At 68.9% G+C, this 362407-nt stretch carries 339 protein-coding genes, 6 tRNA genes and 8 pseudogenes; 222 read left to right on the top strand and 131 right to left on the bottom strand.

Going from position 1 to position 362407, the window contains the following annotated elements:
* A pseudogene (locus AU196_RS14505) lies at nucleotides 1-508 on the top strand (peptidase); the annotation flags it as partial.
* A 10-nt stretch (nucleotides 509-518) separates the two neighbouring features.
* On the opposite strand, the pseudogene AU196_RS25185 reads toward AU196_RS14505, so the two are convergent.
* From AU196_RS25185 to AU196_RS14520, 4 genes and pseudogenes are all read right to left on the bottom strand, one after another.
* Nucleotides 519-662 (bottom strand): annotated as a pseudogene (locus AU196_RS25185) (MspA family porin); the annotation flags it as partial.
* Nucleotides 656-1486: pseudogene (locus AU196_RS14510) on the bottom strand (neutral zinc metallopeptidase); the annotation flags it as partial. The pseudogenes AU196_RS25185 and AU196_RS14510, both read right to left, overlap by 7 nt.
* A gap of 42 nt (nucleotides 1487-1528) precedes the next feature.
* Complete coding sequence (locus AU196_RS14515) at nucleotides 1529-3523, bottom strand: ATP-dependent DNA helicase (protein WP_059095785.1); 1995 nt, start codon at nucleotides 3521-3523, stop codon at nucleotides 1529-1531.
* A 2-nt stretch (nucleotides 3524-3525) separates the two neighbouring features.
* Nucleotides 3526-4860 carry a nicotinate phosphoribosyltransferase gene (locus AU196_RS14520; RefSeq protein WP_502687265.1) on the bottom strand — a complete coding sequence of 445 codons (1335 nt, stop codon included), beginning with the start codon at nucleotides 4858-4860 and terminating at the stop codon, nucleotides 3526-3528.
* A gap of 23 nt (nucleotides 4861-4883) precedes the next feature.
* On the opposite strand from AU196_RS14520, the gene clpS reads away from it, so the two are divergent.
* The 12 genes from clpS to AU196_RS14580 all read left to right on the top strand — a co-directional run bounded on the left by clpS (nucleotide 4884) and on the right by AU196_RS14580 (nucleotide 14344).
* Nucleotides 4884-5195 (top strand): ATP-dependent Clp protease adapter ClpS, encoded by a 312-nt coding sequence (gene clpS / locus AU196_RS14525; RefSeq protein WP_059095787.1) that lies wholly within the window; start codon nucleotides 4884-4886, stop codon nucleotides 5193-5195.
* Nucleotides 5196-5208: 13 nt separating this feature from the next.
* Nucleotides 5209-5796, top strand: a complete 588-nt coding sequence (aosR, locus tag AU196_RS14530; RefSeq protein ID WP_059095788.1) for an oxidative stress transcriptional regulator AosR — start codon at nucleotides 5209-5211, stop codon at nucleotides 5794-5796.
* On the top strand, nucleotides 5793-6815 hold the full coding sequence (locus AU196_RS14535) for a P1 family peptidase (protein WP_059095789.1): 1023 nt from the start codon (nucleotides 5793-5795) through the stop codon (nucleotides 6813-6815). Before aosR ends, AU196_RS14535 begins: the two co-directional genes overlap by 4 nt.
* Nucleotides 6816-6857: 42 nt before the next feature.
* Nucleotides 6858-7271, top strand: a complete 414-nt coding sequence (locus AU196_RS14540; protein ID WP_059095790.1) for a M67 family metallopeptidase — start codon at nucleotides 6858-6860, stop codon at nucleotides 7269-7271.
* Between the two features lie 14 nt (nucleotides 7272-7285).
* A complete protein-coding gene (locus tag AU196_RS14545; RefSeq protein WP_059095791.1) occupies nucleotides 7286-7567 on the top strand; it encodes a MoaD/ThiS family protein in 282 nt (93 codons plus the stop codon).
* Between the two features lie 2 nt (nucleotides 7568-7569).
* Nucleotides 7570-8541 (top strand): PLP-dependent cysteine synthase family protein, encoded by a 972-nt coding sequence (locus tag AU196_RS14550; protein WP_059096076.1) that lies wholly within the window; start codon nucleotides 7570-7572, stop codon nucleotides 8539-8541.
* The gene (locus AU196_RS14555; protein ID WP_059095792.1) at nucleotides 8532-9221 is read left to right on the top strand and encodes a rhomboid family intramembrane serine protease; all 690 of its coding nucleotides are present in this window, start codon (nucleotides 8532-8534) and stop codon (nucleotides 9219-9221) included. Before AU196_RS14550 ends, AU196_RS14555 begins: the two co-directional genes overlap by 10 nt.
* Nucleotides 9218-10060 (top strand): glutamate racemase, encoded by an 843-nt coding sequence (murI, locus tag AU196_RS14560; RefSeq protein ID WP_059095793.1) that lies wholly within the window; start codon nucleotides 9218-9220, stop codon nucleotides 10058-10060. Before AU196_RS14555 ends, murI begins: the two co-directional genes overlap by 4 nt.
* 75 nt (nucleotides 10061-10135) lie before the next feature.
* Nucleotides 10136-10909 carry a cyclic nucleotide-degrading phosphodiesterase gene (locus AU196_RS14565; protein ID WP_059095794.1) on the top strand — a complete coding sequence of 258 codons (774 nt, stop codon included), beginning with the start codon at nucleotides 10136-10138 and terminating at the stop codon, nucleotides 10907-10909.
* Nucleotides 10910-10951: 42 nt separating this feature from the next.
* Nucleotides 10952-11734 carry a ribonuclease PH gene (gene rph, locus AU196_RS14570; protein ID WP_059095795.1) on the top strand — a complete coding sequence of 261 codons (783 nt, stop codon included), beginning with the start codon at nucleotides 10952-10954 and terminating at the stop codon, nucleotides 11732-11734.
* 16 nt (nucleotides 11735-11750) lie between these two features.
* The gene (rdgB, locus tag AU196_RS14575; protein ID WP_059095796.1) at nucleotides 11751-12356 is read left to right on the top strand and encodes an RdgB/HAM1 family non-canonical purine NTP pyrophosphatase; all 606 of its coding nucleotides are present in this window, start codon (nucleotides 11751-11753) and stop codon (nucleotides 12354-12356) included.
* A gap of 56 nt (nucleotides 12357-12412) precedes the next feature.
* Nucleotides 12413-14344 (top strand): MFS transporter, encoded by a 1932-nt coding sequence (locus AU196_RS14580; RefSeq protein WP_231737578.1) that lies wholly within the window; start codon nucleotides 12413-12415, stop codon nucleotides 14342-14344.
* Here the strand turns inward: AU196_RS14580 and AU196_RS14585 are convergent.
* Nucleotides 14322-14681 (bottom strand): DUF3817 domain-containing protein, encoded by a 360-nt coding sequence (locus AU196_RS14585; RefSeq protein WP_059095797.1) that lies wholly within the window; start codon nucleotides 14679-14681, stop codon nucleotides 14322-14324. The two genes, AU196_RS14580 and AU196_RS14585, sit on opposite strands and share 23 nt — an antisense overlap.
* A complete protein-coding gene (locus AU196_RS14590) occupies nucleotides 14678-15058 on the bottom strand; it encodes a hypothetical protein (RefSeq protein ID WP_059095798.1) in 381 nt (126 codons plus the stop codon). Before AU196_RS14590 ends, AU196_RS14585 begins: the two co-directional genes overlap by 4 nt.
* A 71-nt stretch (nucleotides 15059-15129) precedes the next feature.
* Here AU196_RS14590 and AU196_RS14595 point away from each other — a divergent pair.
* The 7 genes from AU196_RS14595 (at nucleotide 15130) to AU196_RS14625 (ending at nucleotide 20859) form a co-directional block, all read left to right on the top strand.
* Nucleotides 15130-15213, top strand: a tRNA-Leu gene (locus AU196_RS14595).
* A gap of 32 nt (nucleotides 15214-15245) precedes the next feature.
* Nucleotides 15246-15677 carry a DoxX family protein gene (locus AU196_RS14600; protein ID WP_059095799.1) on the top strand — a complete coding sequence of 144 codons (432 nt, stop codon included), beginning with the start codon at nucleotides 15246-15248 and terminating at the stop codon, nucleotides 15675-15677.
* On the top strand, nucleotides 15664-16137 hold the full coding sequence (locus AU196_RS14605) for a DUF309 domain-containing protein (RefSeq protein WP_059095800.1): 474 nt from the start codon (nucleotides 15664-15666) through the stop codon (nucleotides 16135-16137). The genes AU196_RS14600 and AU196_RS14605 overlap by 14 nt, the downstream gene beginning before the upstream one ends.
* Before the next feature lie 45 nt (nucleotides 16138-16182).
* Nucleotides 16183-17508 carry an MFS transporter gene (locus tag AU196_RS14610; protein WP_059095801.1) on the top strand — a complete coding sequence of 442 codons (1326 nt, stop codon included), beginning with the start codon at nucleotides 16183-16185 and terminating at the stop codon, nucleotides 17506-17508.
* A gap of 4 nt (nucleotides 17509-17512) precedes the next feature.
* Complete coding sequence (locus tag AU196_RS14615) at nucleotides 17513-18502, top strand: LacI family DNA-binding transcriptional regulator (protein ID WP_059095802.1); 990 nt, start codon at nucleotides 17513-17515, stop codon at nucleotides 18500-18502.
* 84 nt (nucleotides 18503-18586) lie between these two features.
* Nucleotides 18587-19789 carry a cytochrome P450 gene (locus AU196_RS14620; protein ID WP_059095803.1) on the top strand — a complete coding sequence of 401 codons (1203 nt, stop codon included), beginning with the start codon at nucleotides 18587-18589 and terminating at the stop codon, nucleotides 19787-19789.
* Entirely contained in the window at nucleotides 19786-20859 is a 1074-nt protein-coding gene (locus AU196_RS14625; protein ID WP_059095804.1) for a phosphotransferase, read from the top strand. Before AU196_RS14620 ends, AU196_RS14625 begins: the two co-directional genes overlap by 4 nt.
* A gap of 7 nt (nucleotides 20860-20866) precedes the next feature.
* On the opposite strand, the gene AU196_RS14630 is transcribed toward AU196_RS14625, so the two are convergent.
* The 6 genes from AU196_RS14630 to AU196_RS14655 all read right to left on the bottom strand — a co-directional run bounded on the left by AU196_RS14630 (nucleotide 20867) and on the right by AU196_RS14655 (nucleotide 27730).
* On the bottom strand, nucleotides 20867-22165 hold the full coding sequence (locus AU196_RS14630) for an MFS transporter (RefSeq protein ID WP_059095805.1): 1299 nt from the start codon (nucleotides 22163-22165) through the stop codon (nucleotides 20867-20869).
* Between the two features lie 54 nt (nucleotides 22166-22219).
* Nucleotides 22220-23524, bottom strand: coding sequence for an MFS transporter (locus AU196_RS14635; RefSeq protein ID WP_059095806.1), 1305 nt, complete (start codon nucleotides 23522-23524; stop codon nucleotides 22220-22222).
* Nucleotides 23525-23593: 69 nt separating this feature from the next.
* The gene (locus AU196_RS14640) at nucleotides 23594-25051 is read right to left on the bottom strand and encodes an adenylate/guanylate cyclase domain-containing protein (protein WP_059095807.1); all 1458 of its coding nucleotides are present in this window, start codon (nucleotides 25049-25051) and stop codon (nucleotides 23594-23596) included.
* An 11-nt stretch (nucleotides 25052-25062) separates the two neighbouring features.
* Nucleotides 25063-25365, bottom strand: a complete 303-nt coding sequence (locus AU196_RS14645) for a hypothetical protein (RefSeq protein ID WP_059095808.1) — start codon at nucleotides 25363-25365, stop codon at nucleotides 25063-25065.
* On the bottom strand, nucleotides 25362-26876 hold the full coding sequence (locus tag AU196_RS14650) for a class I adenylate-forming enzyme family protein (RefSeq protein ID WP_059095809.1): 1515 nt from the start codon (nucleotides 26874-26876) through the stop codon (nucleotides 25362-25364). The genes AU196_RS14645 and AU196_RS14650 overlap by 4 nt, the downstream gene beginning before the upstream one ends.
* A complete protein-coding gene (locus AU196_RS14655; protein ID WP_059095810.1) occupies nucleotides 26873-27730 on the bottom strand; it encodes an SDR family oxidoreductase in 858 nt (285 codons plus the stop codon). The genes AU196_RS14650 and AU196_RS14655 overlap by 4 nt, the downstream gene beginning before the upstream one ends.
* Nucleotides 27731-27942: 212 nt before the next feature.
* On the opposite strand from AU196_RS14655, the gene AU196_RS14660 reads away from it, so the two are divergent.
* The 4 genes from AU196_RS14660 to AU196_RS14675 all read left to right on the top strand — a co-directional run bounded on the left by AU196_RS14660 (nucleotide 27943) and on the right by AU196_RS14675 (nucleotide 32019).
* Nucleotides 27943-29520, top strand: a complete 1578-nt coding sequence (locus tag AU196_RS14660; RefSeq protein WP_059095811.1) for a methylmalonyl-CoA mutase family protein — start codon at nucleotides 27943-27945, stop codon at nucleotides 29518-29520.
* A gap of 16 nt (nucleotides 29521-29536) precedes the next feature.
* Nucleotides 29537-29935 carry a cobalamin B12-binding domain-containing protein gene (locus AU196_RS14665; RefSeq protein WP_059095812.1) on the top strand — a complete coding sequence of 133 codons (399 nt, stop codon included), beginning with the start codon at nucleotides 29537-29539 and terminating at the stop codon, nucleotides 29933-29935.
* Between the two features lie 84 nt (nucleotides 29936-30019).
* Nucleotides 30020-30976, top strand: a complete 957-nt coding sequence (locus tag AU196_RS14670) for an LLM class F420-dependent oxidoreductase (RefSeq protein ID WP_059095813.1) — start codon at nucleotides 30020-30022, stop codon at nucleotides 30974-30976.
* Nucleotides 30973-32019, top strand: a complete 1047-nt coding sequence (locus AU196_RS14675; RefSeq protein WP_082695724.1) for a CaiB/BaiF CoA transferase family protein — start codon at nucleotides 30973-30975, stop codon at nucleotides 32017-32019. Before AU196_RS14670 ends, AU196_RS14675 begins: the two co-directional genes overlap by 4 nt.
* Here AU196_RS14675 and AU196_RS14680 read toward each other — a convergent pair.
* Nucleotides 32007-32324, bottom strand: a complete 318-nt coding sequence (locus AU196_RS14680) for a 2Fe-2S iron-sulfur cluster-binding protein (protein ID WP_059095814.1) — start codon at nucleotides 32322-32324, stop codon at nucleotides 32007-32009. The two genes, AU196_RS14675 and AU196_RS14680, sit on opposite strands and share 13 nt — an antisense overlap.
* Before the next feature lie 124 nt (nucleotides 32325-32448).
* Between AU196_RS14680 and AU196_RS14685 the strand changes: the two genes are divergently transcribed.
* The 4 genes from AU196_RS14685 to AU196_RS14700 are packed head-to-tail and all read left to right on the top strand — an operon-like array spanning nucleotide 32449 to nucleotide 36521.
* Nucleotides 32449-33852: a class I adenylate-forming enzyme family protein gene (locus AU196_RS14685; RefSeq protein WP_197415797.1), complete on the top strand. Its 1404-nt coding sequence runs from the start codon at nucleotides 32449-32451 to the stop codon at nucleotides 33850-33852.
* Entirely contained in the window at nucleotides 33830-34645 is an 816-nt protein-coding gene (locus tag AU196_RS14690) for an acyl-CoA dehydrogenase family protein (RefSeq protein ID WP_059095816.1), read from the top strand. Before AU196_RS14685 ends, AU196_RS14690 begins: the two co-directional genes overlap by 23 nt.
* Complete coding sequence (locus tag AU196_RS14695) at nucleotides 34632-35723, top strand: acyl-CoA dehydrogenase family protein (protein ID WP_059095817.1); 1092 nt, start codon at nucleotides 34632-34634, stop codon at nucleotides 35721-35723. The genes AU196_RS14690 and AU196_RS14695 overlap by 14 nt, the downstream gene beginning before the upstream one ends.
* 30 nt (nucleotides 35724-35753) lie before the next feature.
* Nucleotides 35754-36521: an enoyl-CoA hydratase/isomerase family protein gene (locus AU196_RS14700; RefSeq protein WP_059095818.1), complete on the top strand. Its 768-nt coding sequence runs from the start codon at nucleotides 35754-35756 to the stop codon at nucleotides 36519-36521.
* Nucleotides 36522-36592: 71 nt separating this feature from the next.
* On the opposite strand, the gene AU196_RS14705 is transcribed toward AU196_RS14700, so the two are convergent.
* Nucleotides 36593-37336 (bottom strand): SDR family NAD(P)-dependent oxidoreductase, encoded by a 744-nt coding sequence (locus tag AU196_RS14705; protein WP_059095819.1) that lies wholly within the window; start codon nucleotides 37334-37336, stop codon nucleotides 36593-36595.
* Nucleotides 37333-38097 carry an SDR family NAD(P)-dependent oxidoreductase gene (locus AU196_RS14710; RefSeq protein ID WP_059095820.1) on the bottom strand — a complete coding sequence of 255 codons (765 nt, stop codon included), beginning with the start codon at nucleotides 38095-38097 and terminating at the stop codon, nucleotides 37333-37335. The genes AU196_RS14705 and AU196_RS14710 overlap by 4 nt, the downstream gene beginning before the upstream one ends.
* Nucleotides 38098-38175: 78 nt before the next feature.
* On the opposite strand from AU196_RS14710, the gene AU196_RS14715 reads away from it, so the two are divergent.
* Both AU196_RS14715 and meaB read left to right on the top strand, forming a co-directional pair.
* Nucleotides 38176-39327, top strand: coding sequence for a thiolase family protein (locus AU196_RS14715; RefSeq protein ID WP_059095821.1), 1152 nt, complete (start codon nucleotides 38176-38178; stop codon nucleotides 39325-39327).
* Between the two features lie 27 nt (nucleotides 39328-39354).
* Nucleotides 39355-40227 carry a methylmalonyl Co-A mutase-associated GTPase MeaB gene (gene meaB, locus AU196_RS14720; RefSeq protein WP_059095822.1) on the top strand — a complete coding sequence of 291 codons (873 nt, stop codon included), beginning with the start codon at nucleotides 39355-39357 and terminating at the stop codon, nucleotides 40225-40227.
* A gap of 1 nt (nucleotide 40228) precedes the next feature.
* Here meaB and AU196_RS14725 read toward each other — a convergent pair whose 3' ends face one another.
* Genes AU196_RS14725 through AU196_RS14735 form a run of 3 tightly spaced genes read right to left on the bottom strand, consistent with a single transcriptional unit; the run spans nucleotide 40229 to nucleotide 43211 of the window.
* On the bottom strand, nucleotides 40229-40813 hold the full coding sequence (locus AU196_RS14725) for a TetR/AcrR family transcriptional regulator (RefSeq protein WP_059095823.1): 585 nt from the start codon (nucleotides 40811-40813) through the stop codon (nucleotides 40229-40231).
* A gap of 30 nt (nucleotides 40814-40843) precedes the next feature.
* Nucleotides 40844-42457: an FAD-dependent oxidoreductase gene (locus tag AU196_RS14730; RefSeq protein WP_059095824.1), complete on the bottom strand. Its 1614-nt coding sequence runs from the start codon at nucleotides 42455-42457 to the stop codon at nucleotides 40844-40846.
* Between the two features lie 31 nt (nucleotides 42458-42488).
* Nucleotides 42489-43211, bottom strand: coding sequence for an IclR family transcriptional regulator (locus AU196_RS14735; RefSeq protein WP_059095825.1), 723 nt, complete (start codon nucleotides 43209-43211; stop codon nucleotides 42489-42491).
* 109 nt (nucleotides 43212-43320) lie between these two features.
* On the opposite strand from AU196_RS14735, the gene AU196_RS14740 reads away from it, so the two are divergent.
* Genes AU196_RS14740 through AU196_RS14830 form a run of 19 tightly spaced genes read left to right on the top strand, consistent with a single transcriptional unit; the run spans nucleotide 43321 to nucleotide 63889 of the window.
* Nucleotides 43321-44184 (top strand): alpha/beta fold hydrolase, encoded by an 864-nt coding sequence (locus AU196_RS14740; protein WP_059095826.1) that lies wholly within the window; start codon nucleotides 43321-43323, stop codon nucleotides 44182-44184.
* Nucleotides 44184-45890, top strand: a complete 1707-nt coding sequence (locus tag AU196_RS14745; RefSeq protein WP_059095827.1) for a bifunctional 3-(3-hydroxy-phenyl)propionate/3-hydroxycinnamic acid hydroxylase — start codon at nucleotides 44184-44186, stop codon at nucleotides 45888-45890. The genes AU196_RS14740 and AU196_RS14745 overlap by 1 nt, the downstream gene beginning before the upstream one ends.
* Entirely contained in the window at nucleotides 45814-46755 is a 942-nt protein-coding gene (locus AU196_RS14750; protein WP_082695726.1) for a 3-carboxyethylcatechol 2,3-dioxygenase, read from the top strand. Before AU196_RS14745 ends, AU196_RS14750 begins: the two co-directional genes overlap by 77 nt.
* 50 nt (nucleotides 46756-46805) lie before the next feature.
* Entirely contained in the window at nucleotides 46806-48521 is a 1716-nt protein-coding gene (locus AU196_RS14755; RefSeq protein WP_231737605.1) for an FAD-binding protein, read from the top strand.
* Nucleotides 48518-49837: an LLM class flavin-dependent oxidoreductase gene (locus tag AU196_RS14760; RefSeq protein WP_059095830.1), complete on the top strand. Its 1320-nt coding sequence runs from the start codon at nucleotides 48518-48520 to the stop codon at nucleotides 49835-49837. The genes AU196_RS14755 and AU196_RS14760 overlap by 4 nt, the downstream gene beginning before the upstream one ends.
* Nucleotides 49838-49847: 10 nt before the next feature.
* Nucleotides 49848-50672: a coniferyl-alcohol dehydrogenase gene (locus AU196_RS14765; protein ID WP_059095831.1), complete on the top strand. Its 825-nt coding sequence runs from the start codon at nucleotides 49848-49850 to the stop codon at nucleotides 50670-50672.
* A 1-nt stretch (nucleotide 50673) separates the two neighbouring features.
* Nucleotides 50674-51663: a cyclase family protein gene (locus tag AU196_RS14770; protein ID WP_059095832.1), complete on the top strand. Its 990-nt coding sequence runs from the start codon at nucleotides 50674-50676 to the stop codon at nucleotides 51661-51663.
* Nucleotides 51664-51674: 11 nt separating this feature from the next.
* Nucleotides 51675-52256: an NADPH-dependent FMN reductase gene (locus AU196_RS14775; RefSeq protein WP_059096079.1), complete on the top strand. Its 582-nt coding sequence runs from the start codon at nucleotides 51675-51677 to the stop codon at nucleotides 52254-52256.
* Nucleotides 52253-53095, top strand: a complete 843-nt coding sequence (locus AU196_RS14780; protein WP_059095833.1) for an alpha/beta fold hydrolase — start codon at nucleotides 52253-52255, stop codon at nucleotides 53093-53095. The genes AU196_RS14775 and AU196_RS14780 overlap by 4 nt, the downstream gene beginning before the upstream one ends.
* Nucleotides 53095-53943 carry an SDR family NAD(P)-dependent oxidoreductase gene (locus AU196_RS14785; protein WP_059095834.1) on the top strand — a complete coding sequence of 283 codons (849 nt, stop codon included), beginning with the start codon at nucleotides 53095-53097 and terminating at the stop codon, nucleotides 53941-53943. The genes AU196_RS14780 and AU196_RS14785 overlap by 1 nt, the downstream gene beginning before the upstream one ends.
* On the top strand, nucleotides 53940-54650 hold the full coding sequence (locus AU196_RS14790; RefSeq protein WP_059095835.1) for a TetR/AcrR family transcriptional regulator: 711 nt from the start codon (nucleotides 53940-53942) through the stop codon (nucleotides 54648-54650). Before AU196_RS14785 ends, AU196_RS14790 begins: the two co-directional genes overlap by 4 nt.
* Nucleotides 54647-54841, top strand: a complete 195-nt coding sequence (locus AU196_RS14795; RefSeq protein WP_059095836.1) for a ferredoxin — start codon at nucleotides 54647-54649, stop codon at nucleotides 54839-54841. The genes AU196_RS14790 and AU196_RS14795 overlap by 4 nt, the downstream gene beginning before the upstream one ends.
* A gap of 1 nt (nucleotide 54842) precedes the next feature.
* Nucleotides 54843-56081: a cytochrome P450 gene (locus AU196_RS14800; RefSeq protein ID WP_059095837.1), complete on the top strand. Its 1239-nt coding sequence runs from the start codon at nucleotides 54843-54845 to the stop codon at nucleotides 56079-56081.
* A 19-nt stretch (nucleotides 56082-56100) separates the two neighbouring features.
* The gene (locus AU196_RS14805; protein WP_502687266.1) at nucleotides 56101-57282 is read left to right on the top strand and encodes an amidohydrolase family protein; all 1182 of its coding nucleotides are present in this window, start codon (nucleotides 56101-56103) and stop codon (nucleotides 57280-57282) included.
* Between the two features lie 26 nt (nucleotides 57283-57308).
* On the top strand, nucleotides 57309-58577 hold the full coding sequence (locus AU196_RS14810) for a M24 family metallopeptidase (protein ID WP_059096080.1): 1269 nt from the start codon (nucleotides 57309-57311) through the stop codon (nucleotides 58575-58577).
* The gene (locus tag AU196_RS14815) at nucleotides 58567-59700 is read left to right on the top strand and encodes a M24 family metallopeptidase (protein WP_059095839.1); all 1134 of its coding nucleotides are present in this window, start codon (nucleotides 58567-58569) and stop codon (nucleotides 59698-59700) included. Before AU196_RS14810 ends, AU196_RS14815 begins: the two co-directional genes overlap by 11 nt.
* A complete protein-coding gene (locus AU196_RS14820; protein WP_059095840.1) occupies nucleotides 59693-60652 on the top strand; it encodes an enoyl-CoA hydratase/isomerase family protein in 960 nt (319 codons plus the stop codon). Before AU196_RS14815 ends, AU196_RS14820 begins: the two co-directional genes overlap by 8 nt.
* A gap of 2 nt (nucleotides 60653-60654) precedes the next feature.
* The gene (locus tag AU196_RS14825; RefSeq protein ID WP_059095841.1) at nucleotides 60655-63066 is read left to right on the top strand and encodes a CaiB/BaiF CoA transferase family protein; all 2412 of its coding nucleotides are present in this window, start codon (nucleotides 60655-60657) and stop codon (nucleotides 63064-63066) included.
* Between the two features lie 16 nt (nucleotides 63067-63082).
* Entirely contained in the window at nucleotides 63083-63889 is an 807-nt protein-coding gene (locus tag AU196_RS14830; protein ID WP_059095842.1) for an SDR family NAD(P)-dependent oxidoreductase, read from the top strand.
* Here AU196_RS14830 and AU196_RS14835 read toward each other — a convergent pair.
* Nucleotides 63886-64953 carry an NAD-dependent epimerase/dehydratase family protein gene (locus tag AU196_RS14835; protein WP_059095843.1) on the bottom strand — a complete coding sequence of 356 codons (1068 nt, stop codon included), beginning with the start codon at nucleotides 64951-64953 and terminating at the stop codon, nucleotides 63886-63888. The two genes, AU196_RS14830 and AU196_RS14835, sit on opposite strands and share 4 nt — an antisense overlap.
* 108 nt (nucleotides 64954-65061) lie before the next feature.
* Between AU196_RS14835 and AU196_RS14840 the strand changes: the two genes are divergently transcribed.
* Together AU196_RS14840 and fadD12 are read left to right on the top strand one after the other, a co-directional pair.
* Nucleotides 65062-65892, top strand: a complete 831-nt coding sequence (locus tag AU196_RS14840; RefSeq protein WP_059095844.1) for a lysophospholipid acyltransferase family protein — start codon at nucleotides 65062-65064, stop codon at nucleotides 65890-65892.
* The gene (gene fadD12, locus AU196_RS14845; protein ID WP_059095845.1) at nucleotides 65889-67532 is read left to right on the top strand and encodes an acyl-CoA ligase FadD12; all 1644 of its coding nucleotides are present in this window, start codon (nucleotides 65889-65891) and stop codon (nucleotides 67530-67532) included. Before AU196_RS14840 ends, fadD12 begins: the two co-directional genes overlap by 4 nt.
* Here fadD12 and AU196_RS14850 read toward each other — a convergent pair.
* The 3 genes from AU196_RS14850 to AU196_RS14860 form a co-directional block, all read right to left on the bottom strand.
* Complete coding sequence (locus AU196_RS14850; RefSeq protein WP_059095846.1) at nucleotides 67529-68980, bottom strand: WS/DGAT/MGAT family O-acyltransferase; 1452 nt, start codon at nucleotides 68978-68980, stop codon at nucleotides 67529-67531. The genes fadD12 and AU196_RS14850 overlap by 4 nt on opposite strands.
* Nucleotides 68981-69151: 171 nt before the next feature.
* Nucleotides 69152-69988, bottom strand: coding sequence for a mycofactocin-coupled SDR family oxidoreductase (locus AU196_RS14855; protein ID WP_059096081.1), 837 nt, complete (start codon nucleotides 69986-69988; stop codon nucleotides 69152-69154).
* Nucleotides 69989-70191: 203 nt separating this feature from the next.
* The gene (locus tag AU196_RS14860) at nucleotides 70192-70911 is read right to left on the bottom strand and encodes a TetR/AcrR family transcriptional regulator (RefSeq protein ID WP_059095847.1); all 720 of its coding nucleotides are present in this window, start codon (nucleotides 70909-70911) and stop codon (nucleotides 70192-70194) included.
* A 122-nt stretch (nucleotides 70912-71033) separates the two neighbouring features.
* On the opposite strand from AU196_RS14860, the pseudogene AU196_RS26430 reads away from it, so the two are divergent.
* The 3 genes and pseudogenes from AU196_RS26430 to AU196_RS14870 form a co-directional block, all read left to right on the top strand.
* Nucleotides 71034-71696 (top strand): annotated as a pseudogene (locus AU196_RS26430) (acyl-CoA dehydrogenase family protein); the annotation flags it as partial.
* A 57-nt stretch (nucleotides 71697-71753) separates the two neighbouring features.
* Nucleotides 71754-72215, top strand: a pseudogene (locus AU196_RS26435) (acyl-CoA dehydrogenase family protein); the annotation flags it as partial.
* A gap of 9 nt (nucleotides 72216-72224) precedes the next feature.
* Complete coding sequence (locus tag AU196_RS14870; RefSeq protein ID WP_059095849.1) at nucleotides 72225-73007, top strand: enoyl-CoA hydratase; 783 nt, start codon at nucleotides 72225-72227, stop codon at nucleotides 73005-73007.
* A 79-nt stretch (nucleotides 73008-73086) separates the two neighbouring features.
* Here the strand turns inward: AU196_RS14870 and AU196_RS14875 are convergent, their stop codons facing one another.
* The 8 genes from AU196_RS14875 to AU196_RS14910 form a co-directional block, all read right to left on the bottom strand.
* Nucleotides 73087-73971: a type IV toxin-antitoxin system AbiEi family antitoxin gene (locus tag AU196_RS14875; RefSeq protein ID WP_059096082.1), complete on the bottom strand. Its 885-nt coding sequence runs from the start codon at nucleotides 73969-73971 to the stop codon at nucleotides 73087-73089.
* A gap of 161 nt (nucleotides 73972-74132) precedes the next feature.
* The gene (locus AU196_RS14880; protein ID WP_197415808.1) at nucleotides 74133-74909 is read right to left on the bottom strand and encodes an acyl-CoA dehydrogenase family protein; all 777 of its coding nucleotides are present in this window, start codon (nucleotides 74907-74909) and stop codon (nucleotides 74133-74135) included.
* A gap of 23 nt (nucleotides 74910-74932) precedes the next feature.
* Nucleotides 74933-76054: an acyl-CoA dehydrogenase family protein gene (locus AU196_RS14885; RefSeq protein WP_059095851.1), complete on the bottom strand. Its 1122-nt coding sequence runs from the start codon at nucleotides 76052-76054 to the stop codon at nucleotides 74933-74935.
* Nucleotides 76051-76488, bottom strand: a complete 438-nt coding sequence (locus tag AU196_RS14890) for a nuclear transport factor 2 family protein (RefSeq protein WP_059095852.1) — start codon at nucleotides 76486-76488, stop codon at nucleotides 76051-76053. The genes AU196_RS14885 and AU196_RS14890 overlap by 4 nt, the downstream gene beginning before the upstream one ends.
* Nucleotides 76463-77698 (bottom strand): metal-dependent hydrolase family protein, encoded by a 1236-nt coding sequence (locus tag AU196_RS14895; protein WP_059095853.1) that lies wholly within the window; start codon nucleotides 77696-77698, stop codon nucleotides 76463-76465. The genes AU196_RS14890 and AU196_RS14895 overlap by 26 nt, the downstream gene beginning before the upstream one ends.
* A gap of 94 nt (nucleotides 77699-77792) precedes the next feature.
* The gene (locus tag AU196_RS14900; protein WP_059095854.1) at nucleotides 77793-78122 is read right to left on the bottom strand and encodes a hypothetical protein; all 330 of its coding nucleotides are present in this window, start codon (nucleotides 78120-78122) and stop codon (nucleotides 77793-77795) included.
* Complete coding sequence (locus tag AU196_RS14905; protein ID WP_059095855.1) at nucleotides 78115-79467, bottom strand: aromatic ring-hydroxylating oxygenase subunit alpha; 1353 nt, start codon at nucleotides 79465-79467, stop codon at nucleotides 78115-78117. The genes AU196_RS14900 and AU196_RS14905 overlap by 8 nt, the downstream gene beginning before the upstream one ends.
* Before the next feature lie 5 nt (nucleotides 79468-79472).
* Entirely contained in the window at nucleotides 79473-80003 is a 531-nt protein-coding gene (locus AU196_RS14910; RefSeq protein ID WP_059095856.1) for a carboxymuconolactone decarboxylase family protein, read from the bottom strand.
* A 236-nt stretch (nucleotides 80004-80239) separates the two neighbouring features.
* Between AU196_RS14910 and AU196_RS14915 the strand changes: the two genes are divergently transcribed.
* The 8 genes from AU196_RS14915 (at nucleotide 80240) to AU196_RS14950 (ending at nucleotide 88464) form a co-directional block, all read left to right on the top strand.
* Nucleotides 80240-81538 carry an amidohydrolase family protein gene (locus tag AU196_RS14915; RefSeq protein ID WP_157546338.1) on the top strand — a complete coding sequence of 433 codons (1299 nt, stop codon included), beginning with the start codon at nucleotides 80240-80242 and terminating at the stop codon, nucleotides 81536-81538.
* Between the two features lie 101 nt (nucleotides 81539-81639).
* A complete protein-coding gene (locus AU196_RS14920) occupies nucleotides 81640-82806 on the top strand; it encodes an acyl-CoA dehydrogenase family protein (protein WP_059095857.1) in 1167 nt (388 codons plus the stop codon).
* A gap of 1 nt (nucleotide 82807) precedes the next feature.
* Entirely contained in the window at nucleotides 82808-83575 is a 768-nt protein-coding gene (locus AU196_RS14925; protein WP_059095858.1) for an SDR family NAD(P)-dependent oxidoreductase, read from the top strand.
* Nucleotides 83575-84843 carry a CaiB/BaiF CoA transferase family protein gene (locus AU196_RS14930; protein ID WP_286141154.1) on the top strand — a complete coding sequence of 423 codons (1269 nt, stop codon included), beginning with the start codon at nucleotides 83575-83577 and terminating at the stop codon, nucleotides 84841-84843. Before AU196_RS14925 ends, AU196_RS14930 begins: the two co-directional genes overlap by 1 nt.
* Nucleotides 84844-84862: 19 nt before the next feature.
* Nucleotides 84863-86014, top strand: a complete 1152-nt coding sequence (locus AU196_RS14935; protein WP_059095859.1) for a thiolase family protein — start codon at nucleotides 84863-84865, stop codon at nucleotides 86012-86014.
* A gap of 15 nt (nucleotides 86015-86029) precedes the next feature.
* Entirely contained in the window at nucleotides 86030-87178 is a 1149-nt protein-coding gene (locus tag AU196_RS14940; RefSeq protein WP_059095860.1) for an acyl-CoA dehydrogenase family protein, read from the top strand.
* Nucleotides 87179-87304: 126 nt separating this feature from the next.
* Nucleotides 87305-87937, top strand: a complete 633-nt coding sequence (locus AU196_RS14945) for a TetR/AcrR family transcriptional regulator (RefSeq protein WP_059095861.1) — start codon at nucleotides 87305-87307, stop codon at nucleotides 87935-87937.
* Nucleotides 87938-87951: 14 nt separating this feature from the next.
* Nucleotides 87952-88464 (top strand): hypothetical protein, encoded by a 513-nt coding sequence (locus tag AU196_RS14950; RefSeq protein ID WP_059096085.1) that lies wholly within the window; start codon nucleotides 87952-87954, stop codon nucleotides 88462-88464.
* Here AU196_RS14950 and AU196_RS14955 read toward each other — a convergent pair.
* The 6 genes from AU196_RS14955 to AU196_RS14980 are packed head-to-tail and all read right to left on the bottom strand — an operon-like array spanning nucleotide 88461 to nucleotide 93907.
* Nucleotides 88461-89438: an NADPH:quinone oxidoreductase family protein gene (locus AU196_RS14955; protein ID WP_059095862.1), complete on the bottom strand. Its 978-nt coding sequence runs from the start codon at nucleotides 89436-89438 to the stop codon at nucleotides 88461-88463. The two genes, AU196_RS14950 and AU196_RS14955, sit on opposite strands and share 4 nt — an antisense overlap.
* Nucleotides 89435-90418 (bottom strand): phosphotransferase family protein, encoded by a 984-nt coding sequence (locus tag AU196_RS14960; RefSeq protein WP_059096086.1) that lies wholly within the window; start codon nucleotides 90416-90418, stop codon nucleotides 89435-89437. The genes AU196_RS14955 and AU196_RS14960 overlap by 4 nt, the downstream gene beginning before the upstream one ends.
* A gap of 59 nt (nucleotides 90419-90477) precedes the next feature.
* Nucleotides 90478-91779 (bottom strand): acyl-CoA dehydrogenase family protein, encoded by a 1302-nt coding sequence (locus tag AU196_RS14965; protein WP_059095863.1) that lies wholly within the window; start codon nucleotides 91777-91779, stop codon nucleotides 90478-90480.
* Nucleotides 91780-91806: 27 nt separating this feature from the next.
* Nucleotides 91807-92268, bottom strand: a complete 462-nt coding sequence (locus tag AU196_RS14970) for a VOC family protein (protein ID WP_059095864.1) — start codon at nucleotides 92266-92268, stop codon at nucleotides 91807-91809.
* The gene (locus tag AU196_RS14975; RefSeq protein WP_197415798.1) at nucleotides 92265-92936 is read right to left on the bottom strand and encodes a TetR/AcrR family transcriptional regulator; all 672 of its coding nucleotides are present in this window, start codon (nucleotides 92934-92936) and stop codon (nucleotides 92265-92267) included. Before AU196_RS14975 ends, AU196_RS14970 begins: the two co-directional genes overlap by 4 nt.
* A 53-nt stretch (nucleotides 92937-92989) precedes the next feature.
* Nucleotides 92990-93907, bottom strand: coding sequence for a LysR family transcriptional regulator (locus AU196_RS14980; protein ID WP_059095865.1), 918 nt, complete (start codon nucleotides 93905-93907; stop codon nucleotides 92990-92992).
* Between the two features lie 121 nt (nucleotides 93908-94028).
* Between AU196_RS14980 and AU196_RS14985 the strand changes: the two genes are divergently transcribed.
* Genes AU196_RS14985 through AU196_RS15000 form a run of 4 tightly spaced genes read left to right on the top strand, consistent with a single transcriptional unit; the run spans nucleotide 94029 to nucleotide 97334 of the window.
* Nucleotides 94029-95327, top strand: a complete 1299-nt coding sequence (locus AU196_RS14985; RefSeq protein WP_059095866.1) for an aromatic ring-hydroxylating oxygenase subunit alpha — start codon at nucleotides 94029-94031, stop codon at nucleotides 95325-95327.
* Complete coding sequence (locus tag AU196_RS14990; RefSeq protein ID WP_059095867.1) at nucleotides 95324-95647, top strand: hypothetical protein; 324 nt, start codon at nucleotides 95324-95326, stop codon at nucleotides 95645-95647. Before AU196_RS14985 ends, AU196_RS14990 begins: the two co-directional genes overlap by 4 nt.
* A gap of 5 nt (nucleotides 95648-95652) precedes the next feature.
* Complete coding sequence (locus AU196_RS14995; protein ID WP_059095868.1) at nucleotides 95653-96483, top strand: TauD/TfdA dioxygenase family protein; 831 nt, start codon at nucleotides 95653-95655, stop codon at nucleotides 96481-96483.
* A complete protein-coding gene (locus AU196_RS15000) occupies nucleotides 96480-97334 on the top strand; it encodes a TIGR03619 family F420-dependent LLM class oxidoreductase (RefSeq protein WP_059095869.1) in 855 nt (284 codons plus the stop codon). Before AU196_RS14995 ends, AU196_RS15000 begins: the two co-directional genes overlap by 4 nt.
* Here the strand turns inward: AU196_RS15000 and AU196_RS15005 are convergent.
* Genes AU196_RS15005 through AU196_RS15015 form a run of 3 tightly spaced genes read right to left on the bottom strand, consistent with a single transcriptional unit; the run spans nucleotide 97327 to nucleotide 99972 of the window.
* On the bottom strand, nucleotides 97327-98286 hold the full coding sequence (locus AU196_RS15005) for a TIGR03564 family F420-dependent LLM class oxidoreductase (RefSeq protein WP_059095870.1): 960 nt from the start codon (nucleotides 98284-98286) through the stop codon (nucleotides 97327-97329). The genes AU196_RS15000 and AU196_RS15005 overlap by 8 nt on opposite strands.
* Nucleotides 98287-98298: 12 nt before the next feature.
* Entirely contained in the window at nucleotides 98299-99042 is a 744-nt protein-coding gene (locus AU196_RS15010; RefSeq protein ID WP_059095871.1) for a hypothetical protein, read from the bottom strand.
* Between the two features lie 9 nt (nucleotides 99043-99051).
* Nucleotides 99052-99972, bottom strand: a complete 921-nt coding sequence (locus AU196_RS15015; protein ID WP_059095872.1) for an NAD-dependent epimerase/dehydratase family protein — start codon at nucleotides 99970-99972, stop codon at nucleotides 99052-99054.
* A gap of 114 nt (nucleotides 99973-100086) precedes the next feature.
* On the opposite strand from AU196_RS15015, the gene AU196_RS15020 reads away from it, so the two are divergent.
* On the top strand, nucleotides 100087-100836 hold the full coding sequence (locus AU196_RS15020; RefSeq protein WP_059096088.1) for an alpha/beta fold hydrolase: 750 nt from the start codon (nucleotides 100087-100089) through the stop codon (nucleotides 100834-100836).
* A 12-nt stretch (nucleotides 100837-100848) separates the two neighbouring features.
* Here AU196_RS15020 and AU196_RS15025 read toward each other — a convergent pair whose 3' ends face one another.
* The 3 genes from AU196_RS15025 to AU196_RS15035 are packed head-to-tail and all read right to left on the bottom strand — an operon-like array spanning nucleotide 100849 to nucleotide 104537.
* A complete protein-coding gene (locus AU196_RS15025) occupies nucleotides 100849-102561 on the bottom strand; it encodes a nitric oxide reductase activation protein NorD (RefSeq protein ID WP_059095873.1) in 1713 nt (570 codons plus the stop codon).
* Complete coding sequence (locus AU196_RS15030; protein WP_059095874.1) at nucleotides 102558-103376, bottom strand: CbbQ/NirQ/NorQ/GpvN family protein; 819 nt, start codon at nucleotides 103374-103376, stop codon at nucleotides 102558-102560. Before AU196_RS15030 ends, AU196_RS15025 begins: the two co-directional genes overlap by 4 nt.
* Entirely contained in the window at nucleotides 103377-104537 is a 1161-nt protein-coding gene (locus AU196_RS15035; protein WP_059095875.1) for a spirocyclase AveC family protein, read from the bottom strand. It lies immediately after the preceding gene.
* A gap of 134 nt (nucleotides 104538-104671) precedes the next feature.
* On the opposite strand from AU196_RS15035, the gene AU196_RS15040 reads away from it, so the two are divergent.
* Nucleotides 104672-105274, top strand: a complete 603-nt coding sequence (locus tag AU196_RS15040; RefSeq protein ID WP_059095876.1) for a TetR/AcrR family transcriptional regulator — start codon at nucleotides 104672-104674, stop codon at nucleotides 105272-105274.
* Between the two features lie 4 nt (nucleotides 105275-105278).
* Here the strand turns inward: AU196_RS15040 and AU196_RS15045 are convergent, their stop codons facing one another.
* Nucleotides 105279-106442: a spirocyclase AveC family protein gene (locus AU196_RS15045; protein ID WP_059095877.1), complete on the bottom strand. Its 1164-nt coding sequence runs from the start codon at nucleotides 106440-106442 to the stop codon at nucleotides 105279-105281.
* Between the two features lie 107 nt (nucleotides 106443-106549).
* On the opposite strand from AU196_RS15045, the gene AU196_RS15050 reads away from it, so the two are divergent.
* Both AU196_RS15050 and AU196_RS15055 read left to right on the top strand, forming a co-directional pair.
* Nucleotides 106550-107158 (top strand): TetR/AcrR family transcriptional regulator, encoded by a 609-nt coding sequence (locus AU196_RS15050; protein ID WP_059095878.1) that lies wholly within the window; start codon nucleotides 106550-106552, stop codon nucleotides 107156-107158.
* Between the two features lie 25 nt (nucleotides 107159-107183).
* Complete coding sequence (locus tag AU196_RS15055) at nucleotides 107184-108386, top strand: cytochrome P450 (protein WP_059095879.1); 1203 nt, start codon at nucleotides 107184-107186, stop codon at nucleotides 108384-108386.
* On the opposite strand, the gene AU196_RS15060 is transcribed toward AU196_RS15055, so the two are convergent.
* Together AU196_RS15060 and AU196_RS15065 are read right to left on the bottom strand one after the other, a co-directional pair.
* Nucleotides 108383-109156 (bottom strand): emopamil-binding protein, encoded by a 774-nt coding sequence (locus tag AU196_RS15060; RefSeq protein WP_059095880.1) that lies wholly within the window; start codon nucleotides 109154-109156, stop codon nucleotides 108383-108385. The two genes, AU196_RS15055 and AU196_RS15060, sit on opposite strands and share 4 nt — an antisense overlap.
* A 4-nt stretch (nucleotides 109157-109160) precedes the next feature.
* A complete protein-coding gene (locus AU196_RS15065) occupies nucleotides 109161-110642 on the bottom strand; it encodes an aldehyde dehydrogenase (protein WP_059095881.1) in 1482 nt (493 codons plus the stop codon).
* 148 nt (nucleotides 110643-110790) lie between these two features.
* Here AU196_RS15065 and AU196_RS15070 point away from each other — a divergent pair, with 148 nt between their 5' ends.
* From AU196_RS15070 to AU196_RS15130, 13 genes are all read left to right on the top strand, one after another.
* Nucleotides 110791-112068 (top strand): aromatic ring-hydroxylating oxygenase subunit alpha, encoded by a 1278-nt coding sequence (locus AU196_RS15070; protein ID WP_059095882.1) that lies wholly within the window; start codon nucleotides 110791-110793, stop codon nucleotides 112066-112068.
* Nucleotides 112065-112418 carry a hypothetical protein gene (locus tag AU196_RS15075; protein ID WP_059095883.1) on the top strand — a complete coding sequence of 118 codons (354 nt, stop codon included), beginning with the start codon at nucleotides 112065-112067 and terminating at the stop codon, nucleotides 112416-112418. The genes AU196_RS15070 and AU196_RS15075 overlap by 4 nt, the downstream gene beginning before the upstream one ends.
* Nucleotides 112415-113689 (top strand): metal-dependent hydrolase family protein, encoded by a 1275-nt coding sequence (locus AU196_RS15080; RefSeq protein ID WP_059095884.1) that lies wholly within the window; start codon nucleotides 112415-112417, stop codon nucleotides 113687-113689. Before AU196_RS15075 ends, AU196_RS15080 begins: the two co-directional genes overlap by 4 nt.
* 10 nt (nucleotides 113690-113699) lie before the next feature.
* Nucleotides 113700-114176 (top strand): MarR family winged helix-turn-helix transcriptional regulator, encoded by a 477-nt coding sequence (locus AU196_RS15085; protein WP_059095885.1) that lies wholly within the window; start codon nucleotides 113700-113702, stop codon nucleotides 114174-114176.
* A 122-nt stretch (nucleotides 114177-114298) separates the two neighbouring features.
* Complete coding sequence (locus AU196_RS15090; RefSeq protein WP_059096089.1) at nucleotides 114299-115318, top strand: ferredoxin--NADP reductase; 1020 nt, start codon at nucleotides 114299-114301, stop codon at nucleotides 115316-115318.
* Between the two features lie 28 nt (nucleotides 115319-115346).
* Nucleotides 115347-116090, top strand: coding sequence for an SDR family NAD(P)-dependent oxidoreductase (locus tag AU196_RS15095; protein ID WP_059095886.1), 744 nt, complete (start codon nucleotides 115347-115349; stop codon nucleotides 116088-116090).
* Between the two features lie 37 nt (nucleotides 116091-116127).
* Entirely contained in the window at nucleotides 116128-117399 is a 1272-nt protein-coding gene (locus AU196_RS15100) for an aromatic ring-hydroxylating oxygenase subunit alpha (protein WP_059095887.1), read from the top strand.
* 2 nt (nucleotides 117400-117401) lie between these two features.
* Nucleotides 117402-117731 (top strand): hypothetical protein, encoded by a 330-nt coding sequence (locus AU196_RS15105; RefSeq protein ID WP_059095888.1) that lies wholly within the window; start codon nucleotides 117402-117404, stop codon nucleotides 117729-117731.
* 20 nt (nucleotides 117732-117751) lie between these two features.
* The gene (locus tag AU196_RS15110) at nucleotides 117752-118597 is read left to right on the top strand and encodes a TauD/TfdA dioxygenase family protein (protein WP_059095889.1); all 846 of its coding nucleotides are present in this window, start codon (nucleotides 117752-117754) and stop codon (nucleotides 118595-118597) included.
* Nucleotides 118594-119124 carry a carboxymuconolactone decarboxylase family protein gene (locus tag AU196_RS15115; protein WP_059095890.1) on the top strand — a complete coding sequence of 177 codons (531 nt, stop codon included), beginning with the start codon at nucleotides 118594-118596 and terminating at the stop codon, nucleotides 119122-119124. Before AU196_RS15110 ends, AU196_RS15115 begins: the two co-directional genes overlap by 4 nt.
* A 94-nt stretch (nucleotides 119125-119218) precedes the next feature.
* Complete coding sequence (locus tag AU196_RS15120; RefSeq protein ID WP_059095891.1) at nucleotides 119219-120514, top strand: cytochrome P450; 1296 nt, start codon at nucleotides 119219-119221, stop codon at nucleotides 120512-120514.
* Nucleotides 120511-120702 (top strand): ferredoxin, encoded by a 192-nt coding sequence (locus AU196_RS15125; RefSeq protein WP_059095892.1) that lies wholly within the window; start codon nucleotides 120511-120513, stop codon nucleotides 120700-120702. The genes AU196_RS15120 and AU196_RS15125 overlap by 4 nt, the downstream gene beginning before the upstream one ends.
* Before the next feature lie 16 nt (nucleotides 120703-120718).
* On the top strand, nucleotides 120719-121006 hold the full coding sequence (locus AU196_RS15130; RefSeq protein WP_059095893.1) for a DUF1330 domain-containing protein: 288 nt from the start codon (nucleotides 120719-120721) through the stop codon (nucleotides 121004-121006).
* Nucleotides 121007-121021: 15 nt separating this feature from the next.
* Here AU196_RS15130 and AU196_RS15135 read toward each other — a convergent pair whose 3' ends face one another.
* Nucleotides 121022-121621: a TetR/AcrR family transcriptional regulator gene (locus AU196_RS15135; RefSeq protein ID WP_059096090.1), complete on the bottom strand. Its 600-nt coding sequence runs from the start codon at nucleotides 121619-121621 to the stop codon at nucleotides 121022-121024.
* Between the two features lie 29 nt (nucleotides 121622-121650).
* The gene (locus AU196_RS15140; protein WP_157546341.1) at nucleotides 121651-122181 is read right to left on the bottom strand and encodes a hypothetical protein; all 531 of its coding nucleotides are present in this window, start codon (nucleotides 122179-122181) and stop codon (nucleotides 121651-121653) included.
* 197 nt (nucleotides 122182-122378) lie between these two features.
* Between AU196_RS15140 and AU196_RS15145 the strand changes: the two genes are divergently transcribed.
* From AU196_RS15145 to AU196_RS15160, 4 genes are read left to right on the top strand one after another with little or no spacing between them, the layout of a single operon-like run.
* The gene (locus AU196_RS15145; protein WP_059095895.1) at nucleotides 122379-123746 is read left to right on the top strand and encodes an aromatic ring-hydroxylating oxygenase subunit alpha; all 1368 of its coding nucleotides are present in this window, start codon (nucleotides 122379-122381) and stop codon (nucleotides 123744-123746) included.
* A gap of 43 nt (nucleotides 123747-123789) precedes the next feature.
* A complete protein-coding gene (locus AU196_RS15150; protein WP_059095896.1) occupies nucleotides 123790-124314 on the top strand; it encodes a hypothetical protein in 525 nt (174 codons plus the stop codon).
* A complete protein-coding gene (locus AU196_RS15155) occupies nucleotides 124311-124775 on the top strand; it encodes a hypothetical protein (protein ID WP_059095897.1) in 465 nt (154 codons plus the stop codon). Before AU196_RS15150 ends, AU196_RS15155 begins: the two co-directional genes overlap by 4 nt.
* A 51-nt stretch (nucleotides 124776-124826) precedes the next feature.
* A complete protein-coding gene (locus tag AU196_RS15160; RefSeq protein WP_059095898.1) occupies nucleotides 124827-125582 on the top strand; it encodes an SDR family NAD(P)-dependent oxidoreductase in 756 nt (251 codons plus the stop codon).
* A 96-nt stretch (nucleotides 125583-125678) separates the two neighbouring features.
* Here AU196_RS15160 and AU196_RS15165 read toward each other — a convergent pair whose 3' ends face one another.
* From AU196_RS15165 to AU196_RS15205, 9 genes are all read right to left on the bottom strand, one after another.
* A complete protein-coding gene (locus AU196_RS15165) occupies nucleotides 125679-126896 on the bottom strand; it encodes a cytochrome P450 (RefSeq protein ID WP_059095899.1) in 1218 nt (405 codons plus the stop codon).
* Nucleotides 126897-126924: 28 nt separating this feature from the next.
* The gene (locus AU196_RS15170; RefSeq protein ID WP_059095900.1) at nucleotides 126925-127125 is read right to left on the bottom strand and encodes a ferredoxin; all 201 of its coding nucleotides are present in this window, start codon (nucleotides 127123-127125) and stop codon (nucleotides 126925-126927) included.
* Nucleotides 127122-128324, bottom strand: coding sequence for a cytochrome P450 (locus AU196_RS15175; protein WP_059095901.1), 1203 nt, complete (start codon nucleotides 128322-128324; stop codon nucleotides 127122-127124). The genes AU196_RS15170 and AU196_RS15175 overlap by 4 nt, the downstream gene beginning before the upstream one ends.
* A 101-nt stretch (nucleotides 128325-128425) precedes the next feature.
* Nucleotides 128426-129244 (bottom strand): NAD(P)-dependent oxidoreductase, encoded by an 819-nt coding sequence (locus tag AU196_RS15180; RefSeq protein WP_059095902.1) that lies wholly within the window; start codon nucleotides 129242-129244, stop codon nucleotides 128426-128428.
* A complete protein-coding gene (locus tag AU196_RS15185) occupies nucleotides 129241-130059 on the bottom strand; it encodes an NAD(P)-dependent oxidoreductase (RefSeq protein ID WP_059095903.1) in 819 nt (272 codons plus the stop codon). Before AU196_RS15185 ends, AU196_RS15180 begins: the two co-directional genes overlap by 4 nt.
* Nucleotides 130060-130920: an alpha/beta hydrolase gene (locus AU196_RS15190; RefSeq protein ID WP_059096091.1), complete on the bottom strand. Its 861-nt coding sequence runs from the start codon at nucleotides 130918-130920 to the stop codon at nucleotides 130060-130062. It abuts the gene before it with no gap.
* A gap of 103 nt (nucleotides 130921-131023) precedes the next feature.
* The gene (locus AU196_RS15195) at nucleotides 131024-132676 is read right to left on the bottom strand and encodes a thiolase C-terminal domain-containing protein (RefSeq protein WP_059095904.1); all 1653 of its coding nucleotides are present in this window, start codon (nucleotides 132674-132676) and stop codon (nucleotides 131024-131026) included.
* 2 nt (nucleotides 132677-132678) lie between these two features.
* Nucleotides 132679-132993 carry a ferredoxin gene (locus tag AU196_RS15200; RefSeq protein ID WP_059095905.1) on the bottom strand — a complete coding sequence of 105 codons (315 nt, stop codon included), beginning with the start codon at nucleotides 132991-132993 and terminating at the stop codon, nucleotides 132679-132681.
* The gene (locus AU196_RS15205; protein ID WP_059095906.1) at nucleotides 132990-134288 is read right to left on the bottom strand and encodes an NADH-ubiquinone oxidoreductase-F iron-sulfur binding region domain-containing protein; all 1299 of its coding nucleotides are present in this window, start codon (nucleotides 134286-134288) and stop codon (nucleotides 132990-132992) included. Before AU196_RS15205 ends, AU196_RS15200 begins: the two co-directional genes overlap by 4 nt.
* Before the next feature lie 33 nt (nucleotides 134289-134321).
* Here AU196_RS15205 and AU196_RS15210 point away from each other — a divergent pair, with 33 nt between their 5' ends.
* Complete coding sequence (locus AU196_RS15210) at nucleotides 134322-134795, top strand: hypothetical protein (protein WP_059095907.1); 474 nt, start codon at nucleotides 134322-134324, stop codon at nucleotides 134793-134795.
* Between the two features lie 5 nt (nucleotides 134796-134800).
* Here AU196_RS15210 and AU196_RS15215 read toward each other — a convergent pair whose 3' ends face one another.
* From AU196_RS15215 to AU196_RS15230, 4 genes are read right to left on the bottom strand one after another with little or no spacing between them, the layout of a single operon-like run.
* Nucleotides 134801-135718: an alpha/beta fold hydrolase gene (locus AU196_RS15215; protein ID WP_059095908.1), complete on the bottom strand. Its 918-nt coding sequence runs from the start codon at nucleotides 135716-135718 to the stop codon at nucleotides 134801-134803.
* Nucleotides 135715-136107 carry a Rieske (2Fe-2S) protein gene (locus tag AU196_RS15220; RefSeq protein ID WP_059095909.1) on the bottom strand — a complete coding sequence of 131 codons (393 nt, stop codon included), beginning with the start codon at nucleotides 136105-136107 and terminating at the stop codon, nucleotides 135715-135717. Before AU196_RS15220 ends, AU196_RS15215 begins: the two co-directional genes overlap by 4 nt.
* A 5-nt stretch (nucleotides 136108-136112) precedes the next feature.
* On the bottom strand, nucleotides 136113-137255 hold the full coding sequence (locus AU196_RS15225; RefSeq protein ID WP_059095910.1) for an amidohydrolase family protein: 1143 nt from the start codon (nucleotides 137253-137255) through the stop codon (nucleotides 136113-136115).
* Nucleotides 137256-137280: 25 nt separating this feature from the next.
* On the bottom strand, nucleotides 137281-138378 hold the full coding sequence (locus tag AU196_RS15230) for an amidohydrolase family protein (protein ID WP_059095911.1): 1098 nt from the start codon (nucleotides 138376-138378) through the stop codon (nucleotides 137281-137283).
* Nucleotides 138379-138646: 268 nt separating this feature from the next.
* Between AU196_RS15230 and AU196_RS15235 the strand changes: the two genes are divergently transcribed.
* Together AU196_RS15235 and AU196_RS15240 are read left to right on the top strand one after the other, a co-directional pair.
* Nucleotides 138647-139645 (top strand): acyl-CoA dehydrogenase family protein, encoded by a 999-nt coding sequence (locus AU196_RS15235; RefSeq protein WP_059096092.1) that lies wholly within the window; start codon nucleotides 138647-138649, stop codon nucleotides 139643-139645.
* Nucleotides 139629-140804 carry an acyl-CoA dehydrogenase family protein gene (locus tag AU196_RS15240; protein ID WP_059095912.1) on the top strand — a complete coding sequence of 392 codons (1176 nt, stop codon included), beginning with the start codon at nucleotides 139629-139631 and terminating at the stop codon, nucleotides 140802-140804. The genes AU196_RS15235 and AU196_RS15240 overlap by 17 nt, the downstream gene beginning before the upstream one ends.
* 23 nt (nucleotides 140805-140827) lie before the next feature.
* Here AU196_RS15240 and AU196_RS15245 read toward each other — a convergent pair whose 3' ends face one another.
* The 5 genes from AU196_RS15245 to AU196_RS15265 all read right to left on the bottom strand — a co-directional run bounded on the left by AU196_RS15245 (nucleotide 140828) and on the right by AU196_RS15265 (nucleotide 144573).
* On the bottom strand, nucleotides 140828-141166 hold the full coding sequence (locus AU196_RS15245) for a hemophore-related protein (RefSeq protein WP_059095913.1): 339 nt from the start codon (nucleotides 141164-141166) through the stop codon (nucleotides 140828-140830).
* Nucleotides 141167-141311: 145 nt separating this feature from the next.
* Complete coding sequence (locus tag AU196_RS15250) at nucleotides 141312-142706, bottom strand: cytochrome P450 (RefSeq protein WP_059095914.1); 1395 nt, start codon at nucleotides 142704-142706, stop codon at nucleotides 141312-141314.
* A gap of 18 nt (nucleotides 142707-142724) precedes the next feature.
* Complete coding sequence (locus AU196_RS15255; protein WP_059095915.1) at nucleotides 142725-142919, bottom strand: ferredoxin; 195 nt, start codon at nucleotides 142917-142919, stop codon at nucleotides 142725-142727.
* Between the two features lie 42 nt (nucleotides 142920-142961).
* Nucleotides 142962-143822, bottom strand: coding sequence for a mycofactocin-coupled SDR family oxidoreductase (locus AU196_RS15260; RefSeq protein WP_059095916.1), 861 nt, complete (start codon nucleotides 143820-143822; stop codon nucleotides 142962-142964).
* A 49-nt stretch (nucleotides 143823-143871) separates the two neighbouring features.
* Complete coding sequence (locus AU196_RS15265; RefSeq protein ID WP_059095917.1) at nucleotides 143872-144573, bottom strand: SDR family NAD(P)-dependent oxidoreductase; 702 nt, start codon at nucleotides 144571-144573, stop codon at nucleotides 143872-143874.
* A gap of 257 nt (nucleotides 144574-144830) precedes the next feature.
* Between AU196_RS15265 and AU196_RS15270 the strand changes: the two genes are divergently transcribed.
* Genes AU196_RS15270 through AU196_RS15325 form a run of 12 tightly spaced genes read left to right on the top strand, consistent with a single transcriptional unit; the run spans nucleotide 144831 to nucleotide 159500 of the window.
* On the top strand, nucleotides 144831-146336 hold the full coding sequence (locus AU196_RS15270) for an aldehyde dehydrogenase family protein (protein WP_059096093.1): 1506 nt from the start codon (nucleotides 144831-144833) through the stop codon (nucleotides 146334-146336).
* Nucleotides 146336-147556, top strand: a complete 1221-nt coding sequence (locus AU196_RS15275) for a CaiB/BaiF CoA transferase family protein (protein WP_082695731.1) — start codon at nucleotides 146336-146338, stop codon at nucleotides 147554-147556. Before AU196_RS15270 ends, AU196_RS15275 begins: the two co-directional genes overlap by 1 nt.
* A 14-nt stretch (nucleotides 147557-147570) precedes the next feature.
* Nucleotides 147571-148740 carry an OB-fold domain-containing protein gene (locus AU196_RS15280; protein WP_059095918.1) on the top strand — a complete coding sequence of 390 codons (1170 nt, stop codon included), beginning with the start codon at nucleotides 147571-147573 and terminating at the stop codon, nucleotides 148738-148740.
* On the top strand, nucleotides 148737-149903 hold the full coding sequence (locus AU196_RS15285) for a thiolase C-terminal domain-containing protein (protein WP_059095919.1): 1167 nt from the start codon (nucleotides 148737-148739) through the stop codon (nucleotides 149901-149903). Before AU196_RS15280 ends, AU196_RS15285 begins: the two co-directional genes overlap by 4 nt.
* A complete protein-coding gene (locus AU196_RS15290) occupies nucleotides 149896-150690 on the top strand; it encodes an MlaE family ABC transporter permease (protein WP_059095920.1) in 795 nt (264 codons plus the stop codon). Before AU196_RS15285 ends, AU196_RS15290 begins: the two co-directional genes overlap by 8 nt.
* A gap of 3 nt (nucleotides 150691-150693) precedes the next feature.
* Complete coding sequence (locus AU196_RS15295) at nucleotides 150694-151551, top strand: MlaE family ABC transporter permease (protein ID WP_059095921.1); 858 nt, start codon at nucleotides 150694-150696, stop codon at nucleotides 151549-151551.
* A 10-nt stretch (nucleotides 151552-151561) separates the two neighbouring features.
* Nucleotides 151562-152749, top strand: a complete 1188-nt coding sequence (locus tag AU196_RS15300) for an MCE family protein (protein WP_059095922.1) — start codon at nucleotides 151562-151564, stop codon at nucleotides 152747-152749.
* On the top strand, nucleotides 152746-153768 hold the full coding sequence (locus tag AU196_RS15305; RefSeq protein ID WP_059095923.1) for an MCE family protein: 1023 nt from the start codon (nucleotides 152746-152748) through the stop codon (nucleotides 153766-153768). The genes AU196_RS15300 and AU196_RS15305 overlap by 4 nt, the downstream gene beginning before the upstream one ends.
* Complete coding sequence (locus AU196_RS15310) at nucleotides 153768-154871, top strand: MCE family protein (RefSeq protein WP_059095924.1); 1104 nt, start codon at nucleotides 153768-153770, stop codon at nucleotides 154869-154871. Before AU196_RS15305 ends, AU196_RS15310 begins: the two co-directional genes overlap by 1 nt.
* Nucleotides 154855-156414: an MCE family protein gene (locus tag AU196_RS15315; protein ID WP_059095925.1), complete on the top strand. Its 1560-nt coding sequence runs from the start codon at nucleotides 154855-154857 to the stop codon at nucleotides 156412-156414. Before AU196_RS15310 ends, AU196_RS15315 begins: the two co-directional genes overlap by 17 nt.
* Entirely contained in the window at nucleotides 156411-157799 is a 1389-nt protein-coding gene (locus AU196_RS15320; protein ID WP_059095926.1) for an MCE family protein, read from the top strand. Before AU196_RS15315 ends, AU196_RS15320 begins: the two co-directional genes overlap by 4 nt.
* Nucleotides 157800-159500 (top strand): MCE family protein, encoded by a 1701-nt coding sequence (locus AU196_RS15325; RefSeq protein WP_059095927.1) that lies wholly within the window; start codon nucleotides 157800-157802, stop codon nucleotides 159498-159500. It abuts the gene before it with no gap.
* 50 nt (nucleotides 159501-159550) lie between these two features.
* Here AU196_RS15325 and AU196_RS15330 read toward each other — a convergent pair whose 3' ends face one another.
* Nucleotides 159551-160078, bottom strand: a complete 528-nt coding sequence (locus tag AU196_RS15330; protein ID WP_059095928.1) for an Rv2253/PknI dimerization domain-containing protein — start codon at nucleotides 160076-160078, stop codon at nucleotides 159551-159553.
* A gap of 70 nt (nucleotides 160079-160148) precedes the next feature.
* On the opposite strand from AU196_RS15330, the gene AU196_RS15335 reads away from it, so the two are divergent.
* Nucleotides 160149-160547, top strand: a complete 399-nt coding sequence (locus AU196_RS15335; protein ID WP_059095929.1) for a hypothetical protein — start codon at nucleotides 160149-160151, stop codon at nucleotides 160545-160547.
* A gap of 79 nt (nucleotides 160548-160626) precedes the next feature.
* On the opposite strand, the gene AU196_RS15340 is transcribed toward AU196_RS15335, so the two are convergent.
* On the bottom strand, nucleotides 160627-161907 hold the full coding sequence (locus tag AU196_RS15340) for a cytochrome P450 (RefSeq protein WP_059095930.1): 1281 nt from the start codon (nucleotides 161905-161907) through the stop codon (nucleotides 160627-160629).
* A gap of 218 nt (nucleotides 161908-162125) precedes the next feature.
* Here AU196_RS15340 and AU196_RS15345 point away from each other — a divergent pair, with 218 nt between their 5' ends.
* Nucleotides 162126-162716 carry a TetR/AcrR family transcriptional regulator gene (locus AU196_RS15345; RefSeq protein ID WP_059096095.1) on the top strand — a complete coding sequence of 197 codons (591 nt, stop codon included), beginning with the start codon at nucleotides 162126-162128 and terminating at the stop codon, nucleotides 162714-162716.
* Nucleotides 162717-162736: 20 nt separating this feature from the next.
* Here the strand turns inward: AU196_RS15345 and AU196_RS15350 are convergent, their stop codons facing one another.
* The 9 genes from AU196_RS15350 to AU196_RS15390 form a co-directional block, all read right to left on the bottom strand.
* Nucleotides 162737-163177, bottom strand: coding sequence for an Rv2576c family protein (locus AU196_RS15350; protein ID WP_231737585.1), 441 nt, complete (start codon nucleotides 163175-163177; stop codon nucleotides 162737-162739).
* 52 nt (nucleotides 163178-163229) lie between these two features.
* Nucleotides 163230-163526, bottom strand: coding sequence for a cytochrome C oxidase subunit IV family protein (locus tag AU196_RS15355; RefSeq protein ID WP_059095931.1), 297 nt, complete (start codon nucleotides 163524-163526; stop codon nucleotides 163230-163232).
* 3 nt (nucleotides 163527-163529) lie between these two features.
* Entirely contained in the window at nucleotides 163530-164126 is a 597-nt protein-coding gene (locus tag AU196_RS15360; protein ID WP_059095932.1) for a cytochrome c oxidase subunit 3, read from the bottom strand.
* On the bottom strand, nucleotides 164123-164872 hold the full coding sequence (locus tag AU196_RS15365) for a hypothetical protein (protein WP_059095933.1): 750 nt from the start codon (nucleotides 164870-164872) through the stop codon (nucleotides 164123-164125). Before AU196_RS15365 ends, AU196_RS15360 begins: the two co-directional genes overlap by 4 nt.
* Nucleotides 164869-165624, bottom strand: a complete 756-nt coding sequence (locus AU196_RS15370; protein WP_059095934.1) for a hypothetical protein — start codon at nucleotides 165622-165624, stop codon at nucleotides 164869-164871. Before AU196_RS15370 ends, AU196_RS15365 begins: the two co-directional genes overlap by 4 nt.
* Nucleotides 165625-165699: 75 nt before the next feature.
* On the bottom strand, nucleotides 165700-166842 hold the full coding sequence (locus AU196_RS15375; RefSeq protein ID WP_059095935.1) for a thiolase family protein: 1143 nt from the start codon (nucleotides 166840-166842) through the stop codon (nucleotides 165700-165702).
* 19 nt (nucleotides 166843-166861) lie between these two features.
* Nucleotides 166862-167329, bottom strand: a complete 468-nt coding sequence (locus tag AU196_RS15380) for a Zn-ribbon domain-containing OB-fold protein (RefSeq protein ID WP_059095936.1) — start codon at nucleotides 167327-167329, stop codon at nucleotides 166862-166864.
* 10 nt (nucleotides 167330-167339) lie between these two features.
* Entirely contained in the window at nucleotides 167340-167795 is a 456-nt protein-coding gene (locus AU196_RS15385) for a hypothetical protein (protein ID WP_197415799.1), read from the bottom strand.
* 91 nt (nucleotides 167796-167886) lie between these two features.
* Nucleotides 167887-168603, bottom strand: a complete 717-nt coding sequence (locus AU196_RS15390; RefSeq protein WP_059095937.1) for an enoyl-CoA hydratase/isomerase family protein — start codon at nucleotides 168601-168603, stop codon at nucleotides 167887-167889.
* Between the two features lie 113 nt (nucleotides 168604-168716).
* Here AU196_RS15390 and AU196_RS15395 point away from each other — a divergent pair, with 113 nt between their 5' ends.
* The 6 genes from AU196_RS15395 to AU196_RS15420 all read left to right on the top strand — a co-directional run bounded on the left by AU196_RS15395 (nucleotide 168717) and on the right by AU196_RS15420 (nucleotide 175116).
* The gene (locus tag AU196_RS15395) at nucleotides 168717-170288 is read left to right on the top strand and encodes an AMP-binding protein (RefSeq protein WP_059095938.1); all 1572 of its coding nucleotides are present in this window, start codon (nucleotides 168717-168719) and stop codon (nucleotides 170286-170288) included.
* A 35-nt stretch (nucleotides 170289-170323) separates the two neighbouring features.
* Nucleotides 170324-171514, top strand: coding sequence for an amidohydrolase family protein (locus tag AU196_RS15400; protein ID WP_011561038.1), 1191 nt, complete (start codon nucleotides 170324-170326; stop codon nucleotides 171512-171514).
* On the top strand, nucleotides 171511-172992 hold the full coding sequence (locus tag AU196_RS15405; protein WP_059095939.1) for a FadD3 family acyl-CoA ligase: 1482 nt from the start codon (nucleotides 171511-171513) through the stop codon (nucleotides 172990-172992). Before AU196_RS15400 ends, AU196_RS15405 begins: the two co-directional genes overlap by 4 nt.
* 119 nt (nucleotides 172993-173111) lie before the next feature.
* Entirely contained in the window at nucleotides 173112-174008 is an 897-nt protein-coding gene (locus tag AU196_RS15410; RefSeq protein ID WP_059095940.1) for an Rv1363c family protein, read from the top strand.
* Nucleotides 174005-174625 (top strand): hypothetical protein, encoded by a 621-nt coding sequence (locus AU196_RS15415; RefSeq protein WP_059095941.1) that lies wholly within the window; start codon nucleotides 174005-174007, stop codon nucleotides 174623-174625. The genes AU196_RS15410 and AU196_RS15415 overlap by 4 nt, the downstream gene beginning before the upstream one ends.
* Nucleotides 174626-174696: 71 nt before the next feature.
* A complete protein-coding gene (locus AU196_RS15420; protein ID WP_059095942.1) occupies nucleotides 174697-175116 on the top strand; it encodes a ChaB family protein in 420 nt (139 codons plus the stop codon).
* On the opposite strand, the gene AU196_RS15425 is transcribed toward AU196_RS15420, so the two are convergent.
* Nucleotides 175113-176393 carry an MFS transporter gene (locus tag AU196_RS15425; protein ID WP_059095943.1) on the bottom strand — a complete coding sequence of 427 codons (1281 nt, stop codon included), beginning with the start codon at nucleotides 176391-176393 and terminating at the stop codon, nucleotides 175113-175115. The genes AU196_RS15420 and AU196_RS15425 overlap by 4 nt on opposite strands.
* Before the next feature lie 314 nt (nucleotides 176394-176707).
* Here AU196_RS15425 and AU196_RS15430 point away from each other — a divergent pair, with 314 nt between their 5' ends.
* From AU196_RS15430 to AU196_RS15450, 5 genes are all read left to right on the top strand, one after another.
* Nucleotides 176708-177442: a MerR family transcriptional regulator gene (locus AU196_RS15430; RefSeq protein ID WP_231737586.1), complete on the top strand. Its 735-nt coding sequence runs from the start codon at nucleotides 176708-176710 to the stop codon at nucleotides 177440-177442.
* A gap of 668 nt (nucleotides 177443-178110) precedes the next feature.
* Nucleotides 178111-187332: a type I polyketide synthase gene (locus AU196_RS15435; protein WP_059095945.1), complete on the top strand. Its 9222-nt coding sequence runs from the start codon at nucleotides 178111-178113 to the stop codon at nucleotides 187330-187332.
* 13 nt (nucleotides 187333-187345) lie between these two features.
* Nucleotides 187346-187738: a holo-ACP synthase AcpS gene (acpS, locus tag AU196_RS15440; protein WP_011561029.1), complete on the top strand. Its 393-nt coding sequence runs from the start codon at nucleotides 187346-187348 to the stop codon at nucleotides 187736-187738.
* A 69-nt stretch (nucleotides 187739-187807) separates the two neighbouring features.
* Nucleotides 187808-188626 (top strand): formate/nitrite transporter family protein, encoded by an 819-nt coding sequence (locus AU196_RS15445; RefSeq protein WP_059095946.1) that lies wholly within the window; start codon nucleotides 187808-187810, stop codon nucleotides 188624-188626.
* A gap of 46 nt (nucleotides 188627-188672) precedes the next feature.
* Complete coding sequence (locus AU196_RS15450) at nucleotides 188673-190016, top strand: dipeptidase (protein WP_059095947.1); 1344 nt, start codon at nucleotides 188673-188675, stop codon at nucleotides 190014-190016.
* On the opposite strand, the gene bcp is transcribed toward AU196_RS15450, so the two are convergent.
* On the bottom strand, nucleotides 190013-190486 hold the full coding sequence (bcp, locus tag AU196_RS15455; RefSeq protein WP_059095948.1) for a thioredoxin-dependent thiol peroxidase: 474 nt from the start codon (nucleotides 190484-190486) through the stop codon (nucleotides 190013-190015). The two genes, AU196_RS15450 and bcp, sit on opposite strands and share 4 nt — an antisense overlap.
* A 112-nt stretch (nucleotides 190487-190598) precedes the next feature.
* On the opposite strand from bcp, the gene AU196_RS15460 reads away from it, so the two are divergent.
* Both AU196_RS15460 and AU196_RS15465 read left to right on the top strand, forming a co-directional pair.
* A complete protein-coding gene (locus AU196_RS15460; RefSeq protein ID WP_059095949.1) occupies nucleotides 190599-190823 on the top strand; it encodes a DUF3618 domain-containing protein in 225 nt (74 codons plus the stop codon).
* A gap of 684 nt (nucleotides 190824-191507) precedes the next feature.
* Nucleotides 191508-195227, top strand: a complete 3720-nt coding sequence (locus tag AU196_RS15465) for a hypothetical protein (RefSeq protein WP_059095950.1) — start codon at nucleotides 191508-191510, stop codon at nucleotides 195225-195227.
* A 60-nt stretch (nucleotides 195228-195287) separates the two neighbouring features.
* On the opposite strand, the gene AU196_RS15470 is transcribed toward AU196_RS15465, so the two are convergent.
* Nucleotides 195288-195363, bottom strand: a tRNA-Lys gene (locus AU196_RS15470).
* 161 nt (nucleotides 195364-195524) lie between these two features.
* Between AU196_RS15470 and AU196_RS15475 the strand changes: the two genes are divergently transcribed.
* From AU196_RS15475 to AU196_RS15485, 3 genes are all read left to right on the top strand, one after another.
* On the top strand, nucleotides 195525-196745 hold the full coding sequence (locus AU196_RS15475; RefSeq protein WP_059095951.1) for a L,D-transpeptidase: 1221 nt from the start codon (nucleotides 195525-195527) through the stop codon (nucleotides 196743-196745).
* Between the two features lie 147 nt (nucleotides 196746-196892).
* Nucleotides 196893-200081 carry an adenylate/guanylate cyclase domain-containing protein gene (locus AU196_RS15480; protein WP_059095952.1) on the top strand — a complete coding sequence of 1063 codons (3189 nt, stop codon included), beginning with the start codon at nucleotides 196893-196895 and terminating at the stop codon, nucleotides 200079-200081.
* A 3-nt stretch (nucleotides 200082-200084) separates the two neighbouring features.
* On the top strand, nucleotides 200085-201314 hold the full coding sequence (locus tag AU196_RS15485; protein ID WP_059095953.1) for a glycosyltransferase: 1230 nt from the start codon (nucleotides 200085-200087) through the stop codon (nucleotides 201312-201314).
* Nucleotides 201315-201362: 48 nt separating this feature from the next.
* Here the strand turns inward: AU196_RS15485 and AU196_RS15490 are convergent.
* A tRNA-His gene (locus AU196_RS15490) sits at nucleotides 201363-201438 on the bottom strand.
* Nucleotides 201439-201478: 40 nt separating this feature from the next.
* Entirely contained in the window at nucleotides 201479-202126 is a 648-nt protein-coding gene (gene orn, locus AU196_RS15495) for an oligoribonuclease (RefSeq protein ID WP_059095954.1), read from the bottom strand.
* 68 nt (nucleotides 202127-202194) lie between these two features.
* Here orn and AU196_RS15500 point away from each other — a divergent pair, with 68 nt between their 5' ends.
* The gene (locus AU196_RS15500) at nucleotides 202195-203760 is read left to right on the top strand and encodes a helicase HerA-like domain-containing protein (protein ID WP_059095955.1); all 1566 of its coding nucleotides are present in this window, start codon (nucleotides 202195-202197) and stop codon (nucleotides 203758-203760) included.
* 75 nt (nucleotides 203761-203835) lie between these two features.
* On the opposite strand, the gene cmrA is transcribed toward AU196_RS15500, so the two are convergent.
* Nucleotides 203836-204642 carry a mycolate reductase gene (cmrA, locus tag AU196_RS15505; RefSeq protein WP_059095956.1) on the bottom strand — a complete coding sequence of 269 codons (807 nt, stop codon included), beginning with the start codon at nucleotides 204640-204642 and terminating at the stop codon, nucleotides 203836-203838.
* Nucleotides 204643-204710: 68 nt separating this feature from the next.
* On the opposite strand from cmrA, the gene AU196_RS15510 reads away from it, so the two are divergent.
* Entirely contained in the window at nucleotides 204711-206078 is a 1368-nt protein-coding gene (locus AU196_RS15510; protein WP_059095957.1) for an MFS transporter, read from the top strand.
* Here AU196_RS15510 and AU196_RS15515 read toward each other — a convergent pair.
* Nucleotides 206046-206822: an MmpS family transport accessory protein gene (locus AU196_RS15515; RefSeq protein WP_059095958.1), complete on the bottom strand. Its 777-nt coding sequence runs from the start codon at nucleotides 206820-206822 to the stop codon at nucleotides 206046-206048. The genes AU196_RS15510 and AU196_RS15515 overlap by 33 nt on opposite strands.
* Nucleotides 206823-206981: 159 nt before the next feature.
* Between AU196_RS15515 and AU196_RS15520 the strand changes: the two genes are divergently transcribed.
* The 3 genes from AU196_RS15520 to AU196_RS25860 all read left to right on the top strand — a co-directional run bounded on the left by AU196_RS15520 (nucleotide 206982) and on the right by AU196_RS25860 (nucleotide 209359).
* Nucleotides 206982-208859, top strand: coding sequence for an alpha/beta hydrolase family protein (locus AU196_RS15520; protein WP_059095959.1), 1878 nt, complete (start codon nucleotides 206982-206984; stop codon nucleotides 208857-208859).
* 94 nt (nucleotides 208860-208953) lie between these two features.
* Nucleotides 208954-209163: a hypothetical protein gene (locus tag AU196_RS15525; protein ID WP_059095960.1), complete on the top strand. Its 210-nt coding sequence runs from the start codon at nucleotides 208954-208956 to the stop codon at nucleotides 209161-209163.
* Between the two features lie 40 nt (nucleotides 209164-209203).
* The gene (locus AU196_RS25860) at nucleotides 209204-209359 is read left to right on the top strand and encodes a DUF6131 family protein (RefSeq protein ID WP_011768318.1); all 156 of its coding nucleotides are present in this window, start codon (nucleotides 209204-209206) and stop codon (nucleotides 209357-209359) included.
* Here AU196_RS25860 and AU196_RS15530 read toward each other — a convergent pair.
* Nucleotides 209356-209979 carry an SACE_7040 family transcriptional regulator gene (locus tag AU196_RS15530; protein WP_059095961.1) on the bottom strand — a complete coding sequence of 208 codons (624 nt, stop codon included), beginning with the start codon at nucleotides 209977-209979 and terminating at the stop codon, nucleotides 209356-209358. The genes AU196_RS25860 and AU196_RS15530 overlap by 4 nt on opposite strands.
* Nucleotides 209980-210075: 96 nt before the next feature.
* Between AU196_RS15530 and AU196_RS15535 the strand changes: the two genes are divergently transcribed.
* The 8 genes from AU196_RS15535 to AU196_RS15570 all read left to right on the top strand — a co-directional run bounded on the left by AU196_RS15535 (nucleotide 210076) and on the right by AU196_RS15570 (nucleotide 219451).
* A complete protein-coding gene (locus tag AU196_RS15535) occupies nucleotides 210076-211626 on the top strand; it encodes a carboxyl transferase domain-containing protein (RefSeq protein ID WP_059095962.1) in 1551 nt (516 codons plus the stop codon).
* Nucleotides 211627-211628: 2 nt separating this feature from the next.
* The gene (locus tag AU196_RS15540; protein ID WP_059095963.1) at nucleotides 211629-213617 is read left to right on the top strand and encodes an acetyl-CoA carboxylase biotin carboxylase subunit; all 1989 of its coding nucleotides are present in this window, start codon (nucleotides 211629-211631) and stop codon (nucleotides 213615-213617) included.
* A complete protein-coding gene (locus tag AU196_RS15545; RefSeq protein WP_059095964.1) occupies nucleotides 213614-214774 on the top strand; it encodes an acyl-CoA dehydrogenase family protein in 1161 nt (386 codons plus the stop codon). The genes AU196_RS15540 and AU196_RS15545 overlap by 4 nt, the downstream gene beginning before the upstream one ends.
* Nucleotides 214771-215262 (top strand): MaoC family dehydratase, encoded by a 492-nt coding sequence (locus AU196_RS15550; RefSeq protein WP_059095965.1) that lies wholly within the window; start codon nucleotides 214771-214773, stop codon nucleotides 215260-215262. Before AU196_RS15545 ends, AU196_RS15550 begins: the two co-directional genes overlap by 4 nt.
* Nucleotides 215262-216074, top strand: a complete 813-nt coding sequence (locus AU196_RS15555) for an HpcH/HpaI aldolase/citrate lyase family protein (protein ID WP_197415801.1) — start codon at nucleotides 215262-215264, stop codon at nucleotides 216072-216074. The genes AU196_RS15550 and AU196_RS15555 overlap by 1 nt, the downstream gene beginning before the upstream one ends.
* 74 nt (nucleotides 216075-216148) lie before the next feature.
* Nucleotides 216149-217249, top strand: coding sequence for a pyruvate dehydrogenase (acetyl-transferring) E1 component subunit alpha (gene pdhA / locus AU196_RS15560; RefSeq protein ID WP_197415802.1), 1101 nt, complete (start codon nucleotides 216149-216151; stop codon nucleotides 217247-217249).
* 1 nt (nucleotide 217250) lies between these two features.
* Nucleotides 217251-218303 carry an alpha-ketoacid dehydrogenase subunit beta gene (locus AU196_RS15565; RefSeq protein ID WP_059095967.1) on the top strand — a complete coding sequence of 351 codons (1053 nt, stop codon included), beginning with the start codon at nucleotides 217251-217253 and terminating at the stop codon, nucleotides 218301-218303.
* A complete protein-coding gene (locus AU196_RS15570) occupies nucleotides 218300-219451 on the top strand; it encodes a dihydrolipoamide acetyltransferase family protein (protein ID WP_059095968.1) in 1152 nt (383 codons plus the stop codon). Before AU196_RS15565 ends, AU196_RS15570 begins: the two co-directional genes overlap by 4 nt.
* 1 nt (nucleotide 219452) lies before the next feature.
* Here AU196_RS15570 and AU196_RS15575 read toward each other — a convergent pair whose 3' ends face one another.
* From AU196_RS15575 to AU196_RS15585, 3 genes are all read right to left on the bottom strand, one after another.
* On the bottom strand, nucleotides 219453-220205 hold the full coding sequence (locus AU196_RS15575) for an enoyl-CoA hydratase (RefSeq protein ID WP_059095969.1): 753 nt from the start codon (nucleotides 220203-220205) through the stop codon (nucleotides 219453-219455).
* Nucleotides 220206-220214: 9 nt separating this feature from the next.
* Nucleotides 220215-221570: an HNH endonuclease signature motif containing protein gene (locus tag AU196_RS15580; RefSeq protein WP_059095970.1), complete on the bottom strand. Its 1356-nt coding sequence runs from the start codon at nucleotides 221568-221570 to the stop codon at nucleotides 220215-220217.
* Nucleotides 221571-221667: 97 nt separating this feature from the next.
* A complete protein-coding gene (locus tag AU196_RS15585) occupies nucleotides 221668-222105 on the bottom strand; it encodes a pyridoxamine 5'-phosphate oxidase family protein (protein ID WP_059095971.1) in 438 nt (145 codons plus the stop codon).
* Nucleotides 222106-222279: 174 nt separating this feature from the next.
* On the opposite strand from AU196_RS15585, the gene AU196_RS15590 reads away from it, so the two are divergent.
* Nucleotides 222280-223161, top strand: coding sequence for a universal stress protein (locus AU196_RS15590; RefSeq protein ID WP_059095972.1), 882 nt, complete (start codon nucleotides 222280-222282; stop codon nucleotides 223159-223161).
* A 23-nt stretch (nucleotides 223162-223184) separates the two neighbouring features.
* Here AU196_RS15590 and AU196_RS15595 read toward each other — a convergent pair.
* Nucleotides 223185-223258: transfer RNA gene (locus AU196_RS15595), tRNA-Arg, on the bottom strand.
* A gap of 132 nt (nucleotides 223259-223390) precedes the next feature.
* On the opposite strand from AU196_RS15595, the gene AU196_RS15600 reads away from it, so the two are divergent.
* From AU196_RS15600 to AU196_RS15640, 9 genes are all read left to right on the top strand, one after another.
* Nucleotides 223391-224872 (top strand): wax ester/triacylglycerol synthase family O-acyltransferase, encoded by a 1482-nt coding sequence (locus AU196_RS15600; RefSeq protein ID WP_059095973.1) that lies wholly within the window; start codon nucleotides 223391-223393, stop codon nucleotides 224870-224872.
* Entirely contained in the window at nucleotides 224869-226500 is a 1632-nt protein-coding gene (locus AU196_RS15605) for an HAD-IB family hydrolase/lysophospholipid acyltransferase family protein (protein ID WP_059095974.1), read from the top strand. The genes AU196_RS15600 and AU196_RS15605 overlap by 4 nt, the downstream gene beginning before the upstream one ends.
* Nucleotides 226497-228845, top strand: a complete 2349-nt coding sequence (locus tag AU196_RS15610) for a glycerol-3-phosphate 1-O-acyltransferase (RefSeq protein ID WP_059095975.1) — start codon at nucleotides 226497-226499, stop codon at nucleotides 228843-228845. The genes AU196_RS15605 and AU196_RS15610 overlap by 4 nt, the downstream gene beginning before the upstream one ends.
* Nucleotides 228846-228888: 43 nt before the next feature.
* Nucleotides 228889-230886, top strand: a complete 1998-nt coding sequence (locus AU196_RS15615; protein WP_059095976.1) for a bifunctional copper resistance protein CopD/cytochrome c oxidase assembly protein — start codon at nucleotides 228889-228891, stop codon at nucleotides 230884-230886.
* A 146-nt stretch (nucleotides 230887-231032) separates the two neighbouring features.
* A complete protein-coding gene (locus tag AU196_RS15620) occupies nucleotides 231033-231515 on the top strand; it encodes a single-stranded DNA-binding protein (RefSeq protein WP_059096099.1) in 483 nt (160 codons plus the stop codon).
* Nucleotides 231516-231591: 76 nt separating this feature from the next.
* Nucleotides 231592-233265, top strand: coding sequence for an energy-dependent translational throttle protein EttA (gene ettA, locus AU196_RS15625; RefSeq protein WP_059095977.1), 1674 nt, complete (start codon nucleotides 231592-231594; stop codon nucleotides 233263-233265).
* A gap of 60 nt (nucleotides 233266-233325) precedes the next feature.
* Nucleotides 233326-238152 (top strand): NAD-glutamate dehydrogenase, encoded by a 4827-nt coding sequence (locus tag AU196_RS15630; RefSeq protein ID WP_059096100.1) that lies wholly within the window; start codon nucleotides 233326-233328, stop codon nucleotides 238150-238152.
* The gene (locus tag AU196_RS15635) at nucleotides 238149-238562 is read left to right on the top strand and encodes an acyl-CoA thioesterase (RefSeq protein ID WP_059095978.1); all 414 of its coding nucleotides are present in this window, start codon (nucleotides 238149-238151) and stop codon (nucleotides 238560-238562) included. Before AU196_RS15630 ends, AU196_RS15635 begins: the two co-directional genes overlap by 4 nt.
* Nucleotides 238559-239218: a DUF8010 domain-containing protein gene (locus AU196_RS15640; RefSeq protein WP_059095979.1), complete on the top strand. Its 660-nt coding sequence runs from the start codon at nucleotides 238559-238561 to the stop codon at nucleotides 239216-239218. Before AU196_RS15635 ends, AU196_RS15640 begins: the two co-directional genes overlap by 4 nt.
* On the opposite strand, the gene AU196_RS15645 is transcribed toward AU196_RS15640, so the two are convergent.
* Both AU196_RS15645 and AU196_RS15650 read right to left on the bottom strand, forming a co-directional pair.
* Complete coding sequence (locus AU196_RS15645; RefSeq protein ID WP_059095980.1) at nucleotides 239215-240822, bottom strand: glycoside hydrolase family 13 protein; 1608 nt, start codon at nucleotides 240820-240822, stop codon at nucleotides 239215-239217. The genes AU196_RS15640 and AU196_RS15645 overlap by 4 nt on opposite strands.
* 15 nt (nucleotides 240823-240837) lie before the next feature.
* On the bottom strand, nucleotides 240838-241233 hold the full coding sequence (locus AU196_RS15650) for a globin (RefSeq protein WP_059095981.1): 396 nt from the start codon (nucleotides 241231-241233) through the stop codon (nucleotides 240838-240840).
* Nucleotides 241234-241374: 141 nt separating this feature from the next.
* Between AU196_RS15650 and AU196_RS15655 the strand changes: the two genes are divergently transcribed.
* From AU196_RS15655 to AU196_RS15665, 3 genes are read left to right on the top strand one after another with little or no spacing between them, the layout of a single operon-like run.
* Complete coding sequence (locus AU196_RS15655) at nucleotides 241375-242028, top strand: HNH endonuclease (protein ID WP_059095982.1); 654 nt, start codon at nucleotides 241375-241377, stop codon at nucleotides 242026-242028.
* 27 nt (nucleotides 242029-242055) lie between these two features.
* The gene (gene ctaJ / locus AU196_RS15660) at nucleotides 242056-242337 is read left to right on the top strand and encodes an aa3-type cytochrome oxidase subunit CtaJ (protein ID WP_502687264.1); all 282 of its coding nucleotides are present in this window, start codon (nucleotides 242056-242058) and stop codon (nucleotides 242335-242337) included.
* A complete protein-coding gene (locus AU196_RS15665; RefSeq protein ID WP_059095983.1) occupies nucleotides 242324-242821 on the top strand; it encodes a DUF5130 domain-containing protein in 498 nt (165 codons plus the stop codon). The genes ctaJ and AU196_RS15665 overlap by 14 nt, the downstream gene beginning before the upstream one ends.
* On the opposite strand, the gene AU196_RS15670 is transcribed toward AU196_RS15665, so the two are convergent.
* The 3 genes from AU196_RS15670 to AU196_RS15680 are packed head-to-tail and all read right to left on the bottom strand — an operon-like array spanning nucleotide 242810 to nucleotide 246244.
* Nucleotides 242810-243214 (bottom strand): HNH endonuclease, encoded by a 405-nt coding sequence (locus tag AU196_RS15670; protein WP_059095984.1) that lies wholly within the window; start codon nucleotides 243212-243214, stop codon nucleotides 242810-242812. The genes AU196_RS15665 and AU196_RS15670 overlap by 12 nt on opposite strands.
* Nucleotides 243215-243268: 54 nt before the next feature.
* Nucleotides 243269-245854 (bottom strand): aminopeptidase N, encoded by a 2586-nt coding sequence (gene pepN, locus AU196_RS15675; RefSeq protein ID WP_059095985.1) that lies wholly within the window; start codon nucleotides 245852-245854, stop codon nucleotides 243269-243271.
* 9 nt (nucleotides 245855-245863) lie between these two features.
* Complete coding sequence (locus tag AU196_RS15680) at nucleotides 245864-246244, bottom strand: DUF732 domain-containing protein (protein WP_059095986.1); 381 nt, start codon at nucleotides 246242-246244, stop codon at nucleotides 245864-245866.
* 188 nt (nucleotides 246245-246432) lie between these two features.
* On the opposite strand from AU196_RS15680, the gene AU196_RS15685 reads away from it, so the two are divergent.
* The 7 genes from AU196_RS15685 to AU196_RS15715 all read left to right on the top strand — a co-directional run bounded on the left by AU196_RS15685 (nucleotide 246433) and on the right by AU196_RS15715 (nucleotide 253491).
* Nucleotides 246433-247053, top strand: a complete 621-nt coding sequence (locus AU196_RS15685; RefSeq protein ID WP_059095987.1) for a mycothiol-dependent nitroreductase Rv2466c family protein — start codon at nucleotides 246433-246435, stop codon at nucleotides 247051-247053.
* Between the two features lie 114 nt (nucleotides 247054-247167).
* Nucleotides 247168-248979, top strand: coding sequence for an AMP-dependent synthetase/ligase (locus AU196_RS15690; RefSeq protein WP_059095988.1), 1812 nt, complete (start codon nucleotides 247168-247170; stop codon nucleotides 248977-248979).
* An 82-nt stretch (nucleotides 248980-249061) separates the two neighbouring features.
* The gene (locus tag AU196_RS15695; RefSeq protein ID WP_197415803.1) at nucleotides 249062-249505 is read left to right on the top strand and encodes a nucleoside deaminase; all 444 of its coding nucleotides are present in this window, start codon (nucleotides 249062-249064) and stop codon (nucleotides 249503-249505) included.
* Nucleotides 249502-250455 (top strand): isopenicillin N synthase family dioxygenase, encoded by a 954-nt coding sequence (locus AU196_RS15700; RefSeq protein ID WP_059095990.1) that lies wholly within the window; start codon nucleotides 249502-249504, stop codon nucleotides 250453-250455. The genes AU196_RS15695 and AU196_RS15700 overlap by 4 nt, the downstream gene beginning before the upstream one ends.
* A gap of 18 nt (nucleotides 250456-250473) precedes the next feature.
* A complete protein-coding gene (locus AU196_RS15705; RefSeq protein WP_059096102.1) occupies nucleotides 250474-250953 on the top strand; it encodes a ribose-5-phosphate isomerase in 480 nt (159 codons plus the stop codon).
* A gap of 3 nt (nucleotides 250954-250956) precedes the next feature.
* Nucleotides 250957-251763, top strand: coding sequence for an Fpg/Nei family DNA glycosylase (locus tag AU196_RS15710; protein WP_059095991.1), 807 nt, complete (start codon nucleotides 250957-250959; stop codon nucleotides 251761-251763).
* Between the two features lie 45 nt (nucleotides 251764-251808).
* On the top strand, nucleotides 251809-253491 hold the full coding sequence (locus tag AU196_RS15715) for a cation:proton antiporter (RefSeq protein ID WP_059095992.1): 1683 nt from the start codon (nucleotides 251809-251811) through the stop codon (nucleotides 253489-253491).
* Nucleotides 253492-253503: 12 nt separating this feature from the next.
* On the opposite strand, the gene AU196_RS15720 is transcribed toward AU196_RS15715, so the two are convergent.
* Together AU196_RS15720 and AU196_RS15725 are read right to left on the bottom strand one after the other, a co-directional pair.
* Nucleotides 253504-254262, bottom strand: coding sequence for a hypothetical protein (locus tag AU196_RS15720; RefSeq protein WP_059095993.1), 759 nt, complete (start codon nucleotides 254260-254262; stop codon nucleotides 253504-253506).
* 46 nt (nucleotides 254263-254308) lie between these two features.
* On the bottom strand, nucleotides 254309-255502 hold the full coding sequence (locus AU196_RS15725; RefSeq protein WP_059095994.1) for a serine hydrolase domain-containing protein: 1194 nt from the start codon (nucleotides 255500-255502) through the stop codon (nucleotides 254309-254311).
* Nucleotides 255503-255684: 182 nt separating this feature from the next.
* Here AU196_RS15725 and AU196_RS15730 point away from each other — a divergent pair, with 182 nt between their 5' ends.
* Together AU196_RS15730 and AU196_RS15735 are read left to right on the top strand one after the other, a co-directional pair.
* Nucleotides 255685-257841 carry a molybdopterin-containing oxidoreductase family protein gene (locus AU196_RS15730; RefSeq protein WP_059095995.1) on the top strand — a complete coding sequence of 719 codons (2157 nt, stop codon included), beginning with the start codon at nucleotides 255685-255687 and terminating at the stop codon, nucleotides 257839-257841.
* 102 nt (nucleotides 257842-257943) lie between these two features.
* The gene (locus AU196_RS15735; RefSeq protein ID WP_059095996.1) at nucleotides 257944-258171 is read left to right on the top strand and encodes a hypothetical protein; all 228 of its coding nucleotides are present in this window, start codon (nucleotides 257944-257946) and stop codon (nucleotides 258169-258171) included.
* Nucleotides 258172-258183: 12 nt separating this feature from the next.
* Here AU196_RS15735 and AU196_RS15740 read toward each other — a convergent pair whose 3' ends face one another.
* Nucleotides 258184-260145, bottom strand: a complete 1962-nt coding sequence (locus AU196_RS15740; RefSeq protein ID WP_059095997.1) for a cellulose biosynthesis cyclic di-GMP-binding regulatory protein BcsB — start codon at nucleotides 260143-260145, stop codon at nucleotides 258184-258186.
* A 299-nt stretch (nucleotides 260146-260444) separates the two neighbouring features.
* On the opposite strand from AU196_RS15740, the gene AU196_RS15745 reads away from it, so the two are divergent.
* The 4 genes from AU196_RS15745 to AU196_RS15760 are packed head-to-tail and all read left to right on the top strand — an operon-like array spanning nucleotide 260445 to nucleotide 265186.
* Complete coding sequence (locus AU196_RS15745) at nucleotides 260445-261614, top strand: hypothetical protein (protein WP_231737587.1); 1170 nt, start codon at nucleotides 260445-260447, stop codon at nucleotides 261612-261614.
* Nucleotides 261611-262729 carry a glycosyltransferase gene (locus AU196_RS15750; protein WP_059095999.1) on the top strand — a complete coding sequence of 373 codons (1119 nt, stop codon included), beginning with the start codon at nucleotides 261611-261613 and terminating at the stop codon, nucleotides 262727-262729. The genes AU196_RS15745 and AU196_RS15750 overlap by 4 nt, the downstream gene beginning before the upstream one ends.
* Complete coding sequence (locus tag AU196_RS15755) at nucleotides 262722-263888, top strand: hypothetical protein (protein WP_059096000.1); 1167 nt, start codon at nucleotides 262722-262724, stop codon at nucleotides 263886-263888. Before AU196_RS15750 ends, AU196_RS15755 begins: the two co-directional genes overlap by 8 nt.
* A 2-nt stretch (nucleotides 263889-263890) precedes the next feature.
* Nucleotides 263891-265186, top strand: coding sequence for an O-antigen polymerase (locus AU196_RS15760; RefSeq protein WP_059096001.1), 1296 nt, complete (start codon nucleotides 263891-263893; stop codon nucleotides 265184-265186).
* Here the strand turns inward: AU196_RS15760 and AU196_RS15765 are convergent.
* Both AU196_RS15765 and AU196_RS15770 read right to left on the bottom strand, forming a co-directional pair.
* On the bottom strand, nucleotides 265140-266726 hold the full coding sequence (locus AU196_RS15765) for a glycosyl hydrolase family 28-related protein (protein WP_059096002.1): 1587 nt from the start codon (nucleotides 266724-266726) through the stop codon (nucleotides 265140-265142). The two genes, AU196_RS15760 and AU196_RS15765, sit on opposite strands and share 47 nt — an antisense overlap.
* Entirely contained in the window at nucleotides 266723-267841 is a 1119-nt protein-coding gene (locus AU196_RS15770) for a glycosyltransferase family 4 protein (RefSeq protein ID WP_231737589.1), read from the bottom strand. The genes AU196_RS15765 and AU196_RS15770 overlap by 4 nt, the downstream gene beginning before the upstream one ends.
* A gap of 145 nt (nucleotides 267842-267986) precedes the next feature.
* Between AU196_RS15770 and AU196_RS15775 the strand changes: the two genes are divergently transcribed.
* From AU196_RS15775 to AU196_RS15790, 4 genes are all read left to right on the top strand, one after another.
* Nucleotides 267987-268694: a GAF domain-containing protein gene (locus AU196_RS15775; protein ID WP_231737591.1), complete on the top strand. Its 708-nt coding sequence runs from the start codon at nucleotides 267987-267989 to the stop codon at nucleotides 268692-268694.
* A 163-nt stretch (nucleotides 268695-268857) separates the two neighbouring features.
* Nucleotides 268858-270366 carry a sugar transferase gene (locus AU196_RS15780; RefSeq protein WP_059096004.1) on the top strand — a complete coding sequence of 503 codons (1509 nt, stop codon included), beginning with the start codon at nucleotides 268858-268860 and terminating at the stop codon, nucleotides 270364-270366.
* A gap of 68 nt (nucleotides 270367-270434) precedes the next feature.
* Nucleotides 270435-271067: an undecaprenyl diphosphate synthase family protein gene (locus tag AU196_RS15785; RefSeq protein ID WP_059096005.1), complete on the top strand. Its 633-nt coding sequence runs from the start codon at nucleotides 270435-270437 to the stop codon at nucleotides 271065-271067.
* 4 nt (nucleotides 271068-271071) lie between these two features.
* Nucleotides 271072-272463 carry an NAD(P)/FAD-dependent oxidoreductase gene (locus tag AU196_RS15790; protein ID WP_059096006.1) on the top strand — a complete coding sequence of 464 codons (1392 nt, stop codon included), beginning with the start codon at nucleotides 271072-271074 and terminating at the stop codon, nucleotides 272461-272463.
* Here AU196_RS15790 and AU196_RS15795 read toward each other — a convergent pair.
* Together AU196_RS15795 and AU196_RS15800 are read right to left on the bottom strand one after the other, a co-directional pair.
* Nucleotides 272436-274973 carry a glycosyl hydrolase family 28-related protein gene (locus AU196_RS15795; protein ID WP_231737593.1) on the bottom strand — a complete coding sequence of 846 codons (2538 nt, stop codon included), beginning with the start codon at nucleotides 274971-274973 and terminating at the stop codon, nucleotides 272436-272438. The genes AU196_RS15790 and AU196_RS15795 overlap by 28 nt on opposite strands.
* Before the next feature lie 153 nt (nucleotides 274974-275126).
* The gene (locus tag AU196_RS15800; RefSeq protein WP_157546347.1) at nucleotides 275127-276407 is read right to left on the bottom strand and encodes an AMIN-like domain-containing (lipo)protein; all 1281 of its coding nucleotides are present in this window, start codon (nucleotides 276405-276407) and stop codon (nucleotides 275127-275129) included.
* 589 nt (nucleotides 276408-276996) lie between these two features.
* On the opposite strand from AU196_RS15800, the gene AU196_RS15805 reads away from it, so the two are divergent.
* On the top strand, nucleotides 276997-277983 hold the full coding sequence (locus tag AU196_RS15805) for a hypothetical protein (protein WP_157546350.1): 987 nt from the start codon (nucleotides 276997-276999) through the stop codon (nucleotides 277981-277983).
* 692 nt (nucleotides 277984-278675) lie between these two features.
* Here AU196_RS15805 and AU196_RS25555 read toward each other — a convergent pair.
* From AU196_RS25555 to AU196_RS25565, 3 genes are read right to left on the bottom strand one after another with little or no spacing between them, the layout of a single operon-like run.
* Nucleotides 278676-278978 carry a hypothetical protein gene (locus AU196_RS25555; RefSeq protein ID WP_197415804.1) on the bottom strand — a complete coding sequence of 101 codons (303 nt, stop codon included), beginning with the start codon at nucleotides 278976-278978 and terminating at the stop codon, nucleotides 278676-278678.
* An 8-nt stretch (nucleotides 278979-278986) separates the two neighbouring features.
* Entirely contained in the window at nucleotides 278987-279850 is an 864-nt protein-coding gene (locus tag AU196_RS25560) for an LPO_1073/Vpar_1526 family protein (RefSeq protein ID WP_157546356.1), read from the bottom strand.
* A complete protein-coding gene (locus tag AU196_RS25565) occupies nucleotides 279847-280155 on the bottom strand; it encodes a hypothetical protein (RefSeq protein WP_157546359.1) in 309 nt (102 codons plus the stop codon). The genes AU196_RS25560 and AU196_RS25565 overlap by 4 nt, the downstream gene beginning before the upstream one ends.
* Nucleotides 280156-280433: 278 nt before the next feature.
* Here AU196_RS25565 and AU196_RS26370 point away from each other — a divergent pair.
* Together AU196_RS26370 and AU196_RS26375 are read left to right on the top strand one after the other, a co-directional pair.
* Nucleotides 280434-280700, top strand: a pseudogene (locus tag AU196_RS26370) (helix-turn-helix domain-containing protein); the annotation flags it as partial.
* A gap of 61 nt (nucleotides 280701-280761) precedes the next feature.
* A pseudogene (locus tag AU196_RS26375) lies at nucleotides 280762-281241 on the top strand (DDE-type integrase/transposase/recombinase); the annotation flags it as partial.
* A 51-nt stretch (nucleotides 281242-281292) separates the two neighbouring features.
* On the opposite strand, the gene AU196_RS26145 reads toward AU196_RS26375, so the two are convergent.
* Nucleotides 281293-281547, bottom strand: a complete 255-nt coding sequence (locus AU196_RS26145) for a hypothetical protein (RefSeq protein WP_231737597.1) — start codon at nucleotides 281545-281547, stop codon at nucleotides 281293-281295.
* Nucleotides 281548-281666: 119 nt separating this feature from the next.
* Nucleotides 281667-281740: transfer RNA gene (locus AU196_RS15815), tRNA-Gly, on the bottom strand.
* A 139-nt stretch (nucleotides 281741-281879) separates the two neighbouring features.
* Between AU196_RS15815 and AU196_RS15820 the strand changes: the two genes are divergently transcribed.
* The 5 genes from AU196_RS15820 (at nucleotide 281880) to clpX (ending at nucleotide 286346) form a co-directional block, all read left to right on the top strand.
* A tRNA-Pro gene (locus tag AU196_RS15820) sits at nucleotides 281880-281953 on the top strand.
* 50 nt (nucleotides 281954-282003) lie between these two features.
* The gene (gene tig / locus AU196_RS15825; protein ID WP_059096010.1) at nucleotides 282004-283416 is read left to right on the top strand and encodes a trigger factor; all 1413 of its coding nucleotides are present in this window, start codon (nucleotides 282004-282006) and stop codon (nucleotides 283414-283416) included.
* Nucleotides 283417-283524: 108 nt separating this feature from the next.
* Nucleotides 283525-284112, top strand: coding sequence for an ATP-dependent Clp protease proteolytic subunit (locus tag AU196_RS15830; protein ID WP_011560960.1), 588 nt, complete (start codon nucleotides 283525-283527; stop codon nucleotides 284110-284112).
* Nucleotides 284112-284759: an ATP-dependent Clp protease proteolytic subunit gene (locus AU196_RS15835; protein WP_059096011.1), complete on the top strand. Its 648-nt coding sequence runs from the start codon at nucleotides 284112-284114 to the stop codon at nucleotides 284757-284759. Before AU196_RS15830 ends, AU196_RS15835 begins: the two co-directional genes overlap by 1 nt.
* A gap of 306 nt (nucleotides 284760-285065) precedes the next feature.
* Entirely contained in the window at nucleotides 285066-286346 is a 1281-nt protein-coding gene (gene clpX / locus AU196_RS15840; RefSeq protein WP_059096012.1) for an ATP-dependent Clp protease ATP-binding subunit ClpX, read from the top strand.
* Nucleotides 286347-286394: 48 nt separating this feature from the next.
* Here the strand turns inward: clpX and AU196_RS15845 are convergent, their stop codons facing one another.
* The 6 genes from AU196_RS15845 to AU196_RS15870 all read right to left on the bottom strand — a co-directional run bounded on the left by AU196_RS15845 (nucleotide 286395) and on the right by AU196_RS15870 (nucleotide 292137).
* On the bottom strand, nucleotides 286395-287477 hold the full coding sequence (locus AU196_RS15845; RefSeq protein WP_059096013.1) for a fatty acid desaturase family protein: 1083 nt from the start codon (nucleotides 287475-287477) through the stop codon (nucleotides 286395-286397).
* A 97-nt stretch (nucleotides 287478-287574) separates the two neighbouring features.
* Nucleotides 287575-288015 carry a Rieske (2Fe-2S) protein gene (locus AU196_RS15850; RefSeq protein ID WP_231737599.1) on the bottom strand — a complete coding sequence of 147 codons (441 nt, stop codon included), beginning with the start codon at nucleotides 288013-288015 and terminating at the stop codon, nucleotides 287575-287577.
* 94 nt (nucleotides 288016-288109) lie between these two features.
* Nucleotides 288110-289414, bottom strand: a complete 1305-nt coding sequence (locus tag AU196_RS15855; RefSeq protein ID WP_059096014.1) for a nucleotide disphospho-sugar-binding domain-containing protein — start codon at nucleotides 289412-289414, stop codon at nucleotides 288110-288112.
* 91 nt (nucleotides 289415-289505) lie between these two features.
* Nucleotides 289506-290330, bottom strand: coding sequence for a formate dehydrogenase accessory sulfurtransferase FdhD (gene fdhD, locus AU196_RS15860; RefSeq protein WP_059096015.1), 825 nt, complete (start codon nucleotides 290328-290330; stop codon nucleotides 289506-289508).
* A 9-nt stretch (nucleotides 290331-290339) separates the two neighbouring features.
* A complete protein-coding gene (locus AU196_RS15865) occupies nucleotides 290340-291431 on the bottom strand; it encodes a YncE family protein (RefSeq protein ID WP_059096016.1) in 1092 nt (363 codons plus the stop codon).
* Between the two features lie 64 nt (nucleotides 291432-291495).
* Nucleotides 291496-292137, bottom strand: a complete 642-nt coding sequence (locus tag AU196_RS15870) for a TetR/AcrR family transcriptional regulator (RefSeq protein ID WP_059096017.1) — start codon at nucleotides 292135-292137, stop codon at nucleotides 291496-291498.
* Between the two features lie 45 nt (nucleotides 292138-292182).
* On the opposite strand from AU196_RS15870, the gene AU196_RS15875 reads away from it, so the two are divergent.
* The 8 genes and pseudogenes from AU196_RS15875 (at nucleotide 292183) to AU196_RS15905 (ending at nucleotide 300491) form a co-directional block, all read left to right on the top strand.
* Nucleotides 292183-293208 (top strand): Rieske 2Fe-2S domain-containing protein, encoded by a 1026-nt coding sequence (locus tag AU196_RS15875; protein WP_059096018.1) that lies wholly within the window; start codon nucleotides 292183-292185, stop codon nucleotides 293206-293208.
* A 6-nt stretch (nucleotides 293209-293214) separates the two neighbouring features.
* A complete protein-coding gene (locus AU196_RS15880) occupies nucleotides 293215-294303 on the top strand; it encodes an NAD(P)H-dependent amine dehydrogenase family protein (RefSeq protein WP_059096019.1) in 1089 nt (362 codons plus the stop codon).
* A gap of 94 nt (nucleotides 294304-294397) precedes the next feature.
* On the top strand, nucleotides 294398-294544 hold the full coding sequence (locus tag AU196_RS25570; protein ID WP_157546362.1) for a hypothetical protein: 147 nt from the start codon (nucleotides 294398-294400) through the stop codon (nucleotides 294542-294544).
* 307 nt (nucleotides 294545-294851) lie between these two features.
* A complete protein-coding gene (locus AU196_RS15885) occupies nucleotides 294852-296783 on the top strand; it encodes a 2-oxoacid:acceptor oxidoreductase subunit alpha (protein ID WP_059096020.1) in 1932 nt (643 codons plus the stop codon).
* A complete protein-coding gene (locus AU196_RS15890; RefSeq protein WP_059096021.1) occupies nucleotides 296780-297856 on the top strand; it encodes a 2-oxoacid:ferredoxin oxidoreductase subunit beta in 1077 nt (358 codons plus the stop codon). Before AU196_RS15885 ends, AU196_RS15890 begins: the two co-directional genes overlap by 4 nt.
* A gap of 10 nt (nucleotides 297857-297866) precedes the next feature.
* Nucleotides 297867-298466 carry a molybdenum cofactor guanylyltransferase gene (gene mobA / locus AU196_RS15895; protein ID WP_082695735.1) on the top strand — a complete coding sequence of 200 codons (600 nt, stop codon included), beginning with the start codon at nucleotides 297867-297869 and terminating at the stop codon, nucleotides 298464-298466.
* A 1080-nt stretch (nucleotides 298467-299546) separates the two neighbouring features.
* Nucleotides 299547-299774: pseudogene (locus AU196_RS15900) on the top strand (transglycosylase family protein); the annotation flags it as partial.
* A 207-nt stretch (nucleotides 299775-299981) separates the two neighbouring features.
* The gene (locus AU196_RS15905) at nucleotides 299982-300491 is read left to right on the top strand and encodes a transglycosylase family protein (RefSeq protein WP_059096106.1); all 510 of its coding nucleotides are present in this window, start codon (nucleotides 299982-299984) and stop codon (nucleotides 300489-300491) included.
* 16 nt (nucleotides 300492-300507) lie between these two features.
* On the opposite strand, the gene AU196_RS15910 is transcribed toward AU196_RS15905, so the two are convergent.
* A complete protein-coding gene (locus AU196_RS15910; RefSeq protein WP_059096023.1) occupies nucleotides 300508-301656 on the bottom strand; it encodes an FAD-dependent monooxygenase in 1149 nt (382 codons plus the stop codon).
* Between the two features lie 43 nt (nucleotides 301657-301699).
* On the opposite strand from AU196_RS15910, the gene AU196_RS15915 reads away from it, so the two are divergent.
* The 11 genes from AU196_RS15915 (at nucleotide 301700) to proB (ending at nucleotide 316560) form a co-directional block, all read left to right on the top strand.
* Nucleotides 301700-303706, top strand: coding sequence for a prolyl oligopeptidase family serine peptidase (locus AU196_RS15915; protein ID WP_059096024.1), 2007 nt, complete (start codon nucleotides 301700-301702; stop codon nucleotides 303704-303706).
* Between the two features lie 10 nt (nucleotides 303707-303716).
* The gene (locus AU196_RS15920) at nucleotides 303717-304976 is read left to right on the top strand and encodes a saccharopine dehydrogenase family protein (RefSeq protein ID WP_059096025.1); all 1260 of its coding nucleotides are present in this window, start codon (nucleotides 303717-303719) and stop codon (nucleotides 304974-304976) included.
* Nucleotides 304977-305029: 53 nt separating this feature from the next.
* On the top strand, nucleotides 305030-307687 hold the full coding sequence (locus tag AU196_RS15925; RefSeq protein WP_059096026.1) for a valine--tRNA ligase: 2658 nt from the start codon (nucleotides 305030-305032) through the stop codon (nucleotides 307685-307687).
* On the top strand, nucleotides 307684-309093 hold the full coding sequence (gene folC, locus AU196_RS15930; RefSeq protein WP_059096027.1) for a bifunctional tetrahydrofolate synthase/dihydrofolate synthase: 1410 nt from the start codon (nucleotides 307684-307686) through the stop codon (nucleotides 309091-309093). Before AU196_RS15925 ends, folC begins: the two co-directional genes overlap by 4 nt.
* Nucleotides 309094-309146: 53 nt before the next feature.
* Nucleotides 309147-309485: a DUF4233 domain-containing protein gene (locus tag AU196_RS15935; RefSeq protein ID WP_082695740.1), complete on the top strand. Its 339-nt coding sequence runs from the start codon at nucleotides 309147-309149 to the stop codon at nucleotides 309483-309485.
* A gap of 31 nt (nucleotides 309486-309516) precedes the next feature.
* Nucleotides 309517-309927, top strand: coding sequence for a nucleoside-diphosphate kinase (gene ndk / locus AU196_RS15940; protein WP_059096029.1), 411 nt, complete (start codon nucleotides 309517-309519; stop codon nucleotides 309925-309927).
* 295 nt (nucleotides 309928-310222) lie between these two features.
* Nucleotides 310223-313132 carry a ribonuclease E gene (gene rne / locus AU196_RS15945; RefSeq protein WP_059096030.1) on the top strand — a complete coding sequence of 970 codons (2910 nt, stop codon included), beginning with the start codon at nucleotides 310223-310225 and terminating at the stop codon, nucleotides 313130-313132.
* Nucleotides 313133-313294: 162 nt separating this feature from the next.
* Complete coding sequence (rplU, locus tag AU196_RS15950; protein WP_059096031.1) at nucleotides 313295-313606, top strand: 50S ribosomal protein L21; 312 nt, start codon at nucleotides 313295-313297, stop codon at nucleotides 313604-313606.
* Between the two features lie 14 nt (nucleotides 313607-313620).
* Nucleotides 313621-313881: a 50S ribosomal protein L27 gene (gene rpmA, locus AU196_RS15955; RefSeq protein WP_059096032.1), complete on the top strand. Its 261-nt coding sequence runs from the start codon at nucleotides 313621-313623 to the stop codon at nucleotides 313879-313881.
* A gap of 91 nt (nucleotides 313882-313972) precedes the next feature.
* A complete protein-coding gene (gene obgE / locus AU196_RS15960; RefSeq protein WP_059096033.1) occupies nucleotides 313973-315430 on the top strand; it encodes a GTPase ObgE in 1458 nt (485 codons plus the stop codon).
* Entirely contained in the window at nucleotides 315427-316560 is a 1134-nt protein-coding gene (gene proB / locus AU196_RS15965; RefSeq protein ID WP_059096034.1) for a glutamate 5-kinase, read from the top strand. The genes obgE and proB overlap by 4 nt, the downstream gene beginning before the upstream one ends.
* Here the strand turns inward: proB and AU196_RS15970 are convergent.
* Genes AU196_RS15970 through AU196_RS15980 form a run of 3 tightly spaced genes read right to left on the bottom strand, consistent with a single transcriptional unit; the run spans nucleotide 316504 to nucleotide 318609 of the window.
* The gene (locus tag AU196_RS15970) at nucleotides 316504-317175 is read right to left on the bottom strand and encodes a hypothetical protein (protein WP_231737601.1); all 672 of its coding nucleotides are present in this window, start codon (nucleotides 317173-317175) and stop codon (nucleotides 316504-316506) included. The genes proB and AU196_RS15970 overlap by 57 nt on opposite strands.
* Before the next feature lie 18 nt (nucleotides 317176-317193).
* The gene (locus AU196_RS15975; RefSeq protein WP_059096036.1) at nucleotides 317194-318030 is read right to left on the bottom strand and encodes an NAD-dependent protein deacetylase; all 837 of its coding nucleotides are present in this window, start codon (nucleotides 318028-318030) and stop codon (nucleotides 317194-317196) included.
* Nucleotides 318031-318069: 39 nt separating this feature from the next.
* Nucleotides 318070-318609: a cysteine hydrolase family protein gene (locus tag AU196_RS15980; protein ID WP_059096037.1), complete on the bottom strand. Its 540-nt coding sequence runs from the start codon at nucleotides 318607-318609 to the stop codon at nucleotides 318070-318072.
* 43 nt (nucleotides 318610-318652) lie between these two features.
* Here AU196_RS15980 and AU196_RS15985 point away from each other — a divergent pair, with 43 nt between their 5' ends.
* Nucleotides 318653-320695 (top strand): NAD(+) synthase, encoded by a 2043-nt coding sequence (locus AU196_RS15985; protein ID WP_059096107.1) that lies wholly within the window; start codon nucleotides 318653-318655, stop codon nucleotides 320693-320695.
* A gap of 21 nt (nucleotides 320696-320716) precedes the next feature.
* Here AU196_RS15985 and AU196_RS15990 read toward each other — a convergent pair whose 3' ends face one another.
* Both AU196_RS15990 and AU196_RS15995 read right to left on the bottom strand, forming a co-directional pair.
* On the bottom strand, nucleotides 320717-321541 hold the full coding sequence (locus AU196_RS15990; RefSeq protein ID WP_059096038.1) for an enoyl-CoA hydratase/isomerase family protein: 825 nt from the start codon (nucleotides 321539-321541) through the stop codon (nucleotides 320717-320719).
* Nucleotides 321542-321552: 11 nt separating this feature from the next.
* A complete protein-coding gene (locus tag AU196_RS15995) occupies nucleotides 321553-322422 on the bottom strand; it encodes a ribokinase (RefSeq protein WP_059096039.1) in 870 nt (289 codons plus the stop codon).
* Between the two features lie 82 nt (nucleotides 322423-322504).
* On the opposite strand from AU196_RS15995, the gene AU196_RS16000 reads away from it, so the two are divergent.
* The 11 genes from AU196_RS16000 to AU196_RS16050 all read left to right on the top strand — a co-directional run bounded on the left by AU196_RS16000 (nucleotide 322505) and on the right by AU196_RS16050 (nucleotide 330929).
* Nucleotides 322505-323752 (top strand): glutamate-5-semialdehyde dehydrogenase, encoded by a 1248-nt coding sequence (locus tag AU196_RS16000; protein ID WP_059096040.1) that lies wholly within the window; start codon nucleotides 322505-322507, stop codon nucleotides 323750-323752.
* A gap of 15 nt (nucleotides 323753-323767) precedes the next feature.
* On the top strand, nucleotides 323768-324655 hold the full coding sequence (locus AU196_RS16005; RefSeq protein ID WP_059096041.1) for an AAA family ATPase: 888 nt from the start codon (nucleotides 323768-323770) through the stop codon (nucleotides 324653-324655).
* On the top strand, nucleotides 324655-326100 hold the full coding sequence (locus tag AU196_RS16010; protein ID WP_059096042.1) for a vWA domain-containing protein: 1446 nt from the start codon (nucleotides 324655-324657) through the stop codon (nucleotides 326098-326100). Before AU196_RS16005 ends, AU196_RS16010 begins: the two co-directional genes overlap by 1 nt.
* A gap of 80 nt (nucleotides 326101-326180) precedes the next feature.
* A complete protein-coding gene (gene nadD / locus AU196_RS16015) occupies nucleotides 326181-326840 on the top strand; it encodes a nicotinate-nucleotide adenylyltransferase (protein ID WP_082695736.1) in 660 nt (219 codons plus the stop codon).
* The gene (gene rsfS / locus AU196_RS16020; protein WP_059096043.1) at nucleotides 326837-327205 is read left to right on the top strand and encodes a ribosome silencing factor; all 369 of its coding nucleotides are present in this window, start codon (nucleotides 326837-326839) and stop codon (nucleotides 327203-327205) included. The genes nadD and rsfS overlap by 4 nt, the downstream gene beginning before the upstream one ends.
* The gene (gene gpgP / locus AU196_RS16025; RefSeq protein ID WP_059096044.1) at nucleotides 327202-327882 is read left to right on the top strand and encodes a glucosyl-3-phosphoglycerate phosphatase; all 681 of its coding nucleotides are present in this window, start codon (nucleotides 327202-327204) and stop codon (nucleotides 327880-327882) included. Before rsfS ends, gpgP begins: the two co-directional genes overlap by 4 nt.
* Nucleotides 327869-328612, top strand: a complete 744-nt coding sequence (octT, locus tag AU196_RS16030; RefSeq protein WP_059096045.1) for a diglucosylglycerate octanoyltransferase — start codon at nucleotides 327869-327871, stop codon at nucleotides 328610-328612. The genes gpgP and octT overlap by 14 nt, the downstream gene beginning before the upstream one ends.
* 3 nt (nucleotides 328613-328615) lie before the next feature.
* Nucleotides 328616-329452 carry a DegV family protein gene (locus tag AU196_RS16035; RefSeq protein WP_059096046.1) on the top strand — a complete coding sequence of 279 codons (837 nt, stop codon included), beginning with the start codon at nucleotides 328616-328618 and terminating at the stop codon, nucleotides 329450-329452.
* A gap of 63 nt (nucleotides 329453-329515) precedes the next feature.
* Complete coding sequence (locus AU196_RS16040; protein ID WP_059096047.1) at nucleotides 329516-329839, top strand: ArsR/SmtB family transcription factor; 324 nt, start codon at nucleotides 329516-329518, stop codon at nucleotides 329837-329839.
* A complete protein-coding gene (locus tag AU196_RS16045) occupies nucleotides 329836-330309 on the top strand; it encodes an SRPBCC family protein (RefSeq protein WP_059096048.1) in 474 nt (157 codons plus the stop codon). Before AU196_RS16040 ends, AU196_RS16045 begins: the two co-directional genes overlap by 4 nt.
* Nucleotides 330306-330929 carry a maleylpyruvate isomerase family mycothiol-dependent enzyme gene (locus AU196_RS16050; protein WP_059096049.1) on the top strand — a complete coding sequence of 208 codons (624 nt, stop codon included), beginning with the start codon at nucleotides 330306-330308 and terminating at the stop codon, nucleotides 330927-330929. The genes AU196_RS16045 and AU196_RS16050 overlap by 4 nt, the downstream gene beginning before the upstream one ends.
* Nucleotides 330930-330936: 7 nt before the next feature.
* On the opposite strand, the gene AU196_RS16055 is transcribed toward AU196_RS16050, so the two are convergent.
* Entirely contained in the window at nucleotides 330937-331992 is a 1056-nt protein-coding gene (locus AU196_RS16055; protein ID WP_059096050.1) for an NAD(P)H-dependent amine dehydrogenase family protein, read from the bottom strand.
* A gap of 146 nt (nucleotides 331993-332138) precedes the next feature.
* Here AU196_RS16055 and AU196_RS16060 point away from each other — a divergent pair, with 146 nt between their 5' ends.
* Genes AU196_RS16060 through holA form a run of 3 tightly spaced genes read left to right on the top strand, consistent with a single transcriptional unit; the run spans nucleotide 332139 to nucleotide 335449 of the window.
* Complete coding sequence (locus tag AU196_RS16060; protein ID WP_059096051.1) at nucleotides 332139-332936, top strand: ComEA family DNA-binding protein; 798 nt, start codon at nucleotides 332139-332141, stop codon at nucleotides 332934-332936.
* A complete protein-coding gene (locus AU196_RS16065; protein ID WP_059096052.1) occupies nucleotides 332933-334474 on the top strand; it encodes a ComEC/Rec2 family competence protein in 1542 nt (513 codons plus the stop codon). The genes AU196_RS16060 and AU196_RS16065 overlap by 4 nt, the downstream gene beginning before the upstream one ends.
* 12 nt (nucleotides 334475-334486) lie before the next feature.
* On the top strand, nucleotides 334487-335449 hold the full coding sequence (gene holA, locus AU196_RS16070) for a DNA polymerase III subunit delta (RefSeq protein ID WP_059096053.1): 963 nt from the start codon (nucleotides 334487-334489) through the stop codon (nucleotides 335447-335449).
* Between the two features lie 14 nt (nucleotides 335450-335463).
* Here holA and rpsT read toward each other — a convergent pair whose 3' ends face one another.
* Entirely contained in the window at nucleotides 335464-335724 is a 261-nt protein-coding gene (gene rpsT / locus AU196_RS16075) for a 30S ribosomal protein S20 (protein WP_059096054.1), read from the bottom strand.
* 150 nt (nucleotides 335725-335874) lie between these two features.
* Here rpsT and AU196_RS16080 point away from each other — a divergent pair, with 150 nt between their 5' ends.
* Genes AU196_RS16080 through AU196_RS16090 form a run of 3 tightly spaced genes read left to right on the top strand, consistent with a single transcriptional unit; the run spans nucleotide 335875 to nucleotide 339362 of the window.
* Entirely contained in the window at nucleotides 335875-337530 is a 1656-nt protein-coding gene (locus AU196_RS16080) for a circularly permuted type 2 ATP-grasp protein (RefSeq protein WP_082695737.1), read from the top strand.
* Nucleotides 337531-337544: 14 nt separating this feature from the next.
* On the top strand, nucleotides 337545-338519 hold the full coding sequence (locus tag AU196_RS16085; protein WP_059096055.1) for an alpha-E domain-containing protein: 975 nt from the start codon (nucleotides 337545-337547) through the stop codon (nucleotides 338517-338519).
* A gap of 3 nt (nucleotides 338520-338522) precedes the next feature.
* On the top strand, nucleotides 338523-339362 hold the full coding sequence (locus AU196_RS16090; RefSeq protein ID WP_059096056.1) for a transglutaminase family protein: 840 nt from the start codon (nucleotides 338523-338525) through the stop codon (nucleotides 339360-339362).
* On the opposite strand, the gene AU196_RS16095 is transcribed toward AU196_RS16090, so the two are convergent.
* On the bottom strand, nucleotides 339346-340203 hold the full coding sequence (locus AU196_RS16095; protein WP_059096057.1) for a ribonuclease Z: 858 nt from the start codon (nucleotides 340201-340203) through the stop codon (nucleotides 339346-339348). The two genes, AU196_RS16090 and AU196_RS16095, sit on opposite strands and share 17 nt — an antisense overlap.
* A gap of 110 nt (nucleotides 340204-340313) precedes the next feature.
* Here AU196_RS16095 and AU196_RS16100 point away from each other — a divergent pair, with 110 nt between their 5' ends.
* Nucleotides 340314-340742, top strand: a complete 429-nt coding sequence (locus AU196_RS16100) for a CBS domain-containing protein (protein WP_059096058.1) — start codon at nucleotides 340314-340316, stop codon at nucleotides 340740-340742.
* A gap of 1 nt (nucleotide 340743) precedes the next feature.
* On the opposite strand, the gene AU196_RS16105 is transcribed toward AU196_RS16100, so the two are convergent.
* Genes AU196_RS16105 through AU196_RS16120 form a run of 4 tightly spaced genes read right to left on the bottom strand, consistent with a single transcriptional unit; the run spans nucleotide 340744 to nucleotide 344745 of the window.
* On the bottom strand, nucleotides 340744-342153 hold the full coding sequence (locus tag AU196_RS16105) for an LLM class flavin-dependent oxidoreductase (protein WP_059096059.1): 1410 nt from the start codon (nucleotides 342151-342153) through the stop codon (nucleotides 340744-340746).
* On the bottom strand, nucleotides 342150-343052 hold the full coding sequence (locus AU196_RS16110) for a MetQ/NlpA family ABC transporter substrate-binding protein (protein ID WP_059096060.1): 903 nt from the start codon (nucleotides 343050-343052) through the stop codon (nucleotides 342150-342152). Before AU196_RS16110 ends, AU196_RS16105 begins: the two co-directional genes overlap by 4 nt.
* A gap of 11 nt (nucleotides 343053-343063) precedes the next feature.
* Nucleotides 343064-343747, bottom strand: a complete 684-nt coding sequence (locus tag AU196_RS16115) for a methionine ABC transporter permease (protein WP_059096061.1) — start codon at nucleotides 343745-343747, stop codon at nucleotides 343064-343066.
* Nucleotides 343744-344745 (bottom strand): methionine ABC transporter ATP-binding protein, encoded by a 1002-nt coding sequence (locus tag AU196_RS16120; RefSeq protein ID WP_059096110.1) that lies wholly within the window; start codon nucleotides 344743-344745, stop codon nucleotides 343744-343746. Before AU196_RS16120 ends, AU196_RS16115 begins: the two co-directional genes overlap by 4 nt.
* 181 nt (nucleotides 344746-344926) lie before the next feature.
* Between AU196_RS16120 and AU196_RS16125 the strand changes: the two genes are divergently transcribed.
* The 3 genes from AU196_RS16125 to AU196_RS16135 are packed head-to-tail and all read left to right on the top strand — an operon-like array spanning nucleotide 344927 to nucleotide 347751.
* Nucleotides 344927-346009, top strand: a complete 1083-nt coding sequence (locus tag AU196_RS16125) for an LLM class flavin-dependent oxidoreductase (RefSeq protein WP_082695738.1) — start codon at nucleotides 344927-344929, stop codon at nucleotides 346007-346009.
* Nucleotides 346006-347121, top strand: coding sequence for an LLM class flavin-dependent oxidoreductase (locus tag AU196_RS16130; RefSeq protein ID WP_059096062.1), 1116 nt, complete (start codon nucleotides 346006-346008; stop codon nucleotides 347119-347121). Before AU196_RS16125 ends, AU196_RS16130 begins: the two co-directional genes overlap by 4 nt.
* A 21-nt stretch (nucleotides 347122-347142) precedes the next feature.
* Nucleotides 347143-347751 (top strand): GNAT family N-acetyltransferase, encoded by a 609-nt coding sequence (locus tag AU196_RS16135; protein WP_197415806.1) that lies wholly within the window; start codon nucleotides 347143-347145, stop codon nucleotides 347749-347751.
* Between the two features lie 82 nt (nucleotides 347752-347833).
* On the opposite strand, the gene AU196_RS16140 is transcribed toward AU196_RS16135, so the two are convergent.
* The 4 genes from AU196_RS16140 to AU196_RS16150 all read right to left on the bottom strand — a co-directional run bounded on the left by AU196_RS16140 (nucleotide 347834) and on the right by AU196_RS16150 (nucleotide 349246).
* A complete protein-coding gene (locus AU196_RS16140; protein ID WP_059096064.1) occupies nucleotides 347834-348040 on the bottom strand; it encodes a hypothetical protein in 207 nt (68 codons plus the stop codon).
* 12 nt (nucleotides 348041-348052) lie between these two features.
* Nucleotides 348053-348337: a hypothetical protein gene (locus AU196_RS16145; RefSeq protein ID WP_059096065.1), complete on the bottom strand. Its 285-nt coding sequence runs from the start codon at nucleotides 348335-348337 to the stop codon at nucleotides 348053-348055.
* Between the two features lie 52 nt (nucleotides 348338-348389).
* A complete protein-coding gene (locus tag AU196_RS25575; protein ID WP_157546368.1) occupies nucleotides 348390-348545 on the bottom strand; it encodes a hypothetical protein in 156 nt (51 codons plus the stop codon).
* A gap of 74 nt (nucleotides 348546-348619) precedes the next feature.
* On the bottom strand, nucleotides 348620-349246 hold the full coding sequence (locus AU196_RS16150) for a type II toxin-antitoxin system PemK/MazF family toxin (RefSeq protein WP_059096066.1): 627 nt from the start codon (nucleotides 349244-349246) through the stop codon (nucleotides 348620-348622).
* A gap of 22 nt (nucleotides 349247-349268) precedes the next feature.
* Here AU196_RS16150 and lepA point away from each other — a divergent pair, with 22 nt between their 5' ends.
* The 7 genes from lepA to AU196_RS16185 all read left to right on the top strand — a co-directional run bounded on the left by lepA (nucleotide 349269) and on the right by AU196_RS16185 (nucleotide 357158).
* Entirely contained in the window at nucleotides 349269-351200 is a 1932-nt protein-coding gene (gene lepA, locus AU196_RS16155; protein WP_059096067.1) for a translation elongation factor 4, read from the top strand.
* Between the two features lie 43 nt (nucleotides 351201-351243).
* Nucleotides 351244-351975 (top strand): sensor domain-containing protein, encoded by a 732-nt coding sequence (locus AU196_RS16160; protein ID WP_059096068.1) that lies wholly within the window; start codon nucleotides 351244-351246, stop codon nucleotides 351973-351975.
* Between the two features lie 18 nt (nucleotides 351976-351993).
* Nucleotides 351994-352698: a sensor domain-containing protein gene (locus AU196_RS16165; protein ID WP_059096069.1), complete on the top strand. Its 705-nt coding sequence runs from the start codon at nucleotides 351994-351996 to the stop codon at nucleotides 352696-352698.
* Between the two features lie 87 nt (nucleotides 352699-352785).
* Nucleotides 352786-353757, top strand: a complete 972-nt coding sequence (locus AU196_RS16170; RefSeq protein ID WP_059096112.1) for an isopenicillin N synthase family dioxygenase — start codon at nucleotides 352786-352788, stop codon at nucleotides 353755-353757.
* Nucleotides 353758-353816: 59 nt separating this feature from the next.
* On the top strand, nucleotides 353817-354764 hold the full coding sequence (locus AU196_RS16175) for a LysR family transcriptional regulator (protein ID WP_059096070.1): 948 nt from the start codon (nucleotides 353817-353819) through the stop codon (nucleotides 354762-354764).
* A gap of 74 nt (nucleotides 354765-354838) precedes the next feature.
* On the top strand, nucleotides 354839-356074 hold the full coding sequence (locus AU196_RS16180; protein WP_059096071.1) for an acyl-CoA dehydrogenase family protein: 1236 nt from the start codon (nucleotides 354839-354841) through the stop codon (nucleotides 356072-356074).
* A 28-nt stretch (nucleotides 356075-356102) separates the two neighbouring features.
* Nucleotides 356103-357158 (top strand): hypothetical protein, encoded by a 1056-nt coding sequence (locus tag AU196_RS16185; RefSeq protein ID WP_059096072.1) that lies wholly within the window; start codon nucleotides 356103-356105, stop codon nucleotides 357156-357158.
* Between the two features lie 12 nt (nucleotides 357159-357170).
* Here the strand turns inward: AU196_RS16185 and mddA are convergent, their stop codons facing one another.
* From mddA to AU196_RS16200, 3 genes are all read right to left on the bottom strand, one after another.
* Nucleotides 357171-357941 carry a methanethiol S-methyltransferase gene (gene mddA, locus AU196_RS16190; RefSeq protein WP_059096113.1) on the bottom strand — a complete coding sequence of 257 codons (771 nt, stop codon included), beginning with the start codon at nucleotides 357939-357941 and terminating at the stop codon, nucleotides 357171-357173.
* 236 nt (nucleotides 357942-358177) lie between these two features.
* Complete coding sequence (locus AU196_RS16195; RefSeq protein ID WP_059096073.1) at nucleotides 358178-358438, bottom strand: ANTAR domain-containing protein; 261 nt, start codon at nucleotides 358436-358438, stop codon at nucleotides 358178-358180.
* Nucleotides 358439-358535: 97 nt separating this feature from the next.
* Nucleotides 358536-360557 (bottom strand): glycoside hydrolase family 15 protein, encoded by a 2022-nt coding sequence (locus tag AU196_RS16200; RefSeq protein WP_059096114.1) that lies wholly within the window; start codon nucleotides 360555-360557, stop codon nucleotides 358536-358538.
* 124 nt (nucleotides 360558-360681) lie between these two features.
* Between AU196_RS16200 and AU196_RS16205 the strand changes: the two genes are divergently transcribed.
* The 3 genes from AU196_RS16205 to AU196_RS16210 all read left to right on the top strand — a co-directional run bounded on the left by AU196_RS16205 (nucleotide 360682) and on the right by AU196_RS16210 (nucleotide 362264).
* On the top strand, nucleotides 360682-360876 hold the full coding sequence (locus tag AU196_RS16205) for a hypothetical protein (RefSeq protein ID WP_059096074.1): 195 nt from the start codon (nucleotides 360682-360684) through the stop codon (nucleotides 360874-360876).
* Nucleotides 360877-361004: 128 nt separating this feature from the next.
* The gene (locus tag AU196_RS26380; RefSeq protein ID WP_353612146.1) at nucleotides 361005-361097 is read left to right on the top strand and encodes an Ms4533A family Cys-rich leader peptide; all 93 of its coding nucleotides are present in this window, start codon (nucleotides 361005-361007) and stop codon (nucleotides 361095-361097) included.
* A 120-nt stretch (nucleotides 361098-361217) separates the two neighbouring features.
* Entirely contained in the window at nucleotides 361218-362264 is a 1047-nt protein-coding gene (locus tag AU196_RS16210) for a sulfate ABC transporter substrate-binding protein (protein ID WP_059096075.1), read from the top strand.
* The last annotated feature ends 143 nt before the right edge of the window (nucleotides 362265-362407 follow it).

Genomic DNA, 362407 nt, shown 5'->3' on the forward strand with positions numbered 1-362407 from the left:
CCCACCCACTCTCGACTTCACCGCCGAGGCCGCCGACACGTGCCCGGACGCGCGCCCGAGCCCGCCGGTCTCCTACTGCCCCGCCACCAACCGCCTCGTCGTCGACCTCCCCGAACTGCAGACGATGGGGGCCCCGCAACTGGACGTCGACACCCACGGGCTGGCCAACGGCGACAACACGGCCTACTCGGTGCTGATGTCGCGATATCTGCAGGCGGTGCAGCACGAGCGGGGGCTGGTTCTCGACACCGCCGAGGCGGCGCTGCGCACCGCATGCCTGACGGGGGTCGCGACCACGAAGCTGTCGAGCGATGTCACCACCCCCGACGGCAGCACCATCGCGTTGACGGCGGGCGATCTCGACGAGGCGGTGTCGGGCATCCTGACCAACGGGCTGGCGGCCAGCGACGTCAACGGCGATTCGGTGCCGTCCGGGTTCTCCCGGATCGACGCGTTCCGGGTCGGGGTGCTCGGCGACGAGCAGCGGTGTCTGAACCGCTTCCCGTAGGGCGGAGCCGTCAGACGACCTTGGTGGTGCCGTACCAGGCCAGCACCGCCTCGGACATCTCGGTCTCGCGGGTCAGGATGGCGTAGGACCGGATGAACGACTGACCGACGCAGCCGTCGATCTTGATGCGGAAGTTGCTGACCATCACCCACGGCGCTGGCCGATCTCACGCAGGTCGATCGCCGCGCACGACGCGGGCCCGTCGGTGAACCCGAACTGGAAGGCCGATACGCGTTCGAACGCCGAACCGTGTTCGTCGAGCGGGAGGAACAGGTCACCCTCGGTGAACAACGGATCGCGGAACGCGATGACGGCCGACAGCACGCCGTTGAGCCCGTCACCGGTGCTCACGGTGAAGCGCGGGGACGAGCCCTCGGCCACCCACCGCACGTAGGCCCCGGCGAAGCAGTCGGCCTGTTGTTCGGAGACGAGCACCGGGGTGTCGGGCCCGTTGAGCTCGGCCTGGCGCACGATGGTGTGCCCGTACTCGTGGGCGAGCACCATCGCCACGCCCATGTCCCCGTTCGCGGCCCGCAACGCCGGAAGGAGCTCACCACGGTCCCACCCGATCGTGTTCTCCTCCAGGCAGAATCCGGCGTTGACCAGATCGACGGTGTCGATGCCGCAGAAGAGTCCGTCGAACTCTGCCGAGTTCCAGGACACCAGCGTCTCGATAGGGGTGAACCGGTCGCCGGCGAAGGTCTCCGGGTAGGCCCGCGTCCAGAACTCCTCGACGTCGCTGACCGCCGCGGCGGCCAGGGCGTCGATCTCCCCGCCGTCGGAGCCGTCGACCGCGCGGATGGGGGCCGCGGCGTCGGGGCGCAGTCCCGTCGGTCCGTCGGTGGCCACCATCCCGGCCACGCGGAAAGGGTCGTCGAACACCGACACCGGTCGACCCTGCAGGGTGGTCGAACAGCCGGCTGCCACCAGGACGGCCACCGCGGCGATCCCGCCGCCGAACACCCGCCGTCGGCTCATGCTGGCGCCTTTCCGTGTCACGTCGTGTGAAGGATAGTGACGTCAGCCGCCTGCCCGGAGCCGTTCGAGCGCCGCGCGCACCCGGGCCGCGTCGGTGGTGGCCCAGAACGGGGGCAGCGATGCGCGCAGGTAGCCGCTGTAGCGGGCGGTGGCCATTCGGGAGTCCAGTACCGCGACCACACCCCGGTCGTCGGTGCGGCGCAGCAGCCGCCCCGCACCCTGGGCCAGCAGCAGCGCGGCGTGCGAGGCGGCGACGGCCATGAAACCGTTTCCGCCGTGGGCGGTCACCGCCCGTTGTCTGGCGGTCAACAACGGATCGTCGGGCCGTGGGAAGGGGATGCGGTCGATCAGCACCAGGGACAGCGACGGCCCGGGGACGTCGACGCCCTGCCACAGCGACAGCGTGCCGAACAACGAGGTCTGCGGGTCGGCGGCGAACCGTTCCACCAGCGCCGAGGTGGTGTCCTCGCCCTGACACAGCACCGGGGTGTCCAGCCGTTCCCGCATCACCTCCGCGGCGGCCTTCGCCGCGCGCATCGAGGAGAACAACCCCAGGGTGCGGCCGCCCGCGGCGGTGATCAGCGTCTCGATCTCCGCGAGCTGTTCGGCCGAACCCGTGCCGTCACGGCCTGGCGGCGGCAGGTGGGCGGCGACGTAGAGGATTCCGGCCTTGGCGTGTTCGAACGGTGACCCGACGTCGACCCCGTGCCACGTCGTGTCGGCCAGACCCCACGCCCGGGCCATGGCCTCGAAATTGCCGCCGACGGTCAGCGTGGCCGACGTCAACACCGTGGTGGCGTGCTCGAAGAGGCGGGTGCGCAGCAGACCGGCCACCGACAGCGGGGCGACCCGCAGGACCGCGCTGACCGAACCCGGGCCGCCCTCGTGGTCCAGCCACACCACGTCGACGCGGTCGGGGATGGCCGGAACGAAGGAGTCCAGGATCCGGTTGGCGGTGTCGCTGACGTCGGTCAGCGCGGTCACCGCCTCGGCGCGCGCGGCGGCGGCCTTCGGATCGCTGGGCGCGGTGTCGATCGCCGACCGCGCCCGGTCGGCCGCGTCGCGCAGCGCGGTCAGATACGTGGCCAGCTCGTCGTCGAGCCGGTCGATGCGCCCGGGCGTGCCGTCGTGGATGGCCGACGACACGGTGGCGACCGCCGCTTCCAGCCGGTCCGCGAGTTCCCCCTCGACCAGCCGCGCCACCCGCCGGTGGGCGATGCCCAACGAGGTGGCCGACAACTCACCGGTCGCCACCGACGTGACCCGGTCGGCCAGTTCGTGCGCCTCATCGATCACCACCGCGCTGTGTTCGGGCAGCACCGCGGCATCGGACATCGCGTCGATCGCGAGCAGCGCGTGGTTGGTCACCACCACGTCCACGTCGGCCGCCTTGCCGCGGGCCTTCTCGGCGAAGCAGTCGGTGCCGTACGGGCAGCGGGTGACGCCGATGCACTCCCGGGCCGACACGCTGACCTGACGCCACGACCGGTCCGGGACGCCGGGCCGCAGTTCGTCGCGGTCGCCGGTCTCGGTGTCCGAGGACCACTTGGTCAGCCGCTGCACGTCACGCCCGAGCGCGGTGGCCGCCACCGCGTCGAACAGCTCCTCCTGCGGGCGGTCGTCCGGGGCATCTGCGGTGCCCGCGGTGCCGTTGTGGATCTTGTTGAGACACAGATAGTTTCCGCGTCCCTTGAGCAGCGCGAACTGCGGACGGCGCGGCAGCGCACCGGCCAGGGCGTCGGCCAGGCGGGGCAGGTCGCGGTCGACGAGCTGACGCTGCAGGGCGATCGTGGCGGTGGAGACCACGACCGGTTCGTCGGCGGCGATCGCGTGGGCGATCGCGGGCACGAGGTAGGCCAGCGATTTGCCGGTGCCGGTGCCGGCCTGCACGGCCAGATGCCTGCCGGTGTCGAACGCCTGCGCCACCGCCCTGGCCATCTCGACCTGACCGGACCGTTCGGCGCCACCCACCGCCGCGACGGCCGCGGCCAGCAGGTCGGTGACGCGCTCTGAGGGATCCTCGTCGCCCGTGGCCACTCCTAGGGCCGTTCGCCGCCGCGCGCGGGGGCGATCATCCGGGTGGGGACGGCCGGTTCGCCGCGGGAGAGTTTGAGCCCGTCCCACGGCAGGCTGTGCAGCCCGGCGCTGACCCGCTCGCGCGCCGAGGCGAGGTCCAGGTCGCCGACCGGTTCGCCGGCCCGCACCAGGGGCACCGTCAGCGGGCGCAGTTCGCGGTCGCCGACGCCGGTGGGCGGTGCGCCGTAGGGGTGCACGATCTCCTCGAGGATCGTGCCCGACGGTTTCACCAGGCGGGCGGCCTGTTTGCGGCCGCCGTGGGATTCCTTGTGGCTGCTGCGTTTCTCCACCGGCAGGCCGTCGACCTCGACCAGCTTGTAGACCATGCCCGCCGTCGGCGCACCGGAGCCGGTGACCAGGGAGGTGCCGACGCCGAAGATGTCGACCGGTTCGGCGCGCAGGGCGGCGATCGCGAACTCGTCGAGGTCGCCGGAGACCACGATGCGGGTCCCGGACGCGCCGAGGCCGTCGAGTTGCGCGCGCACCTGCCGGGCCAGGACGCCGAGGTCACCGGAGTCGATGCGCACCGCCCCGAGGTCCGGACCGGCCACCGCGACGGCGTTGGCGACGCCAGGGGTGATGTCGTAGGTGTCGACCAGCAGCGTGGTCCCCGCGCCCAGGGCCTCGACCTGAGCCCGGAACGCGGCCACCTCGTCGGGGCCGTCGGGGGTGGTGTGCAGCAGTGTGAAGGCGTGCGCGCTGGTCCCCAGCGCAGGCACCCCGTAGCGGCGTTGCGCCTCGAGGTTCGAACTGCCGGCGAATCCGGCCAGATAGGCGGCCCGGGCGGCGGCCACGGCCGCCTGCTCGTGGGTGCGCCGCGAACCCATCTCGATGAGCGGCCGGCCCTGGGCGGCGCCGGCCATCCGGGCGGCGGCCGCCGCGATCGCGCTGTCGTGGTTGAAGATCGACAACGCCAGCGTCTCGAGCAGCACACACTCCGCGAACGTGCCGTGCACCGACAGCACCGGCGAGCCCGGGAAGTACAGCTCGCCCTCGGGGTAACCGTCGACATCGCCGCCGAAGCGGTAGCCGGCGAGGTAGCCCAGGGTCTCGTCGTCGAGGAAGTCGGCGACCGCCGCCAGCGCCGCGTCGTCGAAGGTGAACTGCCGCAACGCCTCGACGAACCGCGCGGTCCCCGCCACCACGCCGTAACGGCGGCCGTCGGGCAGGCGGCGGGCGAAGATCTCGAACGTCGCGCGCCGGTGCGCGGTCCCGTCGCGCAGCGCGGCTGCCAGCATCGTCAGCTCGTATTTGTCGGTCAGCAGCGCGGCTGTCACAGCTGCCACCGTAACCCGTATGGCCGTCCCGGTATCCTGACGGCATGGTCACACCGGCGAAAGCCCCGGGAACCCGCGAGCAGCGCGACGTGGCCACGGTGCCGGACCAGGACGAGGCCACCGAGGCGCCCTGGGTGACCATCGTCTGGGACGATCCGGTGAACCTGATGACCTACGTGACCTACGTCCTGCAGAAGCTGTTCGGCTACAGCGAGCCGCATGCCACCAAGCTGATGCTGCAGGTGCACAACGAGGGGAAGGCCGTCGTGTCGGCGGGCAGCCGCGAGTCCATGGAGGTCGATGTGTCCAAGCTGCACGCCGCGGGGCTCTGGGCGACCATGCAGCAGGACCGCTGACGGGGACGCTGGAGTGCGCAAATGGAAGCGGGTGCAGACGGCCGACGGTGCGAGGTTCCGGTCCGCGCTGGAAGCGCATGAGGCGGCGCTGCTGCACAGCCTGGTCAGCTCGGTGAAGGGCATGCTCGACGAGCGTGAATCATCTGCTCCCGCAGACGAACTCGAAGAGATCACCGGGATGCGGACCGGGCACACCGCACCCCCGCCGGACGCCACCATGAGACGGCTGCTGCCGGACTTCTTCCGGGCGGCCACCGATCACCCGGCCGGGTCCGGCACCGCGGAGAGCCTCAACAGTGCGTTGCGCAGCCTCCACGAACCGGAGATCCTGGCCGCCAAACGTGATGCGGCACAACGCCTGCTGGACACCATGCCGGCCGGCGGCGGGCGGTTCGAGCTCACCGAGGACGATGCGCACGCCTGGGCGGCCGCGGTCAACGACGTCCGGCTGGCGCTGGGGACCATGCTCGACATCGACGCCATCGGTGGCGACGACCTGCCCCCGGACCACCCGATGGCCGGACATGTGGACGTGTACCAGTGGTTGACGGTGCTGCAGGAGTATCTCGTGCTCAGCCTGGTCGGAAAGCCCCTCCGATGAGCGGATCGATCACCGACGTCGCGGGCATCCGCGTCGGCCACCACGACCGGCTGGACGCCGACGCCGCGCTGGGCAGCGGGTGGGCCAGCGGCACCACCGTCGTGCTCACCCCGCCCGGCACCGTCGGGGCGGTCGCCGGGCGGGGCGGTGCCCCGGGCACCAGGGAGACCGATCTCCTCGATCCGAGCAACTCGGTGCGCCATGCCGACGCCGTCGTGCTGACCGGCGGGAGCGCCTACGGGCTGGCCGCCGCCGACGGGGTGATGACGTGGCTCGAGGAGCAGGGCCGCGGCGTCGCACTCGACGGCGGTGTGGTGCCGATCGTGCCCGCCGCGGTGATCTTCGATCTTCCCGTCGGCGGCTGGGCGTGCCGGCCGACCGCGGAGTTCGGTTACACCGCCGCCGCGAGCGCGGGTGTCGACGTCGCGGTGGGAACCGTCGGCGCCGGGGTCGGGGCGCGGGCCGGGGTCATCAAGGGCGGGGTGGGCACGGCCTCGGTCGTCCTGGACAGCGGGGTGACGGTCGGGGCGATCGTCGTGGTCAACTCCGCGGGCGAGGCCTTCGACACCGCGACCGGACTGCCGTGGATGGCCGAGTACCGCCGGGAGTTCGGGCTCGTCGACCCGCCGGCCGACCAGATCGCGGCCTATGCGGGCCGCCACCGGGAGCTCAGCCCGCTCAACACGACGATCGCCGTGGTCGCGACCGACGCCGCGCTCAGCCCCACCGGCTGCCGCCGTGTGGCGGTCGCCGCGCACGACGGGTTGGCCCGCACGCTGCGGCCGTGTCACACACCGCTCGATGGCGATACGGTGTTCGCACTGGCCACCGGTGCCGTCGAGGTGCCTCCGGACCCCACCACACCGGCGTCGATGTCACCCGAGGTGCCGCTGATGACCGCGATCGGGGAGGCGGCGGCGGACGTCCTGGCCCGCGCCGTGATGGTCGGCGTGCTCGCCGCCGAGGGGGCCGCCGGAATACCGACGTACCGGGACCTGTTGCCCGGAGCGTTCGGATGAGCCGTTGAAGAGGGAACAGGGAAGAGGGAACAGGGGAGTGCAGTGCTGACGATCCGCGCCGATCTGGTCGACGCCATGGTCGCGCACGCCCGCGCCGACCACCCGGACGAGGCGTGCGGCATCCTCGCCGGTCCGGAGGGCTCCGACCGGCCCGAACGCCATATCGCGATGCTCAACGCCGAGCGGTCGCCGACGTTCTACCGATTCGATTCGATGGAGCAGTTGCGGGTCCACCGCGAGATGGAAGCGGCCGGTGAGGTGCCCGTCGTCATCTACCACTCCCACACCGGCACCGAGGCGTATCCCAGCCGGACCGACGTCTCGATCGCCCAGGAACCCGACGCCCACTACGTCCTGATCTCCACCCGCGACCCCGAGGACCACGAACTGCGCAGCTACCGCATCGTGGACGGAGTCGTCACCGAAGAGCCCGTCACGATCGTCGAGCAGTACTGAGTAAAGGAACTCCCATGTCCGTCACCGTCGAGATCCCCACCATCCTGCGCACCCACACCGGGGGCGAGAAGCGCGTCAGCGCCTCCGGCGCCACGCTCGCCGAGATCATCAACGACCTCGAGGCGAACTACTCCGGCATCTCCGAGCGGCTCGTCGACCCCGACAAACCGGGCAAGCTGCACCGGTTCGTCAACATCTACGTCAACGACGAGGACGTCCGGTTCTCGGGCGGTCTGGACGCCACGATCTCCGACGGGGATTCGGTGACGATCCTGCCCGCCGTGGCAGGTGGGTGACCTTGGCGCGTTACGACTCGGTGCTCGAGGCCCTCGGCAACACGCCGCTGGTGGGCTGCCCGCGCCTGTCACCCCGCTGGGATGACGACGAACACGGACCGCACGTGCGGCTGTGGGCCAAACTCGAGGACCGCAACCCCACCGGCTCGATCAAGGACCGGCCCGCGCTGCGGATGATCGAGCAGGCCGAGCGCGACGGGTTGCTGCATCCCGGTTCGACGATCCTGGAACCCACCAGCGGCAACACCGGGATCTCGCTGGCGATGGCCGCCCTGCTCAAGGGCTACCGGATGATCTGCGTGATGCCCGAGAACACCTCGGTCGAACGCAGGCAACTGCTCGAGTTGTACGGCGCGCGGATCATCGACTCGCCGGCCGAGGGCGGCTCCAACACCGCGGTGGCGCACGCCAAGGAACTGGCGGCGGCCAACCCGGAATGGGTGATGCTCTACCAGTACGGCAACCCCGCCAACGCCGACGCGCACTACTACGGCACCGGGCCCGAACTGCTCGCCGACCTGCCCGAGATCACGCACTTCGTCGCGGGGCTCGGCACCACCGGGACGCTGATGGGCACCGGCCGGTTCTTGCGCGAGAAGGTGCCGGGTGTGCAGATCGTGGCCGCCGAGCCGCGCTACGGCGAGGGCGTCTACGCGCTGCGCAACATCGACGAGGGGTTCATCCCCGAGCTCTACGACCCCGACGTGCTGACGACGCGGTTCTCCGTCGGATCCTTCGACGCCATCAAGCGGACCCGCGAACTGGTCACCCAGGAGGGCATCTTCGCGGGTGTCTCCACCGGGGCGATCCTGCATGCGGCGCTCGGCATGGCCGTCAAGGCGATCAAGGCGGGGGAGCGTGCCGACATCGCGTTCACCGTGTGCGACGCGGGCTGGAAGTACCTGTCGACCGGTGCCTATGCCGGTAGCCTCGACGACGCCGAAGACGCGTTGGAAGGGCAACTATGGGCATGACGGGCCCGGGGTATCCCGCCAATCCGCCGGCGCCGCAGCAGAAGCGGCCGGCGTGGGTGGTCGGCGGGGTCACGATCGTCAGCTTCGTCGTCCTGCTGTACGTGATCGAACTGTTCGACTCCCTCACCGGACACCGCCTCGACGAGAACGGCATCCGTCCGCTGGAGACCGACGGTCTGTGGGGCGTCGTGTTCTCGCCGCTGCTGCACGCCGACTGGCAGCATCTGCTCGCCAACACCGGTCCGGCGCTGGTGCTCGGGTTCCTGATGACGCTGGCCGGGTTGTCCCGGTTCATCTACGCGACCGCGATCGTGTGGATACTCGGCGGGCTCGGCACCTGGCTGATCGGCAACCTCGGTACGCACTGCCCCTATGTCGGTGTGCGCTGCGAGGTCAACCACATCGGCGCGTCGGGTCTCATCTTCGGCTGGCTCGCGTTCCTCATCGTGTTCGGGTTCTTCACGCGCAAGGCCTGGGAGATCGTCGTCGGCGTCATCGTGCTGTTCGTCTACGGCGGCATCCTGCTCGGCGTGCTGCCCGGCACGCCCGGGGTGTCCTGGCAGGGACATCTGTGCGGCGCGGTCGCCGGTGTCGTGGCCGCCTACGTCCTGTCCAGTCCGGAGCGCAAGGCCCGCGAGCTGCGCCGGTCGCGGACCGCACCGCCGTACCTGACGTCGTGACCACCCCGGCGGGCGATCGGCTGGGCCCGATCGGAATCTTCGATTCCGGCGTCGGGGGGCTCACGGTCGCGCGGGCGATCATCGACCAACTGCCCGACGAGGACATCGTCTACGTCGGTGACACCGGCAACGGACCGTACGGTCCGCTGACCATCCCCGAGATCCGTGCGCACGCGCTGGCGATCGGCGACGACCTCGTCGAGCGCGGCGTCAAGGCGCTGGTCATCGCGTGCAACACGGCGTCGTCGGCCTGCCTGCGCGACGCCCGCGAGCGCTACGCGCCGGTGCCGGTCGTCGAGGTGATCCTGCCCGCGGTGCGCCGGGCGGTGGCCGCCACCCGCAGCGGCCGCATCGGGGTGATCGGCACGTCGGCGACCATCGCCTCCGGCGCCTACCAGGACGCGTTCGCCGCCGCCCGCGACATCGAGGTCCTCGGCGTCGCCTGCCCCCGGTTCGTCGACTTCGTCGAACGCGGCGTGACCAGCGGACGCCAGGTTCTCGGGCTGGCCGAGGCCTACCTCGAACCACTGCAGCGGGCCGACGTCGACACGCTCGTGCTCGGCTGCACGCACTACCCGATGCTGTCCGGTCTGATCCAGCTCGCGATGGGCGATCACGTCACCCTGGTGTCCAGTGCGGAGGAGACGGCCAAGGACCTGCTTCGGGTGCTGACCGAACTCGACCTGCTGCGTCCGCATCCCGCCGATCCCGGCGCCACCCCGGCCACCCGGGTGTTCGAATCCACCGGAGACCCAGCGGCTTTCACCGCCCTGGCGGCCCGGTTCCTGGGTCCGAGTCTGGACGGGGTGCGGCCAGTACAGCGTCGCGTCGAGGCGTAGCGCCCACCGGACCCGCGACCGGTGGTGACAAACCGGCCATGTTTTCGTCAACGGGGTATTGGGCATGGCAAGCTAGTGAGCGTGCGAATCACCGTACTCGGTTGCTCCGGCAGTGTGGTCGGGCCTGATTCGCCGGCGTCCGGATATCTTCTGACCGCACCCGACACCCCGCCGCTGGTGCTGGATTTCGGCGGCGGCGTGCTGGGCGCGCTGCAACGGCATGCCGACCCCAACGCGGTGTCGGTGCTGCTGAGCCACCTGCACGCCGATCACTGCCTGGACCTGCCCGGGCTCTTCGTGTGGCGCCGCTACCACCCGTCGCCCGCCCCCGATCGCGGGGTGCTCTACGGACCGGCCAACACCTGGGCCCGGCTGGGGGCCGCCTCCTCGCCGGAGGGCGGGGAGATCGACGACATCTCCGACATCTTCGAGGTGCGGAACTGGTCGGACAACTCCGCCGTGCAGATCGGCGCGGTGTCGGTGCTGCCGCGTCTGGTCTGTCACCCCACCGAGTCCTACGGCATGCGTTTCACCGATCCGTCCGGTACGACGTTCGTCTACAGCGGTGACACCGGCTTCTGCGAGCCGCTCATCGAACTCGCCCGGGGCGCCGACATGTTCCTGTGCGAGGCGTCGTGGACCCATTCGCCGGACCGTCCGCCCGGGCTGCACCTGTCGGGTACCGAGGCCGGCCGGGCGGCCAAGCTCGCCGGGGTGGGGGAACTGTTGCTCACCCACATCCCGCCGTGGACCTCGCGCGAGGACGTCATCAGTGAGGCGAAGGCGGAGTTCGACGGTCCGGTGCACGCGGTGGTGTGCAACGAGTCGTTCGACGTCACGAAGCGCTGACTCCCGGGCCGCCCCGTCGGGCCGAGCGGATAGGGTTGGGCCGTGTCCAGACGAGAAGACGGTCGGCTCGACGACGAGTTGCGTCCGGTGCGGATCACCCGCGGTTTCACCTCGCACCCCGCCGGTTCGGTGCTGGTCGAGTTCGGCGAGACCCGTGTGATGTGCACGGCCAGCGTCACCGAGGGGGTGCCGCGCTGGCGTAAGGGAACCGGGCAGGGCTGGCTCACCGCCGAGTACGCGATGCTGCCCGCCGCCACACACGACCGCTCCGACCGGGAATCGGTCAAGGGCCGTGTCGGCGGCCGCACCCAGGAGATCAGCCGGCTGGTCGGCCGGTCGCTGCGGGCCTGCATCGACTTGAATGCGTTGGGGGAGAACACGATCGCGATCGACTGCGATGTGTTGCAGGCCGACGGCGGCACCCGCACCGCGGCGATCACCGGGGCCTATGTCGCGTTGGCCGACGCAGTCACCTACCTCGCCGCGGCCGACAAACTCTCCGACCCCCGACCGCTGTCGTGCGCGATCGCGGCGGTCAGTGTGGGCGTCGTGGACGGCCGGGTGCGGGTGGACCTGCCGTACACGGAGGATTCGCGCGCCGAGGTCGACATGAACGTGGTCGCCACCGACACCGGCACGCTGGTCGAGATCCAGGGCACCGGTGAGGGCGCGACGTTCCCGCGTTCGACCCTGGACAAGCTGCTCGACCTCGCGCTGGCGTCGTGCGAGCAGTTGTTCGTCGTCCAGCAGGAGGCGCTCGCGGCCCCGTATCCGGGTGTGCTGCCCGAGCCGAAGACGCCGCCGAAGAAGGCGTTCGGAAGCTGACGCGCACCCGAGAGCAATGACCGTCGAACTCCTGGTCGCCAGCCGCAACCGCAAGAAACTGGCCGAACTGCGAAGGGTGCTCGACGCCGCGGGGGTGTCCGGGCTGACCCTGCTCTCCCTCGACGACGTCGCACCGTTCGACGAGGCGCCGGAGACCGGGGCGACGTTCGAGGAGAACGCACTCGCCAAGGCGCGCGACGCGTTCCGCGCCACCGGCGTGGCCACCGTCGCCGACGATTCCGGGCTCGAGGTGGACGCCCTCAACGGGATGCCCGGGGTGCTCTCGGCGCGCTGGGCCGGGACCCACGGCGACGACGCGTCGAACACCGCGCTGCTGCTCGCCCAACTGCGCGACGTTCCCGACGACCGGCGCGGGGCGGGGTTCGTCTCGGCGTGCGCGCTGGTCGACGGCGCGCAGGAGGTCGTGGTGCGTGGCGTGTGGCGCGGTGCGCTCACCCGGGAGCCACGCGGGGAGGGTGGCTTCGGTTACGACCCGGTGTTCCTGCCCGAGCACTCCGATCGCACGGCCGCGGAGTTGACGCCGGCCGAGAAGGACGCCGCCAGCCACCGCGGGCGGGCGCTCGCGCAGCTGGTCCCGGCGCTACGGGCGCTCGTCGACTGACGTCACGTCGTCCGCACAAGTCGGGCAAGTTTTAGATAGACAACCTAATGGGTAGCATGCCCGTCGTGGCTCGGCACGGTGTGGGGACGACGGATACGGCAGTGGCCGCGCGTGTGCGCCCGAACGTGCTCATCGCGGTCCTCGCGGCGGCCGGCATCAGCGTGTCGCTGATGCAGACGCTGATCATCCCGCTGATCCCGGAGCTGCCCACCCTGTTGCGGACCGGCCCGGACAACGCGTCGTGGGCGATCACCGCGACGCTGCTCACGGCGGCGGTCGCGACACCGCTGTTCGGTCGGCTCGGCGACATCTACGGCCCCAAACCGGTGCTGATGACCTGCGCGGCCCTGCTCACCGCCGGTTCGGTGATCGCCGCGCTCAGCACCGCGCTCCTCCCGGTGATCGTCGGCCGGGGTCTGCAGGGGTTCGGAATGCCGATCATCCCGCTGGGGATCAGCGTGTTGCGCGCGGCCGTACCCGCCGACCGGGTGGGGTCGGCGATGGGGATCATGAGTGCCTCACTCGGAGTGGGCGGTGCGCTGGGCCTGCCGCTGTCGGCGGTGATCGCGCAGAACTTCAACTGGCATGTGCTCTTCTGGTTCGCCGCCGGGCTCGGCGCGGCTGCCCTGCTCGGCTTCGCCGTCCTTGTGCCGCCGGTGGGGTCGCGGACCTCGGAACGCGTGGACGTCCTCGGAGCCCTGGGCCTGGCCGGCGGGCTGACCACGCTGCTGCTGGCGATCTCCAAGGGCCAGACCTGGGGTTGGACCAGCACCACGACGCTGAGCCTGTTCGCCGCCTCACCGGTCATCTTCGCGGTGTTCGCCTGGTGGCAGTTGCGGGCGCCGGCACCGATCGTCGACCTGCGCACCACGGTCCGGCGGCCGGTGCTCACCACGAACCTGGCGTCGGTCGGCGTGGGGTTCGGCCTCTTCGCGCTGTCACTGGTCGCGCCGCAGGTGCTGGAACTGCCGACCCAGACCGGTTACGGGCTCGGGCAGTCGATGTTGCACGCGGGCCTGTGGATGGCGCCCGGCGGGCTGGCGATGATGGTGTCCGCGCCGATCGCCGCCCGGATCGCGGCGGTGACCGGACCCCGGCTCACGCTCGTCGTCGGCTGCGCGATCATCTCGGTGTCGTACCTGATCGGCCTTCGACTCCTGGACAGCCCCGTCGAGGTGCTGATCCTCAACGTCGCGGTCAGCGTCGGCGTCGGCTTCGCGTTCGCCTCGCTGCCCGCACTGATCAACGCGGCCGTCCCGGTGACGGAGACCGCCGCGGCCAACGGCATCAACGCGTTGGCCCGGTCATTGGGCACCTCCGTCTCCAGCGCGGTGATGGGCGCGGTGCTGGCGGGGATGACGACGTCGTTCGCCGGCCGGGTTCTGCCGTCGCTGGAGGGTTTCCACACCGCGCTGATCATCGCGGCCTGCGCGGCGGGCGTCGCGGGCCTGATCGCGCTGGCCATCCCCAAGCCGACGCCCGTGCCCGAGGCGGCGTCCCGCGCACCGGAGCCTCCGGTGCGCGATCTCGAGGCGGTGCTGACGCGGCTGGGCAGGCATTCCGCGCTGGGCGCCTACGACGACGGTCTGCCGATGCAGTTCCTCGGGCGGCGGACGTACGTGCTGCTGGCCCACCTCGAGCAGGCCGGGCCCGCATCGGTCGAAGAGATCGCCGACGCGCTGGGCGTCGACACCGCGACGGTGGGCAGCGAGGCGTTCGTCATGCTGCGCGACGGTCTCGTCGAACCGGTGGCGCAGGACAGCGCACCCGCGTGGTCGGGGCGCACGCCGCGCTTCGCGTTGACCGTGGGCGGCCGGGATCGGTTGCGGCGGCAGCGGTCTCACAAGGTGGCCGGGCTGCGCCGCGCGGTCGACGGATGGGACCACGCCGACGTCGAGGCGCTGGTCGGCTACGTGACGCGGCTGACCGACGACATCGACGAGGTGCGTCGCGGCGTCCCGCCGGTCACAGGCCGAAGCGTGCCTTGAGGTTCTTCGTCTGGAAGTGCTCGACGATGATGCCGAGCAGCGGGATCGTACCGGCGAGCAGCACGCCGATGGTCTTGCCGATCGGCCACCGCACCTTGACCGCCAGGTTCGCGGTGAACAACAGGTAGGCGAAGTACACCCAGCCGTGGATGGGGGCGACCAGCCACAGGAACGGCCAGTCCACCTTGACGATGTACTTGAGCACCATCTCGGCGCACAGCACGATCAACCAGATACCCGTCGCCCAGGCCAGGATGCGGTAGTTGCGGACCGCCTTGGCGATGGTCTCGATCGACACTCCGGCGGGCGCGGTGTCCGGCGTCTGCGGTGCGGTCATGGTGCGGTTCTGCCTTCGTTGTCGGCTTTGGCGAGATCAGCAAGGTAGGCGTTGTACTCACGCAGCGCGGGATCGTCGTCGGACGGGGGAGGCGGGGCCGCCGCGGTGCGGTCGGGCAGCAGGTCGGCGGGGATCTCGGTGACCGCGTCGCTGGGGTGCGGTGCGGGCGGGGCTTCCTCGTAGCGGACGAACTTGTAGTACGCGTACACGCAGAACCCGGCGAACATCGGCCACTGGAGGGCGTAGCCGAGGTTCTGGAACGAGCCGGACGTCGACTCCCAGCGGGTCCACTGCCACCACGCCAGCGCGAGGCAGCCGGCTGCGGCCGCCACGACCAGCAGGATCAGCGCCGGTCTCCTACGCCGTGTAGTGGACACGGCTCCACGGTACCGCTTGGTGTTCGAGGCGACGAAACGCTCGGAGGCCTGGACGGTACGATGGCCACGCTGCGGGCGTGGCGAAATCGGTATACGCGCCGGCTTTAGGTGCCGGTGCTCGAAAGAGCGTGTGGGTTCGAGTCCCTCCGCCCGCACTCCTTGTCACCCGGCCAGGCACCATGGCCTGGTGACACTCCTTCGCCTCCTCGCCCGCGTCCTTCTCGGTGCGTCCCTCCTTTTCGCGGGGATCGGTCACCTGACCTTCGCCCGCACCGACTTCTACGCCCAGGTGCCGCCCTGGCTGCCGCTGAACGTCGACCTCGTGGTGATCGCGTCGGGTGTCGTGGAGATCGCGCTCGGCGCGGCCCTGATCGTGCTGCACCGGTGGCGGGTCCCGGTCGGCTGGATCACCGCCGCGTTCTTCGTCGCGATCTTCCCCGGCAACATCTCCCAGTTCCTCACCCACACCGACGCGTTCGGCCTCGACTCCGACCGTGACCGCGCCGTCCGGTTGCTCTTCCAGCCCGTTCTCGTGGTGTGGGCGCTGTGGTCGACGGAAGCGTGGGCGGCATGGCGCAGGCCCAAGGCGGTGGAGGAGCACCCGCATGTCCGGGCGTGACCGCGACGAGGCCGGCCGACCCCGCAACAGCCGCCCGCGGGACGCGCTCGGCCGGCCGCTGCCTCCGGGCAGCGAGGGCGTCGACCGCATCCCCGACGACCTTCACCTGCCGCCGGACGAGACGCTGGCCTACGCCCAACGCCTGGTCGACGCCGGACGTGCGTTCCACGCGCACGAGGTGCTCGAGGCGGCGTGGAAGAACGGCCCCGACGACGAGCGGTCGCTCTGGCAGGGGCTCGCGCAGGTGATGGTCGGCATCACCCACGTCCAGCGCGGCAATCCCGACGGCGCCCGCGCGCTGTTGCGCCGCGGCGCGGGGCGGCTCGCGGAGGCGCCCGCGCGCTACGGCGTCGACGTGGCCGGTGTGCGCGGCTACGCCGAGGGTCTCGAGCGTGAGCTGGACTCTGGTCGCGAGATACCGGCCGACCGGCTCAGGCCCACGCTCGTGCGCGCCGACTGAAACCACCCCCTGCTTACGCGGATAAGCGGTAGTCTCCCTCTCGCCATGGAGAGTCAGATATCCGCGCCCGCACCCGCCGATTCGGCGGCCATCCGCAAGGCGGTCGCCGGCGCGTCGATCGGTAACGCCGTCGAATGGTTCGACTTCGCGATCTACGGCTTCCTCGCGACGTTCATCGCGGCCGAATTCTTTCCGGCGGGCAACGACACCGCCGCGCTGCTGAACACGTTCGCGATCTTCGCGGCGGCGTTCTTCATGCGGCCCCTCGGCGGTTTCGTGTTCGGCCCGCTCGGCGACCGCATCGGCCGACAGCGGGTGCTCGCGGTGGTCATCCTGCTGATGTCGGCGGCCACGCTCGGCATCGGCCTGCTGCCCACCTACGCGAGCATCGGGGTGGCCGCGCCGCTGCTGCTGCTGTTCCTGAGGTGCCTGCAGGGGTTCTCCGCGGGCGGTGAATACGGCGGCGGCGCAGTCTATCTCGCCGAGTACGCGCGCGATCGCAGCCGCGGGCTGACGGTGACGTTCATCGCCTGGTCCGGCGTCGTCGGCTTCCTGCTCGGGTCGGTGACGGTCACGGTGCTGCAGGCGCTGCTGCCCGCCGCGGCGATGGAGAGCTACGGCTGGCGCATCCCGTTCCTGCTCGCCGCGCCGCTGGGACTGGTCGGCCTTTACATCCGGTTGCGCCTCGACGACACGCCGGAGTTCGCGGCGCTGTCGGAGACCGACCGGGTGGCGTCGTCGCCGCTGCGCGAGGCGGCCACCACCGCGTGGCGACCGATCCTGCAGGTGATCGGCCTGTTCATCGTGTTCAACGTCGGCTACTACGTGGTGTTCACATTCCTGCCGACGTACTTCATCAAGACCCTCGAATTCGGCAAGACCGCGTCGTTCGTCTCGATGTCGCTGGCCAGCCTGGTCGCCCTGGTGCTGATCCTGCCGCTGGCGGCGCTGTCGGACCGCATCGGCAGACGCCCCCTGCTGATCGGCGGTGCGGTGGCGTTCGTGGTCTCGGCCTATCCGCTGTTTCTGCTGCTGAACTCGGGTTCGCTCGCCGCGGCGATCACCGCGCACTGCGTGCTGGCGGCCATCGAGTCGGTCTACGTGTCGACCGCCGTCACCGCAGGCGTCGAACTGTTCGCCACCCGGGTGCGCTACAGCGGCTTCTCCATCGGCTACAACGTCTCGGTCGCGGCGTTCGGCGGAACGACCCCGTACGTCGTCACCTGGCTGACCGCGACCACCGAGAACAACCTCGCCCCGGCGCTCTACCTGATCGTCGCCGCGGTCGTGTCGCTCGCGACGCTGCTGACGCTGCGCGAGTCCGCCGGCCGGCCGCTGGCCGCGACAGCCGTCGCTGACGTGCGACGATGAGCCGGTGAGCGGTAGGGGAGCGGCGAGGCCGACAAAGGCCGACGTGGCGCGATTGGCCAACGTGTCGACGGCCACCGTCAGCTACGTCCTCAACAACGTGGAGAGCCAACGCATCTCGTTGCGCACCCGCGACGCGGTGCGCAAGGCCGCCGAGACACTCGGCTACCGGCCGAATCTGGCCGCGCGCAACCTCGCGGTCGGCGGGAGCGGCATCGTGCTGTTCATCGTGCCGCGCATCGCGCTCGGCGAACTGCCGATGGAGGTCGGCAGCAGGCTCACGACCGCGCTCGCCCGTCACGGCATCGTGCTGTCGTTGCAGTTCGAGACCGACGACGACCGCAACGTCGTCGACGCGATCAACGATCTGAACCCGGTCGCGGTCACGAGCGTCTTCCCGCTGACCGGGACGGCACTCGCGGCCGCCGAGGCCGCCTGCATCCCGCAGATCCACGTCGGCAGCGCGCAGTTGCGCGCACTCGGCGACCTGCATCTGTCCATCGGTGACCTGCGGATCGCGCATCTGAAAGAGCGGGGACACCGCCGGCTCGCCTTCGCCTACTCCGACGTCGACAAGCTCCGACCGCTCGGCGACTACTGGCTCGCCGGGCTCCAGGTGCGCGCCCGCGAGCACGGGCTGCCCGAGCTCGCGGTCGGCACGCTCGCCACCGACGGGAGCGACGCCGCCGAGGTCGTGACCGGCTGGGTGGGCCAGGGCGTGACGGCGGTGTGCGCGCAGAGCGACGAGACGGCGTTCGTGGTGCTGCACGGGCTGCGCGAAGCCGGTCTGCGGTGCCCCGGCGATCTGGCCGTCATGGGCGTCGACGCGCGTCCGCTCGGGGCGGTGAGCGGTCCGCCGCTGACCTCGGTCGGGTTCGACGCCAAGGAGATCGTGGACGTCGCGGTCGCGGCGATGATGGCCGAACTCGGCTACCCGATCGAGTATCAGCCCAGCGCCCGCAACGTCGCGCGGTTGATCCGGCGCTCATCGACCTGAGCGTTACATCCAGCCGCAGAATTGTTGCTTTCGACCACGCTTACGCGTGTAAGCTCCCTACCGCGTACAGAGAGGCGGATTTCCGTGACCGTGAGTGCCAGCCCCGACGTCTACTTCGACCCGTACGACGTCGACCTCAATGCCGATCCCTACCCCATGTTCAAGCGCCTCCGCGAGGAGGCGCCGCTGTACTACAACACGCAGTACGACTTCTACGCCGTGAGCCGCTACGACGACGTCTGCAAGGCGCTCGTGGACCACGAGACCTTCAGTTCCAAGCGTGGCGCGATCATCGAGCTCATCAAGGCCAACATCGACATCCCGCCGGGCACGGTGATCTTCGAGGACCCGCCGATCCACGATGTGCACCGCAAGCTGCTCGCCCGCATGTTCACCCCGCGCAAGATCAACGCCCTCGAGCCGAAGATCCGCGAGTTCTGTGCACAGAGTCTCGATCCGCTGGTCGGGGCCGGGCGTTTCGACTTCATCACCGACTTCGGCGCGCAGATGCCGATGAAGGTGATCAGCTCGCTGCTCGGCATCCCCGAGGACGACCAGGAGATGATCCGCGACTACGGCAACGCCCAGTTGCGCACCGAGGCGGGTAAGCCGATGTCGGCGGCCGAGCAGGGCATGGTCACCGGCGAGGTCTTCGAGGCCTACATCGACTGGCGCAAGGACAATCCGTCCGACGACATCATGACCGAACTGCTCAACGTCGAGTTCACCGACGAGACCGGTACCGTCCGCCGGCTGCGCCGTGAGGAGCTGCTCGTCTACCTCAACGTGGTCGCGGGCGCAGGCAACGAGACCACGACACGGTTGATCGGCTGGGCGGCCAAGGTGCTGGCCGAGCACCCCGACCAGCGCAGGGAACTGGTCGAGAACCCGGCCCTCATCCCGCAGGCCGTCGAGGAACTGCTGCGCTTCGAACCCCCGGCCCCGCACGTCGCGCGCTACGTGACCCGCGACGTCGAGATCCACGGCCATACGGTTCCCGAGGGCAGCGTGATGCTGATGCTGATCGGCGCCGCCGTCCGCGACCACCGCCAATTCCCGCCCGACGGCGACGTTTTCGACATCCACCGCGAACCGCGCCAGCATCTCGCCTTCAGCGTCGGCACGCACTACTGTCTCGGGTCGGCGCTCGCGCGACTGGAGGGGCGGATCGCGCTCGAGGAGATCCTCAAACGGTTCCCGGAGTGGGACGTCGACATGGCCAATGCCGCGCTGTCCCCGACGTCGACTGTGCGGGGCTGGGATTCGATGCCGGCGATCGTGCGATGACCAGTGCCGCGCTGGAGGTGCCGAAGGACTGGGACGAGATCACCCCGGACTGGATGACGGCTGCGCTGTCCACGCACCATCCGGATGCGGTCGTCGACTCCGTCGACGTCGACCTGCGCGACGACGGCACCAACCGGCGGGCGCGGCTGCGCCTCGGCTACGCGGCGGGCTCGGGTCCGGAGACGGTGTTCGTCAAGGCCGTCGACCCGGCCCACCGCGACCTGGTCCGGCTCACCAGCGGTCTGTTCCACGAACCGCGGCTGTTCAACTCCTCGGTGGACCTGCCGCTGGAACACCCGACCGTGTTCACAGCACTGGTCGACGAGGCCGCCGAGGACTTCATCCTGGTGATGGAGGATCTCACCGCGCGTGACGCCGACCCGCGGGACGCCACCCGCCCGCTGAGCGTCGAACAGGCGGCGACGGGGGTGCGCGGTCTGGCGCGGATGCACGGTCGGTACTGGGGGACAAGGGTTCTCGATGAGCCGGCGCTCGACTGGCTGGAGCCGTTCGTCCCGTGGGACGGGATGGGCGCCGCACCGCTGTCGGAGGCGCAGAAGCGCCTCGGTGACGATGCGCCGGACGTCGTGATGGCGTTGACCATCGGCGAACTGATCGACGACATCTGGAAGCCGTACATCCGCAGCCTGACCAAGGCGCCGCAGACCCTCCTGCACGGCGATCCGCACATCGGCAACACCTATCTGCTGCCCAGCGGTGAGGTCGGGTTCCTGGACTGGCAGGTTGCCCGCAGGGGGAACTGGTCGTTGGACCTGGGGTATTTTCTGCAGGGCGCGTTGACGATCGAGGACCGGCGGCGCAGCGAGCGTCACCTGCTCGAGGAGTACCGCGACGCGCTCGGCCTGCCCGCCGACGAGCTGCCGTCACTCGGAGAGATCTGGCTGCGCTACCGGGCGTCGGTCGCGCACGGGCTCACGCTGTGGCTGTGCACCGCCAGCGCCGGCGAGCTGTGGCAGCGTCCGGACATCGCGATCGCTCTGGCCCAACGGTATTCGGCCGCGTACGCCGATCTGCAGACCACCGAGGCGCTGGCCGACATCGACACCTGAGTCCGTCTCACCGAACCCGGGGCTGCCGCCACGGCCCGGGCATCAGGCTGACCGACACCGCGGAGATCACCGACACCGCGATCATGTAGGCGGCGATCGCATCGCTGGAGCGGGTCGCCGCGTAGAGCGCGGTGGCGATGGTGGGCGCGAACGCCGATCCGATCACCGCCGACAGCGTGTAGCCCAGGGAGACACCGCTGTAGCGGACGTCGGCGTCGAAGGCCAGGCTGAACAGCGATCCGGTCACCCCGGCCGCCGGTGCCATCGCCAGCCCGAACACCAGCACGAGGGCGAGCAGGAACAGCCCGGGCCGACCGGTGTTGATCAGGGCGAAGACGGGCAGCACCGACAGGCCCATCGCGACCACGCCGGCCAGGAAGACCGGTTTGCGGCCGACGGCATCGGACACCCTGCCGAACACCGGATACATCACGACCGCCACCACAGCGGCCACGCACACACCGAGAAGTGCCTGCGCGCGGTCGATCCCGGCCGCGGTCGTCGCATACGAGACCAGATATGCCACGCAGATGTAGGCGAACACGCCCTGCGACAGGTACGCCCCGGCGACGAGCAGGATCTGACGCCAGTGCCTCCGGAACGCCACCGCGATCGGCAGTCGGAGGACCGCGGAACGGGCCTGCACGGCCGCGAAGTCGGGGCTCTCGGCCAGCGAGAGCCGGATCACCAGACCGATGACGATCAACACGGCACTGGCCAGGAAGGGAACCCGCCAACCCCAGGACAGGAACTGCTCGTCGGGCAGCAACGAGACGGCGTAGAACGCCAGCGTGGCGGTGGCGGTGCCGGCCGGGGCGCCCATCTGCGGGAACGCGCCGTAGAGGCCCTTGCGGGCCGGTGAGGCGTGTTCGACCGCCATCAGGGTGGCGCCGCCCCATTCGCCGCCGACGGCGAACCCCTGCGCCAATCGCAACAGCGTCAACAGAATCGGCGCTGCGACGCCGATCTGCGGGTAGGTGGGCAGCGCGCCCATCAGCACCGTGGCGACGCCCATGATCAGTAGCGAGTAGACCAGCATCCGCTTGCGGCCGACGCGGTCGCCGTAGTGGCCGAAGACGATGCCGCCCAGCGGCCGGGCGACGAAGCCGACCCCGAACGTCGCGAACGACAACAGGAGTCCGGTCGCCGGTGACACGGCGGGAAAGAACAGCTTGGGGAACACCAGTGCCGCCGCGGTGCCGTAGATCAGGAAGTCGTAGTACTCGACGGTGGTCCCGATGAAGCTGGCCGACGCGACTCGCAGCGGCGACGTGCCGACGGTGGCGGTGGCACTGGTCGCTGCCATGCATCTGGACACTATCGGCCGTTGGGCGGCCCGGCAAGGGTTCTCGCGTGTGCCTCAGACCCGCATGCGCAGTGGACGATTGGCGCTTTCGCGCATGGTCAGGATGGTGGCCAGCGAGATGACGGCGGCGACGATCACGTAGTAGGCGGGGGCGAGTTCGTTCCCGGTGCGGTCGGTGAGCCAGGTCGCGACGTACGGTGCGGTGCCGCCGAACAGCGCCACCGACGTGTTGTAGCCGATCGAGTAGCCGCTGGAGCGCACCCGGGTCGCGAACAACTCCGCGCCCGCGGCCAGTGAAGCCGCCACGAACACCGCCTCGAGCGCGGACAGGCCGGCATGTCCGGCGATGGCGCCGAGCAACGACCCGGTGTTGAACAGCGCGAACAACGGATAGGCCAGAACGGCGAACCCCACGGCGCCGGCGATCAGCAGTGGTTTGCGGCCGACGCGGTCCGACAGCGCGCCGAGCGGGAGGATGAGCACCAGCCCGACAACGCTGGCCACGGTGATCGAGAGGAACGCGTCGGTCTTGGTGAAGTCGAGCGTCTCGGTCATGTAGCTCGGCAGGTACGTGAAGACGGTGTAGAAGCCGACGTTGTGGATGATGACGAGGCCGGCGATCTGCAGGATCGGCTTCCACGAGGTGGTCACCGCATCCTTGAGCGGCGAGCTGGACACCTCTCCGGACTCCTTGAGCTCCTCGAAATCCGGTGTGTCACCGAGCCGCAACCGGATGTAGAGGCCGACGCCGCCCAGCACGCCCGCGATGAGGAACGGGATACGCCACCCGTAGGAGTCCATCGCGGACTCGCTCAGCGCCGTCTCGAGCGCCGTGACGGTCACCGAGCCGAGCAGGAAGCCGACGACCACCGACCAGACCAGGAAACTGACGACGAACCCGCGGTGCCGGTTCGGCGCGAACTCAGCGAGATAACAAGCGCCGCTGCCGTATTCGCCGCCGGCCGAGAAGCCCTGCACGCACCGGAGAACGAGCAGCAACAACGGTGCGGCGACGCCGATGGCGTCATAGCTCGGCAGCAGGCCGATCGCGAAGGTGGAGGCCGACATCAGCAGGATGACCAGGGCCAGCACGCGTTGGCGGCCGATCCGGTCGCCGAGCGGTCCGAAGAAGAATCCGCCGAGCGGCCGCATGAAGAATGCGGCCGCGAAGACGGCGAAGGTGTTCAGCAGGGCGGCGGTGTCATCCGCGGTGGGGAAGAACGTCTTCGCGATGTAGGTGGCCAGGAAGCCGTAGATCGCGAAGTCGAACCACTCGACGGTGTTGCCGATGGCGGCGCCCCGCACCGCGCGCCGCACCGCGAGCGGGTCGGCCTCCCGTTGTCCGTCGATGGCGGCCATGGCTGCTCCTCGATCGATTCGTCCACCCCGGGCACTGCTGGGACGGTGCATTCCCGATCTTGTGCGGAACTAACCCGCGGACTGCCGGTCCAGCGGGGCGAAGATCGGCGTCGGGTCCACCCGGCCGCGCAGCAGCACCTCACCCTGGGCGGCCCAGTGGCGGCGTTCGCCCGGATCCGTGCGCTCGATGACCGCACCGGAGCACAACACCCGGGCATCGGAGGCCTTCGCGTGGTCGGCGAGTCGGGCGGCTTCGTTGACCGGGTCGCCGACCACCGTGTACTCGTAGCGGTTCTCGCCACCGATGTTTCCGGCGAACACCGGTCCGGCCGAGACGCCGATGCCGAAATCCAATGGTCTGCTGCGCAACTCATCGGCCAGGGTGCGGGCGGTCGCCAGGGCCGCGTCGGCGGGGCGGTCGATGGCCAGCGGCGCACCGAACACCGCGAGCGCGGCATCGCCCTGGAATTTGTTGATCAGCCCGTGGTGGTCGTCGACCGCGGCGACGACGATCCGGAAGAAGTCGTTGAGCAGTTCGGCGACCCGCTGCGGGTCCCGACCGGTGGCCAGCCGCGTGGACCCCACGAGATCGACGAAGAGTATCGCCGCCTCGCGTACGTCGCCCTGCCCACCGGTGGCCTCTTCGGCACGGCGCACGACCTCCGGTCCGACGTGGCGGCCGAACAGGTCGCGCAGCCGGTCGCGCTCGTTCAGCCCGGTGACCATCCGGTTGAACCCACTCTGCAGATGCCCGATCTCGGACCGGTCGTAGACGTCGACCAGGCGCCCGGCCTCGCCGCGCTCGATCTCACCCATCGCCTCGACCACATCGTGGACCGGGTCCGAGATCGACCGGGACACCACGATCAGGGTCCGCAGGCCGAGCAGCACCGCGACGAGTGCGAGCACCAGCACCGGTAGTTCGATCGACGCGGCGTCGCCCACCAGCCAGCCGAGGCGGCGCATCGCGACCAGCGTGACGATGCCCGCGCCGGGCAGCGCCGTGCACACGGTCCACATGAAGATCAGCCGCCCGCGCACCCCGGGCACCGGCTCGGCGTGTTGTCTCTCCGTCGTGAGCACCGACACCAGCGGGCGCAGCGGGCGCTGGGTGAACAGGAACCCCGTGCACACCGTGGCGGTGCCGCCGAACATTGCGGCGGTGGCGATCACGAGCAGGGTTTCGGTGCCCGTGCCGGCGTTGAGGGCGATCAGCACGCCGGCCGCCACGCCCCACGGCGCCAGGAGGACCGCGGACAGTCTCGCGGTGACGTTCGTCGCACCGGTGGACGCGGGGGCGCCGTCGGCCTGTCGGCGGAATGCCGGCGCCAGGGCGGCGACACCGCCCACCGTGGTGATCAGGATGCCGGCAACGATGAGGGCGCCCACCGCGATCAGGTTGCCGACGGTGAGCAGTGCGCGGGTCCCCACGACGTTCTCGACGCCCAGCGAGAGGACGATCGCGGTGACCTCGGCGGCCGTCAGCAGGAACGCGGCGGCCAGACCCGTGGTGTACCGGGCACGCACCGCGCGGTCGGTCAGTCGCTGGCGGGAAGCGGCTTGGCCTCTTTGAGGTTCAGCGGGGTGGTGCCGATGGACAGCGTGCCCGCGCCGGCCTTGGTGACCAGCACCTCGGCGCCGCCGTCGTCGACGTAGCGCTTGCCCATCACGTTGCCGTCGGACAGCGCCGGATCCAGCGCCGCGTCGGCCGACTTCTGGCCGTCCAGCGGCACCATCGGCACGCCGCCGGCGCGCAGGTCGTCGAGGCTGTCGGCGCTGCGCACCACGATCACCTGGGTGTCGCACACCTGGCTCTGCAGGCGGGTGCCGTTCTTGATCATGCGGGCTCCTTCTCGGGCTCGTCGGCTGCGGCTTGGAGTTCTTGGATCAGTTCGCGGCGCAGCACCTTGCCGGTGGCGTTCGTGGGCAGTTCGGCCCGGAACACCACCCGGTCGGGGGTGCGGGAGCCGCGCAGATGCCTGCGCACGTGTGCCCGCAGATCGTCGGCGTCGGGGGCGGCGCCGGGCGCCGGCACCACCACGGCCACGATGATCTGCCCCCACTGCGGATCCTCGGGCCCCACGACGGCGACGTCGCGGACGTCGGGGTGTTCGACGAGCACGTCCTCGATCTCGGCGGGCGCGATGTTCTCCCCGCCTCGGATGATCGTGTCGTCGGACCGGCCGCCGATGAACAGATATCCGTCGGCGTCGAGGGACGCGACGTCTTTGGTGGGGAACCAGCCGTCCGCATCGAGCACGGAGCCGATGTCGGTGTAGCGGCCCGAGACCTGGTCGCCGCGGACGAACAGCTCACCGGTCTCGCCGGGGCCGAGCACGGTGCCGTCGTCGCCGCGGATCTGCACCTCGATGCCGGGCACGATCTGGCCCACCGAGCCGAGTCGGCGCGCCACCTCCCCGTCGTCGGAGGCGAGTGCGGCACGGTGGTCGTCGGGCCCGAGCACGGCGATGGTGGAACTGGTCTCGGTGAGCCCGTAGGCGTTGACGAAGCCGACGTCGGGCAGCAGTTCGAGCGCCTGGCGCACCAGCGGCAGGGCCACCTTGGAACCGCCGTAGGCCAGGTTGCGCAACGTGGGTAGCGCCACCTTCTGCTCGGACAGCGCAGACACGATGCGGTCGAGCATGGTGGGCACGACGGTGGCGGTGGTGACGCCTTCGGTGCTGACCAGCCGGATCCACTCGCGGGCGTCGAAGTGCCTCAGATACACCATCTTCCGGCCCGCGTACAGGTTCGACATGGCGGCGCCGACGCCGGCGATGTGGTAGGGCGGTACGCAGATCAGCGCGGCGTCATCCGGTGCGGCCGAGGCGAATTCGACCGTGCCGGTCACGTAGCTGGTGAGGTTGTTGTGGGTCAGCTCGACGGCCTTGGGGCGTGACGTGGTGCCCGAGGTGAACAGCACGACGGCCACCGCGTCGGGGTCGGCGAACTCCGCGGCGGGCTCGGCGGTCCTCGCGGCGGCGAGGAACTCCTGGGAGTCCATGACCTGCCTGCCCGCGCCCTCGACGACGTCGCGGTACTCCGGGTCGGCGATCACCAGGGCGTCGGGGAGTCGCGCGATGAGTTCGTGCAGGCCGTCGCGGCTGAGCCGGTAGTTGAGCGGGGTGAACGGGATCGCGGCCCTGGCCGAGGCGAACAGCAGCAGCGGCAGCAGCGCTCCGCCGGTTCCCACGTAGGCGACGTGCGCGGCGCCGGAACCTGCGATGACGCCTGCGCCGCCGTCGGCGAGTGCGGACAACTCGGCGACGGACAACCGCAGTTCGTCGGAGACGACGGCGGTCCGGTCCGGGTCGGCCGAGACCGACATCTCGAGCAGCAGCGAGATACTCATGACTTGTCCAGTGCCTTGTCGACGAAGATGTCGAGGGTGGGGTTGTCCCCGCCACCGTAGCGCGACAGGTCGCTCACCCCGGCCGAGGCGAGGACGTCGGAGTCGATGAAGCACTGGCCGGTGGTCTCGCGCGCGGGCCGGGACAGGACCTCGACCGCCGCGTCGGCCATGATCTGCGGATCGCGCGCGGTCTCGAGCGCATCCGCGCCGATGTTGGCCACCGCCGAAGTGGCGATGTAGGTCTCGGGCCACAGGCAGTTGAACGCGATCCCGGCGTCGGAGTACTCGGCGGCCCAACCGAGCGACAGCAGCGTCATCCCGTACTTCGACAGCGTGTACGACGGGTGCGCGCCCAGCCAGTGGGGGCTCATGTTGAGCGGCGGCGCGAGCGTGAGCACGTGCGGGTTGGCCGACTCCCGCAGGTGCGGCAGGCAGGCTTTGGTGAGCAGGAAGGTGCCGCGGAGGTTGATGTCCATCATCAGGTCGAACTTCTTGGCCGACAGCTGTTCGGTCGGTTCGGTGGCGATGGCGCTGGCGTTGTTGACGCAGACATCGATGCCCCCGAAGTGCTCGACCGCGGTGGCCACAGCGCGTGCGACGTCCTCCTCCTTGCGCACGTCACCGACGACCGCGACGGCCTTGCCACCCGCGGCCTCGACGTCGGCGACCGCGGTGTGCACGGTCCCGGGCAGCTTGGGGTGCGGTTCGCCGGTCTTGGCCAGCAGCACGACGTTGGCGCCCTGACGGGCCGCACCGATCGCGATGGCCAGACCGATCCCGCGGCTTCCGCCGGACACCACCAGGGTGCGATCAGTCAACGGCCGTTGGCTGGGCACCCCTTGTTCGCTGGGCATGGGCCTCCTCGACTCAACTCGATGGTATTGGCATTCTCATTTTCTGCAAGTGCCGTATCCGGTGATTCTGTCGCATGGGCCGGTGCAGGTGGGCGCGGGGGTGCCACGGGGCGCGACCACACGCGCCGACGGGTGCCGGACACGCGTCGACGCCACGGCCTTCCCGAATGCGGTATTGGCATTCTCATTTTTTGCAAGTACGTTATCCACTGATGAGCGACCTCGTGCAGACTTCCTCGGGCCTCCCGCTCGAGCCCGTCTACGGGCCGGGCGATCGGGACGGCGAACCCCCCGCGCCCGGCACCTATCCCTTCACACGCGGAAACTTCGCGTCGGGATACCGCGGCAAGTTGTGGACCTTCCGGCAGTATTCCGGTTTCGGCACGGCGGAGGAGTCGAATCGCCGCTACCGCTACCTGTTGGACCAGGGCGGCACCGGCCTGTCCGTGGCCCTGGATCTGCCGACCCAGTGCGGCTACGACTCCGACGACCCCGAGTACGGCGAGGAGGTCGGCCGGGTCGGCGTCGCCGTCGACACCCTGGCCGACGCGGAGATCCTGTTCGACGGCATCCCGCTGGACAAGATCAGCACCAGCTTCACCATCAACGGCACCGCGGCGATCCTGCTGGCGTTCTACGTCGCCGCCGCGGAGAAGGCCGGCGTGCCTCGGGAGAAGCTCACCGGCACCATCCAGAACGACATCCTCAAGGAGTACGCCTCCCGCGGCACCTGGATCTGGCCGCCGGAGCCGTCGCTGCGCCTGATCGCCGACACCATCGAGTTCTGCGCCGCGGAGGTGCCGCGGTTCAACGCGATCTCGGTGGCAGGGGCGCACTTCCGCGACGCCGGCGCGAACGCGGTGCAGGAGATGGCGTTCACCCTCGCCGACGGCGTCACCTACTGCGACACCGTCGTCGAGCGCGGACGGATGTCCATCGACAAGTTCGCGCCGCAGATCTCGTTCTTCTTCTACACCCACGGCGACTTCTTCGAGGAGATCGCCAAATACCGTGCGGGACGGCGGCGTTGGGCCACGATCGTGCGTGAGCGCTACGGGTCGACCAGCGACAAGGCGTCGATGTTCCGGTTCGGCTGTGTGTCCGGCGGGGCGTCCCTGTACGCGCCGCAGGCCCAGAACAACGTCGTGCGGATCGCTTATGAGGCGATGGCGTCGGTGCTCGGCGGTGTGCAGTCGATGTTCACCGCCGCATGGGACGAACCGTTCGCGCTGCCCAGCGAGGAGTCAGCGACGCTGGCGCTGCGCACCCAGCAGATCCTGGCCTACGAGACCGGGGTGACCCGGGTGGCCGACCCGCTCGGTGGCTCGTACTTCGTCGAGGCGCTGACCGACGCCACCGAGGCCAAGATCATCGAGATCATGCACGACCTCGAGACTCACGGCGGCATGGTCCGCGCGATCGAAGACGGCTACCTGCAGGGCCTCATCGCCGACGAGGCGTACAAGGTCCACCAGGAGGTCGAGTCGGGGGAGCGGCCCGTGGTCGGGGTGAACAAGTTCGTGACCGACGAACCGCCGCCGGACATCGACACCTACGAACTCGACGCCGAGGGCCGCGACCTGCAGCTCAAACGGCTGTCGAAGGTCAAGGCGGACCGCGACGCCGACGCGGTGGCGGCCGCGCTGGCGGCGCTGTCGCGGGCGGCCGAGGGTGACGACAACCTGATGCACAAACTGATCGACTGCGCGAACGCCTACTGCACCGTCGGCGAGATGGTCTCGGCGCTCAAAGCGGTGTGGGGCGAATTCCAGCAGCCAGTGGTCTTTTAGAAGGGGGGTGTTCTAGATGCCTACTCGTGTACTCGTCGCCAAACCCGGCCTCGACGGCCATGACCGGGGCGCCAAGATCGTCGCCCGCACGCTGCGGGACGCCGGATTCGAGGTCATCTACACCGGAATCCGCCAGCGCATCGAGGACATCGTGTCGATCGCGCTGCAGGAGGACGTGTCGCTGGTCGGACTGTCCATCCTCTCCGGCGCCCACCTGGCCCTGACCCGGCGCACCGTCGAGGCCCTGCGCGCGGCCGACGCCGGCGACATCGCCGTGGTGGTCGGCGGCACCATCCCGCAGGCCGATGTGCCGAAGCTGCTCGAAGCCGGTGCGGCTGCGGTGTTCCCGACCGGCACACCGCTGGAGACGCTGGTCACGGAGGTCCGCAAGCTGACCGGCGAGGTGACGCAGTGAGCGGGCGCTCGCTGAACGTGCGCCTGCCGCGAGTTTTCGGCCGAATTCTCGCGCTGACCGCACGTTCGGCGGAGGAGGGCTGACATGAGACTCGGTGTGATGATCGGCGCCGAACGCGGCGACATGGCCCGCAAGGTCACCAAGCTGGTGTCCGACATCGAATGGGCGGAATCGGCGGGGATGGACACCGCCTGGATGCCACAGGTGCCCAACGACTTCGACTGCCTGACGATGGTCGCGCTGATGGCCGCGCACACCACCCGCATCGAACTCGGCACCGCCGTGGTGCCCCTGCAGGCGCAGCATCCGATCGCGCTTGCGCGACAGGCGCTCTCGGTGCACGCCATGGCCGCCGGCCGGCTCGCACTCGGGGTCGGCCCCTCGCACCACTGGATCGTGCGGGACATGCTCGGGCTGCCCTACGAGAAGCCCGCGGCCTACACCCGCGACTACCTCGAGGTGCTCAACTCGGCACTGGCCGGTCCCGGCGACGTCGACGTCGAGAACGACACCTTCACGGTGCACAATCCGACTGTGTTGTCGGCAGATCCACCCATGCCGGTGCTGGTGGCCGCCCTCGGTCCGGTGATGCTGCAGATCGCCGGGGAACTCGCCGACGGTACGGTGCTGTGGATGGCCGACGAGAAGGCGATCGGCGAGCACATCGCGCCGAAGATCACCAAGGCCGCGGCCGACGCAGGCCGGCCCGCCCCGCGCATTGTCGCGGGCATCCCGGTATGCCTGTGCGCGAACTCCGAGATCGACGCGGCCAAGGACCGGGCCAATCGCATCCTCGCCGAGGCCGAGACCTCGCCGAACTACCAGCGACTGCTCGACCGCGGCGACGCCCGCAATGTCGGCGATCTGTGTGCCGCGGGTGACGAGGAGTCCATCCTGGCCCGGTTCAAGCAGTTCGCCGACGCCGGTGTCACCGATCTGTCCGTGCGCCTGCTGCCGATCGGGGAGACCCGCGACGAGCTGATCGCCTCGAAGTACCGCACCCGTGAGGTGATCGCCGAGCTCGCGAAGCAGGTGCGGTGATCGCACCGCTGGCCGGTATCCGCATCCTCGAGGTCGGCGTGATGCTCGCCGGCCCGTACGCGACGATGATGCTCGCCGACCTCGGTGCCGAGGTGACGAAGGTCGAGCCGCCCGGCGGCGAGATCTCGCGTCAGGTCGGCGACAGCTACTTCGCCAGCCTCAACCGCAACAAGAACAGCGTCTGTCTGGACCTGCAGTCCGCGGAGGGGCAGCGACGGCTCGGCGAGCTGGTCGCGGAATCCCATGCGTTGCTGGTGAACATGAAACCGTCGGTGATCCGCCGGCTCGGCCTCACCTATGAGAACCTGCGGCGCTTCAACGAGAAGATCGTGTGCGTGGCGTTGACGGGATTCGGGTTGGACGGCGGGGACGATCCGGCGTTCGACTACGTGATCCAGGCGGCCACCGGGGTGGCGGCGATGACCGGCGATCCCGACGGACCGCCGACGCTGCCGGGCTACTCGTCGGCCGACAACTCGACCGGGCTGACCGCCGCCCTCGGCCTGCTTGCGATGATCGTCTCCGGGCGGGGCGGACAGGTGGACGTGTCGCTGCGCGACGTGATGCTCTCGCAGCTGAACTACCGTGCGTCGGCGTACCTCAACGACGGGGTGGAACCGCGCCGCCATCCCAACGGTGCGCACTCGTTCTACGTTCCGGCGCAACTGTTTCCGACCGCCGACGGCTACCTGGCGTTGTTCGTCACCCACGACGGGTTCTGGCGGCTGTTCGCCGACGAGGCCGGTATCGAGGGATTCCCCACCATGGCCGAGCGGGCCGCGCGGCGCGACGAGGTGCTCGCCCTCGTGACCGGGGCGCTGGCCCGCGACACCGCCAAGGGGTGGGAGGCGCGGCTGCGCCCGCTGGGCATCCCGGCCGCGGCCGTGCGCGGATTGCCCGACGCGCTGGCGGAGACGCCGGAGGCGCTGGTGACCGCAGGCGAGTTCCGCTTGGTCGGCAGTCCGATCCGCATCGCCGGGTATCAGCCCGACTACCGTCCGCCGCCGCCACGTCCGGAGGCGGCCACCGGTCAGTCGTCGTAGGTGACCGCGACTCGGGCGGTGTCCGGGACCGCCTGGCAGGTCAGCACATATCCGTCGGCCACCTCGTCGTCGTCCAGCGCGTCGTTGACCCGCATGGTGGCGGTGCCCTCGGTGAGCTTGGCGATGCAGGTCCCACAATTGCCCGCCTCGCAGGAGAACGGCGGCGCCATCCCCGCCCGGCGGGCGCTCTCCAGCAGCGTCTCCCCGGGCACCTGGGCCACGGACAGCGTCTTGCGGTCGAGCACGATGGTGACCTCGGCACCGGCCCCGCCGGCGGGCGCCGCGGGCATCGGTTCGGCCGTCATATGACTCCTTGAGCATGGTGATTCTGATATATGGAGAACTCTATTCTCCCGAAATGATAGGCTGTTCTCAAGTGGAGATTACTTCGTTCAGGAGGGTCCGGCGGCGGTGAGCGATGGCCGACACGTGACGGACTCTGCCGCACTCGCATTCGGGGATCGCGAATACTCCCTGGCTGAGCTCGACGCCCTGGCCAGCGGTATGGCGACCGCCCTGGAGCAGCGCGGTGTCCGCGCGGGCGACCGGGTGGCCATGATGTCGTCGAACCGGCCGGAGTTCGTTGCCGCACTGCGCGGGATCTGGAACCTGGGCGCCGCCGCGGTCCTGATCAGCCCCGCGTGGAAGCGCGCGGAGGTCGCGCACGCCCTGGAGCTGACGCGCCCCAGCCACGCGGTCGGTGACCATCCGGTGCTGGCCGAGCAGATGCCCATGCTGCACCTCGACGAACCGATCACGCCGGGGTGCCGCGAGTTCGACGACGTCGCACCGGACTCCGATGCGCTGTTCGTGTTCAGCTCCGGCACGACCGGTATGCCCAAGGCGGTCCGGCACACGCACCGGGCGTTCGCCGTCGCGGTCCGGCACTGGCGCGACGCCCTGGAACTGTCCTCGTCCGACCGGATGCAGATCATGACGCCGCCGTCGCACATCCTCGGTCTGCTCAACATCGTCATGGCGCTGGAGACGGGCACCTGGATCCGGCTGCACCCGCGCTTCGACATCGACACGATGCTGCACCACATCGAGTCCGACCGGATCACCGTCGAGATGGCCGTCGCGCCCATCGCGCTGGCGCTGGCCGCGCACCCGAAGCTGGAGAGCTACGACCTGTCGTCGCTGCGTTACATCATGTGGTGTGCCACCCCGGTCACCAAGAGCGTCGCCGACGACGTCACCCGCCGCACCGGAGTCGAGTGGGTGGCCGCCTATGGCACCACCGAATTGCCGGTCATCGCAGCCAATCCCATCACCGGTGCGCGCCTGGACACGGTCGGGAGGCCGGTGCCCGGGGTCCGGGTGCGCGTCGTGTCGCTCGAGGACGGGACGCCACTGGGCCCGGACCAGGTCGGGGAGATCCAGGTGCGGTCGGATTCGGTCATGGCCGGCTATCTGCCGCGGGAGGCGACGGCGGCGGCGTTCGCCGACGGCTGGTACCGCACCGGTGACGTCGGACGCCTCGACGCCGATGGCTGGCTGCGCATCACCGACCGCTCCAAGGAGATGATCAAGGTTCGGGGTTTCCAGGTGGCGCCTGCCGAGGTCGAAGCGGTGCTGCACGGCCATCCCGCGGTGGAGGACTGCGCGGTGTTCGGTGAGCCCCACCCGACCGACGGCGAGGCCGTCGTGGCCGCGGTCACCACGAACAGCGGCGTGTCCGCCGACGAGTTGACCGAACTCGTCGCCGGGACGCTCGCGTCGTACAAGCGACCGAGCCGGGTGGTGTTCGTCGCGGCGATTCCGCGACTACCGTCCGGGAAGGTCCTGCGCCGAGTGTTGAAGGAGCAGCATGGACGTACGTCTGACGTCTGAACAACAGCAATTGCGTGACGCCGCAGCCGAAGTGGCGGCCGAACTCGGCCCCGGTTCGGTGGCCGACCTCGAAGACCAGGCGCGGGTCGGGAGGCTCGAGAAGGCGGTCGACGCCACCGGGTTCCGCACCCTGCGGTCCGACGGCGCCTCGGCGGTGGAGGTCGCGATCGTGGCGGAGGAGTTCGGCCGCGGGCTGGTCGACGTGCCGTTCCTGGGTCCGGTGCTCGCCGACGATCTGCAGCGCAGGCTCGGTCGTGCGATCTCGGCCGCAGCGGCCGCCACGCCATCGGTCGACCTCACCGGAAGCCTTGTCGGAGCGGTCGAGTCGCCGGTCGAGCTCGCGGAGCTGTCCGACGAGGATTCGGGACGCTGGTACGCACTCGCACTGGCCGCGACGACCGGCGACCTGGTCGGCGCGGCGCGCGGAACCCATTCGTTGGCCACCGAATACGCCAAAGTGCGCGAGCAGTACGGATCGGCGATCGGCTCGTACCAGGCGGTCGCGCACCTGCTCGCCGAGGGCCTGGCCCTGATCGAGGGTTCGATCAGTGTCGCCCGGCACGCGGCCTGGGCCGTCGACGAACTACCGGTCCGCGAGGCGATCGAGGCGGCCCGGATCGCCAAGATCTACTGCGCGCGGGCGGCGATGACCGTGTGTGAAACGTCGATTCAGGTGCACGGCGGCATCGGTAACACGTGGGAATGCCTGGCGCACGTCTACCTGCGCCGGGTGCTCGCCGCCACCGAGATGTGGCCTGCGAAGCTGGAGGAGTTGACCATTGGACTTTCGTGATTCCCCCGAGGAAGCCGCCTTCCGGGATCGGTTGCGCGCGTGGCTGACCGAACAGAAGGGCAAGTTCCCCACCTCCGGTGACGCGTACTGGGCCAAGGCCGGCGAGTGGCACCAGGCACTGTTCCAGGCGGGCTTCTTCGGCACCTCCTGGCCGAAGGCGTACGGCGGACAGGATCTGCCGCCGGTGTACGACGTGATCGTCGACGAGGAGATCGCCAAGGCCGGTGCGCCGGCGCGGCCGAGTCTCGGCTACCTCGTCGTCGGCCTCAGCCACCACGGCAGCGAGGAACTGCGACAGCGCTTCCTGCCCGGCATGATCAACGGCACCGAGCGGTGGTGCCAGGGCTTCTCCGAGCCCGGCGCGGGATCGGATCTGGCGTCCTTGACGACCACCGCGGTCCGTGACGGCGACGAGTACCTCATCCATGGACACAAGATCTGGACCAGCTACTCCGATGTCGCCGACTGGTGTCTGGTGCTGGCCCGCACGGAGAAGGACGTGCCCAAACACAAAGGCATCTCGGCGTTCATCGTCACCATGCACCAGCCGGGGATCGAGCAGCGGCCGCTGCAGATGATCAGCGGTGTGACCAAGGAGTTCGGCCAGGTCAGTTTCGACGGCGCTCGGGTTCCCGCCGAGAACATGGTCGGCGCACCGGGGGAGGGTTGGAAGCTGGCGATGACGGTCGTCAGCCACGAACGTGAGCCGTCGACGCTCGGGTTCTCCGCCCGATACGGAAAGACCGTGCGCCAGATGGCATCTCGGGTTGACGGTGCACCGAACGAGGAACTCCTGTGGGCGTGGGTGCAGACCGAGATGTTGCGACTGCACGTGCGACGGCGGTTGTCCGAACAGCTGGACGGCATCACCCACGGGCCGCAGGGATCGCTCGACAAGTTGCTGATGACCTGGACCGAGCAGTCCGTCGGTCACGCCGCGCTCAAGACCGTCGGCACGTCGGACGAGGAACTCTTCGGCGCGTACATGTACAGCAGGGCCCAGAGCGTGATGGGTGGTACGTCGCAGATCCAGAAGAACATCATCGCTCAACGCATCCTCGGATTGGGGACGCGATGAGCGCTCGCGCGAAGAGCAGAGGAGTGACGTATGTACGACATGCCTGACGAGATCCAGGTCACCGCGGACGGTCCGCTGCGGATCATCACGCTCAACCGCCCGGATGCCCTCAACGCCGTCAACGACGATCTGCACTGCGGTCTGGCGCAATTGTGGCCGCGTCTCAACGAGGATCTCGACGCCCGGGCGGCAGTGATCACCGGTGCGGGACGGGCGTTCTCGGCCGGTGGCGACTTCGCCTACCTCGAGGAGTTGGCCGGGGATGCGCAGCTGCGGCGCAAGACCATCCTGCACGGCCGGGAGATCGTGCTGGGCATGTGCCGGACCCGGATCCCGGTGGTGGCCGCGGTGAACGGGCCGGCCGTCGGCCTGGGCTGCAGCCTGGTCGCGCTCAGCGACATCGTCTACATGGCGCCCACGGCGTACTTCGCCGATCCGCACGTCCAGGTGGGTCTGGTCGCGGCCGACGGCGGTCCGCTGACGTGGCCGCTGCACATCAGCCTGCTGCTGGCGAAGGAATTCGCCATGACGGGGACGCGCATCCCGGCGCAGCGCGCGGCCGAGCTGGGCCTGGCCAACCACATCGTCGAGGATCCGCTCGCCGAGGCGATCGCCTGTGCCGAGAAGATGATGCAGATGCCGCGCCAGGCGCTGGAGGCGACGAAGCGGTTGCTCAACATCCACCTCGAACGGGCCGTGCTCGCGAGCCTCGACTACGCCAACACCGCAGAGGAGCAGTCGTTCCTCACCGAGGACTTCCGCACCATCGTCGCGAAGCTGAACGCCAAGAAGAACTGAGAATCTGAGTCGACTCTGCGCCCAGGGCGGTCGCTACTCGAACTTCTCCGCCCTGGACGCAGACTCGACGCTCAGTGCGCCATCTCTTCGGAGCGCTGGATCGTTCCGGTGATACCGCCGGCATCCTGGGACGCCAGCAGTACCGCCGCGCGGGCCATCGCCTCCGGAGGTTCGACCATCTCCGGCGGGATCTCCATCCCGGCGCCGCCGGCCTGCCAGCCCTCGGTGAGGACGACGCGCGAGGGGCTCAGGCAGTTGACCGCGATGTTGTCGGCCCGCAGGTCCGCCGCCAGGCCGAGATAGAGCCGTTCGGCGGCGGCCTTGGACACCCAGTACGCGTTCGCGCCCTGATCGACCATCGTCACGCCGGTGGTCGTCACCGCGATCAGCGACCCGCCGCCGCGGGCCCGCACGTGTGGGATCACCGCCCTGGTCACCAGGAAGACCCCGGTGAGGTTGACATCGAGACACCGCTGCCACCGCTTCAACGGCGTCGACTCGATGGGTCCGAGCCACAGCACCCCGGCGTTGGCGACCAGGACGTCGATACCGCCGAACGCCGAAACGGTCTCGGCCACCGCGGCTTCCACCGACGACTCGTCGGTGACGTCGCAGGCCACCGGGAGCGCGCGACCGCCGGAGGCGGTGATGGCGTCGGCCACCGATCCGATGGTGCCCGGCAGCCTGCCCGGCTGCTCGGACCGCGCGGCGACCGCGACGGCGGCCCCCTCGGCGGCAAGGGCTTTCGCGACTGTCGCACCGATGCCGCGGCTGGCACCGGCGACGAAGGCCACGCGGCCCTCCAGCGAGTTCACTTGGGCGGGAACCGCAACGCTCCGTCGAGTCGGATGATCTCGCCGTTGAGGTAGTCGTTCTCGATGATGCTCTGCGCCAGTTGCGCGTACTCCGTCGAGCGGCCCATGCGCTTGGGGAACGGCACCTGGGGAGCCCAGTACTGCTCGAGCTGGTCGGCGGCCTTCCCGTAGGCGGGGGTGTTGATGGTGCCGGGCGCGATCGTGCAGACCCGGATGCCCAACGGTGACAGGTCGCGGGCGGCCACCAGCGTCATCCCGAGCACCCCACCCTTGGCCGCCGAGTAGGGCAGCTGGCCGATCTGCCCCTCGTAACCGGCGATCGAGGCGGTGTTGACGATCACGCCGCGGCCACCCTCGTCCAGCGGCTCCGACTTCGCGATCGCCGCCGCACTCAGGCGCATCACGTTGAACACCGCGGTGAGGTAGAACTCGATGGTCTTCTTGAACCCGTCGAGGTCGAGCGGCGAGCCGTCCTTGCCGATCAGCCGGCCGCCGCTGGCGGGCCCACCGTGGGTGTCGACCGAGATGCGCAGCGGGCCGAGCGCTTCGGCTTCGGCGATCGCGGCGTTCACCGACTCCTCGGACGTCGCGTCGGTGCGCACGTACCGCACCCCGAGTTCCTTCTCGAGCGCCTCGCCCTTCTCGTCGGCGAGGTCGGCGACGACCACCTTGGCGCCGGCGCCCTGCAGTCGGCGCACCGTCGCCTCACCCAGTCCGCCTGCGCCCCCGACGACGATCGCTGAGCTACCGGCAATCTGCATGCGCTTCTCCTTCTTGCGACTATGACTCTCTTCTTGAGAGAATATTATTCTCATCCGACGCGGAAACGGAGTCAATCCATGCCAGAAGCCGTCATCGTCGCTGCGCTGCGCACGCCCATCGGCACCGCCATGAAGGGCACGCTTCGCGACACCGACGCCTACGCGTTGGCCGAACACGTCGTCGGAGCCGCGGCCGAGGATCTGCCCGCCGGTCAGATCGACGACGTCATCCTCGGCGAGGGGCTGTACGGCGGTGGCGTGATCGCCCGCCACGCCGCGATCACCGCGGGGCTGACCTCGGTGCCCGGCCTGTCGACCAACCGCCACTGCGCGGCCGGTCAGGCCGCGGTGCAGAGCGCGGCGGCGAGCATCCGGGCGGGGATGGACCAACTCGTGCTCGCCGGTGGGGTCAACTCCGCCTCCACCACACCGCGGTTCACCCGCCGGGCGAGCAGCGCGAAGGACGCCGCGATGCTCGACTGGTTCCCGCCGACGCATCCCGACCGCGCCGACGCCCCGAACATGGACATGTCCATCACGGTGGGGTGGAACGCCGCGGTGCGCGCGGGGGTCAGCCGCGAGGAGATGGACCAGTGGGCGCTCGACTCGCACCGCAAGGCGATCCAGGCCATCGACGAGGGCCGCTTCAAGGAGGAGATCGTCCCCATCGAGACGCCCTACGGGCTGTTCGACACCGACGAGCATCCCCGCCGGGACACCAGCATCGAGAAACTCGCCTCACTCAAACCGCTGCACCCCGAGATCGAGGGCTTCTCGATCACCGCGGGCAACGCCTGCGGCGCCAACGACGGCGCCGCGGTGCTGGCGCTGGCCAGTGACCGGCTCGGGCTGCCCGCCCTCGGTGCGGTGAAGGCCTGGGCGTCGGTCGGCGTCGACCCCGCGTTCACCGGACTCGCGCCCGTCGAGGCGATCCCGAAAGCGCTCAAGCGCGCGGGCATCTCGCTCTCCGACGTCGACCTGTTCGAGATCAACGAGGCGTTCGCCGCGATGTGCGTGGCCACCGTCAAGATGCTCGACATCGATCCGGCCAAGGTCAATGTCAGCGGCAGCGGGTGTTCGCTGGGCCACCCCGTGGCCGCGACGGGTGCCCGCATGCTGGTGACGCTCGTGCACGAGTTGCGTCGCCGCGGGGGAGGCATCGGGGTCGCCGCCATGTGCGCGGGCGGCGGCATGGGCTCCGCCACCGTGATCGAGGTGCCCGGCAGTTGAGGTCGTGAGGCCTAGGGTGGGGTGCACATGGACGTAGACGAGCTCATCGCCGCGGCGCGCAACGGGTCGACCCGCGCCGCGGGCCGGCTGCTCAGCCTGGTCGAGGGCGCCCGCCGCGACGAGGTGCTCGCCGCACTCGGTCACCAGCGGGCGCGCGTCGTCGGTCTGACCGGTCCGCCCGGTGCGGGGAAGTCGACGACGGTCGCGGCGCTGGTCACCGCCTACCGGCAGCGCGGGCTGCGGGTGGCGGTGCTGGCCGTGGACCCGTCCTCGCCCTACAGCGGTGGGGCGTTGCTGGGGGACCGCATCCGGATGGCGGCCCACATCAACGATCCCGACGTGCTCATCCGGTCGGTGGCCACCCGCGGGCATCTCGGCGGGCTGGCCGCCGCGGTCCCCGCCGCGATCCGGTTGCTGGCCGCATTGTCCTACGACCTGATCATCCTGGAGACGGTCGGCGTCGGTCAGTCGGAGATCGAGATCGCCGCGATCGCGGACCCGACGGTGGTCGTGCTCAACCCCGGCGCCGGCGACGCCGTACAGGCCGCCAAGGCGGGTCTGCTCGAAGTCGCCGACATCGTGGTGGTCAACAAGGCGGACCGCGACGGCGCCGATCAGACGGTGCGCGACCTCAGGGGTGAGGTCAGCGTCCCCATTCTCAAACTCGTTGCGGCACAGGGCGACGGGGTTCCGGTGCTGGTGGATGCGATCGACGCCCACCATCGCGACGACACCGCGCAGCGGCGCACCGCCCGGGCCAGGACGCAGATCCTGTCGTTGGCGCACACCCTGCTCCGGACCCATCCCGAACTCGACCGCCTCGCCGAACTCGTCGCCGACGGATCCCGGGATCCCTACGGTGCGGCCGAGCAGTTGTTCGCGGTCCGCATCGAGCGCTGAGTCAGGCGGGCAGGTCGACGATGCGGCGCATCGCGTGCAGCAACTCCTCGCGCAACGTGTCGTCGTCCAGGTCGGCGACCAGGGGGTGCATCACCGCGACGCTGATGACGCCCGAGAGCATTGCCGCGTGCACGCGCGCCCGCGCACCCGTCTCCTCGCCGAGGATCGCGGCGTACAGGCGGTCGATGAACCGCTGGAACGGCTCGTGCTCGGCGAGCATGCGGATGATGACCGGATCGAACTGCAGCACGCTCACCATCCGCCTGCGCTCGACGGCCAACTGGACCACCCGGGTGAGCAGCAGTTCGCGCGCCGATTGGCGGTCGGACTCCGCCTCGGCCGACTCCAGCGCCTCCTCGAGCCAGCCGAGTTCCCGCTCCGTGAGCGCGATGACGATGTCGTCCTTGGTCTTGAACTGGTGGTAGACCGCGGCCTTGGTGACGCCGATGCGGTCGGCGATCATCTGCAGTGACGTCCCACCCACGCCGTGGTCGGCGATCAACGCGAGTGCGGCGTCGAGGATGCGGCCCTGCGCGGCGCTACGCCGCACATCGGAGAACCGTCGGTCGGGCGCTGCGGAGACCACGACTGACAGGGTAGCCACCGGGTTGCCGCGTCAGTAGGGCAGGGACCGGCCCGTCGCCGCGGCGTGACCGGCGCGGACCCCGAAAACCATTGCCGGACCCAGGGTCCCGCCCGCACCGCCGTAGGCCTTGCCCGTCGCACCCGCCATGGCGTTGCCCGCCGCGTAGAGGCCGGGGATCGGGGCGCCGCCGACGTGCAGCACCCGGCCGTCGCGGTCGGTGCGGGGCCCACCCTTGGTGCCCATCGCGCCGATGCCCACCGGCACGGCGTAGTAGGGCGGGGTGTCGATCGGTCCCAGGGTCTGCAGCGCCGGACTGGGCGCGTGCGGGTCGCCCCAGTAGCCGTCGTACGCGCTGGCGCCCCTGCCGAAGTCGGGGTCGCGTTCCTCGGCGACGTGGTGGTTCCAGTCGTCGAGCGTGCGGGCCAGCCCGTCGGCGTCGATCCCGGTCTTCTCGCCGAGTTCGGTCAGGTCGGCGGACTTCGCATACCAGTCCGGTGCGGGGCCGTCGGGTTCGACCGCGAGGAAGCCGTACTTCTTGAGGTGCAGCGAGTCGAACACGATCCACGCGGGATCGTTGACGTAGCCGTGTCGGGGGTCGAGGTACTGGAACGCCCCGGCCATCGAGTTGTACTCCCCGGCCTCGTTGACGAACCGTCTGCCGGCCCGATTGACGATGATGCTGCGCGGGCGGGTGCGTTCCAAGCGGACGCTGCGGCTGCGGGGGTGTCCGTCGATGGTGTCGCCGGGGATCTGCACGATCGGCACCCACCACGCCTCGCCCATGTTGGCGAGTTCGGCGCCGTGGGCCATCGCCATCCGCAGGCCGTCGCCGGTGTTGTTGGGCGGGGAGACCGGGCCGTGCATCGGTCCGCGCAGGAAGGCCTCGACGAGCGTGCGGTCCCATTCGAACCCGCCCGTGCCGAGGATGACGGCTCGTCGGGCGTGCACCCGGATTTCTCTGTCGGGCTGCTGAATTCGTACACCGGCGATGCGGCCGTCGTCGGCGATCAGCTCGACGGCGCGCGATTCGGTCTGCGGTGTGACGCCGGCGTCGAGCAGGCCCTTGAGCAGGCCCGCGATCAGCGCCGTCCCGGCCACGCACGGGTCTTCCAGGGTCTCGTCGACCGAGGCGTGGATGCGGGCGCGTGTCTCGGCGTCGATGCCGACGTTGCTGAAGTCGGCGGGGAACGAGGTGATGCGGTCGCGCCACGGCCCCAACCGCGCGAGGTCGAAGGGCGCCGCCGACAGTGACCGGCCGCCGCCCGGGCGCCCGCCGGGGAGTTCGGGTTTGTAGTCGGGGAAGCCCTCGGCGACCGAGAAGCGCAGGCCGCTGTGTGCCTCGACGAATTCGAGCATCCGCGGCCCGGTCCGGACGAACGTGTCGACCAGGTCGTCGTCCATCACGCCGAGCGACTGGGCTTTCAAGTAGGCCAGGGCGTCCTCGACGGTCAACTCGTCCGAGGCGCGGTCGTGGGCGGGGATCCACACGATGCCGCCTGAGACCGCCGTGGTCCCGCCGACGGTCGGCGCCTTCTCGTACACCTCGACCGCGGCGGCGTGCACGGCGGCGGTCAGCGCCGCGGCCAGACCGGCGCCCCCGCTGCCCAGTACGACGACATCGGTCTCGTGGTCCCAAGCGCTCACTTCAGGTCCTTCCTGTCGGGACGCACCCTCCTCAGAGGATGGCGGCGAGTTCCTTGGCGGCGGTGATCACGGCGTCCTTCCCGCCCAGCACGACGTCCTCGCGGTGCGAGATCAGGTTGATGCACGTCGGCGGGGACGGCGGCCGCCGGCGCACCGGCACCGCCAGGCCGTAGGTGTTGGGTTCCACCTCGCCGTGGGTGATCACCCAGCCCTGTTCGCGGGCCCGGGGCACCAGATCCCGCTCGCCCGCGCGCGGCGGCATGCTCGCCAGCAGTGCGATACCGGCGGCCCCGCGGTCGAGCGGATACCGGCTGCCCTCGTGGAATGACAAGTGGTAGTACACATTCGTCGGGCTGATGACCGCCACCGCCACCTGCTGTTCACCCTCGGCCACCAACAGTGACACCGTGGTGCCGAGTTCGTCGGCGAGTCCGCGCAGCACCGGAACGCTCAGCGCGCGCACGTTGTTGTCGAACGACGAGCCGAGCAGCGCGAGGCCGGCCGCCGGCCGGTATCGGCCGTCCTCACCCTTGGCGACGTAGCGGAACTGGGTGAGCGTGCCGAGTAGCCGGTAGGCGATGGTGCGGTGCACGCCGACGTAGTCGGCCACCTGCTGCACGGTGAGCCCGCTCGGCGCCGTCGCGACGGCCTGCAGCGCCGACAGGCCTCGCGCCAGGGTCTGGGACCCCGCCGCGAGTTTGTCGGGCACATTTCCCTCGGTTCCCATGCCGCCCGCTCCCTTGACAGACGTCATCGTGAGAGTGATGCTCTTAACATAGTGCACATTAGTGAGCGATATTAGCACGCTGCGCTACCGATAAGCGAGAATGGCATTTCCACCGCAGAGGGGAGAGCGAGGCTCCGTGGCCGAGCACGAAAGCGTCTGGTGCGACCTGCAGGGTGTCGCGTTCTCGCAGGGCTACCTCGACGCCCGCGGGGTGCGCACGCGCTACCTGCACGCCGGCGAGTACGACAAACCCGCACTGGTCCTCCTGCACGGGTCGGGCGGCCACGCCGAGGCGTACGTCCGCAATCTGGAGGCACACGCCGAGCACTTCTCCACCTGGTCGATCGACATGCTGGGGCACGGTTACACCGACAAACCCGGACATCCCCTCGAGGTCCGCCACTACGTGGACCATCTGCGCGCCTTCCTCGATGCCATCGGCGTTGAAAAGGCCTACATCAGTGGGGAATCGCTGGGCGGTTGGGTGGCCGCTCGGTTGGCCTCCGACCACGGCGACCGGGTGACGAGGTTGGTGCTCAACACCGCCGGTGGTTCGCAGGCCGATCCGGAGGTCATGAAGCGCATCGTCACGCTGTCCATGGCGGCCGCCGAGGATCCCAGCTGGGAGACGGTTCAGGCCCGCATCAAGTGGTTGATGGCCGACAAGAGCAAGGGATACGACGACATCGTCGCCAGCCGCCAACGCGTCTACCGCCAGCCGGGATTCGTGGGCGCGATGCGCGACATCATGGCGCTGCAGGACCCCGAGATCCGCGCGCGCAACCTGCTCGGCCCCGAGGAGTACGGTGCGATCACCGCGCCGACGCTGGTCGTGTGGACCAGCGACGATCCGACGGCCGACGTCGAAGAGGGACGGCGGATCGCGTCGATGATCCCCGGGGCCCGGTTCGAGGTGATGCCCGGCTGCGGGCACTGGCCGCAGTACGAGGATCCCAAGACCTTCAACCGGTTACACGTCGACTTCCTGCTGGGGCGCTGATGACGCAGGCCACCCGAGGAGACGGTACGGGCATCGACGTCGTCATCGTCGGCGCGGGCCCGGTGGGGCTGACGCTGGCCAACATCCTGGGCCTGCAGGGCGTGCGCACCGTGATCGTCGAGGAGCGGGCCACGCTGATCGACTACCCCCGGGGCGTCGGACTCGACGACGAGGCGCTGCGGACGTTCCAGGCGATCGGCCTGGTGGACAAGGTCCTGCCGCACACCGTGCCGAACCAGATCCTGCGGTTCTTCGACGGGAACCGCCGGCTGCTCGCGGAGATGGCGCCACCGGACGCGCGGTTCGGGTGGCCGAAGCGCAACGGGTTCGTCCAGCCCATGGTTGACGCCGAACTGCACGCCGGATTGGCGCGATTCCCCCACGTCGAGGTGCGCTGGGGGCAGAGGATGGCCGCATGCGAGCAGACCGCGGACGGCGTGACGGTGCGACTCGACGGCGACCCCACGCCGGTGCGGGCGCGTTACCTGGTCGGCTGTGACGGTGGCCGTAGTGCGACGCGGCGCCTGATGGGGGTGTCGTTCGACGGCACCACCTCGCCGACGCGCTGGTTGGTCGTCGACATCGCCAACGATCCGCTGGGCCACCCGAACAGCGAGGTGGGTGCGGACCCCGCCCGCCCGTACGCCTCGATCTCGATCGCGCACGGAATCCGCCGGTTCGAGTTCATGATCCACGCCGACGAGACCGACGAACAGGCCGAGGACCCCGCGTTCATCCACCGGATGCTGGGCCTGCTGGTGCCGCACCCCGAACGCGTCGAGGTGATCCGCCACCGGCTGTACACCCACCACTCCCGGATCGCCGGCGCCTTCCGCCAGGGTCGGATGTTCCTCGCCGGCGACGCGGCGCACCTGATGCCCGTGTGGCAGGGGCAGGGTTACAACAGCGGTATCCGCGACGCGGCGAACCTCGGCTGGAAACTCGCCGCGGTGGTCAACGGCCGTGCGGGTGATGCGCTGCTCGACACCTACGACGTCGAACGCCGCAAACACGCCAGGGCGATGATCGATCTGTCCACCATGGTCGGCCGGGTCATCTCACCGACCAACCGCCGCATCGCTGCGGTGCGGGACAAGCTGATTCGTGGCGCGTCGGTCGTCCCGACCCTCAAGCGCTACGTGCTGGAGATGCGATTCAAGCCGATGCCCCGGTACGAGCAGGGTGCGGTCTTCCATCCGGAGGCGCCGTCACCGACCTCACCGACGGGGACCCTGTTCGTCCAACCGCGCGTCGACACCCGCGTCGACCAGAACGTGCTGCTCGACGAGGTGCTCGGCACGGGTTTCGCAGTGCTGTGCTGGAACAACAACCCGCGCGCACTGCTCGGCGCCGAGATCTTCGACCGGTGGAAGGCGCTGGGCGCGCGGTTCATCGCCGCACGGCCGTCGACACAGCTGCACTGGACCGGTCACGACGATCCCGACGTGACCGTGGTCGGTGACCGGACGGGCGCGCTGAAGGGCTGGTTCGACGCGCACGCCGAATCAGTGCTGTTCCTCCGTCCCGACCGCTGCATCGCCGGTGCCTGTATCGCCCAGCGCGCCCCCGAGGTGAGCACCGCCCTGTTCGGGGTGCTCCATCTGACCCAGGGAGGAGGCAATGGTCACCATGGCGCAGATCGCCCTGTGCTGCATGTCGCACAGTCCGCTCCTGAATCTTCCGGGACCGTCGCGGGAACTCCTTGACGAGATCGAGGCGGCGCTCGCCGTCGCCCGCGACTTCGTCGCCGACTTCGATCCGGAACTGGTGGTCACCTTCTCCCCGGACCACTACAACGGGTTCTTCTACAAGGTCATGCCCCCGTTCTGCGTCGGCACCTCGGCGCAGGGCGTCGGGGACTACGGCAGCCACGCCGGGCCACTCGACGTGCCGAGGGGCCTCGCCGAGGAACTGGCCACCGCAGTGCTGGAAGCCGGTGTGGACGTGGCGATCTCGGCGAGCATGGACGTCGACCACGGCACCGTGCAACCGCTGCAGAACCTGTTCGGCCAGGCGACCGCCCGTCCCGTCGTCCCCGTCTTCATCAACTCCGTGGCGACACCGTTGGGTCCGCTGCGCCGCTCCCGTCTGCTCGGCGCGGCGGTCGGCAGGTACCTCGCGACGCTCGACAGGCGCGTCCTGGTGATCGGGTCGGGTGGGCTGTCCCACGACCCGCCGGTGCCCACTCTGGCGACCGCTCCGCCCGCTGCGCTCGACCGCATCGTGCACGGCGCGCCGATGAGCGCCGAACAGCGGATGGCCCGGCAGTCCGCGGTGATCGACGCGGCGCAGGCCTTCGCGCACGGGCAGAGTCCGCTGCAGCCGCTCAATCCCGCCTGGGACGCCACCTTCCTGGAGATCCTCGACGAGGGCTGGTTGTCCGACCTCGACGGGTGGTCGAACGCGTTCATCGCCCGTGAGGGCGGCAACTCCGCGCACGAGATCCGCACCTGGGTCGCCGCATTCGCGGCCCTGGCGGCAGGCGGCGGCTATCGCACGGTGCAGCGGTTCTACCGCGCCGCACCGGAATTGATCGCCGGGTTCGCGATCCGGACGGCGGTGCCCGCGTGAACTTCGACAGGCAGGTCGACGTGCTGGTGGTCGGGTCCGGGGGAGGCGGGATGACGGCCGCGCTGACCGCGAACGCCTGCGGGCTCGACACCCTCGTGGTCGAGAAGGCGGCGCACTTCGGCGGGTCCACGGCGCTGTCGGGCGGTGGGATCTGGGTGCCGGGTGCGCCGTCTCAGCGCAAGGCCGGCTACACACCGGATCCCGAGGCGGTCTTCGGCTACCTCAAACACATCACCGGCGGACTGGTCAGCGACGCGCGGTTACGCACCTACGTCGACTCCGCCCCGCAGATGATGGAGTTCCTCGAAGACCTCAGCCCCTGGTTCGAATTCGTGTGGAAGCCCGGTTACGCCGACTACTACCCCGAACTGCCGGGCGGCTCGGAACTCGGTAGCACGATCAACGTGCCCGCCATCGACCTGCGCGAACTCGGCGACGAGGAACAACACCTGCTTCAGCCGCTGGCGCTGGCGCCGAAGGGAATCTGGTTCGCGCCCAAGGACCTTCGCCTCTTTTACCAGGTTCGGCAGAATTGGCGCGGCAAGGCCGTGCTGGTCAAGCTGATCTGGCGGATGGTGCGGGCGCGGGTGTTCGGCGACCGGATGGCCGCGATCGGCCAGTCGCTGGCAGCGCGGATGCGACTGGCCATGAAACAGGAGAACATCCCGCTGTGGCTGGGTGCCCCGATGACCGAGCTGATCACCGGTCCCGACGGCGAGGTGGTCGGTGCGGTCGTCGAAAAGGACGGGCGCGCCGTCCGCATCGGTGCCCGTCGCGGCGTCATCCTGGCCGCAGGCGGGTTCGACCACGACATGGACTGGCGCAGGCAGCACCTTCCGGAGCTGGAGAAGGACTGGAGCTTCGGTAACCCGGCCAACCTGGGTGACGGGATCCGCGCCGGCGAGAAGGTCGGCGCGGCAAGTGAACTGCTCGACGAGGCGTGGTGGTTCCCGGCGATGTGCTGGCCCGACGGCCGGTTGCAGTTCATGCTCAACGAGCGCATGATGCCGTCGCAGTTCGTCGTCAACGGCGACGGCAGACGCTTCATCAACGAGGCCGCGCCGTACATGGATTTCGCGCACGCGATGATCGATGGTCAGCGCTCCGGTGTCACCCACATCCCGTGCTGGCTGATCACCGACATCCGCTCGTTCCACCGCTACGTGGTGGGCGGCCACCTGCCCATCCCGAAGGTGCCCTTCGCCCCGGTGCCCACCGGCTGGAAGGTGCCCAGGGCGTGGCTGGACTCCGGTGTGGTCAAGGAAGCCCACTCGTGGGAGGAGATGGCGGACAAGATCGGTGTGCCCGCGCAGAACCTGCGCCAGACCGCCGAACGGTTCGACGAACTCGCCCGCAAGGGCCACGACGACGACTTCAACCGCGGTGACAGCGCGTACGACAACTACTACGGCGACCCCACGCTGCCCAACCCCAACCTGCACCCCCTGGGCAGGCCGCCGTACTACGCGTTCCAGATCATCCTCGGCGACCTCGGCACGTCGGGCGGCCTGCGGACCGACGAACACGCCCGCGTGCTCCGCGACGACGACTCGGTGGTGCCCGGCCTCTACGCGGTGGGCAACAATTCCGCCGCGGTGATGGGCCGCAGCTACGCCGGCGCGGGCGCGACGATCGGGCCCGCGATGACGTTCGGCTACGTCGCCGCCAAACACCTCGCCGCGCAGGCGGATTCCGGCCGGACCGACCGGAAACACGAACACACTCAACCCAGTCCAGGGCCGTCACCCATCGGAGGTAGCACATGAAAATCTCGCTGTTCTACGAATTCCCGCTGCCGCGGCCGTGGTCGGAGGACGACGAGCACCAGTTGTTCCAGCACGGCCTGGACGAGGTCGAGGCCGCCGACAAGGCGGGCTTCTCGACGGTCTGGCTGACCGAGCACCACTTCCTCGAGGAGTACTGCCACTCGACCGCCCCGGAGATGTTCCTCGCCGCGGCCAGCCAGCGCACCAAGGACATCCGGCTCGGCTTCGGCGTCATGCATCTGCCGCCGCCGATCAACCATCCCGCGCGCATCGCCGAGCGGATCGCCACCCTCGACCACCTGTCGAACGGCCGCGTCGAATTCGGCACCGGTGAGGGGTCCTCGGTCGCCGAACTCGGCGGGTTCAACATCGACCCCGCCGACAAGCGCAGCATGTGGGAGGAGGCGCTGGAGGTCTCGATCCGCTGTATGACCGAGGCGCCGTTCACCGGGTTCAAGGGCGAACACGTCGAGATGCCCGCCCGCAACGTGATCCCCAAGCCGCTGCAGCAGCCGCATCCGCCGGTCTGGGTGGCGTGCACCCGTCCGTCGTCGGTGCAGATGGCCGCGCAGAAGGCCATCGGCGCGCTGAGCTTCGCCTACACCGGTCCGGAAGCGTTGAAGGACCGGGTGGACGGCTACTACAGGGAGTTCGAGGAGAAGGGTGCGCCGATCACCCCGGCGATCAACCCGAACCTGCTGGCCATCGGCGGCGATCTGTCGATGATGGTGGCCAAGACCGACGAGCAGGCGCTCGATCGGCTCGGCATCGGTGGCGGGTTCTTCTCCTTCGGGATCATGCACTACTACCTGACCGGTATGCACACCCCCGGCCGCACCGGGGTCTGGGAACTGTACGAGAAGGCGGTCAAGGAGGATCCGACCCTGGCGTACGGACCGGGCCGCGGCGCCATCGGATCGCCCGACACCGTGCGCGAATTCCTGCGTGGCTACGAAGCCAGCGGCGTCGACGAGATCATCCTGCTGCTCAACCCGCGCAGCCACGAGGGCACGATGGAGTCCATCGAGATCATGGGCAAGGAGATCCTGCCCGAGTTCATCGAGCGCGACGAGAAAGCGGTCAAGGACAAGGCCAAGCGCCTCGCGCCGGTCATCGAGAAGGTCGAGGCGCGTCGTCAGCCGTCGGACACGCCGATGTTCGACGAGACGTACTCGTTCGGCGGTCTGCCCACCGGCCGCGGGGGCAAGTTCACCGCGGGCGAGATCCCCGAGGCCATGGCCGAGATCAACGAGGGCCGGGTGAAGGCCGCAGAGCAGGAGAAGCAGGCCAGGGCGGTCAAGGAAGCGTCGGGCTAGGCCGACTCACGTGGGTGAAATCGACCGGCTGTGGCGTTACGACGGTAAGCGGGTTGTGGTCACCGGATGCGCGTCGGGTATCGGCGCACACCTCGTGCGGCAGCTCGGCGAACTCGGCGCCCGGGTGGTGGGTTTGGACATGCGCAGGCCCGCGGTGGATCTCGACGAGTTCGGCGAGCTCGACCTCTCGGACGAGGCGTCCATCGACCATGCGGTGGCGGCCGTCGGCGGGGACGTCGACGTGTTGTTCAACGTGGCAGGCGTGTCCTCCGGCATCGGCGATCCGCCGCTGGTGACGCGGATCAATTTCCTCGGCACCCGCCATCTCACCGAGTCACTGTTGCCGCGGATGCGGCCGGGGTCGGCGATCGTCAGCGTGTCCTCGCTCGCGGCGGCGTCGTACCTCGACAACGTGCACACCACGGCCGGACTGGTGCAGACGGCCACCATGGAGGACGGGATCGACTGGTGCGCGGCGCATCCTGAGGCGCTCGCCGACGGGGGATACCGGTTGGCCAAGGAGGCGCTCATCCTCTACACCATGCGCAGCGCCGGTCCGCTCGGCGCCCGCGGGATCCGGATCAACTGCACGGGGCCGGGCGTCACCGAGACGCCGATCCTCGACCAGTTGCGCACCGCGTACGGACCGGCGTTCCTCGACGACATCCCCAAACCACTCGGCCGGGTATCGGATCCGGAGGAACAGTCCGCGGTCCTGCTGTTCCTCGGCGGCGACGCCGCCAGTTACATCACCGGCCAGGTCATCTGGGTCGACGGTGGAAACCTCGCCGGCCGGGTGGCCGCGACCTTGGACGCGACTTCAGAAGGGACGTGATGTGGCCACACTCGACGAATTCCGTCGCGCGGGGGAGGCGCTGCGCAACTGGGGGCGGTGGGGTGACGCCGACGAACTCGGCACGCTGAACTTCATCACCGCCGAGAAGGTGGCCGAGGGGGCGCGTCTGGTCCGGCACGGCAAGGTCTTCCCGCTGGGCGTCGACTTCGGCTCGGCCGGACCTCAGGGAGCGTTCCAGTACCGGCCCAACCCGATGCACGTGATGACCGTCGACGGCGGCGACGCCAACACCCTGGTGCAGTACGGCCCGCAGTGGTTGAAGAACACCGTCGCCCAGCAGCTCGCCGGGTATTTCGTCGACAACCCGTTCCGGTTCAACGACGACATGATCATCATGCCCTTGCAGGCGGCGACCCAGTGGGATGCGCTGTCGCACGTCTACTACGACGACCGGCTGTACAACGGGTTCCCGGCCGATTCGGTGACCAGCCAGGGCGCGTTCCACTGCGGTATCGACAAGGTCGACACCAAGGGCATCACCTCCCGCGGCGTGCTGCTCGACCTGGTGCGTCACCGCGGCGCGGACGTGTTCTGCGAACACGGTGAGCCGATCACCCCCGACGAACTCGACGAAGTGGCGCGCGCACAGGGGGTTTCGGTGGGCAGCGGTGACATCGTGCTGATCCGGACCGGCTGGTGGGACAGGTTCCTGGAGGCCGGCGACGGCACCGAACCGTACGCCGGGCTGGACTGGCGTTGCGCATCGTGGTTGCACGAGCGCGAGGTGGCCGCGGTGGCCGCCGACAACCTCATGGTCGAGGATCCGGTGTCCGGGGTCGAGGGCACGATCCTGCCGATGCACATGCTGTGCCTGCGAGATATGGGCCTGATGCTGGGCGAGTACTGGGATCTGGGGGCGCTGGCCGCCGACTGCGCCGCCGACGGCGTGTACGAGTTCCAGCTCATCGCACCGCCGTTACGGGTCACCGGTGCGGTCGGCGCGCCGCTCAATCCGATCGCCATCAAGTGACGGGGGAGACGATGACCGCATCAGATGAGGGCCCGCTGGTCGTCGGGCTCGGCGGCACCCTGCGCGCCAACTCGTCGACGGAGCGGGCGGTGCGGTACTGCCTGGAGGCCGTCGAACGCCAGGGCGGGCGCACCCGGATGTTCGCCGGTCCCGACCTCGACCTGCCGATGTATGCGCCGCACCAGCTGGAGCGCACCCCGCGCGCGCTGGAACTCGTTGCCGCGCTGCGGGATGCCGACGCAGTCGTCGTCGGATCGCCGGGGTACCACGGTGCCATCTCGGGTCTGGTGAAGAACGCGCTCGACTACATCGAGGACCTGCGGGAGGACCCGCGGGTCTATCTGGACAACACGCCGTGGGGCTGCATCAGCTGCGCGTACGGGTGGCAGGCGGCGGTGAACACGCTCGGCCAGTTGCGTTCGATCGGCCACGCGCTGCGGGCCTGGCCGACGCCGCTCGGTGTGGCGATCAACTCGGCGGAGGCGGTCTGGGACGACGGCGGGGTGCTGGTCGACGAACCGGTGCGCAACCAACTCGACATGCTGGCCAACCAGGTGCTGACGTTCGCGCAGGCACACCGGACGGCGACGTGAGCTTCCAGCGCAAGTCGGTCGCCGTCGACGGGCTGACCACCGGCTATCTCGAAGCGGGACAGGGCGATCCGGTCGTGCTGCTGCACGGCGGGGAGTTCGGGGCCTCCGCCGAACTGGGCTGGGAGCGCGTGATCGATGTGCTCGCCGAGCGGTACCACGTGCTCGCCCCCGACATGCTGGGGTTCGGCCGGTCGGCGAAGGTCGTCGACTTCACCGACGGCCGCGGGATGCGGATCCGGCACGTCGCCCGGTTCTGCGAGGTCCTCGACGTGCGCACGGCGCATGTCGTCGGCAACTCGATGGGGGCGATCAACCTGCTCGTCGACGCCACGTCCGGGGCGCCCGTGCTGCCCGCCCGCAGCCTCGTGGCGATCTGCGGCGGCGGGACCATCCAGCGCAACGAGCACGCCGACGCCCTCTACGACTACGACGCGACGCTCGACGGGATGCGCAGCATCGTCGCGGCGCTGTTCGCCGACGCGTCGTATCCGGCGGACGACAACTACGTGCGGCGGCGCTACGAATCCTCGATCGCCCCCGGCGCGTGGGAATCGTTGGCGGCGGCACGGTTCCGCAGGCCCGGTCTGGAGCCGCCGCCACCGCCGTCGGCCACCCGGCCGTACGACCGCATCGCCGTACCCACCCTGATCGTCGAAGGGGAACGCGACAAACTGCTGCCGCCGGGATGGGCGGCCGAGATCGCCGGCCAGATCAGCGGCGCGCGGTCGGCGATCGTCCCCGCCGCCGGGCACTGCCCGCAGATCGAGCAGCCGGCCGCGGTCGCCGAACTGCTCTTCGAGTTCTTCGCCGACGTCTCCCAACGAAAGGTGTCCGCCTGATGGTCACGCGACCCAACAACGAACTGGTCGGCAAGGTCGTGATCGTCACCGGGGGTGCATCGGGGATCGGCCGCGGCATCGTCGAACGGTTCGTCGCCGAGGGCGCCAAGGTCGTCATCGCCGACGTGCAGGACGAACTCGGCGAGACGCTGGCGGCGCAATCCGGACCGAACGCGGTGTTCCACCACACCGACGTGGGCGACCAACGACAGATGGGCCTGCTGGTGGACACCGCCGTCGAGCGGTTCGGCGCACTGGACGTCATGGTGAACAACGCGGGCATCTCCAGCCCGCTGCGGCGCGGCCTGTTCACCGAGGACCTCGAGGAGTTCGACCGGGTGATGCGGGTGAACCTGCTCAGCATCATGGCGGGCACGCGTGACGCGGGGCGGTACATGTCCGAACACGGTGGCGGGTCGATCATCAACCTGTCGTCGATCGGCGGCATCCAGGCCGGTGGCGGGGTTCCGGTGTACCGCGCGTCGAAGGCGGCCATCCTGCACTTCACCAAGTGCGCGGCGATCGAGCTGGCGCACTACGAGATTCGCGTCAACTGCATCGCGCCGGGCAACATCCCGACCCCGATCCTGCAGTCCTCGGCCACCGGGGAGGACCGTGAGCGGCTCGAGAGGTTCGAGGCCAGGATCCGCGCGCAGATGCGCAACGACCGTCCGCTCAAGCGGGACGGCACCCCCGACGACGTCGCGGAGGCCGCGCTGTACCTGGCCACCGACCGTTCGCGGTACGTCACCGGCATCGTGCTGCCCGTCGAGGGCGGGACGATCGCCGGGAAGATCATCCCGCGCAAGGCCGACTCGGAATCGACGGTCAACGGCTCACCGACGTGACTTTAAATCAGTCGCTTGACTTAAGGTCCCCGGCCCGGTTGACTGTGAGCGTGACCACAGCGAGGACCGCGCGGGCCGAGCGTGCCAACAGCACCCAGGAGGCGATCCTGCGGGCCGCCGAACGGCTCTACGCCGAGCACGGCGTGTTCGCCGTCTCCAACCGCCAGGTCAGCGAGGCCGCGGGGCAGGGGAACAACGCCGCGGTCGGCTACCACTTCGGCACCAAGACCGACCTGGTCCGGGCCATCGAGTTCAAACACCGCGGGCCGATCGAGCGGCTGCGCGAGAAGATGGTGGCCGACCTCGGTCCGGCGCCCGACATGCGCGACTGGGTGGCCTGTCTGGTCCGGCCGCTGACCGACCATCTGGCCGAACTGGGCAACCCGAGTTGGTACGCGCGGTTCGCCGCCCAGGTGATGACCGACCCCGCCTACCACAGCATGATCGTGCGCGATGCGCTGTCGTCGGCCTCCCTGGTCGAGGTGATCAACGGGATCGGCAGCGCCCTGCCGGACCTGCCGCCCTACGTGCGCGCCGAGCGCAATGTGATGGGCCGAAATCTGTTGATGCACAGCTGCGCCGAGCGGGAACGCAGCCTGGCCGAAGGTGTGGCGGTGCCGCGCGCCTCGTGGGCGGCGGCGGCGTCGGGTCTCATCGACGCCATCGTCGGACTGTGGCAGGCGCCCGTCACCGAGGTGCCCCGATGAAGGTCACCGTCGATCAGGACAAGTGCGTGTCGTCGGGCCAGTGCGTGCTCAACGCCTCCGACGTCTTCGACCAGCGCGACGACGACGGGGTCGTCGAGCTGCTCGTCGAACACCCAGACCCCGACCAGGAGGCCGACGTGCGCAACGCGGCCGCCGCCTGCCCAGCCCTTGCCATCCACCTCGAGGAGTGATGTGTCGGACACGTTGACCGGAACCGCCGATGTCTCCGCGGACATCCCGGAGTATCCGATGGAGCGCGCGGCGGCGTGCCCGTTCGCGCCGCCGCCGCGGATGCTCGAGATGGGTGCGGCCAAACCCCTGTCCCGCGTGCGGATCTGGGACGGCAGCACCCCGTGGCTGATCACCGGGCATGCGGTCGCCCGTGAGCTGTTCGCCGATTCGCGGGTCAGTGTCGACGACCGCCGGTCGGGTTTCCCGCACTGGAACGAGCACATGCTGTCGACGGTGAACAAGCGGCCGCGGTCGGTGTTCACCTCCGACGCCGAGGAGCACACCCGGTTCCGCCGGATGCTGTCGAAGCCGTTCACCTTCAAGCGTGTCGAGGGTCTGCGCCCGGTGATCCAACAGGTCACCGACGAGTGCATCGACGAGATCCTGGCCGGCCCGCAGCCCGCCGACATGGTCGCCGAGCTCGCGCTGCCGGTGCCCACCCGGGTGATCAGCGACATGCTCGGCGTGCCCTACGAGGACCACGAGTTCTTCCAGCACCACGCGAACGTCGGGCTCGCCCGCTACGCGAGCGCCGCGGACGGTCAGAAGGGTGCGATGAGCCTGCACCAGTACCTGATCGACCTGGTGAAGAAGAAGATGGAGAACCCCGCCGAGGACGCGGTGTCCGACCTCGCCGAGCGGGTCACCGCGGGTGAGATCAGCGTCAAGGAAGCCGCGCAGCTCGGCACAGGCCTGCTGATCGCCGGACACGAGACCACCGCCAACATGATCGGCATCGGCATCCTCGCGCTGCTCCATAACCCCGAACAGGCCGACTTCCTGCGCGCCACGGACGATCCCAAGGAGATCGCCAACGCGGTCGAGGAGTTGATGCGCTACCTGTCGATCATCCAGAACGGTCAGCGACGCGTCGCGATCGAGGACATCGAGATCGCGGGGGAGACGATCCGCGCCGGGGAGGGCATCATCCTCGACCTCGCCCCGGCCAACTGGGACGCCGCCGCCTACCCCGAGCCGGACAAGCTCGACCTGCGCCGCGACGCCGGCCAGCAGCTCGGCTTCGGCTACGGCCGCCACCAGTGCGTCGGGCAGCAGCTCGCCCGCGCCGAACTGCAGATCGTCTTCCACACCCTGCTGCGCCGTATCCCGACCATGCGTCTCGCCATCCCGTTCGAGGACGTGCCGTTCAAACACGACCGCCTCGCGTACGGCGTCTACGAACTTCCCGTGACCTGGTAACAGGTTGTCCGACAGCCCGATTGGAGTGCCCACAGTGTCAGCCCCCAGCACCACCCTCTATCCGCCCGAAGGCTTCGGCGCGCCCAAGCACCGTCACGGCCACTCCGCCGGAGCCGTGACCGGCCTTCCCGAGGGCACCGAGATCTTCTCGGCCGACAACCACATCTCCGTCGCCGACGACATCTTCTACGAGCGCTTCCCCGAGGAGCTCAAGGGTGCCGCCCCGCGCATCTGGTACGAAGACGGCGCCTACATGGTCGGGATGAAGGGCAAGGCCTGGACCGGCGGCGATTTCGGCCGGGTGCTGATGCAGTACGACGACCTCGCCGGCGCGGCGTCGAACAACATCGAGGCCAGGATCCGGGAGCTCAAGGAGGACGGCATCGACAAGGAGCTCGCGTTTCCGAATGCTGTACTCGCCCTGTTTCATTATCCGGACAAAAGTCTGCGGGAGCGGGTGTTCCGCATCTACAACGAGCACATCGCCGATCTGCAGGAGCGCTCCAACGGCCACTTCTACGGCGTCGGCCTGATCAATTGGTGGGATCCGAAGGGCACGCGCAGCACTCTCGAGGAGCTGAAGTCGTTGGGGCTGCGCACGTTCCTGCTGCCGCTGAATCCCGGCAAGGACGACGACGGCAACATCTACGACTACGGCAGCACCACGATGGACGCGGTCTGGGACGAGATCGAGGCGGCCGGCCTGCCGGTCAGCCACCACATCGGCGAGACGCCTCCCAAGACGCCGTGCCAGAACAACAGCGTCGTGGTCGGCATGATGGTCAACGTCGACTCGTTCCGCGAACAGTTCGCCAAGTACGTCTTCTCCGGCATCCTCGACCGGCACCCGTCGCTGAAGGTGGGCTGGTTCGAGGGCGGGATCGCCTGGGTGCCCACCGCGTTGCAGGACGCCGAGCACATGCTGGCCTCCTACCGGCACATGTTCAACCACCAGCTCGAACACGGTGTGCGCCACTACTGGGACAACCACATGAGCGCGTCGTTCATGGTCGACACGCTCGGTCTGCAGCTGATCGACCGCATCGGCGTCGACAACGTGATGTGGTCGAGCGACTATCCGCACAACGAGTCGACGTTCGGCTACTCGGAGAAGTCGTTGGCCACCGTCGTCGAGGCCGTCGGCCCGGAGAACGCGGTCAAGATCGTCAGCGGCAACATCACGAGGTTCCTGGGCCTGTGAGCGAAGCTCGCGAGCGAACCATGAACCTGACGACGTCGACTCATTCCGGCGTCACTCAGATCGCCCGTACCGGGTACACGTGGCTGGACATCCCCGACGAGCCCGACTTCGCCCGGCTGCGTGGCGAAGTCGCAGTGCGCCTGCACGCGGCGATGGCCGATCAGGGCGTGGACGCGCTGGTGCTGCTGGGCAACGGCAGCGTCATGTACGCCACCGGTATCAGCTGGCCGCTCGCGGATGCGGGCCTCTCGCACGTCGAGCGGCCGGTCGCGGTCGTGCTGGCCGACGACGAGCACCCGCACCTGTTCCTGCCCTTCCGCGAGGGTGCGGCGATGGAGTCGGGCCTGCCCGACGACCACCTGCACGGGCCCGTGTATCTCGAGTTCGACGAAGGCGTCGCGGAATTCGCGAAGATCCTGGCCCGCCTGATCCCGGCCGGCGCGACGATCGCGACCGACGAGTTGACCGGGGCGATGCGGCGGGCCGGCAGTGCGCTGTTCCCCGACGAGCCGATCGATGCCGCCCCGGTGATCGGCGCGGCCAAGATCGTGAAGACGATCGATCAGATCGCCTGCATCCGGCGCGCGTGCCAGATCACCGAACAGGCCGTCGCAGAGATCCAGCAGTCGCTGGCGCCCGGGGCGCGACAGATCGACCTGTCCGCCGAATTCGTCCGCCGCACCTTCGAACTCGGCGCCACCACCAACATGTTCGACTCCATCTGGCAGGTCATGCCCGCGTCGAGGACAGACGGGCCGTGGACCACTACCGGCGACCTCGCGCTGCCACTGCTGACCACCAAGCGCGAGATCCGGCAGGGCGACGTGCTGTGGACCGACGTGTCCATCGCCTACCACGGCTACTGCTCCGACCACGGCCGCACCTGGATCGTCGGTCAGGATCCGACGCCGGCCCAGCAGAAGCAGTTCGACAAGTGGGCCGAGATCGTCGACGCGGTGCTCGCGGTGACCAAGGCCGGCGCGACCTGCGGTGACCTCGGACGCGCGGCGACCGCCGCGGCCGGTGGGGAGAAACCGTGGCTGCCGCACTTCTACCTGGGCCACGGCATCGGCACGAGCGCGGCCGAGATGCCGATGATCGGAACAGATCTCGGCCAGGACTGGGATGACAAATTCGTCTTCCCGCCCGGCATGCTGCTGGTGTTCGAGCCGGTGGTCTGGGAGGACGGCACCGGCGGCTATCGCGGCGAGGAGATCGTGGTGGTCACCGAGGGCGGCTGGATGCCGCTGACCGAATATCCGTACGACCCGTACGAGGTGTCCAATGGGAGTTGAGATCGAGGCGGACGGCCGGGCTCTGCGTCACAGCCGTCGCGAGCGCGCCCTCGCGCAGATGGAGATCCATGACCTGGACATCCTGGTGCTCGGCCGCCAGGCCAACGTCCGCTACATCTCCGGCGCACCTCAACTGTGGGTGGTCGGGACGCGCCCGTTCGGTCCGATCTGCGAATTCGTGCGCGCCACCGGGGAGATTCACCTCAACAGCACGTGGGACGAGGGGATCCCCGAGGAGATACCGCACGAGAACCTGTACGGGTTCGCCTGGAATCCCATGACGCTGGTGGGCATTCTGCAGAACATCAAGGGTGCCGACAGCATGCGCAGGGTCGGAACCGATGCCCTGACACCGACGTTCGCGAAGCTGCTTCCGATGGCCTTCCCGAACGCGGAGCTGATCGACGCCGAGCAGGCCATGCAGGCGGCCCGCCGGATCAAGACCCCCGAGGAAGTGCAGGCATTGCGGCGGGCGCTGGTCGTCGCCGAGGAGGGCCTGGCGGCCGGTGTCGCCGAACTCCGTGCGGGGACCACCGAGAAAGCCCTCGCCGGTGCGGTGCTCAAAGCCGAGGCCGCCGGTGGCGTGAGCACCCCCGCCACGCAGGACGCGGCCTGGGTGACCTCCAAGGAGCATCCGTGGCGCCGTGCCGAGGGCGCCGGCCGGGTGCGCGAGGGTGACCTGGTGGTGTTGTCGGCCGGCGTGCTGGCCGACGGCTATGTCGCCGAGGTGGCCCGTACACTCCATGTCGGTGAGCCGACCGCCGCCGTGCGCGGCCTGTACCGGCGACGAGATGAGCTGTGGGACAAACTGATCGAAGTGTGTCGGCCAGGTACGACCACCAGTGCGTTGCTGGATGCCTACCAGCAGGCCGGTGAACCGCTGCCGGCGATGCCGGTGGCGCACGGACTCGGATTGGGTTTCGACCCACCGGTGGTGTCACCGACCCTGCGAGCGACCGCGGAAACCGACATTCTGGAGGAGGGCATGGTGCTCGCCGTGACTGCGTATGTGTGGGAACGGGGCGTCGGCGCGGTGTTCACCCGCGACGCGGTCCTGATCACCGCCGACGGCGCCGAGATCCTCTCGGCCGCTCCGGCTTACGGTGAGGCCGTCCATGGCTGACCGGCCGACACCGGAGGAGATCATCCTCTACGAGAAGGATCCGAAGACCAAGATCGCCACCATCACGTTCAACCGGCCGGAGTTCCTCAACGCGCCGACATCGTTGGCACGCCTGCGGTATGCCGACGTGTTGCGCGCAGCCAACGCCGACAACGACGTCAAGGTGGTGATCATCCGCGGCGTCGGCGACAACCTGGGCAGCGGCGCCGATCTCCCGGAGTTCATGGAGGGCAACGACAATCCGGCGGTGCGGCTGGCAGAGCTGCGGCTCGAGGATGACGGCGTGGGGGAGGTGACCTACCCGCCGAAGGGCACGTTCCGCAACGGGGCGACCATCAGCTCGTGGTACGCCAACTCGCAGGCAGGCAACCGGGCGCTGCAGGATTTCAAGAAGATCAGCATCGTCGAGGCCAAGGGCTACTGCTACGGCTGGCATTTCTACCAGTGCGCCGACGCCGATCTGGTGATCTCCTCCGACGACGCGTTGTTCGGTCACCCGTCGTTCCGCTACCACGGCTGGGGTCCGCGGATGTGGACCTGGGTGCAGATGATGGGGCTGCGCAAGTTCCAGGAGATGGTCTTCACCGGCCGCCCGTTCACCGCCGCCGAGATGTATGACTGCAACTTCCTCAACAAGGTGGTGGCACGCGACCAGCTGGAGGCCGAGACCGAGAAGTACGCGCTGGCCTGCGCGCGAAACCGCCCGGTGGACACCGTCTTCCAGCAGAAGATGTTCTTCGAGATCTTCAAGCAGCAGCAGGGCGAGTACATGGGCAGCCTGCTGTCCGCGTTCTTCGAGTCGATGGGCAACGGCGTCGCCAACGACAGCGACGAGGACCTCGACATGTTCGAGTCGATCGATTCCGGGCTGTCCGCCGCGGTCAACGACAACGACAGCAAGTTCCCGCCGGAATTCCGGTTGAGCAAGCGCAACCGCGCGAAGCCGGACTGACGATGGCGGCACCGCCACTGGACGGCGTGCGCGTGGTCGACCTGTCGACCGGTATCGCGGGCGCGTACTGCACGAAACTGCTCGCCGACGGCGGTGCCGAGGTGATCAAAGTCGAACCACCCGAGGGCGATCCGCTGCGGCGGTGGTCGGCCTCGGGTGCCGACACCGGCGGCGACGGCGCGCTGTTCTCCTACCTGGCGTGTTCGAAACACAGCGTGGTCGCCGATCCCGCCGATCCGTCCGACACCGCGTTCGTCGACGAGCTGCTGGCCGCGGCCGAGGTGGTGGTGTGGTCGCGCGGGTCGGCGGTCGCCGAACACCCCGACTTCGCGCCGGCGGCGATGCACCGGCGCCACCCGGACCTGATCGTCACCGCGATCACGCCGTTCGGCCTCGACGGCCCGTGGACGGACCGTCCGGCAACCGAATTCACGCTGCAGGCGTGGTCGGGTGGCATCGTCGGGTTGGGCCGGGGCGCCCCGGACCGTGCGCCGGTGTACGTCGGCGGACAGATCGGCGAATACCTCGCCGGTGCGTACGCGAGCGCCGCGACGTTGGCCGGCCGGCTACGCGGTGTCGGCGAACTCATCGACCTGTCGATGCTCGAGACCCAGATCCTCGGCCTGACCTACTACCCGGTGACCTACCACCAGATGCTGGGCCGGCCGTGGCGTGACGCCCGCAAACTGACCGTGCCCGGGATCGCCCGTGCCAAGGACGGTCTGGTCGACATCGGCTGCGGCACCGCCCAGCAGTGGTTCGACCTGTGCGCGATGACCGGACACGACGAGTGGATCGACGAGAATTCGCCGCTGTCGATCACCGAGCAGGCCAACGAGAAGGCCGAGGAGCTCTACGCCTGGGTGGCCGAGCAGACCGTGGACGAGATCCGCGACCTCGCGTCGGCATTCCGCATCCCCAACGCGCCGGTGGCCAACGGCGAGAACGTCGCCACCCTCGACCACTACGTCGAACGCGGCTCGTTCGTGACCAATCCGCGCGACGGGTTCACCCAGCCCGGCCCGCCCTACCGGCTGACCCCCGCGGTCCAGCGAGCCCCGCGGCCCGCCCCGCGCCTGGGCGAGCACACCGAGCTGTATCGGCAGTACCCGCGAAACAGCATTCCCTGTCGTCGAGGCGACGACGTGACAGCAGGGAATACTGTTTCGGCGCAACCGGCCCTGCCATTCGAGGGGCTGCGCGTGCTGGACCTGACGACGTTCTGGGCGGGGCCGTCGTGCACGCACATCATGGCGCTGCTCGGCGCCGAGGTCATCCACGTCGAGTCCACGCGCCGTCCGGACGGGACCCGGCTGATCGCCGGCATCCCCGCCACCGAAGAGCAGTGGTGGGAGAAGTCGCCGATCTTCTCGGGACTGAACACCAACAAGAAGGGGCTCACCCTCGACCTGCACACCCCGCGCGGACGCGAACTGCTCAACCGGCTGATCGAGACCTCCGACGTGGTGGTCGAGAACTTCACGCCGAGGGTGCTCGACCACCTCGGCCTCGACTTCGCCGCCGTGCAGGCGCTGCGCCCGGACACGATCATGCTGCGGATGCCCGGATTCGGGCTCGACGGACCGTGGCGGGACAACCCGGCGTTCGCCTACGTGATCGAGGCCGCGGCCGGAATCAGTTGGCTCACCGGCTATGCCGACCGCAATCCCAACGAACCGTACTCGGTGGGTGACCCCAACGCCGGGGTCCACGCGCTCAACGGTCTGCTGCTGGCGCTCGAACACCGGCGCCGCACCGGACAGGGCGTGCTGGTCGAGGCGGCGATGGTGGACGCCGCGCTCAACGTCGCGGCCGAACAGGTCATCGAGTACAGCGCCTACGGTGCGCTGCTTCAGCGCGCGGGCAACCGAGGCCCGACCGCGGCACCGCAGAACCTCTACCTCAGCAGCGACATCGACGAGTTCGGCCGTCTCGACAGCTGGGTCGCGATCGCCGTCGCCACGGACGCGGAGTGGGATGCGCTGTGCGCGGCCATCGGCGCCGCCGACTGGGCCTCGGACCCCGCGCTCGCGACCCTGCACGGACGCCGCGCCGCACACGACGAGATCGACGAACGCCTCGCGCAGTGGTGCGGGGAGCGCGGTGCCGACGAGATCGTCGAATGCCTGTGGCAGGCAGGCGTTCCGGTGGCGAAGGTGCTGCAACCCCACCGGCAGACCGAACTGCCGCAGCTGGCGCATCGGGGATTCTTCGAAGAGGTCGACCACCCGGTGAACCGGCCGACGCCGCACAGTTCGCTGCCGTTCCGCCTGTTGGCCGGGCCGCAACGCTTCCACCGCCACCCGGCGCCCCTGCTCGGGCAGCACACCGAGGAACTCCTCGCCGAACTCGGTCTGACCGCGGACGAGATCGCCCAACTCGCCGCCGACAAGGTGATCGGCCACACGGTCTGACTGGTTGACTGACGCCATGGCCATCGACCCGTCCGGCATCCTGCTCACCGACCGTGTCGCCGTCGTCACCGGCGGCGGCACCGGTATCGGCCTCGGCATCGCCGCGGGCCTGGCGGCGTTCGGCGCCCGGGTGGCGATCTGGGAGCGCGACGCCGACCGCTGCGCGGCGGCCGCCGAATCTGTCGGCGGACTCGGCATCGTCACCGACGTTCGCGACGGCGACCAGGTGACGGCGGCCCTCGACCGCACCGCCGCCGAACTGGGCACCGTGACCATCCTCGTCAACAACGCGGGCGGCACGTTCTCCTCGCCCCTGCTGGAGACGAGCGAAAACGCCTGGGACGCACTGTACAAGGCGAATCTGCGCCACGTCCTGCTGTGTACGCAGCGGGTCGCGCGGAAGATGGTCGCCGCCGAGGTCGGCGGCAGCGTCATCACCGTGACGTCGATCGAAGGTGTCCGTGCCGCACCGGGTTACGCGGCGTACGCGGCCGCCAAGGCCGGCGTCATCAACTACACGCAGACGGCCGCATTCGAGCTCGCGCCGCACGGGATCCGGGTCAACGCGCTGGCACCCGACGTCATCGTCACCGAGGGACTGATCGCGCTGTCACCCGACGGCCTGCCCGCGGGCATCGGTGACGCGATACCCATGGGACGGCCCGGCACCGTCGACGAGATCGCCGGGGCGGCGGTGTTCCTGGCGTCCGACCTGGCCGGATACATCACCGGTCAGACCCTGCACGTCGACGGCGGCACCCACGCGGCAGGCGGCTGGTACCGGCACCCGCAGACGGGGGCGCCCACCCTTGGGCCGGGTTAGCCGTTCCGGTCGAGCCCCGGTTCTCCGAGCCGGGAGCGGATCGCGGCCCACGGGTCGGCGTACTTCCCCGGCATGTTCCGGTACGCGGACTGGCGGGCGACGAAGATCCGCGCCAGCGGTGCGAGCAGCTGTATCGGATAGCGCAGCACCCCCACCTGAGCGCGCATCTCGGCGATCATGTCGGGCCACGAATGATGTTGGAACTGCAAGGCTTCCTGCGCCCGGGCGGTGTCCATCCAGTCGGTGATGAACCAGGCGTCGTCGCGGTCGGGGTCCCCGGGACGGCCGGGCGGCAGCGCTCCGGCCAACCCGCGGGCGCCCGCGAGTGCCGCCCCGACCTCGCCCTGGCGGATCTTGTGGGTGTCGTCCCCGGCGATGAGCAGGATCTCGCCCACGACGTCGGCGGTGGTGGCCGCGGCGAACGCCCACGCGACGTCGCGCACGTCGACGCTGTGGAGCCGGCCGTCGGTCGGCAGTGCGCTCTCGAAGAACAGCGCGTCGGTGGTGAGGGGCATGGCCTTCGGGTCGACGCTGAGCACGCCGCCGAGGCGCAACACCACCCACTGCAGGCTCGACGCGCGCACGATCTCCTCGGCTTCGAGCTTGTGCCCGCCGTACAGTTCGGTCGGCGTCGGCGGGGTGTCCGCGGTCACCGGGCCGGTGTGCCGGTGCGGGTTGCGGGCGCCGTACACCGCGTTGCTCGAGGCCTGTACGAAGCGCGGCGGCTGCGGCAGCGCCTCGGCCGCCCGCACCAGCGTTGCCGTGGCGTCCACGTTGACCTTCCGGGCCACCTTCGGGTTGCGGTAGATCGGCGGGGGGATCACGGCGGCGAGGTGGATGATCGCGGCGGGAGCCACCTCGGTGAGGAGCTGGTCGACCTGAGCGGCATCGGTGAGGTCCGCCCAGCGCGCCTCGGCGCCGCCGGGCAGCGACGCGGCGGCCTTGCGGGTGGCATCCGTTCCGAGGTCGGTCGCGACCACACGCCGGCCGAGTTCGGCCAGCCGGCGCACCGTTTGCGAACCGACCAGACCGAAACCGCCGGTTACGAGCACTGCGTCTGACATTGTTCTCCTACGAGGTCGTCACGCAGAACGGGTGATTATGGTGTTCTCCTTTAGCGAGAGTAACGTATTCGCTGATCCGGCCGGATCGCCAGCCGTCAGGGGGAGCCGATGAGCGACGAAGATCGAGGCGAGGGCAAGCGGGTGCCGCCCGACCGCCCGGAGGTCGCGAAGTGGGATCCGGAGTTCACCGCCGCGATCGCCAAGACCGTCGGCGCCGCGATCAGACGCTACTTCCGCTCGGAGGTCCGCGGTCTGGACGCGATGCCGTCCGCAGGCGGCGCGCTCGTGGTGTCGAACCACTCCGGGGGCATGCTCACACCCGACGTCCTGATCTTCGCCCCGGCCTTCTATGGGGAATTCGGATATGACCGGCCGGTGTACACGCTGGCGCACTACGGTGTGTTCGTTCCCCCGCTGGGCAGTCTGCTGCGCCGCGCGGGGGTGATCGAGGCCAGCCGCGAGAACGCGGGCAACGCGCTGCGCTCGGGTGCGGTGGTGCTGGTGTTCCCCGGTGGCGACTACGACTCCTACCGGCCCACGTTCTCCGAGAACAGGATCGACTTCGCCGGCCGGACCGGCTATGTCCGCACCGCGATCGAGGCCGGTGTGCCGATCGTGCCGATGGTGTCGATCGGCGGGCAGGAGACCCAGTTCTTCCTCGCCCGTGGTGACTCGCTGGCCCGCAGGCTGGGGCTCAAGAAGGTCCGCATGGAGATCCTGCCGGTCAGCATCGGCTTCCCGTTCGGGCTGTCGGCGATCTTCCCGCCCAACCTGCCGCTACCGTCGAAGGTCGTGACCAGGGTGCTCGAACCGATCGACATCGCCGCACAGTTCGGCGAGGATCCGGACGTCAAGGAGGTCGACGCACACGTGCGCAGGGTGATGCAGGAGGCGCTCGACGAGCTCGCGCGCGAACGCCGATTCCCGGTGATCGGATGAGCCCGGCATTGGGGGGCGCCGCGGCCAGAGTGGCCGGGAGCCTGGGGCTGATGCAGACGCTGTGGCGCTCCCGCCTCATCGCCCCGATGCGTCCGGACCGCTACCTGAAGATGGGCGCGGCCGTGCGCCGGGTCGGGGTGACCGCGACGGTCGGATTCGCCACCGCTGCGCAGCGCTGCCCAGACCGGCCCGGGCTGATCGACGAACGCGGCGTGTTGACCTTCAAGGAACTCGACGACGCCTCGGATGCGCTCGCCGCGGCGCTGCAGGGCCTGCCCGGCGGTACTCCGGGCACCGTCGCGATCATGTGCCGCAACCACCGCGGGTTCGTCGAGGCCCTGCTGGCCGCCAACCGCATCGGCGCGAACGCGCTGCTGCTGAACACCTCCTTCGCCGGACCGGCGCTGGCCGAGGTGGCCCAGCGCGAGGGCGCCGACGTCGTGATCTACGACGAGGAGTTCGGCGAGATCGTCGACCGCGCCCTGGCCGATCTGCCCGACGCCGTCCGCATCGTCGCCTGGACCGACAGGCCCGGCGGCGCCGAGACCACCGTGGACGGTCTGATCGACGCGCACCGGGGGCGGCGCCCCCGGCCCGCCGAACGCCGCAGCGAGATCATCCTGCTGACCTCGGGCACCACCGGAACCCCCAAGGGCGCCAAGCGTTCCGCGGGCAGCGGTGGTGCGGGCGACCTCAAGGCCGTGCTGGACCGGACGCCGTGGCGCGCCGAGGAGACGACCGTCATCGTCGCGCCGATGTTCCACGCCTGGGGGTTCTCGCAGCTGTTGTTCGCCGGACTGCTGGCGTGCACGATCGTCACCCGCCGCCGCTTCGACCCGGAGGCCACGCTGGCGCTGGTCGACGAGCACCGGGCCACCGGGCTGATCGTGGTGCCGGTGATGTTCGACCGCATCATGGACCTGCCCGACGAGGTGCGTGCCCGCTACAGCGGCCGGTCGCTGCGGTTCGCCGCCGCCTCCGGCTCGCGGATGCGGCCCGACGTCGTCACCGCGTTCATGGACCAGTTCGGTGACGTCATCTACAACAACTACAACGCCACCGAGGCCGGCATGATCGCCACCGCGACACCCGCCGACCTGCGTGCCGCACCCGACACCGCGGGCACGGCCGCCGACGGCACCGAGATCCGCATCTTCGACCCCGAGTTCCGCCAGCTGCCCCCCGGCGAGACCGGCAGCATCTTCGTCCGCAGCGGCACGCTGTTCGACGGGTACACCTCCGGCTCGACGAAGGACTTCCACGACGGCTTCATGTCCTCGGGGGACGTCGGCTACCTCGACGAGAACGGCCGGTTGTTCGTGGTCGGCCGCGACGACGAGATGATCGTCTCCGGTGGGGAGAACGTCTACCCGATCGAGGTCGAGAAGACCCTCGCCGCGCACCCCGGGGTCGCCGAGGCCGAGGTGCTCGGGGTGGACGACGAGAAGTACGGCCAGCGCCTCGCCGCGTTCGTGGTGCCCGCTGCGGGAGCGTCGGTCACCGCCGAGGAGCTCAAGGAACACGTCCGCGACAACCTCGCGAATTACAAGGTTCCGCGCGACATCGTGATCCTCGACGAACTACCCCGCGGCGGCACCGGCAAGGTGCTGCGCAACGAATTGCGCGCGCACCTCGACTAACCGACGGCGGCGGCCGGTGCCATCGCGGTGTCGATCGCGCGCAGTTCCGCGGGCAGCCCCGCGGCCCGGCGGATCTCGACGAGCGCATGCACCATCGCGTCGGTCGCCTCGTGGATATCGCGGAAGGTCTGGTCGTCGGAGAGCACCGAGATGTCGACCTGGTCGACGTAGCTCCACACCGTCATGTTGAAGGCGCTCGCCGCGGAAAGCACACCGACGGAATAGATCTCGGTGACGTCGGCGCCGCCGATGTGTCCCCGCTCGCGGGGGCCGGGCACGCTCGACACCGCGACGTTCATGATGCGGTTGTGCGCGGCGTGCTGGGACTGCCAGCGGAACGCGGTGGGCGCGACGGGCGGCGGCAGGTACTCCATCATCCGGCCCTGCAACCGCGGGCCCATCAGATCGTGAACTTCTTTGGCGCGCTTGGTGGCCAGTGCGGTCAACCGGACCCGCCGCAACGGGTCGTCGATGTGGACGGGAAGCGACACCGCCAGCCCGCTGATCTCGTTGCCGGTCACCCGGTCGGGGGAGCGGTCGGTCGCCACGGGCACCGAGGCCAGCAGGGGGCGGTCGGCGCGACCGTCGTAGCGCAGCAGCAATTCGCGCAACCCGCCGGCGCTCACCGACAGCACCAGATCGTTGAAGGTGACGCCGAGGTGTTTGGCGGTCTCCTTGATGTCCGCCAGCGCCACCGAGGCAGTGGCGAAGGTCCGTCCTGGCGACACCACGTGATTGAGGAACGTCGGCGGCGTCCGGAACATCTTCGCCATGTCGTCGGCCCCGCCGCGTTGATCGCGCGTCCGTCGCCGGACCCGGACCGCTCCGCGCACCGCCTGGCCCACCAGGCCGGGGAACTCGACCGCCTTCTGCACGTGGTCCCGGCTGGCCTCGGCGAACAACTGCGACTTCGTCGGGGGCTGACAGGTGGTGTAGTCGTCGCGTTCGGGGGTGACCTCGCCGGCCAGATCCATCAGCCGCGCAAGCAGGTTCGCCGACGCGACCCCGTCCGCCAGGGTGTGGTGCACCTTGCCGATCAACGCGAACCGGTTGTCGGCCATGCCTTCTGCGAAGTAGAACTCCCACAGCGGCCGGTCCCGGTCCAGCGGGGTGCTGGCGATCTGCCCGATGACCTCATCGAGTTCCCGGCGACCGCCCGGGGCGGGCACCGACACCGTGCGAACGTGGTAGTCCAGATCGACGTCGCAGTTCTCCTGCCACATCGGGTGGTGGAAGCGCAGCGGGATGTCGACCAATCGGTAGCGCAGCGGTTCGAGCAGGTGCAACCGGCGGGCGATGGTGCGCCGGAACACCGCGAAGGAATACGGACTGCCGTGGGTGGCGTCGTAGGACGTGGCGTCGATGATCGCCACCTTCAGGGTGTGCGTGTGCAGGTTGGGTGTCTCGCTGTACAGCAGCATCGCGTCCATGCCGTTGAGCCGCTTCACGCCGCACCTCCGTCCTCGCCCGCCCGATAAAGAGGATCCCCGCGATCGCGCGAATCCATGCAACCACCCTGGCGCGGTGGCTACGCCGGTTTTGCCGGAATGGACACCCCGAGACCCGAACGCGAACCGGGGACCTCGCGCATGGCGAGGTCCCCGGTTCGTCGGGAGGTGTTACTTCAGGCAGCTGCCGCCGTCGACGGGCAGGGTGACACCGGTGATGTAGCGGGCCTCGTCGGAGGCGAGGAACAGCACCGCGTTCGCGATGTCCTCCGGTTCGACCCAGCCGATCGGCAGCGTGTGCATCATCTGGCCGACGACCTTCATGTCCTCGGGACCCGGGTTCTCCAGGTCGGGACGGAACAGCTTCATGGTGCCGTCGTTCATGAACAGCGGCGTGTTGACGTTGGTCGGATGCACCGAGTTGACGCGGATGTTCTGCGCGCCGAGCTCGACGGCGAATGTCCGCATCAGGCCCACCACACCGTGTTTGGCCGCGACGTAGTGGCCGGTGTGCGGGTAGGCCTTGAGGCCGCCGACCGAGCTGGTGAGGATGATCGAACCGCCGCGGCCGCCCGCGAGGATGTGCGGCACACCGGCCTTGACCGTCTTCCACACGCCGCCGAGGTTGACGTCGATCATGTCTTCCCAGTCGCCTTCACTGGTCTTGTCCAGCGTCTCACCGCCGTTGCCGATACCGGCATTGGCGACGATGATGTCCAGCCGGCCCAGCTGCTCGACACCGGAGTCGACGGCGGCTTTGAGCGCGTCGAAGTCGCGGGTGTCGACCTCGGCGGTGAAGATCCGGCGGTTGAGTCCCTTGACCAGGTCCGCGGTCTCGGCGAGATCCTCGGGGGTCGAGAGCGGGATCCGGACGCTGTCAATCTGCTTGCAGATGTCGACGGCGATGATGTCGGCGCCCTCCTGCGCCAGCCGCACCGCGTGAGCCCGACCCTGCCCGCGGGCCGCACCCGTGATGAATGCGACTTTGCCTTCTACCCGTCCTGCCATCGGTTCCTCGATTCCTCGTTCGGTCATGCGCTGTGCACCTGCTCAGCACCTTCCCATCGGCATTCAATTGTGTCAACGCCGCACTCGCCTCGGGCAATTTCTACTATCCGCTTAGTAGAACGGCGTTTTCACGAGAATGCGCACCGGCCCAACCCTTCCGGGAAGGGCGCCGCCCGTACGTGAGTCGGTTCGCCGGCGGTGTGCTAGATCTTGGCGAATCCGTGCGCGACGAAGTCCCAGCACTCGTCGGCGGTGATCGGGTGGACGGAGCCGTCGTCGGCGCCGCCGCTGGACTGGGCGACGAACATGACGGTCTGCATGGTCATCGCGGCCATCCGCTTGGGGTTGATGCCCTCGCGCAGCTGCCCGGCGGCGCTGGCCTCCTCCATCAACTCGGCGAGCAGCACGAGCAGTGGGGCGTGTGCCACCTTCACCTCGGCCGGGTGGGAGACCAGAAGGCGGGGTGCGAAATCAGTGAAAAGCGGCCGTTTGGCAGCGGGATCCGGCCGTGAAGTCTCGAAAAGCAACTGAATCGCCACTTTGAGGCGTTCGATCGGATCGGTGTGGCTGGCGGTCGCCGCGCGGATCTGGTCGGCCGACCGGCTCAGCGCGTCCTCGAACAGGGCCAGCAGCAGCTCGTGCTTACCGTCGAATTGCAGATAGAAGCTGCGCAGCGACTGTCGCGACCGGTCGACGACCTCCTGGACGGTGAAGTCCGTGCTGCCCTTCTCGATGATGATCGCCTGAGCGGCGTCGAGGAAGCGCTGAACGCGCTGCGCGGCGCGCAGTTTGGCGGTCTTGATCGACCGCTCGACGGCCCGCTGCTTCCAGGCGGGCTCTTCGCTGGGTGTACTCACCGGCAGCTCGTGGCCTGGCCGATTCGGGAGAACATGGATGAACTGTACCGGAGAACGCCTGGGCATTGTGGTCCTGGCCCCCCTCGCGGCCCACGTGTCGGAGATTGTGCCTTCCTCATGACGAGAATAGTATTCTCAGATTACGCATTAGAGAAGCGTTTCTCCAGAGAGTGGACCCCGGGAGTGCCGTGCAACTGACTTTCGACGCCGACGTCGAAGCTTTCCGGGCCGAGTTCGTGGCGTTCCTCGACGCCAACCAACCCGACGAGGCGGACGCGACGCAGCGCCCGCGGTCGTCGGCCGACCTGCCCGACTGGGCGCGTCGCTGGCAGCGCCTGCTGTTCGACAACGGCTGGCTGCTGCCCGGCCACCCGCCGGAGTTCGGCGGCCGCAACGCGACCATCCTGCAGCAGTACGCCTATCAGCTGGAATTGTCGCGGCGCCGCATCTATCACAGCTTCAACCCGCAGGGAGTGGGGATCATCGCGGCGTCGCTGATCTCCTTCGGCACGCCCGAACAGCAGCAGAAGTGGGCGGTGCCGATACTGCGCGCCGAGATGACCGCAGCGCTCGGCATGAGCGAACCGGGCGCCGGGTCGGATCTCGCCTCGCTGCGCACCAGGGCGGTGCGCGCACCGGACTCCGGGCACTACGTCGTCAACGGACAGAAGGTGTGGACGTCGGGGGCCAGCGAAGCCGACGTCCTCCTCACGTTCGTGCGGACGGACCCGGACGCGGCCAAACACCGGGGGATCAGCGTGCTGATGATTCCCACCGATTCGCCCGGCGTGATCCGGCGACCGTTCGCCTCGATCTGTGATGCCGGAGAACTGGACTTCAACGAGGTCTTCTTTAACGACGTCGAGGTGCCCGCGGAGAACCTGATCGGTCCCGAGAACGACGGTTGGCGGGTGGCCAACGGGTCGCTCGGACACGAGCGGACGATGCTGTGGCTCAGCTACGCCGACCGCCTGCAGGACCTCGTCGAAGACTTCCCGGTGCGCACCGCACTGGACCGCGACCGCTACGCCACGATGGTGATGGACTCCATGGCGCTGCGCCTGCTCGGCTCGGTCGCGCTCGCCAGGGCCGCCAGGGGAGTCGACGACGCCGCGGCGCTGTCGGTGCTCAAGCTGTTCGGCTCCGAGGCCGGACAGACGGCCACCGAACGCGCCCTGGACGCCGTCGGCGTCGACGGCCTGGCCCACCCCACGACCGTCGGGCCGTGGACCCCGCTCAACCTCGACGCCTATTCGTGCGGGTGGTTCGAGCGCTACACCCGCACCTTCGCCGGCACCATCGCCGGCGGCACATCGGAGATCCAACGCAACATCATCGCCCAGCGACTGCTCGGCCTGCCCAGGAGTTAGAGGAGAGACGTGTACATCGACTACGAGGTCGCCGACCGGATCGCGACCATCTCGCTGAACCGGCCCGAGGTCGCCAACGCGCAGAACACCGAACTCCTCGACGAACTCGACGCGGCGTGGACGCGGGCCGCCGAGGACCCCGAGGTTGTGGTGATCGTATTGCGCGCCAACGGCAAACACTTCTCCGCCGGCCACGATCTGCGGGGCGGCGGCCCGGTGCCCGACAAGATCACCCTCGAGTTCATCATCGCCCACGAGTCCAAGCGCTACCTCGAGTACACGCTGCGCTGGCGCAATACGCCGAAGCCCTCGATCGCCGCGGTGCAGGGCCGCTGCATCTCCGGCGGACTGATGTTGTGCTGGCCGTGCGACCTGATCATCGCCGCCGACGACGCGCTGTTCTCCGATCCGGTGGCGCTCATGGGGATCGGTGGCGTCGAATACCACGGCCACACCTGGGAACTGGGGCCGCGCAAGGCCAAGGAGATCCTGTTCACCGGCCGTCCGCTGACCGCCGAGGAGGCCGAGCGCACCGGCATGGTGAACCGGGTCGTGCCCCGCGACGACCTCGACACCGAGACCCGCGCGCTGGCCGAGCAGATCGCCACGATGCCGCCGTTCGCACTGCGCCAGGCCAAGCGGGCGGTCAATCAGACCCTCGACGTGCAGGGGTTCTACGCAGCCATCCAGTCGGTGTTCGACATCCACCAGACCGGCCACGGCAACGCATTGAGCGTCGGCGGATGGCCGGTGCTGGTGGATCTCGACAAGATGAAGAACACCGTCAAGTAGCGGGTCCTGCCGCACCTCCTTCCGCGAGCGTGCGTGTCCACGCACGACACGCCGGGAATCTCTCGGATTTTGCGCACCGTCACGCGGCGCGCGCGTGCCGCAGTTGCTGGTCGATGCGGGCCACTAACTCCCGTGGGCGGTGTCGGACGTCCTCGAAGACGATCGGGATGACCACCCAGCCGACATCCATCAGCGCTGCCTGACGGCGACGGTCCCGGGTCATCGCATCCGGGCCGCTGTGCCAATCCACCCCGTCGTACTCGGCTGCGACGCGACAATCGGGCCACGCGAAGTCGAGGCGGCGCAACTCGCCGTTGCCGTCCACGATCTCGTACTGCAGCTCGGGAGCCGGTAGTCCGCCGTCGATCATGGCGAGCCGAGCCTCGCTCTCCATCGGCGACTCCGCCCGTGGATCGGCGAGGGCCAGCAGGTCGCGGACAGCGACGATGCCGCGCCGGCCGGCCTGTTCGATTGCGGCGCTCCACAACTGACCCCGGTTGACGGTGCCGCTCCGAAGCGCTGCGTCGAGGGTGGCCAATGCGCGCGGACGGCGAAGCCCGCGCGCCACTTCAACGGCTGTCCAGGCGGGTGCCGTCGCGCGCCGCTCACCGGCTGACACGAGTGGTGCGCCGTCACGGCGATGGACAACCAACCCGTCGGCCGGGCGCAACTGGTGTCCGGGCGGATTGAGCACATGCAGGTCCCTGGGCTCTTCGGTGTCGAACCCGAACAGGGCCGCCGCGGTCGCCAGGCACACCGCGACCTTCGTGCCACTCGTCAGGTCAAGTGCCCGCAGCCGTAGCTCGTCGGTGGGTTCGCCGAGGCAGTACACACCGTGCCAGATCCGCTCGAGGTACCTGCGCTTCACCGACTCGAACTCGTGACGCGATGCGACTGCGAGGATCTGCCCGCTCGCCGCGACGCCGCCCTGCCGATCGAACAACCGCTGCAGCACCGGGTCCATGGCGGCCATCGTCGGGGAAATCGGCCGGCGTGCGAACTACCGAATGCGGTAGCTGTGCATGGAATGGTCGCTGTGCACAGTCACTCCGCACGAGCGTGCGCAAACGCTCGTAATCTCGCGGCGTGTCGTGTGCAGACACGCACGCTCGCGGGGAGGAAGTGCTAGAGGTTCGCCAGCCGGGGCGCCGAACCGCGCGCCCGCAGACCCGCGCCCGCCCGGCGCGCGAGTTCTTTTGAGCTGCCCAGTAATCCGTCGAGCACCAGCGCCCGCTTCACATGCACGTGCAGATCGTGTTCGGCGGTGAACCCGATTCCGGCGAGCACCTGTTGGCAGTTCTTCGCCGCCGTCAGCGCCGCCTTGCCCGCAGCCGCCTTGGCGAGCAGCGCGGTCAGGTCGGGGTTCTCCGACCCGGGCAGGGTCAGCGTCGCCTCGGCGCCCTCGATCGCCACCAGCGTCTCGGCCAACCGGTGCCGGACGGCCTGGAACTGGGCGATCGGCTTGCCGAACTGCACCCGGTCGCGCGCGTGCGTGCAGGCGAGCGTCAGCATCGCCCGCGCCGATCCGACCAGCCACCAGCCGACCGCCAGGCGGGCCTCGGCCACCCGGATCGGATAGCCCTCCTCCTCGCGGCGCAGCGGCAGTCCGCCCAGCGTCGAGTTGGGGGCCGTCCCGATGCGGTCCCACACCACCCACGCGTTACCCGCGTACGGCAGGGGCAGTTCCACCGTGTCGCCGATCGTGTTCCCGGTCGCGTGCAACACCACGTCGACGAGAGCCGATGCGTGCGAACCGGTTTCACCGAGCAACCGGAACACCAGCGGCACCGCGGTCTCGGGCATGTCGGTCAGCATCTCGGCCCACCCGAGTTCGGTGAGCGCGGCGTCGAGATCGGGACCCGACGACGACAGCATGGTCTTGCGCAGGGACGTTTCGAGCATGTCGAGTGACTGCTGGTCCACGGTCACTCCTTCCCGAGGTCGAGCAGGCGGCGGGCGATGATGTTGCGCTGCACCTCGGCGGTGCCGCCGTAGATGGTGGCCGCCCGCGAGTACAGGTACTCGGTGCGCCATTCGGTGTCGTCGAGTTCGACTGCGCCGGGCAACAGGTCCCGCGCGGTGTCGTAGAGGAGCTGCTCGGCGCCGGCCAGCAGGACCTTGTCGATCGACGTGTCCGGCCCGAGCCGCCCACCCCCGGCCAACCGGTGCTGGGTGGCGCGGGAACGGCACCGCAGCGTGTGCAGCGCCAGATACACGTCGCCCATGTCGGTGTCCACGGCCTGACCGATCCGCTTGACCTCGCCGACGAGCGCGTCGAACCGCGAATACAGATAGGCGATGCGCTGCCAGAAACACGTGGACCGTTCGTAGGGCAGCAGGTCCATCGCCAGCTTCCACCCGTCACCGGGCTTTCCCAGCATGCGGTCGGCGCCGACCACCACGTCGTCGAAGTACACCTCGCAGAACTCGTCGACGCCGTGCATGGTGTGCAGCGGACGCACCGTGATCCCGGGGGTGTCGAGGTCCACGAAGAACGCGGTGATCGCCTCGTGGTCGGGAGTGTCCGGGCCGCCGGTGCGAGTGAGCAGGATGCAGCGGTGCGAGTACTGCGCGAAGCTGGTCCACACCTTCTGGCCGTTGATGATCCACGTGTCGCCCTGCTGCACCGCTCGGGTGGTCAGCGAGGCCAGGTCGCTGCCGGAGCCCGGTTCGGAAAACCCTTGGCACCATTGCTCTTCACCGCTGAGCAGTTTCGGCACCATCTCGGCGGCCAGTTCGGGCGACGCGTAGTCGATCATCGTCGGGGCGAGCACCTCGAGCATGGAATACGGCCCCGGCTCGGCCAGCCGGCGGCCGACCACCTCTTCGCCGACGATGGCGCGCAGGATCGCGGGCCCGCCCAGCCCGCCGGCACTCTCGGGCCAGCCGTAGCGCATCCAGTCGGCGTCGTAGAGCGCGCGCTGGACCCGGGCGAACTGCCGCAGGTGGCCCTGCAGCGAATGGTCGTCCGGCGGCGTGAGATCGTTCTCGTCCAGCCAGGTCCGAAGTGCCGTGCGGAATGCGGCCGGCTCCAGGAGGTCGGTCATCCCGCCTCCGGTCTCCCGATCGCGTGCGGGCGCCCGGAGTCGTGGTCGCCGCTGCGCCGGATGAACGTCATCGCACGGGTTTTCAGCCGCCAGCCGCCCTCGGTGCGGACGTAGGTGTCGTCGTAATAGCCGATGCGCATGTCGTGCTTGGAATGCTCGATGAAACACAGCGGCTGGGTGCCACTCGCCGTGTCGGCGCCCTCCGTCAGATCCACCAGCGCGGTGCCGGTCATGAACAGCCCCTTGGGCGCGGCGTCCACCAGCACGGGGAATCGGTTGAGGGTGTAGGTCTCGCCGAACGCGCTGTAGGTGCCGTCGGGGGTGAAGACACTGGTCAGCCCGTCGATGTCGCCCTGGGTGATGGTGACGGCGTACTTGGCGAGCAGCTGCTGGATCTCGACCAGATCCTCAGTGCGTGTGGGTGTCGTGCTCATTCTTGTAGACCTTACCGCCCTTCATTACAAAGTTGACTTCCCGTGTAACGCCGATGTCTGCCAGTGGGTCGCCGGGGACGGCGATGATGTCGGCGAGCAGCCCCTCGGCCAACCGGCCGCGGTCGGTGACGTCGATCAGGTCGGCGGCCACGACGGTCGCCGCCCGCAGCACCGCGGCGGGCGGCATTCCCCAGTCGACGAGCGTGACGAGCTCATCGGCGTTGCGGCCGTGGGGGATCGCCGGTGCGTCGGTGCCGACGGCGATCTTCACCCCCGCCTCGTAGGCGGCCTTGATCGACGTGCGTGCCTTGGGGAACATCTCGGCGGCCTTGGCCTGCAGCTCCGGTGGCGCCTTCGAGACGTCCATGTACTCGGCCAGCCGCCGGGTGGTCACCAGGAACCGGTCGTTGTCGACCAGCATCTGGATGGCCTCGTCGTCCATCAGGAAGCCGTGTTCGATGCAGTCGATGCCGCAGGCGACGGCGTGTTTGACGGCCTCGGCGCCGTGGGTGTGCGCGGCCACCCGCAGGCCGCGCCGGTGCGCCTCGTCGACGATGGCGCGCAGCTCCTCGTCCGAATAGTGTTGTGCGCCGGCCTCACCCGTCAGTGACATCACGCCGCCCGATACGCACACCTTGATCAGCTGGGCGCCGTGCTTGATCTGGTAGCGCACCGCCTTGCGGATCTCGTCGATCCCGTTGGCGATGCCCTCCTCGACCGTCAGCTCCAGGGCGCCCGGCATGAACGCGGCGAACATGGTCGGGTCGAGGTGCCCGCCGGTGGGGGTGATCGCGTGGCCCGCGGGGACGACCCGTGGACCGTCGATCCAGCCGGCGTCGATGGCCTTACCCAGCGCGACGTCGAGCAGGTAGCCGCCCGTCTTCACGAACAGCCCGAGGTTGCGCACGGTGGTGAACCCGGCCCGCAGGGTGCGGCGGGCGTTGCCGACCGCGCGCAGCACTCGGGTGGGCGGATCGTCCTGCACCTGCGACAGGCCCGGGTTCTCCCCGCGCCCGCCCATCAGGAGGTTGACCTCCATGTCCATCAGGCCGGGCAGCAGGATCGAGTCGCCGAGGTCGATGACCTCGGCGCCCTCGGGCGGCTCCCCGCCGACGGAGTGGATCCGGTCGCCGTCGACGTGCACGGTGCCTGGGCGGACGATCTCCCCGGCGTCGACGTCGAGGAGGCCCGCGGCTTTGAGGGTCAGCATGGCTGCGCCGACACTACGGTTGTCGACGGAATTCGGGCGGTTTTCGTCAGAAACCGTGGTCTCGGCAGGGGTTTCGGCGATCCGTCACCCACCGCTAGACCACCGGCTCCTTGATCAGGTTGATGTAGGCCGCGCCGCTGTCGAGCACGCGCGGCTGCTTCCACACCTCGACGGGGAAGCTCACCATCACGATCGACTGGCCCAGGTGCACGAGCGCCTTCGCGTCGTCGGGCATGCTCGCCAGCGGAAAGCGAGCGTCGACGTACACCATGATGTCCTCGAGTCGCGCCATGCCGGCGTCGTAGAGGTCCTGCATCTCCTCCATCGTGGAGTTCAGCCGCTTCTGGTAGCGCTCCTCCTCGGTGGGCAGGCACCAGTCCGCGAACCGTTCCAGGTCGGCGAATTCCTCGGGCAGCTTAGGCATGTGCGGATTCCTTCTCGTCTTCGGTGGTCGCGGCGTGCTTGCCATTGGTGGCGCCCACGGAGGCACTGCCGTTGGCCAGAGATGCCTTGTACCGGTCCACGTACTTGTGTGCCGTGTGGTGCAGGTGACGCAGCAGGATCTCCTGGTCGCACAGCGGGAAGTCGAGTACGGCGCGGGTGCCGATCTGCGTCTGCGTGGCTTCCAGCGTGTTGGCGTCCTGGAACGCGTACTCCTTGAAGGTCACCGCGGCCAGTTCCTGGGAGAGCCGTTCGCGCAGGTTCTTCGGCGGCACGAAGTACAGATCGGCTTCGAAGATGTGGGTGTCCACACCGGTCGGCCAGTAGTTGTACGTGAGGTACCAGCCGGGCGCCCAGAACAGCAGGGTGAAGTTCGGGAAGAACTCGAACGAGTCCTGGCCCCAGGTCGAATGGCGCCCGGGGTTGATGGCCGGCGGCAGCTCGTCGGGCAGGATGCCCTTGATGTCGGGCCGGTCCCACGGTCCGAACAGCCCGCTGTGCAGGATTCGCTCGATGGGCTTGACCATCTTCAGATCCTTCGGCGGGCTCATGCCACCCCAGGACGAGATCATCGAGTGATCGCCCTTGATGTCGTAGTGCAGCGCCTCGAAGCCGAACTTGGCGAGCTTCTCGGCCTCCTCCTTCTCCGCCTGCTTCATGTGCAGGATCGGCGCGTGGTAGAACTCGACGAACGCGTCGATGAACAGCTTCCAGTTCGACCTGACCTCCGAGCGATAGCTGTAGTGCTCGGTCATCTCGTGGAACGGATAGCCCTTCAAACCCTGGCCGAATTCGCCCAGGTACTCCTCGAGGGAGATCGCGTCGTCGTCGAAGTTGACGAAGATGAAGCCCTCCCACACCTCGCAGCGCACCGGCTTGAGCGGGTATTCCTGCTTGTCGAGGTCGAAGAACTCCTGCTCCTGCTGGACGAACGTCAGGTCACCCGCGAGGTTGTAGCGCCAGGCGTGGTACTTGCAGACGAACTGACGGCAACTCCCGGAGACCTCTTCCCCGGGGTAGTCGCTCCACACCAGCTTGTTGCCGCGGTGGCGGCACAGGTTGTAGAACGCGCGGACCTGGTCACCGTCGTTGACGATGATGATGGATGTGCCCGGACCCACCGACGGCATCTCGCGGGTGAAGTAGCTGCCCTTCTTGGGCGTCTGCTCCACGCGGCCGACCTTGAGCCAGGTCTTCCGGAAGATCGCCTGCTGCTCGAGCAGCCAGTGCTCGGGGTTGATGGAGTCCTCGTAGTTGACCGGCGCCGTGCCGAGCTCCGGCCAGTTCTCGGTCCAGCTACCGGCGGCCGGTTTCGGAAAATGTGCCACGGTTCTTACCTCTCCTGGTCGGGTTCTACGCCGAATGTGTTGATGGCCATGGCCAGTGCGCCATAGCAGCCGATGGTGAAGACGAGGTCCATCCGTTGACGCTCGTCGAGATGGGCACTGAGCTGCGCCCACGTGTGATCGGAGATGTTGGCCTTCCCCTGGAGCTGGTCGACCGCGTCGAGGATCGCCTGGTCGAGTTCGTCGGCGCCCTCACCGCGGGCCGCGCCCTCGATCGCCGCCTCGGTCAGCCCGACCTCCGCGCCCATCGAGACGTGGTGTCGCCACTCGTACTCCGAGCCGAGCAGGTGCGCGACGCGCAGGATCGCGAGTTCGCGAAGCCGGGCGGGAAGCGTCGACCGGAACAGCAGGTGGACGTTGAACCGCAGGAACGCGCGGGTCAGGTGGGGGTGATGGGCGAGCGTGGCGAGCAGGTTCCCTGCTCCCTCCGGGTTGAGCCGCTCTTCGGGGAGCATCACCGACAGTGCGCGTCGCACGTCGTCGTCCCACTCATCCGCCGGCAACGGGGCCAGCCGCACAGGCGTCTCCTCTCAGGGGCGAGAATCAGGTTCTCATTTCTGACTAACAGGTTTCCACAGAGGTGCATGATGGTCAACACGCGGGCCTCCGCGAGCCGGGGCACACCCGTCGGCGACATGGGGCACGGACTGCGTCAATTGTTCACCGACATTGATTCTCCCGTAGTGAGAAGCTAGTTTTCTGAGTGGGAGAACCTCGCCGGAGCACGCAATCGCTCGACGGAAGGACTAGAGCCGTGAAGCACGACGACATGATTCTGATCAGCGTGGACGATCACATCATCGAACCGCCGAACATGTTCAAGAACCATCTGCCGGAGAAGTACATCAACGATGCGCCCAGGCTGGTGCACAATCCGGACGGCTCCGACACCTGGCAGTTCCGTGACACCGTCATCCCCAACGTCGCCCTCAACGCGGTCGCCGGCCGGCCGAAGGAGGAGTACGGCCTCGAACCGCAGGGTCTCGACGAGATCCGCAAGGGCTGCTACGACCCGAACGAACGCGTCAAGGACATGAACGCCGGCGGTGTGCTGGCGACGATGAACTTCCCGTCGTTCCCCGGCTTCGCCGCGCGGCTGTTCGCCACCGAGGACCCGGACTTCTCGATGGCGCTGGTGCAGGCCTACAACGACTGGCACATCGACGAGTGGTGCGGCAGCAATCCCGGCCGGTTCATCCCGATGGCGATCCCGGCGATCTGGGATCCGGAGCTGGCCGCCAAGGAGGTGCGCCGGGTCGCGGAGAAGGGGGTGCACTCGCTGACGTTCACCGAGAACCCCTCGACCCTCGGCTACCCGAGCTTCCACGATCTCGAGCACTGGCGGCCGTTGTGGGAGGCGCTGGTCGAGACCGAGACGATCATGAACGTGCACATCGGATCGTCGGGCAAGCTCGCCATCACCGCGCCGGACGCGCCGATGGACGTGATGATCACGCTGCAGCCGATGAACATCGTGCAGGCCGCGGCGGATCTGCTGTGGTCCGCGCCGATCAAGGAGTTCCCGACGCTGAAGATCGCGCTGTCCGAGGGCGGCACCGGCTGGATTCCGTACTTCCTCGACCGGGTGGACCGCACCTACGAGATGCACTCGACGTGGACCCACCAGAACTTCGGCGACAAGAAACCCTCCGAGGTGTTCCGCGACCACTTCCTGACGTGCTTCATCTCTGATCCCGTCGGGGTCAAGAACCGTCACATGATCGGCGTCGACAACATCTGCTGGGAGATGGACTACCCGCACAGCGATTCCATGTGGCCGGGTGCGCCCGAGGAGCTCGGCGCGGTGTTCGACACCTATGAGGTGCCCGACGACGAGATCAACAAGATCACCCACGAGAACGCGATCCGCTGGTACCACTTCGAGCCGTTCAAGCACATCCCGAAGGAGCAGGCCACGGTCGGCGCGCTGCGCAAGGCCGCTGAGGGCCACGACGTGTCCATCCGGGCGCTGAGTGCCCACAAGGAGCGTGGCGGCTCGAGCTTCGCCGACTTCCAGGCCAACGCCAAGGCGGTCACCGGCGCTCGCGACTGACGTGCCGGCGGATTCACCGGTGCGGTCGGAGCCGACTGCGCCGGTGAATCGCTGTGCGATCCCGATGTTTTGAGGAAGAGGAGAACCACGTGTCGGGCGGTATGAATTTCGAACTGACCGAAGACCAGCAGCTGATCTACAAATCGGTCAGCGAGCTCGCCGCGCGGTTCGACGACCAGTACTGGTTGGAGAAGGACTCCAAACACGAATTCCCCACGGAGTTCTACGACGCCATCGCCGGCGGCGGCTGGCTGGGGATGACGATTCCGGAGGAGTACGGCGGTCACGGCCTCGGCATCACCGAGGCCACGCTGCTGGCCGAGGCGGTGGCCCGCTCCGGCGGCGGGATGAACGCGGCCAGCTCCATCCACATGTCCATCTTCGGTATGCACCCGGTGGTCAAACACGGCTCCGACGAGCTCAAGGCCCGGACGCTGCCACGCATCGCCAGCGGCGATCTGCACGTGTGTTTCGGTGTCACCGAACCCGGTGCGGGACTGGACACGTCGCGCATCACCACATTCGCGAAGCGGGACGGTGACAGCTATGTCGTCAACGGCAGGAAGGTGTGGATCTCCAAGGCGCTGGAGTCGGAGAAGATCCTGCTGCTGACCCGCACCACCCCCTACGACGAGGTCACCAAGAAGACCGACGGTATGACGTTGTTCATGACCGACCTCGACCGCGCCCACGTCGACATCCGTCCGATCCCGAAGATGGGCCGCAACGCGGTCAGCAGCAACGAGCTGTTCATCGACGATCTGCGCATCCCGGTCGAGGACCGCGTCGGCGAGGAGGGCAAGGGGTTCTTCTACATCCTCGACGGTCTCAATCCCGAACGCATGCTCATCGCCGCCGAGGCGCTCGGCATCGGACGGGTGGCGCTCGACAAGGCCGTGCGCTACGCGACCGACCGGCACGTTTTCGACCGGCCGATCGGGATGAACCAGGGCATCCAGTTCCCGCTGGCGGACTCGCTGGCACGCCTGGACGCCGCCGAGCTGATGCTGCGCAAGGCCACCTGGCTCTACGACAACGGCAAATCGTGTGGGCGCGAAGCGAATACGGCCAAGTATCTGTGTGCCGACGCCGGTTTCACCGCCGCCGACCGGGCGCTGCAGACCCACGGCGGGATGGGGTACGCCGAGGAGTACCACGTCGCCCGCTTCTTCCGGGAGGCCCGGCTGATGAAGATCGCGCCGGTCAGCCAGGAGATGATCCTCAACTTCCTCGGTTCCCACGTCCTCGGCCTGCCCAGGAGCTACTGACATGACGCACGGATACTTCGATCTCACCGGACGCGCCGCGATGGTGACCGGTGCGGGCGCGGGCGGCGGGATCGGCGCCGCCGTCGCGGCGGCGCTGGCCCGGGCCGGGGCCGCGGTGCTGGTCACCGACATCGACGCCGACGCCGCGGCGGCGGTGGCCGAGCGCATCCGCGCCGAGGGTGGCAAGGCCGACTCCTGCGCGCTCGACGTCGCCGACCGTGGCGCCGCCGACGCCGCCGCCGCGCAGGCCGCCGGCTTCGGCGGGGGAGCGCTGCACATCCTGGTCAACAACGCGGGCGTCACCGCGCCGGCGATGTTCCCGAAGCTGACCGAGGAGGCGTTCCGGCTCACCTTCGACATCCATGTGATGGGGACGTTCCACTGCACGCAGGCCGCGCTGCCGCACATCCCCACCGACGGCACCGGGCGGATCGTCAACGTCACCTCGGCGGCGGGGCTCACCGGAACGCTCGGCCAGGTCAACTATTCGGCCGCCAAGGCGGGCATCATCGGGTTCACCAAATCGCTGGCGCGGGAACTGGCCACCAAGAACATCATGGTCAACGCGCTTGCGCCCCTTGCCGCGACACCGATGACCGAGACGATCCGGACCAACGAGAAGTTCGCGGCGAACATGATGAACCGCATTCCGCTCAAGCGCTGGGCCGGCCCCGAGGAGGTCGCCGGGGCGTTCGTGTTCATGGCATCGGATGCCGCGTCGTACATCACCGGTCAGGTGCTGCCGGTGGATGGTGGCATGGTGATGTGATGCATTCGGCGGGCAGGAGCGACGGGGGCACCTCCCGCTTGCGGGGGCCGACCGGGGGATCAGCAGAGCAGGCGCCGCTGGCCGGCATCACCGTCGTGACGCTGGAACAGGCGGTGTCCGCGCCGATGTGCACGCGCGTGCTCGCCGACTTCGGCGCGCGGGTGATCAAGATCGAGAACCCCAAGGGCGGTGACTTCGCCCGCCACTACGACGACGTGGTCCACGGGCAGGCCGCCCACTTCGTGTGGGCCAACCGGGGCAAGGAGTCGCTCAGTCTCGACCTGAAGTCACCCGCGGGCATGGACGTGCTGCATCGGTTGCTCGACGGCGCCGACGTGTTGGTGTCCAACCTCGCCCCCGGTGCGATGGCGCGGATGGGCATCGGGGCCGCCGGCCTCAAAGAGCGTCACCCGCAGGTGATCCCGGTCGAGATCGACGGCTACGGCGCCGGCGGCCCGATCTCGCACAAGCGCGCCTACGATCTGTTGATCCAGGCCGAATCCGGCGCGTGCGCGGTCACCGGCTACCCGGGAATGCCCGCCAAACCCGGTCCACCGGTCGCCGACATCTCGACGGGGCTGTACGCCGCGCTGTCGATCCTGGCGCTGCTTTACGCCCGCAAGGGAAACGGCGCCGAACCGGCCCCGGCCGTGGCGGTCAGCCTGTTCGACACGATGACCGACATCATGGGCTACCAGCTGACCTACACGCAGCACTCCGGAATCGACCAGCAACCGCTGGGGATGAGCTCACCGGCGGTCGCGCCGTACGGCGCCTATCCCACTCGGGACGGACAGACCGTCGTGCTGGGCACCACCAACGACCGGGAGTGGCAACGGCTGGCGCGGGAGATCATCGAACGCCCGGACCTGGCCGACGATCCCACGTTCGCGACCAACTCCGACCGTTGTGCGCACCGCGACGTCCTCAACGACGCGATCGGATCCTGGTGTGCGCAGCACGATCTCGCGCACGTCCAGAAGAAGGCCGACGACGCGGGCATCGGCAACTCCCGCTACAACCTGCCCAGTGAGGTCGTCGGCCATCCGCATCTGAGCGCCCGCGACCGGTGGCGCCCGGTCGAGACGCCGGGCGGCGAGATCTCCGCACTGCTGCCGCCGCCGGTGATCGAGGGGTTCGAACAGCCCATGGGGGCGGTCCCCGGACTCGGTCAGCACACAGACGCGATACTGGGCGGGCTGGGCCTGTCCGCCGACGAGATCGCCGCGCTGCGCGAGCAGGGCGCGGTCGGCCCGGTGTACTCGTAGACGAATCAGGAGCAACCCTATGCGCGAAACCGTCATCGTCGAAGCCGTCCGGACGCCGGTCGGCAAGCGCAACGGCGGACTGTCCGGGATGCACGCCGCGGACCTGTCCGCCGTCGTCCTCAACGAACTGGTCCTGCGGGCCGGGATCGAACCCGATGTCGTCGACGACGTCGTCTGGGGTTGTGTCTCACAGGTCGGCGACCAGTCCAGCAACATCGGCCGGTTCGCCGTGCTCGCCGCGGGCTGGCCCGAACACATCCCGGGCACCACCGTGAACCGTGCCTGCGGTTCGAGTCAGCAGGCGCTGGACTTCGCCGTCCACGCCGTGATGTCGGGTCAGCAGGACATCGTCGTCGCGGGCGGTGTGGAGGTGATGAGCCGGGTGCCGCTCGGGTCGGCGCGCGCGACCGGCATGCCGTACGGGCCGAAGGTGCTCGCGCGTTACCCCGACTTCGGCTTCAACCAGGGCATCTCGGCCGAGTTGATCGCCGAGAAGTGGGACTTCTCGCGTTCCCGCCTCGACGAGTACTCCGTACGGTCCCACGAGCTGGCCGCAAAGGCGCAGGACGACAAGGCTTTCGAGGCGCAGATCGTGCCAGTGTTCACCGATGCCGACCTCGCTCCGGTGGTCGCCGACGAAGGGGTGCGGCGCGGCACGTCGGTGGAGAAGCTGGCCGGGTTGAAGCCGGCGTTCCGCGACGACGGCGTGATCCACGCGGGCAACTCCTCGCAGATCTCCGACGGGGCGGCGGCACTGTTGGTGATGACCGCGGAGAACGCCGTGCAGTTGGGTCTCACGCCGATCGTGCGCTACCGCGCCGGCGCGGTGGCCGGCGCCGATCCGGTGCTGATGCTCACCGGCCCGATCCCGGCCACGGAGAAGGTGCTCCACAAGGCCGGCGTCGGCATCGACGAGATCGGCGTGTTCGAGGTCAACGAGGCGTTCGCGCCGGTGCCCCTGGCCTGGCTCGCCGAGACCGGCGCGGCCGAGGAGCGGCTCAACCCGCTGGGCGGCGCCATCGCGCTCGGCCACCCGCTCGGCGCGTCCGGCGCGGTGCTGATGACCCGGATGGTGCACCACATGCGGGACAACGGCATCCGGTACGGACTGCAGACCATGTGCGAGGGCGGCGGCACCGCCAATGCGACCCTCGTCGAACTCATCGCCTAGCCAAGGAGGGCCACCGTGCGCCGAGACCTGTTCACCGACGACCACGACGCCTTCCGGCAACTGGCCCGCGACTTCGTCGAGAAGGAGGTCGTCCCCCAGTACCCGCAGTGGGAGAAGGCCGGCCGCATGCCGCGCGACGTCTTCAAGCAGATGGGCGCGCTCGGCATGCTCGGCATGGCGATCCCCGAGGAGTACGGCGGAGCGGGGATGGACGACTACCGCTACAACGTGGTCCTGCAGGAGGAGGCGGCCCGCGCGCTGGTGACGCTGTCGACCGTCCGCACCCAGCTCGAGGTGATCCTGCCGTACTTCTTGCACTACGCGAACGACGAGCAGCGGCGGCGGTGGTTCCCGGGACTGGCCGACGGCACCCTGCTGACCGCGATCGCGATGACCGAACCGGGCACCGGATCGGATCTGGCCGGGGTGCGGACCACCGCGGTCCGCGACGGAGACGACTACATCGTCAACGGCGGCAAGACGTTCATCACCGGCGGGATCCAGGCGGATCTGGTCGTGGTGGTGGCGCGCACCTCGACCGACCCGGAGAACCGGCGCCGAGGCCTGTCGCTGATCGTCGTCGAGGACGGAATGCCCGGATTCGAGCGGGGGCGCGAGCTGGAGAAGATGGGCTGCAAGGTCCAGGACACGGCCGAGCTGTCGTTCACCGACGTCCGCGTGCCCGCGGCGAACCTGCTGGGGGAGGAGGGTGAGGCGTTCAGCTACCTCGGCCACAACCTCGCGCAGGAGCGGCTGACCGTGGCGGTGGGCTCGGTGGCCCAGGCCCGTTCGGCGCTGCACGCGACGATCGACTACGTGAAGAACCGCAAGGCGTTCGGCACTCCTGTGGCGTCGTTCCAGAACACGAAGTTCGAGCTGGCGGCGGTGTCGACCGAGATCGAGGCCGCCCAGACGATGCTCGACCGCGCCGTGCTCGACCACGTCGACGGTGTGCTGTCGCGCGAGGACGCCGCCCGGGTGAAACTCTTCTGCACCGAGATGCAGGCCCGCGCCGTCGACCGCTGCCTGCAACTGTTCGGCGGCTACGGCTACATGATGGAGTATCCGATCGCCCGGCTCTACAACGACGCCCGGGTGGCCCGGATCTACGCCGGCACGAGCGAGGTCATGAAGGTCATCATCGCCAAATCCCTGGGTCTTTAAGCACTCTGCTGAGCGTCTGACCAGCGGTGTGACGCCGGTCTAAACCGATTTTCCATGAGACCCTTGTCACATCGGGAAAACCTACCTACTGTGTGTTCACTAGGTTGGTTCGACCGAGGGAGTCAGGTGTCCGCACTGCAGTCTTCGAGGCCCTATGCCACGTTGCTGGCAAAGGGTGAGGACCGCCGTCAGCGGATACTCGCGGTCGCCGAGCGGCTGCTGGCCCGCAACGGATGGCGCAACACCTCGCTCGCCCAGATCGCCAGAGAGGCCGGTGTCACACCGGCCGGGCTGCTGCACCACTTCGAGTCCAAGGAACAGTTGCTCAACGCGGTGCTCGATGCCCGCGACATGGACGACGACACGCACGCCGACCGCACCGGCGACCTGTTCGTACAGATCGCCCGGGTGGCCGAGCGGTTCGAGCGGGCCCCCGAACTGGTCGGCACCTTCACCGTCCTGCTCGTCGAGAACATCGCGCCCGACGCCCCGCTGCACGACCGCCTGCTCGAGCGCCAGCGGGCCGCGGTGTCGATCGTCACCAACATCATCCGGCGCGAACAGCGCGCCGGGAAGTACCGCCAAGACCTCAACGCGGCCACCAAGGCCGTGGAGATTCTCGCCTTCGTCAATGGAATGGAGACGTCATGGTTGCTCGACCCGTCGATTCCACTGGCCGAGGTGTTCAAGGATTACGCCGAGATGTTGGCCCGCGACTTCAGCCCCGTTCCGACGCCGCACGAGGAGATCACCAGATGACCGAACAGTTCGACATGCGCTACCGCCTCGACATCGTCACTCCGAATGTGCGCGACGCCGTGCGGTTCGCCGGCGGATGGCTCTACGACCGGTCGATGGCCGGCTGGGATGTCACCGTGCTGGTCGACGACGTGGACGAGGACGCACGACCGCTGGAGATCCTGGGCGCCACCGTCCTGCCGCTGCAGCCGGTGCTCGAGGCGTGGTCCGAGCGTCCGCACCCGCAGACCGTCGCCGTGGCCGCCGACCTCATCGACTGCGATGAGCGGGTCCGTCAGCACGTGCGGACCGCTCTCGACCACGGCTACACCGAGGTGACACTGTGGGGTGAGCGCTGTCCGGCCGACCTGGACGACGACGTGGACGCGGTGCGCCACGAGTTGAGTGCGGCCGCGCGCGCTTTCAAGGCGCAGGCGCTCGCCGCGGTCAACGACATCGAGGCCGACTTCGTGGGTCACACCGAGACCTTCCGCTGCGGCATGATGGCCCGCCCGTCGGTGGCCGCCGACCTGATCCCCGCCAGCTAGCTGGTCCGGCGCGAGAGGTCGACCACCACCTTCCCGACAGCGCGCCCGTCGGCCACCCGCCGCAGCGCGGCGGCGACCTCCTCGAGTGCGTAGAGCGCACCGATGTGCGGCCGGATCGTGTTGTCGGCGAGCAGTTCCCGCAATTCCCGCTCGTTGCGCTCGAACTCGTCGGCGGGGATGTCGGCGAACTGGAAACCCTGGACGACGACGCCCTTGATCAGCACCAGGTTCAGCGGGATCCGAGGAATGACGCCCGAGGCGAAGCCGACGGTGACGAACCGCCCACCCCGGCGCAGTGAGCGCAGTGCGGGTTCGGACAGCTCGCCGCCGACGGGGTCGACGACTGCCGCCGCACCGCCGGGCACCGCGTCGCGCAGGGCATCCCTCAGCGGGCCGCACCGGTGGTTGATCACCCGGTCGGCGCCGTGATGCGCGGCCGCCTCGAGCTTCTCGTCCGACGAGGCCACCGCGGTGACCCGGGCGCCCAGGTGTGCCGCGAGTTGGACCGAGGCCAGGCCCACGCCGCCGCCCGCACCGAGGACGATCACCTCGTCGCCGGGTTCGATTCGCGCCACCGACCGCAGCGTGTGGTAGGCGGTGCGGTGGGCGACCCCGGAGGCGGCCGCCGTGCGGTCGTCGACGCCGTCGGGGATCGGGGCCAGGCCTTCGGCGGCGACCGCCACCTCTTCGGCGAACGCGCCGTACATCCCCGTCCCCGTCACCCGGTCGCCGATCGCGAATCCCGTGGTCTGCGGGCCCACGCCGACGACGGTGCCGGCGAACTCACTGCCCGGTACGAACGGCGTGGGCACGCTGACCTGATACCGGCCCGCGATCAGCAGGACGTCGGGGAAGTTCACCGCCGCCGCGCCGACCCGCACGAGTACGTCACCCGGCCCCGGTGCCGGCGTCGGCAACTCCTCGATCCGCACGCCCTCCGGAGGGCCGTGCGCCGAACAGACCGCGGCCCTCACCGGTAGTCGCTGGACTCGGCGAGGTCGGCGGCCGAGGCCATCAGGTCGGTCACGACCGGTCCGAAGGCCAGCAGCTTCTCGTCGTCCCCGGCGCGCTGGAAGCCCTGTTCCAGCACGATCGCCAGCTTCCACTTGGCCAGCACCAGGTAGTAGTCCAGATCGTCGACCTGGCGCCCGGACACCTCCGCGTAGTGCGCCACGACGTCGTCGCGCGACGGCATCCCGCGCATGTCGACGTAGTTCATCTCGGATGCGCCGGACCCCTCGGTCGGCCAGGACTGCACCATCCAGCCGAGGTCCAGTTTGGGATCACCGACGGTGCCCATCTCCCAGTCGACGATCGCCGCGAGCCGAGCCGGGGCGCCGTGGTGGTACATGACGTTGGCGAACTGATAATCCCCGTGCATGAGGCCGGGGACGAAGTCGAGCGGTTTGTGGGCGCGCAGCCACGCGGTGGCCGTGTCCAGGCCCGGCAGGTCACGTCGTCTGATCCGGTCCAGGAACCCGATCCACCGGTCCACCTGACGTTCGTGGAAGCCGTCCGGTCGGCCGAGGTCGGCGAGCCCCTTGGCCCGCCAGTCGACTTTCGACAGCAGCGCGATGCCCTCGGCCAGTTGGTAACTGAGCCCGGGCCGGGCGGACGGGTCGCTGTCGAAGGGCTCCGGCCAACGGCCGTGGGTGTCCATCGGGGACCAGCCGTCGACGAACCCCATGAGGTAGAACGGCCGGCCCAGCACGTCGGGGTCCGCGCACACCCCGACCGCGGCGGTGTGCGGGACATCGGTGCCGTCGAGCGCCGCGATGATCCGCCACTCGCGCAGGATGCCCTTGTCCCGGTCCTGCGGTGCGCCCGGCGGGGGCATCCGCAGCACGCACCGGTGCTCACCGCGGCGGATCTCGTAGATGACGTTCTGCGTGCCGCCTGACAGGAACCGCGTCTGCAGCGGTTCGCCCTTGCCCGGCAGGGCGGCCTCGTCCATCCATGCGGCGAGACGCGCGGTGTCGACGCCGCGCACGTGAGGAGCGGACTCGGACTGCGTCACAGGTTGCCCACCTGGTGCTCGAGATACTGGGCGTATTTCTGTTGCGCCGCTTCGCGTTTGCGTGGGATCCATTCGGTGGGCCAGGTGTCGCTGGTCGGCTGGTGGTCGCGCAGCACCTGTTTGGCCACCGTCGTCTTGTGCACCTCGGTGGGTCCGTCGGCGAGACCCATGACCGCCGCGCCGGTGACCATGCCGAGGAACGGCATCTCATTGGTGACCCCGAGCGCGCCGTGCACCTGCATGGCCCGCCATGCGATGTCGTGCAGCACGGTCGGCATCACCACCTTCACCGCGGCGATGTCCTTGCGCACCTTCTTGTAGTCGTTGTACTTGTCGATCTCCCAGGCCGTGTAGAGCACCATCAGCCGAAACTGCAGCAGCTGGGCGTAGGAGTCGGCGATGTAGCCCTGGACGAACTGCTTGTCGGACAACCGGCTGCCCTGGGTCTGACGGCTCAGGGCGCGTTCGCACATCATGTCGAGGGCTTTGCGGGACAATCCGATCGTGCGCATCGCGTGATGGATGCGGCCCCCGCCCAACCGGGTCTGGGCGATCGCGAACGCCTGGCCCTCGCCGCCGAGCAGGGCGTCGGCCGGAACGCGGACGTTGTCGTAGTGGATCAACGCGTGGCTGCCCTCGCCCTCGCGTTCACCGTAGAGGCCGACGTTGCGCACGATGTTCACCCCTGGAGTGTCGGTGGGCACCAGGAACATCGACATGCCCTGATACGGGCTGACATCGGGGTTGGTCACCACCATCACGATCAGGAATGCGGCGGTGGCGGCGTTGGAGGAGAAGAACTTCTGGCCGTTGATCACCCAGTGGTCCCCGTCGCGCACCGCACGGGTGGTGAACAGCGTCGGGTCGGCCCCGGCGTGCGGTTCGGTCATCGAGTAGCAGGAGAACAGTTCACCCTCGAGCAGCGGGCGCAGGTATCGCTGCTTCTGCTCCTCGGTGCCGTAGTGGGCGATGATCTCGGCGTTGCCGGTGTCGGGCGCCTGGCAGCCGAACACGATCGGCGCCCACTGTGAGCGGCCGAGGATCTCGTTGAGCAGCGCGAGCTTGAGCTGGCCGTAGCCCTGGCCGCCGAGATCGGGTCCCAGGTGGGTGGCCCACAGTCCCTGGCGGCGGACCTCCTCCTTGAGCGGGTCGACCGCCCGCCGACGTTCACCGTCGAGCGGCACGAACTGCTGATGGGGCCACACCAGATCCAGCGGTTCGACCTCGTTGCGGACGAAGTCGTCGGCCCAGTCGAGAACCTTCTGATAGTCGGGGTCGGTCTCGAAATCCCATGCCATCGTGGTACTGCCTTTCCCTAGGTTCGATCACCGGGCCATCGTTTCCAGGAATTCGCCCCAGTCGCCGAACACCGCGCGGTCCACGATCTCGATGCGCGTCCCGGCGGAGTCGACGTGGTAGGCGAACGTGCGCGGTTGATCGGCCCGCGGCCCGGCCTCGAAGGCGAACCCGGCCCGCTCCAGTGCTTCCGATGTGGAGTGGACGTCGTCGACCCAGTAGCCGAGGTGGTGGGTGCCGCGGCCGGGGACGGCCGACCACAGCGTGCCGGGCACCTCCTGCACCAACTCGAGGTGCACCGGCTGTACCGAGAAGCTGATCCGGAACGGAACGTCGAGGTCGCCGGTCGCGGTGACCACCGGCAGCGTGTACTCGAGGGGCCGCGTCCACCGGTGGCCGCCGGCGGCGGTGAGCCGGGCCGCCGCGGCGTCGAGATCGTCGACCACGATGCCGACGTGGTACAGGTCGATCGGGTCGAGCGGCGGGTTCACGCCCGGTCCTCCCCCCGGGTGGCGCGGACGTTGAATCCATCGACCAGGGCTGCGATGTCGGCAGTGACCACCTCGGCGAAGGTCCGTCGGCCGAACCCCCCTGCAGCCCAGTGTCGGACGCCCTCGCTGACGTGCATCTGCGCCAGACGCGAGAGGTGCTCGACGTCGACACCGGGGGCCAGTTTTCCGTCACGCTGCGCCGCGGCGAACAGGTCGCCGAACATGTCGGCGTCGGAGTGCGGGGAGGCGTCGCCGGTGAGGATGCGGTGTTCGTGGCGATATCCCTCGAGGACGGTCTCGAGGATCAGGTCGCGCGGATTGCGGGCCATCGAACGCTCGAGGCTGCGCAGCGCCCGGGCCACGACCGTCTCGAGGTCGTAGTCGGTGCGCAGCATGCCGCGCACCGTCTTGCGGGCCGCGCGCGTCGACAGCAGTCCGACTTCGAACAACACGTCTTCTTTGGCGGGGAAGTAGAAGTAGAAAAGCGCACGGGAGACGCCCGCGGCACGGCAGATGTCGGCGACAGTCGTCTTCGCGTATCCGTTGGTGCGCCACAGTGCCATGGCGGCCTGCACCAATGCGCGTTTGGTCTCGTGTGATCTGGCGCGTTGATACGACGCGCGTCGCTGACGACCGTCAGCTACTGCTGCGCCGTCCACTCCGACCATGAGCGCACGATATCAGCCATTCGAGCGCATGCACAGTGCTGACGCTTGTCAAACTAAGCGCGGGCCGAGTTCTCCGCGATGATCGCGCACGCGGTGTCGTAGAACGCCGAGATCAGCGTGGAGAACGAGAGCTCGAAGGGGTAGATCATGTGGACGTCGAGACCGTCCAGGCGCCACTGCGGCAGCACCGGCACGATGGTGCCTTCGCGTAACTCCGTGGTGCAGATGATCTGCGTCGGCATGGCGCCGATCCCCAGCCCCTGCAGGATGTACTGCTTGCAGACCTGGAAGTTGTTGGCGCGGGCCCGCACCGACGGCGTCACCTGGTGTCGACGCCTGTTGCGCGTCAGTGCGACCGGACGCGTACCCCCGAACCCGAAATCGATGAAGGGCAGCTCACTCAACTGCGCGGGGTCGGTGATCGGCTCGGGTAGCAGGCGGACGAAATCGGCCGACGCGCAGAGGAACAACTCCAAGGCGAACACCTTCCGGGCGATCAGCGTGGAGTCCTGCAACGGACCGGTTCCGAACACCACGTCGAAGCCGTCTCTGATCGGATCGACGGTGCGATCGACCAACCGGATGTCGAGCCGCGAGTGGGGGTACTGAGCGAGGAAGGCGCTGCCGACGCGGGAGGCGTAGTCGATTCCGAGGAAGACGGGAAGGGCGACCCGCAGTTCACCCTGCGGCTCCTGTCTGCTGCCCTCGACGAGCGCGCGCACGCCGTTGGCCTCGGCCAGAATGTTCGCCGCGTGGCTGTAGACCTTCTCGCCCAGGTCGGTGACGGTCAGCTGGTGAGTGTTCTTGCGCAGCAGTTTGATTCCGAGGTCGGACTCGAGTTTGGTCAGCTTGCGGCTGACGGTCGACTTGGGCATGCCCAGCAGCGCCGCCGCCTTCGACAGGCTGCGGTTCTCGACCACCTTGCCGAACACCAGCAACGCGTCGACGTCGAAAGGAAGGTTCTGTTCCATGGTGCTGTGGCCCCGAGTTCGTCGTCCTGTTCGGTGTTCCAAATATGCAACAGGGTGTTGCACTTTTTGGTCTGTTTGGACGGATCGAGGGGCTGTTAGTTTCGGCGCGGAGGAGGGCCTCATGAGTCACGACAGCCTGGTGACCAAACCCGCGAGCGGACACTGGACCGACGCGTATCCCGAACTCGGCAGGGGACCGGTCTCGCTGGAGGACTGCGTCTCGACGGAGTTCTACGAGAAGGAACGCGAGCACGTGTTCAGGAAGACGTGGCTCTACGTCGGCCGGGTCGAGCGGGTGCCGAAGTCGGGTAGTTATTTCACCCGGGAACTGACATTCCTCAACACCTCGATCATCGTCGTGCGCGGTAAGGACGGCGTGATCCGCGCGATGCACAACATCTGCCCGCACCGTGGCAACAAGATGCTGTGGGAGGACGACCCATTCCGGGAGGTGTCGGGACGCGCGCCGCTGCTGTACTGCCGGTTCCACGGTTGGCGCTACAAACTCGACGGCTCGCTGCACTCGCCGACGCGCAGGGATCTGCTCCTCGACTTCGACGCCGACAGCTGCCGGGTGCCCGCGATCCAGTGCGAGATCTGGGAAGGCTTCATCTTCGTCAACCTGAACCCGGACAACACCGAGTCGGTGCGCGACTACCTCGGCGAACTCGCCCACGATCTGGAGGGTTATCCCTTCGCCGGTCCCCATCAGGTCTACCGGTTCACGGCCGAACTGCAGTGCAACTGGAAGATCTTCCTCGACGGTTTCGCCGAGAGCTACCACGGTCCCTACCTGCACGCATCGTCGTTCGGCGCCGTCACCGCCGAGGCCAGAGAGGCCTTCGACCAGCCGAATCCGTTCACCGACGCGCTGGGCTATCAGCTCAAGGGTCCGCACCGGATGTTCTCGTTCGCCGGTGAGCCGTCGCGAAAGACGCCGTACTCCAAACCGATCGAATGCGTGATGGAGGCCAGTGCGGCGGGTCCGTGGAACAAGAAGCATGATCGTGGGCCGATGCCACGGGGTATCAATCCGACCCGGGCGGACAAGTACGGTTTCGACTCGTACCAGTTCTTCCCGAACTTCGTGCTGATCTTCGGGGCGTCCGGATTCACCGTGCACACCCACTGGCCCACCGGACCGCACTCACACATCTTCGAGACCGAGGCGTACTACCAGCCGCCCACCACGCACCGCGAACGCCTGGGCCAGGAGCTGACCATGACGTTCCTCAACGACATCATCCTGGAGGACGCCAGCCCGTCCGAGGGTCTGCAGGCGATGCTCAACAGCGGTGTGCTGACCCATTTTCCGATGAACGACGAGGAGATCCTGCTGCGGCACCTGCACAAGGTCGTGGGCGACTACGTGAGCCGGGGAGTGGGACGGGGCGAGCAAGCGGAGGCCGCGAAAGCATGAGTCACGCACTGCCGCCGGAATTCTCGCATCTGGAGCACCTGGTCGACGAGTGGGCGATCGAGGACGGGCACCAGCGCTACGTCAAACGGGTGAACTCCACGATGGACCAGATCCGCGCGTTCTACGACGAGGTCTTCCCGTGTGCCGAGGAAGCCGTCGCCTACATCGACACGTTCGACTACGCCGAACCGCTGCCCGACGACGTCGCGAACCTGCGCAACCTCCTCTACTCGCTGATCACCGTCTCACTCGCGGTGGAACTGTGGAAGCAACCGAGGGTCAAGCATTCGGCCGACACCATCCTGACGAGAGTGAGCTGAGCGTCGTGAGCCTGACATCCGCCCGACTCGAGGTCGTCGACGTCGCACCCCGGATCGGCAGCGAGATCAGGACCGACCTCGACACCCTGCTCAGCGGTCGGGAAGCCGCGCGCATCCGCGCCGTGCTGGAGCAGCGCGGTGTGGTGTTCGTCCGCGGGCTGCACATCACCGACGAGCAGCAGGTGGCCATCGCCGAGACCCTCGGGCGTCTGGTGGCCAACGAGGGCGACAGCGGCATCTACAAGATCTCCCTCGACAAGAACGTCAACCAGAAGGCCGACTATCTCAAGGGGTCGATGTTCTGGCACTTCGACGGTTCGCTGCAGCCCTACCCGAATTTGGCGACACTGCTGCGCGCGGTGAGGCTCTCCGACACCGGGGGAGAGACCGAATTCTGCAACACCTACGCGGCATACGACGATCTGCCGCAGTCCGACAAGGACCTCATCGCGGACCTCCGCGTGGTGCACAGCGCCGAACGGTCGCAGTACTACGTCCGTCCCGAGATGAGCTACGAAGAACTCACCTTCTGGCAGAAGTCGCCGACCAAGACATGCCCGATCGTGTGGACGCACCGGTCCGGCCGTAAGTCGCTGCTGCTCGGCGCCACCGCCGACTACGTGGTCGGGATGCCGGTGGAGGAGAGCCGGGCCCTGCTCACCCGGTTGCGCGACTGGTCGACGCAGCCGCAGTACGTCTACCGCCACGTATGGCAGCCCGGTGATCTGCTGGTCTGGGACAACACCGGCACCATGCACCGCGTGCTGCCGTACGCCGAGGACAGCGGCCGGCTGATGCACCGCACGATACTGGCGGGCGAAGAGCCGCTGCAGTGAGATTCGGCATCGCGACGCCCGTCGTCACCAACGTCGCCGGCGCGGCGCTCACGTGGGAGAAGAACGCAGGCGTCGAGGACATCGGTCGCGTCGCCGAGGTGGCCGAGCGCCTGGGCTATGACCACCTCACCTGCAGCGAGCACATCGGCATTCCGTCGAGGGAGGCCCCAAGGCGGGGTGCGCGGTACTGGGACCCCCTCGCCACCCTGGGTTACGTGGCCGCGCGCACTCGGCGGATCCGCCTGGCCACGATGACGCTGGTGCTCGGTTACCACCATCCGCTCGAGATCGTGAAGCGTTACGGCACCCTGGACCACGTCAGCGGTGGCCGGGTCGTCCTCGGCGTCGGTGTCGGCTCCCTCAAGGAGGAGTTCGACCTCATCGGCGCGCCGTTCGAGGACCGCGGCCCACGCGGCGACGACGCGCTGCGGGCGCTGCGCGCCGCCCTGTTCGACACCGAGCCCGTCTACGAGGGCGAGTACTACTCGTTCGGCGGCCTCACCGTCGACCCGTGCGCCCTGCAGCCGCACATGCCGATCTGGGTCGGCGGCCGGACGCAACGGTCGCTGCGGCGCGCGCTGGCGTTGGCCGACGGCTGGTGCCCGTTCGGCATATCGGTGGCCACGGCAGGTGAGTGGCTGCGCTCCCGCGAGGTGCCCGATGACTTCGAGGTCGTGCTGCCCGCCGACGAACCGCTCGATCCGGTGGGGGATCCGAGTGCCACCGAGGCGGCGCTGCATCGCCTGGCTGCGGCCGGGACGACGATCGTGTCGGCGCGCTTCGTCCACCATTCGCTCGAGCACTACCTCGAGCAACTCCACGCGCTCGTCGAACTGTCCGGCGTCAGCTGAACTCCCCACACAGCGATGCCACGAATTCCTGTGTGCGGCGCCGTGACTCGCGCCGGGCCGCCGGGTCGTCCCCGAGTGGGATGACGCGCGCGGCCAGGTCGGTGACACCGGCGTCGCGGTAGCGCCGGAGCCGGGCCGACACGGTGGCCTCGTCCCCGGCGGCCATGGTGTCGCCGACGTCGTCGGCATCGCCGTGCTCGAGCAGCCGAAGGTAGTTCGGCGACAGTTCCGCGTGGCCGAGCACCTCGCCGGCGTAGGCGCGGGCGTCGTCGACCTCGCGTGGTGAGCACAGGGCCACGGGGACCCCCGCCACGATGCGTGGCGCCGGCCGGCCCGCGGCGCTCGCGGCGTCGGTGAGTCGGGGAGCGATATGGCCCTCGATCGCCCGTTCGTCGGCCATCCACAAGATGGTGCCGCCGGCCCGCTCACCGGCCAGTCGCAGCATCACCGGACCGAGCGCGGCGAGCAGGACCGGCACCTCGTAGGAGTCGGTGACGTCGATCGCTCCGTGCACGCGGTAGCTGTCGTTGTCCACGTCGACGGCACCGGGACCGGACAGCGACGCGCCGAGCACGGCGAGGTAGTCCTGTACCAGGCGGGCCGGTCGGTCGTAGGGCAGGCCGAGTTGTCCGGAGATGATCCAGTCGTGAGAAGCCCCGACACCTAGGGTGAATCGTCCGTCGCAGGCCACCTGGGTCGTCGCCGCCTGCTGCGCCATGATCAGCGGGTGGCGCGTCTGGATGGGCACGACGGCGGTGCCGATCTCGATGCGCTCGGTGACGCGGCCCAGCAGCGCGACCGCGGTCATGGCGTCGAGGTAGCCGGGCACCTGGGGGAACCAGAACGAGGCGAAACCCTGCTCCTCGGCGGCCCGGCCGTCGTCGAGCAACCCGCTCAACCGGTCCGCGCGCGGGCGCTCCCGGTCGGAGCCCACCATCAATCCGACGCGCATCACATGCTCCGATCACGGCACATAGCGGTCCCACTCATGGGGTACGACGGGGTGGAACGGTGCGGCGAACAGCGGGGTGACGCCCCGGTCGGTCCACCGCTTCTCCAGCACCGGCAGCAGCCGGCCGGCGGCGTCGACGGGATCGGTGTCGAGGAAGCAGTACGAGATCGTCTGTCCCGCAGGCGCACTCGCCAGGCGGGCGTCGACCGGCAACGACGTCGCCGTCCACACGCCGGCGACGCCGTCGACATCGAGCAGATCCGCCGCGTCCGCCGTGCCGGTCTCGAGGAGCAGGTACACCCCCCGAACCGGCCACCACGGTAGGACGTCGGCGCCGATCTTGATCCGTGGCGCCGCCCGCCTGTCCGTGACGTCGTACACGCCCCGTTCGACGGGCGGCAGCAGCGGCAGTTTGCGGCCCGCGTCGCCGAGCGCCTTGGACAGGGCGAGGAACGGTTCCATCCCGCCGGGGTCGGTGAAGAAGTACGTCATGACGTGGTCGATGGCGTCGTAGGGGCCTTCGCTCACTGCGCGGGCAAACCGGCACGCCGGCGTGGACACCAGCCGCAGCGAGGCGCGCACGGCCGAGAGGCGGTGTTGTTCGGGCCGGTGGTCGAGGGTGTGCCAGCGTAGATAGTCGGCGTCGGCGCCGTCGGGATGGCGCGTGGCCATCGACACGAACAGTGTGCCGACGTCGCCCCGGCCCTCGGCGAGGACGGCGGCCACCTCGTCGGACGGTGTTCCCGGTAGTTGCACGGCGGCCTCTCAGGCGGTGGTCGGATCATGTTCGGCCAATAAAATTTCGGGGTGCCGGGCGGCGATCATGCGCCGCATCCCCTCGCGCCACGGCACCGTGGTGCGGCCGAGCACCCGGTGCATGTGGGTGACATCGGGCCACAAGGGGGTGTGTGCCGCGGGCGTGTAGTCGAAGACCGGTTCGACGCCCACCAGTTCACCCATGTACGTGCAGTAGTCCTCGACGCTCACGGTTTCGCTGCCCGCCCAGTTCACCACCACCGGGGGTGTGTCGGCGACCTCCAGCGCGCGGATACCCAGCGCGACGTAGTCGTCCTCGTAGATCGGGTTGTAGTTGTTCGGCTTGTCGGGGTGCAGCCGAATGGGCCTGCCGGCCAACATCATCTCGAGCCGGTCGGCGGGCGCTCCACCCTCGGGGCCGTACGTCGAGCAGATGCGGATGATCGTCAGCGGCGTCCCGTGGTGCGTGGCGACCCACGTGCACACCGCTTCCGCCGCGATCTTCGAGAAGCTGTAGTTGGCGCGCAGCGGCACCCCGGGCGGATCCGACTCCGTCAGCGGCCGCCGCCCCTGGTAGCCGTAGATCGAGCCGGTCGAGCACAACACGAAACCCTTGGCCGTGCGGCAGTGATGGAGCAGATCGCCGGACTTCTGCGCGTTGGCGTCGACGCACCGGGTCCAGTCGCCTTCGCCGGCGTCGACCGCTGCGTGGAAGACATAGTCGAAGTCGTCGGGCAGGGCCGAGAAGTCGCCGGTGCCGATATCGAGCGCGACGGGGGTGATGCCGGCGGCCGCCAGGCGGTCGCGACCGGCGGGGTCGCGGAGTCGCGCCGCGCCCCAGACCTCGTTGCGCTGCGCGAGCGCGCGGGCGATCGGAAAGGCGATCTTCCCGGTGGCGCCGGTGATGAGGATCTTCTGGCCGGTGAGCATCCCATCAGTCATAGCGCACCGTGCCGTAAATGTTAAGTACTTGATACCTGACGCGCGGCGTGGGTCGCTGAAAGGCGGTGTGCCACGCGGCCCGCTCGTGACAGGATGGCGGCTGTGACTGTGGTTCTGGTGCACGGGAATCCGGAGACGGACGCGGTCTGGGGCCCGCTCGTCGACGCACTCGGGCGGACGGATGTGGTGCGGTTGTCGCCGCCGGGGTTCGGCGCTCCGCTGCCCGACGGCTTCCCGGCGACCTTCCTCGCGTACCGCGATTGGCTTGTCGGCGAGTTGCAGGGCATCGGTGAACCCGTCGACCTCGTCGGACACGACTGGGGTGGAGGGCACGTGATCAACGCGGTGATGCATCGTCCCGAGCTCGTGCGGAGCTGGGCCAGCGACGTCGTCGGCCTGTTCGACCGCGACTACGTGTGGCACGACATGGCCCAGGGTTTTCAATCTCCGGAGACCGGTGAGCAGCTGGTCGCGATGATGCAGGACGGGTCGGCACAGGAGCGTGCGGACCAGCTGGTCGCGTTCGGCGTTCCCGCTGACGTGGCAGCGTCCTTCGCCGCGGCGCAGGGGCCGGAGATGGGTCGGGCGATCCTGGCGCTGTACCGCTCCGCGCGCCAACCGGCTCTGGCCGACGCGGGTCGGGCACTCGAGAACGCCGCCGCCCGGCCCGGTCTGTCGCTGTCGGCCACCGAGGACCCGTTCGTCGGCACCGAGGAGATGCGGCGCCGGGCCGCAGAGCGGGCCGGCGCCCGGACCGAGGTGCTCGACGGGCTGGGGCACTGGTGGATGGTGGAGAATCCGGCCGTCGGCGCCGCGGCGCTCGCCCGGTTCTGGGAATCGCTCGACGAGTGACGGCCCGGGGCGTCACACCCGCGCGGGTTTGGGCGCCGCGAGTTCGGCCAGAGCGGACATGAACAACTCGTCCATCTGTGGGCTCAGCTCGGACAGTTCCGCGGCGCTGGCGAAGCTGGCCGAGCCGAAGACGCGTTCGAGCACATCGGTTTCCGTGGCTGCGCCGATGGACAGGCACAGGCAGGCGACGCCCTCGGCGCGGAGCTCTTCGAGCGCCTTGTGTGCGTCGGCTTCCGCGTAGCGGCCTTCGTACCCGTCGTCGTAGGGAAAGCCGTCCGAGAGGACGAGCAGGAGCCGATTCGGCGTACCGGACTGGTTCTTGAGGACGTCGCCCGCACCGCGGATACCCGCGCCGAGCCGGGTGTAGCTCGCCGGCTCGAGCTGTTTGAGCCGCGCGCGCCCGACGGCGCCGAAGGTCTGGTCGAACGTCTTGATCGCGGGCAGGTGCACGGCATGACGGCCCTGCGATCGAAACGCGTAGACGGCGACGCGGTCGCCGAGCTCTTCGAGCGTGACGGCCAGGGTGGCGGCCGCGCGTCGTTGATGGTCGTGCACGGCAAGCCCTTCCGAATCGGCGTCGACCGCGGACCCGGAGGCGTCGATCAGGATGAGCACGCCGAGATTGCGGGCGAGTTTGCGGCGCTCCAGGTAGACGTGTTCGGCTCCGGAGAACCCGGATTGCAGATCGACGAACAGGTCGATGAGCGCCTCGATGTCGAGATCGTCGCCGTCGGCCCGGCCGCGCAGGACTCTCGGGCCCAGACCCACCCGGGCCAGGCGGCGCCGCAGCACGTCGTCGTGGGCGACCCCGGCGTCGGAGACATCGGCGGCAACGGTCAGGGGGAAGTCGATCACCCGGCACCAGTCCGGCTTGTACCGGTTGTTGAAGACGTCCCACTCCGGATACAGCGCGCCGCCCACCCCTAGGGCGGCTCCGGGCTTGCCGTCATCGGTGAAGTGGATCCGGGTGGGCAGGGGGCGGGCGTTCGATCCGCTTCCGCGCACTCGCCGGATGGAGCGAACCGTCATCTCGCTGCCCGCGGCCCCCTCGCTCTCGGATCGCCTCCCGCCGAACATCTTCCGTATGTGGTCCGACAGCGACTGATTGTTGAAGAGCGGACTCTCGAACAGTTTGAGGATCTTGCTGTCGTTCGTTTCGCCGCCGTCGTCGTCCTCGTCCTCGTCGCCCTCCTCCGCTTCGGGCATGTCGATGGGGTCGAACCGGAGTTCGAGGTCTTTGTTCGTGGCCTGCGCGCCCGGTCCGGCCGGGGCGGCCACCAACCGGGAGGGTTTGATGACACCAAACCACTCGGGCGGGTCGGCGACCGCGGTTCGGCTCCTGGCCACCTCGAGTGACTCGTCGGCGGTCGCCGTGCAGGGCCGCCCGTCCCCGAGGAGCGCGGAATCGAGTGGGATCCGGTGGGCGAGTTGGTCGAGCGCCCGGCGACCCTCGAGCGCCAGGTAGCGGCGTGCCGACGTCGCACGTGCCCGCAGACCCTTCACCAGTCGGGGATCGAGGCTGCCTGCGCCCAGAAGGGCGGCCTGGACCAGCATCTCGCGGCGCTGCTCCTCGACGGAACCACCCGCCGAGACGAAGATGAACTGTCCGTCGGTGTGGGCCGGCTGGCCTGCCGGCGCCTCGGTCACCTCGACGGACCTGCCGGCGATGTAGGTGGCGAGGAACCGGAAACGATCAGGGTCGCGGGCGGGCGAGTCGTCGGTCACGTCTGGGGCAGAACGGTGTTGACGAGTTCGTCGAGGGCACGGATCACATCGGCGTCGTCGGAGAGCACCTGGACCACTGCCGCATGGACGGCGCTGCGCAGGTTCAGGCCTTCGGCTGCCAAGCCGCCGGCCAGAATGAGCATGCGCGTGGAGGACACTTCGCGCAACGGTGACCCGTCCAGGTTCCGGATGGCGTACGCGAGCCTGACCAACGCGCGTGCGGTGTGCGTGTCGATGCCTGCTTCGTAGGCGACCACCTCGGTCTCGACCTCGGGGGACGGGTAACCGAGTTCGATGGCGACGAAGCGCTGACGGGTCGATTCCTTGAGGTTCTTCAGAACGCTCTGGTAGCCGGGGTTGTAGGAGATCACCAGCTGGAAACCGGGTGCCGCGCGCAGCGTCGTACCGAGCCGGTCGACGGGCAGTTCGCGGCGATGGTCGGCGAGGGGGTGGATGACCACGGTGGTGTCCTGGCGGGCCTCCACCACCTCGTCCAGGTAGAAGATCGCGCCCTCGCGCACCGCGCGGGTCAGCGGTCCGTCCACCCACACGGTCTCGCCACCCTTGAGCAGGAAGCGACCGACGAGGTCCGCCGACGTCATGTCCTCGTGGCCGGCGACGGTGATCAGCTCCCGACCCAACTGGTGGGCCATCGCCTCGACGAAACGTGTTTTCCCGCAACCTGTCGGGCCCTTCAGCAGAACCGGCAGGCCCCGGCGGGCCGCTGCCCGGAAGACCTCCACCTCGTCGCGCACCGCACGGTAGAAGGGCGCGTTCGGTATGGGCGTGGCCACGCCGGCAGTACTGTTGCGCATCTACTCTCCTCGTTCGATCGGAACGTTCCGGGGAAGCGTCACGCCCTCGGGCAGGACGAGCTCGCCGTCGTGGTTGATATAGCCGGAGTTGGTCAGCGGCATCGGTAGCGCGGGGTCCGGGCACGGTCGATCGGTGTCTTCTCCGCAGATGCCCATCAGGAAGTACGAGCGCTTCAGGATGTCCTCCGGCCACGGATCCTGGTGCATGGCGAAGAACTGCGCCGGGATGTTGTAGAACACGAAGAAGAACGCGCTGCACGCGGCGAAGATCGCCAGGAATCGGGTGAGCTGCTGTGTGACCACACCGCCTCGGACCTGGTCGAGCCCCCGCTCGACGAACGTCCGGCCACGGTCGTCGGTGAAGTAGCGCAGGCAGCACAGGCCGGCCTGGACACCACCCCACATGAGGCCTTCGTATAGCGGCCACTGGTAGTAGGTACCGGCGTTCACCGACAACGCCTGGATGGCGCCAGGATAGGTGAACAGCCCCATAGGCATGAGGAACAGGCCCTCGATGACGAAGTCGAAGAAGAAGGTCCAGACGATCACCACGCCGATGAGGCCGAAGGTGTTGATGTTGGGGAACCGCTTCTTGGCCAGGCGCATGACCGCGCAGCCGAGCATGGTGCACAGCAGAACGAAGAAGTAGCCCGGAGCGTTCATCAGGACCGGCTCGGCCATCATGGCGCCGGGTTCCCCGTATGACACCCACCCCGGGATGTCCTGGACCCACGAGCCCATGTTCCACATCCAGGTGTTGTAGGTACTCCACGTACTGAAGTAGTTCAGCAGCGGATCCTGGAACCACAGCAGGCCGCAGGACACGAAGAGCATGCCGTCGAGAGTGATTCGCCGCTCCCGGTGCCACGGCCGGATGAGGAACCACCAGATGGCGACCGGCATCCCGATGACGATCACGGCGGTCCAGGTGAAAAGGATCGCCTTCATGAAGGTCGGTGGGTCGGTCGGCCCCGCGGGAACCCGCTCGAAGTGGGGTCCGGTGATCCACTTGCCCCACACGAACAGCTGGAAGGCGAGGATCACACCGCCGACCGCGGCCCAGACCCGCACCGGGGTGATCCTCTTCTGCGGCTGCGTGCCGATCGACGCGCTGCTCAACGGTTCGGTGAGCACCGGCTTCTTGTTGGTCAGATCGCTCACGACTCTGTCTCCTCCGCACTTGTCGATCGCATGGACCTCAGAGCTCCTCCCCGAAGTGGCCGATCCGTCGAAAATATACCAATGGGTATCTGGATGACCAGCAGTCCGAAAAATATCTGTGGCAAAATCGCCGCATGGTCGAACCGTGGACGCGTGAGCGACGCCTCGAGCGCACACGCTCGCTGCTCCTGGATGCCGCAGAGGAGGTCTTCGCCGAACGGGGTTTCATCGCAGCCACTCTCGACGACATCGCGAAGGCGGCCGGATATTCGAAGGGTGCGATCTACAAGTACTTCGCGACCAAGGAGGAGCTGTTCCTGGCCGCAAGTGACCGGTACTGGCGTCGGTACTTCGACAATTTCGCCGAGGTCATGTCCTCGTCGGACCACATCGGGGCACGCGAGCTCGAGAACATCGGTGAGCGGTGGCGCCAGTTGAGTCGTGACCGCGGCGCCGAACACTCGGCCCTGGGTCTGGAGTTCAATCTCTACCTGTTGCGTAACCCGGAGGCGCAGAAACGCGGGGCGGCCAAGCGATCAGAGGTCGTCGACCAACTCGCGAAGTACATCGTCGAGGGGATCGAGAGTCTCGGCGCGACGCTGTTGATTCCCGCAACGACGTTCGCCCACATCATCATCGCCACGACCGACGCCGTCGAACTGGGCAGTCACCTCAACGACGTCGATCTCTACCAACCGATCGTCGAGATGTATGTGTCGGCCGTGAAGATGCCGTGACACCTCACCGGCCGGTTATGACGGGGACGACCGGTGGCACCTCGACACCCTCGGGGAGGACGAGTTCGCCGTCGTGGTTGATGTAGCCGGAGTGCTTGGTCGGAAGCGGTAGCTCAGGATTGGGGCACGGCCGGTCTGTCCCCTCGCCGCAGATGCCGGGGTTGAAGTACGAGCGCTTCTGCACGTCCTCCGGCCACGGATCGCCGTGCATCCCGAGCCAGGTCGCGGGGACGTTGTAGAAGAGGAAGAAGCACGCGCTGACACCGCCGAAGATCGCCAGGAATCGGATGAACTGTTGTTTGACGATGCCGCCGCGGATGCTGTCCAACCCACGTTCGACCACGGTGCGTCCCCGGTCATCGGTGAAGAAGCGCAGGCAGCACAGCGACGCCTGGACACCGCCCCACATGAAGCCCTCGTAGATCGGGTACTGATAGTAGGTGCCGGCGTTGATCGACAGTTCCTGGATGGCGCCGGGGTAGGAGTAGAAACCGATCGGCAGGAGGATGAGTCCCTCCATGACGAAGTCGAACCCGATGGCGATCGCGTAGGTGGTCAGGATCAGCCGCAGATTGCTGATTGCCGGCCAACGGTTCTTGATCTTGCGCATGATCGCGCATCCGACGATGGTGAGCAGCAGTACGCCGTACATGTAGCCGGGGATGTTGGTCAGCAGCGGTTCGGGCACGGTATGGCCCGGTTCCTCGTGTGCCACCCAGCCCGGGATGTGCGGCGCCCACGAGCCCCGGTTCCACAGCCAGGCGTTGTACGTACACCAGGTGCTGTAGTAGTTGAGCATCGGATCCTGGAACATCATCAGGCCCATCGACACGAGCAGCATGCCGTCGAGCGTGATGCGTCTGTCCCGCACCCAGGGCCGAATGAGGAAGAACCACAACGCGACCGGCAGGCCGATCCAGAGGACGACGGCGTTGGCGATCAACGGGATCTTCATGTAGAGCGGTGGCTCGCTCGGGCCTCCCGCCACCGGCTCGAAATAGGGGCCGGTGATCCACCGGACGGCCAGATACAGTGTCAGCGCCAGGAATACGGCACCGACGGTCGCCCAGATCTTCACCGCATACGACGACCGCGGGGGGACCGTCCCCAGGGCCGCGATGCCGCTCACCGATTCGGTGACGGCGGGCTTGTTCGCCGATCCGCTCACGCACGCCTCCTGAAAGTCCGCATCGAAGCACCCATCTCGTCAGAAGATACCAGTGAGTATCTGAACATCCAACAGGTTTCTCAGATCCTTGTGGCACACTCGGTGGCATGGTCGAGCGGTGGACGCGGGAACGACGTCTCGAGCACACACGCTCGCTGCTGCTCGATGCGGCGGAAGATGTCTTTGCTGAAAAGGGGTTCGCCCCGGCCACTCTCGATGACATCGCGCACGCGGCGGGCTACACGAAAGGCGCCATCTACAAGCACTTCGCGACCAAGGAGGACCTCTTCCTGGCCGTGAGCGACCGATACTGGCGCCGCTACTTCGACAACTTCGCCGAGGTGATGTCCTCAGCGGAGCAGGTCGGATCGCGCGAACTCGATGACATCGCGGCGCGATGGCGGCAACTGAGCCGCGACCGCGGCGCCGAGCACGCCGCGTTGGGCCATGAGTTCGCGCTCTACCTGCTTCGCAATCCGGAGGCCCGCGAGCGGGTGGCCGCGAAACGGGCCGAGGTGGTCGAGGCGCTCGCGAGGTTCATCGTCGAGGGCATCGACAGGCTCGGCGGAACCCTGCTGATCCCGCCGTTGACCTTGGCTCAGGTGCTGGTCGCGACCAGCGATTCCGTCGTGCTGGGCAGCGAACTCGACGATGTCGACCTCTACCGGCCGGTCATCGAGATGTACCTGTCGGCGATCAAACTGCCCGACAACTAGAGCGAACACTGCGAAGGGAACATCCGTGACCACTGCCGCGGCCGAGGACATCTACTACGACCCGTGGAACGTCGAGCTGAACGCCGACCCGTATCCGATGTTCGGCCGGATCCGCGAGCAGGCGCCGCTCTACTACAACGCCGACCACGACTTCTACGCGCTGAGCCGATTCGACGACGTGAATCGTGCGCTCGTCGACCATCAGACCTTCAGTTCCGCGCGCGGTGCGGTGCTCGAGATCATCCAGTCCGGTATGGAGATCCCACCCGGCACACTGGTTTTCGAGGACCCGCCCCTGCACGACATCCACCGCAATCTGCTGTCCCGGGCGTTCACACCACGCAAGATCAACGCGCTCGAGCCGAAGATCCGGGAGCTCACCGCACGCTGTCTGGACCCGCTCGTCGGCGGCGACCACTTCGACTTCGTCACGCACCTGGGCTCGGTCATGCCGATGCGTGTGGTCGGCATGTTGTTCGGGATTCCCGAGGACTACCAGAAACTCGTCGCCGAGGACGGCGACAAACACGTTCGTGTCGAGCGCGGCCGATCGATGACGGACAATCCCGACGGCGCCATCACCGACGGGGAGGTGTTCGCGGACTTCATCGACTGGCGACGCGAGAACCCCGCCGACGATCTGACCACCGAACTGCTGACCGCGGAGTTCGAGGACGAAACCGGCACCGTGCGCACGCTCCACCGCGATGAACTGCTGATGTTCATGAACGTCGTCGCGGTCGCCGGCGCAGAGACCACGACGCGCCTGATCGGCTGGTCGGGGAAGTTGTTGTCCGACCATCCCGACCAACGGAGACGACTGGCGGTCGACCGCGCGCTGCTCCCTGGGGCGATCGAGGAGATCCTGCGCTACGAACCGCCGGCGCTACAGGCGGCGCGTTATGTGACCCGCGCCGTCGACTACCACGGGCACACGGTGCCCGCGGGCTCGGCGATGTTGATGCTCATCGGTGCGGCCAACCGTGATCCCCGTCGTTTCGGCGAAACCGCGGAAAGCTTCGACATCACCCGTCCCGTCCGCCAGCACTTGACGTTCGGTGTCGGCGCCCACTACTGCCTGGGCAATGCGCTGGCGCGGCTCGAGGGTCGCATCGCCCTGGAGGAGATCTTGAATCGCTTCCCGGACTGGGAGGTCGACATCGACAACGCCGTGATGTCACCGGCATCAGCGGTGCGGGGCTGGGACAGTATGCCGGCCCGTCTCTAGCCCGCTGCGGCCGCGGCACCCGCTCGTCGAGTGAGATGGTCGATCTGCAGATGGATCGCGTAGAGGACCAGGGGCGGCAGCACGATGAACGGGACATTCTCGGCGACGAACTTGAACCACAGGCCGTACGCCCCCTGACCGATGTCCTCGAACCCCGCACCCACTTCGGAGAGGAAATACACGGCGGTGCTGCTCATCAGCACCGCACACCCGGCGAAAGCGCCCCAGAGGCAACGGATTCGGGACTCGTCCGGCAGGCTCGGGTCGATCAGCTTGAACCACAGCGCGAAGACGACCACACCCGTGGTCACCCCGACCACCTCCAGCCCGAACATCCACGGGTTGCCGCTGACGTAGCGGGTGTCGGCGAGTGCGTACTGCCACCACAGCCACTTCCAGCCGGGGTCCGTCGTGGGCGTCCACCACCCGAGCGGGTGGCCGATCAGGAACATCAGTTCGTAGCCGATCTGGCTGAACGCGGTGAACGGGATGTAGAACAGCGTCAACTCGGCCGCCTTGTCGAGCCGGGTCCGGGTCTCCCCGGGCGCATCCCACAGGATGACGAGCGGTACCAGCAGCACCGGCACGCCGAAAAGCAGGTTGGCGATGACATCCGAGGTGAGAGACGGCGCGATCAGCCCGAATTGGACGCCGATCGTCATGCCCACGAAGACCGCACCCGTCAGCAGCCCGACAGCGAGGTAGATCCGGCCCCGGCGGCGTGCGACCGGCCGGGCGAGATTCGGCTCCCGCGTGTGCAGTGTGGTCATCGCGTCATGCTCCCTTGCCCGCGGCCGCGGTGGCCGGATCCTGGGTTGCCGCCACCGAGACCGACTTGGTGTCGGTGTAGCCGTCCAGCCCTTCGCGGCCGAGTTCACGTCCGTAACCGCTGGCCTTCACGCCCCCGAAGGGGCCGTACGGGTCCATCGTGTACCCCTGGTTGACGCCGAACGTTCCGGTGCGCACCGCGCCCGCCACGGCGAGCCCGCGGTCGGTGTCGGCGGTGAAGACCGAACCGGCCAGTCCGTAGTCCGAGTCGTTCGCGATGGCGACCGCGTCGTCGACAGCGGCGTAGGGGATGACCGTCAGCACCGGGCCGAAGATCTCCTCGCGGGCGATGGTCATGGAGTTGTCGGCCCGGTCGAACAGCGTCGGCTTGACGTACCAGCCGCGGTCCAGCCCTTCGGGCATCCCGGGCCCGCCGATCACCGAGCGTGCGCCGTCGCGCAGACCCTGCTCGATGTATCCGGTGACCCGCTGCTGCTGTCGCTGCGCGACCAGCGGACCGACCTGCGTGGCGCCGTCGGTGGGGTCGCCGACGACGAGCCCGGCGAGCTCGGCCGCCAAGGCGTCGGTGAACTCCGCAGCGCGGCTGGCCGGAACCAGGATGCGGGTGAGCGCATTGCAGATCTGACCGCTGTTGGACAGGCTGGCAGACCGGATGCCGGCGGCGACGGTGCCGGGATCGGCGTCGTCGAGCACGATCGCGGCCGATTTGCCCCCGAGTTCGAGGCTGACCCGCTTGAGGCCGGGTGCGCAGGCGGTGGCGACCGCCCTGCCCGCGGCCGTCGACCCGGTGAACGACACCTTGTCCACGCCGGGATGGCGCACCAGGTGTTCGCCCACGGCGCCGTCACCGGGCAGCACGCTGACCAGACCGGGCGGCAGGTCGGACGCGGCGATGATCTCGGCGAGCAACAGCGCGTTCAGCGGTGACTCGGGCGCGGGTTTGACCACCACGCTGCACCCCGCCAGCAGCGCGGGGATCAGCTTCGTGACGATGAGGAACTGCGGCATGTTCCACGGCAGGACCGCGGCGACCACCCCGACCGGTTCACGCCGGACGAAGAGGTCGGCGCCGTAGCGGCCGGACCGGCGCTCCTGCCATGGATAGTCCTGCGCCACATCGCAGAACGCGGTGATCATCGACCACGGCAACGCGACCTGCGCCCGCTGCGCGAAGCCGGTCGGGGCGCCGATCTCGGCGGTGATCAACTCGGCCATCTCGCCGCGGCGCCGGTCGTACTGCTCGGCGAGCCGGCGCACCGTGTCGATGCGTTCGGCCGGTGGGGTGGTACGCCACGGCCCGTTGTCGAACGCCTCGCGCGCGGCCTCGACCGCCCGGTCCACATCGGCGGGGGCCGCGCCGGCCACCCGCGCCACCGGGGCCTCGGTGTGCGGGGAGATCACCTCGATCTGCCGGTCGGTGCTCGGAGCGCACCAGGCGCCACCGATGAACAACTCCTCACCACGCACGCTCAACCGCCTCAGCCTCTCCTCGCGCCCTTGTATCAACTACTTGCGATTGCCCAGTGGAGCATATACCGTCGGGTGTGCAGGCCCTGAGCGGAATGCCGAAAAGGCAGCTGTGCGTAGCTGTTTGCCGCAGGACAGGAGACGACACATGGCCCGGTTCCCCAAACCGCCGGAGGGCAGTTGGACCCAGCACTATCCGGAGCTCGGGACGGGGCCGGTGTCCTACGAGGATTCGATCGACCCCGCGTTCTACGAGATCGAGCGCAAAGCCGTGTTCAAGCGTGCGTGGCTCAACGTCGGGCGGGTCGAACAGGTGCCCCGCAAGGGCAGCTACTTCACCAAGGAGCTCAAGGTCGCCAACACCTCGATCATCTTGGTGCGCACGGGCAGTGGCGAGGTGAAGGCATACCACAACATCTGCAGGCACCGCGGGAACAAGCTGGTGTGGAACGACATGCCGCTGGAGGAGACGAGCGGCGTCTGCAGGCAGTTCACCTGCAAGTACCACGCCTGGCGCTACGACCTCGACGGCAACCTCACGTTCGTGCAGCAGGAGAGCGAGTTCTTCGATCTCGACAAGAGCCGCTACGGGCTGGTCCCGGTCCACTGCGACGTGTGGGAGGGCTTCATCTTCGTCAACTTCGCCGACGAACCCGAGCAGACACTGCGCGACTTCCTCGGGCCGATGATCACCGACCTCGAGGGCTATCCGTTCGACCGGATGACCTCGCGCTTTCACTATCGCTCGGAGGTCAAGGCGAACTGGAAGCTGTACATGGACGCGTTCCAGGAGTTCTACCACGCGCCCGTCCTGCACGCGAACCAGTCGCCGACCGCCTATTCGAAGGCCGCGGCCGAGGCCGGGTTCGAGGCTCCGCACTACCGTATCGAGGGGCCGCACCGGCTGGTGAGCACATCGGGCGTGCGGGCCTGGGAGATGGCCGACGAGATGCGCAAGCCGATCGAGGACATCTGCCAGAGCGGGCTGTTCGGGCCCTGGGACAAACCGGATCTCGGGGAGATGCCCCCAGGCCTCAACCCGGCGAAATGTGAGCCGTGGGGCCTGGATTCGTTCCAGCTGTTCCCCAATTTCGTCATCCTGTTCTGGGGGCAGGGCTGGTACCTGACCTACCATTACTGGCCGACGTCGCACAACACCCACATCTTCGAGGGCACGGTCTACTTCCCCACGCCGCGCACCCCCCGCGAACGCATCGCCCAGGAACTGGCCGCGGTGTCGTTCAAGGAGTACGGCCTGCAGGACGCCAACACCCTCGAGGCCACCCAGACAATGATCGAGTCTCGCGTCCTCGAGGACTTCGTGCTCTGCGACCAGGAGGTGCTGATCCGTCACCTGCACAAGGAGACCGCGGCCTGGGTCGAGGACTACCGGCGCAAGACCCAGCACGTCGGGCAGGGGGTGTGACCGTGTCCGAAACGGCGACGACGACCGCGAAGCTCCCGCCCGAGTTCGCCGATCTCGAGCAGTTCTCCGACTGGTGTCTGGGCAGCGAGGCCGAACGCTACGCCAAGCGGCTGGGCAGCACGATGGGCGAGATCCAGGCGTTCTACGACGCGATCACCGCACGGGCCGAAGAGGCGATCTCCTACTGCGACAAGTTCCCCCTCGACGACATGCCCGACGACGTCCTGAACCTGATGCATCTGCTCTACTCGATGATCCAGGCGTCGTTCCCCGTCGAGTGCTGGAAGCAGCCCAAGGTGCCCGACTCGGGCGCGACCACACTCGACTGCGACGCCGAGCCCTTTCCGTGAGCCGCCCGGCGACCGGCCCGACGGTTCTCAAGGCGGCACGCTGGGCCGACGTCGAGGCCGGCGTGGTGCGGACCCCGGCCGTCGTGGTGATCGACGGCAATCGGATCCGATCCGTCGATCCCGCTGAGCCACCGCCGGACTCGGCGCAGGAGATCGATCTCGGCGACGTGACGCTGCTGCCCGGCCTGATGGACATGGAACTCAACCTGCTCATCGGCGGGCCCGGCGGGCCGGAGGGCCTGCCCAGCCCCATGCACGGTGTCCAGGACGATCCGGCCTATCGCACGCTGCGCGGGGCGGTCAACGCCCGCAGCACACTCGACGCCGGCTTCACCACCGTGCGCAACCTCGGTCTGATGGTCAAGACCGGTGGATACCTGCTGGACGTGGCGCTGCAGCGCGCCATCGACCAGGGTTGGCACGCGGGGCCGCGGATCCACCCCGCCGGCCATGCGGTGACCCCGTACGGCGGTCACCTGGATCCGACGGTGTTCCAGCGCCTCGCGCCGGGGATCATGCCGCTCTCGGTCGCCGAGGGGATCGCCAACGGCGTCGACGACGTGCGGACCTGCGTGCGGTACCAGATCCGTCACGGCGCCAAACTGATCAAGGTGTCGGCCTCGGGCGGGGTGATGTCGCACAGCACCGCGCCGGGCGCGCAGCAGTATTCGGACGACGAGTTCGCCGCAATCGCCGACGAGGCCCACCGGGCGGGGGTGCGGGTGGCCGCACACGCGGTGGGGGACAGCGCGATCCGGGCGTGCATCCGCGCCGGGATCGACTGCATCGAACACGGTTTCCTCGCCACCGATGACACCATCCAGATGATGGTCGACCACGGCACGTTCCTGGTCTCGACCACCTATCTCACCGAGGCGATGGCCGTCGACCGCATCGCACCGGAACTGCGCCGCAAAGCCGAAGAGGTCTTCCCGCGGGCGCAGGCCATGCTGCCCAAGGCGATCGCCGCGGGAGTGCGGATCGCCTGCGGCACCGACGCCCCGGCGATCCCGCACGGGCAGAACGCCAAGGAACTGTGCGCGCTGGTGGCACGCGGTATGACACCGATGCAGGCGCTGCGCGCGGCGACGATCACCTCGGCGGAGCTGATCGAGGTGGACGGCGAACTGGGCCGGCTCGCCCCCGGTTACCTGGCCGACATCATCGCGGTGCCCGGCGATCCGTCCGTCGACATCGCGACCACACTCGACGTGCGGTTCGTGATGAAGGACGGCGTCGTCCACAAGCACGACACGGGCGAGACGGGTTAACGTCGGTCCCGTGAACGCGCGTCAGCCGAGCGGCCTCGAACTCACCGACAACATCCTGTGGTTGCTCAAGCAGGCGTTCTACTTCTCGCTGACCACGGTGAACGAGGCAGTCAGCGAGCACGGTGTGAGCACTGCGCAGATCGGTGTGATGCGGCAGCTCTGGAACGAACCCGGGCTGTCCGGCGCCGAACTCGCGCGCCGGCTGCTGATCACGCCGCAGGGTGTGCAGCTCGCCGTCAAGGCGCTGGAGCAACGGGGCTTCGTGGAGCGCAGACCCGACCCGCAACACGCGCGAATTCTCAAGGCCTACCTGACCCCCGAGGGCCGCAAGGTCGCCGCCGCCGTCGTCAGTGACGCGATCGCCGCCCACGAGGCGGTGTTCGGTGTGCTCAGTCCGGAGGAACAACAGACGCTGCGCGATCTGCTGGCCCGGGTGGTCGTGAAGGGGACCGGGCACACGCTGGCCGACGACCACGTCGGCGACTGACGTCAGCGCTGCGTACGGGGGACAAACGGCGCATCGGCTAATCGCAGCGCCCGCCGATGATTTCGATGTCGCGGCGCTGTCCTCTTGATGTGAATCACAAGTACTTGATACTGTGGTCGGCGATGACAGAATCAGCCGCCGATTTCTCGCCGCTGCGCGTCAAGCGGGTCGTGCGTGAGACCGCCGACGCGGTATCGCTCGTGCTCGACGTTCCCCGCCACTGCTCCGGCCGGTTCCGCTATCAGGCGGGCCAGTTCCTGACGTTGCGGGTCACCGTCGACGGTCAGGACCTGCGTCGCTGCTACTCGATGTCGTCGGCGCCGGTCGAGGACGAACTCCGGATCACCGTCAAACGCGACCCGGGCGGCCTGGTGTCCAACTGGCTCAACGACACCGCGTGCGAGGGAGTCGAGATCCACGCCGCACCGCCGGACGGCCGGTTCCTGCTGCGCGACACCGGCGGGGAGATCGTCGCCTTCGCCGGCGGCAGCGGGATCACGCCGATCATGTCGCTGGTCCGCACGGCCCTGGCCACCTCGACCCGGCCGGTCCGGCTCTTCTACGCCAACCGCAGCCGTGACTCGGTCATCTTCGCCGACGCCCTGGCGCGCCTGGTCGAGCAGTACGCCGACCGGCTCACCATCACGCACCATTTCGACGATGCGGGCGGTGTCGTCACCGCGGGGGCGGTCGAATCCTTCGTCGCCGGCGCGCGCGACGCGGACCACTACATCTGCGGGCCGGGGCCGTTCATGGACACCGTGGAGGCGGCCGTGCTCGCCGCGGGAACCCCGCGCGACCGGGTGCACCTCGAGCGGTTCACCGTCACGCCGGTGCCCGCCGACGCGCTCGACGACACGCGGACCGTCACCGAAGAGGTCGTCATCGAATTGGACCGCAAGACCACGACAGTGCCCTACCGGTCCGGCAACACCCTGCTGCAGACGGCGCGCACGGCCGGTCTGCGCGCACCGTCGTCCTGCGAAACCGGTTCCTGCGGAACGTGTATGGCGCAGGTGGTGGCCGGCAGCGCGCGGATGCTCAACAACGATGCGCTCGACGAGGACGAGGTGGCCGAGGGCTGGGTGCTGACCTGCCAGTCCCTGCCCACCAGCCCGACCGTCCACGTGGTCTACGAGTAGGAGCGAAAACAGTGACAGGACACAGTCGATGAGCCGGGTCGCGGTGGTGACCGGCGGCGCGTCCGGGATGGGCGAGTCGACCTGTCATGAACTGGGCAGGCGGGGTCACCGCGTCGCGGTGCTCGACCTCGACGGCGATGCGGCGCAACGCGTCGCCGAGGACCTGCGCGCCGAGGGGGTGACCGCGCTGGGGGTCGCGGCCGACGTCGGCAACCGCGCGGCGGTGGAGGAGGCCTTCGCCAAGGTCCGCACCGAACTGGGTCCGGTGCACATCCTGGTCACCAGTGCGGGGGTGGTCGACTGGTCACCGTTCACCGAGATCACCATCGAGGCCTGGCAGCGGCTCGTCGACGTCAACCTCACCGGGACCTTCCACTGCTGCCAGGTCGCCGTGCCGGACATGCTGGACGCGAGTTGGGGCCGGATCGTGATGATCTCCTCCTCGAGCGCCCAGCGCGGCTCGCCGAAGATGGCCCACTACGCCGCCTCCAAAGGCGCGTTGATCTCGCTGACGAAGTCGCTTGCACGCGAATACGGGCCGAACGGCATCACGGTCAACAACATTCCGCCGTCGGCCATCGAGACGCCGATGCAGCACGCCGGCCAGGCCGCCGGACATCTGCCCTCCAACGAGCAGATGGCGGCAAGCGTTCCGCTCGGACATCTCGGCACCGGCGAGGACATCGCGGCCGCGGTCGGCTTCCTGTGTTCGGAGGAGGCGGGATTCATCACCGGGCAGGTGCTCGGTGTCAATGGCGGATCAGTGCTCTGAATGGCACACAACGGATTTCGACGACAGGGAGGTTCGCATGGGACGCTGGCCCAAACCGCCGGAGGGCAGCTGGACGGAGCACTATCCGGAACTCGGCACCGGTCCGGTCTCGTTCCGCGACTCCATCTCCCCGGAGTTCTACGAACTCGAGCGCGAGGCGGTGTTCAAGCGCGCCTGGCTCAACGTCGCCCGGGTCGAGGAGCTGCCGCGGGTCGGCAGTTACCTCACCAAGCAGATCGACGTCGCAGGTGTCTCGGTGATCGTGGTGAAAGGCCGCGACGAGACCATCCGGGCCTTCTACAACATCTGCCGTCATCGTGGGAACAAGCTGGTGTGGAACGACTTCCCGGGTGAAGAGGTCAAGGGCACCTGCCGGCAGTTCACGTGCAAGTACCACGGTTGGCGCTACGGCCTCGACGGTGAGCTGAAGTTCGTCCAACAGCCCGGCGAGTTCTTCGACCTCGACACCGCGAAGTTGGGGCTCGCGCCGGTGCAGTGCGACGTGTGGAACGGGTTCATCTTCATCAACCTGGACCCGAAGCCGCGGTGGAGCCTGCGCGAGTTCCTCGGGCCGATGATCACCGCGCTCGACGACTACCCGTTCCACCTGATGACCGAACGCTATGAATTCGAGGCGCAGAACAACAGCAACTGGAAGATCTTCGCCGACGCCTTCCAGGAGTACTACCACGTGCCGTCGCTGCACTCCCAGCAGGTGCCCAGCGCGGTGCGGCAGCCGAACGCCACGTTCGAGTGCGGGCATTTCCAGATCGACGGCCCGCACCGCCTGGTGTCCACCGCGGGCACCCGGCGGTGGCTGCTCGACCCCGAGTTCATGTACCCCGTCGAACGGATCACACGCAGCGGGTTGGTGGGGCCGTGGCGCACGCCCGAGACCCACCAGTCGGCCGGTTTGAACCCGGGCGGGATCGAACCGTGGGGGATCACCAACTTCCAGATCTTCCCGAATCTGGAGATCCTCATCTATCACGGCTGGTATCTGCTCTACCGCTACTGGCCGACCTCGCACAACACCCACAAGTTCGAGGCCTACAACGCTTTTCACCCGGCGCGCACGGTGCGTGAGCGCATCGAACACGAGGTCGCCTCGGTGGTGCTCAAGGAGTTCGCCCTGCAGGACGCCGGCATGCTCGGTGGCACGCAGGCCGCGTTGGAGTACGGCCTGGGCGATCCGATAGTCGACGACTATCCGCTCAGCGACCAGGAGATCCTCGTGCGGCATCTGCACAAGGTGTCCGTCGACTGGGTCGAGGCGTACAAGGCTGAACGCGCACCGGTGGGGGTGTGACCATGAGCCGTCTCCCCAGTGCCTTCGCCGAATTCGAGATGTTCGCCGAGAAGTGGTGTCTGCCCACCGAAGCCGAGCGTTGGGAAACCCGGCTCGCCACTCCGATGCCCGAGATCCGCGAGTTCTACGACGCGTTCACCCCTCGCTTCGAGGAGGCGATCGACTACTGCGACAAGTTCCCGCTCGACGACGTGCCCGACGACGCGCTGAACCTGTTGCACCTCATCTACTCGATGATCATGGTCTCGATGGCCGTGGAGGTCTTCGGGACGCAGAAACCCACCGACTCCGCCGACGCGGTCATGCACCGCGTCAGCGCGCCGGTGCCATGACAACCGGAACGGAAACGACCATGACTGTGCTGACGATCAGCAAGCTCACCGCATCGGTCGGCGCGGAGGTGACCGGCCTGGATCCGGAGGCGCTGGCAGCCGACGAGGCGCTGGGCGCCGCGGTGCTCGACGCGCTCGAAGACAATGGCGTGCTGGTGTTTCCGGGCCTGCACCTCGACCCCGTGGCGCAGGTGGCGTTCTGCCGGCGCCTCGGCGAGGTCGACCACTCCTCCGACGGGCACCACCCCGTGGCGGGCATCTACCCGGTGACCCTCGACAAGTCGAAGAACTCCTCGGCGGCCTATCTGCGCGCGACGTTCGACTGGCACATCGACGGGTGCACGCCCACCGGTGACGAGTACCCCCAGATGGCCACGGTGCTCTCAGCCCTGCAGGTGGCCGAGAGCGGCGGGGAGACCGAGTTCGCCAGCTCCTACGGCGCCTACGACCACCTCGGCGACGACGAGAAGCAGCGCCTGGAATCGCTGCGGGTGGTGCACTCCCTGGAGGCTTCGCAGCGCCGCGTCACCCTCGATCCCTCACCGGAGTTGGTGGCGCGGTGGCGGTCTCGTCCGACGCACGAGCATCCCCTCGTCTGGACCCACCGGAGCGGCCGCAAGTCGCTGGTCCTCGGGGCGTCCGCCGATCACATCGTGGGGATGGACCTCGACGAGGGCAGGGCGCTGCTGGCCGAACTGCTCGACCGTGCCACCCGACCCGACCTCGTCTACAGCCATACCTGGTCGGTCGGTGACACGGTCATCTGGGACAACCGCGGGGTCCTGCACCGCGCGGCGCCGTATCCGGAGAACTCGCCGCGGGAGATGTTGCGCACCACTGTGCTCGGCGACGAACCGATCCAGTGAGTCGACTGACGCCGCTGCCCGCCGATCAGTGGGACGACGAGGCCCGCAAGGCGCTGAGCCCGCTGCTGCCCGTCGAGCGCGCCAATCCGCGCGACGCGGGCAACATCCTGTCCACGCTGGTACGGCATCCGAAGCTGACACGTGCCTACATGGAGTTCAACGCCTACCTGTTGCGGGACTCGACGCTGTCGGCCCGTGCTCGCGAGGTGGCGTTGATGCGCGTCGTCCTCGCCCGGCAGTGCGACTACCTGTGGGACCACCACGTCCCGCTCGCGCAGCGGGCCGGGCTGACACTGGAGGAGATCGACGCCATCCGCGCCGGCGACATGGCCGACGAGGTCGACCAGCTCGTCGTGAGAGCGGTGGACGAGCTCGAGCGCGACCACCGGGTCTCCGATGACACCTGGGCCGCGCTCGGCCGGCACTTCGACGACCGCGAGCGGATGGATCTGGTGTTCACCGCGGGCGGATACGGCCTGTTGGCTCAGGTGGTGAACACGTTCGGCATCGAACCCGAACACGACTGAGGGCACCGTCGTTGACGCCGCAACGCCGGTATGAAAACCTGATACGCAAAGATGAGAATCACGTTCTCGCTTCTGGGATCGAATGGAGCAGCGCATGGCGGAGGACCTCACCTCAGTTGACTTCTTCCGGGACGGCCGTCTGACCGACGACCCCTACCCCTTCTATGCCGCACTCCGGGACAAATGCCCGGTGACCCGCGAGGACCACTACGGCGTCACCATGGTCACCGGCTGGCAGGAGGCGGTCGACGTCTACAACGACGCGGAGTCGTTCTCGTCGTGCATCTCGGTGACGGGACCGTTCCCCGGATTCCCGATCTCGCTCGAGGGCCGCGACGGGGAGGAGGTCACCGAGCTCATCGAGAAGCACCGTGACGAGATCCCGTTCAGCGACCAGCTGCCGACGCTGGACCCGCCGACGCACACCAACCACCGTGCCCTGCTCATGCGGCTGATCACGCCCAAGCGCCTCAAGGAGAACGAGGACGCGATGTGGCAGTTGGCCGACGACATCCTCGACGAGTTCCTGGCCGCCGGTGAGGGCGAGTTCATCAAGGGCTTTGCGGCCCCGTTCACACTGCGGGTGATCGCGGATCTGCTCGGGGTGCCCGAGGAGGACCGGCCGGAACTGCTCGAACGGCTCGCGCGGGGTACCCACGGCGGCGCGCTGGGCAGCGCCGACAAGACGTTGACGAAGACGCCGCTGGAGTACCTCTACGACGTGTTCGCCGAGTACGTGGAGGACCGCAGGCGTGAACCCCGCGGGGACGTCCTGACCGGGCTGGCGACGGCGACCTTCCCGGACGGCACCATGCCCGAGGTGGGCGATGTCGTGCGGGTGGCGACCAACGTCTTCTCGGCCGGGCAGGAGACCACGGTGCGGCTGCTGTCCACCGCGCTGAAGGTGATGGGGGACCAGCCCGAGATCCAGCGCGCGCTGCGCGAGGACCGCAGCCTGCTGCCGAACTTCATCGAGGAGTGCCTGCGCATCGAGAGCCCCGTCAAGGGCGACTTCCGGCTGTCGCGGGTGCCCGTCACCGTCGGCGACGAGGCGCTCGCCGCGGGCACGACCCTGATGGTGATCAACGGTGCGGCCAACCGTGATCCGCGCCGCTTCGAGGATCCGGACACCTTCGACCCGCAGCGTAAGAACGCCCGTCAGCACCTGGCGTTCGGCCGAGGCATCCACAGCTGCCCGGGAGCACCGCTGGCCCGCGCGGAGACCCGCGTCGGCCTCGAGCGACTGCTCGACCGCACGACGGACATCCGGATCAGCGAGTCGCACCACGGGCCCGCCGGCGAGCGCCGCTACGACTACATCCCGACCTACATCCTGCGTGGTCTCACCGAACTGCACCTGGAGTTCGACGTCGCGGGGGAGAAGCCGTGAAGGTCACCGTCGACGAGACCCGCTGCGCCGGACACGGAATGTGTCTGACGCTGTGCCCCGAGGTGTTCGACATGACCGACGACGGGTGGGCCGTCGCCGACCCGGGCGACGTGCCGGACGAACTCGAAGGGGCCGTGCGCGAGGCCATCACGAACTGCCCAGAACGAGCCATCGCCGAAATCGACTGAACAACAAGGAGGCCCAGTGCCCAAGGCGTACATCCTGATCACCGAGGACGTCAAGGATCCGGCCGGCATGGCCGAGTACGGCAAGTTGGCCAGCCAGACCATGGGCACCGCCAAGGTGCTGGCGTTCGGTCCGGCGGTCGAGAACCTGGAAGGGCAGTGGCACGGCACCCAGACGGTGCTGCTGGAATTCGAGTCCGTCGACGCCGCGAAGGAGTGGTACTACTCCGAGGAGTATCAGGCGGCCGCGAAACTGCGCCAGGCGGCGGCCGACTGCAACGGCGTCATCCTGCACGGCCTCGGCTGACCCGCCCCATCGCCGCTACTGCCCGGTCCTGACGCAGGACATGACCAGCTCGAGGTAGGGGCGGTAGAGGTCTTCGCCGTCGAGATGGCTCTCGAGGGTGATTCCGTCGTTGGCGGCCAACACGATCCGGGCCAGTGTGTCGGGATCCATGGTGAGCGTGCCCCCGATGCGCGCGATGTTCTTGCTGATGAACTCGCTCAGCGCACGGATCGTCTCGAGGCGTTGAGCGGCCACGCGTTCACGCGCATCCGGATTGCGCAGCAGGAACAACGTCAGCTCGTAGCCGAGCGCTGCCCGGTCGGTCCCGCTGCTCAGTTCGCGCCACCGACCGGCGAGCTCGTCGACGTCCACATCGCTGAGGCGATGAAACGACATCATGACTTCGGCGAATCCGTCGAGGAAGCGCTGACGCTGGCGGTCGACGACCGCGAGGAACAGCGTCTCCTTGGCGCCGAACTGCGAGTAGATGGCTCCCCGGGTGAAACCCGCGGCGTCGGCGATCTCCTCGAGCGCCGCGCCGGTCAACCCTCGGCGGGCGAAGACCTCCTCGGCGGCGTCCAACAAGATCTGGCGAGTGTGCTCGATCCGGCGCTCTTTGGTCCAACGTTCAGCCACGTGGCTCATCCTTCCACCACGGTGGGCGATCAGGGCCCGACTCGGGGGCCGCTGCCCGCCAGGTGCAGATCTGCCTCGTCGGGCACGAGGTCCCAGCAGCCGAAGGCGCCGAGGGAGCCGTCGGCCCAGAAGTGCTCGCACTCGTCGACGCTCGCGGCCAGGCCGGTCGCGTAGAGCGCCTGCGCCTTGAACGTCCGCGCCGCCGGGCTGAGGTCGTGGCGCACGCGGTGCCTGTCGCTGGTCGATCCGTGGTCGGACTGTCGGCCCCAGAGCAGACGCTGGGCCGGCGGTTCGCGCCTGCGGCCGCCGCCCCCGTGCGCCGCGCGCCCACCGATCGGCGACACCTCGGTGCGGATCTCGGGGCCGGCGGAACTCGGGACGCCGGCCTGGTCGAGAGGCTGGATGCGGGCGCCCAGGATGGCCAGGGCCTGGGAGTGGGCGGTGTCGTCGGTGACCACGACGACCTGCCACCCGGCGCGACGGCGGTCGAACATGAGGCCGCCGACATGACGGATGGCCTCGCGAACGTCATCGGTGAGCACGTCGAGTCGATAACTCACGGTGGACCTCCTTAGTTGTGACGCCGACCACTTTTATACACTCTTGTATTGGCAATACGACAATGTATAAAGTGAGGGCCATCACAGGTGGTGGGCAATGTCTGCGTCCGTCACAGCAGGCGTATCCCCCCGGGCAGGCCCTCGTCCGGAGGGCGCCGCGCGAAGTGGACGACCGTCGACAGAGGAGGACTCCCTTGATGCCAGCAACCCGCCCCGGCGAATGGCTCGACCCCGACTCGGGGCTCGGACTCGGACTGGAGGACGTCCAACCGGGGACGTTCAACATGACCATCGGCACCGATCGCTACACCTGCCCGGAGTACGCGGCACGCGAGCGCGAAGCGATCTGGAAGCGGACGTGGCAGATCGCGGGCCGCGTCGAGGATCTGCCGAAGCCGGGCGACTGGAAGAGATACGAGATCCTCGATCAGTCGTTCATCATCGTCCGCGGAAAGGACGAGACGCTCCGGGGTTTCGTCAACGCCTGTCGACACCGCGGCAACGCGCTGTGCACCGCCGACACCGGAAATGCCAAGCGGGGCTTCCTCTGTCAGTACCACCTGTGGTCCTACGACCTGGACGGCAGGTTGAAGGGGCTGCTGCGCGAGAACCTCGCCGGCCCGATCGACAAGAGCGAGAACTCATTGCTGCAGGTGTCCGTCGACACCTTCGCCGGCTTCATCTTCCTCAACCCCGATCCCGAAGCCGAGACGTTGCGTAGCTACCTCGGCGACGACGTGGTCAGCCTGCTCGAGCCCTACAACATCGAGAAGTTCACCACGGTCATGGACGTCACCGAGGCCATCGAGTGCAACTGGAAAGTCGTCATGGACGCCTTCGAGGAGGGCTACCACATCAACGGCATCCATCCGCAGTTGCTGCAGGTGCTGCACATCAACCCACGGACGGCGCGGTACCGGTTCTTCGAGAACCACAGCGTGGCGATGGCTCCGTTCGAGGTGGTGGGCGCCGGCGTACAGGACCAGGTCGCCGGGATCCTGGCTCTGCCCGAGACCTTTCCCGGCACCGTCGCGGTCATCCCACGGTTCCAGGAACTGATCGCGCCTTACCAGGACGCGGACGGAAACGTGGACTTCCCGGAGGGCGTCACCGCGCGCCAGCTGCTGCAACAGGCGACCAGAGAGGTGCTCACGGGCATGGGACTCGACGTCAGCGGCCTGACCGACAGCCAGATGGTCGACAATCAGGGGTGGGTGCTGTTCCCCAACTACTTCATGACGGTGCGCGCCGGCGAATGCCACGTCATCATGTCCAAGCCGCACCCCGACGGCGATCCGAACCGGTGCATCTGGCACGTGGCCAGCTACATGTACGTGCCCGAGGAGTTCCGCGACGCCGTCCGGGCCGAGGCGATCGTGGTGGACACGCCGGGAAGCCACAAGTACTTCGAGGCGCTGCAGCAGGACTACGAGCAGATGCCGCGTCAGCAGAAGGGCCTGCGCAACGACAGGCTCGAGCACCTGTCGCTGGTCAAGGAGGAAGTCGTCATCGGGCACTACCACTCGGTGGTGGACCGCTATCTGGCCGACACCGCACACCGCTGACATCCGTGAACACCACCACCCCGAGCACCGGAAGAAGGACACGTTGAACCTCGAAGAACGCACCGCCCACCACGTCCGGATGGCCGAGGCGTACCGCGACGCCTACCTGCGCCAGGGTGTGCAGGACGGCGAAGCCTTCGCCGACGCCTGGAAGTTCGCCGACGACGGTGTGTACGTGTCGCCCTACTTCACCGGCGACCAGGCGTTCCCGTTCAGCGAGTTCCCGACCGACACCGCCAAGGCCTCGACCATGGAGGCCAAGGCGTATTCGCTGACGTTCCCGGACTGGAAGCCGGCCACCTTCGACTACTGGCCCGCCGCGAACGGTTTGGTGATGAAGACGCGGTGGGAAGGCCACACCGAAGACGGCGTGAAGATGGGCTTCTACTCGTACAGCTTCGTCCAGACGAACGACGAGGGCGAGCTCATCCGGTGGGAGACCCACGTCAACGACGAGTACAACGCCTTCCTCGACGCCGCGATCGGGGTGCACGGGCCGTTCCACGGCACGGGGGAGTACGTCGAGGCGCTGGAGCGCGTGCTCGCCGCCGCGGGGGTGACGGTGTGACGACGATCGACGACGTCATCGGCCAGACCAGCGGACGGTCGCGGGCTGTGCTCGAGTACAGCCAGACCATGGGCCGACTGGTGAAAAGCGCCAAGGATCCCGGCTTCTCGGTCGACAGTTGGGCGCCGCTGGCCGAACTCATCGCCGTCGACGAGTTCGTCCGGATCGGCCCGTTCAAGGAGGTGATGAACTGGGCCGAGTACACCGAGTTCCTGACCAACTGGGCGAAGTCCTCCGACTGGGACTGCTCGTTCAAACGCCTCACCGAATCGGATGACGTGGCGTTCCTCGAACTCGAGGAGCGCAGCCGGGTCGGCGATTTCAGCAGTGTGGTGAACACCGTGTCGGTGTACGAGTTCGACGCCGACGACAAGATCACCTACGTGGCGGTCTACCTGCAGATGCAGCTGCCCGACCCGGCGGCGCTGCCCGACTTCGAAAGTGCTGGTGGGGCCGAGTGACCGAGCCATCGACGTCGGCCGACACCCGGATCGCATAGGAATTCCGCCGCAATGCCTTTCGAGAACACCACCGCCATCGTGACGGGCGGCGCACAGGGCCTCGGCCTGGCGATCGCCGAAGCGCTCGCCGCCCGCGGCACCAAGGTCGCCGTCTTCGATCTCGCGACCGACCAGATCGACACCGAGGTCGCCCGGTTACGCGGGCAGGGGGCCACGGTCAACGGTTACACCGTCGACGTCTCCGACCGCGCCGCGGTCAGGGCCGCGGTCGACCGGGTGCGCGCAGACCTCGGGCCGGTGCTGATCCTGGTCAACAACGCCGGTGTCGAGCAGTTCGGCAAGTTCAGTGAGATCACCGACGAGCAGTGGGACCGGGTGATGGCGGTCAACCTGCGCGGACCGTTCATCTGCACCCAGGAGGTGCTGCCGGACATGACCGCCGCGCACTGGGGGCGCATCGTCAACATCTCCTCGTCGAGCGCGCAGGGCGGGCAGTCGCGGATGGCCGCCTATGTCAGTTCCAAGGCCGGGGTGATCGGGTTCACCAAGAGCCTCGCCCTCGAACTCGGCCCGAAGGGCATCACGGTCAATACCATTCCGCCGGGCATGGTGGTCACCCCGATGCTGGAGAAGGCCATCGAGGAAGGCCGGTTCACCGCGCCACTGGAGCATTTCGCCAAGATCACCCCGGTGCGCCGCGCGGGCCGTCCGGAGGACATCGCCAACGCCGCGATGTTCCTGTGCCAGGACGAATCGGGCTACGTCACGGGCCAGGTGATCGGCGTCAACGGCGGTCGCCGCACCTGACCGACGCGCCCGGCCGATCTCCGCCGAAACAGCATTCCCGGTCGTCAAGCGGTTGACTTGACGACCGGGAATGCTGTTTCGCGGCCGGCGTCGCCGTCAGCGCAGCACGCGCACCGGGACGTGCGACCAGCCGGCGACGTTCTGCATGGCGACCCGGCGGCACTCGTCCCACAGCACCTCGTAATGGGGCATGAAGTCCAGTAGGCGTTCCAGTGCGATCGCGCTCTCCATGCGGGCCAGCGCCGCCCCGAGGCAGCTGTGCACCCCGTAGCCGAAGCCCAGGTTCTGTGCCTCGGTGCGGTCGCGGTCGATGTCGAAGGTGTCGGCGTCGGTGAAGGCCTCGGGATCCCGGTTGGCCGAACCGCCGAGCAGGAACACGGGTTTGCCCGCCGGGATCGTGACCCCGTGGATCGTCACGTCCTTCATCGAACGACGCACGTTGTACTGCGCCGGCGCCTCGTAGCGCAACAGCTCCTCGACGGCGGCGGGGATCTTGCTGCGGTCGTCGAGCAGCTTCTGCCACTGGTCGGGGAAGCGGGCGAAGGTGACCGCCGCGTTGCCCATCAGCTTGGTCACCGTCTCGGCGCCCGCGCCGCCGAGAAGCGTTGCGAAACCAGCGATCTCGAGGTCGTCGAGGCGCTCCATGCGCCCGTCCTCCCGTTCGATCTCGGCCTGTACCAACGCCGTGAACATATCGTCCTGCGGATCCTCCCGGCGGGCTGCGATCAGCTCGAAGTACAGGCCCATGGCTTCGGCGATGGCCTGCATGCCTTCCGGGGACATCTCCTCCTGCCCGGGTTCGCGGTGCAGCGACGTGTCCACCCATTGGCGCACCTGCTGGCGGCGGTCCTCCGGGACGCCGAGCATCCGGGTGATCACCTCCACCGGGAAGAACGCCGCGAATTCCTGCACGACGTCGAAGCGCTCCGGATCGGCGGCGCGGAAGCACGAGTCGATGGTCTCCTCGACCATCGGTTGGAGTTTCGCGATCTGGCGCGGGGTGAAGACCTTGTTGACCAGGCTGCGCATCTGCCGGTGCTCCGGCGGATCCATCAGGATGATCATCTTGAACGGCGCCGGTTCGCCGGTCTTCACCATCGACAGGTCGAGGCCATAGGCCGAGGAGAACGTTTGATAGTCCTTGAACGCCGCCGCCACATCGGCGTGCCGCGACAACGCGTAGAAGTCCAATTCCTCGTTGTAGTACACCGGCGCCGCTTCGCGCATGCGCCGGTAGATCTCCCACGGCTCGTTGAAGTACTCCTCGGAGAACGGGTCGAACACGAGATCGGAATTGGTCTTAGGGGTGGTCATTCACTCTCCCGGTCGGCCGCGACGGGTCTCATTCGTCGCGGATGCTGATGGCCTGCCGCGGGCACTGGCGCACCGCTTCTTTGACCTGTTCTTCGTTCTCTGGGGTGACCTCGTCCTGCAGGACGTGGAGGTAATCCTCGTCGTCCAGGTCGAAGACCTCGGGGATGATGCCCATGCACACCCCGTTGCTCTCGCACAGTCCGAAATCGACCTCGATCTTGCGGGTCATTTCAGGACCCGCACCGGGACGTGGTGGTATCCCGCGACGTTCTGCATGTGCACACGTTCCAGCCCGTCGAAGTCGACCTCGTAGCGCGGCATGAAGTCGAGCAGGTGTTCCAGGGCGATCACGGTCTCCAGCCGGGCCAGCGCCGCGCCCAGGCAGCTGTGGATGCCGTAACCCAGACCGAGGTTCTGCGCCTGCGTGCGGTCGCGCCTGATGTCGAACGTCTCGGCGTCGTCGAAAGCGCGTGGATCGCGGTTCGCGGCGGCTTTCATCAGGAACACCGGCTTGTGCGCCGGGATGACGCCGCTGGGCACCTCGGCGTCCTTCAACGTGTACCGCACGTTGTACTGCACCGGCCCGACGTAGCGCAGCAGCTCCTCGACCGCGGCGGGGATCAGGCTGCGGTCGTCGAGCAGCAGCTGCCACTGTTCGGGGTGGCGCGCGAATTCGACGACCGCGCTGCCGACGAGCTTGGTGACCGTCTCGGCCCCCGCGCCGCCGAGCAGCGTCGTGAAGCCGGTGATCTCCAGATCGTCGAGCTTGCGCGTCCCGCCGTTCTCGTCGGGGAGCTCCGCGGCGATCAACCGGCTGATCATGTCGTCCTGCGGGTTCTGCCGACGCTCCTGGACCAGCCCGTAGTAGTACATCCCCGAATCGATGTTCGCCTGGGTGTTCTCGTCGGACAGCCCGATCTGGCCGGGTTTGCGTTCGAGGCTGGTGTCGATCCAGCGGCGGACCTGCTGACGGAACTCCTCCGGGACGCCGGCCATCCGGGTGATCACCTCGACCGGGAACGGGCCGGAGAAGTCCTGGACGACGTCGAAGTGGTCGGGATCGACCTGCGACAGGTAGTGCTCGACGAGTTCGGTGATCGTCTCGCGCTGCGACTGGATGGCACGTGGGGTGAACGCCTTGTTCAGCAGGCTGCGCATGTGCCGGTGCTCGGGCGGATCCATGAAGATGATCGACTTCACGGGGCCCTCTTCGGATCGGACCATGGCCAGGTCGCAGCCGCGCGACGACGAGAACGACTCGTAGTCCTTGAGCGCCGCGGCCACGTCGGCGTGCCGGGTCAGCGCGTAGAAGTCCTGGTCCTCGTCGTAGTACAGCGGAGCGTCGTCGCGCATCCGCCGGTAGATCTCGTACGGATCGTCGAAGTACTCCGCCGACACCGGATCGAACTTCAGTCGTGGCTTGGTCATGGGCTCCTCCTTCGCGGCGGGCTGAGTGCCGGAAGCGTTACGTAAAGCATATTTACTGTAAAGCTAACAGTTTTCGTTACTTTCGGACGTGAGTTCGGCGATCACGTGGGCGCGACGTCCCGGTCGCGCAGGCCCGCGGAGATGGCGTCGTCGAGCACACCCAAGGCGGTGCCCTCTGCGGCCGCAATGCCGCGGACCACCTCGACGTCCTTGCCCACGAAGGCGCCCGCCATGTCGACGAATGCGCCGACCGATCCGCGCCCGGCGATCATGTTCAGCACCCGGCTGGCCGAGCTGCCGTGGGTCAGCGCGTTCAGCAGTTCGGGTTCGGCCACCCCCAGCGCCGCACCGAGCCGGACCGCCTCGCGCAGCAACCCGATCTGCGCGGCGAAGACCGTGTTGTTGACCAGCTTCACGCTCTGCCCGGCGCCGAGCGGTCCGACGTGCAGGATCGGATCGCCGTAGGCGGACAGCACCGGCCGCACCCGCTCGACGGCGGCCTCGGAGCCTCCGACGAACAGCGTGACCGCCCCGGCCTCGATGTCGTGCGGGCCGCCGCTGACCGGCGCGTCGACGACCTCCACCCCGTGCTCGCGCCCCCGTACGGCGAGTTGCCTGGCGGTGTCCGGGCTGCCCGTGGTGTGGACGACCAGGGTGGCACCGGAAGACATGGCCGCGAGCAGACCGCCGTCGAGGCACACCTCGCGAACCTGGTGGTCGGTGAACACGCAGACGACCACGACATCCGCGGCCGCCGCGGTGTCGGCGGGCTCCGATACCACGTCAGCGCCCAGTCCGGCGGTCGCCGTGCGCTTCTCCGGGGTCCGGGCCAGCGCCCTGACGGTGTGGCCGGCGTCGACGAGGCGGCGCACCATCGGTGCGCCCATCCGTCCGGCGCCGACGAAACCGACCCTGCTCACCGCGGGTGGTCCATGGACTCCAGCGCGGTGTCGGCCGCCGTGAAGACCGAACCCTCTGGGGCCGATGCCCTGGCCGCGATGCTCGCGGCGTGCCGGACGTCCTTCTGCAGCAGCGCACCGGCGATCGGCGCCAGGGCCTCGACCGTCCCGCCGAACATGCTGATGCTGCCGAGCGCCTTGCTGGTCGCCGACCCGCCGTTGAGGACCTCGGCCAGCCGCGTCCGGGGGATACCGAGCGATTCGCCGAGTTCCAGTGTGGACAGCGCACTCCCGAGGTTCGCGGTGAACAGCAGGTTGTTCAGGATCTTGGTCACCTGGCCACTGCCCAGCGGGCCCAGGTGCACGATCGGGTCGGCGTATGTCGCGAAGACCGGACGCGCCCTCTCGACATCGGCCTCCTCACCGCCGGCCATCACCAGCAGCGTGCCCTGCTCGACCGCGGGTGCGCCGCCGCTGACCGGCGCGTCGATCACCGAAACATTCTGGGCAGCGGCTCTTTCCGCGATCTCCCTGCAGGTGTCCGGGTGCACCGTGCTGTGGATGGCGATCATCGCCCCGGGTGCCAGCCCCGCCAGCACGCCGGTGTCACCGTAGAGCACCTCGCGCACGTCGTCGTCGCCGACCACGCACAGACACACCAGGTCGCTGGCCGCGGCGAGTTCGGCCGGGCTGCCCGCGGTCTTGGCGGCGGTGTCGGCGTACGGTTCGAGGCTGGCCGGGCGGCGCGCCCACAGGGTCAACTCGTACCCGCCCTCGACGATCCGGCGCGCCATCGGCGCACCCTGACTGCCCAGGCCTATGAATCCGACACGCATCTAGCCCACCTCCAGCTTCTCTTCGGCGCCGCGCGAGACGACACATTCTTCGACGAACGACAGCACCTTCAGGTGATACGCCGCGGCGGTCACCCCGAGGCTGAGGTTGTGCCCGGCCGCGGACTGCCCGGCGGTGACGAACCGCGGGGCGTTGGTGAACGCGCCGGCGATCCGTGCCAGCGCCTCGGCGTCGGAACACCACACCCGTTCGTGCTCGGCGTGGCTGAACCGCACCGGCACCCGCACCTGGGCGGCCAGCGCGGGGAAGTCGCGCTGTGGCCAGTCCCTGACCATGGCGGCCTCGTACGGCGCACCGGTGGAGGAGTTCGTGATCCCGGTCAGCACCGCCGGGGGGTACAGGTCGGCGGGTTCCCAGAGCAGCTGCCGCAGACCCGGGGGACGCCGGGTCGGGCCCGCATCGCGCAGGATGTCCTGCGCTGCGTCCTGATACCGCAGGCCCGTACCGGCCAACTCCAGCCCGATCACGTCTGCGTCGGCCCGGGCATCGGTGGCCATCCGCAGGGCGAGCTCGCACCCGTTCGAGTGTGCGACGACGAAAACTCCCGCGCCTCGCGGTGTTTCGCCGAGCATCGCATCGACGGCGCCGTAGGCGAGCGACACCCGCTGTTCCGGATGCTCGACGGCCTCGGGGTACGGGGCCGAACTGCCGTAGCCCGGGCGGTCCAGCGCGATCATCGTGAACCCCAGCCGGGCGCCCAGCCGCAGCAGCGACAGTCGCGGATGGCCGGGGCAGTCGAAGTAGGCGGCGGTGCTCGCCCCGCCGTGCAGTGCGACGACCACCGCGCGCGGTTCCCCGGCCGCCTGGGCCATCAGTCCGGACATCGGCACACCGTCGACCATCACGACCCGGGGGCGCGGCGCTGTGCCGTATTCGCTCCTCACGTGCGCGGTGCCGTATTCGCTCGTCACGTGCGCGGTGCCGTACTCGTTCGTCACCTGCGGGTCATCCGTCCGTCCGCAGCAACAGCACACCGCTCGGCGTCAACCCACCGCTGCTGACGACGGCCACCCGGGCGTCGGCCACCTGACGCTCACCGGCCTCCCCGCGCAGCTGGCTGACGGCCTCGTGCATCAGGCCCATCCCGTGGGTACGGCCGTGGGAGAGCTGACCGCCGTGGGTGTTCAGCGGCAGGACCCCGTCACGGGCGATGTTGTGGCCGCCGTCGAGGAAGTCCTTCGCCTCGCCGATCCCGCAGAACCCCAGGGCCTCGATCCACGACAGGCAGTTGAACGTGAAGCCGTCGTAGAGCTCGGCGACGTCGACGTCGCTGGGCCGCAACGAGGTTCGCGTCCACAGGTGTGCGGACTGGCCGAGCACCTGCGGTTCGTGGGTCAGCGTCGTCTGGTCCCAGTCGGTGCGTTCGAGGATCTGGGTGCCGACGGCCTCGATGAACACCGGCTTCTTCGGCATGTCCCGGGCGGTGTCGACGGCCGACACGATTACCGCGACCGCACCGTCGCAGGGCACATCGCAGTCGTAGAGGCCGAACGGTGTGGTGATCGGCCGGGCCGACAGGTAGTCGTCCATGGACATCGGGTCGCGGTAGATGGCCGTCGGGTTGAGGGCGGCGTTGGCCCGCTGGTTCAGCGCGATCCAGCCGAGCGTCTCGCGGGTGGTGCCGTACCGGTGAAAGTGGCGCTGCGCGTTGAGCGCCAGCGTATGTGCGGCCGACGTCGCGCCGAACGGCATCTGCCAACTGGTCGTGCGCCCGCCGCCCGGCGGCGCCATCCTGCCCTCCTTGAGCAGCTGACCGAACGTGGCCTCCCACAGGGTGCGGAAGCAGAGCACGTGTCGCGCCATGCCGGTGGCGACGGCCATCATCGCGGCGATCACCGAACCGCCGGGGCCGAACGTGTCCATACCCCCGTTGATCCACGTGGGACGCAGCCCCAGCGCACCTTCGAGCGCGGTCACGCCGCCTTCCCCCATACCCGCGACGTCGAGGCCCGGGTAGGTCGACAATCCGTCGATGTCGTCGAAGCTCAGGCCCGCGTCGGCGACGGCGGCCTCACACGCCTCGATGGTGAGCGACAGCGGCGGCACCATCAACCGACGCCCGAGTCGCGACGCGCCGATGCCGGTGATCGCCGACTGCTCCTCGAACCTGCGGCCGGGCAGCATCGGCCGGACGTGGTCGCCGAACCGTTCGGGGGCGATCTCGTCGGCCGGCAGCGCACCGGCCTGCCCGGACGCGGGCCGGAACAGCGGCAGCCAGACGTCGTCCGCCTGCTCGAACACCACCTCGACCGGTTGTCCGAGTTCCAGGCTGTCGGGTTCGGATTCGACGATATTGGTGGTCAACCGGACCCGCGGATCCTCCTCGAGCGCGACCTGCGCCACCACATAGGGCGGCGGCAGATCGGGGAAACCGAAACGGTGGTTGACGGTGAATCCGGCCAGCGTGCCGCGACCCGAGACGGTGCGCACACCGAGCTTCTGGCTGCGGCAGTACCGGCAGATCGGTTGGGGCGGGTGGATCAGGGATTCGCAGTCCTGACACTGCTGGATGCGCAGTTCGCCGTCGGCGCCTGCGGTCCAGAAGAACTCGTTCTGCGCGGTGAGTTGAGGCAGCGGCCGGCCCGGGATGTCGGCCACGCCTACAGCCCCGGAAGCATGTGCTCTTCGCGGACCGCGCCCGCGTGATCACCGTTCATGCCGTCGTCGGCGGGGACGGCGCCGGCCGGGGGTTGAGAGGGCCTGTCGCGCACCGGTTCTCCTTCGTGCATCTCGATGATGGCGTGGACGGGGCAGTCGAGCAGGGCGCGCCGCACGGCCGGCTGATCCGCCTCGGGCACGGTGCCGTTGCCGATCAGCGAGGCGTAGCCCCAGTCGTCGAGCGAGAAGTACTCCGGCGCATACTTGGCGCAGATGCCGAAGCCGTCGCACATCGTGCGATCGAGTCGGATCCTCACGCGCTCACCACCGCCTCCACTTCGTAGGGTCGTCGGACGTCGAACAGGTCGGCCGCGCAGCTGTCACAGCTGCCCTGCCGGTGGCGGGCCACCGCCTGCGGGAACGCGGTGAGCAGGCTGGCGGCGACGTTCGTGGCGGCGTCGAGCGTCGCGCATGCGCCCCGGCCTCTGAGCACCACCGACCACCGCTCCAGCCGCGCCAGATCCTCGTCGGAGGCCACCCCGTCGCGCAGTGCGACGGCCACGGCCGCCATGGCCGCCGTCCCGTTGAAACACGACCCGCACTGTCCGGCGTTCTCCCGGTCGAAGTAGCTCAGCACCGACGCGGCGACCGCGACGGGGCATTCGTCGGTCAGCACGCCGACCGCCCCACAGCCCAACCCGCTGCCCAGCCGGCGCAGTGCCTCGTGGTCGAGCGTCGCGTCGAGGACGTCGCGATTCAGCAGACCGGTGAAATACCCGCCCATCAGCACACCGCTGACCGATTCCGGCGAGATCCCGTGCCAGCCGAGCACATCGGCGAGGGCGAGCCCGTGCGGCAACTCGTAGAGCGCCGGTGGCCGGCCGCCGCCGGTGATGGTCGCGAGGAACGTGCCTGGGGACGACGGGGTGCCCGCCGAACGGTAGTCCCGTGCCCCGTGCTCGTACAGATACGGCAGATTGGCGAGCGTCTCGACGTTGCTGACGAGCGTGGGCAGCCCGGCCACCCCCTCCTCGAACGGGCGCGGCGGCTTGTCCGTCGGTTTGGCCGGTCCGCCGTTGACGGCGCGGACCGCGGCGGTCTCCTCACCGGCCACGTATCCGGCGTCGACGACGACGACGCTGACCGACACGCCGTTCAGCACCGCCGAATCCACTTGCGCGAGCGCACTTTCCACGCTACGGGCGGATTCCGGATCCGAGACGTAGACGACCGCGCGCTCGGCCTCCACGATGCGGGCGGCCAACCGCAGTCCGTCGAGCACCAGGTGCGGACGGTGCCGCAGCAGCCACCGGTCCTTGATCGACGCGGGCTCGCCCTCCTCGCCGTTGGCGATCGCGACGGCGCCGCCGCGGGTGCGGCCGTGGTCGCGTACCGAACGCAGTTTGACCGCCATCGGGAATGCGGCGCCGCCACGACCGAGCAGTCCGGACAGTTCGACGTCGTCGAGCAGCCTGTCCGGTTCGGGCAGGTCACGGTAACCGCCGGAGGAGGCGTAGTCGGCGTAGTCCTCGCGCCCGGCCGGCACCCGCAACAGGCGAGGTGTGGTGCCCGGCCAGACGGCGGTGGTGAGATCGGTTGCGGTGGGGTTCATCTGCGCTTCATCTCCGCGGATAGGCTGGCCGACATGAGAACTGCGGTGGTGCGGGTGGGTGTGGACCCGGCGGGTGACCTGACGCCCGCGCAGCTAGCCGACGGCATGTCGCGCCTGCGCGAACTCGGCGGTGCGGCGGGCGCCGACGTGGTGGACAACAACCTGCCCGCCATGCCACCGGGGCGCCGCGAAGCCGAACTGCTCATCACCGGCGACGATCCGGACCACCTCACCCGCATGGCGGTCGGTCTGTGCGCGAAGGCCTTCGGCACCGAGCCGGTCGCCGGTGTGCTCACCTACATCAGCCGCGGCACCGACGACGACGCGTACGGGGTGCTGGCCGGTTTCGGGCTCACCGGCGACATCACCCGCACGGTCGACGACGACGGGTGGGACGTCGTGCACGTGACCCTGCGCAAGGCGGACATGGACCGGATTCCGGAGAGCCGCATCCACACCGCGCTGGAGGCCTCGCTGAACTGCGAGGTGCACATCCGCACGATCTGAGCCGCTCATCGCTTCAGGAAGTCCAGAATCGCCGGCGCCGCCTGCACCCAGGTGTCGAACATGTTGAACCGCTTGACCTTGCCCTGCGCGCGCTTCTCGCCCGCACGTTCCCAGGCGTCCTCCGGCCACGGCGGGTCGATGACCGTGGAGCCCTTGATCAGACAGCTCACCTCCAACGACGTCCGCTTGGGATGGTCCAGGTCGTTCTCGCCGCCGCGGATGATGAGCGTCGGCACCCGGATGTTGTCGAACATCTCGTCCTCCACGCCCGGGATGGTCTGACCCGGTTTGGGCACGAAGGCGTTGAGCCAGCGCAACATCAGCTTGAGGAAGTCGTCGGCGTCGAGGCCGAGGATCCGGTCGCGGTTGCCCGGGTTCTCGGCGATGCGCTCCTGCCACTCGGCGACGTGCGCGACGGCCTTCATGCCGGCCCCGCGCACCGCGAGGATGCTCGGCACGATGTAGTACGAGCCGAGAACGAACGACCCGTAGACGCCGCCGACGATGTTCCACACGACGAGCTTGGTGACGATCTCCGGGTACAACATGGTGGTCAGCATCGAGTCCCGCGCACCGCCGGAGCCGCCGGCGAGGATGCACGGCCCGATGTCGAGCGTGGTGATCAGCTGGTACAGCGTCTCGGCCCGCATGTGCGATTCGCTCTGGCCGTAGAACTGCACGTCGGACTTCCCGCAGTTCGGCCGGTCCCACAACAGCACCCGGTAGCCGCCCTTGACCAGCGCCTGGGCCAGCGGCCGCAATCCCGGGATGTCCTTGCTGAACCGCCCACCCGGTGTGAGGGCGATGAAGTCGCCGGTCTTGCCGAGGATCTCGTAGACGACCTTGCCGCCGTTGATCTCGATGACCTTCTCACCGCGTTTGAGTTGCGGGCCCCGCGTCTCGGTGTCGTCGGTGGTCGTCATGCCATCACCAGCACATCGTTGCCGACCACGCGGACCGGGTAGGTGCGGATACTCCATTCGGGTTTGACCGCGGTGGTTCCGGTCGCCAGCTCGAAACCCCACTGATGCCAGGGGCAGTAGATGTACTCCAGGTCGCGCACCATCACCGCGTCGCCGGGCACGTTGTCGTCGACGACGGTGCGCCCGCGGGCCCGGCCGGCGCACAGTGGACCGCCCTCGTGCGGACAGTAGTTGGCGATCGCGTAGAAGCTGCCGTTGACGTTGTAGACGCCGACGCCGTGGCGCCCGATCGGGACGACCTTGTGTGAACCGGGCGGGATCTCGTCGACCGTGGCGACGACGTGCTCACGCCCCTGGGCCAGCCGGGGCGGTTTCTTGTCCTCTGTCATCTCCGTCAGAACACTCGCACCTGGCCCTCGAGGGCCGGAACCGTGTCGGGCAGGTGATAGGTGGCGATGCCGTTCTTGAACATCACGGCCTCGCGCGCATGTTCGGGCAGGTGCTTGACCAGCCAGCGCGGATCGTCGAACGTCCAGTGCGGGTAGTCCGAGGAGTACAGCAGGATTTTCTCGCACTCCATCCACTCGAAAGCGCGGGACAGCTCCGTCTTGTCCTCGGGATAGTCCAGCGGCTGGGTGGTGAACTTGATGTGGTCCTTGACGTACTCGGACGGTTTGCGCTTGATGTCCAGCCACGACTTGCGGGCCTCGTAGATCGCGTCCATCCGCCACATCAGCGGCAGGATCCACGTGAAGGCGTGTTCGACCAGCACGATGCGCAGTGTCGGGAAGCGGTCGAACAGCCCGTCGAACACCATGCTCATCACCTGATTGGCCGCCAGCAGCGAGTAGGTGACCATGAAATCGTGGTTGTAGCTGGGGAATCCGACCGGCGGGATGGGCAGCTCTTCGTGATGGCTGCGCGATAGGTGGCAGCTGACCGTGATGTCGTGCTTGGTGGCCGCCTCCCACAGCGGGTTGTACTTCGGATCGCCCCACGCCGGGCGCGGCTCGGCCTTGATCAGGATCTGCCCCATGTAGGGGTGCCCCGCCCAGCGCTCGACCTCACGGGCCGCGTCCTCCGGCGCCTCGATCGCCACACAGATCGAACCACGCCAGCGCTCGTGCCAGTTGTTGTGGCTGTCCAACCAGTGGTTGGCCTGCCAGTCGTTCAGGGCGCAACTCATCGCGTGGTTCACCTCGGGGAAGCGCGCCGGGTACGCGGCGGGCTCGAGGACCGCGATGTCGGCGCCGGCCTCCATGATCAGCTGCTTGAACGCCAGGTCCGGATCGCTGCCGGGGAACTGGCCGTCGGCGGGGAAGGTGTCGACACGCATCGCATAGGCGTGGGCGTAATCCGGCGCGTCGTAGTAGATCTGATCGCCGACCTTGCGGTTGAGGAAGTACTTGCTGCGCCAGGGCTCCGGGATGTACTGGGCCAGGTCACCGCTGCGCGGAACGGGATGGACGTCGGAGTCGACGCACCGGACCGCAATGCGCTCGGCCGCCGGCATGCGCGGTGTGGTTGTGACCGTCATCGTCGTGTCTCCCTTGATCGTTCGCTCACTGCTGCGCGCCAACCTCTGCGCGGACGTCGATGCCGTAGAGCTCGGCTGCGTTGCGCCACAACAGCTTGTCGCGCTGCTCGGCGCTGAAGGCGGCCGGTGCCGACGGCTCGTTGAGTTGCCAGTGCGGATAGCTGGATCCGTACATGACCATGTCGTCCTTGTTGGTGAACGAGTGCCATTCCCCGGCGAAGTCGGCGTCACCGGGGCCGTCCATCGAACCCTGCACGAAGTACGTGTGGCCGGGCAGGTAGTCGCTCGGCATCTTCGGCGCCCACGGCGTCTGCTCGAGGTGTGGGCGTCCGAAGCAGTCCATCCGCCAGATGAACGGCGTCAGCAGATCGGCGGCGCCGTCCGCCCAGACGAACCTCAAAGTCGGCATCTGTTCGAATACCCCTTCGACGATGAGATTCATCAGGTGGTACAGGTAATTCAGGGCCATGAAGCTGACGTAGTTCTCATATGTCCGCGGCACGCCGGACGGTGTCGGGGCGTACTGGACGCCTGCGCCGACCTCGATGTGCACGGAGACCGGCAGGTTCGCCGCGGCGGCGGCCTCCCACAGCGGCCAGTACTGCGGTTTGCCGTACAGCTCGCGTGACTGCAGGGGCACGCCGATCTGCACGACACGCGGGTGGTCGCGGTACTTCTCGATCTCCCGCAGGGCGCCGGTGATGTCGTCGGGGTTGACCCGGACCGTGCCGCGGAAGCGCTCACCGTGCTCGGGGTGCTCGAGCCAGCGGGTGACCATCATCTCGTTGTGCGCCGCGGCGATCGCCGTGCCGAGGTGGCGGTCGGGCATGATCCCCCGGGTCATCGGGTGCAGGATCGCGATGTCGACCCCCCGGTCGGTGAACAGGTGCTTGGCCGCCAGGTCCGGATCGGAGCCCGGGTACTGGCCGTCGGGACCCTCGGTGCCCTTGGCGTACTCGCCGCCCGGGGCGCCGTACCAGTCCATCTCATAGTCGGGGAACCCGCGGCTCCGGAACGGCTCACGCATGAAGGTCTTCCGCAGGTCCTTGTTCGACTTCGCGAAGATGTGCACGCTGGCGTCGATCAGGGGTGAGCGCGTCCCGTCCGGATGCGTTGTGGCCAAGGCTGTTCCTCCGATGTTCGTCCGGCGCGCAGACGGCTGAGCACGTGCGCGGCGATACCGGACACACTGTCAGTGTAAATCGAAGTTCTTCAAAGGCAAGAACCGAGTTCTCCCTTACCTCGTCGCCATCGTCGCAGGTGAACGGATGTGCTGGTCAGTCGCGCAGCGGTCCGCTTAGGAAACTTGGTAGTCGAGGCGGGAGAACGTGTAGACAGAATATGAGAATGTTATTCTCGCAGGGTCGTGACACCGCACCAGGAGGCGCCGGATGCTACTCGAGTTCGATGCCGACCAGCGGCTGTGGCAGGAGACCGTGCGTGACGCGGTCACCAAACAGTGCCCGGCCTCGCTGGTCCGCGAAATCGCCGAGAACGGCGTCGATCCGACGCCGTTGTGGAGGAGCTACGTCGACGCGGGGTGGACCGAGCTGACCGACCCCGAGAACGCCGTCGAGTTGGCGATCGTGCTCGAGGAGATGGGTCGCGCCACCGATCCCACGCCGTTCCTGGCGACGATGACGCAGTACGCGCCGCTCGCCGCCGACCGGTTCGATCCGCAGCAGGCGGGTGCGGCGGTCCATGACGGGATCAGCGCCGTCCGCGACGCCGAGGGCTGGGTGCTCGACGGGGCCGCGCGCCACGTCCTCGACGGCGACCGCGCCGACCGGCTCGCGGTGGTCACCGACGCCGGCGTCTTCGTCCTCGACGCCGACGTGGCGGTCCGCCGCCGCAGCCCGGTGTTCGATCCCGTGCTGCACATCGCCGACGTCTCCTTCGACGCCGTCCGCGTCCCCGACACCGCGAGGGTGCGCGCAGACTCCGAGCGGGCGCGTCACCTCGCGCTGACCGGTATCGCGATCACCACCGTGGGCGCCTGTCAGCGCATCCTGGATCTGGCGCTCGACCACGTCAAACAGCGCCACCAGTTCGGTGTGCCGATCGGTTCGTTCCAGGCCGTACAGCACAAGGCGGTCGACATGCACGTGGCGATCGAACGCGCCCGCGCCCTGGGCTACTTCGCCGCGCTCACCATCGCCGCCGACGACCCGCGGCGCCGGCTGGCGGCGTCGATGGCCAAGGCGGCGGCGGGGGAGTGCCAGTCGCTGGTGTTCCGGCACGGGCTGCAACTCTTCGGAGCGATGGGTTTCACCTGGGAGAACGACCTGCAGTTCGCACTGAAGCGGGCCAAGGCCGGCGAACTGCTGCTGGGCGGCGCGGCCGAACACCGCGCGACGATCGCGGAGGAATTCCATGCAGCTGACTTTTGATTCGGACGTCGAGCAGTTCCGCGCGGAGTTCGCGGCCTTCCTCGACGAGCACCTGCCGCCCGAGTCGGCCACCTTGGAGCGGCCGCGGTCGGTGTCGCACATGCCGCAGTGGGCCCGCGACTGGCAACGCCTGCTGTTCGACAACGGATGGCTGCTGCCCGCACAGCCGCCGGAATTCGGCGGCCGCAATGCCAGCGTGCTGCAGCAGTTCGTCCACCTCGACGAGCTGTGCCGGCGGCGGATCTACCACAGCTTCAACCCGCAGGGCGTCAACATCGTCGCCGCCTCGCTGATCACGTTCGGCAGCGACGAGCAGAAGCACCGGTGGGCCGTGCCGGTGCTGCGCGGTGAACTCACCGCGTCGCTGGGGATGAGCGAGCCGAGCGCCGGATCCGATCTGGCGTCGCTGCGGACACGTGCGGTCCAAGACGGCGACCACTTCGTGGTGAACGGCCAGAAGGTGTGGACCTCGGGCGCCCACGACGCCGACTACCTGCTGGCGTTCGTGCGCACCGACCCCGATGCGCCCAAGCATCGGGGCATCAGCGCACTGATCATCCCGACCGACACCCCGGGCGTGGTGTGCCGCCCGTTCGCGGACCTGTGCGGTGAGGAGAACAAAGACTTCAACGAGGTCTTCTTCACCGACGCCCGGGTGCCTGCCGAGAACCTCGTCGGGCCGCTGAACCAGGGCTGGAAGGTGGCCAACGGATCACTGGGCCACGAGCGCACGATGATGTGGCTGGGTTTCGCCGATCGGATCGACAACGTGATCGCCGATTTCGAGCCGCACACCGAGATCGAGCGCGACCAGTACGCGTCGATGATCATGGACTATCAGGCGCTGCGGGCGATGGGTTCGGCGGCGCTGGCGCGCGCGGCGCGCGGGGAGATGGACACCGCGTCGGTGTCGGTGCTCAAACTATTCGGGTCGGAGGCCGAGATGCGGGCCGCCGACGCGGCGTTGACCGCATCCGGGTCCGCCGGGTTGGTGCACCCCTCGACGACCGGGCGCTACGAACACATGAACCTCGACCATTACTTCGCCAGCTGGTTCGAGCGGTACGCCCGCAGTTTCTCCGGCACCATCGCCGGCGGAACCTCGGAGATCCAGCGCAACATCATCGCCACGCAGGTACTGGGGTTGCCGCGCGGCTGAGTGTCAGCCGCGCGGCCACCGCGTCAGTAGTTGTTGCAGGTGTTCGCCACGTTCGAGATCGGCCCGAAGTAGCGCTGCGCGGTCGGATTGCCCTGCAGGAACGCCACCGTCGCCTGCCGCTGCTGCGGGGTCGAGGCGAGGAAATTGCGGACGGCCTGCTGACCGCTGCGCTGCTGGAGGAACTGGGCGGCCAGGTCGGGATGCTGGTCGTTGAGCGCTGCGATCACCTGGTCGTAAGTGCAGGTGGTGTTGATGATCGGGCCCAGGTCGGGCTGCGCCGACGCGACGCCCGCGGAGAGCGGAATCGCCACGGCGAGGCCGCCGAGCGTGATAGCGATGTTTCTGCGCGACAGCTTCAGCATGGGTACACCCTCTTCTCGGAATTTCTCTTGTCGAAGCGCTTCACCGGGCACAAGATCACCCGACAGCAGATTCATCGACAGTAACAGCGCAACTGTTACCTTTTCATCCCCTCGAGCAAACCTTGTCGAGGTCAACGCCCTGACGTCAGTCGATGACGGCGGCTTCTTTGCGTTCGGTGATGGGGCGTGCCAGTTCCTGCTCGTCGCAGATGCGCTGCAACCTGTCCAGTGTCTCGTCCAGGCCCGGTCCCAAGGGTTTGCTCGGGGTGAACGTGGCGGGCAGGTTGCGCATGCCCTGGATGACGCCGATCGTGTCGTAGTGGACCGTGCCCTCGGGGTCGCACGTGTAGTCCGGCATCCGGTCGAGCACCGCGGTGAGCATCGACTTGAACACCGTGCGGGCCACGTTGGAACCCACGCAGCGGTGGACACCGATGCCGAAACTGAAGTGGCGATTGCCTTTTCGGTCCAGGATGACCTCGTTGGGGTCGCTGAACACCGACGGGTCCCGGTTGGCCATCGCCCAGGACAGCCACAGCCGCTCGTACTTCTGGAACCGCTGACCCTCCACCTCGACGTCGTCGGCGAACGTGCGGCCGTCGCCGGGGGCCGGGGTGAAGAAGCGCAGGAACTCCTCGGTGGCCGGATGCAGCAGCGTGGCCCGTTCACGGCTGAGGCGGTCCCGTTGGTCGGGATGTTCGCCGAGCCATTCCAGCGCATGCGCGGTGAGCGCCGTCGTCGTGTCGAAACCGCCGCCGATGATGAGGCCGAGGTTGCCGAGGATCTCCATGTCCGGCGCGGGCTCGCCGTCGATGCGCAACTGGACCAGCGCGTTGACCAGACCCGGGCGCGGATTCTGCCGGATCTCCATCATGTTGTTGATGAGGTCGATGCCCATCTCGCGGTGCTGCTCGTTGATCTTCTCGCGCTCGGGGGAGTGCTCGGGGGTGTACACCGAGGCGTGGGTGGGCTCGCTGTAGACATTCCACTTCTTCAGCGCGATGCCCATCATCGCCAGCGTGAACACCGCGGGCACCACATTCGCCAGGTGCTCGACGAAATCGATGCGGCCGGACTCGATGTGCTCGTCGAGGGCGGCGCGCGTGATCTCGTCGACGAACGGCTCCCACCGCTTGATCGCGGCGGGGGAGAGGTAGGGGTTCAGCGCGCCGCGGTACGCGCTGTGCTCCGGTTCGTCCATCTCGAGGATGCCGCCGCGCACGACGGTGGCCCGACTCGCCTTCGGGATGGTGATGCCCTGGAACGGCGTCTCACCGCTGATGTCATGGTGATTGGACACCACCGGGCAGCGTGCCAACTCGAACACGTGCTTGCTGTCGGCGGCCACCCAGTGCCCGCCGTACGTGTCGCTCCACGCCATCGGGCACTTGGCGTGCATCTCCTCGGTGATCTTCTCGAACTGCAGCCGGTATTCCGGTGTGTGCCGGTCGAAGTGGTAGCGGTTCTTCTTGCGATCACTGTCGGCCGGCTCGCCGCGGAGATCGTCGACGCTGCTCACGTCGTTGGCTCCCTGAGTCATTGGTCTCCAGACTTGTGGTCAGTCGTCTATCGAGATCGCTTGTTCCGGACAGGAGGACGCGGCCTCCCGGACCGCGTCCTGCTGGTCGTCGGGGACGACCTCGTTGACCGGCGACGAGGTGCCGTCGATGTCGCTCAACTCGAAGGAATCCGGCGCGATCATCGCGCACAGCGTGTGCCCCTGGCAACGGCCGGAGTCAACCCTTACCTTCACTGCTCTCCTCGAAAATGTCTCGCGGTCAACGTGTTTCGGTGGTCAGACGTGGTAGTCGTACCACTTGAGATAGCCGCCCGCGTCCACCCGCAGCTGCATGCCGGTGACGAACCGTGACTCGTCGGAGGCCAGCCACAGCACGGCGTTGCTGATGTCCTCGGGTTCGATGAACGGCACAGGCATGGCTTGCTGCACCCCGAAGGCCAATTCGGCGTCGGCGCGGGTCGGCTTCTCCAGGTCGGGCCGGAACGAGCGGTACATCGGTTCGCTCTGCAGCATGTCGGTGTTGCAGTTGGTGGGGTGGATGACGTTGGCCCGGATGTTGCGCACCGCCAGTTCGGTCGCCAGGTCGTGCACGTACTGGGAGATGAGGCGCTTGGAGGTCATGTAGCCCATCCCGCCGGGATCGGCGCCCGGGCGGTCCTTCTTCGAGGCGTCCATCAGCGCCGCGGCGGAGGCGGTCGCGATGATCGATGCGCCCTCCTTGAGATGCGGCAGCGCAACCTGGATCGCGTTGATCGTCCCGACGAAGTTGGTGTTGATCCCGTCGGTCCACGCCTGCATCGGCGGAGTGCCCTTCATCGCCGCGATGCCGGCCTGCGCGACGACGATGTCGAGGTGCCCCAGTTCGGCGACACCGTTGTCGAGTGCCTCCTTGAGCTGGGCGGCGTCCCGGACGTCTGCCTGGGCCGTGACGGCCCGGCGGCCGGCCTTCTCGACGTACTGGGCGGTCTCCTCGAGGTCTTCCGGTCTGGCCAGCGGGTAGCCCACCGTGTCGATGTCGGCGCAGATGTCGACGGCGATGATGTCGGCGCCTTCCTCGGCGAGCCGAATGGCGTGGCTGCGGCCCTGCCCGCGCGCTGCGCCCGTGATGAATGCGACCTTTCCTTCTACGCGCCCCACAGCTTGTCCTCTCGTGATTCCGGTTGATTCCGTTGGTGATGCATGACCGTCAGGTGTTGCGTCCGCCGTTGACGCCGAGGATCTGGCCGGTGATGTAGCCGGCCTCCTCGCTGATGAGGAACGCGCATGCGGCGGCGATGTCCTCGGGTCTGCCGATGCGCCGCACCGGGGTGGCCGCGATCGTGGCGTCGATGTCGCCGAGGTAGCCCCGTTCGGCGGCGGCGCGCAGCATCGGGGTGTCGATGAACCCGGGCGGAACCGCGTTGACCGTGATACCGCTCGGACCGTATTCGAGCGCCAGCGATTTGGTCAGGCCGTTGACCGCGGACTTGGCGGCGACGTACGGCGACATGTACGGGGCGCCCGAGTGCGTGCTCGACGACGAGATGTTGACGATGCGGCCCCATCCCGCCTCGAGCATGTCGGGCAGCACCGCCTGGATGGTGTGGAAGACGCCGTTGAGGTTGACGTCGATGACCTTCTGCCACCGGTCGAAGGACACGTCGCTGAAGCGTTTGAAGCAGTCCAGCCCGGCCGCGTTGACCAACACCGTGATCGGGCCGAGCTGTTTGCGGATCGCTGTGAACGCGGCCTCGACAGCCGACCGGTCGGTCACGTCGGCGGCATGGGCGAACTCACCGTCGCCCGGCTTGAGATCGATCGTGGCGACGTGAAGTCCGTCGGCCTGCAGCCGCTGGACGATGGCCAGCCCGATCCCGGAGCCGCCGCCGGTGACCACCGCGGTCTTCACAGCGCTTCATCCGATCTGGCGGCCGGCTCTGTCACGGTCGTCTCAGGCATCAAGAATCATCCTTCCGATTTCGAGAACCGTACTCTCGTAGACGATCATTCTGCAAGAAATCCCGCGGACGCGCCGAGGGTCAACCTAAGCTCCCTTCCAACTTCCGGGGCTTTGACTAGCCACTCTAGGCTTCCTTGAGTTCTCCCGCGCCGAATGTATGATTCGCCCCGAATGAGAATGGAATTTCCATCACACTGAGGAGGATGATGGCTCAGACGCCCACGGTGAGCGAGAACCGCCAGCCCGGAGCCGGCTCGCAGGCCGGTGACGCGCCGGCGGATCGGCGGCTGTTGATCGACGGACGGCTGGTCGACACCGGACGGGTGTTCGAATCCCTCAATCCCGCGACGGGCCAGGTGCTCGGGCACGCACCCGATGCGACGGTCGCCGACGCCGAAGCCGCCGTGGCCGCCGCGCGCCGCGCCTTCGACACGACCGACTGGTCGACGAACGTCGAGCTGCGGCTGCGCTGCCTCGACCAGCTGCACGCCGCGCTCGTGGAGCACCGCGACGAACTGGCCGCGCTGACGATCGCGGAGGTGGGCGCCACCGAGGCGCTGTGTCAGGGGGCGCAACTCGACCAGCCGATCGCGATCGTGCGGTACTACGCCGACCTGCTCGCCGACTATCCGATGACCGAGGACCTCGGCGAGATCGAGAGCCGCGGGATGCAGCACCACCGCTGGGTGGAGAAGGAAGCCGCGGGCGTCGTCGCGGCGATCATCGCCTACAACTATCCGAACCAGCTCGCGCTGGCCAAGCTCGCGCCTGCGCTGGCCGCCGGTTGCACCGTGGTGCTCAAGTCCGCGCCCGACACCCCGCTGGTGACCCTGGCCCTCGGTGAACTGATCGCCGAACACACCGACATCCCGGCCGGTGTGGTCAACGTGCTCTCCGGCGCCGACCCCGAGGTGGGGGCGGTGCTGACCACCAGCCCCGACGTCGACATGGTCACGTTCACCGGTTCCACCCCGACCGGCCGCCGCATCATGGCCGCCGCCAGCGAGACGCTCAAGAAGGTGTTCCTCGAACTCGGCGGCAAGTCCGCCGCGATCGTGCTGGACGACGCCGACTTCGACACCGCCGCGCTGTTCTCGGCGTTCTCGATGGTCACCCATGCCGGCCAGGGCTGCGCGCTCACCTCCCGGCTGCTGGTGCCTGCACGCCACAAGGACGAGATCGTCGAGAAGATCAAGAACAACTTCGGTCTGGTGCGCTACGGGGATCCGGCCGATCCGAAGACCTACATGGGTCCGCTCATCAGCGAGAAGCAGCGCGACAAGGTCGACGGCATGGTCCGGCGGGCGGTCGAGGCGGGAGCCACGCTGGTCACCGGAGGCGAGAAGGTCGACCCCGGCTACTTCTACACACCGACCCTGCTCGCCGACGTCGATCCCGACAGCGAGATCGCCCAGGAAGAGGTCTTCGGACCGGTGCTGGCGGTGATCGCCTACGACGACGACGATGATGCGGTCCGCATCGCCAACAACTCCATCTACGGGTTGTCCGGTGCGGTCTTCGGCAGCGAAGAGCGCGCACTGGCGGTCGCCCGTCGCATCCGCACCGGCACGTTCTCGATCAACGGCGGCAACTACTTCAGCCCCGACAGCCCGTTCGGCGGCTACAAGCAGTCCGGTATCGGCCGGGAGATGGGCCGGGCAGGACTCGAGGAGTTCCTGGAATCCAAGACGTTCGCGACGGTGGTGAGCTGATGAGCACGGGGTCGAACCGGCCGTTGGAAGGCGTCCGCGTTCTCGAGGTCGCGATGTACGGGTTCGTCCCGTCGTGCGGCGCCGTGCTGGGCGAGTGGGGCGCCGACGTCATCAAGGTCGAGCACGCGGTCACCGGCGATCCGCAGCGCGGGTTGCGCCAGACGGGGCCGCTGCGGGTCGAGGGTGACCCGAATCCCAACATCGAACACGCCAACCGGGGCAAGCGCAGCATCGGGCTGGACATGTCGGTGCCCGAGGGCCGCGAGGTGCTGCTCGAACTCGCCCGGCGTGCGGACGTTTTCCTGACCAGCTTCCTGCCCGGCCACCGGCAGAAGTTCGGCATCGACGTCGACGACATCCGCGCGGTCAACCCGAACATCGTCTACGCGCGCGGCAGCGCGCTGGGGCCCCGCGGCGAGGAGTCGGTCAAGGGCGGCTACGACATGACCGCGTTCTGGTGCCGGGCGGGTACGGCCGCCACCATCACCCCGCCGGGGATCGAGGGAATGATCGCCCCGCCGGGACCGGCCTACGGCGACACCATCTCCGGGACCAACCTGGCCGGGGGCATCGCGGCCGCGTTGTTCAAGCGGGAGCGCACGGGTGAGCCGTCGGTGGTCGACGTGTCCCTGCTGGGCAGCGGGCTGTGGGCGATGGGGCACACCGTCGCGTTGACCCAGCACCTCAACCAACTGCTGGTCAGCCCGCCGCCGGGGGTGCACGGTTCGCCGATCAACCCGCTGGTCGGGGTCTACCCGACCGCGGACGACCGCTACATCTCGTTCGTGATGATGCAGCCGACGAAGTTCTGGGCCGACGTGTGCAAGCACATGGACCTCGAGGAGTACGCCGAGGACCCGCGCTTCGCGACCGCCGAGTCGTTCGCCGAGCACACCCCGGCCGCCGTCGAGATCCTCACCGAGGCGATGCGGAAGCGTCCGCTACCGGAGTGGAGCGAACGGTTCGCCACGCTCCTCGGACCGTGGGCGCCGGTGCAGGACACGCTGCAGGCCGCGCAGGATTCACAGATCCGGGCCAACGAGTACATCGTGCAGGCCGGTGAACTGGAACTGGTGGCCAACCCGGTTCAGTTCGACGTCTCCGCCCCACGGTCCGGCGCCGCCCCGGGTTTCGCCGAACAGACCGACGACATCCTCGTCGAACTGGGTCTGGACTGGGATCGGATCATCGAGCTCAAGACGGCCGGCGCCGTCACCTGAACCTGGAGACCTCAATGCCGTTCATCGCTTCGATCGGGACCTACCTCCCGTGTTGGGGCACACCACATCACCGCATCGCCGGTGATGACGAGGACGCCATCACGCTGGCCGTCGAGGCCGGGCGGGCCGCGCTCAGCACGGGCGGCGCCGTGGAGCGGGTGGTCCTGGTCAGCCGCGACCTGCCGCTCACCGAGAGCAGCAATGCCGCGGTGCTGCTGGCCGGGCTGGGTCTGGACCCGGAACTCGAGGTCGACGAACGGCTCGGCGGTGCGCCGGCCACACTCGACGCGGTCAGTTCGGCACGTCCCCGGTCACTGGTCATCGGGGTGGATCTCGAACCGGCGGGCGCCGCGGCCATCCTCACCTCCGACCGGGGCAAACAGGTTCGCACCGCCGCGCGGGTGGCGCGCAGCCTCCCGGTGCGCACCCGGAACGCCGTCGGCGTCGTGCACGACTACGGCGACCCGCGGCTGCTGCACGAACGGGGACTGCTGGCCTCGCTGTCGGCCGCCTGGCTCGACACCCCGGTGGTGGTCGCGGGTGTCGACCACGACAAGGTGGTGGAGTTGTGCGTCGGCGAACCGCCCCGGCTGCCGACATTTGGAGCAAGTTCTGGTCTGTTCGCCCTCGCCGCCCTCACCGAGTCCCATACGATTGGCCCCTTGGTCGCGGTGGAGCAGGCGAGTTTGTCCGGCATCACCGTCACAGGCGGTGAGGCACAAGTGATTCGACGTGAACCGGCGGCACGGCCGCTGCCCGAGGGCACGGTGACCCCGGGCGCCGACCTCGCGATTTCGCTGGCGGCCTACGAGCGTGCGTTCGAGGCCAAGGTGCGCTGGGAGGCGGGTAAGTACGCCGGCAGCCCCGACCTCGACTTCCCGCCGCGCTACCGGGTGGGCGATGACTGCGCGCTGGACACCGACTACGAACTGGTCCCGCTGCCGCGCAGCGGGACGGTCTACACCGAAGCGACCGTGCAGATCCCGGTGCCGGGGATGCGCTCGCCGTACTCGCTGGTGATCGTCGAACTCGACGGGACCGACGTGCGCGCGCTGGTCAAGGTGACCGGTGCCGCGCCCGGTTCGGTGGACATCGGCGACCGGGGCCGGATGGCGCTGCGCCGCGTCGCGGTGCGCTCCGGAGTGCCGGACTACGGGTACGCCTTCGAACCGGACGCGGCATGAGGAACGTGGCGATCGTCGGTGCGGGGATGACCCCGTTCGCCGAACACTTCGCGCTCGGCATCAAGGATCTGTTGCCGATGGCGTTCGCCGAATGCGCCGCCGGGGTGGACAAGGGTGTCTCCAAGGACGACATCGACGCGGTGTGGTTCGGCGCGATGGGCACCACCGACGGGTTCCCGTCCGGGATCCTCGCCGACACGCTGGGCATGCAGGACATCCCGGTCACCCACGTCGAGAACTCCTGTGCCACGGGCAACGACGCGGTGCGCAACGCGCTGTACGGCATCGCCTCCGGGGCCGCCGACGTCGCCCTGGTGATGGGCGCGGACAAACTGCGCGAGGTCGCGACCAAGGACATGCTGTGGGGCTGGGAGGCCACCACCCGGGACATGGCCTGGGATTACCCACTCGGCCTGGTGGCGCCTGCGGGGTTCGCGCTGCACGTGCGCCGCTACCTCCACGAATCACCGGCCACCCGAGAACATCTGGCGATGATCGCGGTCAAGAACCACCGCAACGCCGTCGACAACCCGAAGGCCAGGCTGCGGTTCGAGATCACCGTCGAGCAGGCGCTGGCCGCCCCGATCGTGGTGAATCCGTTCGGGATCTACGACTGTGCGCCGCAGAGCGACGGCGCGGCCGCGCTGATCCTGGCGGCCGAGGACGTGGTCGACCGATTCACCGACCGGCCGGTGTGGGTCCGCGGGGTCGGGCTCGGACTGGATTCGGTGATGTACCCGCACAAACCGGATATGACGACGTTCCCGGCGACCGTGCGCGCCGCCAAGCGGGCCTTCGGCATGGCGGGCCTGACCCCCGCCGACGTCGACGTCGCGGAAGTGCACGACTACTTCACCGGCATCGAGTTGATCAGTTACGAGGACCTCGGATTCGCCGAACGGTTCGGTGCCCACAAACTCGTCGAGGCCGAGGTGACCAGTATGGGCGGCGCGCTGCCGGTCAACCCCAGCGGCGGGCTCAAGGCCAAGGGCCACCCACCGGGCGCCACCGGCGTCGCGCAATGCGTCGAACTGTTCGGTCAGCTGCGCGGGGAAGCGGTCAACCAGGTCGACGGCGCACGGATCGGCTTGGCGCACAACATCGGTGGTCCGACCGCGGTCGCTGCGGTCACCATCCTGGAAGGAGCGGGTACCCATGGTTGAGCGGTGGTTACCGGGGGTGTCGCTCGGGCGCGGCAGCAAGCCGATGGAGGCGATCGGCGGGCTGTTCGCCATGTCGGCCGATGCGGTGCGGTTCGTGTTCCGCCGGCCGTTCCAGTGGCGCGAGTTCCTCGATCAGTCCTGGTTCGTGGCCAAGGTCTCCCTGGCACCGACCGTCCTGGTGGCGATTCCGTTCACCGTGCTGGTCAGCTTCACCCTCAACATCCTGCTCCGTGAACTCGGTGCGGCCGATCTCTCGGGCGCCGGTGCGGCATTCGGCGCTGTGACCCAGGTCGGTCCGCTGGTCACGGTGTTGATCGTCGCCGGGGCCGGTGCCACCGCGATGTGCGCCGACCTCGGCTCCCGCACCATCCGCGAGGAGATCGATGCGATGGAGGTGCTGGGCATCAACCCGGTGCAGCGTCTGGTCACCCCACGGATGCTCGCGTCCGGTCTGGTGGCGCTGCTGCTCAACAGCCTCGTGGTCATCATCGGAATCCTCGGCGGATACACGTTCTCGGTCTTCATCCAGGACGTCAACCCCGGTGCGTTCGCCGCCGGAATCACCCTGCTGACCGGGGTGCCCGAGATGATCATCTCGTGTGTCAAGGCCGCGCTGTTCGGTCTGATCGCCGGGCTCGTGGCCTGTTACCGCGGGCTGACCATCTCCGGTGGCGGCGCCAAAGCCGTCGGCAACGCGGTCAACGAGACCGTGGTGTACGCGTTCATGGCGCTGTTCGTGATCAACGTGATCGTCACCGCCATCGGCATCCGGATGACGGTGGACTGACCCATGGGCACTCTGACGGTGCTGCGCAGCACCTACCCGCGGCTGAGCAAGAGTGTCCGCAGGCCGGTCGACCTGTTGGGACGCATCGGCGACCACACGCTGTTCTACATCCGGGCGATCGCCGGGACTCCCCACGCGGCCATGCACTTCCGCAAGGAGGTGATCCGCCTCATCGCCGAGATCAGCATGGGCGCGGGCACTCTGGCAATGATCGGCGGGACCGTCGTCATCGTGGGTTTCCTCACCCTGGCCGCGGGCGGCACGCTGGCGATCCAGGGATACAGCAGCCTGGGCGACATCGGCATCGAGGCGCTCACCGGATTCCTCGCGGCCTTCATCAACGTCCGGATCGCCGCGCCGACGGTGGCGGGCATCGGTCTCGCGGCCACCTTCGGCGCCGGGGTGACGGCCCAGCTGGGCGCCATGCGCATCAACGAGGAGATCGACGCGCTCGAATCGATGGGCATCCGCCCGGTGGAGTACCTGGTGAGCACGCGCCTCGTCGCCGGCATGGTCGCGATCACCCCGCTGTACTCGATCGCGGTGATCCTGTCGTTCCTCGCCAGCCAGTTCACCACGGTGGTGCTGTTCGGTCAGTCCAGTGGCCTCTACGACCACTACTTCGACACGTTCCTCAACCCGATCGACCTGCTGTGGTCGTTCCTGCAGGCGATCCTGATGGCGATCACGATCCTGCTGGTGCACACCTACTTCGGGTACTTCGCGTCCGGCGGGCCATCGGGTGTGGGGGTGGCGGTGGGCAACGCTGTACGCACGTCGCTGATCGTCGTGGTGTCGGTGACGCTGCTGGTCTCGCTGGCCGTCTACGGTTCCAACGGCAACTTCAACCTGGCCGGTTAGGGGGAAGCCGATGTCTCGCAGTGCCATTCGTCCGCTCGCAGGGCTCGGGCTGGTCGTCGCGATCGCCCTCGTCGTCGTCCTCGCGATCGCGCTGTTCCGCGGAAGCTTCACGCCCACCGTCCCGGTCACCGTGATCTCCGATCGCGCAGGCCTGGTGATGAACCCCGATGCCGACGTCAAGATGCGCGGCGTCCAGGTCGGCACCGTGGACTCGATCGAGTACCGCGCTGACGGCACCGCCGCGCTCAAGCTGGCGATGAATCCCGACCAGATGCGGCTCATCCCGGGCAACGTGCTCGTCGACATCGCATCCAGCACGGTGTTCGGCGCGAAGTTCGTCCAGATGGAGCCGCCGCCGGAGCCGGCGGCCGAGGCGCTACGCCCCGGTCAGGTGTTGCGTGGTGACCACGTGACCGTCGAGATCAACACCGTGTTCCAACAGCTCACCTCGGTGCTGCGGAGCATCGAGCCGGAGAAGCTCAACGAGACGCTCGGCGCCATCGCCAAAGCGTTCAACGGTCGGGGGGAGAAGTTCGGCGAAACGCTCACCGATCTGAACCAGTTCCTCGGCGAGATCGAACCGAGCCTGCCCAATCTCACTCGCGACATCGAGATGTCGGCTCCGGTGTTCACCGCCTACGCCGATGCGGCACCGGACCTGCTGAGGACCTTCGAGAACACCAGCCGAGTCAGCAATACGCTCGTGGAACAGGAGGGGAACCTCGACACCTTCCTGGTCAGCGCGATCGGCCTGGCGGACATCGGTAACGAGGTCGTCGGCGGGAACCGTCAGGCGTTGACCGACGTGATCCGGCTCCTCGTCCCCACCAGCGATCTGCTCAACGAGTACCACAAGGCCATCAACTGCAGCCTGCTCGGAATGCTGGTGCAGATGAAGCAGCCGCCGGCCCCGGATCCGGGGATCGCGGTGAACGTCAGCTTCACCATGGGCGTCGAGCGCTACCGGTACCCGACCGACCTGCCGAAGGTGGCCGCGTCCGGTGGCCCGAACTGCCAGGAGCTGCCGAGGATCCCGTTCGAGTCGCGGCCCAAGTATCTCGTCACAGACACCGGTACCAACCCGTGGAAGTACGGCAACCAGGGCATCCTGCTGAACTCCGACGGCCTCAAGCAACTCCTGTTCGGGCCGATCGCCGGACCGCCGCGCAACACGTCACAGATCGGGCATCCAGGATGAGCGCAGGCAAGACAATCGCGAAGCTCGGCGTCTTCGGGGTGGTGATGATCCTCCTGACGGGCTTCCTGTTTGCGATCTTCGGCGAGTACCGCGGTGGCTCCACGACCGAGTACTCCGCGGTGTTCGACGATGCGTCGCGCCTCAAAGAGGGCGACTCCGTGCGGGTCGCGGGTATCCGGGTCGGCACCGTCGGGTCGGTGAACCTCCAGGAGGACAGGAGGGTCCTGGTGAAGTTCGACGCCGACCGTTCCGTCGCCCTGACGACCGGCACGAAGGCGGCGGTGCGCTACCTCAACCTCGTGGGTGACCGCTATTTGGAACTCATCGACGCGCCGGGGTCGACACGGCTGCTGCCCGCCGGTTCCCAGATCCCGCTCGAACGCACCGAGCCGGCGCTGGACCTCGATCTGCTCCTGGGTGGCCTCAAACCCGTGATCCAGGCGCTGAATCCGCAGGACGTCAACGCCCTGACCAGTTCGCTGATCCAGATCCTGCAGGGCCAGGGCGGCACGCTGGAGTCGCTGTTCTCCAAGACGTCGTCGTTCACGAATGCGTTGGCCGACAACAGCCAACTCGTCGAGCAGCTCATCGACAACCTCAACACGACGATCGACACGCTGGCCAAGGACGGCGAGCGGTTCTCGGGCACGGTCGACCGCCTCGAGCAACTGGTGACCGGCCTGGCATCCGATCGAGACCCGATCGGTGAAGCGATCACCTCGCTCGACAACGGCACGGCATCCGTCGCGAGCCTGCTCGACGAGGCGAACCCGCCGCTGGCCGGCACGGTGGACGAACTGAACCGGCTGGCGATCCTGCTGGACTCCGACAAAGCGAGTCTGGAGGCCGCCCTGACCAAGGCTCCCGACAACTACAAGAAACTTCGGCGGCTCGGCGCGTACGGCAGCTGGATCATGTATTACATCTGCGGCCTGACCCTGCGGGTCACCGATCTCGAGGGCCGCACGGCGGTGTTCCCCTGGATCAAGCAGGAAACCGGAAGGTGCACTGAACCCTGATGCTGAAATACAGCGGCTCTCAACTCATCCGGTCCGGCTTCATCGGTGTGGTGCTGGCCGTGCTCGTCATCGTCGTCGGCCTGCAGCCCGAACGGCTCATCCAGTGGGCCACCGCCATCCGGTATCAGGCGCTGTTCTCCGAGGCCGGTGGGCTCTCGGCCGGCAACGACGTGACGTTGTCGGGCATCAAGGTCGGCTCCGTCACCGGCATCGAACTGGAGAACGGCGATGCGCTGGTGGACTTCACCATCGCCGGCCGCTATCGACTGGGTTCGCAGACGACCGTGCACATCAAGACCGGAACCCTGCTCGGCGAGCGGGTGCTGAGCGTGGAACCCGAAGGCGGCGGTTCGCTCAACCCGCGCGAGGTCATCCCGGTGTCGCGTACGTCGTCGCCCTATTCGCTCACCGATGCGTTGAGCGATCTCACGATCAACACCGCGAACACCAACACCGAGTCGCTGAACCAGTCCCTGGACACGCTGGCGACGACACTCGACCAGATCGCCCCCCAGCTGGGACCGACTTTCGACGGGCTGAGCCGGTTGTCGCGATCACTCAACAGCCGCAACGAGAACCTCTCGAATCTGTTGGAGGCGGCCGGCGATGTGTCGGGCATCCTGTCCGAACGCAGTCAGCAGGTCAACACCCTCATCCTCAACGCGAACGACCTGCTCGCCGTGCTCAACGAACGCCGGGATGCCATCGTGGATCTGCTCGCCAACACCTCGGCGGTGTCCCAGCAGTTGACTCAACTGGTCGCGAACAACGAAGCCGAGCTCGCGCCGACGCTCGAGCGGCTCAACCGGGTCACGGAGATGCTGGAGCGTCAGCGCGACAACATCAGCACCACGCTGGTCGGCTTCAAGAACTACCAGGTCACCCAGGGTGAAACGGTGGCCAGCGGCGCGTATTACAACGCGTTCGTGCCGAACCTGACGATCTCGCAGATCACGCAGCCGTTCCTCGACTACATCTTCGGATTCCGCCGGGGTGTGGACGCCGGCCAGCCGCCGGACGGCGCCGGTCCGCGCGCCGAATTGCCGTTCCCGTACAACGGGATTCCGCAGCCAGGAGACCTCCCCGATGATGGCACCCCGTAAACGTCTGGTGGCCTGGACGACGATCCTCCTGGCCATCGTGCTGATCGCAGGCACCGCCTTCCTGGTCCGAGCGACGATGTTCGGCCCGAAGACGATCACCGCGTATTTCCCCACCGCGACAGCCGTGTACCCCGGTGACGAGATCCGGGTGTCGGGGGTCCAGGTGGGCAAGGTCGAGGAGATCGTGCCCGAGGGCACCCGGACGAAGATGATCCTCAAAGTCGACCGCGACGTGCCGATCCCCGCCGACGCCAAGGCGGTGATCGTCGCCCAGAACCTCGTGGCGGCACGTTATGTCCAGCTCGCACCCGCCTACCGGAACGAGGGGCCGAAGATGGCGGACGGCGCGGTGATCCCGTTGGAGCGCACCGCTGTTCCGGTCGAATGGGATGAGATCAAAGAACAGCTCATGCGGCTGTCGAGCGAACTGGGGCCCCGCAACGGCGTGTCCGACACGTCGGTCTCGCGGTTCATCGACAGCGCCGCCAGCGCGCTCGACGGCAACGGTCAGAAGCTGCGCGACACGCTGGCCCAGCTCTCGGGGGTCGGCCGGATCCTGGCCGAAGGCAGCGGCAACATCGTCGAGATCATCAAGAACCTGCAGACGTTCGTGACGGCACTGCGCGACAGCAGCACCGAGATCGTCGCGTTCGAGAACCGGCTCGCGACACTGACCAGCGTCGTCGACGACAACCGATCGGATCTCGATGCGGCACTGACGGATCTGTCGGTGGCGATCGGCGAGGTGCAGCGTTTCGTGGCGGGCAGCCGCAACCAGACCGCCGAACAGATCCAGCGGCTCGGCAACGTCACCCAGAACCTCGTCGACAACCGAAGCAACCTCGAGAACGTGTTGCACGTGGCCCCGAACGCCTTCGCCAACGGCTACAACATCTACAACCCGACCACGGGAAGCGCCCTGGGCGCCTTCGTGATCAACAACTTCTCGAGTCCGGTCCAGCTGATCTGCTCGGCGATCGGGGCCATCGAGAACACGACGGCACCGGAGACGGCCCGACTGTGCGCGGACTATCTGGGGCCGGCGCTGCGGCTGCTCACCGTGAACTACATCCCGCTGCCCATCAACGCCTTCCTGATGCCGTCGGCGAGCCCGGAGGACATCGAGTACTCCGAGCCGGACCTGATGCCCACTGACGGCCGGGGCCCGGTGGAGCCTGCCGAACCCCGGCCTGCCACATCGGCATACACGGGATTCGAGAACAATCCATACCCGGCTCCGGGCAACCCGCCGCCGCCGTACACCGGCCGGGTGCCGGGCGAGCCGGCACCCGGTGCCCAGCAGTTGCTTCCGGGAGGACGGTACGTTCCGCCGAACGTGCCGACGACCGCCGACCAGCTGCTCTTGCCGCCCGCGAGCGTGCCGGGGCTGCCACCGCCGGAGGCGCCCGGCACACCGCTGGCACCGCACGGGCCCCCCGCGGCTCCGCTGCCGCCGGGTGCTGCGCCACCGCCCGGTGCAGCACCGCCGCCAGGTCCTCCGCTTCCCGCCGAAGCGCCGCTACCGCCCGGAGGCACACCATGATTCACCGGAAGTGGTTGAGGGGAGTCCTCGTCACCGGATGCGCCGTCGCGATGACGACGACCGCATGTTCCTTCCAGGGCGTCAACTCGCTGCCGCTGCCGGGCACCGTCGGGCGGGGGGCGGAGGCGAAGACCTACCGTGTGCAGATCGCCAATGTCGGCACGCTGGAATCGAATGCGCCGGTGTTCATCGACGACGTCGTGGTCGGCAGTGTCGGCAAGATGACCGTCAAGGACTGGCACGCCGAGGTGGAGGTGTCGCTGCAACCAGACGTCGTGGTGCCGGCCAACGCTGTCGCGACGGTCGGCCAGACCAGCCTGCTCGGGTCCATGCATCTCGCGCTGGGCGCACCGCTCGGACAGGAACCAAGCGGGAAACTCGAACCGGGTGCCACGATCCCGCTGAACAGGGCGTCGACCTACCCGTCGACCGAGCAGACGCTGTCCTCGCTGTCGGTGGTCGTCAACGGCGGAGGACTCGGCCAGATCGGCGACATCATCCACAACTTCAACGTCGCGCTCAACGGCCGCGAGGGAGACGTGCGCGAACTGCTCGGGCGCCTGGACCGGTTCGTGGGCACGTTGGATGCCCAGCGCGACAACATCATCACCTCGATCGAATCACTGAACCGGCTCGCGTCGACCTTCGCCGGTCAACGTGACGTGATCAACCGGGCGCTGCGTGACATCCCCCCGGCGCTCGATGTGCTGATCCGGGAACGGCCGCGGCTGACCACCGCGCTGTCGAAGCTCGGCGACTTCGGCGACACGGCCGCCGGGCTCATCAACGACACGCAGGAAGACCTCGTGCGGAATCTGCGGAACCTGGAACCGGCGCTCAAGTCGCTCGCCGACGTCGGGCCGGAACTGGACAAGCTGCTCGGCTATGCGACGATCTTCCCCTACACCCAGTCGTTCATCGACCGCGGTATCCGGGGTGACTACTACAACCTGTTCGCCACCATCGACCTGACGATCCCGCGGCTCAAGCGCACGCTGATGCTCGGCACCCGATGGGAGCAGGAGGGCGCGAAAATCGTTCCCGCGCCGGGTGATCCGTACTACTACAACTACACGCTGGAGCCCCTGAACCTCGGCGTCAACCCACCACCGCCGCCGCCGGAGGAGGTTCCGCTGGAGCAGGCCAACATGGGTGCGCCGATCGACGCGGCCGCTGCGCCGCTGCCGGAGCTACCGCCGATGCCGCCGGTGACCGAACCGTTGGTGCCGGTGTCCCCGCCGCGGCTGATGCCCGGTGCGCCGGTGCCCGCGCCACCGACGCCCGGCACGTCGATCTTCGCCGGGCCGTACCCGGCGGGCGGAGGCACGCCCGCACCGCCGGACGCCCCGGCCGTCGTCCCGCCGGCTCCCGGAGGTGGAGGCTAAATGCTCACACGGTTCGTCCGGAATCAGTTGATCATCTTCACGATCGCCTCGATCGTCGGCGTGGCGGTGATGGTGTTCACCTACATCCAACTCCCCACGCTGCTCGGCGTCGGACGGCTGAAGGTCACCCTGGAACTGCCGTCCAGCGGCGGCCTGTACCGCTTCAGCAACGTGACGTACCGCGGAGTGCAGGTCGGCGAGGTGTCGGCGGTGAACCTCACGGAGAACGGCGCGGAGGCCATCCTCAACCTCGAGACGTCGCCGAAGATCCCCGCCGATCTCGAGGCCGAGGTGCGCAGTGTGTCCGCGGTCGGGGAGCAGTACGTGGATCTGCGGCCCCGCACCGACTCCGGGCCGTACCTCACCGACGGCTCGGTCATCGCCATGGAGAACACGAGCCTTCCGCAGGCCGTCGGACCGATGCTCGACCAGGTCAACGAGCTCGTCGGGAGCATCCCGAAGGACCGGCTCAGCGCCCTGCTCGACGAGACCTACCAGGCCTTCGACGGCGCCGACTACGACTTCAGCTCGCTGCTCGACTCCGCATCGAAGATCACCGAAGACGCCAACACGGTGTCGCCCCAGATGCGTGCCCTGATCGACGACAGTGGGCCGCTGCTGGATTCGCAGGTGCAGACCACCGGCGCGATCCGCACGTGGGCCCGCAGTCTGGCAGGGATCACCGAGCAGGTGGCCGAGAACGACCCCGAGATCCGGACGCTGCTGCAGAACGGTCCGGGGTTCGCCCAGGAGGTCTCCGGGCTGCTGAATCAGGTCAAGCCGACGCTGCCGGTTCTGCTGGCGAACCTCACCACCCTCGAACAGGTGTTGGTCACCTACAACGCCTCCCTCGAACAACTCCTCGTTCTGCTCCCGCCGTTCGTGGCGTTCACGCAGTCGCTCGCGCCCGCCAACAACCCGACCGGTATTCCCAACGGCGACTTCACCATCACGGTCTCCGATCCGCCGCCGTGTACGGTCGGCTTCCTGCCGCCGTCCTCATGGCGCAGCCCGGCGGACCTGAGCATCGTGGACACGCCGGAGGGCCTGTACTGCAAGCTGCCGCAGGACTCGCCGATCGCGGTGCGCGGCGCGCGCAACTATCCGTGTATCGAGAAGCCGGGCAAGCGCGCGCCGACCGTGGAGATCTGTAAGAGCGACAAGCCCTTCGAGCCGCTGGCGCAGCGCCAGCACGTGACGGGCCCGTATCCGTTCGACCCGAACCTGGTGTCGCAGGGTGTGCCGCCGGACGACCGGACGACTCTGGACGAGAACATCTACGGGCCGTTGGAGGGCACCCCGTTGCCACCGGGAGCGCCGGGCGTGCCGCCGCCACCGCCCGGGCCGCCGTCGCCTTTGCAGGCGCCGCTGCAGGCGCCGGTCAATTCAGCGCCGGTGGCGCCGCCGCCACCGCCCGGCAACTCGATCAACGGTGTGCCGATCGCGCCTGCCGGACCGCCGCCCGGACCCGTGCCCGCCGGTACCGCGCCGGTTCCGATGGGTCAGGCACCGGGGGAGGCCCCGCCGCCCCCGGCGGCGGCACCGGCTGCGTTCGGCGGCAACGGATCCGGGCGTCCCTCTGTCGCCGTGGCCAAGTACAACCCGCGCACCGGTCAGTACGTGGGTGCGGACGGTCAGACCTACCGGCAGTCGAATCTCGCGGCGCCGGCGAAGACGTGGCAGGACCTGCTCCCGAAGTGACCCGGGAGCGGGTACACCCGCGCGGCGGGCGTCGGGTCCGGGTGAATCGACTAGGCGATCTTGGTGGCCCGGAACGGCATCCGGATGTCCATGTTCGCGCTGCGACCGCAGGCGCCGCTCGGGCCGATGGTGAGGTCCTCGCCCGTCAGCAAGGACGTGTCGTCCACGGAGGCGAAACCGGTGTCCGGTTCGGTGGCGTTGATGCGGAAGGTCTGCAGCCCGTCCGCCTTGGTCCCGTCCGGGCAGGGCACCCATCCGACGACCACGCGCTTGACGTAGAAGATGCTGCCGTTGGTGGTGTAGATCGGGGCCTCCCAGCCCTGATCGCTCTTCACCGTGCCGGTGCAGTCCATCGGACTGCTGCACTGCGTGGAGATGGTCCAGACGGAGCGGACCGTGGGCACGTCGTAGTAGCTGTCGTTGCGCTTGGCCCACTCACCGTTGGACAGCGTCTCGTAGACGCCGTTGATACCCCAGGCGTTCGGATCCTCGGCCTGGGCCGGCGTTGCTGTGACGGCCGCGGCGGCCAGGACGGCCGCGGCGATTCCCACGCTTTTCTGGACGGCGGAGGCACGCATCACCGCAGGGTACCAGATCAATCCTCTCCAAAAGCGAGAATTACGTTTCCCGATGTGTAAAGGTGGACGCATGCGTTGGACTGCCGTAGCTGTCGCAGCTCTGGTCGGTGCCGGGCTCTGGTCCGCGCCGGCCCCCGAAGCGGTCGCGCAGCCGAAGTTCTGCAACGACGCGTTCTGCACGCCGGGCATCAAGCCCGGCGTGGTGCTCGGCGCGCCGTGCGGTGAGACGAACTACTACGTCTTCGGCACCACGTCGTGGGGCAGGCTCGTGTTCTGCGGGTCGCCGCGCCGCTACGCGCCCAGGTACTTCCGGTCGCCGCCCATGGTCGGCATCAAGGAGTTCAACGCCGGTTGCACCGGATACGAGAACAAGGTCGCCCAGGCGCCCGACGGGCTGTACCTGTTCTGCACCTCGAAGAACGGCCGGTCCTACTGGGACCGGGGCGGTAATCCGCCCCCCGGGCCCTGAGCGGTCCCCACAAGAGAACGCGCCGGGCCATCCACCACGAGGTGGGTGGCCCGGCGCATTCGATGCCGGACGTCGAGCGTCAGCCCTCCGGGGTGAACTCGATGTGCAGTTCGGTCAGCCCGCGCAGGATGAAGGTGGGTTCGTAGCTGTAGCGCCGGTCGTCGATCGGGCCGTGCTTCTCCTCGTCGATGCGGATGTCCTTGAGCCGGTCCAAGATTCGCTCGATGGACACCCGGCCCTCGACGCGGGCCAGCGGCGCACCCGGGCACGAGTGGATGCCGCGGCTGAACGCGATGTGCTCGCGGACGTTCTTGCGGTCGAGTTCGAACTCGTGCGGATTGTCGAAGCGACGCGGGTCGCGGTTGGCCGCACCCGGGCTGACCATCACGGTGGTGCCTGCCGGGACCGCGGTGTCGCCGAGCGTGGTCGACTTGCGGGCCATGCGGAACACACTCTTGACGGGGCTGTCCATCCGCAGGCACTCCTCGATGAAGTTCGGGATGCGACTGCGGTCGGCCCTGAGCTGTTCTTGGATGTCCGGCCGGTCGCCGAGGACCCGAAGCGCGGCCGAGAGGAGTTTGGCCGTCGTCTCCTGACCGGCGCCGAACAGGAACGTGGCGGTGCGCACCACGTCGACGACTTCGGGCGTCGAGCCGTCCGGGTACTTCGCCGTCGCGAGCCCGGTGAGCACGTCGTCCCGCGGGTTCGCCCGGCGGTCCTCGATGTAGCGGCTGAACTTCTCGTCGGCCCACTCCAACGGATTGGCGGCGATCGGCTCGTGGTCGAGGCCGCCGATGTTGGTGCCGGGCCGCTGCGCGCCGAACGCCTCGCGGAACTCCTCGTGGTCCTCCTCGGGGACGCCGAGCAGGTCGGCGACCACCAGCAGCGAGAAGGGCCGACCGTAGGCGGCCAGGAATTCACAGCGGCCGTCGGCGATGAACTCGTCGATGTGCTTGTCGGCGAGCCGCCACATGAAGTCCTCGTTCTCCTTGAGCCGTTTCGGCGTCAGGAGCCGGCTCAGCAGCGAGCGCGCGTCGGTGTGGTTCGGCGGATCCATCGTGACCATGTGTTCGTACATGGGGATCTCGGTGCGGTGCTCCTCGAGCTGGGCGCAGATGTCGTCACCCTCGGGAACGAACGGCAGGGGCGTGAACGGTCCGGCGACGGCCACGCAGGACGAGTAGTTCTCGGAGTCCTTGTAGACGGTGTTGGACTCCTCCCACCCGGTCACGGCAAGCACGCCGTTGTTGATGGGGCAACAGGTGGGGTTCTTGGTCCGCAGGTGGTCGAAGTACGGATGCGGATCGGGTACGAGCGACTGGTCCGTGAAGTAGTCGACCGAATCGAATTCTGTGGTCATTGCTCGCATACCTTCCGAGATCGACGATCAGCTGTAGGTGGGGGATGGAGTGGGCCGTCCGGGGCAACCGGATTCGGCGAATATGCTGAGCACCTGCTTAGCATGGGGCTAACGTCGTGGTCAAGGTGACGGGACGGCCCGCCACTACGATCGGCGTGTCGACCGGGCCCAGTCCGGTCGGCACCGACGAACCCCACCGCACGAGGAGTCAGGACGTGATGGCATCGCCACGACGGATCGGCGCGCCGGACGCCAAGAACCGAGGGGTCCTGCTCGACGCCGCCGAGCATCTGATGCTCGAGGAGGGCTACGCGGCGGTGACCTCCCGGCGCGTCGCCGACCGCGCGGGCCTCAAGCCGCAGCTGGTGCACTACTACTTCCGCACGATGGACGAGCTGTACCTGGCGGTGTTCCGCCGGCGGGCCGAACAGGGGCTGGCCGCCCAGGCGCTGGCGCTGAAGTCCCCGCAGCCGCTGTGGGCGCTGTGGCGGTTCAGCAGCGACCCGCGCATCACCACGTTCACCGTCGAGTTCATGGCACTGGCCGCCCACCGAAGGGAACTGCGCGAGGAGTTCGCGCGGTTCGGCGAGCGCTTCCGCGAAGAGGAGCGCCGGATGATCGCCGAGACGCTGCAGCGGTACGGGGTGGACACCTCCGAGGTGCCGCCGGTGGTCTGGGCGATGTTCGCCACGAGCCTGTCCAGGGTGATGGTGATGGAACAGGCGCTGGGAATGTCGTCCGGGCACGCCGAGACCCTGGCGTTCGTCGAGAATTGGCTTCGAGAGCTCGAAGGGGAGGCCGAGTCCTGACGGGGTCACGGTCGGTCGCGTCACCAGTGCCGTAGCGAACAGAGCGCGCCCTTGGGGCCTTCGTTGGTGGCGACCACCGCGCCGTCGACCTCGAGCGTGCACGAGAACATCGGTTCGACCGGATCCAGTTCGCTGGTCGCGGTCACCATCGCCCAGTGGTACGGATCGGCCAGCCACACCTCGCGGATCCACGGTTGGCCGGGTCCGATGTCCACCTCCGCCTTCGGCGAGAACACGTACGGATTGTGGCTGTACTCGGCGAAGTTCGTCGGATCGTTCTCGCGCCAGTACACCTTCGAGAAGTGTGGCTGTTGCGACGTCACGGTGTATTTCACGTGGTGCAACGGTGGCGGCGGTGCCGGAGGCGGCGGCTGGGCGGCCCCGGGCGCGGCGGTCAGCAGAGCGGCGGTGAGAAGTATCGCCGAGGTTCGCAGCTTCGCCCAGCCCGCCGGAAACATCATTTCCGAATTTTAGAACAGGGTTACCGGCGTGGGAAGCGAATGCCGATTCCGGTCAGAGCCAATAGATCACCAGCACCGCCACCCAGAGCAGGGCCAGCCACGCGTCGGTGGCCAGCCGCAGCCAGCGTGGTGCCGTGCCCACCTCCATGAAGTTGCGGATGATCATCCGTCCCTTGACGAAACCGAGGATCACGACGGCCACGGTGACCGGCGCGCTCGCGGTCGCGCGGCCCTCCGAATGCCCGGGCGCCAGCCACCACGACACGATCGTGATGGCCGAAAGCGCCAGCCAGACGTAGGTGGTGGTGCGCATCGAGCGGTTCGACGTCTCGGCGGTCACGGCGGTCATCTGTCACCTCATCACGTAGAGCAGGCCGAAGATCACGATCCACAGCAGGTCGACCATGTGCCAGTACGTCGCGCCGGACTCGACCATGGACATCCGGCGCCGGTGCGGTCTGCGTAGTTCGCGGACCACGATGCCCAGGATCAGCAGGCCGAGTGCGACATGGAACAGGTGCACGCCGGTGAGCATGTAGTAGAACGTGAAGAACTCGGCGCTGCCCAGCGTGTGACCCTGGGCGATCTTCGCCGACCACTCGTAGGCCTTGACGGCGATGAACAGCACCCCGCACGCCGCGCCGAGGTAGGTCAACCGCAGCGCCCGGTCGTGGTCGCCTGCGCGGGCCGTCTGCACGCTTCGGGCGATGAACCATGAACTGGTCAGCAGGACAAGGGTGTTGAGCGCGCCGACGGTGAGGTCGAGATGCTGCTGGGCGTCGAGGAACTCCTCGGGCGCCATCGCGCGGTGGATCATGAAGATCAGGAAGTAGGCGCCGAAGATGATCAGATCGCCCAGCACCATCACCCACATGTGTCCGTCACCGGGCAGGTGGGCGCGGCGGGTCTCGGGAACGCGGCTCAGCCGGTCGGATGCTGTGTCGGTCATGACAGCGGCGCCTCGTCGGACGGTTGGAGTTCGGTGGCGCGCTTGAGGAAGTAGATGACGCACGACAGCCAGAATCCGAAGATGGCCGTCCCCATCCAGAACGCGATCGACCCGTTCCAGGCGAACGGGCCGGACCGGACGACGAAGACCGGCACCGCCATGACCTCGGTGACGATCTGCCAGACCGTCACGTAGGCAAGCCATTTCGGGAAGATCTCGTTGCGGTCGTAGAGGATCGCGATCGTGAACGCGAAATAGGCGGTCGAGAAGCAGCCGAGCGATCCGACATAGGACAGCAGGCCGAGGTCGTAGAGCAGCGCGAGCAGTTCCGGGTCGCGGTCGGGACGGTAGGCGGCGGTCAGGAAGCAGAACGCGACCAGCAGACATCCCGGCAGCGCGCCGACGGCCATCGACCCCATGTAGCCGTAGGCGAACACGGAGCCCACCGACATGCGCTTCATGTGGAAGACCAGGATGCCGTTGGCGACCCCCGCGCCGCCGACGATGAGGATCAGCGCCGCGAAGCCGATCTGGATGGTCGTGCCGTGCGCGGCGAAGAACGCGACCTTCTCGGCCGTGGTGACGTCGGGCCGTGGCGGGGGCATGACCCGGGCGAGCGCGAAGAAGATGATCCCGAACGCGGTGTAGAACGCGGGCACGATCCAGAACACCAGCCAGACGTCACGCTTGCCGGCCTTTTCCGCGCCCCCCGGCGCCGACGAACGGGCGGTGAGCAGACTGCTCATCGCGCGACACCGTCCGCGACGGCCTGTTGGTGCAGTGCTCTGCGCAGGACGAAGAACATGACGACCACGAACGCGACGAACGCCAGCACCCGCAACCAGAAGGAGATCGCGCCGTTCCAGGCGAGCGGGCCGTCGCGGACGACCGCGGCGGCCGCGGCCGGGGCCATCGCGATCCCGGTGACGACGGCGAAGTGGCCAACCCAGCGCGGGAAGACCGGCGGATGTGCGCCGCCGGGGCCGGTGTCGAAGTAGACCGCGGCGCCGAGCAGGAGGTTCTGGGCGACGAGCATGCCGACCGGGGCCACCAGGGTGATCCACGCCATGTCGTTGAGCAGCAGCGTCAGTTCCGGGTTGCGATCCGGCCGGAACGCCGCGACCAGGTAGAAGATGTCGGCGAGCGCGAACAGCGTCGCCCCACTGACCGTGGCGGTCAGGTACGCGTAGGCCAGCGCATGGCTCTGCGTCGCCATCCGTTTCATCTGCACGACGATCACCATGAAGAACGGCAGCAGCATGATCGCGCACAGGTTGTACGTGACCATGGAGAACCGGATCATCGCCGTGTTGTCCGCGTAGAAGGCGGCCACCTCGTCGGCCGTCATGCCCGGCGACATCGGCGGGAAGAAGCCGGGGAACGCCAGGAACGCGATCAGCAGCACCGCACCGAACACCGGCGCCGTCCACAGACTGATGAGTTGTGTCTTGATGTTGCCGCCCGCCGGAAGGTCTTCCTTCTCGGTGAGAATCTGCATCGCGCCTCCGTTCGCCAGCCGATCGGCTACCCCGAGGGTAGCCGATCGGCTAGTCGGATCGAAAGGCCTTGGCGGCTACAGCGACAGGATCGTCGCCGACGCCGTACCGGGAGCGCCGTAGACCTGCGCCAGACCGACCCGCGGATTGCCGGGCACCTGACGGTCGCCGGCCTCTCCGCGCAGCTGGCGCACCAGTTCGTGCACCTGACGCAGACCCGAGGCGCCGATCGGCTCACCGTTGGCGATGAGGCCACCATCGGTGTTGACCGGGATCGAGCCGCCGATCTCGGTGGCGCCGTCGGCGAGCAACTTCTCCTGCTCCCCGTCGGCGCACAGTCCGGTCTCGGCCATGTGGATGACCTCGGCGCCCGCGTCGGTGTCCTGCAACTGCGCGATGTCGACGTCGTCGGGGCCGATCCCGGCGATCTCGTAGGCGGCGCGCGCGGCGTACACGGTGGGGGAGGCGTCCTCGTCGAGCGGGGCAGAGGTGGCGTGCACCTCGTAGGCGCCGAAGGTCCGCGTGCGAATCTCGCTGGCGCGCAAAAACACCGGTTTGTCGGTGAACCGGTGGGCGATGTCACCGCGGCACATGATGACCGCGGCGGCGCCCTCGTCGGGCGCGCAGAACATGTACTGGGTCAACGGGTAGTTCAACACCGTCGAGTTGAGGATCTCCTCCTCGGGAATGGGCCTGCGGCGGAACGCATTCGGGTTCAGCGCGCCGTTGCGGAAGTTCTTGGCGGCGACCTTGGCGAGCGTGGCCTGCGAGATGCCGTGCTTGTGCAGGTAATGGTTGGCCTTCATGCCGAAGAACTTCGTGGTGACGAACTGGCCGTTCTCGGCATACCACTGGGGCAGGGCGAGTTTGGCCGGATCGTCGGTGAACGCGCCGCGGGGGTGCTTGTCCAGCCCGATCGCGATGCCGATGTCGTACTTGCCCAGCCGGATCGTGTCGGCCGTCTGCTGGATGGCCGACGCCGCGGTGGCGCAGGCGTTGAACACGTTGGTGAACGTGATGCCGGTCAGGCCGACCAGGCGGGTCACCGCGTCCGGGTTCGACACCTCGTAGCTGCCGCCGAAGCCGAACTGGATGTCCTTCCATTCGACCTTGGCGTCGGTGAGTGCGCTCTGGATCGCCTCGGCGCCCATCTCCATGGCCGTCTTGTCGAACCGTCCGAACGGGTGCAGGCCCACCCCGATGATCGCGACGTCATTCATGTTGTGAGAGTCCTTCCGACTACACGGGTTGGAAGGCGAACGTGATGATTTCGTTGCCCTCCTCGTCGGTGGTGAACGGCACCATCGTCAGTTCGACGTCCATGCCGAATTGCAGCTTCTGCGGGTCGTTCTCGGTGAGCCGGCCCTCGACGCGGATGACGTCCTCGAGTTGCACCAGGCCGACGCCGAACGGGACGAAGTCCTTGCCGGTGGGTCCCTTGTACGGGGCTCCGGGCGGGAAGCCCTGCGTCGTCCACGCCACCAGGGTGCCGCGCCGGGGGAGCAACACGTCGGTCATCTCGCCGCTGCTGCACTTCGGGCAACGTTGCTGGACGGGGAACGTGGTGGCTCCACAGCTGCCGCACCTGCTGCCGACGAGCTGGGGGTTCTCGTCGGGCCAGGTGGAGATTTCGGGCGCGAGGGCTTTCTGCGTGCTGGACACGCGTTCACGATAAACGGAAACGGCATTCTCGTCTAGAGAGAACATGCCGGATGTGTCAGAGGCGGACGAGGCGGAACGGGTAGAAGAGTGTGCCGCCCGGCTCGCCGCACGGACCGACGGCGAAGGACGAGGCCATCGTGCCGGTGAGGGTCTTCTCGTCCCAGGTGTAGACGTCGCGGGTCGGCACGACGGGACCGTAGTACCCCCCGCACCAGTAGCCGAACGGGTTGTCGACCGACAGCGTGTACTGCCCGTTGACCATCCGCGCCTCGGCGCGCCACTGGGTGGCCTTCGCGATCGGGCGCGGGTTCATGCTCACCTTGAGGCACCCGGGGATGGAGTCGCGGCCGCTCGGTTCGAAGCACCGGGTGAACTCGAGCACGTAGGTGTGGAAGTCCCACGGCCGCTGCCACTGGACGTCGTAGTTGCCGATGTACATGTCGGCCCGGGCGGTCGGGGCGTGCAACACGGCGGCCACGACGAGGGCCACCCCCAGCGCAAGTGTCCTCACGTCTCCTCCGTTTCCCTCCGGAACCGTTGATGGGCAATATAAGTCGCGCGGTACCGGCAGCTGGGTGGAATGGCCGATCTCGGCCACGCCGTCATCGGGCCCGCTTCATCACCCGGTCCGCGGCCTGCCAGTGCTCGTCGGCTACCCACAACCGGGCGAACGCGGCGACCGCCTCGGTGGTCGGCACCCCGTCGACGACCCGCTTGATCTCTCCCGCCGGCCGGCCCGCCAGCGCCCGGGCGACCGCCCGCCAGCCCTCGTCGAACGACTCTCGCGGCAGCACCTGGTCGACGAGGCCGAGTTCGTAGGCCTGGGCCGCGTCGAGGATGCGCCCGGTGCCCGCCAGCAGCAGAGCCCGGCTCCGGCCGACCAGTGCCGCGAGCCGTTCGGCGCCGCCCCAGGCGGGCATGATCTCCAACGACACCTGGTTGAAGCCGATCCTGATGTCGTCGGCGGCCAGCCGGATGTCGGCCGCCACCGCGACTTCGGCACCGCCGCCGAGGGCGTGCCCGTTGAGCGCGGCGACCACCGGTCCGGGGAACTCCGCGATGCGGTCGCAGATCGTGCGCATGCGCAACGCCATGGCCGAGGCCTCTTCCTCGGTGCGCAGCGCGCTGAGCTCTTTGAGATCGCCGCCGGAGACGAACGCCCGGTCGCCCGCGCCGGTGATGGCCAGCGCGTTGGCCCCCTCGGCGCCGTCGAGCGCTTTCTCGAGCTGACCCATGGTCTCCAGCGAGATGGCGTTGCGCGCGTGCGGGCGGTCAATGGTGACGACGGCCAAACCGTCCTCGATCTCCAAGTCGACCATCAGACGTTCTCCCGGTCCGGTATTGGCATTCTCGCGGTGGGAGAATAGCATCACCGCAGAGGTGGGGTTCGGTGACGGTGCCGTGAGCTGCGTGCTCGAACAGTAAGAGGGTCATGCGCGAAATTCCGGTCGAGTTGGTCAAGCGCTATCGGGACGAGGGGTGGTGGACGACCGACACCCTCGGGGAACTGCTGGCCCGGCATCTGGCGACCGGGCCGGCCACCGGGTTCTCCGTGCACTCCGACGTGCGCCCGTACCGCGGCACCTTCGCCGAGGTCGAGCTGCAGGCCCGAAAGTTGGCCGCCGGCCTCCGCCGGCGCGGTGTCGGACCCGGCGATGTCGTCGCGCTGCAGCTGCCGAACTGGGCGGAGGCGGCCATGGCGTTCTGGGCCTCGGCATTCCTCGGGTCGGTGGTGGTGCCCATCGTGCACTTCTACGGCCGCAAGGAACTCGGCCACATCATGGCGAGTGCGCGGCCCAAGGTGTTCATCACCGCCCGGGAGTTCGGGCGCATGACCTTCCAGCCGGATCTGTGCGCCGACGTGCCGATTGTCGGGCTGGTCGGCGAGACCAGCTTCGAGGAGCTGTTCGACGACGAGCCGATGGCCGAGACGATCCACACCGACCCGGCCGGCCCCGCGCTGATCGCGTTCACCTCGGGCACCACCCGGGATCCCAAGGGCGTCATCCACAGTCACCAAACCCTGGGCTTCGAGACGCGCCAGCTGCTCGAGAACTATCCGCCCGACCGGGGGCGTCAGCTGACGGCCACCCCGGTCGGCCACTTCATCGGGATGGTCGGCGCCTTCCTCATCCCGGTGCTCGAGAACTCGCCGATCGACCTGTGCGACGTCTGGGATCCGGGCAAGGTGCTGGGCCTGATCGAGTCGGAGGGCCTGTCGGTCGGGGGAGGCCCGCCGTACTTCGTCACCAGCCTGCTCGACCATCCCGACTGCACTCCCGCGCACGTCGAACGCTTCTCCACGGTGGGGCTCGGCGGCTCGACGGTCCCGTCCGCGGTCACGCGCCGACTGGCCGACCTCGGGCTGTTCGTATTTCGTTCCTACGGCAGCACCGAACACCCGTCGATCACCGGATCACGCCCGAGCGCACCGGAGGACAAGCGGCTCTACACCGACGGCGACCCGCGGCCGGGCGTCGAGATCAAACTGACCGAGGACGGCGAGATCCTCTCGCGTGGACCCGACCTCTGCCTCGGCTACACCGACGACGCCCTGACCGCCAGGGCCTTCGACGCGGACGGCTGGTACCACACCGGTGACGTGGGCATCCTCGACGAGGACGGGTACCTGACCATCACCGACCGCAAGGCCGACGTGATCATCCGCGGTGGGGAGAACATCAGCGCCCTGGAGGTCGAGGAGGTGTTGCTGGCCATGCCCGCCGTCGCCGAGGCGGTCGTCGTATCGGCCCCGGATGCCCGGCTCGGCGAACACGCCGCCGCCGTGCTGCGCATCCGCAGCGGTCACGAGATGCCCACCCTCGACGAGGTCCGGGCCCACTTCGAGCGGGCCGGCGTCGCCCGTCAGAAGTGGCCCGAGGAACTGCACCAGGCCGTCGAGGATTACCCCCGCACCGCGAGCGGCAAAGTCCAGAAGGTCCTCATCCGCGAGCGGATCCGTCAGTGCAGCTCAACACAGGACATTGCAGCCTTCTCGAAATGAGAATACGATTCTCACGATAAGCAAAGGAGTTTTCCATGGGTCAACTGTCACACCGGGTCGACATCCCGTTCCCGTTGTTCGATGCGGACAACCACCTCTACGAGCCGCCGGAGGCGATGACCAAGTACCTGCCCAAGGAGTACAAGGACGTCGTCCAGTACGTCGAGGTCAACGGCCGCACCAAGATCGCGCTCAAGGGCCAGATCAGCAACTACATCCCCAACCCCACCTTCTCGGTGGTCGCGAAGCCGGGGGCGTGGGAGGAATACTTCAAGTTCGGCAACCCGGACGGCAAGAGCAAGCGCGAACTGTTCGGTGAGCCGATGAAGGCCATCCCGGCGTTCTTCGAGCCCGAGCCGCGCATCAAGGTGATGGACGAACTGGGTGTCGACCGCAGCCTGATGTTCCCGACCCTGGCCAGCCTGATCGAGGAGCGGCTCTCCGACGATCCCGTCGCCATCCACGTGATCATCCACGCGCTCAACGAGTGGCTGCACGAGGTGTGGGGCTTCAACTACCAGAACCGCATCTTCACCACTCCGGTGATCACGCTGCCGATCGTCGAGAAGGCGATCGAGGAGCTGGAGTGGGCGGTCAAGCGCGGTGCCCGCGCCATCCTGATCCGTCCCGCCCCGGTGCCCGGATTCCGCGGCCCCCGGTCGTTCGCGCTGCCCGAGTTCGACCCGTTCTGGGAGCGGGTCGTCCACCACGACATCTTCGTCGGCATGCACTCCAGCGACAGCGGTTACTCGCGCTACACCTCCGAGTGGGACGGTGCTCAGCAGGAGATGCTGCCGTTCCAGACCAACGCCATGGGCATCCTCAACGAGTGGCGTCCGATCCAGGATGCGGTGGCCTCGTGGGTGATCCACGGTGCGCTGTTCCGCTTCCCGACGCTCAAGGTCGGCATCGTCGAGGCCGGCTCGAAGTGGATGTTCCCGCTGCTCGACTCGATGGCGGAGGTCTGGAAGAAGGCGCCGGAAGCGTTCCTGGGCAACCCGATCGAGGAGATCAAGAACCGCATCTACGTCAGCCCGTTCTACGAGGAGGGCATCGACGACCTGATCAACCTCATCGGTGTCGACCAGGTGCTCTACGGTTCGGACTGGCCGCATCCCGAGGGCCTGGCTGAGCCGACGCACTACGTGACCGCGCTCGAGCATCTGTCCGTGGAGGACCAGGCGAAGATCATGGGCGGCAACCTGGGACGTCTCGTCACCACGTGACGTACCGCCCCACCTGGAAGACCATCCCCGAGATGGTCCTGAGCACGGCGGACCGGTTCGGCGACGCGGAAGCCGTCGTCGACGGTCCGCTGCGCCTCACGTTCAACGAACTGGCCGAACGCGTCCGCCGTGCGGCGGGCGCGTTCGCCGGCTTCGGCATCACCAAGGGTGACCGGGTGGCGATCTGGGCGCCCAACTCGGCGGAATGGATGGTCGCCGCGTTCGGGCTGCTGACCGCGGGCGGGGTGCTGGTCCCCGTCAACACCCGGTTCAAGGCCGAAGAGGCCGCCGACGTGATCCGGCGCAGCGGGGCCCGCGCAGTGCTGGTGCAGCCGGGGTTCCTCGGGCAGGACTTCGACGTCCCGGCGGATGTGCCCGCCATCGACCTGAAATCCGACTTCCTCAGCGCCGCAGAGCCGTTCGAACACCCGGGCGTCGCGGCGACCGACATCGCCGACATCATCTACACCTCCGGGACCACGGGACGGCCCAAGGGCGTGATGATGAACCACCAGCAGACCCTGCGGCTCTACGAGGAATGGTGCGACCTGGCGGATCTGCGCCGGGGCGACCGCTACCTGATCGTCAACCCGTTCTTCCACACGTTCGGGTACAAGGCCGGTTGCATCGCGTCGATGATCCGCGGCGCCACCGTCCTGCCCGTGCCGGTGTTCGACGTCGACGCCGTCGTGGACCTCATCGCCGCCGAGCGGGTCACGATGCTGCCCGGGCCGCCGACGCTCTACCACGCGCTGCTGGCGGTGCCGGACAAGTCGAAGTTGGCCACGCTGCGGGCAGGCGTCACCGGGGCCGCCGACATCCCCGTCGAGTTGATCCGGCGCATCCACGAGGAACTGCCGTTCCAGACCATCGCGACCGGCTACGGCCTCACCGAGGCGGGGACGGCGACGCTGTCTCGTCCCGGCGACTCGTTCGAGGACATCGCGACCACCGTGGGCACCGCCTGCGACGGGGTCGAGGTGCGGATCGCCGAAGACGGCGAGGTGCTGGTCCGCGGCTACAGCGTGATGCAGGGCTACCTCGATGATCCGGCCGCCACCGCCGAAGCCGTCGACGAGCAGGGGTGGCTGCACACCGGCGACCTGGGCACGCTCGACGAGGCCGGCCGGTTGCGGATCGTCGGCCGCAAGAAGGACATGTTCATCGTCGGCGGCTTCAACGCCTATCCGGCCGAGATCGAGGGGTTCCTGCTCGAACACCCCGACGTGGCGCAGGCCGCGGTCATCGGAGTGCCCGACGAGCGGATGGGACAGGTGGGCAAGGCGTTCGTGGTCCTACGCGACGCCGGCCACCGCCCCAGCGCGGACGAATTGATCGCCTGGAGCCGCGAAAGAATGGCCGGCTATAAGGTTCCGCGGTCGATCGAATTCCTCGACGCGCTACCGTTGAACGCCACCGGCAAGGTGATGAAGGACCGGCTCCGCGCCGAACTTGCTGAGCGCTCGCACAACGCGTAAACGGCATTTCCGCTGGCAACTGCGGTGTTGAGCGTGATGACGATCCGGTATCGTCGGGTCCGTAATCAAAATTGAAGAACGGCATTCTCACGACTAGCAGTACAGAGAGGGAGGTCGCCGTGCCGTCATTCAAACGTCGAGCACCGGTGCTCGACGGGGAGCGCGACTCCGGAACGGCGCCGCAGCCCGACCGTGCGGAGGAGGTCGACGACGCTCTGGCCCTCGCCGAGGAGGCCGAGGCGGAGGCCGCCGAGGCCGCGGCGGCGGCGGCCGCCGCCAGGGCGCGGGCGCGAGCGATCCGGCTGCGCCGCGAAGCCGCCGCCGCAGAGGCGGCCAAGGGCACCGGCACCACCGAGGCCCCGGTGACCCCCGAGACCCCAGACACCCCCGACGCCTCTGACGTCGAGGCCGCCGAGGACACCGAGGCCGCTGCCGGCGAGGAGACCGCCGATACCGACACGGCCGGCGAACCCGACGCCGATGCCGCCGCGGCGCCCGAGCCCTCCCGCGCCGGACGGCGCCGACTGCCCGGGCTGAGCTGGAAACGCGCCGCCGTCGGCGCGGCCGTGCTGGTCATTTGCGCGGCGCTGGCCGCGAGCGGCTACATGGTGTGGCATCACCGGCAGGCGACGGACGAGCAGCAGCGCGCGGCCGAGTACGCGGCGGCCGCACGGCAGAGCGTGGTGAGCCTGATGTCGCTGGACTTCAACAAGGCCGAGGAAGACGTGCAGCGCATCATCGACAACTCCACCGGGCAGTTCAAGGAGGAGTTCGAGTCGCAGGCCGAGGCATTCGCACAGGTCGCGCAGGAGTCCAAGGTCATCACCGAGGTCACCGTGAACTCCGCGGCGGTCAAGGAGATGGACGAGGACTCCGCGCTGGTTCTGGTGTCGGCCACCTCGAAGATCACCAACTCGACGGGTGCGCGCCAAGACCCGCGGTCGTGGCGCCTGGCCGTGGACCTCGACCGAGATGGAGACCAGATCAAGATGTCGAAAGTCGAGTTCGTGCCGTGACCGAGAAGAACGACGACGCGCTCGAGGTGTCGGGCGAACCCGAGGTGTCCGACGCCGAGTCGTCGGCCGTGGAACTCGACGCAGCCGACGACACCGTCCGCGACGACGCGGCGGCCCAACCGTCGCGGCGGCGTGGGCCGAAAATTGCCGCGGCGGTGCTTGCCGTCGCGCTGGTGGCCTCGGTGGGCGCGGCGGCCTGGCTGTTCTTCACGCAGTTCCGGGTGGACCAGGAGACCGGTCCGGAGGCGGCGAAGGTGGCCCTCGACGCCGCCACGGAGGGTTCGGTGGCGTTGCTCTCGTACTCCCCGGACACCCTCGAGCAGGACTTCGCCACCGCCAAAACCCGGCTCACGGGCGATTTCCTGGAGTACTACACGCAGTTCACCGAGGAGATCGTCACGCCTGCGGCCAAGCAGAAGTCGGTCAAGACGGACGCCTCGGTGGTCCAGGCCGCGGTGTCGGAGATCCAGCCGGACTCCGCGGAGGTTCTGCTCTTCATCAACCAGACGACGACGAGCAAGGAGAACCCGGACGGCGCGTACGCCGCGAGCGCGGTGAAGGTGGGCCTGACCAAGGTCGACGGCGCCTGGCTGATCTCGTCCTTCGACCCGGTGTGACGCTCGGCCCGCGTTTGTCCGCCATGGAGCAGGGGTAGCCCCGAAGGAGTCGACGGACACGGGAGGCCACGATGCCCAAGACCACGAAGAGCGGTCAGGCCAAGAAGAGTGAGTTGCCCAGCACCCTGAAGAAGTCGGACGCCAAAGCGCAGCGGACGTTCGCCAAGGCACACGATTCGGCGGCCGACGAGTACGGGGAAGGCGAGCGGGCACACCGGGTCGCCTACAGCGCACTCAAGCACAGTTACGAAAAGGTCGGCGACCATTGGGAGCCGAAGGACGAGAAGGGCCCGTCGGACCAGCGGGCCAAGAGCGGCGGGCCGAACGCCAAGGGCGGGACCGCCGAAGGCGTCAACGCCAATGCGTCGAAGAAGCACCTCGTCGACGTCGCGCGACGCCTGCAGATCGCCGGCCGTTCGACGATGTCCAAGGACGAGCTCGTCTCGGCGATCAAGAAGGCCAACCGGCGCGAGTCCGCCCGCAAACGCTAGCGCTCATCGCGCGGGGCGGGGTGGGCCTCGAACGTCTCGAGCAGCATGCGCTCCTGTTCGCGCCGCATTCCCCGGCGGGCCTTGCCCCGGGTGATGAGGATCCCGACGGTGGCCAGAGTCCATACCGCGTACTGGACCGTCCACGCCCACCGGAACGACTCGAACCCATACCCACCCGTCGCGTCGAGGATCTGGCCCATCGCCTGCATCACCAGCAGCGACGCCAGGAAACCGCCCATGTTCACCATCCCCTGGGCGGTGCCGAGCGTGGCGCTCGGATTGAACGTACGCGCGAAGTCGAAGCCCACCATCGAACCCGGGCCACCGACCGAGATGACGACCACCAGCGTCACGAGCAGCCAGAGCGGGGCCGGGCCGGGCAGCGCCAGCACCACCGTCCACACCAGCGCGTTGGACCCGATGATCCCGAGCACCAGCCATGATCTGCGGTGCGGATGCCTGCCGGTCAGGATGCCGATGACGATCCCCGAGGCGATGGCCGAGGCCACGGAGATCGACAGCAGCGCGCCCGCGGCGGAGGTGGACAGGCCCTGCGAGACGGTCAGGTACGGCACGCCCCACATCAGCGCGAACACCGTCACCGAGAACTGGGTGCCCATGTGGGTGAAGAAGCCCAGCCGGGTGCCCGGTCTGAGCCACACGGTCTTGACGCTGCGCAACGTGTCACCGACCGTGCCCGTCGACTCGGGCACGTGCCTGCCCGAGGGCGTGTCCTTGACCAGCACGAGCGTCAACACCAGCGAGACCACGCCCAGAGCGGCCACCGACGTGTACGCCGTCGTCCATCCGGCGACCCCCAGGACCGCCAGGAACGGCACGGCGGACAGCACCTGGCCCAGTTGGCCGCAGATCCCGGTCAGCTGCGTGACCAACGGGACCCGCTTGGGGGCGAACCAGTGCGGCACCAGGCGCAGGACGGAGATGAACGTGAGTGCGTCCCCGAGCCCGAGAACCGCCCTGGCCGCGATGGCCGCGGGCAACGATTCGCTCACCGCCAGCGTCAGCTGACCGGACGCCATCAGCGCGGCCCCGGCGACGATGAGCGCCTTGGATCCGAAGCGGTCGAGAAGCACCCCGGCAGGCACCTGCGCACCGGCGTAGACGACGACCTGCAGGACGACGAAGGTGGCCAGCACCCCCGGGGTCGCCGAGAAGCGTTCGGCGGCGTCGAGACCGGAAACCCCCAGGGTGGTGCGGTCCATCACCGCGACGATGTAGGCCAGCAGTCCGGTGGCCCACACGATCCAGGGGCGCACTCGGACCCTCCGTCGATTGGCTGATGTGTCCCTTCCATCGTGTCCCACCCACGACGGTGCCCACGCCCGGATCGGCTGTGACCTTCGCTGGAAGCGGGCCGCGTCGGCGACCGGGCGCCGCCTGCGAGTTGGCTGAAAATGCACACACATGTCAATTGGGTCCGGTGAGGTTCCATGTTGTTCCTGATCATGGGGTATGTGTGACGGCGAACGCGATTTCCGCGCGAACTCGAACCGAGTTCGCTAGTTTCCCCGTACCGCGGGTACAGTGATTTGTGCCGCGGTTCGGAGCGCGATGCGCGGGAGGAGGGATCGTGGACGTGGTCGAGTACCGGCTGAACGAACTGTCGAGGATCTCAGGCGTCAGCACCCGCAACATCCGCGCCTACCGGGAACGCGGACTGCTCGACCCGCCGCGCCGCCAGGGCCGGTCGGCGTTCTACAGCCCCTATCACCTGGCGCAGCTCGACACGATCAACCAGCTGCTGCGCCGCGGGTTCAGTTCCGCACACATCGCCGAGTTCTTCGCGAGCATGCGGGCCGGCGCCGACCTCGCCGACATCCTCGGACTGCAGCGTTCGCTGTTCACCGCCGACGACCGGCGTGACGACATCCCGGCGGCCGTCGGGGACCTCGACATCGACCCCGCCGGCGACGAGGCGGGCCAGCTCGTGGCGTACGGCCTCGCCGATGTCGTCGACGACCGCGTGGTGTTCCTCGATCCGTCGATCGCCGGGATCGTCGGCCGGGCGGCCGACCCGATGCTCTACGTCCGGGCCATCCTGCGCATCGTGGCCTCCACCCGCCGCGACGTCGACACCCTCGCCGGGGTGGTGGCCGACGCGCTGCAGGAGTGCATCGAGGCGCGGTTCGGCCCCGATCGGACCCCGGACCCGCTGGAGATGCACCGCATGGTCCAGGACTACCGCGAACTGGCCAACAGGCTCGTCGCGCGCCACCTCGACGAGGCGTTGCACGCGCAGATGGCGTGGCGGTGCGGGGACGGGTCCGCCGACCGCGACGTGCCGCCGCGCCCGGTGTCCAGGTGAACCCGATGCGACTGTGACGGTGGCGTCGCCGTCGCCTCGCCGGGCGCGCACCTGCGCCAGGTGGAGCTCGACAAACGCCAGGTCGCGGGCATCGGAGTGGGCATCGACCACCTTCAGAAGCCGCAGTTCGGCCGGTGGGACGGGAAACCTTACCGATCAGTAAGTATCTACAGCAAACTCTCCGGCTCGATCTGGGCCGTCGACCGAACAGATCGGCCCGGACTGTCGACCCATTTGCGGCCCTGACCACGCGATTCGAGTGCCGGAAAATTCAGATAACGATTTGGTAACGATAATGCGTTGATCAGCGGAGTTATAGCTACTCGACCGTAACCACCCGCCAGCAGGACGTTTGTCCCGGAAGCCGCGCGCGCCATCTGAACGGCGTGTTACCGGAGCGCGGGTTACCCGGGCGTAGAACTCGCCAGTAACCGATTCGGTGGCCCGGGAGCAGCTCCTTCTTATGCCACTCTTAGTGGGGTTGCGTTGTCCGCAGGCAGACGTCAGGAGAGGTCCGCTCGCGACAGCGACCAGCCTGGATTCGACGCCGAATCGCCGCAGGCCCGCCGCAGGGGAGCGCGGGACCGCCGCAGGGGACCACCCGATACGCCGACGTTCGCGAGCATTACGCGCGGGCGCGAGAGCACCACCGAGGGAGATAACGAGAAGTGACGATCTACGAGCATGACAGGGTTTCCACGGATTGGGACGACGAGTCCGGAGCCAAGACCACCCATGCGCTTGTGGATCGCCTGACCGCGGGTGAACCGTTCGCGGTGGCCTTCGGCGGGCAGGGCAGCGCATGGCTCGAGACCCTCGAGGAACTGGTGTCCTCCACCGGCATCGAATCGGAACTGGCCACCCTGGCCGGTGAGGCCGAACTGCTGCTGGAGCCGGTGGCCAGGGAACTCGTCGTCGTCCGTCCGATCGGCTTCGAACCGCTGCGCTGGGTGCGCGCGCTGGCCGCGGAGGAGCCGGTTCCCACCGCCAAGCAACTGACGTCCGCCGCAGTGTCCGTCCCGGGTGTGCTGCTGACCCAGGTCGCCGCCGTCCGCGCGCTCGCCCGCCAGGGCATGGACCTGTTCGAGACGCCGCCTGTCGCGACCGCCGGGCATTCGCAGGGTGTCCTCGCCGTCGAGGCGCTCGCCGCCGGGGGCGCCAAGGACGTCGAGCTGCTCGCGCTGGCGCAGCTGATCGGCGCGGCGGGCACGCTGGTGGCCCGTCGTCGGGGCATCACGGTCCTCGGTGACCGCCCGCCCATGGTCTCGGTCACCAACGCCGACCCCGAGCGCATCTACGAGCTGCTCGAGGAGTTCTCCTCCGACGTCCGCACCGTGCTGCCGCCGGTGCTGTCGATCCGCAACGGCCGCCGCTCGGTCGTCATCACCGGGACTCCCGAGCAACTGTCGCGGTTCGAGCTGTACTGCACCCAGATCGCCGAGAAGGAAGAGGCCGAGCGCAAGAACAAGCTGCGCGGCGGCGCGGTCTTCGCGCCCGCCTTCGACCCCGTCCAGGTGGAGGTCGGATTCCACACGCCGCGGCTCGCCGACGGCATCGACATCGTCGGCCGGTGGGCGGAGGCGGTCGGCATCGACGTCGCGCTCGCGCGCCAGATGACCGAGGCCATCCTGGTCAACCAGGTCGACTGGGTCGACGAGGTCACCGAACTCCACGACGCCGGCGCCCGCTGGATCCTGGACCTCGGCCCCGGCGACATCCTCACCCGCCTCACCGCGCCGGTGATCCGCGGCCTCGGGGTGGGCATCGTGCCCGCCGCGACCCGCGGCGGCCAGCGCAACCTGTTCACCGTCGGCGCCGTGCCCGAGGTGGCGCGCCCGTGGTCGAGCTACACCCCGACCGCCGTGCGGCTGCCCGACGGTTCGGTCAAGCTGTCGACGAAGTTCACCCGCCTGACCGGCCGCTCGCCGATCCTGCTGGCCGGGATGACCCCGACGACCGTCGACGCCAAGATCGTCGCCGCCGCCGCCAACGCCGGCCACTGGGCCGAACTCGCCGGCGGCGGGCAGGTCACCGAGAAGATCTTCAACGACCGCATCGCCGAGCTGAACACGCTGCTCGAACCGGGGCGCGCGATCCAGTTCAACTCGCTGTTCCTCGACCCGTACCTGTGGAAGCTGCAGCTCGGCGGCAAGCGGCTGGTGCAGAAGGCCCGCCAGTCCGGCGCCCCCATCGACGGCGTCGTCGTCACCGCGGGCATCCCGGAGCTCGAGGAGGCCGTCGACCTGATCGACGAGCTCAACGGCATCGGCATCAGCCACGTGGTGTTCAAGCCGGGCACCGTCGAGCAGATCCGCTCGGTCATCCGCATCGCCGCCGAGGTCCCGACCAAACCGGTCATCGTGCACATCGAGGGCGGCCGCGCCGGTGGCCACCACTCGTGGGAGGACCTCGACGACCTCCTGCTGACCACGTACTCGGAGCTGCGCTCGCGCTCCAACATCACCATCTGCGTCGGTGGCGGGATCGGCACCCCCGAACGGGCCGCGGAGTACCTGTCCGGCCGCTGGTCGCAGGTGTACGGCTTCCCGGTGATGCCCGTCGACGGCATCCTGGTCGGCACCGCGGCGATGGCCGCGCTGGAGGCCACCACCTCGCCGGCGGTCAAGCAGCTGCTGGTCGACACCACCGGCACCGATCAATGGGTCGGCGCAGGCAAGGCGCAGGGCGGGATGGCCTCCGGGCGCAGCCAGCTGGGCGCCGACATCCACGAGATCGACAACGCCGCGTCGCGCTGCGGCCGACTGCTCGACGACGTCGCCGGCGACGCCGACGCGGTCGCCGAGCGCCGGGACGAGATCATCGCCGCGATGGCCGCGACCGCCAAGCCGTACTTCGGCGACGTCGCGGACATGACCTACCTGCAGTGGCTGGCCCGCTACGTCGAACTCGCCATCGGCGACGGCGACAGCACCGCCGACACCAGCCGCGGCGATTCCCCGTGGCTCGACATCACCTGGCGCGACCGGTTCGCCCAGATGCTGCAGCGCGCCGAGGCCCGGCTGCACCCGCAGGACTCCGGACCGATCGACACGCTCTTCGCCGACGAGGCGCTGCTGGAGACCCCGCAGGCCGCGATCGAGGCGCTGACCGCCCGCTACCCGGACGCCGAGACCGTGCTGCTGCACCCGGCGGACGTGCCGTTCTTCATCCAGCTGTGCAAGACGCTGGGCAAGCCGGTCAACTTCGTGCCGGTCATCGACAAGGACGTGCGCCGCTGGTGGCGCAGCGACTCGCTGTGGCAGGCGCACGACGCCCGCTACACCGCCGACCAGGTCTGCATCATCCCCGGCACCGCCGCCGTCGCGGGCATCACCCGCGTCGACGAGCCCGTCGGCGATCTGCTCGACCGCTTCGAGCAGGCGGCTGTCGACGAGGTGCTGGCCTCTGACGGCAACCCTGCGCCGGTGATCAGCCGCCGTCAGGGCCGCGGGGACGTGGAGGGCCCGCTCGCGGTGCTGCTCGACGCGCCCGATGTGCTGTGGGCAGGCCGCACGGCCGTCAACCCCGTGCACCGCATCGCCGTCCCCGCCGACTGGCAGGTGCGCGACGGGAGCCGCACGGCGACTCACGCGTCGACCGGTGCCCGCCTCGAGGTGGCCGACGATCAGCATGTGACGTTGAGCGTCCCGCTCTCCGGTACCTGGATCGAGATCCGCTTCACCCTGACCGACGTGATCCGCAGCGGCGGCGCCCCGCTGGTCACCACCGACGACGCCGCGACCGCGATGCGCGCGGTGCTCGCGATCGCCGCCGGGGTCGAGGGTCCCGACGCGCTGCCGCCGGTCCGGGACGGGTCCGCCACCGTCACCGTCACGTGGGATCCGGAACTGGTCGCCGATCACACCGGCGTCACCGCGACCTTCGGCGCCCCCCTGGCGCCGACGCTGACGGTCGTGCCCGACGCGCTGGTCGGGCGCTGCTGGCCCGCGGTCTTCTCCGCGATCGGCTCCGCCGCCACCGACACCGGCTTCCCGGTCGTCGAGGGTCTGCTGAGCCTGGTGCACCTCGACCACGGCGCCCACCTGGTCGCGGCACTGCCCGAGCAGCGCGCCGAGCTGACCGTCACCGCGACGGCGGGCACGGCCACCGACACCGAGGTCGGTCGCGTCGTCCCGGTGTCGGTCAACGTCGCCGACACCGACGGCACCGTTGTGGCCACGCTCGAGGAGCGCTTCGCGATCCGCGGCCGCACCGGCCCGGCGGAACTGACCGACCCGGCCCGTGCCGGCGGCGCGATCTCCGACAACGCCACCGACACCCCGCGCCGGCGCCGCCGCGACGTCACGGTCGGTGCGCCGGTCGACATGCGGCCGTTCGCGGTGGTCTCCGGTGACCACAACCCCATCCACACCGACCGCGCCGCCGCGCTGCTGGCCGGTCTGGAGTCGCCGATCGTGCACGGCATGTGGCTGTCGGCCGCCGCCCAGCACGTCGTCACCGCCACCGACGGCAAGGCCGTCCCGCCCGCCCGTCTGGTGGGGTGGACCGCCCGGTTCCTGGGCATGGTGCTGCCCGGTGACGAGATCGACTTCCGCGTCGACCGCGTCGGCATCGACGTCGGCGCAGAGGTTGTCGAGGTTCAGGCCCGCATCGGCTCCGAGCTGGTCATGTCGGCCACCGCCCGGCTCGCCGCACCCAAGACCGTGTACGCCTTCCCCGGCCAGGGCATTCAGTCCAAGGGCATGGGCATGGAGGTCCGGGCCCGGTCCAAAGCCGCCCGCAAGATCTGGGACCAGGCCGACAAGTTCACCCGCGAGACGCTGGGCTTCTCGGTGTTGCATGTGGTCCGCGACAACCCGACGTCGTTGATCGCCTCCGGTGTGCACTACGAGCATCCCGAGGGTGTGCTGTACCTGACGCAGTTCACCCAGGTCGCGATGGCCACGACGGCTGCGGCACAGGTCGCCGAGATGCGTGAGCAGGGCGCGTTCGTCGAAGGCGCGATCGCCTGCGGTCACTCCGTCGGCGAGTACACCGCGTTGGCGTGCGTGTCCGGTGTCATCGAACTCGAAGGTCTGCTGGAGGCGGTGTTCCACCGTGGCTCCAAGATGCACGACATCGTGCCGCGCGACGAGCGGGGCCGGTCGAACTACCGGCTGGCCGCGATCCGGCCGAGCCAGATCGACCTCGCCGACGAGGACGTCGAGAGCTTCGTCGACGAGATCGCCGCGCGCACGGGTGAGTTCCTACAGATCGTGAACTTCAACCTGCGCGGTTCGCAGTACGCCATCGCCGGAACCGTGCGGGGTCTGGAGGCGCTGGAGGAAGAGGTCGAGCGTCGTCGCGAGATCAGCGGCGGCAAGCGGTCGTTCATCCTGGTGCCCGGCATCGACGTGCCGTTCCACTCCAGCGTGCTGCGGGTGGGTGTGAACGACTTCCGGCGCAGCCTCGAGCGGGTGCTGCCGCGCGACCGTGACCCGGAGCTGGTCGTCGGGCGCTACATCCCCAACTTGGTGCCCCGGCCGTTCACCCTGGACCGCGACTTCATTCAGGAGATCCGCGACCTGGTGCCTGCCGAGCCGCTCGACGAGATCCTCGCCGATTACGACACCTGGCGTAACGAGCGGCCGATCGAGTTGTGCCGCAAGGTCGTCATCGAACTGCTGGCCTGGCAGTTCGCCAGCCCGGTCCGTTGGATCGAGACGCAGGACCTGCTGTTCATCGAGGAGGCCGCGGGCGGACTCGGTGTCGAGCGGTTCGTGGAGGTCGGCGTGAAGTCGGCGCCGACGGTCTCCGGCCTGGCGACCAACACGCTCAAACTGCCGGAGTACTCGCACAGCACGGTCGAGGTGCTCAACACCGAGCGCGACGCCGCGGTGCTGTTCGCCACCGACACCGATCCCGAGCCGGAGCCGGAGGAGGAGGCGGCACCCGCCGCCGAGACCGCCCCGGTCGAGGCGGCCGCGGCGGCGCCCGCAGCCCCGGCCGCGCCCGCGGCGCCCTCGGGCGGACCGCGCCCGGACGATCTGAGCTTCGACGCCGCCGACGCGACGGTGGCGCTGATCGCCCTGTCGGCCAAGATGCGGCTCGACCAGATCGAGGGGCTCGACTCCATCGAGACCATCACCGACGGTGCGTCGTCGCGGCGTAACCAGATGCTGGTCGACCTGGGCTCGGAGCTGAACCTCGGCGCGATCGACGGCGCGGCTGAGGCCGACCTCGGCGCGCTCAAGGGTCAGGTGACCAAACTGGCCCGGACGTACAAGCCGTTCGGCCCGGTGCTCACCGACGCGATCAACGATCAGCTGCGCACGGTGCTCGGGCCGTCCGGCAAGCGTCCGGCGTACATCGCCGAACGTGTCGGCAAGGCCTGGGAGCTCGGCGCCGGTTGGGCCAAGCACGTGACGGTCGAGGTGGCGCTGGGCACCCGCGAGGGCAGCAGCGTCCGGGGCGGCAGCCTCGGCGGCCTGCACGACGGCGCGCTGGCCGACGCCGCCACGGTCGACAAGGTGATCGACGCGGCGGTGGCCGCGGTGGCCGCCCGTCAGGGCATCGCGGTCTCCCTGCCGTCGGCGGGCGGCGCCGGTGGCGGCGTGGTCGATTCGGCGGCGCTCGGTGAGTTCGCCGAGCAGGTCACCGGACCCGACGGCGTGCTGGCCAACGCGGCCCGCCTGGTGCTGGGCCAGCTGGGGCTGGACGCCCCGGTGACGGCGCCGGCGACCACGACCGACGCCGAACTGATCGACCTGGTCACCGCCGAACTCGGTTCGGACTGGCCGCGCCTGGTGGCGCCGGCGTTCGACGGCCGCAAGGCCGTGGTGTTCGACGACCGCTGGGCCAGTGCGCGTGAGGATCTGGTCAAGATCTGGCTGGCCGACGAGAACGACATCGACTCCGACTGGCCGACGCTGTCCGAGCGCTTCGAAGGCGCCGGCCACGTCGTTGCCACGCAGGCCAATTGGTGGCAGGGCAAGGCGCTGGCGGCGGGCCGCAACGTGCACGCGTCGCTGTTCGGCCGCATCGCGTCGGGCGCGGAGAACCCCGGTAAGGGCCGCTACAGCGACGAGGTCGCGGTGGTGACCGGTGCCTCGAAGGGTTCGATCGCCGCGGCCGTGGTCGGGCAGTTGCTCGACGGCGGCGCCACGGTCATCGCGACCACGTCACGCCTCGACGACGCCCGGTTGGCGTTCTACAAGACGCTCTACCGCGATCACGCCCGCTACGACGCGAAGCTGTGGGTGGTGCCCGCGAACATGGCGTCGTACTCCGACATCGACGCGCTGGTGAAGTGGGTCGGTAGCGAGCAGACCGAAAGCCTTGGGCCGCAGTCGATCCACCTCAAGGACGCCCAGACCCCGACGCTGCTGTTCCCGTTCGCCGCGCCGCGCGTGGCCGGGGACATGTCGGAGGTCGGATCGCGCTCCGAGATGGAGATGAAGGTGCTGCTGTGGGCCGTGCAACGGCTCATCGGCGGGCTCTCGTCGATCGGCGCCGAGCGCGACATCGCCTCCCGTCTGCATGTCGTGCTGCCCGGTTCCCCGAACCGCGGCATGTTCGGCGGCGACGGCGCCTACGGCGAGGCCAAGTCGGCGCTCGACGCGCTGGTGACCCGCTGGAGTGCGGAATCGTCCTGGGCGCAGCGGGTTTCGCTGGCGCATGCGCTGATCGGCTGGACCAAGGGCACCGGGCTGATGGGGCACAACGACGCCATCGCCGGCGCGGTCGAGGAAGCGGGTGTGACGACGTACACCACCGCGGAGATGGCCTCGATGCTGCTGTCGCTGTGCGACATCGAGTCGAAGGTGGCCGCGGCCCGCGAGCCGATCAAGGCCGATCTGACCGGCGGCCTCGGTGACATCGAACTCGACATGGCCGCACTGGCCGCCAAGGCCCGTGAGGAGATGTCGGCCGACGCCCCCGATGAGGACGACGACGCACCCGCGCCGGGGACCATCGCCGCGCTGCCGTCGCCGCCGCGCGGTTACACCCCGGCGCCGCCGCCGGAGTGGGCGGACCTCGACGTCGACCCCGCCGACCTGGTCGTGATCGTCGGCGGTGCCGAGCTCGGTCCGTACGGGTCGTCGCGCACGCGCTACGAGATGGAGGTCGACAACGAACTGTCGGCCGCCGGTGTCCTCGAATTGGCCTGGACCACAGGCATGATCAAGTGGGAGGACGATCCGAAGCCGGGTTGGTACGACGCCGCGAGCGGTGATCTGGTGCCCGAGGAGGAGCTCGTCGAGCGCTACCACGACGCGGTCGTGGAGCGCTGCGGCATCCGTGAGTTCGTCGACGACGGTGCGATCGACCCCGATCACGCCTCGCCGCTGCTGGTCAGCGTGTTCCTCGACAAGGACTTCACGTTCGTGGTGTCCTCCGAGGAGGAGGCGCGGGCGTTCGTGGAGGTCGACCCCGAGCACACCGTGGTGCGCCCGGTGCCCGATTCGTCGGACTGGCAGGTGACGCGGAAGGCCGGCACCGAGGTCCGCGTTCCGCGCAAGACCAAGCTGTCCCGCACGGTCGGCGCGCAGATCCCGACGGGCTTCGACCCGACGGTGTGGGGCATCACCCCGGACATGGCGAACTCGATCGACCGGGTGGCGCTGTGGAACATCGTCGCGACCGTCGATGCGTTCCTGTCGGCCGGCTTCACGCCGACCGAGTTGATGCGCTGGGTGCATCCCAGCCTGGTGGCCAGCACACAGGGCACCGGCATGGGCGGCATGACCTCGATGCAGACCATGTACCACGGCAACCTGCTCGGCCGGAACAAGCCGAACGACATCCTGCAGGAGGTCCTGCCGAACGTCGTTGCCGCGCACGTGGTTCAGTCCTACATCGGCTCCTACGGTGCGATGATCCACCCGGTCGGCGCGTGCGCCACGGCGGCGGTGTCGGTCGAGGAGGGCGTCGACAAGATCCGGCTCGGCAAGGCCGAACTGGTGGTGACCGGCGGCTTCGACGACCTGACGCTGGAGGCGATCATCGGGTTCGGTGACATGGCGGCCACCGCCGACACCGAGATGATGCGCGCCAAGGGCATCAGCGATGCGAAGTTCTCCCGTGCCAACGACCGGCGTCGCCTCGGCTTCGTCGAAGCCCAGGGCGGTGGCACGATCCTGCTGGCCCGCGGTGACCTCGCGGTCAAGATGGGCCTGCCCGTGCTGGCGGTCGTGGCCTACGCGCAGAGCTTCGCCGACGGCGTGCACACCTCGATCCCCGCTCCGGGGCTCGGCGCGCTGGGCGCCGGCCGCGGCGGCAGGGATTCGGTGCTGGCGCGGTCGCTGAACAAGCTGGGCGTGGGCGCCGACGACATCTCGGTGATCTACAAGCACGACACGTCCACGCTGGCCAACGATCCCAACGAGACCGAGCTGCACGAGCGGCTCGCCGACTCGCTGGGGCGGTCCGACGGGGCGCCGCTGTTCATCGTCAGCCAGAAGACGCTGACCGGGCACGCCAAGGGCGGCGCGGCGGTCTTCCAGATGATGGGCCTGTGCCAGGTGCTGCGCGACGGCGTCATCCCGCCGAACCGCAGCCTGGACTGTGTCGACGACGAGATGGCCACCTCGGGGCACTTCGTCTGGCCGCGGGAGACGCTGCGGATGGGCGAGAAGTTCCCGCTCAAGGCCGGTCTGGTGACCAGCCTCGGGTTCGGCCACGTCTCCGGACTGATCGCACTGGTGCATCCGCAGGCGTTCTTGTCGACGCTGTCTCCTGAGCAGCGCGACGATTACGTGGCGCGGGCCGAGCAGCGCACGCTGGCCGGTCAGCGCAGGCTGGCGTCGGCGATCGCGGGCGGTCGGCCGATGTACGAGCGGCCGGACGGACGCCGGTTCAGCGCCGACGCGCCCGAGAAGCGCCAGGAGGCGGCGATGCTGCTCGACGCGGCATCCCGGCTCGGCGACGGCGACGTGTACGTCCGCTGATAGCGTTCCGCGGGTGGCGATAGTCGGAGTGGGGATCGATCTGGTGTCCATTCCGGACTTCGCGGAGCAGGTGGACCGTCCCGGCACGGTGTTCGCCGAGACGTTCACCCCGGGTGAGCGCCGCGACGCCGCCGACAAGAGTTCGTCGGCGGCGCGGCATCTCGCCGCGCGGTGGGCGGCGAAGGAAGCCGTCATCAAGGCGTGGTCGGGGTCGCGGTTCGCCAAGCGGCCGGCGCTGCCGGAGGGTATTCACCGCGACATCGAGGTGGTCACCGACATGTGGGGCCGGCCGAAGGTGCGGCTCACCGGCGACATCGCCGAACATCTCAGGGAGGCGACCATTCACGTGTCGCTCACGCACGAAGGGGATACGGCGGCGGCCGTCGCCGTCATCGAAGAGCCCTGAGCGGCGCGGCGGCGCTTCGACGACTCACTCATCGGGTACCCGTGCGGTTCGCCGACGTGAGGACCGATCGTGAGTGAGACCAGCCAGCGCCAACTGGGGGAGTCGGACAGCCCCATCGAGGACGCGCTCGAACACGCCTTCCGGCGGATGGTGGACGAGGGCACCCAGCGGCTGCACCGGAGTTGGCGCGAGGTGCTGGTGACCGGATTCTTCGGTGGCACCGAGATCGCGGTCGGTGTGCTCGCGTACCTGTATGTCCTGCACGCGACGCAGAATCCGCTGCTGGCGGGGCTGGCGTTCTCGATCGGGTTCCTCGCGCTGCTGTTGGGGCGGAGCGAACTGTTCACCGAGGGCTTCCTGGTGCCGGTCACCACCGTGGCGGCCAAACGCGCCAGCGTCGCGCAGCTGTTCAAGCTGTGGGGCGGCACGCTGGCGGCCAACCTGGTCGGTGGCTGGGTGCTGATGCTGCTGATCATGACGGCGTTCCCCCAGTTGCACGAGCAGACCGTCGAATCTGCCGGCCACTACGCCACGGCGCCGCTGTCGGCGAAGACGTTCGCGCTCGCGCTGCTCGGCGGCATGGTGATCACGCTGATGACCCGGATGCAGCACGGCACCGATTCGGTGCTGGGCAAGATCGCCGCGGCCGTCGCCGGCGCATTCATGTTGGCTGGGCTGCAGATGTTTCACTCCATCCTGGACTCGCTGATGATCTTCGGCGCGTTCATCTCCGGTGACGCCCCGTTCGGCTACCTCGACTGGCTGTGGTGGTTCGCCTACACGCTGGTCGGCAACGTGCTCGGGGGGCTGGGTCTGGTGACACTGCTGCGGCTGTTGCGCAGCAAGGACCGGCTCCAGGAGGAGCGCCGGGACGCCGAGACCGGCTGACTTTCACCTGCTCGCCCCACTCGGGTGACCCACTACGCTCGTGCGCATGAGCGACGTGGTGGCGCGGGTGCGGGAGGTTCTGCCGTCGGTGCGGTCCGATCTCGAGGATCTGGTGCGCATCGAGTCGGTGTGGGCCGATCCGGCGCGGCGCGACGAGGTGCAGCGCAGCGCGAAGGCGGTGGCAGATCTGCTCGGGGCGGCCGGATTCGACGATGTGGCCATCGTCGCCGAGGGCGGAGCGCCCGCGGTGATCGCCCGCCACCCCGCGCCGCCCGGTGCGCCGACGGTGCTGCTCTACGCCCACCACGACGTGCAGCCCGAAGGCGACCCCGCCCAGTGGTCGTCGGCACCGTTCGAGCCCACCGAGCGCGACGGTCGGCTGTACGGCCGCGGGACGGCCGACGACAAGGCCGGCATCGCCACGCATCTGGCCGCGTTCCGCGCGTTCGGCGGGAAACCCCCGGTCGGGGTGACGGTGTTCGTGGAGGGCGAAGAGGAGTCCGGATCGCCCTCGCTGGCGAACCTGCTTGCCGCGCACAGGGATTCGCTGGCCGCCGACGTGATCGTCATCGCCGACTCCGACAATTGGAGCACCGAGCGGCCCGCGCTGACCGTCTCGCTGCGCGGCCTGGCCGACTGCGTGGTCGAGGTCGCCACCCTCGACCACGGCCTGCACTCGGGGCTGTGGGGCGGCGTGGTGCCGGATGCGCTGAGCGTGCTGGTGCGGCTGTTGGCGAGCCTGCACGACGACGAGGGCAACGTGGCGGTCGCCGGTCTGCACGAAACGGGTGCCGCCGGCCCGGATGTCACGGTCGACCGCGGCCCGGACTGGGTGCGCGAGGAATCCGGGCTGCTGCCCGGTGTGGACGAGATCGGTTCGGGCTCAGTGGTCCAACGGCTGTGGGCCAAACCGGCGATCACCGTGATCGGGATCGACACCACGCCGATCGACAGATCCTCCAACACGCTGATCCCGCGGGCACGCGCCAAGATCAGCATGCGGGTGGCGCCGGGCGGCGACGCACGCGCACATCTGGATGCGCTGACCCGCCACCTCGAAGCGCACGTGCCCTGGGGTGCGCAGCTCACGGTGACCCCCGGCGACGTCGGCCAGCCGTACGCGATCGACGCCGCCGGCCCGGTCTACGACGCCGCGCGCGCCGCCTTCGCCCAGGCGTGGGGTGCCGATCCGGTGGACATGGGCATGGGCGGGTCGATCCCGTTCATCGCCGAGTTCGCCGCCGCGTTCCCGCACGCGACGATCCTGGTGACCGGTGTGGAGGATCCTGGGACGCAGGCGCACAGCGTGAACGAGAGCCTGCACCTCGGTGTGCTCGAACGGGCGGCCACCGCCGAGGCGCTGTTGCTCGAGAAACTCGGCGTGGGTTAGACCGACAGGTCGCGGCGCAGCTTCGCGACGTGGCCGGTGGCGCGCACGTTGTACTGCGCCTCGGCGATCCTGCCCTCCTCGTCGACCAGGAACGTGGAGCGGATGACGCCCTGAACGGTCTTGCCGTACATCGTCTTCTCGCCGAAGGCGCCCCAGGCGGTGAGCACCTCTCTGTCCGGGTCGGACAGCAGCGGGAAGGTCAGCCCCTCTTTGTCGCGGAACTTCGCGAGCTTGGCCGGCTTGTCGGGCGAGATGCCCACCACGTCGAGTCCTGCCTCGTTGAGTTCGGCGAGGTTGTCACGGAAGTCGCACGCCTGCTTGGTGCAACCCGGTGTGGACGCGGCGGGGTAGAAGTAGACGATGACCTTGCGGCCCCGGTAATCCGACAGGCTCACGGTGTTGCCGTCGGCGTCGGAGAGGCTGAACTCGGGTGCGGCGTCACCAACTGCGAGGCGAGGGGTCTGAGGCATGGCTGTCCCTTCTGATCGACCGGTGCCGTCATCGTCACACCGGCTGATCTAGGGTAGTTGCGCAGGACGGGGACCAGACTGGGGACCCAGCACGGGACATGGAGGACATGACGTGGCGGACCGGGATCCCGAGGCCATCAAGAAGGACATCGACGCGGCGCGTGACCGGCTGGCGCTGACCGTCGATTCCCTGGCGGAGCGGGCCAACCCGCGCCGGTTGGCCGACGACGTCAAGGCACAGGTGATCCGGTTCGTGTCGCGGCCGCCGGTGGCGGCCTCGCTGGCCGGCGTGACACTGCTCATCGTCGTGGTCACGGTGCGGCGCTCCCGCCGCTAGACCGGGGTCAGCGCCGACGGGACGGGATCAGCCAGTCGGCGAGCGAGAGGCGCGGTGGATTCGCGCGACGGCCCAGTCGGCTGCAGCTCACGACGGTCAGCGGCCCCTGCGCTGCGACGTCGCCCCTCGGGGCGGGGGCGGGCGCCACTGGAATGTGCGGAACGCGTGCTGTGGGCATCAGCTAAGACCTCATTCCGTCGTGGTGTCGATGTGGCAAAGTTGCCAGCTAACGGGGGACAGTACCAGCCAGGGACCCGACAGGCCGATTGGTGCCGCTGAAAGCGGGATATCCGAGCGACGTCCGCAACATCATCGCAAGGGTCCGGCGCAGCCCACCTGACGCTCATGGGCCGGACCAGCACATTTCTCTGGCGGTTGCCATGACGTCGATGGGACATCCGCGGCCCCAGCGACGCCATCGTGCCCCCGCGGACGGGGGCAAACGCGCCTCGCCCTCACCCAGACGGTTCCGCTGTGTGCCATCGGAAACAGTGACGGCTCGAAACGGAGATTCGGGCAAAATCGCAAACAGGTCGTCAATTAAGTATTTCTCAGATAGTCTCACGCCCCGGGGCGTCATCTAGCAAATCTTGTACGTGAGTACGCCGGTCCGAGCGACCGGCCACGGCTCAGTACCTGACACGGCTCGAACCGCCTGGATCCGTGTCAGATGAGAGGAATTTCGTGGCGGGTAAGCATCGCAGCACCGGCAAGGCCCAGCACGGACGCAAGGAGAAGCTCCCTCGCGTTCTTCCGGTGTCGGGCTGGTTGAGCGCGGGGGCGGTCACTGTCGGGTTGGGTGCGGCGATGATCGCCGGTGCCGGACTGGCGCACGCCGAACCGACCTCGGACGGCGGTTCGTCATCGACGTCACAGTCGGACAAGGGCGGTACCGGCGCGTCCACCGGCAGCGGTCAGTCGTCACGGGACGACGGGGACGTAAGGAACGAATCCGGCGCGGCGACAACCTCGTCCGGCGCGACGGCCTCCAAGGTCACCCGCGAGAAGACCGAGGACGACGGCGACTCCAAGTCGTCGATCCGAAATTTCTACAGGTCTCGAGGGGACGTGTCGCGGTCGCGCTCATCGCGTGACGGTTCGGGTGCAGGGACCGCCGGCTCCGATGGCGAGATCGCTCCAGCGGACCCCTCACCCGACGCAACCGTCGGCAACCGGTCGCTGGAAGCGCCCGCGACGAGGGTGCCCGGCGCGGCAGCCACTCGACCGAACCCCGGTGTCGTGGTCGGGAACATCGTCGGGCTGTTCGTCAGCAACGGCACCGCCGATCGCCCCAACGCGGGACTGCTGCTCGGCAACGGCTTCAGCTATACCGCGGACTCGTGCCCAGCAAGCAGGGTGTGCACCGGCGGCAACGGCGGTCTTCTGATGGGCACCGGCGGCGGTGGCTACCGCGGTGGCAACGGCGGCTCCGCCGGACTCATCGGTAACGGTCGTGCAGGCGGGGCCGGGGAGGCAGGCGTCAACAACGGTGCGGGTGGCCGCGGTGGCCGCGGTGGCCTGGTGGTCGGCAACGGTGGGGCCGGCGGCGCGGGCGCGGACGGGACGCCGGGCGCCGCGGGGAGCGACGGCCTCGAACCAGGGCAATCCGGGACCGACGGTTCGGTGGGCGGCGCCGGTGGGGCCGGCGGGGCCGGTGGCTACAGCGGCCTGTTCGGTCGCGGAGGCGCCGGCGGCCTGGGAGGTGCCGGGGCGATCGGCGGCGATGGCGGCAATGGCGTGAACGGTGCTGCGGCGAGCGTCGCCGGCGGCGCGGGCCAGGCCGGCGGTAGCGGCGGCGCCGGCGGCGTAGGCGGCGCCGGGGGAGCGGGTGGGGCAGGCGGTAAGTCGTTCTTCGGCGGAGCCGGCGCCAACGGCAACGGGGGGAATGCGGCCAACGGCGGCGTCGGCGGCTCTGCAGGTGACGGTGGGGCCGGCGCGGCGGGTGACGCCGACAGCCCGGACGGCGGGGCCGGTGGCGACGGCGGCAACGTGGGAGCCGCCGGTGCCGGCGGAACGGGTGGTCAGGCCGGCCGAGGAGGCCGTGGCGGCGTCGCGGGGGTGAACGGTGTGGCGGGCGCGGCGGTCACCGGCGGCGGTGACGGCGGTCGCGGCGGCACCGGCTACAGCCCCCCCACGCTCGCGACGGTGGTCGGCAACGGTGGCCGAGGCGGAAATGGCGGCAACCGCGGCAACGGCGGTGCGGGCGGGGCCGGCGGCGACGGCGCCGCCGGTGACCACGGGACGAATGCGGTACTGATAGACGCCGGCGTCATCCCGGCGCAGAACGGCGTGGCCGGCGGACAGGGCGGCAACGGCGGGGCCGGCGGCCTGGGCGGCTCGATCTCCGGGAACGGCGGCGCGGGCGGTATCGGTGGACGTGGTGGGCGCGGCGGTAACGGCGGCAACGGCATCGACGGTGCCGACGGCACGGTCAGCCTGGTCCCCGGTGAGCCGAACGGCCGCAACGGCACCGACGGTGGCGACGGCGCCGCGGGTGGAGCCGGCGGAACCGGTGGCGCCGGCGGCGGTACGGCAGGTGGGTCCGGCACATCGGGCAGCAACGGCGACGGTGGCGCAGGCGGCCGCGGTGGCGACGCCGGCACACCGGGTGACGGCGGCAACGGGGCGGCCGGTTCCGCCACCAATGCGGCGGGTTCGGGTGGCCACGGCGGTAACCCCGGAAGCGTCGGAGCCGGAGGCGTGCGCGGTGCGGCCGGCTCCGGCGGCCTGTCGGACAGCGGCCGCGCCGGCGCGACCGGCGCAGCCGGAACCCCGGTGACCAGCGGCGGCAACGGTGGTCACGGCGGCGCCGGCGCACACGCGACGGCGGCGGGCGTAGCCGGTGGTCAGGGCGGTGCCGGCGGAAACGGCGGCGCGGTCGGCAACGGCGGTGACGGCGGGCGCGGCGGCAACGGCATCGCCGGTACCGCGGGAGCGAATGGCGCCGAGGGCTCCGGTGCTGCAGGCGGATTCGGTTTGTCGGGTACGGACGGCGGTGACGGCGGGGCCGGCGGCCTCGGCGGGTCGACGTCGGGTAACGGTGGCAACGGCGGCGCAGGTGGCAACGGTGGCAACGGCGGAGTCGGCGGCAAGGGCGGCAACGGCAAATCGGGTGAGGGGTATCTCGACTCCGGCCAGCAGGGCGGCAACGGCGGCGAAGGCGGTTTCGCCGGTGATGGCGGCGTCGGCGGGGCAGGTGGCGCGGCGCTGGGCTCGGGTGATGGCGGCGCGGGCGGTCTCGGCGGTTCCGGCGGCATCGGCGGCACCGGCGGGGCCGGCGGTCACGGCGGGAAGAACGGCACTCAACCTCTGCCCGACGGCCCGATAGGCGGCCCTGCTCCCGATGCCGGCGACGGCGGCCACGGCGCGACCGGCGGTCACGGCGGCTTCGGCGGCAACGGCGGGGCCGGCGGTGCGGCTCACGGCTCGGGCAACGGTGGAGCCGGCGGCAACGCCGGGGTGGCCGGCGCCGGTGGTGGCGGCGCTCGCGGCGGAAACGGCGGAATCGACGAAGACAATTACGAGACGTACGGCGGCACCGGCGGCAACGCCGGCGACGGAGGCAACGGCGGATACGCCGGTACCGGTGGGGCCGGCGGTGCGGCTCATGGCTCGGGCAACGGCGGTGCCGGCGGCAGAGGCGGGGCCGGCGCCGACGGCGGTGCCGGCGGCAGAGGCGGTGACGGCGGTTCCAGTGAAGGATGGATGGCCGGGTCCGGCGTCTGGGGCGGTGACGGCGGTGCCGCCTCCGGTGGCGGAGCCGGCGGTGCCGGCGGCGCCGCGCTCGGAACCGGGAGCGGTGGCGCCGGTGGCGCGGGTGACGTCGGCGGTGTGGGCGGCCGAGGCGGCGACGGCGGCCACGGTGGTGCCTACATTGCCAACGGCAGGGCAGCCGGGGGCGGTAAGGCCGGCGACGGCGGCTATGGCGGCAACGGCGGCTGGGGGGGCGCCGGCGGCGATTCCGCGCTCGGACCCGCCGGTGCCGGCGGCAACGGCGGCAACGCCAACGCAGGCGGTCGCGGTGGCAACGGCGGTAACGGCGGCACCGGCGGCTTCGGCGGCGCGTTCGGGACATCCCCCGGTTACGGGGGCCAAGGCCACAACGGCGGTAACGGTGGTGCGGGCGGCAATGGCGGCTGGGGCGGCGCCGGTGGTGACTCCGGCGCCGACGCGGGCGGCGCAGGCGGAGACGGCGGGGACGGCGCTGTCGGCGGCAACCGCGGCGCGGCGGGACTGGGCGGAACGGGAAACCAGTGGGGCCTCGAACCCGGTGGACCCGGCAACCCCGGCAATCCCGGTCAGCCGGGCAGCGGTGGCAGCGCGGGCGTCGGTGGCACCGGCGGCTCCGGCACGTCCGCCGGGGCCCCCGGCGACCACGGCGAGGAGGGGCCGGACGGCACTTAGGCCATCCCGGTGAACCTCCTCGAAAACGACGAAAGCCCCGCGCGAGCGGGGCTTTCGTGGTGGTGCGCCGTCAGGGTTTCGAACCCCGGACCCGCTGATTAAGAGTCAGCTGCTCTACCAACTGAGCTAACGGCGCGCGGGAGAGACGATAACAGGCCGAGCGCTGCGACGTGAAATCGTATCGGCTCGGGGGTGCCGGGCGGCTCTCGCCGGCAGGCTCCATGTCGGTGCTGCCAGTAGACTGTGGCACGACGAAATCCGTTTGAGCGAAACCCTGGGTGTGAGGTGGAGAAGACAATGTGGCAGGTCCGTTCGGTGACCCGTCCGCGTCGGCAACGAGCGTGGTGGGCGGGCATGCTGATGATTCCCGCCCTGGCGGTGGGGCTCACTTCGTGCTCGAGCGACTCACAACCCGAGGCGCAGCAGGTGATCACCGACAAGGGCACCCCGTTCGGGGATCTGTTGGTGCCGAAGCTCACATCCTCGGTGACCGACGGGGCCGTGGGCGTCGCGGTGGACAGTCCGGTCACGGTCGCCGCCGAGGGCGGTGTGCTCGGCTCGGTCACGATGGTCAACGAGGACGGCGACGCGGTTGCGGGCAAGCTGAGCCAGGACGGTCTCACCTGGGCCACCACCGAGCCGCTCGGATACAACAAGAGCTACACGCTGACCGCGAAGTCGATGGGCCTCGGTGGTGTCACCAGCCGGCAGATGACGTTCGAGACGCATTCGCCGGAGAATCTGACGATGCCCTACGTGCTGCCCAACGAGGGCGAGGTCGTCGGGGTGGGTCAGCCGGTGGCGATCCGGTTCGACGAGAACATCACCAACCGGCTGGCGGCGCAACGGGCCATCTCGGTCAAGACCGACCCGCCCGTCGAAGGCGCGTTCTACTGGCTGAGCAACCGCGAGGTCCGCTGGCGTCCCGCCGAGTACTGGGAGCCGGGTACGAAGGTCGAGGTCGAGGTGAACACCTACGGCGTCGACTTCGGTGACGGGCTGTTCGGCCAGGACAACGTCAAGACGCAGTTCACCATCGGCGATCAGGTGGTCGCGACCGCAGACGACGCGACGAAGACACTGACGGTCCGCCGCAACGGCGCGGTCGTCAAGACCATGCCGATCTCGATGGGCAAGAACAGCACCCCGACCAACAACGGCACCTACATCATCGGCGACCGGTACTCGCATCTGGTGATGGACTCGTCGACCTACGGCGTGCCGGTCAACTCGCCCAACGGCTACCGCACCGAGGTGGACTGGGCCACGCAGATGTCCTACAGCGGCATCTACGTCCACTCCGCGCCGTGGTCGGTGGGTTCGCAGGGCAGCAGCAACGTCAGCCACGGCTGCCTCAACGTGAGCCCGTCGAACGCGAAGTGGTTCTACGACAACACCAAGCGCGGAGACATCGTCGAGGTCGTCAACACCGTCGGTTCGGTGCTGCCGGGCACCGACGGTCTCGGCGACTGGAACATCCCGTGGGAGCAGTGGGAGGCCGGTAACGCCGGCGTCTGACCGCTGGAACGACGAAGCGCCTCACCCATTCGGATGAGGCGCTTCGTCGTGTCCGGGTGCGGATCACCACAAGTTCTCCGTTACCGGCCGATCGGCCCGCGCATGCGCGACCATGGAGAAGACTGTCGGCGCGGGAGATGACGGAGGATGGCCGGCCACACCACTGATGCCGCCGGGCGCTGTGGGTCGTGCGGTAACGACCTACGCGCCAAGGCCCGCTTCTGCGACATGTGCGGCAGCCCCGTCTCCGCGAGGCCGGCCGCCGGGGAGCACAAGCAGGTGACGGTTCTGTTCGCCGACGTCGTGGAATCCATGAAGCTCGCTGCGATGCTGGACGCCGAGCGACTCCAACAGCTCATGCACGAACTGTTCAACCGGGCGGGCGCGGTGGTTCAGCGCTACCAGGGCACCGTGGACAAGTTCACCGGGGACGGCCTGATGGCTCTGTTCGGCGCTCCGCTGGCACTCGAGGATCACGCCCTGCGGGCATGTATCGCCGCGCTCGAGATCCAGTCGGCGGCCCGGGAACTGGCCACCGAGGTGCTGCGCTGCGACGGCGTCGCTCTCCACCTGCGCATCGGCCTCAACTCCGGCGAGGTCATCGCCGGGCAGATCGGCACCGGGCCGGGCCGCTACACGGCGGTCGGCCATCCCGTCGGGATGGCGCAACGCATGGAAGCCGCGGCGCCGCCCGACGGTGTCCTCTGTTCGTCCTCCACGGCCCGCCTCGTCGGCGAGGCCGCCCGGCTGGGTCCCGTTCGGCAGGTTGCCGTCAAGGGCAGCGACGTGCCCGTGCCCGCGAGACAACTCTTCGCCGTGGAGTCGACCCGATCGGTGTTGGGGCGCAATGAGGGCGTCATGCTCGGCCGGGACGCCGAACTGGCCCGGTTGCATGCGCTGCTCGACGACGCGACCGGGTGCCTCGTCGGGATCATCGGTGCCCCCGGCGTCGGAAAGAGCCGGTTGATCGGGGAGTTCGGTGCGATGGCCACGGGCGGGGGTGCGGACATCCTCCTCGCCCGCTGCGAAGCCCATACGTCCACAGTTCCGTTCCGCGCGCTGTCGAGATTGTTGCGCGCGGTATTCCAGATCGAGGGGCTGGACGACGCCCGGGCCCGCGAGGTCGCGTCGGCCGCATGCCGCCCGTTGAACATCGGCGTCGCCGACGAGCAGATTCTGTTCGACGCCATGGGAATTGCAGATCAGGACGCACCGCCGCTGCAGGTCAGCGTCGACGGCCGGCGTCACCGCTTACTGGAGATGATGGCGCAGGTCGTTCGACGACGCCCGACCAGGGCTGTGATCGTGCTCGAGGATGCCCACTGGATCGACGAACCCAGCGACGCGGTGCTCGCGGATTTCGCCGCGACTCTGAGCCTGACGACCTCGATCCTCGTGACGACCTACCGGCCCGAGTTCCGCGGTGCGCTGCATCGTCGTTCGGCGCACCGGATCAGGCTGCGGCCGCTTTCCGACGCGCTGGCGCTGGAGCTGGTGGGTCAGGTCCTCGGCGGTGACCCGTCGCTGACCGGACTGTACGAGCGGGTGGCCGGCGCGGCGGCGGGGTATCCGTACTTCATCGAGGAGATCGTGCGCGATCTGGTGGGTCGCGGTGCGCTCTCCGGGAGCAGGGGCGCCTACCGCCTGACCGGCGACCTCGACGAGATCTCCGTCCCCGCAACGATCCAAGCCGTGCTCGCGGCCCGCATCGACCGGTTGCCGGCCGAGGCCAAGTCCATCCTGAACGCCGCCGCCGTCGTCGGTACGCGGTTCGACGCGGACACTCTGCGCGCCCTACGGCCCGACATGGTGTCGTCGCAGCTGGCCGAACTGGTGGCCGCGGAGCTGATCGACCAAACGGAATTCGTTCCGCGCCAGCGTTACTGCTTCCACCACCCATTGGTGCGTGCGGTCGCCTACGACTCGCAGCTGACCACGACGAGAGCCGAGGCGCACCGTCGGCTGGCCGCGGCCATCGCGGCGCGGGACCGAGGCGCCGCCGACGAGAACGCCGCACTGATCGCCACTCACCTCGAGGCCGCCGGTGACGACGTTGCCGCGCATCGATGGCGTATGCGGGCGGCTGAATGGCTCCGGCCACGAGACCTGCTCGCCGCGCGGACGGAATGGGAGAACGCGCAACGCATCGCCGACCGGTTACCCGACGGCCACGACGACGTTCTTGCCATGCGTGTCGCACCCCGGACCATGCTCATGTCGACGCTTCTCTATGTGGGGGACGACGTCGACACCCAGGACCAGTACCTTCGGTTTCGCGAACTGGCCCTGCAACTCGGCGATCTGAGATCCCTCGCGATCGGTACGGTCGGGCGGATCTGGTCGTTCGTCGTCAACGAGAACCAGGTTCCGTCGGCTGCGGCGCTCGCATCCGAAGTCGAGGACATCGTCGACGGCATCGGGTCCGACGCGCAGGCCCGGAGCATCGTCCTGAATGCGCTGGCCTTCGCCCGGTTCTCCAACTGTGAGATCGATGCCGCGGCGAGACACGTCGACGCCTTGCTGGATCTGGCCGACGCGCCGCCGGTGGAGCTCGCACCCGCACGGGCGCTGCGGGGTGTCATCGAGATCGTCATGGGCGACTCGACCCAGGGCTGGAGAGACCTCCGTCAGGGCATCGCCCTGGCGCGGGATCTGCACCCGGTGGACTACGCGATGATCCTGCACTACTCCGGGATCGTGGTGATGCTGGGCATGAGTCGGGCGGAGGACCTGGTCGACGATGTGTGCGAGGCGTTGCGACGCGCTGAATCCTTCGGTGACATGAGCGCCCTGATCGCCGCCCAGTGGACAGCCGGCGCGGTGCTGTTACGGACGCAGAATGCTCCGAGCGGTGGCGATGTTCACCTGCTCGAACAGGCACAGGACAGCATTCGCAAACGGCGACTGCTCGTCGTCGGATTGGCGGCCATCGCCGCCGACCTCGCGGTCGACGCCGCACGGAAGGGGCGACGCGATGGCGCCATCGCTGAGCTACGAGCCGTGTTCGATGTCCACATGACAAGCGGCACAAGGTTGTTCGCGGCGTGCGCCGCGGAAGCCCTGACGGAGATCCTGCTCGCCCGCGGCGCCGCCGACGACCTCGCGGAGGCACACCGGGTTGTCGTGCGCTGGCTAGACCGCCGCCCGGACATCCCCGCTTTGGACCTGTGGTGGCTCAAGTCACGGGCCCTGCTGGCGAACGCGAGGGGCGATCGGTCCGGCTACATGCAATGGGCCGGCCGGTACCTCGACCTGTGCGAAAGACTCGACGCCAGAGGCCGAATCCCGCACGCCCGTCGACTCTTCGACGAGGCGACCGCAGGAGACGGGAGCTGAGAGGTGGCGACGATCCTGGCATACACCTCGCCCGCGCTGGGTCACATGCTCCCGATCAGCGCCCTGCTGGTGGAGCTGCAGCGCCGTGGTCACCGAATCGTGCTGCGCACGCTCTCCGGCTACGTGGATCTCGGGCGGAGCCTCGGCTTCGACGCCGAAGCGATCGACCCGCGCATCGAGGCGATCTCGCTCGACGACTGGCAGACCACCGATCCGCGCCGTGCCCTGAAGTCCGGTGTGGCGGCGTTCGCGCGCCGCGCCGAACACGAAGTCGCCGACTTCGCCGAGGCGGTGACATCGGTCCGCCCTGACGCCTTGCTGATCGACGTGAACTGCTGGGGTGCGCGGTCGGCGGCCGAGGCCGGTGACACACCGTGGGCCTGTTTCTCGCCGTACAACCCACCGCTCGAGTCGCCCGGCGTACCGCCGTTCGGGCTGGGCCTCACACCCCTGCCGGGGGTGGCGGGCCGGGTGCGTGACGCCGTCGCACGGCTCGTGGTGTCCCGGTCCGTCGAGAGGGTGCTGCTCCCGCCCGTCAACGCCGTCCGGGCCGCCGTCGGCCTCGAGCCGGTCGCGTCGGCCGACGAATACCTGCGCCGGGCACCGCTGATGCTGGTGGCCACCGGCAAACCGTTCCAGTACCCACAGACGGACTGGGGCGACCGTGTCCACATGATCGGGCCCTGCGCGCTGGACCCCGGTCCGGAGACCGTCCCGGACTGGCTGGGCGCGATCAACCGGCCCATCGTCCTGGTCACCACATCGTCGGAGCGGCAGGATGACGTCGGCCTCGTGCGCACCGCGATCACCGCCCTGGCCGACGATCCCGTGCACGTGGTCGCCACGCTCCCGGCGGGGCTGTCCGAGGACCTCACCGACCGGCCCAATGCGACGGTGCGCGGGCAGGTTCCGCACGGCGTGATCCTCGACCGTGCGGTGTGCGCGGTGACCCACGGCGGAATGGGTGCGACGCAGAAGGCGCTCCTCCATGGCGTTCCGGTGTGCGTCGTGCCGTTCGGCCGTGATCAGTTCGAGGTGGCGCGACGCGTCGAGGTCGCCCGTTGCGGCACCCGCCTCCCTGCGAAGAAGCTCTCAGCGCCGCGCCTGCACGAGAAGGTCCGTGACGCGATGACCATGACGGAGGGCGCGAGACGGGTCGCCGCCGGCTTCCTCGCCACCGGTGGCGTCGCGCACGGCGCCGACCTCTTCGAGGATCGAGTGGTCGGCTCGTGAACGAACATCGCCCCACCCGCGAATGTGCAGGTGGGGCGATGTCTCAGTTGGGGTGGCTGACGGGACTCGAACCCGCGACAGCCAGGATCACAACCTGGTGCTCTACCAACTGAACTACAGCCACCATCGCCGCTGACCCGTCGGGCCGTACGGCGACGTCGATCTTAACCGGTCGGGTGCCCTGCGGCCGAATCGGTCTGCGGAGCGTCCTTGCCGGGTGGGCCGAGTTCGGCGGCGATCGCGGCGATATCGCTGGTCGACGGCCCGGGCGGGGCGACGAACGCCGTCTGCCGGTAGTACTTCAGCTCCCGGATCGACTCATGGATGTCGGCCAGCGCGCGGTGGGCCAGGCCCTTCTCCGGCTGACCGAAGTAGATCCGCGGATACCACCGGCGGCACAACTCCTTGATCGAGCTGACGTCGATCATCCGGTAGTGCAGGTACTCGTCGAGTGTGGCCATGTCACGGGCGATGAACCCGCGGTCGGTGGCGATCGAGTTGCCGGCCAGCGGTGCCGTCTTGGCCTGTTTGACGTGCCCGCGGATGTAGTCGAGCACCATCTCCTCGGCCGTGGCGAGGTCGACCGTCGAGGCGCGCACCTCCTCTGTCAGACCCGAGCGGGCGTGCATGTCGGTCACCACCGGGATCATGGCGTCGAGCGCCTCGTCCGGCGCATGGATCACCACGTCGAGACCCTCGCCGAGGATGTTCAGGTCGGCATCGGTCACCAGCACCGCGATCTCGATCAGCAGATCCGACCTCAGATCCAGGCCGGTCATCTCACAGTCGATCCACACCAGTTCGTCACGCACAGCGAATCAGGGTATTCGCCCCCGCTGGATGCGCACGCCGATACCCGTGCCCCAGTAGGGTCTGCGCCATGACCAGTGAGTCGACTGACGGTCGCGCCGCCGGCATCGCGGCCGGCTACGCCACCGAGGGCCAGGCGCTGGAACTCGGCACCGTCGTCGTCGACGGCGTGGCCGATCCGGCCGCCCGGGTCCGGATCCCACTGGCGACCGTGAACCGGCACGGCCTGGTGGCCGGCGCCACCGGAACCGGCAAGACGAAGTCGCTCCAGGTGCTCGCCGAGCAGTTGTCGGCCGCCGGGGTGCCGGTGCTCATGGCCGATGTCAAAGGCGATCTGTCTGGGCTGGCGCGGCCCGGCGAACCTGGTGAGCGGATCTCCGAACGTGCGGCCGACACCGGCGACCAGTGGGCTCCGACGGCGTATCCGGTCGAGTTCCTGGCGCTCGGAGCCGACGGCGCCGGGGTGCCGGTGCGCGCCACCGTCTCCAGCTTCGGGCCGATCCTGCTCTCGAAGGTGTTGGGGCTCAACCAGACCCAGGAGTCGACGCTCGGTCTGATCTTCCACTGGGCCGACCAGAAAGGACTGCCGCTACTCGATCTGAAGGATCTGCGGTCGGTGATCCACTTCCTCACCAGCGAGGACGGGAAACTCGAGCTCAAGGCGCTCGGCGCGGTGTCCACGACGACGGCCGGAGTGATCCTGCGCGCGCTGGTCAACCTCGAGGCCGAGGGCGCCGACACTTTCTTCGGCGAGCCGGAGTTCGAACCCGACGATCTGCTGCGCGTCGACGCCGAGGGCCGCGGGGTCGTCACGCTGCTCGAACTGGGCAGCCAGGCCGTCCGCCCGGTGTTGTTCTCCACCTTCCTGATGTGGGTGCTGGCCGACCTGTTCACGACGCTGCCGGAGGTCGGTGACCTCGACAAGCCGAAGCTGGTGTTCTTCTTCGACGAGGCGCACCTGCTGTTCGCCGACGCGTCGAAGGCGTTCCTCGAACAGGTCGAGCAGACGGTCAAGCTGATCCGGTCCAAGGGCGTCGGCGTGTTCTTCTGCACGCAGTTGCCGACCGACGTGCCCAGCGGCGTGCTGTCGCAACTCGGCGCGCGGGTGCAGCACGCGTTGCGCGCGTTCACCCCCGACGACGAGAAGGCGCTGCGCAAGACCGTGCGCACCTATCCGAAGACCGACGTCTACGACCTGCAGTCGGCGCTGTCGTCGCTGGGCATCGGCGAGGCCATCGTCACGGTGCTGTCGGAACAGGGTGTCCCGACGCCGGTGGCGTGGACGCGGATGCGTGCCCCGCGGTCGCTGATGGACACGATCGGCACCGGGGCGATCGTCGCCGCGGCGGCCGCCAGCCCGCTGCAGGCCGAGTACGGCCAGACCGTCGACCGCGAATCCGCCTACGAGCGGTTGGCCGCCCGGCTGGCGCCGCCCTCACCGCCCGCGGACCTGCCGCCGGTGCCCACCGGGTTCGACGTCCCGCCCATGCCTGCGCCGGCCCCGGAGCCGGGTCTGTTCGACAAGGTGATGGACAGCCCGGCATTCAAGAGCGCGATGCGCTCGGCGGGCACCGTCATCGGCCGCGAGATCACCCGCAGCATCTTCGGCACGGGTCGCAGGCGCCGGCGTCGCTGACCCGCGAAACAGCATTCCCTGCTACCAGAGCGCAGCCTTGACGACAGGGAATGCTGTTTCGGCGCATGAGCGTGTTCAGTCGCCGCCGAGCTTCTTGTACACCGCGCCGACGATCGGTGTGACGATCGCGCGGGGGGCGTAGCCGCTGGCCACCGACATCGCCTTCGAGGTCACCCCGGGCACCACCCGCATCTTGTTGGCGTCCAGGCCGTCGAGGGACAGCTTGGCGGTGTATTCGGTCGAGATCCACAGGAAGTCGGGGATGAGCTTCTCCACCAGCGACTGTTCGTGTTCGTCGGGCAGCGTCTCCCGCACCGGGCCGGGAGCCAGCAGCGTGACGTGCACACCGACGCCCTTGAGCTCCCCGCGCAGCGATTCGCTGAACGTGTTGACGAATGCCTTGGTCGCCGCATAAGTGGCGTTGTTCGGGATGGGGGAGTTGCCCGCCGCCGACCCGGAGATGAGGATGCCGCCGGCGCGGCGCGACACCATGCCCGGCAACACCGCCAGGACCAGATCGTGCACCCCGAGCACGTTCAACTGGACCTGCGCCTTCTCGTCGGCGGGATCGAGGCGCGCGACGGGTCCGAACGTCGCGGTGCCCGCGTTGGCGCACAGGATGGAGATCTCGCGGGTGGCGAGCTCGTCGCACAGCGCGGTGCGGGCCGCCGGATCGGCCAGGTCGACCGGGCGCACCTCGACGGTCACGCCGTAACGCTCCGTCAGCCGCGCCGCCAGGGAGGTCAGCACGTCTTCGCGCCGCGCCGTGATGATCAGGTGGTGCCCACGGGCGGCCAACTCCGTGGCCAGCGCTTCGCCGATGTTCTGGGACGCGCCGGTGACGACCGCGCGGGCCTCGGGGCGGGGTGCGGGTACTGGCATGGGCGGACTATATCGGGACGGGCGCGTGCGCCGTCACCTCGTGTCGGCGGTCTATATCGTGGGCGACCGTGACTCAACCCGCGCCGAAACACCCACCTTCGGCGTCGATCGCCGGCCGAGGCCGCATCGTCGCGTGGGCATTGTGGGACTGCGGGAACACCGGCATGAACGCGATCGTCGCGACGTTCGTGTTCGCGGTGTACCTCACCAGCGCGGTGGGATCGGATCTGCCCGGCGACACCTCGGCCACCAGTTGGCTGGGCCGCGCGATGACCGTGGCGGGGCTGGTGGTGGCCGTGTTGGCGCCCGTGACCGGGGTGTGGGTGCAGGCCCCGGCCCGGCGACGCGTGGTGCTGACGGTGCTGACCGGCACCGCGGTCCTGCTCACCGCGTCGATGAGCCTGATCCGCGACGACCACCGCTACCTGTGGGCGGGTCTGGTGCTGCTGGCCTGCACCGCGGCGTGCGGTGATCTGGCCAGCGTGCCCTACAACGCGATGCTGCGGCAGCTGGCCGGCCCGCAGAGATCGGGGCGGATATCCGGATTGGGTTGGGCTGCAGGATACCTGGGCAGTGTCTTCCTTCTGGTGCTGGTGTACGTGGGTTTCGTCTCCGGCGACGGTGACACCCGCGGTCTGTTCGACATCCCGGTCTCCGACGGCCAGAACATCCGCGCGGCGATGCTGCTGGCCGCCGGCTGGTTCCTGCTGTTCGCGCTGCCGCTGCTGCTCACCGTGCCGACGCACCTCCCGGACGCCGACGTCGTCGACCCGGACCAGCCCTCCGGAGTGTTGGCGGCCTACCGCAGACTGTGGACCGAGATCGTCGGGGAATGGCGCCGGGACCACAACATCGTCTACTACCTGCTCGCCAGCGCGGTGTTCCGCGACGGGCTGGCCGGGGTGTTCGCGTTCGGTGCGGTGCTCGGGGTGAGCGTGTACGGCATCTCTGAGGCCGACGTCCTGCTGTTCGGCGTGAGCGCGTGTGTGGTGGCCGCCGTCGGCGCGGTGATCGGCGGCCTGATCGACGACCGGGTCGGCTCGAAACCGGTGATCGTGGTGTCCCTGGTCGCGATGATCGCGGTCGGTCTGGCCCTGCTGAGTCTGTCCGGCCCGATGGCGTTCTGGGTGTGCGGTCTGCTGCTGTGCCTGTTCATCGGGCCGACGCAGTCCTCGGCGCGCACCCTGATGCTGCGGATGTCGGCCGCGGGCAAAGAGGGAGTGGCGTTCGGCCTGTACACCACGACCGGCCGGGCGGTGGCGTTCCTCGCGCCGTGGCTGTTCTTCATGTTCATCGACCTGTTCGACAGCGACCGCGCGGGTATGGCCGGGCTGTGCGTGGTGCTGGCGGCCGGACTGGCGGCGATGCTCGTGGTGCGGGCACCGCACACCCGGCCGGCGGCGCTAACGCATGCCGACGCAGAAGGTCAGCCCTGACCCGGTGTTCTGCTCCACCTGCGCGCCGTTGATCGTCACCGAGCAGGTGACGTCGCGTCCGACGTTGATGATGCTGATGCGCGCCGAACTGCGCGCCGGCGACGGCAGTTCCACCTGCTTGCTCCACGGGAGCGCGACGTTGAACTCGGTCTGCGGCACCCCGCCGGTGTCGGTGTAGGTGATGTTGATGACACGGCCCTCGCCGACGACGTCATAGGTCACGGTCTCGGTCGACTCCGACCGCCCCGAGGTCGGCGGCGCCGTGGTCGGGGACGGCTCGGTGGTCGGCAGCGGAACCACCGGTGTCGGGATGCGCGACGTGGTGGTGGGGCGCTGCGAGGTGGTGGCGGTCGGTTCCGGCATCGACGGAGCCGGCGCGACCACGGTCTGCTGCCGCGAGCTGTTGGTGATCACCAGCGCGATCACGAGCGCGACGACGAGCAGGACCACCGCACCCGCGAGCACCCACAGCCACATCGGCGATTTGGGGCCCTCCGGCGGTGGTTGCTGGGGGCCGCCGGGCGGATAGCCGGGCCCGTACTGACCGGTCGCGTACGGGTCATAGCCGTACTGGCCATACTGAGAGTACGGCGACAGCCGCTCCGTGGGATTCGGTGCGACGGGAGGCTGATACGCCGGACCGTACGGGGTCTGGTTGGCGTATGCGGGGTCCGGCGGACCCTGGTAGCTGTTACCCAGCGGCTGGGTCGGCTCGGCGCCGTCACGACGTGGTGACTCGGTCATACCCACCTCATGGTCGCAGGGTACCTGCGGATCCCGTCGCGCCGTCGTGGTGTTGGGTGTGCCGGTGATTGCAGACGCGGATACCGTCAGGGGTGGCCGGTCGGTCGCGAGGACCACGGCGAGGATCAGGACGAGGACCAGGACGAGGAGGGTCGACGCGTGATACGCCAGGTGCGGGCGAACTACGGTGCGTCACTGTCGCCTGATGCGACGGCATTCGCCCACCTCGTCGACGACGGCGGCTTCCCGCGGGCGGTGCAGCGGTTCCTGCTCGGGTGGCGGGCGAGTTCCTCGCGCGACGTGGAGTTGCCCGTCGAGGGCCCGGTCACGCGGGTCATGCATTCCGCCGACGGGCACTGGCTGGCCTGCCAGGTCGCGCCCGACGGCAGCGACCGGTTCCAGATCTGGGTGGTGACAACCGATCCCGACGACCGGGACGCCCGCCGCATCGACTCGTGGCCCGACGACCAGGCGGACGGCAGCGCCGAACTCATCGGCTGGGACGGCACGCAGGTCGCGGCGATCCTCACCGGTGAGGACGGCGTCGGAAGTTCGTGCCTGATCGACCCGGCCGACGGCGCCACCGTCGTGCTGGACCGCCGCACGGCAGGTCGCCTGGTCGACGCGTGGGCCGGCGCGTCGCTGGTGCGGGTCGGTCCGCGCGGTTACCGCGACCTCATCATGCTCCGCGGTCTGACCGAAACCGCACTGCTGCCCTACGATCCGGGTTCGACCACCGACATGGGCTACATCCTCGACGACCACAGCCCGCGGCGTCTGCGGTCGGGCCCGATGGGGGAGAGCTTCACGCTCTACCACCCGGCCAAGGACCACGGGCTCAACAGCACCGAAGGCTATGTGCGCGCGCTGATCCGCAGCGACAACGGCGGATCGCACGCCCGCCTCATCGAGGTGACCACCACGGCCGAGGGCGTCAGCTACCACGTCGTCGCGGAGAAGCCCGGATTCGACCTCGACGAGTTCGTGGTCAGCGACGACCTCTCGACCGTCGCGCTGTTGTGGAACATCAACGGCTGCAGCGAGTTACAGATCCTCGAATATGCCGACAACACGTTGTCCGAACCCATCCCGCTGCCCGGGCTCGTGGCGACCGAGCTGTCGATCAGCGCGGGCGGTTCGATGGTCGCGATGACGGTGGAGAGCCCGTCGCTGCCGCCCACCGTCGAACTGGTCGACCCGCGCTCACGCGAGTGGCAACGGGTGGACCGCGAACCCAGCGAGGGCCCGCTGACGGCCGACCCGACGCTGGAGGTGGTCGTCGCCCGCGACGGGATGGAAGTGACCGGCTGGCTGTACCGCCCGCCCGCACCGGTCGAACCGGTCGGCGCGATGATCTTCCTGCACGGCGGGCCGGAGGGTCAGTCCCGGCCGGGCTACAACGAGTACTACCCGGCGCTGCTGGCGGCGGGTATCACGGTGTTCACACCGAATGTCCGCGGCTCGGGCGGATTCGGCCGTGCGTTCATGCACGCCGACGACAAGGAGCTCAGATTCGCCGCCATCGACGACGTGGCGGACTGCGTGCAATACCTGATCGAGCGCGAGGCCGTACACGCCGACCGCATCGCCTGCTGTGGATGGTCCTATGGCGGGTACCTCACGCAGGCGGCGTTGACCTTTCATCCGGAATTGTTCGCCGCGGGGATCAGCATCTGCGGGATGAGCGATCTGAGCACCTGGTACCGCAACACCGAGCCGTGGATCGCCGCGGCCGCATACCCGAAGTACGGACACCCGATCGGTGACCGCGACCTGCTCGAGCGGCTCTCGCCGCTGCTGCGCGCACCCGCCCTGACCGCCCCGCTGCTGCTGGTACACGGCGGTAACGACACCAACGTGCCGCCCAGCGAATCGCAGCAAATGTTCGCCGCATTGCGAGCCCTGGACCGCACCGTGGAGCTGCTGGTGTTCGACGAGGACGGCCACGAGATCGTCAAACGCGAGAACCGCGCCGCGCTCGTCAACGCGATGACGACGTGGCTGCTCAAGGCCTTCTCCACCGCCCCGGTGTCCTGACTCCGGCCGGCGCCGTACCGCAGGTTTGGAGCAATTGTCATGGGGGTAAACGGTGTTGCGCGTCACACCGGCGCGAAGAGGATGGAGGCGGTGCATGAGAGGCATACTCGGCGTAATTGTGCTCGTCTGGTTGCTGATCGGCGTGGTGGCTGCCTTTCAGCGAGATTATTTCAAGGGCGGAGAAGCCAACTGCGCCACGACAGCTCGTGTCGCGTTGACCGTCGTTGCGGGTCCGCTGAACTACGCGGGTGTCAACCCGAAGGTGGACTGCAGCGAGGTGCAGATTCCCGAGCCCAGCCAGTGATGACTGGCGCCAACAAGTAAAGAAGGAGAAGGAGTAAGCGGTGATTATTCTCGGAATCATCTTGGTGGTGCTGGGATTCGTCCTGGGCATGAACATTCTGACCACCATCGGTGCGGTGCTCATCGTCATCGGTGCGGTCTTCTGGATTCTCGGTGCGACCGGCCGCGCGGTCGGAGGCCGAAAAGTCTGGTACTAGCTCTGTAGCCGGCCGGCCGAGGTCAGCGCCGCCACTGTCATGGCTCGAAGGACAGTGCGCGAGCTGGCCTCGGCCGCTCTGTTGTGTCCGGGCTTGACGCTGTGCGGCGTGGAGTTGAGCAGACCGAACGCCGCGTGCGCCATCAGACGCGCCTGCGCCTCGTCGAGTGAGGCGTCCGCCGCGCGCAGGACCTGGACCCAGATCTCGACGTACTGTCGCTGCGCCCGGCGCACCTGCCGTTTGGCGGGGTCGGGCAGGTGGCCCAGGTCGCGGTCCTGGATCCGGATCAGATCGGATTCGCCGAGCGCGAAGTCGAGATGGAAGTCGATGAGCCCGTCGAGCGCCGCCCCCGCATCGGGGGTTCGGGCCAGCACGTCGCGCGCGCCGGCGAGCAGTCGGGCGCTGATGCCGACCAGCAACTCGACGAGCAGCGCCTCCTTGTTGGGGAAGTGCCGGTAGATCGCGGGACCGCTGATGCCGACCGCGGCGCCGATGTCCTCCAGGCGTACGGCGAGGTAACCCTTCTCCGCGACAAGCCGTTCCGCCGCGGCGATCAGCTGGCTGCGGCGGTCCGACTTCGCCTGACTGCGGCGGGTGTTCGCGACTGACGTCGACGCCATGGACGGCCTCTGCGGTGGGGTGGTGGACAGCGGGTGTTAATCGTGATTAACATACCACGAGTTAGTCGTCATTAACTCAAATGAACGGGTTCACCGATGGCACCGTGGGCATCACATCGTGACGGGCACACACCGCTCGTCGAGGAGTTGCGCACCAAGCTCGCGGGTGCGGCGCTCGGCGGGCCGGCGAGGGCGCGGGAGCGTCACGTCAGCCGCGGCAAGCTGCTCCCGCGTGACCGTGTCGACGGCCTTCTCGACGCGGGCAGCCCGTTCCTGGAGATCGCGCCGTTGGCCGCGGACGGGATGTACGACGACGAATGCCCGGGTGCGGGGATGATCGCCGGCATCGGCCGGATCTCCGGACGCGAGTGCACGATCGTGGCGAACGACGCGACCGTGAAGGGCGGCACCTACTATCCGGTGACCGTCAAGAAGCATCTGCGCGCCCAGGAGATCGCCGGGCAGAACCGCCTGCCGTGTGTGTACCTCGTCGACTCCGGCGGCGCGTTCCTGCCCCGCCAGGACGAGGTGTTCCCCGACCGCGACCACTTCGGCCGCATCTTCTACAACCAGGCGACGCTGAGCGCGCAGGGCATCGCGCAGATCGCCGCGGTACTCGGATCGTGCACCGCCGGTGGGGCTTACGTGCCGGCGATGAGCGACGAAGCGGTGATCGTCCGCAATCAGGGCACGATCTTCCTCGGCGGGCCGCCGCTGGTGAAGGCCGCCACCGGCGAGGTCGTCTCCGCGGAGGACCTGGGCGGCGGCGACCTGCACTCCAAGACCTCCGGCGTCACCGACCACCTCGCCCACGACGACCGTGACGCGCTGCGGATCGTGCGGCGCATCGTCGCGACACTCGGGCAGGCCCAGCGGCCGCCGTGGGAGGTGGCCCCCGCGGTGGACGCGGTGGCCGACCAGTCCGAGCTCTACGACGTCGTCCCGGTCGACTCGCGGGTGCCCTACGACGTGCACGAGGTGATCACCCGCATCGTCGACGGCGGTGAGTTCTCCGAGTTCAAGGCCGAGTACGGAACCACACTGGTCACGGGGTTCGCCCGCATCCACGGCCATCCGGTCGGCATCGTCGCCAACAACGGCGTGCTGTTCGGTGAGTCCGCGCAGAAGGGCGCGCATTTCATCGAACTGTGCGACAAGCGCGTGGTGCCGCTGCTGTTCCTGCAGAACATCTCGGGTTTCATGGTGGGTCGCGACTACGAGGCCTCCGGGATCGCCAAACACGGCGCGAAGATGGTCACCGCGGTGGCCTGTGCGCGGGTGCCCAAGCTGACCGTCGTCATCGGCGGGTCCTACGGCGCGGGCAACTACTCGATGTGCGGCCGCGCGTATTCGCCGCGCTTCCTCTGGATGTGGCCGAATGCGCGGATCTCGGTGATGGGTGGTGAACAGGCCGCGTCGGTGCTCGCCACGGTGCGCGGCGAGATGACGCCCGAGCAGGAGCAGGAGTTCAAGGCGCCGATCCGGGAGCAGTACGAACGTCAGGGCAACCCCTACTATTCGACGGCGCGGCTGTGGGATGACGGCGTCATCGACCCGGCCGATACCAGGACGGTCGTGGGGCTGGCCCTTTCCCTTGTCGGACAGGCTCCCCTGGAACCTGTCTCCTACGGCGTCTTCCGGATGTGATGATGACTTTCGACACCGTTTTGGTCGCCAACCGCGGAGAGATCGCCGTTCGGGTCATCCGCACCCTGCGCGCGATGGGGATCCGCTCGGTGGCGGTGTTCAGCGACGCCGACGCCGGTGCGCGCCACGTCGCGGAGGCCGACGTCGCCGTCCGCATCGGCCCGGCCGCCGCCCGGCAGAGCTACCTCGACATCGAGGCGGTGGTGTCCGCGGCCCGGCGCACCGGCGCCCAGGCCGTCCACCCCGGCTACGGATTCCTCTCGGAGAACGCGGATTTCGCCGCGGCCCTGGGAGCAGCGGGTGTCGTGTTCATCGGCCCACCCGTCGACGCGATCAAGACGATGGGCGACAAGATCGCGGCCAAGGCGGCGGTCTCGGCGTTCGGCGTGCCCGTCGTCCCCGGCATCTCGCGGCCGGGCCTGACCGACGACGACCTGATTGCCGGGGTCGGTGACGTCGGCTTCCCGGTGCTGGTGAAACCGTCGGCAGGCGGTGGCGGCAAGGGGATGCGGGTGGTGCGCGACGCCGCCGAACTGCCCGCCGCCCTCGTGTCGGCCCGACGGGAGGCGGCCGCCGCGTTCGGTGACGACACGCTGTTCCTCGAACGGTTCGTGCTCAACCCGCGCCACATCGAGGTGCAGGTCCTCGCCGACGGCCACGGCAACGTCATCCACCTCGGGGAGCGGGAGTGCAGCCTGCAGCGCCGCCACCAGAAGGTGATCGAGGAGGCGCCCTCACCGCTGCTCGACGAGGCCACCCGCGCCAGGATCGGGGAGGCGGCGTGCGACACCGCGCGTAGCGTGGACTACGCCGGGGCGGGCACGGTGGAGTTCATCGTGTCGGCCGACCGGCCCGATGAGTTCTTCTTCATGGAGATGAACACCCGCCTGCAGGTCGAGCACCCGGTCACCGAGATGGTCACCGGTGTGGATCTCGTGGAGCAGCAGGTCCGCATCGCCGCGGGGGAGAAACTGACGATCGCCCAGGGCGACGTCACCCTGCGCGGCCACGCCGTCGAGGCCCGCGTCTACGCCGAGGACCCGGGCCGCGGATTCCTGCCGACCGGTGGCACCGTCCACGGGCTGGCCGAACCCGGCGGTGCCGGCGTCCGGGTCGACTCGGGCCTGAGCCGCGGCGCGGTGGTGGGCAGCGACTACGACCCGATGCTGGCCAAGGTGATCGCTCACGGGTCCGACCGTCCGGCGGCGCTGCGGGCGCTCGATCGCGCGCTGGCGCAGACAGCGGTCCTCGGCGTGGACACGAACGTCGAGTTCCTGCGATTCCTGCTCACCGACCCGGATGTCGTCGCGGGCCGGCTCGACACCGGTCTGCTCGACCGCCGGGCGCCCGACTACGCGCAGGCACCGGTGCGCGACGAGGATCTCATCGCCGCGGCCGCGCACCTGTGGCTACGGGCGTGGCCTGCACCCGGCGGCGACCTGTGGGCGGTGCCGATGGGCTGGCGCGTCGGTGACCACGCTCCCACGACGCATCGCCTGCAGTCCGGTGAGCGCACCGATCACGTCCACCTGACCGGCACCCCGCGGGCCGCCACGGCGCGGGTCGAGGACGGCGAAACCCGTTCGCTGTCGGCCACGCTCGACGGCGACCGGCTCGTCGTCACCCTCGACGGTCTGCGCACCGAGTACCTCGTCGCCGCCGACGGCGAGCAGATGTGGCTGGCCGGCGCAGGCCGGACGGTCGCGGTCGCCGAGGTCCGCGAGGCCCCGGTGCGCCAGGACGACGCCCACAGCGGCGATGCCGAGCTGACCAGCCCGATGCCGGGTTCGGTCGTGGCCGTCGGCATCGACGACGGGGCGACCGTGACGAAGGGGACCGTGGTGGTCACCGTCGAGGCGATGAAGATGGAACACGCCCTGACCGCACCCGTCGACGGTGTGGTCGAACTGCTCGTCGCGGTCGCCGACCAGGTCAAGGTGGGCCAGCCGCTGGCACGGATTGTCGCTACCGACAAAGGAGATCAGTCATGACGGACTTTCTGTCGTCCGGCACCCTGCCGGACCACTACGAACAACTCGCCAAGACCGTGCGCGACTTCGCCCGCACCGTCGTGGCACCGGTCGCCGCCAAACACGACGAGGAGCATTCGTTCCCGTACGAGGTGGTGCGCGGCATGGCCGACATGGGGCTGTTCGGCCTGCCGTTCCCCGAGGAGTACGGCGGGATGGGCGGGGACTATTTCGCGCTGTGCCTGGCCCTGGAGGAACTCGGCAAGGTCGACCAGAGCGTGGCGATCACACTCGAGGCCGGCGTGTCGCTCGGCGCGATGCCGGTGTACCGGTTCGGCAACGAGGCCCAGAAGCGGGAGTGGTTGCCGCAGTTGACCAGTGGCCAAGCGCTCGCGGCGTTCGGGCTGACCGAACCCGGCGGCGGCAGCGACGCCGGGGCGACCAAGACCGCTGCAAAATCGGATGGATCAACGTGGGTCATTAATGGCAGTAAGCAGTTCATCACGAACTCGGGCACCGACATCACCAAGCTGGTCACGGTCACCGCCGTCACGGGCGAGACCGACGGGCGCAAGGAGATCTCGTCGATCCTCGTACCCGTGCCGACCGAGGGGTTCACCGCCGAACCGGCCTACAACAAGGTGGGGTGGAACGCCTCCGACACGCATCCGCTGTCGTTCGACGACGTCCGGGTGCCGGAGGAGAACCTGCTCGGTGAGCGGGGCCGCGGCTACGCGAACTTCCTGCGCATCCTCGACGAGGGCCGGATCGCGATCGCCGCCCTGTCGGTCGGCGCGGCGCAGGGGTGTGTCGACGAGAGTGTCCGGTACGCCAAGGAGCGGGAGGCCTTCGGACGCACCATCGGCAGCAACCAGGCCATCGCGTTCAAGATCGCGCGGATGGAGGCGCGTGCCCACACGGCGCGCACCGCCTACTACGACGCCGCGGCGCTGATGCTGTCCGGTAAACCGTTCAAGAAGGAAGCCGCGATCGCCAAGCTGGTGGCCAGCGAGGCCGCGATGGACAACGCCCGCGACGCCACACAGATCTTCGGCGGCTACGGCTTCATGAACGAGTTCACCGTCGCGCGGCACTACCGCGACAGCAAGATCCTCGAAATCGGCGAGGGGACAACCGAAGTCCAGCTCATGCTGATCGCGCGGCAGGCGGGCCTGTGAGCGGTGACAAGCGGATCGTCGTCCAGCGCGGGCTGTGGTTCGAGGAGTTCGAGACCGGGGTGCTCTACCAGCACCGGCCCGGCCGCACCATCACCGAGGCCGACAACGTCCTGTTCACCACGCTGACCATGAACACGCAGGCGCTGCATCTCGACGCCGCGTTCTCCGACGCGCTGCCGCCGTTCAACCAGCGGCTGGTCAACTCGATGTTCACGCTCTCGACGCTGGTGGGCCTGTCGGTCGCACAGCTCACGCAGGGCACGATCGTCGGCAACCTCGGCTTCGGCGAGGTGGCGTTCCCGAAACCGCTGTTCCACGGCGACACCCTCTACGCGGAGACCGAGGTGCTCGAGAAGCGCGAGTCCAAGAGCCGGCCGGGGGAGGGCATCGTGACGTTCGCCCACGTCGGGCGCAACCAGCACGGCGACATCGTCGCCACCGCGTCGCGAAAGACCATGGTGCGCAAGCAACCCGTCGAGGAGGCCTGATGATTGGCACCGGACCCGGGTGGCTGTTCTGCCCCGCCGACCGGCCCGAGCGGTTCGAAAAGGCCGCCTCCGCAGCCGATGTGGTGATCCTCGACCTCGAAGACGGGGTGGCCGCCAAGGACCGCGAGGCGGCCAGGCGGGCGCTCGTCGACACTCCGCTCGATCCGGCGCGCACCGTGGTCCGGATCAACCCCGCGGCCACGCCCGACCACGAACTCGACCTGAAGGCGTTGGCGCGGACGGACTACACGACCGTCATGCTCGCCAAGACCGAGAGCGCCGACCAGGTGGGGGCGCTCGCACCGCTGGACGTCGTGGCGTTGATCGAGACCCCGCTGGGCGCGCTCAGCGTCGTGGAGGTGAGCCGGGTGGACAACACCGTCGCCGTGATGTGGGGCGCCGAGGATCTGCTGGCCGTGCTCGGCGGCACCTCGAGTCGGCGGCCCGACAACTCCTACCGGGACTTCGCCGTCCACGTGCGGTCGCAGTCGCTGCTCGCCGCCAAGGCCTACGGCCGCATGGCCCTGGACTCGGTCTACCTCGATATCAAGGACCTCGACGGGCTGCGGGCGGAGGTCGACGACGCCGTCGCGGTCGGGTTCGACGCCAAGGTCGCCATCCATCCCACCCAGGTCGCGGTGATCCGCGACGGCTACCGGCCCACCGACGAACAGGCCGACTGGGCCCGTCGCGTCCTGGACACGGCGCGCGGTGAACGCGGCGTCTTCCAGTTCGAGGGCATAATGGTGGATGCCCCAGTGCTGAGGCGAGCGGAGCGCATCGTCGCGTTGGCGCCACACCCAGGCAGCTGACGGACAGCCCTGACACCAAGGGTCCTGCTCCGACCGCCACACGCTGAGCACCTGAAGTCGTCGGACGGCGAAACATGCCGTCGATGCGACCTGAAGGAGGCGGTATGGCCGGCGTCGATATGGACCCCGTGCAGCTGGTGGGTGCCGACGGCACACCGAGCGCACACCATCGCCACAGCCGCGACCTGCCTCCGGAGACCCTCTCCTGGTTGTACGAGACGATGGTCGTCACCCGCGACCTCGACACCGAGTTCGTGCACCTGCAGCGTCAGGGTGAGCTCGCGCTCTACGCGTCCTGCCGCGGTCAGGAAGCCGCCCAGGTCGGCGCCGCCGCCTGTCTGCGCAAGACCGACTGGCTGTTCCCGCAGTACCGGGAGATCGGTGCGTTCCTGCTGCGCGGCATCGCCCCGGCGCAGATGGCGGCGGTCTGGCGAGGCAAGTGGCACGGCGGGCTGGAGTTCACGGCGAAGTGCTGCGCGCCCATCTCGATCCCGATCGGCACCCAGGGGCTGCACGCCGTGGGGGCCGCGATGGCCGCCCAACGCCTCGGCGAGGATTCCGTGACGGTCGTGTTCCTCGGCGACGGCGCCACCAGCGAGGGCGACGTCCACGAGGCGATGAACCTGGCCGCCGTCTATCAGGTGCCGTGCGTGTTCTTCGTCCAGAACAACCAGTGGGCGATCTCGGTGCCGGTGGAGCGGCAGGTGGCCGGTCCGTCGATCGCCCACCGCGCCGCCGGGTACGGCATGCCGGGTGTGCGGGTCGACGGTAACGACGTGCTGGCCTGCTTCGCGGTGATGTCGGAGGCGGCCGCGCGCGCCCGCGGAGGCGGCGGGCCGACGCTGATCGAGGCGGTCACCTACCGGCTCGGACCGCACACCACGTCCGACGATCCCAGCCGGTACCGCGAGCAGTCCGAGGTCGAGCGGTGGCAGGCGCTCGACCCCATCCCGCGCTACCGCACCTACCTGCAGAACGTCGGCGTGTGGACGGAACGACTGGAGGAGCGGGTGTCCGCCAGGTCGAAACGGCTTCGCGCGGAACTGCGCGAAGCGGTGGTCGGTGCGCCCGATGTCGATGTCGCCGAGGTGTTCGACACGGTCTACCACGACATCACCCCGGACCTGGCCGAGCAGCGCGACCGGTTGCTCGCCGAGTTGGCGAAGGAGGCGTGACATGACCCAGTTGATCGAGCGGCCCGCCGGCGCGAACGGCGACGACCGGCCGTTCCTCACCCACGTCACGCCGGTCACCGAGCTGACCATGGTGCAGGCCGTCAACCGCGCCTTGCACGACGCCATGGCCGCCGACGACCGCGTGCTGGTCTTCGGCGAGGACGTCGCGACGCTGGGCGGGGTGTTCCGGGTGACCGAGGGACTTGCCGAGACCTTCGGCGAGCGACGATGTTTCGACACGCCCCTCGCCGAGTCGGCGATCGTCGGGATCGCGATCGGCATGGCGATCCGCGGCTTCGTGCCGGTGCCCGAGATCCAGTTCGACGGCTTCGCCGCCCCGGCGTTCGACCAGGTGGTCAGCCACCTCGCGAAGTACCGTATGCGCACGCGTGGCGACGTGGACATGCCGGTGACGATCCGCATCCCGTCGTTCGGCGGAATCGGTGCGGTGGAACACCATTCGGAATCGACGGAGACGTACTGGGTGCACACCGCCGGCCTCAAGGTGGTGACACCGTCCGGTCCGTCCGATGCGTACTGGCTGCTGCGGCACGCGATCGCCGCTCGCGACCCGGTGATCTACCTGGAACCGAAACGGCGGTATTGGGCGCGCGAACCGGTGGACACCGCTGTGCCGGGTCTCCCGATCGGCCGGGCGGCGGTGCGCCGCGAGGGCGCCGACGTCACGGTGCTCACCTACGGCCCGCTGGTGGCGACGGCCCTGTCCGCCGCCGAGCATGCAGCGGCCGAATGCGATTGGTCGCTGGAGGTCGTCGACCTGCGCTCGCTCAACCCGCTCGACTTCGACACCGTGGCCGCGTCGGTGATCAAGACGGGCCGCGCCGTGGTGATGCACGAGGGGCCGCGGACACTGGGCTTCGGCGCCGAACTGGCCGCGCGGATCTCCGAAGAGTTGTTCTACGACCTGGAAGCGCCGGTGTTGCGCGCCACCGGGTTCGACACCCCGTATCCTCCGGCGCGGCTCGAGAAGCTGTGGCTGCCGGGGGTGGACCGATTGCTCGACTGTGTGCAGCGGACCCTGGAGATGCCATGAGCGTGCAGGACTTCCTGGTGCCCGACCTCGGTGAGGGTCTGCAGGACGCGGCGATCACCTCCTGGGCGGTCGAGGTGGGGGACGAGGTCGAGCTCAACCAGACGCTGTGCACCGTGGAGACGAACAAGGCCGAGGTGGAGATTCCGAGCCCGTACGCCGGGCGGGTTGTCGAGCGTGGGGGAGACGAAGGGCAGACCCTCGACGTGGGCGCCCTGCTGGTGCGGATCTCGACATCGGAATCGGTTGCTCCGCAACGTCGACCGGTGCTGGTGGGGTACGGCGCGGACGAGGCGATGGATGCCAGCAGACGCACCCGCGCACCGTCGGCGCGTCCGCGAGCCAAGCCGCCGGTGCGCAAACTGGCCGCTGAGTTGAACGTGAACCTGGCCGAAGTGCCGCCATCGGGTGAGGATGGGATCGTCACCCGGGAGGACGTCCAGCATGCGGCCGCTGACGTGAGCGACACGACCACGGTGCGGGGCGTCCAGGCCGAGATGGCACGGCGGATGTCGTTGTCGCGGCGGGAGATTCCGGATGCGCACGCCGGCATCACGGTGGACGGCAGCGCGCTGTTGCGGCTGCGCGACAGGCTGCATGACGCGGACCCGCCGGTGACGCCGTTCGTGTTGACCCTTCGCCTGCTGACGGTGGCGCTGCAGCATCATCCGGCGCTCAACGCGACGTGGATCGAGACGGCCGACGGCCCGCAGATCCACCGGCACAGAGCGATTCACCTCGGATTCGGTGTCGCCGCACCGCGGGGGCTGTTGGTTCCCGTGATCGCGGATGCCCACGACAAGACCACCCGCGAGCTCGCCGCGGCGGTGGCACGGCTGGTGGACGAAGCGCGCACCGGACGGGTGCGCCCTGCCGAACTATCGGGGTCGACGTTCACCGTCTCGAATTTCGGCGCGCTCGGGCTGGACGAGGGCGTGCCGGTGATCAATCACCCCGAGGCCGCGATCCTGGGAATGGGTTCGTTGAAGCCGCGCGCGGTGGTGGTCGACGGCCAGGTGGTCGCCCGCCCGACGATGACGCTGACGTGCGCCTTCGATCACCGCATCGCCGACGGGGCCACCGTGGCGGCTTTCCTGGGTGAGTTGCGCGAGCTGGTGGAGACGCCGGAGCTCGCGCTTCTCGACCTGTGAGCTACCTGCGCTTGGCGGCGGCGAGGCGGCGGGCGAACTCCGGCGATTCGATGGACGACGCCTGAGGACCGAGTTCGATGTCGACCGCCGTGCGGTGCTGTTCGGTGTCGACTGTGCCCGGGTTCGCGGTCGCCCGCATCGATGCCTTCGTCGCCAGCACGACATCGCGTGGTGCGGCCGCGGGCCCGGCGGCCAGGTCGCGCGCGGCGGAGACGGGGTCGTCGGCGACCCCGAGGGCGAGGCCGTAGCGGACCGCGGTCTCGGCGTCGAAACGCTTACCGAACAGCAGAGCCGCCTTGGCGACCTCGGGCCCGACGGCCCGCTGCAGCATCCAGGTCGCCCCGCCGCCGGGATGGATGCCGAGTTTCTGGAAGCGCGGGTCGAACAGGGCATTCGGGCCCGCGATCCGAACATCCGCCGCGAGCGCCAGGTTCAGTCCGGCGCCGACGGCCGCCCCGTTCACGGCCGCGATGGTCGGGAGCGTGCAGTGGGCCACCGCCAGGAAGCCGTCGTAGATGCGGCGCAATCCATCCTCGGTGGCCTCGCCCAGCGCCGTCAGATCCGCACCCGCGCAGAACGCCTTACCCGCCCCGGTGACGATCACCGCGTGCACCTGGGCGTCGGCTTCCGCGGCCTCGACGGCCGCGCGCAGGGCGGCGGACATCTCGAAGGTCACCGCGTTGCGGCGGTCGGGATCGTTGACGGTGATCAGGGCGACGTGATCGTCGACCTGCATCAGCACTGAATCAGACACGCGCCCACCCTAGCCAGCCTCGTCGTCCTCGCCGTGGTCCCCGCCCGCTGTGCGGTCGGTGAGGTAGCGGTGGGGGTGGAAGTGGTTGTTGACTCTCGGTTGGCCGGTGTCGAGGTGTTCGGGTGGGATCCAGTGGGTGCGGCCGTCGCCGGGGCGCACGGTGGTCCATCCGGTCTCTTCGATGAGCAGGTTGGCGGGTTGGCAGGCCAGGGTTTGGGTGTCGATATCGGTGCGGCCGCCATCGCAGAAGTCGTCGGTGTGGTGGGCCTCGGTCCAGTAGAACGGCACCGTGCAGTGCGGGTGGGTGCAGCCCCGATCCCGCGCGAACAGGGCGAGGCGTTGGGCGGTGGTGGCGGTGCGTGTGGCGCGGCCGAGGTAGAGGATTTCTTCGGTGTGGTCGTCGAACACGGCCAGGTAGTGGCGGGAGTGGCCGGCCAGGCGGATGAGGTCGCGCACCGGGAGGCGGTTGCCGCCGCCGGTGTGGGCCCAGCCGGCGGCGCGTTCGAGTTCGCTGAGGGTGGCGGTGGCCACGATGCCGGCGGGTACGCCGGCGACCCGGCCCAGGGCGCCGGAGGCGACGGCGTCGCCGAGGGCGCGGGTCAGCGCGTCGTGGTGGCGTTGGCCGGGGGTGCGGTCGTCGCGGCCGGTGACCGCGTCGTCGTGGGGCAGGTTGTGGCCGGGGGCGGCGTACTTGGCGGCGATGACATCCCAGTAGGCGCGGGCTTCGGGGGTGAGCCAGCCTTCGATGCGGCTCATCCCGTCGGCCTGCTGACGGCCCACCCGGAGGTGGCGGCGGCGGCGCAGGGTCTGGTGGTCGGGTTCGGTGCCGTCCTGGTCGATGAACCCCAACAGGGTCTCGGCGACCTGCTTGAACTGATCCGGACGCAACTCGATCGCGTGGGTGACCAGATCGCGTTCGTAGTCGTCACGGCGCGCGGCCGACACCCAGACCGGCAGCTTCCGGATGAAGTCCTGGATGACCCGCACATGCGCGACCCCGATATCGCCACGGGCCACCGCGGCCGCGGTATGGCTCAACTCGGTCTGCACGCGTTCCCCGTGAATCGTGTAGCGGGGACCCAACTGGGCGGCGTCGGTGATCCGGTTCCGGGCGTCGGTGGCCGTGATGCGCAGGTGGTTGGCCAACACCTCGCGGATGGAGGTGGCGCCCAAAGCGTGGGGGTCGGCGCCGATCAGGCGCGCGGTGAGCCGGTGCTCCACGGCCGGGACCGCCCAGACGGCGTGTTTGATGCGGTCGAGTTCGGCCACCACCTGCGGGTCGGTCAGGTCGTCGATCGGAGCGGTCTGCAGGTCGGCGACCGCCGCCCGCAGGCGGTCGACCGCTGCGCTGAAGTCCCCATCCATATCTCGAACACTAGTTCGAGGGTCCGACAAAACCCGGCCGCGATGTGACAGCTGAAACCACTGTGGCGCAGATTTTTTCGCGCCGGGACTCGCTGCGCTACTGGTCCCCGGTCCGGTACTGCGGAGCCCCCCGCTCGCGGAAACGGCGCCCGGTCATCTTCTGCGCCTCGATGCGGATGAAGTGGTCCCGCCTGCCGTCCACCCACGGTTCGACGAAAGTTCCTGACACTTCGGTCAATTCGTCGATATCGGTGATCGGGTGCGCCGTTCCGACGATCGTCACGCTCCACCCCGTGTGCAGATCGGCGTCCAGTTCGTCGGCCTCGAACGCCACGGTGGCGTTCTGCTTCGCCGCATCGAGTTTCGCGCCACCCGCCACCCTGATGACGACGTCGTCGCGCTTCATCCGGAAGTTGACCGGATGGACGGCGGGCAGGCCGTCCTCGGTGAACACCAGACGGCCCACTCGCACACCGGCCAGCAGATCGAGGCACTGCCTGCGGTTGAGGACATCGAGTTGCTGTCCCTTGGTCATGGTCATCAATCTTCCTGTGCGAGTCGCGCGGTGGCGACAGGCGGGCTTCGCCGCAGTCATCAGTGTCCGCCATGCGGCCTGTGCGGGGAAGGGACCAAAGGCCCTACGCGGCGCGGCCGCAGCGAGAGCACACTGACCACGGTCGAGGCGACGACGCCCGGAAAGGAATCTGCCATGTCCACTGCGGTTCATCCCGAGATCGTCGTCGGGGTCGACGGGTCTGCCGGATCCCACGCCGCCGTTCGTTGGGCCGCTCGCGAGGCGGCGATGCGCCGGGTTCCGCTTCGCCTCCTCCACGTGCTGGCCACCGACGTCAGCGCGGCGTGGGCGATGGCCGTCCCGGCTGCGCCGTTACCTGCCGAGTACTTCGAGAGCCGCGAACAGGATGGCCGCGCCGTTCTCGCCGACGCCGAAACGGTCGCGAAGGACGCAGGCGCGGTCGACGTCACCACGCAGCTCATCCACTCCGCGTCGGTGCCCGGACTCGTCGATGCCGCCAAGGAAGCCGACATGGTGGTCGTGGGCACCCGCGGGCACGGTGCGGTGAAGCGTCTGCTGCTCGGCTCGGTGAGCACCGGAGTGCTGCATCACGCGCGCTGCCCCGTCGCGGTCATCCGTGCCGACGCCGAGCCGGCGGCCGAGACCGCGCCCGTCGTCGTCGGCGTCGACGGTTCGCGGGCTTCCCAACGCGCCGTCGAGATCGCGTTCGAAGCGGCGTCCATGCGAGGTGTCGACCTCATAGCGCTGCACAGCTGGAGTGACCGCAACGAGTCGCTGCATCCGTACGTCGACTGGTCGGCCGTGCAGGCCCCGGCCGAGGAGATGCTGGCCGTCAGCCTGGCCGGTTGGTGTGAGCGCTATCCGGACGTGACGGTGCACCGCAAGTCGGTGTTCGACCGGCCCGCCGAGCATCTGCTCGAGCTCTCGGAGTCCGCACAGCTCCTCGTCGTGGGTAGCCACGGCCGTGGCGGGTTCGCGGGCATGCTGCTGGGCTCGGTCAGCACCGCGGTGGTGCAGGCCGCGCGCACGCCGGTGATCGTGGCACGCGGCCGCTGAAGTCCGCCATACAAAACACAGAGCGCCCCCGGCAGGAATCGAACCTGCGACCTAGGGATTAGAAGGCCCTTGCTCTATCCAACTGAGCTACGGAGGCAGCGTCGGTGAGTGTATCTCGCCGCGCGCGGGGCACCACCACTCCACGCGCAAAGCCGTACCCGTCCGCGCGGCGGCGGGCTAGCGTGGTGTCGACAGTCATCAACGACACCGTCGACAGGAGGGCACCGGGGTGGCAACGAGCGACGTGCCGGAATTGGATGCCGCGGGGTTGCCGGAGGAGCTCAGCCCGTTCGACCAGATCCTGCACCGCGGCGAGGCCAACCCCCGCACGCGCTCGGGCATCCTGACGATCGAGATCCTCGACACCACGCCGGACTGGACCCGGTTCCGCACGCGTTTCGAGCACGCCTCCCGCAAGGTGCTGCGGCTGCGCCAGAAGGTGGTGACGCCAACCCTGCCGACGGCCGCACCGCGCTGGGTCGTCGACCCCGACTTCAACCTCGACTTCCACGTCCGGCGGGTCCGCATCCCCGAGCCCGGCAACATCCGGCAGCTGATCGACCTCGCCGAGATCGCGCTGCAGTCACCGCTGGACATCTCCCGCCCACTGTGGACCGCCACGCTGGTCGAAGGCCTCGAGGGCGGTCGGGCCGCGACCATGTTGCACTTCAGCCACGCGGTGACCGACGGGGTCGGCGGTGTCGAGATGTTCGCCAGCGTCTACGACCTGGAACGCGATCCGCCGCCCAGTGAGGTACCGCCACTGCCGATCCCGCAGGATCTCTCGCCGAACGACCTCATGCGCCAGGGACTCAACCGGTTGCCGTTCTCCATCCTCGGGGGTGTCCGCGGCGCGCTGGGCGGGGCGGCCGGCGTGGTGGGCAAGGTGGTGCGCGACCCGGTCTCGTCGGTCGGCGGGGTGGTCGACTACGCCCGGTCCGGAGCGCGCGTGGTGGGCTCGGTCGCCGAACCCTCGCCGCTGCTGCGCCGCCGCAGCCTCTCGACTCGCAGCGAGGCGATCGACATGTCGCTCGGTGACCTGCACAAGGCGGCCAAGGCCGCAGGCGGCTCCATCAACGATGCGTACCTCGCGGGCGTGTGCGGGGCGCTGCGCCTCTACCACGACGCGTTCGGCCTGCCGGTTCCCACGCTGCCGATGGCCGTACCCGTCAGCCTGAGGTCGGACGCCGACCCGGCGGGCGGAAACCGCTTCGTCGGGGTCAACCTCGCCGCTCCGATCGGCGTGGTGGATCCGCGCGAGCGCATCGCCGAGGTGCGGGCACAGATGACGCGCAAGCGCGAGGAGCGCGCGCTCGACATGGTCGGGGCCATCGCGCCCGTCGCGAGTCTGCTGCCCGACACGGTGCTCGAGGCCATGGCCGGCTCGGTCGTCAACTCCGACGTCCAGGCCAGCAACGTGCCGGTCTATGCGGGCGACACCTACATCGCGGGTGCAAAGATATTGCGCCAGTATGGAATCGGCCCGCTGCCCGGTGTCGCGATGATGGTCGTGCTGGTATCGCGTTCGGGCTTCTGCACGGTCACCGCCCGCTACGACCGCGCCTCGATCACCGATCCGGACCTGTTCGCCGAATGCCTGCTCGCCGGCTTCGACGAGGTACTCGCCATCGGTGGTCCCGGCCGCGCCGGCCCCGCCTCGTTCACCCTGCCTTCTGAAACACCGTCACCGAAGGGGAGTGCGCCACAATGAGTCCGGACGATGGTCAGCGGTCCGAGCGGCGCGCCCTGCGCCTGCCGGGATCGGTCGCGGAGATCCTGGCTGCACCGGAGGGTCCGCAGGTCGGCGCGTTCTTCGACCTCGACGGCACCCTGGTGGCCGGGTTCACCGGCGTCATCATGACGCGGGACCGGTTGCGCCGCAGGCAGATGAGTGTGGGCGAATTCATCGGCATGGTGCAGGCCGGGCTCAACCACCAACTGGGCCGGTCCGAGTTCGAAGACCTCATCGGCAAGGGTGCGCGCATGCTGCGCGGCAGTTCGCTCAGCGACATCGACGAGCTCTCCGAACGGCTCTTCCTGCAGCACGTCCGCGACCGCATCTACCCCGAGATGCGCGCCCTGGTGCGCGCGCACATGGCGAGGGGCCACACCGTCGTGCTCAGTTCGTCGGCGCTGACGGTGCAGGTCGAGCCGGTCGCGCGGTACCTCGGCATCCACAACGTCCTGAGCAACAAGTTCGTGACCGACGACGACGGGTGCATCACCGGTGAGGTGGTCCGGCCCATCCTGTGGGGGCCGGGGAAAGCCCATGCGGTGCAGGCGTTTGCGACCCGCAACGGCGTGGACCTGTCGAAGAGTTACTTCTACGCCGACGGGGACGAGGACGTGGCCCTGATGTACCTCGTCGGCAACCCGCGCCCGACCAATCCTGCGGGCAAGCTCGCCGCCGTCGCAGCCAAGCGCGGGTGGCCGGTACTCCGGTTCACCAGCCGCAGCGGCAGCAATCCGCTGTCGCAGCTGCGGACCGTCGCCGCCATCGGCTCCGTGGTTCCGGTCGCCGCGAGCGCCATCGGGGTGGGCCTGCTCAGCCGCAACCGGCGCACCGGGGTCAACTTCTTCACCTCCACGTGGAGCCGGCTGCTGCTCACCACCGCCGGCATCAACCTCGACGTGCTCGGGCGGGAGAACCTGACCGCGCAGCGGCCCGCGGTGTTCCTTTTCAACCACCGCAACCAGGCGGATCCGCTGATCGCGGGCCGGCTGGTCGAGAGCAATTTCACGACGGTGGGCAAGAAGGAGCTCGAGAACGATCCGCTGATCGGCACCATCGGGAAGGTGATGGACGCGGCCTTCATCGACCGCGACGACCCCAAGGCCGCGGTCGAAGGTTTGCGCAAGGTCGAAGAGCTTGCCCGCAAAGGCATTTCGATACTCATCGCCCCCGAGGGCACCCGCCTGGACACCACCGAGGTGGGCGAGTTCAAGAAGGGCCCCTTCCGCATCGCGATGTCGGCCGGAATCCCGATCGTGCCCATCGTCATCCGCAACGCCGAGGTGGTCGCCGCGCGCGATTCGAGCACGTTCAACCCGGGCACCGTCGACATCGCGGTCTATCCGCCCATCCCGACCGACGACTGGACGGTGGAGGATCTGCCGAACCGCATCGCCGAGGTCCGGCAGATCTACCTCGACACCCTCAAGGCGTGGCCGCAGGGCAAGCTGCCGGTGCCCGCGCTGTACAAGCGCTCACCCGGCGAGACGGTGGAGCCGAGGAAGGTCGCCGAGGCGTCCCCGAAGAAGAAGCCCGCCAAGAAGGCCGAGAAGAAGCCCGCCAAAAAGGCGCCTGCCAAGAACGCCGCGGCGAAAGGCCGACAGTGACGCTGCCCGACGACTACTACGCCAGTTTCAGCACCACCGACGATGCGCTGGTGCTGGCGGCGGCGTCGTCGCCCGCCGAGGTCGAACTGCTCGACGAATGGCTGGCCGCCCAACGCCGCGACAACCCCGACGTCAACGTCGAGGTTCTGCAGTTGCCCGTCGACGGCGAGCCGTCGCCCAGTGTGCTCGCGCAACTGGTCGAGGAACTCGAGGCCGACGAGGACCGCACCGTGGTGCCGGTGCGGGTGTTCTGGGTGCCCGCGGGCCTGCCCACGCGGTCGAAGGTGGTGGCGCTCATCTCGGGCCGCGACACCTACCGCCCGCCGGAGGTGCTGCAGCGTCGCATCCTCAAACGGGACCGGACCCGTGCTCGCGTCATCGCCGGTGAACCGGCCAAGGTCTCCGAGTTGCGTCAGCAGTGGCACGACCACACGGTGGCCGAGAACCCGCGCGAGTTCGCGCATTTCGTGATCCGCCGCGCGGTGCTGGCCATCGAGCGCGTCGAGTACCGGCTGCTGGGTCCGGAGTACAAGTCGCCGCGGCTGGTGAAGCCGGAGATCCTGGCCTCCACCAGGTTCCGCGCCGGTCTGGAGGAGATCCCCGGCGCGACGGTCGACGAGGCAGGCAAGATGCTCGACGAACTCGCCACCGGGTGGAGCCGAGTGTCGGTGGACCTCATCCCGAACCTCAGTCGGTTGATCACCAAGCGGGGGTTCGATCCCCATCTCGACTACGACCGGTCCGAGATCGCCCGGCTGCGGCGCGATCTGGAGAACCACCCCGCCGTACTGCTGTTCTCGCACCGGTCCTACCTCGACGGGGCGGTGGTGCCCGCGGCGATGCAGGAGAACCGGCTGCCCCCGGTGCACATGTTCGCCGGCATCAACCTGTCCTTCGGTTTCATGGGGCCGCTGCTGCGGCGCTCCGGGGTCATCTTCATCCGCCGCAACGTCGCCGGCGACCCGCTCTACAAGTACGTGCTCAAGGAGTACGTCGGGTACGTCGTGGAGAAGCGGTTCAACCTCAGCTGGTCCATCGAGGGCACCCGGTCGCGCACGGGGAAGATGTTGCCGCCCAAGCTCGGTCTGCTGGCCTACGTCGCCGACGCCTACCTCGCCGGCCGCAGCGACGACATCCTGCTGCAACCGGTGTCGATCAGTTTCGATCAGCTGCACGAGATCTCGGAGTACGCCGACTACGCCCGCGGTGGCGAGAAGACCCCCGAGGGGTTGAGCTGGCTGTACAACTACATCAAGGCGCAGGGGGAGCGCAGTTACGGCAAGATCTACGTCCGCTTCCCCGAAGCGGTGTCGATGCGCCAACATCTCGGTGAGCCCGGCGGTCCGATCGCGACCGACGAGTCCGCCAGGCGGTTGGCGATGCAGAAGATGGCCTTCGAGGTGGCCTGGCGCATTCTGCAGGTGACGCCGATCAACGCGACCGCGTTGGTGTCGGGGCTGTTGCTGACCACCCGTGGCGTCGCGCTCACCCTCGACCAGCTGCACCACACCCTGCAGGACGGGCTCGACTACCTCATGCGCAACGACATGCCGCTGACCAACAGCGCGCTGCGCCTGCGCACCACCGAGGGGGTGCTGTCCGCGGTCGACGCGCTGTCCAACGGTCACCCCGTCACCAAGGTCGACAGCGGGCGGGAACCGGTCTGGTACATCGCGGCCGAGGACGAACACGAGGCCGCGTTCTACCGCAACACCCTGATCCACGCCTTCCTCGAGACGTCGATCGTGGAGCTCGCGCTGGCATACGCGGCGCGCGCCGACGGCGACCCGACCGAGGCGTTCTGGTCGCAGGCGGCGCGGCTGCGGGATCTGCTGAAGTTCGACTTCTACTTCGCCGACTCGGCGGCGTTCCGCGAGCACGTCGCCGGGGAGATGTCGTGGCGGGCGGACTGGGAGTCCCAGCTCGCCGCCGGCGGCGAGCAGATCGACGCGCTGCTGCGGGAGAAGCGGCCTCTGATGGCCGGGGCGATGCTGCGGCCGTTCTTCGAGGCCTACGAGATCCTGGCGAGCGCGCTGCGCGACGCCCCCGCCGACATCGACGAGAAAGAGCTGACGACGCGGGCGATGGGGTTGGGCAGGCAGTACGTCGCGCAGGACCGGGTGCGCAGCAACGAATCGGTGTCGGCGCTGCTGTTCAGCACCGCCCGTCAGGTCGCCGCCGATCAGCAGCTGCTCGAGCCCGGCGCCGACCTCGAGGCGCGGCGCAGGGCGTTCTGCGACGAGCTGTGCGGGATCCTGGCCGACATGGACAAGGTCGACCGGTATGCGCGGGACCAGTTCATGGCCCGCGAAGCCGAACGGCGCCGCCGGGCGAAGACGGGATGAACCGCCCACCAGGGTGACGGCGAACACGCCATACCCTGGGAACATGACCACGGTTGCGGTGAAGGCGCGCACCAGCGCGGTGTGGCCGGTGCTGCTGGGGGTGGCGGCGCTGGCCGGCGTCACCGCCGCAGGCATCGGCGCCCTGTCGCTCGCGGACGCGCTGACCGCGACCGGGCTGCCCGACCCGGGGCCGGTCACCACCTACGGGCTGCCGTTCATGCGGGCCGCGGGCGAGATCGCCGCGGTGACCGCCGTCGGCGCCTTCCTGTTCGCCGCGTTCCTGGTGCCGCCGCAGGCCAACGGCGTGCTCGACGTCGCGGGCTACCGGGCCCTACGGTTGGGTACGGCGGCCTCGGCGGTGTGGACGGTGTGCGCGGTGCTGCTGGTGCCGCTGACCGTGTCGGACGTGTCCGGCCAGCCCCTGCGCGATCACCTCAACCCGGTCGAGATCTGGTCGGTGGCGGGCCTGGTCGACGTCGCGGGGGCGTGGCGGTGGACGGCGCTCCTGGCGGCCGTCGTCACGTTGGCGAGCCTGCCGGTGCTTCGGTGGGCGTGGACTCCGCCGCTGTTCGCCGGATCGCTGCTCACGCTGATGCCGCTGGGCCTGACCGGGCATTCCTCATCGGGTGGACAACACGATCTGGCCACCAACAGCCTGCTGATCCACCTCGTCGCCGGGGCGTTGTGGGCCGGTGGTCTGCTCGTGCTGCTGGTCCACACCCTGCGCGGTGGCGCGCACGGCGACGTGGCCGCCCGCCGGTTCTCCGCGGTCGCGCTCTGGTGTTTCGTCGCGATGGCGCTCAGCGGCATCGTCAACGCGCTGGTGCGCATCTTACCCGCCGACCTGTTCCGCACCGAGTACGGCGTCCTGGTGCTCGCGAAGGCGGCCGCGCTGGCGGCGCTGGGGGTCCTCGGCTACCTGCAACGTCGCAAGGGGGTGGCCGGTCTGCAGGCCGACCCGGGCGCGCGGGGTCCGCTGCTGCGGTTGGCGCTGGTCGAGGCGGTGGTGTTCGGTGTGACGTTCGGGATCGCGGTCGGCCTGGGCCGCACGCCGCCCCCTCCGCCGGGTTACGACCCCACCCCGGTGGAGGTTGAGATCGGCTACGACCTCGCGGGCCCGCCGACCGTCACGCGCATCCTGTTCGACTGGCGGTTCGACCTCATCGTGGGCAGCGCGGCGATCATCCTGGCGGCGGTCTACCTGGCCGGGTGGTGGCGGTTGCGGCGGCGCGGTGACGCGTGGCCCGCCGGGCGCACGGTGGCGTGGCTGCTCGGCTGCGCGACTCTGCTGATCACCACGTCGTCGGGGCTCGGCCGCTACATGCCCGCGATGTTCAGCGTGCACATGGTCGCGCACATGCTGTTGTCGATGCTGGTGCCGATCCTGCTGGTGCTCGGGGCGCCGGTCACGATGGCGCTGCGCGCGCTGCCCGTCGCGGGCAAGGGCAAGCCGCCCGGCCCGCGGGAGTGGCTGCTCGCAGCCCTGCACTCCCGGGTGTCACGCGTGCTCACCCACCCGATCGTCGCGCTGGCGCTGTTCGTCGCGGGGTTCTACGGGTTGTACTTCGGAGGTCTCTTCGAGGCCGCCGTCGACGACCACGCCGCCCACGTCTTGATGAACATCCACTTCCTGCTCAGTGGCTACCTTTTCTACTGGGTGGTGATCGGCGTCGACCCGACCCCCCGGCGCATCCCGCAGCTCGCCAAACTCGCGATCGTGTTCGCCTCGCTGCCGCTGCACGCGTTCTTCGGTGTGGTGCTGATGGGGATGAACTCGGTGCTGGCGGAGGGGTTCTACCGGTCCCTGCAGCTCGGCTGGCATGACGATCTGCTGGCCGATCAGAAGCTCGGCGGCAGTATCGCCTGGGCCGCGGGCGAGATCCCGTTGGTGGTCGTGCTGCTCGCGCTGCTCATCCAGTGGCGGCGCAGTGATCAGCGCGACGCCACCCGGCTCGACCGGGCGGCCGAGCGCGACCACGACGCGGACCTGGCCGCCTACAACGCGATGCTGGCCGAACTGGCCCGCCGCGAAGGTCGCTGACGGGGTCTGTCCACAGCGTCCGATTGATCCACAGCGCGCCGGGCGCCCCGACCCGGGCGGTGCCCGGTGTCGGAGTCCTGCCGGTGAATGGGCGGTACCGGCGAGACACCGCCGGCCAGTGGATCAGACACGAATCGAGGCCCATCATGTTCGAGACGCCCATCACCGTCGTCGGCAACATCGTCAACAACCCGTACCGGCAGCGGGTCGGCGATCAGGAGGTGATGCGGTTCCGGGTGGCCAGCAACTCCCGGCGCCGCACCGCCGAAGGATCCTGGGAGCCGGGCAACTCGCTGTTCGTCAGCGTGAGCTGCTGGGGCAAACTGGTCACCGGCGTCGGCGCCTCGCTCGGGAAGGGTGCGGCGGTGATCGTTGTTGGACACGTACACACCAGCGAGTACGACGACCGCGACGGCGTGCGCCGCACGTCGGTCGAGGTGCGGGCCACCGCGGTGGGCCCCGACCTCAGCCGCTGTGTGGCCCGGGTCGAGACGCTGCGCCAGTCCGCCCCCGGCGCCGCTGACCCGTCCGGGGACGCGGAATCCGGTGACGACGGCGGTGACATCGCGGGCGGGCCCACCGACCCCGGCGACCCCGACGCCCCGGAGGCGCTGCCACTGAGCGCCTAGCCGCATCCGGCCACGCCTAGGATGGGGCCCGCGGCAACAGACGTTGACCACGCTTTGAGAAAGGCAACACCACGGCATGGCCGAATTCATCTACACGATGCGCAAGGTCCGCAAGGCGCACGGCGACAAGGTCATCCTTGACGACGTCAACCTGAACTTCCTTCCGGGCGCAAAGATCGGCGTCGTCGGTCCGAACGCGGCCGGTAAGTCGAGCGTCTTGCGGATCATGGCCGGCCTGGACACCCCGAATAACGGTGACGCCTACCTGGCGCCCGGGGCCAGCGTCGGCATCCTGCAGCAGGAACCCCACCTCGACGAGTCGAAGACGGTCCGCGAGAACGTCGAGGACGGGGTGGCGATCAAGGCCAAGCTCAATCGGTACAACGAGGTCGCCGAGCTGATGGCGACCGACTACTCCGACGAGCTGATGGAGGAGATGGGCACCCTGCAGGAGGAGCTCGACGCCGCCGACGCCTGGGACATCGACAGCCAGCTCGAACAGGCGATGGACGCGCTGCGCTGCCCACCGCCCGACGAGCCCGTCACCCATCTCTCCGGTGGTGAGCGCCGCCGCGTCGCGCTGTGCAAGCTGCTGCTGAGCAAGCCGGACCTGCTGCTGCTCGACGAGCCGACCAACCACCTCGACGCCGAGAGCGTGCTCTGGCTCGAACAGCACCTCGCCGCCTACAAGGGCGCCATCCTGGCGGTCACCCACGACCGGTACTTCCTCGACAACGTCGCCGAGTGGATCCTCGAACTCGACCGCGGCCGCGCCTACCCGTACGAGGGCAACTACTCCACCTATCTGGAGAAGAAGGCCGAGCGCATCGCGGTGCAGGGCCGCAAGGACGCCAAGCTGCACAAGCGCCTGCAGGAGGAACTGGCCTGGGTGCGCTCCGGCGCCAAGGCCCGGCAGGCCAAGAACAAGGCCCGCCTCGGACGCTACGAGGAGATGGCCGCCGAGGCCGAGAAGTCGCGCAAGCTCGACTTCGAGGAGATCCAGATCCCGACGCCGCCGCGGCTGGGCAACGTCGTGGTCGAGGTCGAACACCTCGACAAGGGTTTCGAGGGCCGCACGCTGATCAAGGACCTGTCCTTCACGTTGCCCCGCAACGGGATCGTCGGCGTCATCGGACCCAACGGCGTCGGCAAGACGACGCTGTTCAAGACGATCGTCGGTCTGGAACAGCCCGACAGCGGCACCGTCAAGGTCGGCGAGACCGTCAAGCTCAGCTACGTCGACCAGAACCGCGCCGGCATCGACCCGAAGAAGAACGTGTGGGAGGTGGTCTCCGACGGCCTCGACTACATCGAGGTCGGGCAGAACGAGATCCCCTCGCGCGCCTATGTTTCGGCGTTCGGGTTCAAGGGGCCCGATCAGCAGAAGCCGGCCGGGGTGCTGTCCGGCGGTGAGCGCAACCGGCTCAACCTCGCGCTGACCCTCAAGGAGGGCGGCAACCTGATCCTGCTCGACGAACCCACCAACGACCTCGACGTGGAAACGCTGAGTTCGCTGGAGAACGCGCTGGAGAGCTTCCCCGGTTGCGCCGTGGTGATCTCTCACGACCGGTGGTTCCTCGACCGCACCTGCACGCACATCCTGGCGTGGGAGGGCGACGACGACAACGAGGCGAAATGGTTCTGGTTCGAAGGCAACTTCGGTGCCTACGAGGAGAACAAGGTGCAACGTCTCGGGGCCGAGGCCGCCCGTCCGCACCGGGTGACCCACCGCAGGCTGACTCGCGACTAGTCTCGCTCGTGCACCCTCCAACGACGGGCGGTGCGCGGGTGTGAGTCAGGAGTGATCCGCATGACGGGAACCGGTGCCGACGCAGCGCGCGACCCCTCGACGGACACGCTCGACCAGCTGGCGAAGGCCTACGCCGAGACGTATCGCGGACCGCAACAGGGGGAGTCGGCGGAGGACAGCGTGACGACGGGTCCGGTGAACCCGGCGGACATGCTGGAATCGTCGGACCTCGTGCTGGCCCATCACCGGCTCGCCGAGCGCAGGCAACCCGGCGAGACGCTCGTCGCGATGTACGGCGCCGACGGTGTCGGCCCCGCGCTGCAGGTGGTCACCGACCAGGCGCCGACGCTGATCGACTCGGTGACGGTGCTGCTGCACCGGCTCGGCGTCGCCTACCGGGCGATCATGAACCCGGTGCTGCGCGTGCGGCGCGGGTCCTCCGGTGAGTTGCTCGACGCGCGTCCGGTGTCCGAGGCGGCCGACGGCGACGGCGTCGACGAGGCGTGGATCCACATCGAGCTCACCGATTCCGCCGACCGCTCGTCGGTGGAGGCGGCCAGGCGGATGTTGCCGCGCATCCTCGCCGACGCCCGTCAGGTCGGCGTCGACGGCAGCGCCATGGTGGCGCGGCTGCAAGGGCTGGCCAACCACATCGAGGCCGACGCGGAGGGGCACTTCACCGCACCCGAGCGCAAGGACGTCGCGGCGCTGGCGCGCTGGCTCGCCGACGGACACTTCATCCTCATCGGCTGCCAGCGGTGTCCGGTCACCGATACCGAATCGTCGGTCGAGGCCGACAGCCGCCTCGGGGTGCTGCGGCTCCGCGAAGACGTCCTGCCGCCGCTGACCCGCGAGGGCGACCTGCTCGCCCTCGCGCAGGCCACGATCCCGAGCTACGTGCGCTACGGCGCCAACCCGTACATCATCGTCGTCCGCGAAGAGGGCGCAGGCGGCGAGGGTTACGACGCCGTCGAACACCGCTTCGTCGGCCTGTTCACGGTCGCCGCGATGAACGCCAATGTGCTGGGCATACCGCTGATCTCGCGGCGGGTCAACGAGGCACTGGCGATCGCCCAGCGCGACCCCAGCCATCCCGCGCAGCTGTTGCTCGACATCATCCAGACCATTCCGCGTCCGGAGCTGTTCGCGCTGAAGGCCGACGAACTGCTCGACATGGCGATGGCGGTCATCGATCTGGGCTCCCGCAGGCGCACGTTGCTGTTCCTGCGCGCGGACAGCCTCGCCCACTTCATCGCGTGTCTGGTGTACCTGCCGAGAGACCGCTACACCACCGCCGTCCGGCTCGAGATGCAGGACATCCTGGTCCGCGAGCTGGGCGGTGTGGGCATCGACTACTCCGCCCGGGTGAGTGAATCCCCCTGGGCGGTGGTGCATTTCACCGTCCGGCTCCCGGACGGTACGCGTCCCGGTGACGTCGACATCTCACCGGAGAACGAGGAGCGCATCCAGCGTGCACTCACCGAGGCCGCCCGCACCTGGGGTGACCGGTTGCTCGGCGCGGTCGCGTCCGGAGACCTGGAGCAGGAAGCGGCCGAGCACTACGCCGTCGCGTTCCCCGAGGATTACAAACAGGCGGTCGCACCGGCCGAAGCGATCGGTGACATCGCGATCATCGAGGCGCTGCAGGACAATTCGGTCAAACTTCTGTTCGCCGAGGGCGGAGAGGACCGGGTCGGCAAGCTCACCTGGTATCTCGGCGGACGGTCGGCATCCCTGAGCCACCTGCTGCCCATGCTGCAGTCCATGGGTGTCGTCGTCCTCGAGGAACGCCCATTCACGGTGACCCGCCCCGACGGTCTGGCCGTGTGGATCTACCAGTTCAAGATCCGGCCGCACCACACCATGCCCGAGTCGAAGGGCGACAAGTCCGACCGGGACGCGACCGCGGCCCGGTTCGCCGACGCGGTCACCGCGATCTGGAACGGCCGCATGGAGATCGACCGGTTCAACGAACTGGTGCTGCGGGCCGGGCTGACCTGGCCGCAGGTGATGGTGCTGCGGGCATATGCGAAGTACCTGCGGCAGGCCGGGTTTCCGTACAGCCAGGCATTCATCGAATCGGTGGTCAACGACAATCCGCACACCGCGCGGTCGCTGGTCGAACTGTTCGAGGCGCTGTTCGACCCGACCGAGGCCGCCAAGGACCGCGACGCCCAGAGTGCGGCCGCGGCCGTGGCGGCCGACATCGACGCGCTCACGGGCCTCGACACCGACCGGGTGCTGCGCGCGTTCGCCTCGATGATCCAGGCCACGCTGCGCACCAACCATTTCGTCGGGCGCGCGGAGTCAGCGCGGGCGCGCGACGTGCTCGCCGTCAAACTCGACCCCGGCCTGATCGACGAACTCCCGCTGCCCCGGCCGAAATTCGAGATCTTCGTGTACTCGCCCCGGGTCGAGGGCGTGCACCTGCGGTTCGGCCACGTCGCCCGCGGAGGTCTGCGGTGGTCGGACCGGCGCGAGGACTTCCGCACCGAGATCCTGGGTCTGGTCAAGGCGCAGGCGGTGAAGAACGCCGTGATCGTGCCCGTCGGCGCCAAGGGCGGGTTCGTCGTCAAACAGCCGCCGGTCCCGACCGGGGACGCCGCCGCGGACCGCGACGCCCAGCGCACCGAGGGAGTGGACTGCTACACGCTGTTCATCAGCGGCCTGCTGGACGTCACCGACAACGTCGACAAGGTCAGCGGCGAGGTCGTCGCACCCCCCGACGTGGTCCGCCGCGACGGGGACGACGCCTATCTCGTGGTGGCCGCCGACAAGGGCACCGCGACGTTCTCCGACACCGCCAACGAGGTGGCCAAGTCCTACGGCTTCTGGCTGGGTGACGCCTTCGCGTCCGGTGGGTCGGTCGGCTACGACCACAAGGCGATGGGCATCACCGCCAAGGGCGCCTGGGAGTCGGTCAAACGCCACTTCCGGGAGATGGGCGTGGACACCCAGTCGGAGGACTTCACGGTCGTCGGGATCGGCGATATGAGCGGTGACGTGTTCGGCAACGGGATGCTGCTGTCCGAACACATCCGGCTCGTCGCCGCCTTCGACCACCGCCACGTCTTCCTCGACCCCGACCCGGACGCGGCGACGTCGTTCCGGGAGCGCCGGCGGCTGTTCGGCCTGCCCCGCTCGTCATGGGAGGACTACGACCGCTCCCTGATCAGCGAGGGCGGCGGCGTGTACAGCCGCGAGCAAAAGTCCATCCCGGTGCACCCACGGGTTCGCGAGGTGCTCGGCCTCGACGACAGCGTCGAGGAGATGACGCCGCCCGCGCTGATCAAGGCGATCCTCAAGGCGCCGGTCGACCTGCTGTGGAACGGCGGGATCGGCACGTACGTCAAGGCCGAGGCCGAATCCGACGCCGACGTCGGTGACCGCGCCAACGATCCGGTACGCGTGAACGCGAATCAGGTGCGCGCCAAGGTGATCGGCGAAGGCGGCAACCTCGGCGTCACCTCCCGGGGGCGCATCGAGTTCGACCTGTCCGGCGGCCGGATCAACACCGACGCCCTTGACAACTCCGCGGGCGTGGACTGCTCCGACCACGAGGTCAACATCAAGATCCTCATCGACTCGCTGGTGACGGCGGGCAAGGTCAGCCCCGCTGAACGCACCGACCTGCTGTTGTCGATGACCGACGAGGTCGGCGACCTGGTGTTGTCGGACAACCGCGACCAGAACGACCTGATGGGCACCAGCCGCGCCAACGCGGCGAGCCTGCTGCCCGTGCACTCCCGCATGATCAGCCAGTTCGTCGCGGAGCGCGGGATGAACCGCGAACTCGAGGCGCTGCCCACCGATAAGGAGATCCGCCGCCGGTTGGACGCCGGGATGGGGCTCACCTCACCGGAACTGGCGACTCTGATGGCACACGTGAAGCTGGCGCTCAAGGCCGATCTGCTCGACAGCGAACTGCCCGACCAGGAGGTCTTCGCCGCCCGCCTGCCGCGGTACTTCCCGTCCACGCTGCGCGACCAGTTCGCCGCCGACACGCGATCGCACCAGCTGCGCCGCGAGATCGTCACGACGATGCTCGTCAACGACGTCGTCGACACCAGCGGCATCACGTACGCCTACCGGGTCACCGAGGACGCCGGGGTGGGGCCGGTCGACGCGGTGCGGAGTTTCGTCGCGGTCAACGCCATCTTCCGGGTGGGCGACGTGTGGCGGCAGATCCGCGCCGCGGACCTGCCGGTCGCGGTCAGTGACCGGATGACACTGGACCTGCGCCGGCTCATCGACCGGGCGGCGCGCTGGCTGCTGAACTACCGGCCCCAGCCGCTGGCGGTCGGCGCGGAGATCAACCGCTTCGCCGACAAGGTGGCCGCACTCACCCCCCGGATGGAGGAGTGGTTGCGCGGCGACGACGAGGCGATCGTGGCCAAGGAGGCCGGCGACTTCTGCTCCCACGGCGCGTCGAAGGAGCTCGCGTACGCGGTGGCGACCGGGCTCTACCAGTTCAGCCTGCTCGACATCATCGACATCGCCGACATCGACGACCGCGACCCCGCGGAGGTCGCCGACACGTACTTCGCGCTGATGGACCACCTCAACACGGACAGCCTGCTGACCGCGGTGTCCCGGCTGCCTCGCGGTGATCGCTGGCATTCGTTGGCGCGGTTGGCGATTCGTGACGACATCTACGGCTCGATCCGTTCGCTGTGCTTCGACGTGCTCGCCGTCGGTGAGCCGGACGAGAACGGCGAGGAGAAGATCGCCGAGTGGGAGATGACCAACGGGTCGCGGGTGGCGCGCGCGCGGCGCACGCTCACCGAGATCTACCAGGACGGTGAACGGGACCTGGCGACACTGTCGGTGGCGGCGCGCCAGATTCGCAGCATGACACGATCGAGTGGAACGGGGTCTTCAGGGTGACAGCAGGTTTCGTGGCGCCGGTGCACGTGCGGTGGTCCGACATCGACATGTACCAGCACATCAACCACGCCACGATGGTCACCATCCTCGAAGAGGCCCGGATCCCGTTCCTGCGCGAGCCGTTCGAGGCGACGATCACCGACATCGGTCTGTTGATCGCCGACGTGCACATCTCCTACAAGGGGCAGCTGCGCCTGATCGACTCGCCGCTGCAGGTCACCATGTGGTCCAAACGTGTTCGCGCGGTGGATTTCACGATCGGATACGAGGTCCGTTCCGTCGGTGCCGCCGCGGACTCCAGGCCGTCGGTCATCGCCGAGACCCAGTTGGCCGCGGTGCACATCGAGGAGCAGCGGCTGGAACGGCTGACGCCCGACCAACGTGCCTACCTGCAACGCTATCTGCGATGAGCGGCCGGGAACGCGGGCTCTGGCTGGTCGATCCCGGCGAACGTGACGATCTCGCCACCTTCGCCGAGCGGGCGGTGCGCCTCGACGGCGCCGCGGTGGTGCGGTTGCGTGAGCGTGCCGACGGCGGTGTCGTCGCCTATGTGACAACGGGTTTCGACGTGCTGGCCAGCCGGGTCGTGCGGGGGCGGGTGCGCCCGAAGGACCTCTGCGCCGGCGCCGACGCGCTGGCCGCGGGGCTGGCGGCCATGGACCGGTCCGGATTCGTGGACACCGGGTTCCCGATGGACTCGGCGTGGCGTGGTGCCGTGCCTGCCGATGCGGGGTTCACCCATCTGGACGACGTCCCTGCCGGGGTGATGCTCGACCTGGTGGACAGGGGCGGCGCGCTGGTGCGGCAGCACAGCGGCGCCCACGGCCCGCCCCCGTCGCTGCTCGACCAGGAGGTGATCACGGTCAGCGAGGGTGGTGACAGCGTCGGCGTCCCGATGCGATGTGTCTTCGCGCTCACCGCAATGGGTTTCCTGCCGCCGAGCAGCGCGGCGCTCGCCGCCGGCGACATCGTGCGGATCCGGGTGTCGCCCACATGGTTGCGTATCGACGCCCGGTTCGGTTCGGTGCTGCGGCGGCGCGGCGACCCCGCTGTCGTGTTGCGTTAGACCACCCAGGCGGCCGCGTCGGGGGGCAACCGGGAGGGACTCGACGGGGACTGCTTCTCCAGCGCGGCGCTGGCGATCACCACCTCACCCGGGGGCAGGTCGACCGGGCGCTCACTCGCGTTGAGCACACACGTCAGCCCGCCGTCGGTGCGCAGGGTCAACACCCCGTCCTCGGCGGACAGCCGGGTCAGCGCGCCCCCGTCCACGCCGGAGCGATCCCGGCGCAGCCGCAGCGCCCGGCGGAAGAAGTGCAGCATCGAGTCCGGGTCGGCCAGCTGACGTTCGACCGTCGACGACGCCCACTCCGGCGGCATCGGCAGCCAGGTGTCGGCCGTCGTCGAGAAGCCGAACGGGGGAGCGTCACCGCTCCACGGGATGGGCACCCGGCACCCGTCACGGCCACGTTCGGTGCGATCGGAGCGTTCCCACACCGGATCCTGGAGCACGTGGTCGGGCAGGTCGACGTTCGGCAGTCCGAGCTCCTCGCCGTTGTAGACGAACACCACGCCGGGCAGCGCCAGCATCACCAGCGCCATCGCGCGCGCCCGGGCCAGCCCGATCCGGCCGCCGCCGTACCGGGTGACCTCGCGCTCGACGTCGTGGTTGGACAGCGTCCACGTCGGCGTCGCGTCCTCCAGGGCCACGGCGGCCAGCGAGTTCTCGATCGCGTCGCGGATCTCGTCGGCGCCGAACTCGGCGCGCACCAGCCGGAAGTTGAACCCCAGATGCAGTTCGTCGGGTCGCAGATAGGCGGCGAACGCGGCGTTGTCGTACACCCAGACCTCGCCGACGGCGACCGCGCCGGGGTAGTCGTCGAGCACCGAACGGATGTGGCGGTGGATGTCGTGGACGCCTTCGTGGTCGAACCGGGGGTCGCCGTCCATGTCGGCGAGCATCTTGTTCTCGGCGATCGTCATGTCGGGCAGGTCCCTGGGCTTGGACATGCCGTGGGCCACGTCGATGCGGAAACCGTCGACGCCGCGGTCCAGCCAGAACCGCAGCGTCTTCTCGAGATCCTCGGAGACCTCGGGGTTGGCCCAGTTCAGATCGGGCTGTTCGGGGTCGAACAGGTGCAGGTACCACTGCCCGGGCCGGCCGTCCGGTTCGACGACGCGCGTCCATGCCGGGCCGCCGAAGACCGAGACCCAGTTGTTGGGCGGGAGCAGACCGTCGGGCCCGGTGCCGTCGCGGAACAGATAGCGCTCCCGCTGGGCACTGCCCGGACCCGCGGCCAGCGCCGCCTGAAACCACGGGTGTTGCGAGCTGGTGTGGTTGGGCACCAGGTCCATCGTGACCCGGATGCCACGGTCATGGGCGGCGGCGATCAGCCGGTCCAGCGCCTCGATGCCGCCGAACAGCGGGTCGATGTCGCGCGGATCGGCGACGTCGTACCCGTGGTCGGCCATGGGGGAGACGGTCACCGGATTGAGCCACAGCGCGTCGACGCCCAGGGCGGTCAGGTGGTCCAGCCCGGCGGTGACACCGTCGAGGTCACCGACGCCGTCGCCGTCGCTGTCGCGGAAGGAGCGGGGATAGACCTGGTAGAACACCGCGCGCGACCACCAGGGCGGGTCCGTTGCCGGGGGGTGAGCCATTGCGCCCATTGTGGCCGTCTGCGCTCAGAACGGCGAGTTGACCATCGACTGCGCGGCCATCTCCAGGTAGGCCAGCAGCTCCCTGCGGTGCTCGTCGTCGAGCGTCGCCGAATCGACCTCGGCGACCGCGGTGTGCATACAGCGCAGCCAGGCGTCGCGTTCGATGTAGCCGATGCGGAACGGTGCGTGCCGCATCCGCAGTCTCGGATGTCCACGCTGGTCGGAGTAGGTGCGCGGACCACCCCAGTACTGCTCGAGGAACATCCGCAACCGCACCTCGGCGGCCTCGAGTTCGTCCTCGGGATACAGCGGACGCAGAATCTCGTCCTCCCGCACCTGCTCGTAGAACCGCGCCACGATCGCGCGGAACGTCTCGTGGCCACCGACCTCGTCGTAGAAGGACCGCGTGGGTTGCGTCACGGCTCCATTGTGGCCTGTGGCGGGCCCGAACCCGGCAGCCCGGTGAGGTCACCGGATGTTCACCGGACTGACCTGCGAACACGTGCCGAATTGCCGTGCGGTGGCCGCCGATCCATGGTGGACTGTCTCCTCGGAGGACGTATGGCGCAACGCAAGAAGAGCCCGTCGAGACCGACCGGTCACAAGCGTGCGGCCGCGGTCGGCCCCTCGGGTCCCGCGGCGAGCGCCCGCGTGCTGCACAGCGTCGACGCCGCGGCCCCGGGCCATGACGGGTCGCTGTGGGGGCGCCGACGCGTCCTGCTCCTCAACTCGACCTACGAGCCGCTGACCGCGCTGCCGCTGCGACGGGCGGTGGTGATGCTGATCTGCGGTAAGGCCGACGTCGTCCACGAGGATCCGGCGGGCCCGGTGATCCACTCGGCGACCCGCAGCATCTCGGTGCCGACGGTCATCCGGCTGCGTAGTTTCGTGCGGGTGCCTTACCGGGCCCGCGTGCCGATGACCCGGGCGGCGCTGATGCACCGCGACCGGTTCCGGTGCGCGTACTGCGGGGCGAAGGCCGACACCGTCGACCACGTCGTCCCGCGCAGCCGCGGCGGCGACCATTCGTGGGAGAACTGCGTTGCCGCCTGCGCGCCCTGCAACCACCGCAAGGCCGACCACCTGCTCGTCGAATTGGGCTGGTCGCTGCGTTTCGCGCCGTTGCCGCCGAAGGGACAGCACTGGCGGCTGCTGTCGACGGTCAAGGAACTCGACCCGGCGTGGGTGAGATACCTGGGTGAGGGAGCGGCCTGAGTTGCCGGTGGGATACGGTTTGAGACCGTGACCACCTCCGTGATCCTCGTCCTCGTCCTCGTGCCGTTGGGGTTGTACGCGGTCCTGGCCCTGATCTTCATGCGTGGCAAGGGCCCGCACCCGGCGAGCTACAAACTGTCCGAGCCGTGGCGGCACTCGCCGATCCTGTGGGCGGCCGACGAGCCGTCGCATCAGGAGCATGCGACCGGCCACAGCGTTCAGGCCGACACCGCCGCGCACGGCGGCAACGTCGGTGAGCATCACTCGAACCCCGTGACGATTGGAGGCGGCGCAAGTGGCAAGTGGTGAAGTCGGTACCGGAGTCGCCGTCACCGGTCACCGCGCGGCGGTCGAGCGCCAGGGTCTGCCCTACGGCTGGGCGCTGACCTCGAGCGGACGGCTGTCCGGGGTGACGGAGCCCGGCACCCTGTCGGTGGACTATCCGTTCGCGACCAAGGACCTCGTCGTGCTCGACGATGCGCTGAAGTACGGGTCGCGGGCGGCGAAGGCCCGTTTCGCGGTCTACATCGGCGACCTCGGGGCGGACACCGCTGCCACGGCACGCGAGATCCTGGCGCAGGTGCCGACGCCGAACAATGCCGTGCTGCTGGCGGTGTCGCCGGATCAGCATGCGATCGAGGTGGTCTACGGCATCGACGTCAAGGGCCGCGGCATCGAGACCGCCGCACCGCTGGGCGTCTCCGCGACCGCCGCGTCGTTGAAGGACGGCAACCTCATCGACGGGATCATCAGCGGAGTGCGCGTGCTGTCGGCGGGCGTCTCACCCCGCTGACCCCGGCTCAGCGAGGGCGCGCGCCTGCAGGAGCGCGCCGCGGATCTCGATGTAGCGCGTCAGGAACCGGCGCTCGTCGAGGCGTTTGCGGCGCATCCAGCCGGTGACCTCGTCGTTGCACTTGCTCGTGTTGCAGGACGCGCACGCCGGCACCACGTTGTCGAGCGTGTACCGTCCGCCCCGCGAGATCGCCATGACGCAGTCCCGCTGCATGGTGCCTTCGGTCGCCCCGCAGTAGGCGCAGCCGTTCCACGCTTCCTTGAGCGCCGACCATTCCGCGGCGGTGAGGTCGTTGACGACGCGTGCGACGCGCAGTGTGCGCCTGCGCGCCGCACGTGCCTTGCGAGAGCGATTGACGGCCACCGCATGAGGATGCCGCGCGAGCGTGCGCAAAGTGCCGCACAACGCCGGTGTGTCGTGTGCAGACACGCGCGCTCGCGCGGAACGTCAGCTCACGTCGTGGCGGCGCGCGCGCAGGGCACGCTCCACCCCGGCGCGACCCTCGAGCACCAGGCGGCGCAGCGCTGGCGGCACATCTCCGTCGAGGAAGCGGTCCGCCGCGGCCAGGCCCTCGTCGCTGATGTCCCACGACGGGTACAGGCCGATCACCACGGTCTGTGCGACCTCACTGGAGCGGCGCTCCCACACGCCGGGGATGGCCGCGAAGTACTTCGCGGTGTACGGCGCCAGCAGGGCCTGCTGACCGGGCTGCACGATGCCGCCAACGATCGACCGCGTGGTGATGTTGGCGAGCGTGTCGTCCTCGATGACCTGTTGCCACGCAGCCTCTTTCACGCCCGGCTGTGGTCGAGCCGCCGACGCCGCCGCGGCGTGGCGCCGGCCCGCCGCGGTCGGATCGCTCGCGGCCTCGGAGTCGATGAACGGTGTCTCGGGTCCGTCGGCGTCGATGTCGCCGCTGGCGGCCAGCGCCGTGACGATCCGCCACCGCAGGTCGGTGTCGAGGACCAGACCCTCGAGGTTCACCGCGGCGGGTTCGTTGTCCAGCAGCGTGGCCAGCACGGCGACGTGGTTGCGCGACAGCACCGAGGTGCACAGCGCGTTGACGAACGCCAACTGGTGATCCGACCCGGGCGCCGACTCGCGGGCGAGGTCGAGCAGCCGGTCGCCGAACGCCGGCCAGCCGGTCTCCCGCGCCCACTGCGGATCGGCGTAGGAGTTGAGCGCGGTCTGCGCCTGCAGCAGCAGCCGCTGCGCCACCCCGACCTCGGTCTCGGCGTGCACACCGCTCATCACCAGCGCCACGAAGTCGCGGGCCTTCAGCTCGGCTTCGCGCGTCATCTCCCAGGCCGCCGACCAGGCCAGTGTCCGCGGCAGCGGTTCGGCGATGTCGGCGATGCGGGTGAGCACCGTCTGCAGGGACTGCGGATCCAGCCGTGACGCGCAGTAGGTCAGGTCGTCGTCGTTGACCAGCACCAGCTTCCCGCGCGAAAGCCCCTGCAGCGCAGGCACGTCGGTGCTCTCACCCTCGACGTCGAGTTCCTCGCGGTGCACCCGCACGAGCTTCCCCGTGGTCGGGTCGTCGTCGTACACACCGACGGCCAGCCGGTGCACGCGGGTCTCACCGGCTCCCGGCGCGGCGCCGCTCTGGGCGACGGCGAAGCGGGTGAAGCGGCCCTCGGCGTCGACGTCGAAGTCGGCGCGCAGCGTGTTGAGTCCGGTGGTCTTGAGCCACTGCCGTCCCCAGCCGGACAGGTCACGGCCCGAGGACTTCTCGAGCGCGCCGAGCAGGTCACCGAACGTCGCGTTACCGAACGCGTGGTCGCGGAAGTAGTCCCGCAGACCGGCCAGGAACGATTCCAGACCCACGTAGGCGACGAGTTGTTTGAGGACGCTGGCGCCCTTGGCGTAGGTGATGCCGTCGAAGTTCACCTCGACGGCGTGCAGGTCCGGGATGTCGGCGGCGACCGGATGGGTCGACGGCAACTGGTCCTGACGGTAGGCCCACGACTTCTCCACGTTGGCGAACGTGGTCCACGCCTCGGTGTACTCGGTGGACTCGGCCTGGCACAGCACCGAGGCGAACGTCGCGAACGATTCGTTGAGCCACAGGTCGTCCCACCACTGCATCGTCACCAGGTCGCCGAACCACATGTGCGCCATCTCGTGCAGCACCGTCTCGGCGCGGCGCTCGTACGAGGCGCGGGTGACCTTGCTGCGGAAGACGTAGTCCTCCAGGAACGTGACCGCCCCGGCGTTCTCCATCGCCCCCGCGTTGAATTCCGGCACGAACAGCTGGTCGTACTTGCCGAACGCGTACGGCACACCGAAGTTGTCGTGGTAGAAGCCGAATCCCTGCTTCGTCTCGGTGAACAGCCGCTCGTCGTCCATGTGCTCGGCCAGCGACTTGCGGCAGAACAGTCCGAGCGGAATCTCACCGTGCTCGTCGCGGTACAGGTCGTCCCAGCGGGCGTAGGGTCCGGCGATCAGGGCGACGAGGTAGGTGCTCATCCGCGGCGTCTGCACGAACACGTGTGTCTTGGCGGCGTCGTCGTCACGGCTGCCCTCCAGCGCGCCGTTGGACACCACCTCCCAGTGCGCGGGCGCGGTGACGGTGACGTCGAACGTCGCCTTGAGGTCGGGCTGGTCGAAGCAGGCGAACATCCGTTTGGCGTCGGCCGTCTCGAACTGCGAGTACAGGTACACCTCGTCGTCGACCGGGTCGACGAAGCGGTGCAGACCCTCGCCGGTGTTCGAGTACCGGCAGTCGGCATCGACGACGAGCACGTTGCGCTCGGCCAGACCGGCCAGCGGGATGCCAGTCGACTCGTCGTAGCCGGAGACGTCGATGTCGTTGCCGTTGAGGGTGGCCGCGCGGATGGTGTCGGCGGCGATGTCGATGTAGGTGTCGGCGCCGGCCGTCGCCTCGAACGTGACGGTGGTGACCGAGTGGAACGTCTTCTCGCCGGGCGCACCGGCACCGTCGGTGAGGTCCAGGTCGATGCGGTAGTTGTCGACGGTGATCAGCGCCGCGCGCTCGACGGCCTGTTCGCGGGTCAGGTTGGGAAGTGCCACGCACCCAACCTATCGGGCGCGGGGGAACCTCGTCGTCTGCAGCCAGTTGAGGAAGGTGCCGTTGCCCACCGACGACACCATCGACGGGCAGTACATCTGGATGGCGATTCCGGCGAAGAAGGCCGCCAGGTCCGGCGGGACGCCGTCGTTGCGCACGGTCGCGACGACCTTCGCGAAATCCTTGCCGGGTTCGACGAGCATCGGGCACACCCGCTTGCCGAGCGCGACGGTGTCGACGGGGTTGTCGTAGCGGACCCCCGCTCTGTTGAGGGCCGACAGGAACGCGTCGTCGACGGGGTCGGCGGCCGCGGTCGGGGCCGTCATGAGGGCGCCGGCGACCGCGGCGGCACACGCCGCCACCGTCAACCGGGTTCGAACTGGTGCGGACATGGTGCTCCTCGTCTGTCCACTGCCACACTGGTTTACTCAAGTCACAGCAACAACACGATTCGATCAAGGTTCGCCCACCACTGCGTGTGTCCTGTGGTTCCGGCGCGGATGACGCGTGCGGGGAACACTCGACGGGGAACGGAAGTTGTGCAGCACGGAAGTGTGCCCCGTCACCGAAAGGATCGCCGATGACCGACAAGTCCCGAGCCGATTTCTGGTTCGACCCGCTGTGCCCGTGGTGCTGGATCACCTCCCGCTGGATCCTCGAAGTGGAGAAGGTGCGCGACGTCGAGGTGAACTTCCATGTCATGAGCCTCGCGGTGCTCAACGAAGGGCGGGACCTGCCCGACGAGTACCAGGAGGCGATGAAGCGGGCATGGGGTCCCGTCCGGGTCGCGATCGCGGCCGAGCAGGCCAAGGGGCCGGAGGTCCTGGCGCCGCTCTACACCGCGATGGGCACCCGGATCCACAACCAGGGCTACGGCGAATCCGACCCCGAGTTCACCGCCGTCATCGCGGAATCCCTCGCCGAGGTCGGTCTGCCCGCCGAACTGGCGGAGGCCGCCACGTCCGACCAGTACGACGACGCGCTGCGCACCAGTCACCACGAGGGCATGGATCCCGTCGGCGACGACGTCGGCACCCCCACCATCCACGTCAACGGTGTGGCGTTCTTCGGTCCCGTGCTGTCGAAGATCCCGCGCGGCGAGGAAGCCGGCAGGCTGTGGGACGCGTCGGTCACCTTCGCCTCGTATCCGCATTTCTGGGAACTCAAGCGCACCCGCACGGAGAGGCCGTCGTTCGACTGATCGACGCGGCGGTGCTGCGTCGAAACGGTGTGGACCGGGTATGAGTGTGCAACCATCGATGACCGCCCCGCGAGGGGCGGCGTCGCAACCCGCCCCGAATCACCGGAGACAACGATGTCCATCGACAGCCAGAAGCGGTCCGGCACCGCCTCCGCCAACGTCGCCACGATGTTCTTCGACCGTGTCGAGAAGTCCGCGCAACACGAAGCCTTCCGCAAACTCGACGACGGCACGTGGACGTCGCTGACCTGGCAGGAGGCCGCCGACCAGGTCGAGGCACTGGCCGCGGGCCTGCTGGCGCTCGGCATCGAACCTGAACAGCGGGTGGGCATCGCGTCGAGCACCCGGTACGAGTGGATCCTCGCGGATCTGGCGATCATGTGCGCAGGCGGCGCGACCACGACGGTGTACCCGACGACGAACGCCGCCGACACCGCCTACATCCTCAGCGACTCCGAGTCGCGGTTCGTCTTCGCCGAGGACGAGTCGCAGCTGCAGAAGCTGCAGGACAAGCGCGACGAACTGCCGAACCTCGAGAAGGTGGTGCTGTTCGACGGCGCCGGTGACGGCGACTGGGCGGTGGGCCTGGCCGACGTCATCGACCAGGGCCGCAAGCACCTCGAGCAGCAGCCGTCCGCCGTGCGCGACCGTTCCGACGCGATCGCCACCGATCAGCTGGCCACACTCATCTACACCTCGGGCACCACCGGAAAACCCAAGGGCGTCAGGCTCCCTCACAAGGCGTGGGTGTACGAGGGGGAGACCATCGCCGGTTTCGGCATCCTCGACGAGAACGACCTGCAGCTGCTGTGGCTGCCGCTGGCGCACGCGTTCGGCAAGGTGCTGATCTCGGCGCAGTTGGCCTGCGGCTTCGCCAGCGCCATCGACGGCAGGGTGGACAAGATCGTCGAGAACATGGGGACGGTCAAGCCGACCTTCATGGGCGCGGCGCCGCGCATCTTCGAGAAGGCCCACGCGAAGGTCGTCACCCAGCAGCACGGCGTCAAGGAGAAACTGTTCAACGCGGCGTTCGCGGTGGGCCGTCAGGTCAGTCGCCTGCGCCGGGAGGGCAGGTCCGTGCCGCCGCATCTGGCCCTGGCGCACGGCCTGTTCGACCGGCTGGTCTTCAGCAAGGTGCGCGACGTGTTCGGCGGCCGCATCCGGTTCATGATCTCGGGCTCGGCACCGCTGAACCGCGACATCGCCGAGTGGTTCCACGCCGCGGGCCTGCTGATCCTCGAGGGCTACGGGCTCACCGAGACCGCCGCGGGCGCGTTCATCAACCGGCTGGAGAACTACCGGCTCGGCACGGTCGGGCAGGTCTTCGACGGCAGCGAGGTGCGCCTCAGCGACGACGGCGAGGTGCAGATCAAGGGTCCGTGCGTGATGGACGGCTACCACAATCTGCCCGACAAGACCGCCGAGACGCTGACCGAGGACGGGTGGCTGCGCACCGGCGACCGGGGTCAGCTCGACGACGACGGGTTCCTCACCATCACCGGCCGGCTCAAGGAGCTGTTCAAGACCTCCGGCGGCAAATACGTTGCGCCGCCGGCCATCGAGGGCAAGTTCATGGCGCTGTGCCCCTATGCCGGCCACATGCTGGTCTTCGGCGAGTCCCGCAACTTCTGCGTCGCGCTGGTGACTCTGGACCCCGACGCCATCACCGGCTGGGCCGGCGAGAACGGTCTGGGGGACAAGTCCTACGCCGAGCTGGTGAAATCCGATGCGGTGCGCGACCTGATCGGCGGGTACATCGAGCGGTTGAACTCGGAGCTCAATCGGTGGGAGACCATCAAGAAGTGGGCGATCCTCGACCACGACCTCTCCATCGAGAACAACGAGCTGACACCGTCGTTGAAGGTCAAGCGTTCGGTCGTCGAGGAACAGCAGAAGGACGTGCTGGACTCGTTCTATTCGGGCTAGGTGTTCGCCGAGCCCTCGTGAACGGCGGGTGTTAGTTTGGGCTGTGCCGAGCCCAGCCCACCCCGTGACCACTGTTGCCGAGATGCTCGACGTTGCATACGCCGAAGCGCGAAAAGGTCTGGCGGAGGGCGGGATTCCGATCGGCGCGGCGCTCTTCGGTGCCGACGGCGTGCTGCTCGGAAGCGGCCACAACCGGCGGGTGCAGGACGATGATCCGTCCGTGCACGCCGAGACCGACGCGTTCCGCAACGCCGGCCGCCAACGCGACTACCGGTCGACCGTGATGGTCACGACCCTGTCGCCGTGCTGGTACTGCAGCGGACTGGTACGGCAGTTCAACATCGGCGCGGTCATCATCGGGGAGAGTCGCACCTTCACCGGCGGGCACGACTGGCTGGCCGAGCACGGCGTCGACGTCACCATCGTGGACGACGAGCGCTGCGTGGCGATGATGAGCGAGTTCATCGCCGCGCACCCGGAACTGTGGAACGAGGACATCGGCCTCGCCCAAGGGAGCGCCGAATGATCGCGACCGTCGATCTGTCCCGGTGGTACGCCGGGGGCGCCGAGGCCGACGCCGTTGCCGCCGAGGTCGACGAAGGTCTGCAGCGGGCAGGGTTCATCCTGGTCACCGGGCACGGCGTCGACCCGGCGCTGGCGGCCGACGTCCGCGCGGCGGCCCGCGCATTCTTCGCCCAACCGCACTCCGTGAAGGCCCGTTACTCGGTTCCGGTCGGCGGCCACGGCTGGATCGGCCCCGGCGCGGAGGCCAACGGGTACGCCGAAGGCACCGAGACACCGCCGGACCTCAAGGAGAGCTTCAGCCTGGGCGCCGACACGCCGACCGGCGATCCGGACGTCGACCGGATCTGGTTCGCCCCCAACGCGTGGCCCGACGAGGTGCCCGGGTTGCGGCCGCTGGTCACGGCGTACACCGCGGAGATGCGCCGCGTGGCCGACGATCTGCTGGCGCTCTTCGCGCACGCGCTCCGGTTGTCCGACAACCCTTTCCGGCAGCTCGCGAGCCGGCCGACGTGGACGATGAACATCAACCACTATCCGCCGGTCAGCGTGGTCGGCGAACCGGAGCCCGGACAGTTCCGCATCGGACCGCACACCGACTTCGGCACCGTCACCATCCTCGACCGCGAACCGGGCGCCGGTGGGCTGCAGGTGTTCTCCGACGCCGATGGGTGGGCCGACGCCCCGTACCGGGCGGATGCGCTGACGGTCAACATCGGTGATCTGCTGGAGTACTGGAGCGGGCGGCGCTGGCCGTCGGGGCGGCACCGGGTGCTCCCGCCGCAGCCGGACGCGCCCGAGGAGGACCTCGTCTCGCTCATCTACTTCTACGAGGCCAACCACGACGCCGTCGTCACGCCACTCGGCCCGCCGATCGGGCGGGTGTCCGGTCTGGAGCCGGTCACGTCGTCGGACTTCATCAAGGAGCGCCTCGACGCAATCACCGTCGGCTGACCTGTCACAATGGCCGCCATGCGCGTCTACCTGGGAGCCGACCACGCGGGCTACGAGTTGAAGCAGGTCATCGTCGAGCACCTCCGCAGCACCGGCCACGAACCGGTGGACTGCGGTGCGTTCGGCTACGACGCCGACGACGACTACCCGGCGTTCTGCATCGCCGCGGCGGAGAAGACCGTCGCCGATCCGGGCAGCCTCGGCATCGTGCTCGGCGGCTCGGGCAACGGTGAGCAGATCGCCGCCAACAAGGTGCCCGGCGCCCGTTGCGCGCTGGCCTGGAGTGTGGAGACCGCCAAGCTGGCGCGGGAGCACAACAACGCGCAGCTGATCGGACTCGGCGGCCGGATGCACTCCGAGGCCGACGCGCTCGCGATCGTCGACGCGTTCCTGGCCACCCCGTGGTCGGAAGCCGAACGCCACCAACGCCGTATCGACATCCTCGCCGACTACGAGCGCACCCACGAGGCGCCGCCGGTGCCCGGCGCATCTGCCTGACGGATGCCCGAGGGCCACACGCTGCACCGGCTCGCCCGGCTGCACCAGAAGCGGTACAAGGGGCAGCGGGTGCGGGTGGACAGCCCGCAGGGTCGCTTCGCCGAGGGCGCGGCGATGGTCGACGGCCGCACCTTCACCGGTGCCAGCGCGTGGGGTAAGCATCTGTTCCACCACTACCGCGGTGGCCGCATCGTCCATGTGCACCTGGGCCTGTACGGGCGGTTCGACGAGTTCACCCTGTCGGCGGACCAACCGCCGCCCGATCCGGTCGGGCAGGTGCGGATGCGCATCGTCGGCGCCGAGCACGGCACCGATCTGCGCGGCCCCACCGCCTGCGAGGTCGTCGACGAGGCGCAGGTGTCCGACATCCTGGCCCGGCTCGGACCCGACCCGCTGCGCCGCGACGCCGATCCGGCGCCCGCGTGGCACCGGCTCAACAGGTCACGCAGACCCGTCGGCGCGCTGCTCATGGACCAGACGGTGATCGCCGGGGTGGGCAACGTCTATCGCAGCGAACTGCTGTACCGCCACCGCATCGACCCCTTCCGGCTGGGCACCAACCTCGAACCGGGCGAGTTCGACGCGATGTGGACCGACCTCGTCGGCCTGATGAAAGTCGGTGTGCGGCGCGGCAAGATCGTCACCGTGCGACCGGAGGACGACCACGGCGCACCGTCGTACCGGACGGGCCGGCCGCGGACCTACGTGTACCGCCGGGCGCTCGAGCCGTGCCGGATCTGCGGCACGTCGATCAGCACCGCCGTCCTGGAGGGCCGCAATCTGTTCTGGTGCCCGACCTGCCAGAGCTGAGCGGGTAACGCGGCGCGGGCCGCCGCCAGCAGCGACAATCTCCCGGTGGAACTGATCCTCGTCGTCGTCGGCGCCATCGTGGTCACCGCCATCGCGCACCGCCGCGGACTGGAACCCGCCCTCGTCCTCGTCGTCGTCGGGTTCGTGGTGTCCTTCGCGCCCGACTTCAACGGCGTCGAACTGGAATCCGAGGTGCTGCTGTCGGTGGTGCTGCCACCGCTGCTGTACTCGGCGGCGTTGAGCTTCTCGTTCCCGACGTTCCTGCGCAACATCCGCCCGATCCTCGGGCTCGGCGTCGGACTGGTGGTGATCACCACGTTCGCGGTGGCCGGGCTGGCGTCGTGGCTGGTGCCGTCACTGACGTTCGGGGCCGCGCTGATCCTCGGCGCGGTGGTGGCGCCGCCCGACGCGGTGACCGCCGTCGCGGTGGGCCGTCGCCTCGGCCTGCCCAAGAAGGTGATGGCGATCCTCACCGGTGAGAGCCTGGTCAACGACGCCGCCGCGTTGTCGCTGTTCTCGATCGCGGTGGCCCAGGTGGCGGGCAGCCGGGCGTTCATCGAGAACCCGGTGCTGCTGTTCGGCTACAGCGCGCTGCTCGGCCCCCTCGTCGGGGCGGCGCTGGGGTTCGTCACGCTGTGGATCCGGCGCAGGCTGGCCAACCCGGGGCTGGAGACGATCCAGGGACTCGTGGTGCCGTTCGCGGCGTTCATCTCCGCCGAGCATCTGCACGCCTCCGGGGTGCTGGCCGTGGTGGTCGCCGGGTTCGTCGTCGGCCACGGTTCGCTCGACGCCGGGTACCAGACCCGGCTGCAGGAACGCTACGTGTGGAACTCCGTCGACGTGATGCTCGAGGCGTTCGTGTTCGCCTACATCGGGCTGCAGTTGCGCTTCGTGCTCGAGGACCTCCACCGGGCGCACGAGTCGCTGGCCGAGGTCGCCGTCGCGTCCGCCGTCGTGCTGCTGGTGGTGTTGCTGATCCGGCCCGTGTGCGTGTTCGTGATGTTCGGGCGCGGCGTGCTCTCCCGCAAGGTCGAGTCCAAGTTGAGCGTGCCGAAACCCGAGCACGGCGGCCGCGGCGCGCTGGGGGTGCGCAGGCGGGGCAGGACGGGCCGGCTCTCGGCGCTGGTCGACCGGCGGACACTGACGTGGCAGGAGAACGTGGTCGTGTCGTGGACCGGGATGCGCGGGGTGGTGACGCTGGCGGCGGCCTCGGGCATACCGCTGACGACGGTCGACGGCGAGGCCTTCCCCGAACGGGCCACGATCCAGGCGATCGCGTTCGTGGTCAGCGTCGGCACACTGCTGCTGCAGGGGTGGACGCTGCCACCGCTGATCCGTTGGCTGCAACCGTCGTTCGAGGAGGACCGGCAGTCCGACGAGACCGAGACCCACAAGGCCGAACAGGTGGTGCACCTCGCCGCCGACCAGGTGCTCAACCGTTTCGCCGACGCGCCGCCGCCCGGACTCGACGAGGAGACGCTGGCCAACATCAGGCAGACCATCGCCCGGCACGCCCAGGACGCCGACGAGATGCCCGACCCGGAATCGCACACACCGCGTGCCGAGGTGTTCTCCCAGCTCTACCGGGATGTGCTGTGCGCGCAGCGCAGCGCACTGATCGCCGAACGGGACGCCGGCCGGATCGAGGACGAGGCGGTGCGCGCCATGCTGGAACGGTTGGACCTGCAGGAGGCCGGTGTCTCGGCCCGGCTGGAGAGCCGGATCTGACGGGGGCCGGGGTCAGAAGCCCCCGAAGTCCCCGCCGCCGAAATCGCCCCAGCCGCCGCCGGTGTCGCCGCCGTCCCAACCGCCCGCGTCGCCCCCGGGATCCTGACCCTGATCGAAGCCCTGGTCGTACCCCTGGGCGAAACCCTGCTCGTACCCGCTGCCGTGCATGCCGGAGAACAACGCGTCGAACAGCAGCACCGACCCCAGCCCCCACGCGCCCGCGACCAGCGCCGGTTTCCACCACGGCTCCGAGTACCAGCCGGCGGGGACGGGACGGCCCGCGACGCGGCCGCCGGGGTAGTAGTTCGGGGTGCGTTGCGAGGGGGTCGGCGAGGCCTCGATCTCACGGCCGTCGAACTGCACGCGGCGGTCCTCGGTCACCGCACCCGCCGAACGCTGCCCGGCCAGCGTCTCGAGTTCGGGGCCCGGATCCATACCCATGGCGATGCGCGCCGCGCGCACGTAGTACAGCCCCTCGACCGCGCTCTCCTTCGCCAGCTCAGCCTGTCTGGCCGAGGTCGCCTGGTCGATCTGCGACGCGGCGGCGGTGTAGCGCTCCGACGCGTCGGCCAACGCCTGCTTCGACGCCTCGTCGGTCCCGGTGAGGTTGAGCACCTGGCCGCCGAGCCGTTCGATCACCCGGCGCGCGTCGGCCTTCGCGTCGGCCAGCGACTCCGCGGTGCGCCGGCCCGACGCCTTCGAGGAGTTGTAGACCGCCAGCGCGAGCGCGGCGACGACCACGATGATCAAGACGAGCAGGACGCCGTTCATACGTCCAGCCTACCGACGCGACCTCGCCGTTCGCGGTGCGCGAAACTCAGCGGATGCGCACGCCGAGGGCGCGGTAGATCTCGTCGGACAGCGCAACGGTGCGGGGATCGGCGTTGCACTTCGTGGCGTCGAAGTGGTTCATCACATACGCGTAGCCGATGCGGTGCTCGAGATCGGCGAAGGCGAACGATCCACCGGACCCGCCGTGGCCGAACGCGCGCCGGTTGGGGCCGGCGACGCCGCGCTGGTTGAGCATGTAGCCCAGACCCCAGCCGTGATCGGCGACGCGCGGACCGAGTACCACGTCGGTGTCGAAGCCGCCCTGACAGACCCGCGCCCTGTCCATGTGCCGGCGGGAGAGCAGCTTCTCCTGTGCGAGCGCGCTGTAGACGGTGGCCATGCCCAGTGCCGAGACGTGGGCGTTGGTGGCGGGGAACTCCGCTTCGCGCCACACCTCGAGGGCGTGCGAACCGAGCTCGTCGTCGGGCACGAACCCCATCGCGACCGCGAGCCCGGCCATCGGGTGCTCGGCCAGCGAGTGCGGACGGCCCGGCGCCGCACCCGCGGCCAGCACGTCGCGGATGTGGGGCTTGTCGACCATCTCGGCGCAGCGGTGGTGTTCGGTTGCGGGCAGGCCGATGTGGACGTCGGCGCCGAGCGGTTCGGCAATCTCCGTGCGGAGGTACTCCCCGATGGTGCGGCCGGTCACCCGTCGCACCACCTCACCGAGGATGAACCCGAACGTCACCATGTGGTAGCCCTGCGCGGTGCCCGGCGGCCACCACGGTTCGGCCGCCGCGATGTGCCTGCACACCGCATCCCAATCGGCCGCCTCCGACCAGTGCAACCGGGTGCGCGGCCCGATCACCCCGGAGCGGTGCGCCAACACCATCGCCGTCGTGACGTCCTGCTTGCCGGCCTGCCCGAACTCCGGCCAGTACCGGGCGACCGGCGCGTACAGGTCGATCTCGCCGCGGTCGGCCAGCAGGTGCACGCAGGTGCTGGTGAGACCTTTGGAACCGGAGAAGACGCTGGCGAGGGTGTCGCGACGCCACGGCCGCGCGCCGGCGCCGTCGGCCGAACCGCCCCACAGGTCGACGACCAGATCGCCGTCGACCCAGACCGCGACGGCGGCGCCGATCTCCTCGCGGTCGGTGAAGTTGCGGGCGAAAGCCTCCCGGACTGCGGTGAACTCGTCGGCACAGGAACCCGATATCCGCGGTGCCGTCGAGCAGTCCACTACTCCTCCTGCGGATCGGCGTTGCCTGTGAAAAGCCTAACGACGGGCCCACTTCGAGTGCCACCGCGAGCCGATCACGGTCCGGGGGAGGTTCGGTCACAGCACCTTAATGTGCGGGCAATTGGCGGGCCACAAATCTCGTCCTAACTGGTAGCACCCCACTGCAGCCCAGGAGGACCCCCGTGAAGGAACTCACCATCGTCCGCGGTGCCTGTCCGCACGACTGCCCCGACACGTGCGCGATGCTCTACCACGTCGAGGACGGGAAACTCGTTGACGTGACCGGAGATCCGGACCATCCGATGACCAGGGGCGGCCTGTGCGTCAAGGTCAAGAACTTCCACGAACACCACTATCAGCCCGACCGTCTGCTGTACCCGATGCGTCGGGTGGGGCCGAAGGGTTCGGGTGCGTTCGAACGGATCTCGTGGGACGAGGCGCTCGCGGAGATCAAGAAGAGGTGGACGGCCATCATCGACGAGTACGGCAGCCAGGCGATCATGCCGCACGCCTACCTCGGCCACCAGGGCGTGCTGAACGGTCTGACCTCGGGTGACGCGTTCTTCAACCGGCTGGGGTCGACGGTGGCGGAGAAGACGTACTGCGAGTCCGGATCGTCGACCGCATGGCACATGACCGTCGGCGGCTCGGGCGGTCTCGACGTCGAGTCGATGGCGCATTCGAAGTACATCATCGTCTGGGGCATGAACATGACCAGCACGAACCTGCACGGGTGGCCGTTCCTGCTGGAGGCCCGCAAGAACAACGGCGCGAAGATCGTGGTGATCGACCCGGTTCGCAATCGCACTGCACGACAGGCTGATTGGCACATCCGAATCCGGCCCGGCACCGACGGCGCCCTCGCGATGGGCATGATTCACGAGATCATCGCGCAGGGGCTGACCGACACCGACTACATCGAGAAGTACACCGTCGGATTCGACGAACTGGCCGCGCGCGCCGCCAACTACCCACCGGAACGCGTCGAGGAGATCACCGGTGTGCCCGCCGAGGACGTGCGCACACTGGCCCGCGAATACGCGACGAGCCAGCCCGCGGCGATTCGGCAGGGCGTGGCACTGGAACGCAGCCGCGGTGGGGGACAGGCGATCCGCGCCATCACCAGCCTGCCCGCACTCGTGGGCGCCTGGCGCCACGTCGGTGGCGGCACGATGGAGATGCCGATCTGGGAGTTCCCCACCCGGTTCGACAAGATCTGTATGCCGGAGTGGATCCCCGAAGGCACCCGTGTGGTCAACGAACTCGACCTCGGCATGGCCCTGACCGGTGAACTCGAACTGGACCCGCCCATCAAGTCGCTGTTCGTCTACAACTCGAACCCGGTGTCCCAGGGCCCGGCGCAGGAGAAGACGATGCGCGGGCTGATGCGTGAGGACCTGTTCACCGTCGTCAGCGAGCACTTCATCACCGACACCGCGAAGTACGCCGATCTCGTGCTGCCTGCCACCATGCAGGCCGAACAGCTCGACATCATGGTGACCTGGGGACACCTCTACATCTCGCTGAACCAACCGGCGATCGCGCCGCCGGGTGAAGCCATCCCCAACGTCGAACTGTTCCGACGGCTCGCACGCACCATGGAGTTCGACGAGGAGTCGATGGCCTACTGGAACCGCACCGACCGCGAGATGCTCATCGACTTTCACGACTGGGAAGCGCCTGCGCTGCAGGGCATCACGTACGAGAAACTCGAAGAGCTCGGCTGGATGCGGCTCAACGTCGGCGCCCCGGACACCCGCGCCCCGCACGCCGAGGGCAACTTCCCCACGCCGTCGGGTAAGTGCGAGTTCAAGTCCAGCCTCGCCGAGGGCGGCAATTTCGTGGTCCCGGTGTGGCGGTCGATGTACGAGGCGATGCAGCCCGGCGGATACGTCGACCCGGTGCCCGACTATGTGCCGCCTTTCGAGTCGCCGCAATCGAATCCGGATCTGGCGCAGAGGTTCCCGTTGAGCATCATCTCGCCGAAGCCGCACGCGTTCCTCAACAGCCAGTACGGCAACACGCCGGACAAACAGCGCGTCCAGGGCGGCCAGCGGGTGTTCATCCACCCCGACGACGCCGCTGAACGCGGTATCGCCGAAGGGGAGATGGTGCGGGTGTTCAACGACCGCGGGTCGTTCGTGGGACCGGCCACCCACGACCAGGACCTGATGCCGGGACTGGTGATGGCCAACGTCGGGCACTGGCAGGGTGCGGGATCGCAGACGACGGTCAACGCGATCACCGCCGACCGGCACTGCGGGCTGGGCAATGCGGGCGTGTACGGCGACAACCTGGTGGAGGTGCAGAAGGTCGCCGATCAGGCCGTCGCCAGCTGACCGCCCGCGGTTGTCCGACGGTTCGGCCGATTGCGGATCGGGGGCCGGAGAGCGGCGTAGTGTGCGGCTCACGAGGTTCGCCGGTCTGCGAGGAGGCGGAGCATGGTTGGACGGTTATCCCTCGTCCTTGGCGCGGTACTGTTCGCCGGTGGTGCGATCGGCGCCGCGGTCTGGTTGTGGGTGAAGCGCAGGCAGCTGGCGGTCGCGGCGGCCAAAGCGGTCCCGGAACAGACGACCGCCGCAGCGGCCGACCAGACCTCGAAAGTGGTCGGTGCGGTCCCCGGTCAGGTCGACGCGGTACGACGGCAGCAGCCGCCCTCGGTGCTGTAGCCGTCCGGGAGGCTAGGTAGTCGTTCCTCGGCGCCGGCGTCGCCACAGCAGTGCGGCGCCGACGACCAGCGCGGCGAGCGCGGCGGCACCCACCCCGATCGCCACCCAGACCGCCGGGTCGTTCGAGTCCTCGGTGGGTGGCGGCGCAGCGTCCCCGGCGCCGACGGACAGGTTGGTGACAGTGCCCGCCGCGCCGGCGGCCAGCACGTCGCCGTTCAGGCTCGACCAACCGTCCGGCAGCTGGTCGACGTAACCGAACAGCGGTTCGACCAGTGTCCAGGCCCCGCTGGTGGTGACGAGTACGATGGAACGGTTGCGGGCGCCGTCGGCGAACGCCTGGATGGAGCCGAGCCCTCGGTTGATGTCGGCCCGCAGCTCGTCGCGCAGGCCGATCCGGACCTCGGCGCTCTGCCCGCCGACCGGCGGGCTGAGCGACGTCTGGTCGATCGTGGCGGCGTTGGCCACGATCAACGCGCCGATCCCGGCATCGGCGGCGGCCTTGACGTCGACCACGCGGGGTGTGAGTTCCGTATCGGTCAGCCGCGCGATGTCGGCGATCACCCGGGTCGCGTAGTGCAGTTGATTCGGGTTGCTGCCGTCGAGTGCCACCAGGAACTCGGGGCTGAACTCCGACGGCACCGCGCCGAAGCCGCCGAGGGGTGGGCCGCCGCGCCGCATCGTCACGGTGGAGCGGGGGTCCAGCTGGAAGGTCAGCGGTGCGATGGTCGGCGAGCACAGCTGACGCGGACTGAATGTCAGATCGAAGTCGAGATTGATTCTCTGGCCGAGTAATTCGCCGGGCACATCGAACGACGCGTCGACGCGGCCGGTGTCGCCCAACGCGACGGTGTGCACGGCCTCGCCGTTCACGCGGACCATCAGTGATGCCGAATCCATCGGTTGCACCGGGGTGTGGGTGGCGAGCAGGTGTACCCGCAGACCGTCGACACGCCCGCTGCCCAGTGCGGCCCGGTCGACGCCCACGGCCATCGTCGACGTCCGCAACACCGAGCTCTCGCCGGACATGCCGAGATCGCCGAACCTGACCTCGTCGACGCTGGGAGCGCCACGGGACCCGGCCTTGTCGACGCGGACCTCGGGGACCTGAACGAGCGACTGCACCTGGTTGGCGATCAGCGACGCCTGCGCGGAGAGCTGGTCACCGCGCCCGTTCACCTCGAGGTGGACGTCGGCGGTGTCGGGGTCGACCACGGTGAGCCCGGCGTCGCCGTTCTCGACGACGACGGCGCGGGTGAACTGCGGCGCGGCCGGCGGTCTCGCGCCGCGGGGTTGTTTGACCACCGTGATCACCGGTGACTGCGGCCGGTACATCCGCGCCACCGCCGAGGCGAGCGTGAGTACCGCCTGCTCCTCGGCGTCGTCGGCGTCGATCGGTGTGTAGATCGTCAGCCGTTGCAGCACAGGCGGAAAGAACGTGGCCACTGTGGTGGGCGCGGGTTCGATGCCCGCGTAGACCGTGGCGAGATCGCTGAGTCGTACCCGTTCGCCGAGGCCGCAGCGTTCGCCGACCGGAAGCGCGGCCTCCCGCACGGTGAACGAGAGGCCGACTTTCGCGGCGTTCACCCGCGCCGCGGAGATGTCGACGTCGAACGGAACCACCGCCTGGTCCGGCGCCACAGCGGGCAGGTCCACCGTGGCCAGGAATCTTCCGGTGCTGTCGGCGATCTCGACGAAGCCGGCGCCGAAATCCACCGGGGCGTGGATCAGTCCACGCAGCCGGACGGCCCCGAAGCCGGTCGGAACCGGCACGGAGAAGTCCTGATTGGTATCGGCGCCGACCAACGTGACGTCAGCGGGCAGGCCCAGCGTCCGCCACGGCAGCGTCACCTCGGGACCGGCGGCCGGATCGGCGTTCAGGGGTGCGGCGTGGGCCGCGGCGGGAGCGCCCAGCGCCGCCACCATCAACACCGAGGACACCAGGCCGACGACCCGGCGGATGAACCCAACAGACACCGCTGCTCCAGTCTCGAGTCAGTGGGCTTTCCGAATCACCCCTGGGCGCCGGACGTTACCGGCAAACCATCTTCGCCAAAAGTTGACGCGCCGCCAGTACGTTGTACCGCACCGTGTTTACTGGTCCTCCACCGATACCCGTGTCGGGCCCGGCGAAGTGAACTGGGCCATTACGATATTGGTCGCATCGAGGGTCAGGACGGAGTGCCGCACAATTGTCTGCCAATGGGTCGAGAGTTCCGGCACCCGCGATCGCGACGATCTCTTCGCTGGAATCACGGGTTGTGAGGGTGAAATTCGTGGCGGCCGCGCTCGTCGGGTTGTGTGTCGGCGCGCTCATCGGCGGGTTGACCTTCGCTCGAATGGGAACGGACACGACGGCGACAGCCTTTGTGCGTCTGGAGAATCCGGCCGACCTGACCGCGATCGCGGCCGGCGCCAGTCAGGTCACCCCGGACAATCAGAGCAATACGAGCAATTTCGTCGGCGGGGAGATCGCGTATCTGTCCGGCGAGGGTTTCGCCCAGGCGGTGGCCAGGAAAATGGCGATGGACGAGCCGGCGGAGCTGAACATCGCCCAAGCCAGCGAGTCGCCGGTGGTGACCATCAGCAATTCCAGCAAATCCCGCGACGACGCCATCAGAACCGTCCAGGTGGCCATCGACCTGTACGGCCAAGAGCTCAGCCAGCGCGTGGACGAGCAACTTCGGACCATTCGCGGCGCGCTGACGAGGTGGGAGCAGACCGGCGCCGCAGACCCTGTGCGTATGCAAGAACTCACGCGGATCCGGGCGGCCGTCGAACTGCAGGCGAGTGAGGCCGCCACGTTGCTGGTCGTACAGCCGCCGACACCGAACCACGACAGTTCCCAGCAGTGGCTGATCGGGTCGATCCTCGGCGGGCTCGTCGGGGGCTCCGTCGCGGTGGCGATCCTGCTCGCTCGGAGGCGGCGTTCCGGCCGCGCCGCGATGACCGCGACGCTGACCGACGGTGTCGACGCCGTGCTCGTGCCGGCGGTCGACCTCGGCTCGGCCTTCGCCGACGACCGCGACGCGCAGCAGGCCCGCCTCGCCCGCACCCTGCGGGCGCAGTGCGCGTCGATGGCGCCGGGCGGCGTGCTGCTGGTGATCGGGGCGTCGCCGTCCTCGGGCAGCGCCGAGGTGGCGGCCCTGCTCGAACGCGGCGGCGCGGACCGGTCGCCGTCGGCCCGGGTGCTGCACGGTGGAGTGGTCGGTGACCCCTCGTTGACCCCGGACCTTGTCGCGGAGGCGGCCGGGATCGTCCTCGTGGCCCGCCTCGACGCCGACACCGCGGCGCAGGCGGTGGCCCTGCGCTCCGCGACCGCGGGCAGCGCGGCGCCGCTGGCCGCCGCGTTCACCTACCACGGCCCGGGCGGGGCGCACCGGAAGAAACGCACCCCACAGGCGCCCCGGCAGGGCGTCGACGACGCAGAGCGGAGTATGCAGTGACGGTCGCGATCGTCCACGAACGACTCACCGAGATCGCCGGATCCGAGAACGTCGTCGCCGAGTTCGCCCGGCAGTGGCCCGACGCGCCGATCGACATCCCCATCGTCGACCCCCGCGTCACCGCCGCGTTCACCGCGCGGGTGCGCACCGGTCCGCTGTCGTCGGCGTACCGCGCGGCCCGCTACCGGACCTACGCGCCGCTGCTGCCGCTGGTTCCCGGTTGGATGAAGCGCCGCGACTTCGGCTCGGCCGAGGCCGTACTGATCAGCCATCACGCGTTCGCCGCCGCGGCGGTCCACGCGGCAGGCGCAACACCCACGATCGTCTACGTGCACTCACCCGCGCGGTGGGCGTGGGACAAGGTCATGCGCCGCGAAGAGGCGGCGTCGCTACCCGGCCGACTGGCTCTGGACGCACTGTCCCGGCTGGCCATCGCGACCGAACTGTCCGCCGCACCCAAGATCACCACCATCGTCGCCAACAGCGCCGCGGTGGCGCAGCGGGTCAGGGATCACTGGAACCGTGACGCACAGGTCGTCCACCCGCCGGTGAACATCGACTTCTACACGCCGGACGCCGCGGCGACGCGCGGTGACTACTTCCTGCTGGCGGGGCGGTTGGTGGGATACAAACGCCCGGACATCGCGATCAGGGCGGCCGTGGCAGCCGGCGTCACACTGGTGGTCGCCGGCGACGGCAGAGAGGCCGCCCGGTGCCGGAGGCTCGCCGAGGGCGGGGATGTCAGGTTCGTCGGCCGGGTCTCCGACGAGGAGTTCCGCGACCTCTATCGCCGCGCCAAGGCGATGGTCATGCCGGGGGAGGAGGATTTCGGCATCACGCCGGTCGAGGCGATGGCGTGCGGCACACCCGTGATCGCACTCGGGGTCGGCGGCGCGCTCGACAGCGTCGTCGACGGTGTCACGGGGACGTTCGTGACCGGCCGCAGCGACGCCGAGATCGTCGGCAACTTCGCCGAGACGTTCGCCTCCTTCGACAACGGACGCTTCGACCCCGCGGCGAACCGTCAACGCGCCGAACAGTTCTCACCGGAGGCGTTCCGAGCCAGAATGGCCGACGTGGTGGCGCAGACGTCGGCGATCCACGGCCGTGAATGACCGCAGGCACCTCCAGACCGGCGTGCAGGTGGTCGCCGGTCTGGCGTTGAACGTCTTCCCGGCGATCTTCATCGCGATCTACGCGCGCATCGCGCCGATCGAGACCCAGGGCTTCCTCGCGTTGGCGCTCGCCGTCGGGGTCTACGTCGCGCAGCTGTTCAACGCCTTCGTCGTGGAGGGCCGGCTGGCCACCCCCGACGCCGAGGGGGAGTTGGGCCTGCCGACGTGGGTCGTGCTGTTCGCCGTCGCCGCCTGCGGGCTGCTGGTGTTCGGCCCGGCGGTGGCATCGTCGGCGGTGCTCCTGGCCAGTGCCATCGGCGTGATGACCGGGCTGCTCATGACCCGCTCGATCGGGGTGGTCACCGGCAAATGGAAGAACGAGGGCACCGCGGCCGGTGCGCTGATCGTGGCCAGCCTGATCGCGCTGTGGATGGCCGACCACGGCAGCCCCCACAGCGTGCGGGTGCTGGCCATCGGTGCGCTGCTCGCGGTGGTGGCGCGGTACCGGCCGCGAAAGGCGATGCCGCGGATGGGCTTTCCGCCGGATGTCCGCAGATCCAGCTGGGTCACCGCGGAGACCGCGGTTGTCGGCGCCGTCCAACCGGCGATCACCTCGCTGCTCCTGGTCCTGGTCGGACCGGCTGCCTCGGTGACATTCCGGGTCATCTCCACGGTCGCGGGCGCGCTGGAGCCGATCCTCGCCTACGGGCGCTACCGCCTGCTGGCCCATGGGCACCGGGGTGAGCTCAAGGCGTTCGTCGCGGTCTTCGCCGTCGGGATGGCCGCTGTGCTGATCGCCGCGTTCGGTGGGCTCGGCAGCCTGGTCTTCGGCCCGGCCTGGCAGGGCGTGGGAGTCGCCGCCATGCTGCTGGCCTGTCTGTGGAAGGCCGTCATGCTGGTGTCGACGGTGCCGTTCGCGGCCCTGCGCAAAGCCGGCAAGACGGCGCTGGTCTTCTGGATCCGCGGCGCCAGCACCGTCGTCTATCTGGTGATCAGCGTGAGCCTGCTGATGGTGTGGCAGAACACCACCGCGATCTTCGCGGCCTTCGTGGCCGCGGAGATGATCACCGCGCTCGTCTACCACGTCGCCGCGGTCAACGGGGCGCCGGACTATGCGGCGACCTTCGGTGCCCGGCGACGACGCCAGCGGTTCGGCTAGCCATGGCCGTCGCCACCCGGCCGCCCGCGTGGTTCAGCCCCGCGGTGCTGATCCTCGCGCCGGTGACCCTGTCGTTCCTGGCGTGGTCGGCGTTGTCCGCGCGCCGGCAGTTCGGTGGGTCCCAGTCCTCCTCGGAGGCGTTGACGGGGTTCGCGGTCCCCGCCGACATCAGCGGCCGGGGTATCGCGCTGCTGCTGCTGTGGTACTGCGCGATCGTGATGGTGTCGATGGTCGGATTCTGGTGGGGGACACGGCGATCACGGCCCGCAACCGGTGACGACGCGACCAGCACCGCCTGGTTCGAGCGGCGGTATTTCTTCCTGATCCTGGCGGCAGGCGCCGTCGGGGTCGGGTACTCGTTCATGAAGGTGGGCGGACCCTCCGCGATCGTCGCGTCGCTGAGTGAACAGACCGCCAACGACTTCAGCAATGCGCTGTCGGGGTTCGCGGGTCCACAGACCCTGCGGTACGCCACCATCCTCGCCGCGCCGATCGGCGTCTACCTGTGGCGCAAGAAGGTGATCCGGTGGCCGTACATGGTCGCCGGGGTGCTGCTGCTCATCTCCAACGCGATGATCGCCTCACGATTGGCGCTCCTGATGTCCTGCGTCGTCTATCTGGCGGTCTGGGTGCGGGGGCGTCCACCGCGGCAGGCGACCGGTGGATCGGGTGCGCGCACCTGGGTAACCCTTGCGGTGATCGTGCTCTGCGGTTTCGCTGTCCTCACCGCGCTCAACTACATCCGCAACGCGAACTACTACCGCGACGCCGGCGTGTCGAACCCGGTGGCCATGAACCTGTACCAGTCGGGTGCGTACCTGGCCGTGCCGGCACAGGTCCAGATCGGCGTCTCGGATGCGGTGGCCAGCGGGGCCTGGGAGAACAGGGTCGGGGCGGTCGCGTCGCTGGATGCGGTGAAACCCACGTTCCTGCAGTTCAACAAGGTGGCCAAGGACGACAGCTGGAAGCAGTCATCCGTCTACGGCCACTCGGTGACCTTCGCAGGCAACTTCTTCACCAATTCCGTGTTCGCCGACATCTATTCGGAGCACGGCGCATGGGGCTGGCTCTACACCATCGTGGCCTACGGTTTCGCGGGGTACGCGTTCGCGCGGATCTTCAGCTTCAGCCCGGTCATCGCCGCGTCGGCGGGCGTGGTGGCGTACTGCTTCCTCGAGGTGTGGCGGGTGCAGATCCTGGTCTACGGGATCGTCATCTTCCTGTTGCTGCTGACCGCGGGCAGCGCACTGGTCACCGCGCGCATGCGACCGCCGAGGGACGCTCGACCGGCGGCGTGACCGTCAGGTTCCGGATCGCGAGCGGCGCCTGGCCGATGCCGTCCCCACACGGACCCGGCGAGGACTGCAGGACGGGCACCCAGGTGTCGTCGGCGGCGGGCCAGCCGATCGTCAGCCGGTCGACGACGCCGTCGGAACTCTCGAGACGCACGCACGGGTCGAGCTCGCCGTCGGGTCGGTCCGGCCGGGTGATCGCCATGCTCAGCTGATCGACGGTGAGCGCTCCGGCGTGTGCGGCCTGGAACGCGACGACCGGTTCGGAGTGGCGAATCATGATGGTGCCGAACGTGATCCCGCTCGTGTTCTCGACACCGACGCCGCCGTTGCCTCCGCTGGTCGAGCCGGCTGTGACACCGCAGTGGTCGATGCGCATCCCGTTGACCCGGGTGTCGGTCAGCGACTCGGCGCGAACCGCCCAGGTGGGGCAGTCGTCGACCTTCGCGTCGCCGACGTGGATGTCGAAGTCGGTGAAGCGCCGGTCGCCGGAAGTGCCCGGCCGGGCCAGCAGGTGGATGCCCATGTCGCAGTCGGTCGCGGTGACGTCGTCGAGGCGGATCGAGCGGCTGGCGACGTAATGCCAGCCGACGTCGGTGCCCGGCTCCGCGGAGTCGATGAGGAACGCCGAACCGGCGTGTACGCCGACGACGTCGAGTCCCTCGACGGTGACGCGGTTGGCGCCCGCGAGCCGGACACCGTTCGCCCGGCACGCGAACACGTTCACGTTCGTGACGGTGAAGTCCGCGTTGGACCAGTCGGTCAGATCCGGGACCGAGAAGGTGTGGGACGCACGGTCGAAGGTCGGCTCGGGAGCGAAATACGTGACCAGCGCGAGCCCGTCGTCACCGGTGTTGACGGCGCTGTACCGGTCGACCGACGCGCGTCGGCAGGCGTTGAAGTGCAATCCGTCGGCGCCGCTGTCGGTGACCCGCAGTCCGGCCACCTCGATGTCGGAGACGCCCATCATGACCACCCCGGTCTGCGGGCTGGACCGCACGGTGCAATCGGTCACGGACACCTCGGTGACCGGAGTCGGCTGCCCGGACCATCCGCTCGGCTGTTGGTCGCCGACATCGGGGTAGCCCTCCACCCGGATACCGTCGCCGAGTGACCGCAGGGCGCCGTCGGCCCATCGGATGTTGAGCCCCCGCAGCCGAATCCGGGACGCGGGTCCGCGGACGAGCAACCCGTGACCGCTGCCGGTCCGCTTGGTCGGATGCAGATTGTCCATGTAGAGCTCGGCGCCGGGCTCGAACTCGACGACGACGTCGGCGAGGCCCGAGATCACGACGGCGGCGCCGCCGGGTGGCCAGCGCTGTGCGAAACGGTATGTGCCCCGGGGGAATCGGAGTGTGCTCCCGGGGCGCAACGCGGCCGCGGCGGCTTGTATGGCCCCTGAGTCATCGGTGATCCCGTCGCCCGCGGCGCCGAAGCCGCGGACGTCGACCACCGCACGCCGTCCGTTCAGCGAGCACCCCGCGAGAACGGCCGAGGCGGTCGCGGCGGACGCGCGGGCCAGCAACTGGCGCCTCGACAACGTCACGTACGGCTGCCGACCAGCTCGGCGAATATCGCGTCGGCCGCGGCGGTCGCGCGGATCCGCTGCTGACGCGCCAGCACATGGGCGTGGCCGCGCTTGGCCAGATCGGCCCTGGCCGCGTCGTCCGAGCAGAACGCGCGGAGCAGACCGGCCAGTTCCTCGGGTCGGTGCGGGTCGAAGTAGGCGGCGCCGTCGCCGCAAGTCTCACGCAGCGAGGGGATGTCCGACGACAGCACCGGTGTGCGCGATGCCATCGCCTCCAACGGCGGCAGCCCGGCGCCCTCGTAGAGGGAGGGCATGACCAGCAACTCCGCCGAGGCGACCAAGGACCGCAGTGCGCCGAAGTCGAGCTGCCCCGTCACCACCACGCGGTCCGGATCGTCCTCGGCGAGGCGCCTGACCCGGTCGTCCAGCGTCCGCAGGGAGGCCCCGCCCCCGGCGATCACCAGCTTGTGGGGGATCTCGTCGGCCAGACCGGCGAACGCTTCCAGGACGAGCGGAAGGTTCTTGTGCCGCTTGGTGTTCCCGACGTACAGCAGGTAGCGGCCACTGACGGGCGACAGGCTCGGGTCGACGGGATCCAGCCACACCTCGTCCACCGGGATCGGCGTCACCGACACCGGTGCGGACGGTTCGATGTCCCTCAGCGTCGTCGCCGTCGCCTCCGACACCGTGAAGATCCGGCGGCAGAACCTGGCGTCGGCACCCAGCATCACGCGGGCATAGAGCCGGCGGGACCGGCTCTGGCCGCTGATGTTCTCGGGCAGAAGGTGAATCGTGTCGTGCACGGTGACATACAGCGCCGTTCGGCGGTTGCCGGGAAGAAGACGGGCCAACGGGTACGGGTAGTGCGGCAGCCACACCGCCCGCGGACGGGCCGCGTCGAATGCGTGGCGCCACACCGATTGTTCGGCGGCCGAGTACATCGCGGCCCGCGCCGGCGACGCCGGTATCACCTCGGTACTCGGACGCAGTGCCGGCGCGGCATCGGGATCGGCGAGGACGGCCAGGGTGAGCCCGTCGCGGGATGCGGCCTCCTCCAGGTAGGGCAACTGGGTGCGAATGTACGTCCCGATACCGCTTTGGCGGATGTGCCGGGCATCGAACAACAGATCCACACGGCGATCATCGGTCCGCGGGTTGTTCACACGCCCCTCCAGTTTGTTGCGTTTTTAATAAAGGCTACGTCGGCGCGGATTCGTCCCGAGTTGGTCATACCTGTTCATGTCCAAGGCACTGGAGTGGTCGGATACCGTTTGTCGAATGACCGGCTCTCTGACAGGGTTCGACGACTGGCTCAACCGCCTGCTCGAGGACTGCGCACGCGATGCGGGCGAGGACGTCGTCTCCTATGTGGCTCGCGCCGTCGCATCGCAGATGGTCGCGGACCTCAGGCGCACCGAGCGTGCGTCGATCGAGGAGCTGATGGCTCACCTCAACGCGTGCAAGGTGTTTGCCAATACCGAGATGCCCAGTGTCGAATCCGAGATCACCAATCCGGAAAGACTGCAGTCGCTGTATGCCACCGGGCTGCTCGACACGTCGCCCGAAGAAGCCTACGACCGCATCACCCAGGCGGCGGCCGCCGCGCTGGACGCCCCGTCGGCCGCCCTCACGCGCGTCGACGTCGACCGCCAGTTCTTCAAGAGCGCGGTGGGTATGGGTGACGACGAACGCCAGACACCACTCGAGCGGTCCGTCTGCCAATACGCCGTGGCGAACGGCGCGGCGCTGTTACTCGAGGACGCCAGGACCGACCCGGTATTCCGAAATCATCCGGCAGTCCGTGACGGGACCGTGGTCGCCTACCTGGGTATTCCGCTGGTCGACACGGAAGACAATGCCGTCGGAACGCTCTGCGTATTCGACGACAAGCCGCGACTCTGGGGTACCGGCCACGTCCGGATCCTGAGCGATTTGGCGCAATTGGCGGCCGAGCGGATGTTCGGTCCACGCGCCGGTCAACAGTAGCGGTCAGCCGCGGTCCCACCCGGAAACTCCGCTCCGCCGGCAAACGACTCTCAGCTTCCTCACGGATTCGCTTCCGTTGCCTCCGCAACCCCTTTAAGGTTGACTATGCAAGGTTCCGTCGGGGGGAAGTGACGCATGGATTCGGACGCGGGAGCGACACGCGATGCCGCCCAGTAGCCAGGTCACGGTGCCCATGCAGCAGACCGCTGCAGTGGCAGTGCGCAGTCGCATTCCGGCGGCGCCGCGCTTCATCGAGGGATTACGCAAGGAGTCCGGGTACATCGCGCTCACCATCGCGCTCGACGTATGGGCCGCCTGCTGGGCCGTGGTGCTGGCGCACCTCTGGATCGGCGAGCTGTCGGACAACCGGAACGTCCTGCTGTACTCCTGGACCTTCGTACCGATCCTCATCGTCGTGCTCGCGACGCGGTCGCTGTACAAGAGGAAGCTGAACCGCAGCTTCCTCGACGAGATGGAACCGGTCGAGACGGCGGTCGCGGTATCGGCGCTGGCGGCGCTGACGATCATCGTGTTGCGGGTGCCCGCGCTGCAGGAGGGTCAGCAGGTCGAGGCCCACGTGCGCCCCAGCGACGTGATGATCAGGATCTGGCTGTGCGCGGCGATCCTCGTGCCCGTGGTCCGGCTGATGAGGTCGGTCACGCAGCGCTATCTGCGGCGCAAGTACCGCTTCGGCGCGCCCGCCCTGATCGTCGGTTCCGGCCCGATCACCAACCAGATCATCACGCGGATGGCGCAGGTGCCCGACTACGGTCTGCGCCCGGTCGGCGTGCTCGACGACACGCGTCCCACCGACGCGGAGCTCGTCGACGTGCCCTACCTGGGAACCGTCGACAACTTCGAGAACGCCGTGCGCGCAACCGGAGCCGAAGACCTCATCATCGCGCCGTCCGCGGTTCCCGGCGACCAGCTGTCGCGCTGCGCACAGCTGGCCCAACGGCGAGGGATGCGGGTGCGCGTGGTGCCTCGCCTGATGGACGTCGTCAACGGCAGCGCCCGCATCGAGCACTTGGGCGGGGTTCCGCTGATGGTGCTCACCCCGGTCGACCCCAAGGGCTGGCAGTTCGCCTTCAAGTACGGACTCGGCCGGACGATCGCCGCCCTCGGAGTCCTGCTCATCTCACCGCTGATGATCGCGCTGGCACTCGCGGTCAAGCTCAGTTCGCCGGGGCCGATCTTCTTCCGCCAGCCACGCGTGGGGCGCGACGGCAAGGTGTTCGACTGTCTGAAGTTCCGCAGCATGCGGCCCGCTCCGGCCGGTGCCACCTTCGAGTTGAAGGCGGGGGCGGCGCCCGGCGGGGTGGAGGGCGACGACCGGCGCACCAAGATCGGCAAGTTCATGCGCAAGACCTCGCTGGACGAACTGCCGCAGCTGCTCAACGTCGTGAAGGGCGACATGACCCTGGTCGGTCCGCGTCCCGAGCGGCCGGAGTTCGTCGAGCTGTTCGAGATGCACGTGCGGCGCTACGGCGAGCGGCACCGGGTGAAGGCCGGCATCACCGGCTGGGCCCAGGTTCACGGGCTGCGGGGGCAGACCTCGATCGCCGATCGCGCCGAATTCGACAACTACTACATCGAGAACTGGTCGCTGCTGCTGGACTTCAAGATATTGCTCTTGACCGTTCTGGCGGTACTCCGTCCGACCGAAGAATGAGTAAATCGCGGAGCAAATTCCGCTACACTCAATAAGTGCACTTATTGCCGCCGGGGGGGCCGGCGCACGTGGGACTGATTCCCGACGGGTTGCGGCGTTGGGCGGACGCCAATGGCACCAGCCTGGTCGACACATATCGACGCGGAGCGCAGAAAGTCGTCGACATTATTCTGGCGCTCCAGGAGCACGGTGTGCGAACCGTGTCCGTGTACAACTTGAGCCGTGCGAATCTGGCCCGTCGCGACGACGAGCTGGACGCTGTGTATTCGGCGTCGACGCACTTCTTCAGCGCACTGATACCGGCACACTTCGATCGCGCGATATGCGGTGTGCGAATGCACGGCGATCTCGACCTGCTGCCGTCCGAATACGTCGCTGCGGCACGGGCGGTGGAGCACACGATGACCGGCGCGGAGTTCCGGATCAACATCCTCGCCGCCTATGACGCGGAAGACGAACTCCGAGCCGCCCACCGACGGGCCCAACAGGACGGCTGCGACATCGCCGCCGCGCTCGAGATCGGCGACGTCGACCTCGTCATCCGCACCACGCCCGAGCCGTTGCTCAGCGGATTCCTCCCGCTGCAGAGTCAGTACGCCCAGCTGCAGTTCCTGAGCACGCCGCTGAACGATCTGCAGCGGCGCGATATCGACGACCTGATCGCCGAGTACCGGCTGCTGCCGCAGCGGCGCGGACGGTAAAGCCATGGCAGACAGCAGGAGTCCGCTGATCATCGGCGCCGGGCCCGCCGGGCTCACCGCGGCGCTCGAACTCGTCAAGCGCGGGGTCACGCCACGGCTCTACGAGGCGTCGGAAGACGTCGGCGGGCTGGCCCGCACCCCGCGTCGCGGTGAGTGGCGCGTCGACCCCGGTGGGCACCGGTTCTTCACCAGAAGCGAAGCCGTTCTTGACCTCTGGAGGACGCTGTTACCCGCCGACCAGTGGGTCGCGGTGGCTCGACGCTCCGCCATGCTGGTGCAGGGTCAGCGAGTGAGATACCCGCTCGTCGGCCGGGATCTCCTCACTCAGCTGGGTGTCCGGAGCGGAATGCGCGGCCTCGGCGACCTGCTGCGGTCCAGGATGCCACGTGTGGGGCGCCGCGGTGTCGGGTCCGAGAGCTTCGAGGACTGGGGGACAAGAGAATTCGGCCGCCATTGGTACACGCTGTTCTTCGACGGCTACGTCCGCAAGACCTGGCTCGCCGATCCGGCCGACCTGACGAGTGACTGGGCGAACCAACGCATCCGGCCGATCCGCTGGCGCAAGGCCGGCGACTTCGCCGCGCGGGACGTCTTCCGGTATCCCCGCCTCGGGCCCGGCCAGCTCTGGGAGGCCGCGGCGGCGGTTCTCGCCGACAGCGGAGTGGTCACGTCGCTGAACTCGCCCGTGGTCAAGGTGGGCCGCGTGGGCCGGACGTGGACCGTCGACCTGCAGAACGGCGAAACGGCCTCCGGTGACGCCGTGTTCTCCAGCATGCCGCTGAGATCGCTCATCGACGCGCTGGAACCGGCTCCGCCACACCATGTCCGGGCGGCTGCCGCAGCCCTCAAGCACCGGGCCCTGATCACGGTCGGCGTCGCCCTTCGCGATCGTATCGACCTGCCGTACAACTGGATCTACACGCCGAGCGGGCACATGCGGGTGGGTCGCATCCAGAACTACAGCCGGTGGTCGCCGGCGCTGGCCCCGGTGAATTGGGGCGGCACCTACCTCGGCATGGAGTACTTCACCAACACCGACGGTGACCTCTGGCGGGCCGACGACGGCGCCATGGCGGCGATCGTCGACGAGGACCTTCGGGCGCTCGGCGTCGGTGCCTGCGCGGTCGAGCACGTCATGGTGGTCCGCTCGCAATACGCCTACCCGGTCTACGATCCCGCCCGCGAGACGAGCGTCGCGCTGATCCGCGACTTCCTGCGCCGGCACCACCCATCGCTTCGACCCATGGGCCGCAACGGCATGCACCACTACGACAACCAGGACCACGCGATGCTCAGCGCGATGCAGAGCGTCGCCCGGTACTTCGGCGACGACGTCGACCCGTGGCGGGTGAACACGGACCTGCGCTATCAGGAATCCGGGCTGCTGAGCATGTGAGCGGTGGGCGCGGTGTCACCCCACGAACCCGTCCGCCACACCGGCGACGGCTCACCCTGGTGCAGCCAGGTCGCGTTGATGTACCAGTCGACCGGGCCGTACGGACCGCCCTGGATCACGATGTCCGAACCGGTGGCGTCACGACCGCTGACGTAGGTGACGTTCTCGATGCGCACACCGTCACCGGCGATGTCCTGATCCGGGTTGCCGCCTCCGAGTTCGACTGCCCACCACGAGGATCCGACGTGGTCGTCAGTGGTGACCTCGATGTGCGCCACATCGATGTCGTCGACCTGCAGGAGCCGTACACCCCAGCCCGCGCCGGCGCCTCGGCCGGGCAGGTAGGCGCCGATGGTGCCGAACGATGCGCTCCCGACCCGGAAGAGTTCGACGCCCGCGCCGTGCGCGCCGTAGGAGGCGATGTCGCCGACCTGCAGACCGGCGATGTCCTGGATGAGGATCCGGCCCGGCCCCTCCAGGACCAGGCCGTCGATCGTCAGATTCGACGACGGCAGATCCGCCACGCCGTACTGACTGCGGATCTGGGAGGCGCCCAGCACGTTGATGTCGCCGGCGTGCACCGACACCAGCCGCACATTGTCGATCACCGAGTCTCGAAGCGACGCAAGCAGAATCCCGCCGTTACCGCCTCCGAGCGGTCCGACGCCCGCGTCGACCTCGGCGTGGACGTTGCGTAGCGTCAGGCCGGCGAAGGCACTCGTGGTCGTCGGCGGCGTCTCGACGGCGACGGACCAGTTGCGCGCGTTGTGGATGACGACGTCGCTGATGGTCAGGCCCGAGAAGTCCCACCACATGGATGCCTCGGTGCCGTCGATGTTGTTGGTGGCGAGCACGATTCCGGTCTGGACGTCGTCGACCTTGACGTGCGAGATGTCGATGTTGCGCGACGCGAGGCTCGTCCAGTCATCAGGGCCCGTGGCCTTGGCCGAGTTGACCTGGAGGCCGAATTCCTTGCCGGTCACGGTGACGTCGGTGATGGTGATGTCGTAGCCGCCCTGCACGCGCACGCCGCTGGCGGCCCCGCCGGTGACCGTGATGTCGGTGGCCACTGAGCCGCCGTTGTTCCACTCGCCGAGCCCGGGCTGATTGAACGGGCCGTCGCCGGGGCCGTAGGTCCACGGCAGGGTCGGGTCGTAGTAGGTGACGAACGCCAGTCCGTCGTCACCGGTGTTCAACGCGGTCAGGCCGGTCACGGTGACTCGGCGGTTCGCGTTGAAATGCAACCCGTCGGCCAGAGTGCCGACGGCGGTGAAGTTCGTGACGGTCACGTCCGAGGCGCCCATGAAGACCGCCCCGGTCTGCGGTGCGTTGATCACCGTGGCGTTGATCAGCGAGACGTTCGACACGGTTCCGGTCGATCCGGTCCAGCCCGGCGGGGGAGGGGTGTTCGACGCCCACCCCAGGATCGAGAAGCCGTCACCGAAGCTTCGCGCGGACGGTCGGGTCTTCCACTCGATTGTCGCGTTGAGGACCGTCACGTTCGACGCGGCTCCCTCGACGCGGATGCCGTGGCTGGTGCCGTGGCCGTTGGCGTCGAGGTTGTCCATCAGCAACCGGGCGCCCGGGGCGAACTCCACGGTGACGTCGGAAAGACCCTTGAGTAGGACCGCGGCGTTGCCGGTGGGATTCTGCTGCGCGAACCGGTACGTGCCCTCGGGGAAGTAGAGGCGCTGCCCCGAGGTCAGCGCGGCCTCGGCGGCCTTGATGGCGGCCGAATCGTCGGTGATGCCGTCGCCGACCGCTCCGTAGTCCTTGACGTTGACGGTGGTGATCGGGGTCGACGCCGATGACGACGAGGACGTCGTGGTCGTCTGCGGGAGGGACGCCGTTGTCGCCGGCGCGCCGAGGAATTGACGACGCGCCCAGGCCAGCACGGCCCACATCGCGGGCGATTCGACCGGCGCGGGTGTCCCGCCGAGGCCGAATGCGCTCGCCAGCGTGGCGACGATGCCTTGCCGCGCCGCGGGTTGGTCGGCCGGCGCGGTCGCCGGCGGGAGCGCGGTGAGTTCGGGTTCGGGTTCGGGCTGGGCCTCCGGGAGCGGCGCGGGACTGCCGACCGCGGGTTCCTCGACGACGGGCGCCGGGTCGTCCTCGTCGACGATCTCCGCGGGGACGTCGACATCAACGTCGGGCTCTCCGGCCGGTCCTTCGGCTTCGCCGACAGGTTCAGGGTCGACGTCGTGTGTACCGCGGCGGTTGGTGCCCTCGTCGGCATCCTCGGCGACGACTTCTTCGTCGAGACCGTCGTCTGCAGGCTCCAAGGGCGCGTCAACGTCGTCGTCGAGCGCGTCGTCGTCTCGAGCGTCGTCTTGCGGATCGACTTCTTCGTCGGCTTCGTCGATCTCGTCGGCCGGCTCCGCCGGCTGAGGGTCTCTAGACGCATCGGCGGCCACGCCGCCCCCCGGCGAATCGGTCGCGGGCTCCTCCGCCGCCGCCACCCCCGGCGAGAGGAACAACCCGATGCCGACCGCCAACGCCGCACCGCTCATGCGGCATGCCTGAATACCCGACATGACGTCCCCCCGAGATTTGTCGCCCGCGTCAAAAGCGGACCTTCACCAGGGTATATGCGTCATACCGAATTTGAAATAGCAACTTTCGGGTCGGGCGGGCGGCGGGCCGAACCCGGGTAACCGGCCGCGCTATCGGACGAAGTCGATGACGAGGCGGGGCGGCCCGTTGAACACGAGGACGCTGAACGGGACTTCGGAGCGAAGTCCCACGACCCAAGAGAGGACGGACTCGAAGTCACCGGCCGCCTTGGCTTCGGTGACGACTGCGGTGTCGGCGGTGACGGTCGACGCCCCGAAGTAGGTCCGCTCGCCGTCGACGCCCCCTCCATTGCCCGTCGCTCCGCTGAGTACGACCCGTACAGCGGCATTCGCCCCGGGTAGCGGGATGTCTGCGCCCGACGGATCGGCGTATGCCGGCAGCGGACGGTAACCGATCGTGTAGCTGGGCACCCCGTCGGCAAATTCGAACACCAGCCGGTCGAATCCGTCGTTGCGGGCCAGCCGCACTGCGACCAGATGCCCGCTGTCGCCGTCGGGCCGGTCGCCGTGGGCATCGGAGAGGGAGGGCATGCGTAGCGGTGGCGGGCTGGCGGGCGAAGGGGGGACGGACGTAGGTCGAGGCGACGGTGACGACGGCGGCAGTGTTCCCGCACCGCTTGCAGCGGGCGGTGGCGCGCCCGCCGGCGGTGACGAGCATCGGGGGTCGAAGTTCGGCCCCGCACCCTCGACCGCAGTGGCATAGGCAACGACCCCGTCCAGCGTGTAGGGCCCGCGTGCGTCGGCGATGGAGTTGGTCTGAAAGGTCCTGCGTTGCCCCGTCTGTACACAGTCCACGATGACGTCGGACACCACGGTCCCGGTCGATGTCGTCACGAACGCGACGACCACCACGTTGAGCGGGCCGTCTTGATCAAGCGTCAGCCGTCCGGTCACAGACGGGCCGAAAACACCGTCGTCCGAAAGAACGGTGGTGTCCGTCACGGTCACTGTCGGCGGATTGACGGTGGCCCACTCGAACCATTCGCCGAGGATCGTGAGCTCCACCGAGGCGACGGTCTGTCCCTCAGGAACGCCGAGGATGTCCAGACCGTATTCGCCGCCGGGCGGTAGTTGGTAGATCGTGTTGACCGGTGCGCCCGGAATGCCGCCCTGCCCTTCGGTCGCGATCACCGCGCCCGTCCGGTCGATCATCGCGAGTTCGAACGGGGAACGAACCAATCCGACATCGGGATTCGGGTTGTGGAGTCGAACGCTCAGTGAAGTGCCAGCCTGTGTGAAGCTGACCGACACCGGGTGCGCAGGGTCTCCTGTCGCAGCGGTGGGCGTACTGAAAATGTCGGGAATACGTAAGCCGCAGCCCGCGAGGAGCAGCGCGAGCGCTACGACGGTAGCAACGTTCCGACGGTGCATGGATCGAGAGCTTAGTCCTGCGTGTGGCTTTGGACTGTGCGCTTCCACGACGCGGTGGGAGCCCGCCGGCAAATACACGAGCGTGCCGACAATCGCCGCGTGATGAAGCGCGTGGTACGCAGCCTCAGCCGAGAGGACGCTCACGAGACGCAGTAGCCAATGCGACGGCAGGTGTTCTCGAATGGGAATTCGACAGAACCGCGCGGTCCGCCGAAGCGCCTCCGGCGGACCCTGCGCTGTTCCAATGGAGCGGGAGACGGGAATCGAACCCGCGTAGCTAGTTTGGAAGGCTGTTTCGCCGACCACAGGCAACGGATCCGCGCCGGTAGGACCATCGTCGGGCAACCGGCCCGAACCAGTCTTGAATAGCCCGGACCGGCCCGTTGAGCAGTGCCGCACCGTGTGCGACCTGCGGCGTTCGACGGCCCCAGCGAACCGACAACACGCGGGAGGATTGCGGGTGCAGGACGTGCCGGGCGAGCAAATCGAACACTGGTGCGCTTCGATGCCCCGCCGGTCGCCGAGGGTAATGCCGGTTGGCGAGATCGGTCCGACGGTGCATGTCAGTGTGCTGCCATACCGTCGAAGGGTGTCTGACGAAACGGATACGGAGACGATCTACCGAAACCCGGTGACGACGGAGATGCAGCGGCGGAAGGCGTACTTAAAGGCGCTGCCGGGCTACCGGTTGAACGAGGACCTCGAAGCGCTTAACCGATGCTCATACACGTTCAGCCGGAACGCGCAGCAGCTTACCGAGCATGTCGGGACGTTCCTCAAATCTCCGACGATGTGGGCGCGCGAGGTGTCCGACGACTACGTCAACGAACTCGTGCGGTTGTTGCACAACTACCTGACGTCAGTCACCTCTCTAATCGATGCGCAGCGCGTCGTTATGCGGCACCGTTGGCCAACCGAGCGCGTGAAGGCTGCGAAGTGCGCCGCCTGCAATCGGCCGCTGCAAACCAAGCAGGGCCTATCGGAGTTTGAGACGAAGGACTACGCCGAGCAGCTGAAGAAGACGTTCGAGACTGGTGAAGCCGAGTTCATGCAGAAGCTGCGCAACTACTGCACCCACTACGCGATACCCGTACCTGGCCTCGGCACCACGATGTCGTGGCAAGGCGGCGGCCCAGTAATCCGACTTAACACGCTGCAGCTTGACCGCGATGCTCTGCTGCGGTGGGACGAGTGGCGGTCTGCGGCAACTGCTTACCTAAAGAAGCAACCGCCGCGTTTCGACTTCGCCCCGATCATCGAGCGTTACCAGGCGTCCGCCCGCGCCTTCTTCCAATGGTTCTGGGACGAGGTAAACGCGCGCAGCGTCGAAGAGTTAGCGGAGTTAAACGCGAAGGCGAAGGAAGTGCAGTTGTGGTGGGACGAGAGGAACTTGGCACCCTACTGGGTGTACGAGGGCAATGGGCGGCCACCGCCAGGCTGGAACGGTCGACGGGAAAGGGCGAAGCGTCGCGCCGCCCGGTACCAGCATGGAACACAGGGATTTCGCGTATCGACCGTCGACACAGGAGGAGTGATCGAACTCGGCATAACCGACTGGGATGTGCTACCCCGGTAGGGCTGATGGACCTTCCGAATTCGATCCCTACCGTTCCGCGCGCCTTGACATAGCGATCGGCGACAGCGGCGCGTTCGGGCACGAACTCTCCGGCGCTAGGCCGAACTCGCTTTCGTCCTCGGGGTACGGCGGAGACGAGTACAGGCATACGTCCGTCGAAACCGCTGTAGCTGCCGGGCGGTGTGCCGGTGCTGCTCATCGCGGAACGCTCGGTACGTCGTAGCTTCCGGATGCCTTTACCTGGATACAGACAGCCGCGCCCCGGTGCCGCACACCCACACCTGCCGTGCGGCATCAGGAACCTGTCGATCATCGGGTACGAGTTCCAGTTGCCGGGGATACGCCGCAAGGCCCGATAGCTTTCTTGTCGTGCTCGCGCAGGGCGACCGGGTTGTCGGCGCTGCCGGGACCGGCGGACGCGACGACGGTCACGTATCCGGCCGGAATGAACTCGGACTCGATGAGCCAGGCCGGGCCCAGGCTTCCTTCGAGCCGCAGGCCGTTGAACTGTGCGCGTGCGACTTGCCCGACGATATTCGCGGGTTCGAGCCGGGCCGGGACATTCGACGAAGGAATGAAGTCGTGCTTGGAAACTGGAGAGCGAACTGAACCAGAGCTGGAATTCCGGGAAGAAATCGCGGCCGGGTGGCCCTACAGTCGCTATCGCCGTCGCGGTCGGCCGCTGTCGAACGCTATTCAACTTTGTCGGTAGAAGTGGCAGCATTGCGGGAAGGCTGTAGGGACTCGAGAAGGTCTGACTTCTCGCCATTCGAACGGATTTTCTCTTCTTGGGCGGCTAGCATGAGCCCGACTGGATTAAGGTGAAGGTCGAGCGCCCCAAACTTCTCGAGGGTGTCGAGAAAATCTGCTAGTTCGGCATCCAGTTGTCGAATACGTTTCTTCAGTTCGTCAGCACCGAAGATCCTGCTTTCGCAGAACGTAATTAGTGCTAGTTCCGCCGGGTGGTCCGGTCGTTCGGGTTGTGAAAAGTTCATTTTGGCACTCAACCACTTGTTCGCAAAATCAGGATTAAGGTACCTGATCTCAAGATCTTCGTTATCCCAGACGAAGTAGTCGACGGGATCCAAACTCTTAGCCAACTCGGGCAGTTCGTCGACACGAAAGCCGTCGTACATCGCGTTCGGGTTCGAGGCCCGAAGTGCTCCGTATGGACCGTAATCATCGATGGTACCGGTGAAAATGCCAGCGAACCGACCCCACTCGTTCTGGCCGCGTTCGCCAATGCCGAGGGAGTTATGTAGCTGTATTCAATAGCCTCCGTCGGAATTCGCCTGAAATACACACCGAGGCTCTTTCTTAAACTGTTCGCTAGGATCTTGACTGTGACGGCGCGAGGAAACCATCGGTGTTGCAGCTTTGCGATTACCGTGACAAGGTTAAGGTGTTCGCTGGTCATATTTGTGATGCAATCCACGCCACGACGCGAGAGCATCTCTATATAGGACTGCGGCTCCGAGGTTATCAGCTGAGCCACCAGGCTTGCGAGGTGTGGAACGACTTCTTTATTACCGGTCTCGCCGTAGCTGTTTTGCGCTTTGAGTAATGGAATTTGAGCACGCGTTTGCCCGAATAGTTCGAGATTATCAGCATTTTCTGCGATGACATTCTTGATGACTTCGCGTGTCATTTCGATCGCTCGACCGGCGAACTCATCCTTGGCTTGTTGAACCAGCCTTGGGGCATTCTTCTCCCACAAGTCGATCGCGGTCTTCTCTTGCCTTTGTGCCAGTTCCTGCAGACGCTCTTCCGCGACTTCGTAGTGATAGTGGTTATGAACGGCGACATCGCGACCCGCTTGGTATTGGTGGGCATTTTCGCCGCCGTGTTGCTCCTGGCTTGGCCTCACCGATCCCCTCCTCGCGTCGGAGAATCTTCGCCATCGCCGAACTTAACGTCTCTGATGTCACGTCCGGCTTGCAGTCCCATCGATCCCTTGCGGCCGACCTGCTTCTGTTTCACGGTCGACGGCGTCTGCCCATCGCCGCCTCTTCGCTCAACGAGGTAGTCGGCGAGCACACCGGCAATCGCAACGCCGCCTAGGGCCAGCGGAACCCATGGCGGCGGCACCTTACCGAGCAGGTCCAGAACGCCGAAGACGATCGCGATAACACCTGCAGAAGCGCCGCCGACTCGACCGATGGTTCTCCCCATGTCACTGACCCTCTCGACCGCTCAGGATACTGGAACGTGTGTTCGGCACAAGCGGATCTTGGGTACGCGCACGACCACGCAGCAAACGATCCGCCGACGACTCGGAGTAGGTCACTGCAGATCATGCGGGAGCACAGCCAACCTGCGGTTTCGTCGCGTAAACCGAAAACCGGCCCTCATCAGGCCGGTCCTGTGGAGCGGGCGACGGTGTGCTTCAGGACATGCGCATAGGGTGTCGCAAGACATCGGCATAGCCGGGCGGGGTGACCGTCAGCGCTATGTCGAAGGCTCGTCTGGTCATCACCGCGGTCGTTGTCGAGGGTCGCAGCCAATCCGATGTCGCACGCGACTACGGGGTGTCGCAGTCCTGGATATCGCGGCTGGTCGCCCGGTACCGACTCGAGGGCGAGGCGGCTTTCGAGCCGCGCTCGCGGCGCCCGCACACCAGTCCGGCCCGGCTACCCGAGACCACGATCGGCCTGATCGTCGAACTGCGCGCCGAGTTGCCGAGCAAAGGCCTCGACAACGGCCCGTCGACTATCGCCTGGCACTTGCGCCACCACCACGCCACGACCGTGTCGGCGGCATCGGTCAGCCGGCACCTGCATGCCGCCGGCCTGGTCAAACCCGCACCACGGAAACGACCCAAGAGCTCCTACATCCGCTTCGCCGCCGACCAACGCAGGCGAACGCTGGCAAGCCGACTTCACCCACTGGTGGCTCGCCGACCGGACCCACGTCGAATTACTCGACTGGCTCGACGACCACTCCCGCTACGCCATCTCCGTGACCGCGCACACCCGCGTCACCGGCCCCATCGTCGCCGACGAATTCCGCAAAGCCACTGCCGCTCACGGCACCCCGTACTCGACACTGACCGACAACGGCATGGTGTTCACCACCCGACTGGCCGGCGGCAGAGGCGGCCGCAACGCCCTGGAGCACGAACTGCACCACCTTGGCGTCATCAAGATCAACTCCACCCCCAACCACCCCACCACCTGCGGCAAAATCGAACGCTTCCACCAAACCCTCAAACGCGGGCTCTCCCGCCAGCCCCACGCCCACACCCTGGCCGAACTGCAAACCCAACTCGACGCCTTCGTCGACGAGTACAACCACCGCCGCCCGTACTGCTCACTGCCTCACAAAGCCACCCCGGCCACCGCCTACACCGCCCGCCACAAACTCGCCCCTGCGCAACGCATCGACAGCCACCAACGCGTGCGCACCGACCGCGTCGACGCCTACGGCACCCTGACGTTGCGGGTCAACGGCAAGCTCCACCACATCAGCATCGGCCGCGCCCACGCCCGAACCCGCGTTCTGATGCTCATCCACAACCACGACGTCAGAATCATCGACGCCTCCACCGGCGAGCTCATCCGCCACCTCACCATCGACCCCACCAGGGACTACCAACCCCGTGGAGTCCCCTGCGGACGCCCACGAAAAAGCTCTGAACCCCCAACGAGGGTTCAGAGCTCTTCGGATGTCTTGCAACATCACAGTGGAGCGGGCGACGGGAATCGAACCCGCGTAGCTAGTTTGGAAGACTAGGGCTCTACCATTGAGCTACGCCCGCACGTTGCGGAGAGGATCGTACCGGCGCGCACCGGATCAAATCCAATTGGCTGCCTCGCGCGTCGGTGCTCGGTGCACAAGCCGTAGTATCTCGCGTGGTCAGCGCCGCGCGTCCACGCACGGTGCGGACCGTGACGGCGCGGGGTGTAGCGCAGCTTGGTAGCGCATCCGCTTTGGGAGCGGAAGGCCGCAGGTTCAAATCCTGTCACCCCGACAACCCAGCACCGAACACGACGCAGTACCCAGACATGAGGAGAGACCGCAGTGAAGAGCACCGTCGAGAAGTTGAGCCCCACCCGGGTGCGCATCTCCGTGGAGGTGCCCTTCACGGAACTCGAACCGGACTTCGACCGGGCGTTCAAGGAGCTCGCCAAGCAGGTGCGGCTCCCCGGCTTCCGGCCCGGTAAGGCGCCGCGCAAGCTGCTCGAGGCCCGCGTCGGCCGCGAGGCCATGCTCGATCAGGTCGTCGGCGAGGCCGTGCCCGGCCGCTACACCGAGGCCGTGACTAGCTCGGACGTGCAGCCGCTCGGCCAGCCCGAGATCGAGATCACCAAGAAGGAGTACGGCGAGGACCTGGTGTTCACCGCCGAGGTCGACGTCCGTCCCGAGATCACGCTGCCGGACCTGTCCGCGCTGGAGATCACCGTCGACCCGATCGAGATCTCCGACGAGGAGGTCGACGCCGAACTGCAGTCGCTGCGCGCCCGCTTCGGCACGCTGACCGGTGTCGAGCGTCCGGCCCAGGACGGCGACTTCGTCTCCATCGACCTGTCGGCCACCGTCGACGGGCAGGACGTTCCCGAGGCCAAGACCGAGGGACTGTCCCACGAGGTCGGCTCCGGCCAGCTGATCGAGGGTCTCGACGACGCGATCGTCGGCCTGTCGGAGGGGGAGAGCAAGGAGTTCACCACCACGCTGGCCGCCGGTGAGCATGCAGGCAAGGAAGCCGTCGTCACCGTCACGGTGAAGTCCATCAAGGAACGCGAACTGCCCGAGCCCGACGACGAATTCGCCCAGCTCGCCAGCGAATTCGACACCATCGACGAGCTCAAGGAGAGCCTGGTCGAGCAGGTCAAGCGGGTCAAGCGGGTGCAGCAGGCCGAGCAGATCCGCGATAAGGCGCTGGAACTGCTGCTCGAGCAGACCGAGGTTCCGCTGCCCGAGAAGATCGTCCAGGCCCAGATCGACGACACCGTGCACAACGCAATCCACGGCCTCGACCACGACGAGGATCGCTTCGCCGAGCAGCTGGCCGAACAGGGCAGCAGCCGCGAGGAGTTCGACGCCAACACCCGCACCGAGGCCGAGAAGGCCGTCAAGACCCAGCTGCTGATGGACGCGCTCGCCGATCAGCTCGAGGTTCAGGTCGGTCAGGGCGACCTGACCGAGCGGCTGGTGCTGATGTCGCGGCAGTACGGCCTCGAGCCGCAGCAGTTGTTGCAGATCCTGCAGCAGAACAACCAGCTGCCCGCCATGTTCGCCGACGTGCGTCGTGGTCTGACCATCGCGGCCGTGGTGCACGGCGCCACCGTCAAGGACAGCGACGGCAACGACATCGACACCACCGAGTTCTTCGGCCCGTCGGGCGGTGCGCAGGCCGAGACCGACTCGGATGACGACGCGGATGCCGACGTAAAAGCCGACGTGGAAGCCGACTCGGACGACGAAGCCAAGTGACGCTGTGAGCGAACGCGCGCCCGTCAGGGAGTGCACGCTCGCGCAGGTTGGTTAGTGTCGGTAGCGACCCAAGACGTAAGAGAAAGCAGGTATCCAGTCGTGACTGTTATGCGTGGCGGGGCGCCGGGCCTCACGCTCCAGGACTCGGTCTACGAGCGTCTGCTCGCCGAGCGCATCATCTTCCTCGGCTCACAGGTGGACGACGACATCGCCAACCGTCTGTGCGCGCAGATCCTGCTGCTCTCGGCGGAGGACCCGACCAAGGACATCCACCTGTACATCAACTCGCCCGGCGGCTCGATCAGCGCCGGCATGGCGATCTACGACACGATGGTGCTGGCGCCGTGCGACGTCGCGACCTACGCGATGGGCATGGCCGCGTCCATGGGTGAGTTCCTGCTCGCCGCGGGCACCAAGGGCAAGCGGTACGCCCTGCCGCACGCCCGGATCCTGATGCACCAACCGCTCGGCGGCATCACCGGCGGCGCGGCCGACATCGCGATCCAGGCCGAGCAGTTCGCGGCGATCAAGAAGGAGATGTTCCGCCTCAACGCCGAGTTCACCGGGCAGACCATCGAGCGCATCGAGGCCGACTCGGACCGCGACCGCTGGTTCACCGCACAGGAAGCCCTCGAGTACGGATTCGTCGACCACATCATCACCAGCGCCAGCATCAACGACGGAGTGGCCCCCTAATGAGCAATCAGACCGACCCGCGCCTCCAGCCCCAGGCGCGCTACATCCTGCCGTCGTTCATCGAGCACTCCAGCTTCGGGGTCAAGGAGTCCAACCCGTACAACAAGCTGTTCGAGGAACGCATCATCTTCCTCGGCGTGCAGGTCGACGACGCGTCGGCGAACGACATCATGGCCCAGCTGCTGGTGCTCGAGTCGCTCGACCCGGACCGCGACATCACCATGTACATCAACTCGCCGGGCGGCTCCTTCACGAGCCTCATGGCGATCTACGACACCATGCAGTACGTGCGTGCCGACATCCAGACGGTCTGCCTCGGCCAGGCCGCGTCGGCCGCCGCGGTGCTGTTGGCCGCCGGCACGCCCGGTAAACGGCTCGCGCTGCCGAACGCCCGGATCCTCATCCATCAGCCCGCGCTGTCCGGCGTGATCCAGGGCCAGTTCTCCGATCTGGAGATCCAGGCCAAGGAGATCGAGCGGATGCGCACGCTGATGGAGGTCACGCTGGCTCGGCACACCGGCAAGGACGCCGAGACGATCCGCAAGGACACCGACCGCGACAAGATCCTGACCGCCGACGAGGCCAAGGATTACGGGATCATCGACACGGTGCTCGAGTACCGGAAGCTGTCCGCTCAGACGTCCTGAGCAGCCACGGGATCGCCGCTTCGGCCCGAGGCCGACGATGCCGCCCGGCGGTATCGTTGGCCTCAGCCGTTCGCTCCGGTCACGGTGACGACACGCCAGGGACACGGCGGCGCGTGGCACGCGGCAACCGGACGTGCGAGGCGTTATGTTGGCGCGACAGCTGAATACCACCAGCGCGATTCGGCACTAACGGTCGCACCGCGCGGGAGTTAACGGGTAGCGTCGGGAAGAGGGCCTCACCACAGGTCCTGTCAACGACCCGAACCGGCCCACCGACGTCGAACAGGAAAGTAGGACCCCACCACCATGGCGCGCATTGGAGACGGCGGTGACCTGCTGAAGTGCTCGTTCTGCGGGAAGAGTCAGAAGCAGGTCAAGAAACTCATCGCCGGCCCCGGCGTGTACATCTGTGACGAGTGCATCGATCTCTGCAACGAGATCATCGAAGAGGAACTGGCCGACGCCGACGAGGTGAAACTCGACGAGCTGCCCAAGCCCGCGGAGATCCGCGAGTTCCTCGAGAGCTACGTCATCGGACAGGACACCGCCAAGCGCACCCTGGCCGTCGCCGTCTACAACCACTACAAGCGCATCCAAGCCGGGGAGAAGAGCCGCGATTCGCGCTCCGAGCCCGTCGAGCTGACGAAGTCCAACATCCTGATGCTGGGGCCCACCGGCTGCGGTAAGACCTACCTCGCCCAGACACTGGCCAAGATGCTCAATGTCCCGTTCGCCATCGCCGACGCCACCGCACTGACCGAGGCCGGCTACGTCGGTGAGGACGTCGAGAACATCCTGCTCAAGCTGATCCAGGCCGCCGACTACGACGTCAAGCGCGCCGAGACCGGCATCATCTACATCGACGAGGTCGACAAGATCGCCCGCAAGAGCGAGAACCCGTCGATCACCCGCGACGTCTCTGGCGAGGGTGTGCAGCAGGCGCTGCTCAAGATCCTCGAGGGCACGCAGGCATCGGTGCCTCCGCAGGGCGGCCGCAAGCACCCGCACCAGGAGTTCATCCAGATCGACACCACCAACGTGCTGTTCATCGTCGCGGGTGCGTTCGCCGGGCTGGAGAAGATCGTCTCCGACCGCGTCGGCAAGCGTGGTCTGGGCTTCGGCGCCGAGGTCCGCTCGAAGGCCGAGATCGACACCCAGGACCACTTCGCCGAGGTCATGCCCGAGGACCTGATCAAGTTCGGTCTGATCCCCGAGTTCATCGGCCGCCTGCCCGTCGTGGCGTCGGTGACCAACCTCGACAAGGACTCGTTGGTCAAGATCCTGTCGGAGCCGAAGAACGCGCTGGTCAAGCAGTACACCCGGCTGTTCGAGATGGACGGCGTGGAACTCGAGTTCAGCGGTGACGCGCTCGACGCCATTGCCGACCAGGCCATCCACCGCGGCACCGGCGCCCGCGGTCTGCGCGCCATCATGGAGGAAGTCCTGCTGCCGGTGATGTACGACATCCCGAGCCGCGACGACGTCGCGAAGGTCGTCGTCACCAAGGAGACCGTGCAGGACAACGTGCTCCCGACGATCGTGCCGCGCAAGCCGCAGCGCAGCGAGCGTCGCGACAAGAGCGCTTAGCCCGCCGAGATTGCACTGAGGGTCGTGAACCGCGAAGGTTCACGACCCTCAGTGCATTCTCGCGAGGAACCGGTCCGGCACGGCGTACTGGTGGATGGCGCGGAAGGTCTGCCAGTACTGACGGGGCAGTGGGCCCGTCGTGTACGGCAGGCCGTACGTGTCGCACAGTGCGCGCACCCGCTGCGCGATCTGCGTCAACCGATTGCTGGGCAGGTCGGGGAACAGGTGATGCTCGATCTGGTAGCAGAGATGCCCGCTCATGAACGCCATCGCGGCGCCGGCGTGGAAGTTCGCGCTGCCCAGCATCTGCCGTAGATACCACTCGCCGCGGGTCTCGGCCTCGAGGACGGCGGGGTCGAACTTCTCCGCGCCGTCGGGGAAGTGGCCGCAGAAGATGACCGCATACGCCCACAGGTTGCGCAGCACGTTGGCCGCGACGTTGGCGAGCAGTGTCCGCCGGAACCGCCGCCCGCTGAGTGCGGGGAGGACGACGTAGTCCTTGCCGATCTGGCGCGCGACCTTGGCCAGCAGATCGCGGCCACCCTTCGCGCCGCCGACCAGCAGGGCGCGGTCCCGCGCCGCGTGGAGACCGTGCAGCGCGATGCCCCACTCGAACACCAACGCCAACAGGATGTTTCGTAACGGAGCCGCGAGGTGATCGGGCTTCCACTGCTGATCGGGGGACACCCTCAGCACGCCGAAACCGAGATCGTCGTCCACGCCGATGATGTTGTTGAACACGTGGTGGGTGTAGTTGTGGGAGTAGCGCCACTGAGACGACAGACCCGCCATGTCCCATTCCCAGGTGTTCGAGTGGATCTCCGGATCGTTCATCCAGTCCCACTGTCCGTGTCCGACGTTGTGGCCGATCTCCATGTTCTCGACACACTTGGCGGTCGCCAGGGCGACGGTGCCCAGCGCCCAGCCGGCCACCCCCCGACTGCGGTGGATCAGGATCCGCGCGGCCAGGTCGAGGAGGCGCTGCGCGCGGATGGTGCGGCGGATGTATGCCGCGTCGCGGGCACCCAGCGACGCCTCGACCTCGTCGCGGATGGCATCGAGTTCGTGCGCGAGCGCATCGACTTCCGCCTTGCTCAGATGCGCATAGGCAGCGACGTCCGTGATTGCCACATGAGTCCTCGGGTCGGCGGGGGAGTGCGCGATCGTCTACGCGTTGAGACCCTTGGTCAGGACCGCTCCTGGAACGGAGTCTACGTGCCGGCGGTGATCAGGCGAGAACGATGTCGTCGCCCTGGACCGTCACGGCCTGGGCCTGCAGCGGTCGTGTCGCCGGCCCGTTGGCGACCGAACCGTCGAGGCGGTAGCGGCTGCCGTGGCACGGGCAGACGATCTCGGCGCCCACCACCTCGGACACCTTGCAGCCCTTGTGGGTACACACCCTCGACAGTCCGGTGAACGCCCCCTGGGTCGGTTGGGTCACGACGAGGTCGTCGACGATGACACCGGACCCGACGGGGACGTCGACGACCTTGGTCAGCGCGCGGCCGGTCGCCTCGCCGCCTGCCGGTGCACTGGTTCGTTCGGCCGGCTCCTCGCCGCCCGAACCGCCGCCGGAGCCGCCGCAGGCGGTCAACGCCGCGGCCAGGGTGCCGAGCCCGGCGCCGACGACGACGTGGCGCCGGGGCATGTTCGAGGTCTCGAATTCCATGGTGCTGCCTTTCCGCTGAGAAGGCCGCTGAGAAGGCCGATGAACGGATGATCCTCGTCGGCGGGCGCCGGTGGGTGGACAACCGCCGTTTTCGTCACCGGACCGCTGGGCTGCGCTCGGCCAGGACCTCGTCGATGACCGCGGCGATCTCGGCGACGCCGTCGCGGCGCGCGTAGGCGACCTCCAGGCGCCGCGCGTTCTCCTCATACCGCGGGTCGCCGAGCAGTTCGCGCACCGCGGAGCGGACCGCACGAGGCGTGGGGGAGCCGGTCCGCAGGTCGACGCCGGCTCCCGCCCAGGCGACCCGCGCCGCGACCTCCGGCTTGTCCTCGGTGTCGCCCGCGACCACCAGCGGCACCCCGAGCGACAGCGCCCGCTGCACCGCGCCGAACCCGCCGTTGGTCACCATCACATCGACCTTCGGAAGCAGGACGTCGTGCGGGATGAATTGCGCGACATGAACATTCGGCGGGAACCCGGTGGGCGGCTCGGCGAGTTCACGGCCTCCGGTGGTGGCCACCACGGTGACGTCCTCGTCGGCCAGCGCCTCGATGGTCGGCAGGAGCAACCGCCCGGGGTCGGCGTTGTCGACGGTGCCCTGGGTGACATGGACGACGGGGCGCCCGCCGTCGAGCACGTCCCACCACGCCGGGGGACGGAACCCCTGCGTCCGTGCCGGATGCACGGCGCCCACGTAGCGGACATGGGCGGGTAGATCGCTGCGCGGGTAGTCGAACTCCGGGACGGTCGGGGCGATGAACCGGTCGGCGAGCAGGGCGGCGTCGGTGACGAACGTCGGCAGCCGGCGACTGCCCATCCGGGACAGGATCTCGTTGGCGGCGCGGTGGCAACCACGCAGCAACACCCGGTGCGTCAGCGTGGTCAGAGCCGAATTGCGGAGGCGGCCCAGCGGAGTGGACGAGGGCGCCAGCCCCATCCCGAAGGGTGCGGTGTCGCGGCTGCTGATGAACAGCGGCGTGGTGGAGTAGGCCAGGATCGGCGGGCGGGCGGTGGGTTCGCCGAGCAGAAACGGCATGATGCCGAAGAACATCGCGTCGGCGATGACCGCGTCGTAGCGGGTCTCGGCGAACGCCTCGGCCAGTGCCGCCGCCTGGTACGGCATGGGCGCGACGAAGACGTTGGTGATGTCGAAGTCGACCCGCTCGATGCCGGACGTCTCGGCCCGCCCCGGGAAGCGTTCGTTGAGCCGGCTCTCGTCGATGTCGGTCTGCGGCGGCAGCGCGCGGGGACGGGCTCCGACCGAACGGATCATGGCGTCGCGCGAGGCCGAGGTGAGCACCGTCACCCGGTCGCCGCGGTCGACGAACCCGCGGGCGACGTTGAGCAGCGGTCCGATGTGGCCGATCGGCGACATCGATGCGATCAGTACTTCCGGCATTGCAACCTCCTGGCTGGTGTCCATCGGATGTCCGATGGTCGGCCAGGCGGAGGTGTCCGAGCTTGGAGGTTCGGTGGAGATCGCGTGGAGATCAGCGGGTGACGCGGTCGGGCCGGGTGTAGACGTTCATCGACTGGCCGCGCAGGAACGCCACCAGGGTGAGCCCGGATTGACCGGCCAGGTCGACCGCCAGCGACGACGGCGCCGAGACCGCGGCGAGCACCGGGATGCCCGCCATCACCGCCTTCTGCGTCAGTTCGAACGAGGCGCGGCCGCTGACCAGCAGCACCGAGCCCGCCAGCGGGATCCGGTCGGCCTCCACCGCCCAGCCGATCACCTTGTCGACGGCGTTGTGCCTGCCGACGTCCTCGCGGACGACGAGCATCTCGCCGCCGGCGGTGAACAGCGCGGCGCCGTGCAGTCCGCCGGTGGACGCGAACACCTTCTGCGCTGCCCGCAGCCGGTCCGGCAGCGCGGACAACGTGTCCGCGCTGACGCGTGCCGGGTCGTCCCCGGGACCGTGTCGGCTGATGAGTTGCACGGCCTCCAGCGAGGCCTTGCCGCACACGCCGCACGAGGAGGTCGAGTAGAAGTTGCGCCGCAGGTTCGGGCTGGGCGCGGACACGTGCGGCGCCAACGTCACGTCGAGCACGTTGTAGGTGTTGACGCCGTCGTCGCCGGCGCCGCGGCAGTACCGCACCGTCAGCACGTCGTCGCGGTGTCCGACGATTCCTTCGGTGAGCAGAAAGCCTTGCGCCAGTTCGACATCCGAGCCGGGGGTGCGCATCGTGACGGTGAGCGGCTCACCGCCGACCCGGATCTCGAGTGGCTCTTCGACCACCAGGGTCTCCGGCCGCGCGACGCTGGTGTCGGCGGTGACGTGGTGGACGCGCCGCCGCGCGGTGACACGACCCATGCGTCCAGCCTAGGAGGTGACGTCGACGACCTGGACGACGCCTCCGGTGAGGCCGGCAACGAACAGGCGGCCGGTCGTGGGGTCGACGGCGACGGTGTAGGGGTTCTGCACGGTGGGGAACCGCGCCACCTCCCGCGGTGTCGGGTCGGTCATGTCGTAGCCGACGACCTCGTTGGTGCCCGAGGACGTCACCCACACCCGGTCGCGGGTCGGGTCGTAGGTGATCCCGTAGGGGCCGCCGGGCTGGGCCACGACACCGATCTCGCGCGGCTGTGGCAGCGGGCTGAACACGCGCACGGCGTCGCCCCGGGTGTCGGTCACGACCAACCGGCCGTGCCGGTCGGCGACCTGATGCGTCGGTCCCTCGCCCGCGGGTGTCGTGCCGACGACGGTCAGCCGCTCGGTGTCGTAGACGGTGAGGTCGTTCGTGCGGACGTCGAGCATCCCCATCACGGTGTCGACCGGGGCGAGACCGGCGGGTTGGACGCTGTCGGTGAACACTTTGAGGATCTCGTCGCCCCGCAGGACGGTGACCGTGCCGCCGAGTTCGTTCGCCACGAAGACCGTGCCGTCGGCGGCCTCCGAGGCGTCGTGCGGGAACGTGCCGGTGACGATCTGCGGCTGCGCCTCACCACCGGGCAGCGCGACACGGACGAGCGCGTCGGCGCTCTCCACGGGAACCAGCACCGGGCCGCCGGGCCGGGCCAGTTGCAGGTGACGGCCGAACCCGGGTAGCGGGGTGCGGGCGGTGACCTCGGCGGTGTCGGCGTCGAGCAGGACCAATGCGTTCGGCTTGCGGGTGAGGACGGCGACCGTGCGGGTGCGCGCGTCGGCGACGATGCCCTCCGGCTGCGTTCCGACCGCGACGATGCGACCGGGCACCGGCGCGGTCTGTGGTGGTGCACTCCGCGGTTCGGCCGGCGGCGGCAGACCGGAGCTGGGCGGCCGGCTGCCCTCCGTCGGCACCCCCGGCGGCAGAAGTCCGGTGGTGGTCGGCGTGGCGGGGGGTGTCGGGGCCGTCGGCGGCGCCTCGGGGTCGGCGGTGCAGCCGCCGATCAGCACCCCGGCGCAGACGGCCGCCGCGGCGGTGAGCGATCGCATGGGTTCGGATACCCCGCGGGCCGTGGCGTCGCCGGCCGATGCGGTGACGGCGCTGTGACGTGCCTCAGGTCCGTACGGGCTGCAGATAGGTGACGATCGCGTTGGTCAGCCCACGCCGGGCGAGATCGAGGTCGTAGTACGAACCGAGCTGGCGCTCGGAGACCAGCCCGCGCATCGCGCCGGGGATGAACGACGCGACTTCGCGTACGCGCTCCCGGTCGACGTCGACGTCGGCGAAGGCGGTCTGACACGCCTCGATCCAGCTCTGGCCCCAGGATTGCAGTTCGGCCGCGGTCCGCGGATAGAGCCGCTCGAGTTCGGCCCCGTCGCGCGGCAGCGCTGCGCGCAGCGTCTCGATGGCCCGGGAGTCGGGGGCGGACAACCCGTCGAAGAGCACGTCGATGATCGCGGCGACACGCTCCCGCAGCGGCGCCTCGGGGGTGGTCCTCGACCTGCTGATCAGGGCCTTGGCGAAGAGCGCGGGTGCGAGCTGTCCGCGACGCTCGGCGGTGCGCTCGAGCACCGCGGCCCAGAGCCCGTCGATGTCTCCGAACTGGTACTTCACCGCACCCCAGGTGGCTCCCGCGTCCTTGGCGATGCGGTTGGCCGACGCCGCGGTGGCGTCACCCGTGGCCAGCGTGCGCAGCGCGGCGTCCAGCATCGCGTCCCGGGTGGCCTGTCCGCGCCGGTTCGTACGCCGGGTCACCTCTGCCACTTGACGAATCGTAGAGCCCTCTGTGATTCTTGTCCAATGGCCAAACCGCCGCTGTCGATGAAGCCGACCGGCTGGTTCTGCGTGGCCTGGTCGGACGAGGTCCGCGCCGGGGAGGTCCGCACCATGCACTACTTCGGCGAGGAGATGGTCGCGTGGCGCGCGCAGTCGGGCCGCGTCACGGTGATGAACGCCTACTGCGAACACCTCGGCGCGCACCTCGGGCACGGCGGCCACGTCGTCGACGAGGTCATCCAGTGCCCGTTCCACGGCTGGCAGTGGAACGCCGAAGGCCGCAACGTCTGCATCCCGTACCAGGACCGGCCCAACCGCGGCCGGCGGATGACCACCTACCCGGTGGTCGAGCGCAACGACGCCATCTGGATCTGGCACGACGTCTCGGGCCGCGACCCCTACTTCGACGCCCCCGACGTCTTCGCATCGTTCGACGACGGCAGCAGCGCCGCGGACTACTACCCGCAGCAGCGGCTGTTCCGCCAGTCGCTGGAGATGCACCCGCAGTACGTGCTCGAGAACGGGGTCGACTTCGCGCATTTCAAGTTCGTGCACCAGACCCCGATCGTCCCCGTGTTCACCCGCCACGACTTCGCCGCACCCGTGTCCTACGTCGACTTCACCATCACCTTCGAGGGCGACGAGGGACAGTCGATCGACGACGTGCGCAGCGGCGTCGAGGCGATCAACGGTGGGCTGGGGGTCGCGGTGACCAAGAGCTGGGGGATGGTCGACAACCGCACGATCTCGGCGGTCACCCCCGTCGACGAGCGCACCTCCGACGTCCGCTTCATGGTCTACATCGGGCGCACACCGGGCCGCGACGACCAGCGCGCCGCGGACAAGGCGCGCAGTTTCGGCGAGGAGGTCATCCGCCAGTTCGCCCAGGACATCCACATCTGGTCGCACCAGCGCTATTCCGATCCGCCGGCGCTGGCCACCGCCGAGTACGAGGGCTTCACCGCGATCCGCACGTGGGCCAAGCAGTTCTATCCGGACGGCATCGGTGGCAGCGCCGCCGACGTCCACGCCGCACTACAGAAGGGCTGAAGCACAATGTCCAACAGGCGTTTCCCGATCCGGGTCTTCCAGGTGGCCACGGGCAACGTGGGCACCGAGATGATCAGGCGACTGCAACACCGGCCGGACCTCGAACTCGTCGGATTGCACTGTTACACACCGGAAAAGGTGGGCCGCGATGCCGGGGAGATCGCCGGGATCGGCCCGATCGGCGTGATCGCCACCGGCACCCTGGACGAGATCATCGCCGCACGACCCGACGTCCTGACGTTCCACGGCGTGTTCCCCGACGAGGATCTCTACGTCAGAGTCCTCGAGGCCGGCATCGACATCGTCACCACCGCCGACTGGATCACCGGCTGGCACCGCGACCACAACCACCCGCACCCGTCGGGCCGGCCGGTCACCCAGGTGCTGGCGGAAGCGGCCACACGGGGTGGTTCCACGTTCTACGGCACCGGTATGAACCCCGGCGTCAACCAGATCCTCGGCGTCGTGTGCTCCGCCGACGTCGCGGAGATCGAGAACGTCACGACGATCGAATCGGTCGACGTGTCGTGTCACCACAGCCGGGACACCTGGATCGAGGTCGGGTACGGGCAACCGGTCGACGACCCGGAGATCCCGGGCAAGTTGGAGAAGTACACCCGCGTCTTCGCCGACAGCGTGTTGATGATGGCCGACTGCTTCGGCCTCGAACTCGACGAGGTCACCTTCTCCTACGAACTCGGCGCCTGCACCAGGGATGTCGACCTCGGGTGGTACCGGCTGCCGAAGGGATCGCTGGGCGGCAACTACATCAAGTACCAGGGGATGGTCGACGGTGTGTCGCGGGTCGAGACGCACCTCGAGTGGCAGATGACCCCGCACACCGACCCCAGCTGGGACATCAAGGGCTGCTACATCACCCAGATCAAGGGCGATCCCTGCATCTACAACAAGCACATGATCTTCCCGAGGCCCGGGGTGGACCTGTCCGATCCCGCAGCGTTCGCCTCGATCGGCATGACCGTCACCGGGTTGCCCGCGCTGAATGCGATCGCGTCCGTCGTCGCCGCCCCGCCCGGGCTGCTGACCAGCGCTGATCTACCGCTGCGCGGATTCGCGGGCCGGTTCAGGCTCTGACCCGGCAGATTCGCAACACACTGTTCACCGATCCGATGCCGACGTCACATGCGCGCCGGCGTGCCAACCGCGTGCGGATCTGCACAATTGAGGCATGGATGGTGATTCCGACTGGTCACGCACGCCGGCCTGGCGCGACCCGCTGTCGGTCGGGTGGCGTGCCCACCGCCAGATCCTCATGTTCCGGTTCCGGTGGAACGAACGCCGTCATTCGTCGCCCGGCGGCGGCCGCCGGCCGTAGATCCGGTGCTAGCCGACAGCTACCGACGGGTAACCTTTTCTTAGGAGAATCGCGTTCTCCAAACGTGACGAAGACCACACAAATCCGTCTGCGGGGCCGGCTTCACCCCGCTGAGCAGCGGATTTCGTCGACCCTGCCCGGCGCGGCGGTGTGACGTGTGGTATCGGCATCCCTAAGAACAGTGCAATAATCGGTACTGAGAGTGACATCAACTTCTATTCGGAACGTATGTGGGTCGTCCGCCGACGGCGCGCCGTAGCGCCCGCTAACTGGTGGACCCGCTGCTGACAGTGGGAAAGGCAGGGGGATGGGGCTGAACGGCAACGGCGCCGCACCGCGGCAGAAGCTCGAGAAGGTCGTCATCCGATTCGCCGGTGACTCCGGTGACGGCATGCAGCTCACCGGAGACCGCTTCACGTCCGAGGCGGCGCTGTTCGGCAACGACCTTGCGACGCAGCCGAACTATCCGGCCGAGATCCGCGCTCCTCAGGGCACCCTGCCCGGCGTCTCGTCGTTCCAGATCCAGATCGCCGACTACGACATCCTCACCGCAGGCGACCGGCCCGACGTTCTGGTCGCGATGAACCCCGCCGCGCTCAAGGCCAACGTCTCCGACCTGCCCCGTGGCGGCCTGATCATCGCCAACTCCGACGAGTTCACCAAGCGCAACCTGGCCAAGGTCGGCTACGACGCCAACCCGCTGGAGACCGACGAGCTGTCCGACTACGTCGTGCAGGCCGTACCGATGACCACGCTGACCCTCGGTGCCGTCGAGGAGATCGGCGCGTCGAAGAAGGACGGCCAGCGCGCGAAGAACATGTTCGCGCTCGGCCTGCTGTCGTGGATGTACGGCCGCGAACTGCACCAGAGCGAAGTGTTCATTCAGGAGAAGTTTGCCCGCAAGCCCGATGTCGCCGCCGCGAACGTGCTGGCGTTGAAGGCCGGCTGGAACTTCGGTGAGACCACCGAGGCGTTCGCCACCACCTATGAGGTCTCCCCGGCGAAGCTCAAGTCCGGCGAGTACCGGCAGATCTCGGGTAACACCGCGCTGGCCTACGGGCTCGTGGCCGCCGGGGTGCTGGCCGATACGCAGGTGGTGCTCGGCACCTACCCGATCACCCCGGCCTCGGACATCCTCCACGAGCTGTCCAAGCACAAGAACTTCAACGTGCTGACCTTTCAGGCCGAAGACGAGATCGCCGGCATCGGCGCGGCCATCGGCGCCTCCTACGGCGGCGCCCTCGGCGTCACCAGCACCTCGGGCCCGGGTGTGGCGCTCAAGGCGGAGGCCATCGGCCTGGCCGTGATGACCGAGCTGCCGCTGGTCGTGGTCGATGTGCAGCGCGGTGGCCCGTCCACCGGCCTGCCCACCAAGACCGAACAGGCCGACCTGCTGCAGGCGCTCTACGGCCGCAACGGCGAGTCGCCGGTCGTGGTGCTCGCGCCGCGGTCGCCCTCGGACTGCTTCGACATCGCGGTGGACGCGGCGCGGATCGCGCTGACCTACCGCACCCCGGTGATGATCCTGTCCGACGGCGCGATCGCCAACGGGTCGGAGCCGTGGCGCATCCCCGACGTCGCCGGGTACGACCGGATCGACCACACCTTCGCCCAACCGGGTGACGAGTTCGCCCCGTATGCCCGCGATCCCGAGACGCTGGCCCGGCAATTCGCGGTGCCGGGCACACCCGGCCTGGAGCACCGCATCGGCGGCCTGGAGAAGGCCAACGGGTCGGGCAACATCAGCTACGAGCCCAAGAACCACGACCTGATGGTGCGCTTGCGCCAGGCCAAGGTCGACGGTGTCTCGGTGCCCGACCTCGAGGTCGACGACCCGACCGGTGACGCCGACCTGCTGCTGATCGGCTGGGGTAGCTCCTACGGACCGATCGGCGAGGCGTGCCGACGGGCCCGGCGCAAGGGCATCAAGGTCGCCCACGCACACCTGCGTCACCTCAACCCTTTTCCGGCCAACCTCGGCGAGGTGCTGGCGCGCTACCCGAAGGTCGTGGCGCCGGAGATGAACATGGGTCAGCTGGCGCTGCTGCTGCGGGCCCGGTTCCTCGTCGACGTGCAGTCGGTGACCAAGGTCGAAGGCATGGCGTTCCTGGCCGACGAGGTGGAAGGCATCATCGATTCCGCCATCGACGGCACACTGGCAGACAAGGAAAACGAGAAGGCCACGTTCGCGCGGTTGGCTGCGGCCACCGTGGGAGCTGGTGTGGGAGTTGACGCATGACCGATCTCATCGGGTCCGATCTACCGCTGACGCCACTGTCCAAGACGGCGGGGGTGCCCACCACCGACCAGCCGCAGAAGGGTAAGGACTTCACCAGCGACCAGGAGGTGCGCTGGTGCCCCGGGTGCGGTGACTACGTCATCCTGAACACGATCCGCAACTTCCTGCCCGAACTGGGTCTGCGCCGCGAGAACATCGCGTTCGTCAGCGGCATCGGGTGCTCGAGCCGTTTCCCGTACTACCTGGAGACCTACGGCTTCCACTCGATCCACGGGCGTGCGCCGACCATCGCGACCGGGCTCGCGCTGGCGCGTCCCGACCTGTCGGTGTGGGTGGTCACCGGTGACGGGGACTCGCTGTCGATCGGTGGCAACCACCTGATCCACGCGCTGCGCCGCAACATCAACATCACGATCCTGCTGTTCAACAACCGGATCTACGGCCTGACCAAGGGCCAGTACTCGCCGACGTCCGAGGTCGGCAAGGTGACGAAGTCGACGCCCATGGGTTCGCTGGACTACCCGTTCAACCCCGTCTCCCTGGCGCTCGGTTCCGAGGCCACGTTCGTCGGTCGCGCGCTGGACTCCGACCGCAAGGGACTCTCCGAGGTGCTGCGGGCCGCGGCCCAGCACCGCGGCGCCGCCCTGGTCGAGATCCTGCAGGACTGCCCGATCTTCAACGACGGTTCGTTCGACGCGCTGCGGAAAGAGGGCGCCGAGGAGCGTCTGATCAACGTCCGCCACGGCGAGCCGATCACCTTCGGTGCCGACGGCGAGTACTGCGTCGTGAAGTCCGGCTACGGCCTGGAGGTCGCCAAGACCGCCGACGTGTCGGCCGACGAGATCGTGGTGCACAACGCCGAGGTCGACGATCCGGCGTACGCGTTCGCGCTGTCCCGCCTGAGCGAGCAGAACCTCGAGCACATGGTGATGGGCATCTTCCGGCAGGTCAACCGGCCCACCTACGACGACGCCGCCCGCGACCAGGTCCGGTCGGCGCGCGACGCCAAACCGCACGACACGGCGGCGCTGCAATCGCTGCTTCGCGGCAAGGACACCTGGACTGTCGACTAACGTCACCTAGGTGATCCCGGGGGCGACGTCACCCGTACCGCTTGCCGCGGTCGTACTGGCAGGCGGCGCGTCGCGCCGGATGGGACGCGACAAGGCGACCGTGGTCATCGACGGCCCGTCGGGACCCACCACACTCGTCGAGCACGTGGTGACGACGGTCGGTCGGCGCTGTGCGCCGGTGTTCGTGATCGCCGCCCCGGGCCAGCCCCTGCCGGATCTGGCTGCCCATGTGTTGCGCGACGAGGTGCGCGGGGTGGGGCCGCTGCTGGCCACGGGGAGGGGTCTGCGTGCGGCCGCCGAGGCGGGATGCCAGTGGGCGTTCGTCTGCGCCGTGGACCTGCCGTATCTGACGATGGACTTCGTGGACGATCTCGCGGTACCCGCCGAACGACTCGGTGTCGACGTCGTGTTGCCGTGGGACGGCCGCGACCACTATCTGGCGGGTGTCTACCGCACGTCGCTCGCCGGCCACATCGCGGATCTGGTGGCCGCGGGCGAGCGCAGCATGCGAGCCCTGACCGACACCGTCGACACCCAACGGATCGTCATGCCCGAGCAGCGGGCGCTCACCAACGCGAACACCCCAGCCGAACTGCCCGTCGTCGGCTGAAGAAGCCAGCAAATTGCTGGTTGGTATCCTCACATATCTCTGAGGCGTAATTCGGCGGGATACTTTTGTAAATGCACCATTTATGTCTTCGTGATCACCTGTCTGGAAAATAGTTCCATAAATGCGCTTACGTGAGCCATTCACCGGATAACTCGGCCCAGATCCCCTCGTGGAGTGCGGATTTCGGCCCGCCGTCGGGTATGCCCGTCGTCGGATCCGCAGCCAGGCAATGCCGGCGCTGCGTGAGAAATGTCCGGTAAAGGCCGGTGCGGGCCTTTTCGCGAGCGTCAACTGGGTGGGCCGGGATTGCCGGGGCTTTAACAGCGTTGCGTGATCCCCTTGTGCGACAAGATATCTCGGCGCTACTCAGGCGGGGCCCACACACCCCGTTGGCGCCGCGCTGGGGCTGAATTACGCTGCAGGGCAACGGAATTGCGGGCGAGGGCGGTCGGCGCGGCGGCCGGGCTCGTGCGAGCGAACCGGTTCTCCGTCCATGCGCCCGTCGGAGGCCGGCGAACCGGCCGTGACCACATTTACGCTGGTCAAACATCCTGCCGCGTGGTCCAGGTCACAAAAACACGGTGATTTGACTCACGAAAACAGGACCGCGCACTCGTCCGGGGCCACCCCGCAGATCATGGGCTGACCTGCGAATTAGAGGGCTCACAGCTGTTCGTGATCATCTCGTTATCTGCCCGCATCCGGCATTCGGTGGATATGACTTCTGGGCGAGGTCTTTGTAGCGTCCTCGACAGCTCCTGACCCGGAGCAAATAATTCCAAACCACGAACCTGCGCGTGAGTGGGGCCGCGGACGGCGTGATCGCCCAGCGGACGTCGGGCTGAAGTCCCGGCGGAGCATGTCGAGCTCCCCATGTCGCACCTGACCGAGACGGTGCGGCCCAGCTCTCCCAGCCTGTGCTTCAGGCGGCGCGCCCGCATGCCGGGCGTCGATGGTGCGCGCTTGTCGAAAGGACAGAAGTTGAAGAACATCCGCAAGACGCTTGGGCTGGCCACCTTTGCCGGGGCACTCGCTGTGGCTCCGATGGCGCTGGGCGCCGGCACCGCGAATGCGGACAGCGGCGTCAACTGGGATGCCGTCGCCGCGTGCGAGTCGGGCGGCAACTGGGCGATCAACACCGGTAACGGCTACTACGGCGGCCTGCAGTTCTCGATGAGCACCTGGCAGTCCAACGGCGGCTCGGGTTCGCCGCACAACGCCTCGCGCGAGGAGCAGATCCGCGTGGCCGAGAACGTGCTGCAGAGTCAGGGCATCGGCGCATGGCCGACCTGCGGTGGGCGTGGCTGACGCACGCCGAGACGCAGAGAGGGGCGGCACCACTGGTGCCGCCCCTTTGCTCTCATAGGCCCCTTACGTCAGATAAGTAACGACTAAAACTTTCGCAACCCTGGTAACACGTGATGTCCGTCACCCGACACCCCGGATAACCGCTGCGGAAGAGTGCAGTCCTTCCACCGCGGTCCTGGTGTCACACGGTCGGGGAAGGACCGCAACATGATGAACATCCGTCACGCTCTCATCCGAGGAATCTGGCTCACGGTGATCGGCGCCGCCTTCGCGCTGGTCCCGATGTTCCTCTCGTCGGCCACGGCAAGCGCCGACTCGGTCAACTGGGACGCCATCGCGCAGTGCGAATCGGGCGGCAACTGGTCGACGAACACCGGGAACGGCCATTACGGCGGCCTGCAGTTCAAACCGGCCACCTGGGCGTCCCACGGCGGGCGCGGCAATCCGGCCACCGCTTCGCGCGGTGAGCAGATCCAGGTCGCCGAACGGGTGCTCGCCACCCAGGGACTCAAGGCCTGGCCGAAGTGCGGTCCGCGCGGCGTCGCCGCCAGCGCCGCGGTGTGGAACGCGCCGCAGGCCCCGCGGGTCGCCGCCCCGGCGGCCGCACCCCGCCCGGCCACCGGTTGCGCCGCGGTCCGCTCCGGCAGCGTGCTCGGGCTCGTCGACCTCAAGCATCTGTGCTCGACCGTGCTGGGCCCGCTGACCGCACGACGCTGATTTCCGCCGGTGGCGGTCAAGCCGGGAGGGTGAAGGCCGAGCGCGCCGCGATCGACGCGAGATGCCGGCTCACCGCAGCCTCGGGTATCGCCACCGTCGCCCTGCTCGCCAGCGCGCTCAGGACGGCGGGGCGGAGATTGACGACGCGTCCGATGAATCTCGACTCCCGCACGAGCGCCCGCACCCTGGCCCGGCGGAACCGTGCGAACCGTCCGAAAGCGGTCACCGCGTCGCCCTCGATCTCCATGAACCGCGCCAGAACGGCCGCATCCTCGAGGCCCTGACAGCCACCCTGACCCAGATGCGGCCGCATGGGGTGAGCCGCGTCGCCGACCAGCGTCACCGGCCCCCGCGACCAGACCCGCGCCTGCTCGCGGTCGTAGAGGTCGTTGCGCAAGACGTCGTCTGCGACCGTGGCCGCGAGAAGGGATGGGATCGGCTCGGCCCAGGCGCGGTACCTGTGTCGCAGATAGTCGAGCTCACCACGCGGCATCGAGCCGCCCGCGGCGGTGCGTTCGGTGGCGAACCAGTAGGTGTGGTCGGGCCCCAGCGGGACGTGACCCACCTCGGTGCCCGCCCCGAGAGTCTCACCGGCCAGCTCCGGATCGAGGCGATGGTTCGCGACGCCCCGCCATGCGGTGTACCCGGCGTAGCGGTGCCGGAGCGGCCCGTTGAGGTGACGGGCCACCAGCGAGCCGACCCCGTCGGCGCCGATCACCGCGGCCGCATCGCGCATCGAACCGTCCGACAGTGTCACGCGAACCCCGCCGGGCGTCGTGTCGATCTCGCGGGCGGCGAGCCCGAGCTGCACGGTGCCGGGCGCCAGCGCGTCGGCGAGGATCTCGGTCAGGTCGGCGCGTCGGGTCACCACCAGCGGTTCGCCCAGCGAGCGCACCATCCGATCGGCCGACGGCCGGCGCAACCACGCACCGTCCTGCCACCGCAGTGCGCCCGCGGTCACCCGGCCGCCGGAGGCGCGGACCGCGTCGCCGAGGCCGAACGCGTCGAGAGCGGCCAGCGCGTTGGGCCAGATGCTGATGCCGGCCCCGGCGGAGGTGTCCACCTTCTCCTCGACGACCGTCACCGGGTGACCGATCCGCTGCAACGCCACCGCGGTGGCCAGACCGGCGATACCCGCGCCGACGACGAAGATGTGCTGCGACATCGGTCGAACTTAACGCGCACCGGTGTGCTACCTACTTGAAGTCATGCCCGACACTGTGTCCGCCCCGATGCCGTCCCCGTTCGCGGATGTCGACGCCTACCTCGCGCTGCCACGGGTGTCCGGTCTGGCCGTCTCGCCCGACGGGTCGCGGGTGGTGACCACGATCGGCGAGCTCGACGACGAGCGCACCGCGTTCGTCACCGCGATCTGGGAGCTCGACCCCGATGGCATCCGGCCCGCCCGCCGCCTCACCCGCGGCGTCAAGGGGGAGCGCGCACCCGCGTTCACCCCCGGCGGCGATCTGCTGTTCCTCGCCTCGCGTCCCACCAAGGACGCCGGAACGGACGCACCCGCCGCGCTGTGGCGGCTGCCCGCCCAAGGTGGGGAAGCGGTCGAGGAACTCGCCCCGCCGGGAGGCGGGTCGGGCGTGCACTGCGCCAGGGCCGCAGGAGTCACCGTCGTGAGCGCGCCGCTGCTGGCCTCGGCCGCCGACCTCGACGACGACAGGAGGCTGCGCGCACTGCGCAAGGACAACAAGGTCTCCGCCGTCCTGCACAGCGGTTACCCGGTCCGCTCCTGGGACCACGACCTCGGACCCGACCAACCGCATCTGCTCGACGCCGCCGACGGCCGCGATCTCACCCCCCGGCCCGGCGGCGGGCTGCGCGACGCCGGCGTCGACCTCAGCGACGACGGCCGTTTCCTCGTCACCTCGTGGCAGAACCCCTCCGCGGGGGCGGCGCTGCGCGACTCCCTGGTGCGCGTGGAGATCGGCAGCGGCGAGCGCAGCACGGTCGCCGACGACCCCGCTGCGGACCTGGGTCATCCGGCGATCTCCCCGGACGGCGGTGCGGTGGCGTTCACCCGCGAGACGATCTCCACTCCGCTGCTGGCGCCACGGATAACCCTGTGCTGCATGCGGTTCGGAGAATCGATGCGCGAACTGACCGCCGAATGGGACCGCTGGCCGACGTCGGTCACCTGGAGCCGCGACGGTGCGACCCTGGTCGTCACCGCCGACGACAACGGGCGCGGACCGATCTACCTGGTCGACCCGGACACCGGTGCGGTCACCCGGCTGACCCACGACGACCACACCTACACCGACGTCACCACCGCGCCCGGCGGTGTCGTCTACGCGATCCGGCACAGCTACGCCGCCCCGCCGCACCCGGTGCGCATCGCCCCCGACGGTGCGGTCACCGTCCTGCCCACCGTCGACGCCCCGGCGCTTCCGGGCACGCTGGACGAGCTCACCACCATCGCGCCGGACGGCGCCGCGGTGCGGTCATGGCTCGCGGTGCCCACCGGCGCCGACGGCAACCACCCGGCGCCGCTGCTGCTCTGGATCCACGGGGGACCGCTCGCCAGCTGGAACGCCTGGCACTGGCGGTGGAATCCGTGGCTGATGGTGGCGCAGGGCTATGCCGTGCTGCTGCCCGACCCGGCGCTGTCCACCGGCTACGGCCAGGACTTCATCCAGCGCGGCTGGGGTGCCTGGGGTGAGGCGCCCTACACGGACCTGATGGCCGCCACCGACGCCGCGATCGCCGATCCGCGCATCGACGGCGACCGCACCGCGGCCATGGGCGGCTCGTTCGGCGGATACATGGCCAACTGGATCGCCGGGCACACCGACCGGTTCGACGCGATCGTCACCCACGCCAGCCTGTGGGCGCTCGATCAGTTCGGCGCCACCACCGACGGCGCCTACTGGTGGGCCCGCGAGATGACACCCGATATGGCGCAACGCAATTCGCCGCACCTGTTCGTGGAGGACATCGCCACACCGATGCTGGTGATCCACGGCGACAAGGACTACCGGGTGCCGATCGGCGAGGCGCTGCGGCTCTGGTACGAGCTGCTCACCAGATCGCGCCTGCCCGCCGACGACTCGGGTGCCGCACCGCACCGGTTCCTCTACTTCCCGTCGGAGAACCACTGGGTGCTCGCCCCCCAGCACGCGAAGCTCTGGTACGAGGTCGTGTTCGCATTCCTGGCCCGGCACGTGCTCGGGCGGGACGTCGAGTTGCCCGAACTGCTCGGGTAGCGTCGCAGCCATGAGTCCCGCAGAGCAGCGTGAATTCGACATCGTCGTGTACGGAGCAACCGGATTCGTCGGGAAACTGACCGCCGAGTACCTGGCCGAGCACGGGGCCGGTGCCCGGATCGCTTTGGCCGGCCGCTCGCAGGACAAGCTGCTCAAGGTCCGCGCGTCGCTGGGGCCGAAGGCCGCGGGCTGGGAACTGATCACCGCCGACGCCTCGCAGCCCTCGACGCTCGACGCGATGGCCGCCCGCACCCGCGTCGTCCTCACCACCGTCGGGCCCTACACCAAGTACGGGCTGCCGCTGGTCGCCGCCTGCGCCGCCGCAGGCACCGACTACGCCGACCTGACCGGCGAGACGATGTTCATCCGCGACAGCATCGACCACCACCACAAGCAGGCGGTGGACACCGGTGCACGCATCGTGCACGCCTGCGGATTCGACTCCATTCCTTCCGATCTCACCGTCTACGCGCTGCACCGCAAGGTGGCCGAGGACGGTGCGGGCGAACTGGGCGACACCAGCATGGTGGTGCGCACGTTCGCCGGTGGCGTCTCCGGCGGCACGCTGGCATCGATACTCGAGGTGCTCAACACCGCGTCCACCGACCCCGAGGCGCGCAGGCAGATGACCGACCCCTACACGCTCTCGCCGGACCGCGGCGCGGAACCCGATCTCGGGGCCCAGCCCGACATCCGATGGCGGCGCGGTGCGGAGATCGCGCCCGAACTGTCCGGGTACTGGACATCGGCGTTCGCGATGGCGGGGCCGAACACCCGCATCGTGCGGCGCAGCAACGCGCTGCTGGATTACGCCTACGGCCGCCGGCTCGAGTACTCCGAGGTGATGAGCAGCGGTCGCACGCCCATCGCGCCCGCGGTCGCCGCGCTGACCACGGCAGGCAGCGCCGCGGTCATGGGCCTCGGGTCGCGCTACTTCCATCGCCTGCCGCGCAAGCTCGTCGACCGCGTGCTGCCCGCCCCGGGCACCGGCCCCAGCGAGCAGACCCGGGAGAAGGGGCATTACACCGTCGAGACCTACACCACCACGACCACCGGTGCGCGATACGTGGCACGAATGTCGCAGCAGGGTGACCCCGGTTACAAGGCGACGGCGGTGCTGCTCGGTGAGTCGGGTCTCGCGCTGGCTTTCGACCGCGACCAGCTGTCCGACCTGCACGGAGTCCTCACCCCCGCGGCGGCGATGGGCGACGCGCTGCTCGCACGGTTCCCCGCTGCCGGTGTGTCCCTGGAGACCTCACGGCTGGCCTGAGCACCGTTGGGACCCGGGCGGTCGGCGGTGTCGTCGCTCCCTAGAATTGACGGGTGACCGCCACCCCTGACGCCCACGCCGAATCCCTGCCCAAATCGTGGGAGCCGGGGGCGGTGGAGGCCGACATCTACCAGGGCTGGGTGGACGCCGGGTACTTCGCCGCGGATCCGGCGAGTGACAAGCCGGCGTACTCGATCGTGCTGCCGCCGCCGAACGTGACCGGCAGCCTGCACATGGGCCACGCACTCGACCACACGCTGATGGACGCGCTCACCCGGCGCAAGCGGATGCAGGGCTTCGAGGTGCTGTGGCTGCCCGGGATGGACCACGCCGGTATCGCCACCCAGACGCTGGTGGAGAAGCAACTCGCCGTCGACGGCAAGACCAAAGAGGACTTCGGCCGCGAACTGTTCATCGACAAGGTATGGGACTGGAAGCGGGAGTCCGGCGGGACCATCGGCGCGCAGATGCGCAGGCTCGGCGACGGCGTCGACTGGAGCCGTGACCGGTTCACCATGGACGACGGCCTGTCCCGTGCCGTGCGCACCATCTTCAAGAAGCTCTACGACGCCGGCCTGATCTACCAGGCCGAGCGCCTGGTCAACTGGTCGCCCGTCCTGGAGACGGCGATCAGCGACCTCGAGGTCAAATACGAAGACGTCGAGGGTGAGCTGGTGTCGTTCCGATACGGCTCGCTGTCGGATGACGAACCGCACATCATCGTCGCCACCACCCGCGTGGAGACCATGCTCGGCGACACCGCGATCGCCGTGCACCCCGACGACGACCGCTATCGCGATCTGGTGGGGACCTCGCTGCCGCACCCGTTCTCGGATCGTCGCATCGTCATCGTCGCCGACACCCACGTCGATCCCGAATTCGGTACCGGCGCAGTCAAAGTCACCCCTGCGCATGACCCCAACGACTTCGAGATCGGGCTGCGGCATGCGCTGCCGATGCCCTCGATCATGGACACCAAGGGCCGCATCGACGGCACCGGAACCCAGTTCGACGGGATGGACCGGTTCGAGGCGCGGGTCAAGGTGCGCGAGGCGCTGGCCGAACAGGGCCGCATCGTCGCCGAGAAGCGGCCCTACCTGCACAGCGTCGGACACTCCGAACGCAGCGGCGAGCCGATCGAGCCGCGGCTGTCACTGCAGTGGTGGGTCAAGGTCGAGGCGCTGGCAAAGGCCGCCGGCGACGCGGTGCGCAACGGGCACACCGTGATCCACCCACCCAGCCTGGAACCGCGCTGGTTCGCCTGGGTCGACAACATGCACGACTGGTGCATCTCCCGGCAGTTGTGGTGGGGCCACCGCATCCCGATCTGGCACGGGCCCGACGGCGAAACCGTCTGCGTCGGACCGGATGAGACCCCGCCGGCCGGCTGGGAACAGGATCCCGACGTGCTCGACACCTGGTTCTCCTCGGCGCTGTGGCCGTTCTCGACCATGGGGTGGCCCGACCGCACGCCCGAGCTGGAGAAGTTCTATCCGACCACGGTGCTGGTCACCGGATACGACATCCTGTTCTTCTGGGTGGCGCGGATGATGATGTTCGGCACTTTCGTCTCGGACGACCCCGCGATCACCCTCGACGGCGCGCGCACGGCGAACGTGCCGTTCGAGAACGTCTTCCTGCACGGGCTGATCCGCGACGAGCACGGCCGCAAGATGAGCAAGTCCCGCGGCAACGGCATCGACCCGCTCGACTGGGTGGAGGCCTTCGGTGCCGATGCGCTGCGCTTCACACTAGCCCGCGGCGCGAGCCCCGGCGGCGACCTGGCGATCGGCGAGGACCACGCGCGCGCCTCGCGGAACTTCGCCACGAAACTGTTCAACGCCACGCGATTCGCGTTGATGAACGGCGCCGCCCCGGCCCCGCTGCCCGACGTCGCGGCGCTCACCGACGCCGACCGGTGGATCCTCGGCCGGCTCGAGCAGGTGCGTGCAGAGGTCGACGCCGCCTTCGACGCCTACGAGTTCAGCCGGGCCTGCGAATCGCTGTACCACTTCGCGTGGGACGAGTTCTGCGACTGGTACGTCGAGCTCGCGAAAGTGCAACTGGGCGAGGGTGTTTCGCACACGACAGCGGTGCTCGCCGCCGTGCTGGACACCCTGCTCAAGCTGCTGCACCCGGTGATGCCGTTCGTCACCGAGGTGCTGTGGAAGACGCTGACCGGTGGCGAGTCGCTGGTGATCGCGGACTGGCCGCAGCCATCCGGCTTCCCGTTGGATTCGGTTGCGGCGCAACGTATCTCCGACACCCAGAAGCTGATCACCGAGGTGCGCCGGTTCCGCAGCGATCAGGGGCTGGCCGACCGGCAGCGGGTGCCCGCCAGGTTGTCCGACATCGAACCGGCCGGGCTGGACGACCACGTGCCCGCGGTGCGTGCCCTGGCCTGGCTGACCGATGCCGGCGACGGGTTCACCCCGTCGGCGTCGGTCGAGGTGCGGCTGTCCGCGGGGACCGTCGTGGTCGAGGTGGACACCTCCGGCACCGTCGACGTCGCCGCCGAACGCCGCCGGCTCGAGAAGGACCTCGCCGCCGCGGAGAAGGAACTGAAGGGCACGACCGCGAAACTCGGCAACGACGCGTTCCTCGCCAAGGCGCCCGCGGAGGTGGTCGACAAGATCCGCACCCGCCAACAGGTGGCAGGCGAGGAGGTCGAGCGGATCACCGCACGCCTGGCCGGGCTGCCGTCGCAATGACCCGGCCCGAGCCGACCCCGGACGAGATCGCCGCGTTGCTGCAGGTCGAGCACCTGCTCGACGCCCGCTGGCCGGAGACCAGGATCGAGCCGACCACCGCGCGGATCAGCGCACTGCTCGAGATGCTCGGCTCCCCTCAGCGCGGCTACCCGTCGATCCACATCGCAGGCACCAACGGCAAGACGTCGGTGGCCCGCATGATCGATGCGCTGCTCACCGCGCTCAGCCGGCGGACCGGCCGGACCACCAGCCCGCACCTGCAGTCGGCGGTCGAGCGCATCGCCATCGACGGTGAACCGATCTCGCCGGGCCGCTACGTCGAGGTCTACCGCGAGATCGAACCGTTCGTCCAGATGGTCGACGAGCAGTCCGAGGCGGCCGGCGGACCGCGGCTGAGCAAGTTCGAGGTGCTCACCGCCATGGCCTTCGCCGCATTCGCCGACGCACCCGTTGACGTCGCGGTCGTCGAGGTCGGCATGGGCGGCCGGTGGGACGCCACCAACGTCGTCAACGCCCCGGTTGCGGTGATCACCCCGATCGGCATCGACCACGCCGACTACCTGGGCGACACGATCGCCGGGATCGCGGGGGAGAAGGCGGGCATCATCACCCGTCAACCCGACGACCTGGTGCCGACCGACACCGTCGCGGTGATCGGGCGCCAGGCGCCCGAGGCCATGGAGGTGCTGCTGGCCGAGGCGGTCCGCGCGGACGCCGCGGTCGCGCGCGAGGACTCCGAATTCGCCGTGCTGTCCCGCCAGGTCGCCGTCGGCGGCCAGCTCCTCGAACTGCAGGGACTCGGCGGTGTGTATCCGGAGATCTTCCTGCCGCTGCACGGGGAACATCAGGCCCACAACGCGGTTCTGGCACTCGCGGCGGTCGAGGCGTTCTTCGGCGCGGGAGCGGAACGCCAACTCGACCTCGACGCGGTCCGGGCCGGTTTCGCGGCCGCCGCCAGCCCCGGCCGGCTGGAACGGCTGCGCAGTGCGCCGACGGTGTTCGTCGACGCGGCGCACAACCCCGCCGGCGCCGCCGCGTTGGCCGACGCGCTGCAGACCGAATTCGACTTCCGCTTCCTCGTCGCGGTGGTGTCGGTGATGGGGGACAAGGACGTCGACGGGATCCTTGCGGCGCTCGAACCGGCGTTCGACCAGATCGTCGTCACCCACAACGGTTCGCCGCGGGCGCTCGACGTCGAGGCGCTCGCGGTGCGCGCCGAGGAGCGCTTCGGACCCGAACGCGTGATCCGGGCCGCCACACTGCCCGACGCCATCGAGACCGCGACCGCGGTGGTCGAGGACTCCGGCGGCGACGGCGAAGGACTCTCCGGCGCCGGGATGGTCATCACCGGGTCGGTGGTCACCGCCGGGGCCGCGCGCACCCTGTTCGGGAGGGATCCGCAGTGAGCGAGCAGCCCGCACCGCAGGCGCCCGACCCGTGGCGCAGCTTCCGCGGGGTGATGGCGGGCACGCTCATCCTGGAAGCGATCGTGGTGCTGCTGGCGCTGCCGGTGGTGTCCGTCTCCCACGGCGGCCTGACCGCCACCAGCGGTGGGTTCCTCATCTGTTTCGCCGTCGTGCTGATCCTGCTGTGCGGCGTCCAGGGCCGGCCCTGGGCGCTGTGGGCGAACCTCGGTCTGCAGGTGGTGCTCATCGCGGGGTTTTTCATCCACGCGGCCATCGGCTTCATCGGGGTGGTGTTCGCCGCCGTGTGGGGTTTGATCGTGTACCTGCGGGCCGAGGTGCGGCGGCGGGAGAAGCGCGGGTTGCTGCCTGGTCAGCAGAGCGCCGAGGACTGACCGGGCACCGTGCTGCAGTACGCTGTGCGCCGTGACTGAGCGGACCCTGGTGTTGATCAAGCCCGACGGCGTGCAACGGCGCCTGGTCGGGGAAATCCTCGGCCGGATCGAGCGGAAAGGCCTGACCCTCGCGGCTCTCGAGCTGAAGACGGTCAGCGACGACCTGGCCCGGCGGCACTACGCCGAGCACGAGGGCAAGCCGTTCTTCGATTCGCTGCTGGAATTCATCACCTCCGGGCCCGTCGTCGCCGCAATCGTCGAGGGTCCCCGGGCGATCGCCGCGTTCCGTCAGATCGCAGGCGGCACCGATCCGGTGGAGAAGGCCACACCCGGCACCATCCGCGGCGACCTGGCGTTGGTGACCCAGGACAACCTGGTGCACGGCTCCGACTCGCCGGAGTCCGCGGCCCGCGAGATCGACCTCTGGTTCCCCGGCCGCTGACGCTGTTCGCGGCGCCTGGTCTTGGGGCGCCGTGTCGTGTGGGATACTGGTCGCGGGTAGCCGGACTTCAACCGGAGTTCGTCGCCCGAATGAAGACTTCGACGTGCGCGACCACCGTGAACGCGGTGCGGCGCCGACCGTCCAGCCGTCATTCAGCCAGGCACTGAGTGGGTTCTGACCTAGGGCCGCTCGGAGCGAGACCACAACAAGCCCGGGGAAGTCCTACCGGGCACAACAGCGGAAGCCCTCGCGTGGCCGCGTCGACACGACGCGCCCGGGGGCTTGAGGAGAATACGTGGCCGACAGTGAAAATACTCAAGCCCAAGACTCACCGGACTCGGCAGAAGAGATCCACGCAGCCGAAACGCCTCGCGAGAGACTTCCCGAACGCCTGAGGGTCCATTCACTGGCCCGGGTGCTGGGCACCACCAGCAGGCGGGTGCTCGACGCGCTGGCCGAACTCGACGGCCGCGCCCGCAGCGCGCACTCGACCGTGGACAAGACCGAGGCCGAGAAGGTGCGCGAAGTGCTGGCCGGCGGCGACGGGGAGACCCGAGCCGAGCCGGTCGCCGAGGTCCCGGAGATCCCCGAGGTTCCCGACACGCCCGACGTCACCGAGGTGACCGTCGAGACGGTCGAGGCCGTCGAGGTCGCGATCGACATCCCCGCCGCCGACGGCGAGGAGTCCTTTGCGCCCGACCAGGAGCCCGAGTCCCGGCTGATCCTCGAGACCGCCGGGGTCGAGCGGGCGGACTACCTTCCGCTGTTCGTCGCACCCCAGCCGGTGCGGTTCGAGCCCGCCGACGACGACGAGGACGACGAGGACGACGACACCGCCGCGTCGGCCGACAGCGAGGACGACGACGAGGACGACCAGTCCGAGCGGCCCGCGGCACGGCGCCGGCGGCGTGGACGCCGGGGCCGGGGCCGGGGCCGGGGCGAGCAGAGCGACGACAACGGCGATGCCGACACCGCCGAGGCCGCCGAGCCGAAGACCGACGGTCAGGCCGACTCCGATCAGGACACCGGCGACGACTCCGAGGACGACAGCGACGAGGACACCTCGGGCGGTGACGGCAGTTCGCGCCGACGCCGCCGCAGGCGCCGGCGCAAGTCCGGCTCCTCGGACGACTCCGACAACGGCTCACCCGACGATCCGCCGAACACCGTCGTTCACGAACGCCCGCCGCGCGAGCGGGGCGGCAAGTCCGGCGACAGCGACGACAACGAGATCCAGGGCATCAGCGGCTCGACGCGGCTGGAAGCCAAACGGCAGCGCCGCCGCGACCGCCGCGACGCCGGTCGCCGCCGCCCGCCGATCCTGTCCGAGGCGGAGTTCCTGGCCCGCCGCGAGGCCGTCGAACGCGTCATGGTGGTGCGCGACAAGGTCCGCACCGAACCGCCCCACGAGGGCGCGCGCTACACCCAGATCGCCGTGCTCGAGGACGGCGTCGTCGTCGAACACTTCGTGACGTCGCCGGCGTCGGCGTCGCTGGTCGGCAACATCTACCTCGGCATCGTGCAGAACGTGTTGCCCTCGATGGAGGCGGCGTTCGTCGACATCGGCCGCGGCCGCAACGGCGTGCTCTACGCCGGTGAGGTGAACTGGGAGGCCGCGGGTCTGGGCGGGCAGAACCGCAAGATCGAGCAGGCCCTCAAACCGGGCGACTACGTCGTCGTGCAGGTCAGCAAGGACCCCGTCGGGCACAAGGGCGCCCGCCTGACCACCCAGGTGTCGCTGGCCGGCCGCTATCTGGTGTACGTGCCGGGTGCGTCGTCGACCGGGATCAGCCGCAAGCTGCCCGACACCGAGCGGCAACGGCTCAAGGAGATTCTGCGCGAAGTGGTCCCCGCCGACGCGGGCGTGATCATCCGCACGGCGTCCGAGGGCGTCAAGGAAGACGACATCCGCTCGGATGTGAACCGTCTGCAGGAACGCTGGACGCAGATCGAGACGAAGGCCGCCGAGATCACCGCGAAGAAGGCCGGCGCCGCCGTCGCGCTCTACGAAGAGCCCGACGTGCTGGTCAAGGTGATCCGCGATCTGTTCAACGAGGACTTCTCCGGGCTGATCGTCTCCGGTGACGAGGCCTGGAACACCATCAACTCCTACGTCGAGTCCGTGGCGCCCGATCTGATGCCGCGCCTGACCAAGTACGAGCCCGCCGGCGACGGCGACCGTCCCGACGTGTTCGCCGTGCACCGCATCGACGAGCAGCTCGCCAAGGCGATGGACCGCAAGGTGTGGCTGCCCTCCGGCGGCACCCTCGTGATCGACCGGACCGAGGCGATGACCGTCGTCGACGTCAACACCGGGAAGTTCACCGGTTCGGGCGGCAACCTCGAGCAGACCGTCACCCGCAACAACCTCGAGGCGGCCGAGGAGATCGTGCGCCAGCTGCGGCTGCGCGACATCGGCGGCATCATCGTCATCGACTTCATCGACATGGTGCTCGAGTCGAACCGCGATCTGGTGTTGCGCCGGCTGACCGAGGCGCTGGCCCGTGACCGCACCCGCCACCAGGTGTCCGAGGTGACGTCGCTCGGCCTGGTCCAGCTGACCCGTAAGCGCCTGGGCACGGGCCTGATCGAGGCGTTCTCCACACCGTGTCCGCACTGCGCGGGCCGCGGCATCGTGTTGCACGGCGACCCGATCGACAACGCGTCGGGCCCCGGTCGCGGCAAGTCAGAGCCGGGGACCGGCAGACGCAGCAAGCGCGGCAAGAAGGGCGGCAAGCCCGAGGAGGTGCCGGTGGCCAAGGTGCCGCCCCACCCCGCCGGTGAACACCCGATGTTCAAGGCGATGGCCGCCGCCAACGGCCGAGACGGCGACGACGCCGACGACGATTCCGACGACGAGACCCGGCAGGTCGGCGCTTCCGAGGACGACACCGCGGAGAAGGTGCACGACTCCGTCGGTGAGGAACTCGACGACGAGGACTTCGAGGATTCGGACGACTCCGACGACGACTCGGATGACGAGGACGCCGACGAGATCGACCTCGACAACGACGACGACGAAGAGGACGACGACATCGAGGTCCTCGACGACGACGAGGAAGACTCCGATGAGGATTCCGAGGACGACGAGGACTCCGACGAGGACTCCGACGACGAGGACGAACCCGAGGTGATCGCGGTCCCGGCGCGGCGTCCGCGGCGACGCGCGGCCGCGCGTCCGGCGGGTCCGCCCAGCAGCGAGTAGGCGGTTTGACCCTTTCCCTGCTGGTCACGTACCCTTGACCAGTTGCCGCCAGGCTGACTGCCGGCGGCGGCGGGATCGAATCGACACCCGCACCCAGACCCGCGCACGCAGCCCCCGGGCAACGCAGTGCGCGCACCGGCTACGGAAGAGGACTAGGACACGATGGCGAGTTACGCAATCGTCAAGACCGGCGGCAAGCAGTACAAGGTCGCCGTTGGTGATGTGGTCAAGGTCGAGAAGCTCGACTCCGAGCCGGGCGCCTCGGTGTCGCTGCCGGTCGCGCTGGTCGTCGACGGTGCCAACGTCACCGCCAAGGCCGAGGACCTGGCCAAGGTCGCGGTCACCGGTGAGGTGCTCGAGCACACCAAGGGCCCGAAGATCCGGATCCACAAGTTCAAGAACAAGACCGGCTACCACAAGCGTCAGGGCCACCGTCAGCAGCTGACGGTCCTGCGCGTCACCGGCATCAAGTAACTGGAGGCGAAGACATGGCACACAAGAAGGGCGCGTCCAGCTCGCGCAACGGTCGTGATTCCGCCGCCCAGCGGCTCGGTGTGAAGCGCTTCGGCGGTCAGGTCGTCAAGGCCGGCGAGATCATCGTGCGCCAGCGCGGCACCCATTTCCATCCCGGCACCAACGTCGGCCGTGGCGGCGACGACACGCTGTTCGCCACCGCACCCGGTTCCGTCGAATTCGGGAGCCGTCGCGGTCGCAAGACCGTCAACATCGTTCCGGTCGCTCGGGACTGACAACACCCGGGACTTACGCCAATGTGAAGCTGCTGCGAATTTCCCCCGGGATTCTCGCAGCAGCTTCACGTTCGTTCGAGAGGTAAGTCCCATGCCCCGGTTCGTCGACCGCGTCGTGATCCACGCGCGGGCCGGCAACGGCGGCAATGGCTGTGCGTCGGTGCACCGCGAGAAGTTCAAACCGCTCGGCGGTCCCGACGGCGGTAACGGCGGTCGCGGCGGCAGCATCGTGCTGGTCGTCGACCCGCAGGTGCACACGCTGCTCGACTTCCACTTCCATCCGCACGTCGTGGCCCCGTCCGGCAAGCAGGGCGCGGGCAGCAATCGCGATGGCGCGGCGGGCGCCGACCTCGAGGTCAGGGTGCCCGACGGCACCGTCGTCCTCGACGAAGAAGGCCGCGTGCTGGCCGATCTCGTCGGCGCGGGCACCCGGTTCGAAGCCGCGGCCGGCGGTCGCGGCGGCCTCGGCAACGCGGCGCTGGCCTCCCGCTCCCGTAGGGCCCCCGGGTTCGCACTGCTGGGCGAGAAGGGGCAGGTCCGCGAGCTCACCCTCGAGTTGAAGACCGTCGCCGACGTCGGGCTGATCGGCTTCCCCTCGGCGGGTAAATCCTCACTGGTCTCGACGATCTCGGCGGCCAAGCCGAAGATCGCCGACTACCCCTTCACCACCCTGGTGCCCAACCTCGGGGTGGTCTCGGCGGGTGACCACACCTTCACCGTCGCCGACGTCCCCGGCTTGATCCCCGGCGCGTCCGAGGGGCGCGGGCTCGGCCTGGAGTTCCTCCGCCACATCGAACGCTGCGCGGTGTTGGTGCACGTCGTCGACTGCGCGACCATGGAGCCCGGCCGCGACCCGGTCTCCGACATCGAGGCGCTCGAAGCCGAACTGGCCGCCTATCGCCCGACGCTGCAGGGTGATTCGACCCTCGGCGACCTCGCCGAACGCCCCCGTGCGGTGGTGCTCAACAAGATCGACGTGCCCGACGCCCGGGACATGGCCGACTTCGTGCGCGACGAGGTGGCGGAGAAGTTCGGCTGGCCGGTGTTCGAGGTCTCCACCGTGGCGCGAGAAGGTCTGCGGCCGTTCATCTTCGCGCTGTGGGACATGGTCCGCACCTACCGCGACGCCCAACCGCCGGTGGTGCCGCGCCGCCCGATCATCCGGCCCATTCCCGTCGACGAGACAGGGTTCTCGGTGGAGCCCGACGGACAGGGCGGCTTCGTCGTGCGCGGCACCCGGCCCGAACGCTGGATCAACCAGACCGATTTCGACAACGACGAGGCGGTCGGCTATCTCGGTGACCGGTTGGCCCGCCTCGGCGTCGAGGAGGAGCTGCTGCGGCTCGGGGCGCGTCCCGGCTGTGCGGTGACGATCGGCGACATGACGTTCGACTGGGAACCGCAGACCCCCGCCGGGGTGGACGTGCAGATGTCCGGCCGAGGGACCGACACCCGCCTCGAGCAGACCGACCGCGTCTCGGCCGCCGAGCGCAAGATCGCCCGGCGGGAGCGTCGGCAGTCCACCGACGAGCCCGGCGGTGAGGAATGACCGCGACCGCAGGCAATACCTCGACGCATCGCGAGGCGATCCGCACCGCGCGCAGCGTCGTCGTCAAGATCGGGACCACGGCGCTGACGACGCCGTCCGGCGTGTTCGACGCCAACCGTCTGGCCACGCTGGTCGAGGCGATCGAGAAGCGGATGAAGGCGGGCTCCGACGTCGTCATCGTGTCGTCCGGCGCCATCGCCGCGGGCATCGAACCGTTGCGGCTGTCCAAGCGGCCGACGGATCTGGCCACCAAACAGGCCGCGGCCAGCGTCGGGCAGGTCGCGCTCATCAACTCGTGGAACACCGCCTTCGCGCGGTATGAGCGCACCGTGGGGCAGGTCCTGCTCACGGCGCACGACATCTCGATGCGCGCCCAGCACACCAACGCCGCCCGCACACTCGACCGTCTGCGGGCGCTGCACGCGGTCGCGATCGTCAACGAGAACGACACCGTCGCGACCAACGAGATCCGGTTCGGCGACAACGACCGGCTCTCGGCGCTGGTGGCGCATCTGGTCGGGGCGGACGCGCTCGTGCTGCTGTCCGACATCGACGGCCTCTACGACGGTGACCCGCGAAAAGCCGGCCCGGACAATCCGGCCCGCTTCATCCCGGAGGTGAACGGCTCCGCCGACCTCGACGGTGTGGTGGCCGGGCGCGGCAGCCACCTCGGCACCGGGGGCATGGCGTCGAAGTTGTCGTCGGCGCTGCTGGCCGCCGACGCGGGCGTTCCGGTGCTGCTGGCCGCGGCCGCCGACGCCGCCACCGCGCTGTCCGATGCGTCGGTCGGCACGGTGTTCGCCCCGCGCCCCGGGCGGATGTCGGCGCGGCGGTTCTGGGTACGCTACGCCGCCGAATCCGCCGGTGCGCTCACCCTGGACCAGGGCGCGGTCAATGCCGTTGTGGGGCAGCGGCGTTCGCTGCTCCCCGCGGGTATCACCGCGGTGTCCGGGCGGTTCTACGGCGGTGACGTCGTCGAACTGCGCGCACCGGACGCGACCATGGTCGCCCGCGGCGTCGTCGCCTACGACGCGACCGAACTCGCCACCATGCTCGGCAGGTCGACGTCGGACCTACCCGCCGAGATGCGCAGGCCGGCCGTTCACGCCGACGACCTCGTCGCGGTCTGAGCGGTCCGCGCGGATGTGGGCCACCAGCCCCTTCACCCGCCGGGCCCGACGGCGTGCGCCGTCGAGGACGTCGTCGTCGGCGGGGCGAATCTCGACGCCATGGGCCTCGGCGGTCGCGGTGAGGGCCCTGCGCACCGCGGGGTCGGCGAGCAGCACGGTGGCCAGCATCCCCGGCGTGAGCGTCTTCTCGCGCAGCAGCCCGCGGTAGTGCACCTCGGCCGGGATCGCCACCTCGAACACCCCGCGGAACACGCCGTCGGCGGTGGCGACGATCAGCGTGAGCGCCGCCTGCGACGCGGCGCTGAGCGCGAGCCCGCGGAACGGGAACCAGGGCACCGGCAGTCTGTCGATCTGCTTGTCCAGGGCGCCGGACAGCAAATATCCGGCCAGCTTGTGCGTCTCGATCGCCTTGACGTCCGACCACTGAACGCCGTCGCCGTCGAACTCCACCTCGTCACCGCTGATGGCCAGCCCGCCGAAGCGGTTCAGCAGCCGCAGCAGGTCGCGCAGCGGTTCGGGGGCCGGCACGAGCCTGGCCAGGGCGTCGCCGACCCCGACCGCCCATCGTCCGTCGACGGCGGCGGGTGCGGGCCTCAGACCGAATACGGAGAGCATCCCGCCATTCAAGGGCATCTAGGCCGAGGAGGCGAGAGCGGGTAGCTCGTCGGCCAGCAGGGCCAGCATCGGCGAGCAGCCGTTGTCGAGTTTGACCGTCGCGAGGTCGTCACCGCGGGTGGGGCCGCGGTTGACGATCGCGACCGGTATACCGCGTGCGGCGGCATGCCGGACGAACCGGTAGCCGGAGAACACGGTCAGCGAGGAACCGGCGACCAGCAGGACGTCCGCGGCATCGACCATCGCGAAGGCCTGTTCGACGCGGGGTTTGGGCACGCTCTCGCCGAAGTACACGATGTCGGGTTTGAGCATGCCGCCGCAGACCGGACAGTCGACGATGCGGAAGCTGTCCGTGTCACCGATGATCGCATCGGCGTCCGGCGCGACGGCGATGCCGCCGACCGCCTCGGCGCGCTCGAGGAACCCCGGGTTGGCTGCCTCCAGCAGTTCGGCGAGCGTCGCACGCGACATGGAGTGCCCGCAGTCGAGACAGACCACCCGCGCGTAGGTGCCGTGCAGGTCGACGACGTGACGGCTGCCGGCCTTGGTGTGCAACAGGTCGACGTTCTGGGTGATCAACCCGGTGACCACCCCGGCGCGCTCCAGGGCGGCCAGCGCCCGGTGGCCGGCGTTGGGCAGGGTGGCCGCCATGTGCCGCCACCCGACGTGGTTGCGCGCCCAGTACCGCTGCCGGAACACCGGGTCGGACGTGAACTGGCGGATGGTCATCGGATTGCTCGGCGGCGAGTCCGGCCCGCGGTAGTCGGGGATACCGGAGTCGGTCGACATCCCGGCCCCGGTGAGTGCCGCGACGCGGCGGCCGGTCAGCAGCGCGACCAGTTCCGGTGATTCCACCTCATCCAGACTACGACGGCCCGCCGTGGGCGTTGGCGCTCAGTGCAGGCAGTCAGCGGCGACGGCGAGTTCGGCGCTCATGTTCTCCTCCATCATCCGCAACGCCGCCTCGCCCAGTTCGGCATCGATGTGGGCGACCGCATCGCGAGGGATCACCACCGGGAAGTGCCGGACGTAGGCGTCGAGTGCGGTGTAGAGGATGCACTGCTCGGTCACCTGACCGGTCAGCACGACGCGCTCGGGTTCGAGTTGGTTGAGCAGATAGGCCAGCGATGTGGCGTAGAAGGCACTGTGGCGGACCTTCGTCATGACCCGGAAACCCTGTTGCGGCACGATCGGTTTGACGAGGTCGGGCCGTTCGCCGTCGAGTGCCGAGCGGACGATGTCGCTGAACTCGGCGCTGAAGTCGCCGTAGTTGTCGTTGACGTAGATGAGGTCGACGTCGTCACGCGCGCGGGCGTCGGCGATGAGTTTCGCCAGGGGATCGACGATCCCTTCGACGTTCGGCACCAGCTTCTCGGCGTCGGGGTGGTCGTAGGTATTCATCATGTCGATGATCAGTACGGCGGTTCTACCCATGGCGCAGGCATACCCCGGAGCGAATGCGGGCAACAATGTGGGCATGGATTTTTTCTCGGTCTACCGGCACGGCTACGTGCGCGTCGCCGCGTGCACCCACACGACAGCTCTGGCCGACCCGGCGGGCAACGCCGAGTCGGTGCTGGGGTTGGCGAGCGAGTGCCACGACGACGGCGTGGCCCTTGCCGTGTTCCCCGAGTTGACGCTGACCGGCTACTCGATCGAGGACGTCGTGTTGCAGGACGCGCTGCTCGAGGCGGTCGAGGCCGCGCTTCTCGACATCGTCGTCCGGTCGGCGGACCTGCTGCCCGTGCTGGTGGTCGGCGCACCGTTACGGCACCGCAACCGGGTCTACAACACCGCGGTGGTCATCCACCGCGGACAGATCCTCGGCGTCGTCCCCAAGTCCTACATCCCCAACTACCGCGAGTTCTACGAGAAGCGTCAGCTCGCGCCCGGTGACGATGAGCGTGGTGAGATCAACCTTGCCGGTGTCGACGTGCCGTTCGGTCCGGATCTGCTCTTCGCGGCCGCCGATCTGCCCGCCTTCGTCCTGCACGTCGAGATCTGCGAGGACATGTGGGTCCCGGTGCCGCCGAGCGCCGAGGCCGCGTTGGCCGGGGCGACCGTGCTGGCCAACCTGTCGGGCAGCCCGATCACCATCGGGCGGGCCGAGGACCGCAACCTGATGGCCCGCTCAGCATCGTCGAGGTGCCTGGCGGCCTACGTGTATGCCGCGGCCGGCCAGGGCGAGTCGACCACCGACCTGGCCTGGGATGGGCAGACGATGGTCTGGGAGAACGGCGTGTGTCTGGCCCAGTCCGAGCGGTTCCCGAAAGGTGAGCGGCGCTCGGTGGCCGACGTCGACGTCCAACTGCTGCGCAACGAACGCCGCCGAATGGGCACCTTCGACGACAACCGCCGCCACCACCTGATCGACGAGGATTCGTTCCGTCGGATCGAGTTCACGCTCGACCCGCCTGCCGGTGACATCGGGCTGCTCCGGGAGGTCGAGCGATTCCCGTTCGTGCCCGTTGACCCCGCCCGACTGGAGCAGGATTGCTACGAGGCCTACAACATTCAGGTTGCCGGTCTCGAACAACGTTTGCGCGCATTGGATTTCCCGAAGATCGTGCTCGGGCTCTCGGGCGGCCTCGACTCGACACATGCGTTGATCGTGGCGGCGCGGGCGATGGACCGGGAGGACCGGCCGCGCAGCGACATCCTCGCGTTCACGCTGCCCGGGTTTGCGACCGGCGAGCGCACCAAGGACAACGCGACCCGACTCGCGGAAGCGCTGGGCGTGACCTTCGAGACCATCGACATCACCTCCACGGCCGAACTGATGCTCACGAACATGGACCACCCCTTCTCGCGCGGGGAGAAGGTCTACGACGTGACGTTCGAGAACGTCCAGGCCGGCCTGCGCACCGATTACCTCTTCCGCCTTGCCAATCAGCGAAGCGGGATCGTGCTGGGAACCGGAGACCTGTCGGAGTTGGCACTGGGTTGGTCCACCTACGGTGTGGGTGACCAGATGTCGCACTACAACGTCAACGGCGGGGTGCCGAAAACGTTGATCCAGCACCTGATCCGCTGGGTGATCTCGTCGAAGCAGTTCGACGACCGAGTCAACAAGGTGCTGCAGTCGGTGCTCGACACCGAGATCAGCCCCGAGCTGGTGCCCGCCGGCGAGGACGAGGAGATCCAGAGCAGTGAGGGCAAGGTGGGACCGTACGTCCTGCAGGATTTCTCACTGTTCCAAGTGTTGCGATACGGCTTCCGACCGTCGAAGGTGGCGTTCATGGCCTGGCACGCCTGGAGCGACGCCGAGCGCGGCGACTGGCCCGTCGGATACCCGGAGGACAAACGTCCGGAGTATTCGCTGAAGGAGATCCGGCACTGGCTCCAGGTGTTCGCCCAGCGGTTCTACTCGTTCAGCCAGTTCAAACGGTCGGCTCTGCCCAACGGCCCCAAGGTGTCCGCGGGCGGCTCACTGTCGCCGCGGGGGGACTGGCGGGCACCGTCGGACATGTCCGCGCGGGTGTGGCTCGACGAGATCGAGAACGCGATTCCGAAGGACTGACCGCAGTCTCGGCGCCGGCGGTCACAGCCGGCCGTCGACCCGCAGTTCCGGGTGCACCCAGTCGGGCGAGCGGCGCTCCTTGAACGAGCGGTAGCCCTCGAGCGCCTCGGGGGACGAATAGCTGGCCTGCATCCCGATCCGGTCGAACAGCCCGAGGTAGTTGTCGATGCTGGACTTGACCACGCTCCGTGCCTGCGGCGCGGTGCGGCAGCACTGGGCGAGCACCTCGCGCGCGGCGTCGAGCAGGTCGTCGTGGGGAACGATCCGCGCCACCATGCCCCAGTCGTACGCCTCCTGCGCGCTGAGGGTGCGGCCGGTCAGCATGAGGTCGCGGGTGCGGACCGGGCCGATGAGGCGGGTCAGCATCTGGCTGTAATACGTGTCGGCGATGCCGCGGAACAGCTCCGGCACTCGGAACGTGGCGCGGTCGCTGACGACCGCCATGTCGCTGCACAACGCGATCTGCAGGCCGCCGCCCTGACACAGGCCGTTGACCGCCGACACCACCGGCTTGACGGACTGTCGCAGGGTCTCGAACGGCGTCACGTCCATGCCGAGAGCCGATCCGAACGTCAGCCAGTTGTCGGTGGCGCCGCCCCCGCCCATATCGCCGCCGGGCGCGAACACGTCGCCGGTGCCCGTGATGAGCAACCCCGCCAGGTCGCGATCCGCGTCGACGTGCCGTACCGCGTACCGGATTCCGAAGTACATCGCCGGGGTCATCGCGTTGCGCGCCTCTGGCCGGTCGAGGGTGCACACCCCGAACGCCCCTTCGCGCGTGAACCGCAGATACGGCGTGCCCAGCCAGTCACCGTCCGGGGGCCTCGGGGCGTCGTGCTCCGCCATCGCTTCTCCTGTCAACTCGAGGGTCCTCCCAGCGCGTCGTCGATCGCTTCCGCTGTCGGCGCACAGTCGCCGGCGCCGGGGACCAGGGTGGCCAGCGCGCCCGCGACGCACGCACTGCGCAACGCGTCCTCGTGCCCCGAGCGCCAGTGCGCGGCAAGCACGCCGGCGAACACGTCACCGGCGCCGGTGGTGTCGACGGCCTCCACCGCGGGCGCCGGGATGTCGAACCGTTCCCCGTCGCCGAGGTAACTCGCCCCCCGGGCACCGCGGGTGATCACCAGATGCGGGACCGGCCAGTGCCATTCACCGGCCTCGGCCTGGTTGACCACCACCACGTCGGCGACTTCGGACAGCCGCAGCAGTTCGTGGGGCGGAGCGCCAACGGGTGAGGCGTTCACCATCACCAGCGCTCCGGCGGCGCGGGCGACGCGGGCCGCGTCGTTCGCCGTGGCCGGCGGGATCTCGAGTTGCAGCAGCACGACATCGGCCGCCTCGATGACCTCGCGCACCGCCGCGGCGGCCACGCTCAGGTGCGCGTTCGCGCCCGGCGCGACGACGATGGCGTTCTCCGCGGCGGAGTCGACGATCACCACGGCCGAGCCGCTCGGACCCGGCACCGTCACGACGCCGTCGAGGCCGACACCGTTCTCCCGCAGGTGGGTGCGCAGCTGACCGGCCGCCGGATCGTCTCCGAGTGCGGCCACCAGCGCGACCTCGGCGCCGGCCCGCGCGGCGGCGATCGCCTGATTGCCGCCCTTGCCGCCGGGGGAGGACGTCACCGACGACGCGAGGACGGTCTGGCCGGGCCGCGGCAGCGCGGGCACCGAGAAGCGCAGATCGGCGTTCACACTGCCCACCACGCAGACACGCGCCGCCGCCATGGGCGTAACGCTAGACCAGCCGATGACGACGGCGACCCTGACACGCGTCGAGTGCCCCCGCCACCTTCGATACGCTGGACTGATGAGTGTGCACGCCCCCGCAGCCGCCGACCTGCGCACCGAGGTCCACGACGCCGCCCGCCGGGCCCGGGTCGCCTCGCGCACCCTGGCGACGCTGTCCACCGAGACCAAGAACCGCGCGCTGCGGGCGGCCGCCGACCGGGTGCTGATGGATGCGCACCTCATCATCGCGGGCAACGAGCGCGACCTCGAGACGGCCAGGGCGGCGGGCACACCGGACGCCATGCTCGACCGGCTGGCACTGAACCCCCAGCGCATCGACGGCGTGGCCGCCGGGCTGCGCCAGGTGGCCGGCCTGCCCGATCCGGTCGGTGAGGTCCTTCGGGGGAACACACTGGTCAACGGACTGCAGCTGCGTCAGCAGCGGGTGCCGCTCGGCGTGGTCGGCATCGTCTACGAGGGCAGGCCGAACGTCACCGTCGACGCGTTCGGGTTGACGCTGAAGTCCGGTAACGCGGTGCTGCTGCGCGGCAGCTCGTCGGCGGCGCACTCCAACGCCGCGCTCGTCGACTCGCTGCGCGCCGCGCTGATCGCCGAGGGCCTCGAGGCAGACGCGGTGCAACTGCTGCCCAGCCACGACCGGGCCAGCGTCACCCACCTCATCCAGGCCCGCGGCCTGGTCGACGTGGTGATCCCGCGCGGCGGGGCGGGCCTGATCGACGCCGTCGTCCGCGACGCCCAGGTCCCCACGATCGAGACCGGCGTGGGCAACTGCCACGTCTACGTCCACTCCGCCGCCGACCTCGACATGGCGGAGAAGATCCTGCTCAATGCCAAGACCCGGCGCCCGAGCGTCTGCAACGCCGCCGAGTCGGTGTTGATCGACGCCGCCATCGCCGAGCACGCGGTGCCGCGGCTGACCAGGGCGCTGCAGGACGCCGGGGTGACCGTGCACGCCGAGCCGACCGACGAGGAGCTGCGCGCGGAGTTCCTGTCGATGGACATCGCGCTGGCCGTGGTCGACGGCGTCGACGCCGCGATCGCTCACGTCAACGAATACGGCTCGGGACACACCGAGGCCATCGTCACGGCCGATCTGGCTGCCGCGCAACGGTTCTCCGAACGGGTGGACGCGGCTGCGGTGATGGTCAACGCCTCGACGGCGTTCACCGACGGCGAGCAGTTCGGCTTCGGCGCCGAGATCGGCATCTCCACGCAGAAGCTGCACGCCCGCGGACCGATGGGTCTGCCAGAATTGACCTCGACCAAGTGGATTGTGTGGGGAGACGGCCACACCCGCCCTGCCTAGATCGGAGTTCTATCCGTGAGCGTCCCTGCACGTCCGGCGCCGCTGTTCGCCGACATCGACGATGTCGCGCGCCGGCTGGCCGAGACCGGCTACCTACCCGACACCGCGACGGCCACCGCGGTCTTCCTCGCCGACCGGCTGGGCAAACCGCTGCTGGTGGAGGGGCCCGCGGGTGTCGGCAAGACCGAACTGGCCCGCGCGGTCGCCCAGGCCACCGGCTCCGGACTGGTCCGCCTGCAGTGCTACGAGGGGGTGGACGAGGCCCGCGCGCTCTACGAGTGGAACCACGCCAAGCAGATCCTGCGGATCCAGGCCGGTAACGCCGCTGACACCGGCGACTGGGATCGGACCAAGCTCGACGTGTTCAGCGAGGAGTTCCTGCTGTCGCGGCCGCTGCTGACCGCGATCCGGCGCACCGATCCGACCGTGTTGCTGGTCGACGAGACCGACAAGGCCGACATCGAGATCGAGGGTCTGCTGCTCGAGGTGCTGTCGGACTTCGCGGTGACCGTGCCGGAACTGGGCACCATCAAGGCCGAACGGACACCGTTCGTCGTACTCACCTCGAACGCCACCCGGGAACTCTCCGAGGCGCTCAAGCGGCGCTGCCTGTTCCTGCACATCGACTTCCCCGACCCCGACCTCGAGCGGCGCATCCTGCTGTCCCGGGTGCCGGAACTGCCCGAGCACCTGGCCTCGGAACTGGTCCGCATCATCGGCGTGCTGCGCGGCATGCAGCTCAAGAAGCTGCCCTCGGTGGCCGAGACCATCGACTGGGGCCGCACCGTGCTGGCGCTGGGCATGGACACCATCGACGACGCGATGATCGCCGCCACGCTCGGTGTGGTGCTCAAACACCAGTCCGACCAGCAGCGCGCCGCCGGAGAGTTAAGGCTCAACTGATGCCGCCGCGCCGCGTCCGACCGCCACAGCCGCTCGCCCCGCACGGGATACCCGGCCACCTGGTCGAATTCGTCGAGGCGCTGCGCGAACAGGGCATCTCGGTGGGTCCGTCGGAGACCGTCGACGCCGGACGGGTGATGGCCGTCCTCGGACTCGGTGACCGGGAGGTGCTGCGCGAAGGCCTCGCCTGCGCGGTGCTGCGGCGCCCGGACCACCGCGACACCTACGACGCGATGTTCGACCTGTTCTTCCCGGCGGCGCTGGGCGGCAAGACCGTGCTGTCCGACGACGAGGAGGCGGACAGCGACGAGCAGGGCCTACTGCCCGAGGACGTCGAGGCGATGCGCGAGGCGCTGCTGAAGCTGCTCACCGACAACCCCGACCTGGCCGAGATGGACGACCGGCTGACGGCGATGATCGCCCAGATCGTCGAGTCCTACGGTCGCTACAACTCGAGCCGGGGGCCGTCGTATTCGTCCTATCAGGCGCTCAAGGCGATGAGCCTGGACGATCTGGAGGGACGCCTGCTGGCCGGTTTGCTCGCGCCCTACGGCGACGAACCCACCCCCACCCAGGAGCAGATCGCCAAAGCCATTGCGGCGCGGCGGATCTCACAGCTGCGCAAGATGGTCGAAGGGGAGACCAAGCGGCGGACCGCCGAGCAACTCGGCCGGGAGCACGTGCAGATGTACGGGGTACCCCAGCTGTCGGAGAACGTCGAGTTCCTGCGGGCCTCCGGTGAGCAGCTGCGCCAGATGCGCCGGGTGGTCGCTCCGCTGGCCCGCACGCTGGCCACGCGGCTGGCGGCGCGCAGGCGCCGGTCCCGGGCGGGCGAGATCGACATGCGCAAAACGCTGCGCAAGTCCATGTCGACGGGGGGAGTGCCGATCGACGTCGTGCTCAAGAAGCCGCACCCCGCACGGCCGGAACTCGTCGTGCTGTGCGACGTTTCGGGGTCGGTGGCCGGGTTCAGCAACTTCACGCTGATGCTCGTCCACGCGCTGCGCCAGCAGTTCTCGCGAGTCCGCGTCTTCGCCTTCATCGACACCACCGACGAGGTCACCGCGTTGTTCGGCCCGGACGCCGATCTGGCGGTGGCCGTGCAGCGCATCACCCGCGAGGCCGGCGTGTACACCCGCGACGGGCACTCCGACTACGGAAACGCCTTCGCATCGTTCGTGCACAAGTATCCGGAGGCGCTCTCGCCGCGCAGTTCCCTGCTCGTCCTCGGTGACGGGCGCAACAACTACCGCAACCCGGAGACGGAGTTGCTGGCCAGGATGGTCAACGCCAGCCGCCACGCCCACTGGCTCAATCCCGAGCCCAGACACCTGTGGGGCAGCGGGGACTCGGCGACGCCCCGCTACGAGGACATCATCACCATGCACGAGTGCCGCTCGGCCAAACAGCTGGCGGCGGTGATCGACCAGCTGCTGCCGGTCTAGTCCCGGAGCCGCTCTGGTCGCGACCAGTCACAGGGCAGCGCCCGGCTGCCGTAAGCTCGCTGTTCGTGCAATCCCGTCCGTTGAGCCGTTCGCGCGAGGAGTCGCGGACGCGCAGGCTGGGTGTGATGGGCGGCACGTTCGATCCGATCCACCACGGACACCTGGTCGCCGCCAGCGAGGTGGCCGACCTGTTCGAACTCGACGAGGTCGTGTTCGTGCCGACCGGACAGCCCTGGCAGAAGCACGACCGGCGGGTCACCGCGCCTGAGGACCGCTACCTGATGACGGTGATCGCCACCGCGTCCAACCCCCGGTTCTCCGTCAGCCGGGTCGACATCGACCGCGGTGGTCCGACCTACACCAAGGACACGCTGCGCGATCTGCACGAGCTCAATCCCGACGCCGAGCTGTACTTCATCACCGGCGCCGACGCGCTGGCCTCGATCCTGTCGTGGCAGAACTGGGAGGAGATGTTCTCGATCGCGCGGTTCGTCGGCGTCAGCCGACCCGGGTACGAGCTGGACGGCAAGCACATCTCGGCCGCCATCCGGGAACTTCCCGACGACGCGCTGTCGTTGGTCGAGGTGCCGGCGTTGGCGATCTCGTCGAGCGACTGCCGCAAACGCGCCGTCGAGGCGCGGCCGATCTGGTACCTGGTGCCCGACGGGGTGGTGCAGTACGTGACCAAACGCAGGCTCTATCTTCCCGAACCTTCTCCAGAGTTGAGGACTTCCGAATGACCGCCTCCGACGAAGCCATCCAGATGGCGACGGTCGCCGCCCGCGCGGCATCGTCGAAACTCGCCGACGACGTCGTCGTCATCGACGTCTCCGGCCAGCTCGTCATCACCGACTGCTTCGTCATCGCCTCGGCGAGCAACGAACGCCAGGTGAACGCCATCGTCGACGAGGTGGAGGAGAAGATGCGGCTGGCCGGGCACAAACCTGCCCGCCGGGAAGGCACCCGCGAGGGCCGGTGGACCCTGCTCGACTATGTCGACATCGTCGTCCACATCCAGCATCAGGACGAGCGCAACTTCTACGCGCTGGACCGCTTGTGGCGCGACTGCCCGACCGTCCCGGTCGAACTGGACGGTCACGCGTGAGGGTGCGCCGCCTGGTGCTGCTGCGGCACGGCCAGACCGAGTTCAACGCGGGCAGGCGCATGCAGGGGCAGCTCGACACCGAGCTCTCGGAGCTGGGGCGCGAACAGGCGGTCGTGGCGGCCGAGGCGCTGGCCAAACGTCAGCCGCTGCTCATCGTGTCCTCGGATCTGCGGCGCGCGCTGGACACGGCCGTCGCGCTCGGTGAACGTTCGGGGCTGCCGGTGTCGGTCGACACCCGGCTGCGGGAGACGCATCTGGGTGACTGGCAGGGGATGACCCACGTCGAGGTCGACGCCGTCGCGCCGGGCGCCCGGCTGGCCTGGCGGGAGGACGCGACGTGGGCCCCGCACGGCGGGGAGAGTCGGGTCGACGTGGCGGCCCGTAGCCGTCCGTTGGTGGCCGAACTCGTTGCCGGACAACCCGAGTGGGGTTCGGATTCAGACGGTCACGAGCCCGACCGGCCCGTCGTGCTGGTGGCCCACGGCGGGCTCATCGCCGCGCTGACCGCGGATCTGCTCGGGCTGCCGGCGGACAACTGGCCGGTGCTCGGCGGGATGGGCAACGCCAGTTGGGTGCAGCTGTCGGGGCATTCGCAGCCCGAGGCCGGGCTCGACGACATCCGTTGGCGGCTCGATGTGTGGAACGCCTCGGCGCAGGTCGGCCATGACGTCCTCTGAGCCGAAACCCGCCCGCCGGACACTGCTGGTCTTCGCCGATTCGCTGGCCTACTACGGCCCGACCGGCGGTCTGCCGTCCGACGATCCCCGCATCTGGCCCAATCTGGTTGCGAGCGAACTCGGTTGGGATCTGGAACTCATCGGCCGCATCGGCTGGACGTGCCGCGACGTGTGGTGGGCGGCGACCCAGGACCCGCGGGCGTGGGCGGCGCTGCCGCGCGCCGGTGCGGTCGTCTTCGCCACCGGCGGCATGGATTCGCTGCCCTCACCACTGCCCACCGCGTTGCGGGAGCTGATCCGTTACGTCCGTCCGCCGTGGTTGCGGCGGTGGGTCCGCGACGGCTACGGCTGGATCCAACCAAGGCTGTCGCCGGTCGCCCGGGCCGCGCTGCCGCCGCACCTGAGCGCGGAGTACCTCGAGATGACCCGTGGCGCCATCGACTTCAACCGCCCCGGCATCCCGATCGTCGCGGCGCTGCCGTCGGTGCACATCGCCGAAACCTACGGCCGAGCGCATCACGGCCGGGCCGGAACGGTGCGGGCCCTCACGGAATGGGCCGCCGAGCACGACGTCCCGCTCGTCGACCTCAAGGCCGCCGTCGCCGAACAGGTCCTCGGCGGGCACGGCAACCCCGACGGCATCCACTGGAACTTCGAGGCACATCAGGCGGTGGCCGAGCTGATGCTCAAGGCGCTCGCCGAAGCCGGTGTGCCGCAACCGGGAGACTGACGCATGGCGGTCGTGGTGGTGACCGACGCCTCGTCCCGGTTGCCGGTCGAGGATCTGCAGCGCTGGAACATCCGGCAGGTGCCCCTGCACGTGCTGGTCGACGAGCACGATCTGCGCGACGGGGTCGACGTCATCCCGAACGACATCCACCAGCGCCCGCACGTGACTACCTCCGGTGCCACACCCGGCGAACTCGGCAAGGCCTACCGGCGGGCGCTGGCCGACAGCGGCGGCGACGGTGTGGTCGCGGTCCATCTCTCGGCGGCCCTGTCGAGCACCTTCAGCTCCGCGGTGGCCGCGGCCCGCGAATTCGGATCGGCTGTGCGCGTGGTGAACTCGCGCTCGGCCGCGATGGGGGTCGGCTTCGTGGCGACCGCGGCGGCACGTTGCGCGGCCGCGGGCGGTGACCTCGACACCGTCGAGGCGATCGCGCGGTCGGCGGTCCCGCGGGGGTCGGCGTTCATCGTGGTACACCGGCTCGACAACCTGCGGCGCAGCGGGAGGATCGGCGCGACGTCGTCGTGGTTGGGAACGGCGCTGTCGCTGAAACCGTTGCTGCGCATCGACGTCGACGGCCGGCTCGAACTCGCTCAGCGCATCCGGACGGTGTCGAAGGCACACGCCGCACTGGTCGACCAGGTGGTCGAGGTCGTCGGGGACCGCCGCGCGGCCGTGGCGGTGCACCACGTCGACAACCACGACGCCGCCGACGCCGTCGGCGCGGCGCTGACCGAGCGGCTGCCGCAGATCGAGACGCTGACGGTCACCGATATGGGCCCGGTGCTGGCGATCCACCTCGGTGCCGGCGCCGTCGGCGTCTGCGTCAGTCTCTCGGACTGAGGCGCGCGCCCGAGACGACGGTTGGTCTCGACGGTGGCATCGGTAAGTGGTAACTTACGGTTCGTGGTCACTTACCAAGTGGACGCCGCCTGGGAGGCGATGGCCGATCGCACCCGGCGCACGATCGTCGAACGGCTCGCGCTCGGCCCGTGTGCGGTCGGGGAACTGGCTCACGATCTGCCCGTCAGCCGCCCGGCGGTCTCCCAGCACCTCAAGGTGCTCAAGCGCGCCGGGCTCGTCCACGACCGACCGGACGGTACGCGACGCGTGTACCAGCTGGACCCGTCCGGGCTGGCGGCCATGCGCGCCGATCTCGACCGGTTCTGGATCCATGCGCTGGCCGGATTCAAGGAGATCGCCGAGCGGCGGGAAGGACAGGATCGATGAAACCCGTGCAGAGCAACACCATTCGCCACGAAGTGACGGTCGACGCCCCACTGGCGCACGCCTTCCGGGTGTTCACCGAGCGGTTCGGTGACTTCAAACCGCGTGAGCACAATCTGCTCGCGGTGCCGATCGCCGAGACGGTGTTCGAGCCGCGCGTGGGCGGCGACATCTATGACCGCGGCGTCGACGGCAGTGAGTGCCGGTGGGCCCGCGTCGTGGCCTACGAGCCGCCGGACCGCGTGGTGTTCACCTGGAAGATCGGCCCGACCTGGCAGCTGGAGACCGATCCGGGACGGGCCAGCGACGTGGAGGTGCGGTTCATCCCCGTGACCGCCGAGCGCACGCGCGTCGTCCTGGAACACCGCCACCTCGACCGGCACGGCGACGGGTGGGAGTCGGTCGCCGGCGGTGTCGACGGCGACGCCGGCTGGCCGCTGTATCTCGAGCGGTATCGAGGCCTGCTGACATGACCCCGCCCGAGTCGCTGAGGGCGCTCACGCACGCCGAGCGCGCCGATCTCGCCGAGTTTCTCGCCACCCTGACGCCCGACCAGTGGCACGCCCCGAGCCTGTGTACGGCGTGGACGGTCAAAGATGTCGTGGCCCATGTCGTCTCGTACGAGGAGCTGGGCGTCGCCGGATTCCTCGGGCGGTTGGCGAAGGGCCGCATCGCCCACGCCAACCAGGTCGGGGTCGACGAGTTCGCGCATCTCTCCGAATCCGAGCTGATGGACTACCTCGACCGTCACCTCGACCCTTCGGGGCTGACGGCGCGGTTGGGCGGGATGATCGGCTTCGTCGACGGCACCATTCATCACCAGGACATCCGTCGTGCGCTGAACCGGCCGCGCACCATACCGGCCGAGCGGCTGTCGCGGATCCTGCCGCTGCTGCCCGGCAACCCCACTCTGGGCGCGGGCCGGCGGATCAGGGGACTGCGGCTGCGGGCCACCGACGTCGACTGGACGCACGGCGACGGCCCCGAGGTGGCGGGTCCCGGGGAGGCGCTGATGATGGCGATGGCGGGCCGCCCGGCCGCGCTCGCCGACCTCGCCGGCCCGGGGAAAGCCGTTCTGGCGCAGCGGATGTGAGCTCCCGTCAGGCGATGCGACCGGTGACCGGCGGCAGATCCTTGAGCGTCACGATGCCCGGCGGCGCGGCGACCACGGCGGGCACCGCGTTGGTCACCGGCATCGCGGTGTAGATCATCCCGAGGCCCATGAAGCCGGGTTCGGTCCAGTCGCGCGGCGGCAGGCAGTGCAGCACCGTGCGCATGTTGGGCAACCCGAACACCTGGATGACATGACCGTGCTCGAGCGGTTTGGGCGGCGTGACGTGATCGCCCATGATCCAGTTGAACCCGACGCTGACCACGTTGCGGGCACCCACCCAGGCGCGGTGGTAGCCGTACACCCCGGCGACGGTGCCGGCCGGGATCTGCATGAACCCGAGGTCGGTGTCGCCTGTCGCGATGCTGAACTCGACGTCGAAGGTGATGCGGTCGAGGGTGGCGCCGATCGCGTCGGCCATCATCGCCGCCGACTCGGCGAAGACCTCACTCTCCCGGCGGACGCTCTCGGCCAATCCCGGCGTGCCGGGGTCCTGGGAGAATCCCATCGCCGTCTGGGTGCCCGCCGACTCGTAGGTCGAGCAGTCCACCGATTCGGTGATCCGGATCTCGTCGACGCGTTCGCAGGCGCCGGACAGCACCATGCCGACCATGTTCGTCATCCCGGGGTGGGCGCCGCTGCCGAAGATGGTCGAACCGCCTGCCGCACAGGCCTTCCGGATACGGTCGAGATCCTCCGGTGACTGCTTGCCCCCGGTGATCCAGGCGGCGCTCGAACACACGTTGATCCCGGCCTCGAGCAGCCGGATCAGCTCGTCGACGTCCGGCCAGAGCGGGTTGTAACAGCAGGCGTCCGGGCGCAGTGCGATCAACGCGTCGATGTCGTTGGTGGCGGTGACGCCGGTCGGGTCGGGCCGGCCCGCGAGTTCGGCGGCGTCCACCCCGACCTTGTCGGCGCCGTGGGCGTAGACCCCGACCAGTTCCATGTCGTCCCTGCCGATGATGGCGTGCAGCGACCGCCTGCCGATGTTTCCGGTGGTCCACTGGATCACGCGCAGGGGACGTCCGGTGGTCGGTCGGGTCATCTCGGGCGCCTCCTCGTCGAGCCTGCATTCGCCACCTCGACCCTAGGGGCTGGACGTCATCCACAGCGCCGTGTTCATCCACAGTGGTGCCGTCTCGAGCGCCGTGCGCGGCCACTCCGACGGACGGCGTCCCTACCGTCGGGCGCATGCGGACCGAAGAGCCGGCCGAGCGGCTGCACCGCCGACTCGGCGCCGAAGAGGAGCCCGACCACGACGAGGCGCGGCCCGACACCGCCCTGTCCCGGTGGCTGCCCGACGCGGCCCCGTCGACGGGGCCGGGCTGGCTGGCGGCGGTGCGCGCGGACCCCGGCCGCGCCGGTGTGGCCGGGCTCGCCGTCGTGGGCGTCATCGCCGTGCTGGTCACGATGTTCACCCTGTGGCGCGACGATCCGCCGCCGGTGGTCGCGGCGAAACTGCCCGACGTCGAGATGGTGTCGTCGGCCTCGCCGACACCCGCCCCGGACCAGCCGGTGATCGTCAGCGTCGTCGGGCTGGTGCGCCGGCCGGGGCTGGTGACGCTCGCGCCGGGCGCCCGGATCGCCGACGCGCTGGAGGCCGCCGGGGGAGCGGTCGACGGCGCCGACCTGATCGGGCTGAACATGGCACGCCGGCTCGCCGACGGCGAACAGATCATCGTCGGGATCGCCCCCGCCCCGGGACAGCCGGCCATCATGGGCAGTTCCACGAGCGGATCGGGTGACCCGGCGGCGCCGCCGGGCGCCGCGCCCGCCGAACCGGCCAAGGCTGCCGGTGAGCCGGTCAACCTCAACACCGCGACCGTCGAACAACTCGACACGCTGCCGGGCGTCGGGCCCGTCACCGCCGCGGCGATCGTCGCCTGGCGCGATGCGAACGGCGCCTTCCGCAGCGTCGACCAACTCGGCGAGGTGGACGGCATCGGCCCGGCGCGGCTGGCCAAACTGCGTGACCTGGTCCATGTGTGAGCGACGAGGCGCCGCTCGACCTGCGCCTGGTGCCGGCGGCGGTGACCGGCTGGGCGGTGACCGCGGCCGGGATCCAGTGGGGCGCCGCCGCCGCGGTGCTCGTGCTGTTCGGCGGGATCGCCGTGACGGCCGCGGCGGCAGTGTGGGGCAGTGGCGAGTCGCGGCCCACCGCGGCGGTGCGGTCGGCGGCCGCCGCCCTCACGGCCGTCGCGGTCGTGGGTGGTGCGTTCACCGTCGCCGTGGCCGCACGGACCGACCAGGTGCGCCACCACCCGATCGTGGCCCTCTACGGGTCGACGGTGTCGGTGACGCTCACCCCCGCCGACAGCCCGCGACCACTCGGCGGCGGGCGCCTGCTGTTTCGGGCAGTCCTGCACGAAGTGAACGGCCGACCCACCTCGGGCCGGGTGGTGGTCTTCGCGCCGGCCCGAGGTTTCGCCGCGGTGAGCGCGGGCCGCCCGGCGGCCTTCCGCGCGCGCATCGGCAGGCCGACCCGGCGTGACCTCACCGTGGCGGTGCTGTCGGCGACGGGTGAGGCGACCGTGGGTGGGGCGGCCCCGGTGCACCGGATGGCGCACCACGTCCGCACCGAATTCGCCGACGCCGCGCGGGGTGCACTTCCGGTCGAGCAGGCGGCGATGCTGCCGGCGCTGGTGCTCGGGGACACCGCGGCGGTACCGCCGGACACCACCGCGGATTTCCGCGCCGCCGGGCTGACCCATCTGACCGCGGTCTCGGGCGCGAACGTGACGATCGTCTGTGGCGCGGTGCTGCTCAGCGCGGCGGTCGTCGGCCCGCGCGCGGCCGTCGCGCTGGCCGGGGTGGCGCTGATCGCGTTCGTCGTGGTCGTGCAGCCGTCGGCGAGCGTGTTGCGCGCCGCGGTGATGGGGGCGATCACGCTGCTCGCCATGGTCACGCACCGCCGCAGGCAGGCGATCCCCGCGCTGGCGGCGAGCGTGCTGCTCCTCCTCATCGCCGCGCCGGAACTGGCCGTGGACGCGGGTTTCGCGCTCTCGGTGGCGGCGACCGCCGGCCTGGTGGTGCTCGCGCCGGTGTGGTCGCGGCGACTGACCGGGCGGGGGTGGCCCAAACCGCTCGCCGACGCCGTCGGGGTCGCGATGGCCGCACAGCTTGTCACCGCGCCGCTGGTGGCAGGCATCTCCGGCCGCGTCAGCCTGGTGTCGGTGCTTGCGAATGTGGCTGTGGCGCCGGTTATTCCACCCATCACGGTGATCGGCACCGCCGCGGCGGGGCTGTGTGGGCTGTGGCCCGCGGGCGCCGGGCTGCTGATCCGGTTCACCGGACCGCAACTGTGGTGGCTGCTGCGGGTGGCCGGATGGGCGGCCGCGGTGCCCGGCGCGTCGGTGTCGGTGCCGTCCGGCTGGGCCGGCGTCGGGCTGGTCGCGGTGGGCGGGATCGCGCTCGTCGTGCTGTGGCGGTGGCGGTGGGCGCGACGGGCCGCCGCGGCGGCGGCACTGTGTCTGGTTGCGTGGTCGTTGTCCGGCCACGCCGGGCTCGGCGGTGTCGGCGGCGCGTGAAACGATCACCGGGTGAGCCCACAGGTCGCAGCCCTCCATCTGGTGCTGGGGGACGAGGAACTGCTCGTCGAGCGCGCGGTGGCGGCCGTGCTGAAGAACGCGCGCAAGATCGCCGGCACCGACGACGTCCCGGTCGACCGGCTCCGTGCCGGGGAGGTGAGCACCAGCGAACTCGCCGAGCTGCTCAGCCCGTCACTGTTCTCCGACGAGCGGGTGGTGGTGCTCGAATCGGCCGCCGAGGCCGGTAAGGACGCGGTCGCGCTGATCGCCACCGCGGCGGCCGATCTGCCGCCGGGCACGATGCTCGTCGTCGTGCACTCGGGCGGGGGCCGCGCCAAAGCGCTGGCCGATCAGCTCAAGAAGCTCGGAGCCGAGGTGCATCCGTGCGCCAAGATCGTCAAGGCCGCCGAACGCGCGGATTTCGTGCGCAAGGAGTTCCGCAGCCACAAGGTCAAGGTCACCGACGACACCGTCACCGCGGTACTCGACGCGGTCGGTTCCGACATCCGCGAACTCGCGGCCGCCTGCTCGCAACTGGTGGCCGACACCGCCGGTGAGGTCAGCGCGGCCGCGGTGCGCCGGTACCACTCCGGCAAGGCGGAGGTGAAGGGGTTCGACATCGCCGACAAGGCCGTCACCGGCGACGTCGCGGGGGCCGCCGAGGCGCTGCGGTGGGCGATGCTCAGCGGCGAGCCGCAGGTGGTGTTGGCCGATGCGCTGGCCGAGGCGGTGCACACCATCGCCCGGGTCGCGCCCCTGTCGGGTGATCCCTACCGGCTGGCCGGTGAACTGGGGATGCCGCCGTGGCGGGTGCAGAAGGCGCAGAAGCAGGCACGACGCTGGTCGCGGGCGTCCGTGGCCGAGGCCATGCGGCTGGTCGCGGCACTCAACGCCGACGTCAAGGGCGCAGCGGCCGATGCCGACTACGCGCTGGAGTCAGCGGTGCGCAGAGTCGCCGAACTGGTGGCCGACTAGAAGCGCGGACCAGCTCAGAGCTTGTTGAGCGCGACCGCGAGCGCCGACTTCTTGTTGGCGGCCTGGTTCTTGTGGATGACGCCCTTGCTGGCGGCCTTGTCCAGCTTGCGGCTGGTGACCACGAGCAGCTCGGCGGCCTTGTCCTTGTCGCCGGCGTCGAGGGCCTCGCGGAAGCCGCGCACCGCCGTGCGCAGCGAGGACTTCACCGACTGGTTGCGCAGACGCCGACGCTCGTTGGTGCGGATGCGCTTTTCCTGCGACTTGATGTTGGCCACGTAGAGCAGTCCTTCTGAAGATCGGGTGGATGATGCAAAGTCTCCGGCCGCGCCGACACGGCGGGCAGCGGTTGTCCAGGCTACCAGCGAGGCCCCGATTCGACCAAAGTGAGCCCCGCTAACCTGCTTGAACGCCCGGCGTGGGGCAAAGTGTCACACGTGAGCCTGCGCACCCTGCCGACCGAGTCCAGCCGATCCTCCCGCACGAACGGAGCGCGCACCAAACGGCACGACGGGATCTTCGCCGGCTACAACAGCGTCGGCGGCTACGGCCGGGCCTTCGACGAGATGTTCGACGCCCAGGGCAACGTGCGTGGCCCCTACAAGGGGATCTTCGCCGAACTCGCCCCCGCCGACGCCTCCGATCTGCAGGCCCGCGCGGACGCGCTCGACCGGGCCTTCATCAATCAGGGCATCACCTTCTCGCTGTCCGGTCAGGAGCGGCCGCTGCCGCTGGACCTGGTGCCGCGGGTGATCTCCGCCGGCGAGTGGACCCGGCTGGAACGTGGCATCACCCAGCGCGTGCGGGCGCTCGAGGCCTATCTCGACGACATCTACGGCGAGCAGCACATCCTGCGCGACGGCGTCATCCCGCGCCGGCTCGTCACGTCCTGTGAGCACTTCCACCGCGAGGCCGCAGGGATCAACCCGCCCAACGGGGTGCGCATCCATGTCGCGGGTATCGACCTGATCCGCGACGACCAGGGCAACTTCCGCGTGCTCGAGGACAACCTCCGGTCGCCGTCCGGGGTGTCGTATGTGATGGAGAACCGCCGCACCATGGCACGGGTGTTCCCCAACCTGTTCGCCACCCACCGGGTGCGCGCCGTCGGCGACTACGCCTCGCACCTGCTGCGGGCGCTGCGCAACGCGGCCGCCTCCAACGAGGCCGACCCGACCGTCGTCGTGCTGACACCGGGGGTCTACAACTCGGCGTACTTCGAGCACTCGCTGCTCGCCCGGCAGATGGGCGTGGAACTCGTCGAGGGCCGCGACCTGTTCTGCCGCGACAACACCGTCTACATGCGCACCACCGCGGGTGAGCGCCAGGTCGACGTCATCTACCGGCGCATCGACGACGCGTTCCTCGACCCGATGCAGTTCCGTCCCGACTCGGTCCTCGGCGTGGCCGGGCTGCTGAACGCCGCGCGGGCCGGCAACGTCGTCATCTCCAGCGCGGTGGGCAACGGGGTCGGCGACGACAAGCTCGTTTACACCTACGTGCCGACGATCATCGAGTACTACCTCGGCGAGAAGCCGCTGCTGGCCAACGTCGACACCTACCGCTGCTGGCTCGACGAGGAGCGCGAGGAGGTGCTCGACCGGGTCACCGAACTGGTGATCAAACCCGTCGAGGGCTCCGGCGGGTACGGCATCGTGTTCGGCCCGGACGCCTCGGAGAAGGAGCTCAACACCATCTGCAAGAAGATCCGCAACGATCCCCGCGGGTGGATCGCCCAGCCGGTGGTGCAGCTGTCCACAGTGCCGACCCAGATCGGCGGCAAGCTGGCGCCCCGCCACGTCGACCTGCGACCGTTCGCGGTCAACGACGGCAACGACGTGTGGGTGCTGCCCGGCGGGCTCACCCGCGTCGCGCTGCCCGAGGGTTCCCTGGTGGTCAACTCCAGTCAGGGCGGCGGGTCGAAGGACACGTGGGTGCTGGCGTCGCGCACCTCGGCCGCCGACCGGGAACTGGCCGCCGCGGAGGTGGTGCGCGAGCTGCCGAAGGCGGCCAAGGCCACCAAGGTGGACAAGAGCGCGGACGCACAGTCGGCAGAACAGCTGCAGCAGCAGCAGCAGCAGTAGGGGGTTGTCGGAACATGCTGGCACGCAACGCCGAATCGCTGTACTGGATCGGACGCTACGTCGAGCGCGCGGACGACACCGCCCGCATCCTCGACGTCACCGTCCACCAGCTCCTCGAGGACTCCAGCGTCGACCCCGACCGGGTGGCGCGCACGCTGCTGCGGGTGCTCGGCATGGAGGCGCCCGACCACCCCCTCGACGTGTGGTCGCTGACCGACCTCGTCGCGTTCAACCGGGACACCGCGGACGGTACGTCGATCGTCGACGCCATCTCCGCGGCCCGCGAAAACGCTCGCGGCGCACGCGAAGTCACCTCGACCGAGATCTGGGAGTGCCTCAACACCACCTACAACGCCCTGGCCGAACGTGAACGGGCCGCCAAACGCCTGGGCCCGCACGAGTTCCTGTCCTACGTGGAGGGCCGCGCGGCGATGTTCGCCGGCCTGGCCGACTCCACGCTCAGCCGCGACGACGGTTACCGCTTCATGGTGCTCGGCCGCGCGATCGAACGGGTCGACATGATGGTGCGGTTGCTGCTCTCCCGCGTCGGCGACAGCGGATCGTCACCCGCGTGGGTCACGCTGCTGCGGTCGGCCGGCGCGCACGACACCTACCTGCGCACCTACCGGGGTGTCCTCGACGCCGGCCGCGTCGTGGAGTTCATGATGCTCGACCGCCTGTTCCCGCGGTCGATCTTCTACTCGCTGCGCCTCGCCGAGCACAACCTCGACGAGCTGCTCAACAGGCCGCACAACCGGTTGGGCGCCACCGCCGAGGCGCAACGGCTGCTGGGACGCGCGCGCAGCGAACTGGAGTTCATGCATCCCGGCGTGCTGCTCGAATCGCTCGAGCAACGGCTGGCCGGGTTGCAGAAGACGTGCAGCGAGGTCGGAGACGCATTGGCACTGCAGTATTTTCACGTCGCGCCGTGGGTCGCTTGGACCGATGCCGGCCGCAACACGCTGGTCATCGAAGAAGGGGAGGTCTAGGTCATGTGGCGGATGCGGGTGGTGCACGCGACGGGCTACGCGTACAAGTCGCCGGTGACCGCGTCGTTCAACGAGGCCCGATTGACGCCGCGTTCGGACACCCGGCAGAACGTCATCCTCAACCGGATCGAGACGGCGCCGGCCACCCGCCAGTACCGCTATGTCGACTACTGGGGCACCGCGGTGACCGCGTTCGACCTGCACGCGCCCCACACCGAACTCGAGGTGACGGCCTCGTCGGTCGTCGAAACCGATGTCGGCGACCACCCCGCGGAAACGGTGACGTGGGACGATCTGAGGTCCGAGGCCGTCATCGACCGGTTCGACGAGGTGCTCTCCGCATCGCACTACACCCCGGACAGCAAGCGCATCGCCCGCGTCGGCCAGCGCATCGCGAAGTATCACGACCCGTACGAGGCGGTCACCGCCGCCGCGAACTGGGTGCACACCGAACTCGACTACGTCCCGGGGACCACCGGGGTGCACTCGTCGGGCCTCGACGCGCTGCGCGAGGGCAAGGGAGTGTGCCAGGACTTCGCGCACCTGTCACTGATCCTGTTGCGCAGCATGGGCATACCCGCGCGCTACGTATCCGGTTACCTGCATCCGAAGAAGGACGCCGGCGTCGGTGACACCGTCGACGGCCAGAGCCATGCGTGGGTGCAGGCGTGGACCGGCGGGTGGTGGCACTACGACCCCACCAACGACACCGACATCAACGAGCAGTACATCAGCGTGGGCGTCGGACGTGACTACGCCGACGTCTCACCGCTCAAGGGCATCTACTCCGGGGAGGGGTCCACCGACCTCGACGTGGTCGTGGAGATCACCCGCCTGGCTTGACGCACACCCCCGGGTGCACCTCGACGCGGTGCAGGTCGTCGCCGAGTTCGATCTGGCGGGGGAACACCGTGGCCGCCCGCGCCCGCCAGTCGTCCTCCTGTCCGGGGGCGATGGGAGGCAGGTAGTGGGTGAGCACCAGGATCCCGACGCCGGTACGCTGCGCGGTCGCCGCGGCCTCTTCGACCGAGGAGTGGTACTCGCAGACCTCGCGCACCCGTTGCTGGGGCGCCAGTTCGACCAGATCCTTGCGAATCGCGGTGTGCACCAGCGCTCCTGCGCCCGCTGCCAGCTCGTCGAGTGTCGCGCACGGCACGGTGTCGCCGGCCAGCACCACCGAGGCGTCGGCGTGTTCGATGCGGAAGCCGATCGTGGGGGCGACGGGGCGGTGATCGGTGGGCGCCACGCGGATCGTGACGCCGTCGTGGTCCACCACCACGCCCTCGGTGATCTCGCGCACCTCGACCGCCGGAGGCGCGGTCAGGTCGGGGTGGTGGGCGATGCGGTAGCCGATGTCGTGGCCGAACGCCTCGAGCATCGCCGTCACGGTCCGTGCCGTGCCGGGCGGGCCGATGATCTGCAGCGGCACCTGCTCGGTGAACGTGGTCACCCACCGGGTGATCAGCAGGTCGCCGAGATCGGCGATGTGGTCACTGTGGAGGTGGGTCAGCAGCAGCGCGGACAATTCGTTGGCGGCGGTGCCCGCGGCGGCCATCCGGAGTTGGACGCCGCGACCGCAGTCGACCAGGAAGGTGTGGCCGCCCGCGCGCACGAGTGTCGACGGGCCGGCCCGTCGCGCGTCGGGGACGGGACTTCCGGTTCCGAGCAGAGTGACCTCGATCATGGCCTCATGGGTACTCCGCCCCGCGGTGGGCGTCAGGCGATTGGCTATTCCGATCGCGGCGAATCCGGCCTAACCTGATGTGAGCCGTATCACACGAGGCGGAGGCGGCGATGCGAATAGCGGATGTGCTGCGCAGCAAGGGCTCGGCGGTGGCGACCATCACCGAGACCACCACGGTGACCGGGCTTCTGGCCGAACTCGCCACCCACAACATCGGCGCGATGGTCGTGGTCGGGCCGGACGGCGTCCTCGGGATGGTCTCCGAACGCGACGTGGTGCGCCGGCTGCACGAACGCGGTGCGGACCTGCTACGCCGACCGGTCTCGGAGATCATGACGAACGTCGTGGTGACGTGTACGCCCGACGACGCCGTCGACGACCTGTCGGCGCTGATGACCAACAACCGGGTCCGTCACGTGCCGGTGCTCGACCACGGCAGGCTGGCCGGGATCGTGAGCATCGGCGACGTGGTCAAGACGCGGATGGAGCAGCTGCAGACCGAACAGGAGCAGTTGCACGCCTACATCACCGGCGGGTGAGTCACCGCCCCACGGCGACCGGTTCGTCGACCGGGTCGAGCAGGGTGTTGTCGCCGAAGGCCCCGCGGTAGGCCGCGGCGGGGTGGTTGCCGGGCAGCCGGTCGCCGCGCCCCAACAGCTTGTGGCGCAGGGTTCCCGACTTGTCGGTGGCGATCAGCCCCCGCTCCCGCAGCGTCGGGAAGAGCCGGTCGGCGACGTCGGTGAACGTGCCGGGCACCGTGGCGTGGTAGACGTTGATGCCGTCGACGCCGGCCTCGCGCCATTCCTCGAGCTGGTCCGCAATTTCTTCGGCGGTGCCGACGACGCGGTTCGCGCCCTCCAGGACCCAGGCCAGATCGCGGATCGTCGGCTCGGTGTGCCCGGACGCCTCGGCCGCCCACCGGGCGAAGCCCTGGACGCCGGTGAACTCGCCGAGCTCGCTCAGCGGCGTGTCCAGCGGGAACCGGCCGGCGTCCACCCCGGCGTCGCCGAGCGCGTGCAGGGCGACGCCTTCGACGTCGAGGTACCGTTTGATCTCGTCGCTGCGGCGGACCGCCTCGCGGTGGGTGTCCCCGATGACGAGAGACAGGCCCTGTGCGAACGTGATGTCACCGGGATCGCGGCCGTTCTCGGCGGCCAGCGCCCTGGTCTCGGAGGTCAACGCGTGTGCCGCAGCGGGATCCGGGCTGCTGATGTAGACGCCTTCGGCGTTGCGGGCCGAGAACAGCTGCCCGGCCGGGGAGGCGCCGGCCTGGAACAGCACCGGCGTGCGCTGCGGTGACGGCGACGTGAAGTGCGGTCCCTCGACCCGGTAGCGCGGGCCGACGTGGTTGATGCGGTGGATCTTCGCGGGGTCGGAATGCACGCCGCGGACCTTGTCCTGGACCAGCGCGTCCTCGTCCCAGGACCCCTCCCACAGCTTGTAGACGACGTCGAGGTACTCATAGCCCCACTCGTAGCGTTCGTCGTGGGCCGGCGTGCCGTCGTGGCCGAAGCTGCGGAACATGTTCGCGTTGAAGCTCGTCACGATGTTCCACCCGAGGCGGCCCTCGGTGTAGTGGTCCAGCGACGACATCCGCCGCGCGAAGTTGAACGGATGGTCCTGCACGATCGAACTGGTGAACACGATGCCCAGCGTGTCGGTCACCGTGGCCAGCGCCGAGGCCAGCACCGACGGATCGTTGACCGGAACCTGGATGCCGCCCTCGACGGCTTTGCGCCAGTTGCCGTTCCACGGCGCCCGCAGGCCGAACACGTCGGCGAAGAACAGCAGGTCGTAACCGGCCTTCTCCACGGTGGCCGCCAGTGAGGTCCAGTGCCGCAGCGAGTTGAACCGGTGATTGTGCGCGTCCGGCGCCCGCCACAACCCGTGCAGCACATGGGATGGCGTGTTCATCACGAACGCCGAGAAGTAGAGCGGCCGTTTCGTCATGAGATCGGGCCCAACGTGTCGCGGATCAGCTTGTTGTCGGTGGTCTCCAGGAACTCGGCGATCCGAGGGTCCTGGAACGTGGCGATCAGCTTCTGCACGTTCGGGTCGTCGAGGTGCTTGTCGCTCACCACCAGACCGCCTTCGCTGCCCTTCGGCGCGGGGTGGCGGGCCAGGATCTGGTCCTCGGTCAGGCCGGCCGCGTACACGTCGGAGATGTGCACGACGACGGCGTCGACGTCGGCGAGGCTGCGCGCCAGCTGGCCGATCGGCACCTGGACGAACCGGTAGTTCTTGGGGTTCGACGCGATGTCACCGAGCTGCGGCAGCCCGGCGACGGTGTCCTTGCCCGGCTCCAGCGTGATCTGCCCCGCCTCGGCCAGGTCGAGCAGCGCGATGGCCTGGCCTGCCTGATCGTCACGCAGCGCGATCCTCGCCCCGTCCGGCAGGTCGGTCCAGCTCCGGTACTTGTCGGAGTAGGTTGCCTGGTCCCACGTGAACGTCGGTGCGGCGAGGGTGAGTTCGAATCCGTTGGCGGCGATCGCGTCGTTGAGGAACGGCTGATGTTCGAAGAAGTTGCCGGCGACGTTGCCTGCGTCGACGGCCCGGTTGATCTCGATGAGGTTGTCGATCTGCACCGGTTCGATCGTGATGCCGTGGGACGGCGCGATGTTCTCGGCGATGTAGCCCAGGAGGTTCTCGGCGGCGATGTCGGTGCTCCACGTCGCGACCTTGAGGTCGGGTCCGAACGGCTTGTCCTGATTGGACACGTTGGCGTAGACGACGCCGCCGGTGACGGCGAGCACCGCGACGACGGCGCCGGCGATCCACGGCCACCGTCGGCGTTTCTTGAACTCGAGGTCGACGCCCGGTCCGGTCGGCGAACTGGTCTGACTGGTCATGGGTGTTCCTTTCAGCGGGTGAGGGCTTTGACGACGCGGTCGCCGGTGAACTGCACGATCTGGACCGTGATGATCAGCGAGACGGCGGTGGCGATCATGATGTTGTCGTCGAATCGGTTGTATCCGTATGTGATTGCGAGGTTCCCCACGCCGCCCGCCCCGATCGACCCGGCGATCGCGGAGTACTCGATCATCGCGATCGTGTTGACGGTCAGCGCGCCGGCGAGCCCGGGCAAGGCCTCCGAGAGCTGCACCGTCCTGATGACCTGCAGCGTCGATCCGCCGGAGACCAGACCCATGTCGGCGACGTCGGAGCGGACCTCGCGCAGCGCGTTCTGCACGAGGCGGGCGAAGAACGGCACGCCGGCCACGGTCATCGGCACGATCGCCGCCTGGATGCCGATGGTGGTGCCGACGATGAACCGGGTGACGGGGATGATCGCGGCCATGAGGATGAGGAACGGTAGCGACCGTCCGATGTTGACGACGGTGTTGAGCACGGCGAACACCCGCGGGTTCGGGTAGAGACCGAGTTCGGAGGTGTTGTGCAGGGTGATGCCGACGGGGATGCCGATCGTCACCACGAGCGCCATGGTGATGCCGACCATGAGCCACGTCTCGCCGTAGGCGGGCAGCAGCAGGTCGGGCACGTTCAACCAGGGGGTGTTGAAGTCCTCGGCCGCAAGGTAGGTCATGCGGCCGTCTTCCGTGCGGCGGCCGTCGGGGCGTCCGCGTGCAGACCGCGTTCCCTGAGGTAGTCGGCGAATCCGGGTGGCGCGGCGGGGGAGATGGCCAGGACCGCGCGGCCCACCGCGACACCGCGGATCGCCTCGACGCTGGCGCTGAGCACGCTGACCTGGGTGTCCGCGATGCCGGGCACGGACTGGATCGAGGTCAGCCAGTCCAACGGCACGTCGCGGGAGGCGTAGGACACCTCCCACACCTCACCGTCACCGCGCGGCGGCACGCTGGGCCGTTCGGGCAGGAGTTCCCGCGCCAGCGCCGAACCGGGGTCGAGGATCACGTCGGTGACCGAACCGCTCTCGACGATGCGGCCGTTGTCGATGCGCGCGACCGAGTCGGCGATCTCGCGGACGACCTCCATCTCGTGGGTGATGAGGATGATCGAGAGCCCGAAATCCTCGCGGAGATGGCTGAGCAGCGCCAGGATCGACTTGGTGGTGGCCGGGTCGAGCCCCGAGGTCGCCTCGTCGGAGAGCAGAACCGACGGCCCCAGGGCCAGCGCGCGAGCGATGCCGACCCGCTGCCGCTGACCGCCCGACAGGTGGGCGGGGTAGTAGCCGCTGCGGTCGCCGAGTCCGACGCGGTCGAGCAGTTCGGCGACCCGCCTGGCGACGGAATCGTCGGTGGCGTGCAGGTATTCGAGCGGCAACGCGATGTTCTGCGCGACCGTGCGCCGGCGCAGCAGCGGGGCGGTCTGGAAGATGACGCCGATGGTGCGCCGTGCGGCGATCAGCTCGTCGCCCTCGAGCCGGGTGAAGTCCTTACCGTCGACGCGGACGGCACCACTGGTCGGCCGCTCGAGGAAGCTCACGCACCGGGACAGCGTGCTCTTGCCCGCCCCGCTGGGGCCGACGACGGCGAGGATCTCGCCCGCGGCGACGGACAACGAGATGTCGTCGAGCACGGTGCGGTCGCCGAATCGTTTGGTCAGGTTCTCGATCTCGATCATGTGGGCTCGCTGGAGTGGTGAGGGCAGTCCGGTCCTGCGGAACTGCTTGGGCAACAGCAGCGAAACGTACACACGGCGGCAGGCCCCGTACACCGTCCGGATCGTCGTGATCCGAACGCCGTTGTGCTCACGCTGGTTTGAACCGTCGACAACCTCCGTCGCCGGGGCCAGGGTGCTCCCGGTGAGTGGATTTCCCCGGTTCGGCGTGTGGGCGAACGTGCACGGAACGATGGCGGCGCTGGGTCACCCCGACGATCCGGTCGATGCGTCGTGGTCCCGGGTGCGTGACCAGATCCTGCTGGCCGAGCGACTCGGGTTCGACAGCACGCTGATCGCCCAGCACACGATGAACCCCCTCGGCGAGTCGCTCGACCAACTCGACGCGTGGAGTGCCGCGGCCGCGGTCGCGGCGCTGACGGAGTCGATCGAGATCATCGCGGCGGTCAAGCCGTCGATCGTGCATCCGACGATCCTGGCCAAGCAGGCCCTGGGCATCGAGGAGATCAGCCGTGGCCGGTTCGCGGTCAATGTCGTCAACGCCTGGTGGATCCCCGATCTCGAGCGCTCGGGGATCGGCCTGCTCGACCACGGTGAGCGCTACGCCTACGGCGCCGAGTGGCTGCACATCACCCGGAGGCTGCTGACGGGTGAACGGACCACGTTCCACGGCAGACACTTTCACGTCGACGACTTTCACCTGCACCCGGCGGGCACCTACCGGACGCGACCGCGCATCTATCTCGGTGGCGAGTCGGGGCCGGCGCGCGACCTCGCCGCGGCCGAGGCCGACGTGCTGTTCCTCAACGGTCAGGCACCGGACGAGGCGCGCACGCTCCTCACCGACGTGCGGCGCCGTCCTCGACGCGGGTTGGACCCCATCCGGTTCGGGTTGGCGGCGTTCGTCGTGACCGCACCGACGCAGCGCGAGGCCGCGGAACTGCTGGAGTACCACTGGGAACTCAACGCCCGCGACCGCGCCGGCGACGGTGACACCATCGACCGGTTCAGCCGCGACACCGATCCGAATTCGGTGATGTGGCAGCGGCTGCGCGAACGGCCGCACATCGGGCCCAACGGTGGAACGGCGGCGGGTCTGGTCGGGGATTACGACACCGTCGCGCAACGGATCGTCGACTGGCACGGGCTCGGGATCGAGACGTTCATGCTCGCTTTCCAGCCGTTCGAGGCCGAGATGCACCGGTTCGCGGGGGAGATCGTGCCGCGGGTGCGGGCGCTGGTGCAGCGCGCGGAGGCGGCGTCGTGACACCTGCACCGAAGTTCCACTGGTATCTGCCCACTCACGGGGATACCGCCACGGTCGCCGACAACCGGGGCAGCGCCTCGGCACGCTCGGGATCGCATCTGGAGCCGACGTTGCACAACCTCACCGCGCTGGGACGGGCGGCCGAGGGTTTCGGCTTCGAGGCGGTGCTGACCCCGACCGGTTCGCACTGCGAGGACTCCTGGATCGCCACCGCGGCGCTGGCGCAGCACACCCGGCGGCTGAAGTACCTGGTGGCGTTCCGGCCCGGTGTGCTGTCGCCGACGCTGGCCGCACAACAGGTCAGCACCTATCAGCGGTTCACCGGGAACCGCCTGGCGCTCAACGTGGTCACCGGTGGCGACGACGACGAGATGCGGCGCTACGGCGATGCGATCGACAAGTCGGCGCGCTACCGGCGCACCGGAGAGTTCCTGCGCGTCGTGCGGGGGATCTGGTCGGAACCCGAGTTCTCCCACCACGGCGAGTTCTACGGCATCGACCAGGCCCGGATGGCGTACCCGCTCACCCAGGTGCCGACGATCTACTTCGGCGGTTCGTCACCGGAGGCCATCGAGGTGGCCGCCGAACACGCCGACGTCTATCTGACGTGGGGCGAGCCGCCGGATCAGGTCGCCGAGAAGATCGACCGGGTGCGCGTGGCGGCCGCCCGGTACGGTCGCACGCTGCGGTTCGGTGTGCGGATGCACACCGTCGCGCGGCCGACCTCCGCGCAAGCGTGGCGGCGGGCCGAAGAACTCATCGCGGGACTGTCGGCCGACGAGGTCCGCCGGGCGCACGAGCGCTACCTGGTGAGCGGGTCGGAGGGGCAGCGGCGGATGGCCGCGCTGACCACCGGCGCGCTCGTCGACGCGCGGAGCCTCGAGGTGTATCCGGGGCTGTGGGCGGGGCCGAGCCTGCTGCGCGACGGCGCGGGCACGGCGGCGACCGGCAGTTACGGCGAGGTGGCGGCGGTGCTCGAGGAGTACGCGCGGCTGGGCGTCAGCGAGTTCGTGCTGTCGGGCTACCCGCAGGCCGAGGAGATCCACCACGTCGGTGAGGGCGTGCTGCCGCTCCTGGCGGGCACTCCCGCCGAGGCGGTCCCCACCCGCTGAGGGATGTGCGATGGTGAGCGGGTGGCTGCCGTAGACGTCCGTCCCGCGCATCGATCGGATATCCGGGAGTTGGCCGGCGTACTCGGCCGGGCGTTTCACGACGATCCGGTGATGAACTGGGTCCTGCCCGACGACGCTGCGCGCGGCCGGGGGCTCAAGCGGATGTTCGCCACCATGACCCGGCACCACTTCCTGCGCGGCGGCGGTGTGGAGGTGGCCGCGGCGGCGGGCGGTACCGGCGCGGCCGCACTGTGGGATCCGCCGGGCCGGTGGAAACAGACGCGGCTCGAGGAGTTGCTCATGATGCCGGCGTTCATACGGGCGTTCGGCAACCGCGTCGCGAGGGGTCAGCAGGTGGCCGATCTGATGAAGGAACACCATCCGGAGGAGCCGCACTGGTATCTGGCCATCATCGGCAGCGATCCCGCCGTGCGGGGCGCGGGTCTGGGCCAGGCGCTGATGCGCTCACGGCTGGACCGCTGCGACGCCGAGTACGCGCCGGCCTACCTGGAATCCAGCAACCCCGACAACATCCCGTACTACGAACGGTTCGGATTCGAGGTCACCGGGGAACTGAGGGTGCCCGACGGCGGCCCCTCGCTGTGGCCGATGTGGCGCGAGCCGCGCTGAGCCGCGCCGAGACTGCCGGGAGATCACGAATACCGCGGAAAACGCGATCCCACAGCAGTTTCGGCGACAACCGCGGCCACCGTCACGGGAGGTGCATCAGCTGACCGGCCAGGCCGAACAGCCGGCTGCCCAGCCTCAACACCGGAATTCCCAAGGGCAGCAACAGGATTGTCACGCACAACAGCCCGCCGACGAGCCACACCACCGCCGCGACCACGCCCAGCAGCACACCGACCACGGCCGAGACGATTCCCAGCACCACGCCGAGTAATCCGTTCAACACCCGCATTTCGGCCTCCCATCACTTCGATACCAATCGCGACAGACGCTTACGCTCCCCGCGCAGCGTCTTGCGCGCGTTGCGAGTCGTCTTGTCGGTGGTCTTCGTCAGCTCTTTGACCGGATGCGCCACCCCGCGCGGCATCATCAACTGCACTGCGTGGGTCAGCAGGCGTCGCGCGAGGCCGAGTAGGGGGACCCCGATCGGCAACAGGATGGCGGTGAGACACAGGACGAAGCCGACGAGGCCGATGACGCCGGCGAGGATCCACAGCAGCGCACCGAGGAGGCCGCGTAGTACGCGCATCTCGACGCTCCTTCCCTGACCCGCCTGTGCCGCTGGGCGACAGGCGAGGGGGTTACAGCATCGGCACCGGTCGGCAGTAAGCGCACAGTCCCGGATGCATGGTGGGGTAGCCGCAGGCGAAGCAGATGGCCACGACGGCTATCGGCGATGCCGTGGGGGAGGCTGTGTTGAGCTGTGCCGAGTCGACGCCGACACTGTGTCCGTTCATTGCTCGTCCTTCCTGATGAACGGACTACCCGGCCTGGGGGCAAATCAACCACTCCGTCAATAGTTTGCGGGTGGTCAGCTCCAGGAGTATTCGGCGCGCAGCCGCGCGGCGACCACCTCGAAGCGGGCGCGGTCGAGGATCGCGCCCTCGCGGCGGATGCCCTCCTCGGGCACGTCCAGCACGCGGTCCAACCGCACCCAGCTGGCCCGGTCGTCGTAATCCCAGCTGCCCGCGCCGATCGCGACCCAGTTCGGGTCGTCGTGGTGGTGGTCCTGGCTGGAGAGCATCAACCCGAGCAGGGTGCGGCGGTCGCGGCCGACGACCAGCACCGGACGGTCCTTGCCGCGGGTCGGATCGTCCTCGTAGACCACCCAGGTCCACACGATCTCCCCGGGATCGGCCCGTCCGTCGAGATCGGGCGCGTACACGATCTTGCGGGCCCGGTGCGCGGTCGGGACGCTGTTGCTCGTGACCGGCCGGCCCGCGGTGATCGCCGGCGTGGTCGTGTTCGAGGCGCCGGCCAACGCCGACAGACCCACGCCCAACCCGATCTTCAGCCCCTGTTGGATGCCCTGCTGCACCGTGCGCGGCCGGTTCTCGGACTGCTGGAGCTGGCGGATCACCTTGGGTGCTTCCTGGAACACCAGCTTCTCCGCCAACCGTTGGAACGTCTTCCACTGCGACGCCATGATTCCGAGCATAGGTGAGGACGGCCGGGCGCGATTGTGCCGCGAGGCACCACGGTCGATACCCTTGAGGTGCGCACACGCGCCCCGTTGCGACGTCTACCAGGAGATTCCCATCAGCAGCTTCGCCGACCAGACCTTCACCGCGCCGGCGCAGATTCGCAACTTCTGCATCATCGCCCACATCGACCACGGCAAGTCGACGCTCGCCGATCGGATGCTGCAGCTCACCGGTGTCGTCGCCGACCGCGACATGCGCGCGCAGTACCTCGACCGGATGGACATCGAGCGCGAACGCGGCATCACGATCAAGGCCCAGAACGTCCGGCTGCCATGGAAGGTGAAGGGCCCGTCAGGCGATGAGGACTTCGTCCTCCACCTGATCGACACTCCGGGCCACGTCGACTTCACCTACGAGGTGTCGCGGGCCCTGGAGGCCTGCGAGGGTGCGGTGCTGCTGGTCGACGCCGCCCAGGGCATCGAGGCGCAGACGCTGGCCAACCTCTACCTGGCGCTCGACCGCGATCTGACGATCATCCCGGTGCTCAACAAGATCGACCTGCCCGCCGCCGACCCGGACCGCTACGCGGGCGAACTCGCCCACATCATCGGCTGCGAGCCGTCCGACGTGCTGCGGGTCTCCGGCAAGACCGGCGCCGGGGTGGCCGAGCTCCTCGACGAGGTCGTGCGCCAGGTGCCTGCCCCGGTCGGCGACCCGGAGGCACCCGCGCGGGCGATGATCTTCGATTCGGTCTACGACATCTACCGCGGCGTGGTCACCTACGTCCGCGTCGTCGACGGCAAGATCGTCCCGCGCGAGCGGATCAAGATGATGTCCACCGGCGCCACTCACGAACTGCTCGAGGTCGGCATCGTCTCCCCGGACCCCAAGGCCTCCGACGGGCTCGGCGTCGGTGAGGTCGGATACCTCATCACGGGTGTGAAGGACGTCCGGCAGAGCAAGGTCGGCGACACCGTGACCACCGCGCGCCGCGGTGCCACCGAGGCCCTGACCGGGTACCGCGAGCCCAAGCCGATGGTGTACTCCGGGCTCTACCCGGTCGACGGGTCGGACTATCCGGTGCTGCGTGAGGCGCTGGACAAGCTGCAGCTCAACGACGCCGCCCTGACGTACGAGCCGGAGACGTCGGTGGCGCTGGGCTTCGGCTTCCGCTGCGGGTTCCTGGGCCTGCTGCACATGGAGATCACCCGCGAGCGACTCGAGCGGGAGTTCAATCTCGACCTGATCTCCACCTCGCCGAACGTGGTCTACCGCGTCGTGCAGGACGACGGCACCGAGTTGATCGTCACCAACCCGTCGGACTGGCCGGAGGGCAAGGTGCGGACGGTGTTCGAACCGGTGGTCAAGACGACGATCATCGCGCCCAGCGAGTTCATCGGCACCATCATGGAGCTGTGCCAGTCCCGCCGCGGCGAACTCGGCGGGATGGACTACCTGTCGCCCGAGCGGGTCGAGCTGCGCTACACGATGCCGCTCGGGGAGATCATCTTCGACTTCTTCGACTCGCTGAAGTCGCGCACCCGCGGATACGCCAGCCTCGACTACGAGGAGGCGGGCGAACAGGAGTCCTCGCTGGTCAAGGTCGACATCCTGCTTCAGGGCGAGGCCGTCGACGCGTTCAGCGCGATCGTCCACAAGGACGGCGCCTCGGCTTACGGCAACAAGATGACGACCAAACTGAAGGAGCTCATCCCGCGCCAGCAGTTCGAGGTACCGGTACAGGCCGCGATCGGGTCGAAGATCATCGCCCGCGAGAACATCCGCGCCATCCGCAAGGACGTGCTGTCCAAGTGCTACGGCGGTGACATCACCCGTAAGCGCAAACTGCTGGAGAAGCAGAAGGAAGGCAAGAAGCGGATGAAGACCATCGGCCGGGTCGACGTCCCGCAGGAGGCGTTCGTCGCGGCGCTGTCCACCGACGCCGCCGGGGACAAACCCAAGAAGTAGGCCGAACGGTCGCACCGGCCGCGTCCGCGTGCTAGAGAAAGGCATGCGCGTCTCACGCCCGGCCTCGGTGCTGGCCTGCGCATGTCTGATCTCGGCCGGGTGCACGGCCACCGTCGACGGGGTGGCGGTCGATCCGGCGCCCGGGTCGGCGCCCTCGCCGGTGCGCGCGCTCGAGACGGTCCTGCCGACCGCCGAGGAGCTCTCCCAGGCCCTGGGCATCGCCCCGACCGGCCTGATGGGGCAACTCGTCGAGGGCGGCGCCGACACCCTGCTGCGCGGCGTCGAGCGGGCGCAGGCGACGCCGGTGGAGTGTGTCAGCACCACCTACCGCCTCCAGCAGGCCGTCTACGGCGCCAGTGCGGTGCGCTCGGTCGCGAGTCGGTCGTGGGCGGCCGGGAGCGTCGACGGCCCGGCGCTGAGCGGGTTCTTCGGGGTGGTGCAACTCGGCTCGGCGGACGAGGCGGAGGCGTTCTTCGCCACCGCGGCCGACGACTGGGGTCGCTGCGACGGCCGGACGGTGGTGCTGCGGCGCGGCGCTCCCGGCGCCGGCGAACAGAGCCGCATCACCGATGTGGCGGTCGACGATCGAGTGGTGTCGGCGGTGGTCGTCCACGAGGCGGCGCAGGCCGGCGGAATCCCGATCCAGCGCGCGCTGGGCGTGGCGGGTGACGCGATCGTCGACGTGGAGATCACCGACATCGCCGGGGCGCGTTCCGGCGGCGCGGACGGTGCGGTCGACGTCGCGCACCTCATGCTCGACAAACTGGCCGGCTGACGGCAGACGGGGACAGCGATGGGCCGGATCAAGGCGGTCGCACTGGGTGTCACGGCGCTGGTGGCGCTGACGGCCGGGTGCGCGAACACCGTGTCCGGCAACGCCGTTCGGCCCGCGAACGTCGTGCCCGTCGACGTGCCGCCGTTGTCCGAGTCAGCCCTGGCGGACGTACTGCTGCCCATCGGCGAGCTCAACGACATCGTCGGCTCCACCCGGATGACCGTCACCAGCGACTCCGGGGAAATGACCGACCACTCCGGCGACGTCTCCGATCCCGGGTGCCTGGGGGCGATCTACGGCGCCGAGGCACCCGTCTACGCCGACAGCGGGTGGACCGTCGTGCGCGACCAGGTGGCCCGCGAACCCGATCAGGGCAACCGGCACTGGGTCGAGCAGACGGCGGTGCTCTATCCGTCGGAGGCCGAGGCGCAGGCCTTCGTCGACGGCTCCCGGACCATGTGGCAGGACTGCGCCAGCGCCGCGCTCACCGTCGACGACGGTGTCGTGCGCTCGGTGTGGGACCTGGCGTCGGTGATCGCCGACGGGTCGCTGCTCACCCAGGTGTCGGTTCAGCGCGACGCCGACGGATGGGGCTGCCAGCACGCGCTCTCGGCGGTGTCGAACCTGACCGTCGAGGCCTGGGCGTGCGCGTTCGGCCCCGGTGACGAGGCGGCCACGATCGCCACCGAGATGGTGGCCAACGCCGCCGAGGCGGCCCGCTAGCCCGGGCTTTCACGAACCCTGCAACGGTGTCCAGCGTTGGTGAACGCCGCTGGCCTCACCCGGCACCGCGGGCCGACAATGGCCCACGTGCTGCCCGTCCTCGACCTCACCGATGCCGACACCGACCCGGCGGGATTCCGTGACCGGCTGCGGGAGGCCGCCCACGACGCCGGATTCTTCTACCTCGTCGGCCACGGTGTGCCGGTCGAGCGGTTCGAGCAGGTGTTGCGGCTGGCGCGGGCGTTCTTCGCCCAACCGCTCGAGCGCAAGGACGAGATCAGCCAGCTGCTCAGCCCACAGTTTCGGGGCTACTCCCGCCTCGGCGGAGAACTGACCAACGGCACCGTCGACTGGCGCGAGCAGATCGACATCGGACCGGAGCGGGAGGTGATCGACGGCGCGCAGGGCTACTGGCGGCTGCAGGGCCCGAACCTGTGGCCGGCACAGCCCCCGGGATTCCGCGCCGCCTTCGAGGACTGGGGCGCCGCGCTGTCGGCGGTCGGGCTGCGGCTGCTGCGGCACTGGGCGGTGTCTCTCGGCGCGGCCGAGAACGTCTTCGACGCGGCGTTCGCCGACCGGCCCGCCACGCTGATGAAGGTGGTGCGCTACCCCGGCACGACCGACACCGATCAGGGCGTGGGCGCCCACAAGGACTCCGGGGTGTTGACGCTGCTGCTCGTCGAACCCGAATCCACCGGTCTGCAGGTCGAATCGGGCCCCGACGAGTGGATCGACGTACCGCCGCTGCGCGGAGCCTTCATCGTCAACATCGGGGAACTGCTCGAGGTGGCGACGGGAGGGTATCTCCGCGCCACCCGTCACCGCGTGCTCGCTCCACCACCAGGTACGGACCGCGTCTCGATCCCGTACTTCCTCAATCCGGCGCTCGACGCGCTGATCCCCGTCTTGGCGCTGCCGCCGGACCTCGCCGTCCGATCGCGCGGCGTGGAGGCCGACCCCGACAACCCGATCTTCAACACCTACGGCGAGAACGCGTGGAAGTCGCGCACCAGGGCGCACCCCGACGTGGCCGAACTCCACCACGGCATCACCCGGTGATCGAGTCGGGCTGATCGCAATACTGGTGGCGCCTCACCGCGTCACCGTACGGTCGCGACGTGTTCGACGTGCGCCGGCTCGTGGTGTTGCGCGAAGTGGTGCGCTGCGGCTCGCTGAGCGCCGCGGCGATGTCGCTGAGCTACACCACATCCGCGGTTTCCCAGCAGATCACGGCGCTGGAACGGGACATCGGCGCCAAGCTGCTCGAGCGGGGGCCGACGGGCGCCCGGGCCACCGCGGCGGGCACCCGGTTGCTCGAACACTCCGACGTGATCCTGGGCGCCGTCACCGCCGCCGAACGGGATCTCGCGCGGCTGGCGACCGCGGCGCCCGACACGCTGCGGGTCGCCTCGTTCGCCAGCGCGGCCGCGACCATCCTGCCCCGCGTGATCGCCCGGCTGCAGCACGAACACCCGGCCACCGCAATCGAACTCCTGACCGCCGACCCCGACGACGCGGTGGCATTGCTCGGCGACGGCGCCGACGCGGCGATGGTGACCGAGGTGCCCGGCGAGCCGCCCGAATTCCGCGGTGTGCACACCGTGCCCGTCTACGACGACGAGTTCTTCGTGGTGCTGCCGCGCGCCCACCGGTTGGCCGACGCGGTGGAGGTGCCGTTCGAGGCGCTGGCGGCCGAGCGGTGGGTGGTCAGCACCGCGACCGGCGCCTGCCCCGACACCCGGGTGTTCCAGCACGCCTGCCGCCGTGCGGGTTTCGACCCGGACGTGACCTTCCGGGCTGACGACTACGGCACGGTGCAGGGAATGGTCGCCGCGGGTATGGGGGTGTCTCTCGTCCCGTCGCTGGCGGCGTGGGCCGCGCGCAGCGACGTCGCCGTGCGCCGGCTCACCCACCGGCCGGTGCGCCGGGTCGCGGTGGCGACCGCGACGGCGCCCGAACCGGGTACGCCGGTCGCGCGACTGGTGGCGCTCATCGGTGACACCGGCGCGCGGTTGCGGGCGCGAGGTGTATTCACCGTTCCTGCAACCCCTTCCAGTGTCGCTTGAACCGTCTTCCCCAGCCATCGCCGTCGCCCTAACGTCCCACGGGCACGGCCGTCGACGAAAGGACCCACCCCCCGATGACCATCACGTCCGAGAGCACGGCCCCCCTTCTGCTGTCGGTGGCGGAGACCCTGGCGGTCGCCCGCGGCGTCGCCGACGAGATCGCCGCCGGTGCGGTCGACCGCGAGATCCGCGGAATCCTGCCCGAGGCCGAACTACGCCGGGTCGCCGAGAGCGGTCTGCTCGGAATCCTCGTGCCCGAGCGGTTCGGTGGACCGGATCTGCCCCAGTCGGCCGCGGTCGAGGTGCTGCGCATCCTGTCGGAGGCCGATTCGGCCGTCGGGCAGCTGCTGCTGGCCCACTTCGTCCTCAGCGCCGCCATCAGGGGGCTCGGGGACACGGAACCGGCCCCGACGATCTACCGGGACGTCCTCGCCGGAGCTCAACTGGGCAACGCCACCGTCGAACGTGGTACCCGGCTCAGTGTCGACCGCCTGACCACGGTGACCCGCGGCTCCGGTGGGGGATGGGTGCTCGACGGCACCAAGTTCTACGCCACCGGAACACTCGGTGCGAGCTGGATCGCCGTCGCAGCCCGCATCGCGGGCACCGAACCCGCCCACGGCGCAACGGTGTTCGTGCGGCCCACCGACGCCGGCGTCACACTGAACCTGGACCGCTGGTCGTCGTTCGGCCAGCGCGGCACCGCCAGCGGTGAAGTGGTGTTCGACCGGGTGGCCGTCGACGATGCCTTCGTGATCGACGAGGGTCCCGACCCCGATCCGGTGACCGCCCCGCCGTCGGTGCTCGGCGCATTCGATCAGGCGCTGCACGCGGCGGTGGACATCGGCATAGCCCGCGCGGCCCTGACCGACGGCGCCCGGTTCGTCACCACCAAGAGCCGGCCGTGGTTCGAGGCCGGTGTCGAGCACGCCGCCGACGAACCCCATGTCGTCCGCCGTTTCGGCGAGCTGACCGCCCGGCTGTACGCCCTGGAGGCGCTGCTCGCCGCGGGGACGGCCCGCATCGACGAGGCGCTGACCGAACCGGAGCTGTCCCGCGAGTCCGCCGCCGCGGCTTCCCTGCAGGTGGCCGCCGCCAAGGCGCTCGCCCAGGAGTTCGCGGTCGAGATCGCCGGCGGCGTCTTCGAACTCGCGGGCGCCTCGGCCACCGACCGCGGGTACGCGCTCGACCGGCACTGGCGCAACGTGCGTGTGCACTCGCTGCACGATCCGGCCCGGTGGAAGTACGTCCACCTCGGCAACCACACCCTGCGAGGCACGCTGCCGCCGCGCCTCGGCGTCCTGCTCTGACTTCGCCCACCGCACAGAGGATTCGACCATGACCGACCAGCAATCCGCCGGCTTCTACCTGACCGGCAGCATCAACGTCCCCAGCGTCGACGACGCGTTCCGGCTCGTCGGTTCACGCCTGCAGCCCGGGGTCACCCGGGTGCCCGACGGCGAACCGGGGGATCGGGCGAACTGGGTGCTCACCCAGGCCGGCCACTTCCTGGACAACCCCACGCTCGACGTGGCCGACGGCCGGGCCCGGGTCCGCCCCGGGGTGAGCGTCGAATTCCCTGCGGTCGACTACCATTCGGTGGCCGCCGATTCGTACGCGGCGTTCCGCGCCGCACGTGACGGCGGTGGGCTCGCCCCCGAATCGCGCTTCCTGGTGTCGATCCCGACGCCGTTCAACGCGGTGAACTCGTTCGCCGAGTTCGATTCCCAGGTCGAGATCGCCTACGCCTACGAGCAGCGGCTGCGTGAGAGCGTCGAGGCCGTGCAGGAGGCGATCCCACCGGCCGACCTGGCGATCCAATGGGACCTGCCGACCGAACTGGCCACCGTCGAAGGCTGGTTCGCCAACCCCTACGGCGGGCTGGAACCGGTCTTCGCCGCCACCGCCCGGCTCGCGGACTGGGTGCACGAGGACGCCGACCTCACCTTCCACCTGTGCTACGGCGACTCCAAGTTCGGCGCATCGCCGTTCATGGGGGTCCCGCCCGACGAGGAGGCCGCGGCCCGCGGGGGCCGCCACATCCTGCCGCGTGACGCGCGGGCGATCGTCACGCTCGCCAACGGCCTGTCCCGCCATGTGCGACGGCGTATCGACGCCTTCCAGGCGGCCACCGTCGCGGCATGGACCAGACGCGCCCACTGGCAGCCGCTGGCCGACCTCGCGCTGGAACCGGGCACCGAGGTCTACCTCGGACTCCTGCACGCCGAGGACGGCGCCGCCGGGGCACGCGCGCGCAGCGCGCTGGCCCGCGAATTCCTCCCCGGGTTCGGGCTGTCCACCGAGTGCGGACTGGGCAGGCATTCGGCCGGACAACTCGCCGCGGTGCTGGCCGCGTGGCAGGAACTGTCGGTCAGGGAACCGGTCCCGGTCTGAGTCCCGGGCTCGTCACCCCGTCGCGCCGGAGGCAGTGGTCGGCGCGTGCCCGTGGTCGCGGTGCAGGCCGGGGATGAGCATCGGGACCCGGCGGCGGTAGTCGCGGTACTCGTCACCCATCGCCTCGGTCAGGTCGTGCTCCTCGAAGCGCAGCGCGACCATGATGTAGGCGGTCGTGGCGACGGCGAAGAGCAGATGCCCCGCGGACATGGTCGGCGTCGCCCAGAACGCGACGATGAACCCGAGCATGATCGGGTGCCGCACCACCTTGTAGAGCAGCAACGTCTGGAACTTCAGACCGGTGTAGGGCTCACCCCGCCAGCCCAGGTACACCTGGCGCAGCCCGAACAGGTCGAAGTGGTTGATCATGAACGTCGACGCGAGGACTGTCGCCCAGCCCGCCCAGAAGGCGACCCACAGGGCGAACCGCCCGGGCGCCCACGAGACGTCCCACACCGTCTGCGGCATGGTGCGCCACTGCCAGAACAGCAGGAACAACAGCAGGCTCGCGATGAGGACGAACGTGCTGCGCTCGACCACCGGCGGCACCCACCGCGTCCACCGGCGCTTGAACGCCGGGCGTGCCATGACGCTGTGCTGCACGGCGAACAGTCCGAGCAGGAGCAGGTTGACCACGATCGCTTCGCCGACCGGGGCGTCGACCGCAGAGTCGACGGTGCGCGGCACCGCGAAGTCGCCGACGAAGCCCACCGCGTACAAGAACGCGGCGAGGAAGACCACATAGCTGACGATGCCGTACGCGACGGCGAGGATCCGACTCATCATGCCCTCCCGAGATGTCCTGTCCGCGACGGCGTGACCGGCGCCCAGAACGGCAGCACTCTTTGCCGAGAGGTGTTGTCGGAGTGGGATTGTCGCGTGTCTACCCGGCCGATGCGGGCTGAGCCGAGGTACCGGCGACAGGCGAGATCACGTCTCGTGGCGGCCGTGGTGGCCACACGTCAACGGTAGACCGCCGGGTGGGGGTCCGAAAGCCCCGATCCGCCGCTAACCCGCCGCTAACCCGTCGCGACCCGGCGGGCGCCGCGGATCAGCTCGCCCCACACGGTGTACGCCTCGGCGTGATCGGCCGAGGAGGTTCCGCCCGCCAGGGCCACCAGCCCCCCGGCCACGCGGCCGATACCGAGTCCGGTCTGCTTCACCACGGCGACCAACTCGTCGAACGCCTGGCGTTCGGTGCAACCCCGCAGCCCCATCAGGATGCCGATCGCGACGTCGATGACCCGGCGCGACGTCACGTCCGTGATCCGGTTGTCCATGTCCCTACCCCCTTCGACTGCACCATCGTGCTGAGTCGGTGCTGCGTCTGGCAAGACATGGATACACGCTGATCCTGACCATGGGGTGAACGTTGCGTCACGACGGCGCGTTGGCCGGGACGAAGACCCCGGAGCTGTCCGCCTCCTCCTCGGCCCGGATCACGTGCACCACCGCGTTGATCAACGCCAGATGGGTGAACGCCTGCGGGAAGTTGCCCAGGTGACGGCCCGTACGGGGCTCGATCTCCTCGGCGTAGAGGTGCAGCGAACTGGCGAAGGACAACAACCGCTCGCACAGATGCTTGGCCCGGCTGATCTCGCCGATCTCCACCAGTGCCGACACCAGCCAGAACGAGCAGATCGTGAACGTGCCCTCCTCGCCTGCCAGCCCGTCGTCGGTCTCCTCGACGCGGTAGCGCAGGACCAGGCCCTCCTCGGTGAGCTCGTCGGCGATGGCCAGTACGGTGTTGCGCACCCGCTCGTCGTCGGGCGGCAGGAACCGGACCAGCGGGACCAGCAGCAGGGAGGCGTCCAGCGCGTCGTCGCCGTAGCGCTGGGTGAACACCCCCCGCGAGTCGACGCCGTTGGCCAGGATGTCGGCCTTGATCTCGTCGGCGGTCTCGCGCCACTGCTGGGCGTAGCTCTTCTCGCCCTCCAGTTCCGCGAGCTTCGCGCCACGGTCCAGCGCCACCCAGCACATCACCTTCGACGAGGTGAAGTGTTGCGGTTCGCCGCGGACCTCCCAGATCCCGCGGTCCGGTTCCTTCCAGTGCTTGACGGCCTCCTCGACCTGGTTCTTGAGCACCGGCCACAGCGCCTCGGGAATCTGCTCGCGCGATTTGGTGTGCAGGTAGACCGAATCGAGCATGGTGCCCCAAATGTCGTGCTGCATCTGGTTGTACGCGCCGTTGCCGATGCGCACCGGCCGGGCGCCGTCGTACCCGGACAGGTGGTGCAGCTCCTCCTCGACCAGGCTGCGCTCGCCACCGACGCCGTACATCACCTGCAGGGGGTGGCGCTCACCGTTGTTGGCGCCGGACACGTCGGCGATGAACGCGAAGAAGTCGTCGGCCTCCCGGTCCAGGCCCAGGGTGTAGAGCCCCCACAGCGCGAACGTCGAATCCCGCACCCACGCGTAGCGGTAGTCCCAATTGCGTTCGCCCTGAGGCGTTTCCGGCAATGATGTGGTGCTGGCGGCCAGCAGTGCGCCGGTCGGCGAGTAGGTCAGCCCCTTGAGGGTGAGCGCGCTGCGCTGCAGGTACGCCCGCCACGGATGGTCGGGGAAGTCGCCGACGTTGATCCACTGCCGCCACGCCTCGCTGGTCTGCCACATCTTGTCGGCGGCCTCTTCGTAGTTCTGCGGCGCCGGATGCTTCGACCACGACAGCGCGACGAACACGTTGTCGCCCTCCTTGAGCCGGGTGCGTGCCCTGGCCTCGCGGCCCTCCAGGCCAATGCGCAGATTGGTCGTCAGCCGCAGGGTCGGATGGGAGTCGGCATTGCGGTTGGCCCGCGCGATCGCCTCACCGTAGGCCGGTCCGGAGTACTCCCACTCGGCGCTCACCCGGTGGTAGTCGAACGACGGCTCGCAGTTCATCACCAGCTCGACGGTGCCGCTGACGCAGCGCACCGTGCGCAGCAGGATGTGCTCGGCGTCCCAGTCCATCGGCGTGCGGCGGTGGGTCCGCGACCGCGCCTCGAGGTCGTGCCAGGGGCCCATGACCAGCGCGTCGCGCACGATCAGCCAGCCGGTGTGGGTCTGCCACGTGGTCTCGAGGATCAGGCTGCCCGGCAGGTAGCGCCGCGCGGCGGGCACCGTCACCCCGTACGGGCCCAGCCGGAAGTGTCCCGCCCCGCGGTCCAGGATCGCGCCGAACACGCTCGGGGAATCCGGGCGCGGGACGCACAACCACTCGACGGAACCGGCCGAGGAGATCAGGCAGGTGTTCTCGCAGTCGGACAGGAAGCCGTAGTCGGCGATGGGCGGGAAGGGGTTCCGCAGCCCACCGGTGGGCGCGTAGGGCACCGGCGCCGTGACCGTCAACGGGGTGTCGGGCAGATAGGCGGGCTGACCCGGATGGGCGGCTCCGTCGGTGGCCTCGGTGTGTTGCAGAACCATGCCCGCCATCATCGGCTGCCGACGTGCTCGGCGTCTACTCAAACCGCATGTCGGGCGGTTGCTGTGCGGTGGGTGGGTCCACGCTGCCGGCGGCGTCGGTCGGCGCATCGCATAGTCTGGCCCGATGGACGCATTCCTCAGCTGGTGGGACGGCGTCGAGCTGTGGCTGACCGGTCTGGGCTTCGTCGCACAGACGGCGGTGGTGATGCCGGTGGCGTTGCTGCTGGCCTACGGTCTGGCGGTGATCCTCGACGGTGCGCTGGCCGCCGGTGTCCGGGTGCTGCGCCGTGCGCGCCATGACGGGCAGGAACCGTCATGACCGGGATGCCCCGGTCACGGGTGACCCTGATTCTGATCGTGCTGATCCTGCTCGTCATCGTCGCGTGGCTGATGACCCGCTGACCGCTCGGTATGAGCGATCGGCTCGGCTCTGTTATTGTTCGCGCCATGCATCCGGCGTCCGGCAATAGCGAGTGCCACATCTTGGCGCTCATTGCCGTGGGTTCGTGCGCGGTTGCTGACGTTCACTGTTGTTGCTGAAACCCCCCGTCTGCGGTTGGGGTTCGGCGACGCCGTTTCACGCTGCCTTGTCGTCGCCACCCGTGTCCGCTGTGACGGGAACCGTCCTGTGATCCACGGAAATCGACCGAAAGGCCATCCATGCTCAATTCGATCAGGTTCCCCAAGCGTCGGCGGGTCGCCGCCGCGCTCGCGACCACCGTGTCGCTTTCGGCACTTCTGGCCGCCTGCGGCGGCGGTGCCAGCGACGTCGCGGGCTCCGAGGGTGGCTCGAACGCCGAGACCACGCTGACGCTGGTCGCCTACGCGGTGCCGGAACCCGGCTGGGCGAAGGTGATCCCCGCGTTCGCGGCCACCGAGGAGGGCAAGGGCGTGGGCGTGACCGCGTCCTACGGCGCATCCGGTGACCAGTCCCGCGGCGTCGACTCGGGCAAGCCCGCGGACGTGGTGAACTTCTCGGTCGAACCCGACATCACCCGTCTGGTGAAGTCCGGCAAGGTCAGCGAGGACTGGAACAAGAACGCCACCAAGGGAATCCCGTTCGGCTCCGTGGTCAGCTTCATGGTCCGCGAGGGCAACCCGAAGAACATCCGGGACTGGGACGACCTGCTCAAGCCCGGCGTCGAGGTCATCACCCCGAGCCCGCTGAGCTCGGGTTCGGCGAAGTGGAACCTGCTCGCCCCGTACGCGGTGAAGAGCGACGGCGGCAAGAATCCGCAGGCCGGACTCGACTACGTCAACAAGCTGGTCAGCGAGCACATCAAGCTGCGCCCCGGCTCCGGTCGTGAGGCCACCGACGTGTTTCTGCAGGGCAGCGGCGACGTGCTGCTGGCCTACGAGAACGAGGCGATCAACTCGCGCCGCCTCGGCCACAAGTTCGACTACCTCAACCCCGCGCAGACCTTCAAGATCGAGAATCCGGTCGCGGTCGTCAACTCCAGCCGGCACCTCGAGCAGGCGACGGCGTTCGTGAACTACCAGTACACGCCCGAGGCCCAGAAGCTCTGGGCCGAAGCCGGATTCCGTCCGGTCGACCCCGCCGTCGCCAAGGAGTTCGCCGACGAGTATCCCGCGCCGCAGAAGCTGTGGACGATCGACGATCTGGGCGGCTGGTCGGAGGTGGACGGCGAGCTGTTCAACAAGGAGAGCGGATCGATCACCAAGATCTACACCCAGGCGACTGGATGATCACTGCCGTCGACGGCGACCAGGGCCGGGGGGCGGGGGGGGGCGCCCCGCCCCCCCCCCCCGCGGGGCGGGGGGGGGGGGGGGGGGGCCGCGGGCGGAGGGGCCCGGGGGGGGCCCCGGGGCGCGCGCCGCGGGGGCGCCGG

This window comes from Mycobacterium sp. IS-1742, from assembly GCF_001500125.1.
Taxonomy (GTDB): domain Bacteria; phylum Actinomycetota; class Actinomycetes; order Mycobacteriales; family Mycobacteriaceae; genus Mycobacterium.

Excerpts from the sequence above, each read along its gene's own strand:
- AU196_RS15390 (WP_059095937.1), bottom strand. The coding sequence starts at position 168,603 with ATGGTCGACTTGGAGATCGAGGACGGTTTGGCCGTCGTCACCATTGAC.
- folC (WP_059096027.1), top strand. The coding sequence starts at position 307,684 with ATGACCCGGCCCGAGCCGACCCCGGACGAGATCGCCGCGTTGCTGCAG.
- AU196_RS14535 (WP_059095789.1), top strand. The coding sequence starts at position 5,793 with ATGAGCGGATCGATCACCGACGTCGCGGGCATCCGCGTCGGCCACCAC.
- AU196_RS15775 (WP_231737591.1), top strand. The coding sequence starts at position 267,987 with ATGACCGGCTCTCTGACAGGGTTCGACGACTGGCTCAACCGCCTGCTC.
- AU196_RS15400 (WP_011561038.1), top strand. The coding sequence starts at position 170,324 with ATGGGTCAACTGTCACACCGGGTCGACATCCCGTTCCCGTTGTTCGAT.
- octT (WP_059096045.1), top strand. The coding sequence starts at position 327,869 with ATGACGTCCTCTGAGCCGAAACCCGCCCGCCGGACACTGCTGGTCTTC.
- AU196_RS15300 (WP_059095922.1), top strand. The coding sequence starts at position 151,562 with ATGTCTCGCAGTGCCATTCGTCCGCTCGCAGGGCTCGGGCTGGTCGTC.
- AU196_RS15015 (WP_059095872.1), bottom strand. The coding sequence starts at position 99,972 with ATGCTCACCGGCCAGAAGATCCTCATCACCGGCGCCACCGGGAAGATC.
- AU196_RS15855 (WP_059096014.1), bottom strand. The coding sequence starts at position 289,414 with ATGCCGGAAGTACTGATCGCATCGATGTCGCCGATCGGCCACATCGGA.
- AU196_RS25575 (WP_157546368.1), bottom strand. The coding sequence starts at position 348,545 with ATGAACGGACACAGTGTCGGCGTCGACTCGGCACAGCTCAACACAGCC.
- AU196_RS15615 (WP_059095976.1), top strand. The coding sequence starts at position 228,889 with ATGACCACGGTTGCGGTGAAGGCGCGCACCAGCGCGGTGTGGCCGGTG.
- AU196_RS15105 (WP_059095888.1), top strand. The coding sequence starts at position 117,402 with ATGAGCCGTCTCCCCAGTGCCTTCGCCGAATTCGAGATGTTCGCCGAG.
- AU196_RS16050 (WP_059096049.1), top strand. The coding sequence starts at position 330,306 with ATGACCCCGCCCGAGTCGCTGAGGGCGCTCACGCACGCCGAGCGCGCC.
- AU196_RS14930 (WP_286141154.1), top strand. The coding sequence starts at position 83,575 with ATGCATTCGGCGGGCAGGAGCGACGGGGGCACCTCCCGCTTGCGGGGG.
- AU196_RS14840 (WP_059095844.1), top strand. The coding sequence starts at position 65,062 with ATGAGCGACGAAGATCGAGGCGAGGGCAAGCGGGTGCCGCCCGACCGC.
- AU196_RS15685 (WP_059095987.1), top strand. The coding sequence starts at position 246,433 with ATGACCGACAAGTCCCGAGCCGATTTCTGGTTCGACCCGCTGTGCCCG.
- AU196_RS15530 (WP_059095961.1), bottom strand. The coding sequence starts at position 209,979 with ATGGCGTCGACGTCAGTCGCGAACACCCGCCGCAGTCAGGCGAAGTCG.
- AU196_RS15375 (WP_059095935.1), bottom strand. The coding sequence starts at position 166,842 with ATGAATGACGTCGCGATCATCGGGGTGGGCCTGCACCCGTTCGGACGG.
- AU196_RS14965 (WP_059095863.1), bottom strand. The coding sequence starts at position 91,779 with ATGGCATGGGATTTCGAGACCGACCCCGACTATCAGAAGGTTCTCGAC.
- rdgB (WP_059095796.1), top strand. The coding sequence starts at position 11,751 with ATGACCGTCGAACTCCTGGTCGCCAGCCGCAACCGCAAGAAACTGGCC.
- AU196_RS15220 (WP_059095909.1), bottom strand. The coding sequence starts at position 136,107 with ATGACAGAGGACAAGAAACCGCCCCGGCTGGCCCAGGGGCGTGAGCAC.
- AU196_RS14555 (WP_059095792.1), top strand. The coding sequence starts at position 8,532 with ATGGGCATGACGGGCCCGGGGTATCCCGCCAATCCGCCGGCGCCGCAG.
- AU196_RS14825 (WP_059095841.1), top strand. The coding sequence starts at position 60,655 with ATGGCGGCACCGCCACTGGACGGCGTGCGCGTGGTCGACCTGTCGACC.
- AU196_RS15720 (WP_059095993.1), bottom strand. The coding sequence starts at position 254,262 with ATGAACGGCGTCCTGCTCGTCTTGATCATCGTGGTCGTCGCCGCGCTC.
- AU196_RS15545 (WP_059095964.1), top strand. The coding sequence starts at position 213,614 with ATGACGGACTTTCTGTCGTCCGGCACCCTGCCGGACCACTACGAACAA.
- AU196_RS15475 (WP_059095951.1), top strand. The coding sequence starts at position 195,525 with ATGTGGCAGGTCCGTTCGGTGACCCGTCCGCGTCGGCAACGAGCGTGG.
- AU196_RS25555 (WP_197415804.1), bottom strand. The coding sequence starts at position 278,978 with ATGAACTTTTCACAACCCGAACGACCGGACCACCCGGCGGAACTAGCA.
- AU196_RS15360 (WP_059095932.1), bottom strand. The coding sequence starts at position 164,126 with ATGACCGACACAGCATCCGACCGGCTGAGCCGCGTTCCCGAGACCCGC.
- AU196_RS14830 (WP_059095842.1), top strand. The coding sequence starts at position 63,083 with ATGGCCATCGACCCGTCCGGCATCCTGCTCACCGACCGTGTCGCCGTC.
- AU196_RS15240 (WP_059095912.1), top strand. The coding sequence starts at position 139,629 with ATGCAGCTGACTTTTGATTCGGACGTCGAGCAGTTCCGCGCGGAGTTC.
- AU196_RS15175 (WP_059095901.1), bottom strand. The coding sequence starts at position 128,324 with ATGACCAAGCCACGACTGAAGTTCGATCCGGTGTCGGCGGAGTACTTC.
- AU196_RS15190 (WP_059096091.1), bottom strand. The coding sequence starts at position 130,920 with ATGGTCGACGGTGTGCCGATGTCCGGACTGATGGCCCAGGCGGCCGGG.
- AU196_RS15290 (WP_059095920.1), top strand. The coding sequence starts at position 149,896 with ATGGTTGAGCGGTGGTTACCGGGGGTGTCGCTCGGGCGCGGCAGCAAG.
- AU196_RS15835 (WP_059096011.1), top strand. The coding sequence starts at position 284,112 with ATGAGCAATCAGACCGACCCGCGCCTCCAGCCCCAGGCGCGCTACATC.
- AU196_RS15275 (WP_082695731.1), top strand. The coding sequence starts at position 146,336 with ATGAGCACGGGGTCGAACCGGCCGTTGGAAGGCGTCCGCGTTCTCGAG.
- AU196_RS15305 (WP_059095923.1), top strand. The coding sequence starts at position 152,746 with ATGAGCGCAGGCAAGACAATCGCGAAGCTCGGCGTCTTCGGGGTGGTG.
- AU196_RS15555 (WP_197415801.1), top strand. The coding sequence starts at position 215,262 with ATGATTGGCACCGGACCCGGGTGGCTGTTCTGCCCCGCCGACCGGCCC.
- pdhA (WP_197415802.1), top strand. The coding sequence starts at position 216,149 with ATGCCGTCGATGCGACCTGAAGGAGGCGGTATGGCCGGCGTCGATATG.
- AU196_RS15335 (WP_059095929.1), top strand. The coding sequence starts at position 160,149 with ATGCGTTGGACTGCCGTAGCTGTCGCAGCTCTGGTCGGTGCCGGGCTC.
- AU196_RS14715 (WP_059095821.1), top strand. The coding sequence starts at position 38,176 with ATGCCAGAAGCCGTCATCGTCGCTGCGCTGCGCACGCCCATCGGCACC.
- AU196_RS15320 (WP_059095926.1), top strand. The coding sequence starts at position 156,411 with ATGATTCACCGGAAGTGGTTGAGGGGAGTCCTCGTCACCGGATGCGCC.
- AU196_RS14585 (WP_059095797.1), bottom strand. The coding sequence starts at position 14,681 with ATGACCGCACCGCAGACGCCGGACACCGCGCCCGCCGGAGTGTCGATC.
- AU196_RS14655 (WP_059095810.1), bottom strand. The coding sequence starts at position 27,730 with ATGCCCAGCGAACAAGGGGTGCCCAGCCAACGGCCGTTGACTGATCGC.
- AU196_RS15145 (WP_059095895.1), top strand. The coding sequence starts at position 122,379 with ATGCCAGCAACCCGCCCCGGCGAATGGCTCGACCCCGACTCGGGGCTC.
- AU196_RS14650 (WP_059095809.1), bottom strand. The coding sequence starts at position 26,876 with ATGAGTATCTCGCTGCTGCTCGAGATGTCGGTCTCGGCCGACCCGGAC.
- AU196_RS14775 (WP_059096079.1), top strand. The coding sequence starts at position 51,675 with ATGACCGCATCAGATGAGGGCCCGCTGGTCGTCGGGCTCGGCGGCACC.
- AU196_RS15710 (WP_059095991.1), top strand. The coding sequence starts at position 250,957 with ATGCCCGAGGGCCACACGCTGCACCGGCTCGCCCGGCTGCACCAGAAG.
- AU196_RS16095 (WP_059096057.1), bottom strand. The coding sequence starts at position 340,203 with ATGATCGAGGTCACTCTGCTCGGAACCGGAAGTCCCGTCCCCGACGCG.
- AU196_RS15090 (WP_059096089.1), top strand. The coding sequence starts at position 114,299 with ATGACAGAATCAGCCGCCGATTTCTCGCCGCTGCGCGTCAAGCGGGTC.
- AU196_RS16145 (WP_059096065.1), bottom strand. The coding sequence starts at position 348,337 with ATGCGCGTACTACGCGGCCTCCTCGGTGCGCTGCTGTGGATCCTCGCC.
- AU196_RS14580 (WP_231737578.1), top strand. The coding sequence starts at position 12,413 with ATGCCCGTCGTGGCTCGGCACGGTGTGGGGACGACGGATACGGCAGTG.
- AU196_RS15365 (WP_059095933.1), bottom strand. The coding sequence starts at position 164,872 with ATGAGCAGTCTGCTCACCGCCCGTTCGTCGGCGCCGGGGGGCGCGGAA.
- AU196_RS14815 (WP_059095839.1), top strand. The coding sequence starts at position 58,567 with ATGGGAGTTGAGATCGAGGCGGACGGCCGGGCTCTGCGTCACAGCCGT.
- AU196_RS14935 (WP_059095859.1), top strand. The coding sequence starts at position 84,863 with ATGCGCGAAACCGTCATCGTCGAAGCCGTCCGGACGCCGGTCGGCAAG.
- AU196_RS15185 (WP_059095903.1), bottom strand. The coding sequence starts at position 130,059 with ATGCGTGTCGGATTCATAGGCCTGGGCAGTCAGGGTGCGCCGATGGCG.
- AU196_RS16195 (WP_059096073.1), bottom strand. The coding sequence starts at position 358,438 with ATGGACAACCGGATCACGGACGTGACGTCGCGCCGGGTCATCGACGTC.
- AU196_RS14975 (WP_197415798.1), bottom strand. The coding sequence starts at position 92,936 with ATGGTCGGAGTGGACGGCGCAGCAGTAGCTGACGGTCGTCAGCGACGC.
- AU196_RS15990 (WP_059096038.1), bottom strand. The coding sequence starts at position 321,541 with ATGGCGGAGCACGACGCCCCGAGGCCCCCGGACGGTGACTGGCTGGGC.
- AU196_RS16185 (WP_059096072.1), top strand. The coding sequence starts at position 356,103 with ATGACCGACCAGCAATCCGCCGGCTTCTACCTGACCGGCAGCATCAAC.
- AU196_RS15330 (WP_059095928.1), bottom strand. The coding sequence starts at position 160,078 with ATGCGTGCCTCCGCCGTCCAGAAAAGCGTGGGAATCGCCGCGGCCGTC.
- AU196_RS15680 (WP_059095986.1), bottom strand. The coding sequence starts at position 246,244 with ATGTCCGCACCAGTTCGAACCCGGTTGACGGTGGCGGCGTGTGCCGCC.
- rsfS (WP_059096043.1), top strand. The coding sequence starts at position 326,837 with ATGACCGCCTCCGACGAAGCCATCCAGATGGCGACGGTCGCCGCCCGC.
- rplU (WP_059096031.1), top strand. The coding sequence starts at position 313,295 with ATGGCGAGTTACGCAATCGTCAAGACCGGCGGCAAGCAGTACAAGGTC.
- AU196_RS15915 (WP_059096024.1), top strand. The coding sequence starts at position 301,700 with ATGCCCGACACTGTGTCCGCCCCGATGCCGTCCCCGTTCGCGGATGTC.
- AU196_RS14820 (WP_059095840.1), top strand. The coding sequence starts at position 59,693 with ATGGCTGACCGGCCGACACCGGAGGAGATCATCCTCTACGAGAAGGAT.
- AU196_RS15370 (WP_059095934.1), bottom strand. The coding sequence starts at position 165,624 with ATGCAGATTCTCACCGAGAAGGAAGACCTTCCGGCGGGCGGCAACATC.
- AU196_RS15585 (WP_059095971.1), bottom strand. The coding sequence starts at position 222,105 with ATGACCAAGGGACAGCAACTCGATGTCCTCAACCGCAGGCAGTGCCTC.
- AU196_RS15205 (WP_059095906.1), bottom strand. The coding sequence starts at position 134,288 with ATGAACCCCACCGCAACCGATCTCACCACCGCCGTCTGGCCGGGCACC.
- AU196_RS15160 (WP_059095898.1), top strand. The coding sequence starts at position 124,827 with ATGCCTTTCGAGAACACCACCGCCATCGTGACGGGCGGCGCACAGGGC.
- AU196_RS15700 (WP_059095990.1), top strand. The coding sequence starts at position 249,502 with ATGATCGCGACCGTCGATCTGTCCCGGTGGTACGCCGGGGGCGCCGAG.
- AU196_RS15875 (WP_059096018.1), top strand. The coding sequence starts at position 292,183 with ATGGCCAAACCGCCGCTGTCGATGAAGCCGACCGGCTGGTTCTGCGTG.
- AU196_RS16165 (WP_059096069.1), top strand. The coding sequence starts at position 351,994 with ATGGGCCGGATCAAGGCGGTCGCACTGGGTGTCACGGCGCTGGTGGCG.
- AU196_RS16010 (WP_059096042.1), top strand. The coding sequence starts at position 324,655 with ATGCCGCCGCGCCGCGTCCGACCGCCACAGCCGCTCGCCCCGCACGGG.
- AU196_RS14750 (WP_082695726.1), top strand. The coding sequence starts at position 45,814 with ATGGCGCAGATCGCCCTGTGCTGCATGTCGCACAGTCCGCTCCTGAAT.
- AU196_RS15040 (WP_059095876.1), top strand. The coding sequence starts at position 104,672 with ATGGTCGAACCGTGGACGCGTGAGCGACGCCTCGAGCGCACACGCTCG.
- AU196_RS15170 (WP_059095900.1), bottom strand. The coding sequence starts at position 127,125 with ATGACCCGCAAGATCGAGGTCGATTTCGGACTGTGCGAGAGCAACGGG.
- AU196_RS15515 (WP_059095958.1), bottom strand. The coding sequence starts at position 206,822 with ATGACCGAGTCACCACGTCGTGACGGCGCCGAGCCGACCCAGCCGCTG.
- AU196_RS14880 (WP_197415808.1), bottom strand. The coding sequence starts at position 74,909 with ATGCTCGAAACGTCCCTGCGCAAGACCATGCTGTCGTCGTCGGGTCCC.
- AU196_RS14985 (WP_059095866.1), top strand. The coding sequence starts at position 94,029 with ATGAGTCACGACAGCCTGGTGACCAAACCCGCGAGCGGACACTGGACC.
- AU196_RS15790 (WP_059096006.1), top strand. The coding sequence starts at position 271,072 with ATGGCAGACAGCAGGAGTCCGCTGATCATCGGCGCCGGGCCCGCCGGG.
- AU196_RS15110 (WP_059095889.1), top strand. The coding sequence starts at position 117,752 with ATGACTGTGCTGACGATCAGCAAGCTCACCGCATCGGTCGGCGCGGAG.
- AU196_RS14980 (WP_059095865.1), bottom strand. The coding sequence starts at position 93,907 with ATGGAACAGAACCTTCCTTTCGACGTCGACGCGTTGCTGGTGTTCGGC.
- AU196_RS15880 (WP_059096019.1), top strand. The coding sequence starts at position 293,215 with ATGTCCAACAGGCGTTTCCCGATCCGGGTCTTCCAGGTGGCCACGGGC.
- AU196_RS15980 (WP_059096037.1), bottom strand. The coding sequence starts at position 318,609 with ATGGGTAGAACCGCCGTACTGATCATCGACATGATGAATACCTACGAC.
- AU196_RS14735 (WP_059095825.1), bottom strand. The coding sequence starts at position 43,211 with ATGACGTCTGTCAAGGGAGCGGGCGGCATGGGAACCGAGGGAAATGTG.
- AU196_RS15030 (WP_059095874.1), bottom strand. The coding sequence starts at position 103,376 with ATGCGCAACAGTACTGCCGGCGTGGCCACGCCCATACCGAACGCGCCC.
- AU196_RS16055 (WP_059096050.1), bottom strand. The coding sequence starts at position 331,992 with ATGACCCGACCGACCACCGGACGTCCCCTGCGCGTGATCCAGTGGACC.
- proB (WP_059096034.1), top strand. The coding sequence starts at position 315,427 with ATGACCGCGACCGCAGGCAATACCTCGACGCATCGCGAGGCGATCCGC.
- AU196_RS15420 (WP_059095942.1), top strand. The coding sequence starts at position 174,697 with ATGCCCAAGACCACGAAGAGCGGTCAGGCCAAGAAGAGTGAGTTGCCC.
- AU196_RS15645 (WP_059095980.1), bottom strand. The coding sequence starts at position 240,822 with ATGGGCGCAATGGCTCACCCCCCGGCAACGGACCCGCCCTGGTGGTCG.
- AU196_RS15245 (WP_059095913.1), bottom strand. The coding sequence starts at position 141,166 with ATGCTGAAGCTGTCGCGCAGAAACATCGCTATCACGCTCGGCGGCCTC.
- AU196_RS15795 (WP_231737593.1), bottom strand. The coding sequence starts at position 274,973 with ATGAGCGGTGCGGCGTTGGCGGTCGGCATCGGGTTGTTCCTCTCGCCG.
- AU196_RS15525 (WP_059095960.1), top strand. The coding sequence starts at position 208,954 with ATGAGAGGCATACTCGGCGTAATTGTGCTCGTCTGGTTGCTGATCGGC.
- AU196_RS15450 (WP_059095947.1), top strand. The coding sequence starts at position 188,673 with ATGAGCGACGTGGTGGCGCGGGTGCGGGAGGTTCTGCCGTCGGTGCGG.
- AU196_RS15630 (WP_059096100.1), top strand. The coding sequence starts at position 233,326 with ATGACGGGAACCGGTGCCGACGCAGCGCGCGACCCCTCGACGGACACG.
- AU196_RS14745 (WP_059095827.1), top strand. The coding sequence starts at position 44,184 with ATGACGCAGGCCACCCGAGGAGACGGTACGGGCATCGACGTCGTCATC.
- AU196_RS15355 (WP_059095931.1), bottom strand. The coding sequence starts at position 163,526 with ATGACCGCCGTGACCGCCGAGACGTCGAACCGCTCGATGCGCACCACC.
- AU196_RS14990 (WP_059095867.1), top strand. The coding sequence starts at position 95,324 with ATGAGTCACGCACTGCCGCCGGAATTCTCGCATCTGGAGCACCTGGTC.
- AU196_RS14625 (WP_059095804.1), top strand. The coding sequence starts at position 19,786 with ATGACCAGTGCCGCGCTGGAGGTGCCGAAGGACTGGGACGAGATCACC.
- AU196_RS15800 (WP_157546347.1), bottom strand. The coding sequence starts at position 276,407 with ATGCACCGTCGGAACGTTGCTACCGTCGTAGCGCTCGCGCTGCTCCTC.
- cmrA (WP_059095956.1), bottom strand. The coding sequence starts at position 204,642 with ATGCCAGTACCCGCACCCCGCCCCGAGGCCCGCGCGGTCGTCACCGGC.
- AU196_RS15705 (WP_059096102.1), top strand. The coding sequence starts at position 250,474 with ATGCGCGTCTACCTGGGAGCCGACCACGCGGGCTACGAGTTGAAGCAG.
- AU196_RS16045 (WP_059096048.1), top strand. The coding sequence starts at position 329,836 with ATGAAACCCGTGCAGAGCAACACCATTCGCCACGAAGTGACGGTCGAC.
- AU196_RS14960 (WP_059096086.1), bottom strand. The coding sequence starts at position 90,418 with ATGGACGAGGCCGCCCTGCCGGGCAAGGGCGAACCGCTGCAGACGCGG.
- rpmA (WP_059096032.1), top strand. The coding sequence starts at position 313,621 with ATGGCACACAAGAAGGGCGCGTCCAGCTCGCGCAACGGTCGTGATTCC.
- AU196_RS14605 (WP_059095800.1), top strand. The coding sequence starts at position 15,664 with ATGTCCGGGCGTGACCGCGACGAGGCCGGCCGACCCCGCAACAGCCGC.
- AU196_RS15535 (WP_059095962.1), top strand. The coding sequence starts at position 210,076 with ATGGCACCGTGGGCATCACATCGTGACGGGCACACACCGCTCGTCGAG.
- AU196_RS15590 (WP_059095972.1), top strand. The coding sequence starts at position 222,280 with ATGTCCACTGCGGTTCATCCCGAGATCGTCGTCGGGGTCGACGGGTCT.
- AU196_RS15995 (WP_059096039.1), bottom strand. The coding sequence starts at position 322,422 with ATGGCGGCGGCGCGTGTCTGCGTGGTGGGCAGTGTGAACGCCGATCTG.
- AU196_RS14545 (WP_059095791.1), top strand. The coding sequence starts at position 7,286 with ATGTCCGTCACCGTCGAGATCCCCACCATCCTGCGCACCCACACCGGG.
- AU196_RS16105 (WP_059096059.1), bottom strand. The coding sequence starts at position 342,153 with ATGACGAAACGGCCGCTCTACTTCTCGGCGTTCGTGATGAACACGCCA.
- AU196_RS14665 (WP_059095812.1), top strand. The coding sequence starts at position 29,537 with ATGCCTACTCGTGTACTCGTCGCCAAACCCGGCCTCGACGGCCATGAC.
- AU196_RS15640 (WP_059095979.1), top strand. The coding sequence starts at position 238,559 with ATGAGCGGCCGGGAACGCGGGCTCTGGCTGGTCGATCCCGGCGAACGT.
- AU196_RS15165 (WP_059095899.1), bottom strand. The coding sequence starts at position 126,896 with ATGACCACCCCTAAGACCAATTCCGATCTCGTGTTCGACCCGTTCTCC.
- AU196_RS15295 (WP_059095921.1), top strand. The coding sequence starts at position 150,694 with ATGGGCACTCTGACGGTGCTGCGCAGCACCTACCCGCGGCTGAGCAAG.
- AU196_RS15095 (WP_059095886.1), top strand. The coding sequence starts at position 115,347 with ATGAGCCGGGTCGCGGTGGTGACCGGCGGCGCGTCCGGGATGGGCGAG.
- AU196_RS15910 (WP_059096023.1), bottom strand. The coding sequence starts at position 301,656 with ATGTCGCAGCACATCTTCGTCGTCGGCGCGGGTATCGCCGGTCTGGCC.
- obgE (WP_059096033.1), top strand. The coding sequence starts at position 313,973 with ATGCCCCGGTTCGTCGACCGCGTCGTGATCCACGCGCGGGCCGGCAAC.
- AU196_RS26380 (WP_353612146.1), top strand. The coding sequence starts at position 361,005 with ATGCATCCGGCGTCCGGCAATAGCGAGTGCCACATCTTGGCGCTCATT.
- AU196_RS14950 (WP_059096085.1), top strand. The coding sequence starts at position 87,952 with ATGCGCTACCGCCTCGACATCGTCACTCCGAATGTGCGCGACGCCGTG.
- AU196_RS14860 (WP_059095847.1), bottom strand. The coding sequence starts at position 70,911 with ATGCCCAGGCGTTCTCCGGTACAGTTCATCCATGTTCTCCCGAATCGG.
- AU196_RS15935 (WP_082695740.1), top strand. The coding sequence starts at position 309,147 with ATGGCGGGCACGCTCATCCTGGAAGCGATCGTGGTGCTGCTGGCGCTG.
- AU196_RS15380 (WP_059095936.1), bottom strand. The coding sequence starts at position 167,329 with ATGTTCTCTCTAGACGAGAATGCCGTTTCCGTTTATCGTGAACGCGTG.
- AU196_RS16035 (WP_059096046.1), top strand. The coding sequence starts at position 328,616 with ATGGCGGTCGTGGTGGTGACCGACGCCTCGTCCCGGTTGCCGGTCGAG.
- fdhD (WP_059096015.1), bottom strand. The coding sequence starts at position 290,330 with ATGGGTCGTGTCACCGCGCGGCGGCGCGTCCACCACGTCACCGCCGAC.
- AU196_RS14925 (WP_059095858.1), top strand. The coding sequence starts at position 82,808 with ATGACGCACGGATACTTCGATCTCACCGGACGCGCCGCGATGGTGACC.
- AU196_RS15235 (WP_059096092.1), top strand. The coding sequence starts at position 138,647 with ATGCTACTCGAGTTCGATGCCGACCAGCGGCTGTGGCAGGAGACCGTG.
- AU196_RS15050 (WP_059095878.1), top strand. The coding sequence starts at position 106,550 with ATGGTCGAGCGGTGGACGCGGGAACGACGTCTCGAGCACACACGCTCG.
- AU196_RS14895 (WP_059095853.1), bottom strand. The coding sequence starts at position 77,698 with ATGCTGACCCTCAAAGCCGCGGGCCTCCTCGACGTCGACGCCGGGGAG.
- AU196_RS15655 (WP_059095982.1), top strand. The coding sequence starts at position 241,375 with ATGGCGCAACGCAAGAAGAGCCCGTCGAGACCGACCGGTCACAAGCGT.
- AU196_RS15070 (WP_059095882.1), top strand. The coding sequence starts at position 110,791 with ATGGCCCGGTTCCCCAAACCGCCGGAGGGCAGTTGGACCCAGCACTAT.
- AU196_RS14610 (WP_059095801.1), top strand. The coding sequence starts at position 16,183 with ATGGAGAGTCAGATATCCGCGCCCGCACCCGCCGATTCGGCGGCCATC.
- AU196_RS15780 (WP_059096004.1), top strand. The coding sequence starts at position 268,858 with ATGCCGCCCAGTAGCCAGGTCACGGTGCCCATGCAGCAGACCGCTGCA.
- AU196_RS15735 (WP_059095996.1), top strand. The coding sequence starts at position 257,944 with ATGGTTGGACGGTTATCCCTCGTCCTTGGCGCGGTACTGTTCGCCGGT.
- AU196_RS14855 (WP_059096081.1), bottom strand. The coding sequence starts at position 69,988 with ATGGCAGGACGGGTAGAAGGCAAAGTCGCATTCATCACGGGTGCGGCC.
- AU196_RS15100 (WP_059095887.1), top strand. The coding sequence starts at position 116,128 with ATGGGACGCTGGCCCAAACCGCCGGAGGGCAGCTGGACGGAGCACTAT.
- AU196_RS16120 (WP_059096110.1), bottom strand. The coding sequence starts at position 344,745 with ATGATCGAGATCGAGAACCTGACCAAACGATTCGGCGACCGCACCGTG.
- AU196_RS15985 (WP_059096107.1), top strand. The coding sequence starts at position 318,653 with ATGGATTTTTTCTCGGTCTACCGGCACGGCTACGTGCGCGTCGCCGCG.
- AU196_RS15395 (WP_059095938.1), top strand. The coding sequence starts at position 168,717 with ATGCGCGAAATTCCGGTCGAGTTGGTCAAGCGCTATCGGGACGAGGGG.
- AU196_RS14690 (WP_059095816.1), top strand. The coding sequence starts at position 33,830 with ATGGACGTACGTCTGACGTCTGAACAACAGCAATTGCGTGACGCCGCA.
- AU196_RS16180 (WP_059096071.1), top strand. The coding sequence starts at position 354,839 with ATGACCATCACGTCCGAGAGCACGGCCCCCCTTCTGCTGTCGGTGGCG.
- AU196_RS16100 (WP_059096058.1), top strand. The coding sequence starts at position 340,314 with ATGCGAATAGCGGATGTGCTGCGCAGCAAGGGCTCGGCGGTGGCGACC.
- AU196_RS15345 (WP_059096095.1), top strand. The coding sequence starts at position 162,126 with ATGGCATCGCCACGACGGATCGGCGCGCCGGACGCCAAGAACCGAGGG.
- AU196_RS16085 (WP_059096055.1), top strand. The coding sequence starts at position 337,545 with ATGCTGGCACGCAACGCCGAATCGCTGTACTGGATCGGACGCTACGTC.
- AU196_RS15315 (WP_059095925.1), top strand. The coding sequence starts at position 154,855 with ATGATGGCACCCCGTAAACGTCTGGTGGCCTGGACGACGATCCTCCTG.
- AU196_RS14795 (WP_059095836.1), top strand. The coding sequence starts at position 54,647 with ATGAAGGTCACCGTCGATCAGGACAAGTGCGTGTCGTCGGGCCAGTGC.
- AU196_RS15970 (WP_231737601.1), bottom strand. The coding sequence starts at position 317,175 with ATGCTCTCCGTATTCGGTCTGAGGCCCGCACCCGCCGCCGTCGACGGA.
- mddA (WP_059096113.1), bottom strand. The coding sequence starts at position 357,941 with ATGAGTCGGATCCTCGCCGTCGCGTACGGCATCGTCAGCTATGTGGTC.
- AU196_RS15885 (WP_059096020.1), top strand. The coding sequence starts at position 294,852 with ATGGGGCTGAACGGCAACGGCGCCGCACCGCGGCAGAAGCTCGAGAAG.
- AU196_RS14875 (WP_059096082.1), bottom strand. The coding sequence starts at position 73,971 with ATGGACCCGGTGCTGCAGCGGTTGTTCGATCGGCAGGGCGGCGTCGCG.
- AU196_RS15005 (WP_059095870.1), bottom strand. The coding sequence starts at position 98,286 with ATGCGCGTCGGATTGATGGTGGGCTCCGACCGGGAGCGCCCGCGCGCG.
- AU196_RS14645 (WP_059095808.1), bottom strand. The coding sequence starts at position 25,365 with ATGATCAAGAACGGCACCCGCCTGCAGAGCCAGGTGTGCGACACCCAG.
- AU196_RS15500 (WP_059095955.1), top strand. The coding sequence starts at position 202,195 with ATGACCAGTGAGTCGACTGACGGTCGCGCCGCCGGCATCGCGGCCGGC.
- AU196_RS14680 (WP_059095814.1), bottom strand. The coding sequence starts at position 32,324 with ATGACGGCCGAACCGATGCCCGCGGCGCCCGCCGGCGGGGCCGGTGCC.
- AU196_RS16090 (WP_059096056.1), top strand. The coding sequence starts at position 338,523 with ATGTGGCGGATGCGGGTGGTGCACGCGACGGGCTACGCGTACAAGTCG.
- AU196_RS15905 (WP_059096106.1), top strand. The coding sequence starts at position 299,982 with ATGATGAACATCCGTCACGCTCTCATCCGAGGAATCTGGCTCACGGTG.
- AU196_RS15120 (WP_059095891.1), top strand. The coding sequence starts at position 119,219 with ATGGCGGAGGACCTCACCTCAGTTGACTTCTTCCGGGACGGCCGTCTG.
- AU196_RS14670 (WP_059095813.1), top strand. The coding sequence starts at position 30,020 with ATGAGACTCGGTGTGATGATCGGCGCCGAACGCGGCGACATGGCCCGC.
- AU196_RS14755 (WP_231737605.1), top strand. The coding sequence starts at position 46,806 with ATGACGGCCGCGCTGACCGCGAACGCCTGCGGGCTCGACACCCTCGTG.
- AU196_RS15865 (WP_059096016.1), bottom strand. The coding sequence starts at position 291,431 with ATGCGATCGCTCACCGCCGCGGCGGCCGTCTGCGCCGGGGTGCTGATC.
- AU196_RS15570 (WP_059095968.1), top strand. The coding sequence starts at position 218,300 with ATGAGCGTGCAGGACTTCCTGGTGCCCGACCTCGGTGAGGGTCTGCAG.
- AU196_RS16115 (WP_059096061.1), bottom strand. The coding sequence starts at position 343,747 with ATGACCTACCTTGCGGCCGAGGACTTCAACACCCCCTGGTTGAACGTG.
- AU196_RS14760 (WP_059095830.1), top strand. The coding sequence starts at position 48,518 with ATGAAAATCTCGCTGTTCTACGAATTCCCGCTGCCGCGGCCGTGGTCG.
- AU196_RS15830 (WP_011560960.1), top strand. The coding sequence starts at position 283,525 with ATGCGTGGCGGGGCGCCGGGCCTCACGCTCCAGGACTCGGTCTACGAG.
- AU196_RS15210 (WP_059095907.1), top strand. The coding sequence starts at position 134,322 with ATGAGAACTGCGGTGGTGCGGGTGGGTGTGGACCCGGCGGGTGACCTG.
- AU196_RS15215 (WP_059095908.1), bottom strand. The coding sequence starts at position 135,718 with ATGACGACCACCGACGACACCGAGACGCGGGGCCCGCAACTCAAACGC.
- AU196_RS15250 (WP_059095914.1), bottom strand. The coding sequence starts at position 142,706 with ATGACTCAGGGAGCCAACGACGTGAGCAGCGTCGACGATCTCCGCGGC.
- AU196_RS16160 (WP_059096068.1), top strand. The coding sequence starts at position 351,244 with ATGCGCGTCTCACGCCCGGCCTCGGTGCTGGCCTGCGCATGTCTGATC.
- AU196_RS15350 (WP_231737585.1), bottom strand. The coding sequence starts at position 163,177 with ATGATGTTTCCGGCGGGCTGGGCGAAGCTGCGAACCTCGGCGATACTT.
- bcp (WP_059095948.1), bottom strand. The coding sequence starts at position 190,486 with ATGCCTCAGACCCCTCGCCTCGCAGTTGGTGACGCCGCACCCGAGTTC.
- AU196_RS15225 (WP_059095910.1), bottom strand. The coding sequence starts at position 137,255 with ATGACGGTCACAACCACACCGCGCATGCCGGCGGCCGAGCGCATTGCG.
- AU196_RS16140 (WP_059096064.1), bottom strand. The coding sequence starts at position 348,040 with ATGCGGGTGTTGAACGGATTACTCGGCGTGGTGCTGGGAATCGTCTCG.
- AU196_RS14835 (WP_059095843.1), bottom strand. The coding sequence starts at position 64,953 with ATGTCAGACGCAGTGCTCGTAACCGGCGGTTTCGGTCTGGTCGGTTCG.
- AU196_RS14660 (WP_059095811.1), top strand. The coding sequence starts at position 27,943 with ATGAGCGACCTCGTGCAGACTTCCTCGGGCCTCCCGCTCGAGCCCGTC.
- AU196_RS14710 (WP_059095820.1), bottom strand. The coding sequence starts at position 38,097 with ATGCAGATTGCCGGTAGCTCAGCGATCGTCGTCGGGGGCGCAGGCGGA.
- fadD12 (WP_059095845.1), top strand. The coding sequence starts at position 65,889 with ATGAGCCCGGCATTGGGGGGCGCCGCGGCCAGAGTGGCCGGGAGCCTG.
- AU196_RS14630 (WP_059095805.1), bottom strand. The coding sequence starts at position 22,165 with ATGGCAGCGACCAGTGCCACCGCCACCGTCGGCACGTCGCCGCTGCGA.
- AU196_RS14885 (WP_059095851.1), bottom strand. The coding sequence starts at position 76,054 with ATGACCGACCTCCTGGAGCCGGCCGCATTCCGCACGGCACTTCGGACC.
- AU196_RS15540 (WP_059095963.1), top strand. The coding sequence starts at position 211,629 with ATGACTTTCGACACCGTTTTGGTCGCCAACCGCGGAGAGATCGCCGTT.
- AU196_RS15310 (WP_059095924.1), top strand. The coding sequence starts at position 153,768 with ATGCTGAAATACAGCGGCTCTCAACTCATCCGGTCCGGCTTCATCGGT.
- AU196_RS16110 (WP_059096060.1), bottom strand. The coding sequence starts at position 343,052 with ATGACCAGTCAGACCAGTTCGCCGACCGGACCGGGCGTCGACCTCGAG.
- AU196_RS14900 (WP_059095854.1), bottom strand. The coding sequence starts at position 78,122 with ATGCCTAAGCTGCCCGAGGAATTCGCCGACCTGGAACGGTTCGCGGAC.
- AU196_RS15690 (WP_059095988.1), top strand. The coding sequence starts at position 247,168 with ATGTCCATCGACAGCCAGAAGCGGTCCGGCACCGCCTCCGCCAACGTC.
- AU196_RS16205 (WP_059096074.1), top strand. The coding sequence starts at position 360,682 with ATGGACGCATTCCTCAGCTGGTGGGACGGCGTCGAGCTGTGGCTGACC.
- AU196_RS15340 (WP_059095930.1), bottom strand. The coding sequence starts at position 161,907 with ATGACCACAGAATTCGATTCGGTCGACTACTTCACGGACCAGTCGCTC.
- AU196_RS14920 (WP_059095857.1), top strand. The coding sequence starts at position 81,640 with ATGAATTTCGAACTGACCGAAGACCAGCAGCTGATCTACAAATCGGTC.
- AU196_RS14785 (WP_059095834.1), top strand. The coding sequence starts at position 53,095 with ATGGTCACGCGACCCAACAACGAACTGGTCGGCAAGGTCGTGATCGTC.
- AU196_RS15760 (WP_059096001.1), top strand. The coding sequence starts at position 263,891 with ATGGCCGTCGCCACCCGGCCGCCCGCGTGGTTCAGCCCCGCGGTGCTG.
- meaB (WP_059095822.1), top strand. The coding sequence starts at position 39,355 with ATGGACGTAGACGAGCTCATCGCCGCGGCGCGCAACGGGTCGACCCGC.
- AU196_RS15605 (WP_059095974.1), top strand. The coding sequence starts at position 224,869 with ATGAGTCCGGACGATGGTCAGCGGTCCGAGCGGCGCGCCCTGCGCCTG.
- AU196_RS14890 (WP_059095852.1), bottom strand. The coding sequence starts at position 76,488 with ATGAGCACGACACCCACACGCACTGAGGATCTGGTCGAGATCCAGCAG.
- AU196_RS16150 (WP_059096066.1), bottom strand. The coding sequence starts at position 349,246 with ATGCTCGGAATCATGGCGTCGCAGTGGAAGACGTTCCAACGGTTGGCG.
- AU196_RS15850 (WP_231737599.1), bottom strand. The coding sequence starts at position 288,015 with ATGGAATTCGAGACCTCGAACATGCCCCGGCGCCACGTCGTCGTCGGC.
- AU196_RS15285 (WP_059095919.1), top strand. The coding sequence starts at position 148,737 with ATGAGGAACGTGGCGATCGTCGGTGCGGGGATGACCCCGTTCGCCGAA.
- AU196_RS15565 (WP_059095967.1), top strand. The coding sequence starts at position 217,251 with ATGACCCAGTTGATCGAGCGGCCCGCCGGCGCGAACGGCGACGACCGG.
- AU196_RS15695 (WP_197415803.1), top strand. The coding sequence starts at position 249,062 with ATGCTCGACGTTGCATACGCCGAAGCGCGAAAAGGTCTGGCGGAGGGC.
- AU196_RS15580 (WP_059095970.1), bottom strand. The coding sequence starts at position 221,570 with ATGGATGGGGACTTCAGCGCAGCGGTCGACCGCCTGCGGGCGGCGGTC.
- AU196_RS16060 (WP_059096051.1), top strand. The coding sequence starts at position 332,139 with ATGCGGACCGAAGAGCCGGCCGAGCGGCTGCACCGCCGACTCGGCGCC.
- AU196_RS25565 (WP_157546359.1), bottom strand. The coding sequence starts at position 280,155 with ATGGGGAGAACCATCGGTCGAGTCGGCGGCGCTTCTGCAGGTGTTATC.
- AU196_RS14635 (WP_059095806.1), bottom strand. The coding sequence starts at position 23,524 with ATGGCCGCCATCGACGGACAACGGGAGGCCGACCCGCTCGCGGTGCGG.
- AU196_RS25570 (WP_157546362.1), top strand. The coding sequence starts at position 294,398 with ATGGATGGTGATTCCGACTGGTCACGCACGCCGGCCTGGCGCGACCCG.
- clpX (WP_059096012.1), top strand. The coding sequence starts at position 285,066 with ATGGCGCGCATTGGAGACGGCGGTGACCTGCTGAAGTGCTCGTTCTGC.
- AU196_RS15620 (WP_059096099.1), top strand. The coding sequence starts at position 231,033 with ATGTTCGAGACGCCCATCACCGTCGTCGGCAACATCGTCAACAACCCG.
- AU196_RS16210 (WP_059096075.1), top strand. The coding sequence starts at position 361,218 with ATGCTCAATTCGATCAGGTTCCCCAAGCGTCGGCGGGTCGCCGCCGCG.
- AU196_RS15280 (WP_059095918.1), top strand. The coding sequence starts at position 147,571 with ATGCCGTTCATCGCTTCGATCGGGACCTACCTCCCGTGTTGGGGCACA.
- AU196_RS15325 (WP_059095927.1), top strand. The coding sequence starts at position 157,800 with ATGCTCACACGGTTCGTCCGGAATCAGTTGATCATCTTCACGATCGCC.
- AU196_RS15890 (WP_059096021.1), top strand. The coding sequence starts at position 296,780 with ATGACCGATCTCATCGGGTCCGATCTACCGCTGACGCCACTGTCCAAG.
- AU196_RS15270 (WP_059096093.1), top strand. The coding sequence starts at position 144,831 with ATGGCTCAGACGCCCACGGTGAGCGAGAACCGCCAGCCCGGAGCCGGC.
- AU196_RS15920 (WP_059096025.1), top strand. The coding sequence starts at position 303,717 with ATGAGTCCCGCAGAGCAGCGTGAATTCGACATCGTCGTGTACGGAGCA.
- AU196_RS16200 (WP_059096114.1), bottom strand. The coding sequence starts at position 360,557 with ATGGTTCTGCAACACACCGAGGCCACCGACGGAGCCGCCCATCCGGGT.
- ettA (WP_059095977.1), top strand. The coding sequence starts at position 231,592 with ATGGCCGAATTCATCTACACGATGCGCAAGGTCCGCAAGGCGCACGGC.
- AU196_RS15060 (WP_059095880.1), bottom strand. The coding sequence starts at position 109,156 with ATGACCACACTGCACACGCGGGAGCCGAATCTCGCCCGGCCGGTCGCA.
- AU196_RS15480 (WP_059095952.1), top strand. The coding sequence starts at position 196,893 with ATGGCCGGCCACACCACTGATGCCGCCGGGCGCTGTGGGTCGTGCGGT.
- clpS (WP_059095787.1), top strand. The coding sequence starts at position 4,884 with ATGGTCACACCGGCGAAAGCCCCGGGAACCCGCGAGCAGCGCGACGTG.
- AU196_RS16000 (WP_059096040.1), top strand. The coding sequence starts at position 322,505 with ATGAGTGTGCACGCCCCCGCAGCCGCCGACCTGCGCACCGAGGTCCAC.
- AU196_RS14700 (WP_059095818.1), top strand. The coding sequence starts at position 35,754 with ATGTACGACATGCCTGACGAGATCCAGGTCACCGCGGACGGTCCGCTG.